At 64.8% G+C, this 453,581-nt stretch carries 409 protein-coding genes, 6 tRNA genes, 2 pseudogenes and 1 riboswitch (2 of these 418 running past the window's edge); of the genes and pseudogenes, 210 read left to right on the plus strand and 207 right to left on the minus strand.

All coding sequences use genetic code 11. The features are described from left to right. Both ACXAG6_RS14370 and ACXAG6_RS14375 read left to right on the plus strand, forming a co-directional pair. Positions 1–563 carry the 3' portion of an ATPase gene (locus tag ACXAG6_RS14370; RefSeq protein WP_475338420.1) on the plus strand. Its footprint begins 310 nt before the window's first position, so 563 of the gene's 873 nt are visible here — the last part of the coding sequence; its start codon lies off the left edge, out of view; its stop codon occupies positions 561–563. A gap of 33 nt (positions 564–596) precedes the next feature. Continuing rightward, a complete protein-coding gene (locus ACXAG6_RS14375; protein ID WP_475338422.1) occupies positions 597–1,520 on the plus strand; it encodes a homoserine O-succinyltransferase in 924 nt (307 codons plus the stop codon). Positions 1,521–1,550: 30 nt separating this feature from the next. Here ACXAG6_RS14375 and ACXAG6_RS14380 read toward each other — a convergent pair whose 3' ends face one another. Further along, complete coding sequence (locus ACXAG6_RS14380) at positions 1,551–2,432, minus strand: sulfotransferase domain-containing protein (protein WP_475338423.1); 882 nt, start codon at positions 2,430–2,432, stop codon at positions 1,551–1,553. Positions 2,433–2,702: 270 nt separating this feature from the next. Here ACXAG6_RS14380 and ACXAG6_RS14385 point away from each other — a divergent pair, with 270 nt between their 5' ends. The 3 genes from ACXAG6_RS14385 to ACXAG6_RS14395 are packed head-to-tail and all read left to right on the plus strand — an operon-like array spanning position 2,703 to position 5,187. Further along, positions 2,703–3,647 carry an alpha/beta fold hydrolase gene (locus ACXAG6_RS14385; RefSeq protein WP_475338424.1) on the plus strand — a complete coding sequence of 315 codons (945 nt, stop codon included), beginning with the start codon at positions 2,703–2,705 and terminating at the stop codon, positions 3,645–3,647. 53 nt (positions 3,648–3,700) lie between these two features. Further along, positions 3,701–4,570 carry a polyphosphate kinase 2 gene (gene ppk2 / locus ACXAG6_RS14390; RefSeq protein WP_475338425.1) on the plus strand — a complete coding sequence of 290 codons (870 nt, stop codon included), beginning with the start codon at positions 3,701–3,703 and terminating at the stop codon, positions 4,568–4,570. Next, complete coding sequence (locus ACXAG6_RS14395) at positions 4,570–5,187, plus strand: TetR/AcrR family transcriptional regulator (RefSeq protein ID WP_140014038.1); 618 nt, start codon at positions 4,570–4,572, stop codon at positions 5,185–5,187. The genes ppk2 and ACXAG6_RS14395 overlap by 1 nt, the downstream gene beginning before the upstream one ends. A gap of 43 nt (positions 5,188–5,230) precedes the next feature. Here ACXAG6_RS14395 and ACXAG6_RS14400 read toward each other — a convergent pair whose 3' ends face one another. Then, positions 5,231–6,427, minus strand: a complete 1,197-nt coding sequence (locus ACXAG6_RS14400) for a DUF2235 domain-containing protein (protein ID WP_475338427.1) — start codon at positions 6,425–6,427, stop codon at positions 5,231–5,233. Positions 6,428–6,574: 147 nt separating this feature from the next. Between ACXAG6_RS14400 and ACXAG6_RS14405 the strand changes: the two genes are divergently transcribed. The 3 genes from ACXAG6_RS14405 to ACXAG6_RS14415 all read left to right on the plus strand — a co-directional run bounded on the left by ACXAG6_RS14405 (position 6,575) and on the right by ACXAG6_RS14415 (position 10,911). Then, positions 6,575–7,264 carry a hypothetical protein gene (locus ACXAG6_RS14405; RefSeq protein ID WP_475338428.1) on the plus strand — a complete coding sequence of 230 codons (690 nt, stop codon included), beginning with the start codon at positions 6,575–6,577 and terminating at the stop codon, positions 7,262–7,264. 135 nt (positions 7,265–7,399) lie between these two features. Continuing rightward, on the plus strand, positions 7,400–9,604 hold the full coding sequence (locus ACXAG6_RS14410; RefSeq protein WP_475338430.1) for an NADP-dependent isocitrate dehydrogenase: 2,205 nt from the start codon (positions 7,400–7,402) through the stop codon (positions 9,602–9,604). A gap of 92 nt (positions 9,605–9,696) precedes the next feature. Next, complete coding sequence (locus ACXAG6_RS14415; RefSeq protein WP_475338431.1) at positions 9,697–10,911, plus strand: NADP-dependent isocitrate dehydrogenase; 1,215 nt, start codon at positions 9,697–9,699, stop codon at positions 10,909–10,911. Between the two features lie 45 nt (positions 10,912–10,956). Here ACXAG6_RS14415 and ACXAG6_RS14420 read toward each other — a convergent pair whose 3' ends face one another. After that, a complete protein-coding gene (locus tag ACXAG6_RS14420) occupies positions 10,957–11,754 on the minus strand; it encodes a hypothetical protein (protein ID WP_475338432.1) in 798 nt (265 codons plus the stop codon). Between the two features lie 323 nt (positions 11,755–12,077). Between ACXAG6_RS14420 and ACXAG6_RS14425 the strand changes: the two genes are divergently transcribed. The 4 genes from ACXAG6_RS14425 (at position 12,078) to ACXAG6_RS14440 (ending at position 15,617) form a co-directional block, all read left to right on the plus strand. Continuing rightward, positions 12,078–12,413, plus strand: a complete 336-nt coding sequence (locus ACXAG6_RS14425; protein WP_475338433.1) for a DMT family transporter — start codon at positions 12,078–12,080, stop codon at positions 12,411–12,413. A 79-nt stretch (positions 12,414–12,492) separates the two neighbouring features. Beyond that, a complete protein-coding gene (locus tag ACXAG6_RS14430; protein WP_475338435.1) occupies positions 12,493–13,104 on the plus strand; it encodes a YitT family protein in 612 nt (203 codons plus the stop codon). A 59-nt stretch (positions 13,105–13,163) separates the two neighbouring features. Beyond that, positions 13,164–14,984 carry a translational GTPase TypA gene (gene typA, locus ACXAG6_RS14435; protein ID WP_475338436.1) on the plus strand — a complete coding sequence of 607 codons (1,821 nt, stop codon included), beginning with the start codon at positions 13,164–13,166 and terminating at the stop codon, positions 14,982–14,984. Positions 14,985–15,032: 48 nt separating this feature from the next. Beyond that, on the plus strand, positions 15,033–15,617 hold the full coding sequence (locus tag ACXAG6_RS14440) for a VOC family protein (protein WP_475338437.1): 585 nt from the start codon (positions 15,033–15,035) through the stop codon (positions 15,615–15,617). A gap of 5 nt (positions 15,618–15,622) precedes the next feature. On the opposite strand, the gene ACXAG6_RS14445 is transcribed toward ACXAG6_RS14440, so the two are convergent. From ACXAG6_RS14445 to recA, 3 genes are all read right to left on the minus strand, one after another. Beyond that, positions 15,623–15,910 (minus strand): DUF1330 domain-containing protein, encoded by a 288-nt coding sequence (locus ACXAG6_RS14445; RefSeq protein WP_140014028.1) that lies wholly within the window; start codon positions 15,908–15,910, stop codon positions 15,623–15,625. A 1-nt stretch (position 15,911) separates the two neighbouring features. Beyond that, positions 15,912–18,563: an alanine--tRNA ligase gene (gene alaS, locus ACXAG6_RS14450; RefSeq protein ID WP_475338439.1), complete on the minus strand. Its 2,652-nt coding sequence runs from the start codon at positions 18,561–18,563 to the stop codon at positions 15,912–15,914. Between the two features lie 127 nt (positions 18,564–18,690). After that, entirely contained in the window at positions 18,691–19,779 is a 1,089-nt protein-coding gene (recA, locus tag ACXAG6_RS14455) for a recombinase RecA (protein ID WP_475338440.1), read from the minus strand. 193 nt (positions 19,780–19,972) lie between these two features. Here recA and ACXAG6_RS14460 point away from each other — a divergent pair, with 193 nt between their 5' ends. Next, positions 19,973–20,590, plus strand: coding sequence for a gamma-glutamyl kinase (locus tag ACXAG6_RS14460; RefSeq protein ID WP_475338441.1), 618 nt, complete (start codon positions 19,973–19,975; stop codon positions 20,588–20,590). Positions 20,591–20,650: 60 nt separating this feature from the next. On the opposite strand, the gene ACXAG6_RS14465 is transcribed toward ACXAG6_RS14460, so the two are convergent. The 10 genes from ACXAG6_RS14465 to ACXAG6_RS14510 all read right to left on the minus strand — a co-directional run bounded on the left by ACXAG6_RS14465 (position 20,651) and on the right by ACXAG6_RS14510 (position 34,675). Next, positions 20,651–22,990: an ATP-binding protein gene (locus ACXAG6_RS14465; protein ID WP_475338443.1), complete on the minus strand. Its 2,340-nt coding sequence runs from the start codon at positions 22,988–22,990 to the stop codon at positions 20,651–20,653. A 96-nt stretch (positions 22,991–23,086) separates the two neighbouring features. Continuing rightward, entirely contained in the window at positions 23,087–24,250 is a 1,164-nt protein-coding gene (locus ACXAG6_RS14470; RefSeq protein WP_475338444.1) for an RsmB/NOP family class I SAM-dependent RNA methyltransferase, read from the minus strand. Positions 24,251–24,278: 28 nt separating this feature from the next. After that, positions 24,279–25,727, minus strand: coding sequence for an IMP dehydrogenase (guaB, locus tag ACXAG6_RS14475; RefSeq protein WP_475338446.1), 1,449 nt, complete (start codon positions 25,725–25,727; stop codon positions 24,279–24,281). Between the two features lie 108 nt (positions 25,728–25,835). Continuing rightward, positions 25,836–26,576, minus strand: coding sequence for a hypothetical protein (locus tag ACXAG6_RS14480; RefSeq protein WP_475338447.1), 741 nt, complete (start codon positions 26,574–26,576; stop codon positions 25,836–25,838). A 56-nt stretch (positions 26,577–26,632) separates the two neighbouring features. Beyond that, positions 26,633–27,472, minus strand: coding sequence for a hypothetical protein (locus ACXAG6_RS14485; protein ID WP_475338448.1), 840 nt, complete (start codon positions 27,470–27,472; stop codon positions 26,633–26,635). Between the two features lie 80 nt (positions 27,473–27,552). Then, a complete protein-coding gene (locus tag ACXAG6_RS14490; RefSeq protein WP_475338449.1) occupies positions 27,553–28,887 on the minus strand; it encodes a sigma-54-dependent transcriptional regulator in 1,335 nt (444 codons plus the stop codon). 20 nt (positions 28,888–28,907) lie between these two features. Further along, positions 28,908–30,659 carry a sensor histidine kinase gene (locus ACXAG6_RS14495; protein ID WP_254695469.1) on the minus strand — a complete coding sequence of 584 codons (1,752 nt, stop codon included), beginning with the start codon at positions 30,657–30,659 and terminating at the stop codon, positions 28,908–28,910. Positions 30,660–30,797: 138 nt separating this feature from the next. Further along, positions 30,798–31,466: a phosphoribosylformylglycinamidine synthase subunit PurQ gene (purQ, locus tag ACXAG6_RS14500; RefSeq protein WP_475338450.1), complete on the minus strand. Its 669-nt coding sequence runs from the start codon at positions 31,464–31,466 to the stop codon at positions 30,798–30,800. A gap of 54 nt (positions 31,467–31,520) precedes the next feature. Beyond that, positions 31,521–34,106, minus strand: coding sequence for a CHAT domain-containing protein (locus ACXAG6_RS14505; RefSeq protein WP_475338452.1), 2,586 nt, complete (start codon positions 34,104–34,106; stop codon positions 31,521–31,523). A 77-nt stretch (positions 34,107–34,183) separates the two neighbouring features. Continuing rightward, complete coding sequence (locus tag ACXAG6_RS14510; RefSeq protein ID WP_475338453.1) at positions 34,184–34,675, minus strand: DUF3592 domain-containing protein; 492 nt, start codon at positions 34,673–34,675, stop codon at positions 34,184–34,186. On the opposite strand from ACXAG6_RS14510, the gene ACXAG6_RS14515 reads away from it, so the two are divergent. Beyond that, positions 34,674–35,057 (plus strand): hypothetical protein, encoded by a 384-nt coding sequence (locus ACXAG6_RS14515; protein ID WP_475338454.1) that lies wholly within the window; start codon positions 34,674–34,676, stop codon positions 35,055–35,057. The genes ACXAG6_RS14510 and ACXAG6_RS14515 overlap by 2 nt on opposite strands. A gap of 57 nt (positions 35,058–35,114) precedes the next feature. Here ACXAG6_RS14515 and purS read toward each other — a convergent pair whose 3' ends face one another. Beyond that, positions 35,115–35,342, minus strand: a complete 228-nt coding sequence (gene purS / locus ACXAG6_RS14520) for a phosphoribosylformylglycinamidine synthase subunit PurS (RefSeq protein WP_140014015.1) — start codon at positions 35,340–35,342, stop codon at positions 35,115–35,117. 11 nt (positions 35,343–35,353) lie between these two features. Continuing rightward, positions 35,354–36,118, minus strand: a complete 765-nt coding sequence (purC, locus tag ACXAG6_RS14525) for a phosphoribosylaminoimidazolesuccinocarboxamide synthase (protein ID WP_140014014.1) — start codon at positions 36,116–36,118, stop codon at positions 35,354–35,356. A gap of 189 nt (positions 36,119–36,307) precedes the next feature. Between purC and ACXAG6_RS14530 the strand changes: the two genes are divergently transcribed. The 4 genes from ACXAG6_RS14530 (at position 36,308) to ACXAG6_RS14545 (ending at position 39,301) form a co-directional block, all read left to right on the plus strand. Further along, the gene (locus ACXAG6_RS14530) at positions 36,308–37,303 is read left to right on the plus strand and encodes a hypothetical protein (RefSeq protein ID WP_475338456.1); all 996 of its coding nucleotides are present in this window, start codon (positions 36,308–36,310) and stop codon (positions 37,301–37,303) included. A gap of 99 nt (positions 37,304–37,402) precedes the next feature. Continuing rightward, positions 37,403–37,717: a DUF1476 domain-containing protein gene (locus tag ACXAG6_RS14535; protein WP_140014012.1), complete on the plus strand. Its 315-nt coding sequence runs from the start codon at positions 37,403–37,405 to the stop codon at positions 37,715–37,717. 251 nt (positions 37,718–37,968) lie between these two features. Next, positions 37,969–38,982 carry a betaine--homocysteine S-methyltransferase gene (bmt, locus tag ACXAG6_RS14540; protein ID WP_475338458.1) on the plus strand — a complete coding sequence of 338 codons (1,014 nt, stop codon included), beginning with the start codon at positions 37,969–37,971 and terminating at the stop codon, positions 38,980–38,982. A 1-nt stretch (position 38,983) separates the two neighbouring features. Then, complete coding sequence (locus tag ACXAG6_RS14545; protein WP_475338459.1) at positions 38,984–39,301, plus strand: hypothetical protein; 318 nt, start codon at positions 38,984–38,986, stop codon at positions 39,299–39,301. Positions 39,302–39,313: 12 nt separating this feature from the next. On the opposite strand, the gene ACXAG6_RS14550 is transcribed toward ACXAG6_RS14545, so the two are convergent. After that, the gene (locus ACXAG6_RS14550) at positions 39,314–40,387 is read right to left on the minus strand and encodes a PA0069 family radical SAM protein (RefSeq protein ID WP_475338460.1); all 1,074 of its coding nucleotides are present in this window, start codon (positions 40,385–40,387) and stop codon (positions 39,314–39,316) included. A gap of 264 nt (positions 40,388–40,651) precedes the next feature. Between ACXAG6_RS14550 and ACXAG6_RS14555 the strand changes: the two genes are divergently transcribed. After that, a complete protein-coding gene (locus tag ACXAG6_RS14555; RefSeq protein ID WP_140014007.1) occupies positions 40,652–41,356 on the plus strand; it encodes a corrinoid protein in 705 nt (234 codons plus the stop codon). 12 nt (positions 41,357–41,368) lie between these two features. On the opposite strand, the gene ACXAG6_RS14560 is transcribed toward ACXAG6_RS14555, so the two are convergent. After that, positions 41,369–41,944, minus strand: coding sequence for a TetR/AcrR family transcriptional regulator (locus ACXAG6_RS14560; RefSeq protein WP_475338463.1), 576 nt, complete (start codon positions 41,942–41,944; stop codon positions 41,369–41,371). Positions 41,945–42,000: 56 nt separating this feature from the next. Here ACXAG6_RS14560 and ACXAG6_RS14565 point away from each other — a divergent pair, with 56 nt between their 5' ends. Continuing rightward, the gene (locus tag ACXAG6_RS14565; RefSeq protein ID WP_475338464.1) at positions 42,001–42,633 is read left to right on the plus strand and encodes a DUF1638 domain-containing protein; all 633 of its coding nucleotides are present in this window, start codon (positions 42,001–42,003) and stop codon (positions 42,631–42,633) included. Positions 42,634–42,730: 97 nt separating this feature from the next. Here the strand turns inward: ACXAG6_RS14565 and proB are convergent, their stop codons facing one another. The 7 genes from proB to ACXAG6_RS14600 form a co-directional block, all read right to left on the minus strand. Further along, positions 42,731–43,846 carry a glutamate 5-kinase gene (gene proB / locus ACXAG6_RS14570; protein WP_371707656.1) on the minus strand — a complete coding sequence of 372 codons (1,116 nt, stop codon included), beginning with the start codon at positions 43,844–43,846 and terminating at the stop codon, positions 42,731–42,733. Continuing rightward, positions 43,834–44,871 (minus strand): GTPase ObgE, encoded by a 1,038-nt coding sequence (gene obgE / locus ACXAG6_RS14575; protein WP_475338465.1) that lies wholly within the window; start codon positions 44,869–44,871, stop codon positions 43,834–43,836. Before obgE ends, proB begins: the two co-directional genes overlap by 13 nt. Further along, the gene (locus tag ACXAG6_RS14580) at positions 44,859–45,404 is read right to left on the minus strand and encodes a GNAT family N-acetyltransferase (RefSeq protein ID WP_475338466.1); all 546 of its coding nucleotides are present in this window, start codon (positions 45,402–45,404) and stop codon (positions 44,859–44,861) included. Before ACXAG6_RS14580 ends, obgE begins: the two co-directional genes overlap by 13 nt. A 4-nt stretch (positions 45,405–45,408) precedes the next feature. After that, positions 45,409–45,960 (minus strand): GNAT family N-acetyltransferase, encoded by a 552-nt coding sequence (locus tag ACXAG6_RS14585; RefSeq protein WP_140014002.1) that lies wholly within the window; start codon positions 45,958–45,960, stop codon positions 45,409–45,411. 148 nt (positions 45,961–46,108) lie between these two features. Then, positions 46,109–46,378 (minus strand): 50S ribosomal protein L27, encoded by a 270-nt coding sequence (gene rpmA / locus ACXAG6_RS14590; RefSeq protein WP_140014001.1) that lies wholly within the window; start codon positions 46,376–46,378, stop codon positions 46,109–46,111. A 21-nt stretch (positions 46,379–46,399) separates the two neighbouring features. Continuing rightward, positions 46,400–47,086 carry a 50S ribosomal protein L21 gene (locus tag ACXAG6_RS14595; protein WP_475338468.1) on the minus strand — a complete coding sequence of 229 codons (687 nt, stop codon included), beginning with the start codon at positions 47,084–47,086 and terminating at the stop codon, positions 46,400–46,402. A gap of 217 nt (positions 47,087–47,303) precedes the next feature. Next, positions 47,304–48,203, minus strand: a complete 900-nt coding sequence (locus ACXAG6_RS14600; RefSeq protein WP_475338469.1) for a hypothetical protein — start codon at positions 48,201–48,203, stop codon at positions 47,304–47,306. Between the two features lie 236 nt (positions 48,204–48,439). Here ACXAG6_RS14600 and ACXAG6_RS14605 point away from each other — a divergent pair. The 5 genes from ACXAG6_RS14605 to ACXAG6_RS14625 all read left to right on the plus strand — a co-directional run bounded on the left by ACXAG6_RS14605 (position 48,440) and on the right by ACXAG6_RS14625 (position 51,691). Next, a tRNA-Ser gene (locus ACXAG6_RS14605) sits at positions 48,440–48,529 on the plus strand. A gap of 147 nt (positions 48,530–48,676) precedes the next feature. Next, positions 48,677–49,282 carry an outer membrane protein gene (locus ACXAG6_RS14610; RefSeq protein WP_140013998.1) on the plus strand — a complete coding sequence of 202 codons (606 nt, stop codon included), beginning with the start codon at positions 48,677–48,679 and terminating at the stop codon, positions 49,280–49,282. Positions 49,283–49,438: 156 nt separating this feature from the next. Next, positions 49,439–50,146, plus strand: a complete 708-nt coding sequence (locus tag ACXAG6_RS14615; protein ID WP_475338471.1) for an ABC transporter permease — start codon at positions 49,439–49,441, stop codon at positions 50,144–50,146. Then, positions 50,139–50,882: an ATP-binding cassette domain-containing protein gene (locus ACXAG6_RS14620; protein WP_475338472.1), complete on the plus strand. Its 744-nt coding sequence runs from the start codon at positions 50,139–50,141 to the stop codon at positions 50,880–50,882. The genes ACXAG6_RS14615 and ACXAG6_RS14620 overlap by 8 nt, the downstream gene beginning before the upstream one ends. A gap of 5 nt (positions 50,883–50,887) precedes the next feature. Continuing rightward, positions 50,888–51,691 carry an ABC transporter substrate-binding protein gene (locus ACXAG6_RS14625; protein ID WP_475339070.1) on the plus strand — a complete coding sequence of 268 codons (804 nt, stop codon included), beginning with the start codon at positions 50,888–50,890 and terminating at the stop codon, positions 51,689–51,691. A 109-nt stretch (positions 51,692–51,800) separates the two neighbouring features. Here the strand turns inward: ACXAG6_RS14625 and ACXAG6_RS14630 are convergent, their stop codons facing one another. Continuing rightward, complete coding sequence (locus ACXAG6_RS14630; protein ID WP_475338474.1) at positions 51,801–52,532, minus strand: RlmE family RNA methyltransferase; 732 nt, start codon at positions 52,530–52,532, stop codon at positions 51,801–51,803. Positions 52,533–52,596: 64 nt separating this feature from the next. Further along, entirely contained in the window at positions 52,597–53,709 is a 1,113-nt protein-coding gene (locus tag ACXAG6_RS14635; RefSeq protein ID WP_475338475.1) for a Ppx/GppA phosphatase family protein, read from the minus strand. Positions 53,710–53,980: 271 nt separating this feature from the next. On the opposite strand from ACXAG6_RS14635, the gene ACXAG6_RS14640 reads away from it, so the two are divergent. The 9 genes from ACXAG6_RS14640 (at position 53,981) to ACXAG6_RS14680 (ending at position 60,744) form a co-directional block, all read left to right on the plus strand. Continuing rightward, a complete protein-coding gene (locus tag ACXAG6_RS14640) occupies positions 53,981–54,286 on the plus strand; it encodes a virulence factor (protein WP_475338476.1) in 306 nt (101 codons plus the stop codon). A gap of 25 nt (positions 54,287–54,311) precedes the next feature. Further along, entirely contained in the window at positions 54,312–55,226 is a 915-nt protein-coding gene (locus ACXAG6_RS14645) for a methylenetetrahydrofolate reductase (protein WP_475339072.1), read from the plus strand. An 18-nt stretch (positions 55,227–55,244) separates the two neighbouring features. Continuing rightward, positions 55,245–56,225, plus strand: a complete 981-nt coding sequence (locus ACXAG6_RS14650) for a methyltetrahydrofolate cobalamin methyltransferase (RefSeq protein WP_140013992.1) — start codon at positions 55,245–55,247, stop codon at positions 56,223–56,225. Between the two features lie 260 nt (positions 56,226–56,485). Then, a complete protein-coding gene (locus ACXAG6_RS14655) occupies positions 56,486–57,016 on the plus strand; it encodes a hypothetical protein (RefSeq protein ID WP_475338478.1) in 531 nt (176 codons plus the stop codon). A gap of 64 nt (positions 57,017–57,080) precedes the next feature. After that, on the plus strand, positions 57,081–57,575 hold the full coding sequence (locus ACXAG6_RS14660; protein ID WP_475338480.1) for a hypothetical protein: 495 nt from the start codon (positions 57,081–57,083) through the stop codon (positions 57,573–57,575). Beyond that, entirely contained in the window at positions 57,572–59,605 is a 2,034-nt protein-coding gene (locus ACXAG6_RS14665) for an ASKHA domain-containing protein (RefSeq protein WP_475338481.1), read from the plus strand. The genes ACXAG6_RS14660 and ACXAG6_RS14665 overlap by 4 nt, the downstream gene beginning before the upstream one ends. 130 nt (positions 59,606–59,735) lie before the next feature. Beyond that, positions 59,736–59,939, plus strand: a complete 204-nt coding sequence (locus ACXAG6_RS14670; RefSeq protein WP_475338482.1) for a hypothetical protein — start codon at positions 59,736–59,738, stop codon at positions 59,937–59,939. Positions 59,940–60,137: 198 nt separating this feature from the next. Then, positions 60,138–60,211 (plus strand) — tRNA-Gly (locus tag ACXAG6_RS14675). A 137-nt stretch (positions 60,212–60,348) separates the two neighbouring features. After that, on the plus strand, positions 60,349–60,744 hold the full coding sequence (locus tag ACXAG6_RS14680; protein WP_475338484.1) for a hypothetical protein: 396 nt from the start codon (positions 60,349–60,351) through the stop codon (positions 60,742–60,744). A gap of 42 nt (positions 60,745–60,786) precedes the next feature. Here ACXAG6_RS14680 and pgi read toward each other — a convergent pair whose 3' ends face one another. The 3 genes from pgi to zwf form a co-directional block, all read right to left on the minus strand. Continuing rightward, positions 60,787–62,388: a glucose-6-phosphate isomerase gene (gene pgi, locus ACXAG6_RS14685; protein WP_475338485.1), complete on the minus strand. Its 1,602-nt coding sequence runs from the start codon at positions 62,386–62,388 to the stop codon at positions 60,787–60,789. Positions 62,389–62,466: 78 nt separating this feature from the next. Next, positions 62,467–63,141, minus strand: coding sequence for a 6-phosphogluconolactonase (gene pgl / locus ACXAG6_RS14690; RefSeq protein ID WP_475338486.1), 675 nt, complete (start codon positions 63,139–63,141; stop codon positions 62,467–62,469). Then, a complete protein-coding gene (zwf, locus tag ACXAG6_RS14695) occupies positions 63,138–64,595 on the minus strand; it encodes a glucose-6-phosphate dehydrogenase (protein ID WP_475338487.1) in 1,458 nt (485 codons plus the stop codon). The genes pgl and zwf overlap by 4 nt, the downstream gene beginning before the upstream one ends. A gap of 322 nt (positions 64,596–64,917) precedes the next feature. On the opposite strand from zwf, the gene ACXAG6_RS14700 reads away from it, so the two are divergent. Beyond that, positions 64,918–65,925 (plus strand): DUF4123 domain-containing protein, encoded by a 1,008-nt coding sequence (locus ACXAG6_RS14700; RefSeq protein WP_475338489.1) that lies wholly within the window; start codon positions 64,918–64,920, stop codon positions 65,923–65,925. 11 nt (positions 65,926–65,936) lie between these two features. On the opposite strand, the gene ACXAG6_RS14705 is transcribed toward ACXAG6_RS14700, so the two are convergent. Genes ACXAG6_RS14705 through ACXAG6_RS14715 form a run of 3 tightly spaced genes read right to left on the minus strand, consistent with a single transcriptional unit; the run spans position 65,937 to position 68,625 of the window. Continuing rightward, positions 65,937–67,325 (minus strand): T6SS phospholipase effector Tle1-like catalytic domain-containing protein, encoded by a 1,389-nt coding sequence (locus ACXAG6_RS14705; protein ID WP_475338490.1) that lies wholly within the window; start codon positions 67,323–67,325, stop codon positions 65,937–65,939. Continuing rightward, positions 67,322–67,918: a hypothetical protein gene (locus ACXAG6_RS14710; RefSeq protein WP_475338492.1), complete on the minus strand. Its 597-nt coding sequence runs from the start codon at positions 67,916–67,918 to the stop codon at positions 67,322–67,324. Before ACXAG6_RS14710 ends, ACXAG6_RS14705 begins: the two co-directional genes overlap by 4 nt. Beyond that, positions 67,915–68,625 (minus strand): GAD-like domain-containing protein, encoded by a 711-nt coding sequence (locus ACXAG6_RS14715; RefSeq protein WP_475338493.1) that lies wholly within the window; start codon positions 68,623–68,625, stop codon positions 67,915–67,917. The genes ACXAG6_RS14710 and ACXAG6_RS14715 overlap by 4 nt, the downstream gene beginning before the upstream one ends. A 207-nt stretch (positions 68,626–68,832) precedes the next feature. On the opposite strand from ACXAG6_RS14715, the gene ACXAG6_RS14720 reads away from it, so the two are divergent. Together ACXAG6_RS14720 and ACXAG6_RS14725 are read left to right on the plus strand one after the other, a co-directional pair. Further along, positions 68,833–69,501: a hypothetical protein gene (locus tag ACXAG6_RS14720; protein WP_475338494.1), complete on the plus strand. Its 669-nt coding sequence runs from the start codon at positions 68,833–68,835 to the stop codon at positions 69,499–69,501. A gap of 135 nt (positions 69,502–69,636) precedes the next feature. After that, positions 69,637–71,016 (plus strand): hypothetical protein, encoded by a 1,380-nt coding sequence (locus ACXAG6_RS14725; RefSeq protein WP_475338496.1) that lies wholly within the window; start codon positions 69,637–69,639, stop codon positions 71,014–71,016. 21 nt (positions 71,017–71,037) lie between these two features. Here the strand turns inward: ACXAG6_RS14725 and ACXAG6_RS14730 are convergent, their stop codons facing one another. From ACXAG6_RS14730 to ACXAG6_RS14755, 6 genes are all read right to left on the minus strand, one after another. Beyond that, positions 71,038–71,622 (minus strand): HNH endonuclease, encoded by a 585-nt coding sequence (locus ACXAG6_RS14730; protein ID WP_140013977.1) that lies wholly within the window; start codon positions 71,620–71,622, stop codon positions 71,038–71,040. Between the two features lie 259 nt (positions 71,623–71,881). Then, positions 71,882–72,715 (minus strand): aminoglycoside phosphotransferase family protein, encoded by an 834-nt coding sequence (locus ACXAG6_RS14735; RefSeq protein ID WP_475338497.1) that lies wholly within the window; start codon positions 72,713–72,715, stop codon positions 71,882–71,884. Then, positions 72,708–73,151 (minus strand): hypothetical protein, encoded by a 444-nt coding sequence (locus tag ACXAG6_RS14740; RefSeq protein WP_475338499.1) that lies wholly within the window; start codon positions 73,149–73,151, stop codon positions 72,708–72,710. Before ACXAG6_RS14740 ends, ACXAG6_RS14735 begins: the two co-directional genes overlap by 8 nt. Before the next feature lie 26 nt (positions 73,152–73,177). Further along, entirely contained in the window at positions 73,178–73,843 is a 666-nt protein-coding gene (locus tag ACXAG6_RS14745; RefSeq protein ID WP_475338500.1) for an alpha/beta hydrolase, read from the minus strand. Beyond that, a complete protein-coding gene (locus ACXAG6_RS14750; RefSeq protein ID WP_475338502.1) occupies positions 73,844–74,482 on the minus strand; it encodes a DNA-3-methyladenine glycosylase family protein in 639 nt (212 codons plus the stop codon). Further along, positions 74,479–75,228 carry a precorrin-6A/cobalt-precorrin-6A reductase gene (locus tag ACXAG6_RS14755; protein WP_475338503.1) on the minus strand — a complete coding sequence of 250 codons (750 nt, stop codon included), beginning with the start codon at positions 75,226–75,228 and terminating at the stop codon, positions 74,479–74,481. Before ACXAG6_RS14755 ends, ACXAG6_RS14750 begins: the two co-directional genes overlap by 4 nt. Positions 75,229–75,361: 133 nt before the next feature. On the opposite strand from ACXAG6_RS14755, the gene ACXAG6_RS14760 reads away from it, so the two are divergent. Continuing rightward, positions 75,362–76,660: an MFS transporter gene (locus ACXAG6_RS14760; RefSeq protein ID WP_475338505.1), complete on the plus strand. Its 1,299-nt coding sequence runs from the start codon at positions 75,362–75,364 to the stop codon at positions 76,658–76,660. Between the two features lie 171 nt (positions 76,661–76,831). On the opposite strand, the gene ACXAG6_RS14765 is transcribed toward ACXAG6_RS14760, so the two are convergent. Continuing rightward, positions 76,832–78,325 (minus strand): peroxidase family protein, encoded by a 1,494-nt coding sequence (locus ACXAG6_RS14765; RefSeq protein WP_475338506.1) that lies wholly within the window; start codon positions 78,323–78,325, stop codon positions 76,832–76,834. A 297-nt stretch (positions 78,326–78,622) separates the two neighbouring features. On the opposite strand from ACXAG6_RS14765, the gene ACXAG6_RS14770 reads away from it, so the two are divergent. From ACXAG6_RS14770 to ACXAG6_RS14790, 5 genes are all read left to right on the plus strand, one after another. Beyond that, positions 78,623–78,775, plus strand: coding sequence for a hypothetical protein (locus ACXAG6_RS14770; protein WP_168222898.1), 153 nt, complete (start codon positions 78,623–78,625; stop codon positions 78,773–78,775). Positions 78,776–78,989: 214 nt separating this feature from the next. After that, positions 78,990–80,033, plus strand: coding sequence for a flagellar motor switch protein FliG (locus tag ACXAG6_RS14775; RefSeq protein ID WP_475339073.1), 1,044 nt, complete (start codon positions 78,990–78,992; stop codon positions 80,031–80,033). A gap of 105 nt (positions 80,034–80,138) precedes the next feature. Continuing rightward, on the plus strand, positions 80,139–81,026 hold the full coding sequence (locus tag ACXAG6_RS14780) for a lysophospholipid acyltransferase family protein (protein ID WP_475338507.1): 888 nt from the start codon (positions 80,139–80,141) through the stop codon (positions 81,024–81,026). A 72-nt stretch (positions 81,027–81,098) separates the two neighbouring features. Further along, a complete protein-coding gene (locus tag ACXAG6_RS14785) occupies positions 81,099–81,536 on the plus strand; it encodes an OsmC family protein (protein WP_475338509.1) in 438 nt (145 codons plus the stop codon). A 29-nt stretch (positions 81,537–81,565) separates the two neighbouring features. Next, complete coding sequence (locus ACXAG6_RS14790) at positions 81,566–81,742, plus strand: hypothetical protein (RefSeq protein ID WP_475338510.1); 177 nt, start codon at positions 81,566–81,568, stop codon at positions 81,740–81,742. 18 nt (positions 81,743–81,760) lie between these two features. Here ACXAG6_RS14790 and ACXAG6_RS14795 read toward each other — a convergent pair whose 3' ends face one another. After that, a complete protein-coding gene (locus ACXAG6_RS14795; protein ID WP_475338511.1) occupies positions 81,761–82,075 on the minus strand; it encodes a hypothetical protein in 315 nt (104 codons plus the stop codon). Positions 82,076–82,259: 184 nt separating this feature from the next. On the opposite strand from ACXAG6_RS14795, the gene ACXAG6_RS14800 reads away from it, so the two are divergent. Further along, entirely contained in the window at positions 82,260–82,946 is a 687-nt protein-coding gene (locus ACXAG6_RS14800; protein ID WP_475338512.1) for a M48 family metallopeptidase, read from the plus strand. Positions 82,947–83,024: 78 nt separating this feature from the next. On the opposite strand, the gene ACXAG6_RS14805 is transcribed toward ACXAG6_RS14800, so the two are convergent. The 6 genes from ACXAG6_RS14805 to ACXAG6_RS14830 form a co-directional block, all read right to left on the minus strand. Next, positions 83,025–83,567, minus strand: coding sequence for an RSP_2648 family PIN domain-containing protein (locus ACXAG6_RS14805; protein ID WP_475338514.1), 543 nt, complete (start codon positions 83,565–83,567; stop codon positions 83,025–83,027). Beyond that, positions 83,564–84,769: an RSP_2647 family RNA methyltransferase gene (locus ACXAG6_RS14810; protein WP_475338515.1), complete on the minus strand. Its 1,206-nt coding sequence runs from the start codon at positions 84,767–84,769 to the stop codon at positions 83,564–83,566. The genes ACXAG6_RS14805 and ACXAG6_RS14810 overlap by 4 nt, the downstream gene beginning before the upstream one ends. A gap of 68 nt (positions 84,770–84,837) precedes the next feature. Then, a complete protein-coding gene (locus ACXAG6_RS14815) occupies positions 84,838–84,978 on the minus strand; it encodes a hypothetical protein (RefSeq protein WP_168222967.1) in 141 nt (46 codons plus the stop codon). Positions 84,979–85,151: 173 nt separating this feature from the next. Further along, the gene (locus tag ACXAG6_RS14820; RefSeq protein ID WP_475338518.1) at positions 85,152–85,760 is read right to left on the minus strand and encodes a DUF6778 family protein; all 609 of its coding nucleotides are present in this window, start codon (positions 85,758–85,760) and stop codon (positions 85,152–85,154) included. 170 nt (positions 85,761–85,930) lie between these two features. Then, positions 85,931–88,591 (minus strand): CHAT domain-containing protein, encoded by a 2,661-nt coding sequence (locus ACXAG6_RS14825; protein ID WP_475338519.1) that lies wholly within the window; start codon positions 88,589–88,591, stop codon positions 85,931–85,933. After that, positions 88,588–91,269: a CHAT domain-containing protein gene (locus tag ACXAG6_RS14830; RefSeq protein ID WP_475338520.1), complete on the minus strand. Its 2,682-nt coding sequence runs from the start codon at positions 91,267–91,269 to the stop codon at positions 88,588–88,590. Before ACXAG6_RS14830 ends, ACXAG6_RS14825 begins: the two co-directional genes overlap by 4 nt. A 142-nt stretch (positions 91,270–91,411) precedes the next feature. On the opposite strand from ACXAG6_RS14830, the gene edd reads away from it, so the two are divergent. Both edd and eda read left to right on the plus strand, forming a co-directional pair. After that, a complete protein-coding gene (gene edd / locus ACXAG6_RS14835; protein WP_475338522.1) occupies positions 91,412–93,217 on the plus strand; it encodes a phosphogluconate dehydratase in 1,806 nt (601 codons plus the stop codon). An 18-nt stretch (positions 93,218–93,235) separates the two neighbouring features. After that, entirely contained in the window at positions 93,236–93,877 is a 642-nt protein-coding gene (gene eda, locus ACXAG6_RS14840; protein WP_475338523.1) for a bifunctional 4-hydroxy-2-oxoglutarate aldolase/2-dehydro-3-deoxy-phosphogluconate aldolase, read from the plus strand. A 129-nt stretch (positions 93,878–94,006) separates the two neighbouring features. On the opposite strand, the gene ACXAG6_RS14845 is transcribed toward eda, so the two are convergent. Together ACXAG6_RS14845 and ACXAG6_RS14850 are read right to left on the minus strand one after the other, a co-directional pair. Beyond that, a complete protein-coding gene (locus tag ACXAG6_RS14845; RefSeq protein WP_475338524.1) occupies positions 94,007–94,285 on the minus strand; it encodes a hypothetical protein in 279 nt (92 codons plus the stop codon). Continuing rightward, positions 94,285–97,059, minus strand: coding sequence for a [protein-PII] uridylyltransferase family protein (locus tag ACXAG6_RS14850; protein ID WP_475338526.1), 2,775 nt, complete (start codon positions 97,057–97,059; stop codon positions 94,285–94,287). Before ACXAG6_RS14850 ends, ACXAG6_RS14845 begins: the two co-directional genes overlap by 1 nt. A 96-nt stretch (positions 97,060–97,155) precedes the next feature. Here ACXAG6_RS14850 and ACXAG6_RS14855 point away from each other — a divergent pair, with 96 nt between their 5' ends. The 4 genes from ACXAG6_RS14855 to ACXAG6_RS14870 all read left to right on the plus strand — a co-directional run bounded on the left by ACXAG6_RS14855 (position 97,156) and on the right by ACXAG6_RS14870 (position 99,865). After that, positions 97,156–97,626 (plus strand): YbaK/EbsC family protein, encoded by a 471-nt coding sequence (locus ACXAG6_RS14855; RefSeq protein ID WP_475338527.1) that lies wholly within the window; start codon positions 97,156–97,158, stop codon positions 97,624–97,626. 220 nt (positions 97,627–97,846) lie between these two features. Continuing rightward, positions 97,847–98,320, plus strand: a complete 474-nt coding sequence (locus tag ACXAG6_RS14860; protein ID WP_475338528.1) for a DUF2852 domain-containing protein — start codon at positions 97,847–97,849, stop codon at positions 98,318–98,320. A 120-nt stretch (positions 98,321–98,440) separates the two neighbouring features. Then, the gene (locus ACXAG6_RS14865) at positions 98,441–98,893 is read left to right on the plus strand and encodes an RDD family protein (RefSeq protein ID WP_475339075.1); all 453 of its coding nucleotides are present in this window, start codon (positions 98,441–98,443) and stop codon (positions 98,891–98,893) included. Positions 98,894–99,013: 120 nt separating this feature from the next. Next, positions 99,014–99,865 carry an arginyltransferase gene (locus tag ACXAG6_RS14870; protein WP_475338529.1) on the plus strand — a complete coding sequence of 284 codons (852 nt, stop codon included), beginning with the start codon at positions 99,014–99,016 and terminating at the stop codon, positions 99,863–99,865. Between the two features lie 111 nt (positions 99,866–99,976). Here ACXAG6_RS14870 and ACXAG6_RS14875 read toward each other — a convergent pair whose 3' ends face one another. From ACXAG6_RS14875 to ACXAG6_RS14885, 3 genes are all read right to left on the minus strand, one after another. After that, positions 99,977–100,834, minus strand: a complete 858-nt coding sequence (locus ACXAG6_RS14875; RefSeq protein ID WP_475338531.1) for a DUF1206 domain-containing protein — start codon at positions 100,832–100,834, stop codon at positions 99,977–99,979. Positions 100,835–101,129: 295 nt separating this feature from the next. Further along, positions 101,130–101,270 carry a hypothetical protein gene (locus ACXAG6_RS14880; protein WP_475338532.1) on the minus strand — a complete coding sequence of 47 codons (141 nt, stop codon included), beginning with the start codon at positions 101,268–101,270 and terminating at the stop codon, positions 101,130–101,132. Positions 101,271–101,327: 57 nt separating this feature from the next. Beyond that, a complete protein-coding gene (locus ACXAG6_RS14885) occupies positions 101,328–101,615 on the minus strand; it encodes an SDR family NAD(P)-dependent oxidoreductase (protein WP_475338533.1) in 288 nt (95 codons plus the stop codon). Between ACXAG6_RS14885 and ACXAG6_RS14890 the strand changes: the two genes are divergently transcribed. The 9 genes from ACXAG6_RS14890 (at position 101,587) to ACXAG6_RS14930 (ending at position 109,025) form a co-directional block, all read left to right on the plus strand. Beyond that, positions 101,587–102,045, plus strand: a complete 459-nt coding sequence (locus ACXAG6_RS14890) for a glutamate-cysteine ligase family protein (RefSeq protein WP_475338534.1) — start codon at positions 101,587–101,589, stop codon at positions 102,043–102,045. The genes ACXAG6_RS14885 and ACXAG6_RS14890 overlap by 29 nt on opposite strands. Before the next feature lie 153 nt (positions 102,046–102,198). Continuing rightward, positions 102,199–103,494, plus strand: a complete 1,296-nt coding sequence (locus ACXAG6_RS14895; RefSeq protein WP_475338536.1) for a hypothetical protein — start codon at positions 102,199–102,201, stop codon at positions 103,492–103,494. Positions 103,495–103,696: 202 nt separating this feature from the next. Then, positions 103,697–104,836, plus strand: a complete 1,140-nt coding sequence (locus tag ACXAG6_RS14900) for an acyl-CoA dehydrogenase family protein (RefSeq protein ID WP_475338537.1) — start codon at positions 103,697–103,699, stop codon at positions 104,834–104,836. Further along, positions 104,833–105,888: an enoyl-CoA hydratase/isomerase family protein gene (locus ACXAG6_RS14905; RefSeq protein WP_475338538.1), complete on the plus strand. Its 1,056-nt coding sequence runs from the start codon at positions 104,833–104,835 to the stop codon at positions 105,886–105,888. Before ACXAG6_RS14900 ends, ACXAG6_RS14905 begins: the two co-directional genes overlap by 4 nt. Then, entirely contained in the window at positions 105,885–106,754 is an 870-nt protein-coding gene (gene mmsB / locus ACXAG6_RS14910; RefSeq protein ID WP_475338540.1) for a 3-hydroxyisobutyrate dehydrogenase, read from the plus strand. The genes ACXAG6_RS14905 and mmsB overlap by 4 nt, the downstream gene beginning before the upstream one ends. Positions 106,755–106,881: 127 nt before the next feature. Beyond that, complete coding sequence (locus ACXAG6_RS14915) at positions 106,882–107,388, plus strand: hypothetical protein (RefSeq protein WP_475338541.1); 507 nt, start codon at positions 106,882–106,884, stop codon at positions 107,386–107,388. A 120-nt stretch (positions 107,389–107,508) separates the two neighbouring features. Further along, the gene (locus tag ACXAG6_RS14920; protein ID WP_475338542.1) at positions 107,509–107,712 is read left to right on the plus strand and encodes a YgaP family membrane protein; all 204 of its coding nucleotides are present in this window, start codon (positions 107,509–107,511) and stop codon (positions 107,710–107,712) included. Between the two features lie 112 nt (positions 107,713–107,824). Continuing rightward, positions 107,825–108,232 (plus strand): RcnB family protein, encoded by a 408-nt coding sequence (locus ACXAG6_RS14925; RefSeq protein WP_475338544.1) that lies wholly within the window; start codon positions 107,825–107,827, stop codon positions 108,230–108,232. A 61-nt stretch (positions 108,233–108,293) separates the two neighbouring features. Beyond that, on the plus strand, positions 108,294–109,025 hold the full coding sequence (locus ACXAG6_RS14930) for a hypothetical protein (RefSeq protein WP_475338545.1): 732 nt from the start codon (positions 108,294–108,296) through the stop codon (positions 109,023–109,025). Between the two features lie 240 nt (positions 109,026–109,265). On the opposite strand, the gene uvrA is transcribed toward ACXAG6_RS14930, so the two are convergent. Beyond that, positions 109,266–112,127, minus strand: a complete 2,862-nt coding sequence (gene uvrA, locus ACXAG6_RS14935; protein WP_475338546.1) for an excinuclease ABC subunit UvrA — start codon at positions 112,125–112,127, stop codon at positions 109,266–109,268. 96 nt (positions 112,128–112,223) lie between these two features. Continuing rightward, positions 112,224–113,099: a LysR family transcriptional regulator gene (locus ACXAG6_RS14940; RefSeq protein ID WP_475338548.1), complete on the minus strand. Its 876-nt coding sequence runs from the start codon at positions 113,097–113,099 to the stop codon at positions 112,224–112,226. Positions 113,100–113,223: 124 nt separating this feature from the next. Between ACXAG6_RS14940 and ACXAG6_RS14945 the strand changes: the two genes are divergently transcribed. Then, complete coding sequence (locus ACXAG6_RS14945; protein ID WP_475338549.1) at positions 113,224–113,517, plus strand: DUF1330 domain-containing protein; 294 nt, start codon at positions 113,224–113,226, stop codon at positions 113,515–113,517. Here the strand turns inward: ACXAG6_RS14945 and ACXAG6_RS14950 are convergent. Continuing rightward, positions 113,492–114,634 carry an MFS transporter gene (locus ACXAG6_RS14950; RefSeq protein WP_475338551.1) on the minus strand — a complete coding sequence of 381 codons (1,143 nt, stop codon included), beginning with the start codon at positions 114,632–114,634 and terminating at the stop codon, positions 113,492–113,494. The two genes, ACXAG6_RS14945 and ACXAG6_RS14950, sit on opposite strands and share 26 nt — an antisense overlap. Before the next feature lie 101 nt (positions 114,635–114,735). On the opposite strand from ACXAG6_RS14950, the gene ACXAG6_RS14955 reads away from it, so the two are divergent. The 3 genes from ACXAG6_RS14955 to ACXAG6_RS14965 all read left to right on the plus strand — a co-directional run bounded on the left by ACXAG6_RS14955 (position 114,736) and on the right by ACXAG6_RS14965 (position 120,115). Then, positions 114,736–117,693: a vWA domain-containing protein gene (locus tag ACXAG6_RS14955; RefSeq protein ID WP_475338552.1), complete on the plus strand. Its 2,958-nt coding sequence runs from the start codon at positions 114,736–114,738 to the stop codon at positions 117,691–117,693. A gap of 179 nt (positions 117,694–117,872) precedes the next feature. Beyond that, positions 117,873–119,060, plus strand: coding sequence for an acyl-CoA dehydrogenase (locus ACXAG6_RS14960; protein WP_475338553.1), 1,188 nt, complete (start codon positions 117,873–117,875; stop codon positions 119,058–119,060). A 98-nt stretch (positions 119,061–119,158) separates the two neighbouring features. Further along, on the plus strand, positions 119,159–120,115 hold the full coding sequence (locus tag ACXAG6_RS14965) for a phosphoadenosine phosphosulfate reductase (RefSeq protein ID WP_475338555.1): 957 nt from the start codon (positions 119,159–119,161) through the stop codon (positions 120,113–120,115). 102 nt (positions 120,116–120,217) lie between these two features. Here ACXAG6_RS14965 and ACXAG6_RS14970 read toward each other — a convergent pair whose 3' ends face one another. Next, entirely contained in the window at positions 120,218–120,445 is a 228-nt protein-coding gene (locus ACXAG6_RS14970; protein WP_254695308.1) for a DUF1127 domain-containing protein, read from the minus strand. Positions 120,446–120,605: 160 nt separating this feature from the next. Beyond that, on the minus strand, positions 120,606–121,223 hold the full coding sequence (locus ACXAG6_RS14975) for a hypothetical protein (protein WP_475338556.1): 618 nt from the start codon (positions 121,221–121,223) through the stop codon (positions 120,606–120,608). A gap of 177 nt (positions 121,224–121,400) precedes the next feature. Here ACXAG6_RS14975 and ACXAG6_RS14980 point away from each other — a divergent pair, with 177 nt between their 5' ends. Next, complete coding sequence (locus tag ACXAG6_RS14980; protein ID WP_475338557.1) at positions 121,401–121,523, plus strand: hypothetical protein; 123 nt, start codon at positions 121,401–121,403, stop codon at positions 121,521–121,523. 52 nt (positions 121,524–121,575) lie between these two features. Here the strand turns inward: ACXAG6_RS14980 and ACXAG6_RS14985 are convergent, their stop codons facing one another. Both ACXAG6_RS14985 and ACXAG6_RS14990 read right to left on the minus strand, forming a co-directional pair. Beyond that, positions 121,576–122,013, minus strand: coding sequence for a hypothetical protein (locus tag ACXAG6_RS14985; RefSeq protein ID WP_475338559.1), 438 nt, complete (start codon positions 122,011–122,013; stop codon positions 121,576–121,578). 94 nt (positions 122,014–122,107) lie between these two features. After that, positions 122,108–123,055, minus strand: a complete 948-nt coding sequence (locus ACXAG6_RS14990) for a hypothetical protein (protein WP_475338560.1) — start codon at positions 123,053–123,055, stop codon at positions 122,108–122,110. A 372-nt stretch (positions 123,056–123,427) separates the two neighbouring features. Here ACXAG6_RS14990 and ACXAG6_RS14995 point away from each other — a divergent pair, with 372 nt between their 5' ends. From ACXAG6_RS14995 to ACXAG6_RS15050, 12 genes are all read left to right on the plus strand, one after another. Beyond that, positions 123,428–123,832: a hypothetical protein gene (locus ACXAG6_RS14995; protein WP_475338561.1), complete on the plus strand. Its 405-nt coding sequence runs from the start codon at positions 123,428–123,430 to the stop codon at positions 123,830–123,832. 10 nt (positions 123,833–123,842) lie between these two features. Beyond that, positions 123,843–124,598: a hypothetical protein gene (locus ACXAG6_RS15000; protein ID WP_475338562.1), complete on the plus strand. Its 756-nt coding sequence runs from the start codon at positions 123,843–123,845 to the stop codon at positions 124,596–124,598. 52 nt (positions 124,599–124,650) lie between these two features. Next, positions 124,651–125,700: a dihydroorotase gene (pyrC, locus tag ACXAG6_RS15005; protein ID WP_475338564.1), complete on the plus strand. Its 1,050-nt coding sequence runs from the start codon at positions 124,651–124,653 to the stop codon at positions 125,698–125,700. Positions 125,701–125,785: 85 nt separating this feature from the next. Next, a complete protein-coding gene (locus ACXAG6_RS15010; protein ID WP_475338565.1) occupies positions 125,786–126,463 on the plus strand; it encodes an orotate phosphoribosyltransferase in 678 nt (225 codons plus the stop codon). Between the two features lie 216 nt (positions 126,464–126,679). After that, the gene (locus ACXAG6_RS15015) at positions 126,680–128,167 is read left to right on the plus strand and encodes a replicative DNA helicase (protein ID WP_475338566.1); all 1,488 of its coding nucleotides are present in this window, start codon (positions 126,680–126,682) and stop codon (positions 128,165–128,167) included. A 112-nt stretch (positions 128,168–128,279) separates the two neighbouring features. Beyond that, positions 128,280–129,062: a DUF1194 domain-containing protein gene (locus ACXAG6_RS15020; protein ID WP_475338568.1), complete on the plus strand. Its 783-nt coding sequence runs from the start codon at positions 128,280–128,282 to the stop codon at positions 129,060–129,062. Positions 129,063–129,163: 101 nt separating this feature from the next. Continuing rightward, on the plus strand, positions 129,164–130,213 hold the full coding sequence (gene alr, locus ACXAG6_RS15025) for an alanine racemase (protein WP_475338569.1): 1,050 nt from the start codon (positions 129,164–129,166) through the stop codon (positions 130,211–130,213). Between the two features lie 19 nt (positions 130,214–130,232). Further along, positions 130,233–131,006 (plus strand): MlaE family ABC transporter permease, encoded by a 774-nt coding sequence (locus ACXAG6_RS15030; RefSeq protein WP_475339076.1) that lies wholly within the window; start codon positions 130,233–130,235, stop codon positions 131,004–131,006. Then, a complete protein-coding gene (locus tag ACXAG6_RS15035; RefSeq protein ID WP_475338571.1) occupies positions 131,003–131,761 on the plus strand; it encodes an ABC transporter ATP-binding protein in 759 nt (252 codons plus the stop codon). The genes ACXAG6_RS15030 and ACXAG6_RS15035 overlap by 4 nt, the downstream gene beginning before the upstream one ends. A gap of 9 nt (positions 131,762–131,770) precedes the next feature. Continuing rightward, positions 131,771–132,349, plus strand: a complete 579-nt coding sequence (locus ACXAG6_RS15040; protein ID WP_475338572.1) for a hypothetical protein — start codon at positions 131,771–131,773, stop codon at positions 132,347–132,349. 157 nt (positions 132,350–132,506) lie between these two features. Beyond that, on the plus strand, positions 132,507–133,313 hold the full coding sequence (locus ACXAG6_RS15045) for a DNA repair protein (protein ID WP_475338573.1): 807 nt from the start codon (positions 132,507–132,509) through the stop codon (positions 133,311–133,313). A gap of 72 nt (positions 133,314–133,385) precedes the next feature. After that, positions 133,386–133,895 carry a paraquat-inducible protein A gene (locus ACXAG6_RS15050; protein WP_475338575.1) on the plus strand — a complete coding sequence of 170 codons (510 nt, stop codon included), beginning with the start codon at positions 133,386–133,388 and terminating at the stop codon, positions 133,893–133,895. On the opposite strand, the gene ACXAG6_RS15055 is transcribed toward ACXAG6_RS15050, so the two are convergent. From ACXAG6_RS15055 to lon, 6 genes are all read right to left on the minus strand, one after another. Further along, positions 133,875–135,002 carry a glycosyltransferase family protein gene (locus ACXAG6_RS15055; RefSeq protein WP_475338576.1) on the minus strand — a complete coding sequence of 376 codons (1,128 nt, stop codon included), beginning with the start codon at positions 135,000–135,002 and terminating at the stop codon, positions 133,875–133,877. The genes ACXAG6_RS15050 and ACXAG6_RS15055 overlap by 21 nt on opposite strands. Positions 135,003–135,123: 121 nt before the next feature. Further along, positions 135,124–137,133, minus strand: coding sequence for an OmpA family protein (locus ACXAG6_RS15060; protein ID WP_475338577.1), 2,010 nt, complete (start codon positions 137,131–137,133; stop codon positions 135,124–135,126). A 65-nt stretch (positions 137,134–137,198) separates the two neighbouring features. Then, positions 137,199–138,455 (minus strand): vWA domain-containing protein, encoded by a 1,257-nt coding sequence (locus ACXAG6_RS15065; RefSeq protein ID WP_475338578.1) that lies wholly within the window; start codon positions 138,453–138,455, stop codon positions 137,199–137,201. A gap of 3 nt (positions 138,456–138,458) precedes the next feature. Further along, positions 138,459–138,887 carry a hypothetical protein gene (locus tag ACXAG6_RS15070; RefSeq protein ID WP_475338580.1) on the minus strand — a complete coding sequence of 143 codons (429 nt, stop codon included), beginning with the start codon at positions 138,885–138,887 and terminating at the stop codon, positions 138,459–138,461. A 70-nt stretch (positions 138,888–138,957) separates the two neighbouring features. Continuing rightward, positions 138,958–139,866: an AAA family ATPase gene (locus tag ACXAG6_RS15075; RefSeq protein ID WP_475338581.1), complete on the minus strand. Its 909-nt coding sequence runs from the start codon at positions 139,864–139,866 to the stop codon at positions 138,958–138,960. Between the two features lie 172 nt (positions 139,867–140,038). Beyond that, on the minus strand, positions 140,039–142,450 hold the full coding sequence (gene lon, locus ACXAG6_RS15080; protein WP_475338582.1) for an endopeptidase La: 2,412 nt from the start codon (positions 142,448–142,450) through the stop codon (positions 140,039–140,041). 454 nt (positions 142,451–142,904) lie between these two features. On the opposite strand from lon, the gene ACXAG6_RS15085 reads away from it, so the two are divergent. The 3 genes from ACXAG6_RS15085 to ACXAG6_RS15095 all read left to right on the plus strand — a co-directional run bounded on the left by ACXAG6_RS15085 (position 142,905) and on the right by ACXAG6_RS15095 (position 147,428). Continuing rightward, positions 142,905–143,888, plus strand: coding sequence for a hypothetical protein (locus tag ACXAG6_RS15085; RefSeq protein WP_475338584.1), 984 nt, complete (start codon positions 142,905–142,907; stop codon positions 143,886–143,888). Between the two features lie 4 nt (positions 143,889–143,892). Then, positions 143,893–144,918 carry a hypothetical protein gene (locus ACXAG6_RS15090; protein ID WP_475338585.1) on the plus strand — a complete coding sequence of 342 codons (1,026 nt, stop codon included), beginning with the start codon at positions 143,893–143,895 and terminating at the stop codon, positions 144,916–144,918. Positions 144,919–145,157: 239 nt separating this feature from the next. Further along, entirely contained in the window at positions 145,158–147,428 is a 2,271-nt protein-coding gene (locus ACXAG6_RS15095; protein ID WP_475338586.1) for a glycosyltransferase family 2 protein, read from the plus strand. A 47-nt stretch (positions 147,429–147,475) separates the two neighbouring features. Here ACXAG6_RS15095 and ACXAG6_RS15100 read toward each other — a convergent pair whose 3' ends face one another. The 5 genes from ACXAG6_RS15100 to ACXAG6_RS15120 are packed head-to-tail and all read right to left on the minus strand — an operon-like array spanning position 147,476 to position 153,496. After that, complete coding sequence (locus ACXAG6_RS15100) at positions 147,476–150,919, minus strand: 2Fe-2S iron-sulfur cluster-binding protein (RefSeq protein ID WP_475338587.1); 3,444 nt, start codon at positions 150,917–150,919, stop codon at positions 147,476–147,478. 58 nt (positions 150,920–150,977) lie between these two features. Next, complete coding sequence (locus tag ACXAG6_RS15105) at positions 150,978–151,241, minus strand: sarcosine oxidase subunit delta (protein WP_475338588.1); 264 nt, start codon at positions 151,239–151,241, stop codon at positions 150,978–150,980. Continuing rightward, the gene (locus ACXAG6_RS15110) at positions 151,238–151,744 is read right to left on the minus strand and encodes a hypothetical protein (protein ID WP_475338589.1); all 507 of its coding nucleotides are present in this window, start codon (positions 151,742–151,744) and stop codon (positions 151,238–151,240) included. The genes ACXAG6_RS15105 and ACXAG6_RS15110 overlap by 4 nt, the downstream gene beginning before the upstream one ends. Next, positions 151,741–152,265, minus strand: a complete 525-nt coding sequence (locus tag ACXAG6_RS15115; protein WP_475338590.1) for a hypothetical protein — start codon at positions 152,263–152,265, stop codon at positions 151,741–151,743. Before ACXAG6_RS15115 ends, ACXAG6_RS15110 begins: the two co-directional genes overlap by 4 nt. Then, positions 152,243–153,496, minus strand: coding sequence for a sarcosine oxidase subunit beta family protein (locus ACXAG6_RS15120; RefSeq protein ID WP_475338591.1), 1,254 nt, complete (start codon positions 153,494–153,496; stop codon positions 152,243–152,245). The genes ACXAG6_RS15115 and ACXAG6_RS15120 overlap by 23 nt, the downstream gene beginning before the upstream one ends. Before the next feature lie 211 nt (positions 153,497–153,707). Here ACXAG6_RS15120 and ACXAG6_RS15125 point away from each other — a divergent pair, with 211 nt between their 5' ends. Then, complete coding sequence (locus tag ACXAG6_RS15125) at positions 153,708–154,175, plus strand: DUF1203 domain-containing protein (RefSeq protein WP_475338593.1); 468 nt, start codon at positions 153,708–153,710, stop codon at positions 154,173–154,175. Positions 154,176–154,247: 72 nt separating this feature from the next. Here the strand turns inward: ACXAG6_RS15125 and ACXAG6_RS15130 are convergent, their stop codons facing one another. After that, on the minus strand, positions 154,248–155,678 hold the full coding sequence (locus ACXAG6_RS15130) for a Glu/Leu/Phe/Val family dehydrogenase (protein WP_475338594.1): 1,431 nt from the start codon (positions 155,676–155,678) through the stop codon (positions 154,248–154,250). Between the two features lie 435 nt (positions 155,679–156,113). Between ACXAG6_RS15130 and ACXAG6_RS15135 the strand changes: the two genes are divergently transcribed. From ACXAG6_RS15135 to ACXAG6_RS15155, 5 genes are all read left to right on the plus strand, one after another. Then, positions 156,114–157,508 (plus strand): pilus assembly protein TadG-related protein, encoded by a 1,395-nt coding sequence (locus ACXAG6_RS15135; RefSeq protein WP_475338595.1) that lies wholly within the window; start codon positions 156,114–156,116, stop codon positions 157,506–157,508. Between the two features lie 381 nt (positions 157,509–157,889). Next, on the plus strand, positions 157,890–159,278 hold the full coding sequence (locus ACXAG6_RS15140) for a pilus assembly protein TadG-related protein (RefSeq protein ID WP_475338597.1): 1,389 nt from the start codon (positions 157,890–157,892) through the stop codon (positions 159,276–159,278). Positions 159,279–159,643: 365 nt separating this feature from the next. Continuing rightward, positions 159,644–161,071, plus strand: a complete 1,428-nt coding sequence (locus tag ACXAG6_RS15145) for a Tad domain-containing protein (protein ID WP_475338598.1) — start codon at positions 159,644–159,646, stop codon at positions 161,069–161,071. An 11-nt stretch (positions 161,072–161,082) separates the two neighbouring features. Next, positions 161,083–161,685 (plus strand): TadE/TadG family type IV pilus assembly protein, encoded by a 603-nt coding sequence (locus ACXAG6_RS15150; protein WP_475338599.1) that lies wholly within the window; start codon positions 161,083–161,085, stop codon positions 161,683–161,685. A gap of 4 nt (positions 161,686–161,689) precedes the next feature. After that, positions 161,690–162,286 (plus strand): TadE/TadG family type IV pilus assembly protein, encoded by a 597-nt coding sequence (locus ACXAG6_RS15155; protein ID WP_475338601.1) that lies wholly within the window; start codon positions 161,690–161,692, stop codon positions 162,284–162,286. 113 nt (positions 162,287–162,399) lie between these two features. On the opposite strand, the gene ACXAG6_RS15160 is transcribed toward ACXAG6_RS15155, so the two are convergent. Continuing rightward, positions 162,400–162,909 (minus strand): hypothetical protein, encoded by a 510-nt coding sequence (locus ACXAG6_RS15160; protein ID WP_475338602.1) that lies wholly within the window; start codon positions 162,907–162,909, stop codon positions 162,400–162,402. Positions 162,910–163,043: 134 nt separating this feature from the next. On the opposite strand from ACXAG6_RS15160, the gene ACXAG6_RS15165 reads away from it, so the two are divergent. Further along, a complete protein-coding gene (locus ACXAG6_RS15165) occupies positions 163,044–163,955 on the plus strand; it encodes a pirin family protein (RefSeq protein WP_475338603.1) in 912 nt (303 codons plus the stop codon). Between the two features lie 86 nt (positions 163,956–164,041). On the opposite strand, the gene ACXAG6_RS15170 is transcribed toward ACXAG6_RS15165, so the two are convergent. Further along, positions 164,042–164,629 (minus strand): TetR/AcrR family transcriptional regulator, encoded by a 588-nt coding sequence (locus ACXAG6_RS15170; RefSeq protein ID WP_140014721.1) that lies wholly within the window; start codon positions 164,627–164,629, stop codon positions 164,042–164,044. 99 nt (positions 164,630–164,728) lie between these two features. Between ACXAG6_RS15170 and ACXAG6_RS15175 the strand changes: the two genes are divergently transcribed. The 6 genes from ACXAG6_RS15175 (at position 164,729) to ACXAG6_RS15200 (ending at position 169,835) form a co-directional block, all read left to right on the plus strand. After that, positions 164,729–165,022 (plus strand): hypothetical protein, encoded by a 294-nt coding sequence (locus ACXAG6_RS15175; protein WP_475338605.1) that lies wholly within the window; start codon positions 164,729–164,731, stop codon positions 165,020–165,022. Between the two features lie 57 nt (positions 165,023–165,079). After that, entirely contained in the window at positions 165,080–166,366 is a 1,287-nt protein-coding gene (locus ACXAG6_RS15180; RefSeq protein ID WP_475338606.1) for a homoserine dehydrogenase, read from the plus strand. Between the two features lie 99 nt (positions 166,367–166,465). Continuing rightward, a complete protein-coding gene (gene glpX / locus ACXAG6_RS15185; RefSeq protein WP_140014724.1) occupies positions 166,466–167,437 on the plus strand; it encodes a class II fructose-bisphosphatase in 972 nt (323 codons plus the stop codon). Beyond that, positions 167,437–169,182, plus strand: a complete 1,746-nt coding sequence (recJ, locus tag ACXAG6_RS15190; RefSeq protein WP_475338607.1) for a single-stranded-DNA-specific exonuclease RecJ — start codon at positions 167,437–167,439, stop codon at positions 169,180–169,182. Before glpX ends, recJ begins: the two co-directional genes overlap by 1 nt. Next, positions 169,179–169,682 (plus strand): P-loop nucleotide/nucleoside kinase family protein, encoded by a 504-nt coding sequence (locus ACXAG6_RS15195; RefSeq protein ID WP_475338609.1) that lies wholly within the window; start codon positions 169,179–169,181, stop codon positions 169,680–169,682. Before recJ ends, ACXAG6_RS15195 begins: the two co-directional genes overlap by 4 nt. A gap of 78 nt (positions 169,683–169,760) precedes the next feature. Beyond that, positions 169,761–169,835: transfer RNA gene (locus ACXAG6_RS15200), tRNA-Glu, on the plus strand. On the opposite strand, the gene ACXAG6_RS15205 is transcribed toward ACXAG6_RS15200, so the two are convergent. From ACXAG6_RS15205 to ACXAG6_RS15230, 6 genes are all read right to left on the minus strand, one after another. Next, positions 169,823–170,533: a M50 family metallopeptidase gene (locus ACXAG6_RS15205; RefSeq protein WP_475338610.1), complete on the minus strand. Its 711-nt coding sequence runs from the start codon at positions 170,531–170,533 to the stop codon at positions 169,823–169,825. The two genes, ACXAG6_RS15200 and ACXAG6_RS15205, sit on opposite strands and share 13 nt — an antisense overlap. 33 nt (positions 170,534–170,566) lie before the next feature. Continuing rightward, positions 170,567–171,631 (minus strand): diguanylate cyclase domain-containing protein, encoded by a 1,065-nt coding sequence (locus ACXAG6_RS15210; RefSeq protein ID WP_475338611.1) that lies wholly within the window; start codon positions 171,629–171,631, stop codon positions 170,567–170,569. Further along, positions 171,628–172,236 carry a heme NO-binding domain-containing protein gene (locus ACXAG6_RS15215; protein WP_475338613.1) on the minus strand — a complete coding sequence of 203 codons (609 nt, stop codon included), beginning with the start codon at positions 172,234–172,236 and terminating at the stop codon, positions 171,628–171,630. Before ACXAG6_RS15215 ends, ACXAG6_RS15210 begins: the two co-directional genes overlap by 4 nt. A gap of 87 nt (positions 172,237–172,323) precedes the next feature. Continuing rightward, on the minus strand, positions 172,324–173,883 hold the full coding sequence (locus tag ACXAG6_RS15220; protein WP_475338614.1) for a trimethylamine methyltransferase family protein: 1,560 nt from the start codon (positions 173,881–173,883) through the stop codon (positions 172,324–172,326). Positions 173,884–173,989: 106 nt separating this feature from the next. Continuing rightward, positions 173,990–174,691: an HAD family hydrolase gene (locus ACXAG6_RS15225; protein WP_475338615.1), complete on the minus strand. Its 702-nt coding sequence runs from the start codon at positions 174,689–174,691 to the stop codon at positions 173,990–173,992. Further along, positions 174,688–174,966 carry a DUF3572 domain-containing protein gene (locus tag ACXAG6_RS15230; protein ID WP_140014731.1) on the minus strand — a complete coding sequence of 93 codons (279 nt, stop codon included), beginning with the start codon at positions 174,964–174,966 and terminating at the stop codon, positions 174,688–174,690. Before ACXAG6_RS15230 ends, ACXAG6_RS15225 begins: the two co-directional genes overlap by 4 nt. 99 nt (positions 174,967–175,065) lie before the next feature. Between ACXAG6_RS15230 and ACXAG6_RS15235 the strand changes: the two genes are divergently transcribed. Beyond that, positions 175,066–176,487, plus strand: coding sequence for a diguanylate cyclase (locus ACXAG6_RS15235; RefSeq protein ID WP_475338617.1), 1,422 nt, complete (start codon positions 175,066–175,068; stop codon positions 176,485–176,487). A gap of 249 nt (positions 176,488–176,736) precedes the next feature. Here the strand turns inward: ACXAG6_RS15235 and argE are convergent, their stop codons facing one another. From argE to ACXAG6_RS15255, 4 genes are all read right to left on the minus strand, one after another. Then, on the minus strand, positions 176,737–177,891 hold the full coding sequence (gene argE / locus ACXAG6_RS15240) for an acetylornithine deacetylase (protein ID WP_475338618.1): 1,155 nt from the start codon (positions 177,889–177,891) through the stop codon (positions 176,737–176,739). A gap of 387 nt (positions 177,892–178,278) precedes the next feature. Beyond that, positions 178,279–178,488, minus strand: a complete 210-nt coding sequence (locus tag ACXAG6_RS15245; RefSeq protein ID WP_475338619.1) for a hypothetical protein — start codon at positions 178,486–178,488, stop codon at positions 178,279–178,281. Continuing rightward, on the minus strand, positions 178,485–179,390 hold the full coding sequence (gene iolE, locus ACXAG6_RS15250; protein ID WP_475338620.1) for a myo-inosose-2 dehydratase: 906 nt from the start codon (positions 179,388–179,390) through the stop codon (positions 178,485–178,487). The genes ACXAG6_RS15245 and iolE overlap by 4 nt, the downstream gene beginning before the upstream one ends. 190 nt (positions 179,391–179,580) lie before the next feature. After that, positions 179,581–180,612, minus strand: coding sequence for a LacI family DNA-binding transcriptional regulator (locus ACXAG6_RS15255; RefSeq protein WP_475338621.1), 1,032 nt, complete (start codon positions 180,610–180,612; stop codon positions 179,581–179,583). Positions 180,613–180,777: 165 nt separating this feature from the next. Here ACXAG6_RS15255 and ACXAG6_RS15260 point away from each other — a divergent pair, with 165 nt between their 5' ends. Next, a complete protein-coding gene (locus tag ACXAG6_RS15260) occupies positions 180,778–181,896 on the plus strand; it encodes a Gfo/Idh/MocA family protein (protein ID WP_475338622.1) in 1,119 nt (372 codons plus the stop codon). Positions 181,897–181,920: 24 nt separating this feature from the next. Further along, positions 181,921–182,331 (plus strand): PPC domain-containing DNA-binding protein, encoded by a 411-nt coding sequence (locus ACXAG6_RS15265; protein WP_475338624.1) that lies wholly within the window; start codon positions 181,921–181,923, stop codon positions 182,329–182,331. A gap of 30 nt (positions 182,332–182,361) precedes the next feature. Here the strand turns inward: ACXAG6_RS15265 and ACXAG6_RS15270 are convergent, their stop codons facing one another. The 5 genes from ACXAG6_RS15270 to ytfQ form a co-directional block, all read right to left on the minus strand. Then, entirely contained in the window at positions 182,362–183,096 is a 735-nt protein-coding gene (locus tag ACXAG6_RS15270; RefSeq protein WP_475338625.1) for a FadR/GntR family transcriptional regulator, read from the minus strand. Further along, complete coding sequence (gene yjfF / locus ACXAG6_RS15275) at positions 183,093–184,085, minus strand: galactofuranose ABC transporter, permease protein YjfF (protein ID WP_475338626.1); 993 nt, start codon at positions 184,083–184,085, stop codon at positions 183,093–183,095. Before yjfF ends, ACXAG6_RS15270 begins: the two co-directional genes overlap by 4 nt. Then, positions 184,082–185,140 (minus strand): ABC transporter permease, encoded by a 1,059-nt coding sequence (locus ACXAG6_RS15280; protein ID WP_475338627.1) that lies wholly within the window; start codon positions 185,138–185,140, stop codon positions 184,082–184,084. The genes yjfF and ACXAG6_RS15280 overlap by 4 nt, the downstream gene beginning before the upstream one ends. Further along, positions 185,141–186,667: a sugar ABC transporter ATP-binding protein gene (locus tag ACXAG6_RS15285; protein ID WP_475338629.1), complete on the minus strand. Its 1,527-nt coding sequence runs from the start codon at positions 186,665–186,667 to the stop codon at positions 185,141–185,143. A gap of 89 nt (positions 186,668–186,756) precedes the next feature. After that, a complete protein-coding gene (ytfQ, locus tag ACXAG6_RS15290; protein WP_140014749.1) occupies positions 186,757–187,710 on the minus strand; it encodes a galactofuranose ABC transporter, galactofuranose-binding protein YtfQ in 954 nt (317 codons plus the stop codon). A gap of 244 nt (positions 187,711–187,954) precedes the next feature. On the opposite strand from ytfQ, the gene ACXAG6_RS15295 reads away from it, so the two are divergent. The 3 genes from ACXAG6_RS15295 to ACXAG6_RS15305 are packed head-to-tail and all read left to right on the plus strand — an operon-like array spanning position 187,955 to position 189,501. Continuing rightward, entirely contained in the window at positions 187,955–189,088 is a 1,134-nt protein-coding gene (locus tag ACXAG6_RS15295; protein ID WP_475338630.1) for a phage tail sheath family protein, read from the plus strand. Next, complete coding sequence (locus ACXAG6_RS15300) at positions 189,085–189,303, plus strand: phage tail protein (RefSeq protein WP_475338632.1); 219 nt, start codon at positions 189,085–189,087, stop codon at positions 189,301–189,303. Before ACXAG6_RS15295 ends, ACXAG6_RS15300 begins: the two co-directional genes overlap by 4 nt. A gap of 51 nt (positions 189,304–189,354) precedes the next feature. Continuing rightward, on the plus strand, positions 189,355–189,501 hold the full coding sequence (locus ACXAG6_RS15305) for a hypothetical protein (RefSeq protein WP_475338633.1): 147 nt from the start codon (positions 189,355–189,357) through the stop codon (positions 189,499–189,501). On the opposite strand, the gene ACXAG6_RS15310 is transcribed toward ACXAG6_RS15305, so the two are convergent. Next, positions 189,498–191,144, minus strand: coding sequence for a long-chain-fatty-acid--CoA ligase (locus ACXAG6_RS15310; protein WP_475338634.1), 1,647 nt, complete (start codon positions 191,142–191,144; stop codon positions 189,498–189,500). The genes ACXAG6_RS15305 and ACXAG6_RS15310 overlap by 4 nt on opposite strands. Beyond that, a complete protein-coding gene (locus ACXAG6_RS15315) occupies positions 191,144–192,811 on the minus strand; it encodes a thiamine pyrophosphate-binding protein (protein WP_475338636.1) in 1,668 nt (555 codons plus the stop codon). Before ACXAG6_RS15315 ends, ACXAG6_RS15310 begins: the two co-directional genes overlap by 1 nt. A gap of 168 nt (positions 192,812–192,979) precedes the next feature. On the opposite strand from ACXAG6_RS15315, the gene ACXAG6_RS15320 reads away from it, so the two are divergent. The 5 genes from ACXAG6_RS15320 to ACXAG6_RS15340 all read left to right on the plus strand — a co-directional run bounded on the left by ACXAG6_RS15320 (position 192,980) and on the right by ACXAG6_RS15340 (position 200,522). Beyond that, a complete protein-coding gene (locus ACXAG6_RS15320; RefSeq protein ID WP_475338637.1) occupies positions 192,980–194,116 on the plus strand; it encodes a TAXI family TRAP transporter solute-binding subunit in 1,137 nt (378 codons plus the stop codon). An 86-nt stretch (positions 194,117–194,202) separates the two neighbouring features. Continuing rightward, positions 194,203–196,221 (plus strand): TRAP transporter permease, encoded by a 2,019-nt coding sequence (locus tag ACXAG6_RS15325; RefSeq protein WP_475338638.1) that lies wholly within the window; start codon positions 194,203–194,205, stop codon positions 196,219–196,221. Then, positions 196,208–198,283 carry a 3-hydroxyacyl-CoA dehydrogenase NAD-binding domain-containing protein gene (locus ACXAG6_RS15330; RefSeq protein ID WP_475338639.1) on the plus strand — a complete coding sequence of 692 codons (2,076 nt, stop codon included), beginning with the start codon at positions 196,208–196,210 and terminating at the stop codon, positions 198,281–198,283. The genes ACXAG6_RS15325 and ACXAG6_RS15330 overlap by 14 nt, the downstream gene beginning before the upstream one ends. Before the next feature lie 9 nt (positions 198,284–198,292). Continuing rightward, positions 198,293–199,480: an acyl-CoA dehydrogenase family protein gene (locus ACXAG6_RS15335; protein WP_475338641.1), complete on the plus strand. Its 1,188-nt coding sequence runs from the start codon at positions 198,293–198,295 to the stop codon at positions 199,478–199,480. Position 199,481: 1 nt separating this feature from the next. Further along, entirely contained in the window at positions 199,482–200,522 is a 1,041-nt protein-coding gene (locus ACXAG6_RS15340; RefSeq protein WP_475338642.1) for an acyl-CoA dehydrogenase family protein, read from the plus strand. Here the strand turns inward: ACXAG6_RS15340 and ACXAG6_RS15345 are convergent. Genes ACXAG6_RS15345 through ACXAG6_RS15385 form a run of 9 tightly spaced genes read right to left on the minus strand, consistent with a single transcriptional unit; the run spans position 200,513 to position 207,932 of the window. After that, a complete protein-coding gene (locus ACXAG6_RS15345) occupies positions 200,513–200,941 on the minus strand; it encodes a PaaI family thioesterase (RefSeq protein WP_475338643.1) in 429 nt (142 codons plus the stop codon). The two genes, ACXAG6_RS15340 and ACXAG6_RS15345, sit on opposite strands and share 10 nt — an antisense overlap. After that, positions 200,938–201,741, minus strand: a complete 804-nt coding sequence (locus ACXAG6_RS15350; protein WP_475338645.1) for an IclR family transcriptional regulator — start codon at positions 201,739–201,741, stop codon at positions 200,938–200,940. Before ACXAG6_RS15350 ends, ACXAG6_RS15345 begins: the two co-directional genes overlap by 4 nt. A gap of 8 nt (positions 201,742–201,749) precedes the next feature. Beyond that, positions 201,750–202,535: an SDR family NAD(P)-dependent oxidoreductase gene (locus ACXAG6_RS15355; protein WP_475338646.1), complete on the minus strand. Its 786-nt coding sequence runs from the start codon at positions 202,533–202,535 to the stop codon at positions 201,750–201,752. Further along, positions 202,528–203,550, minus strand: coding sequence for a phosphotransferase family protein (locus ACXAG6_RS15360; RefSeq protein WP_475338647.1), 1,023 nt, complete (start codon positions 203,548–203,550; stop codon positions 202,528–202,530). Before ACXAG6_RS15360 ends, ACXAG6_RS15355 begins: the two co-directional genes overlap by 8 nt. After that, positions 203,547–204,182 (minus strand): histidine phosphatase family protein, encoded by a 636-nt coding sequence (locus ACXAG6_RS15365; RefSeq protein WP_475338649.1) that lies wholly within the window; start codon positions 204,180–204,182, stop codon positions 203,547–203,549. Before ACXAG6_RS15365 ends, ACXAG6_RS15360 begins: the two co-directional genes overlap by 4 nt. Beyond that, a complete protein-coding gene (locus ACXAG6_RS15370; RefSeq protein ID WP_475338650.1) occupies positions 204,183–205,418 on the minus strand; it encodes an acyl-CoA dehydrogenase family protein in 1,236 nt (411 codons plus the stop codon). An 11-nt stretch (positions 205,419–205,429) separates the two neighbouring features. Beyond that, on the minus strand, positions 205,430–206,626 hold the full coding sequence (locus ACXAG6_RS15375) for an acetyl-CoA C-acyltransferase (RefSeq protein ID WP_475338651.1): 1,197 nt from the start codon (positions 206,624–206,626) through the stop codon (positions 205,430–205,432). A gap of 29 nt (positions 206,627–206,655) precedes the next feature. Further along, positions 206,656–207,114 (minus strand): MaoC family dehydratase, encoded by a 459-nt coding sequence (locus tag ACXAG6_RS15380; RefSeq protein WP_475338653.1) that lies wholly within the window; start codon positions 207,112–207,114, stop codon positions 206,656–206,658. Then, entirely contained in the window at positions 207,111–207,932 is an 822-nt protein-coding gene (locus tag ACXAG6_RS15385) for an SDR family oxidoreductase (protein WP_475338654.1), read from the minus strand. The genes ACXAG6_RS15380 and ACXAG6_RS15385 overlap by 4 nt, the downstream gene beginning before the upstream one ends. 114 nt (positions 207,933–208,046) lie before the next feature. Between ACXAG6_RS15385 and ACXAG6_RS15390 the strand changes: the two genes are divergently transcribed. From ACXAG6_RS15390 to ACXAG6_RS15400, 3 genes are all read left to right on the plus strand, one after another. Then, a complete protein-coding gene (locus ACXAG6_RS15390; RefSeq protein WP_475338655.1) occupies positions 208,047–208,805 on the plus strand; it encodes an SDR family NAD(P)-dependent oxidoreductase in 759 nt (252 codons plus the stop codon). Between the two features lie 263 nt (positions 208,806–209,068). Further along, a complete protein-coding gene (locus tag ACXAG6_RS15395; RefSeq protein ID WP_475338656.1) occupies positions 209,069–210,682 on the plus strand; it encodes a long-chain fatty acid--CoA ligase in 1,614 nt (537 codons plus the stop codon). 99 nt (positions 210,683–210,781) lie between these two features. Next, positions 210,782–211,417: a L,D-transpeptidase gene (locus tag ACXAG6_RS15400; RefSeq protein WP_475338657.1), complete on the plus strand. Its 636-nt coding sequence runs from the start codon at positions 210,782–210,784 to the stop codon at positions 211,415–211,417. 107 nt (positions 211,418–211,524) lie between these two features. Here the strand turns inward: ACXAG6_RS15400 and ACXAG6_RS15405 are convergent, their stop codons facing one another. From ACXAG6_RS15405 to ACXAG6_RS15430, 6 genes are all read right to left on the minus strand, one after another. After that, entirely contained in the window at positions 211,525–212,271 is a 747-nt protein-coding gene (locus tag ACXAG6_RS15405) for a TSUP family transporter (protein WP_475338658.1), read from the minus strand. Then, positions 212,268–213,245, minus strand: coding sequence for a D-2-hydroxyacid dehydrogenase family protein (locus tag ACXAG6_RS15410; protein ID WP_475338660.1), 978 nt, complete (start codon positions 213,243–213,245; stop codon positions 212,268–212,270). The genes ACXAG6_RS15405 and ACXAG6_RS15410 overlap by 4 nt, the downstream gene beginning before the upstream one ends. Positions 213,246–213,362: 117 nt before the next feature. Then, positions 213,363–215,003 carry a thiamine pyrophosphate-binding protein gene (locus ACXAG6_RS15415; RefSeq protein ID WP_475338661.1) on the minus strand — a complete coding sequence of 547 codons (1,641 nt, stop codon included), beginning with the start codon at positions 215,001–215,003 and terminating at the stop codon, positions 213,363–213,365. After that, entirely contained in the window at positions 215,000–216,088 is a 1,089-nt protein-coding gene (locus ACXAG6_RS15420) for a 4-oxalomesaconate tautomerase (protein ID WP_475338662.1), read from the minus strand. Before ACXAG6_RS15420 ends, ACXAG6_RS15415 begins: the two co-directional genes overlap by 4 nt. A gap of 58 nt (positions 216,089–216,146) precedes the next feature. After that, positions 216,147–218,198 carry a tripartite tricarboxylate transporter permease gene (locus ACXAG6_RS15425; RefSeq protein ID WP_475338664.1) on the minus strand — a complete coding sequence of 684 codons (2,052 nt, stop codon included), beginning with the start codon at positions 218,196–218,198 and terminating at the stop codon, positions 216,147–216,149. A 122-nt stretch (positions 218,199–218,320) separates the two neighbouring features. After that, positions 218,321–219,406 (minus strand): tricarboxylate transporter, encoded by a 1,086-nt coding sequence (locus tag ACXAG6_RS15430; protein ID WP_475338665.1) that lies wholly within the window; start codon positions 219,404–219,406, stop codon positions 218,321–218,323. A gap of 119 nt (positions 219,407–219,525) precedes the next feature. Here ACXAG6_RS15430 and ACXAG6_RS15435 point away from each other — a divergent pair, with 119 nt between their 5' ends. Then, on the plus strand, positions 219,526–220,194 hold the full coding sequence (locus ACXAG6_RS15435) for a response regulator transcription factor (protein ID WP_475338666.1): 669 nt from the start codon (positions 219,526–219,528) through the stop codon (positions 220,192–220,194). Continuing rightward, a complete protein-coding gene (locus ACXAG6_RS15440) occupies positions 220,191–221,549 on the plus strand; it encodes a sensor histidine kinase (protein WP_475338668.1) in 1,359 nt (452 codons plus the stop codon). The genes ACXAG6_RS15435 and ACXAG6_RS15440 overlap by 4 nt, the downstream gene beginning before the upstream one ends. Before the next feature lie 9 nt (positions 221,550–221,558). Here the strand turns inward: ACXAG6_RS15440 and ACXAG6_RS15445 are convergent, their stop codons facing one another. Continuing rightward, a complete protein-coding gene (locus ACXAG6_RS15445; RefSeq protein ID WP_475338669.1) occupies positions 221,559–223,364 on the minus strand; it encodes a gamma-glutamyltransferase family protein in 1,806 nt (601 codons plus the stop codon). Next, the gene (locus ACXAG6_RS15450) at positions 223,361–224,443 is read right to left on the minus strand and encodes an AbrB family transcriptional regulator (protein WP_475338670.1); all 1,083 of its coding nucleotides are present in this window, start codon (positions 224,441–224,443) and stop codon (positions 223,361–223,363) included. The genes ACXAG6_RS15445 and ACXAG6_RS15450 overlap by 4 nt, the downstream gene beginning before the upstream one ends. A 63-nt stretch (positions 224,444–224,506) precedes the next feature. On the opposite strand from ACXAG6_RS15450, the gene ACXAG6_RS15455 reads away from it, so the two are divergent. From ACXAG6_RS15455 to ACXAG6_RS15470, 4 genes are read left to right on the plus strand one after another with little or no spacing between them, the layout of a single operon-like run. After that, on the plus strand, positions 224,507–225,154 hold the full coding sequence (locus ACXAG6_RS15455; protein WP_475338672.1) for a GntR family transcriptional regulator: 648 nt from the start codon (positions 224,507–224,509) through the stop codon (positions 225,152–225,154). After that, positions 225,151–226,542, plus strand: a complete 1,392-nt coding sequence (gene tcuA / locus ACXAG6_RS15460) for an FAD-dependent tricarballylate dehydrogenase TcuA (protein WP_475338673.1) — start codon at positions 225,151–225,153, stop codon at positions 226,540–226,542. Before ACXAG6_RS15455 ends, tcuA begins: the two co-directional genes overlap by 4 nt. After that, entirely contained in the window at positions 226,532–227,629 is a 1,098-nt protein-coding gene (tcuB, locus tag ACXAG6_RS15465) for a tricarballylate utilization 4Fe-4S protein TcuB (protein ID WP_475338674.1), read from the plus strand. The genes tcuA and tcuB overlap by 11 nt, the downstream gene beginning before the upstream one ends. A gap of 1 nt (position 227,630) precedes the next feature. After that, the gene (locus tag ACXAG6_RS15470) at positions 227,631–228,326 is read left to right on the plus strand and encodes a transporter substrate-binding domain-containing protein (RefSeq protein WP_475338675.1); all 696 of its coding nucleotides are present in this window, start codon (positions 227,631–227,633) and stop codon (positions 228,324–228,326) included. Positions 228,327–228,383: 57 nt separating this feature from the next. On the opposite strand, the gene ACXAG6_RS15475 is transcribed toward ACXAG6_RS15470, so the two are convergent. From ACXAG6_RS15475 to ACXAG6_RS15500, 6 genes are read right to left on the minus strand one after another with little or no spacing between them, the layout of a single operon-like run. Next, positions 228,384–230,015 (minus strand): alpha-D-glucose phosphate-specific phosphoglucomutase, encoded by a 1,632-nt coding sequence (locus ACXAG6_RS15475; protein WP_475338677.1) that lies wholly within the window; start codon positions 230,013–230,015, stop codon positions 228,384–228,386. After that, a complete protein-coding gene (gene glgX / locus ACXAG6_RS15480) occupies positions 230,012–232,144 on the minus strand; it encodes a glycogen debranching protein GlgX (protein WP_475338678.1) in 2,133 nt (710 codons plus the stop codon). The genes ACXAG6_RS15475 and glgX overlap by 4 nt, the downstream gene beginning before the upstream one ends. Then, positions 232,144–233,568, minus strand: coding sequence for a glycogen synthase GlgA (glgA, locus tag ACXAG6_RS15485; RefSeq protein WP_475338679.1), 1,425 nt, complete (start codon positions 233,566–233,568; stop codon positions 232,144–232,146). The genes glgX and glgA overlap by 1 nt, the downstream gene beginning before the upstream one ends. Next, positions 233,565–234,824 (minus strand): glucose-1-phosphate adenylyltransferase, encoded by a 1,260-nt coding sequence (gene glgC / locus ACXAG6_RS15490; protein ID WP_475338680.1) that lies wholly within the window; start codon positions 234,822–234,824, stop codon positions 233,565–233,567. Before glgC ends, glgA begins: the two co-directional genes overlap by 4 nt. 14 nt (positions 234,825–234,838) lie before the next feature. Further along, positions 234,839–236,995: a 1,4-alpha-glucan branching protein GlgB gene (glgB, locus tag ACXAG6_RS15495; protein WP_475339077.1), complete on the minus strand. Its 2,157-nt coding sequence runs from the start codon at positions 236,993–236,995 to the stop codon at positions 234,839–234,841. A gap of 47 nt (positions 236,996–237,042) precedes the next feature. After that, a complete protein-coding gene (locus ACXAG6_RS15500) occupies positions 237,043–238,635 on the minus strand; it encodes an alpha-glucosidase (RefSeq protein ID WP_475338682.1) in 1,593 nt (530 codons plus the stop codon). A gap of 483 nt (positions 238,636–239,118) precedes the next feature. On the opposite strand from ACXAG6_RS15500, the gene ACXAG6_RS15505 reads away from it, so the two are divergent. The 3 genes from ACXAG6_RS15505 to ACXAG6_RS15515 all read left to right on the plus strand — a co-directional run bounded on the left by ACXAG6_RS15505 (position 239,119) and on the right by ACXAG6_RS15515 (position 241,996). Continuing rightward, entirely contained in the window at positions 239,119–240,102 is a 984-nt protein-coding gene (locus ACXAG6_RS15505) for a TRAP transporter substrate-binding protein (RefSeq protein WP_475338683.1), read from the plus strand. A 64-nt stretch (positions 240,103–240,166) separates the two neighbouring features. Then, a complete protein-coding gene (locus ACXAG6_RS15510; protein WP_475338684.1) occupies positions 240,167–240,700 on the plus strand; it encodes a TRAP transporter small permease in 534 nt (177 codons plus the stop codon). 12 nt (positions 240,701–240,712) lie between these two features. Then, positions 240,713–241,996: a TRAP transporter large permease gene (locus ACXAG6_RS15515; RefSeq protein WP_475338686.1), complete on the plus strand. Its 1,284-nt coding sequence runs from the start codon at positions 240,713–240,715 to the stop codon at positions 241,994–241,996. Between the two features lie 9 nt (positions 241,997–242,005). Here the strand turns inward: ACXAG6_RS15515 and ACXAG6_RS15520 are convergent. Then, positions 242,006–242,468 (minus strand): annotated as a pseudogene (locus ACXAG6_RS15520) (IS5 family transposase); the annotation flags it as partial. Then, positions 242,465–242,554: transfer RNA gene (locus ACXAG6_RS15525), tRNA-Ser, on the minus strand. The gene ACXAG6_RS15525 and the pseudogene ACXAG6_RS15520, both read right to left, overlap by 4 nt. A gap of 239 nt (positions 242,555–242,793) precedes the next feature. Here ACXAG6_RS15525 and ACXAG6_RS15530 point away from each other — a divergent pair. The 7 genes from ACXAG6_RS15530 (at position 242,794) to ACXAG6_RS15560 (ending at position 249,679) form a co-directional block, all read left to right on the plus strand. After that, positions 242,794–243,891 carry an SPOR domain-containing protein gene (locus tag ACXAG6_RS15530; RefSeq protein ID WP_475338687.1) on the plus strand — a complete coding sequence of 366 codons (1,098 nt, stop codon included), beginning with the start codon at positions 242,794–242,796 and terminating at the stop codon, positions 243,889–243,891. An 88-nt stretch (positions 243,892–243,979) separates the two neighbouring features. Beyond that, positions 243,980–245,143 (plus strand): D-alanyl-D-alanine carboxypeptidase family protein, encoded by a 1,164-nt coding sequence (locus ACXAG6_RS15535; protein ID WP_475338688.1) that lies wholly within the window; start codon positions 243,980–243,982, stop codon positions 245,141–245,143. A gap of 231 nt (positions 245,144–245,374) precedes the next feature. Continuing rightward, positions 245,375–246,004 carry a dTMP kinase gene (gene tmk / locus ACXAG6_RS15540; RefSeq protein ID WP_475338690.1) on the plus strand — a complete coding sequence of 210 codons (630 nt, stop codon included), beginning with the start codon at positions 245,375–245,377 and terminating at the stop codon, positions 246,002–246,004. Further along, entirely contained in the window at positions 246,001–247,161 is a 1,161-nt protein-coding gene (locus ACXAG6_RS15545) for a DNA polymerase III subunit delta' (RefSeq protein ID WP_475338691.1), read from the plus strand. The genes tmk and ACXAG6_RS15545 overlap by 4 nt, the downstream gene beginning before the upstream one ends. Positions 247,162–247,176: 15 nt before the next feature. Continuing rightward, positions 247,177–247,962 (plus strand): TatD family hydrolase, encoded by a 786-nt coding sequence (locus ACXAG6_RS15550; protein WP_475338692.1) that lies wholly within the window; start codon positions 247,177–247,179, stop codon positions 247,960–247,962. Beyond that, complete coding sequence (locus ACXAG6_RS15555) at positions 247,959–248,753, plus strand: MBL fold metallo-hydrolase (RefSeq protein WP_475338693.1); 795 nt, start codon at positions 247,959–247,961, stop codon at positions 248,751–248,753. The genes ACXAG6_RS15550 and ACXAG6_RS15555 overlap by 4 nt, the downstream gene beginning before the upstream one ends. Next, complete coding sequence (locus ACXAG6_RS15560; protein ID WP_475338695.1) at positions 248,750–249,679, plus strand: AEC family transporter; 930 nt, start codon at positions 248,750–248,752, stop codon at positions 249,677–249,679. Before ACXAG6_RS15555 ends, ACXAG6_RS15560 begins: the two co-directional genes overlap by 4 nt. A 15-nt stretch (positions 249,680–249,694) precedes the next feature. Here ACXAG6_RS15560 and ACXAG6_RS15565 read toward each other — a convergent pair whose 3' ends face one another. The 7 genes and pseudogenes from ACXAG6_RS15565 to ACXAG6_RS15595 all read right to left on the minus strand — a co-directional run bounded on the left by ACXAG6_RS15565 (position 249,695) and on the right by ACXAG6_RS15595 (position 258,149). Further along, on the minus strand, positions 249,695–251,617 hold the full coding sequence (locus ACXAG6_RS15565; protein WP_475338696.1) for a TonB-dependent receptor domain-containing protein: 1,923 nt from the start codon (positions 251,615–251,617) through the stop codon (positions 249,695–249,697). A 154-nt stretch (positions 251,618–251,771) separates the two neighbouring features. After that, a complete protein-coding gene (locus ACXAG6_RS15570) occupies positions 251,772–252,827 on the minus strand; it encodes an MBL fold metallo-hydrolase (protein WP_475338697.1) in 1,056 nt (351 codons plus the stop codon). Between the two features lie 134 nt (positions 252,828–252,961). Further along, positions 252,962–253,798: pseudogene (locus tag ACXAG6_RS15575) on the minus strand (ABC transporter permease); the annotation flags it as partial. Positions 253,799–253,818: 20 nt separating this feature from the next. Next, positions 253,819–255,462, minus strand: a complete 1,644-nt coding sequence (locus ACXAG6_RS15580; RefSeq protein WP_475338698.1) for an ABC transporter permease — start codon at positions 255,460–255,462, stop codon at positions 253,819–253,821. Next, complete coding sequence (locus ACXAG6_RS15585; RefSeq protein WP_140014799.1) at positions 255,455–255,757, minus strand: DUF1330 domain-containing protein; 303 nt, start codon at positions 255,755–255,757, stop codon at positions 255,455–255,457. Before ACXAG6_RS15585 ends, ACXAG6_RS15580 begins: the two co-directional genes overlap by 8 nt. A 90-nt stretch (positions 255,758–255,847) precedes the next feature. Next, positions 255,848–256,963: an extracellular solute-binding protein gene (locus ACXAG6_RS15590; protein WP_475338700.1), complete on the minus strand. Its 1,116-nt coding sequence runs from the start codon at positions 256,961–256,963 to the stop codon at positions 255,848–255,850. 82 nt (positions 256,964–257,045) lie between these two features. After that, positions 257,046–258,149: an ABC transporter ATP-binding protein gene (locus tag ACXAG6_RS15595; protein WP_475338701.1), complete on the minus strand. Its 1,104-nt coding sequence runs from the start codon at positions 258,147–258,149 to the stop codon at positions 257,046–257,048. 319 nt (positions 258,150–258,468) lie between these two features. Here ACXAG6_RS15595 and ACXAG6_RS15600 point away from each other — a divergent pair, with 319 nt between their 5' ends. Both ACXAG6_RS15600 and ACXAG6_RS15605 read left to right on the plus strand, forming a co-directional pair. Beyond that, on the plus strand, positions 258,469–258,876 hold the full coding sequence (locus tag ACXAG6_RS15600) for a RidA family protein (RefSeq protein WP_475338702.1): 408 nt from the start codon (positions 258,469–258,471) through the stop codon (positions 258,874–258,876). A 72-nt stretch (positions 258,877–258,948) separates the two neighbouring features. Further along, positions 258,949–260,163: a threonine ammonia-lyase gene (locus ACXAG6_RS15605; protein WP_475338704.1), complete on the plus strand. Its 1,215-nt coding sequence runs from the start codon at positions 258,949–258,951 to the stop codon at positions 260,161–260,163. Between the two features lie 9 nt (positions 260,164–260,172). Here ACXAG6_RS15605 and aroQ read toward each other — a convergent pair whose 3' ends face one another. From aroQ to ACXAG6_RS15645, 8 genes are all read right to left on the minus strand, one after another. Beyond that, the gene (gene aroQ / locus ACXAG6_RS15610) at positions 260,173–260,610 is read right to left on the minus strand and encodes a type II 3-dehydroquinate dehydratase (protein WP_475338705.1); all 438 of its coding nucleotides are present in this window, start codon (positions 260,608–260,610) and stop codon (positions 260,173–260,175) included. A gap of 134 nt (positions 260,611–260,744) precedes the next feature. Then, positions 260,745–263,204, minus strand: a complete 2,460-nt coding sequence (locus ACXAG6_RS15615) for a serine/threonine-protein kinase (protein WP_475338706.1) — start codon at positions 263,202–263,204, stop codon at positions 260,745–260,747. A gap of 5 nt (positions 263,205–263,209) precedes the next feature. Next, a complete protein-coding gene (locus ACXAG6_RS15620; RefSeq protein WP_140014806.1) occupies positions 263,210–263,989 on the minus strand; it encodes a PP2C family protein-serine/threonine phosphatase in 780 nt (259 codons plus the stop codon). Between the two features lie 74 nt (positions 263,990–264,063). Next, positions 264,064–265,758, minus strand: a complete 1,695-nt coding sequence (gene tagF, locus ACXAG6_RS15625; protein ID WP_475338708.1) for a type VI secretion system-associated protein TagF — start codon at positions 265,756–265,758, stop codon at positions 264,064–264,066. A 21-nt stretch (positions 265,759–265,779) separates the two neighbouring features. Next, positions 265,780–269,376: a type VI secretion system membrane subunit TssM gene (tssM, locus tag ACXAG6_RS15630; protein ID WP_475338709.1), complete on the minus strand. Its 3,597-nt coding sequence runs from the start codon at positions 269,374–269,376 to the stop codon at positions 265,780–265,782. Positions 269,377–269,434: 58 nt separating this feature from the next. Further along, on the minus strand, positions 269,435–271,129 hold the full coding sequence (icmH, locus tag ACXAG6_RS15635; protein WP_475338710.1) for a type IVB secretion system protein IcmH/DotU: 1,695 nt from the start codon (positions 271,127–271,129) through the stop codon (positions 269,435–269,437). After that, a complete protein-coding gene (gene tssK, locus ACXAG6_RS15640) occupies positions 271,129–272,466 on the minus strand; it encodes a type VI secretion system baseplate subunit TssK (protein ID WP_475338712.1) in 1,338 nt (445 codons plus the stop codon). The genes icmH and tssK overlap by 1 nt, the downstream gene beginning before the upstream one ends. A gap of 228 nt (positions 272,467–272,694) precedes the next feature. Then, positions 272,695–280,659, minus strand: a complete 7,965-nt coding sequence (locus ACXAG6_RS15645) for a beta strand repeat-containing protein (RefSeq protein ID WP_475338714.1) — start codon at positions 280,657–280,659, stop codon at positions 272,695–272,697. Between the two features lie 408 nt (positions 280,660–281,067). Between ACXAG6_RS15645 and ACXAG6_RS15650 the strand changes: the two genes are divergently transcribed. The 14 genes from ACXAG6_RS15650 (at position 281,068) to ACXAG6_RS15715 (ending at position 298,460) form a co-directional block, all read left to right on the plus strand. Then, positions 281,068–283,083, plus strand: coding sequence for a type VI secretion system Vgr family protein (locus tag ACXAG6_RS15650; RefSeq protein WP_475338715.1), 2,016 nt, complete (start codon positions 281,068–281,070; stop codon positions 283,081–283,083). Between the two features lie 21 nt (positions 283,084–283,104). Further along, positions 283,105–283,698: a DUF6931 family protein gene (locus tag ACXAG6_RS15655; protein ID WP_140014813.1), complete on the plus strand. Its 594-nt coding sequence runs from the start codon at positions 283,105–283,107 to the stop codon at positions 283,696–283,698. A gap of 345 nt (positions 283,699–284,043) precedes the next feature. After that, positions 284,044–285,669: a type VI secretion system-associated FHA domain protein TagH gene (gene tagH / locus ACXAG6_RS15660; RefSeq protein ID WP_475338716.1), complete on the plus strand. Its 1,626-nt coding sequence runs from the start codon at positions 284,044–284,046 to the stop codon at positions 285,667–285,669. 117 nt (positions 285,670–285,786) lie between these two features. After that, positions 285,787–286,302 (plus strand): OmpA family protein, encoded by a 516-nt coding sequence (locus ACXAG6_RS15665; protein WP_140014815.1) that lies wholly within the window; start codon positions 285,787–285,789, stop codon positions 286,300–286,302. A 191-nt stretch (positions 286,303–286,493) separates the two neighbouring features. Continuing rightward, positions 286,494–287,852, plus strand: a complete 1,359-nt coding sequence (locus tag ACXAG6_RS15670; protein ID WP_475338718.1) for a type VI secretion system protein TssA — start codon at positions 286,494–286,496, stop codon at positions 287,850–287,852. Positions 287,853–287,947: 95 nt separating this feature from the next. Then, complete coding sequence (tssB, locus tag ACXAG6_RS15675) at positions 287,948–288,487, plus strand: type VI secretion system contractile sheath small subunit (protein ID WP_475338719.1); 540 nt, start codon at positions 287,948–287,950, stop codon at positions 288,485–288,487. 95 nt (positions 288,488–288,582) lie between these two features. After that, positions 288,583–290,073, plus strand: coding sequence for a type VI secretion system contractile sheath large subunit (tssC, locus tag ACXAG6_RS15680; protein ID WP_475338721.1), 1,491 nt, complete (start codon positions 288,583–288,585; stop codon positions 290,071–290,073). A gap of 194 nt (positions 290,074–290,267) precedes the next feature. Next, a complete protein-coding gene (locus tag ACXAG6_RS15685) occupies positions 290,268–290,753 on the plus strand; it encodes an Hcp family type VI secretion system effector (RefSeq protein WP_475338722.1) in 486 nt (161 codons plus the stop codon). A gap of 228 nt (positions 290,754–290,981) precedes the next feature. Continuing rightward, positions 290,982–291,464: an Hcp family type VI secretion system effector gene (locus ACXAG6_RS15690; RefSeq protein ID WP_475338724.1), complete on the plus strand. Its 483-nt coding sequence runs from the start codon at positions 290,982–290,984 to the stop codon at positions 291,462–291,464. Positions 291,465–291,625: 161 nt separating this feature from the next. Continuing rightward, positions 291,626–292,180, plus strand: coding sequence for a type VI secretion system baseplate subunit TssE (locus ACXAG6_RS15695; RefSeq protein ID WP_475338725.1), 555 nt, complete (start codon positions 291,626–291,628; stop codon positions 292,178–292,180). Further along, complete coding sequence (tssF, locus tag ACXAG6_RS15700) at positions 292,177–294,138, plus strand: type VI secretion system baseplate subunit TssF (RefSeq protein WP_475338726.1); 1,962 nt, start codon at positions 292,177–292,179, stop codon at positions 294,136–294,138. Before ACXAG6_RS15695 ends, tssF begins: the two co-directional genes overlap by 4 nt. After that, a complete protein-coding gene (gene tssG, locus ACXAG6_RS15705) occupies positions 294,135–295,217 on the plus strand; it encodes a type VI secretion system baseplate subunit TssG (RefSeq protein WP_475338728.1) in 1,083 nt (360 codons plus the stop codon). Before tssF ends, tssG begins: the two co-directional genes overlap by 4 nt. Positions 295,218–295,250: 33 nt before the next feature. Further along, complete coding sequence (tssH, locus tag ACXAG6_RS15710) at positions 295,251–298,043, plus strand: type VI secretion system ATPase TssH (protein ID WP_475338729.1); 2,793 nt, start codon at positions 295,251–295,253, stop codon at positions 298,041–298,043. 249 nt (positions 298,044–298,292) lie between these two features. Continuing rightward, positions 298,293–298,460: a hypothetical protein gene (locus ACXAG6_RS15715; RefSeq protein ID WP_168223016.1), complete on the plus strand. Its 168-nt coding sequence runs from the start codon at positions 298,293–298,295 to the stop codon at positions 298,458–298,460. A 26-nt stretch (positions 298,461–298,486) separates the two neighbouring features. On the opposite strand, the gene ACXAG6_RS15720 is transcribed toward ACXAG6_RS15715, so the two are convergent. Next, positions 298,487–299,734, minus strand: coding sequence for a glycerate kinase type-2 family protein (locus tag ACXAG6_RS15720; protein ID WP_475338730.1), 1,248 nt, complete (start codon positions 299,732–299,734; stop codon positions 298,487–298,489). Between the two features lie 169 nt (positions 299,735–299,903). Here ACXAG6_RS15720 and ACXAG6_RS15725 point away from each other — a divergent pair, with 169 nt between their 5' ends. The 4 genes from ACXAG6_RS15725 to ACXAG6_RS15740 are packed head-to-tail and all read left to right on the plus strand — an operon-like array spanning position 299,904 to position 306,142. Continuing rightward, positions 299,904–301,622, plus strand: a complete 1,719-nt coding sequence (locus ACXAG6_RS15725; RefSeq protein ID WP_475338732.1) for a tetratricopeptide repeat protein — start codon at positions 299,904–299,906, stop codon at positions 301,620–301,622. A gap of 21 nt (positions 301,623–301,643) precedes the next feature. Then, complete coding sequence (locus ACXAG6_RS15730) at positions 301,644–302,819, plus strand: phosphatase PAP2 family protein (protein WP_475338733.1); 1,176 nt, start codon at positions 301,644–301,646, stop codon at positions 302,817–302,819. A 42-nt stretch (positions 302,820–302,861) separates the two neighbouring features. Further along, positions 302,862–305,087, plus strand: coding sequence for a S8/S53 family peptidase (locus ACXAG6_RS15735; RefSeq protein WP_475338734.1), 2,226 nt, complete (start codon positions 302,862–302,864; stop codon positions 305,085–305,087). A gap of 59 nt (positions 305,088–305,146) precedes the next feature. Then, a complete protein-coding gene (locus tag ACXAG6_RS15740; protein ID WP_475338735.1) occupies positions 305,147–306,142 on the plus strand; it encodes a hypothetical protein in 996 nt (331 codons plus the stop codon). On the opposite strand, the gene ACXAG6_RS15745 is transcribed toward ACXAG6_RS15740, so the two are convergent. The 15 genes from ACXAG6_RS15745 to ACXAG6_RS15815 all read right to left on the minus strand — a co-directional run bounded on the left by ACXAG6_RS15745 (position 306,139) and on the right by ACXAG6_RS15815 (position 327,304). Next, positions 306,139–306,669, minus strand: coding sequence for a hypothetical protein (locus ACXAG6_RS15745; RefSeq protein WP_475338736.1), 531 nt, complete (start codon positions 306,667–306,669; stop codon positions 306,139–306,141). The two genes, ACXAG6_RS15740 and ACXAG6_RS15745, sit on opposite strands and share 4 nt — an antisense overlap. Further along, positions 306,666–307,871, minus strand: a complete 1,206-nt coding sequence (locus tag ACXAG6_RS15750; protein WP_475338737.1) for a beta-barrel domain-containing protein — start codon at positions 307,869–307,871, stop codon at positions 306,666–306,668. The genes ACXAG6_RS15745 and ACXAG6_RS15750 overlap by 4 nt, the downstream gene beginning before the upstream one ends. Beyond that, positions 307,868–310,177: an ATP-binding cassette domain-containing protein gene (locus tag ACXAG6_RS15755; RefSeq protein WP_475338738.1), complete on the minus strand. Its 2,310-nt coding sequence runs from the start codon at positions 310,175–310,177 to the stop codon at positions 307,868–307,870. Before ACXAG6_RS15755 ends, ACXAG6_RS15750 begins: the two co-directional genes overlap by 4 nt. Beyond that, on the minus strand, positions 310,174–311,460 hold the full coding sequence (locus ACXAG6_RS15760; protein ID WP_475338740.1) for a TolC family protein: 1,287 nt from the start codon (positions 311,458–311,460) through the stop codon (positions 310,174–310,176). The genes ACXAG6_RS15755 and ACXAG6_RS15760 overlap by 4 nt, the downstream gene beginning before the upstream one ends. Positions 311,461–311,542: 82 nt before the next feature. Beyond that, a complete protein-coding gene (locus ACXAG6_RS15765; RefSeq protein ID WP_475338741.1) occupies positions 311,543–315,235 on the minus strand; it encodes an Ig-like domain-containing protein in 3,693 nt (1,230 codons plus the stop codon). A gap of 345 nt (positions 315,236–315,580) precedes the next feature. Further along, complete coding sequence (murD, locus tag ACXAG6_RS15770; protein WP_475338742.1) at positions 315,581–316,984, minus strand: UDP-N-acetylmuramoyl-L-alanine--D-glutamate ligase; 1,404 nt, start codon at positions 316,982–316,984, stop codon at positions 315,581–315,583. Between the two features lie 205 nt (positions 316,985–317,189). Then, on the minus strand, positions 317,190–317,861 hold the full coding sequence (locus ACXAG6_RS15775) for an SDR family NAD(P)-dependent oxidoreductase (protein WP_475338744.1): 672 nt from the start codon (positions 317,859–317,861) through the stop codon (positions 317,190–317,192). Then, positions 317,858–318,943: a phospho-N-acetylmuramoyl-pentapeptide-transferase gene (gene mraY, locus ACXAG6_RS15780; protein ID WP_475338745.1), complete on the minus strand. Its 1,086-nt coding sequence runs from the start codon at positions 318,941–318,943 to the stop codon at positions 317,858–317,860. The genes ACXAG6_RS15775 and mraY overlap by 4 nt, the downstream gene beginning before the upstream one ends. Before the next feature lie 33 nt (positions 318,944–318,976). Further along, entirely contained in the window at positions 318,977–320,401 is a 1,425-nt protein-coding gene (locus ACXAG6_RS15785; RefSeq protein ID WP_475338746.1) for a UDP-N-acetylmuramoyl-tripeptide--D-alanyl-D-alanine ligase, read from the minus strand. Further along, positions 320,398–321,888, minus strand: a complete 1,491-nt coding sequence (locus ACXAG6_RS15790; RefSeq protein WP_475338747.1) for a UDP-N-acetylmuramoyl-L-alanyl-D-glutamate--2,6-diaminopimelate ligase — start codon at positions 321,886–321,888, stop codon at positions 320,398–320,400. The genes ACXAG6_RS15785 and ACXAG6_RS15790 overlap by 4 nt, the downstream gene beginning before the upstream one ends. A gap of 24 nt (positions 321,889–321,912) precedes the next feature. After that, the gene (locus ACXAG6_RS15795; protein ID WP_475338748.1) at positions 321,913–323,694 is read right to left on the minus strand and encodes a peptidoglycan D,D-transpeptidase FtsI family protein; all 1,782 of its coding nucleotides are present in this window, start codon (positions 323,692–323,694) and stop codon (positions 321,913–321,915) included. Further along, complete coding sequence (gene ftsL, locus ACXAG6_RS15800; RefSeq protein ID WP_140014838.1) at positions 323,691–324,050, minus strand: cell division protein FtsL; 360 nt, start codon at positions 324,048–324,050, stop codon at positions 323,691–323,693. The genes ACXAG6_RS15795 and ftsL overlap by 4 nt, the downstream gene beginning before the upstream one ends. 6 nt (positions 324,051–324,056) lie before the next feature. Beyond that, positions 324,057–325,061, minus strand: a complete 1,005-nt coding sequence (rsmH, locus tag ACXAG6_RS15805; RefSeq protein WP_475338749.1) for a 16S rRNA (cytosine(1402)-N(4))-methyltransferase RsmH — start codon at positions 325,059–325,061, stop codon at positions 324,057–324,059. A gap of 3 nt (positions 325,062–325,064) precedes the next feature. Continuing rightward, positions 325,065–325,571 (minus strand): division/cell wall cluster transcriptional repressor MraZ, encoded by a 507-nt coding sequence (gene mraZ / locus ACXAG6_RS15810; protein WP_475338750.1) that lies wholly within the window; start codon positions 325,569–325,571, stop codon positions 325,065–325,067. 653 nt (positions 325,572–326,224) lie between these two features. Beyond that, the gene (locus tag ACXAG6_RS15815; protein WP_475338751.1) at positions 326,225–327,304 is read right to left on the minus strand and encodes an Mrp/NBP35 family ATP-binding protein; all 1,080 of its coding nucleotides are present in this window, start codon (positions 327,302–327,304) and stop codon (positions 326,225–326,227) included. Positions 327,305–327,552: 248 nt separating this feature from the next. Between ACXAG6_RS15815 and ACXAG6_RS15820 the strand changes: the two genes are divergently transcribed. Next, positions 327,553–327,768, plus strand: coding sequence for a DUF1127 domain-containing protein (locus tag ACXAG6_RS15820; protein ID WP_140014842.1), 216 nt, complete (start codon positions 327,553–327,555; stop codon positions 327,766–327,768). Between the two features lie 854 nt (positions 327,769–328,622). Then, complete coding sequence (locus ACXAG6_RS15825) at positions 328,623–329,507, plus strand: NAD-dependent epimerase/dehydratase family protein (protein ID WP_475338753.1); 885 nt, start codon at positions 328,623–328,625, stop codon at positions 329,505–329,507. 194 nt (positions 329,508–329,701) lie between these two features. Here ACXAG6_RS15825 and ACXAG6_RS15830 read toward each other — a convergent pair whose 3' ends face one another. After that, positions 329,702–332,068: an ATP-dependent helicase gene (locus ACXAG6_RS15830; RefSeq protein WP_475338755.1), complete on the minus strand. Its 2,367-nt coding sequence runs from the start codon at positions 332,066–332,068 to the stop codon at positions 329,702–329,704. A gap of 213 nt (positions 332,069–332,281) precedes the next feature. Between ACXAG6_RS15830 and ACXAG6_RS15835 the strand changes: the two genes are divergently transcribed. The 8 genes from ACXAG6_RS15835 to ACXAG6_RS15870 all read left to right on the plus strand — a co-directional run bounded on the left by ACXAG6_RS15835 (position 332,282) and on the right by ACXAG6_RS15870 (position 341,474). Next, complete coding sequence (locus ACXAG6_RS15835; RefSeq protein ID WP_475338756.1) at positions 332,282–333,001, plus strand: hypothetical protein; 720 nt, start codon at positions 332,282–332,284, stop codon at positions 332,999–333,001. A gap of 122 nt (positions 333,002–333,123) precedes the next feature. After that, on the plus strand, positions 333,124–336,561 hold the full coding sequence (locus tag ACXAG6_RS15840; RefSeq protein ID WP_475338758.1) for a pyruvate carboxylase: 3,438 nt from the start codon (positions 333,124–333,126) through the stop codon (positions 336,559–336,561). A 69-nt stretch (positions 336,562–336,630) separates the two neighbouring features. After that, a complete protein-coding gene (locus ACXAG6_RS15845) occupies positions 336,631–337,017 on the plus strand; it encodes an MAPEG family protein (protein ID WP_475338759.1) in 387 nt (128 codons plus the stop codon). A gap of 85 nt (positions 337,018–337,102) precedes the next feature. Next, positions 337,103–337,177, plus strand: a tRNA-Gly gene (locus ACXAG6_RS15850). A 91-nt stretch (positions 337,178–337,268) separates the two neighbouring features. After that, positions 337,269–339,401: a hypothetical protein gene (locus tag ACXAG6_RS15855; protein ID WP_475338760.1), complete on the plus strand. Its 2,133-nt coding sequence runs from the start codon at positions 337,269–337,271 to the stop codon at positions 339,399–339,401. A gap of 108 nt (positions 339,402–339,509) precedes the next feature. Beyond that, positions 339,510–340,097 (plus strand): imidazoleglycerol-phosphate dehydratase HisB, encoded by a 588-nt coding sequence (gene hisB, locus ACXAG6_RS15860; protein WP_475338761.1) that lies wholly within the window; start codon positions 339,510–339,512, stop codon positions 340,095–340,097. 91 nt (positions 340,098–340,188) lie between these two features. Beyond that, complete coding sequence (gene hisH, locus ACXAG6_RS15865) at positions 340,189–340,827, plus strand: imidazole glycerol phosphate synthase subunit HisH (RefSeq protein ID WP_475338762.1); 639 nt, start codon at positions 340,189–340,191, stop codon at positions 340,825–340,827. Continuing rightward, complete coding sequence (locus tag ACXAG6_RS15870; protein WP_475338763.1) at positions 340,824–341,474, plus strand: Dph6-related ATP pyrophosphatase; 651 nt, start codon at positions 340,824–340,826, stop codon at positions 341,472–341,474. The genes hisH and ACXAG6_RS15870 overlap by 4 nt, the downstream gene beginning before the upstream one ends. A gap of 24 nt (positions 341,475–341,498) precedes the next feature. Here the strand turns inward: ACXAG6_RS15870 and ACXAG6_RS15875 are convergent, their stop codons facing one another. Together ACXAG6_RS15875 and ACXAG6_RS15880 are read right to left on the minus strand one after the other, a co-directional pair. Then, positions 341,499–341,894, minus strand: a complete 396-nt coding sequence (locus tag ACXAG6_RS15875; protein ID WP_475338764.1) for a DUF2147 domain-containing protein — start codon at positions 341,892–341,894, stop codon at positions 341,499–341,501. Positions 341,895–342,041: 147 nt separating this feature from the next. Then, positions 342,042–342,431: a DUF2147 domain-containing protein gene (locus ACXAG6_RS15880; protein WP_140014853.1), complete on the minus strand. Its 390-nt coding sequence runs from the start codon at positions 342,429–342,431 to the stop codon at positions 342,042–342,044. 294 nt (positions 342,432–342,725) lie between these two features. Here ACXAG6_RS15880 and hisA point away from each other — a divergent pair, with 294 nt between their 5' ends. Next, positions 342,726–343,445, plus strand: a complete 720-nt coding sequence (gene hisA, locus ACXAG6_RS15885) for a 1-(5-phosphoribosyl)-5-[(5-phosphoribosylamino)methylideneamino]imidazole-4-carboxamide isomerase (protein WP_475338766.1) — start codon at positions 342,726–342,728, stop codon at positions 343,443–343,445. Positions 343,446–343,614: 169 nt separating this feature from the next. Further along, the gene (locus tag ACXAG6_RS15890; RefSeq protein ID WP_475338768.1) at positions 343,615–345,342 is read left to right on the plus strand and encodes a GMC family oxidoreductase; all 1,728 of its coding nucleotides are present in this window, start codon (positions 343,615–343,617) and stop codon (positions 345,340–345,342) included. Between the two features lie 54 nt (positions 345,343–345,396). Here the strand turns inward: ACXAG6_RS15890 and ACXAG6_RS15895 are convergent, their stop codons facing one another. Then, entirely contained in the window at positions 345,397–345,843 is a 447-nt protein-coding gene (locus ACXAG6_RS15895) for a DUF302 domain-containing protein (RefSeq protein ID WP_475338769.1), read from the minus strand. Positions 345,844–345,920: 77 nt separating this feature from the next. Then, entirely contained in the window at positions 345,921–347,009 is a 1,089-nt protein-coding gene (locus tag ACXAG6_RS15900; protein WP_475338770.1) for a THUMP domain-containing class I SAM-dependent RNA methyltransferase, read from the minus strand. A 59-nt stretch (positions 347,010–347,068) separates the two neighbouring features. On the opposite strand from ACXAG6_RS15900, the gene hisF reads away from it, so the two are divergent. Further along, complete coding sequence (gene hisF, locus ACXAG6_RS15905) at positions 347,069–347,830, plus strand: imidazole glycerol phosphate synthase subunit HisF (RefSeq protein ID WP_475338771.1); 762 nt, start codon at positions 347,069–347,071, stop codon at positions 347,828–347,830. Next, positions 347,827–348,132, plus strand: a complete 306-nt coding sequence (locus ACXAG6_RS15910) for a phosphoribosyl-ATP diphosphatase (RefSeq protein ID WP_475338772.1) — start codon at positions 347,827–347,829, stop codon at positions 348,130–348,132. The genes hisF and ACXAG6_RS15910 overlap by 4 nt, the downstream gene beginning before the upstream one ends. A gap of 88 nt (positions 348,133–348,220) precedes the next feature. On the opposite strand, the gene ACXAG6_RS15915 is transcribed toward ACXAG6_RS15910, so the two are convergent. The 4 genes from ACXAG6_RS15915 to hpaR form a co-directional block, all read right to left on the minus strand. Then, a complete protein-coding gene (locus ACXAG6_RS15915; RefSeq protein ID WP_475338773.1) occupies positions 348,221–348,601 on the minus strand; it encodes a RidA family protein in 381 nt (126 codons plus the stop codon). Between the two features lie 78 nt (positions 348,602–348,679). Next, entirely contained in the window at positions 348,680–349,945 is a 1,266-nt protein-coding gene (gene clpX, locus ACXAG6_RS15920; RefSeq protein WP_475338775.1) for an ATP-dependent Clp protease ATP-binding subunit ClpX, read from the minus strand. A 133-nt stretch (positions 349,946–350,078) separates the two neighbouring features. Further along, entirely contained in the window at positions 350,079–350,714 is a 636-nt protein-coding gene (locus ACXAG6_RS15925) for an ATP-dependent Clp protease proteolytic subunit (protein ID WP_475338776.1), read from the minus strand. A gap of 158 nt (positions 350,715–350,872) precedes the next feature. After that, positions 350,873–351,349 carry a homoprotocatechuate degradation operon regulator HpaR gene (hpaR, locus tag ACXAG6_RS15930; protein WP_475338777.1) on the minus strand — a complete coding sequence of 159 codons (477 nt, stop codon included), beginning with the start codon at positions 351,347–351,349 and terminating at the stop codon, positions 350,873–350,875. A gap of 133 nt (positions 351,350–351,482) precedes the next feature. Between hpaR and ACXAG6_RS15935 the strand changes: the two genes are divergently transcribed. From ACXAG6_RS15935 to ACXAG6_RS15955, 5 genes are all read left to right on the plus strand, one after another. Then, positions 351,483–351,878 (plus strand): 5-carboxymethyl-2-hydroxymuconate Delta-isomerase, encoded by a 396-nt coding sequence (locus ACXAG6_RS15935; RefSeq protein WP_475338779.1) that lies wholly within the window; start codon positions 351,483–351,485, stop codon positions 351,876–351,878. Continuing rightward, complete coding sequence (gene hpaE, locus ACXAG6_RS15940; RefSeq protein ID WP_475338780.1) at positions 351,875–353,377, plus strand: 5-carboxymethyl-2-hydroxymuconate semialdehyde dehydrogenase; 1,503 nt, start codon at positions 351,875–351,877, stop codon at positions 353,375–353,377. The genes ACXAG6_RS15935 and hpaE overlap by 4 nt, the downstream gene beginning before the upstream one ends. A 78-nt stretch (positions 353,378–353,455) precedes the next feature. Then, positions 353,456–354,436, plus strand: coding sequence for a 3,4-dihydroxyphenylacetate 2,3-dioxygenase (gene hpaD, locus ACXAG6_RS15945; RefSeq protein ID WP_475338781.1), 981 nt, complete (start codon positions 353,456–353,458; stop codon positions 354,434–354,436). A gap of 72 nt (positions 354,437–354,508) precedes the next feature. Then, on the plus strand, positions 354,509–355,963 hold the full coding sequence (locus ACXAG6_RS15950) for an NAD-dependent succinate-semialdehyde dehydrogenase (RefSeq protein WP_475338782.1): 1,455 nt from the start codon (positions 354,509–354,511) through the stop codon (positions 355,961–355,963). 81 nt (positions 355,964–356,044) lie between these two features. Then, entirely contained in the window at positions 356,045–356,896 is an 852-nt protein-coding gene (locus ACXAG6_RS15955; protein ID WP_475338784.1) for a fumarylacetoacetate hydrolase family protein, read from the plus strand. Positions 356,897–356,917: 21 nt separating this feature from the next. Here ACXAG6_RS15955 and ACXAG6_RS15960 read toward each other — a convergent pair whose 3' ends face one another. Next, complete coding sequence (locus tag ACXAG6_RS15960) at positions 356,918–357,670, minus strand: PaaX family transcriptional regulator C-terminal domain-containing protein (protein ID WP_475338785.1); 753 nt, start codon at positions 357,668–357,670, stop codon at positions 356,918–356,920. Between the two features lie 24 nt (positions 357,671–357,694). Continuing rightward, on the minus strand, positions 357,695–359,716 hold the full coding sequence (gene paaZ, locus ACXAG6_RS15965) for a phenylacetic acid degradation bifunctional protein PaaZ (RefSeq protein WP_475338786.1): 2,022 nt from the start codon (positions 359,714–359,716) through the stop codon (positions 357,695–357,697). Positions 359,717–359,795: 79 nt separating this feature from the next. Between paaZ and paaG the strand changes: the two genes are divergently transcribed. The 4 genes from paaG to ACXAG6_RS15985 are packed head-to-tail and all read left to right on the plus strand — an operon-like array spanning position 359,796 to position 362,922. Next, a complete protein-coding gene (paaG, locus tag ACXAG6_RS15970; RefSeq protein ID WP_475338787.1) occupies positions 359,796–360,578 on the plus strand; it encodes a 2-(1,2-epoxy-1,2-dihydrophenyl)acetyl-CoA isomerase PaaG in 783 nt (260 codons plus the stop codon). Continuing rightward, positions 360,575–361,012, plus strand: a complete 438-nt coding sequence (paaI, locus tag ACXAG6_RS15975; protein WP_475338788.1) for a hydroxyphenylacetyl-CoA thioesterase PaaI — start codon at positions 360,575–360,577, stop codon at positions 361,010–361,012. Before paaG ends, paaI begins: the two co-directional genes overlap by 4 nt. Beyond that, positions 361,009–362,310: a phenylacetate--CoA ligase PaaK gene (gene paaK, locus ACXAG6_RS15980; protein WP_475338790.1), complete on the plus strand. Its 1,302-nt coding sequence runs from the start codon at positions 361,009–361,011 to the stop codon at positions 362,308–362,310. Before paaI ends, paaK begins: the two co-directional genes overlap by 4 nt. A gap of 3 nt (positions 362,311–362,313) precedes the next feature. After that, a complete protein-coding gene (locus tag ACXAG6_RS15985; protein WP_475338791.1) occupies positions 362,314–362,922 on the plus strand; it encodes a TetR/AcrR family transcriptional regulator in 609 nt (202 codons plus the stop codon). Between the two features lie 9 nt (positions 362,923–362,931). Here ACXAG6_RS15985 and ACXAG6_RS15990 read toward each other — a convergent pair whose 3' ends face one another. Both ACXAG6_RS15990 and ACXAG6_RS15995 read right to left on the minus strand, forming a co-directional pair. After that, positions 362,932–364,437, minus strand: coding sequence for a CRTAC1 family protein (locus tag ACXAG6_RS15990; protein WP_475338793.1), 1,506 nt, complete (start codon positions 364,435–364,437; stop codon positions 362,932–362,934). Beyond that, positions 364,434–365,705: an ROK family protein gene (locus tag ACXAG6_RS15995; protein WP_475338794.1), complete on the minus strand. Its 1,272-nt coding sequence runs from the start codon at positions 365,703–365,705 to the stop codon at positions 364,434–364,436. The genes ACXAG6_RS15990 and ACXAG6_RS15995 overlap by 4 nt, the downstream gene beginning before the upstream one ends. Before the next feature lie 235 nt (positions 365,706–365,940). Between ACXAG6_RS15995 and xylF the strand changes: the two genes are divergently transcribed. The 10 genes from xylF (at position 365,941) to ACXAG6_RS16045 (ending at position 374,711) form a co-directional block, all read left to right on the plus strand. Continuing rightward, positions 365,941–366,960 (plus strand): D-xylose ABC transporter substrate-binding protein, encoded by a 1,020-nt coding sequence (xylF, locus tag ACXAG6_RS16000; RefSeq protein ID WP_475338795.1) that lies wholly within the window; start codon positions 365,941–365,943, stop codon positions 366,958–366,960. Positions 366,961–367,064: 104 nt separating this feature from the next. After that, a complete protein-coding gene (locus ACXAG6_RS16005) occupies positions 367,065–368,357 on the plus strand; it encodes a sugar ABC transporter permease (RefSeq protein ID WP_475338797.1) in 1,293 nt (430 codons plus the stop codon). Continuing rightward, positions 368,357–369,133: an ATP-binding cassette domain-containing protein gene (locus tag ACXAG6_RS16010; protein WP_140014876.1), complete on the plus strand. Its 777-nt coding sequence runs from the start codon at positions 368,357–368,359 to the stop codon at positions 369,131–369,133. Before ACXAG6_RS16005 ends, ACXAG6_RS16010 begins: the two co-directional genes overlap by 1 nt. Next, positions 369,133–370,572: a xylulokinase gene (gene xylB / locus ACXAG6_RS16015; RefSeq protein ID WP_475338798.1), complete on the plus strand. Its 1,440-nt coding sequence runs from the start codon at positions 369,133–369,135 to the stop codon at positions 370,570–370,572. Before ACXAG6_RS16010 ends, xylB begins: the two co-directional genes overlap by 1 nt. After that, on the plus strand, positions 370,569–371,873 hold the full coding sequence (gene xylA / locus ACXAG6_RS16020; RefSeq protein ID WP_475338799.1) for a xylose isomerase: 1,305 nt from the start codon (positions 370,569–370,571) through the stop codon (positions 371,871–371,873). The genes xylB and xylA overlap by 4 nt, the downstream gene beginning before the upstream one ends. A gap of 53 nt (positions 371,874–371,926) precedes the next feature. After that, on the plus strand, positions 371,927–372,178 hold the full coding sequence (locus ACXAG6_RS16025) for a type II toxin-antitoxin system RelE family toxin (protein WP_475338800.1): 252 nt from the start codon (positions 371,927–371,929) through the stop codon (positions 372,176–372,178). Positions 372,179–372,190: 12 nt separating this feature from the next. After that, the gene (locus ACXAG6_RS16030; protein WP_475338802.1) at positions 372,191–372,535 is read left to right on the plus strand and encodes a helix-turn-helix transcriptional regulator; all 345 of its coding nucleotides are present in this window, start codon (positions 372,191–372,193) and stop codon (positions 372,533–372,535) included. Positions 372,536–372,598: 63 nt separating this feature from the next. Then, on the plus strand, positions 372,599–372,769 hold the full coding sequence (locus tag ACXAG6_RS16035) for a hypothetical protein (protein ID WP_168223018.1): 171 nt from the start codon (positions 372,599–372,601) through the stop codon (positions 372,767–372,769). 62 nt (positions 372,770–372,831) lie between these two features. After that, positions 372,832–374,055: an NAD(P)/FAD-dependent oxidoreductase gene (locus ACXAG6_RS16040; RefSeq protein WP_475338804.1), complete on the plus strand. Its 1,224-nt coding sequence runs from the start codon at positions 372,832–372,834 to the stop codon at positions 374,053–374,055. Between the two features lie 107 nt (positions 374,056–374,162). Next, positions 374,163–374,711 carry a fasciclin domain-containing protein gene (locus ACXAG6_RS16045; protein WP_140014882.1) on the plus strand — a complete coding sequence of 183 codons (549 nt, stop codon included), beginning with the start codon at positions 374,163–374,165 and terminating at the stop codon, positions 374,709–374,711. Between the two features lie 107 nt (positions 374,712–374,818). Here ACXAG6_RS16045 and ACXAG6_RS16050 read toward each other — a convergent pair. Next, positions 374,819–374,894 (minus strand) — tRNA-Thr (locus ACXAG6_RS16050). A 44-nt stretch (positions 374,895–374,938) separates the two neighbouring features. Then, positions 374,939–376,591 (minus strand): ABC transporter permease, encoded by a 1,653-nt coding sequence (locus ACXAG6_RS16055; RefSeq protein WP_475338805.1) that lies wholly within the window; start codon positions 376,589–376,591, stop codon positions 374,939–374,941. A 131-nt stretch (positions 376,592–376,722) separates the two neighbouring features. Between ACXAG6_RS16055 and ACXAG6_RS16060 the strand changes: the two genes are divergently transcribed. Both ACXAG6_RS16060 and ACXAG6_RS16065 read left to right on the plus strand, forming a co-directional pair. Further along, positions 376,723–377,598, plus strand: coding sequence for a hypothetical protein (locus ACXAG6_RS16060; RefSeq protein WP_475338807.1), 876 nt, complete (start codon positions 376,723–376,725; stop codon positions 377,596–377,598). Positions 377,599–377,713: 115 nt separating this feature from the next. Next, a complete protein-coding gene (locus ACXAG6_RS16065) occupies positions 377,714–378,787 on the plus strand; it encodes a Hint domain-containing protein (protein WP_475338808.1) in 1,074 nt (357 codons plus the stop codon). A gap of 66 nt (positions 378,788–378,853) precedes the next feature. Here the strand turns inward: ACXAG6_RS16065 and ACXAG6_RS16070 are convergent, their stop codons facing one another. Then, positions 378,854–379,132 carry a DUF2312 domain-containing protein gene (locus ACXAG6_RS16070; protein ID WP_140014886.1) on the minus strand — a complete coding sequence of 93 codons (279 nt, stop codon included), beginning with the start codon at positions 379,130–379,132 and terminating at the stop codon, positions 378,854–378,856. A gap of 102 nt (positions 379,133–379,234) precedes the next feature. Here ACXAG6_RS16070 and ACXAG6_RS16075 point away from each other — a divergent pair, with 102 nt between their 5' ends. Continuing rightward, on the plus strand, positions 379,235–379,477 hold the full coding sequence (locus ACXAG6_RS16075; protein WP_140014887.1) for a hypothetical protein: 243 nt from the start codon (positions 379,235–379,237) through the stop codon (positions 379,475–379,477). A gap of 27 nt (positions 379,478–379,504) precedes the next feature. Here the strand turns inward: ACXAG6_RS16075 and ACXAG6_RS16080 are convergent, their stop codons facing one another. Together ACXAG6_RS16080 and ACXAG6_RS16085 are read right to left on the minus strand one after the other, a co-directional pair. Then, the gene (locus ACXAG6_RS16080; RefSeq protein ID WP_475338810.1) at positions 379,505–381,391 is read right to left on the minus strand and encodes an enoyl-CoA hydratase-related protein; all 1,887 of its coding nucleotides are present in this window, start codon (positions 381,389–381,391) and stop codon (positions 379,505–379,507) included. A 130-nt stretch (positions 381,392–381,521) separates the two neighbouring features. Beyond that, the gene (locus ACXAG6_RS16085) at positions 381,522–381,842 is read right to left on the minus strand and encodes a TraR/DksA family transcriptional regulator (RefSeq protein ID WP_475338811.1); all 321 of its coding nucleotides are present in this window, start codon (positions 381,840–381,842) and stop codon (positions 381,522–381,524) included. Between the two features lie 128 nt (positions 381,843–381,970). On the opposite strand from ACXAG6_RS16085, the gene ACXAG6_RS16090 reads away from it, so the two are divergent. Beyond that, positions 381,971–382,396 carry a protein tyrosine phosphatase family protein gene (locus tag ACXAG6_RS16090; protein ID WP_475338812.1) on the plus strand — a complete coding sequence of 142 codons (426 nt, stop codon included), beginning with the start codon at positions 381,971–381,973 and terminating at the stop codon, positions 382,394–382,396. A 75-nt stretch (positions 382,397–382,471) separates the two neighbouring features. Here ACXAG6_RS16090 and ACXAG6_RS16095 read toward each other — a convergent pair whose 3' ends face one another. The 4 genes from ACXAG6_RS16095 to ACXAG6_RS16110 all read right to left on the minus strand — a co-directional run bounded on the left by ACXAG6_RS16095 (position 382,472) and on the right by ACXAG6_RS16110 (position 387,251). Next, the gene (locus ACXAG6_RS16095; RefSeq protein WP_475338813.1) at positions 382,472–383,740 is read right to left on the minus strand and encodes a FliM/FliN family flagellar motor switch protein; all 1,269 of its coding nucleotides are present in this window, start codon (positions 383,738–383,740) and stop codon (positions 382,472–382,474) included. 112 nt (positions 383,741–383,852) lie between these two features. Further along, positions 383,853–386,543 (minus strand): ATP-binding protein, encoded by a 2,691-nt coding sequence (locus ACXAG6_RS16100; RefSeq protein ID WP_140014892.1) that lies wholly within the window; start codon positions 386,541–386,543, stop codon positions 383,853–383,855. Then, positions 386,533–386,886, minus strand: a complete 354-nt coding sequence (locus tag ACXAG6_RS16105) for a hypothetical protein (protein ID WP_371706931.1) — start codon at positions 386,884–386,886, stop codon at positions 386,533–386,535. The genes ACXAG6_RS16100 and ACXAG6_RS16105 overlap by 11 nt, the downstream gene beginning before the upstream one ends. Continuing rightward, complete coding sequence (locus ACXAG6_RS16110) at positions 386,883–387,251, minus strand: response regulator transcription factor (protein ID WP_140014893.1); 369 nt, start codon at positions 387,249–387,251, stop codon at positions 386,883–386,885. Before ACXAG6_RS16110 ends, ACXAG6_RS16105 begins: the two co-directional genes overlap by 4 nt. 201 nt (positions 387,252–387,452) lie before the next feature. Between ACXAG6_RS16110 and ACXAG6_RS16115 the strand changes: the two genes are divergently transcribed. From ACXAG6_RS16115 to ACXAG6_RS16145, 7 genes are all read left to right on the plus strand, one after another. Beyond that, a complete protein-coding gene (locus tag ACXAG6_RS16115) occupies positions 387,453–388,625 on the plus strand; it encodes an ATP-binding protein (RefSeq protein WP_475338815.1) in 1,173 nt (390 codons plus the stop codon). Continuing rightward, positions 388,622–389,026 (plus strand): response regulator, encoded by a 405-nt coding sequence (locus ACXAG6_RS16120; RefSeq protein ID WP_475338816.1) that lies wholly within the window; start codon positions 388,622–388,624, stop codon positions 389,024–389,026. Before ACXAG6_RS16115 ends, ACXAG6_RS16120 begins: the two co-directional genes overlap by 4 nt. 132 nt (positions 389,027–389,158) lie before the next feature. Beyond that, the gene (locus ACXAG6_RS16125) at positions 389,159–389,551 is read left to right on the plus strand and encodes a DUF2177 family protein (protein WP_475338817.1); all 393 of its coding nucleotides are present in this window, start codon (positions 389,159–389,161) and stop codon (positions 389,549–389,551) included. A gap of 83 nt (positions 389,552–389,634) precedes the next feature. After that, positions 389,635–390,033 (plus strand): DUF5071 domain-containing protein, encoded by a 399-nt coding sequence (locus tag ACXAG6_RS16130; RefSeq protein WP_475338819.1) that lies wholly within the window; start codon positions 389,635–389,637, stop codon positions 390,031–390,033. Positions 390,034–390,215: 182 nt separating this feature from the next. Beyond that, complete coding sequence (ctaD, locus tag ACXAG6_RS16135) at positions 390,216–391,886, plus strand: cytochrome c oxidase subunit I (RefSeq protein ID WP_475338820.1); 1,671 nt, start codon at positions 390,216–390,218, stop codon at positions 391,884–391,886. Between the two features lie 180 nt (positions 391,887–392,066). After that, positions 392,067–392,558 carry a DUF2244 domain-containing protein gene (locus tag ACXAG6_RS16140; protein ID WP_475338821.1) on the plus strand — a complete coding sequence of 164 codons (492 nt, stop codon included), beginning with the start codon at positions 392,067–392,069 and terminating at the stop codon, positions 392,556–392,558. Between the two features lie 8 nt (positions 392,559–392,566). Next, complete coding sequence (locus tag ACXAG6_RS16145; protein WP_475338823.1) at positions 392,567–393,478, plus strand: hypothetical protein; 912 nt, start codon at positions 392,567–392,569, stop codon at positions 393,476–393,478. A 48-nt stretch (positions 393,479–393,526) separates the two neighbouring features. Here ACXAG6_RS16145 and ACXAG6_RS16150 read toward each other — a convergent pair whose 3' ends face one another. Next, complete coding sequence (locus tag ACXAG6_RS16150; RefSeq protein ID WP_475338824.1) at positions 393,527–393,991, minus strand: GatB/YqeY domain-containing protein; 465 nt, start codon at positions 393,989–393,991, stop codon at positions 393,527–393,529. 225 nt (positions 393,992–394,216) lie between these two features. On the opposite strand from ACXAG6_RS16150, the gene carA reads away from it, so the two are divergent. From carA to ACXAG6_RS16165, 3 genes are all read left to right on the plus strand, one after another. Next, positions 394,217–395,371, plus strand: coding sequence for a glutamine-hydrolyzing carbamoyl-phosphate synthase small subunit (gene carA / locus ACXAG6_RS16155; RefSeq protein WP_475338826.1), 1,155 nt, complete (start codon positions 394,217–394,219; stop codon positions 395,369–395,371). A 196-nt stretch (positions 395,372–395,567) separates the two neighbouring features. Continuing rightward, positions 395,568–396,389, plus strand: a complete 822-nt coding sequence (locus ACXAG6_RS16160; protein ID WP_475338827.1) for a hypothetical protein — start codon at positions 395,568–395,570, stop codon at positions 396,387–396,389. Positions 396,390–396,543: 154 nt separating this feature from the next. After that, positions 396,544–398,610, plus strand: coding sequence for a glycosyltransferase (locus ACXAG6_RS16165; protein ID WP_475338828.1), 2,067 nt, complete (start codon positions 396,544–396,546; stop codon positions 398,608–398,610). Here the strand turns inward: ACXAG6_RS16165 and ACXAG6_RS16170 are convergent. Then, positions 398,585–399,226, minus strand: a complete 642-nt coding sequence (locus ACXAG6_RS16170) for a GntR family transcriptional regulator (RefSeq protein ID WP_475338830.1) — start codon at positions 399,224–399,226, stop codon at positions 398,585–398,587. The two genes, ACXAG6_RS16165 and ACXAG6_RS16170, sit on opposite strands and share 26 nt — an antisense overlap. 102 nt (positions 399,227–399,328) lie before the next feature. Here ACXAG6_RS16170 and ACXAG6_RS16175 point away from each other — a divergent pair, with 102 nt between their 5' ends. Both ACXAG6_RS16175 and ACXAG6_RS16180 read left to right on the plus strand, forming a co-directional pair. Next, positions 399,329–399,973, plus strand: coding sequence for a pyrimidine 5'-nucleotidase (locus tag ACXAG6_RS16175; protein WP_475338831.1), 645 nt, complete (start codon positions 399,329–399,331; stop codon positions 399,971–399,973). 248 nt (positions 399,974–400,221) lie between these two features. After that, entirely contained in the window at positions 400,222–401,406 is a 1,185-nt protein-coding gene (locus ACXAG6_RS16180; RefSeq protein WP_475338832.1) for an FAD-dependent monooxygenase, read from the plus strand. Between the two features lie 14 nt (positions 401,407–401,420). On the opposite strand, the gene ACXAG6_RS16185 is transcribed toward ACXAG6_RS16180, so the two are convergent. The 3 genes from ACXAG6_RS16185 to ACXAG6_RS16195 form a co-directional block, all read right to left on the minus strand. Next, positions 401,421–402,551, minus strand: a complete 1,131-nt coding sequence (locus ACXAG6_RS16185; protein WP_475338833.1) for an aminotransferase class V-fold PLP-dependent enzyme — start codon at positions 402,549–402,551, stop codon at positions 401,421–401,423. Positions 402,552–402,617: 66 nt separating this feature from the next. Then, the gene (locus ACXAG6_RS16190; RefSeq protein WP_475338834.1) at positions 402,618–403,085 is read right to left on the minus strand and encodes an Lrp/AsnC family transcriptional regulator; all 468 of its coding nucleotides are present in this window, start codon (positions 403,083–403,085) and stop codon (positions 402,618–402,620) included. Then, positions 403,082–403,537: an Lrp/AsnC family transcriptional regulator gene (locus ACXAG6_RS16195; protein ID WP_475338835.1), complete on the minus strand. Its 456-nt coding sequence runs from the start codon at positions 403,535–403,537 to the stop codon at positions 403,082–403,084. The genes ACXAG6_RS16190 and ACXAG6_RS16195 overlap by 4 nt, the downstream gene beginning before the upstream one ends. A gap of 135 nt (positions 403,538–403,672) precedes the next feature. Here ACXAG6_RS16195 and ilvC point away from each other — a divergent pair, with 135 nt between their 5' ends. The 3 genes from ilvC (at position 403,673) to ACXAG6_RS16210 (ending at position 406,327) form a co-directional block, all read left to right on the plus strand. Then, complete coding sequence (ilvC, locus tag ACXAG6_RS16200; protein ID WP_475338837.1) at positions 403,673–404,695, plus strand: ketol-acid reductoisomerase; 1,023 nt, start codon at positions 403,673–403,675, stop codon at positions 404,693–404,695. Between the two features lie 77 nt (positions 404,696–404,772). Beyond that, positions 404,773–405,690: a DMT family transporter gene (locus tag ACXAG6_RS16205; RefSeq protein ID WP_475338838.1), complete on the plus strand. Its 918-nt coding sequence runs from the start codon at positions 404,773–404,775 to the stop codon at positions 405,688–405,690. A gap of 70 nt (positions 405,691–405,760) precedes the next feature. Continuing rightward, positions 405,761–406,327 (plus strand): hemerythrin domain-containing protein, encoded by a 567-nt coding sequence (locus tag ACXAG6_RS16210; RefSeq protein ID WP_475338839.1) that lies wholly within the window; start codon positions 405,761–405,763, stop codon positions 406,325–406,327. 90 nt (positions 406,328–406,417) lie between these two features. On the opposite strand, the gene glmM is transcribed toward ACXAG6_RS16210, so the two are convergent. The 9 genes from glmM to ACXAG6_RS16255 all read right to left on the minus strand — a co-directional run bounded on the left by glmM (position 406,418) and on the right by ACXAG6_RS16255 (position 417,410). Next, positions 406,418–407,767, minus strand: a complete 1,350-nt coding sequence (gene glmM / locus ACXAG6_RS16215) for a phosphoglucosamine mutase (RefSeq protein ID WP_475338840.1) — start codon at positions 407,765–407,767, stop codon at positions 406,418–406,420. Positions 407,768–407,777: 10 nt separating this feature from the next. Further along, positions 407,778–408,785, minus strand: a complete 1,008-nt coding sequence (folP, locus tag ACXAG6_RS16220) for a dihydropteroate synthase (protein WP_475338841.1) — start codon at positions 408,783–408,785, stop codon at positions 407,778–407,780. After that, positions 408,782–409,525 carry a dihydroneopterin aldolase gene (locus tag ACXAG6_RS16225; RefSeq protein ID WP_475338842.1) on the minus strand — a complete coding sequence of 248 codons (744 nt, stop codon included), beginning with the start codon at positions 409,523–409,525 and terminating at the stop codon, positions 408,782–408,784. The genes folP and ACXAG6_RS16225 overlap by 4 nt, the downstream gene beginning before the upstream one ends. Positions 409,526–409,561: 36 nt before the next feature. Then, a complete protein-coding gene (locus ACXAG6_RS16230) occupies positions 409,562–410,131 on the minus strand; it encodes a L,D-transpeptidase (RefSeq protein ID WP_140014910.1) in 570 nt (189 codons plus the stop codon). A 130-nt stretch (positions 410,132–410,261) separates the two neighbouring features. Beyond that, entirely contained in the window at positions 410,262–410,963 is a 702-nt protein-coding gene (locus ACXAG6_RS16235; protein WP_475338843.1) for a cell wall hydrolase, read from the minus strand. A 192-nt stretch (positions 410,964–411,155) separates the two neighbouring features. After that, on the minus strand, positions 411,156–413,723 hold the full coding sequence (locus ACXAG6_RS16240) for a putative PEP-binding protein (RefSeq protein WP_475338844.1): 2,568 nt from the start codon (positions 413,721–413,723) through the stop codon (positions 411,156–411,158). Positions 413,724–413,822: 99 nt separating this feature from the next. Next, positions 413,823–415,910, minus strand: coding sequence for a glycine--tRNA ligase subunit beta (gene glyS / locus ACXAG6_RS16245; protein ID WP_475338845.1), 2,088 nt, complete (start codon positions 415,908–415,910; stop codon positions 413,823–413,825). Beyond that, positions 415,903–416,466, minus strand: a complete 564-nt coding sequence (locus ACXAG6_RS16250) for a DUF6446 family protein (protein WP_475338846.1) — start codon at positions 416,464–416,466, stop codon at positions 415,903–415,905. The genes glyS and ACXAG6_RS16250 overlap by 8 nt, the downstream gene beginning before the upstream one ends. After that, positions 416,463–417,410: a glycine--tRNA ligase subunit alpha gene (locus ACXAG6_RS16255; RefSeq protein ID WP_475338847.1), complete on the minus strand. Its 948-nt coding sequence runs from the start codon at positions 417,408–417,410 to the stop codon at positions 416,463–416,465. The genes ACXAG6_RS16250 and ACXAG6_RS16255 overlap by 4 nt, the downstream gene beginning before the upstream one ends. A gap of 219 nt (positions 417,411–417,629) precedes the next feature. Between ACXAG6_RS16255 and ACXAG6_RS16260 the strand changes: the two genes are divergently transcribed. Further along, complete coding sequence (locus ACXAG6_RS16260) at positions 417,630–419,417, plus strand: serine protease (RefSeq protein ID WP_475338848.1); 1,788 nt, start codon at positions 417,630–417,632, stop codon at positions 419,415–419,417. Between the two features lie 76 nt (positions 419,418–419,493). On the opposite strand, the gene ACXAG6_RS16265 is transcribed toward ACXAG6_RS16260, so the two are convergent. Further along, complete coding sequence (locus ACXAG6_RS16265; protein WP_140014916.1) at positions 419,494–420,942, minus strand: TrkH family potassium uptake protein; 1,449 nt, start codon at positions 420,940–420,942, stop codon at positions 419,494–419,496. A gap of 153 nt (positions 420,943–421,095) precedes the next feature. Continuing rightward, on the minus strand, positions 421,096–421,980 hold the full coding sequence (gene purU, locus ACXAG6_RS16270; RefSeq protein ID WP_475338850.1) for a formyltetrahydrofolate deformylase: 885 nt from the start codon (positions 421,978–421,980) through the stop codon (positions 421,096–421,098). A gap of 185 nt (positions 421,981–422,165) precedes the next feature. Between purU and ACXAG6_RS16275 the strand changes: the two genes are divergently transcribed. Further along, a complete protein-coding gene (locus ACXAG6_RS16275) occupies positions 422,166–423,071 on the plus strand; it encodes an acyl-CoA desaturase (RefSeq protein ID WP_475338851.1) in 906 nt (301 codons plus the stop codon). A gap of 76 nt (positions 423,072–423,147) precedes the next feature. On the opposite strand, the gene folE2 is transcribed toward ACXAG6_RS16275, so the two are convergent. Next, entirely contained in the window at positions 423,148–424,245 is a 1,098-nt protein-coding gene (gene folE2 / locus ACXAG6_RS16280; protein ID WP_475338852.1) for a GTP cyclohydrolase FolE2, read from the minus strand. 190 nt (positions 424,246–424,435) lie between these two features. Between folE2 and ACXAG6_RS16285 the strand changes: the two genes are divergently transcribed. After that, positions 424,436–424,888: a carboxymuconolactone decarboxylase family protein gene (locus tag ACXAG6_RS16285; protein WP_475338854.1), complete on the plus strand. Its 453-nt coding sequence runs from the start codon at positions 424,436–424,438 to the stop codon at positions 424,886–424,888. Positions 424,889–424,895: 7 nt separating this feature from the next. Then, positions 424,896–425,762 carry a sigma-70 family RNA polymerase sigma factor gene (locus ACXAG6_RS16290; protein ID WP_475338855.1) on the plus strand — a complete coding sequence of 289 codons (867 nt, stop codon included), beginning with the start codon at positions 424,896–424,898 and terminating at the stop codon, positions 425,760–425,762. 183 nt (positions 425,763–425,945) lie between these two features. On the opposite strand, the gene metZ is transcribed toward ACXAG6_RS16290, so the two are convergent. Continuing rightward, positions 425,946–427,124 (minus strand): O-succinylhomoserine sulfhydrylase, encoded by a 1,179-nt coding sequence (gene metZ / locus ACXAG6_RS16295; RefSeq protein ID WP_475338856.1) that lies wholly within the window; start codon positions 427,122–427,124, stop codon positions 425,946–425,948. Positions 427,125–427,176: 52 nt separating this feature from the next. Continuing rightward, positions 427,177–427,256, minus strand: a riboswitch (SAM riboswitch). A 95-nt stretch (positions 427,257–427,351) separates the two neighbouring features. Between metZ and ACXAG6_RS16300 the strand changes: the two genes are divergently transcribed. After that, complete coding sequence (locus ACXAG6_RS16300; RefSeq protein ID WP_475338857.1) at positions 427,352–427,753, plus strand: hypothetical protein; 402 nt, start codon at positions 427,352–427,354, stop codon at positions 427,751–427,753. Here the strand turns inward: ACXAG6_RS16300 and ACXAG6_RS16305 are convergent. Next, positions 427,746–428,507, minus strand: coding sequence for a phosphatase PAP2 family protein (locus ACXAG6_RS16305; RefSeq protein ID WP_475338859.1), 762 nt, complete (start codon positions 428,505–428,507; stop codon positions 427,746–427,748). The two genes, ACXAG6_RS16300 and ACXAG6_RS16305, sit on opposite strands and share 8 nt — an antisense overlap. A gap of 156 nt (positions 428,508–428,663) precedes the next feature. Between ACXAG6_RS16305 and ACXAG6_RS16310 the strand changes: the two genes are divergently transcribed. Both ACXAG6_RS16310 and ACXAG6_RS16315 read left to right on the plus strand, forming a co-directional pair. Beyond that, positions 428,664–429,572: an alpha/beta hydrolase gene (locus ACXAG6_RS16310; RefSeq protein ID WP_475338860.1), complete on the plus strand. Its 909-nt coding sequence runs from the start codon at positions 428,664–428,666 to the stop codon at positions 429,570–429,572. Between the two features lie 25 nt (positions 429,573–429,597). Beyond that, complete coding sequence (locus ACXAG6_RS16315; protein ID WP_475338862.1) at positions 429,598–430,302, plus strand: glutathione S-transferase N-terminal domain-containing protein; 705 nt, start codon at positions 429,598–429,600, stop codon at positions 430,300–430,302. Positions 430,303–430,349: 47 nt separating this feature from the next. Here the strand turns inward: ACXAG6_RS16315 and ACXAG6_RS16320 are convergent, their stop codons facing one another. The 6 genes from ACXAG6_RS16320 to ACXAG6_RS16345 all read right to left on the minus strand — a co-directional run bounded on the left by ACXAG6_RS16320 (position 430,350) and on the right by ACXAG6_RS16345 (position 435,183). After that, positions 430,350–430,883 carry a P-loop NTPase family protein gene (locus tag ACXAG6_RS16320; RefSeq protein WP_475338863.1) on the minus strand — a complete coding sequence of 178 codons (534 nt, stop codon included), beginning with the start codon at positions 430,881–430,883 and terminating at the stop codon, positions 430,350–430,352. 129 nt (positions 430,884–431,012) lie between these two features. Further along, entirely contained in the window at positions 431,013–431,753 is a 741-nt protein-coding gene (locus ACXAG6_RS16325; protein WP_475338864.1) for a sulfite exporter TauE/SafE family protein, read from the minus strand. Positions 431,754–431,917: 164 nt separating this feature from the next. After that, positions 431,918–432,517, minus strand: a complete 600-nt coding sequence (locus ACXAG6_RS16330; RefSeq protein WP_475338865.1) for an inner membrane-spanning protein YciB — start codon at positions 432,515–432,517, stop codon at positions 431,918–431,920. Between the two features lie 13 nt (positions 432,518–432,530). Next, positions 432,531–433,436, minus strand: a complete 906-nt coding sequence (locus ACXAG6_RS16335) for a DMT family transporter (RefSeq protein ID WP_475338866.1) — start codon at positions 433,434–433,436, stop codon at positions 432,531–432,533. Between the two features lie 182 nt (positions 433,437–433,618). Then, positions 433,619–434,407: an amino acid ABC transporter permease gene (locus ACXAG6_RS16340; RefSeq protein WP_475338867.1), complete on the minus strand. Its 789-nt coding sequence runs from the start codon at positions 434,405–434,407 to the stop codon at positions 433,619–433,621. Further along, on the minus strand, positions 434,404–435,183 hold the full coding sequence (locus ACXAG6_RS16345) for a transporter substrate-binding domain-containing protein (RefSeq protein WP_475338869.1): 780 nt from the start codon (positions 435,181–435,183) through the stop codon (positions 434,404–434,406). Before ACXAG6_RS16345 ends, ACXAG6_RS16340 begins: the two co-directional genes overlap by 4 nt. Positions 435,184–435,346: 163 nt before the next feature. On the opposite strand from ACXAG6_RS16345, the gene ACXAG6_RS16350 reads away from it, so the two are divergent. Next, entirely contained in the window at positions 435,347–435,787 is a 441-nt protein-coding gene (locus tag ACXAG6_RS16350) for an MgtC/SapB family protein (protein WP_475338870.1), read from the plus strand. 41 nt (positions 435,788–435,828) lie between these two features. On the opposite strand, the gene ACXAG6_RS16355 is transcribed toward ACXAG6_RS16350, so the two are convergent. Together ACXAG6_RS16355 and ftsY are read right to left on the minus strand one after the other, a co-directional pair. Next, positions 435,829–436,776, minus strand: a complete 948-nt coding sequence (locus tag ACXAG6_RS16355; protein ID WP_475338871.1) for a hypothetical protein — start codon at positions 436,774–436,776, stop codon at positions 435,829–435,831. Further along, positions 436,773–437,966: a signal recognition particle-docking protein FtsY gene (gene ftsY, locus ACXAG6_RS16360; RefSeq protein WP_475338873.1), complete on the minus strand. Its 1,194-nt coding sequence runs from the start codon at positions 437,964–437,966 to the stop codon at positions 436,773–436,775. Before ftsY ends, ACXAG6_RS16355 begins: the two co-directional genes overlap by 4 nt. Positions 437,967–438,281: 315 nt before the next feature. Here ftsY and ACXAG6_RS16365 point away from each other — a divergent pair, with 315 nt between their 5' ends. Next, a complete protein-coding gene (locus ACXAG6_RS16365) occupies positions 438,282–439,364 on the plus strand; it encodes an alkane 1-monooxygenase (protein ID WP_475338874.1) in 1,083 nt (360 codons plus the stop codon). 71 nt (positions 439,365–439,435) lie between these two features. Then, positions 439,436–439,834 carry a hypothetical protein gene (locus ACXAG6_RS16370; protein ID WP_475338875.1) on the plus strand — a complete coding sequence of 133 codons (399 nt, stop codon included), beginning with the start codon at positions 439,436–439,438 and terminating at the stop codon, positions 439,832–439,834. A gap of 75 nt (positions 439,835–439,909) precedes the next feature. On the opposite strand, the gene xseA is transcribed toward ACXAG6_RS16370, so the two are convergent. Beyond that, positions 439,910–441,460, minus strand: a complete 1,551-nt coding sequence (gene xseA / locus ACXAG6_RS16375; protein ID WP_475338877.1) for an exodeoxyribonuclease VII large subunit — start codon at positions 441,458–441,460, stop codon at positions 439,910–439,912. A gap of 82 nt (positions 441,461–441,542) precedes the next feature. Here xseA and purD point away from each other — a divergent pair, with 82 nt between their 5' ends. Next, a complete protein-coding gene (gene purD / locus ACXAG6_RS16380; RefSeq protein WP_475338878.1) occupies positions 441,543–442,805 on the plus strand; it encodes a phosphoribosylamine--glycine ligase in 1,263 nt (420 codons plus the stop codon). Between the two features lie 221 nt (positions 442,806–443,026). On the opposite strand, the gene ACXAG6_RS16385 is transcribed toward purD, so the two are convergent. After that, positions 443,027–443,782, minus strand: a complete 756-nt coding sequence (locus ACXAG6_RS16385) for an FG-GAP-like repeat-containing protein (protein ID WP_475338879.1) — start codon at positions 443,780–443,782, stop codon at positions 443,027–443,029. A 52-nt stretch (positions 443,783–443,834) separates the two neighbouring features. Then, positions 443,835–444,158 (minus strand): 2Fe-2S iron-sulfur cluster-binding protein, encoded by a 324-nt coding sequence (locus ACXAG6_RS16390; protein WP_140014941.1) that lies wholly within the window; start codon positions 444,156–444,158, stop codon positions 443,835–443,837. A 96-nt stretch (positions 444,159–444,254) separates the two neighbouring features. Here ACXAG6_RS16390 and ACXAG6_RS16395 point away from each other — a divergent pair, with 96 nt between their 5' ends. From ACXAG6_RS16395 to ACXAG6_RS16405, 3 genes are read left to right on the plus strand one after another with little or no spacing between them, the layout of a single operon-like run. Beyond that, a complete protein-coding gene (locus ACXAG6_RS16395) occupies positions 444,255–444,686 on the plus strand; it encodes an OB-fold nucleic acid binding domain-containing protein (protein WP_475338880.1) in 432 nt (143 codons plus the stop codon). A 58-nt stretch (positions 444,687–444,744) separates the two neighbouring features. Continuing rightward, a complete protein-coding gene (locus tag ACXAG6_RS16400; RefSeq protein WP_475338881.1) occupies positions 444,745–445,314 on the plus strand; it encodes a peptidoglycan-binding domain-containing protein in 570 nt (189 codons plus the stop codon). Between the two features lie 54 nt (positions 445,315–445,368). Beyond that, positions 445,369–447,186 (plus strand): M3 family oligoendopeptidase, encoded by a 1,818-nt coding sequence (locus tag ACXAG6_RS16405; protein ID WP_475338882.1) that lies wholly within the window; start codon positions 445,369–445,371, stop codon positions 447,184–447,186. A 58-nt stretch (positions 447,187–447,244) separates the two neighbouring features. Here ACXAG6_RS16405 and ACXAG6_RS16410 read toward each other — a convergent pair whose 3' ends face one another. Next, positions 447,245–447,769, minus strand: a complete 525-nt coding sequence (locus ACXAG6_RS16410) for a hypothetical protein (RefSeq protein WP_475338884.1) — start codon at positions 447,767–447,769, stop codon at positions 447,245–447,247. A gap of 104 nt (positions 447,770–447,873) precedes the next feature. Here ACXAG6_RS16410 and ACXAG6_RS16415 point away from each other — a divergent pair, with 104 nt between their 5' ends. After that, complete coding sequence (locus tag ACXAG6_RS16415) at positions 447,874–448,269, plus strand: (R)-mandelonitrile lyase (RefSeq protein ID WP_475338885.1); 396 nt, start codon at positions 447,874–447,876, stop codon at positions 448,267–448,269. A gap of 103 nt (positions 448,270–448,372) precedes the next feature. On the opposite strand, the gene ACXAG6_RS16420 is transcribed toward ACXAG6_RS16415, so the two are convergent. From ACXAG6_RS16420 to rpoH, 6 genes are all read right to left on the minus strand, one after another. Beyond that, a complete protein-coding gene (locus tag ACXAG6_RS16420; protein ID WP_475338886.1) occupies positions 448,373–448,681 on the minus strand; it encodes a DUF4389 domain-containing protein in 309 nt (102 codons plus the stop codon). Then, complete coding sequence (locus tag ACXAG6_RS16425) at positions 448,678–449,655, minus strand: Gfo/Idh/MocA family protein (protein ID WP_475338888.1); 978 nt, start codon at positions 449,653–449,655, stop codon at positions 448,678–448,680. The genes ACXAG6_RS16420 and ACXAG6_RS16425 overlap by 4 nt, the downstream gene beginning before the upstream one ends. Before the next feature lie 61 nt (positions 449,656–449,716). Then, positions 449,717–450,334, minus strand: a complete 618-nt coding sequence (locus ACXAG6_RS16430; protein ID WP_475338889.1) for a class I SAM-dependent methyltransferase — start codon at positions 450,332–450,334, stop codon at positions 449,717–449,719. Beyond that, the gene (pssA, locus tag ACXAG6_RS16435; protein WP_475338890.1) at positions 450,324–451,088 is read right to left on the minus strand and encodes a CDP-diacylglycerol--serine O-phosphatidyltransferase; all 765 of its coding nucleotides are present in this window, start codon (positions 451,086–451,088) and stop codon (positions 450,324–450,326) included. The genes ACXAG6_RS16430 and pssA overlap by 11 nt, the downstream gene beginning before the upstream one ends. 4 nt (positions 451,089–451,092) lie before the next feature. Then, entirely contained in the window at positions 451,093–451,782 is a 690-nt protein-coding gene (locus tag ACXAG6_RS16440) for a phosphatidylserine decarboxylase (protein ID WP_475338891.1), read from the minus strand. Positions 451,783–451,831: 49 nt separating this feature from the next. Continuing rightward, on the minus strand, positions 451,832–452,728 hold the full coding sequence (gene rpoH, locus ACXAG6_RS16445; protein ID WP_475338892.1) for an RNA polymerase sigma factor RpoH: 897 nt from the start codon (positions 452,726–452,728) through the stop codon (positions 451,832–451,834). Positions 452,729–453,013: 285 nt separating this feature from the next. Between rpoH and ACXAG6_RS16450 the strand changes: the two genes are divergently transcribed. After that, positions 453,014–453,581: the 5' portion of a DUF4386 domain-containing protein gene (locus ACXAG6_RS16450; protein ID WP_475338893.1), read on the plus strand. 89 nt of this gene lie beyond the right edge of the window; 568 of the gene's 657 nt are visible here — the first part of the coding sequence; its start codon is at positions 453,014–453,016; the stop codon falls past the right edge of the window.

The following is a 453,581-nucleotide window of genomic DNA, read 5'->3' on the forward strand; positions in this document are numbered from 1 at the left end:
GCGTGGCCAAGGGCGGCATGGAGATGGCCGAATACACCCGCCGTCAGTTGCAGTTCCGCGAGGCCGAGGAAAACGCCCTGCGCGACACCGGCTACTTTATTGAACGGGCCGAAGCGCTTTATGGCTACCCGCATTTCATCTGCGATACCGGCGGCTCGATTTGCGAATGGGTGGACCCGGAGGATATGGCCGACCCGCTGCTCAGCGATCTGACGCAGCAATGCCTGATGGTCTGGATCGAGGGCAGCGAGGCCCATACCGCCGAGTTGATCCGCCGCTTCGACAAGGCCCCCAAGCCAATGAGCTACCGCCCCGATTTCCTCGCCCGCGTTTGGGGCGAGTATCTGCGCGAGAACAGCCTGAAAGAAGATGAGGTCGACCCTGATGACTTCATCCGTTTCACTTACGCCCGCGCACTTGCCCACCGTCAGCCGCTTTATGAGGCGATGGCCCGCATTTGGGGCGTGCGCATCACTGCCGAAGAGGCAAAGGATGTGACCACGACCGAAGACTTCAACGCACTCATCGCGCGTGCCATTGATGCCCGCAGCGCCCGCACCTAAATTCATCACTCCCCGGAAAAGCAGCCCGAACCCATGCCCATAACCTTGCCATCAGACCTGCCCGCCTTCGCCGTTCTGGACCGTGAGGGCGTCATGGTCATGGGAGATGAACAAGCCGAGCGGCAGGACATTCGCCGCTTGCGCATCGGGTTGCTCAACCTGATGCCCAAGAAGATCCAGACGGAAACGCAGTTTGCCCGGCTGATCGGTGCCACGCCGTTGCAGATCGACTTTCAGCTCATCCGGATGAGCGAGCATGAAACCAAGAACACCGCCGCCGAGCATATGGAAAACTTCTACCGCCCCTTCACCGAGGTGGAGGCGAGCGGAGAGAAGTTCGACGGGCTCATCATCACCGGCGCGCCCATCGAGCACCTGCCCTTCGAGGAGGTCACCTATTGGGATGAGCTGACCCGGGTGATGGATTGGACGCAGACCAACGTGCACTCAACCTTCGGCGTTTGCTGGGGTGGTATGGCGATGATCAACCATTTCCACGGTGTCCCAAAACACCTGCTGGATCAAAAGCTCTTTGGCTGCCTGCGCCACGCCAACCTTGCGCCCGCCTCCCCCTACCTGCGCGGCTTTTCCGATGATGTGCTGATTCCGGTCAGCCGCTGGACAGAAATGCGAGCCGATGAGGTGGAAGCGGCGGGGCTCGACATTCTAGTCGGCTCCGACGAGGCTGGCCCCTGCCTGGTGGAAGACAAGGCGCATCGTGCGCTCTACATTTTCAACCACTTTGAATACGACAGCGGCACCCTGAAAGAAGAGTATGACCGTGACGTTGCCAATGGGACGCCAATCAACGTGCCGGTGAACTACTACCCCGAGGACGATCCCTCGCGGCAGCCGCTCAACCGCTGGCGCAGCCATGCCCACCTGCTCTATGGCAACTGGATCAACGAGATTTACCAATCGACGCCCTATGACATCGCGCAGATCGGTGAGGGCTGAGGCGGGTTTTACCCCGCGCTAGGGTCAGCCCTAGGCTGGCCCGCTTGAGCCATACTCCAGCCACGCACGCTGCTCGGGCGTGAGATGGGCGTCCATCATCGCGTCATAGGCCGCCAACTCTGCATCGCTTAGCCTGCCCTTCCACTTGCCGCTCGTTCCGCTGTGGAAGAACTCTGCGTCGGACTTCATGAAGCCCTTGCCTCCTGATGGGGCAAAGCGCGCCGCATGGGCCTTCATGTTGTCAAAGCGCGCCGTCTGAACCAGCCGCTCCATGACCGGAGCGGAATGGCTTATGCCCAGCATATCCGCCAGCGTGGCGAAGGTGCCCACCAAGTCTCGCGTCATGTCTGCGTAGTGGAACAGTGCCACGTTGGGCCGCTCCGCAAGGGCCACGGCGGCTTGGTAGTGCCTGAGGATATGCGCAAGCGCCATTGCATCGCCGTCAAACCCTTCCGGCCCGCCATCCAGAAAGCGGCGGAAGGTGATGCCCTCGGTATCGTCCTCGGGATACCAGAGGCCGAAGAACGGCATGGGCAGGTTAAGCAGGTGCTTGCGGTACGAGAAATGCGCATCGAGCGGGTGCCGGAAGACGCAGATATACTGCGCATGATCGTCCAGCGGCAGCCCGTCCATTGGCGTGTGGCTCTTCAAACTGCGCCGGTGCTCCATTGCCTCCAGCCGCGCGGCCACCTCCGGCATCTCACGCAGGCGAAAGTCGACCCATGGCATTTTGACCGACAGTTCCGTTTCCACCTCCGGATCGCCGGTAAGTAACAGGGCGATGATCGTTTGCATCCATGTGGTGCCGCACTTTGGCGGGGAGACAACCAAGACATCGTCGGGGCGGATGTTGACCATATCCCAGCGCCGGTTATCGGTTAGCGGGCCGAGGTAAAGCTTTCGGGGGGGCATCGCTGACGTCTCCTCCATGGGCATGTGGATACGAAAGGCCGCGCCGCGGCGGAAGGCAACGGAAAATTTGGCCAGTTTACGAGGGAGAGCGATGTGCGGCAGCGCGTGCTGGGCCCGGCAAGTGGCTTCGCCCGCCCCCCGCGCGGCCTCCTCTGTTGATGCGCAATCTGCTATGGCGGCGAACCGGCTTTGATCGCCAGAATGAAACTATCCGTGCCTGTCCAGCGTAACATCAGGGACAGGATTGCAAGTGAGGACGGACAGAAGATGATGCCGAAAGCGATAGTGGCCGTGTTGAGCCTTGCTGCCGTTGTTGCTGCGCTGGCCGGGTGCAGCGCCAGCCAGAAGCGCAGCGCCGAAGCCGCCTATCCGCCCGTTGGGCCGGTGGTGGAGGTTGCGGGCAAGCGCGTGCACTACGTAGAGGCCGGACGCGGGCCGACTGTTATCCTGATCCATGGCGCGGGCGGAAACCTGCGGGATTTCACCTATCGAATGGTCGGCGCGCTCGATAACCGCTACCGCGTTATTGCCGTTGATCGCCCCGGTCTTGGCCATTCCGAGGCCATCGCGGGCGGTGGCACGCCGCAGCAGCAGGCGGCCATCCTCGATGCGCTGGCCGCCAAGCTGGGCGTGCGGCGCGCGGTGATCGTGGGGCACAGCTACGGCGGCGCGGTTGCTATGGCCTGGGCCGTGGAGCACCCCGAGCGCGTGGCTGCCGTGGTATCGCTCGCCGGGGCGACAATGCCGTGGGAAGGCCCGCTAGACGGGTTTTACTCGCTCACCGGCTCCCCCGCCGGGCGCACTTTCGCCGTGCCGGTGATCTCGGCGCTGGCCTCCGAGGCGCGGATTGAAAGTGCCCTGGCCGACATATTCAAACCTCAAGCCCCACCGCCGGGCTACCTTCAGCATGTCGGCGCGCCGCTCACCGTGCGAGCCTCTACGCTGCGCAACAACGGCCAGCAGGTGCTAAAGCTGAAGGCCTCTCTCCAACGCCTGCGCCCGGCCTATTCGTCGCTACGCATCCCCATCGAAATCGTCCACGGCACCGCCGATACCACAGTGGGCATAGACATTCACGCCCGCCCCATGGCCAAACTCATCCCAACGGCGCGTGTTACCGAGTTGCCCGGCGTCGGCCACATGCCTCAGCACGCCAACCCGGGCGCAACACTCGCAGCCATCGACCGCGCCGCGCAGCGCGCCGGATTGCGCTGAGGCCCAGCCGCCCCCATACTGCCCAAGCCTTTTCAACCGCTTGGACGTGACCCATGACCAACCTCCCCTTTGACGGCGCGATCTCGAAATTCTTCAAGGAAGACGCGCCAAAGGACGTGCGCGACGCGGTGAAGGACGCCAAGGGCAAGACCATCCTCGAGGGCTATCCCTACGAAAAGCGGATGGACAAGGACGAGTATGAAGACACGCTGGAGGCGCTTCAGATCGAGCTGGTGAAAATGCTCGCTTGGGTCAAGGAGACCGGTGCGCGCGTGGCGGTGGTATTTGAGGGGCGCGACGCGGCCGGAAAGGGCGGCACGATCAAGCGGATGCGCGAAAACCTCAACCCGCGCTCGGCCCGTGTTGTTGCGCTCTCCAAGCCCTCCGACAAGGAAGCCAGCGAATGGTATTTCCAACGCTACGTGCGGCAGCTTCCATCGGGTGGCGAGTTTGTGATGTTCGACCGCAGCTGGTACAACCGTGGCGTTGTGGAAAAGGTGTTTGGCTTCTGCACCGACGCGCAGCGGCAGCACTTTTTCACCCAGCTTCCCGGCTTTGAGCAGATGCTGACAGAGGACGGCATCCATCTGTTCAAGATCTGGCTGAACGTGGGCCGCGCCGAGCAGCTTGGGCGCTTTCTGGCGCGTGAGAAAGACCCACTGAAACAGTGGAAACTCTCCTGGATCGACGTTGAAGGGCTGAAGAAGTGGGAGGAGTATTCGGCGGCCATCCGCGAGACCTTCGCCATGAGCCACACCGCCCGCAACCCGTGGACAGTGATCCGCTCGGACGACAAGCGCCGCGCCCGCATCGCCGCGATCCGCGCGGTGCTCTGCCGCTTGGATTACGCGGGCAAGGACGAAGCGCTTGTCAAAACGCCCGACCCGAAAATCTGCGGCGGCCCGGAGATCTGGTCGGCCTGATGCCCCGGCGCGGCTACCATCATGGCAATCTCCGACAGGCGCTGGTTGAAGCAGCAATCCGTCTGATCGACGAGAAAGGGCCGCAGGGTTTTACCCTGTCGGAAGCCGCAAAGGATGCGGGCGTGACCCCTGCTGCCGTCTACCGCCACTTTGAGGGGCGCGAAGACCTGTTGGCCGAGGTGGCCAAGCAGGGCTACGCGATCTTCGGGGATCTGATGGAACACGCCTATGAAACCGGCCAGCCCTCGGCGATCCGCAGTTTCGAGGCAACGGGGCGCGCCTACCTTGCCTTTGCCCGCAAGTTCCCCGGCCATTATCAGGCGATGTTCGAAGCCGGCCTGTCGCTGGCCCGCGATCCTGATCTTGCCCGTGGGGCCGCCCGCGCCCAAGCCGTGCTGGAACGTGCCGCAGCGGGCCTCGCGGAGCGGCTGCCCCCCGAAAAGCGCCCGCCCGCGGCGATGTTTTCCGCCCATATCTGGGCCATGTCGCACGGGGTGGTAGAGCTTTTTGCCCGTGGCAGCCCGGGAACCCGCGCGCCCTTCCCGCCCGAGGAGCTGCTGGAGACGGGCATTGGCATCTACCTGCGCGGATTGGGATTGATCGAACCAGACGAATAGGCTGGCAGACACGCTTTGGCCGTTCCGCGCGGGCCAAGCGGCATCAGCCGTCCGGTGCGCGCAGGTCCGCGTCGAAAGGGCGGAGCGATGGGGGCCTGTAGGACGGGATTTCATTATAGCGCTGCCGGGCGGGTTTGGAGATATCCCACACGTAGTCTGGCCCAATCGCCACTTCACTGGTGCCTCCGGTGGCCGGGTCTGGCACCTCCATGCGGCCCACACGATCCAGCACGCGGCGGCGCAGCATGCGGGTGAAAAAGCCGGGCGTGGCGGATTTGTTGAAGAGCGACGGCTCCAGCGGGTTTTCCTGCGCCTCGAAGACGGCAAGCTGGGTTGGGTCAAACTCCAACCCTTGGTCTTGCGCCCCTTTCACCACCCAGCGCAGGGTGATGTGAGACAGCCCGACAATGTCACCACCGCCGCCAACCGAGCCATGGTCGCCCGCGAACCAGAGCTGCTGGTAGCTGCGCTTGCGGTTGGGGTTTTCACGGTTGAGCTCGCCCAGGTTGCCCCAGAGCGTGGGCGGAAAGGCCTTTCGCCGCTCGTCGATCGACACCGCATGACGGGCGGCCATGACCATTGAGCTGAGCTGCGTGTCGTGAAAGCCTTGGCTTCGGTTGAACACCTGCGCCAACCATTTGTAATAGCTCGGAATCCCGAGCGCACCGACCGTATCCCAGATGCCGAGGTAGGTGACCGTGAGCATCGGTGGCACCGGATGGCCCTGCGCGGCGCGCCAATCCGCCTCCTTCTGAGAGGTCACGACATCGGGCGAGAAGCCGAGCCGAAAGCGGTGGCTTTCCTCGCTGGAGGGTTTGGTGGAAGGGGCGTTGTCGCGGTAGCGCTTGAGAGCCTCGGGGGCCTTCCATGCCTCGGTGTGGCGCGGCAGGCCCGAGGCGCGGATGAGGCCCACCAGCGAGCGGGCGGTGAAGGCCCCGCGAGAAAAGCCGAAGACGTAAATCTCATCGCCCGGCTCGTATTGCTCGATCAGGAAGGTGTAGCCCGCGAGGATGTTCTTGGTGACGCCAACGCCGAACACCCCGCCTGTCACCTTGTCGAACCTCTTGCGCCAGCCTGTTTTGCCAAAGCCGGTGCCGACGCCGGGGATGTATTTGAGGATCTGGGAGGTGCCATCGGCAGCGGTGCGCCGGGCCATGCTGTGGAGGTGGAAAACATTCGTCGGATAGGGCGCATCTGGTGTGTTCCAGGTGCCGTCGCAGAAAATCGCGATGCGTTTCATGGGGTAATGCTCCGAGGTCAAATGATCCGGGCGGGCCCGGCGGGAAATATCGGAATTCTACCATAAGATGTGCGCGCTGTCGCCGGTTGGGTGACAGCGCGGCAGCGCGTGGCTAGGGTGGCGGCGGAACTTGCAGGAGGTGCGCGCGTGTCGAACACGGCCATCATCATTCTGGTCACGATGGTCTTCTTTGGCCAGATCGCTCTGGTGGGTGCGCTGCTCTGGTGGGCGAAGAAGCGCGAGGCTCTGCTGCGTGCTCATTGCGCTGCGGCGGGGTGGCAGTTTTCTACCGGGCGGGAGGGGCGCAAGACCGTGACCCGCATCAGCAGCCCGCGCGAAGAATGGATGTTGCAGATCGTGGTGCAGCGCTCAGGCGGCTCAAGCTCCAGCAACACCACCCGCTACACCGAGTGGCAAGACCCAAGCCTCGCCCTGCCCCACGGCCTGTCTATCCTGCCACTCGACATCGAGGGCAGCCGCGCGGCGGATGTGGAGCGTTTTGCGGGCATGTTGGGCGGCGGGCTGGCGCAGGCCATGTTGGGCCGGCTGCTGGGCAGCATGGCCGAGGAGGTGTCCGACCTGAAGCCAGTGCCACGGGGGGGTAGCCCCGCCCTGCTGATGGCCACCCCCGGCGCGGAGGACGCGCTGCGCCCCATCGCGCTGCACCCCGCCATCCCGGCAAGCCCCCTGCCCCGCAACGCGCGCCCGGCGATCATTCGGGGCCGCGAGGGGCTCTCGATCCGCCTGAATGGCGCGCTGAAACGGCCTGACCAGATAGATACGGTGGTGGAGCTTGGGCAGACGCTTGCTGCCGCCCTGCGGGCCTCGGAAAGCTAGGGCTGCGACAATCGGTATACAACGGCATACCTTCCATGCGCGCAGGATATGAGATAGGAGAGCGGCAACATCCCGATTCCGCGCCGCAGCAGGCGCGCGGCGGGCCTTAACAACAGCTAGCGAGGGGGCTCCAACATGGCCGACAGCAACACGCCCGATATCATTTACACCAAGGTCGACGAAGCCCCGGAGCTGGCCAGTGCCTCGCTCCTGCCGATCATCCAGCGCTTCGCCAAGGCGGCGGGCATTACCGTGGGCACCAAGGATATTTCGCTGGCAGGCCGTATTCTGGCGACCTTCCCGGAGTATCTGAAGGACGATCAGTGCATTGCCGATGACCTCGCCGAACTGGGCGAGCTGGTGAAGACGCCCGAGGCGAATGTGATCAAGCTGCCCAACATCTCGGCCTCCGAGCCGCAGCTGGTGGCCGCGGTGAAGGAACTGCAAGCCAAGGGCTTTGCTCTGCCCGATTACCCCTACACCCCTGAAACCGATGAGGAAAAGGCGGTTCGCGCCAAGTACGACGGGATCAAGGGCTCCGCCGTGAACCCGGTCCTGCGCGAGGGTAACTCCGACCGCCGCGCCGCCACAGCCGTGAAGAACTACGCCCAGGCCAACCCGCACCGCATGGGCGAGTGGACTGCCGACAGCAAGACCCGCGTCGCTTCGATGGAGGGCAACGACTTCCGGTCCAACGAAGTGTCGACCACGCTGGGCGCCGCTGCGACCGCCAAGATCGTGCTTGAGGGTGCCTCCGGTGAGACCGTGCTGAAAGAGGGCGTGAGCTACCCCGCTGGAACGGTCGTGGATGCCACCTACATGAGCGCCGACGCGCTCGATGCCTTCCTCGCCGACGAGATCGAGAAGACCAAGCAGGAGGGCGTGCTGTTCTCGCTGCACATGAAGGCCACGATGATGAAGGTCTCCGACCCGATCATCTTCGGCCATGCGGTCAAGGCCTGGCTTGCTCCGGTCTTCGAGCAGTTCGGCGACAAGCTCGTCGCGCTCGGCGTCAACCCCAACGGCGGCCTCGGTGCGCTGCTCGACAAGGTGAAGGACGAGCCCGACATCATGGCCGCCATCGACGAGGTCACCGCTGCTCGCCCGCCGATGTATATGGTGAACTCCGACAAGGGCATCACCAACCTGCACGTGCCGTCTGACGTGATCATCGACGCCTCCATGCCCGCCCTCATCCGCGCGGGCGGCAAGGGCTGGGGCCCCGATGGCAAGGAGGCTGACACCGTATGCGTCATCCCCGACAACAGCTATGCGCCGGTCTATGACGAGACGATCAAGTTCTTCAAAGAAAACGGCAAGTTGAACCCGGCCACCGCCGGCACCGTGCAGAACCTCGGCCTGATGGCCCAGAAAGCCGAAGAATACGGCTCGCACCCCACCACCTTCGAGATCCCCGAAGACGGCACGGTGAAGATGGTGCTGGAAGACGGCACGGTGCTGCACAAGCATGACGTCAAAAAAGGCGACATCTGGCGCTCCGCCTCGGCCCGCAAGGCGCCCATTGAAGATTGGGTCAACCTCGCAATCGCCCGCCAGCAAGCCACCGGCTATCGCTCGATCTTCTGGCTGGACGAGACCCGCGCCCATGACGCGCAGCTGATCGCCATGGTCAAGCCGATCCTCGAAGCCAAGGGGTTGGCGGACAAATTCGAGATCATGGCCCCGCGCGAGGCGACCCGGGCTTCGCTGGAGACGATCACCAAGGGCGAGAACACAATTGCCATCACCGGCAACGTGCTGCGCGACTACCTGACCGACCTCTTCCCGATCCTCGAACTGGCGACCTCGGCCAAGATGCTCTCCATCGTGAAGCTGATGCAGGGCGGCGGGCTGTTCGAGACGGGCGCGGGCGGCTCGGCCCCCAAGCATGTGCAGCAGCTGCATGAAGAGAACCACCTGCGCTGGGACTCGCTTGGTGAATTCTGCGCGCTGGGCGAGAGCTTCCGCTTCCTCGCCGATGTGAAGGGCAACGCGAAGGCCCGCGTGCTGGGCGATGCGGTGGATGCGGCGACGCAGGGCATCCTCGACCATGATCGCTCCCCCTCCCGCAAGGTCGGCGAGCCCGACAACCGCGACAGCCACTACTGGTTTGCCCGCTACTGGGCCGAGGCACTGGCCGCGCAAAGCGCCGACGCCGAGCTGGCCGAAGAGTTTGCGCCCATTGCCAAGGCACTGGCCGAGGGCGAGGCTCAAATTACCGGCGAGCTGGCCGCACCGCAGGGAAGTCCTGCCGACACGGGTGGCTATTACATGAACGAGCCGGGCAAACTGGCCACGGTGATGCGCCCCAGCGAAACGCTGAACGCGATCATCGGATAAGTCACACGCGGCGGCCCAAGTGGCCGCCGCAGTTTTACCGGCGCTTAACCAGGTTGCGCCAAGGATGCCGAAGGCCTCAAGGAGACGCGCGAATGTCGAAGATCAAAGTCGAGAACCCCATGGTCGAGATCGACGGCGACGAGATGACCCGGATCATCTGGGATTTCATCAAGAAAGAGCTGATCGAGCCCTATCTCGATATCGACCTGCTCTATTACGACCTCTCGATTCAGGTGCGCGACGAGACCGACGACCAGATCACCATCGACGCCGCCGAAAAGATCAAGGAAGTCGGCGTTGGCGTGAAATGCGCCACCATCACGCCTGACGAAGCGCGGGTGGAGGAATTTGGCCTCAAGAAGATGTGGCGCTCACCCAACGGCACGATCCGCAACATCCTTGGCGGCGTGGTCTTCCGCCAGCCGATCATCTGCAAGAACGTGCCGCGCCTCGTGCCCGGCTGGACCTCGCCCATCGTGGTGGGCCGTCACGCCTTTGGTGACCAATACAAGGCAACCGACTTTCACTTCCCCTCCGGCGGCAAGCTGACGATGAAGTGGGAAGGCGCCAATGGCGAGGTGATCGAGCGTGAGGTCTATGATGCCCCCGATGCGGGCGTCTACATGGGCATGTACAATCAGGATGAAAGCATCCGCGACTTCGCCCGCGCCAGTTTCAACTACGGGCTCAACGTGGGCTGGCCGGTGTATCTGAGCACCAAGAACACCATCCTCAAGGCCTATGACGGCCGCTTCAAGGACCTGTTTCAAGAGATCTACGAGGCTGAATTCGAAGAGAAGTTCAAGGCCGCGGACATCTGGTACGAGCACCGGCTGATCGACGACATGGTCGCCTGTGCGCTCAAGTGGAACGGCAAGTTCGTCTGGGCCTGCAAGAACTACGATGGCGATGTGCAATCCGATACCGTCGCCCAAGGCTTCGGCTCGCTTGGCATGATGGCCTCGCAGCTGATGACGCCGGATGGAAAGATCGTCGAGGCCGAGGCGGCGCACGGCACGGTGACGCGCCACTACCGGCAGCATCAGGAGGGCAAGAGCACCTCCACCAACTCCATCGCCTCGATCTACGCCTGGACCGGCGGGCTGAAGCACCGCGCCAAGCTCGATGGCAACGTGGCGCTGCGGGCCTTTGCCGAGACGCTGGAACACGTGATCATCGACACGGTGGAAGCAGGGCACATGACCAAGGATCTCGCCCTGCTCGTCGGCCCCGATCAGGGCTGGCTCACGACAATCGGCTTCCTCGAAAAGATCGACGAGAACCTGCAAAAGGCGCTCGGCGGATAAGATGCGATGCGGGCCGGGGCCAGTGTGCCCCGGCCCGCCCTTCGCCTATCGCCCGAAGTAGGCGTTTACAGTGTCGCGGGCGACTTCCTGCAGGAAGGCCGCATCTTCAGCGCTCACTTTGCCGAAGTACTCATACTCGTTGCCCACCGGATCCGCGCCGTAGAGCGTTGCATAGGCCGTCGCCGCCGCAAGGAAGCTGCCCAGCAGGCTGGGGTGTGAGCCGTCGTAAGCCTTGTGCAGCGCGATCTCGGGGCGGCGCTTGTAGGCCTCCTCGAAGGCCAGTGCGACCGGGATGACGATGGCGTCAATCTCGTTGCCTGCCTCGGTATAGAAGCGCGCGTTGGTGCGGATGTTTTCCGGATCGGCGCTCTTGTGGGGATCCACGTAGGCATGTGGCATGTAGAGCGCCACCTTGCCGCCGCGCTCTTCGATCAGCGCCGCGGCGGCCTTCACCCCATCCATGTAGCGTTTGGCGTTTTTCTCAGAGAGGGCCGCATTGGAATGGCCCTGAAGCAGCACCAGTTCAAACGGCTCTTCCACCCCGATGGCCCCCGGCGTTGTGAGCCAGTCCATGTTGTGGTGGTCGATCCGCGCGCCGCCGATCGTGGAAGACTTGTACTGCGGCTCCACCTCGGTGCCCGCCATCACCATCCGGCGTAGGTGATTGTGCAGACTGTCGTTGTAATACAGGTAGCTGTTGCCCACGAGCAGAACGCGGGCCGGATTTTCGGCCTGCGGCTGGGTGACCTCGGGGGCGAGGTCTTGCGCCACGATTGGCTGAAGCGTGAGGGACGTGAGACATGCGGCCACGAGGGCCGCTCGGAGCATGGTCCGGCGGATCATTAGGTTTCCTCCCTTTGGGTGGCCTGCGTTGGTCGCAGGCGGTGTGGCAGAACCTTCCTCAACTCTCGGGTATGTGACAATCAAATTGCGTGCTGAGAGCAGGTACTTTGATGAACGTCAATTTTATCAATGTGTTGCAGCGGAATCCTCATCTCACGGCCCAAAGCCAGTGTGTGGGTTTCCACACAGTTTCCGCGGGAAACCGTGCGACCTGCCGCACAGTGCAGGCGTCAGCGACTCGCCTCTGCCAGCGCTGTGAGCTAGGGAGGCAACAGGCGGCGCGGTGGTGCCCGCCCGCAGCCCCCTTCAGCACCGGTGCCCCCATGCCCAAGACCTACCTCTTCCTCGTGCTCGCCATCCTTGCCGAAACCATCGGCACCGTCGCCCTGCCCGCCACACGCGGCTTTACCCGGCTGGCTCCGGCAGCGCTGGTTGTGGCGGCTTATGCGGTGTCGTTCTACTTTCTGTCCCTCACCGTGAAGGTGATGCCTGTGGGCGTTGTCTATGCTATCTGGTCGGGTCTCGGCATTGTGCTGATCGCGGTCATGGGCCTGCTGATCTACGGCCAAAAGCTGGACCTTCCGGCAGTGATCGGCCTCGCCCTCATCCTTGTGGGCGTGCTCGTCCTGCATCTTTTCTCATCGGCAACGCCGCACTAGCAGGCAGCCACCCCCGCTATCGCGCCCTGCCCCACCGGCAGGGTTTGACCGCGCATCGCTGCACAGGCCAGATCGCCCCATGACCACCCCTGACGACACCCCGCATTACACGCCCATCGAGGATGCCCAAGGGCTGCTGGTCGCCTCGGCGCAGGCCGCGCTTGGCGTACACCTTCTGAGCGCGGCGGGGCTGATCTCAAGCGGCACTGCGGGCACGGCGCTGATCATCTCCTACCTCTCTGGGTGGTCGTTCGGGCTGGTGTTCTTTGCCATCAACATCCCCTTCTACGCCTTTGCATGGCGTGCGCGCGGCCCGGTTTTCTGCCTGAAATCGCTCGCCGCCGTCACGCTGCTTTCGCTCATGTCCACAGCGCTCGCACCGCTCCTGATCATTGCCGATGTGCACCCGGCGGCGGCGGCCGTGCTTTTTGGCGTTGCAGCGGGCGTTGGCCTGCTCGGCCTGTTCCGGCACTCGGCCTCGCTTGGCGGCGTGTCTATCATCGCGCTGATCCTGCAAGATAAATACGGCTTTCGCGCCGGTTGGACCCAGCTCATCCACGATATCCTGCTCTTCTCCGTCGCGGCCCTCGTCCTGCCGCTTACGGCGGTGCTCTGGTCGCTGCTGGGCGCGGTCATCCTCAACTTTGTCGTGGCGTTCAACCACCGACGAGACTGGTACGTCGTCACTTGAGGCTGGCCATTCGCCGCAGCGCAGGATATGCGCGGCGCGAACGCTTTTGAGGACAGAAAATGGACCTGCGCAATATCGCCATCATCGCCCACGTCGACCACGGGAAAACCACCCTTGTGGACGAGCTGCTGAAGCAATCGGGCGCCTTCCGCGAGAACCAGGCGGTGGCCGAGCGGGCGATGGACTCCAATGACCTCGAGCGCGAGCGCGGTATCACCATCCTTGCTAAATGCACTTCGGTCGAGTGGAAGGGCACCCGCATCAACATCGTCGACACCCCCGGCCACGCCGACTTTGGCGGCGAGGTGGAGCGGATCCTCTCCATGGTCGATGGCGTGGTGCTGTTGGTCGATGCCGCCGAAGGCCCGATGCCGCAAACCAAGTTCGTCACCTCCAAAGCGCTGGCCCTTGGCCTGCGACCCATCGTGGTGCTCAACAAGGTCGACAAGCCCGATGCCGAGCCCGACCGGGCGCTGGACGAGGTGTTCGACCTTTTCGCCGCGCTCGATGCCGACGAAGACCAGCTCGACTTCCCACACCTTTACGCCTCCGGCCGCTCCGGCTGGTGCGACCCCGAGCTGGACGGCCCGCGCAAGGATCTGGACGCGCTGTTCAAGCTGATCGTCAACCACGTGCCCGCCCCCAAGCAGCAGAACCACGCGGATGAAGACTTCCGCATGCTGGCCACCACGCTGGGCGCCGATGCCTTTATCGGGCGCACACTGACGGGCCGGGTTGAATCGGGCCGCATCAAGGCTGGCGCAACCGTGCAGGCCCTCACCCGCAACGGCCAGAAAATTGAGCAATTCCGCGTTTCCAAGATCCAGGCCTTCCGCGGGCTCGGTCTGCAAGAGATCGACGAGGCCGTGGCAGGCGATATCGTTACCCTGGCCGGCATGGCCAAGGCCACCGTCTCCGACACCATCTGCGCGCTCGCCGTCGAAGAGCCGCTCGATGCGCAACCGATTGATCCGCCGACGATTTCCGTGACCTTCGGAATTAACGACTCGCCGCTGGCGGGCCGCGACGGCAAGAAGGTGCAAAGCCGGGTCATCCGCGAGCGACTGATGCGCGAAGCCGAGGTGAACGTGGCGATCAAGGTCACCGACACACCGGGCGGCGAGGCCTTCGAGGTCGCCGGTCGGGGCGAATTGCAAATGGGCGTGCTGATCGAGAACATGCGCCGCGAGGGCTTTGAGCTTTCCATCTCGCGCCCGCAGGTGCTGATGCGCGAAGAGGACGGGCAGCGGCTGGAGCCGGTCGAGGAAGTCACCATCGACGTGGATGACGAGCACTCCGGTGCGGTGATCGAAAAACTCACCGGCGCTCGCAAGGGCGACCTTGTGGAGATGCGGCAGGCGGGCGCGGGAAAGACCCGGATCATCGCTCACGTGCCCTCGCGCGGGCTGATTGGCTACCACGGCGAGTTTCTGACCGACACGCGCGGCACCGGCGTGCTCAACCGTGTTTTCCACGGCTGGGCGCCGCACAAGGGCTCTATCCCGGGCCGCCGCGCGGGCGTTCTGATCTCGATGGATGCAGGCGAGGCCGTGGCTTATGCGCTGTGGAACCTCGAAGACCGGGGCCGGATGTTCATCGGGGCGCAGGCACCAGTGTATCAGGGCATGATCATCGGTGAGCACAGCCGCGAGAATGACCTTGAGGTGAACCCGTTGAAGGGCAAAAAGCTGACTAACGTGCGCGCCTCTGGCTCGGACGAAGCGGTGCGCCTTACCACGCCCATCACCATGTCGCTCGAAGAGGCCATCGCCTACATCAACGACGACGAGCTGGTCGAGGTCACGCCCAACGCGGTGCGGCTGCGCAAGCGCCACCTTGATCCGCATGAGCGCAAACGCGCTGCGCGCTCAGAGGGGTAGCCGGGCGGCCTCCCCCGCCCTAGATTTGGGGCAAAGGGAGGCCTACCCATGCAAAAGATCCAATCCCAAGGCGTGCATCACATCACGCTGACTGGTGCCGACCGGCAAACATCCATCGACTTCTGGGAGGGCGTGCTTGGCATGCCCTTCATCTTCGAGCAGCCCAACCTCGACAATGCCGACGAAAGCCATCTTTACTTCGATCCCGGTGACGGGCGGCTCATCACCATCTTCACCAACGAGAGCCGCAAGGCAGACCGGCGGCGCACGCCCACCGAGCCGGGCTGCGTGCATCACATCGCCTTCATCGTCTCCAAGGCCACGTGGAACCAGGCCGAGGCCCGGCTGGAAGCACGCGGCATCGGCCATTCCGGCCCGAAGGACCGGGGCTTTATGGACTCGCTCTATTTCAAGGATCCGCTTGGCCTGCTGATCGAGTTGGCCTGCTACAAATTCGAGCCGCCAGCGGGGTGCACCCACGCCGAGGTGCTGGCCGAGGCACACCGCCTGAGGGTTGCGGCTGGGGATGAGGCGATTGGCGACATGCACCTCGCCGATGCCATCGAAGCGCTGGTGGCGCGTAGCACGGGCTCACTCTCAACCGACAGGAGCGCACAAAACCCCTACGGCTGAACGCCCTACTCGGAGGTTTCCACCACCACCAACTCGCGCTCGGAGGCGCCGCGCGCGTGGCTGAGCGCCTCCTGATACTCGGGCGAATTGTAGCACTCCACCGCAGCGTCGACGGAGGGGAACTTTGCCACCACATTGCGCGGACGTTCCTTGCCCTCAAGCTGCACAAACTTCCCGCCGCGCGCAACAAAGCTGCCGCCGTGCTTGGCAATCGCAGGGCCAGCCAGCTCGGCATATTTGCCGTAAGCCTCGGCGTCGGTGACAGTTACATGAGCGATCCAGAGTGCGGGCATCTTATCCTCCTATGATGGCTTCGGCAGCGGCAATGGCTTCGGCGGATTTGGAAGGGTCTGCGCCTCCGCCCTGCGCCATGTCAGGCCGTCCGCCCCCGCCCTTGCCGCCAAGCTCTGCCACGGCGGCCTTGACCAGATCGACGGCAGAGACGCGCTCTGTCAGATCGGCAGTCACGCCAGCAGCGACGGCGGCCTTGCCTCCCGCATCTGCGACCAGCAGCACCGCGCCGGAGCCGAGCTTTTCCTTATGGGCGTCGATGAGGCCGGGCAAATCTTTGCCGGTTACGCCAGAAAGCGCTTGGGCGATGAAGGCTATGCCATTGATATCCTTAACCTCAACCTGCGCATCCCCACCGGCCATGGCCAGTTGCTGGCGTAGTTGCGCAACCTCGTTTGTCAGGCTCTTGCGCTCATCCAGCAGAACCTTGAGCCGGCTGATCACATCGGGGCCGGAGGTCTTCAGTAGGCCTTCGATCTCGCTAAGAGCCACATCACGGCCCCGCAGTTCGGCCAGCGCGGCCTCGCCGGTGAGCGCCTCAATCCGGCGCACACCGGCAGAGCTGGCCGCCTCGGAGGTGAGGGCAAAAGCGCCAATATCCCCTGTGCGGGCCACATGGGTGCCCCCGCACAGCTCGATCGACCATGCCTGGCCGTCGCTGCCCTTGCCAGTATCAGCGCGCCCCATGGACACAACACGCACCTCGTCGCCGTACTTCTCGCCGAAAAGCGCCTGAGCCCCGATGGCGCGGGCGTCATCCGGCGTCATAATCCGGGTTTCAACAGGCGTATTCTGGCGCACATAGGCGTTCACTTCGCGCTCGATGCGCGAAATTTCTTCCGGGCTGAGCGCCTTTCCGTGCGAAAAATCGAACCGCAGCCGGTCGGGCGCATTGAGCGAGCCGCGCTGTGCCACGTGGTCGCCAAGCGCGCCGCGCAGGGCTTCGTGCAACAGGTGCGTGGCCGAGTGGTTGGCGCGGATCAGGCTGCGGCGGCTGTGATCTACCGTCATTTCGGCGCCCTGCCCCACGTCCAGCGTGCCCTCCTCAATGCGGGCAAAGTGGATGAAAACGCCAGCCACCTTGCGGCAATCCGTAATCACCGCGCGCCCGGTCTCGGTCTTTACCGCGCCGGTATCGCCCACCTGCCCGCCGGATTCGGCGTAAAACGGTGTCTGGTTTACCACCAGCTGAATCTCGTCACCGGACTTGGCAGATTTCACCCGCTCGCCGCCGTTCACCAGCGCGAGGATTTGGCCCTCGGCGACCTCGGTGTCATAGCCAAGAAACTCGGTTGCGCCGCTTTCATCCGCAAGGTCAAACCATAGCGCATCATCGGCCGCCTCGCCGGTGCCGGACCAAGCCGCGCGGGCCTTGGCTTTTTGCTCAGCCATGGCCGTGTCAAAGCCCTCGGTATCCACCGCACGGCCCTTCTCACGCAAAGCGTCCTGCGTGAGGTCGAGCGGAAAACCATAGGTATCATAGAGCTTGAACGCCGTCTGGCCCGGCAGCTCGGCGCCTTCAGGCAGGCTGCCAAGCTCGTCGTCCAGAAGTTTCAGGCCCCGGTCCAACGTGGTGCGGAACCGCGTTTCCTCGGCCAACAGGGTCTCTTCGATCAGCGCCTTGGCCCGGCCAAGCTCCGGGTAGGCGCCGCCCATCTGCCGGACCAGTTCAGGCACAAGGCGGTGCATCATCGGGTCTTTGGTGCCCAGCAGGTGAGCGTGTCGCATCGCGCGGCGCATGATCCGCCGCAGCACATATCCGCGTCCGTCCGACGAGGGCATCACCCCATCAGCGATGAGGAAGGAGGTGCTGCGCAGATGATCTGCGATGACGCGGTGATGCACCGAGCCCTCACCATCCGGATCGGTCGAGGACGCATTGGCGCTGGCCTCGATCAGGGCACGCATCAGGTCGGTGGCATAGTTGTCATTCGTGCCCTGCAGAAGCGCAGCGACACGCTCAATGCCCATGCCGGTATCAATCGACTGGGCCTCCAGCTCGCGGCGCGTGCCATCTTCAAACTGCTCGTATTGCATGAAGACGAGGTTCCAGATTTCGACAAACCGGTCGCCATCTTCCTCGGGCGTTCCCGGCGGACCGCCCCAATGCTGCTCGCCGTGGTCATAGAAGATTTCCGAGCACGGGCCGCATGGGCCGGTAGGGCCCATCATCCAGAAATTATCATTCGTGGCGATCCGAATGATCCGCTCATCCGGCAGCCCGGCCACTTTCTTCCAGAGCTCCGCCGCCTCGTCATCGGTGTGATAGACCGTCACAAGCAATTTGGAGGGGTCGATGCCCAATTCCTTGGTGACCATCTCCCATGCAAAGGGGATCGCCTGCTCTTTGAAATAGTCGCCGAAGGAGAAATTCCCCATCATTTCAAAGAAGGTATGGTGCCGCGCCGTGTAGCCAACGTTGTCGAGATCGTTGTGCTTGCCCCCGGCGCGCACGCATTTCTGCGCGGTGGTGGCGCGGGTGTAGTCGCGGTGCTCGACCCCGGTGAAGAGATTCTTGAACTGCACCATGCCGGAATTGGCAAACAGCAGCGTGGGGTCGTTACGGGGCACCAGTGGCGAGCTGTCGACAACCTCGTGCCCTTGACGGGCGAAGTAGTCGAGAAAGGTGGTTCGGATGTCGTTGAGCGTGCGCATGTTCTTGTTCCGAAAGGGCGGAAATGGGTTCGGGCAGGTTTAGCCCCCTGCCCCGGCACTGTCCACGGGCGAATGCGAAAAGGGCGGCCGCAGCGGACCGCCCTTTCAAAACATCTATTGCTGGAGATCAGCCTTCAAAAAGGTCGTCATCCCCGCCAGCGGCGGCCTTTTCACCGCCCGGCATGTCGAAATCGAGCCCGTGGGAGGCGCGAATCTTGTCTTCGATCTCAAGCGACATGTCGGGGTTGTCCCGCAGGAACTGCTTGGCGTTTTCGCGACCCTGGCCGATCCGCTCGTCACCGTAGGAGTACCAGGCACCGGATTTCTCGACGATACCGGCCTTCACGCCCATATCGACCAGTTCACCCATCTTCGAGATGCCCTCGCCATACATGATGTCGAATTCAACCTGCTTGAACGGCGGGGCGACCTTGTTTTTCACCACCTTCACCCGCGTCGCATTACCGACCACCTCGTCGCGATCTTTGATCGAGCCGATGCGGCGAATGTCGAGACGGACAGAGGAGTAGAACTTCAGCGCATTACCGCCGGTGGTGGTTTCGGGGCTGCCAAACATCACGCCGATCTTCATGCGGATCTGGTTGATGAAGATCACCATGCAGTTGGAACGGCTGATCGAGCCGGTGAGCTTGCGCATGGCCTGGCTCATCAGACGGGCATGCACACCAACGGAACTGTCGCCCATGTCGCCTTCCAGCTCTGACTTCGGCGTAAGCGCCGCCACCGAGTCGACGACAACGAGGCTGACGGCACCGGAACGCACCAATGTATCGGTGATCTCAAGCGCCTGTTCGCCAGTGTCGGGCTGCGAGATGAGCAACTCGTCAAGATCGACGCCGAGTTTGCGGGCATATTGCGGGTCGAGCGCGTGTTCGGCATCGACGAAGGCGCAAACGCCGCCCTTTTTCTGCTCTTCAGCCACGCAGTGCAGCGTGAGCGTTGTCTTCCCCGAGCTTTCCGGGCCGTAGATCTCGATGATGCGGCCCTTTGGGAGGCCGCCGATTCCCAGTGCGATGTCGAGGCCAAGCGAGCCGGTCGAGGTGGCTTCAATGTCCTTGAGCACATTGTCGCCGCCGAGCTTCATGATGGAGCCCTTGCCGAACTGCCGCTCGATCTGTGAAAGTGCGCTGTCGAGCGCCTTTTGCTTATCGCTGTTGCCTGCTTTGCCCATGTCCAGAAGTTTCGCTGTGGCCATTGTTCCCGTCCTTATTCCACATGCCGGTTGCACCGGCAATGACTGCTGTTGTTCACCCCTTGTTCCGCAGGTTATGCGATCAAAACGAGAACAAAGCAAGGTGAATCTTGCTGACATTGATCATGGACTCCCCTTGGTTAATGAAGCGTGAACGTTTACCAAATGCCCCGGACTGCAGGTGATGAGGGTTTGAATGCTGGTTTTCTGGGACGCACGACTGGTGCTTCTGGCAACGCCCAAAACGGGCACGCACGCGTTGGAAACGGCCCTTGGCAACGAGGCCGATATCGCCTTCCGTCATCCGCCGCTGGTCAAGCACATGGGCGTTGGCTGGGCAAACCGGTTGATGCCGCGGATCGTGGGCGAAAAGGAGTGGCCGACCTTTCGCACGGTGGCCGCCATGCGCGAGCCGCTCGACTGGTTGGGCAGTTGGTATCGCTATCGGCGGCGCAATGATCTGGTCGGACAGAGCAATTCAACGCGAGACATGAACTTTTCGAGATTTCTGCGGGGCTACTTACAGGATCCGCAACCTGACTACGCAAGGCTGGGGCGGCAGTGGAAGTTTCTGCGCCGCGAAGACAATCGTGTCGGGGTCGACTATCTCTTTGCCTACGAGCAGTTCGGCGAGATGGTCGAGTTTCTCGAAAATCGGCTCGATCGAAAGATCACGCTGGACCAGGAGAACGTTTCACCCAAGGCAGAGCTGGAGGTTGACCCGGAGCTCGCCCCGCCGCTGGCGAAGGCCCTTGAGAAGGACTTCCGTCTTTATGACGCCTTGATCGGCGGGGGCGACTGGAAGAACGTCTGATCCGGTCCTGCGGTTAAGCTTATCAAAGACGTTGCGGCGGCTACATATCGGTGGCAGCTGCTAGTGGATTTGATCGTGCACTGTCGCGGTCAACTCGTTCAGCGAAAAGGGTTTCGGCAAGAAGACGGAGTTCGGAATCAGCGCCTGCTCATTGTCGAAACTGTCTTCCGCGTATCCCGATACAAAGACGACCTTCACATCGGGCCGCATCTCCAGTGCCTTTTTCACCCAGCTCGGGCCATCCATTCCAGGCATTATGACGTCGGTGACAAAGACATCGACCTTCAGCTCGATATCTTCCAGTACACGAAGTGCTTCTTCGGCATTCTCGGCCTCCAGCACGGTGTAGCCGCGCATGCGCAAGGCTCGTGATGCAAAGGCGCGGACGGGGGCTTCATCTTCGACCAGCAGAACAACGCCCTCCCCTTTGCCTGAGGCTTCGGTCGGGAGGGAGTCGAGCGCTTGGCGAGGTGCCTCTTGGGGGCGCTCGTAAGCAGGGAAGAAGAGCGTAAAGCAACTGCCCTGCCCCGGCACGGAATCGGCAAATATGTATCCTCCGGTCTGCTTGACGATGCCATAGGCGGTCGAGAGGCCGAGGCCCGTGCCTTCACCGGGGCGCTTGGTTGTCCAGAAGGGTTCGAAGATTTTCTCTATCTTGTCGGGTGCGATTCCTGTGCCCTCATCCGCGACCGAAACAACGACGTAAGAGCCCGGCGGCACGGTGGCGCGATCGCGGTGCAGTTCTTCATCAAGCGTGCGGGTCTGGGTCTCAACGGTGATGGTGCCGCCTTCCTTCATCGCATCCCGCGCGTTGACCACGAGGTTCATGATGACCTGCTCCAGTTGCCGCTTGTCGGCCCTTATCGCAGGCAACTCCGGGTCGTGATTGAGCGTAAGGCTCACGCGCTCCCCCACCAGCCGATTCAGCAAATGACCAAGGTCAGACAGCGTATCACGCATGTCGAGCACCTCGGGCTGCAGGTTTTGTTTGCGGGAGAAGGCGAGAAGCTGGCCCACGAGGCTGGCGGCGCGGTTTGCGTTTTGATTGATCTGGACAAGGTCGCCGTAATCCGGATCGCCCTGATCGTGCCGCAGCAGCAGCAGGTCGCAATGGCCGGAAATCGCCGTGAGCAGATTGTTGAAATCATGTGCCACACCGCCCGCAAGCTGGCCAATGGCCTGCATTTTCTGGCTTTGCACGAACTGCGCTTCGAGCGTCTTGAGTTCGGTTGCGTCGTTCAACACGGCCACCAGTGAAGGTTCACCATTTTCGACCACGCGGCTGAGGGAAATCTGCAGGAAAATATCCTTCACCGGCAGCTTTGCTCGCGCAACCTCTGCGCGCAACGGGCCGCGTCCCTCGGTGGCCTCGGTGATCCAATCCCGCACCGAGCGCCCAAGCCCTTCGACCAGATCAGACACCGGCATGCCGATGACATTCTCATCCCCCAAGAGCTCCCGCGCGAGGCGGTTGGCCATCGTCAGGGTGCCATCCCGGCCGATCCGCAGCAACGCAACGGGGAGGTGATCGAGCAGATCGGGGGGAGCATGCGAGGCCGCAGTTACGGGCGCGGTGGCCGCGGGCCGATCGGCAGTCTGCGCGGCAGGGAGCAGATACACTTCGCGGCGCCCCGCCTGGCCAGCGATTTCCACCGCGTAGCACTTCAACTCCCCCGCCGGGCCGATAATGCGCTGTGGGCCCGTCAGCCCCTCGTTGTCTGGGTCAACCAGCACGTCTTCCAAGCGTTTGGCCCGCCCACCCAGAACTCTGCGAAGGGCCTCGTTCATGAAGAGGACAGCGCCGGTTTTGTTGATCGTCATCATGGGCAGGCTGAGACTTTCGGCGCCGCGCCCGCCTTCGCGCTCAATCAGGTCTTCCATCCGCCACAGGTAGCCGTCATCCCCGAGCCGATGCACCACCAGCCGCATGTGGCCCTTGCGGGTCACAACATCCTCACAGGAATTGCCACGGGATTCGGCGCGGGTTTCCAGCCGGCTAAGCAGCGCGGCAGGGTTGGCAAGAAGCTCCCGCAGAATGCGCGGCAGTGTTTCCCCCGGCTCGGCCGAGAACCGCTTGCGCGCGCTCGCGTTCAGATGGGTCACTGCCCCGTCGGGATCCGTGGTGAAACAGGGCGCGGAATCCAGCTCAGTAAACCCGGCGACCGTTTCTGCAAGCGCCCTCTCGGCAGTCGCCTGACGCCCGGCCAGCAACTGCATCAGCACCACCAGCGCCATCAACGTCGAACCGGAAGCCAAAAAGACGAGCGACACCGGCTGGGCCGGCAGCGCGATGCCGGCACCGACACAGAGAACAGCTGCTCCGAAGACATACCAGACCCGCCCCTGAAAGGCCCGCGCGATACGCGCAAGCGGAGTGGGCGTCAGCGCTGGGTGCGACACAGGTATGTTCTCCCTTCGATTCGTTGCACAGCAGAGTCGCCCGAAAATCGTTAATCGGCGATTAAGACTGATAAGGTTCTGCCTGCTCGAAGAGTCTCAGCTTCTCCCTGAACGCCGGAAAACCGCAATAAAAAAGCCATCTGCGCCATCCAGAGGGGTCAACCGGCGTTGATGTTCCAGCTCCCATTCGGGATGCCGCGACAGGAAGGAGTCGGCCTGCGCGGTGTTTTCGGCGGCCAGCAAAGAGCAGGTGACATAGGCCAGCGCCCCGCCCTTCGGCACGAAGGCGCTGCACTCATCCAAAATCTGCGCCTGCAACTCTGTCAACGCCACCAGTCCATCGCGATCAAAGCGCCACTTAGCCTCGGGCTGCCGCCGCCACGCGCCGGAGCCGGAACAGGGCACGTCGGCAACCACCAGCTCGAACTCCCCCTGCGGGCCGGTCGAAACCTCGATCTGAGCGCCTGCACGGGCCGCGCGCGGGGGCAAATCATTCATCCGTTGCGCGTGCGCATCATGGGCGATGTAGCGCAGCGAGGGCGCACGCGCAGCAAGCGCAAGGCTTTTGCCCCCTCCGCCCGCGCAGTAATCCAGCACGGCCCCGGCGTCTGGCAGGGGAATATCCTCGCAAATCGCCTGAGAGCCTGCGTCCTGAAGTTCCACCATCCCATCGTTGAACGCGGATGAATTGCGCAATCGGCGCGCCCCCGAGGTAACGCGGAGCGCCATCGGGGCGAGCGCATGAGGCTCAGCGGCGATCCCTTCTGCCGAGAGCGCGTCGCGAGCCTCCTCGCGTGTTGCCTTCAGCGCATTCACCCGAAGAAACACATCAGCTCTGGCCTGCATGGCCCTGCAAACAGGGGAAAATTCCACCCCCAGCGAGGCTTTCAAATCGGCGGCGATCCAATCAGGCAGATCCAGCGCCTCGGCGCCGGTTGGGGGGTGGCCAGCAGCCGCTTCATCAGCCGTCAGCGGTGCAGGAGCGTGGCCCTCTCCCGAGAAAACCTCCGCCGGGTCACGGCCCTGCGCGCGGAGCATCCCCAGCATCAGCGCCCTGCCAGACGTGCCCCCACCCAGAGCCGCAAAGCTGCGACGGCAGCGCAGCGCATCAAACACGTGATCGCGGATGGCCGCCCGGTCGCCCGAGCCCGCAAAGCGGTTGGACCAGCCCCAGCGGCTGAGGGCCGGTTCGGCAGCGAGGCCCCCGGCGATGGCGTCCAGCACCTCGGCGGCGGCGGCGATGCGGGCAGCGGGGGTCATGCTACTTCAACTGCAATCCGCAAAGCATTCACCCAATACGATAATTCGGGCTCTCGCGGGTGATCTGCACGTCATGCACATGGCTTTCCTTTAGCCCCGCCCCGGTGATTTTAACGAAGCTGCAATTGCGGCGCATCTCCTCGACGGTGGCGCAGCCAGTGTAACCCATCGCAGCCCGCAGGCCACCGACGAGCTGGTGGATCACCGCGCCTGCCGACCCCTTGTAGGGCACCTGCCCCTCAATCCCTTCAGGCACCAGCTTGTCGGAGGCCGCATCCTTCTGGAAGTAGCGATCGGCCGAGCCACGGGCCATGGCACCAAGGCTGCCCATGCCGCGATAGCTCTTGAAGCTGCGCCCTTGGTACAGGATCACTTCGCCGGGGCTTTCGTCGGTGCCGGCAATCATCGAGCCGACCATGGCGCAGCTTGCCCCGGCTGCGATGGCCTTGGCAAAATCACCAGAAAACTTGATGCCGCCGTCAGCAATAACGGGCACATCGCCTGCCGCCGCCGCGCAATCCATCACCGCAGTGAGCTGAGGCACGCCAACGCCCGCCACCATCCTCGTGGTACAGATCGAGCCCGGGCCGATGCCCACCTTCACCGCATCCGCGCCTGCACCGATCAATGCCTTCGTCGCCTCGCCCGTGGCCACGTTGCCCGCAATCACCTGCACCTCGTTGGACAGCCGCTTGGCCCGCTCCACGGCGGCAATCACCCCCTCGGAGTGGCCATGGGCGGTATCAATCACCACGATATCCACGCCAGCATCAATCAGCGCCTCGGTGCGCTCAAAGCCCGCATCGCCCACCGAAGTTGCCGCCGCCACGCGCAGGCGGCCAAGGCTGTCTTTACAGGCGGTGGGGTTCAGCACGCTCTGTTCGGTGTCCTTCAGCGTCAGCAGCCCGGTGAGCTTGCCCTCGGCGTCCGTCACCAGCAGCTTCTCGATCCGACGGGCCTTCATGAGCGAAATCGCCTCCTCCCGGTCGGCGGGCTCCCGAAGGATCGCCAGATCATCGGAGGTCATCATCACCTTCACCGGGGTATCGTCGGAAGTGGCAAAGCGCATGTCACGGTTAGTGACGATCCCAACCACGCGGTGCTGGTCGTCCACAACCGGAAAACCGGTGAAGTTGTACCGCTCAATCAACGCCTTGGCGTCTGCGAGGGTCTGATCGGGGGTGAGGGTAACGGGGCTGTAGACGATGCCACTCTCAAATCGCTTGACCCGGCGCACCTCGCGGGCCTGCTCCTCGACATTCAGGTTCTTGTGGATCACCCCGATCCCGCCCGCCTGCGCCATGGTGATAGCCATGCGGCTCTCTGTCACCGTGTCCATCGCCGAGCTCAGCAGCGGAATGTTCATGGAAATGGCCCGCGTCACCCGCGTCGCCGTATCGGCGGTTGAGGGCAGCACCCGGCTCTCTGCCGGAACGAGCAAAACATCATCGAAGGTCAGCGCCTCGCGAATCTCCATCACGGCTCTCCTTGTGAGGGTTCGGTTGGCGCTTCCCTATTTCATGGATGCTGCAAAAGCGAAAGGGCTTATTGTGGCTGCCTGCCTGAGGGGCGCTGCATCTGGTGATCAGTTGGCGGCGACGCGCGCGGCAAGGTCGGCAAAAATATCTTCGGGCTCGGGCCGCGCCACGGTTTCGGTGACAAAGCCCCAGGAAAACAGCGCCTCGCTCTCATACTGGCGATTGACCCTCAGATAGAGCGGCTGCAACTCCGCCGGGCGAATGATGCCCGTTGGCGGCAACTCTACCAGCATATGCACGCCTTTGAGCCCCGCCGGGACCGGTGCGGGATACCATGTTGGCGGATCAAAGGGCGCGCCCTCATACCAGATCTGAGGCACCGAGATAAAAGCGTAGCGGAAGCGCCCTCGCGTGGCGCGGTCGGGCGTGGGGGCGTTGAGGTTGACGCGCTCCACCAGTTCGCCCCGGTTGTCGATCAGCATCGGATAGAGGCTGACGGTTTCGGCCTCGGTCACGAAGGGCAGCGCCGCGAAGTCGCAGGGGCGGCAGGTGATGCCATAGTGGTTGCCGTCATGAAGGTGAATCAGCGCCCCCGGCTCCAGCGCCAGTTGCGCTTGTTGTGGCTCTGCGGCGGTGAGGCGGGCGGTAATGCGCGCATCTTCGAAGCGCTGAAGTACCGGGGACACGCAGCTTGCCGCCAACGCAAGCCCCAGCCCCGCCAACCACCCCCACCAATGACGGCCATTCAGCAGCCAGATCAGCAGGCCCAGCACGCCTGCCACCGCGAGGGTCAGCAGGAAAGCCGAGATATACGGCAGCGCCACGGCGAGAAAATAAAAGACAGCCATAACCGTGCCTTAAACCGCGCGCGCAGGCACCACAAGCCGCCGGGCCGCATCCGCCATCACGGTGCACCGGCCTCCCCTGCGCTTGAAGGCTGCAAGGCGGTGCGGCGGTAGGCAAGGGTCAGCACGCTGGCCCCGATCAGCACGTTGAGCGCGTAGACGGCGCTCAACGCGAAATCCAGCACGGACAGCCACCCACGCGGCGGCGCCTCCTGTCCGAGTTCCCAGGCCAACGTGTCGATCGCCAGAAAAGCTACGAAGAACACCGCCACCACAGGAAGCCATAGCAACAAGGACCAAGCGGCGGCGGAGGCAAACCAACGGCGGCGGGCGGCTCTTGCCTGCGGCGCCACCTGATCTTCCTTCTCGATCGCCACCGCAGGCAGCGATTTGGCGAGGTTGAAGAAGACGAAAACCAGAACCCAGGCCACTGGAAGCAGGGCCAACAGGCTTTCAGGGCCGCTCAAAAGAGAAAACGGAAAGCTCAGTTCTGGCTCATAGGGAGCCAGGCCCAGGTCAGGGCTGGCGCTGACGAAGCCTTTCACCAGGCCGATGAGCCAGAGGAGCAACACACCTACCCCCAGGGCAACGATCGCCGCCCCGCACACGGCCAGGAACCAGCCGGTCGCATAGCGCGTCACCGGCCCGCGATGGCGCGTGCCCACTGGCCCCGGGGTTTCCTCCAACAGCACCGCGCGATGCCAGCCAACCGCTGCCCAAGAGAAAACCCAGAAGTCTAGGATGGCCGGCAGAAACCCGTAGCCGTCCGGCTGAAGCCGGTAGTAGATTTCGTAGGTCAATGCGGAGATGAGGAATGGCAGCCAGATCACCCGCAGCGCCGTACCGCGCCGCTGCCAAAGCTCCCCGACTGCGGGCCAGAATATACCGCTCGATTTCATGCTCTGCTCAAACGTATCTCATCTGGCCGCAACATGCGGGAAGGAGGGAGCGGTCGCAAGCCGCCCCCTGCTTTGGCAGATCAGCCGAGATAATCTGAGCGTTGCAACCCGTACTTCGCCATCTTCTCGTTGAGCGTGCGGCGCGGCAGGCAGAGCTCTTCCATCACGTTCACGATGGAGCCTTTATGGCGGCGCATGGTGTTGTCGATCAGCATCCGTTCAAACGCCTCGACATACTCTTTGAGCGGCTTGCCTTCGGTCGTCATCACCGGTTGCACCTCGCCCTCATCGTTCATCAACAGCGAAGCGATGGTACCCGATCCACGGCGGGCCTGTAGCACGGCACGCTCGGCGATGTTGATGAGCTGACGCACGTTGCCCTGCCAAGGCGCCTGAAGCAGCTGTGCGGCCTCCTGTGCGGTCACCGCCGGGGCATCGCAGCCGTATTCCTCTGCAAAGCTCTCAGAGAGGCGCGTAAAGAGCATCAGGATGTCTTCACCGCGCTGGCGCAGCGGCGGCAGGGTGATCTTCATCGCCGCAAGGCGATAATAGAGATCGGGGCGCAGCATGTCTTCGCTGGTCTTGCCCTGCTCTTGCAGGTTGCTGACCGCCACGATTCGGGTTTCGGCAGGCGTGCCCTGCTCATTGATGAATTGCAGGAGGCGGGCTTGGAGTGCAGGCGAGAGGGCCTCGATATCCTCAAGGCAAAGCGTGCCGCCGCGCGCCTCTTCGACCAGCGGCAGGCGACCCTTGTCGGAATTGCCCTCAAACAGCTGCGCGGCCAGTTCCTCTTCGTCAAAGGCGGCGCAGGAGACGATGACGAACTCCTTGGAGGCGCGCGAGCCCACCGCATGAAGGGCATGGGCGGCAAGTGTTTTGCCGGTGCCAGTTTCGCCGTCGATCAACACATGGCCGTCAGCCTGACCAAGATCGAGGATATCCTCGCGCAGACGCTCCATCACCGGGGAGGCCCCGATGAGCTTTTTCATGATCGTGGTGCCGCCGCCCAGCTCCCGGCGCAGGGCGCGGGCATCAAGGCTCATCCGGCGGCGTTGGGTGGCCTTCTTGGCAAGCGCTGTCATCCGGTCGGGGTTGAAGGGCTTTTCCAGAAAGTCGAAGGCCCCCACCCGCATCGCCTCCACCGCCATCGGAACATCGCCGTGGCCGGTGATCATGATGACAGGCAGGGCGCTATCCTGCGCCATAAGCTTTTTCAGCAGCGCCATGCCATCCATGCCGGGCATCCGGATGTCGGAGACCACGGCGCCGGGAAAGTCTGGGCCAATCCCCTTCAGCGCCTCTTCGGCGGAGGGGTAGGTTTCTGTTTCGAATCCGGAAAGCGCCAGCCATTGGCTGATAGATTGGCGCATGTCCTGTTCGTCGTCGATGATCGCGATTTTCATAGCCTGTGCCATGTTGTTGCTGGTGTCCTGCTCTATTCCGCCGCCGTGGCGCTGTCTTGTTGCAGCATCGGCAATTGTAACTCGAAAACGGCGCCGCCTGCCCGTCCGTTCCGTGCCGTGAGACGTCCGCCCAACTCGTTGATGATCCCCGAGGAGATGGCAAGCCCCAGACCGACGCCATCGCCGGGGGCCTTGGTGGTATAAAATGGCTCGAACAAATGCTCCAGATCCTCGATCCCGTGGCCATTGTCGCGCAGCGTCAGCGTGGCCGTATCGCCGGTGGCAAGGATCAGTTCAAGCGCGGGCTCGGCCACCTCGCGGGTGGCATCCAGCGCGTTGCGGAAGAGGTTGACGAGCACCTGCTCCACCCGCAGCCGGTCGGCCCGGATCATCACCGGCGCACTCGGAATACTGCGTGAAATCACCACGTGCCGCGAGCGCAGTTGGGGCTCCATCATCGAGAGCGCCGAACTCACCGCATCCCTTAGATCAAAGGGTTCGAAGGCCACGTCGCCCTTGCGCGCGTAACTTTTGAGCTGGCGGGTGATGGCCCCCATCCGACCAATCAAATCGTCGATCCGCTGGAAGGACGAGAGCGCCTCATCCGGCCGCTTGCGTTGCAGCAGCAGCTTGGCTCCGGCGAGATAGGTGCGCATGGCGGCAAGCGGCTGGTTCAACTCATGGCTGACAGCTGCCGACATCTCGCCAAGCGCGGCCAGCTTGGAGCTCTGCGCAAGCGTCTGTTCGGCCACTTCGAGGCTGCGCTCGGCCTTTTCCCGCTCAGCGATTTCCCGCTGCAGCCTCAGGTTCAACTGGCGAAGTTCTGCCGACTCCCGCAGCGCGACACGCCGCTCGGAGCGGGCCTTGCGCGACAACACCCAGAACGAGCCCGCGAGCAGCAATGCGAAGCCCATGATCTCCAGCGCCAGAACGCCATTCACTCGCTCACGCACCGAGCTGTAGGCGGTGAAAGAGGTCATCCGCCATCCCTGAAAGGTGATCCGCGCATCCGTGCGCATGACCGCCTCGCCAAATAGGTAGGCATCCGGCGGAATGAAGCTCCAGTCGGCCGTGGCCTCGATGGCGCGCTCGATCGCCGAGGGGGGATCCTGCTCGGCCAGTGCCTCGTCTATAGGGTGCCCGCGCCAGCGCGGCTCGGTCGACAGGATGACCATGCCGGTGCTGTCCGTCACCAGAACCGCATCGGAAATACCGGCCCACTGCCGCTCGAACTTGCCGAGATCGACCTCCACCACGATCACCCCGACACCCTGATTGTCATGCCGGATCAGCCGGGAATAGGCGAACTCCATAGCGTTGTTTTCCTGCAAATGCAGGGTGAACACGGTGCCATCGGAGCGCTGCGCTTCCACGAAATAGGGCGCGGTGCGGTGGTTGGAACCAAGCAGGTTACGGTCGGTCGACGCCACGGCGCGGCCCGACGTATCGAGCATCAGGATCGACTTGGCCCCGATCTCGTCGCGAAACTCGATAAGCCGCTGAGAGGTTGTCAGAAAATCCGAGGTGTTGAGCGCCCCGATTAGCGAGGGGTCGCGCGAGAGCAGCAGCGGCACCACCTGGCTGCGCTGCAATTCCGAGATGATGTTGCCCGCGTAGAGCGCTTGTCGCAATTCGGCCTGATTGCGGGTGGTCTCGGTGAAGCGCAGGGTGAGGTAGTGGTTCGTCAGCCAGACCGTGACAATGGCCAGGGCCAGGATCAACACCCAGCCCAGCCGCATCAGATACCGGCGCAGCCCGCGCCGCCGTGTGGCCTCCTCACTCATGTCGCAAGTCTAAGCGCTGCCGCTGCATTGGGAAAGCCGATCCCGGCTCAGGTGCCGAAGAGGTGAGGCACGTTGCTGGCTGCCTACCCCGCGAGGAAAGCACGAAGGCTTGACGAGCCTGCCCCCCTTCGCCGCCGTTCAGGCCGAAACAAGAGCCTCGGCAAGACCGGCGAACATCGCCGCCCCGCCAGTGCCGCCGTGGCACTCATCCACCGCACGCTCCGGGTGCGGCATCATGCCAAGTACGCGCCGGTTTTCCGACAGAACGCCGGCAATATCGCCCATCGAGCCATTGGGATTGTCGGTGTAGCGGAAGGCCACCCGCCGGTCGGCCTCCAGCGCCGCCAGCCCGGCCTCGTCGATGTTGTAGTTTCCATCGTGATGCGCCACCGGGATCACCAGTTCGTCTCCCAGCCCATAGCCCGAGGTAAAGGGGCTGTCGTCGCTGGCGACCGTCAGCCCGACATTGCGGCAAACAAACTTGAGCCCCGCATTACGCATCAGCACCCCGGGCAGCAGCCCAGTTTCGCATAGCACCTGAAAACCGTTGCAGATGCCAAGCACAAAGCCGCCCGCCTCCGCGTGGCCCACCACCGAGCGGCAGATCGGCGAATTGGCGGCAATGGCACCGCAGCGTAGGTAGTCGCCAAAGGAAAAGCCCCCCGGAATGCCCACAACATCCACCCCAGAGGGCAGTGCGGTGTCCTTGTGCCAGACCCGGGTCACATCAAACCCCGCCTGCTCGAAGGCCACCGCAAGGTCACGGTCGCAGTTGGAGCCCGGAAAGGTGATGACGGCAGCTTTCATGGCGATTCCTCTGGCATGTATGGCGCTTTTGCTCCCCTTAGCCCGGATCGCGAGCTAAAGCCAGTTGCCCATCAACACGAAGGCCGACCAGAAGTAGGGATGGGCAAAATCATCCACCGCACCCGCGCCGTTGTTTGCGTTCAGGGCGGTTGCAGCGCGATTGGCCCCCTGCCCCTCACCGCCGCCCCGCAGCATGGCGATTTGCGCCCGGCGCAGCGCCTCGGCCTTATCCTCGCCGCGCTCGTAGAGACCGGCGTAGAAATCGCCCATCAGCACCGGGGTTGCCGCGTCGGCCACCGGCCAGAGCGAAGCAAGCACGGCGCTTGCGCCCCCCATCAGGGCCGCCGCGCCAAAACCGTCGATCTCCGAGCCATCCCCGCCCCGTGCCGTCTGGCAGGCCGAGAGGGTGAGCAGGTCCACCCCCGTCATGCGGAACTTGCTGGTCCGCAGTTCCGAAAGCGGCAGCCGCGTACCGTCGCCCAGCAGCAAAAAGCTGTCATCATCCTGCCCCGGCCTCAGCGCGAAATGCGAGGCAATGTGGAGCAGCTCGGGCGGGTTGCGCAGGGTGCGGCGCAGGGCACGGGTGTCAAAGGCGCCGTCGAGCATGGTCTGCCCCGCCAGAACGCCCTCCCCGTCTGATGCGGTAAATAGGCTCTCGATCTCGGCGGCCACGCCCGGCAAGGCCGAAAAGCCCTCATGCGCCTGGGTAACCCCAAAGCCTGCCGCGCTGTCCGGCGCACGCGGCGCACGGGCGAACTGGGTTTGCACTGCGGCCACGTAGAGGGCAAAGGCATAGTCCTCCACCAGATAGCGCTCTCCGTCATGCAGCGCCGCAAAGGGCACGTAGCGCAGCACCCCGTCGGCGTTGATCATCACCACCTCTGTGCCCGCCACCTCCAGCGCCTCGCGCACCGGGGCAAAGAGCACCGCGTAGAGCCCCTGCAAATGCGCCTCGGCCTCCGGGCTGCGCGCCTCGATGGCTTGAAGCGTGTCAAACACCTTGCGGCGCATCTCGGCACGGGGGATCTCCACTTTCTCATGCACCGTCGCGCCGGGTAAGGTGAGGAACAGGTGGGTGGCGTCTTCCAGCATCGCCAGTTGCAAGATGGCGCTCGGGCGCTCGCGAGCCTCCAAAATGGCCTGATAGGCCCCGGTGGCATCAAACCTTGCGGCAAATCCTGCCCGGCGGGTTTCTTCCACATCGGCGAGAAAGGCTCCAACCTCCGCCTCAAAGGCAGCCTCGGCCTCGGCCATCGCATCTTCGAGCAGAAAGAGCTGGTCTTCCTCCTCCGCCGTCCCCTCGCCCGCATCGAGCCGGGCCGACAGGGCTTCCCAAGCCGCACGCGCCTCTACCGGCTTCAGCGCGAGCGCGGCCAGCTTCTCGGCATCGCTGGTTTCGGCATCCGTCAGCAATGCCACCGTATCCCGCAGATTCGCCTCGCCATCACGTTGCAGGAACTCGAAGGCCTCCTGCTCCTTTTCCATGTTCAGCACCGCCTGCGCCTCGGAAAACCGGCCCTCCTCGATCATCAGATCGGCAAGGTCGCGGTAAAGCCGGCTCCACTCGGCGCGCAGCCCTTCGGTGTCTTCGTCGGAAAGCCCCTGATTGAGCGCGCGGATCTCCTGCTGCGCATTCACCGCCATCTTGCCGAACAGGATCGCCCTCTCGCGCTGCCCCCGGGCGGCGAAGATGTTGCGCATCAGCTCGAAGGTCCAGCGCTGGTTGTTCAGCGAGGACTTCGGGTTCGCGGCGAAATAGGGCAATATCTCGACCGCCCGTCGCATCGCCTCCTCCTCGCGTCCCATATCGAAAGCGATGAGCCCGAGGTTCACCCGCACCACCGAGGCCCCGTAGCTGTGTGGCCCCCAATGCTTGTCGATCAGCGGCAGCGCCCGCATCGACCAAGCGCGCGCAGGCTCCAGCTCCTTGAGATACCAGTAGGAGGCGCCGATATTGGCAGTAATATTGGCCACCCCCTCACTTTCGGGCCCGGCCACGCGCTCGTAAATATCCAGTGCATCCTCGTTCAGCCCAATGGCCTCCCGGTGCCGCTTGAGCCCGTCGAGCGCATTGGCCTCCAGCATCAGCGTGTTGGCAACGTAGAACTCCCGCTCCGGCTCCTGCTCGACGAACATCTTGTAAACCTGACGCGCCAGCCCGGCGTATTCGATCGCCCGCTCGTAATCCGACAGCTCGTTGAGGGCGACCACGGCGCTTTCGATACAGCCCCCCAGCGTGAGGTTGACATCCTTCTCCTCCCAGCGGTCCCCGATGTGGCCGATGCAGCGGTTGGCCCAGGCCAGCGCCAGCCCGTGCTCGGCCAAGGCGGAGTGAACCTGGGTCAGCAGCCCTGCGGCCATGCCGGCGTAATGGGCGCCGGTCGGGTCGTCATGGTCATATCCGGCATAGGCGAGCTGGAGGTAGCCCAGGATCTGGCGGCGCTCGGCGTCTGTCAGGTCCGGCGCGGAGAGCAACGGCAGGACGTAGTTGAACGCCGCAGTGGGCTCACCCGTCTTGGCCGTCTCGTAAAACTCCTGCGCCGCACCGGGCAGATGCGGAAACTCGAAGGGGGCCGGCTCCTCAGCCCGCGCGGCCGCGGTGAGGCACAGAAAGGCGAAGAGAAAGACGAGGGGTCTCATAGGCAGCCATGATGATCGACGCGGCTAGCCTAAGCGATGGGCGGCAACGGACAAAGTGACAATTCCCGTGTCCCGCCTCAGCCCTGCACCCCTCGCCGCCGCCAGCGCAGCAGAAACAGGCTGACAAGCGCCGCAGGCAGCGCCGTGCCCAACCCGAGAACGGCAAGCGCGCCGGGCACGATCCAGTTCCAAGGGCCGGGAATGCGCACATCTCCGTTAACGTCCGGATCGTAGAGGATGGTCCGGCGCGAGCCGACGGGGAAGTTCCACGCGCTGTGGGACATGCCAGCGCTGGCGCGCAGTTCTCGCCCGTCTGCGTGCGTATAGCTGAAGACCGGAGCGTAATTGGTCACGTCCCCCTCCAACGGCGACCATCCCTCGTATTCGCGAAGCTCCACCACCTCGCCCTCCACCTCAACCATGCCCAGCGGGGCAATCAGCGTTTGGGCCGCAAAATAGAGCGCTGCGCCCAAAAACAGCGCTGGCGTGACCCAAACCAACAGCCACATCCGTCCCGAAATTTCGCGGACCCCGTCATAGCGTGTGCGCATGAAAAAGGCGTCTGACATGAACCGAAGTTTGGCGTCTGCGGCGGGCCACGTCCAGATGGTCGTTCAGCGCGTGCCAAACGCCTCTGCAAGAGCCTTGCCGGAAGGCCCCAAGAGGCTTATCTGCATGGGTATCGCGACAGGCCTTCAAAGGGCCCCGCGCAAGACTCATCGAAGTCATCGCCCTGAAGCGTGTCACGCAACCCTGATTTTCCTGAGGATCGGTCCGTTCGGCATGACGCCGGCACGGTATTTAACCTGTGAGGTCGTAATGGGAAAAGGCAACAACAAGCGCGGAAACAAGGAAGCGAAGAAACCCAAGCAGGAAAAGCTAAAGCAACTGGCGATTGCGAATTTCGGCGCAAGCAAGCCCATCTCGCTTGGCGAGAAAAAGGGCAAGTAAGGTATGAGGCGGTTGGGCGGGCCTGCGTGCTCGCCCTTCCCCACGCGGCCAAGGCCCTTACATGTGGATCGCGTAGCTCTCGATCACTGTGTTGGCCAGCAGCTTCTCGCACATCGCCTTCACATCGGCCTCTGTGCTGCCCTCGGCCAGCTCAAGCTCAATCACCTTGCCCTGCCGAACACCCTCAACGCCGTCAAAGCCCATCGCTCCAAGCGCCGATTTGACGGCTTCGCCCTGCGGGTCGAGCACGCCTTGTTTCAGCATCACGTCAACGCGAACCTTCATGCGCGTTCTCCTCAGTTGATCAGGGTGGGCTTGCCCATGGCCGCGGGGCCGCCGTTCGGCAGCACGCCAAGGCGGCGGGCAACTTCGGTGTAGGCATCCGTCAGGTTGCCGAGATCGCGGCGGAACACGTCCTTGTCCAGCTTCTGGCCGGTCTCCAAGTCCCACAGGCGGCAGCTGTCCGGGCTGATCTCATCGGCCACGATCAACCGCATGAAGTCATTGTCCCAGATCCGGCCAATCTCGATCTTGAAGTCCACCAGCTTGATGCCGACGCCATACATCACGCCGCTCAGGTAGTCGTTGACCCGCAGCCCCAGTGCCACGATGTCATCCAGATCCTGCTGCGTCGCCCAGCCAAAGGCGATGATGTATTCCTCGGGCACCAGCGGATCGCCGAGTGCATCGTCCTTGTAAGAGAACTCGATGATCGGGCGCGGCAACTGCGTGCCCTCTTCCAGCCCCAACCGCTTGGCCATGGAGCCTGCGGCGAAGTTGCGCACGATCACTTCCAGCGGAATGATCTCGACCGAGCGGATCAGCTGCTCGCGCATGTTGATCCGCTTGATGAAATGCGTCGGCACGCCGATGTTGTTCAGCCCGGTCATGAAAAACTCGGAGAGCCGGTTGTTCAGCACCCCCTTGCCCTCGATCGTCGCCTTCTTCTCGGCGTTGAACGCGGTGGCGTCGTCCTTGAAATACTGCACGAGAGTGCCCGGCTCGGGGCCCTCGTATAGAATCTTCGCCTTGCCTTCGTAGACGAGCTTGCGTCGTGCCATGGGGTCCATTCCAGATGCGGGCTGTGGCGGCACCGGAGAGTGCCGCGGCTGTCCTCCGGGGCTATAGTGCAAGGGCTGGCCCGCCGCAAGCAGAGCGAGGTGCGCCGGGGGCGCGGCGGAGGCCTTGGCGGCGCGGCGCAAGGCGGATAGGGTCGCGCTGGTTTACAATGCTGGCATCCGGAGGGGGAGATGGCAGAAGATTTTGCAGTGCTTGATTTTGCACTGGTCGACGCGCCGCCGCGTGAGGTGGCGCGAGCCATGGCAAAGTGCGAACCGGCGGGCGATGCCCCCGAGGCCGCCAGCACCGGCCTGCTCGGGCGTTTGTTTGGCGGTCGGCGCAACAAGGCGGCCCCCGAGCCCGCCGCTCTGCTAATTCAACCCCACGGCACCCTGCCCCAAGGCGTGCTGGCCCGCGAGATGCTGGATGACATGGGCTTTGGCGGCACCGACCACGAGGCCCGGCTCTCTGCCCCGGTCGGCACCGACGGGCTGACACTGATCGAACTGCGTGAACGCACCGATGGCGCCCCCTCGCCCCGGCTCCTTGCCCTCAGCCGCGCGCTTGGCAAGGCAGAGGTTCTGGCCTTTCGTCTCAGCGGAGGCCGCCACTCGGGCGGCGAGTTTGCCTTTACCGTTTACAGCGGCGGAAGTGTTACGCGGCGCCTTCAGGTTTACCGCACGAGCGGCGAAGCCGAATGGCAGCCCGCACAAAGCGGAGCGGCCAATCCGCTGGAGGCCAAAGCCCCGCCCGAAAGTGACGCCCCGGGCGATCTGATCCCCCCAAGCCGGCAAGCGGCTCTGCTCGCGCAGTTGGGCATCGACGCTGATGAACTCTTGGTCAACCGAAGCGCCTACGCTGAGGTGCTGGAGCTTTCGACCCGCCCCGGCGGAACCCCGCCCGCCGATTTGCCCGAGCAAACCCCGGCCTCGCCTGAAGCCGACACCCAAGACCGGGGATCATGGGAGGATGAGGTCACGCAGCTTCTCGTCGACGCCGTGGGCGATGCCCTGCCCGAGCACGAACAGGTGCCTTGGCTCGATGCCCTGACCGCAGATCTTGAGGCTGGCCACACCCGGGCCGCGTTGGAGCGAGCCCGCGAGCTTCTGGCCCGCGGCAACCGGCCAGAAGCCCTGCGCCGGGCCACAGCGCAGCGCCTCGCGCAGCTCTTCGGGCTGGAGGATTGAGCCGCACTGCGCTTCAGGCCATTTCTGCGGCCATTCATGCCTTCCCATCCCGCCGTCAGCCACTTACATAGGGGCAAGGATTCAAACCGGGAGGCCCCCATGTCCACCTTCGACGACCGCGAAAACGCCTTTGAAAACAAGTTCGCCCACGATGCCGAGATGCAATTCAAGGCCGAAGCGCGCCGCAACAAGCTGCTTGGCCTCTGGGCTGCGGGCCTGCTGGGAAAAGCCGGCGACGAGGCTGTTGAATATGCAAAAGAGGTCGTGAAGGCCGATTTTGAAGAAGCGGGCGATGAGGACGTGTATCGCAAGGTCGCCGGTGACCTGGGCGATCTGGCCGATGAGGCCACCATTCGCGCACAGATGAAGGCGATGATGGCCGAGGCCAAAGCCCAGCTGATGGAAGAGAACTGAACCTTCCTTCCGCCCCTCTAAGCTGCGAACAACGGCCGGCCCTGCCCGGCCGTTCTGCTTTTTGGGGCCGGGGTTAAGCCATTGGTCACAGGCGGATGATAGCACCGCGCTTACGTGCACGATCACGGGGGCATGCCTTGCCCTCCGAGCTTTACGTCACGGCGCAACCTCAACATCATCTTGAGCCATTCAACATTGCGCCCCGGCCCTGCCTGTGGCACCCAGCGCCCATCCTATCACCGGAGCCCCAGATGTCCGACGCCCTTTCCCGCCTGCTCGCTGATCGCCCGTTTCTGCTGACCGATGGTGCCACTGGCACAACGCTCTTCAACATGGGCCTGCAATCCGGCGACGCGCCCGAACTCTGGAACGACGAACACCCTGACCGGATCGCCGCGCTCTACAAGGGCGCTGTGGATGCGGGCTCCGATCTGTTCTTGACCAACAGCTTTGGCGGCAATGCCTCCCGCCTCAAGCTGCACGACGCGCAAGACCGGGTGCGCGAGCTAAACCGCAAAGCCGCCGAGATCGGGCGCATGGTGGCCGACAAAGCGGGCCGCCCGGTTGTTGTGGCCGGCTCCATGGGCCCCACCGGCGAGATCATGGGCACGATCGGCACGCTGTCTCACGAAGACGCGGTGGCGATGTTCCACGAGCAGGCCGAGGGCCTCAAGGAAGGCGGAGCCGACGTGCTCTGGGTCGAAACCATCTCCGCCCCCGAAGAATACAGGGCCGCAGCCGAGGCTTGCGCGCTGGCTGGCATGCCCTGGGTCGGCACCATGAGCTTTGACACAGCCGGGCGCACCATGATGGGTGTAACCTCCTCCGACATGGTCAAACTGGCCACCAAACTGCCCACGCCCCCGCTCGCCTTCGGTGCCAACTGCGGCGTTGGCGCGTCTGATCTGCTGCGCACGGTAAAGGGCTTCCTCGCCGAAGGCCCCGAGATCCCTGTGATTGCCAAGGGCAACGCTGGCATCCCCAAATATGTCGATGGCCACATCCACTACAACGGCACGCCCGAGCTGATGGCGGATTACGCCTGCATGGCCCGTGACATGGGTGCGCGCATCATCGGTGGCTGCTGTGGCACCACGCCCGAGCACCTCGCCGCCATGCGCGAAGCGCTCGATACCCGCCCCGCCGCCCCAGCGCCGACGCTGGAAACAATCGCCGAAAAGCTTGGCGGCTTCTCCTCAGCCTCTGACGGCACCGGCGACGAGCCCGCCCCGGAGCGCCAACGCCGTGGCCGCCGCAGGGGCTGAGATGCCCGATCAGCCGCACCGCCCGCTCGGCCACCTGCTGCTGCAAATCGCGGGGATCACGCTGTTTCTTCTTAGCGGCATTTGCATGGTCGTCTGGATCATCGCCTATAACGTGATGACTGGGCTGGGCTGCGGCCATACAAACCACACCCCACATTGCCCCACGACCTCACCGATGGATCTGAGCCGTGAAGACTTCCTTCTGCTCGTCGTCGCGCCCGGCCTGATCACTGGGGCAGTCTTCACCCTCGCCCTTGTTGTCATATCAGTCTCGAAGAAGCGCCACGCCAAATGGCTAGAAAGTCAGAGCGAGGCCTGAGGCGCGTCCAACCTAGCCAAATAGGTCCAGTTGATCCCCCGGCTTTGGCGGCACCTTGAACAGATCGCAGCGCAGCGGCAGCAGGTTGCGCTTCAGCCCCAGCCGCTTGCTGGCCACCTCAAAGCGATGCGAGAGCAGCGCCGCATGGGTGCCCTGCCCCTTCATCCGGCGGCCCCACTCCGGGTCATAATCGCGCCCGCCGTGCATTTCGCGCACCCGCGCCATCACGCGGCTGGCGCGATCCGGCACATTGGCTTCCAGCCAGTCACGAAACAGCGGCGACACCTCGCGCGGCAGCCGCAGCACGATATAGCTCGCCGCCACCGCACCCGCATCGCGCGCCGCCTCCATGATCTTTTCCAGCTCGTGATCCGTCAGCCCGGGGATCATCGGCGAGGCCATCACCCGCACTTGCACCCCCGCCCCGGCCAGCCGCTCAATCATCTTCAGCCTCCGCGCCGGGCCGGGAACTCTCGGCTCCATCTTGCGCGCCAGCCCATCGTCCAGCGTGGTGATCGAGATGCCAACCCGCGCCAGCCCCTCCCAGCCCATATCGCCCAGAATATCCAGATCACGCTCGATCAGGCTGCCCTTGGTGACAATGCCCACCGGGTGATTATGCGCCCGCAGCACCTCCAGCAGCCTCCGGGTAATCCGATGTGTGCGCTCGATTGGCTGATACGGGTCGGTATTGGTGCCCATAGCAATCGGGGCCACCTCGTAGCGTGGATTGCGTAACTCGGCCGCCAACCGCTCCGGCGCATTGGGCTTCGCCACCAGCTTGGTTTCAAAATCGAGGCCCGGAGAGTAGCCGAGGTAGGCATGGGTTGGGCGGGCAAAACAGTAGATGCAGCCATGCTCACAACCACGATAGGCGTTCACCGAGCGGTCGAAACTCAGGTCGGGCGAGCTGTTGCGGCTGATGATCCTGCGTGGATTTTCCAGCGCCACCTCGGTGCGCAGCGGCGGCAGCCCCTCCTCCGCCCCGCTTTCCCATCCGTCATCCACACGCTCAACCGCGTAGGCGTCAAACCGATTGGCCACATTCGAAAGCGCCGCGCGCCCGCGCCGCCGATGCTCTGGCATGGTCCACCCGCCAGCCGCTGACTCCTCAAATCCCATAGCCGCACCGCGCTGCTTGGGATGAATATAGAACATATGGCGAACATTTGAAAGAACCGCATGACCTTCATGCATATTTTTCGCGCCACACTGGCGCAAATCCCCGCTATAAGTCGGCAAAAGCGCGTGCCATGTCGCAAATCGGAAAGTGCCCGCACAACATTCTGGCCATGGCAGAATAGTACAAACCGCAAGAGGCCCCGCCCGGGCCCCACAAAGGAAATGCCCATGTCTGCGGATGAAGAAGACGACATCATCCTTTCGGAACTCTCCGACGAGGATCTGACCGCCCAGATGCATGATGACCTTTACGATGGCCTCAAGGAGGAGATCGAAGAAGGTGTGAATATCCTGCTGGAGCGCGGCTGGACCCCTTATGACATTCTGACCCAAGCTCTTGTTGCGGGTATGAAAGTGGTGGGCGACGACTTCCGCGATGGCATCCTGTTTGTGCCCGAGGTGCTGCTGGCGGCCAACGCAATGAAGGCCGGCATGCACATCCTCAAGCCGCTGCTGGTGGAAACCGGCGCGCCGCGCATGGGCAAGATGGTCATCGGCACGGTGAAGGGCGATATCCACGACATCGGCAAGAACCTCGTGTCGATGATGATGGAGGGCGCAGGCTTCGAGGTGGTCGACCTCGGCATCAACAACCCGGTCGAAGACTATCTCGACGCGCTCAAGCGTGAAGAGGCCGATATTCTGGGCATGTCCGCCCTGCTCACCACCACCATGCCCTACATGAAAGTGGTGATCGACGCGCTGGTCGAACAAGGCATGCGTGAGGATTATATCGTGCTCGTCGGGGGCGCCCCGCTGAACGAAGAGTTCGGCAAGGCGATTGGTGCCGATGCCTATTGCCGCGATGCCGCCGTGGCGGTGGAAACCGCCAAGCAGTTCATCTCGCGCAAGCACAACCAGATGGCGGGCTGAATGCCAGCCGGGTCAGCCCGGCGGCATCAGAAAGGCCTCGACATGGGCCGCCAGTGCCTTGCCCGGATCCGTTGCTTTTCCGGGCCGGGCGACGTGGCGGGCCATCGCCATGAGCGTGAAGGCGCGGATACCCTCCGCCATCACCTTCGGTGGCAGATCGGTGCGAAAGGGCGGTGCCCCGAAAAGCCCGCCAAACCAGCCGGTCAGGATGATATCCAACCGCGAAAGCGCCTCTGCAATCGGCCCATCTGCAAGGGAGGCCCGTTGAACCAGATCGAAGACATATCGCTCGCAGGTCAGCAGATCGATGATCGGGCCAAGCGTGGCCGCCAGCCCCTTGGCGCTGCTGGGCCGACGCGCGGTTTGCAGCGCATCGAGCAGCCGCGAAATGCGCCCGGCCACGAGCCGCTCCATCAGCACGTCCTTATCCGCGAAATGCGTGAAAAACGTGCCCTTGGCCACGCCCGCCGCCTTCACCACCTGCTCTACACGCAAACCGCCAAACCCCTCTTGGGCCACGATGGCTTCTGCGGCGGCTGTCAGATTTGCACGGGTGGCGCGGGCACGGGGCTGAATAGGCTCTGTCATGCCTGCTTCGTGCCGCTAAATCTGACCGCGGTCAATTCGATTTTGCGAGCCCCGCAATGAAACTTCCCAGCGATAGCAAACTCACGGAACAGGGCCTTGCTCCGGAAGGCCAAGGCAAACTGCTGCTCATCGCCTGCGGTGCCCTCGCCCGCGAGATCCTTGCACTGATCGAAGCCAATCATTGGCACCACATGACGCTTACCTGCCTACCCGCGATCCTGCACAACCGCCCCGAGGGGATCCCCGATGCGGTAGAGGCAACGGTGCGCAAACACCGGGAAAACTTCGAACGTATCTTCGTGGTCTACGCCGATTGCGGCACTGGCGGGCTTCTGGAGGCGCGCTGCGCGAAACTGGGTGTCGAAATGGTGCCGGGGCCGCACTGCTACAGCTTCTTCGAAGGCAACGCCGCCTTTGCCGCCCATGACGAAGAGATCACCGCCTTCTACCTGACCGACTTCCTCGTCCGCCAATTCGATGCCTTCGTGACCAAGCCGCTGAAGTTCGACAAGCACCCGGAACTCAAGGAAATGTACTTCGGCCATTACGAAAAACTGGTGTATCAGGCGCAAACGGATGACCCGGAGCTGACCGAACTGGCGAAGAAACACGCCGATACCCTCGGCCTCTCCTTCGAGCGGCGGTTCACTGGCTATGGAGACTTGGAGGTGGCGCTGGCGAAGGCGTAAGCCGGGCTGCTCTTTGTGGCCTCATGGCCGCTCATCGCATGGCCGGGGCAGTGACGCAGAAGCTGCGAAGAGGCCCGAAAGGGCCAATGAGCTGCCCTTAGAGCGCCATATCATCCCGGTGGATCAGCGCGGCGCGCCCCGGATACCCGAGCAGCCCCTCGATCTCTTCCGAACGGTGCCCTGCAATCACCCCGGCCTCCGTCGCGGTATAACGCACCAGGCCCTGCCCCAAATGCCCATCCGGCCCGACAATCTCCACCGGATCGCCCCGCAAAAACGCGCCCTCAACGCCGCGCACCCCGGCGGGCAACAGGGATTTCCCAGCCGTCAGCGCTTTGGCCGCACCTGCATCCACCATCACCACTCCGCGCGGCTTCATCGAGCCGATCCAGCCCTTGCGGGCGGCTTGCGGCGTGGTTTGGGCGGTAAACCACGTGGCATTCGCGCCCTCTTCGAGCCGCCGCAGCGGGTTCAGCGCAAACCCATGCGTGATCGCCATGGTGCAGCCCGCTTGGGTGGCGGTGCGGGCGGCCATCAGCTTGGTTTTCATTCCACCGCGCGACAAGCCAGAGCCCGCGTCCCCGGCCATCGCCTCAATTTCCGGGGTGATCTCTTTGACCACGTCAAACCGCTCCGCCGCCGGATCAGTGGCCGGGTTGCCGGTGTAGAGCCCGTCCACATCCGAAAGCAGCACAAGCGTATCGGCCCCCACTGTCACCGCAACTTGCGCGGCGAGCCGGTCGTTATCGCCAAAGCGAATCTCGTCGGTGGCCACTGTGTCATTCTCGTTGACGATCGGCAGCACACCGAGGCTCATCAGCGTTTCCAGCGTCGCCCGCGTATTCAAATAGCGGCGCCGCGAGGCGCTGTCTTCCAGCGTCAGCAACACCTGCGCCGCTGTCAGCCCATGCGGTGCCAGCGCCTCCTCATAGGCCCGGGCCAGCCGAATTTGCCCCACCGCCGCCGCAGCCTGGCTTTGCTCCAAAGCCAGTTCGTCCACCCCGAGGCCCAAAACACCGCGCCCCAGCGCAATGGAGCCGGACGAAACCAAAAGCACCTCGCAGCCGCGCTTTCTGAGCGCCGCAATATCCTCGGCCAGCGCCACCAGCCACTCCTGCCGCAGCGCGCCGGTTTTCCGGTCGACGAGCAGCGCCGATCCGATCTTCACCACCAGCCGCCGTGCCGTGCTCAGCCCCGCTGCTACGGCTTCCACGGCGCGTCCTCTTCCTCTTCGGCGGCCTCCGCCTTGCGGCCTCGCTCAATGGTCGCCCGAAGCGCCCGCAGCACGTCCTGAATGCCCTCACCCGCGACACCGGAAATCTGAAATGGCCGCTGCCCCGCAGCCTCCTGCAACTCCGCCTGCTTTTCGGCCCGCTCCTCGGCTGAGAGCGCATCCACCTTGTTGAGCGCCACGATGCGCGGCTTGTCGGCAAGGTGGCCACCATACATTTCCAGCTCATGGGTGATGGTGTGGTAATCTTCCGCTACCGTCTCCGATGTGCCATCGACCAGATGCAACAGCACCGCACAGCGCTCGACATGGCCAAGGAAACGGTCGCCAATCCCACGGCCCTCATGCGCGCCTTCGATCAGCCCCGGAATATCGGCCATGACAAACTCATGCCCATCCACGCCCACCACCCCAAGGTTGGGATGCAGCGTGGTAAAGGGGTAGTCAGCAATCTTGGGGCGGGCATTGGAGGTGGCCGCAAGGAAGGTGGACTTGCCCGCATTCGGCAGGCCCAGCAGCCCGGCGTCGGCAATCAGCTTGAGCCGCAGCCAAATCGTGCGCTCTACCGCAGGCTGGCCCGGGTTGGCACGGCGCGGGGCCTGATTGGTCGAACTCTTGAAGTGCAGGTTGCCAAAGCCGCCGTTGCCACCCTTGGCCAGCACCACGCGCTGGCCCTCTTCGGTGAGGTCTGCAATCACCGTTTCCTCGTCTTCCTCAAGGATTTCGGTGCCCACAGGCACCCGCAGAATGATGTCTCCGCCATCCGCGCCGGTGCGCTGGCGCCCCATGCCGGGTTGGCCGTTCTTGGCGAAGAAGTGCTGCTGATAGCGAAAGTCGATCAGCGTGTTGAGGTTGTTCACCGCCTCGGCAATCACATCGCCGCCGGTGCCCCCGTCGCCGCCATCCGGGCCGCCGTATTCAATGTACTTCTCCTTGCGGAACGAGATGCACCCGTTACCGCCCGCGCCGGAGCGGATGTACACCTTTGCCAAATCTAGGAATTGCATTGCTGAGCCTCGAAAGCGTTTCGCGTCAGGCGATATAGGGTGATGGGCTCAGGCTCAAGCCTCAGCGGGTTTGTCGCGCGGTCATATCCGGTCTGCACAAAGCCCAGACGACGCAGGATGGTGCCCGAAGCGGGGTTGTCATGAAAATGGTCAGCCTCCACAGCATCAAGCTCGAAGCGTGGGAAGGCCCATGCCAGCAGGCCCCGCGCCGCCTCGCTTGCATAGCCGCGCCCGGTGTAATCACCGGCAATGAAATACATCAGCGTGGCCGGCGTGCCGCCAAGCCCGATGATGCCCACAAGGTCAGGTGAACCGCGTTCCTGAATGGCGAGCCGAAAGCCCGGGCGGCCGCGGTAGCGTGACGCCTCGATCCAGCGCAGCACTGCCTCTTCAGGCCACGGTGACTGAAAGCTGAGCATCATCCGTGCCACATCTGGCGTCCCCCCGAGGCGCGACAGGCGCGGCGCGTCGGCGGCCTCCAACGGGCGAAGGCGGAGCCGCTCGGTCCGAATGTCGAGCCGCTCCTCTGTCATGGATTCAGCCGAATTTCTTGAGATAGGTCCAGGTTGGCACCGTGCCCGCGCGGCTCACAGAGAAGGCCTCGGCATCGCCAAGGTATTCAAAGCCCGCATTGGTCAGCACCCGCGCCGAGGCCGGGTTGTCCTGAAAGACCTCGGCAAACATGGTGTCGGAGTCTTGCGGGTTCGCCTCGACCATGGCCGCCACCGCTTCGGAGGCAATGCCGGTGTTCCACATCGCAGGCGCAACCCAATACCGGATCTCGCTCTGCTTGCGGCCCTTCTCGGCCTCCATCAGCGCCAATGCGACAATCCCCACCAGCTCACCCATGCCTGCGGCGGTGCCATCAATCGCCCAAACGTGCTCACGCCGGTTTTCGGCGTGGGAGCCCCGGATGAACGCTTCGGCGGTGCCGGGCGGCAGGGGATGCGGCAAATGGCGGGTGGCGCGGGCCACACGCTCATCACTGGCGTAGAGCGTGATCAGGCCCGCATCGCTTTGTTGCAGCGGGCGCAATGTCACGCGCTCTGCGGCAATGACGGGCTGTCCGGTGATCCGGTCCTGTTGCATCGGTCGTTACTCCTCCGGTGTGCCGGGTTTCCGGCGTGCGGCAGGGTCCCCTTCCCTCTCCGCCGGGCCAACTATGGCCCAAAAACGCAGCGGGGGGGATCGGCGCCTGCCGTCCCCCCCGGAAATGTGATTTCGCTTCGGGTCCGGCTTACTCAGCGGCCTCCGCCACCGGGAGAACCGAAATAAAGGTGCGGCCTTTGATGCCCTTGTGGAACTTCACGTTGCCTTCGGACGTCGCAAAGATGGTGTGATCTTTGCCAAGGCCCACGCCCTCGCCCGGCCACCACTTGGTGCCGCGCTGACGCACGATGATGTTGCCGGGGATGACGGCTTCGCCGCCGAACTTCTTGACGCCGAGGCGACGGCCTGCGGAGTCGCGGCCGTTACGGGAAGAACCGCCTGCTTTCTTGTGTGCCATATCTCTCTACTCCTTCTCGGCTCAGGCCAGCTTCTTGGCCTGCTCGACCCAACCTTCACGCTCGATACGGCCCTTGAACGAAAGCTTCTCGTCCATTGCGGCAATATCGTCTGCGGTCCAGGCGGCGATCTGGGCGAAAGTGGTCACGCCCGCTTCATGCAGTTTCTTCTCAAGCGCCGGGCCAACACCCGAGAGCTGCTTGAGATCGTCGCCACCCTCGGCCTTGGCGGCTTTCTTGGGAGCGGCTTTCTTTTCTTCTTTCGGAGCCTCGGCCTTCTTGGCGGCGGGCTTCTCTTCGGCCTTCTTGGCGGCCTTCTTCGGCGCGTCCTTCACGGCAGCGGCCACGGCGGCACCCGAAACGGAGCCAGCGCCGATGGCGGCCTTCACACCAGACTTGTCACCACCCTTTTCGAGGATGTCGGTGACGCGCAGCAGGGTCAGCTGCTGGCGGTGGCCCTTGGTGCGCTTGGAGCCGTGCTTACGGCGGCGCTTGACGAAATGGATGACCTTTTCGCCTTTGATCTGGTCGATCACTTCGGCCTGCACTGCAGCGCCGTCAACCATCGGGGAGCCGACGGTGGAACCAACCATGAGAATCTCGTTGAACTGGACGGTTTCACCCGCCTCTGCGGCCAGCTTTTCGACGCGCAGCACATCGCCGCTCGCCACCTTGTACTGCTTGCCGCCGGTTTTCATAACCGCAAACATCTGATCTTCCTTACTCTTTCGCGTTCCTGCGGTCCCCCTCCACGGGGCGTTGCCAGCCTATCGGCCACCTCGAACAGCGTGCCCTTCAAATGGGCCTTGTTACGTGCATTTTCCACCCTTTACCGGGTAGAGCGCGGCTTATCGGGCGGAAAGCCCTTCCTGTCAAGGGGGCGTCGTGCCTTAGGGCGGGCAATCTGCACCCCCTCGCGCCGGGCCCTCAGATGTCTTCACTGACCATGAAGCGCGAGGCGGCAAGGCCGAGGTCGCGGGAGATATCGGCAAAGAGCTTATCGAAGGCGGCAAACATCGCCCGGTTCAAAGCCCGCCCTTCCGGCGTTTTCGAAATAGCGGTGTAGGCCTCTATGTCGGCATCTTCCAGCGGACGATAGGCCAGGGCGAGGTAAGACCAAACCCAGCTTTCCGTCTCTTCCCGAATATCAGGCTCCTGCATCCAGACATCGCGCAGCATGGCTTCTTCGCTCATCTCAGCCGGCAGCGCCCCGCCAGCCGCAAGGCCCTGATAGAACGCAAAATTTGCGTTGAGCGCCCCGGCAATATTGCTCTCAACCAGATCGTTTGCCTCGATGTAGCCGCGCAGGGCGTCCAGCCGGGGCGACTCTTCACCACGCAGCTCGTCATAGGCATCCCGGCTCATCTGCTCGACCGTCTCGTCCAGCAAAGCCTCGCGGGCGGTCACTTCCAGCGTCACGATCCTGCGGCCACGCTCGCTTGTGAGAAACTCCATAAGCGGCGCAACGTCGACCCCGGCCATCTCCTCTGCCAGATGCCGCGCCATCACCCTGTCGAGCCGGTCGAGGGCGTAGATCTCGCCCACCATCCCCTGCCACGCCTCTCCACCTGCACCGGGAAACAACTCGCTCTCCAGCGCCTTGGAATAGGCAAGCCCCTCCTCGCGCAGGATCGGAAACAGCTTGTCCATTCCCAGCGCCTCAAGCAGCGCCTGCGTTTCATCCGCCGCCAGCGGTGCAGGCTCCGCACCGGCTTGGGCCTGCTCGCTGCCCGTGGTCTCGGCAATGGCCAATTGGCCGGGCGCACCCAGCAGGGCCGCCAGAGCAAGCGCAGCGGCGGAGCAGGAATGGGCAAGAAAACGCAACATGAGCGATGGAGCTCCCGAAAAAGGGCAAGGTTGTCGTGCAGTTGTTATGCAATAGGCCCTTGGCGGCGCATTTCCAAGCCAATGCCAATAATTTGAGAAAGATGCTTCCAATCGCTCGCCCCGGCATCTTGGCAGAACACACACCCTGAAAATCAACACGCCGGAAGGCGCATCAATAGGGTTGCGCCCGCCGCGACGCTCTTATACATCCGCGCCACCTGAGACCACAGGAACGCGGAGAGGTGCCGGAGTGGTCGAACGGGGCGGTCTCGAAAACCGTTGTGGGTGCAAGCCCACCCAGGGTTCGAATCCCTGTCTCTCCGCCATTCCCCCCACGGCCTCGTGCCGCCCTCCTTCAATGCTTTCCCCTGCCCTTGCGTCACTTCACGCAATCGCCGGATTTCGTGAAGGAACGGTCCCGTCCCGCCGGCGTTCTCCCTTCGACGCAGCAATAAGGACAGAGGACCATTCCTATGCGTAAGATCATTCTCACAAGCCTCACCCCGGTCGCCTTGACCGCGGTGCTGGCCGCTCCCGCCCTCGCAGGCAACCTTGAAGAGCCCGTCGTGGAAGAAGTCGTAACGGCTCCGGCCCCCGTCGTTGACCTCGGCGCAGACTGGACCGGCTTTTACACCGGTCTTTCGCTCGGCACCGGCAGCGGCTCGGTAGAAGGCGACGATGACGAAGCCGACTTCGACATCAACAACTCTTTCGGTGCCCAAGCCGGCTATCTCTGGGACAACGGCTCGCTCGTCTACGGCGGCGAACTGGCCTACCAGAGCCTGCAGCTTGATTCCGGCGGCTCCGAATCCGATGGCGACGTACTCGCCCTGAAGGGTCGCCTTGGCTATGACGCTGGCAACTTCCTGCCCTATGCGACCGCAGGCTTTGCCAACCTCAACGCCGATGGCGAAAGCGGCGACGGCTACGTGCTCGGCGCGGGCCTCGAATATGCCGCAACGGAGAACATCCGCCTGCGCGGCGAGTATCTGAACCATCAGTTTGATGACTTCGGCGATACCTCGGGCAACGATGTCTCCGCAGACACCTTCTCTCTTGGCCTGAACTACGCGTTCTAAACCGAGCGACATGACAATGCTAAAAAGGGGCGGTGCCACGGTGCCGCCCCTTTTCCGTGTCGCATTACTACGCAACACCGTCGAAAGTCTGCTTTCCGCTTCGTGTGATTTCCTCCTAGAGTGCCGCTTGACGGCCCGAGGGAGGGGCACGCTGCCATGTCTGCATTCCGCGAGGCCATTTCCGAAGCGGCCGGGCTGATCGTCCGGGCCGATGCCGATTTCCTCGAAATTCTGGCGCTTTCCGCGCAGGTCACCGGGCTTGCCGTGCTCATTGCCTGCGCCATCGGCTTTCCGCTCGGGGCGCTGCTTGCGGTGGGCCGGTTTCGCGGGCGCGGCGCGCTTTCGCTGATGGTGTCCTCGGCCATGGGGCTGCCGCCGGTCGTGGTTGGGCTGGTGCTTTACATGCTGCTCTCACGCGCCGGGCCGCTTGGAGTGCTTGGGCTGCTCTACACGCCAACTGCAATGGTGATTGCGCAGGTTGTGCTGGTCACCCCCATCATCGCGGCCCTCACCCGGCAGATCGTGGCCGACCTCGATGTCGAATTCTCCGAAACCCTCCGCGCCCTCCGGGCCACCCGTGCGCAAGCCATGGCGACCCTTCTGTGGGAGGCGCGGCCTGCCTTGGTCACGGCGGCCCTCGCCGGGCTTGGGCGCGCCATGGCCGAAGTTGGGGCGGTGATGATCGTGGGCGGCAATATCGACCACCTGACCCGGGTGATGACAACCGCCATCGCGCTGGAAACCTCGCGCGGCGAACTTGCCCTCGCCCTCGCGCTCGGGATGGTGCTGCTGGTGGCCTCGCTTGCCATCAACGCGGCGCTCATGGGGCTACGGCAGCGCATCGGGGAGCCCGCTCATGGCTGAGCGCCGCGTCATTCCCCTTGCCCGCCCGGAAGTGGAAGGGACCGAGCCCGGCATCGCGGTGCAGGGCCTCCACCTCGCACTCGGCGGGCGCGCGTTGCTGCGCGGTGTCGATCTGTCGCTGGGGGCCAACGGCATCACCGCGCTGCTCGGCCCCAACGGCGCGGGCAAGAGCCTTCTGCTACGGGCCATCGCAGGGATGATCCGCCCGGATCTGGGCGACATCTACCTTGCCCCGCGCCTCGCGCGCCCCGCGCTGGTGTTTCAAAAGCCCGTGCTGTTGCGCCGCTCCGCGCGGGCCAATCTTGCACATGCGCTCAAACTGGCGGGCCTGCGTCGCGCCCTGCGCGCACCTCGCGTGGCGCAGCTGCTCGAACAATGCGATCTCACCGCCCTTGCCACGGCCCCGGCCCGCACGCTCTCAGGCGGTGAGCAACAGCGGCTGGCCATGGCCCGCGCCCTCGCCGCCGATCCTGCCCTTTTGCTGCTTGATGAGCCGACCGCCTCGCTGGACCCGAAGGCGACCGCAGCGATTGAGGCAATCACCCTGCGGGCCGCCGGCAACGGGGTAAAGGTGCTTCTGGTCACCCACGACCGCGCGCAGGCCGAGCGGCTGGCCGGTGATGTGGCCTTCCTCCACGAAGGGCGCGTGGCCGAGCACGCCCCCGCCTCCCGCTTCTTTTCTACCCCTGCCTCGCCTCAGGCGCAGGCCTACCTTGAAGGACGACTCATCCTGTGACTTCGCTGATCCGCCCCCTGCTCGCCGCCCTCCTGCTCGCCGCTGCACCCGTTTCGGCCCAGCAGAGCCACCTGACCGTTCAAAGCACCACCTCCACGCAAAACTCGGGGCTCTACGAGCACATCCTCCCCATTTTCGAAGCCTCCTCCGGCATTGACGTGCGCGTGGTTGCCGTTGGCACCGGGCAAGCGCTGAAGAACGCAGGCAATTGCGACGGCGACATGCTCATCACCCACGCCAAAGCCGCGGAAGAGGCCTTTGTGGCCGAGGGCAAGGGGCTGGCGCGGCATCCGCTCATGTATAATGATTTCGTGCTTGTTGGCCCAAAGGCAGACCCGGCAGGCACGGCGGGAGATGATATCGTCGCTGCCCTCACCCGCATCGCCGAGGCGCAGGCCGCCTTCGCCTCCCGCGCCGACGACAGCGGCACCAACAAGGCCGAAAGGGCGCTCTGGGCCGCAGCGGCCACCGACCCCACGGAAGGCTCTGGCGCATGGTATTTTGAAACCGGCTCCGGCATGGGTGCCACCCTCAACCTTGGCACCGCGCAAAGGGCCTATGTGCTCACCGACCGGGCCACGTGGGATACCTTCGCCAACAAGGGCGACTTCGAGATCCTCGTTGAAGGCGATCCCCGGCTCTTCAATCAATACGGCATCATCATCGTCAACCCCGCCGCCTGCCCCTCCACCCGGATCGACGAGGCACAAAGCTTTGCCCGCTGGCTCCTAGGCCCCGAGGGACAAAGCGCCATTGAGGCCTTCGCCCCCAACGGCAAACAGCTGTTCTTCCCGAACGCCAGTGAGTGAAAGCTGCCAATCACAGGGCTGTCGCACTGAACCCTTGAAATGACTTGGCGGCAGAGGCATCGCGCACGCAGGCCGCAAAAGCCTCTGCCCGCCCCTCAGCCTCTTGATGTCATTCGTCCTCGTCGCGCCCCTTGAAGCCGGTCGCGACCACGAACTTCTCGGAACTGTCGGCGCGGCTGGCGCCCGGCTTGACGTTCACAACCTTGGTAAAGCGCTTCTTCAGCAGCTTCTGAAGCTCCCCTTCCGCGCCGCCGGCCAACACCTTGGCCACAAAAGTGCCGCCCTTGGCCAGCACGTCAAAGGCCAGGTAGCCTGCGGCCTCGCAGAGCGCGATGATGCGCAAATGGTCTGTCTGCTTGTGGCCCGAGGAGGCGGCGGCCATGTCGGACATCACCACATCGGCCTCGCCACCAAGCCAGCCCTTCACCGTGTCATCCGCGCCGTCTTCCATGAAATCCAGCACGTGCAATTCGGCCCCGGCAATCGGCTCGACCTCCTGAAGGTCTACCCCAATGATCCGCCCCTGCGCCTTGCCGCTCTTCTCGCCAAGCGCGTTGATCCGGGGCACCGCCACCTGACACCAGCCGCCGGGCGCGCAGCCAAGGTCCACCACCCGCGCACCGGGCACGAGAAACCGATACTTGTCGTCCAGTTCCATGATCTTGAAGGCCGCGCGGCCCCGATAGCCCTCGCGCTTGGCGCGTTGCACGTAGGGGTCGTTCAACTGCCGCTCAAGCCAGAGCGTCGACGACAATTTGCGCCCGCGCGCAGACTTCACCTTCACGCGAAGGTCGCGCATCCCCCGTCCGGAGCTGTTCTTACCTGTGGGTTTCTTCACCATGCCGCCTAGGTGCGTCGCGCTTGGGGCCAAGTCAAGCCGTAGGGTGCGCATTCATGGCGGACCTTCAGAACGGCCCGTCTTCCAGCACCCCATCCGCGCTCATCTGGGCATAAAGCAGGCCCTCGCGCAGCCCCCGGTCGGCCACAGAGAGCCGGTCGGTCGGCCAAGCCCGCATCAGCGCCTGCAGAATCGCCGCGCCCGACATGATCAACGCCTGCCGGTCCCGCCCGATGCGCGGATCGGCCCGGCGCCCGGCATCGCCCAGCATCAGATATCCCCGGATCACCGAGTCGATCTGGGTCGATGTCATCCGCAGCCCATCCACCTTGTTGCGGTCATACCGGCGCAGACCAAGGTGGGAGGCGGCTACCGTGGTGACGGTGCCGGAGGTGCCGATGATCTGAAAGCCCTCGCGCCCCACACCGGCCTGATAGGGGGTGAACTCGGCCAACATGTCCTCAAAATAGCAGGACATCAGCGCAAACCGCGCGCCATCCCCTTTCACGTCACGAAACTGGTCGCGCAGGGTCGCCACGCCGAGCGGGATCGAGATCCAATCCACCACCTTGGCGGCGGCAAACGGCCCCGGCTCGGCGACGAAGCCCTTGTGCAGCCGCATGATCGCCTTGGGCCGATCGGCACGCGGCACGCGGGAAATGTCGATCCAGACCAGCTCGGTCGAACCACCGCCAATATCGACAACCAGCAGCTGCTCGGTCCGGGTGGAAACCAGCGGCGCACAACTGACAACGGCAAGGCGGGCCTCTTCCTCAGGCTGAATGATCTCCAACTCTAGGCCGGTCTCGCGCCGCACCGCCTCGATCAGCTCAGCCCCGTTCTCAGCGCGGCGGCAGGCCTCTGTCGCCACCAGCCGCATTCGCTCAACCCGGTGCTTCTGAAATTTCTTGCGGCAGATTCGCATCGCCTGCACCGTCCGCCCCATCGACGCACGGCTGATCCGGCCAGAGGCCTCAAGCCCCTGCCCCAGCTGGACAGACTTCGAAAAGCTGTCAATCACGTGGAACTGGCTGCCCTTTGGCTGGGCCACCAGCATCCGGCAGGAATTGGTGCCAAGGTCCAGCGCCGCATAGGTGGCAACTGGGTCGGCAACCGGCGGTGCAGGTGGTTCGACCGCTTTGGGGAACGCGCCCGCACCAGTGGGACGCTTCGCGGGCATGACGCCCTCCATTTCGAGTTGGCTCCAGCGTAACGCCCATTGCGTGCCGATAGCAACTGTTTTGCCGGGGCACAGCCACCTCATGATTAACATGAAATTTTTGGCACCCCTCCCGCCTTTAACCACACCGCAACCCCCGGTAGGATTGAATGCGACGGGCGCTTGTCGTTTCCGCTTCTCACCATGTCGAAATTCGCGCGTGGGCAGGCGGTGATTCCGCGTAGACGGGATTTGAGAGGTGCCCATTTTGGCAAGCGAAGGGACGGGCTGAATGGCCGAAATCACCGTGGTTTACTGGCGGGACATCCCCGCACAGGTCATCGTCGGCAAGGGCCGGCGCGGATCCAAAGCGGTGCTGCCCGAGCGCTTTGAGCAGGCGATTGACCGTTGCGCCATGAAGATCGGCGCGAAAGACAGCGATGCCTACCTCTCGGAGTGGCGCAAGGTGCCCTCGGGCACGGCAGAGGGTGACCCCGATACCGTGGCGAAGGAAACCGCCGAGCGTCTGGACAGCGAGCATGGGCCGGATGTGATCCGCGCCCTGATCGCGAATGATGGCTGGGCCAAATCGGCCTGACATGATCCGTTTCTGGGAGCGCGCCATGAACATCCTCAACTTCCGCCGCAAGAGCCCCGCCCCGCAAACCGGCGACGTGGCAGGCTACATTCAGGGCTATTCGATCGAGGTGATGCCGCGCACCGCCGAGAAGGTGGAAGATTTCCGCGCACTCCTGCCCAAGGGCACCCGGATTTACATCGCCCATATCGACGGCACCCCGATTGATGACATGGTGGCCACTGCCGCCCGGATCGCCGATGAGGGTTTCGAGGTGATGCCCCACTTCCCGGCACGGATCATACCCGATGCCGCCACGCTGGAAGACTGGATCGCCCGCTATCAGGGCGAGGCCGGTGTGACGCAGGGCCTGCTGCTCGGCGGCGGGATCAGCACACCCCACGGCGAATTCTCCGACTCCATGCAGCTGATGGAAACCGGCCTTTTCGACCGCGCCGGCTTCAAGCGCCTGCACATCGCTGGCCACCCCGAGGGCAACCGCGATATCGACCCGGACGGCGGCGTTAAGAACGTCATGCAAGCCCTTCGTTGGAAACATCAATTTGCTGAACGCACAGATGCCAAGATGGCCATTGCCACCCAGTTCTGCTTCGAGGCGGACCCGGTGGTGCAGTGGGCCGATGATCTTGCCGCCGCGGGCATCACCCTGCCGATCCACATCGGCATCGCGGGCCCGGCCAAGCTGCAAACCATGATCAAATTCGCCATCGCCTGCGGTGTCGGCCCCTCCCTGCGCGTGCTGCAACGCCGCGCGAAGGATGTGACCAAGCTGGTCCTGCCCTTCGAGCCCTCCGAGGTGCTCTCTGGCCTTGCCGCTGCCCGCGCCGAGGGCCGCGCCACCAATATCGAACAGGTCCACTTTTTCCCGCTCGGCGGGATCAAGACCTGCGCCACATGGGCCGCCGAAAACGGCGCGCCTGCGACTGCCCAAACCGCCTGACCCCACAGAAAGAGCCACATGACCCGCACTGTCATCGAGTCCAAGACCAAGACCGTCACCATCGGCTTCGACGAGCCCTTCTGCGTGATCGGCGAGCGGATCAACCCGACGGGCCGCAAGAAGCTGGCCGCCGAGCTGGAGATGGACGATTTCTCCACCGTCGAGCGCGACGCACTGGAGCAGGTCGCCTGCGGGGCCACGGTGCTGGACGTGAACTCGGGCGCCGTCTTCACCAACAAGATGGCCGAAGACCCGCGCTACGCCGATAACAACTTCGTCGAGCCGATGCTGATGAAGCAGCTGATCGAAAAGGTGCAAGCCGTGGTTGACGTGCCGCTCTGCATCGACAGCTCTGTGCCCGGTGCGCTGGAAAACGGCCTCGAAATGGCCGAGGGCCGCCCCCTGCTCAACTCGGTGACGGGCGAAGAAGAACGCCTCGAACTCGTGCTGCCGTTGGTCAAAAAATACAATGTTCCGGTTGTGGCGATCTCGAATGACGACACCGGCATCAGCGAAGACCCTGAAGTGCGCTTTGCGGTCGCCAAAAAGATCGTCGAGCGCGCCGCCGACTTTGGCATCCCAGCGCATGACATCGTGGTCGACCCCCTCGTCATGCCCATCGGGGCCATGGCGACCGCCGGGCATCAGGTCTTCACCCTCGTGCGCCGCCTGCGTGACGAGCTCGGCGTCAACACCACCTGCGGCGCCTCCAACATCAGCTTCGGCCTGCCCCATCGCCACGGCGTCAACGCCGCCTTCCTGCCAATGGCGATCTGCGCAGGCATGACCTCGGCCATCATGAACCCGGTGCGCGCCGTCGAAATGGAGGCCATCCGCGCCGCCAACCTTCTGATGAACCACGACCCGAACGGCGGCGCGTGGATCGGCTTTTCCCGCATCCTTGACGCGGTTGAAGGCGGCGAGAGCTTTGCAGAGGCGTCCAAAGCAGCTTCCGCAAGCGGCACGGGCCGCGGCGGGCGTCGTCGGCGGCGCGCCTGAGCGGGATTTGATGCAAGTTTTCAGGGCTAAAACACCCACGGCAGCAGGCACGGTTAACCGCCCGTTAGCTCTTGAGGCGCAAGTTAGACACCATGGACATGGGGGGCCGCATCGCCCTCGCCGCCCAGAACGGGCCTGCACTTCACCCCCGCACCGCTCAGCTGTGTCTGACCGGGGGCAATGCGGCCCACTCTTGCGCCCTTGCCCTTCGCGGCGCCCTCACTTGCCACCCCGAGGGATTCGTCGCAAGCTCTCTCCCAATGTCTGCACAATCTTCTCCAAGTGGGACGGCCGCGCTCGTTCTGGCCGTCATCGCAATGGTGGCCACCTTGGCCGCATCCCTTGCGATCCCCTTCCTATCCTGGCTCCACCGGCCGGGCTTTTCAGCTGCCGAGCTGCAAATGCCGATGGAATGGACGCACGACGGGGTGAGCTACCGCGCCAACCTCGCGAGGGGCGGATGGTGCCGGTTGCAAGTAACTTTGGACGTGCTTTCGCCGCCAGAGCGCAAGGCCGAGTCGCGCGAGTGGAGCTTGATCATGCGCGAGTTGGGCGACGCCACACTGCTCATGGCTCCCGACGCACCGATGGGCCTGCCCGCCGCCCTCATCACCCGGTCCCGCCACGGCGAGGAGTTTGTGCATACCTGTCGAACCGGAGCCGGTGCCGCCTGCAGCCCGGCAGAGCGTGGCAGCGCAATCATCCCGATTCCTGCCGAGCTGACCGAGCATGCCCAGGCCATTCTCGACGACCTGCACGCTCAGATACGCGACTGCCGCAGCCCGATCTGATCCGCCCCTTGCCAGACGGTCCCCAAGCGGGCATCCAAGGGCCGTCCGCCCGGAGGCCCGCCGCGTGAAAATCGCCATCCTTTCAATCTCTGCCCTGTTCGTCCTCGGCGTGGTCGCCGCGCTGGCCCTCGGCCTTGCGCGCCGCAGCCAGACATCAGGCACGGGCGAAGACGAGGCCTTTCCCACTCAGTGGAGCGCCGGGGAGTTCACCTACCAGACCGATTATACCTTGGCCAAATGCGAGTTGAGGATCACAACGCAAGTCATTGATCCAAAAGGATTTGAGTCTGAAAATCGCGTGCTCATCGCCCCGCTCGCCGCGCTGGACGCGGAGCGCATCGAAACCACCTCGCGCAACCCCGTGCTCGGCCTGCCCGGCCTTCTCACCTTCCACACCCGCCCCGGCGCTCAGGTGCGTTGCGAGTTGCTCGCGGGCGGTCCTTGCCCCACCGCCAGCCGCGACAAGGCCGAGCTTCAGTTGCCCCCCTTCTGGGCCGACCGGCCCGATGACCTCTCCCGCCTGATCCGGGCTGAAATTGACGGATGTATTGCCCAATGACAGACCCCCTCGTCATCTTCACCCCATCCGGCAAACGCGGCCGGGTGCCCGCCGGAACATCGGTCCTTTCGGCTGCCCGCAAACTCGGCGTCGATCTCGACTCCGTCTGCGGCGGGCGCGGAATCTGCTCGAAATGCCAGATCAGCCCGGGATATGGCCAGTTTTCCAAGCATGGCGTGACAGTGGCCGAAGACGCGCTTTCGGACTGGAATGATGTCGAAGCACGGTATGACAGGGTGCGCGGCCTCAAGCAGGGCCGCCGCCTTGGCTGCCAGGCCCAGATCAACAAAGATGTCGTGATCGACGTGCCGCCCGAGAGCCAGGTGCATAAGCAGGTGATCCGCAAGAGCGCCGACACCCGCGCCATTCAGATGGACCCGGCCACCCGGCTCTACCTGGTCGATGTTGAAGAGCCCGACATGCACGCCCCAACCGGCGACCTTGAGCGGCTAAAGGCTGCGCTAGAGAAATCATGGTCGATCAGAGGCTTGAAGGTTGCACCGGAACTGCTGCCTCAACTTCAGCCCACGCTGCGCAAGGGCAACTGGCAGGTCACCTGCGCCGTGCATGATCCGGGCGATGCGCCCCGCCTCCTTGCCCTCTGGCCCGGGTTTCATGAAGGGCCACTGCACGGGTTGGCGATTGACCTTGGCTCCACCACCATCGCAGCGCACCTCTGCGATCTCGAAACCGGTGCAGTACTGGCCTCCTCCGGTGTGATGAACCCGCAAATCCGCTTTGGCGAAGACCTGATGAGCCGCGTCAGCTACGCCATGATGAACCCCGGCGGCGACAAGGAAATGACCGAGGCTGTCCGCTCTGCCCTTGCCGACCTCGCCCGCGCCTGCGCCGCGGAGGCCGGGATCGAACCGGAAACGATTTTCGAGATCACCCTCGTCTGCAACCCGGTGATGCACCACCTCGCCCTCGGCATCGACCCGGTGGAACTGGGCCAGGCCCCCTTCGCGCTGGCCACCTCCGACGCAATAGAGCTGCCCGCCGCCACCCTCATGCCCGAGGCCATCCACCCGCAGGCCCGCGCCTTTGTGCTGCCCTGCATCGCCGGCCATGTCGGGGCGGATGCCGCCGCCGTGGCGCTCTCTGAAGCCCCACACAAGGCCGAGGAACTGACCCTCATCGTCGATGTCGGCACCAACGCCGAGATCCTGCTGGGCGACAAGCGCCGCGTGCTGGCCTGCTCCTCCCCCACCGGCCCGGCCTTCGAGGGGGCACAGATCAGCTCCGGCCAACGCGCCGCGCCCGGGGCCATCGAACGCGTCGAGATCGACCCAGCCACCAAAGAGCCGCGCTTCAAGGTCATCGGCTGTGATCTCTGGAACACCGAAGACGGGTTTGACCTTGCCGTGGCAACCACCGGCATCACCGGTATCTGCGGCTCCGGCATCATCGAGGCCGTGGCCGAAATGCGCATGGCCGGTCTGCTCGACCGTTCGGGCCTCATCGGCTCAGCCGAGGCCACCGGCACCACGCGGATCACCGCACAAGGGCGCACCTTCGAATACCTCATTCACGACGGCACCGAAGACGGCGGCCCCCGCGTCACCGTCACCCAAGGCGACATCCGCGCGATCCAGCTCGCCAAATCGGCGCTCTATGCAGGCGCACGGTTGCTGATGGACGAACTGGGTGTGGATGAGGTGGATCGCGTTGTACTGGCCGGGGCCTTTGGAGCGCATATCTCGCCCAAGCACGCCATGGTGCTGGGCATGATCCCCGATGCCCCGCTCGAAAAGGTCTCCAGCGCCGGCAACGCCGCTGGAACCGGCGCCCGCATTGCCCTGCTGAACCGCGCCGCGCGGGGCGAGGTGCAAAAGATCGTGCGCGAAATCACCAAGGTCGAAACCGCCATCGAGCCCCGCTTTCAGGAGCATTTCGTCGCCGCCAACGGCATCCCCCACGCCACCGCGCCCTTTCCTGAACTGGCCAAGGTGGCCCCCCTGCCCGATCCATCGTTCAACACCGGCGGCAGTGGTGAAAGCGGCGGGCGCAGGCGGCGTCGCAGGGGCTGAACCAACCTGAATCTCCCGGCTTTGGGAACATGACGGGCTTTGTCATTGGTAAAGCGCCACCCACTCCCCCATATCTGTTTCATCGCAGCAACAAGCGACTGTAGTGAAACATTTTCAAGGAGTTACAATTGTGACCAAGGTCATTTCCACCTGCCTCGCCCTCACCCTCGCCGCCGCCCCGGCGCTCGCCTCTGGCACCGGCTCGGGTTCGGGCACCGGCTCGACCTCCAACATCCTGTCGTCCGGCCATACCACCGGCGTCAAGAGCAAGACCGTCACCAAGGCGCCTTCGCGCACCGACAGTTTGAAGATCGGTGACATCAAGGGCGAATGAGTTCTCCCTCCGGCGGCTGACGGGCGGCATTCCCCCAGTCATCCTCCCCTGAATGGCCCGATATCTCCGCGGGCCGGGGGATGCACCCCGCGCCGGACCTTGCGGGGTGGAGCGTGGCAGGTCAGGCCCTGCCCCTCCGCCCCGCCTCTTTTTCCAACCTTGACGACGCCCCCGCCGGGGCCTATCCCAGCCTTCGCGGCGGGTATGATGTAATGGTAGCCTGTCAGCTTCCCAAGCTGAACGCGCGGGTTCGATTCCCGCTACCCGCTCCAGATCCGCCCCTGCGCCCCTTAACGCTTTTTTAACAGATTTCTCGCAACCGCCCGCGCGCGGCTGCTGTTACCCTCTGTCCTGCGCCGCAACTGATTTCAGCGGCGCGTTGCCAATTTTGAACAACAGGACAGATAACATGACCAGGATTTCCCTGACCCTCCCCGCCCTTCTCGCGCTCTCTGCCCCCGCAATGGCCGGCGATGTGCTGATTCAGCGCTGCAACGCCCATGTCGGCGGCGGCAAATATGTAAGTGGGCTCTGGGTGACAACCGCCCAAGGGCGCAGCTATCACCCCTCCGGGGCTGGCGGGCTCTCCGAAAATGCCACCTACTCCCGTGACAAGGCACTGACGTGGCTGGCGACACAGATGCCGATCAACCCCGCCCGCACAGTTTATTCGGGCTCCTGCAACCCCAAGGCCGATCATCTCGAACCTGCAGAGGAGCGGCCCAGCACCGTGGTTGCAACCGCTGCAACCGATGAACCGGCCGACACTTCCCTGGAAGAGAGCGACTGCACCCGCGCCAATTGAGGAGCATCGCCCCGGCCGCGCCGTTGGCCGGGGCAGAATAGCTCACCGTCGCATGCGGATGTAATCCACCAGCATCCGGGTGCTGTCATCCTTGTCTGCCCCATCGGCCTCACCCGCCACAACGGGCTGCAGCGCCAGCGCCAGTTCCTTGCCCAGCTCCACGCCCCATTGGTCAAAGCTGTTGATGCCCAGTATGGCCCCCTCCACGAAGACCCGATGCTCATAGAGCGCGATGATCATGCCCAGCACTTCTGGCGTCAGCTCGGGGTAGAGCAGCATGGTGGAGGGGCGTGAGCCGGGGAAGACACGGTGGCGCGCCTGCCGTTCCAGCTCCTCGCCTTCAAAGCCCTTGGCGGCCATCAGCGCGGTGGCCTCCTTCAGTGACCGCCCGTTCATCAGCGCCTCGGCCTGAGCGAGACAATTGGAGATCAGCAACTCATGCTGATGTGCCAACTCGCTCTCGTGGCCACGCGCAGCCACCATGAATTCGCAAGGCACCACACCGGTGCCCTGATGGATCAGCTGATAAAAGGCGTGCTGCCCATTCGTGCCCGGCTCGCCCCAAACGACGGGGCCGGAGGGCACCTTTAGTTTCTCGCCATCCATCCGCACCCGCTTGCCATTGCTCTCCATCTCCAACTGCTGGAGGTAGGCTGGAAGCCGCGCAAGCCGCTGATCATAGGGCAGCACCGCGCGGGTGGGATAGCCGCACAGCTGGTGGTGCCAGATGCCAACGAGGGCCAGCAGAACCGGCAGATTTTCTTTGAACTCGGCGGCGCGGAAGTGCCTGTCCATCGCCTGTCCGCCGCGCAGGAAGGCCTTGAAGCCCGCCGGCCCGATCGCCAGCATCAGCGATAGCCCGATCGGCCCCCAAACAGAGTAGCGCCCGCCCACCCAATCCTCGAAGCCGAAGACCCGCTCAGGCGGGATGCCAAAGGCCGCCGTCTTTTCAAGGTTGGTCGAGAGCGCGGCAAACTGCGCTTTCGGGTCGCCCCCGCCCTCGCTCATCCAGGCCTTTGCGGTGGCGGCGTTGGTCATGGTTTCGATGGTGGTGAAGGTCTTTGAGGCCACAATCACCAGCGTGTGCTTGGGGTCGAGCCCGCTGAGCGTGTCGTGCACATCGGCCCCGTCCACATTGCTCACGAAGTGGGTGCGCGGCCCGTCGTGGTAGGGCGCGAGCGCAAGGCAGGCCATCGCAGGGCCAAGGTCAGAGCCGCCGATCCCGATGTTGACCACATCGGTGATCCGCCCGCCCTCACCCGCAAAGCGGCCCTCGCGAACCTCATCGGCAAAGGCCTCCATCTGCCCGAGCACCTGTTTGACGCCCGGCATCACATCGGCCCCGTCCACCAACACCGGGCCGCCGTCGATGTTGCGCAGCGCGGTGTGCAGCACGGACCGGCCCTCAGTGTCGTTGATCTCTGCACCGGCAAACATCGCATCGCGCTTGGCCGCCACGCCCGCCTCCTCGGCGAGTTGCATCAACAGCCAGAGCGCCTCGGTGTCGATCGAGGTCTTGGAGAAATCGAAAAGCATGTCGCCAAAGCGGGCCGAGAAGTTCTTGGCCCGGTTGGGTGTGGCGAAGAGCTTGGCGATGGGACGGCGGGCATGTTCAGCCTGATAGGCCTTGAGTTTCTCCCACATGGGTTCTCGTCCTTCTTTCAATCCGCCTTACGGCCTCTATTGCGTCAAATAAGTGCAGGAAGGCTTAACGCCCCCTGTTCACGGTGCCCAATGCACGGTGGCATCACCCAAAACCGCGCGCACCGGCGCCTCCTCCACAGAGAGGCCGCGCGCTCGATGCAGCGCGGCCAGCTTGGCCTCTCCGGTGATGAGAATATGGGTCGAGAGGGCGCCCTGCAGCACGGGTGCCGAGAGGGTGATGCGCGGCTCATCCGCCGCCTCGGCCCGCATCGGAAGCAGCACCGGCGCATCGTCCGAGAGCGCCTCGCTAAGCCTGTCGGCACCGGGAAAGAGCGAGGCCGTGTGCAAATCCGCCCCCATCCCCAGCAACAGCACAGAGATCGGCAGATGTGGCTTGATCCCCTCGGCCAACGCCTCCATCGCATCTTCTGGCCGCTCGGCCTCGGCATAGAGCGGCACGTAGTTGGCCGCCTCCGCCGGGCCGGTCAACAGCCGCTGCCGGATCAGCCGGGTGTTGGAGCGGGGGCTGTCTTCGGGAACCCAGCGCTCGTCGTTCAGAAAAACCGTCACCCGGCTCCATTCCAGCGATGTGCGCCCCGCCAGCATGTCAAAAACCGGCCCCGGCGTTGTGCCGCCCGGCACGCAAATGCTGGCCCGCTCATGGGTTTCCAATGCCATGGTCAGCTCCGATGAGATCTGGTCGGCCAGATCCATCATCATCATCTCGGAGTCCGGATATTCGCGCAGTTTCATACCTTTATATCCCGCCACTTGCGCCCGTCCCGGTGCATCAGCGCCAGCGCATCCTCCGGCCCGGTGCTGCCCGCGTCATAGGTCTTTGGCACGTCATGCCGGTTGATCCAGCCCTCGATGATCGGATCGGTCCAGGCCCAGGCCGCCTCCACCTCGTCGCCCCGCATGAAGAGCGTCTGGTTGCCCCGGATCACATCCATGATCAGCCGCTCGTAAGCGTCGGGCACATCCTCGGCATCCGGGCCGAGCGCATCGGCAAACGACATGTCGAGGGGCACATCCATCAGGCGCATGCCCCCCGGGCCGGGCTCCTTGATGGTGACGCCAAGCTCCATGCCCTCATTGGGTTGCAGGCGGATCGTCAGGATATTGCGGTGCAGCCCGGCCTCGGGGCCGAAGATCGAATGCGGGGCATCCTTGAACACCACGGCAATCTCACTTGCCCGCGCCTTCAGCCGCTTACCGGTGCGCATATAAAATGGCGTACCCGCCCACCGCCAGTTGGAGATGCCCACCTTCATCGCCACGTAGCTCTCGGTGCGGCTGCGCGGGTCTTCCACATCTTCGCGGTAGCCGGGGCCGTCAGGGCCCTCGTCATACTGGCCACGAACGATGTGATGGGGGTCCACCTCATCCAGCGCGCGGATCACCTTGAGCTTCTCGTCACGCACCGCATCCGGGTCAAACTTGGCGGGCGGCTCCATGGCGATCAGGCACAGAAGCTGCATCAAGTGGTTCTGCACCATATCGCGCATAGCGCCCGACTTGTCATAGTAACTGCCGCGCCCACCCACGCCGACCGTCTCGGCCACGGTGATCTGAATGTGATCAACATATTGGCTGTTCCACAGCGGTTCGAAGAGCATGTTGCCAAAGCGGACGGCCATCAGGTTCTGCACCGTCTCTTTGCCAAGATAATGGTCGATCCGGTAAATCTGGGTCTCATCGAAATGCGCAGCCAGATCGGCATTCAGCGCCTTGGCCGAAGCCAGATCATGGCCAAAGGGCTTTTCAACCACGATGCGGCTGCGCTCGGTGGCAATCCCGTGGCTCTTCAACCGCTCGGCCAGATCGCCAAACAGGCTAGGCCCGACCGAGAAGTAATAGGCCCCGATCACACCGGGCCGCATCTTGCCTTTCAGCTCTTCCCAACCAGCCTCGCCACGCGCGTCGATCGCCACATAGTCGAGCCGCTCCAGAAAGTCGCTCACCCCGGCCACATCGCTGGCGTGCTTGGGGTCGCCAAACTCCTCGATCGCCTCCTTCACCATCTGCTGATAGCCCGCGCGGTCTAGGTCGGAGCGGGCCGCGCCGATGATCCGGGCCTCCGCAGGCATCTGCCCCGCAGCCATGCGCCGATAGAGCCCGGGCAGGATCTTGCGCCGTGCAAGGTCGCCCGTGCCCCCGAAAATCACCAGGTCGAACGGATCGACGGGAATGACGCGTGATACCATGGGATCTCCCTGCGGAACGGTGCCTTTTGGGTGGCGTTAGCGCTAACGGCCCCGGTTTATCCGCAGACCTCACCAAAGTCTAGCACCCTGCCTCGGTCCGACAACCCGCGAGATGACGGCAAGCGGTGTCGCGGGAAGAAGGACGCCGCACTGGGCAATCCGCAGGTTGAAAGACCTCCCCACAGGCAGTCGGTCAACTTTTTCCCACAGGCCCCGGCGCACACGCCACGCAAGGCCCCACATCATTGCGCCCCTTTTGCCCTCGCCGCCCTGCTGCTAGAAGCCGCCACGTTGATGAGTGGCAGGGACCGGACGCCAGAGCATGATCGAACAAAAGACCCTCTCCGACGGCCTCCCTCTCGGTCAGTCCACCGATGTGGACCGCAAACTGCCGCCCACGCTGGAACGGCTGCTCTTCACCAAGGATACCCGCCTTTTCGCGGTGCTCGATGCCGCCCGGCTGCCTGCGCTGCAATCCATCATCGAAAATCTGGAGCTGGACAGCCGCTGCCTGTTTTTCGGTGACCTTGCCGAAAGCGCAGGCGAGGCCGCGCCGTGGCTGGTCGAACTGCCAAAGGACTGCCCCCTGCTCTTCCGCCTGCTCACCGATGCCGGGCCAGAGGGCGGCACCGTGCTGGGCCACTGGCGCGCCGAGCCGGGCATCCTGCTGCGCACCAGCGGGCTCGATATCGACGGGCTGCGCCGCCATCTGCGTCGCCTCATGCGGGTGCAGGACGAAGACGAGCGCTGGTATTTCCTGCGGTTCTGGGAGCCACGCTCCATGGCCACTTATCTCGCGGGTCTCACCGACCGCGCTGAAACAGTGGCCCGCTGGGTCTTCCCGCGTGAAACCGGGCAGATCGACCTCTTCGCTCTTCCCTATCTCAAGGATGGCACAACGCCCGTGCTGCAAGCCTTCCGTCCCCACCCCGATCTGCCCGAAGAGCGCAAGCACTACGGCATTTTCACCCTCTCCGAGCGCGATATCTCGTCCTTCGCTGCCCTGCGCTGGAAGCGCGATTGCGAGGGCATCGCCGCGCGCCTGCGCGCCACCTTCCCCGAGCCCGCCGAGGCGCATCAGGGGGCCGCGCTCAACGGGCTGTGCGACGATGTCATGCGGCGGATGCACGGCTACGGGCTGCGCCACCTCGCCGCGCTCTTCTCCTGCTGCGCATGGGAACTGCACTTCGGCCCGCAGTTCGAAACCCGCGACCCAACCGGCAAAGCCGCCCGGATCCTCGCAGATGACGCCCCGCCCGAGTTGCGCTTCACCCGGCTGTCCGAGCATATGGAGGCACTGGAAGCGCAAGGCGCTTTCAACGCCGCCTGAGCCAGCGCGCTCTACTTGGCCTTGCCGGCCTCGTTCCAGTAGATCTTCCGCTCGAAACCCGCCCGGCCCTCGGGCGCGAGCCTTGGCGACATACCAATGCTGTCGTAGTTAGATGACATGTGCCCGAACTTTCGCAGCGCAGTGCGCTTCATCGCCTCTGACGGGCGCCCCCCCGCGCGCAGTATCGTCGCCATCGGCTGCAAATCCCCCGGAATGGTGTAGGCCTCCGTGCCCGGCAGCCCGTCCAGCGGAACTGAGGCGGCAAGCGCCTTGTCATGCATGATCGCCAGCGCGATACGCGACAGGCCAAGCTGCACCTCGCGCTTCAGCCATGCGCCTGTCGTGTAGGTGTAAGTCTTCGAAACAAGCCCCGCGAGGCCCGGCGCGCGCCGCTCGATGATCTGGCTCGGCTCGTTGCGCAAGGCCCCCTGCGGGTCGCCCGGCTCAATCCAGCCCTCGCTGACATAGAAGCTCTCCAGCGAATTTCGCTCCTGCAGCGCCCGCGCCGCATCAACCGCCCGCGCGGCCTCGGCCTGCTCGCGGGTGTAAAAGGTGCGGGTGCGAGCGCGTTCCACCAACACCTCATCCTCGGTGCTCGAATAGCCGCCACCAATGTCAGAATGGGCCCCCGGCAACTCCTGATAGGGGCCGCCGCCCGGGTGGTTGTGGTTGAGCCGAAAGTTGGTGCGATACTCGTGCTCGGCGGTCAGATGCATGATCGCATCCGCCTGCGCCGTCTTCATATGCACGTTAACATCGCCATTGTCGTCATCCGTCCCGTCCCCGATTGCCGCAACCGTGTCGAACACCCCGACAAAGCGGATGCGCACATTGCGGCCCTCCGGCAGCGAGGCCTTGTTCCCGTTGTAAACGATGTAGCCCTGCCGGAAGCAGTTGACGAAATAACGTGCCGCCGCCGCGCCCCGGCTAAAGCCGAAGACATCCAGCACCACCTCCTCGGGCTCCACCCCGGGCGACAGTTCCATGATCTTGGTGCCCACGTCGAGGCAGGCGGCATAAACCCGCGATTCCACCCCCGTCGGCCCCATACCCACGGCCGCGCCATACTTGTTGGTGGGCCACCAGTCGGATTCTCCGGCGGTGGTGCCAATCCCCTCCTTGTAGATCGCCCCGCGTTTGATCGCGTAACCGCAACTGTTGCGCGGCCAGCTGGCAGAATCGATGATGTAACGGTCGTGCAGCAGCACCACGTTTGAAAGCGCCGAGTTGTAGCTGTCGGAAATCCGGCTCGACGGGCCGCGCACGTTGGCCGCGTTGTTGCCGGTGCCGTCGAAAAACACGCCAATCTCCAGCGTCACCCTCGGGCAGCTTTGCGCCACGGTGCCTGCGGCATTGTCCATCCCGGCAGAGGCTTCGGCGGATTGCGAGGTCACGCTCATCGGGCAGGCTCCGGGCAGTCAGTGGTCTCGGGAACGGGCGGGTAGCTATAGCTAAAGAGGCGGGCGAGTTTCGGCTCGCTGCCGGTCTCGGCCCGCAGATCGCGGTCCTTCTCCGGCGCGCGCGTGCCGCAGGTGCGGGCAAGGTTTCGAGGCGGGCCCTCACTCGGCAGCGGATCACTGGCCACCAGCAGCAGGCCGTTCGGCCCAACGATCACCCCGATCCGCGCCGCGCCCGAGGCGCTGCGCTCCAGCGCACCCATGTCCACGGCGGTCTCTGCCACCCACGCCCGCCCGGTCAACAGCTCAACCCAGCTCACCCGCACCGGCACCTTGCCACTGCCGCCGCGCCAGCCGAGATACATCGAGTTCTGCGTGCGCGGCTCCATCTCATCAGCATGGCCCGCCATCGCACCGGGAAGCGACAGGTATTGCCCGCCGTCCAGCGAAACTTCGGTAAAAAAGGCCGGCGTGGCGCGATAGGTGCCGCGGGTCAGCTCGATCTCGGAAGGTGCCGCGCCTCCCAAGCACCCCGCCAGCAGTGCCACGGCCAACGCAGCGGCGGCGCGCGTCAGGCGTGCGGCCCGGCGGCTCATGCGGCAGCCCCGATTTCACGAATGTTGAACCGCCGTGTCGCCATATCCGACAGATACCACACCTTCGAAGCCGCCCGCTCCTCCAGCCACTCCGGGTAATGGGCCGCGTAAAGATCTTCAAAGTCCGGGATCGGCTCCGCGCTGGCCGCCGCGCCGGGCGCATAGATCACCATGCGCGGCAAAGGGTCGAAGGCCTCCTGCGCGCGCTCCAGCATCGGCTGTCCTCCGCTATCAACCATGTCCAGCAGCGGCCCCTCGGCGGCCAGCCCCCAGTCCAGCGCCACCCGGTCGGGCTGGCTGCGACTCTCGGGGCGGTGCAAAAAAGGCGCCTCGACAAGGCCCTGCACGACATCAACATAGATCAGCCAGTGGCGCTCGCTCCACAGGAAAAGGTTGCCGAAGGCGGTATGAGCGAAGGCATGCACATCGACCCGACGCTCCTCGGGAAGGCTGAACTCCGGATCGCCGGAAAAGAGCCTGTCAACCGCGCCGCGCAGTTCGCCGGGCACGCAAAGCCGCAAGGCTCCCCCGGCCAGATCGCCCACGCCGTGATCTTCCCAAAGGTCCAGCAGGATCGGCGCAACGCGCCCTTCATGCAGGGTGATCTCGGCAGCCGTGACCGGTGCCCTCATCTCCAAGGGGCCGCGTGCCTCGATCAGAGCGGCCAGTTCCTCCGCCGCCTCCGGAAGCTCACTTCTTCCACTCATGCGCGCACACTCGATCCCTGTAATTGCTCTACCGGAGGTGGCAAAAATTGCCTTGCAGGTCAAGCCCTTGTGCGCAAGCCCCGCCCCTTGCCGATCGCTTCGGAGGCAAAGATGAACGTATTTGTCACACCTGCGCCGTTGCCCGAGGGCCGGGCCATGGTCATACTGAAACAAGTTGATTTTAGGACCAATTCACAGGAGCCCCGCATGACCCCTGCCCTGATCCGCCTGTCTCGCGCCACGCTGCTCAGCCTCGCGCTGGCATCACCGGCCTTGGCCCAATCCGCGCCGCCGATGATCGACCAGTCCTCACCCGTCCATGTCGCCGATATCACCGGCACCCTCACCCAGATGGGTTTCAAGGTTTCGCCGATCGACATGAACGCGCCCTGGGCCTTTCTCGCCGAGTACAAAGGCACCAAGATGATCGTGCGCCCCGAAGGTTGCACGCAGGGCAAGGGCTGCCGCTTCATCACCCTCGAAACCCGCTACAATTACCCCACCGCCTTCGAAGCCGCCGACATGGAGGATTTCAACCAGCGCTCCTATTGCTGCAAAATGATCCAGCCCGCGCCCGGCAAGGTGCATATGACGATGACCCTGCCCTTCGGCAAAGCAATGACGGTTGAGTATTTCGTTGAAAGCGTCGCCACCGTCTATGCGATGCACGGGAACGCATTCAAAATGCTGACAGAGTGGCACGAGCGCGGCCCGCGCACCGCCGCCGCCGCACCGGCCCCCGCAGCCCCCGCCGATGCGCCCAAAGCGCCCGGCCTCGGAATCGGCAAGGCCGATATCGACGCCTCGGCCCCCAAAAACCCGCCCTCGCTTGGCGTCGGCGTGGGCAGCTTCTCGCTGGAGGAACTGATGCGCTAAGGCACGGGCGGGGCCACGCCCCTCGCCCCGCTCCCCAACCCGACCGGCGGCACCCATTCAGCATGCCGGTCTCGATTTGAAACCAATCCCTTCCCACCTTGCCACCGGCTCGGTCCAGCCATTCAAGGAAAGTCCATGTTCCTCCGCCACACCCTGTCGGCCACGGCCCTCACCCTCCTCCTTACCGCGCCCCTCACCGCCCAGGAGGCCCCCGCCACCCTGCCCGAGGGCTTTGCCGCCCTTGCCGCCGAGCAAGGGCTTGCCTTCGACATGGCAGCAGGCACGCTCAGTCCCGGCGGCACCATCACGGCCTACGAACTGGAGCTTGAAGGCGGCAGGCATACCCTGCGGTTCGGTGACTGCGATGATACGGGCTGCGATACGATCACCATCACCTCGATCCTGCCCAACACAGCCGGGCTCGATGGCAGAACTCTCTTCAACGAACTAGAGTCGGGCAAGCTGGCCGCCTTCCGCACGGCTCACGTGCGCAATATAGCCGTTCGTGCCGAGAACGTCCGGGTCGAAACCACCTTTACCGACACCGAGGCCGACGCTCTGGCGAAAGCCATCGGCGAATGGCGGCTCGGCATTCTGGAGCTTGCTGGTTTTCTGGCCACCCCGCGCCCCGACCCGTCAGAGAGCTTGCCCGCCGTCTTCAGCCCCGAGGCGCTGACCGAAACACTCGCGGCACTCGACGCCACCATGAAGCCCGACACTGAAGGCGGTGCCCGGTTGCCCGAGACCGAAAAGAGCTTTCTCGCCACCGGCAATGACTTCTCCTACCTCGCCACCTTCACCGGCTGCCGCGCCGAGGGCTGTACCGGGCTCACCCTACAAGCCGTGGTCGAGAACCCCGGTCGCCTGACCGGGGCGCGGTTCAGCGAGATCTACGACGGCGGGCGCTTTGCCTTCATCAGCGACAGCGAGTTGCCCTACAACGTGCGAGCCAACCTGCGGGTGGTGACAATCAACACCGATGTCTGGCCCGAAATGGCCGAGGATCCAGAGCGGCTGAAGGCCAACCTCGCCACCTTCCACCGCTACATCACCGAGCTGTCCACGGCCCTCGCCAAGGCCCCGCCCGCGCCCGATCCGCTTGAGCAGACGGTGCGCAAGCCGGAGGATGTGGCGCAGCTGATCCGTGCGCTCGGCTGGTCCGCTGCCGCCGTCAGAAGCGCGCGCGGCCACGTGATCAAGGTCGGCACACGCGGCGCGCCGATCCTGATCTACTACGCGGGATGCAAGCCCGAAGAACAACCGGAAGACTGTCGGTTCCTGCTGCTGGAAACCTCGTTCCGGCTTCGCGAGTCTCCGGGCGCGGAGGCCATCGCGCGCTATACTGAGGGCAGCTATTGCTGCAAGGCCATCTGGTCGGCGGAAGACAAGCGGCTGACCCAGGTAATGAGCCTGCCCCTGCGGCCCGGCATCGACGCCGCGCTGATGGACGAAGCCTTGGTGATTTTCCGCTCGCAGTTGAAGCTCTTCGAGCGGGACTTTCCAAAGGCGCAATAGCGCAGGGCCGCGCTACTGGCCTCACGCCTCCAGTTCGGCGTCCCAATACAGGTAGTCCACCCAGCTGTCGTGCAGATAGCCCGGCGGGAAGCGGCGGCCCATGTTCATCAGCTCCCCCGCGCTCGGCGGGCGCGGCGGCTTGCGCAGGCTCATCCCTGTCTGGGCCAGTTGACGCGAACCCTTGCGCAGGTTGCAGGGCGCACATGCCGCCACCACGTTCTCCCAGCTGGTGCGCCCACCCCGGGCACGCGGCACCACATGGTCAAAGGTCAAATCCCCCTTCGCCCCGCAGTACTGACAGCGAAATTCGTCCCTCAAAAACAAATTAAAGCGCGTGAAGGCCACGCGCTTTTGGGGTTTTACATAGTCTTTGAGAACAACGACGGAGGGGATCCTGATCTCGGTGGAGGGACTTCGCACCACCTCGTCGTATTCGGCGATGATACTCACCCTGTCGAGCCAGGCCGCCTTGATGGCTTCCTGCCACGGCCAGAGGGAGAGCGGATAGTAAGAGAGCGGACGGTAATCGGCGTTCAGCACCAATGCGGGGTGGTGTTTGAGGTTTGTGGGTTCCCTGACGAAAGTCGTCCTGAAGTCACCGTCCATCGTGCCGTCTCTCCGTGCTCGTCTGCCTGTCGTTGCCTGCGTCTCGCGCTCTGTGAGTCTTTCCCCGACTATATCTGGGGTTTTACCCCGCGCAACCCCCGCAACATGCGGTGTGTGTTGGATAAATGGCCCGATTCCGTGACAGGGGCGTGACAGTTATCCACAGCCAGCCGCACCTTGTTTGCTGCAATGCCGCACCCAGTGCGCCAAAGCCCAAGCCCCACTCAGCCCCGCCGTAGGGTGGGCAATCTGCCCACCATCACGCCCCAGCCATTTCCAAAAACATCCGCAAAAGCCCCAACTCCCCGTCCGCGTCCAGCCGCCCCTGCGCCCGCCACGAGATCGAAAGCGCCACCTTCGCCGCCGCCCAGCCCAGCATTTCCGCCTCGCTCACCCCCGCCACCGGGGCAAAGACAGCCGCCAAAGCCCGCGCTCGCGCCGGATCGGCGATGAGCGCCTCCGCCCCCTTCGGATTGCGAAAGGCATTGGCAAGGTCGAAGGCCCGCGGCCCGACGATCCCCTTCGCATCAAAGGCCGTCCAGCCACGCGGGCCATCCTTCACATTGTCATGGTGCAAATCCCCATGCAGAGCGATGTACTCCCCCGCGCCCTCCAAAAGCCGCCACATCAGCCCCCGCGCCCGCTCAATCGCCGCCCGATCCTCCGCGCCCAGCGCCGGGCCGAACTCCAGCGCAAACAGCGCCCGGCACCAGTCCTCCTCGCTAACAACCCGCGCCCCGGGCCACACCGTCGGCTGCCCCCAAAGCCGCGAGGCCACCTGCGCCAGCAGCCCCGTCGCCTCCCCGTCACGCCCAGCGCGCACCAGATCACCAAGCGACGGCCCGTCGAGCCACTCCATTAGCACCGCCCCCTCGGCCCGCCCGAAAAGCCGCACCGCGCCCTGCGCCGCCCGAACCGAAAGATACTCAACCCCCGGCCCCTCGTTCACCATCGACGGATCGTGCCAGACCTTAAGCGCCGCCACCCCCCTGCCCCGCCGCACCCGCCAGACCCGGGCAATCGCGGTTTCAGCGACGAATTCGGGCGCGGTCACGCCGAACCGCTCCAGCAGCGCGGCGGGCGGCTCAGTCACGCGCGACATCCCGCAGGTGGGGACTTCGCGCGGTCACCTCTTCCAACACGAGTGTGCATCCGTCGTGAAAGCCGTGGAAGGAAACCAATGGTGTGTCGTCGTCCGGTGCAATCCAGACACGAAATACCCCATCCGTCGTCGTCATCCGCCGAATATCCTCAGCACTGCCGTGCCGTGCCAGCCCGCCACTGCGGAAGCTCCATTGTGTCCCGGCTTGGTCGATCCGAAAAATCTGATGGCCGGGACCAACTGCTTCGAAACCGCCGTTGTCACTGGCACCGCAGCGTCTCAATTCCATTGGGACAGGTTGAGACGGGGAGCCATATTTGGCGTTTGGCCCGAGAGCGCCCGAAAAGATAAGCACAGCGAACCACCCCAGCGGCGTAATAAGTCCGGCGCCGACGACACCCAGCGGCAGGACGGCGAGGACGAGCAAGACCTTCCATCCTGTGCCCCACCGCCTCACTTCAAAAGAAACTCCCGCAGGAAGGCGAAGGCCTGACTCAGCCCCTCGGGCGCGATGCCGTGGGGCGTGCCCTCCATGGTGAAGGTATACACCGGAAAGCCCGCCGCTTTCAGCGCATCCGCCGCCAGCCCCATGCTCTCAAACGGCACCAGCGGATCCTGATCGCCATGGGCCAAGAGCACCGGGAAGCTGCTCTTCATCTCCGCCTTCAGCCGCTCCGGCTCCAGCAGGCGGCCAGAGAAGCCGACGACCCCGGCAAATGGTGCATCCCGGCGCGGGGCAACGTGCAGGCTCATCATCGTCCCCTGCGAAAAGCCAATCAGCGCCACCTGATCGGGCGTCACCCCTTCGGCCTCAAGCACGCCATCGAGAAAGGCGTTCAGATCTTCCACCGACTGCGCCATGCTCGCCCCCGCTTCCGCCGCGCTGGAGCCATCCATCATCGGGATCGGAAACCACTGAAACCCCATCGGGTTGTTGCGGCAGGGCTCCGGCGCGTCGGGGGCCAGGAAGAGCGTGTCGGGCATATGCGCCCCCAGCGGCTGGGCCAGCCCAAGCAGGTCATTCCCATCGGCCCCGTAGCCGTGCAGGAAGATCACCACCTGCTTTACCTCACCCGACTGCGGCTCAACCCGCCCCACTTTCAGCTCTCTCGGCGCCATCTACCTGATCCCTTCTCGCTGTTTCGCCACCCGGAAGTAGGCCCATAACAGCCGCGCCGCAACCGCCCGCCACGGGCTCCAGTCCTCGGCCTGCGCGCGCAAAGCCTTCTCCGAGGGCCGCTCGGGCAGGCCGTAGAGCATCCGCGCGGCTTCCTGCAACGCAAGGTCGGCGGGCGCAAACACATCGGCCCGGCCCAGCGAGAAAATCGCATAAACCTCCGCCGTCCAGCGCCCGATCCCGGGCACCTCCGTCAGCACGGCCACGACCTCCTCGTCAGGCGCACCCCGCAGCGCGGCATAGTCTATCTGCGCCTCCGCCAGCGCGCGGGCATAGCGCACCTTGGGGCGTGAAAGGCCCACCGCGCGCAGTTCCTCGTCGCTCGCCGCTCGCACCTTCGCAGGATCGGCAAAGCCCGCCGCCTCCACCCGCGCCCAGATCGCCGCCGCCGAGGCCACGCTCACCTGCTGGCTTACAATGGCTGAAAGCAGCGCCTCAAAGCCGTCTCCCCTCCGGCGCAGAGGCACCTCGCCGCAGGCCTCCAGTGCGTGGGCCAACCGGGGGCAACGGGCGGCAAGCCAGCCCGCGCCCTCGGCCACACAGTCAGATGTTTCAATGATCCGCCCGACGCCCGCGCTCACAGCGCCTCGGCCCAGGCCATCGCCGCCTCCAGCGTCTCCGCGCGGTCCACCCCCTCGGGCTCCGGTGGGCGCGCCAGCATGGCGACCGGCAGGCCCATGGCGCGGGCCGCCTCCAGCTTGGGGCGCGCCCCCTCGCCGCCCGCGTTCTTCACCACCAGCCAATCCACATCGAGTCGCTGGAACAGCTTCATCTCGCCCTCGGCGGTGAAAGGTGGCACCGAGAGCAGGAATTCGCCCCCCTCGAAGGGAAAGGGCCCGTCGGCCATGTCGAGTTGGCGGCAGATGATCCGGCGGCCCTCCAGGCCGGCAAAGCGCTCCAAGCCGGCCCGGCCTGTGCCGAGGAACACGCAGGCGCCTTCCGGGATCAGCGCGGGCAGATCTTCCGGCGCGGCCACCTCCGTCCAGTCATCCCCCGGGCCCGCCACCCAGGGCGGGCGCTCGAAATGCAGCAGCGGCAGGCCCATCTCCGGCACGATCTGTGCGGTGCGGCGGGTGATGGCCTCGGCATAAGGGTGGGTCGCGTCGATCACGGCATCTGGCCGGGTCTCTTCCAGATGCGCCCGAAAGCCCGCCTCGCCGCCAAAGCCGCCCAGCGTGGCAGGCACCGGAAAATCGCGCCCGCGCATCTGCCTGGCCAGCCGGATCTCCACGTCGAAGTCATCGCGCCAGGCCAAGGCCTGCCCCAATGCACGGCTTTCGCCGCTTCCCGCCAAAAGCAGGATCTTCTTTGCCCCGGTCCCCTTCATTCGGCCCGAAGCTTAGGCCCGGCACGCCCGGCGGCCAAGGGCTGACCTCGCAACAACCAGTATCGAAACCCGCAACAAAGCGCCGCGCCCGGCGCGCCTTGCGCAGGCTACGGCTTTGGGCTCTATACCGCCCATGAGCACCTCCGCCGATACCCCGCCCGCCCCCGCCGACGACAGCAAGGCCCGCCGCAACGTCGCCGTGCTGGTGGCCGCGCAGGCGATCCTTGGCAGCCAGATGCCAATGATCTTCACCATCGGCGGGCTTGCGGGCCAAAGCCTTGCTCCCAACATCTGTTTCGCCACCCTGCCGATCTCGCTCATCGTGCTCGGCTCCATGCTCTCGGCCACGCCCCTCTCGGCGCTGATGCAGCGCTACGGGCGGCGCGCGGGCTTCTGGGCCGGGGCCTTCGGCGGGGCCGCCGGCGGAGCCATCGGGGCCTATGGGCTCTATGCGCAGAACTTCTACATCTTCCTCGCCGGCTCGCTGCTGACAGGCATCTATATGTCGGCGCAGGGCTTTTACCGCTTCGCCGCCGCAGATACGGCGTCAGACGCCTTCCGCCCCAAGGCCATCTCCTACGTCATGGCCGGTGGGCTGGCCTCGGCCATCATTGGCCCGCAGATCGTGAAGTTCACCGCCGAGGCCTATGTCATCCCCTTCCTTGGCACCTATGCCGCGGTGATCGCCGTTAACATCGTCGGCTCGCTGCTGTTTCTCTTCCTCGACATCCCCCGCCCCCCGGTGCCCGCCCATGACGCGCCCAAGGGCCGCAACCGGATGGAGCTGCTGAAAACCCCGCGCATCGCGGTGGCGGTGATCTGCGCCATGGTGAGCTACGCGCTGATGAACCTGGTGATGACCTCGACACCCCTTGCCGTGGTCGGCTGCGGCCAATCCGGGGCACTTCTGCCGCCTTCTGTCACTGAAGGAATGCCGGATGCCATCAAAACGAAGTTGTTTCTCGATTATGCGTCCGATGTCGTCACCGCCCATGTCCTTGCGATGTTCGTGCCCTCCTTCTTCACCGGCCACCTGATCGCGCGCTTCGGGGTAGAGAAAATCATGGCCACTGGGTTGGTGATCCTCGCGGCTGCCGGGGCTGTCGGCCTGTCAGGCGTCGAGCTCGAACAGTTCTTTGTCGCCCTCGTGCTGCTCGGCCTCGGCTGGAACTTCGGCTTCATCGGCGCCACCTCCATGCTGGCAGGCGCGCATCGCCCGGAAGAGCGCGGACGGATGCAGGGCCTGAACGATCTCATCGTTTTCGGCGGGGTAACGCTGGCCTCTCTCGCCTCCGGCGGGCTGATGAACTGCTCGGGCGGCTCGGCACAGGCGGGCTGGACGGCCGTAAACCTCGCCATGGCCCCCTTCCTCGTGCTCGCCGGCGGCGCGCTGATCTGGCTCCTGCTGCGCCCGAAGGACAGCGCGGCCTAGGAGGCAGCTCATCAAGGCCTGTCGGCCTTTCTTCGCAGCTGCGATGAGGGCCGCAAGGACCGAAGAGCAGCCCCCCGAACAGAAAAGGCCCGCCCCGCAAGGGACGGACCTTCCCCGGAAAGACCCGGGCCACCACGCCTCCGGGCCTTCCTGCCGGGTGAGGGGAAAGGGTTACACGCCGCTCACCGGCTGTCCGGAAATCCGCAGGATCGCCTGAAGGCCCCAGTCGGGATTGTCCTGCTTGTCGGCATCCGTCAGCATGCCGCTGGCCAGCTCTTTCTCAGGGCTCCAGCCCGGATCGACATTGACATAGGCCTTCGGGTCGCCCTTCAGCAGCCCGGCAAAAACCGCGCAAACGATCGTTGAGCCAAGCCGCCCGAGCCGAGCGCCGCCCTGCCCTTCGGCCTCCTTCAGGATGTAGTACCAAAGCGCGGCAGGCTCCTCCTTGCTGAGGTTGACCGTCACCGGCACATTCAGCTTGGCCGCCACGTCAGGGCCCGAGGGCAGCTCCATCATCACGCCCCGGATCAGGTTGCGGGCCGCCAGCTTGTTGGCGACGCTACCCGGGTCGCCATCGTCCTCGCCGAGAAACAGCAGCGCATTGGCCAGCTTGGTGTCGATCTTGCGGGCCATCTGCGGAAAGAAATCCGCCTCATTGCCCATGTCGAAGAACCAGTCCCATTGCACCGTTGTCACCGGATTGCGCGGGCCAAAGCCGCGCAGGTCGGGCTCATCCGCGCCGGGGCCGGAGGTGGTGTTGTTGAACAGCGCTACCCGGTCCAGCTGGTTGTGGGTGAAGTTGGTCTGATAGCCATTGCGCACCATCGAATGCCCAAAGCGATAGGCCGCCACCGAAAATTCCAGCGGCATGAAGGGGTTGTATTCCCAGTTGTAAACATCCTTCAGCCCGAGCTGCCACTGCACCCGCCCGTCCTTGCCCTTGTCCTTCTGCAGCGCGGTGTCCACCACCTCGTCGATGCAGATCCGGCGGATGAAATCTTCCCACACGCAGTGCTGGTAAAGCCACGTCAGCACACGCCGCGCCTCCATGAATGGATCTGGCGCTCCGGCGGCGACAGCACGGTCCACCAGCGTGTTATGCGCGGTCAGAAAGGCCAGCTGGATCTGGCTGACAATCGCATTCTCGTCATTGCGCATATCCCCGATGATCGCGCGGCCCAGCGGGTTGCGGGGCAGGTCGGCAAGCCCGGTGCCGGGGATCTCACCGATCAGGAACTTGCCCGTACCGTCATACATATAGGGCTGGTCATGCGGCCCGGAGCCATAAACGCAATCGAGGTCCAGCCGCGGCGTGCGGAAGTTATCGAGCCCCTCCGGGTCGGTCAGCTCCACGCCCAGAGGCGTTGGATCGAAGGTGATGTCATGGTCAACGAACTGGCCGAAGTAGGTGTAGCCTGCCGGGATACCGGAGCTAAACTCCGCCTCCAACTCATCATCGATCTCAATCGCCTCTCCCGGGCTCATACCGGGGCGCTCAGTCATGTGTTCGTTGGCGAAGGCGACGAAATGCGCCTCGATCTGCTCAGGGGGCACACCGGGCGGCACCCATGGGGTAAGACCGGGGCAGATGCGCCCGAAGCGCCCTTTGTAGAGCTTCGAGCGCGGGGCAAATGCGGGGCGGGCGGGGCCTTTGGCGTGTGACATTGCTATAGTCCTCCAATGTGTCGGCCGCAGTTGGGCACGAACGGTGTGATGCGGCACCGGGTGGAAAATCTTGGGGGGAAGAGGCGGCCCTGCCTTGGGGCTGGCATGCCGTCCACCCGATGCCTGTAAGAGGGGTGCGCCAAGGGTGACGCTGCGGCAATCGAGGCCGACGCCATTTCACGGCCTTGCACCGGACCATTCACGTTTCCGTAACGGAAAGGGTTTTGCAGCCCCGGCGCTTTGTCGGAATCGCGGCCCGTGATAGGCTCATTCCCGCAAACCGGAGGAATGAGACCGATGAAGACGAAGACAGCCCTCGCCGCCCTCGCGCTGGCCCTCTCTCCCGCCCTCGCCTATGCCGAATGCTCCAGCCAGCACGTGCGCATGTCCTGCGCCGACGGCAAAGTCTGGGATGACAAGACAGCAAGCTGCATCACGCCCACCGGCTGATCACACCGCCTTGCCCTGCACCGGGGCACTGAAACTCCGGTTCGGGTAACCCCGCCTTAAGCCTCTCGCCGCTATGCTCGCTCAACGTGAACCATGCGGAAGGCGCGAGGCGCTGATGTCCACTTCTCTCTCCCCGCTCCCCGGCGGGCTTGGTGACTTTGACACCGACCTGCCCGGCAGCGGCGCAAACTCCGGCGGGGTTTCTCTTCCGGCCATGGCAGGCGGCAGCGATGGCGCGCCTTCCGGCTCCGCTCGTCGGCTCACCCGCCGTGAAAAAGCCGCCGTCATCGTGCGCCTTCTGGTCAATGGCGGCGCAAAATTGCCGCTGGCCGAATGGCCCGACGGCATGCAAACCGAGCTCACCCGCGCCATGGGCAAGCTGCGCATGATTGATCGCGACACGCTGGCCGAGGTCATCGAAGAGTTCGAGGCCGAGCTTGACCGTGTCGGCCTGTGCTTTCCCGGCGCGATGGAGGGGGCACTCGGACTGCTCGATGGCCATATCTCCCCGATAACCTCCGCCCGGCTGCGCCGCGAAGCCGGAGTGGCCGCCAAGGGCGACCCGTGGGAGCGGATCTCGGGCCTCGATGCCGAAAAGCTCCTGCCCGTGCTGGAAGAAGAGAGCGTTGAGGTTGGCGCCGTCATGCTGGCCAAGCTGCCCACCGGCCGCGCCGCCGAACTCCTCGGAAAGCTGCCGGGCGACAAGGCCCGCCGGATCACCCACGCCATGTCCCGCACCGGTCGCGTCGGGCCCGAAACCGTTGCACGCATCGGCCTCACCCTCGCCGCCCAGTTCGATGCCCAGCCCGTCATGGCCTTCGATGGCGGCCCGGTGGAGCGTGTGGCCGCCGTGCTCAACTTCTCCCCCTCCGCCACCCGCGACGATGTGCTCAAGGGGCTGGAGGAGGAAGACTCTGAGTTTGCCGATCAGGTGAAAAAGGCCATCTTCACCTTCGTCAACATCGCCGACCGTCTCGCCGCCCGCGATGTCCCCAAGATCACCCGCGGCATCGAACAGGCGGTTCTCGTCACCGCGCTCGCCGCCGCCAGTGGCGAGGCCGAGCGCTCCCGTGACCACATCCTCGAGAATATCTCCAAACGCATGGCCGAGGGGCTGCGCGAAGAGATGGCAGAACTCGGCAAGGTCAAGGACAAGGACGGCGAAGAGGCGATGACGGCGGTCGTCGCCGAGATCCGCCGCCTTGAGGCCGATGGCGAGCTTATCCTCGTCTCCCCCGACGACGCTGAGGAGGACTAGGTCAACCACCGCTTCGCGCCGCCCGCACCAGCCTGCCGATGTGCAGCCCCCTTCCCTTCCGGCGACCTCGCAGCTAACCCTATCCCACCACCGGGAGAGAGCCGCATGGCCGCCACAACAGATGATGACCCACCGCCCAAGGGCTCGGCGGCCGACTGGCTGACCGACAAGATCCTGCGCGGCTTCATTGGCTCCGCCCGTCTGCTGCCCTACCCGGCTCGCATCGCCGCCTTCGGCAAGCTCACCCGCAATGTCATCGCCCCGCTTGCAGGCTACGGCAAGCGCGCGCGCGACAACCTCGCCATGGTCTGGCCCGATATGGAGCCACCCGCCCGCGCCGCCCTTGCGGCCAAGGTCTGCGAAAACGCGGGCCGCGTGCTGATGGAGAATTACTCCAACCCAACCTTCTTCGCCCGCGCCGCCAGTTTTTCCCTCTCCGGTCCCGGCCTGCCCGCGTTGGAAGAGGCCCGCGCCACGGGCCGCGCGGTGATCGCCGTCACCGGACACTTCGGCAACTACGAAGCCGCGCGCGCCAAGTTGAACACCAGCGGCTACCACTTCGGCGGGCTCTACCGGCCCATGGCCAACGCCTTCTTCAACCAACACTACGTCGCCACGATGGAGGCGGTGGGGCGCCCCGTCTTCCCGCAGGGGCGCAAGGGCACCATGGCCTTCATTCGCCACCTGAAAGCCGGCGGCATGCTCATCATCCTGCATGACGTGAACACCTGGCGCGGCGAGGTGATCGACTTCATGGGCCACCCCGCCCGCACTGCCACCTCCGCCGCAGAGATGGCGCTGCGCTACGATGCGCTGATGCTGCCGGTCTATGGCACCCGGCTGAACGGCGGCCTCGATTACGCCGTCGAGGTCGAAGAGCCGATCGCCCACACTGACGCCCGCATAATGACAGAGGCCGCCACCCGCAGCCTTGAAGCCCGGGTCGAAGCCGACCCCGACCAATGGTTCTGGATCCACCGCCGCTGGAAATGAGCCTGCCCCCGCGCGGAACATCCCCCGCGCTGCCACGTTGAGCGGACTGAACATCCAAACACGGAGGCAGACATGATCAATCGCAAGGCATCGGCCCATTGGAGCGGCAACATCAAAGAGGGCAAAGGCACCATCTCCACCGAGTCCGGCGCCCTCTCCTCACAGCCCTACGGCTTCAACACCCGTTTTGAGGACGCCCCCGGCACCAACCCCGAAGAGCTGATCGGCGCAGCACACGCAGGCTGCTTCACCATGGCGCTCTCCAAGATCCTCGTCGACCAGACCGGCAAAGAGGCAGAGTCGCTCGACACCACGGCAACCGTGTCGATGGATAAGGAAGGCGATGGCTTCGCCGTCAAGAAGATCCACCTCAAACTCAAGGGCAATGTCCTTGGGATCGACTCCGACGCCTTCATGGCCGCTGCCGAAACCGCCAAGGCCAATTGCCCGCTCTCCAAACTGCTGGAAGGCGGCGCAGAAATCACGATGGACGCCGAATTCGAAGGCTAGTGCTCCACAGCACATCCGGGCTACCCCTTATGGGGCGGCCCGGGCCCGCCATCCCTGAGGAACCCGCGATTTACCCAACAGTCCTCGTCTACGCCGCCGTGCTGGCGCTGCTGCGCTCCCACTACATCTGGGCGATGCTCATGATGGTGGCGTGCCTCGCGCTCGCCTGCGTTACCTACGTCTTGGCCCTTACGGCGCTAGACTGAGCGCCCGCCTGCCTGGCCTTACAAATAAAGCCCCACCAGCCAAGCCATCGACGCAAGCCAAGCCACGCCCAGCACACGGCCAGCAAAGAGACAGGCACGGGTCTGGCCCGGGGCAAACACGCTCTGCTGCGCGCAAAGCAGCGCCGGGATTCCAAAGAAAAAGCCGAAGGCAAGCGCATAGAGCGCTGGCTCAGCCCCGCCTCCCTCGCCCAGATGCAGCCCGGTGGCCATTACAGCCGTGGAAAAGATCAGCGCAGCGAGCGCCAAGGCGGCCCGGCCGGCCATCGGGCGCCACACGGGCATGGCAGAAAAACTGTGGGTATGGTCGGTCATATGCATTGTGGCAGCTCCGAATAGCAGGGTCGAAAAAGGTCTTGGTCGCAGTCTAATGCCCCTCAAGATGGGCACGCCCCCGCGTCATCGCAACGCCGTGAACAGCATTTTCACGTTTCCTGCCCCAATTTCACGCAGCCCTGCCCGCTTTCCCTCGCCCCCAACGCGCCCCATATATGGGTGGATGCTCAAGCTCACCCCCATCCTCCTCGCCCTCGCCTACGGGCTGATCCTCTGGCGCTTCTCGGCCTGGCGCACCGCGCGACAGCTCGATGCCCAAAGCAGCCCGCTCGACGATCCGGCGATGGAAAAGCTCACCGCCCGCATGGCCCGCGCCCTAGATCTGCCACGCCTGCGCGTGCACATCTTCGAAACCCCGGCCATCAATGGCCTCGCCGCGCCCGATGGCCGGATCTTCATCACCCGCGGCTTTCACACCGCGCTGAAGCAAGGCGCGGTCACCGAGCAGGAACTGGCCTCCGTCATCGCCCATGAACTCGGCCATGTCGCCCTCGGCCACTCCCGCCGCCGGATGATCGACTTTTCCGGGCAAAACGCCCTACGTGTCGGCCTCGCGATGGTGCTCAACCGCATCCTCCCCGGCATCGGCGCCGCCATCGCCTCGGGCCTCACCTCCATGCTCATGGCCCGCCTGTCGCGCGCCGATGAGTTCGAAGCCGACGCCTACGCTTCGGCCCTGCTCACCAAATCCGGCATCGGCACCGCGCCGCAAAAATCGCTCTTCGCCAAGCTCGACAAACTCACCGGCGCAGGCGGGGCCAAAACTCCGGCATGGTTCCTCAGCCACCCACCGGTTGCCAAACGCATCGCGGCCATCGAGGCGAACGAGAAGAAGTGGAGCGGTGCCTGAACGCGCAACCTGCTCATTTTCTTGCTAAAAATATCCATACACGAGGCCGCCACGGGCGCGGCATCAAAGGCGCACCAGCTATCGAGCCAGCGCCTTCCCAAGCCGCGGCAGCCGCGCCTTCTTCATCAGCGCCCGCATCTCCCACGGCTCGCCTGAGAGCCGCTCAGCCTCCGCCCGCACAGCCTCGGCCACCGCCCCCATCCGCGCCGGATCGGCCTCGGCAAAGCCCAGCAAGAGCCCGTCCGGGTCCGCCCGCATCAGCCCTTCCTCGGCCAGCACGTTGCGCGGAAAATCCTTGGCGTTCATCGTCACGATGCCATCGGCAGAGCCTGCGACAGCGGCGGCCAGCACATGCACATCCGCCGGATCAGGCAACCAGAGCCGCGCCTCCAGCCCCGGTTCCACCTTCACCTCCGCGCGTGGCCATGCCGCCTGAAGCAGCGCCGCCTCGCCCTCAGCCTGCACCTGCGCCGCAGGCCCCAGCTTGAGCGCCGCCCGCCGCCATTCTTCAAGGATCCGCGCCGACCACATCGGGGTGAAAAATCCCGCCTTCGCCGCACCCAGCAGCATCTCCCGCATCACCGTGGGAAAGATCACGCAGGTGTCGAGGCACAGCTTCACGCGGTCAGCCGGTAGGTCAGCGCCTTCAGGTAGCCCGACTCCGCCAGTTGCGGTAGCGTAGGATGGTCGGCCGCGGCATAGCCCGTGCGCAAAAGCTGCGCCGCCCGCCCGGCACGGCCAATGCCCCGTGCGCAGGAATTGCCAAACTTGGCCACATCAGCGGCGTGGGAGCAGGAACACAGCGTCAGATACCCGCCCGGCGCCACCAGCGGAGCCGCCAAACGCGCCACCCGCTCATAGGCCCGCAGCCCCTGCGCCAGCGCCTTTTTCGAGGGGGCAAAGGCGGGCGGATCGCAGATCACCACGTCAAACTGCGCGCCCTCGCCCGCAAGGGCTTCCAGCACCGCAAAGGCATCGCCCCGGCGGGTCTCGAAGCGCTCCGCCATGCCGGCTTCCGCCGCGCCAGCCTCGGCCAGCGCCAATGCAGGCTCCGAGCCGTCCACAGCCAGCGCATGATCGGCCCCGCCCGCCAGCGCGGCAAGGGCAAAGCCACCCACGTGGCTGAACACATCCAGCACCCGTGCCCCCTTAGCCAAACCGGCGGTGAAGGCATGGTTGTCTCGCTGATCATAAAACAGGCCGGTCTTCTGCCCGCCCATCAGGTCGGCCATATAGGTTGCGCCGTTCATTGGCACCGGCACCGGCGCGCCCGGGGCCTCCCCTCGGGTGACGTCCAACACCTCCGGCAGGCCTTCAAACTTCCGCGCCCGCCCCATGCCATTGCGAATGATGGTTGTCGCCCCCGTCACCTCGCACAGTGCCTCCGCCATCACCTCAAAGAGCCGGTCCGCCCAAGCCGCGTTGGGCTGCACCACAAGCGTGTCGCCAAACCGGTCAATCACCACGCCCGGCAATCCATCGGCCTCGGCGTGGACAAGCCGGTAGAACGGTGCATCAAACAGCCTCTCCCGCAGATCAAGCGCAGCCTTGATCCGGGCGGCAAACCAAGCGGCATCAATCGTCGCGCCGCAATCCCGGTCAAGCACCCGCGCGGCAATCCGGCTCTCCGGCGTCACTGCCACCAGCGCCATTGGGGTGCGCTCAGCATCCTCCAACACTGCAAGGCTGCCTGCGGGCAGCGCCTTGGTGCGCCGATCCAGCACAAGCGCATCGCTATAGGCCCAGGGGTGGCCATGGCGAATGGCGCGGGCATCGGCCTTGGGTTTCAGGCGAATGGCGGGGAGGGTTTGGGCATCACTCATGCCGCCTCACCTATCCGGTCAGGCGGCTGTGGAAAAGCGAAACTGTTCAAAGGCGCAAGCCCGCAGGCTCAGCGATAACTCCCGGTCGACCAGACAACAGCACTGGCATCAAACTGCTGCACCGTCACCAGATCCGCCGGGGCCGGAGAACAGGCCGACAGGGCCGCAAAAGCCAGAGCGATCAGGGAGATCCTCGTTTTCGTCATCATCGGTCTTATCCTTTTCGGGCGCCTGTGCCGGGCCCTTGCTGCTCGCTCCCGTTATAGCGGGGCGAGCGCCCGGTGGGAGTTTGTCTCATATTTTCGCACCAAATGCTTACCTTAGGGTAACCTCGGTGCAACACCGGCGGCATTCCGCTGCCGCCGGGGTCTGCATCTTGGGCTCAACCCTCCACAGCGCGGGCCGAAAGCTCGGCGGCAAAGGTGTTGGCCAGATGTTGGGTGATCCGCACTTTCTGCCCCAATCCCTGCGCTTCCATAGCAATGGCCTTCGAGCCGCCATAGGCCTTGAGATCGGCAGTTTCGATCCGGGCATCCACCACTTCCCCGGTTTCCGGGTCCAAAAGGATCAGTTTGAACTTGATCGAATGCACACCGCCAATGGTGTAACGCGTCTTTTCGGTCAGCGAATGAAAGCGCAGCACTTCCACCTGCACATCCACCGGGCGGCCTTGCTTCAGCTTCGAGCGGCTGCGCCCGATCGCTTCTTCAAAGATCGCTTCAACCTGCTCCCAGCGATTGCCCGGCGCATCCCCGCGCCAGACGATGTCGGCATTCGGGTAGTAGGTGTTGGCCTCCGAAACCCGCAGCGTGGTGGGCACGCGCACATCGACGCTGCGAATGGTAAAGGGCTGCGTCATCTCTCGCTGAGCGGCCCCGGCGGCCCCAAGCGGTGCATCGCGGGTTGCGAGCGGGGCGCTTGCGTTCACCGTACAGCCGGCCACGGCCACCAGAGTGGCGACGAGGGCGGCGCTTTTCATCAGTCTCATCATGGTCAAATCCTCCGGGCCTTTTTCGGCTCTCGTGGGCTGTCTGATCTCTTCGTGCACCAAGCAGGCACGCAGAATGCGGCGAGAATGAGAAAATTTTCGTAGTATTGTGCGCGTTTAGGCAACAACCGCGCATCGCACGGCGAAAATCGCGCCACTGGTGCTTGCGCGCCTCAGCCGGGATCGCCCACCAGAATGAACGGGGCCCAATAGGCAGGGTGGCTCCACTTCGGCTGCTCCATCAGCGCCAACGAGGCCTGCCGCTGGGCCTGCGCGGCCGTCAGCGCCGGGTGAGCGGCGCGGCGGGCAAAGATGTCTGTCATCAGCGCCACGGCGCTCTGGCTCTCCACCGGCCAATGGCTCACCAGCAAAGCACGTGCGCCCGCGTAGAAGAAACCCTGCGCCAGCCCCGAAAGCGCCTCGCCGCCGGGCTCTCCGCCCACGGCGGTGTTGCAGGCCGAAAGCACAACCCAATCGGCGTTCAGCTTCAGCCGTGCGATCTCGGACACCTTCAAAAACCCGTCTTCCGCCCCGCCGGGGGTGAGCGCCAGGGCTGGCTCATCCAGCACCGCGCCGCCCACTGCATCACCCGCCATCAGCCCGTGAGTTGCAAAATAGAGAACCCGAAACCGGTCCAGCGCCCCGGCCTTTACCGCCGCTTCGCTGGCTGCCGCCTCCTCCAGCACCGCGCCATCGCCCGCCTGCACCGCGCTGGCCACCGCACGCACCTCGCCCGCCGTCTCCGGCAGCGGTGCAAGCCCCGAGCGCAGCGCCGCCATGCGGGCATTGCTCGCCGGGGCCTTCGCGCCGTAGTCGGGGTTGGCCACGCCAAGGAAAGGCTCGGGCGCGCGGCCCGCTTCGGCCCCCAAGGCCGAGATGCGCAGCGACAATACCGAGGGGATCACCGTCACCGCATGATGCCGCAGCAGCCAATCCGCCCCGGCGAGGCCCCCGTTTGTCTCAGAGCGCAGCATGAGTTGCGGCGGCAGCGAAGAGATCGGGCCGCGCAACTCCACATAGAGGTGGTCCATCCCCTCCAGCGCTTCCGCCACCTGCCCAAAGGTCAGCGCGTAAAGCGCGGCGGCGGCGGCAGTGTCAAACTCCTGCGGGGCCTCGCCACTGGCAGCGCTCAGCGAAACCGCCGCCCGCACCCCGATCTTCAACTCAATCCCCTCGCGTACCCGCTCCACCAGAGCCGCCAGTTCCTCATGGCTCGCAGGCACCTCGGCCCAGGCCGCGCTGTCGCGACTGACAATCACGATGCGGCTGGAGAGGCCCGGCTTGCTTGCCGTGTCGATGATCACCACCGCCTCGCCGGGTTTGAGCTGCGCGCGCACCGCCTCCGCGCGCGCCGCTTCGCCCGCTCGCAAACCATTCAGCCAGCGGTCACGGCCCGCCAATTCGCCCTGTAATGCCTCCATATCTGCGATGGTGGCGGCCAGTTCGGCCTGCATGGCCTCCAGCCGGGCAGGCTCGCGGTCCTCCAGCGGCAGGCCGGAGTAGTCGAGCAGCGCAGCCTGAAGCTCGTTGCGGCGGCGAATGTTGTCCGTGTAACGCCGCGCGGCATCCCCCACGCCCTCCCGGCTCAACTCCAGCCGCTGGCCAAGCAACCGCGTGCTGCTGGAGGCCACCGAAAAATAGCTCGACTGCGCCACCTCGAAGGCCTCTTCGGCGGCCTCCTCCGCACTCATCGCCCCAGCCTCCTCGGCGGCGGCCAAAGCATCAAACCACGGGCTCGCCATCGACGTGCCGACTTCTGCCGACCAGCGCCCAAGCTCCAGCGCCCGCGCCCAGCGCCCCTGCTCGTTGGCCAGCGTGGCAGCCCAAGCCAGCGGCTCGGAAAGCGACGGATGGGTGCGGCCCAGCGTCTCTTCCATGTTGGCCAGCACCGTGTCGAGCAAGCCGACGCCTATGTCGTAATACTGCGCCCCCGGCCCCTCGCGGGTCAGCAGGAGCGCGATCATGGCGTTGGCCTCATTGGTCTGGCGGCTCTTCGCGCCATAGAGCTCCTCAGCCAGTTCAGCGCTTTCCAGCAAAACCTCACCAGCCACATCGAAATACCGCAACTGCGCAGCCAGCCGGCCCCCCTTGTAGAGCACGGTTTGCAACACAGGGTGCTTGTTTCCAAAGGCGGCACGGGTTGCCACGACCGCCTCCACATAAAGCTGGAGAGCCTCGTCATAGCGCCCCAGCTGCTCGGCCATCCGCGCCGCATGGCTGTAGGCGTTTGCCCGGTGCCGCCCCGCCCTGACGCCGCTGGCACCCTCCAAGGCCTCTGCCACGGCCCTGAACTCCTCCATCGCCGCCTCAAACTTCCCGGTCCGCTCCATCAGCCCGGCAACGTTGGAGCGAAAGAACAGCGTGGTCACATGGTCCGGCCCCCAATGGCCTTGCGCAAATTCCAAGGCTTCGAGGGCATAGGGCATCGCCTCGCCAGCGCGGCGGGAGTTGGAGAGTGCCATCGCAAGGTTCATCCGGGCACGCTGGGCCTGCGGATGGTTGCGCCCGTGGTGCGTTACCCAAAGGTCGAGCACGCGGCGGGTCATCTCCAACCCCTCTTTCCTGCGCCCAACACGTTCAAGGATATTGCCAACCAGCGCGTGGTTCAGCAGCGCCCGCTCGGAATGGGTGCCATAGGCCGCCTCCAGCGCACGTTGCAGCGCCTCGGCAGCGGGCAGCGCCTCCTCAAAGCGGCCTTGAGAATAGAGCTCAAACAGTGCCTCTTCATCGGCGTCTGCCGCGATCTGTTCTGTGGTCTTCCCGCTGTCCTGCGCAACACCGGGGCTGGCAAGGGCGAGAGAGAGCGCAAGGAGGATCAGGCGAAGGCAGCTCATCGGTCCGGGTCTCCCACAAGGATGAACGGGGCCCAATAGGCCGGGTGGCGCCACTCCGCACGCGGCCCGTCGATCATCGCGAGCATCGCCTGCCGCTGGGCTTCCGCGGCAGAAAGCTCCGGGTCGGCGGCGCGGCGGGCAAAGATATCTGTCATCAGGCTCACCGCGCTCTGGCTCTCCACCGGCCAATGGCTGACCAGCAGCGCACGCGCTCCGGCATAGAGAAAGGCCTGCGCCAAGCCAGACAGCGCCTCAGCGTCCGGCGTGTCGCCCACCGCCGTGTTGCAGGCGCTCAGCACCACCCAATCGGGGTTCATCCTAAGCAGCGCAATCTCGCTGGCCGTTAGCAGCCCGTCCTCGCCACCGCCCGGGGTAAGCGCCAGCGCGGGCTCTTCCACCACGCTCTCCTTCACCTCATCGCCTGAAACCAGCCCATGTGTGGCAAAGTAAAGCACCCTGAAGCGCTCCAGATCAGCCGCCTTCACCGCCGCCTCGCTTGCCGCTCCCTGTTGCAGCACGGCCCCCTCGCCCGCGCCCATCGAGCCCGCCACATCGCGCACCTCTTCAAAGGTTTCCGGCAGCGGTGCCAGCGCCCCGCCCCGGTTGGAAGAGGCCTGCACCGGAGCGCTGCCGCTTGGGTCAAAATCCGGGTTGGCGATCCCGAGGATCGGCTCAGACGCCCGCGGCTTGCCCGCAGCAATCTCCATCGCCTTCAGCGCGAAGACCGAGGGCACAACGGTAATCGCATGGTGGCGGATCAACCAATCCGCCTCTTCCATGCTGGCCGCCTCGTTGCGCACCATCAGATGCGGCGGAATCGCCGTTAGCGGCCCGCGCAGCTCTACGTACAAATGGGTCTTGCCCTCAATCAGGTCCGCAATCTGCCCAAAGGTCTGCGCATAAAGGTAATGCGCTGCCTCCAGCGGAAACTCCGGCGCAGCGCCACCTGCCCCCTTCAGGGCAGTCGCCGCGCGCACGCCAAGCCGGTTGTCAACCGCCGCGCGCAGATCGGCCACAGCGGCGGCCAAGGCGGTTGGCTCCACCGGCATCGGCAGCCAATAGGTGGTTTCGTCGGTGATGACGAAGACAAAGTCGTAATCCCCGTCACGCTCACCGATATCAAACAGGATGATCGCCTCATCGGGGCCGAGCAGCGCGCGCAGCTCATCGCTTTCTGCCAACCCATCGTTGATCAGCGCGGTAAAATCCGGCGCGGTCTTGTGCAACTCTTCGGTCAGCCGCTTCTGCGTCAGGCTCACCTCCGAAAGGTCCGCCTTCAGCGCCACTTCCCGGGCATAATCCCGCTGTCCCGCAGGTAGCCGCAGCAGCGCGGCATATTCGGCCTGAAGTGCCGCCTCCCGATCCACCGCATCGGTGATCGCCCGGTGCAGCTTGGCCGCGGGGCTGTCCCCAAGGCTGACCCGCGCCGCCATCTGCTCCAGCGCATGGCCCGCATCCGTCACCCCCGAGCGCTGCGCGATCCGCAAGGCATCCGGCACGATCTCACGCCACGGCTTTGCCTTCGCCACCCCGGCACCGTCGAGCACCCGAACCAGCGTGTTGCGGCTCGCATGGCCCAGCTTTTCGGCCCTCAGCACCGCGTCCATCGCGCCCAGCCAATCCTCCAAGTCCATCCGCACGGCGGCAAGATTCAGCAGCGTGCGCCCCCACCCCTCATGACGAAACCCCTCGCCCCTCGGTTTGGGCAGGGTCGCCTCAAACATCGCATCCGCCCGCTCCAGCATCTCCACACCCTTGTGGAAAGCCTCCGAGCCGAACTCCTGATAGAGCCACCAGATCGCATCGTAAGAAAGCGCCGTGGCCAGCATCGGGCTGTCGCCATACTCCGCCACGATCTTCGGCATCACCTGCCCGATGGTCGCATGCATCCCCTCGGTATCGCCCGCAAACATCTTGAGCTTGGCCAGTTCCAGCGTCATCGCCAGCACCCCGAAATCATCATCGCCCCAAAATGCCCGCCGCCGCTCCAGCGCATCGGCCATTGCAGCCACGGCCTCCTCGTCGCGCCCCAGCACCTCCAGCGAAAACGCCCGCTTCTCGGCAAAACTCATGGCCGAAAGCTGCAACCCGTTCGTGCCCCCCGGAACGCCCTCTGCAATCGCCTGGTCCAGCCCTTTCAGCGAGCGCGCCCAGAGTGCCTCGGCCTCGGCATGCAGCCCCAGATCCGCCATGATATCTGCCAGCTCACCGCGCCAGACATTGGCGACAAAATCATCATCGCCGTGGATCTGCTCGGCCACGCTCACCGCTTCAATCGCCAATGGCAGCGCCTCGCGCCTTGCGCCGGTATCAGCCAGCAGCTTGGCCAGCCCCATCTGCGCAATCGCGTGCAACGGGCTGTAAACCGACGATACCTCGCGAAACCGAGCCAGCACATCGCGCCGCAGCGCCACCGCCTCGTCCCAGCGCTTCTGCATCGCCAGCACCCCGGCCACGTCGCCCTCGATGCTCAATCTTGCCGGATGGTTGGCAGGCATCCTTTCGCCCATGCTGGCCACCACCTGCCGAAACCGCGCCTCCGCCTCGGCAAAGTCCTTCTGGCGGATCGCATCCTGCCCGGCCTCATAAGCCGCCTGCTCCTCAGCGGTCAGATCATAGGATTGCGCGCCCACCGGCAGGGCAAAGAGCAGAAAGAATGCGGTTATCAAAAATCTCATGGTTGAAATATCCGGTCCGCGCGCTCCATGGTCAAAGGAAATTGCATGACAAATCAGGTCATAACGGGCACCGATTGCCCCGTTAGCGCTAACACGCTAGACTGACACCACGCAGAATCGCCAAGCCCCCGGAGGCCAGCCCGTGCCGCTCAATCCTACCATCGCCGCAGTCACCGACCGTATCATTGCCCGCTCCCGCGATGCGCGCTCCGCCTATCTTGAGCGGATCGGCAAAGCCGCCGACGCCGGGCCGGTGCGGGCGCATCTCTCCTGCTCCAATCAAGCCCACGCCTATGCGCCGATGGGCCAAGATCAATCGGCTCTGGCGGGCGGCACCGCGCCCAACATCGGCATCGTCACCGCCTATAATGACATGCTCTCCGCCCACCAGCCCTTCGAGCGCTTCCCCGATCTCATCCGCGAGGCCGCCCGCGCCAAGGGCGCCACCGCGCAGGTGGCTGGCGGTGTGCCCGCCATGTGCGATGGCGTCACCCAAGGCCAGCCCGGCATGGAGCTCTCGCTGTTTTCGCGCGACGTGATCGCGCTGGCCGCCGGGGTCAGCCTCAGCCACAACTGCTTCGACAGCGCAATCTACCTCGGCGTCTGTGACAAGATCGTGCCCGGCCTCATCATCGCCGCCGCCACCTTTGGCCACATCCCTGCAATCTTCCTCCCCGCTGGCCCGATGACCTCAGGCCTACCCAATGACGAAAAGGCCAAGGTCCGCCAGCAGTTCGCCACCGGCGAGGTGGGCCGCGACAAGCTGATGGAGGCCGAGATGGCCTCCTACCACGGCCCCGGCACCTGCACCTTCTACGGCACCGCCAACACCAACCAGATGCTGATGGAGTTCATGGGCCTCCACCTGCCCGGCGCGAGCTTCGTCAACCCGAACACGCCCCTGCGCGACGCCCTGACGGTGGCGGGCACCGAGCGCGCGCTGGAGATCACAGCGGCAGGGAATGATTATCGCCCCGCCGGGCAAATCCTTGACGAAAAAGCCTTCGTCAACGGCATCGTCGGCCTCATGGCCACTGGCGGCTCCACCAACCTCGTGCTCCACCTGCCCGCCATGGCCCGCGCCGCAGGCGTGATCCTCGACCTTCAGGATTTCTCCGACATCTCCGAAACCATCCCGCTGATGGCCAAGGTCTACCCCAACGGCCTGGCCGACGTGAACCACTTCCACGCCGCCGGGGGCCTGCAATACCTCATCCGCCAGTTGCTCTCCGAGGGCCTACTGCATGACGACACGCTCACGGTCGCGGGCGAAGGCCTCGGCAGCTACACCGAAGAGCCCAAGCTGGTGGATGGCGCGCTTAAGTGGCAGCCCGCCGCCGAAGAAAGCCAGAACGAAAAGATCCTCCGCCCCGCCACCGACCCCTTCCAAAAGACCGGCGGGTTGAAAGAGCTGAAAGGCTCGCTGGGCCGGGGCGTGATGAAGGTCTCCGCCGTCGCCCCCGAGCGCCACGTGATCGAGGCCAAGGCCCGCGTGTTCAACGACCAACACGCCGTGAAGAAAGCCTTCCAGGCCGGCGAGTTCACCGAAGATACCGTGGTCATCGTCCGCTTCCAGGGTCCCAAGGCCAACGGCATGCCCGAGTTGCACAGCCTCACCCCGCCCCTCGCCGTGCTGCAAGATCGCGGGCTGAAGGTGGCGCTTGTCACCGATGGCCGCATGTCCGGCGCTTCCGGCAAGGTGCCCGCCGCCATCCACGTCACCCCCGAGGCCGCAATGGGCGGCCCCATCGGCAAGGTGCAGGATGGCGACCTCGTTCGCGTTGACGCCACCGCCGGAACGCTCGATATTCTCGCCGAAGGATGGGAGGCCCGCACCCCGGTGCAGCCCGACCTCACCGCCAATAGATACGGGATCGGCCGCGAGATGTTCGAGGCCTTCCGCCAAACCGTCGGCACCTCCGACGAAGGCGCCGCTGTCGTCGTCTGACACCTGAAGGATCACATCATGAATGCCGCCGAAGCCTCTGTGAAAACAAAAGAAATCTGCGCCCTCGCGCCCGTGGTTCCGGTGCTGGTGGTCGATGACGCCGCCCATGCCGCCCCGCTCGCCAAGGCACTGGTCGCAGGCGGCCTGCCCGCGCTCGAAGTCACCCTGCGCACCCCCGCCGCGCTCGACGTGATCCGCGCCATGAGCGAGGTCGAAGGCGGCCTCGTGGGTGCAGGCACCCTGCTCACCCCCGAAGACGTCAAAAACGCCGTCGCAGCAGGGGCCAAGTTCGGCGTCAGCCCCGGCGCAACCGACACGCTGCTCCAAGCCTGCGAAGACGAGGGCCTGCCCCTCCTCCCCGGCGCAGCCACCGCCACCGAGGCCATGGCCCTGCTGGAGCGCGGCTATACCGCGATGAAATTCTTCCCCGCCGAAGCCTCAGGCGGCGCGCCCGCCCTCAAGGCCATTGGCGCACCGATCCCGCAAATCAGCTTCTGCCCCACCGGCGGCGTCAGCCTGAAAAACGCCAACGACTACCTGAGCCTGTCCAACGTGATGTGCGTCGGCGGCAGCTGGGTGGCCCCCGGCGACAAGTTCAAATCCGGCGATTGGGCGGGCATCACCGCGCTGGCAAAAGAGGCCGCTGCGCTCCCGCGCTGACCTTGGGAGCAGCGCGCAACCGCTTCATTTTCTTTCTGAAAATATCCATTCCGCACCCACCACCGGCGCCCCACCAGATGCGGGACACACGGGGCCGATGAGGCGCAGCCGAAGAGGCCCCGCAAAGCCCTAATCGCGCCGCCCACGCCATCCGCCGCGCCGCTTCGGCGTCATATCGGCCTCCATCGCCTCCTTCAGCACAACCGACATCGGATGCTCCGGCGCGCTGCGCCCGTAGTGCTCATAGAGCGAGCGCAGCGCCATGCTCTGCTCGGTCTCATCCGGCAGGCTGAGCGCCCAATCCAGAAAGATGCTCCGGGCCTCGCCGGGGCCAACACCCTCCATCCGATAGGCCTCGCGGATCAGCCCCTTGTGGTCAAATCGCGCGGTCTCGTCGATCTGTGCCATCAGCCTTCCTTTCCGGCGCCATCCAGCGCCCGTTCAATCACCTCTGCCGCCGCTGCGGCGGCTTCATCCATGCGGCCCGCAAGCGCCTCAACCGGCTCCACCCCGGTCTCGCGGGCCAGCAATGCCCGCGCGCCCTCGCCCATGCCCTCCACCTCCAGCGGCCCTTCGCTGAGCAACCTTGCGCAGCCCTGCACCTGCTGCATCAAGGCATAGGAGCGGGCCAAAACATCGGTGCCGTCGCAAAGCGCGCCCGCCGCAAGCTGGTCCTCCAGCCGCCGCGCGGGCACCCCGCCCAACAGGGCCGCCGCCTGCGCCGCGAGTTCGATATCCTGCATCCGCCCGGGGCCAATCTTGGCCTCCAGCCCGCCTCCGGGGCGCTTGGCCTCAAAGATCCGCGCCCGCATCTCGGCCACATCGGCCAGCACCTTGGCCCGGTCGTGGCGGGTGGCCAAAACTTCGCAACGCACCGCCTCCACCTCCCCCGCCAGCGCCTCTGCCCCGCAGATCACCCGCGCCCGGGTGAGCGCCAGATGCTCCCATGTCCACGCGTCCTTGCGCTGATAGGCGGCAAATGCCGCCAGAGAGGTCGCCACCGGCCCCGAGTTGCCCGAGGGCCGCAGCCGCATATCCACCTCATACAACCGCCCTTCGGCCATCAGCGCGGTGAGCGCCGTCACTAGCGCCTTCGTCAGCCGCGCATACCACGCCCCAGCGGTGAGGGGGCGCTTGCCCTCGCTCTGCTCAACACCGTCAGCGTCGTAGATCACGATGAGGTCCAAATCGGACTTCGCATTCAGCCAACCCGCGCCGAGCGAGCCCATGCCCAGCACCACAGCGCCCCGTCCCGGTGCTGGCCCATGCCGCCTTGCGTGCTCCGCCTCCACCACCGGATAAACCGCGCGCAGCACCGCTTCGGCCAGCAGCGCATATTGCTGCCCTGCCACCAGCGCCGAGGCATGGCCGCGCAGCAAATGCACCCCAATCCGAAAATGCCACTCCTTCGCCCAGCGCCGCGCGGTGTCGAGCTTGCCCTCATAATCCCCGGCCCGCGCCATCTCTTCGCGCAGCGCCGCGTCAAGCACCTCCACGCCCGGCCAATCGGCAAAGAAATCGCCGCCAATCACCGCGTCGAGCACGCCTGCATTCCGGCTGAGGTATTCCGCCAGCTCCGGCGCGGTGGCGCAGATGTCCACGATCAGCCCCAAAAGCTGCGGGTTGGAGGCGAAGAGCGAGAAAATCTGCACCCCCGCTGGCAGGCCCCGCAAGAAGCCGTCAAAGGCCCCCAGCGCCTCCTCCGGCTTCGCCGCGCCACCCAGCTGGGTCATCAACTCCGGGCGGATGCGGGCAAAGAGCTCACCCGCGCGGGTCGAGCGAAAGGCCGCATAGCCCTTCCAGCGCGCCATGATCTCGCGCGCGCCGTCGCTCCACTCCGGCTCGCCCTCGCCCTTGCGCTTCTTTCCCGGCGCAAAGAAGCCTTCGGCCAGCGTGGCGACCCGCTCCAGCCGCTCTTCCAGCCGCGCCCGAAAGGCCTCTGTGTCCCCCTCGCCCGCCAGCCGCGCCACCCGCTCAATGCCCTCGGCATCCTTTGGCAGCGCATGGGTCTGCTGGTCGTGCACCATCTGAATCCGATGCTCCAACTCCCGGTGCGCCCGGTAGTCCTCGGCCAGTTGCGCCGCATCGGCCTCGCCAACCCAACCCTTCTCCGCCAGCCGCGCCAGCCCCTCCACCGTGCCGCGCACCCTCAGCTCCGGGTCGCGCCCGCCCGCGATAATCTGCCGGGTCTGGGTGAAAAACTCGATCTCCCGAATGCCGCCACGCCCCAGCTTCAGGTCGCGTCCCTCCAGCGCTTTGCCATAAAGCCCCTTATGCTCGCGGATCGCCAACCGCATGTCATGGGCGTCCTGAATGGCGGCAAAATCGAGGTGCTTGCGCCAGATGAAAGGCCTCAGCCGCTCCAGATAGCCTGCCCCCGCCTCCAGATCGCCCGCGCAAACCCGTGCCTTGATATGCGCCGCCCGCTCCCAAGTGCGCCCAAGGCTCTCGTAATAGCGCTCGGCGGCCTCCATGCTCAGGCACACCGGCGTCACGCTCGGATCGGGCCGCAGACGCAGATCGGTGCGAAAAACATAGCCCTCCGCCGTGTTGTCGCTCAGCGTCTTGGCCGCCTCGCGGGTGGCTCGCACAAGGCTGGTGCGCAGCTCGTGAAAGTCCCGCTCCGGCCAACGATCCTGATCGAACAGCAAAATGAGGTCGATGTCCGAGGAATAGTTCAGCTCATGCGCACCCATCTTGCCCATGGCCAGCACGAAGATACCGCAGAGGTCGTCATCCACATCGCCCGGCTCCAGCGCCGACTTGCGCCGCGCCGCCTCCCGCTCCAACGCCCGCCGCCACGCCAGTTGCACCGCGCAGTCAGCCAGCTCGGTGAGCGCGCCCGTCACCTTCTCCAGCGGCCAGACCCTGCCCAGATCGGCCAGCGCGGTGAACAGCGCCAACCGCCGCTTTGCCGCCCGCAGCGCCACCGCCACGTCGGTCTCTGCGGCAGCTGCGGCGAGCACCCCCGGCACCACCTCATCCACCGGCGCGGCCAGCGCGGTTTCCAGCCATTCGGCCTCCTTGCCGATCAACCCGGCGAGATACGGGGCCGAGCCCGCCGCGCCGCCGATCAACTCGGCCACCTGCCCCGTCGCCCAGCCCGCCGCTTCCCGCGCGGTGGCAGCGGCGCCTTGGTCAACGGCAATCGGCAAACGGGTGATCTGGCTGGCAAATGTCATGCCGCCTTCATCCCCCGCCCGCGCCCTCCGGTCAACGCCTCTTGCCCCCGCGGGGCCGCTCCGTAGGGTGGGCACCACCCCACAACCCGAGGCCCCATGTCCAAATCCCTCAAACGTGTCCGCGCCGCGCTACAAGCCGCGGGCCTGCCAGATACCACCCGCGAAATGCCCGAAAGCACCCGCACCGCCGCCCAGGCCGCAGCCGCCGCTGGCTGCGAGATCGACCAGATCGCCAAGTCCATCATCTTCGCCGGAGAAGAGAGCGGCGCGCTCTACCTCTTCCTCACCGCAGGCGGCAGTAAGGTAGACCCGGCCAAGGCCAGCGCAGCCGCAGGGGAGCTTCTCACCCGCGCCGAGGGTGCCGCCGTGCGCAAGATTACCGGCTTCGCCATCGGCGGCGTCGCCCCCATCGGCCATCTGACCGCGCCCAAAGCCTTCCTCGACCCCCGCCTCACCGAGTTCGAGCAGGTCTGGGCCGCCGCCGGCACCCCGCGCCACATCTTCGAAATCGCGCCCGAAACCATGGCTCGGCTGGCAAAGGCAGACACCACCGACTTCACCCATTAGTCACGGTCATCCCCGGGCCAAAGACAGGGACCTCTCGCTTCCTACCCCCGTCATCCTCGGGCCTGACCCGAGGATCTCCAGCCCCGAAATCCCCACCGCCCACAGCACATTCTGGCCAAATGTAAAAAACATTCACATTCCCCCTTGAAGCCCCCGCGCCCCACCCCCATCTCTCATAATGTGAAAGACATTCACATATACAAACAACGGAGATACCCTGATGAACACCGCCCAAACCGCCACCGTCACGCACCAGCCCGGCTGGTTCGCCCGTGCCGAAGGCTGGCTGGACGAGCGTGGCAAGGGAGCCTGGATCGCAGCCATGGTGCTGGGGTTCATCTTCTTCTGGCCCCTCGGTCTCGCCCTTCTCGCCTATATGATCTGGAGCAAACGCATGTTTTCTGGCCGCTGCGCCCAAAGGCGCTCTCACACCCATGACGCCCACCGGATGAACCGTCGCCACGGCTTCCGCTCTTCCGGCAACACGGCGTTCGACAGCTACAAGGCCGAAACCCTGCGCCGCCTTGAAGACGAGCAGGAAGCCTTTGAAGGGTTCCTCGAACGGCTCCGCGCCGCCAAGGACAAGGAAGAGTTCGACGCCTTCATGGATGACCGCGCAACAGCCGCCCAATCCTCGGACGATGGCGAGAAGAACAGCGACAGCGAAGAGCCCGCGCTCACCGAGCCCCGCTAAGCCAAACGTCCACGGAACGGGGCACGCCTCCCCCGCGTTGTCCCACCAACGGCCCGCCGCTCCCTCCCCCCGGGCGGCGGGCCCCTTTCAAATCGTCAGGAGACACCCCAGATGTCCACGATGGACAACATCACCACCGCCCTCCCCGACCCGGACCTTGCGCCCGAGTTCTACGCCGATACGCCCGCGAAACGCTTCTTTGCGTGGCTCGTCGATGGGGTGCTGATCTTCTTGGTGACCCTGCTGGTGCTCCCCTTTACCGCCTTCACCGGGCTCTTCTTCTACCCACTGCTCTGGCTGGTGATATCCTTCGCCTACCGCACCATCACGCTGGCCTGTGGCTCCGCCACATGGGGCATGCGGCTGATGTCCCTCGAAATGCGCACCCACCGCGGCGAGCGCTTCGGGCTGGGCGAGGCCTTCATCCACACGCTGATCTACTCCGTGGCCATCTCCACCTTCCTCGTGCAGGTGATCTCGATCGTGCTGATGCTGACAACATCCCGCCGTCAAAGCCTTGGCGACCATCTCCTCGGCAGCGTCGCGATCAACCGCGCCGCCGCCCACCGCTGAGGTGCGGGTATCGCTGCAGGGCAGCACCTCAAACCGCCTCCCTGTTTCTGGGGGCTTGGCGCGACGTCATCACACTGTTACCGTCACCTCTGAACCTCAGTAACCGCACGCTGCTTCCCCTTGCGCCACACACTCCCCATCGCGCCCCAGTTCTACGTGACGGCCCCGCAACCCTGCCCTTACCTTGAGGGCCGGATGGAGCGGAAGCTCTTCACCGCGCTACAGGGAGAAGGTGCCGAAAAGCTGAACGATACGCTCTCCCAGCAGGGGTTCCGCCGCAGCCAAAACGTGCTTTACCGCCCCTCCTGCGCCGACTGTTCGGCCTGCATGTCCGCCCGTATCCGCGTGGCAGACTTTGAGCCGACCAAGAGCCAGAAACGAGTGGCCAAGCGCAACGCCATGCTCACCCGCAAGGCCAATTCGCCTTGGGCCACCGAGGAGCAATACGCGCTTTTTCGCCGCTACCTCGACCAGCGCCACGCCGATGGCGGCATGGCCGATATGGATATTTTCGAGTTCGCCGCGATGATCGAAGAGACCCCGGTGAAGAGCCGGGTGGTCGAATATCACCTGCCCGCCGAGGCCGCAGAGAACGATACCGGTGAAGACAAGCTGGTCGCCGTCTGCCTCACCGATGTGCTGGCCGACGGCGTCAGCCTCGTCTACTCCTTCTTCGAGCCGATGATGGAAAAGCACTCACTCGGCCGCTACATTATCCTCGATCACATCAACATCGCCCGCGAAGCTGGCCTGCCCTATGTCTACCTCGGCTACTGGGTGCCCGGCTCACCGAAGATGGGCTACAAGGCCAGCTACGGCGCGCTCGAAATCTACAAGAACGGCGCATGGCGCGATCTCGGCGATGCCGAAGAGCACCGGCAAGAGATCCACCCGCTCTCGGTCGATCCCATTGCCGAACAGGTCGCCCGCATCCGCCTGCCTGACAGCCGCCCCGCCAATCGCCGCGGCTAAGGCGCACCGCCTGACAGGTCCAGCTTTAGTGAAATACAGGCTGTAGCCCACCGCCGGGCACGGCACGGGTGGGTCCGCGAGCTGCGTCCTGCCCGCCCCGCCGCCTACGCCTCAACCCGCCGCCGCCAGCGTCCCTTCCGCCTTCATCTTCGCCCGCCGGGCCAGCGTCATCACGTCCTTGCCGTCCCGGCGCGGGATAACCCGGTAAAGGCCCTCAACCGCGTTCTCTACCGCAAACGCGATCAGCCCAATGGCCACCACCCCCAGCATCACCCGCCCAAACGGGGCCGCGCGGATCTGGCCCAGCGCCTCGCCCACGCCGCCCGCCCGCTGCGGCTCGGAGGCCAAGGCGGCAAAGCAGATAAGCACCCCGATCACGCCAATCACCACCCCCTCGGCAATGCAGCCGAACTTCATCACCGGGTCCAACCGCTCGGCCACCGGCGTCACCCGGATATGCGCCTTGTATTTCTCGGCAAGCCCCTTGTAGCCATAGTAGATTCCGGCCCCGATCGTCACCAGCCCAACCGCGCCGACCAGCCACGGCCCGAAGGGCATGGCCATCAGCTTGGCCGTCGCACTCTGGGTGCCGCCACCGCCGCCGTCACCACCGCGCAGCGCCAGCCCGGCCACCGATACCCCAATCGCCCCGTGGATCACCCCGGTCACAACCAACCCTGTCCGCGCGACGATCCCCTTGGCCTCGTGGCCGTAATCCTCAAGGTCCATCCAGGCGTCAATCAGACGCCACACCATGTAGGCCCAGAGGCCAACCGCTACGAGCCACAGCAGCGGCGTGCCCCACCAGTGCGCCTGCAAGTCGGCCAGCGCATCCGTGGTGCCCTCCGCCTCCCCGCCCCTGATCGCGGCGGTGAGCGCAAGCCCCCCCACCACGGTGTAAACAACGGCGCGGGCGAAGTATCCCACCCGCATCACGGGCACGACCCAGCCGGGGGCTTTCTCGGACATCAGGTACTCCTCCTTTCATAGAAGGACGCCCAGCCGCCCCAATGGTTCCTTTCCCAAGGCAGGTAAAACCCGGCAACGCACGCGGTCAGCCCCTTGCACGACTTGGCCAAGAACCACGTTTGACGCCAAGGGCCACAGCACCCTCACCTACCAATGACATTTCAGAAGAAAGCCACGGCAGCACCGCCGTCTCAAATGTCGACTATGCACACAAAGCGCGCATTGTCTGCGCACTGTCAAAACGGCTGGTTTCGTTGTTGGGCTCTTTGGCGGCCGGTTTCTGTGACACCCCGCCTCAGCTAAGGAACTGCTCGATTACTGCCGCTTGTTGCCTTTCACCTGTCGGATCAAGTTCGGTCTTGAGACGGGTGAAATCTTCGCCCCACTTTGAAGTGCGGGTGCGGATCGGCGGGGTTTCAGCCTCCAAGCACGTCATCACCACTGCTGCAACTTCATCTGCGGTCTGGTAAATGTCTTCTCCGCTCTGACGGTTCTAAGCGCCGCCAATGTAATTTTGCAGGATCGGCAAATACTCGTCTTCCAACATGCCGCCGGTGTCTTGCACGTGTTTCAATACGTTGCTTGCAAACTCAGATTGGATGCCGCCGGGCTCCACTGTGGTAAAGTTGATCCCGAAATTTGAGGTAACATAGCAAGCCAATGCCACCGAATATCCCTCAACGGCGAATTTGGCGGCGCAATAGATTTCGTTGAACGGCTGCCCGACCAAACCACCAACGGATGATATGGTGATGATATGGCCAGACCGAGCCTTACGCATCTGCGACGTCTCCCCCCGGCTGGAAGACACCCTCACCCTCGCCGCCACCCCCCAGGCCCTCCTGCGCACGCTCTGGCGCCTGCGCACCCGCAACCTCCGCTGGCGCCGCTACGACCGCTTCCTGATCATGGAAAACCGCTGGCGCGCCCAACGGTATGGCGTCAGCGAAGGCCTGATAGACTTCGGCGCCCGAGAGATCATCCTCATGGCCATGCTGGCCGAAGAACTAGTGGAGATTTTGGCCGAAGACGCCCACGCCCTGGGAAGCACAGCCGAAATCGCCCGCCTCCCCGAAATCGAGGCAAAGGGCAACGCAGCAGACCGCCAACGGGCAGTCTATCGCGGCTACACGGAGGCCGGGGCGTCGCATGATGCGGCCATGCGGGGGGTGGTGGAGAGCTTCGTGGCCGAGTTTGGGGAGGGGGCTTGAAATCCCAAAAAGGATACAACATACATTTCTGTATGCTCTGTAGAAACAGAGTGAAGTTGAATTCCGGGAAGGCACGGCGTAAATAGATCCTGAAAAGACACTTATTTCCAATCGACAAGTAGGTAGACTCAGATTATACGCGGAGGGAACTTTATGGACGAAGAACAGGTAATAAATGATCTCATTCAGCGCGCCGCGGTCAGCAACATTGAGCATCAGCGTCGCGAAATCGATTACGGAGATGACGTCACAGTTCATAACTATTTGATTTTCCCTTCAGGAAAGTTTCCACGACGCATTTCGATTTCGAGTCCAGAGAAAGCTGAGTTGCTCTTATCGATAAATTTTGAGAAATTCTCATTTCTTGAAAGCTATGATGCAATCTGCGATATGGACGCAGGAGTAATCGAAGCCAAGATCACCTCCCGTGGGCCGATGGGCGCCAGCGGAGTGGAGCGTATTTTGACGTATCCGTCTCATTTTGCCGGGGAAGACGATATCGACGAAGAAAGGGATCAGACGTTTAGGGTCAGTGCATCGTCAAAGAATGGAGTTCGATTTGAAATCTCTCCTTGCAGCAAGGACTTACATATTCTTACCTCAAGGGGTTACGCAAGACTAGCAGACACATCGTCACAAAACTCCCTAAGTCTCAAAATTTATCTTGGCTCAAAGCAAAGCTACGAATCTGCTGTAATCGCCTTGGAGACAATCTCCAACGCTCTCTTTTTCCAGATATATTGCGAAAGGGGAGCGTCACTTGCTTTGAAGAAATCTCTTCAGCGAAGGCGACCAACCAGACGACGAAGCCGCCCCGCTGATGATAACTCAAGCTTGCAGTTCCCAGAGTTTGAATACGATAGCGCGCCCATATCACTGTTCTGGTACGCAAAAAGCGCTCGCGGTCTACCTTTGCTGCAATTCTTAGCTTATTATCAGGTGGTCGAATACTATTTCCCCAACTTTGCGATGCTTGAATCTGTGAGGTCCGCGAGGAAATTGCTCAAGCATCCTAGCTTTAGAATAGATCGAGAATCAGACTTAACTAGATTAGTTTCTTCAATCGCAGGAACCGGTCGCGCTGGATCAAGTGAGCGCGAGCAAATGAAAGTCACGGTCGCGGAAGTTCTTTCTAGAGACGAAGTAGATCAATACTTTTCGGAGAATTCAGATGTAGCAGAAATTGTGAGCAAGAAGCAGAAAGGGATCACAGACAAGACAGTAAACGTTTCTCGAGGCGGGCATGATCACAGGCCCGATATTGCTGAGTTACTTTATGATATCAGATGCCGAATTGTTCATACGAAAAATGACTCAGGGACATCGCGCTCTGAGATGCTACTTCCCTTCTCGACCGCTGAGGAGGAGCTTTGGGCTTACATTGACCTGATGGAACTAGTGGCACGGCATGCGCTAATAAGATCAAGTGCTGGGATGCGCATATTTTGACATCACGCATTACAGAAGAGCTTTGCTTCAGTTCAATGGAAGCGCCTTGAAAGCTTGTGCGGGCACCACCTCGCTACCATGTCATCACGTTCGTATGCTTTTGCTGACTGATGGCTTTGAACAGACCTCCCCCCTTGCCAACCCTCCCAACCTTCCCCAAAATTGACCCAGCGTTCAATAACGCCCCTGGGGAGGAGCACACATGAACTTCGAACTCACCGAAGAGCAAACCGCCATCTTCGACATGGCCCACAGCTTTGGCCAAAACGCCATCGCCCCTCATGCCCGCACGTGGGAGGCCGAGGGCACCATTCCCAAGGCCCTCTGGCCCGAGATCGCCGCCCTCGGCCTCGCCGGCCTCTACGTCCCCGAAGAGCACGGCGGCTCCGGCCTCTCCCGGCTTGATGCCACCCTCGTCTTCGAGGCGCTCTCCATGGCCTGCCCCTCCGTCGCGGCCTTCCTCTCCATCCACAACATGTGCGCCAAGATGCTCTCGGCGTTTGGGTCCGACGAGACCCGCGAGAAGTATCTCCCCAAGGCCCTCACCATGGAGACGGTCTTTTCCTACTGCCTCACCGAGCCCGGCTCCGGCTCCGACGCGGCGGCGCTCAAGACCCGCGCCACCAAAACAAACGAAGGCTACCAGCTCACCGGCACCAAGGCCTTCATCTCCGGCGGCGGCTATTCCGATGCCTACATCGTCATGGCCCGCACCGGCGACGACAGCCCGCGCGGCATCTCCGCCCTCATCGTTGAAGACGGCACCGAGGGCCTCTCTTTCGGCGCGCTGGAAGACAAGATGGGCTGGCGCTCCCAGCCCACCCGGCAAGTCCAGATGGATAGCTGCCCCGTCCCGCCCGAAAACCTCCTCGGAGAAGAAGGCGCAGGCTTCAAATACGCCATGATGGGCCTCGACGGCGGCCGCCTCAACATCTCCGCCTGCTCCCTCGGCGCCGCCCAGACGGCCCTCACCGCAACGCTGGCCTACATGGCCGACCGCAAAGCCTTCGGGCGCTCCATCGACCAGTTCCAAGCCCTCCAGTTCCGCCTCGCCGATATGGAGATAGAGCTGCAAGCCGCCCGCACCTTCCTGCGCCAAGCGGCGTGGAAGCTCGACACGCAGGCCCCCGACGCCACCCAGCACTGTGCCATGGCCAAGAAGTTCTGCACCGAGGCCGGCTCCCGCATCGTCGACCAATGCCTGCAGCTCCACGGCGGCTACGGCTACCTCGCCGACTACGGCATCGAAAAGCTCGCCCGAGACCTCCGCGTCCACCAGATCCTCGAAGGCACGAATGAAATCATGCGCATGATCGTGGCCCGTGGCATGCTCGCCAAATGACCGACATCCACATCCGCACCGAGGGCCGCGCAGGCCGCATCACCCTCACCCGTGAAAAGGCGCTCAACGCCCTCACCTACGAGATGTGCCTCGCCGTCGATGCCGCCCTGAAGGACTGGGCCGAAGACCCCGCCGTGCAGCTCGTCCTGATCGACGCGACAGGCGAAAAGGCCTTCTGCGCCGGTGGTGACATCGTAGAGATGTATCAAACCGGCACCGCAGGAAACTACGGTTACGGCCGCAAATTCTGGCGCGATGAATACGCCATGAACGCCCGCCTCGCCACCTACCCCAAGCCCGTCGTCGCCTTCCTGCAAGGCTTCACCATGGGCGGCGGCGTGGGCCTCGGCTGCCATGCCGCGCATCGCATCATCGGCGACAGCACCCAGATCGCCATGCCAGAATGCGCCATCGGGCTGGTGCCAGACGTCGGCGGCTCCCACATTCTTGCAAAGCTCTCCGCCCTCCACCCCGGCGCGGGGGCGTGGTTGGGCACCACCGGCCACCGCCTCAAGGCCATGCACGGGCTCTTCGGCTTCGCCGATCATCTCGTCGCCGAAGCCCACTGGCCCGCCCTCAAGGCCCGTATGGCCGAAAGCGGCAGCCCCCACGTGCCGCCCGAGCTCGAAGGCGCCGACCTCGCCGCTCAGGCCGATTTCTACATCGAGATGCGCGGCGTCGCTGCCCACTTCGAAAAACCCCACACAGAGGTCGCCGCCTCCCTCGCCGCCGATCCCTCCAACCTCGCCCAAGCCGCGCTCAAGGCCCTCACCCGCGCCGACCCGCTCGCCGCCGCCTGCCACATCGAAATCCTGCGCCGCCTCGGGCCAAGCAGCACCATCCACGAGGCCCTCACCCTCGAATACCGCTTCACCCACCGCTGCATGGAACACGGGAACTTCCTCGAAGGCATCCGCGCCGCCGTGATCGACAAGGACAAGCAGCCCAAATGGCCCCACGCCGCGCTCGCGGAGGTGACGGAGGCCGAGGTGCAGGCCATGCTCGCCCCACTGGGCGATGACGAACTTACATTTCCGGAGGATACCCCATGAAAATCGGCTTCATCGGACTGGGCAACATGGGTGCGCCCATGGCCCTCAACCTCATCGCCGCGGGCCATGATGTCACCGGCTTCGACACCGCGGCCAAGCCCGAGGGCATCCCCCTCGCCGCCTCCGCTGCCGAGGCCACGCTTGGGGCCGAGGTGGTCATCACCATGCTGCCCAATGGCGACATCCTGCGCGCCGTCGCCGCCCAGATCCACCCGGCCATGGGCCAAAACACCATCCACCTCGATTGCTCCACGGTTGATGTCGCCTCCGCCCAAGCGGTGGCCGAAGCCGCGCAAACCTCCGGCCTCGCCGCGCTGGATGCGCCCGTCTCCGGCGGCACCGGCGGCGCCACGGCAGGCACCCTCACCTTCATGGTCGGCGGCCCTGCCGAGGCCTATACCACCGCCAAACCGCTCTTCGACATCATGGGCCAAAAGTCCGTCCACTGCGGCGGCGCGGGCATGGGCCAGGCCGCCAAGATCTGCAACAACATGATCCTCGGCGTCACCATGATCGCCACCTGCGAGAGCTTTGCACTGGCCGACAAGCTCGGCCTCGACCGGCAGGCGATGTTCGATGTGGTCTCCACCTCCTCCGGCCAAAGCTGGAGCATGAACACCTACTGCCCCGCCCCCGGCGTTGGCCCGCAAAGCCCGGCAGACAACGGCTACCAGCCCGGATTCGCCGCCGCCCTCATGCTGAAAGACCTGCGCCTGTCCCAACAGGCCGCCGAACAGGCCGACGCCGACACCCCGATGGGCGAAGCCGCGATGAAGCTCTATGAAGCCTTCGTCGAGGCTGAAGGCGCGGGCGACAAGGACTTCTCCGCCATGCTCCCCCGCTTTGAGGCCCGCAAGCGCTCGTAGCAAAGGGCCTTACTCAGCCCCCGGCGTCACCCATCGCTCCAAAATTTTACACACCCCACGGTTGCACCGCTGCGGGTGCACCCCACATTGACGTTACGTCATTTTTATCACCACAAGGAATTTTCCAATGACCGAATGGACGATCGAATGTGCCGAAGAAGACTGTGAAGTCTGCGAGATGAAGTGCAGCGGCAGCCCCGTTGGCCGGACCTGCCCAGAAACCGGTGCCGAAATTGTGCGCGCCACCCCCATCCGCTCAGACGGAGACAGAACCTTCTCCCTCTCCAACCGCGCCGGGCTACGCTGGCGCACCCATGTGCGCGGCTCGCTGATGAAAGGGCAAACCATCGGTGGCAAGCTGGTCTGCGCAATCTGCCGCAAGCCCATCGACATCGACGATGCAGGCAAGATCAGCTACAAATCAAAAAGCGGCAGGCTCCACCGCGAGGCCCCACCGATTGATCACTACGGCCCCGACTGGCGGCACCGAAAACGGAAGGTCGAGCGGGATCCGGTCTACCGGCGCGGCGGAGTGCAAAAGCAGTATAAAATGCTGATGAACGCCTACAACGCCATGCCTCTGCGCATCACCCACCGCCACTGCAACCTCGCCCGCTCCAAAGGCGACGCATAGGCAGCCGCCTCTGGCCGCGGCGGCCCTATATCCGCCGCGGCCCTGCGTCCATTCGCCCTCTGCCATCCGACCCTCGCTTATTGCATTCTAACATTCGAATATAATTGCAAGGAGGCATCCATGTTCAAGACCAACGTCGGCGGAATCGACCGCATTCTGCGCATCCTCGTCGGAGCGGGCCTGCTCATCGGCTTCGTGCTCAACCGTGACAGCGCCTATAGCTGGCTTTACCTGATTGGCATCATCCCTCTCGTGACCGGCCTGCTCGCAACCTGCCCGCTCTATTCGCTCTTCGGTTTCAACACCTGCCCGATGAAGCGCTGAGCGGCATTTGCACCACATCACAACATCAACCCGCTGTGATGAAACCTGAGCCGACCCGCCGTGTTGTGCCCCCAACGCCCCACGAGGCACCGCAAATCGAGCGAGGCACAAGATGACCCGACTGACCAAACTGACAGCCGCCGCCACGGCGATCTGCCTTGCGCTCGGCACACCGGGGCTTGCGCAGGGCAAAGGGCAGGCGAAAAAGGCCCACGCCAAGCAAAAGCACCGCGTCGAGCAAAGCCATGCACGCGGGTGCCCGCCCGGCTTGGCCAAAAAAAGCCCGTCCTGCGTGCCCCCCGGTCAGGCCAAGAAGGCGCAACGCAAGGCACCGCTCATCCACGTGGGCACCGATCTCGGCGGGCGTGATTACGTGGTCGTGAAGCCTTGGCAATATGGCCTTGAGCCCGCGCCGCGCGGGTCGCGCTATGCGGTAACTGATGGCGTTCTGGTCCGGATCGACAATGACACCGCTGAGGTGCTCGACTTGATCCGCGCCGTCGAAGCCATCGCCAACTGATGCACCAACAAAGAGAGGCGCGAAAATGAAACCACCCGCGCCTCTCCAGCGTTATCTCGGCATGGAACGTCTCAAAGCCCTGCTCGTGCTGGCCGCGTCAGCCACTTTCGTCGCCTCGCCGCTCTTCGTCACCAGCTTTGCTGGTTACGATCCCGCGCTCTTCCCCGTCCCCCAGATCGACCCGCCCGTGCAACCCGCCGGCTGGGCCTTTTCCATCTGGGGGCTGATCTATGCATGGCTCATCGTCTCCGCAGTCTACGGCCTGCTCGCCCGCGCTATGGATCCGGCATGGGACAGGCCCCGCTGGCCCCTCTTCGGTGCGCTCGCCCTCGGCACCTTCTGGCTCTACACGGCAACCCTCTCGCCCATCTGGGCCACCGTGCTGATCTTCGTGATGCTGATCCTCGCCCTCGGCACCGCCGCCCGCGCACCCTCCCACGACAGTTGGCTGCTCGGTGCGCCCCTCGGCCTCTTCGCGGGTTGGCTCACCGCCGCCAGCTTCGCCTCCCTCGGTATCACCGCAGCCGGGTTCGGCCTTTGGATGGGCCAAACCGCATGGGCCTTCGCCTGCATCACCGGCGCGCTGGTGGTTGGCCTTACCGCCCTGCTCACCTTGCGCCCGCACCCAACCTACGCGCTTGCCCTCGCCTGGGCCCTGGCTGCCATCGCGATAAAGGATTGGGGCACCCACACCGATGTTGCCCTCTTCGCGGCCCTCGGCGCGCTCGCCACTCTCGCGGCCATGCTCCGCAGCTACTACCTACGCGCCACGCCCGCCACTCCGGCGCAATAACCGGCACCTTCCTTTGAGCGGCGGCATACCTCCGGGTTGATAGCCGCATAGCCCGAGGGTGTGGATCCCGGGAGCGGCTGCAGGACGCCACGCACCAAAACCAACCACGCCATCCCCTGACGATCAATTAAGATCAAGCAAACCCAGAGAAGCCGCACATTAACGCCAAAACCCGCGCCAACCGTGCGCAAGCTCAGAGTTATGGGATGTGCATCACTTGTGCATGGGTTGTGGCCCTGCTCATTCCGCCGCCACCCGCTTCGCCGCAAGCATTTCCTTAAGGTATCGCCCGGTATGGCTTGCCTCCACCTCGGCCACCTGTTCCGGCGTGCCCGTGGCCACCACAGTGCCCCCGCCATCGCCGCCCTCGGGGCCAATATCAATGATGTGGTCGGCGGTCTTGATGACATCGAGGTTGTGCTCGATCACCACCACCGAGTTGCCCTGATCCACCAATTCATGCAGCACTTCCAACAGCTTGCGCACATCCTCAAAGTGCAAGCCGGTCGTCGGCTCATCAAGGATATACAGCGTCCGCCCGGTGCTCCGCTTGGCGAGTTCCTTGCTCAGCTTCACCCGCTGCGCCTCACCGCCAGAGAGCGTCGTCGCCTGCTGGCCGACCTTGATGTAGCCCAAACCAACCCGCACCAGCGCATCCATCTTCTCACGGATGCTCGGCACCGCCTTGAAAAACTCCTGCGCGTCTTCGACGGTCATATCAAGAACATCCGCTATGCTCTTGCCCTTAAACCGAATTTCCAGCGTCTCCCGGTTATACCGGGCACCCTGACAGGTCTCGCAGGTCACATAGACATCGGGCAAAAAGTGCATCTCGATCTTGATGACCCCATCCCCCTGACACGCCTCGCACCGCCCCCCTTTTACGTTGAAAGAAAAGCGCCCCGGCTTGTATCCCCGCGCCTTCGCCTCCGGCAGACCGGCAAACCAATCACGGATCGGGGTGAAGGCCCCGGTATAAGTCGCTGGATTGCTTCGCGGCGTCCGCCCGATGGGCCGCTGGTCGATATCAATCACCTTATCCAGCAGTTCCAGCCCCTTGATCGTCTCGCAGGGCGCAGGCGTCTGGCGCGCGCCGTTCAGCCGCATTGAGGCCGTCTTGAACAGCGTCTCTATCGTCAGCGTGGATTTACCACCCCCGCTAACCCCCGAAACACAAACGAATTTCCCCAGCGGGAAATCAACGGTCACATCCTTGAGGTTGTTGCCGCTGGCCTTCTTCACCGTCAGCTTCTTCTTGTTGCCCTTTCTACGTTCGGTGGGCACAGGAATTTCTCGCTTTCCGCTGAGATACTCCCCGGTGACCGACTTCGGATTCGCCGCAATCTCCGCAGGAGTGCCATGCGCCACGACCTCGCCACCATGCACGCCCGCCCCCGGGCCGATATCGAAGACATAATCCGCCTCGCGGATCGCCTCTTCGTCATGCTCCACCACGATCACAGTGTTGCCTTGGTCACGCAGGTTCTTCAGCGTCGTCAGCAGCCGCCCGTTGTCGCGTTGGTGCAAGCCAATGGAGGGCTCGTCGAGCACATAGAGCACGCCTGTGAGCCCCGAGCCGATCTGCGAGGCCAGCCGGATCCGCTGGCTCTCGCCGCCACTTAATGTTCCACTTGAACGTGACAGCGTAAGATACTCCAAACCAACGTTATTCAGGAATCCGAGACGCTCGCGGATTTCCTTCAAAATGGCCTTGGCAATCTCGTTCTTCTGCTTGCTCAGCTTCTTCGGCGCGGCGTCGATCCACTCCAGCGCCTCGCGGATCGAGAGCTGAACCACCTGCCCCACATGGTCGCCCGCGATCTTAACCGCCAGCGCCTCTTCCCTCAGCCGGTAGCCCCCGCAGGCCCCGCACGGCCGGTTGTTCTGAAACCGCTCAAACTCCTCGCGGATCCAGTTGCTGTCGGTCTCCCGGTAGCGCCGCTCCATATTGGGGATAACCCCCTCGAAAGGCCGGGAAATTTCATAAACCCGACCGCCCTCATCATAGCGAAACTTGATCTCTTCTTCGCCCGATCCGTAGAGAAAAACCTGCTGCACATGCGCCGGCAGATCCTTCCACACCGTGTTCTTGTCAAACTCGTAGTGCTTGGCAATCGCCTCAATTGTCTGAAGAAAATAAGGGCTCTTGCCCTTCCGCCAAGGCGCTAACGCCCCGTCATAAATCTTCAGCGCCTGGTCAGGCACCACCAGCCGCTCGTCAAAGAACAGCTCCACCCCAAGCCCGTCACACTCCGGACAGGCCCCGAAGGGCGCGTTGAACGAAAACAGCCGCGGTTCGATCTCGGGGATGGTGAAGCCACTGACAGGACAGGCAAAATTCTCGGAGAAGGTAAAGCGCTCCGGCTCCTCATCCTCTTTCACCGCGGTTTCCAAAATCGCGATGCCCTGCGCCAGATCCAGCGCCGTGCGGAACGAATCCGCCAGCCGCGTCTCGATCCCTTCCTTCACCACGATCCGGTCAACCACCACGTCAATGTCATGGCGATATTTCTTGTCGAGCTTGGGCGCATCATCCAGCTCATGAAAGGCCCCGTCGACCTTCACCCGCTGAAAGCCCTGCTTGCGTAACTCAAGGAATTCCTTGCGATATTCCCCCTTTCGGTCCCGCACGATCGGGGCCAGCAGGTAAGCCCGCGTGCCCTCCTCCATGGCCATGACACGGTCCACCATGTCCTGCACCTGCTGCGCCTCGATCGGCAGGCCGGTGGCCGGGGAATAGGGCGTTCCGGCACGGGCAAAGAGCAGCCGGAGATAGTCATAAATCTCCGTCACCGTCCCCACGGTCGAACGCGGGTTCTTCGAGGTGGTCTTCTGCTCAATCGAAATCGCCGGGCTCAAGCCGCTGATGTGATCCACATCAGGTTTTTCCATCATATCAAGGAATTGCCGGGCATAGGCACTCAGGCTTTCAACATACCGCCGCTGCCCCTCGGCATAGACGGTATCAAACGCGAGGCTCGATTTGCCAGAGCCAGACAGCCCAGTAATCACCACAAGCTCGTCGCGCGGAATATCCACGTCGATCCCCTTGAGGTTATGCTCTCGCGCCCCCCGCACTTCGATATACTTCAACTCGGCCATGTCACCCCCGGCGGTTCACAAGGCCAAGAGATAGAGCACCGTCCGCCTCAGGCCAACATAAAAGTGAGAACATTCCGTAAACATGCTGACAAGGATTCACTCTTCTCCGAGGTAATGAGCGGCGCGGCTGGCAAATCGGCGCGCGATGAAGCGCAGAAAGCCCGAAACCAGCGGCGCGTGCCTCAGCTCCGGATGGGTCAGCGCCCAGATTGGCATATAAGGCACCAGCGGCGTGCCGGGCACCCGCAGCAGCCCTTCACCCTCCATGAAGCAGGGCATCCGCGTCAGCCCGATCCCCTGTTTGACAAGGCTTACTGCCGCCATCATGTCATCGCAGAGCGTGGCGAGCACAGCATTGGGAAAACGCACCTGAATACTCTTGGCCACCGGCGCGTCCCAAGCGGTGAAGCCAACAACGGGGAGCGGTCCGGCCCCGCCGAGAGCCTCTTGGTAACGCTTTATGAACCCTTCGCTGGCATAGAGTGCGGCGCGTTGGTCGGTGATCTTCCGGCCCCACAGGCTCTCGGCAGGGGCGTGGCTCACCCGGATCGCCACATCCGCCTCGCGCCGGTGGAGATCGAGGATGCGGTTGTCGCCAAGGATGTGCAGCTCCATGGCGCGGTGCTCGGCCTGCCAAAGGGCGATGTCTTCGGCAAAGGCGTTGTCCGCCACCAGCGGCGGCACCGTCACCCGCAGCACGCCGCCTTCCCCGGCCCGGGCTGCGAGTTCGAGATCGAGCGCAATGGCCTCCGCCTCCATTGCCTCCGCCCGCGCGGCCGCCGCGGCCCCTTCTGCCGTCAGGCGCACCCCTTCGGGCAGCCGCTCGAAGAACCGCCGCCCGGCGCGCGCCTCCAGCCGCGCCAGCTGCCGCGATACCGTGCCGTGGTTGATGCCCAGCACCCGCGCCGCACCCGAAAGGCTTCCGGCGCGCGCCAGTTCCAGCACCAAGCGCAGGTCGTTCCACTCCAGCATCTGGCAATTCTCCCTCAGCCCCGCCCTGCCGTGCCCTTGCAATATTGCACAGCCCCCTTGCCGATCCGAGCAATTTTGCACGGCACCCCGGCACGGCACTCTGGCCGCAACCAGAGGAGAGACCATGACCCACTACGTTACCGTCCAGATCGAAGTGACAGACCCGGAGATGATGCAGCAATATCGCGAACGCGGCTTCGAGCCGGTGCAAAAGCATGGCGGCCAGATGATCGCAGGCGGGCCAAACTGCGAGGTGCTGGAAGACAATGGCGGCGGCCCCCCAGCCTCCGTCCTGCTCGCCTTCCCCTCCGCCGAAGCCGCCCGCGCTTGGGCAGAAGACCCTGAATTTGCAGAGGTTTACGCGCTGCGGCGGCGGGCGGCCAAAACCACCATCACCCTGCTTCCGCCGAAGGGCTGACGCGAGCGAAAATCAACCAGACCGCCAACATCGCGGCGAGCGAAAGCCCCACCACCAGCACCGCCATGCCGCCGAGGCCCGCATCCAGCGCGAGCGAGAAAATCGGGATGGTGAGCGCGGTGCCGATGTTGCCGAACTGCGCGATGGCCCCGTTGGCGCGGGCGGTATCGGCCGGGTCGGGGTTGAGCAACGGCGCGGCGGCGAAGGCCGCGCCGGGAACTGCCCCGAAGGCCAGCAGCATCGGCACGGCAAGCGCCAGCCGCACGCCCGGGAGCAGGTAGAACAGCACCATCAGCGCCGCCCCGGCAGCGAAGGCCACTAGCGCCAGCCTTTGCGGTGCAATCCGCCGCGTCGCCGCCCCGGCCCAGAAGGTGCCCACCAGCGCGACCAGCGGCAGCAGCGGCGCGGTCCACGTGCCAAGGAACTCCGGCAGGAAGGTGATGAGGGCCATGAACATCATCGCGTGCCAGAAGAACATCAGCGCCGGGGCAAAGCGGCGGGCGCTGGTGTAAATCGCCACATGCCGCGCCAGCCAGCCCTCGGCCGCCGCCGGCCCGCGCCCCACGGCGCGCGGCAGCAGCGGCACAAGCGCCCCACCCACCACGGCCAGAAACGCCGCATGCGCCCAGTAAAGACCTGTTCCCAAATCCATTTCCAACACCGACATCAGCGCAAACCCGATCCCGAAGAAGGTGCCCCAAAGCCCCATCACCGCGCCGCGATGGGCCGGGGTGCAGCTTGCGGCCATCAGCGTCGGCGCGGCCACGACGATAGCCAAATGGGCAAACCCCTCGGCCAAGCGCAGCGCCAAAAACAGCCCGAAGGTGGGCAGCAGCGCCTCCGCCGCGCCCAGCGCCACGCCGCCCACGATTGCCGCAATCAGCACCCGCCGCGCCCCGAAGCGGGCCACAACGATGCCCGCCGTCGCGCCAAAGATCACCCCGGCCACCGAGGTCATCGACACCGCCAACGGCAGCGCCCCGCCCGCCTCCGGATAGCGCGTGCCCAGCGCCCCCAGCGTCAGCGCAACCTTGGCAAAATGCCCCGCCGCTAGCAGACCCAGAAGGTAAAGCAGGGTGACGAGCGGCCAGTTGGTGCGGGTGGGAAGGTCTGTCATCCACCGCTTGTGGCCCGCCCCCGCTGCAAGGTCAATTTGCTGCAAGCGACGACCCGTGCTTAACTCTGGGGCAATTCATTTTGACACAGAGGCCATTACCCATGCTTCGCGCGATAACCCTTTGCCTGTGCACCCTTTTTGCAGCCGCCGCCACGGCACAGGAGCGCCCCCGGGCGATTCTGGTTATGGATGGGTCCGGCTCGATGTGGGGCCAGATCGACGGCAAGGCCAAGATCACAATCGCGCAGGAGGTGGTCGGCACCGTGCTTGGCACCATCCCCGACGATCAGGAGCTTGGCCTCACCCTCTACGGCCACCGCCGCAAGGGCGATTGCAGCGATATCGAAACTGTCGTGCAGCCCGGCACCGGCACCAAACCGGCCATCCAAAGCGCGGTCAACGGTGTCTCGCCCAAGGGCAAAACCCCGATGACCGAGGCCGTGCGCCAAGCCGCCGAAGCGCTTAAATACACGGAAGAAAAGGCCACCGTCATCCTCGTCTCCGACGGCATCGAAACCTGCGATCCCGATCCCTGCGCCGCTGCCGCCGCGCTGGAGCAGGCCGGGGTGGATTTCACCGCCCATGTCGTCGGCTTCGACGTCTCCGAGGCCGAGGCCCTGCGCCAGATGCAATGCATCGCCGATGAAACCGGCGGCCAGTTCATCGAGGCCTCCAACGCTGCCGAGCTGGCCACCGCCATGGTCGCCGTGGTCGATATCGAACCCGCGCCGGAGCCCGAGCCCGAAACCCACGAGGTCCGTTTCCGCGCCACGGCGGGCGAAGGCGGCAGCTTCATCTCCGAAACGCTGGCTTGGGAGATCACCAGCAACGGCATTCCCATGGGCGGCACCATCCTTGAGCCCGCTCCAACTCTGCCGCTCGAAGAGGGCATCTACGACGTCACCGCCACCCGCCCCTCCGATGAGCTCACCCGCAGCGCCACCTTCACCGTCACCCCCGGCACCCAAACCGTCACCGTCATCTTCCCCGCCCCACCCGTGCGGGTGAAGTTTCAGGCCACCGACGGCAAGCACGGCCCCCGCATTTCCGACCCGCTGGTCTGGGATCTCTACCGGGGCGATGCGCTGGTGGAAGGCCCGCTCAATGTCGATGGCTTCACCGCAGAGCTGGAGAAGGGCGAATACCGCGTCACCGTGATGCGCCCCGCCGATGAGGCCAGCGCCGAGGCGGTGGTGGGTGTTGGCTCCGTCAACAAGACGGTCACCGTCGAACTGCCCGAATACAAGCCCGCCGCCACGCTGGATGCCGCAGCCACAGCCGCCGCAGGCGACACGATCCCGGTGCGCTGGACGGGCCCCGAAGGCAAGAATGACACCATCACCGTCGGCATCCCCGGCAATGGCAACCAGATCAACTATACCTACATCCACGACGGCTCCCCGCTCGATCTGCAAATGCCCCCCGAGCCGGGCAGCTACGAGCTGCGCTACATCCTGCGCGACGGCAACAAGGTGCTTGCAACCCGGCCCATCGAGATCACCCCTGTCGACGCCAGTGTCACCCCGCCAGAAAGCTTGCCTGCCGGTGGCAACGTGCAGGTGCGGTGGACCGGACCGGACTACCGGAACGACCACATCACCATCGCCCGCGCGGACGACAGCGGCACCAAATACGAGGCCTACACCTACACCCGCGAAGGTTCGCCGCTCGACCTCCAGCTGCCCGCCGAACCCGGCCGCTATGAGCTGCGCTATGTCATGAATCAGGATCGCACGATCCTTGCCACAGTGCCGGTCGAAGTTACCGCCGTCAGCGCCTCCATCACGCCGCCCGTAGAGCTTCCCGCAGGCGGCACCGTGAAGGTCGGCTGGGAAGGCCCGGATGATCGCAACGACTTCATCGCCATCTTCCCGGAAGGCGAAGACCGCTACGCCGAATACACCTACACCCGAGAGGGCTCCCCCCTCGACCTCACGCTGCCTTCGGCTCCCGGCAAGTATCGTATCTCCTACGTGCAAAACGTGGACCGCACCGAACTCACCAGCGTTCCGGTGGAAGTCACCGCCGTCAGCGCTTCCATCACCCCACCCGCAGAGCTGCCCGCAGGCGGCACGGTCAAGGTCGGCTGGGAAGGACCGGATGATCGCAACGACTTCATCGCCATCTTCCCGGAGGGCGAAGACCGCTACGCCGAGTACACCTACACCAGAGAGGGCTCCCCCCTCGACCTCACGCTGCCCGCAGAGCCCGGCAAATACCGCATCGCCTATGTGCAAAACGTGGACCGCACCGAACTCACCAGCGTTCCGGTGGAAGTCACCGCCGTCAGCGCCTCTATCTCGCCCCCAGCCGAGCTTCCCGCAGGCGGCACCGTCAAAGTCAGCTGGACCGGCCCGGATGATCGCAACGACTTCATCGCCATCTTCCCCGAGGGCGAAAGCAGATACGCCGAGTACACCTACACCAACGAAGGTTCCCCGCTCGACCTGACAGTGCCTGCGGAGCCCGGCAAGTATCGCATCGCCTATGTGCAAAACGTGGACCACAAGGAGTTGACAAGCGTGCCGGTCGAAGTTTCTCCCACCTCGGCCACCCTCACCGTCCCGCCCGAAGCCTCCATCGGCAGCACCCTGCAAGTGGAATGGGCCGGGCCGGACAACCGCAACGACTATATCGCCATCTTCCCTGCAACGGGCGGCACCTATTTCGACTATGCCTACACCTCCAGCGGCAACCCCGCTGAAATGACAGTGCCGCCCACCCCCGGCAACTACGTGGTGCGCTATATCCTCAACGTCGGGCGCGGCGCGATCGCCGAGGTGCCCATCACCGTCACCCCCTCTACGGCCACGCTCACCCCGCAGGGCGAGGCCATGGCCGGCGGTGAGCTCATGGTGCAGTGGGAAGGGCCGGACAACCGGCAGGATTACATCGCCATCTACCCAGCGGCGGGCGGCACCTACACCGCCTACAGCTACACGAAATCGGGCTCTCCGCTCCGGCTCAAGCTTCCCGATGCGCCCGGCGACTACGTGCTGAAATACGTGCTCCACGCCGATAACACGCCGATTGCGGAGCTGCCGATCACCGTGAAGTAGCGCCGATTTTCCCGCTCACCGCCGGCTGCCCAGCATAGGGCGCCCTAGCGGTGGGCGGCGACTTGCGCCGCCCCGCCTGCGCGGCACAACGTCCGCCACGCGAAACAGCGTTCCGCACCCCCTTCCCCTCGCCGCCCAATCCGTTACCTTGCGCAGCGAACCACCGGGAGGGAGCCATCATGTCAGACAAAGCCACATTCACCTGGGAAGACCCCTTCCGCCTCGACGACCAGCTTGGTGAAGACGAGCGGATGCTCTCCCGCGCCGCCGCCCAATTTGCCCAAGCCGAGCTGGCCCCCCGCATCATCGAGGCCTACCGCGACGCCGCCGTTGCGCCCGAGCTCTTTCCGCTTATGGGCGCGGCCGGCCTGCTTGGCGTCACCATCCCCGAGGAATACGGCGGGCTTGGCGCCTCCTACACCTCCTACGGCCTCATCGCCCGCGAGGTGGAGCGCATCGATTCGGGCTACCGCTCGATGATGTCGGTGCAAAGCTCCCTCGTGATCCACCCGATCAACGCCTATGGCTCCGAGGAGCAGCGCCGCAAGTACCTCCCCGGCCTCTGCTCGGGCGAACTCATCGGCTGCTTCGGCCTCACCGAGCCCGATGCAGGCTCCGACCCCGGCGGCATGAAGACCCGCGCCACCAAAACCGCCACGGGCTACACCCTCAACGGCTCCAAGATGTGGATCTCCAACAGCCCCATCGCCGATGTCTTCGTGGTCTGGGCCAAATCCGAAGAGCACGGCGGCAAGATCCGCGGCTTCGTGCTCGAAAAGGGCATGAAAGGCCTCTCCGCCCCCAAGATCGGCGGCAAACTCAGCTTGCGCGCCTCCGTCACCGGCGAGATCGTCATGGACAACGTCGAGGTCGGCGAAGATGCCCTGCTGCCCAACGCCGAGGGCCTCTCCGGCCCCTTCGGCTGCCTCAACCGCGCCCGCTTCGGCATTGCATGGGGGGCGATGGGCGCCGCCGAGTTCTGCTGGCACGCCGCACGGCAATACGGGCTGGATCGCAAGCAATTCGGCAAACCCCTCGCAGGCACCCAGCTCTTCCAGCTCAAGCTCGCCAACATGCAAACCGAGATCGCGCTTGGCCTGCAAGGCGCCCTGCGCGCGGGCCAGCTCTTTGATGGCGATGGCTGCCCGCCCGAGCTGATCTCGCTGATGAAGCGTAACAACTGCGGCAAGGCGCTGGAAATCGCCCGCATCGCGCGCGACATGCACGGCGGCAACGGGATTTCCGAGGAGTTTCAGGTCATGCGCCACGCCGCCAACCTCGAAACCGTGAACACCTATGAGGGCACGCACGACATCCACGCATTGATCCTCGGGCGTGCACAAACCGGGCTGCAGGCGTTCTTCTAGAGCTCATTCGTCAACAGCACACCGAGGCGATGGATTCCGCCTCGCGAAGGACTTATGGTTAGTCCCGGGAAGCGCACGTGGGGTGCGCCGGGGCTGCCATGACCCAAGATACTGAAACCACCCGCCGCGCCCGCTGGCGCGTGACACTCGACGCACATGGCGCCGAGCACGGCGTCCACCTGCGTCTGGGCGACGATCACGGCGCGCTGTTCACCGAGGATGGCGAAACCCTCCTCGTGACCTTCGAGATGGCCGAGACGATCCGCGATGAAGGACAGGGCGGCCTGCCCTATGGCCTCCAGATCGCCGGGCGCGACGGCTGCTCCCAGCTCTGCCTCTACTCCGAGACAGACGGGTTCTTTCGCGCTCAGGAGGTGTTTGACTACTTCGACGGGTTGATCGACGAAGGCTTCTTCGACGAGTTCGATCGCGTGGTCTTCTATGGCTGCGGACCCTGCGGCTATGCAGCGGCTGCCTTTTCGGTCGCCGCCCCCTTCTCGACCTCGGTCCTGCTGCGCCCCCTGGCCACGCTGGACCCGGCCCGCACCGAATGGGAAAGCCGCTATCCCGAGATGCGGCGCACCGATTTCACCTCGCGCTACGGCTATGCGCCCGACATGCTCGAAGCCGCCGAAAGCGCCTTTGTCATCTACAACCCCGACTTTGCCCGTGACGCAATGCACGCCTCGCTCTTCGAGGCCCCCAACATCCACAAGCTCCGCACCCGTTGGCTGAGCAACAAGCTCGATACCGAGCTGGATGATATGGGCGTGCTCGAACCCCTGCTGCGCGCCGCCCTGCGGGGCAAGCTGACCCCCGCCGGCTTTGCCCGCCTCTGGCGCGACCGGCACCGTCACGGGCCGTGGCTCCGCCGCCTCGTCACCGGGCTCGACGCCGCCGAGCGGCCTTGGCTCACCGGCATCGCCGCCCGCGCCGCGCTTGCGCGCTTCGACTGGCCCCGCCTGCGCAACGCCTATGAGGCCGCCAAGGCCGCCCTTCGGGAAGAGGGCCGCAGCCTGCCTGAGCCGCTAAAACGAAAAGAGGCCGCCGAATAAACGGCAGCCCCTCTTGCATCCGTCCCATCCGGAACGTGCCTCCCCGCCCTGCGGCGGGGCCTATCTTTTCGTAGGGCGCACTTGCGCCCCGCGGCGACGAATTCAGACGTAGTAGATGTCGCGGAACACGTGGCGCACGATATCTTCGCGCTTCAGGCCACGGGCGGCGAGCTCTTCGTCGCTCATCGCGCTCAGGCGCGACACGGCTTTCATGCGCGGGTTTGCCTCGGCCAAAGACACGAGAGCGGAAAGAACCCGGTCAAACCCGGCTCCCACTCGCGCCATGAAGCTGGGGCGGGAATATTGAACGTCGGTTGCTTGCGTTGCCATCTGGAAACCTCCTGGAACTGTTTTTCTCATCGGCTTCCTCCCTTGCCATGCAACATAAGCCCTCAAGTGACTGATCCACCACAGACAATCCCGCATGCCCGGGTTGCGCGTGCTGCAATGCAGAGAATTTTCAGGATTTACGCCGCACCTGCGAGGAGAGCTATTGAGGCGGGGCCTTGAATATCTCAACGACCCGGTAAATATCCGGCGCCTGCCCGGCGCCGCCAGAGCCAAGGAACAGCGAAATACCAAACTCCGGCAAATAATCCAAAAACTCGACCTCCGCGGCCTTGTCCTCGTAGGCATAGGTCAAACGCACCGGAATAACCTCCACCGCGCAGTCGCCGTAAAGCACCCGGCGCCGCAGCGAGGTTTCGATCACCACCGAAAGTGACCGCTCCGCACCGCCTGCATCCCGCTCGGTGCCGCCAAGCTCCACCCGCCGCCCCTCGGCCACCGGGAAAGCCCTGCCCGGCTCCTCAAGCTGGGTGGTCACCACCGTGTCCTCCACCGGCGCGCCGTTTTCCAACGCGTGGGTCTCACGCACCAGCAAGCCGCCCGCCGAGCGCAAGAAAAAGCCGGTGTTGTCATCAAAAAGCGTGGTCTCAGTCACCTCACCCGGCGCTGGCCCCGGGCGAAAAACGGTGACGCCGCCGCTGTCGTCCCGCATGGCAATGCCGCTTGCCAGATCACCCGGCTCCGGGCATGCCGCCAACGCGGGCGCGGCCAGCAAAACCAGCGCGGCTGGAAGCGCCGAAAATCGCGTCGCAAAACCCATCTGAGATCATCCCCCGGCAGAAGTGTTACCTAAACCCTACTCCGCCGATTCCAGATGACCAAGCCACAAGGAATTCTTCATCGTTTCGTGCTAAGGTGCGGCATGTCAAAACCGGATGACCCTTCAGATCCCCAAAACCGCACAAAGGGCGATGGCCCAAGTGTCGTTTACCTGCGCATGCCGGGGCTTTCCCGGTTGCCGCCCGATGAGTGGTTTGAGGACGAAGAAGGCGAGGCCGAGATGCTTCGCGTCGAGGAGGGGCGCCTCGCGCGGCTCCGCACCCGCAGCTCACGCGGCTGACCCACCTCACAAGAACCGCAGTAGTTTCGCTTATGCACGCGCCTTCCCGGCTTTACGCCTGGGAGGCTTCCGCCTGCCGTGAGAGTCCGGCGGCAAGCCGTGCGCGGGCGGCACGGCGCTGGCCACCGTGGAGGTTGCGGATGCGGCCCAGCCGCCGCAGGTTGCGCGCCGTTGTGTGGCGCAGCGGGTGCATCATGGCCCGCCAAATCTCATCTGGTCGCCGCCCGCTCATCGCCAGCATCGCACCCGCAATGGCCGCCGCCGAAAACGCGGTGCTCTTTTCCACGAACATCCGCTGAACCTCATCGCGTCCGCGCGGCTCCAGCCCCGAGAACCCCATCACCCGGTGCGAGATGACAGAGTGGCTCTCGGCCACAAGCCATGCCGCCTGAAGCCCGGTTGCCCAAACCTCCAGCGCCAACCGCTCGGGCCTGACCTGTGAGAGCGCGGGCCATTGCGAGGCGTTGGGAGCATAAAAATTGGGATACACGGCAGGTCTCCGGGGGTTCGAAGGCCCGCCAATCGGGCCCTCGTCGTTTGCTTGAGGTCAGAGCCTTGCGCTGCCCGCCCCCCGAAATCCGGCCTCAGCGTGGCTCAAAGTCCGGCGCGAGAGAGATCTTGGGCTTGCCGCTCGTCCGCTGCGCAGGTTTCTGCTCGGCTTCGGAGGTTTCGGCCTTCGGCGCAGCCGCATTTGCCGCAGCCTTCGGAGCCTCATCAACCTTGGCCTCCGGCTTCGGCGCTTCCGCCTTCACCTCGGGCGTGGGCTTGGGTGCCTCAGCCTTCACTTCAGGCGCAGGCTTCGCAGCTTCGGCTTTCGCGGCGGGCTTGGGGGCCGCCGGCTTGGCCTTTGCAGTCACTGCCTTGGCAGGCGCCTTCCGAGCAGCGGGCTTGCGCTTTGCGGCGGGTTTCGGGGCCGCCTTGGTGGCGGGCTTCGGCGCAGCCTCAGCCGCCTTCGGCTCGGGCTTTGCCGTGGTCTTTGCGCTCGCCGGTTTGGGCGCAGCAGGCTTCGCCGTGGCCGGTTTCGGCGTCGCGGTCTTTGCTGTTGCAGCCTTCGTTGCCGCAGGTTTCGCGGCGGGAGCCTTCGCGGTGCCAGTCTTGGCAGCTGCCGTCTTCGCCGGTGCGGTCTTTGCTGCAGGAGCCTTTGCCGGTGCCGCCTTTGCCGTTGCTTTCTTCGCCGCAGGCTTTCTGGCAGGCGCTGCCTTCGCCGCAGGCTCTTTCGCGGCGGGCGCCTTGGGCGCAGTCTTGGCTGCGGCCTCCCCGCCCAGCTGCACGACTTCGCCCTTGGCCTTTGCCGCCGGGGCCGCTTTTGCCCTGGCCGCAGGTTTCACCTTGGCCGCCGGCTTGGCCTTGGCAGCAGGCTTCGGCTTTTGCGTCACCCCAAAGGGCCCTGCCAGAAGCTCCGCCGGGCTGCCCGGCCAGAAATCCATCATACCAAAGCTCGCCCGCGCGATATCAACCTGCGTCTCCACCATCGAGCTCCAGAGCACAACGCCGTTGCGCCACATGTCGATTGCAGTGATTGCATGCCTCATCGGTCTATCCTCTTTGTCCTTTCCTCTCGGGGCCTTGTGCTCCGAAAGATCGGTTGGTCCACTTTCTCGTCGGCAAGCCTGCGATGCAGACCGCCCGAAACCTGCCGTGTGCGGAAGGCTTCCCTCGCGTCCAACCTATGCGATTGCTGCACCCGCGAAAAGGCTCCATCTGGTCGCAGGGCTTATATTTTTCCTTTTTTGCATGGTTAAGGCATCAATGCACAAGCATGTAGCACCCCGAGAATGCCGCGTTGCAGCAAAAATCCGGGCGCACCCCGCCGCCCGCCTCCTCGGTCAGCTTGTCAAATCAACGGCTTACGCACATAGTGCCCGTATTGCCTTGCCGCCTTGTGCGCCAAATATGTTGATAAGATGAATATTTCCCGTCTTCTGACCGTCGCAGCGCTCGTGCTCCTCGCCCTTGCGCTCGGCTGGTTCACCCTTCGGCCCGATCCGCTTGAACAGGCGGCACTCGCCTTCGGCCTGCCCACGGGCGCTGATGCCAGTGGCAAGCCCGAAGAGACCGCCGCCGATGGGGCCATGCTACGCAGCCTCACGGTGCCCTTCACCACCCCGCCCGGACGCTACACGGAACTGCCAGATCTGATAACCGCCATTGGCCAGCGCTGCGCCGAGCTGGGCCACACGCCCGAACCGGGCCGCACCGACGACTGGCCAGTGCTGCTCTGCCGACTCGACGGCGAGGTGCTTCTCAGCGGGCGCGGCACCTGCACCGACGAGGGCTGCCGCGCCGCCCTCATCTTCTCCCATTCCTGAATGAACCGTCATGACCGACCGCGCCGACATACACCCCGACGCCAACGGCTTCCGGCGTCTCTCCTACACCTGCCGCTGTGGCTGGATCGACTGGGGTCACGCCAATGGCACCGGGGCGGCGGGCCTGCTCACCCGCCTGAAGGCAGGCCACAACGACTGGCCAGCCAACTCCAGCTCCAACATCTATCTCAACAGCTCGCCCGCCTTCCTCATCAGCTACACCCAGCGGATGGGCAACCGGCACATCCAGTTGCCGCTGAACACCCGCCAATGGATCGTCAAACGCGGCCTCTCCTCTGCGATGCTGGTGCATGTCGCCTACACCATCTTCCTCTCCGAATCGCTCGCCTTCGAGAGCTACCAGAACCGCTGGGTCTGGCGCGTGCTCACAGATTCCGGCTTCTCGGCGGAAGATCTCGTGTCCAACATGGTCGGCTTCTACCGCGCCCTGCACGGCAAGAGTGAAGCCGATATGCGCGCGCTCTGCGGCGATGTCGGCGAGGCCGAGAGCCTTGCGATCTGGGACAGCCAGGTGCCCAACGGCCTCGGCGCGATCAAGAACCGCACCACCCAGCCGATTTACTTCAGCTCCTCCGCCTGCCCCGGCTCGCAATCCTTGCCGACCGAGTTCCGCTCGCTCCAGCTCAGCCCGCACGGGATGAACTGGGTCCAGCCCCGGGGCACCTCCGTGCCGCTCGGCATCGCCGCCTCCTGGCTGCGCTACACCTACGACAGCACCGGCGACTTCCGCATTTCGCTCAACTGAGCCAGCCCGCGCGCCTCTGGTGCCCGTGCCCCGTCCGCGCTATGCCTGCGCCATGACTAAGCGCCTCACGATCCGCCGCCCCGATGATTGGCACCTGCACCTGCGCGACGGCGCGATGCTCAAAGCCGTGCTCCCCGAAACCGTCGCCCATTTCTCGCGCGCCATCATCATGCCCAACCTCGTGCCCCCCGTGGTCACGATGGCCGATGCCATGGCCTACCGCGAGCGCATCCTCGCCGCCGCGCCCGGCGTTGGCCTCTTCGAGCCGCTGATGACGCTTTACCTGACCGAAGAGACAGACCCTGAGGATGTGGCAGTCGCCCATGCCACAGGGCTGGTCAAGGCGGTAAAGCTCTATCCGGCGGGTGCCACCACCAACTCCGCCTCCGGCGTGCGCGATTTCGACAAGGTGCGCCCGGTGCTGGAGAAGATGGCCGAGATCGGCATGCCGCTCTGCATGCACGGCGAGGTTACCACCCACGACGTCGATATCTTCGACCGTGAGGCGGTGTTCATCGACACGGTGCTCGACCCGCTGCGCCGCGCCACCCCGGGCCTGCGAGTGGTGATGGAGCATATCACCACCGCCGATGCCGCCGCCTATCTGCGCGATGGTGGCGATGACCTCGGCGCCACGATCACCACGCACCACATGATGATCAACCGCAACCACATGCTCGTCGGCGGCATCCGCCCGCATTACTACTGCCTGCCGGTGGTCAAGCGCGAAAAGCACCGCGAGGCCCTTGCCGAGCTGGCCACCTCGGGCTTCGAGCGCTGCTTCCTCGGCACCGACAGCGCCCCCCACCTCGCCACCGACAAGGAAAGCCCCTGCGGCTGCGCCGGTGTGTTTTCCGCCCCAGTTACCATGAGCTGCCTTGCCGAGCTCTTCGAGGAGGCTGGCGCGCTGGACAAGCTGGAGGGCTTCACCTCGCTCAACGGCCCGGCCTTCTACCGCCTGCCCGCCAATGAAGCGTCGATCACGCTGGCCAAGGGCGACGAGCCCCTCACCTTCGCCCCGCAGATCGAAACCGAAAACGGCCCCGTCGTGGTGTTCGATCCGGGCCGCCCGCTGCACTGGCAGGTGGAGGACGAGCTCTGAACGCCCGCCCTGCCCCCCGCGTCGCGTGGGTTGCAGGCGTGGCCGTATGGATATTTATGAGCAAGAAAATGACAGGAGCCGCGCCATGATCCCCACCTCACATCCAGATGACGCCACCATCGCCCGCATTGCCGCCGGGATGTTGCTGGAAATCGAGGCGGTGCACTTCAACCAGCGCGAGCCCTTCACCTATTCCTCCGGCCTCAAGGGGCCGACCTATATCGACTGCCGCAAGCTCATCAGCTTCCCCCGTATCCGCTCCACGCTGATGGATTTTCTCGTGGTAAAGGTCATGCGCGACGCAGGCTTTGAGGCCTTCGATAACATTGCAGGCGGCGAGACGGCCGGCATCCCCTTCGCCGCCTTCGTGGCCGACCGGATGGCCCTGCCCATGAGCTACGTGCGCAAGAAGCCTAAGGGCTATGGCCGCAACGCCCGTATCGAAGGCGCGATGGCCGAGGGCGAGCGGGTGCTGCTGGTGGAGGATCTCACCACCGATGGCGGCTCCAAGATCTCCTTCGTCGATGCCATCCGCGAAACCGGCGCCACCTGCGCCCACACGGCGGTGATTTTCTACTACGGGATCTTCCCCGAAACCGAGAAGACGCTGGGCGACCACGGCGTTACCCTGCACCACCTCTGCACCTGGTGGGATGTGCTGGCCGTCGCCCGCGAGCGCGGCACTTTTGACGCCGAAACCCTCGATGGGGTGGAGGCATTTCTCAACGATCCGGCCAAGTGGCGGGAAGACAACGATAATTAATTTCAGGGGATAAAACCTGAAAAACGCCTGAGTCGCGCAGCCAAGTCCATCGCTCATCTTGCGGGAAGTCTCGCATCGACACGCGAGATATGGTAAGTCATCCTTGAGTGACACAACGCCTCACAGGGTTTCAAACCTCTTATCCACAGAGATTTCCAGATACCCGCATGGGGCGGAATCGGGCTATCACCTGCCTCCACAGGGGGATCGAGCAAAATGAACGAGATCACAGCTTTCCGGCCGGAAGGGGCGGAGGCGCCGGAGACTGCGCCGCATAACATCGAGGCCGAGCAGCAGCTGCTCGGAGCCATCCTTACCAATAACGACATCTTCGACCGTGTCGCCATGGTGGTTGGCCCCGAGCACTTCTATGACCCGCTCCATGCCCGTATCTTCGAGGTTGCCGCCTCGCGGATCGCCAAGAACCTCGCCGCCACGCCCGTTTCGCTCAAGAGCTACCTTGAGGATGAGCCGGGGCTGAAAGAGGTTGGCGGTGCCGCCTATCTGGCCAAGCTCGCCGGTGTGGCCGTGGCCAGCTTTGCCGCGCGCGACTACGCCCAGATCGTCTATGATCTCGCCATTCGCCGCGAGCTGATGGGGCTGGGCCGCGACATTGCCGCCAAGGCCTCTGACATCAACGTGGCCTCCGAGCCAAAAGACCAGATCGTCGAGGCCGAGCAGGCGCTCTACAAATTGTCCGAGCAGGGCCGCACCGAGAGCGGCTTTCAGAGCTTCCTCAAGGCCGTCACCGACGCAGTGAACGTCGCCAATGCCGCCTACCAGCGTGAGGGCGGCCTTGCCGGTATCGCCACCGGCCTTGATGACATGGACCGCAAGCTGGGCGGCCTCCACCCGTCTGACCTTTTGATCCTCGCCGGCCGTCCCTCCATGGGTAAAACCTCGCTGGCCACCAACCTCGCCTTCAACATCGCCAAAGCCTACAAGCGCGGGATGCGCCCCGATGGCACCGAGGGCGCAGTGGATGGCGGCGTTGTCGGCTTCTTCTCGCTCGAAATGAGCGCCGAGCAACTCGCCTCGCGGATTCTCTCCGAAGCCGCCGAGATCAGCAGCCACAAGATCCGTCAGGGCGATATGGACGAGGCCGAGTTCCGCCGCTTCGTCGAGGCCGCCAAGGCGCTGGAATCCTGCCCGCTCTTCATCGACGACACCGCCGCCCTGCCGATCTCACAGGTGGCAGCCCGCGCCCGCCGCCTCAAGCGCACCCACGGGCTCGACCTGATCATCGTCGACTACCTCCAGCTTCTGCGCGGCACCGCCGAAAACCGGGTGCAGGAGATCGGCGAAATTTCCATGGGCCTGAAGGCGATTGCGAAAGAGCTGAACATCCCCGTCATCGCCCTCTCCCAGCTCTCCCGCCAGGTCGAAAGCCGGGATGACAAGCGCCCGCAGCTCTCCGACCTCAGGGAATCAGGCTCTATCGAGCAGGACGCCGACGTGGTGATGTTCGTGTTCCGCGAGGAGTATTACGTGGAGCGCGAGAAGCCCTCCGACGATCAACTCGACAAGATGGCCGAATGGCAAGAGCGCATGGCCCGGCTGCACGGCAAGGCCGAGGTCATCATCGGCAAGCAGCGCCACGGCCCGATCGGCACGGTCGAACTGAGCTTCGAAAGCCAGTTCACCCGCTTCGGCAACCTCGTCCAGCCTTGGCAGCAGGGCGGCGGTGGCGTGGATCAGTTCTAGGCAGGCAAGAACCAACCGCGCCCGGTCGCAACGCCGGGCGCGGGATAAAGCCTCACTTCACGAACCCGCGCGCCCCCTTCCCCAGAATCGCCGCCTCCCGCATGATCCCCCCATGCGCGCCCTCATCCTCACCCTCGCCGCCTTCGCCGCCCCGGCCACCGCCCAGCCCATCGAAGTCGATGTCGAACTCGCCCTCATGGTCGATGTCTCCCGCTCGATGACCCCAAACGAGGTCGAGATCCAGCGGCGCGGCTATGCCGAGGCGATCTTGTCGGACGAGGTGATGACGGCAGTGCAATCGGGCCTGCTGGGCTCAATCGCCGTGACCTATGTGGAATGGGCAGGCAACTACACCCAGCGCGAGATCGTCCCCTGGACGATCATTCAAACCCCGGAAGACGCCCGCGCCTTTGCCGAGGCGCTCTCGCAAACCTTCGCCGGGGGGATGCGCCGCACCTCCATCTCCGGGGCCATCGAATATGCCGCCGACTCGATGGAGCGCAACGCCTTCACCGGCCTGCGCCGGGTGATCGACGTCTCGGGCGACGGCCCCAACAATCAGGGCACCCATGTCGAACCGGCCCGCAACGCCGCGCTGGCCAAGGGAATCGTCATCAACGGGCTGCCGCTGATGACCAACGAAGGGCTCGGCGGCACTTGGGATATCGGCGGGCTCGATCTCTATTATCGTGACTGCGTGATCGGCGGCGCCGGGTCCTTCGTCATTCCCGTGCACGAATGGAGCGAATTTGCCTCTGCCGTGCGCCGGAAGCTCGTGCTCGAAATTGCCGGCCTGCCGCCCCCCGCGCAGATCATCCGCGCCCAAGGCCATTACGATTGCCTGATCGGTGAGAAGATGTGGCAAGAGCGCCGCCGGTATTGGGACGAACCCTGAAGCGCGCCTTCGCTGCCGCCGCGCAAACAACCCGGGATCGCCGCACCGCAGCACGCTTTCCGCCTTGACGCCGCCCCCCGCCCCCCGCACAAACCGGCCTCATGGGAACCGGGCAGTTAACGATTGATCTAGACGCTATCGCGGCCAATTGGACCGCTCTCGATGCTGCGTCAGGAAGTGGCACCGAAACCGGTGCCGTGGTGAAAGCAAATGGCTATGGCCTTGGCGCGGCGCGGGTGGCACGGGCTCTGGCCCATGCAGGCGCACGGCGCTTCTTCGTGGCCCATGCCGAAGAGGGCGCGACGATTCGCAATGCGCTCGGGCGCGGCCCCGAAATCTACGTGTTTTCCGGGCATATGCGCGGCGACACCGACATGCTGAACGATCTCGACCTGATCCCGATGATCAACTCGATCGACCAGCTCACCCGCCACATCGAAGCCCTGCCCCAAGCCCCCTTCGGCATCCAGCTCGACACCGGCATGAACCGGCTCGGCATGGAGCCCGGCGAGTGGATGGCGCTGCGCGATGTGGCCGTGCCCCGCAAGCCGCGGCTTATCATGTCTCACCTCGCCTCCGCCGATGAGCCCGAGAGCCCGCAAAACCGGGCGCAGGCCAAGCTGTTCCGCGAGCTGACGGCTGGCTGTGGCATCCCCCGGAGCCTTTCCGCCACCGGCGGCATTCTGCTTGGCCCCGATTTCCACTTTGAGCTGACCCGCCCCGGCATCGGCCTTTACGGCGGCCGCCCGTTCACCGAGGCGCGCGCGGTGGCCCAGCTCGACCTGCCGGTTATCCAGTCCGGCACCGTGCTCGCGGGCGAGACCGTGGGCTACAACGCCACATGGCAGGCAGAGGTCGACACCCCCACCGCAACGGTCCAGAGCGGCTATGCCGATGGCATCCTGCGTGCGCTGACCAACAAGGGCAGCCTCTGGGCCGATGGCGTGGAATGCCCGATCCTTGGGCGCGTTTCGATGGATTCCGTGGTCGCCGATATTTCCGGCCTTGAACGTGTGCCCCACGAGCTTTCGCTGCTCTGCCCCGAGCAGGGCGTGGATGCGGTGGCCGATGACGCGGGCACCATCGGCTACGAGATCCTCACCTCCCTCGGCTCGCGCTACGCCCGCCGTTACGCCGGCCGGGCGGGCTGACAGGCCCTTGGCCACCGTCCTGCACCCCCTCGCACTGATCGGCCGCAACACCCTTGCCCTCGTGGCCGCCATCGGGCGCGTGGCGATGTTTCTCGGCAGCACCCTCAGCCACATGGTCCGCCCGCCCTTCTACCTGAAGGAACTCTGGCAAGCCATTCTGAATGTGGGATATTTCTCGCTTCCCGTCGTTGGCCTCACAGCCATCTTCACCGGTGGCGCGCTGGCCCTGCAAATCTACTCCGGCGGCTCCCGCTTCAACGCAGAGGCGGTGGTGCCCCAGATCGTCGCCATCGGCATGGTGCGCGAACTCGGCCCCGTGCTGGTGGGCCTAATGATCGCCGCCCGCGTCACCTCCTCCGTCGCCGCCGAGATCGCCACGATGAAGGTGACCGAGCAGATCGACGCGCTCGTCACCCTCTCCACCCACCCGATGAAGTATCTCACCGTCCCCCGCGTTCTGGCCGCCCTCATCACCGTGCCCGCGCTGGTGGCCGTGGGCGACGTGATCGGCGTCATGGGCGGCTTCCTCGTCGCCACCGAGCGGCTCGGCTTCAACCCCGCCGCCTACCTGCAAAACACATGGAACTTCCTTGAGGCGCTCGACATCATCTCCAGCCTCGTCAAGGGCGCCGCCTTCGGCTTCATCGCGGCGCTGATGGGCTGCTACTACGGCATGAACTCCGGCAGAGGTGCGCAGGGCGTAGGCCGCGCCACCAAGCTCTCGGTGGTCGCCGCTGCCGTGCTGATCCTCGCCGCCAACTTTCTGCTCACACAGGCGTTCTTCTCTGTATGATCGAGCTGAGCAAGGTCCATAAGTCCTTCGGAACCAAGGATGTTCTGCGCGGCGTCGATCTGTCGGTCGGCAAGGGCCGCTCCATGGTCATCATCGGCGGCTCGGGCACTGGCAAGTCGGTAACGCTTAAGTGCATCCTCGGTCTCGTCGCGCCCGATCAGGGCAGCATCACCGTCGATGGCAGCCCCGTGGCCTCCGCCCGATCCGCCGCCGCCCGCGAGGCCTTCCTCGCCCGCTTCGGCATGCTCTTCCAAGGCGGCGCGCTGTTCGATTCGCTCCCGGTCTGGCAAAACGTCGCCTTTCGCCTGCTGCGTGGGGCGCTCAAACGCCCCAAGGCCGAGGCCCGGGAGATCGCCATCGAAAAGCTCCGCCGCACCGGCCTCGGCCCGGAAACCGCCGATCTCTACCCCGGCGAACTCTCCGGCGGCATGCAAAAGCGCGTCGGCCTCGCCCGCGCCATCGCCGCCGAGCCCGAGATCATCTTTTTCGATGAGCCAACCACCGGGCTCGACCCGATCATGGCCGGCGTCATCAACGAGCTGATCCGCGAAATCGTGGTCGAGATGGGCGCCACCGCCGTCACCATCACCCATGATATGACCTCCGTGCGCGCCATCGCCGACGATGTCGCCATGCTCCACGCCGGCAAGATACGCTGGACAGGCCCGGTCGCCGAAATGGACGCTGCGTCAGACCCTTACCTGACGCAGTTCATTACCGGCAGCGCCGAAGGCCCGATCGAAACGCTGAGGTAATCGCCCGCCATGGAAGCCATCGCCGAAGTCATCCTCGCCATCGTCGCCGCCTTCCTCGAACTCCTCGTTCACCTTGCGGCCATCACCATGTCGCTCGGCTGGGCGGCCCGCCATGCGCGCGGCGTCATGCGTGTGGCCCTTGCCATCACCACTCTCGCCGCCGCTTGGCTCTTTGCGGGTGTCTCCACCCCGCTCTGGGCCAGCCCCTCCATCGCCCTCTCCGGCGCCTTTTCCTTCACCGTGCTCGCCACCTGCGTTGTCGTGATGCTCTTCGGAATCGCGCTCTCCATCGCCGCCCACCGGGTAACAGAGCCCGAAGCGCCCGCAAAACCCGGCCCCGTGGCCAAGCATCCAGACCTCTCTGGGGTCGTGCTCTACGGCTTCGCCATCCTCATCGTTGCAGGCCTCGTGGCCGTCTTGCTCACCCAAAGCCACCGCAGCACCCTGCGTGAGCGCCTCTGCGACGCCGCCGAGGGCCGAATCTCCGAAAGCTGGAAAGACCGGGGCAGCCGCGCCCTCGATCTGTCCGAAGCCCTGCTGAAAAAAGACCTCCGCGCCAAGCTCCCCTGCCTCGATGAGGCCGGTTAACGCCCATTGTTTCAGCTGCGGCGACAATCCCGCGCCCTTTTCAACAACTGTCCAGACAGAAACCGATTAACCGAATCCGAATCCTTCGCTAGGTTGAACGGGCTGGGATTTTTGTTGCGGCTCAACTGTTTGAGCCACAAAGCTGATGGGGGATACGATGACTGCCACAAACGAGACGCCCGCAGACCGTCTTTTTCAGGCGCTGAGGGCGCTGTCTCTTACCGCCTTCGGTGCCATCGCCATAGGCCTCATCGGCGCAACCCTGCTTGCGGCCTTCAAGGTGCTGCCCTGGCTGGAAGCCTCGCTGACCTTCGGCGAAACCACCTATGACAACGCAGGCATCTGGATCCAATCCGGCCTTACCCTCTTTGCCCTCGCCCTCTGCGCCTTCCTGCCGGCCAACCGGCACATTCTGGCGCTGCAAAAGAGCCACCGCGACTTTCACCTCTCGATGGATGACATCGCCCGCGCCTATGCCACCTGCCACGCCGCAGACCGGGAAGGCGCCTTTTCCATGTCCTCCGAGTTCGACGCCGTGCGCGAGCGTATGGCCTTCATGCGCAACCACCCCGACCTGCGCGGGCTGGAGCCGGGCGTGCTCGAAGTCGCCGCCCAGATGAGCGAGGTTTCCCGTGATCTCGCCGCCGTCTACTCCGACGAGAAGATGACCCGCGCAACCACCTTCCTGCGTCAGCGACAGGAAGAGATAGATGCCTTCTCCGACAGGCTGAAACTGGCGCAGAAGACCACCGACGAGATCAAGCGCTGGAGCCAGCAAATCAACGTCGAAGAGAGCATTCAGGCCACCCAGCTTGCCCAGCTGGAGCAAGATCTGCTGGAGCTTCTGCCCGAGCTTGGCTTCGACGTCGAAGAAGAGGCCCTGCCGCCCGCTCACCCCGATGAGCGCAAGGTTGTGCCCATGGCCACCAAGCCACAAAGCGCAAAGGCCAAACCCGCCGAATAGCACCAGCGGGTTCACAAGCCTCCTGCCAACCCCTATCTGAAGACTAGACCGCAACCGCCAAAGGCAGGCCCCTTGCAGCTCGCCCTCAAGCTCGCCAACCTATCGCTCCTCCTGCTCTTCCCGCTGGCATGGTTCGCACCGCTCCTGCGCGCGGGGCTGCTGCCGCTGTTCGGGCTGTCCGAAATCTCCGTCATTTCCGGCCTTCAGGAGCTCTGGGGCAAGGACGTGTTCCTTGCTCTGCTGGTCACAGCCTTCGCCCTCTTCGCCCCCTACCTCAAAACCATCGGCCTCGCGCTGCTGCACTTCGGGCTGATGCGCCGCAAGGTGCTGCCCGCGCTGCACCTGCTCGGCAAGCTGGCCATGGCCGATATCTTCCTGATCGCGCTCTACATCGTCGTGGCCAAGGGCATTGGCGTGGGCCGGGTGGAGGTGGCATGGGGACTCTACCTCTTCACCGCCTGCATCCTCGCCTCCATCGGCATCTCATGGGCCACCGAACGCAGCCGCAAGCGCCTGCCGCCCCCCGGCCCGCCCCTGCAACCCAGTGCCGAGGCGCTTTCCCTAAGCCCCACCTCCGACTGAGGTAGCCAACCCGACCCGCCGCCAGAGCGCCTCTGTCTCGATGTCCTTCACGAGGCTCTCGGCATCGGCAATCCGCTGGCCCTTCCAGCCGGTGCTGATCTGGGCGCAATGCATAAAGCGATGCGACGCCGACATCGCAACGCGGTTAAAGAGATAGCCGGCCACGCCATGCACATCCCAGCCAAACCGCGCAAGCGGACTGCCTCGGGTGATGCACCACTTCTCCTTGCTGTAGGTCTCCGGATCGCGCCGCCAGATATGATCCCCATGCATCGGCAGCTCGCCAGCCGCGTCCACAGCATAGCGCCAATGGCACCGCGCTGTAGCATACCCCAGCCACGAACGCTCCGCCTGCTCAACCAGCGTCCCTGCGCCATCGGCGGCCACAAGCATTTCGTCCACATCGCACCAGATGATGCCACGCGCGTGGGGAAAATACCGGTGCCGGATGGTGTTGATGATCCCGAGCTGCAAGAACAGCGCTATACCTCGCGGCGGCTTCGCGGCCATCGGCCCATAGGGCACATCGACGCCCACCACCGTCGCCCCGCTCAGGCCCTCAACGCTTGCAAGACAGGTCCGAATGTCGTCCAGCCCATACTCCGTACTGCCATTATCGAAAAACAGCACATGCTCCACCCCGGCAGACGCAACATAATGCGCCGCCCAATCTCGCACCCATGGCAGCGGGTTGTTCCTCGACAGCGTAGACAGCACCACCTTTCCGGCAAACGCCTCGTCAGGCATTGCCACCGAGATCGAAAGCTCCTCGCCGCCAAGCAACACCGAAAGCCGCGAAGGGCACGCCCGCGCGCGAACCCACAGTTCGTCATGGCGGCGATATCTGCGCAGCGCGGTCACCGGATGCACGCCCAACTCCGAGCGAAACGTCGCCCCGCGCATTATCCCCGCAAGGTTCAGCAGCTTCGGGCAAACAAGCACGATCCGCCCGCGCTCTGGCAAAAAGGTTGCGCTATAGGCCAGCGTTGAAAAATCGTAGCGCTCGGCGAAATTCGCAGGCTGCGCGGCGGGGCGAAGCAGCGGCCTGCGCTGCACCGGGGCATCCTCGGGCAGCCGCAGGGGCTCCAATGTCAGGGTCTCGAACATGCCCCCGCATAGCGCGCGCGCCCTCGCCGTGCCAGCAAAGACCGCACCACTCTAGCGCGCATAAAAAGAGACGGGCCCGCAAAGGCCCGCCTCTCTACTCGTTAACCAAAGGGTTCTGGTATTACGATCCGCTGGCGATCAGCGGGGTGATCCGGCGCACGGCGGCACGACGGTTGGCGCGCTCCCCCTCCAGCGTGCGGATCTTGAGGTCGCCTTCGCCGTAGCCCTGCACCACAAGGTTTTCGGGCGGCACGTCAAAGTACTCGGTCAGCGCCAAGGCCACACTCTCCGCACGACGGTCCGACAGGGCCAGATTGTAGGCCGCATTGCCAACCGCGTCGGTGTGACCTTCCACAAGGAACACCTCACCGGGATTTTCCTCCACATAGGCAGCAATAAGGTTGCCCAGCTCGCTAAGCTCTTCGGCTTCCTGCGGATCAATCACAGCCGATCCGGTGCGGAAGTTGATCGCGTCCAGATCAACCGCCGGCGCCAGCTTGCGCACCCGCTCAATGTTACGCACCTGGTAGAGCGCAAAGCGGCGGTCGGCCACGCTCTTGGTCGACAGCGCAGCGCGGAGTGCATCGGCGTCCGAGTTGGCATCCACCTCCTCATATTCCACCGGATCAGGCAGCGCGGCCACATCCACCGGGTCAACACTGGCAGTGTCGTCAATCAGCACCGTCTGGTTGCCCTCTGCATCCACCCGGACGCGGCGCAGCACGCGCAACTCGGCGTCGCGGATGGTGATAATCTGCACACCGCTCTCGCGGGTCACGATGGTGCGGGTGGAGCCATCTTCAAAGGTCTCACGGCGCACGGTCGAGCCGGGGCGTTCGATCAGCTCATTGTCGTCACGGATCACCCGGTAGCGGCCATCTTCCAGCACAACCACACGGTCGTCGGATTTGGTGACAACCTGAGCCTTGTCGTTGCCCTTCAGAGCTTCGCCAACGACCACGGCACCAAGGCCAACCACAAGCGCCTTCTCAAGGTCGCTCAGGCCACCGTCATCATTGCCAGCGTCGCCATTGCCGCTCGCGGCACCTGTTACCTTGTCGAGAAACTCCTCCGAGCTCGACCGGGCGGTCTCTTCCGTCACCGTGGTCTCTTCAACCTCGGCCACTTCCGCATCGCTCTCCGACGCGGCAGAGGCCTTCGGGGCTTCCGTCTCTGCGGCAGCGGCCTGTGCTTTCGGGTCAGCTTCTTCTGCCGATTGCGCTTCAATCCGCTTGGCGGCCTCTTCCAGAACGCCGGTAATCGCGGGGTTGGCTGCAGCATCGGCCTCCGCCTCGGCTTCCGCCTCAACCGTCATCTTGGCTTCGGGCTCGGCCTCAGCATCGGTGGCAATGTCTTCCTCAGCCGTGGCTTCGGCGCCTGCGGCGACATCGGATTCCGCTTCAGCCGCCTCATCGCCACCCGTCAACTCACCCAGAGCCTCGGCAAGGTCGCCCTCGCCGCCTTCAGCTTCAACCTCTGCTTCGGCAGTGGCTTCGCCTTCCGCTTCCGGCGCGACGGCCTCAGCCTCCACGGCCACTTCGGGCGCAGCCTCAACCTCGGCCTCCGCAGCGTCTTCTCCGCCACCCGTCACGGCATCCAGCGCGCCCTCCAGCAGACCCGGCTCTTCAGCCTCAGCCTCTGCGGCAGCCTCCGGCTCCGCCTCAGCCTCAGCCCCTGCGGTCGCCTCAGGCTCAGGCGCAGGTTCCGCCTCAGCCGTCTCATCTCCATTGCCGGTCACAGCCTTCAGAGCGCCCTCAAGCAGGCCGGGCTCCTCGGCTTCGGCCTCCGCCGTCGCTTCGCCCGTCGCTTCGGCTTCGCTCGGCTCGGCCTCCATGGCGGTCACTGCATCCGCCTCGCTGACGCCCATCTCCTGCAACTCCGCCATCGTCATGCAAAGTGCGCGTTCGCCGCCGAAGGTGCTGACAACCAGCGCATCCGCCGTGGCCTCGCCATCCAGCGCCGCCTTTTGTTCGTCGCTTAACGTAAGCTGAAGCTCATCGGCCGCATCGGCGCTGATGCCGATAGTGCCAGCCTCGCAGCGGTCAACAACCTGCTGGGCCGGGGCAACTGCCGGAAGTGCAAGGGAAAATGCGGCCACAAGGGCCGTCGTGTTTCGGATCTTCGCAGACATGACTGCTGCTCCTCCAATGTGTATTTCTTGGGCCTACAACGCGGCCCTACACCATCGGGTTCCGCTCAGGCCGCGTGGAGCATCTGCATGAGTCGCGCTTTTTCGCCGCCGCCGTCTTCGCGCGAAAGCGCCTGCGCGAGCGCCTCAAGCGAGGCGATGTTATGCCCGGCGCGAAAGCTGGAGACATGAGGCAGCATCGCCGCAATCCCCGCCGCCTTGGGGGCAAAACCATCCCAGCGCAGCAACGGGTTCACCCAGATCAGCCGCCGGGCCGAAAGCCCAAGCCGCTCCACCTCGCGTGCCAGCCGGTCCGGTGCGCCCCGGTCCAGCCCGTCGGTGATCAGCAGCACCACCGCCCCACGAGACAGCACCCGCCGCGACCAATCGCGATTGAAAGCATGCAGACAGTCACCAATCCGCGTGCCCCCCTCCCAATCCTGCGCCTCGGCACCGGCGGCGGCCAGCGCGGCGTCTACATCGCGGGTCGCAAGGTGGCGGGTGATGTTGGTGAGCCGTGTGCCAAAGGTGAAGCCATGCACCCGCGCCCATCCGGCGCCCTTGGCATTGGCGGCAGCATGGAGAAAATGCAGCACGATGCGGCTGTATTGGCTCATCGAGCCGGAAATATCGCAAAGCGCCACCAGATCGGGCCAGCGCTGCACCCGCTCCTTGGTCGCAAACTGATGGATCTCGCCGCCCCGCCGAAGGGCCACCCGCATCGTCGCGCGCCAGTCAGCCACCCGGCCCCGCGCATCGGCCTTCGTGCGGCGGCTGACCAAGGGGCGCACGGGCAGCTCGATCCGGGCGATAATGCGCTTGGCCTCGGCCACCTCCGCCGTGCTCATCTGCTCGAAGTCGAGGGTCTTCAGCCGCTCCTCACCGCTCGCCGTGGCAGAAGCGTCAATCTCGATCTCCTCGCCTTCGGCTTCCGGCACCTCAGGAGCCTCTTGCTCCACCCCGTCCAGCAGCGCCTCAGCGGCCCGCTTCTCCGCTGCCTCCGCCGCCTTCTCCTCCTGCACGCCCCGCACCGATGGCAGCATCAGGCTCATCATATGCTCCATGTAGCGCGGATCGCGCCAATAGAGCCGAAAGATCTGTGCGAAAACAGCGCGTTGCTCGGGCCGATTGACGAAACAGGCCTGCAGCGCGTGGAAAAAGTCGGCACGGCTCGTAAATCCCGCCGCCTCCACGGCCCGCACCGCGTCAATCACGCGGCCCGGGCCAATTGGCAGCCCCGCCTTCCGAAGCGCCCGCGCAAACCAGGTGATGTTCTCAACCAGCCTGGGATGCTCGGGGATCTGAAGGTCGGGGAGTTCAGCCATCGCCTACCAGGTCATCGCCTGCGTGACGTTCATCCAGACGTAATAGTTCACCCGCATCAGCGAGCGGTTGTTTTCAGGGATAGCCTCGATCCGGGGCTGGCGCAAATAGGCCTCTTTCACCCGCACCGGGTCATTCCCATAGCCCGCCACGCCAATCGCCAGAAAGCGCCGCCAGCGCGGCTCCAGCCCAAGGTCGATGGTGCGCGGCTCTTCCACCCCGATCACCAGAAGCACGCCGGTGATTGCGCCGGGCACGAGGCATTGATCGTCGGTCTCGGTGGGCGGATTCATGAGCGTGTTGATCACCCGCTCCCGATGATACTCGTGATACTGCTGCCGCGCCTGATGCATGACAGCCCGGTTCACCTGGCTCTGCATGAAGTTGGCAAACATATCCACGGCACCGCCAACGGCCTTACCTTCAATCCCCATTATATCACTCCTGTTTCAATCACTTGCACGCCAGATACACGGCGCTTGTGACAGAGAAGTTTCATATAGATCAGGCCGGTGCAAGCTCGGCCCGCACTTCCTCCAGAAGCCGCGAAGCCTCGCCGCTCTGCAACTTGGCGATGTCGTCCTGATACTTAAGGATCGCCCCGATGGTGTCGGCAATGGTCTCCGGGCTGATGGTCAGTACGTCGAGCGCGAGCAGGCACTTGGCCCAGTCGATGGTTTCGGCCACACCCGGCTTCTTGAACAGGTCTTCGGTCCGCAGCTTCTGCACGAAGGCCACGATCTCGCGGCTCAGCGCTTCGGCGGCCTCCGGCGCGCGGGCATGGAGGATTTCCAGCTCCCGGTCAAAATTCGGGTAATCGACCCAATGATAGAGGCACCGCCGCTTCAACGCGTCATGCACCTCCCGCGTGCGGTTGGAGGTGAGGATCACGATGGGCGGCTCAGGCGCGGCGATGGTGCCAAGCTCTGGGATCGTCACCTGAAAATCGCTCAGCGCTTCCAGCAGAAAGGCCTCAAACGGCTCATCCGTGCGGTCCAGCTCGTCGATCAGCAGCACCGGCGCCCCACCGGGCTGCGGGCGCATCGCCTCCAGCAGCGGCCGCGCAATGAGGTACTCTTCGGTGAAGAGTTCGCTCTTCAGCGCATCCCGGTCCGCCCCGCCGCTCGCCTCGGCGGTGCGAATGGCAATCATCTGCTCGGCAAAGTTCCATTCATAAACCGCGCTGGAAGCATCCAACCCTTCGTAACACTGCAACCGGATTAGCCTGCGGCCCAGCGCGGCGGCAATCGCCTTGGCAATCTCGGTCTTGCCCACGCCCGCCTCGCCTTCAAGGAACAGCGGCCGCCCCAGCTTCAGGCTCAAGAACACCACCGTCGCCAGCGCCCGCCCGCACACGTAGCCCTCTTCGCCCAGCGCCGTCTGCACCTCGTCGATGGAATTCATTGCTTTCATACGGGCCAGTCCTCCTCTGCCCGCCCATGCTGCATGGGGGGCGGCGACTTGCAAGGGCGACCAAAGAAGGACAACGGCAATATTGGCTGCACCCTGCCCGCCTGCCCGGCCCATAAAAAAAAGGGCGCGCCCAGGCCGGGCACGCCCCTCTTTTCTCAATGCCTTGCGGCGATCAGTGCGCCACGGCACTCCCGCTTTCGCCACCCTTGGAGCTGGCAGCAGCTGCGGCGGCAGCCTCTTCGGCGGCCTCGTCCCACTCAATCGCTTCCGGCTCAGCCACAAGCGCGTGCTTCAGCACATCGCGCACATGGCTGACGGGGATGATCTCCAGCCCCTCCTTCACGTTGTCGGGGATGTCGCGCAGATCTTTTTCGTTCTCCTCGGGGATCAGCACCGTCTTGATGCCGCCCCGCAGCGCTGCAAGGAGCTTCTCCTTCAACCCGCCGATGGCGGTGGCGTTGCCGCGCAGGGTGACCTCGCCGGTCATGGCAATATCGCGCCGCACCGGAATTTGCGTGAGCACCGAAACGATGGCCGTCACCATGGCAAGGCCCGCACTCGGCCCGTCCTTCGGGGTCGCCCCATCCGGCACGTGCACGTGGATGTCCCACTTCTCAAAGCGCGGCGGCTTCACCCCGATCTGGGGGCTGATCGAGCGCACGTAGCTGGAGGCCGCCTCAATGGACTCCTTCATCACGTCACCCAGCTTGCCGGTTGTCTTCATCCGGCCCTTGCCGGGCAGCTTGAGCGCCTCGATAGAAAGCAGATCGCCGCCCACGGAGGTATAGGCCAGCCCGGTCACAACGCCGATCTGGTCCTCCATCTCCGCCAGCCCGTAGCGATGCCGCTTCACGCCGAGGAAATCCTCCAGCTGATCCACGTCCACATCCACCACATCGTCCTTCTTGCGGACGATCCGGGTTACGGCTTTCCGTGCCAGCTTGGCCAACTCGCGCTCAAGGTTCCGCACGCCCGCCTCGCGGGTGTAGCGGCGGATGATCTCCGTCAGCGCCTCGTCGGACAGCGAGAACTCGGCCTTTTTCAGCCCGTGGTTCTTCTTCTGCTTCTCGATCAGGTGCTGCTTGGCGATCTCGCGCTTCTCGTCCTCGGTGTATCCCGCCAGCGGGATGATCTCCATCCGGTCGAGCAGCGGCCCCGGCATGTTGTAGCTGTTAGCCGTGGTCAGGAACATCACGTTGCTGAGGTCATATTCCACCTCAAGATAATGGTCCACGAAGGTGCCATTCTGCTCCGGGTCGAGCACTTCAAGCATGGCGCTGGCCGGATCACCCCGGAAGTCCTGCCCCATCTTGTCAATTTCATCGAGCAGGATCAGTGGGTTGGTGGTCTTGGCCTTCTTCAGCGCCTGAATGATCTTGCCCGGCATCGAGCCGATGTAGGTCCGCCGGTGGCCCCGGATCTCGGACTCATCGCGCACGCCGCCGAGGCTGATGCGGATAAACTCACGCCCCGTCGCCTTGGCCACGCTCTTGCCGAGCGAGGTCTTGCCCACGCCGGGAGGGCCGACGAGGCACAGGATCGGCCCCTTAAGCTTCTTGGAGCGCTGCTGCACCGCCAGATACTCGACGATCCGCTCCTTTACCTTCTCCAGCCCGTAGTGATCCTGATCGAGGATCTTCTCGGCCCGGGCGAGGTCTTTCTTCACGCGAGATTTCACGCCCCACGGGATGGCCAGCATCCAGTCGAGGTAGTTGCGCACCACCGTCGCCTCGGCACTCATCGGGCTCATGTTCTTGAGCTTTTTGATCTCGGCGTCGGCCTTCTCGCGGGCTTCCTTGGAAAGCTTGGTCTCAGCGACCTTAGCCTCCAGCTCGGCCACCTCGTTCTGGCCCTCTTCGCCGTCGCCCAGCTCCTTCTGAATGGCCTTCATCTGCTCATTCAGATAGTATTCGCGCTGGGTGCGCTCCATCTGGCTTTTCACCCGGGTCTTGATCTTTTTCTCGACCTGCAGAACGCTCATTTCGCCCTGCATCAGGCCATAGACCTTCTCCAGCCGCTCGCCCACGTCGAGGGTTTCCAGCAGCTCCTGCTTCTGGTGGACTTCAACGCCCAGATGGCCGCTCACGAGGTCGGCCAGCTTGTCGGCGGCCTCAGCCTCGGCCACGGCGGCAAGCGCCTCCTCGGGGATGTTCTTCTTCACCTTCGCATAGCGCTCGAACTCGTCGGCCACCGAGCCGGTCAGCGCCAGCACGGTATCTTCGTTGCCCGGCATCTCGGTGAGCAGCGCGGCGGAGGCCTCAAAATATTCATCGTTCTCAAGGTATTTCTCGATCCGCACCCGCTTGCGGCCCTCGACAAGCACCTTCACGGTGCCGTCGGGCAACTTCAGCAGTTGCAGAACGTTCGCCAGCACCCCGGCCTTGTAGATGCCATCGGTGGTGGGTTCGTCCACGCTGGGGTCGATCTGGGAGGCCAGCAGGATCTGCTTGTCATCCCCCATCACCTCTTCCAGCGCCCGCACAGACTTTTCGCGGCCCACGAAGAGCGGGACGATCATGTGCGGAAACACCACGATGTCGCGCAGCGGCAGCACTGGGTAGGATTGGCTCAATTGCTCGTGCATGTCATGTCCTTGTTATTGGCAAGGAGGCACCGGCCCCAGCCCGTTTCACGGGCATTCAGCGGCAGCCACGGCCCCCTCCGGTCTGCACCATCAATTGGGGCCTCATACCCGCTTTTCAAGCACAACCGTTCCAGCCCGGCTATCCTGCCTGCCCGGCGCAGGGGGCACAAGCGCCGATCGCACCGGATTTGAGCCAAAAACACTTGCCATGCGCAACCATCAAAAGGGGTCAAACACGGCGGCTCAAACCCGCGTCATCATCTTCCCGGGCCCCGCGGAAAACGGGCCACAAACAGGCCCCTGCCCGCCAAGCAAGCACAACAATCCGCAATGCCCCGCGCGATTGTCCCCGCACGCCGTACCAATATACCACCAAATCCGACAGCTCTCGCCCAGCCCCTGCCGCAATCTGCCCGCATCTTCATGCAAAACAACATTCGTGCGGGTTATACCAATGCTCCCTGTCCTCTCGGCCCAGCGCCGCCGGATCGCCTTTTTCTCCATCACCATGTCCCTCGGCCTGCTGATGATCGGGCTGCTGCCCGGGCTGGTCTGGTACACCAAGGCCATCTCTTTCATCTTCGCCCCCTTCGTCATGGCTGGCGTGGCTGCCGCCGTGCTGGCCTGGGCCCCGTCAAAACGCGGCTGGCTGGAATGTATCGGCACCGGCGTGCTGCTCGGGGGCGGGCTTGGCGCGCTCACCCGGTTTGACGGGCTCGTCGGCCTGCCGCTGGCAATCGCCATCTCTGCCGCGCTGGTCATGGTGCTGCATGAGGCATGGGCCTCCAAATTGCCGCTGCAACTCTCCTTCGTCTCCTCCGCCGCCGGGCACGTGCGCGGCGACGGGGCCGAGCTTTGGGCCGCCGTTGTGCCCGGCGCGGGCGACAGCCTGGTTTCCGAGCGGCTGATCGACATCGAGGCGGACCCGAACGATCCGGGCCACAACACCTTCTACTGCGCGCTCATGGCCTGTGGTGAGCTGGCCGAGGAGGTCACGCTGACCCTGCTGGAGCAAGACAGCTCCGGCACCGCGCGCATCCACATCGAGGGCGAAGACGCGATGGGTATCATGTCCTCGGGCATCCTCACGATAAAGGTCACCGAGATGGATCCGGACACCACCCATATCGAGCTGCACGAAACCCGCGAGGGGATGATGGCCGGCGAAGTGATCGAGCGGTGGTTCGATGATGTGCTGGCCGGCGAGCTGCGCCACCTTCAGGCGCACTTCCTCAAGGTCAACCCGCCCGAACCTGCCGACCGTAGCGCCGAGGCCGCAGCAGGCCTGCCAAAGGCCAAGGCAGCTGCCAATCTGGCCCCGGCAGAGGCAAGAGCGATGCTGCCCAAACCAAAGGCCCCGCGCCAGATGAGAGACCTCGCCAAACTGCCCGAAGATCACCTGACCTTGCAGGCAGTGCGTCAGGCGGTGAGCGACTAACCGTGTGAGCGACTCAGCCTACCCCCCTTTCGCTGCGCAAACCGGCACAGCACAGACGGGCAGCGCCGATCTTGCGCCCAGACCCCCGGGGCTGGGCACCCGCTTCGCCGCCCGGCTCATCCGGCTGCGTCACAGCCGGGGTCGCCTGCTCTACGTCGTGCTTCTGGCCTTTCTCACCGGGCTCGTGATGAACGGACCACTCGATGTGGCCTTCTCCGTCATATGGTTTCTGAGCGAGGGGTTCTCCGCACCCATTGCGGGGCTGCAACCCGGCATCATCTGCCTGAGCTTCACCGCCATCGTTTCGCTGATCTATGCCGCGCTCTGGGCGGTGACGATGCTGCTGCTTTTGCCGCTTCGCATGCTGACGGAATGGACGGCAACGCTCGTCTTCATCGGCGCAGTCCTTCACCGCTACGCCCCTCAGGTGCCCGAAGCCCTGCCAAGCTGGCCCCTTGTCCTCGCCATCACCAGCTGGGTGTTGAATGTCGTGCTAATCAAATCCGGCCTCGCCCACCGCCCCCTGCCCTGGCTGACCCGGCACCACCGCACGCGGTTCACCCTGCCGATGCCCCCGCTGGAGGCTTACCATCGGCTGCGCGCCCGCCCAGGCCAGCCGCATTGGGACAAGGGTTGGGCCGAAGTGACCGAGGCCGTGCCCGTCGATGACAGCACCCTGCAAATCGAGGTGCGCCGCCGCGCCGGGGCGCAACGCATGTTCATCCGCTACCGCAACGAACACCCCGGCCAGAGCGTCCACATTACAGCCGCCCTCAGCCTCGAGGGCCTCGATAGCGCGGGGATAGACGGCGAAACCCTGCGCCTCTCACCCCATGGCAGCGGTGGCACCCTCGTAGAGGTGCAAACCCACGCCCCTCACACCATCTCCAGCCTCGCCTCCGGCCCGATGGAAGACCAGATCTCCGATTACTGGGCCCACGCCGCCGCACAAATCGCTGGCCGACCCGACGGCACCTTCACCCGCGCCCTCCTTCGCCCGGCAAAAGCCACCGCGGCCAAAACGGGATAAAACGCAAAAAACCTTGCGATTCACGGCGTTTGCTGCAGCGCCGCGCTTGAACCGACGGTCGAACTTGTCTAAAATTGCAGGCGTTGATGGGGCACAACGCAGGACAGTGAACAGTGATCTACGGTATCGGAACGATTGCCCTACTATCACTTCTTGGCCTGGTCTTCTCTTTCGGCGTGACTGACGGCACCGACGATGAAGACGGGCGGTCTGCCGACTTCGACAGCTTCTGATCTTCGATGACCAGCACAACCGGGCCCTCTACCCGGCCAAGCGCCCTCTCTTCGCACATCCGCAAGACCCTGCTGGCCGAGGCCACGCCGCTCACCGTCATCCTGCCGTTCTACGACGAAATCGCCTATCTGGGCACCGCCCTGCGCTCGATCCGGGCACAAGGGATCGACGGGCTGCAGGTGATCGTCGTCAACGACAACCCCGAGCGGTTTGCGCAGGCCGAGGTGGAGGCGCTTGCGGCAGAGGCCATGCAGGGCGTCGAGGTGATCGGGCATGCCACCAACCGTGGCCTCTCGGCAGCCCGCAACACCGGCATGGCAGCGGCGCGGGGCGACTATATCGCCTTCCTGGATTCCGATGATTACTACGTAACCGATGGCCTCTCCGCCCAGCTCGCCGCGGCCCGGCGCAGCGGTGCCGACATTACCCACGCGCCCTGCTATCTCTCCCACCCGGGCAGCCCGCAGCTCACCGTGCTGCACCGCGACGCCGCCCTGCACATGGCCGCACGGGTCACAGACGGGTTGCGCGATGCCGAGGAGGCGCAGTTTATCGTCTCCTCCTGGTCCTCGCTCTACGCCCGGCGCTTTCTCGAAGATCACACGCTGATCTTCGACGAAGAGCAGCCCCGGTTTGAAGACCGCCTCTTCGTGCTCCAAACCACCACCCGCGCCCGCAAGATCGCCTACACCGGCACCCCCGCCCGCGTCTGGCGGCGGCGCGCCGGGTCAATCTCTGTTGCGCCCACCACCCCCGAAACACTGCGCCTTCAGGTGCAGCTGCTGGAAAAATGCATGGCGCTGATCCGCGCCGAGGTCGCCGCCGAGCGCCTGCCGCCCCGCTTTGAAAAGCGCGAGCTCTTCAACTGCGTCTCCCGGCTGATCTGGGACATGGAGATCCTGCCCCCGCTGGCCGATCCACCCGATGCCGAAACCGCCGCCCTCGGCCCACGCGTGCAAGCGCTGCTGGGAGAGGACAGCTTTGCCAACGCCTTCTTCGATGATCCGATGGTGCAAGAAACCTCGCGCATCGGCATGGCCACCCGGCGCGGGCGGATCACGCGGCTCGATTTTTTCGAACTGCACCGGATGCTGCGCGAGGGCCGCTTTGCCGAGGCCGCTGCCCTGCTGGAGGCCCGCGCCCCCCGCCCCGCCGCGCCGGTCGCCGCCTGCCCGCCGCTGCCCGGGCGGCTTGTGCTGCACCTAGGGCTGCACAAAACCGGCACCACCTTCCTGCAACACGCGCTCCTCAGTCGCCGCACGGCGCTGGAAAAGGCTCGCGTGTTCCTGCCAGAAACCGGCTTGGCCGAGCCCGATGCCGCCCGCCCGCGCCCCGGCGGTTTTCCCGGCCACCAAGGGCTTCTGGCGGCGCACCGGCAGGGCGATGACGCGCTCTGGCGTGCCTTCTATCGCGAGGTCATCGCCGCCCGGCCCAAAACGACGGTGATCTCCTGCGAGAACATGCTGATGCCCACCGATCCCGGCCGCGACAAAGCGATCCCGGCGCTGATGGCCCGGCTGGCAGGCTTTGGCCGGGTCGAGCTTGTGGCCTTTGGGCGGCGGGCCGATGCCTATGCCGAAGCGCTCTACAAGGAGTGGGTCACCGATGGCGGGCGCGGCGGTGCGCGCACGGCGCAGGAGTTTCTCGTCGACCACGGCGCAGGCCTCACCGACTGGCCCGCCCTCTTCGCCCCTTGGGAGGCAGCAGCGGGCAGCCGGGCAAAACTCGCCGACTTCGATGCGCTAAAGGCCGAAGGGCGGCTCTGGGAGGGCTTCTGCGCGCTGGCCGGTCTGCCGGGCACCATCCCGGCCCCCTCCGGCCTGCCTCGCTATCCGTCGCCTGACCGTGAAAGCACTGAGCTGATCCGTCTGGTCAACCTGCTGACCCCGGGCCGCAACACCCGCCGCGAAATCATCCGCGGCTACTTCGCCCTCAACCCCGCGCCACGCGACCGGGCAAGCCTGTTGCCCCCCAACGCCCGCGCCGCGCTCCTCGAAGAGTTCGGCCAAACAAGCGCGAGCTGGGCCGCCGAGCGCGGCTATGAGCCTGACCTTGCCCGGCTCCAATCCGACCTTGCGGCAGAGCCATGGTCCCCCCTCCCCCCGATCGACCCGGCCAGGCTGGCCGACCTTGTGCAAGCGGGCAGCGCCAGCCCGGCCCTGATGACAGACGACAAGGCAACCGCCCCAAGCCCCCCCCGCCCCGCCCGGCACGAGCCCAGCCTCGTCATTCGCCTGCGCCCCTGGGTCCGCCGCCTGCTCTCCCGCTGGCTTTGAGCGCGGCGGCGACCGGCGAAACAACCTCGACGACAAATAGGGGCAGCTCAAAGCTGGCGGGCCGCGAGGCTCTTGAGGGCGTGGGCAAGCTCATCCCAAGCCGTCCCGGCCATGGAGCGGAACGTATACAGCCGAAAGCCATCGGCAGTGCGCAAGAGCGCCAGCGGCATGTGGTTCAGCAGGCTGCGGGCCGTCGCACCTTCGGCCATCGCGGCAAGATCCAGCGGAACCAAACGGGCCAGCACCTCCGCCGCCGCCTCGCCCGTCAGCTCAAACCCGGCCCAGGCATCGCTCTGATCCACCAGCGCCGCCTGTGCGACCCGCTCCGCCGCGGCCCCGATCAGCATGGCCTGCCCCGCGCCCCACCAGCACAGCCGCGCGGCGCCCTTCGCCGTGCTCTCGCCCGGTGCCGGAAACACCATGCCCGCAATCTTCACCCGCGCCCCGCCAAGCGGCAAAACCGCCTGCATCGGCTCCGGCGGCAACGCCGAAAGCCGCAGCCCGCCCGCTTCAAGCGCCTCGCGTTCCCATGCAGGCGTCGCTTGCAAGCTGGGTGAGGCCCATTGCCCCTCCGGCTCCACCGCGCCGCGCATCCGCTCGCCTTCGGGGTCAAAAAACACCGGCTCGCACACTTCGACCATCGCCCGCATGTCACGCATATGATCAACGCACTGCATCCGCTCGCCATGCCGCGCCCGTCCGTTGCGCAAAAAGCCCAGCGCCAAGCCGCTCTCCAGCGTGGGCGACCAGCAAGCCGAGGTTGTGTAGCCCTGCGCGTTCTGCCGCACGGCCTCCGCCCCCTCTTCAAAAAGGGATGCCCCCGCCGAAAGCGCCTTCACCGCACCCACCGGCTTCAGCCCCACCAACTGCTCGCGCTCCGGGCCGTTCACCAGCCCGGGCCGCGCGCTCATCACCTTGCCGATGCAATCCTTCGCCGGGCTCACCATGCCGCCAAGGCCCACGTCGCCCGCCGTCACCCGCCCGTGAATCTCGGCATGGGTCACAAAGCCCTTTTCGATCCGCAGAACGTTCAGCGCCTCCATCCCATAGGCCCCGCCGCCCTCGGCCTCGGCGGCCTCCACCAGCGCGTCCCAAAGCGCCGCGCCGTAGCGTGCGGGCACGGCAATCTCCCAACCCGCCTCGCCCGAAAAACTGACCCGAAAGAGCCGCCCGGCCACGCCTGCCACATCCACCACCGCGCAACCCATGAAAGGCAGCTCCGGCACCTCCCTTACCACCGCCCCCAGCACCGCACGCCCGCGCGGCCCGGCCACGGCAAACTGCGCCCAGTGCTCGGTGACAGAGATCATCTGCACATCCAACTCCGGGGCCAACACCTGCGCGGCAAAATCCATGTGCCGCATCACCTGCCGCGCCGCGCCGGTGGTTGTGGTCACAAGGTAATGCTCGGCCCCCAGCCGCGCCACCGTGCCATCGTCCATCACATGGCCATCCTCGCGCAGCATCAGCCCGTAGCGCACACGGCCCTCGCGCAGCCCCGACATCTTGCCGGTGTAGAGCAAGTCCAGCAGCGCCGCCGCGCCGGGGCCCTGCACATCAACCTTGCCAAGCGTCGACACATCGCACACGCCCACCGCGCGGCGCACCATGCCCACCTCCCGGTCGCAGGCCTGGCGCCACGTGGTTTCACCCGCGTGCGGAAAGTAGCTGGCGCGATACCACAGCCCCGCCTCCACCATCGGCGCCCCCGTGGCCTCGGCAGCGGCATGGCTGGTGGTGCGGCGCACCGGGGCAAAGCCCTGGCCGCGCGCGCCCGCGCCCATCGCGCCAATGCTCACCGGCGCAGCAGGCGGTCGATGCGTTGTGAGCCCGGTCTCCGCCAGCGTCCGCCCCGTGGCCTCCGCCAGCACCGCCATCGCCACCTCGCCCGAAACCCGCCCCTGATCGGGCGCCATCCCCTGCGTGGTATAGCGCTTGGTGTGCTCGGCCCGCGCATAGCCCTCCCGCGCGGCAAGGCGAATGTCCTTCACCGTCACATCATTGGCCATATCCAGAAAGGCGCGGCCCTTGATCTCCACAAAATGCGGGGCGTCCTCCCTCGGCCCATCCTCCGCCTCGGGCAACGCGCCCCCGTCACTCAGCTCCAGCGCCTCCTGCGCCGCCGCCATGCCCGAGGCCAAGGCAGCATGCGTGCCCGCCAGCCCCGCCGCGGTGCCGGCCACCACCATGCCCGGCACCGCGCCCGGCGGGGCGAGAAACATGCCATCCCGCCACAGCGGCTTGGCTCCCAAATGGGTCGCCAGCTGAATCTGCGGGGTCCAGCCACCACAAACCGCCAGCACATCAGCACCAATCTTCTCCCGCCTGCCCGCCGCCTGCACCGTCACCGAGGTCATCCCCATGCGCCCGGTCGTGCCCGCCACCTGCGCACCGCTGAAATAAGGCGCATCCACAGGGGCCTCCCCGCCTTCGCCCGCCTCGATCACCGCCACCGGCGGCAGGCCCGCGCTTGCAAGGTCTCGGGCCGTGCGCACCACCGCCGCGCCGCTGCCATAAACGGCCACGCGCGGCCCGGCTACAACGCCCCAGCGCTCCAGATAGGCCCGCACCCCGCTGCCCGACATCACGCCGGGCCGGTCGTTGCCCGGAAAGGCAATCATCCGCTCCACCGCGCCGCTGGCCAGCACACTCGCGCCCGCCACGATCCGCCAGAAGCAACTCGCAGGCACCCCCTCGCCCGGCTCGGCCAGATGCTCGCCCACCCGCTCCACAGCGGCGAAAGTGCCTTGGTCATACACCCCGGTCACGGCGGTGCGCGCCATCACCCGCACGTTCTCCATCTCCTCAAGCTCAGCCACCACACCTGCCGCCCAAACATGGCCCGGCTGGCCGCCCACCTCCTCGCGTTCACCCAGCAAGCACCCGCCAAATTGGCTCTGCTCGTCGCAAAGGATCACCCGCTTGCCCGCCCGCCCCGCGGTGAGCGCCGCCATCAGCCCCGCAGCTCCACCTCCGACCACCAGCAGATCGCAAAAGGCAAAGGCCTTTTCATGCGGCGTCTCATCATGCGCCCTCTCCAGCGCCCCGATCCCCGCGGCGCGGCGGATCAGCGGCTCATAGAGTTTGAGCCAAGCCTTGGGTGGCCACTTGAAGGTCTTGTAGTAAAAGCCCGCCCCGAGCCATGGGTGCAGCAGGTCATTCGCCCCCAGCAGGTCAAACCCGAGCGAGGGCCAGCGGTTCTGGCTGGTGGCACAGAGCCCGGGATAGAGCTCTGCCATGGTGGCGCGACTGTTCGGCACCGGCCCCCAACGGCCCTTCACCGTCACCAATCCGTTCGGCTCCTCCGGCCCAGCGGTGAAAAGCCCGCGTGGCCGGTGATACTTGAACGAGCGCGCCACAACCCGCACGTCATTGGCCAAAAGCGCCGAGGCCAGCGTATCGCCCGGGTGCCCGTGCAGCATCTCCCCGTCAAAGGAAAACGGCAGCGTCCGCCCCCGGTCCAGCGCATGCCCCCGGCCCTGAAGTCTCATGGCGCAGCCACCGCTGCGGCTGGCTGTAGGATGGCTGAAACCCACCAGCCCCCGGCCCTCACCGCACCACCTCCCGCGCAAGGCTCACAGCCAGCACCTCATGGCTCGCCGTGTCGCGCTCCACCACCAACCAACTCGCGCAACCCGCCCCGTGATACCAAAGCTCCCGGCTCGGCCCGCAGATGTTCGCCCGGTTGTGCAGATAGTCATCCCATGCCTCCGCCCCCGCCTCTGGATCGGGCCGGTCAAGCAGCTCCGCCCCGCCCACCGGGGTAAATTCCCGGCTGTCGCGCGCACCGCAAAGAGGGCAGGCAATCCTCATCCCTCGCAGTCCGCTTCCGCCGTGCCATCGAGCCGAAAGGTCGTTACAGCCCAGCCCCCGGCGTCGTCCCGGTCGGCCAGCACCGTGCCGCCGTCACAGGCGCTCGCATTGGCGTGCAGCCCCAACCCGAAACTGCGGATCAGCAGCCGCGCATCGCTCTCCTCAACGATCTGAACGAAGCCGTGGTCGCAGGTGCTGAAGCAGGTCTCCGCCTCCGGGTCCGCCCCCGCACCAAAGCCACCGCCCGCCTCGCAGCGCATGTCGGAGAAAAACCGCTCGCCGATCTGGCCCGGTGCCAGCCCCTCGGCCTCAGGCGAAAGCTCGGCCCAAAGCTGAATGCCCCGCCCGCCCTCATCGAGCGGATGAAAATGCAGCACCAATCCCTGCACGCCCTGCGAAGGATTGGCCGCCAAATGCGCATCCGAATAGAACCGCTGATAGCAATCCGGCCCCGCCATCGCAGGCCCGGCGGCCAGCATCGCAATCACGCCCGCGCGGATCATTGGCACACCCCCGGCGGTGCGCTCTCCAGCTTGAAATCGGTCAGCACATAGCGGTCGCCGTCCCCGGGCGTCACATCGGCCACAAGGGTCGAGCCGCAGCCCATCCCGTCGCTCACCGCCACCCCCTCGGTGCGGATTGTGAGCGCGCCCGGCTTCAGTGACACCACCTGAAAAAAGCCCCCGTCACACTCGCCCTGACAGGTCATCACCCCGTCTTCCATCCAACCCGGCCAGCCCGAGCGCGCCTCATGCGGGCTACAGAACAACACGTTCGAATAGGTCTTCCCAGCCGTCCCGTGGACGCGGGTATAGGAATTGTCCGCCATTGTGGCGCGGATCTCTGCCACATTGCCGCCGTGCTCCCATGGGCGAAAGGTGATCCGCAGTTTCTCCACGGTCTGCTCCGGCTGGCTCGCGAGATGTTCGGCACTGTAATCCCGCGCCCAGCACTCGCCCTCAAACTCCTGCGCCGTGGCGACCCCCGCCGCCAGCACCGCGCTAATGCAGATTATGCTGCGCACCTGTTCCCTCCTCATCCTTCAATCCAACACCTGTTCTGAAACGATCCAGTCGAAAGCCCGCCGCATCCGGGAGCGGGCGCTCCTGCGCAATCAGATGGGCCAGTGCAAAGCCAGAGCCGGGCACCGCCTTGAAACCGCCGTAACACCAGCCGCAATCCAGATAGAGCCCGTCAATCGGGGCCTTGTCGATGATCGGCGAGCCATCGGGCGTCATATCCATGATCCCGCCCCAAGAGCGCAGCACCTTCGCCTTGCCGATCATCGGCATCAGCGTCATCCCGGCCTCCATCACATGCTCCGCCATCGGCAGGTTCCCCCGCTGGGCGTAGCTTGGGTAGAAATCGAGATCGCCGCCGAAGACCAACCCGCCCTTGTCCGACTGGCTGATATAGAAGTGCCCCATGCCGAAGCTGATCACATGGTCGATCACCGGCTTCAGCCCCTCGGTCACAAAAGCCTGCAACACGTGGGATTCAATCGGCAGCCGCAGCCCGGCCAACGCCGCCACCTGTCCGCTGCGCCCCGCCGTAACAATCGCCACTTTCTTGGCCCGGATCGCGCCCCGCGTGGTCTGCACACCGCGCACCCGGCCAGCCTCCACGTCGATCCCCGTCACCTCGCAATTCTCGATCAGGTCCACGCCCCGGCTATCTGCCCCCCGCGCATAGCCCCAAGCCACCGCGTCATGCCGCGCCGTGCCGCCGCGCGGATGATACAAACCACCGTAGATCGGAAAGCGCCCCTGCTCGAAATCAAGATAGGGCAACATCCGGCGCACTCCGTCCCTGTCCAGCAGCACCGCATCGTCGCCCTGGTTCACCATCGCATTGCCACGCCGCACAAAGGCATCGCGCTGCCCGTCGGAGTGGAACAGGTTGATCAGCCCGCGCTGGGAATGCATCACGTTATAATTGAGATCCGCCGAAAGCCCCTCCCAGAGCTTCAGGCTCATCGAGTAAAACTCCGAATTTCCCGGCAAGAAGTAGTTGGCCCGCACAATCGTGGTGTTGCGCCCCACGTTGCCAAGGCCAAGACGGCCCTTCTCCAGCACGGCGATGTTCCGCAGCCCATGCTCCTTGGCAAGGTAATAGGCCGTGCTCAGCCCGTGCCCGCCCCCGCCGATGATAACCACATCATAGTCAGGCTTCGGCTCCGGCTTGCGCCACGCCGGCCGCCACCCACGGTTGCCGGTCAGCCCCTCCTTCAGGATTTTCAATGCATTGTAGCGCAAGCGGCAGCCTCCGTTACCACCAGAAAACCAGCCCGCCCGCGCGAAAACAAGGCCAGAAGCGACACCTAGCGTCGCTCCCGCACCCTGATTATTTTCTTGCTGCAAATACTCACCAAAATCTCTTCGGGCACCCCGCCCAAACCGCAAGCTCCGGGTCGCCTGCCGGGCGCGTGTCGAGCCACAACACCCCGACACAGCAAGGAGCCAGCCCATGAGTTTTCGCATCACCGGCCTCGATCCCGCCGCCTTCCGCCCCCTCTACGGCCTGTCCGACGCCCAGCTCGCCCAGCGCGGTGCCCTCCGGATGACGGTCAACGCCCAGCCCGGCTTCCCCGACCGCATCACGATGGAAGACGTCCCCAAGGGCGAAACCGTGCTCCTGCTCAATCACACCTGCATGCCCAAACCCTCGCCCTACCGCACCAGCCACGCCATCTTCGTGCGCGAGGGCGCGCGCGAGGCCTATGACGCGGTGGGCGAAGTGCCCCAAGTCATGCACCGCCGAATGCTCTCGCTGCGGGGCTTCGACCATATGGGCATGATGCTCGAGGCCGATCTGGCAGAGGGCGACGCCATCGCCGAGGCCATCCAGCGCCTCTTCTCCAACCCGGCAATTACCGAAATTCACGCCCATAACGCAGCACGCGGCTGCTACTCGGGCCTGATCACCCGCGCCTGAGCCGGCAAAGGGAGGGCAAAGCGCGCGGGGTGGGCGGGCGGGAGCGCGCTTTGCCCTCCCGCCCGGTCCGTCCTACAGCCCCTTGGCCCGGTAGCTCGCCGCCACCTTGGCGATCGAGGCAAGGTAGGCCGCGGTGCGCAGGTCGTTCACGCCCTTTCGCTCATGCCAAATCTCTGAGATCGACTGATAGGCAATCCGCATCGTGTCATCGAGGCCCGAGCGCACCAGCTCCAGTTCATCGGCACCGCGCAGGTACTTCTCCTTGAACGTCGGCGTCATCGACCACGCGTCGCCCAGATGCCGGTCGAGCCGCTCCAGTTCGTCGATGATCAGCTGGTGGCGCGCCTCCTCCTGGCGCCGCTGCATCCGACCAAAACGAATGTGGCTGAGGTTCTTCACCCACTCGAAGTAAGACACCGTCACACCGCCCGCGTTGGCATACATGTCTGGAATGATCACGCAGCCCCGCTCGCGCAGGATCTCGTCGGCCCCCGCCGTCACCGGGCCATTGGCGGCCTCGATGATCAGCGGCGCCTTCACCTGCGCCGCGTTTTCGAGGTTGATAACTCCCTCCATCGCCGCCGGAATGAGAATATCGCAGTCCTCCTCCAGCACCTTGGAGCCCTCGGCCGTGTGGTTGGCATCCGGAAAGCCGCTGACCCCGCCATGCTTGATGATCCACGCCCGCACCGCTTCCACATCCAGCCCGGCCTCCGAAAATAGCGCCCCGTCATGCTCAATGATCCCGGTGATCTTGCAGCCATCCTCCTTCTGCAAGAACAGCGCAGCGTGATAGCCCACATTGCCGAGGCCCTGCACGATCACCCGCTTGCCATCAAGCTTGCCCTCCAGCTTGGCCGCCTTCACATCCTCCGGGTGGCGGAAGAACTCGCGCAGCGCATATTGCACGCCCCGCCCGGTTGCCTCCGTGCGGCCCTGAATACCGCCACCGTTGATCGGCTTGCCCGTCACGCAGGCCGCGCCGTTGATATCGGTGGTGTTCATCCGCTTGTATTGGTCAGCGATCCAGGCCATCTCGCGCTCCCCGGTGCCCATGTCGGGCGCGGGCACGTTCTGCGCCGGGTTGATCAGGTCGCGCTTGATCAGCTCATAGGCAAAGCGGCGGGTAATCCGCTCCATCTCTTCCTCGTCATAATCGCGCGGGTTGATGCACAGCCCCCCCTTGGAGCCCCCAAACGGCGCTTCGACCAGCGCACATTTATAGGTCATCAGCGCCGCAAGCGCCTCCACCTCATCCTGATTGACGCTGAGCGCAAAGCGAATGCCCCCTTTCACCGGCTCCATATGCTCCGAATGCACACTCCGGTATCCGGTGAAGGTCTCGATCTTGCCGCGCAACCGCACCCCGAAGCGCACGGTATAGGTGGCGTTGCAGACCCGGATCTTTTCCTCCAGCCCCGGCGGAAGATCCATCAACGCGACCGCGCGGTTGAACATCATGTCAACGGACTGACGGAATGTGGGTTCGTTCTTGGGCGCCATGGCGCACTCCTCCCTTGTCGATGGAGCCGTCGCATTCTGCGAGCGGACTCGGGGTGATGCTAACGGGGCCTATAGCCGATGACACATGAAAACTTCATGTAGGCCGCCGCCCCCATCACATCCGCGCCACATTCCCCCGCCCCTCACCAGCCCCACCCGGGCCAAAACAGGGCAATTCCCGCCCAAAGCGACAAGTTTACGCTGGGTGATTCCCCGCACGGAGCAACGGCAAAAAGAAACAAACCCAAATCTTCACCGCCCACTGTTTCCGATTACATGCCACATTCCGATCTATTTGCGGCAAATTCCCCCCAAAAAAGGCCCCGGAGCGGCAAAAATGGCGGAATTTCCTAAATCGCTCTTCAAATGAGGCTCGAATGTGGAGATATATGTTCACAACTCAGGTGGGGGCCTGAAAACACCGGTGCCCCGACCATGACCGAGCTGAGATCCACCCCCACCGAAAGCCAGAGCCGCTTCTCTGCCTTCGCGCGTGACGAAGACGGCGGTCTCATCATCTTCTCGCTGTTCCTCTTTGTCTGCATGATGCTCGCCGTGGGCCTCTCGATTGACGTGATGCGCACCGAGATGGCCCGCACCCGCTTGCAAAACGTCGCTGACAATGCCGTGCTCGCCGCGGCCTCCATGGAACAGACGATCGCCCCCGAGATCGTGGTTAACGACTATTTCGAAAAGGCCGGCCTCGCCAGCAACCTCGATGGCGTTACCGTGTCTCAGGGCGCCAACTACAAAACAGTTTCCGCCAAAACCAACACCAAGCTGCCGATGTATTTCCTCGGCATGGTCGGGATCGACAAGATGGAAGCCAAGTCGGAAGGCACCGCCACCGCAGGCTATACTGACGTCGAAGTCAGCCTCGTGCTCGATATCACCGGCTCCATGGGCGACGGCGACAAGCTGCCCAACCTCAAGAGCGCCGCCAAGGATTTTGTCGATACCGTGCTCGACCCGTCCCAGCCGGGCTCTGTCTCGCTCAGCCTCGTGCCCTATTCCGCGCAGGTCAACATCGGTGCCGACATGATGGCCGAGCTGAACGTGCCGCAAGCACATAGCTTCACCCATTGCGTCGATTTCCAAGAGGCCGACTTCACGGGCACCGGCGTGTCGCTCACCCAGCAATACAAGCACATGCAGCACTTCCAGTATTACCGGTCGGAAACCACGCCGATCGACAACCCCGGCTGCGTGCAGCAGAGCTATGAGCAAGTCACACCGCACAGCCAGAACAACGCGGCCCTGAAAGCCCAGATCAACCAGTTTCAGGCCCGCGCCAACACCGCCATTCACCTCGGCATGAAGTGGGGCGTGGCGCTGCTCGACCCCTCGATGCAGCCGGTGATCCAGAGCATGGCCGCCAAAGGCAAGGCAGACGCCGCCTTCGCCAACCGCCCCTTTAGCTACAGCCGTCCGAACACCTCCAAGGTGGTCGTGCTGATGACCGACGGCGAAAACGTCGATACCGTTCGCCTGAAGGATCAGTATTACAACAGCCAAAACGAAATCGACCGCTGGAACGCGGAGTCGGTCTACGACTACGCCACCAGCAAAGGCCACAACTGGCAGTCCTACATCGAAACGAAGTATTCCGCCTCCAAGGCCGACAGCATGCTCAGCAACATCTGTGGTGCCGCCAAGGCCCAGGGCATCATCGTCTACACCGTGGGCTTCGAAGTCAGTACTCACAGCGCCAACGTGATGCGCAACTGCGCTTCCACCCCCTCGCACTACTTCGATGTGAGCGGCACCGAAATCTCCGAAGCCTTCGCCGCCATCGCCCGCAACATCAGCTCGCTGCGCCTCACCAACTGATCGCGCCGCACACAGCCGCCACACGGCCCGCGCCGCCCGACAAGGCCGCGCGGGCCGTTTGCGTGAGTGGCGCACTCCAATGGACCGGCGCCGCAGCGCACCTGCGGTTCTCGAACCTCCCCTGAAGCTCCCTGCCGCCCAACATTCCGGCCAGTGATTCTCCCCCGTCTGCCACATTCATTTTCAACAATTCCGCGCAGAACCGAGACTGTTTCCGTTCCCGTTTCTAATTGACGGGCAATTATGTCCATTTCGCCTCAATTAAGTCCCGATTTAGCGATTTTCCGGGCTCTCTGCCTTTTTCCCTAACGGAACGTGACCGAATTGGGGCAATATTGTCTCAATAACCGGGTGGGGGCCCAGTTTCCGGCGGTGCATGCCATGACCAAGATCCAAAATTCATCTCGCTTTGATCGCCTCGATCGCTTCGCGCGTGAAGAAGACGGCGGTCTCATCATCTTCTCGCTCTTCCTCTTCGTCTGCATGATGCTCGCCGTTGGCATCGGCATCGACGTGATGCGCACCGAGATGGCCCGCACCCGCCTGCAAAACACCGCCGACTCCGCCGTGCTCGCCGCGGCCTCGATGGAACAGTCGATGGATCCCCGCGCCGTGGTGCAAGACTACTTCGAAAAGGCCGGCCTCGCCGATAACCTCGAAGGCATCACCGTCACCCAAGGTGCCAACTACAAGACCGTCTCCGCCAACACCAACACCAAGCTGCCGATGTTCTTCCTCGGCATGGTGGGTATCGACAAGATGGAGGCCAAGTCGCACGGCACCGCCACCGCAGGCTACACCGATGTGGAAGTCAGCCTCGTGCTCGACGTCACCGGCTCGATGGGCAACGGCGACAAGCTGCCCAACCTCAAGACTGCCGCCAAGGACTTTGTCGACACCGTGCTGGACCCAAACCAGCCCGGCTCGGTCTCGCTCAGCCTTGTGCCCTATTCCGCGCAGGTGAACATCGGTGCAGAGATGATCGGCGAACTCAACGTGCCGCTCTCCCACCCCCATTCCTACTGCGTGGATTTCGAGGCGGCCGACTTCACCAGCGCCAGCGTATCGCTCACCAAGCAATACGACCACATGCAGCACTTCCAATACTACAGCTCGGCCTCCACGCCGATCGACAACCCCGGCTGCGTCCAGCAAAGCTACGAGCAGGTCACGCCCTTCTCGCAAAACCGGGCCGCCCTCAAGGGTCAGATCGACCAGTTCCAGGCCCGCGCCAACACCGCCATCCACCTCGGCATGAAGTGGGGCGTGGCCCTGCTCGACCCCTCGATGCAGCCGGTGATCCAGACGCTCGCCGCCTCCGGCCACGCCGATGCCGCCTTTGCCAACCGGCCCTATTCCTACAGCCGCGCCAACACGCAAAAGATCGTCGTGCTGATGACCGATGGCGAAAACGTCAATACCGTGCGCCTCAAGCCCCAGCATTACGACTCGGGCGATGAGATCGAGCGCTGGTACCAGCACTCCGTTGTGGCCTACGCGGCCAGCAATGGCCAGAACTGGCAGGACTACGTCGAAACCCGCTACACCTCTGCCACCGCCGATACCATGCTCGGCAACATCTGCGACGCCGCCAAGGCGCAGGGCATCACTGTCTATACCATCGGCTTCGAGGTGAGCACCCACAGCGGCAACGTGATGCGCAACTGCGCCACCACTCCGGCCCATTACTTCGATGTGAGCGGCACCGAAATCTCCGATGCCTTCGCCGCCATCGCACGTAACATCAGCACGCTCCGTCTCACCAACTGACGGCCCCCAACCGCAATCCGGGGGCTGGAGGATGCGAAAGATGATGAAGCAAGATCCGCACCCGCGGCCGAAGCCCGCTTCGGCCACGCCCGCCAGCGCCTCGGCGCAGGGGCTGCAGGTCGCTCGGGGGGGCGGTGGCCGGGGAGCCGGGCTGGGGGGCCCGCACCCCGGCCATCAGCGCCCAGCCCGCCGCGCCGCGCCTCAATTGCAAAGGTTAATTCCTGATTTGAGACGGGGTTTCGCCCCATTTTCGACACCCTCATACCGGCAAATGCCCCAGCGCGACCTGCGTTTGATGAAGGGCACACTGCCCGGAACGGCACAGGTCTTGCGGCAAATGCAAAGGACCAGCCGGTATGGCCCAGATGAAAAATCTGATCACTGCGGGGGCGGAGAAAGAACAAGCGCAGAAGGGGGCAATCGGCCGCCTCAAACGCTTTGCCGAGGAGACCGAGGGCAACCTCATCCTCTTCGCGCTCTTCCTGCTCGTCTGCATGTGCATGGCCGTCGGAATCGGTATTGATGTCATGCGCTTCGAGATGACACGCACCAAGCTGCAAAACACCCTCGACAGGGCCGTTCTCGCAGCCGCCGACATGGACCAGACGCTGGACCCCGAGGAAGTCGTCGCCGATTACTTCTCCCGCGCCGGTCTCGGCGACTTCAACATCGACGTCACCGTTGATGAGGGTCTGAACTACCGCAACGTTCAGGCCACCACCGAAGCCGAGATCAAAACGCTGCTGATGCGCATGGTGGGCGTCAAGACATTCACCGCACCAGCTTCGGGCACCGCCGAAGAACGTGTGTCCAACGTCGAAATCTCCCTCGTCCTCGATATCTCGGGTTCGATGGGCTCGAACCACAAGATCAACAACCTGCGCAGCGCCGCCAAGGACTTTGTAGATTCGGTCGTCGTCGATGACGCTGACGGCCAGATCTCGCTCAGCCTCGTGCCCTACACCGCACAGGTCAACGCTGGCCCCAACATCTTCAACCAGCTCCAGAAAAACAACAACGGCCGCCACAGCTACTCCCACTGCATCGACTTCGATTCCTCGGACTTCGACACCACGACGATCTCGATGACGAAGAACTACCAGCAGATGCAGCACTTCGAGTGGTCGAGCGAAAACTACCGCCCGATCCGCAACCCCGGCTGCCCGATGCGGGACTACGAGCGTATCGTCGCCCTGAGCAAGAACACCTCGGAGCTCAAGGACACGATCGACGACTACCGCGCCCGCGCGAACACCGCGATCCACATCGGCATGAAGTGGGGCACCGCCCTGCTTGACCCTTCGATGCGCACGATTGTGAACAACCTGCGCGCCGCCAACGTGGTGGATGATGCCTTCATCGACCGTCCCGCCGACTACGACGACGACGAGACCCTCAAGGTCGTGGTGCTGATGACCGACGGCGAAAACGTGGATACCTACCGGATTCAGAGCTGGGCCTATAACTCCAACTCCGAATATGCCCACTGGGACAAATATCCGCTGTGGTACTACCTCTACCGCTACGTGAACTCGCGCAACCGCTCGCAGTATTACTACCGCAAGTACTCGGCCAGCCAGGCTGACACGATGCTCGACAACATCTGCACCGCCGCCAAGAGCGCCGGGATCACCGTGTTCACCATCGGCTTTGAAGTCACCAACCACTCTGCCGGCGTGATGCAAGACTGCGCCTCCTCGCCCTCCCACTTCTTCCGGGTGGAAGGCACCGAGATCTCCGAGGCCTTCTCGGCCATTGCACGGCAGATCAACCAGCTGCGTCTGCTCAACTGATGGGGGCCCTGATGCCGACAGACCAAATGCACAAGCCGGAGGGGCGACCTCGCCGCATCCCGGGCGGGCCCGCGAGCAAACTCGCGGCCCGTCTGCTCCGCTTCCGTCGCCGTGAAGAGGGCAACACCACGATCGAATTCGTGATCCTCTTCCCGATCTTCATCATCATTTTCATGTCCTGTTTCGAACTGGGCATGCTGATGACCCGGCAGGTGATGCTGGAGCGTGCGCTTGACCTTTCGGTTCGCGATTTGCGCCTTGGCCACTGGAAGCCCCCCACGCATGACGAGCTGAAAAAGGCCATCTGCGACCGCGCGGGCGTCATTCCCGATTGCTTGAACTCAATGCTGATCGAGCTGCAACCAGTGTCGAAGACAACCTGGACGCCCCTTCCTCCACAGGCCACCTGCGTTGACAAGTCTGCCGAGATCCAGCCGGTGACCACCTTCAACGGCGGCAATGAAAACCAAATGATGATCGTGCGCGCCTGCGCTGTCACGAAGCCTTGGTTCGTCGCAACGGCGCTCGGTCTGAAACTGCCTTTGGTCGATGGGGAGAATTACGCAATCGTGTCTTCCTCGGCCTTCGTTAATGAACCCGGCGCAGGAGGCTGATGCCATGCTGACCACCCTTCGCACATTCCGTGCCCGTCTCGCGGTCTTCGCCGTGGACGCGCGCGGATCGCTCTCGGTCGAGGCCGCGCTGATCCTGCCGCTGCTCTGCTGGTTCTACGTGGCCAGTTTCGTCTGGTTCGATGCCTTCCGCACCCAGAACTCCAACCTCAAGGCAACCTACACCCTTGCCGACATGCTGAGCCGCGAAACGGATCCGGTGTCCGAACCCTACCTCAAGGGCCTCAACACCGTTTACGACTATCTCACCACCACCCGGCACCCCACCTACATCCGGGTGACCGTGGTCAAATGCACCGACAACGACGGTGACGAAATCGACGATTGCCTGACCGAGTCGCGCAATCTTCAGGTCGATTGGTCCTATGCCACCACCGGTCGCTCTAAGCTCACCAATGCCACGCTTGCCGACTACGAAGACAATATCCCGCTGATGCCGAAAGGCGATCAGGTGATCCTGCTCGAAACCTTCATGGCCTACGAACCGCTGTTCAACGCGGGCATTCCCGCCTCGAGTTTCGAAAACTTTGTCATCACCCGCCCGCGCTTTGCACCGCAGCTCTGCTACCAGACCTGTAGCTGATCCCGGGCAAAATGCTAAGCGGACGGGCGGTTAACCCCGCCCGTTTTGCATTTTTGCATAGGTATGGAATGTGCATAGGTTGTGCATAGGATGTTGCCCATGCAATTCCGGGGTTAACGCCCCTCGTCGCCACCCTCGTCCGGGCGTTCCTGCAAAGCGCGTTCGGCCATCCCGGCCTCGATGAATTGCGCCATCGCCTTGCCCGCCGCAGGGTGCACAACGCCGCCAATGGCCACCGTGCGCCCGCGCACCCACCACAGGCCCGGCCCCCATCCAAACGGTTGTTTTTTCTGCATTTTCAACACGAAGCCGCCCGCGGGTTTCAAGGCAAAAGCGCCGCGTTCAACCTTGGTGATGTCTTCTACCCGCGCCAGCACGCGCCCGTCTTCCAGCGCAAGAACCCCGTCCTGAAGCACCAAGCCGCCCTCGGTCGCCTGCCACAGCCACACGCCCATGGCCACCACAAGCCCCCCAAACACCACCAAAAGCCCCCGCCCCCAAAGCGGCCCTTCGCCTGAAAATCCCATTTTGAACAAGACGATAGCCAGCAGTGCAAACATGGCTGCGGCAAAGATGCGGCGCAGGAGCGAGGCCCCGATGCGGAAGTCTGGTTGCTCTGTCATGCCCTCTCATAGCAGCCCCTTGGCGCGGCGCAATCCTGTGCGCAAATGCACGCGCTGCAGTCCGAAAGTGCATATCTGCGCTTATTGCGACAATGCCCCCCGGGCCCTATCTTTAGCCGGGAAAGGAGACTCCCATGTCCATCCGCCCCGTCACCGAACTCCGCCCCGCCCAAGCCACCCTCGAGGGCGCCGGCGTCAAGCTGCACCGTGCCTTCGGGTTCCATAACCCCAAGGAACTAGACCCTTTTCTGCTCTTCGACGACTTCCGCAACGAGCGGCCTGAAGACTTCATCAAGGGCTTTCCCTGGCACCCGCACCGGGGCATCGAGACAATCACCTACGTGCTCGCCGGCACCGTCGAACATGGTGACAGCCTCGGCAATCGCGGCGTTCTCGGCCCGGGCTCGATCCAGCTGATGACCGCCGGATCGGGGATCATGCACCAGGAAATGCCCTCCGGAAACGACAAAGGCCAGATGCACGGCTTCCAGCTCTGGGGCAACCTGCCGGCCTCGCTGAAGATGACAGCCCCCCGCTATCAGGATATCGAGGGCACAGAACTGCCTGAAATCATTGACGATGACGGCACCCGCATCAAGGTCGTGATCGGTGACTATCGTGGCTACAAGAGCCCCGTCGACGGTATCGCCGCCGATCCTCAGTATCTCGATATTTCCGTGCCCGCCGGGGTGCGTAAATCTTTCAAGGTCGATACCTATCGCCGCGCCTTCGCCTATGTTTTTGAAGGCGATGGCCGCTTTGCCGATGCCTCCGCGCCGGGTGGGGTGTTGCTGGAAAAAGAGGTGATGGGCGAGGAAGTAAACATCCGCGATCTTTCGGGTGACCGCACCCTCGTGCGTTTCGGCACGGGCGACGAAGTGACTGTTCAGGCGGGCGAAAATGGCATCCGCTTCCTACTCATCTCCGGCGCGCCGATCGAGGAGCCGGTGGCTTGGCATGGGCCGATCGTGATGAACCGCCCGGAGGAGTTGCAGCAGGCGATGGCCGATCTGCGCAATGGCACTTTCGTCAAACCGGCGCACTAACGTGAGGCGGGACATGTCCCGCCTTACCTGCCGTTTAACGCAGAATTAACCGGCGGGCTGGATACTGGCGCAACCTAGCAAAAGGATCACGCCCCCTTCACAGCCCGCCGCACCATGTTCCAGTAAATCCGCTCTACGCGGTCCTGGCTCAAGCGCCCGCCTTCGCGGTACCACGTGTTCACACCGTTGAGCATGGCGATCACCGCCATTGAGGCCAGCCGCGTGTCGGGAATCTGAAACACACCCTTCTCCTGACCGTCGACCAGAACGGCCTCCACCGCGTCTTCGTAGCGTCGGCGCAGCTTGGAAATCGCCTTGTGGTTCTCAGGCTCAAGGTTCCGCAGCTCCATATAATTGATGAAGACGCCATCCTTGCGGCTGAGGTTGTAGCCGATGTGAAAGCGCACAATCCATTCCAGCCGTTCCCCAGGGCTGCCGTCGGGCATTTCGCCTAGCCCGGCGAGAACCTCGTTCATGTGATCGCGCATCAGATCAAACAAAAGCGCTTGCTTATCAGGGGTATAGGTATAAAGCGCCCCAGCCTGCACCCCCACTTCGCGCGCAATCTGGCGCATCGAAACGGCGGCATAACCATATTGTGCAAACAGCCGAAGGGCCGCCTCGCGCACCTTCGGCCCCGTGATTTCTGCGTGTGAACCCGTTTTTCTCGCCATGCCCGCCAGCAAACCCTGAACGGCCGTTCAATTCAAGCGCGGATGTTAGCGCCCACATCCCGCTTCCCTCCCCTTCCCGCGCCCGATACTCTGCCCGCCATGAGCCGCGCCGCCCTTCTCCTTTTCCTTGCCCTCGCAGGCTGCACCCAGTTCCCCGAGCTGGATGCGGTGGTGAGCGCTTCGGCCAAATCCGCCGCCTACCCCCGGCTGCAACCGCTGGATAGCGTGCTCGCCCGCGCCAATTCCTCCACCAACGACCCCGACGCCGTGCGCGGAAACCTCGCCGCCCGCGTCGCCGCCCTACGCGCCCGCGCCGCCCGTTTGCGCGGCCCCATCGTCGAGCCCTCCGTCCGCGCCCGGATGAACGCCGCATTGCGCCGCCATTCAGGTTGAGCCTCCCCGCGCAACCGGGTATGCCCGCGCAAGATTTTTGCCAGATGGAGGCCCGACATGTCTGACCCGCTTCGCCTTGGTATCGCCGGGCTCGGCACCGTCGGCGCCGGAGTCGTCAAGATCGTCCGCCGCCACGCCGCCCTGCTTGAGGCCCGCACAGGGCGCCCCATCACCATCTCCGCCGTCTCCGCTCGCACCCGAGACAAGGATCGCGGTGTGCCGCTGAAGGATTATGCTTGGGAAGACAACGCGGTAGAGCTCGCCGCCCGCGATGATGTGGATGTGTTCGTAGAGCTGATGGGGGGCGAAGACGGCCCAGCCAAGGCCGCCACCGAGGCCGCCATCGCCGCTGGCAAGGAGGTTGTCACCGCCAACAAGGCCATGCTCGCCGTCCACGGGCAGGCTCTTGCCGAGACAGCCGAGGCCAAGGGTTGCCAGATCCGTTACGAAGCCGCCGTGGCAGGCGGCATCCCGGTGATCAAATCACTCACCGAGGGGCTGGCCGCAAATGAGATCACCCGCGTCATGGGCGTAATGAACGGCACCTGCAACTACATCCTCACCCGGATGGAGGCCACTGGGCAGGGCTATGAAGCGCTCTTCGATGAAGCCGCAAAACTCGGCTACCTAGAGGCCGATCCCAACCTCGATGTCGGCGGCATCGACGCGGCCCACAAGCTCGCGATCCTCAGCTCTATCTCCTTCGGAACGCAGGTAAATTTCGATGGCATCGAGATCGAGGGCATCCAGCGGATCACCCTTTCCGATATCCGCCATGCCGCCGATATGGGCTTTCGGATCAAGCTGCTCGGCGTCGCCCAGATGACGGGCCGCGGCCTTGAGCAGCGCATGTCGCCCTGCCTCGTGCCCTACGACTCGCCCCTCGGCCAGCTTGAAGGCGGCACCAACATGGTGGTGATCGAAGGCGACGCCGTCGAGCAAATCGTGCTGCGCGGTCCCGGCGCCGGTGAGGGGCCCACCGCCTCTGCCGTCATGGCCGACATCTGCGATATCGCCCGTGGCACCCGCCTTCCCGTATTCGGCAAACCGGCGAAAACGCTGCAAAAATCCCCCTCCGCCCGCTCGGCCTCCGCCGCGCCCTACTACCTGCGGATGGACCTGCGAGACAAACCCGGCGCTATGGCCAAGGTTGCCGCCGCGCTTGGCGAGGCAGGCGTTTCGATCGACCGGATGCGCCAGTATGGGCATGACGCCGAGGCCGCCCCGGTGCTTTTCGTCACCCATAAAACCAGCCATGGCTCGCTCACCGAAGCCCTTCATGCCATCACCAAGACAGGTGTGGTTCTGGGCGATCCTGTTGCGCTGCGGATCGAGCAGGTCTGAGCCGCCCACCGCTTGCGCTAACACCCCGCCAGAGGGTTGCGCCCTTCGGGGGGGAAGGCTACCCAATCTACAACCGCGAAAAGCCATGAGGGGCATCCGATGACCAAGAAGCCAGAATTCCACGACCGGTTGCTTTCGCTGGGCCTTGCCCGCGTTTCGGAGGCCGCCGCGCTGGCTTCGGCCCGTCTGATCGGGCGGGGTGACGAGAAAGCCGCTGACCAGGCCGCCGTGAACGCCATGCGCGACCAGTTGAACGCCTTGGACATTCGCGGCACCGTTGTCATCGGTGAAGGTGAGCGCGACGAGGCCCCGATGCTCTACATTGGCGAAGAGGTTGGCACCGGCACAGGGCCGGAAGTGGACATCGCCCTCGACCCGCTGGAAGGCACCACCCTCACCGCCAAGGACATGCCCAACGCGCTCACCGTCATCGCCATGGCCCCGCGCGGCTCGATGCTCCATGCCCCTGATGTCTATATGGAAAAGCTCGCCGTCGGCCCCGGCTATCCAACCGATATCGTCAGCCTCGATCAATCCCCCGCCGAGCGGGTCCGCCTTCTGGCCGCCGCCAAACAGGCAACCACCGCCGATATCACCGTCTGCATTTTAGAACGTCCTCGCCATGAGGATCTGATTGCAGAGGTCCGCTCCACCGGCGCCGCAATCCGGCTGATCACCGATGGTGACGTGGCCGGCGTGATGCATTGTGCCGAGCCCGAGAAAACCGGGATCGACATGTATATGGGCCTTGGCGGCGCTCCCGAAGGCGTGCTCGCGGCGGCAGCACTCAAGTGCATGGGCGGGCAGATGTGGGGGCGCCTGACCTTCCGCAACGATGATGAGAAGGGCCGCGCTCAGAAGGCCGGTATCGAAGATCTCGACCGGATCTATTCGCGCGACGAGATGGTGCAGCACGATGTGATCTTTGCCGCCACTGGCGTGACCGATGGCTCTCTCGTGCCCGGCATCAAGCGCGAAGTCGGCTACCTGACCGCCGAGACACTGCTGATGCGCTCCAAAACCGGCTCGGTCCGCCGGATGCAATACCGCAACCCGACCTCCGCAATGTGATGGCAGCCTTCCTCGGCGTCGAAGAGTCCCTCACGGGGCGGCGCTGGGTGGGGCCAGCCCCGGAAGAAGACCGGCTGGCAGAGGCCATGGCCCAAAGCACAGGCCTGCCCGGCCCGCTGGCCCGGTTGCTTGTGCAGCGCGGTGTGCCGCCTGAGGAGGCAGCGCTGTTTCTCAGCCCGTCCCTGCGCGACATGCTCCCCGACCCGCGCAAATTGCGCGATATCGAGGTGGCCGCCGCGCGGATCAACAGCGCGGTGGAACGGGCCGAGAAACTGGCCATCTTCGCTGACTACGATGTCGACGGTGGTGCCTCAGCCGCTTTGCTGATCCGCTGGCTGCGCGCGCTCGGTCGCGAGGCCACCCTCTATGTTCCCGACCGGATCGGGGAGGGCTACGGGCCGAATGCTCCGGCAATTTCCGAACTGTCCCAAAGCCATAGCCTGATCATCTGCGTTGATTGCGGCACTCTCTCGCATGAGGCGCTTGCGGCTGCGGGCAGCACCGAGGTGCTGGTGCTCGACCACCACCTTGGCGGTGAAACGCTTCCGCCCGCGCTCGCTGTGGTCAACCCCAACCGGCAGGACGAAAGCGGTGAACTGGGGCACCTCTGCGCCGCCGCTGTCGTGTTCCTCTGCCTCGTCGAAGCCAATCGCCAGCGCCGGGAGGCTGGCGCAAGCCCCCTGCCCGACCTCATGGGCCTGCTCGATTTGGTGGCGCTTGCGACCGTTGCCGATGTGGCCCCACTCACCGGCGTCAATCGGGCGCTGGTGCGACAGGGCCTCAAGATCATGGCCAAACGCGCCAATCCCGGCCTCGCCGCCCTCTCCGATGTGGCCGGGGTGGACCGCGCGCCAACCCCCTATCACCTTGGCTATCTGCTCGGCCCCCGCATCAACGCCGGAGGCCGTGTTGGCCGTGCCGACCTTGGTGCGCGACTGCTGGCCACCGACGACGCGGCAGAAGCCATCGCCCTCGCCGAAAAGCTGGACGGGCTGAACAAGGAGCGGCGCGAAATCGAATCTGCCGTGCAGGAGGCCGCATTGGAGCAGGCTGAAGCGCGTGGCCTTGAAGCCCCCCTCGTTTGGGCGGCGGGCGATGGCTGGCACCCCGGCGTTGTCGGCATCGTCGCGTCCCGCCTGAAGGAGGCCACCGGGCGGCCAGCGGTGGTCATCGGGTTGGAAGGTGGCGAGGGCAAGGGTTCTGGCCGCTCGATCACGGGCGTGGACCTCGGCGGATGCGTGCACCGACTGGAGGACGAAGGCCTCATCCTTCAGGGCGGCGGCCACAAGATGGCAGCGGGTCTCTCTCTCACCGCAGATCAGCTTGAACCGGCAATGGCCCGCCTCTCCGAGCTGCTGGAGCGGCAGGGCGCCGGTTCAAGCGGCCCGCGCGATTTGCGCCTCGACGGTTTGATCCTGCCAACGGCTGCCACGGTCGAGTTGATCGAAGCGCTCGAGCAGGCAGGCCCCTTTGGCGCCGCCGCTCCGGCCCCGCGCTTTGCCCTGCCCGAGACCGCGCTGGCCGATGCCCGCGTTGTGGGCGAGAACCACCTGAAAATTTCCGTGCGCACCGCCACCGGGCAGCGGCTTGATGCCATCGGCTTTCGCCTCGCCGATACGCCCCTCGGCAAGGCCATGCTGGAATCCCGTGGCGGGGCATGGCACCTCGCCGGGCGACTCGAGGTAAACCACTGGCAGGGCCGCTCACGCCCCCAGTTGCGGCTCGAGGACGCGGCCCCGGCATGAGCACGCTGGTGGTCCTCGCCGGGCTGCCGGGCACAGGAAAAACAACAATCTCCCGTGCGCTCGCCGCGCAGTCGGGTGCGATTCACTTGAGGATCGACACCATCGAAACCGCGATCTGCGCCTCAACGCTCGCCCCCGCGAACGCCGCCGACGCGGGCTACCTCGTGGCGCGGGCGCAGGCGGCGGAGCTACTGGCAGCGGGGCATTCGGTGATCATCGACTGCGTGAACCAATGGCAGATGACCCGCGATTGGTTTGTCGAGGTGGCCGGCACAGCGCGCTGTGTTACCTGCGAAATCATTTGCTCGGACCTGTCCGAACATCGCGCGCGCATCGAATCTCGTCGTGCTGACCTGCCCGGCCACGCGCTGCCAGACTGGCAGGCCGTTCTGGCGCGTGACTATCACCCTTGGCGCGCCGCCGAGCTGCAGATCGACACCGCAGAGCGAACGCCCGATGCCGCTGCGGGCCTGATTTTCAAGGCGATGGAGGCGAGATAAAATTTCCGTTCCAGCGGCGCAAAATTCTCTTGCGCTCCATCGGAGCTTTGCCTAAACACCCCCCCACGGCTGGTCCCTGCCCCGTTCGTCTATCGGTTAGGACGCCAGGTTTTCAACCTGGAAAGAGGGGTTCGATTCCCCTACGGGGTACCAGCCGTTTTACCCCTCTCAGTGGCCGATCGACCAAAGCGGATGTTGCTTTGTGCCCCCAGCCCGTGGCGCAGACATAGCCAGATCACACCCAAGCTGAGCAAGAGCCACAACCCGCCCCAGAGCACCGTTGCGCCGCCGAACTCCTCGGCTAGCATGCGCGCATCCGACTGCAGTGCGCTACGGCGAATGGTGTCATCGAAGATGTCGTAGGGCACATAGATCAGGCTGGTCAGACCGATGACGCGCAGCGCAAGGTCCGCCGCTTGATGGGGCAGATAGCGGGCAGCGGCGAGCATGATCGCGCCGGTGGAGAGGCAGAAAATCAGGGCAAAGGGCGTGCGCACCCAGAGGACGGCGACGATCAGCAGCGCCGCACCGCACAGCGCCAAGGCCGCCCGGTCTGCGCGAGATCGAAGCGCTGTGACAAGGATCAGCACACCCATAAGCAGCGAGCCGAGGTAGCCTGCCGAGAGAGTGATAAAGCGGTTTCCGCCGCGGATCAGAGCATGCCCGCCCTCTCGCGGATCAAGCGAGATATCAACAATACTGCCGCCTGTGATCAGCCCCGCGAGACCATGGGAGAGCTCGTGCAGGAAGATCACGAAGATGCGGAGCGGATAGACCACCGGCGTGCGCCAGAGCGCGAAGACCAGAGCGAGCAGGAGAAAGAGTTGCCAGTGGCCACGCAAGAACGACATCATGCCCCATGGGGCCGTGCGCTGGCCGACTTGTCAATCGGGCCTGGCCGCCTCGCCGATCCCCGGTAGCTTATTGGAATACACCGTCACCTGCCCGCGCCCGTTCCGCTTGGAGGTGTAGAGGGCGATATCGGCATGCTGCATCATCTCTTCGGGGTCCGTCGCGGCATAAAAATCGCTCACCGTCAGCCCGATGGAGCCCGATATCCGGCACATATCCCCCTCGAAGGGAATCGGCTCTTCGAGGCGGGCGATAATTCGGCGCCCCAGATCGCCAAGGCGCTTCGGGTCGGAGAGACCGACGAAGATCAAGACAAACTCATCGCCGCCCGCACGCACGATCACGTCGTTGGAGCGGGTTTGATCGCGCAGTATGTCGGCCACGCAGCGCAAGACGTGATCGCCCGCAGCGTGGCCGCGCGTGTCATTGACCGATTTGAAGAAATCTAGGTCGAGGTTCATCAGGCCGAAGGGCGTTCGCCCCAAGGTCAGCCGCTCCAGCACCTCATCCATGACACGGCGGTTGGCGAGGCCGGTGAGCATATCGGATGAGGCCTGCTGCTCGGCTGCGGTCATGGCGCCCTGAAGCCGCTGGTTCAACGCCCTCCATTCTCTGAGCGCAGCGGTTTTGGCTTCGACGAGATAGAGCATCTCGACGGCCAGATCGGTGGCCGCAAAGTCAGCGCCGGTCAGGTCATGGTCTTGCACCGCGTCGATGATATTGAAGCCGAAGGACAGGTTTACAATCAGCCCCTCCACCCCCGTGATGGGCGCAACCAGCCCCACCAACCCGGTGCGCGGCGCATCGCGAAACGCCAGCTTGAGCCGCCCGCCTTCTACCCGAGATAAATCGGTGACCCGCGTGAGGTTGTTGGGACGTTTGAGCTCGAAAACCTCAAGGAACCTGCGGCCCCGAAGTTCAGTGCCCGGGCGGAGTTTTTGCAGGCTGGGGCCAGCGTGGGCAATGTGGCCGCTGTGGCGCAGCTGCAAATGCATCGGCATCAGCCGGTCAAGCGCCTCTCGCAAGATGGGCTCAAACACGGCACCGCCGGCCTGCCCCGGGACAGTCAGCGAAGCGCGTTCGATCTCCACACTCATTGCACGCCCTCGCTGCCGCTCTTCAGCCCGCCGCCGAGGTAAAACTGCTTGGCCTCAGCAAATTCGGCATCCAGAAGGTCGATCAAGAGCACCTCATGCCGCCCCATGGCGTCTTGCACTTCAAGGAAGGCCAGCGCGCCATAGTCATCGGCCAAAGCACGCAAGGCCCCCGCCATCACAGGCGCAAATCCGCCGTAGGGCGACGACACTTGCAGCTTGTATCGGCCGGGTTGCAACTCGGTCAGAAACAGATCAGGCACCTCAAGCTCAGGCACAGCGAGCCGCGCGCGGTCGGGCAGATCATCGAGCGAGAACAGCAGCTCCGAAAAACTCTGCCCGCTAAAGCGCATCAGCCGCCGGATGGGCCGGGTATTGTCATGCGTCACAAGATAGGTGCCGAGGTCTTCAAGAATATCTTCTGGCGGCCTCTCGCGCATGAGGCACAACTCGTCGATCAACCGGAATGTGACCTTGTCATCATAGGTCAGCATCGCCTCGAACCCACCAGGCCCAACGCCCACAGCTGCCCCGAGCTTGGCCCATGCGTCCGCACCGTAGATATCGCGGACAAAGCACTGCACCGCGCGATTTATCAGCCCATGCATGTCTGCACCTGTTCAACCTGCTGTGCAGCCTACCCCACCGGGGTTAAGAAAGACCGAAAGTCGTAAGACCCTGATTGCAAGAGGTTTTCAGAAGTCGGTTGGTGCGCCGCCTTCAGCCTTTCGTCGGGCCACGAATGCCGCCAGCTCTTCCCGGATAGCCTCCTCCATCGGCGGCGGCACGAAGCTGTCGATGATCTGGTGAAAGAGCCCATGCGCGCGCTCCGCCGTCCAAACTCCGCCCTTGGCCTGCCATGCCTCGAAGTTCGACCAATCGGATACGATGGGCTGGTAGAACGCCGTTTCATACCGGGCCTGCGTGTGTTCGATCCCGAAGAAATGGCCGTAGTGGCCCACCTCGGCGATGGCATCCACGGCGATCTCGTCCGCCCCCGTCGCCACCACATCAGGCTCAAAATAGCGCTGGATCATCTGGATCACCTCGCAATCCATGATGAACTTCTCCGGGCTCGCCACCAGCCCGCCCTCCAGCCAGCCTGCGGCGTGATAGACAATGTTGGTGCCCGATTGCACCGCCGACCAGAGCGAGTTGGAGGTCTCCCACATCGCCTGCCCATCGGGCACATTTGCGGTGCACGCGCCCGAAGCCCGCATTGGCAGTCCATAAAAGCGCGCAAGCTGGCCGGTCATTTGCGTGGCGCGCATATACTCGGGCGTGCCGAAGGCGGGCGCCCCGGTTTTCATGTCGACGTTGGAGGTGAAGGTGCCAATCACGCAAGGGCAGCCGGGCTTCACGTATTGAAACAGCGCGATTGCCGCGAGGGCCTCGGCGATGCTTTGAGCCACCGCGCCTGCCATCGTCACCGGTGCCATCGCCCCTGCCAGCGTGAAAGGCGAGACGATCACCGCCTGCCCGCGCCGGATGCAGCGCAGACAGCCATCTATCATCGGCCAATCATGCTTGAGCGGCGATGTTGAGTTGATGTTGGTATACATATGCGGTTGCGCATCGAACTCATCGTCCGTCAGCCCGGCAGCGATGCGCACCATCTCCATCACATCTTCCACCCGCTCCGGCCCGAGCGAATAGGCGTGGGGCACCTTGTCGGTCAGCGTGAGCTTGTCGAAGAGCACATCAAGGTGGCGGGTGGAGGGGTGCAGGTCAACCGGCTCTACTGGGTAGCCTCCCGCAAAGTGGATGCAGTTGAAATATTGGGTGAGCTTGAGCAGGTTGGCACATTGCGCGCGGTTTCCCGGCACCTTGGAGCCGAGTGAGAGGTCATAGTAATTGGGCGGCGAGGACACGTTGCCAAATAGGATCGCCTTTCCGCCAATCGGCAGAGCGCGGGCCGGGTTTCGCGGGGTGATGGTGAACTCGGAAGGGGCCTTGCCCACCATCTCCATCACCCACTCGCGGCCCATCCGCACCACTTGGCCCTCAACGATACAGCCCGCCTCAGCGAAAATCTTGCAGGCCTCGTCATTGAGAAAGACAATGCCGATCTCTTCCAATATGCGCATCGCCCCTTCGTGGATCGCCTGCACGCCCTCTTCCGTCAGTGGCTCGGTCGGCGCGTCGGTGTTGAGCGGAATGCGCCACGGGCTCTGCGAGATCACCTCGGGCCGGTTGCGGCGCGGGTTGGCGGCACGGCCACCGGCACGGCGGCGCTTGGGGGCGGTCTCATCCATCGCAGGCTCCTGAGTTCGTTGCCTCAGGGTGCGCCTGCGCGCGGCAGCGAAGTTTCCCGCTTGCGACGCCTCATGTCGCAAATCGCTTCTGTTTCGTCGAAACCCGTCAGGGCATTGCGAGAAACCGCGGTAAATGGCCAATGTCCGGAAGCAGGAGATCGGCATGGGGGGCCAACTCGTCGGGCGGCGTGACCCCGGTGCAAACGGCGATACAAAACATTCCCGCCGCCCGCCCCGCGGCCATGTCATGCAGGCTATCGCCAATCATCGCACAGGCCTGCGGCGCGATCCCGACGGCCCGAGCGAACGCAAGGCACATGCCCGGGGCGGGTTTTGCCCCATGGCCAGAATCGTAGCCCGCCAGAAAGGCAAACTGGTCTCGCAGCCCGGCGCTTTCTACGTGCGCAAGGGCTGCTGCCTCCGCATCATTGGTCGCGATCCCGAGGGTATGGCCATTGGCACGAAGCGCCTCGATTAGTGGGCCAAGATCAGCGGCCGGCACTTGAGGGGCAAGGGCCGCAGCGGCGTTGATATGGTTTGTCAGCGCCGCCAAACTCCACCCGGGCAGGAGAGGCAACAGCGGCGCGATGGCCTCCTCCGGCGTGCCGGCCACAATTGGGCTCTCGGGCGAAAACTGCGCCGTTTCAGGGTCTACCCCTATGGCACGCGCCAGCCTGATGGCCAAATTTGCGTCGCCCGCAGCCAGTCCCTCGACAAATCCCAGCGTGAAGCTGCCCCATGTCTTCTGATAATCAAAAAGGGTGCCGTCCTTGTCGAAGAGCAGGCCTTTCAGCTTTGGCACCATCATGTCCAGTTCGGCAGATCGCCCCCCGGAAGGGCCGCGCGGGCCTGCATGGGCATGGTGTAGTCCAAGCCTTCGGCCTCGCAAAAACCGGTGATCCAAGCATCGTCCATTGCAAGGAAATCTAACACCGAAGCAAGGAATTCCGGATCGGCTGCACGGGCCCGCACTTCACCTTCGGAAACGCCCGTAGAGCCGAGAAACACGGGCAACAGCTCATCGTTACCGGCCAGCCAAGCGAGGGCCTTCAACGCAAGTGTCTCGGCATTTTCACGCTCCATTCCCAACCTCGTTAACATTTGGAAAGGTTTTCTTAACCATCTCCATACAGACTGCCTCCTACAGGGGAAAGGCGCGGTCACGCGTGGAAGGATGAGACGATGCCAGGGAAAGTCCTGATCGTGGATGACGTGCCGACCAATCGCGTTGTCCTCAAGGTCAAACTTGCCGCGGCCTGTTATGATGTGGTCGCTTGCAGCACCAATGAAGATATCGTGGCCCTCGTGCGCACGATCCGGCCGCGGCTTGTCATTCTCAATTGCGACGGGCCGGATGCACCGGAGCTTGAGGCCTGCCGTGCCCTGCGGGCCGACGCAGAGGCAAGCGCGATCCCGATCATCGTGACGGGCGCACCGCGCCAAAACGTGAGCCCGGCAGAGCTGAGGCTTTGCGCCCTTGAGGCGGGTGCCGATGCCTTTCACGCCAAACCCATCGACGAAACCCTGCTCCTCGCCCGCATCCGCAACCTGATGCGCATGCGCGAAGTCTCCGAAGAACTCCGCCTGAGAGGCAGCACCAGCCGCGCGCTTGGCTTTGCCGAAGAGGCCGAAGGCTATGAGCGGCCCGCCCGGATTGCCCTTGTGGCCGCCGATGTAGCCGCAGCCCGGCGCTGGCGGGATGGGGTGGAGGGGCGGCTGAACCATCGTATCAGCATCCTCGACCGTCATGCCGTGCTCAACGGCTCCACCCCTGCGCTTCAGGATGTTTACGTGATCGCCTCGAAACTGCGAGACGCTGGTGACGGGCTGCACCTGATGAGCGAGCTACGATCGCGCCGCTGGTCGCGCCACGCCTCCATTCTCATCGTGACCGAGCAGGAAGACCCTGCGCAGGAGGCCATGGCCCTCGATCTCGGCGCGGTTGACCTGATCCACGAGCCGGTGGACGGGCGAGAGCTTGCCATTCGGCTAAAAACGCTGGTGGCCCGCAAACGTGAGAGCGACAAGTTGAGGCGCCGGGTGCGCGATGGGCTGAAACTGGCGGTAATTGACCCGCTGACGGGGCTCTACAACCGGCGATATGCTCTCTCTCACCTCGCGCGCATCCGCGACCGAGCCGCTGAGACCGGGCGCAGTTTTGCCGTCATGGCGCTCGATCTTGACCGTTTCAAGCAGGTGAACGACGCCCATGGCCACGCTGCGGGTGATGCCGTGCTTTGCGCCGTGGCAAAGCGGCTCTCTTCAAACCTGCGCAGCATCGACATGGTGGCGCGGATCGGCGGAGAGGAGTTTTTGGTGGCCATGCCAGACACCAATGAAGAAGAGGCACGCGCCGCCGCCCAGCGCCTTTGCCGCCGGATCGAAGCCGAGCCGATCCCCCTGCCCTTGCCGGACAAAGGCTCCGTTCGCCAAACCGTTTCGATTGGCGTGGCCGTCGGCGGCGGTACGGCTCAGGCCCCCATGGAAGGCGAGGATGGCTCTGAAACCCTTCTGGAAGCGATGATGGACCTTGCCGACCGCGCCCTTCTTTCCTCCAAAGCTCAGGGGCGCAATACGGTTACGCTCGGGCGCGACGCAGCCTAGCGGCCTGAGCAAAGGGTCGCGGGCAAATCAGCGGCGGATAGTTCTGCCTGCGCCGACGGGCAAACACCAAGGGCGCGGTACAACAGGTGCAAGTTGTGCGCGTTATAGCGGCGCTGGGGTGCAAGGGGCTGAAGGCGAGCGACCGCTTTGCCTATGACGCGCCAGGGCATCCGCACGGGGCACCAAGATTGGGCAGCATTCTGAAGAGGTGCTGATGGCCATGGGGCTGAAGCCCGCAACCGAGTGGCCTCAAAGCCGTGGACCGAGGCGCTCCAGCATGGCAAGGCATTGCTGGAGCTGCGAAATTTTCACATATTCATCGGGCTTATGGGCCTGCTCGATGGAGCCCGGCCCGCAGATGACCACATCTATTCCGAGCTTCTGAAACACCCCGGCCTCGGTGTTGAAGGGCACCAGCGCCCCGCCGTTGGAGCCGGTGAGCGCACAGGCGAGCGCGGCGGCCTCACCGTTTGTCATCGGCATGAGGCCCGGCGTATCTCCGATGGTTTCGGTGCTGATGGCCGCCTCGGGCGCGACGGCCTGCATTTCAGGGAGCAATATGTCGTTGATATAGCGCTGCATTTCGCTGCGCACGAAGGTGGCGTCGGCATCGGCCACGGGGCGCATCTCCCATTGCACCTCGGCCTCTGACGGGATGACGTTATGGGCGAACCCGCCGATCAGCGCACCGGTGTTGAGGGTGGTCCAAGGCGGCTCGAAACGGCTTTCGGGCGGGGTGCGGGCCTTGAGCGTTTCGCGAAGCTCCATCAGGCGGGTGATGTAGCGGGTGGCGTATTCGACCGCGTTGACGCCTGCGCCCGGGTCGGAGCCGTGGCCGGAGCGGCCCTGAAATCGGGTGGTATATTCACAGCAGCCCTTGTGGCCTTCGACCACGCGCATGGTTGTGGGCTCGCCGATGATGGCGACGGAGGGCAGGATTTCGCGGGTTTTCAGCTGTTCGGCCAAGGCCTTGGCACCGAGGCAGCCGACCTCTTCATCATGGGTGAAGGCGAAGTGGAGGGGGCGGTTTTTGACCTGCGCTGCAAGGTGCGGGGCCATTGCAACGCAGGCGGCGATGAAGCCCTTCATATCGCATGTGCCGCGGCCATGCAGGCGACCATCGCGCTCGGTCATCACGAAGGGATCGGTGGACCAGTTTTGCCCCTCCACCGGCACCACATCGGAATGGCCAGAGAGCAGTATGCCACCTTGAACATCCGGGCCTATGGTCGCGTAAAGATTGGCTTTTTCACCAGTCTCATCTTTCAGAACTTCTACCCGTGCACCGGCCTTCTCGAGCCGGCCTGCGAGAAGGTCTATGCAGTCGAGGTTACTGTCGGACGAGACGGTGGGACAGGCCACGAGCTCGCCTAAGAGCGATGTCGTATCTTCGAGCAAAGTCATGCCGCGACCCTAGCCATGGCTTGCCTCGCCCGCCAGCCCAAGCGGACGTTCCCCCGCCAGAAGGAGGGCGTGGGCGGCGAACGGCGGGCGAGATAGATGACTATCATCGGCGCCACGGCGTGCGGGGGGTTAACCCTTTTGCGAAACGCAAAAACCGGGCGAAAAGCGGAGGGCAACATCCTATGCACAAGCCATGCACATCCTATGCATGTGCGAAATGCACAGACTGAGGGCGCTTGGTCGGCAACCCGCCGGGACGGTGGGGCAAGGGAGCGTTAAGCGCCGCGCAGGAGAAAAGCGCGGTTTACCAACGAGGCGCGGCGCTCGGCGGGGAGGTTTAGTGCGGCAGCGAGGGCGCAGGCGCCCGCGGCGAGAGCGCGTGGTTTTTTACGACTGGTCCTCGGGATCCTCCGGGTCTGTCCAGACCACGAAGAACTGATAGGCACACCATGCCCCGGCGGCGACGAAGAGCGCTGCCCAGACCTGCGCGCCGGAGGCAAGCTCGACCCCGGCCCAGGCAAAACAGATGGCGACGACCGCCACGCGCCGCCAGACCTGGCGGAAAAACGGGTGCTGAAGGTCGAACATTGCTTTCATGCGGCGAGGTCCAATCCGGCGGCGCGACAGGCAGCCATTATCGTTTCATATCCGAGTTTGGAATACGCGTAGGGATCGGCCTTGGCCGGGTCTTGCTCGGCCTCGACCACGATCCATCCGGCGTAATCCATCTTGGCCAGTTTGCCGGTGATGGTGGCGAAATCAATGCACCCTTCAAGATCGCCCGGCACGGTGAAGGCCCCGGCGATGACGGCATCAAGGAAGGAGCCGTTGGTTTGGCGGATGTGCTGCACGATGTTCGCGCGCACATCCTTGTAGTGGACGTGGTGGATGCGGTTGGCCCAACGGTCGAGAACCGCAAGCTCATTGGCCCCGCCAAAGCGCAGGTGCCCGGTATCATAGAGCAGGTGGACCTCGGTGGGGCTGGCCTCCATCAGCCAGTTCACATCGTCTTCGCTTTCGATGATCGAGCCCATGTGGTGGTGATAGGCCAGCGGCATCCCCTGCCCTGCCATCCACTTGGCCAGCTCTCCGAGTTTGGCTGCGTAGGCCTCCACCTCGTCGCGTGAGAGCTTGGGCCGGTTGGCCACCGGTGTGGCCGGGTCGCCCTGCACGGTGTTGGAGCATTCGGCGTAGACGATGCAGGGGGCATCGAGCGCGATGAACTGCTCGACCTGCGCGGCCACGGCAGCCTTCTCGGCCTCAAGGTCGTTGACCAGCAGGTTGCCCGAGCACCAGCCGCCGCAGAGGGCAATATCGTTTATGTCGAGGTAGTGGCGCAGGCCCGGCGTATCATGCGGCATGCGCTGACCGCGCTCGACGCCGGTGTAGCCAATTTCGCGCGCCTCCTTGAGCGCCTGCTCCATTGTGTAGGCGGCTGTGAGATCGGGCAGGTCGTCGTTCTGCCAGGCGATGGGGGAGATGCCGATTTTGACGGGCATGGGCATTATCCTGCGAGTTGAGTTGTGCGGGCCGTGCCGGGGGCGTTGCGGGGTGAATGCATGCTTGCGCCGGGGGCGTCAACGCGTGGGGTGCTGAGGGGCCACATTCGCATCATTGATGAAAGGAATGCAATCAGCAGCGCGAAGACTCACTCCCAAATGACGTTTTTCTATCATTCATTGCAGAGCGTCAGACCGACTCTGGCAGGTGGATTACGCTGTCGATGAAGAGCTGGCCGGGCACGGCAGGCTGTGTGGAGAGGGCGGCTTGCGACATCAGACGCACCAGCTCGCGGCAAAGCGGCTTAAGCGGGGTTTCCAGCGCCATCGTCACATAGCGGTCGGCCAGGGCGGCGCGGCTGTCGGGCGTCAACTCGTTGACGACAAGCGCGACCTCGCCGGGTTTGCGCACCTCGCGCAGCGCCTCGATGGTGCCCTCCATCCCGCCGCCTGCAAGGTAAATGCCGGTGACGTCGGGGTGACGGTGGAGCAGGTCCAGCGTGGCCTCATAGGTGAGTTGGCGGGTTTCGAGGTTGACCAGCGTGTCGAGCAGCGGACGCTCGGGCGCGTGCTCGCGGAAGAAGGACCGAAAGCCGGTTTCGCGCAGCTCGTGGCCATGCCAGCGGTAGCCGCCAACGAAGAGCGCGATTTTGCCCGGGCGGAGCGCGGCGGTGGAGAGCATCCAGGCCGCCATGCGCCCGACCTTGAGGTTATTGGAGCCTACATAGTTGCGTCTGAGCCCCTGTGCGAAGTCTGACAGCAGCGAGAACACCGGAGTGCCCGCCTTTGCAAGCCGGGCGACCGCGTCGCTCACCTTCGCATGGTTGACGGCGGTGGCCGCGAGCGCATCGACCTTGCCCGACATGCGCTCCATCATCTCCACCACATGGTCAGGCGATTGTGAGGCAGAAAACTCCATCACCAACTGCCCGCGGATGCCCTCGGCCTCGGCCACGGCGGCCTCGATCTGGTGGGCAAAGCGCTGGTAGAAAGCCTGCTTTTCCTTTTGCAGGATGAAGCCGAGGCGCACCTCGGGCAGATCGACGCGCAGGCGCTGCTCGATCAGGTTGCGGGCGTGATAGCCTACCTCCTGCGCGGCTTGGAGCACCTTGCGCGCGGTTTCCTCCCGCACCTTCAGCCGCCCGTTCAACACCCGGTCGACGGTGGCCACGGAGACGCCTGCGGCGCGCGCCACATCGGAGATGATCGGACGTCTGGCCATGATGTGGCTCCCATGTGCTGTGTGAGGTGGCTGGTGATGATTTTCCCGCAAAGCCTGCCTCATCCTTGATGGGAAATGATGCTTTTTCAAGCCCCCTGCCCGCTTTGGCTTGGCCCGACATGCAGGCGGTGTTTAGGCAGGGGCAAAGCAGGGAGGAGACCGGCGATGGCAAAGTTGGGTGTGGGGCTGATTGGCACCGGGTTCATGGGCAAGGCGCATGCGCTGGCGTGGCGCGGCGCGCGGGCGGTGATGGGGGGCGACAGTGAGATTGAGCTAGCCCACCTCTGCGAGATGCCGCTGGAGAAGGCGGAGCGGCTTGCGGCCGACTGGGGCTTTGCCCACGCCGGGGACGATTGGCGCGCCTTGGTGGAAGATCCGGCGGTGGATGTGGTTTCGATCACCACCCCGAACGGGCTGCACGCGCCGATGGCGATTGCCGCGCTGGAAGCGGGCAAGCATGTGTGGTGCGAAAAGCCGATGGCGCTGACGCTGCAGGAGGCCAAGGCGATGGTTGCGGCGGCCAAGGCCAGCGGCAAGGTCACGCTGGTGGGCTACAACTACGTGCGCAACCCGGCGCTGCACCATGCGGCCAAGCTCATCGCTGAGGGGCGGATTGGCCGGGTGGTGCATGTGCGCGGGTTTTATGACGAGGATTATCAGGCCGATGGCACCCTGCCCTGGACGTGGCGGGCCAAACTTTCGGAGGCGGGGCTGGGTGCGCTGGGGGACATGGGGTGCCACCTGATCTCGATGGTGATGCAGCTTGTCGGCCCGGTTGAGAGCGTGCTGGCGGAGACCCAGATCATTCACGAGACTCGCCCGGTGGAGGGCGGCGGGCGCGCACCGGTGGAGAACGAGGATGTGGCGACGGCGCTGATCCGGCTGAAGGGCGGCGCGCGGGGGATGCTGACCACAAGCCGCAGCGCGTGGGGCCGCAAGAACCGGATTGATCTGGAGATCCACGGCACCGAGGGGCAGATCACCTTCGAGCAGGAGCGGCTGAACGAGATGCGGATCTACGTGAACGAGGGCGAGAAGGCCGAACAGGGCTTCAAGACCATCCTCACCGGCCCCGCGCATCCTCCCTATGCCGCCTTCTGCCCGGCGCCGGGGCATCAGCTGGGGTTCAATGATCTGAAGATACTGGAGGCCGCCGAGCTGGTGGAAACGATCGCGGGGCGGCACAGGGCATGGCCGGACTTTGAAGCCGCACTGGAGATTGAGCGGGTGATCCATGCGATTGCGGAGAGTGCGGCGCAGGAGGCGCGGGTTTCGCTGGTGTGAGGCGCGCGCGGAACGGGGGCGGAGATGGAGAGTGAGGGGCGGTTCATCGCGGCGCGACTGAAGCCGGGGGAGGATTTGGTGGCCGGGTTGCGGGGGCTGTTTGCGCAGAGCGGGGCGGAGGCGATGGCTTTGGTGAGCTGCGTCGGCAGCCTGCGGGCGGTGCGGCTGCGCCACGCGGGGACGGAGGAGGCGACAGAGCATACCGGACCGCTGGAGATTGTCTCGCTGGTGGGGACCGTGGACGCGGTGAAGCAGCACCTGCACATGGCCGTATCGGACGGCGAAGGGCGCGTTGTGGGCGGGCACCTGATGGCGGAGGGGGCGGAGGTGTTTACCACTGCGGAGATCGTGGTGGTGGCGTTGGACGGGCTGCGGTTTGGCCGGGCGCCCTGCCCTGCTTCGGGGTATGACGAGCTGGTGGTGAGCCCGCGCTAGGCGCGGCGGATGGTGGGCAGATTGCCCACCCTACGCGGTGGTGCGGGTGCGGTGGTGGCCCTCGGTGATGACCTTGAGCATCGCGGTATGGGCGGCCTCGGGCAGGCCGGAGGCGATGGCGCGGGCGATGTCGCGGTGGTTTTGCGCCACCTCGGCCTTCACCTCCTGAAACTGCTCGCCCGTCTCGATGAGAAACAGGGAATAGAGCGCGGTTTGCACCATGTCGCCCAGCGATTGCAGGAAACGGTTGCCGGAAAGCTTTAGCACGTGGTGGTGAAACTCGTAGTCGGCCACGGCAAAATCGGCCCGGCTGTTGGCACCTGCGAGGCTGTCGCAGAGGGTGAAGAGCCTGTCGCAGGCTGCCTTGTCGGCCAACTCATTGGCGCGCCGCGCGGCGGAGGCGGCGGCGGCGGGCTCGAAGATCAGGCGGATTTCGAAGAGCTCGTCGTAAAAGCGGCCCGGGTTTTTGACCGAGGTGTGCCAGCGCAGCACGTCTTCGTCGAACATGTTCCACTCGTCCGAGGGGCGCACATGGGTGCCCACCTTGGCCTTGGAGGCGATCATGCCCTTGGCGGCGAGGGTCTTCTTGGCCTCACGCACCACGGTGCGGCTCACGTCGAACATCTCGCAAAGGTCGGGATCGAGCGGGATCATCGTGTCAGCCGGGTATTCCCCCGCCACGATGGCACGACCGAGTTGATCCACCACGAAATGCGTGTGGTTCGAGGCCCGCGCAGACGGCGAGCCGGACGCGACGATTGTCATGATGGCTGTGCGGAGCCAGTCGCTCTTTTTCGTCGGGTGGTCGTCGCCCAAGTGAGGCCTTTCTGAAGCAGAATGAAAGCGAAGAGCAAAGCGCCAATGACGATCTTAGTCCACCAGCTCGAAAGTGTCCCGTCAAAGACGATGTAAGTTTGGATCAGCCCCATGATGAGGATGCCGAAGAAGGTGCCGGCGACAAAGCCGTAGCCGCCGGAAAGGAGCGTGCCGCCGATGACGACAGCGGCGATGGCATCGAGCTCCACGCCGACGGTGGCGAGGCTGTAGCCTGCCGAGGTGTAGAGCGAGAAGACGATGCCCGCGAGCCCGGCGAGGCCGCCCGATATGGCGTAGATGCCCACGGTGGTTGCGGCCAGCGGCACGCCCATGAGGCGGGCGGTTTGCGCGCCGCCGCCGAGAGCATAGACGTTTTGCCCGAAGCGGGTGCGGTGAGCGATCAGCGCCCCGACGATAAAGGTAAGGATCATCAGCCCGCCGATCAGCCGGAAGCGCCCGCCGGAGGGGGCCTTCCAGTAGATATCTTGCAGAGTGTCGTAGAACTCGTGGGTGATCGGCACGGAGTCGGTGGAGAGCACATAGGCCGCGCCACGGGCGAGGAACATGCCCGCCAGCGTGACGATGAAGGGGGGCATTTCAAGATAGTGGATCGTGGCCCCCATAGCCGCGCCGAAGGCGGTGGTGAGCGCCAGCACGAGCACGAAGGCGGTGAGCGGATGGATCGAGGTGTCACGCAGGATCACCGCGAGGAAGACGCCGGTGAAGGCGATGACGGAGCCGACCGACAGGTCGATGCCGCCTGAGAGGATCACGAAGGTCATCCCTACCGCGACGATGCCGAGAAAGGCGTTGTCTGTCAGCAGGTTAGCAACAACGCGGGTGGAGAGCATCGAGGGGTATTGCCAGCCGCAGAGGGCGTAGGCGAGCACGAAGGTGGCCAGCGTGACCATCAGAGGCAGGTGGGTGGAGCGGATCATGGTGCGTCCTCCTTGGGGGTCGCGGAGGGCGAGGTTGGCCGGGGGCGCTCTGGCAGGCGCTCGGGCCCGGAGGCGCGGAGCATGTAGACCAGATGGCCGATCTTGGGCGACTGGATCACGAGGATGGCAAGGATCAGCACCGCCTTGATGACGAGGTTGAACTCTGGCGGCATGCCGGAGAGCAGGATCACCGAGTTGACCGACTGGATGATGAGCGCGCCGATCAGCGAGGCGACGATGGAGAAGCGCCCGCCGAGCAGGGAGTTGCCACCGATAACCACGGCGAGGATGGCGTCGAGCTCCAGCCAAAGGCCAGCGTTGTTGGCATCGGCCCCTTTGATATCGGCGGCGACGATCACACCCGCCAGCGCGGCGCAGAGGCCGGAGGCGAGGTAAACACAGATCAGCAGCACGCGGGAGTTGATGCCTGCGAGCCGCGAGCTGGCCTCGTTGACGCCGATGGATTCGATCAGCATTCCGAGCGCGGTGCGGCGCACGGCGAGCGTGGCCAGCGTGCCGAGGGCGAGCCAGATGACGATGGGCGTGGGGATGCCGAGCACCGTGCCCGCGCCGAGGCGGATGAGGCCCTCGTTGTTGAAGGTCAGAATGGTGCCTTCGGTGATGAGCTGGGCGATGCCCCTGCCCGCCACCATCAGCACCAGCGTGGCGACAATGGGCTGGATGCGCAGGACGGCGACGAGCACGCCGTTCCAGAGGCCGCAAAGCAGGCCGGTGGCCAATGCGCCGATCAGCGCGGTGCCCCAGCCGTGCCCGTCAGTCACGAGCGAAGCGGCGGTGGCCCCGGCGATGGCCATGACCGCGCCAACGGACAGGTCGATGCCCTTGGTGGCGATCACCAGCGTCATGCCGATGCAGAGGAGCGCCACGGGCGCGCCCCGGTTGAGCACGTCTACGAGATTGCCGAAGAGGCGGCCATTGCGGAAGCTGACCTCGAAAAAATCGGGGAAAACGAGGGTGTTGAGGCCCAGAACGACGGCCAGAATGATAAGTTGCGGGGTGATCCGCTTGAGCAGGGAGGGCGTGGTGGCAAGCATTCAGGCGGCCCCCCGCTCTTCATCGGCGATGGCGGTGACGATGTTTTCGGCGGTGATGGCTTCGCCGGTGAGTTCTTTCACCTGTCGACGGTCGCGCAGCACCACGACGCGGGTGGAATAGGCCACCAGCTCCTCCAACTCGGAGGAAGCGACAAGCAGGGCCATGCCGCGCTCGCGCAGGGTTTCGATCAGGGCGATGATCTCGGCGTGGGCACCCACGTCTATGCCGCGGGTGGGCTCATCGAGGATGAGAAACTCGGGCTCCGTGGCGAGCCAGCGCGCAAGCAGCGCCTTTTGCTGGTTGCCACCGGAGAGCAGGCGGATGGGCATGTCGAGGCTGGCGAGGCGGATGTCGAGCGCCTTCACGTAGTGCTCGGCGATTTCGTTCACCTTGGCGCGGGGGATCGGGCGCATCCAGCCTTGGCGGGCTTGGAGCGCGAGGATGATGTTGTCGCGCACCGAAAGGTCGCCGACGATACCGTGAGTTTTCCGGTCTTCCGGGCAGAGGGCGAAGCGGTGGGCGATGGCCTCGCGCGGGTTGGTGATGCGGGTTTCGCGGCCTTCGAGCAAGAGTTTGCCCTGATCGGCCTGCACGGCACCGAAGAGCAGGTTGGCGGTTTCGGTGCGGCCAGAGCCGAGCAGCCCGGCGAGTCCGACGACCTCGCCGCGATGGAGGCTGAGGGAAAACGGCTCGATCATGCCGCGCTTGGCCAGATCGTTGACTTGCAACAGCAGCTCGCCCGGGGTGCCGCCCTTCTTTTCGGCCACGCGGGCCTCCAGTTGGCGGCCGAGCATGAGGGTGATGATATCGTGCTGCGAGACCTCGGCCAGTAGGCGCTCGCCCACCACGCGGCCATTGCGCAGCACGGTGGCACGATCGGATATCTCGAAGACCTGATCTAGAAAATGGGTAATGAAAACAACCGACAGGCCAGCGTCCTTCACCTGCCGGATGACCCCGAAGAGCAGCTCGACCTCATCCCGATCCAGCGAGGCGGTGGGCTCGTCGAGGATGAGCACCTTGCCCGAGAGCGCAACGGCGCGGGCGATGGCGACCACCTGTTGCACGGCGACAGAATAGCGGGTGAGCGGCTCGCCCGGGTCGATATTCAGCCCGTAGCCTTCGAGCACTTCGGCGGCGGCGCGGTTCATCGCGCGGCGGTTGACGAGGCCGAGGCGGGTGGGCTGGCGGCCCATGTAGAGGTTTTCGGCCACGGTCAGGTTGGGCAGAAGGTTGACCTCCTGGTAGACGGTGCCGATGCCGAGGGCCTGCGCATCGGCGGTGGAGCGCGGGTCGACCTCTTGGCCCGCGAGCCGAATCACCCCGCCATCACGCCGGTAGGCGCCGGTGAGGCATTTGATGAGGGTGGATTTGCCCGCGCCGTTCTCACCCAGAAGCGCGTGCACCTCGCCGGGGTAGAGCTTGAGCTCCACCTCATCCAGCGCCACGGCGCCGGGAAAGAACTTGGAGATGCCGCTGGCGTGGAGCAGCGGGGGCTGATTTTGCATCTTGCGTCTGCTTTTCATGAAGTTGCCCCTCCCCGCGAAAGCCTAGCACGGGCGGACGCGGGGAGAGAACGGGCCGGGTAAAGGAAGATGCCCGGCCCGGGGGAGCCTTAGTAACCGAGGTTCTTCTTTTCCTCGTAGACGGCTTGGTTGTCGTCTTCGGCGGTGTAGAGCTTGCTCTCGGTCTGGATCCACTTCTCGGGCGCGGTTCCGTCGGCAAAGTAGGCTTCGAGCGCATCCAGCGCGGGGCCGGCCATGTTGGGCGTCAGCTCGATGGTGGCGTTCATCTCGCCGTTGGCGATGGCGAGGTGGGCATCGGGCACGGCGTCAATGGCGACGATCTTGATGTCGGTGCCGGGGTTGAGACCGGCTTCCTTGATCGCCTGGATCGCGCCAACGGCCATATCGTCGTTATGGGCGTAGAGCGCACAGATGTTCTCGCCGCCTTCGGCCTTGAGGAAGCTCTCCATCACCACCTTGCCTTGCGAGCGGGTGAAATCGCCGGTCTGGCTGCGGACGATCTCCAGGCCATCGGCCCCGGCAATGCCCTCTTCAAAGCCCTTTTTGCGGTCGATCGCGGGCGAGGAGCCGGTGGTGCCTTGCAGCTCGACGATGCGGCAGGGCTCGCCGGCCATTTCATCGGCCAGCCACTGCCCGGCCACGCGGCCCTCGTGGACGAGGTCGGAGGTGACGGCGGTGAGGTAGAGATCGTCGGAGGCATCGACCGTGCGGTCGAGCAGGACCACGGGGATCTCGGCATCGGCGGCCTCCTCCAGCACCTCGTCCCAGCCGGTGGCGACCACGGGGGCGAGCAGGATGGCATCAACGCCCTGCGCGATGAAGCTGCGGATCGCCTTGATCTGGTTTTCCTGCTTCTGCTGCGCATCGGCAAACTTGAGGTCGATCCCGCGCTTTTCGGCTTCCTGCTTGGTGACGGTGGTTTCTGCCGCGCGCCAGCCAGATTCAGACCCGATCTGGCTGAAACCGATGGTCATATCGGCGGCCATGGCGGCGAAGGGCGTAAGGGCGATGGCGCTCGCAAGGAGCGTTGCTTTGACGTTCATGATTTCCTCCCATGGAACGATTGTCGTTCGTGGATTCGATTAAGTATTACTTTATTATTTTTGGCAATGGGGCTTGTTACAGTGGCGTGAAATACATGAATTTCCATTGTTTAACAGAATGTTGCATCAAGCTATTCACCCAAATTTTCGAGCCCCACCGAGAAGCGCGGCTGATTCCGCGCGGTTGTGAGCGCTGGCTTTCGGGCGCATGATGACGCAACGGCAGCCAAGGAGGAAAGCCCCGATGGCCGAGTACCGAACGCCCGGAGTTTATGTTGTGGAGGAGGCTGGAGGAGCGCGGCCGATCTCTACGGTGGGCACCTCGACCACGGCGCTTGTTGGGCTGATCGAAGAGGGCAAGGGGCCGGTGGGGGAGCCGGTATTGTTCTCGAACTACACCACCTTTGAGCGGATGCATCTGGAGGGATTGCCCGGGGACCGCCCCTGCACGCTGGCCACGGCGGTGAGCGGCTTTTTCGACAACGGCGGCAACCGGCTTTTCGTGCTGCGGGTTGCAGACGGGTTAGAGCGCCTTTCGCTGGAAAACCTGCAGCCGCTGGATGAGGAGGAGAATATTCAACTCGTCGCCACACCGGGCTTTGACGATGCAGAGAGCCACGCGGCGCTGGTGCAGCACTGCGAGGCCAGGGGCGACCGGTTTGCGGTGCTCGACATGGCCGAAACGGGGGGTGATCTGGCGGCGATGCAGCAGCGCGAGCCAGACGGCGGGCTGTTGCCGCCTCAGGTGGAAAGCGGGCTGGCGGCGATTTATGCGCCACGCATCCTCCTGCCGGATGTGGTGACCGGCGAGCAGGTGGCAGTGCCGCCCTCGGGGCATATCTGCGGGATCTACGCGCAGGTGGATGCCTCTAGGGGCGTTCACAAGGCTCCGGCGAACGTGGCGCTGCGCGGGGTGACGCAACTCACGGAGGCCTTTGGTGATGCCGATCAGGATGTGTTGGCGGCGACGGGGGTAAACCTGATCCGGCAGTTCGCGGATGGTATCCGGGTCTGGGGCGCGCGCACGCTGAGCGACCCGGCGAGTGACTGGCGCTATGTGCCCATACGGCGGCTGGGGCTGATGATTGAGCAAAGCCTGCACCGGGGGCTGGAATGGGTGGTCTTCGAGCCGAATGACGAGCCACTGTGGAAGGCGGTGCGGCGCGATGTGGCGGCGTTTCTGCACGCGCTCTGGCGGGACGGGGCGCTGGCGGGGGAAACGCCGGAGAGCGCCTATTTTGCAACCTGCGACCGGACCACGATGACGCAGGATGATATCGACAACGGGCGGCTGATCTGCCTTGTCGGCGTGGCGATGGTGAAGCCTGCGGAGTTCGTCCTCTTCCGGATCGTGCAGAACGCGGGCGATGCCCCATGAGCGACACCGCGTACACCCGGTTCAACTTTGAGCTTCGCCTTGCGGGCGAGCCTGTGGCCCGCTTCATCGAGGCGAGCGGGCTTGGCCCGGAGATGGACACTGTCGCCTACCGTGAAGGGGGCGGCAGAGCTGTGCGGCACCTGCAGGGGAAGTTCAGAGTTATGCCGCTGCAACTGCGCTTTGGACAAGCCAATGATGATGGTTTTTGCGCTTGAGCCGAGCGCTCATTGGTTGGCGAGCCTGACCCGCGGGACGTTGAGCTGGCGATGCTTGAGGATGGTGCAGAGGCACGCGTTTGGCGGCTGTTCTCGGCCTGGGCTACGAACTTCAGATTTGTGCCCGACGGGAGCCGCCCCGGCCAAGTGTCGGTGGAAAGGCTCACGCTGGTTTATGACCGGATGGAGCGGGGTTAAGTGCTCTCCTGCGCCGCCTCTTCCATCAACTCGCGCCATTGCACCTTGCCGGAGGGAGAGCGCGGGAGGGCCTGCACAAAGACGATCTCCTTGGGCACCTTGTAGGCGGCCATGTTGGCGCGGCACCAGGTGGTGATTTCTTCCGCCGTCACATCCCCCTTGGGCACAATATAGGCGCGCGCACGCTCGCCAGTGCGGGGATCGGGGCGGCCGATGATGCAGCATTCGGTGATCTGCGGGTGGGCGTGCATGAGGCCCTCGACCTCGGTGGGCCAGACCTTGAGGCCGGAGACGGAGACCATCCGCTTTACCCGGTCGACGATGTAGAAGAAGCCGCTTTCGTCGTAGCGGCCGATGTCGCCGGATCGGACGAAACGCTTGCCGTCAATCTCGATATGGGCGGCTTCGGTTTCTTCCGGGCGGTTCCAGTAGCCGAGGAAGTTTTGCGGACCGTGCATAATGATTTCGCCCGGCTCGTTGGGGCCGAGCTCTGCGCCCGTCTCCGGGTCGATCACGCGGGAGTCGACGTCGAAGATGGGGATGCCGAGGCATTGGCGGCGGGGGGCGTCGAGCGGGTTGATGTGGGAGGGGGCCATGGTTTCTGTCATGCCGTAGCCTTCGATGTAGTCGAGGCCGGTGAAATCCTTGAGCTTTGCCGCGACCGCCTCGGGCATGGAGGCGCCGCCGCCGCCGATGACTTCGAGCGACGTGAGGTCGTAGCTGTCGAGCGCCGGGTCGTTCACGAGGTCGATCGCCATGGTGGTGATGGAGCGCCAGCGGGCGACCTTGTAGCGTTCGATCAGGTAGGCCGCGAGCGCCCTGTCCCACCTTGTCATCAGGATGATCGGCTCGCCCTTGAGGATCGGCGCGTTCATCGAGTTTTGCATGCCGGTGACGTGGTAGAGCGGCAGGCTCGCCAGCGTGGTGCCATTGCCGCGCGTGGGGTTCCAGACGGTGTTGCCGACGCAGGTGGACATGACGGTGCGGTGGCTGTGCATGCAGCCCTTGGGCTGGCCGGTGGTGCCGGAGCTGTAGGGGATGAGCGCGAGGTCGTCTGGCTGCGCGGTGATGGGGCCGGGGTGGTGGCCCTGCGCGATGGCGGCGGACCATGGGGTGACGCGGGGGGCGTCGGAGGGCCGCGGCGGGGCGTCCAGAGGCGCAGGCAGGGTGAAGGGGAAGGCCGGGTCTGTGTGCTCGGCGTAGGCGGCGGAGAGGATGTGGGTGAGCGGGGTGTCTGCGAGGTGGGGGAGGAGTTCCTGCCCGGTGAGGACGGTGCGGGCGCCGGTGTCTTCGCAGAGATAGGCGAGTTCGGCGGCGCGGTTCATCGGGTTGACGGGGACCACCACGGCATCGGCGCGGAGGATGGCGTAGTAGCCAGCGATGAACTGGGGGGAATTCTGCATGTAGAGCAGGACACGGTCGCCCTTGGCCACGCCCTTGTGCTGAAGCCAACCGGCGAGCGCATCGACCTCGGCGGCAAGCTGGCCGTAGGTGATTTGCCGCCCGTAGTAGGTGATCGCCGGGGCCTCTGGCGTGGCCTCGGCGCTTAGCGTCAGATTTTGGGCGATGGAGCGCTCGGGCAGGTCGATGTGGTGCGGCACGCCCTTGGGCCAGCTGGAAAGGTGGCGGGTGAAGGGGGCCATCAGGCTTTGCCAGCCTGTTTGGACCGCTCCCGCAACTGGGTGACGGTGATGTAGGCGGAGATGGCCTCGGCGGAGGTGTTCACCGCGAGCAGGGCCGCGCCGGGGTGGGCGAGGAAATCGGCCACGGTGGCGGCCACGTCATCGCCCGGGCCGATAGCAAAGGCCCCTGCCCCGAAGCTTGCGGCCCATGCGGCGAAGTCGGGGTTGGCGAGATCGGTGCCAGAGATGCGGGCGGGATAGTCGCGCTCCTGGTGCAGGCGGATGGTGCCATAGGTGCCGTTGTCGGCCACGACGATCTTGGGGGTGGCGCCCTTGGCGATGGCGGTGGCCAGCTCGGCCCCGGTCATCAGGGTGCCGCCATCGCCCGCGAAGCCGAGCACGCAGCGGCCCGGGAAGCGGAGGGAGGCGGCAACCGCGCCGGGGATGCCGAGGCCCATCGCGCCACCGACCGCGCCGACAGCGAGTTGGGTGCCATCCCACGGCCAGTATTGGTGGACCCAGCCGGAGAAATTGCCCGAATCGGTGGTGACGATGGCATCACGCGGGGCCTGCTGAGCCAATTCGAAGGCGACCACGCCAAAATCGAGGCCGTCTTCGCGGAGTTTCGCCTGCGGCTTTAGGGCCAGCGCAGCACCATTGCAGCGGGCGGCCCAGCCGGCGCGGTCCGGCGCTTCGGGGGCCGCCTGCGCGAGGGCGGCGGCGAAGGCGGAGGGCTCGGAGGCCACGGCGAGGGTGGCGTTGTAGAGGCGGGTAAGCACGGCCGGATCGGGCCAGACATGGATGAGGGGCTGGGCCGGCTCGGGAGCGGCTGGGATCTTGTAGCCTTGCGTGGGCACGTCACCGAGGCGGGTGCCGAGAGCGAGGATCAGATCGGCCTCGGCGAGGGTTTTCCAGAGCGAGGGGGGCACCTTGAAGCCGAGGTTCCCGGCGTAGAGCGGTGAGAAATTATCAAACACTTCCTGATGCTTGAAGGTGGTTGCCACGGGAATCCCCTGCGCTTCGGCCAGCGCCTTGAGGGCGGCGCGGGTGGCGGGTTGGGCAAAGCCGCCGCCCGCGATGATGAGCGGGCGCTCTGCCTTCGAGAGCATCTCGGCGGCGCGGGAGATGTCGGCCTCTGACGGGCCGGGCACAGGCACGGTGATGGGGGGGACGACGGCGGCGGTGACGTCATCTGTCAGCATGTCTTCGGGCAGGGCCAGAACCGCCGGGCCGGGGGTGCCGGACTGCGCCGCGGCCCATGCCCGCGCGAGGGCTTCGGGCAGGCGGAAGGCGTCTGTGACCTCTTCGACGTGCTTGGCGAAGCTGCCGAAGACACGGGCATAATCCATCTCCTGAAAGGCCCCGCGCCCGCGCTCGAATCGGGCCACCTGCCCGACGAGAACCACCAGCGGCACGGCATCTTGCTCGGCCAGATGCAGGGCGATTGCAGCGTTCATTGCGCCGGGGCCGCGTGACACGGCCAGAAGGCCGGGCTTGCCGGTGAGCTTGGCATCGGCCACCGCCGCCATCCCTGCCCCGCCCTCGTGGCGGCAGACCACCACATCAACCGCCTCCTGCCCGTGCAGGGCATCGAGCAAGGCCAGATAGCTTTCGCCAGGAACACAGAACAGCCGGTCGGCCCCATGGGCCACCATGCACTCCACCATAAGGTCGGCGGCTCGCACCATATCGTAATCTCCTCCCCTTGCGCCTTGACCGACGCCCCATCGTGATAGATGCTCCATTTGCGAAACGCAATTCCGCAGAGCGCACCAAGCGCCAATCCGGAGACGTTGAGACGCGGGAGGAGGAGACCCGGGCCAACCGGGGCTGCCCGCACCATATGGGAGGAATGAATGAAACAGACGATTGCAATGCTCGCCGGGGTGCTGATGATGGCCACCCCCGTTGCGGCGCAGGAGACGGCGCTGCCCAAGCAGATGAGCTGGACGGCCTATGACACCGGCTCGGCGGGTTACAACCAGGCCGTGGCCATTGGCGCGGCGCTTCAGGATACGTACGGGATCAACCTGCGGGTTCTGCCCGGCAAGAACGACGTGAGCCGCACCGAGCCGCTGCGGCAGGGCCGGGTGGAATTTTCGGCCACAGGCGTGGGTGGCAGCTTCATGTCGCAGGAAGGCGCGTTTGACTTTGGCGCCGAGAACTGGGGGCCGCAGCCGATCCGCGTGATTGCGGCCAACAACGGCGGGGTGATCAACCTCGCGGTGGGCGTGGCCGCGGACCTCGACATCAAGGAGTTCAGCGACCTCAAGGGCAAGCGCGTTGCCTTTATCGTTGGCGCGCCGGCGCTGAACGTGAACACCGAGGCCTACCTCGCCTATGGCGGTCTCACCTGGGACGACGTGGAAGTGGTGGAGTTCGGCGGCTTTGGCGCAAGCTGGAAAGGCCTCATCGAAGGTCAGGTGGATGCTGCCTTTGCCTCGACGAACTCGGGCCTTGCCTATGAGGCCGCCTCCAGCCCGCGCGGGCTGTTCTGGCCGCCGATCGACCCTGACAACGCCGAAGGGCTGGCGCGGATGCAGTCGGTTGCGCCCTTCTTCGTGCCCAACGTGGCCGTTGTCGGCGCAACGATTGACGGCACCGATGGCTACGCGGGCGCGGGCTATGCCTACCCCGTGCTGATCGGCACCAGCGAGACCGACGAAGAGATGGCCTATGCGATGACCAAGGCAATGGTGGATCTCTACCCCAGCTTCGAGGGCAAGGCCCCGGGCATCAACGGTTGGGCGCTGGACAAGCAGGACATGCAGTGGGTGGCCCCCTACCACGATGGCGCGATCCGCTATTACACCGAGGCTGGCCTGTGGAATGACGAAGCACAGGCCCATAATGACAAGCTGATTGCCCGGCAGGAGGCGCTCTCTGCTGCTTGGGAGGCGCTGAAGGCCGAAGGCCCGGACAACTGGGAAGAAGCCTGGCCGGAAGCCCGCCGCAAGGCCTTGGCCGATGGTGGCTTCGAGGTGGTTTTCTGAGCCGCTGAGACGGATCAGAAGAGATTGGCCGGGGCGCGGGTTTGATGCCGCGCCCCGGCTGAGTTTTCGAGCAGGATGAGGCCGCGATGACCGCCGATGAAACCCACCCGAAGGGGGCCGAGATAGCCGACCCGGACGCCGCCCCCGCTGCGGGCCGGGGGCCTGCCGATGTGGCCGCCCGCTGGGCAATTGGGGGGGCGACCGGGCTGGGCCTGCTGATGGTGACCCATCAGCTTTTCAACCTTCAGATCGGTGGCTTGGTGCTGATCGAGGGACGCTACCTCTACCTGCTGGGCGGGCTGTTTCTGGCGGTGGCCTACCTCGTTTTCCCGATGCGGGGCGTGAGGGGAGATACGCCGGGGCTGATCGACTGGCTCCTGGCCGCCGCAACGCTGGGCTGCACTGCCTATCTGACCGCCACCGCGCAGCGCAACCTTTCGGAAGGTTGGGAATATGCCGCGCCGGAGGTGGCTGTTTGGGTGAGCTATGCCTTCATCGCGCTGGTGCTGGAAGGCACGCGCCGCGCCGGGGGGACGGTGCTGTTTGTGATCGTGCTGGTCTTTGCGCTCTACCCGACTTTTGCCAGCCATGTGCCTGACCCCTTCTCGGGATTTCAGAGCAGATTTGGCGAGGCGGTGAGCTACCATGTTTACTCGTCCGAAAGCTCCTTTGGCATTCCGATGAAGGCCTTTGGCGGCGTCGTTATTGGCTTCATCCTGTTCGGCGCGGTGTTGCAGCGCACGGGTGGCGGGCAGTTTTTTAACGACTTGGCGCTTGGCCTTGTGGGCGGGTTTCGTGGCGGGGCGGCGAAGGTTTCGATCTTCGCGAGCGGGTTCATGGGGAGCATGTCCGGCTCGGTGATCTCGAACGTGCTGACCACGGGGGCGGTGAGCATTCCGGCGATGCGGCGCACGGGCTTTTCGAAGGAAACCGCCGCCGCGACGGAGGCCTGCGCCTCGACGGGGGGCGTGCTGATGCCGCCGATCATGGGGGCGACGGCCTTTGTGATGGCCTCGTTTCTGAGCCGTCCCTACGTGGAAATCGCGATTGCGGCGGCGATCCCCTCGCTGCTGTTCTACTTTGGCCTCTTCGCCCAGATCGACGCCTATTCGGCCCGGCGCGGGCTGAAGGGCATTCCGCGCGCCGAGCTGCCGCGGTTGGGCCGCGTACTGAAGGAAGGCTGGCTTTATGTCAGCGTTTTCGCGCTGCTGATCTTCATGCTGATCGTGCTGCGGCGCGAAACCTCTGCGCCGTTCTATGCCACAGCCCTGCTGCTGGTGGTGAACCAGTTGCTGCCGGGCAACCGCCTGTCGCTGCGCGGGCTGGGGCAAATGTTTGTGGGCGTGGGCGCGGGGCTGGCGGAACTGACCGCGATCTTGCTTGGCGTGGGCCTGATCGTGGGGGCGTTTTCGGCCACCGGGCTGGCGGGGACGCTGGTGAACGAGCTGGTGTTCATTGCCGGCGACAACACGCTGGTGCTGCTGCTGATGGGCGCGGTGACCTCCTTCATCTTCGGGATGGGGATGACGGTGACGGCCTGTTACATCTTTCTGGCCGTGGTGCTGGCTCCAGCGCTGGAGCAAGGCGGGTTGAACCAGCTCGCGGTGCATCTGTTCATCCTCTACTGGGGCATGGTGAGCTACATCACGCCGCCGGTGGCGCTTGGGGCCTTTGCCGCTGCCACCATGTCGGGCGCCTCGGCCATGAAAACCGGCCTTGAGGCGATGCGGCTGGGCGGGGTGATTTACGTGGCGCCCTTCTTCTTTGTGCTGAACCCGGCACTGATTGGCCAAGCCCCGGGTGCGGAGGTGGCGGTGGCGCTGGCCTCGGCACTGACCGGGGTGGCGCTGCTGAGCTTTGGCTTGCAGGGCTACGTGAGCTTTTTGGGGCCGATCAAGGGGGCCTTTGCGATCCCGCTCAGGGTGGCGCTTTGCGCAGGCGGCGTGGCCTTTGCGATCCCCCACACCGAGGAGACCGGGCTGGGCTATGGGGCCACCGCGCTGATCGGGCTGGCGCTGGCCGCCCTGCCCCTTGTCGCCGCCGCGCTGGCGGGGCAGCGTGCGGCACGGGAAGAAATTGCGGAGGCAGGCCATGCAAATCAATGACGTCATTTCCATCGAACGCGAGGGGCCGCTGGCGCTGATCGTGATCGACAACCCGCCGGTGAACGCGGCGGGCCATGCGGTGCGCGAGGGACTTTGGAAGGCGATTGAAGCAGTGGAGGCTGACGCGGGCATTGAAGCGGTGGCGATTTATGGCAAGGGCCGTGCCTTTATTGCCGGAGCGGACATCAAGGAGTTTGGCGGGCCACGGCTGGAGCCGATCCTGACGGATGTCTGCAACCGGATCGAGGTTTGCCCCAAGCCGGTGGTTGCGGTGCTGCACGGCTCCTGCTTTGGCGGCGGGCTGGAGGTGGCGATTGGCTGCCACGCCCGGGTGGCAATTCCCGGCGTGAAGGTGGGCTTTCCGGAGGTGACGCTGGGGGTGATCCCCGGTGCGGGCGGCACCCAGCGCGGGCCACGGCTGATGGGGATTGGCGCGGCGCTGTCGATCATCACCACCGGGCAGCGGTTGGGGCACGGCGATGCGCTGAGCTGCGGGCTGGTGGACCGGATCGAAGAGGGCGCGCCGCGCGAGGTGGCGCTGGCGATGGCAGAGGAAGCGCGGGTGGGCACCCTGCCCTGCCGCAAGACCGGCGAGATCGAGGTGACGCCTGATCCCGAGGCGATTGAGGCCACCAAGGAGACGCTGGCGGAAAAGCAGGCGCATCTCTTCGCCCCGCATCGCGCGGTGGAGGCGGTGGAAGCCTGCACCGGCCCGTTGGAACCGGGGCTGGCGCTGGAGCGCGAGAAGTTTGCCGCCTGTATCGAAAGCCCGCAGCGGGCTGGGCTGATCCACGGGTTCTTCGCAGAGCGCGCGGTGGAGAAGATCCCCGAGGCAGGTGCCACGCCGCGCGAGGTGGCCACGGTGGGCGTGATCGGCGGGGGCACGATGGGATCGGGCATTGCGACCGCTTGCCTCAACGCCGGGCTGACCGTGCGGATGAACGAGCGCGACGAGGCGGCGCTGGAGCGGGGCCGCGAGACGGTGGCGGGCAATCTTGAGGGCGCGGTGAAGCGCGGCAAGATGAGCGCGGAAAAGCGGGACGCGGCGCTGGAGCGGTTCTTGCCTTCGACCGCGCTGGAAGACTTTGCCGATTGCGATGTGGCGATTGAGGCGGTGTTTGAAGACATGGGCGTGAAGCGCGATGTCTTCGGGCGGCTGGACGGCATTTGCAAGCCGGGGGCGGTGCTGGCGTCGAACACCTCTTACCTTGATGTGAACGAGATTGCCGCCTGCACCTCGCGGCCCGAGGATGTGGTTGGGCTGCACTTTTTTTCGCCCGCCCATATCATGCGGCTGCTGGAGGTGGTGGTGGCCGAGAAGACCGCGCCCGAAGTGGTAGCGACCGGCTTTGCGCTGGCCAAGAAGCTGCGCAAGGTGGCGGTGCGGGCTGGCGTCTGCGACGGGTTTATCGGCAACAGAATCCTCAGCCATTATAAGAAGGTGGCCGACTACCTGATGCTCGACGGCGCGGCACCTGAAGAGGTGGACGCAGCGATTGAGGCCCTTGGCTTTGCGATGGGCCCCTTCGCAGTGAGCGACCTTGCGGGGCTGGATATTGGTTGGGCAAACCGCAAGCGGCTGGCCCCGGAGCGGCCCGAGGAAGAGCGCTACGTGGCGGTGGCCGACCGGATTTGCGAGGCGGGCCACTACGGGCGCAAGACCGGGCGGGGCTTTTACATTTACGAGGGACGCGACAAGCGGCCTGACCCGGAGGTTGCGGCGATCATCGCACAAGAGCGGGAGAAGGCGGGCGTGACGCCGCGCAGCTTTAGCGCCGAGGCGATTCAGGCCCGGTTCTTGACCGCGATGATCTCAGAAGCGACGCGGGTGCTGGAGGACGGCATTGCGCTGCGACCCATCGACATCGACGCGGTCTTTCTCTTTGGCTACGGTTTTCCGCGCCATCGCGGCGGGCCGATGCACACGGCCGATGTGATCGGTGCCGAAGAGCTTGTGGCGCGGATCGAGCGCTACGCCGAGGAAGACCCCTTTTACTGGCAAGTGCCCGATCTGCTGCGCAAAATGGCAGCCGAGGGCAAAACATTCGCCGAGATGAACTGAGGACAGCCGATGGACCTGAGCTATTCGCCGCAAGAACAAGCCTTTCAGGAAGAGGTGCGCCAGTTTCTGGCCGATGAGTTGCCCGAGGACATTGCCGCCCGTGTGAAGGCGGGCGGTGAGGTTTCGAAAGAAGACACCGAGCGCTGGCACGCAATTTTGCAGTCGCGCGGCTGGCTGGCGCAGACATGGCCCGAAAAGCATGGCGGCCCGGGGTGGGGGCCGGTGGAGCGGCATATCTTCGACGAAGAAGCCGCCCGGGCCTATGCGCCGCGCATCCTGCCCTTTGGCCTTCAGATGCTGGGGCCGGTGCTGATCAAGTTTGGCAGCGACGAACAGAAGGCGCATTACCTGCCCCGGATTCTGGATGGCACGGACTGGTGGTGCCAGGGCTATTCGGAGCCGGGGGCGGGCTCTGACCTTGCCTCGCTGAAGACGAAGGCGGTGCGCGAGGGCGACGAATATGTGGTGAATGGCCAGAAGACATGGACGACGCTGGGCCAGCACGCCGACTGGATTTTCTGCCTTGTGCGCACCGATGCGGGCGCGAAGCCGCAGGCGGGGATCTCGTTTTTGCTGATCGACATGAAGACGCCGGGCATCGAGGTGCGCCCGATCCGGCTGATCGAGGGCGGGCATGAGGTGAACGAGGTGTTCTTTACCGACGTGCGGGTGCCGGCGGAAAACCTCGTGGGGCAGGAAAATGACGGCTGGACGGTGGCCAAGTATCTGCTGACGCATGAGCGCACCGGGATTGCGGGCGTGGGCTTTTCCATCGCCGCCTTGGAGCGGGTGAAGGCGCTGGCGGCGCGGGTGATGCGGGGCGGCAAACGGCTGATCGAAGACCCGCTGTTTGCGGCGCGGCTGGCCGAGGTGGAGATGGACCTTGAGGCGATGAAGATCTTCAACCTGCGGATGCTGGCAGAGGCGCAGCGGGTGGGGCACCCCGGGGTGGAAACCTCGATGCTGAAGATTCGTGGCACCGAGGTGCGCCAGGCGCTGAACGACCTTTACCGCCGCGCCCTCGGCCCGGCGGCGGCGCTGATCCCCGGAGAGGCGCCGGGCGGCAATGCCGCGCTGGTGGAGCCTGAGGATGAGGCGGCAGCGGCGAGCTATTTCAACAACCGCAAGATCTCCATCTTTGGGGGATCCAACGAAATTCAGAAGAACATTCTGACCAAGGCCATGCTGGAGCTCTGACATGAATTTTGAGATGACAGATGACCGCCGGATGCTGGCAGACAGCCTGAGCAAGCTGCTTGGCAGCCAATACGGAATCGAACATCGCAACGCTGTGGCCTATGAAGCGCCGTTTCATGACAAAGCGGGCTGGAACGCATTGGCAGAGCTGGGAATTATCTATGCCTTCGTCCCCGAGGATGCGGGGGGCATGGGGGGCTCTGGCTTTGACCTGCTAGCAGTTTTCGAACAAATGGGCGCGGCGCTCTGCCCGGAGCCGCTGCTTGGTGCAGCCATGTCGGCCCCGCTCTTGGCCGAGGCCGGAGAAGACCTTGAGCCGCTGCTTGCGGGCGAGGCGATCTATGCGCTGACGGTTGATGAGCTGGAGGCCCCGTGGGATGCAGAAGGCGGAACCACCGAGGGCGGCGCGGCGCTCACCGGGCGCAAGACTGCCGTTTACGGGGCCAATGCGGCCACGCATTTTCTGGTCAGCGCCCGGCGCGAGGGCAAGCTGGCGCTGTTTGAGGTGAAGGCCGAGGATGCTGCGGTGACCCCCTGGGGGATGATCGACGGCGGTGGCGCGGGCGAGGTGATGCTGGATGGCACCCCGGCGCGCTGCCTGCTCCCCGATGCCGGGGAGGCCATTGCCGCCGCGCTGGACCGGGGGCGGCTGGCGCTTTGTGCCGAGGCGGTGGGGGCGATGGATTGGTGCTATGCGACCACGCTCGACTACCTCAGGAGCCGCAAGCAGTTTGGCCGCGAGATTGGCAGCTTCCAGGCACTTCAGCACCGAATGGTGGAGATGAAAACGGCGATCGAACAGGCGCGCTCGATCACCATTCTGGCCGCTGACCGGATGGATGCCCATACGACCGCCATGGCCAAGAGCCTCGTCGGGCGCACGGCGCGGAAGGTGAGCGAGGAAGCCATCCAGCTGCATGGCGGGATCGGGATGACCTGGGAATATCCGCTGAGCCACTATGCCAAGCGGCTGGTGATGCTCGATGCGCAGCTGGGCGATGCCGATTTTCACACCGCGCGGGTGGCGGCGAGCTACGCCTGAGGCGTGCGGTAGCGGAAAACGCCGGTGGCGGTGGCAACCAGATTGCCCTGCTCGTCTGTCAGGCGGGCCTCGGCGAAGAAGGTCTTGCGCCCTCCCCCGGTTTTGCGGCCCTCGGCGATCAGGCGGTTGCCCTGCGACTGCCCCTGAAAGTTGACAGTCATCGAGAGGGTCATCGCCATGCGCTTTGCCTCCGCGTCACCGGTGAAGCTGCCTGCATAGCCCATGGCCGTATCCAGCAGCACCGAGAGCGCGCCGCCGTGGGGGATGCCGTGGCGGTTTTCCACCGCGTCCAGCGGCGACAGCTCCACACGGGCGCAGCCTTCCCCCCAGCCGGTGATGGCAAAGCCGATGAGCGACTGGAAGGGATAGGGCGGCTCGATCAGCTCCGGCGCGATAGGTGGTGCGGGCGGCCAGCTCATTCCACCGCCCTCCGGCTGAGGGAGGCGGCGGCGGTGAGCAGGCGCTCGGAATAGGCATCGCGCAGCTCTTCGGGCGAAACCAGAAAGGCCGGGCCGCCGACGTTCATCGCGAAGATCCTGTCACCGTTGAGGGAAACAACGGGCACGGCGATGCCGTTGATCTCGGGACGCCAATCGCCATAGCCGGTGGTGTAGCCGAGAGTGGCATAATCTTCGACGGCGCGGGCGAGGCTTTGGCGGTAGCGCGGCACATCATCGGGGCGCTCACGTTCGGCGAGGTGCAGAAGATGCTCGTGCTGCTCTTCGGTCATCGCAGCAAGGATCGCGCGGCCTATGGCAGAATGGAACAGCGGCAAGCGGGCGCCGACGTTCATGGTGAGCGAGACGGCCTGCTGCGAGCGCTGCACGCCAACATAGACGGCCTGAAGCCGGTGATGCTCGGCGAAGGCGGCGGTGACATGGGGGTTGGGCCCCTCGCAAAGCGCACGCATCTCGGGGCGGGCACGCTCGGAGGTTTCCATGCCCGCCAGCACGCCGTAGCCCAACGCCAGCACGCCGGGGCCGAGCCGGTAGGTGCCGTTTCGCTCGGAATGCACAAGGTAATCGAGCCGCCGCAGCGTGTAGGTAAGCCGCGAGATGGTGGCCTTGGGCAAGCCGGTGCGGGCGGCGATTTCCTGATTGGTCAGCTCGGTTTCGGAGGGGCGAAAGCAGCGCAACACCTCCAGCCCGCGGGCCAGAGCGGTGATGAAGTTGCGGTCGTCACTTTCGAGCCCGCTGTCGATTTGGTCTGATGCGTCCACGTCTTCCCCTAGATCGCCGTCAGCCCGCCGTCGATGGCGAGGGCTTGTCCGGTCATGAAACTGTTAGCTGGCGCGCAGGTCCAGAGCATGGCCTGCACCACCTCGTCAACTGTGGCTACGCGGCCCATCGGCACGCGCGCGGTGATGCGGTTGCGGGCCTGCGCGGCGTCCTCGCCGGTGCTGCTCGCGAAACGGTCGGCCATTTCGGAAAACAGCGGGGTTTCGGCAAAGGCCGGGCAGAGCGCGTTGACGCGGATGTTGTGGCGGGCCAGCTCATCGGCGGCGGCGCGGGTGAGGCCGACCACGGCATGTTTGGCGGCGGCATAGGCGGCGAGGTGGCCCGCGCCGGTGAGGCCAGCGGCAGAGGCGATGTTGAGGATCACCCCCTGCCCCGCCCCCTGCATCGGCGGGATCTGGTGCTTCATGCCCAGAAAGACGCCACGGGCGTTGGTGGCAATGATGCGGTCAAAATCGCGCGCGTCGGTGCGGGTCAGCGGGGTGAAGGGCTGGCCGAGACCGGCGTTGTTGATCGCCACGTCGAGCTGGCCGAAGTGCTGGAGCGTAGCGGCGACGAGGGCGGATTGGGCGGCCTCGTCGGTGACATCGACACGGCGGGCGAGCACTTCGGTGCCCTCGGAGCGCAGGGCGTCCGCCAGGGTTTCGAGGCCTTTGCCGTCGATATCGCACAGCACAAGCCGGGCCCCTTGGGCTGCGAAGGCACGCGCGGCCCCTGCGCCAAAGCCGGAGGCGGCGCCGGTGATGAGCACGACACGGGGGTCGGGGCGGCTAGGCATGCGCAGCCTCCAGCCCGGCCTCGGCCAGCCCCGGCACGAGGCGGCCCAGTTGCAGGCCCTTCTCAGGGTTGGAGGCGTTGCCATCGAGCGCGCGCTTTTTGACGCCCTGAAGGATCGCGGCCATGCGGAAGTTGGCGAAGGCGAGGTAGAAGCCGAAGCCCGGAATGCCGGGCAGGTTTCGGCGGGCGCAGTAGGCTTCGATGAAGGCGGCATCCTCGGGCAGCCCCTCGGCCGCGCGGTTGAGCCCGGCCAGCCCCCTGCCCTCCTCGCCCGGCGGGCGGTGCCACTGCATGATGACCTGTGCGAGATCGGCATAGGGGTGGCCGAGGGTGGACAGCTCCCAATCGAGCACGGCGGTAATGCGGGGGGCATCTGGGGCGAAGAGCATGTTATCGAGCCGGTAGTCTCCGTGGGTGAGGCAAACCTGGCCGTCATCGGGCGGCACATTGGCGTCGAGCCATGCGATGAGCGCATCCATCGCCCCTATCACCCCGGTCTCGGAGGCGCGGTACTGGGTGGTCCATCGGTCGATCTGGCGGCGGTAGTAGTTGCCCGCGCGGCCATAGTCGGTGAGGCCGGTGGCGGCGAGATCGACGGAATGGATGGCGGCGAGGACGCGGTTCATCTCGTCGAAGATCGGGGCACGCTGGGCGGGGGCGAGCCGTGGCAGGTGGGGCTGGTTAAAGTGGCGGCCCTCGATGTGCTCCATCAGGTAGAACTCGGAGCCGATGATTACGGGGTCATCGCAATAGGCGATCATCTTGGCGACCGGCACGGGCGTGGGTGCGAGGGCGCTTTGCACGCGATACTCGCGGTCGACCGCATGGGCCGATTTCAGCAGCTTGCCCGGGGGTTTGCGCCGCAGCACGAGGCTGCCCTGCGGGGTGGTGAGGCGGAAGGTGGGGTTGGACTGGCCGGTAGCGAACTTCTCGGCCGTGACGGGGCCGGTGTGGCCGGGCACATGGGCCTCGATCCAGGCGGAAACGGCTTTGGTATCAAGGGTGAGCGCGGTCATGAGAAGGTCAGCATATGGGCTGCCTCCGCGTCGATATGGGGCGTTTCGTTGAAGCCGGTGAGGAATGTTGCGCTGCCGGTGGCGAGGATGCGGGAGACGGCGCAGTTTTTCATCTGCAATTTCAGGTCGATCATGGTGCGGGCGGGGGCCGAGACGGCGGCGGCGAGCATCCGGCAGATGGCACCGCCCGAGGACACGACAAGCACGGGGCCATCGTGGGCGGCCATTTGCGCTTGGGCCTGCATGACGCGGGCGGTGAAGGCCTTGAAGCTTTCGGGCTCGTTGATCTCGCCGTTTTGCCAAGCGATCACCGCCTCGCGCAACCGGCGGAAATGGGCCTTCCGGTCTCCCGGCACGCCCCCGCCGAAGGCTGCGAGGAGGGCTTTGCTGTCAAACTCGTTGAGGCCTTCATGGATGGTCGCTTCAGGCAGATCGAGCGCTTGCGCGATACCCTCCAGCGTTTCACGATGTCGCCGCATCGCGCCGCGATACACGGCAACCGGCGCCACCCCCTGCCGCGCCAGCGCCGCGCCCAGCGCATGGCTCTGCGCGTGGCCGAGATCTGAGAGCACATCATAATCCGCCGCCCCGAAGGAGGCTTGCGCATGGCGGATCAGGATGAGCTCGGGCATTCAGATCTTCTCGTTGGAGTACTTGCGCAATTCGGCCCGGGCGACCTGGCGGCGGTGCACCGCATCGGGGCCGTCGACGAGGCGCAGCGTGCGCAGGTTCGTCCACATCGCGGCAAGCGGCGTGTCTTGGCTGATGCCGGTGCCGCCGTGCACCTGCATGGCTTCGTCCACTACCTTCAGCGCCATCTGGGGCGCGGCGACCTTGATCTTGGAGATCCACGGCTGGGCGGCGCGGGTGCCTTCAGTGTCCATCTTCCAGGCGGCCTTGAGGCAGAGAAGGCGGGCCATCTCGATTTCCATCCGGCAGTTGGCGATGATGTCGTAGTTTGCGCCGAGGTCGACGATCTTTTTCTTGAAGGCGGTGCGGTTCATCGCGCGTTTGCAGAAGAGCTCCAGCGCCTTCTCGGCCTGCCCGATGGCCCGCATGCAGTGGTGGATGCGGCCCGGGCCGAGACGGCCTTGGGCCACCTCGAAGCCCCTGCCCCGGCCCAGCAGCATGTCTTCGCCCTTCACCCGCACGTTGGTGAAGCGGATGTGCATGTGGCCGTGGGGGGCGTCGTCATGGCCGAAGACGCACATGGGGCGCAGGATTTCGATGCCGGGGCTGTCGGCGGGTAGCACGAACATGGAGTGGCGGGCGTGCTTGTCGCCGTCCGGGTCGGTCTGGGCCATGAGGATGTAGACGGCGCAACGCGGATCGCCTGCGCCGCTGATCCAGTATTTCTCGCCGTTGAGCACCCAGTCGTCGCCGTCCTGCTTGGCTTCGAGCGAGATGTTGGTGGCGTCAGACGAGGCCACGCCGGGCTCGGTCATCACGTAGGAAGAGCGGATCTCGCCCGCGAGCAGCGGCTTCAGCCAGCGCTCCTTGTGGGCTTCGGTGCCGTAGCGCTCGAACACCTCCATGTTGCCGGTGTCGGGGGCGCCGCAGTTGAAGACCTCGGCGGCGATGCCGACCTTGCCCATTTCTTCAGCGAGGTAGGCGTATTCCACCGTGGTGAGGCCGTAGCCCTTTTCGCTGTCGGTGAGCCAGAAGTTCCAAAGGCCGCGCTTGCGGGCCTCGGCCTTCAGCCCGTCGAGAATTTCGATCTGGCGGGGGGTGAGCTGGAAGCGGTCGCCCGAGGGGTGCTTGCCCACCTCTGCCTCGAACTCGGCGTTGAGCGGCTCGATCTCTTCATCCACCATCTGGCGCACCTTGGCGGCCAGTTCCTTGACGCGGGGGGTCATCCCGAGATCCATCGTGTTCTCCCTTACAAGACTTCGAAGAGGCCTGCGGCCCCCATTCCGCCGCCCACGCACATGGTGGTGACGATGTATTTTGCGCCGCGCCGCTTGCCCTCGATCAGGGCATGGCCGACCATCCGCGCGCCCGACATGCCGTAGGGGTGGCCGATGGAAATGGCGCCGCCGTTGACGTTGAGCAGATCGTCGGGGATGCCGAGGCGGTCGCGGCTGTAGATCACCTGACAGGCGAAAGCCTCGTTCAGCTCCCAGAGGCCGATGTCGTCGATCTTGAGGCCGTGGGTTTCGAGCAGCTTGGGCACCGCGAAAACCGGGCCGATGCCCATTTCATCAGGGGCGCATCCGGCGACGGCCATGCCCACATAGCGGCCCAGCGGGGTGAGGCCACGGCGCTCGGCCTCCTTGGCTTCCATCAACATTGCCGCCGATGCACCATCTGAGAGCTGCGAGGCATTTCCGGCAGTTATGAAGCGACCTTCATTCAGAGAGATGCCTTTTTCGAACACTGGCTTGAGGATGGCGAGGCTTTCGGCAGTGGTGCCGGGGCGGTTGCCCTCGTCCTGCTCCAGCGTCACCTCGCGGTCGGAGACCTCGCCGGTTTCGCGATTTTTCACCTTCATGACGCTGGCCAGCGGCACGATTTCGTCAGAGGACTTTCCGGCTTCCTGCGCCGCCGCCGTGCGGGCCTGGCTTTGGGCGGCATACTCGTCCTGCGCCTCGCGGGAGATGCCATAGCGGGCGGCGACGGTTTCGGCGGTTTCCAGCATGGTCATGTAGATGGAGGGGACGTGCTCGCGCAGCCACGGGTCCGGGTCGCGGCGCATGGCGGGGGTTTGCACCAGCGAGATGCTCTCGACCCCTGCCCCGATGGCCATTGGCATGCCGTCATGCACAACCTGCTTGGCCGCCGTGGCGATGGCCATGAGGCCGGAGGCGCATTGCCGGTCGAGGCTCATGCCTGCGACGGTATCGGGCACCCCGGCGCGGAGAGCGCATTGGCGGGCGATGTTGCCGCCTTGGAAGCCCTGCTGGAGCGCCGCGCCCAGCACCACATCACCCACCTCTCCCGGCTCCACACCGGCGCGGGAGACAGCGTGGGAAATCGCATGGCCCGCCAGCGCCTGTGGCGTGGTGGCGTTGAAGGCGCCGCGATAGGCCTTGCCGATGGGCGTGCGGGCGGTGGAGACGATGAGGGCTTCGCGCATTGGGCTGTTTTCCTTGTTTTCTTGGCCGTTCAGGCGGCGACTTCGGTGTAGCGCCGCACCAGCCAGCGGGCGGCGAGCACCGGGCGGGCCGCGCCCTCGGCTTCCATCGTGACGTCCCACGCAAGGGCGATGACTTTATTGGGGAGTTCCTTGACCTCGGCCAGCGTGAAGCGCGCACGCAGGCGGGCTCCGGAGGGCACGGGGGCGAGAAAGCGGATGCGGTCGAAGCCGTAGTTCACGCCCATGCCCTCGGTATCGAGCCGAGGCTGGGCATCGTAGGCCATGGCGGAGAGCATGGAGAGGGTGAGAAAGCCGTGGGCGATGGTGCTGCCGAAGGGGGTTTGCGCCGCGCGGGCCGGGTCGACGTGGATATATTGGTGGTCTTCGGTGAGGTCGGCGAAGCTGTCGATCAGCGACTGGTCGATGGGGAACCAGCGGCTGACGCCGAGCTCCTCTCCGACGCGGGCTTTCATCTCTTCCAGCGTCACGGTTTGCCCTCGGCAAAGATGTCTGGGCCGGTTTGCACGTTGATGCCGCCGGAGACGGGGAGGATGGCGCCGGTGACGTAGCCGCCGCCGGGGCCGCAGAGGTAGAGCAGCGCGGCGGCGATATCTTCGGGGCGGCCCAGGCGGCCAAGCGGGACTTGGGCACCAACGCGGTTGCGCATGTCTTCGTCGCCGGTGGCGAAGGCCGTCATCTTGCTGACGAAGGGACCGGGGGCGAGGGCGTTGACGGTGATGCGATCTGCCGCGAGTTCCTTGGCGAGGATCTTGGTGAGATGGTGCACGGCCGCCTTGGAGGCGGCGTAGGAATAGGCGTCATCGCCCATCGGCACCTCACCCATGACAGAGCCGGTATTGACCACGCGGGCGGGGCTTTCGTCGCTTGCGGCGTCGCGCAGGAGCGGCAGGAGGGCGCGGGTGAGTTCGAAGAGGCCGGCGACGTTGAGGCTCATCACCTTATCCCATGCGGCATGGGGGAAGTCATCCAGCGGTGCGCCCCAGCTGCGGCCTGCGTTGTTGAAGAGAATGTCGAGCGTGTCGGTGCGGGCGCGGGTGGCGCCTGTGAGCGCATCGACGCCCTCGGCGGTGCTCACGTCGCCCGCGAAGCCCTCGGCAGAGCCGGTTGCGCCCAGCGCGTTCAGCCGGTCGGCCACGGCCTCGCAGGCGTCGCCACGGCGGGAGGCCAGCAGCACGCGAGCCCCGGCACGCACCAGCCCTTCGGCGGCCATTTCGCCAATGCCGGAAGAGCCGCCGGTGACCAGCGCCGTTTTGCCGGTGAGGTCGAAAAGCTTCGCCGCGTCCATGTGATCCTCCGCCAGCGCGCCTCCCCGCGCGCCGTTTCGCAATGCAGAATACAATTCCGCACCTGCTTGACAAGCCCGCCCGGCCCCCTGTCTGTTCAGGTGAGGGAGGATGCGATGGGCGATCTGTTTGATTTGACGGGAAAGGTGGCGCTTGTCACCGGCTCGACGCGGGGCATTGGCCGGGCGATTGCCGAGGCGCTGGTGGCGCGGGGGGCGAAGGTTGTGATCTCGTCGCGCAAGGCGGAGGCCTGCGAGGAGGTGGCGGGCGAGATTGGCGAGGCGGCGGTGCCGATTGCCTGCAATGTGTCGGACGATGGGGCGATTGCGCGGTTGTTGGCCGAGACGGAGGCGCGGCTGGGGCCGGTGGACATCCTCGTGTGCAACGCGGCGGTGAACCCCTACATGGGGCCGTTTCTGGACACGCCGGATGATGCCTTTGACAAGACGATTGCGGTGAACATCCGGGCCAACATGCGGCTCTGCAAGGGCGTGGTGCCGGGGATGCAGGCGAAGGGCGGCGGGGCGATTGTGATCGTGTCGTCGATTGGGGCGTTCAAAGGCTCGGAGCATCTGGGGATTTACGCGGTGACGAAGGCTGCCGATACGCAGATCGTGCGGAATTTGGCGGTGGCCTACGGGGGCGACAACATTCGGGTCAACGGGATCGCCCCGGCGGTGGTGAAGACGGATTTTGCGCGGGCCTTGTATGAAGACCCGGAGCGGGCGCGGCGGACGGCGGAGAGCTATGCGCTGAAGCGGCTGGGTGAGCCGGAGGATATTGCCGGGGTGGCGGTGATGCTGGCCGCGCCTGCGGGGGCTTGGATGACGGGGCAGACGTTGATCGTGGATGGCGGCTGGTCGGCGATGGGGTGAGCGGTGCGGCTGCGCCATGCCCGACCTCGGGAGGGCCGCGCCCCACGCGCTGCACCCGATGCCTGCTCCACCCCTGCCCCGCGTGCTGCGGGCCGAGACAAGAATGCCCTCCCGGGGGGGAGGTCGGGCATGGCGCAGTCGCGCCGCGTTGCGCGAGGCGGCTTGCGGGGTGCCCACCTTGGCAGGTGTTGCAGGGGTGACCACGGCGCGCCTAGGCTGAAATCAAACGCGGCGGGGAGGCCGCGTTACAGGGAGGAGAGGTCATGGAAGGCCTGATGATGCATCGTCCGCTGCGGATTGCGGATATTCTGGCACATGCGGCGCAGATCTACCCCGAGGAGGGGATCGTTTCGGCCCGCACCGAGGGCGACATTCACCGCCAGAGCTATGCGCAGACCGCCAAGCGGGTGGCGCAGCTTGCCCATGGGCTCATCGCGGCGGGGGTAAAGCCCGGTGACCGGGTGGCAACGCTGGCATGGAATGGATACCGGCATTTCGAGCTCTACTACGCGATCAGCGGGATCGGGGCGGTGTGCCACACGATCAACCCGCGCCTTTCGGCAGAGCAGATGGCCTATATCGTGGGCCACGCCGAGGATAGCTTGCTGTTCTTTGACACCACCTTTTTGCCGATCATCGAGGGGCTGAGCGGGCAGTTTCCGCCCTTTCTGCGCTATGTGGCAATGACCGATGAGGACAAGCAGCCCGAGAGCACGGTGGAGTTGCTGAACTACGAGGCAATGCTAAACGGGCAGCCGGAGCAGTTTGACTGGCCGGAGTTCGACGAAAACACCGCCGCAGCGCTTTGCTACACCTCGGGCACCACGGGCAACCCCAAGGGCACGCTCTATTCGCACCGCTCCACGGTGCTGCATGCGCTGTGCACCGCGATCAGCCTGCCCAAGGTGCTGCGCGAGGGCAGCCGGATTTTGCCGGTGGTGCCGTTGTTTCATGTGAACGCATGGGGCCTGCCCTATTCCGCCCCGCTCACCGGGGCCTCGCTGGTGATGCCCGGGCCGGGGCTGGACGGGCCTTCGCTGTTCAATTTGATGGATGCCGAGAAGGTATACTCCGCATGGGGCGTGCCGACTGTTTGGCTTGGGTTGCAGCAGGAGATCGCGGCGCAGGGGCGGCTGACGGAAGGCTTTGGGCACCTTGTGGTGGGTGGCTCTGCGGCGCCGCGGGCGATGATCGAGGCCTTCGAGAAGGAGGGCGTGGATGTGTGCCACGCTTGGGGGATGACAGAGATGAGCCCGATCGGCACGGTGGGCAACCTGCCCCCGTCGATGGAGGATGCGCCGCTTTCTGAGAAGCTGGAGATCAAGCGAATGCAGGGGCGCCGGGCCTTTGGCGTGGATATGAAGATCATCGGAGAGGACGGCAGCGCCCAGCCGCAGGATGGCAAGGCGGAGGGCGAGCTTTTTGTGCGGGGCAACACCATTGCGGCGGGCTACTACAACAACCCCGAGGCCAGCGCCGAGGCGATTGATGGCGAGGGCTGGTTTGGCACCGGCGATATTGCGCGGATCAGCCCGAACGGGACGCTTTCGATCACCGACCGGAGCAAAGACCTGATCAAGTCAGGCGGCGAGTGGATCAGTTCGATCGACATGGAGAACGTGGTGATGGGCCACCCGAACGTGGCCAATTGCGCCGCCATTGCAGTGCCGAGCGAGAAATGGGGCGAGCGCCCGATGCTGATTGTGGTGGCCAAGGGCGAGCCCCCTGCCCCCGAGGCGCTGCGCGACATGCTAGAAGAGCATTTCGCCAAGTGGCAGTTGCCCGACGACATCTTTTTTGTCGAGGAGCTGCCACTGACGGCGACTGGCAAGGTTTCAAAACTCACCCTGCGGCGGCAATATGCGGTGACTGGATAGACCGCGTGAGTTGACCTCTGCGTGAAAAAACCACAAAGGGCTTGGGTTTACTGCCTGTTTTGGGCACATTCGCAAAAAATCGCTCAAGGTTCGACGAAGATGAAAAGAAGAGATTTCCTGGCCGGTAGCGCCGCTTTGCTTGGGGGCACCTTCGTTGCCGGGGCCCCTGCCCTCGCCTATGATGAAACCCTGAAGCCCTATGGCTTGCCGGTGCACCTGCTGCCACACTACGTGAATGTTTCCAAGGACTTGGCGCCACAGGAAATTCATGTGAGCCCGAGCCGCTTTGCGCTGTTTCTCACGCTCGGCGGTGGCCGTGCCATCCGCTACACCTGCGGTATCGGCCGCCCCGGCCTGTATGAGCCGGGCACCTTCTATGTTGGCGCGCGCAAGCAGTGGCCATCGTGGACACCGACGCCCGACATGATCAAACGCTCGCCCGAGCAGTATAAAAAGTTTGAAGACGGCATGCCCGGTGGCCCCGGTAACCCGCTGGGGGCGCGTGCTCTTTATCTGTTTAAGCCACAGATCGGAGATACGTTTTTGCGGGTCCACGGCACCAATGATCCGCGCACCATCGGCAAGCGGGTCTCCAACGGTTGCGCTCGGCTGGTGAACAACCAGATCGTGCACCTGTATCGCCGCACCCCGATGAACGCGAAGGTTGTGCTCTATCCTGCGGCCGAAAACGGCGGCGTTGATCTCTCGGCGGAGCCAGCAGTTACCCGCGGCTGAGACCGGCTGAACCGCAACATTCAGCAGCGCCCGCCCCATGAAAGGAGGCGGGCGCTGTGCGTTTTTGGAGGTGCTGGGGCTGCACGCACCTCGGGCGCGTGGCGCGCTTAGGACAGCGACCTAAGGCCCATCCAGATCAGCCGGATGGAGATGAGGATCAGCACCACGTCCAGGGCACGGCGAAAGCTGGTATCGGTCAGGCGGGTGAGCACGAGGCGGCCGGCCAGGGTGCCAAGGAACCCGGCGAGGATCATGACCAACAGAAACCCGAGCCAAGGCCCAAAGGCGAAGCCGAGGATGCCGAACACCAGCACCTTGGCGAGGTGCTGGAGGGTCATGAAGGCGGCATGGCTGGCGACATGGGATTGACGTGGCAGGTTCAGGGATTTGGTGAAATTGGCCACGAAAACGCCTGTGGCCCCGAAGAACATGGTCAGAAAGCTCGAAATCAGCCCTGTCACCAGCGGCAGGCGTGACAGCCAGGCGGGAGGGCGGGCCAGGACCGACCAGATCACGAAGCCGCCCACGCCGATCATGATTGCCCCCGGGGGCAGGTTGACCACCACCGAGCCGCCGAAGGCAACGCCGATTACCGTGCCCAGCAGAAACAAGGCGACAGGGGGCCAGTGCACGTGGCGGATGAGCACCGCCATGCGCAACACATTCGAGCCGGTTTGAATGACCCCGTGCACCGGGATCAGCGCGAGCGGGGGCATGACGCTGGCCATGACCGCCAGCAGCAGCGCCCCTCCCCCTATGCCCAGCGCCACGGTGATGAAGGACGAAATGAAGCTGACGGCGATCAGCGCCCAGAAAACGGAGGTTTCCAGCCCGGCCGAGAACAGCTCGATCAACTTGCGTCCCAAACCTCCGGATTGATCATGTGGATGGGGGCTTGCGCCGCATAGGCGTTGATCTGGTCGTAGATATCCGAAAACTGCATATCGAGCTCATCCTCGGTGACGTAGCCGATATGCGGGGTGGCGATGACCGCAGGGTGGTTGACCAAGGGATCATCGGGATCAGTCATCGGCTCGGTATCGAAGACATCCAGCGCAAGACGGCCCGGGCGACCGGCGGCCAGCGCGGCCTGCAAGGCGCCGGGGGCCACAAGGCCGGAGCGGGAGGTGTTGATGAAGCTGGCGGAGGGTTTCATCGACAGCAGATCCTCTGCGGTAATGATGCCCCGGGTGGCGGGCTTCAGGCGCACATGCAGGCTGAGAAAATCGCTCTCGGCAAAGAAGGCGGCGCGGCTTGGGGCCAGCTCGGCCCCCTCGGCGGCGGCGCGTGCCCTGCCCTCCTCGGAGGCCCACCACCAGAGCTTCATCCCGAACGCCTCGGCATAGCTGGCCACCTGTTTGGCGATGCGCCCATAGCCGTAAAGCCCCAGCCGCCGACCTGCGAGGGTTTGGCCCACGCCCATTTGCCAGTGCCCCGCACGCAAACTGGCCATCTGCTGTGGAATCTGGCGGGCGGCGGCGAGGATCAGCGCGAATGTCAGCTCGGATGCGGCGATGGAGGGGGTGCCGGAATGCATGTTGGAGCAGAGCAGCACCTTGTTGGAAGTGCAGGCAGCGACATCGACATGGGGGTATACGCTGCGCTGGGAGATCAGCTTGAGATGGGGCAGCCGGGTTAGCAAAGCCTCGGTGACAGGGGTGCGCTCGCGAAAGAGCACCAGCGCCTCTGCCTCGCCCAGCCGCTCGGCCAGAAGCTCCACATCCTCGGTATGGTCTGTCCAGACGGTGACATCGTGGCCGGAGAGGCGCGAAAAGCTTGGCAGGGTGCGGAGCGTATCGAACCAATCGTCGAGGATATGGACCTTCATTGGCTTTCGGCCCGGCAAACGGCGGCGCTTGCGCGCGGTGCTGAAATGGGGGGCGTGTAGGCCATTGGACTCTCCGCTTTGTATACCACTGTATACTAAGCTAGCGCAGCTGCCAAGTCACTTGATCCCGTGAGACCGGCGGATCACGGGCGAAACGACCCGGTCGCAGATGGGAATATCCAGCACGGTTGGCTTGGGATCGGCGGCGAAGGCTTTGATCAACGCCGGGAGACGGGCGAGATCATCCACCCGCGCCCCGACCGCGCCGAAGCCGCGTGCGATGGAGGCGAGGTCAGTTTGGCCGAACACCGCACCCGCATCTGAAAGGCCTTCGGCCCGCAGCTTGTGGATTTCGGAGCCATAGGCCCCGTCGTTCAACACCACGGTGAGGATTGGCAGGGCGTGGCGCAGGTAAGTTTCCAGTTCCTGCACATGCATCAGGAAGCTGCCGTCACCGTCAAACATCACCACCGGCGTTCCCCGGCAGGCGGCGGCGACGCCCATTGCAAAGCTGGTGCCGTTGCCGATGGCGCCGAACTCACGGATCGTCAGAAACTCTCGGTAGGGTCGGTTCATATGCGCGAAGAAGAAAGAGCAATGGCCGGAAGAATTGACCATTTGCCAGCCCTGCGGGAGGGCCGCATCCAGTGCCGCGACCGCTGCGCGCGGATCGTGCTGACCGGGCGCAAGGGTGAACTGCGCGTCATCGGCAGGTTCGGTCGCGATGCGCTGTGCAAGCGCTTCGCTGCGCCAGCGCGGAGACCGCGCGGGGAGCGCGGTGCGCAGCGCTTCGCAGCCGAGCCGCGCATCGGCCCGAAGATGCAGATCAGCCGCCACCCGGCCCTGACTGAGGGCGACCGGGTCCGTATCTATCTGCAACACGCGGGCCTTGGGCCATAGCTTTCCGCCGTCGGAATTGTGCTTGGCCAGAGAGCAGCCAACGGCAATCACCAGATCGGCCTCTGCCATGGTGTCGCGGGCGACCTTTGAGGAAAAGCCGCCTGCCACGCCAAGGCAGAACGGATCGCCATGAAGCAGGCCACGCGCGGGCAGTGTGGTTGCGCTTGGCGCATCGAGATGCGCGGCCAAGGCCTGCACCGCATCGCCCGCGCCGCTCTCTGCCGCGCCCAGCCCGGCCATGACGACCACGCGCCGCGCCTGCGCCACCTCAGCCGCAACCTGCGCCAGATCGGCAGGATTGGGCGGGATGGGCCCCGTGGCGGGGGCCAGTGCCGACGAGGGCATGGGCTGGTCAGCCGCGCCGTCCCACGGCAGTTCCTGAAGATCGAACGGCAGGCCGACAACCACCGGGCGGCGCTCCTGCCGGGCCTGCACGAAGGCATCGCGGATCACCACGGGCATCCGCGCGGGCCAATGGGCGGGCACATAGGCCGCGCCGCAGGCGGTCACGAAGGGGGCCTGGTCGATCGCCTGATTATACCAGCCCGCCTTCAGCGGAGCCTCACCCGCGATCACCACAAGCGGCAAACGCGCCCGAACCGCTGCAGGCAGCGCTGTCATCAACTGGGTCACGCCCGGCCCGCAGGTGACGGTGGCCAGCCCGACGCGGCCGGTTTTGCGGGCGTAGGCCATTGCGGCGGCCACTGCGCAATGCTCGTGCCGCACATAGATCATCTCGCAGCCGGTTTCGGCCAGACGGGTTGCGAGGGCCATATTGGCGTCGCCCAGAAGGGCAAAGCAGGTGCCGGGTGTCTCCTGCGCGAGGGTTTGGGCGAGGATGTCGTAGGCGTGGGTCATGCACCACGCCATACAGATCGCGGCACCATCACCTCGCCGCGTGCGATCAGGCGTGCCGTGCGGGTCAGGCCGGCGGAGTGAAACTCAAAGCCGTTCTCCCGGCCAAACCGCACCCGCACTTCCATGACCCCAACCGGGTGCTCGATGCGGATTGTGGCGGGGCTCTCGGGGCATGGGCGGGCCAGGCCTTCGGCCACCGTGCCGGGGGCCAGCGCACAGGCGGCAAGGCACTGCGAGCCGGTCACGGCGAGGGTCGGGTGGGTTGTCCATGGCATGAAGTAGCGGGCGCTGAAGTGCCCATCGCCTTGCGGTGCGGCGATCAGGCCGATCTTGGGGGTGACGGATTTGGTTACATCGCCCAGCCCCATGCGTTGCCCCGCTTCCAGCCGCAGCGCCTCCATCTTGCCGAAGAGCTCGGGCATGGCGTCCAGCGCCTCATGGCTCTCGTGGCCGGTGATGCCCAGATCGGCGGCGCGGGCAATCATCATCGGCATGGCAACGTCGACGAGGCTGACGGCGATACCGTCGATCTCTTCCTGCGGCTGGCCGGTGGGAAACAACGCCCCGGTGCGCGAGCCGACCACGTCGAGAAAGTTGAGCGAAACGGGCGCGGCGGTGCCGGGCACACCGTCGATCGCCACCTCCCCCTCGTAGCTGACTTCGCCGCCGGGGGTTTGCACTTCGGCTTCGACCAAGGCGCCGGTGTTTACCGCGCGAATGCGCACCGGGGTCACCCCGTCTTGCGCCTTGATCAGCCCCATCTCGATGGCCGCCGGGCCAACGCCGGTGAGGATATTGCCGCAGGTGGGCGCATAGTCGACCATGCGCTCTTCGACGGCCACTTGGGCAAAGAAGTAGTCCACATCGGCCTTGGGATCCTCCGAGGCAGAGAGGATTGCCACCTTGGTTGTCACTGCCGTGCCGCCCCCTACCCCGTCGATGTTGCGCGGATTGCCCGCGCCAACGATGGCGATGAGCACCTCCGAGAGGGTTTCGCGATCCTTTGGCAGAGCCTCCGCATGCAGGTAGGGCCCGCGTGATGTGCCGCCGCGCATGAACAGGTAGGGGATGGCGGTTTGGGTCATGGGCGGATCTCCTCGGTGGGACGTGTCTGGGCGCGGGCGGATGCGAGGGCGTCCCCCCTCACAGCGGCCAGGGCAGATCGACGAAGTTTTGGAGCAGCCCCGGCGGGAAATCGCGGTTCAGCGCACCGGCGAGGAAGCAGATGAAGGCAATGCCCGCTGCCGTCAGCCCAAGGCTCCAGAGCCAGCTCAGCCCGGCGCGCAGCCGGAAGAAGGCGGTCATGAAGAGGGCCAGCGCGAGGATGAAGCCGAGGAGCGACGTCAGCACGAGCAGTGAGGCAAACCACGCCAGCGTGCCCCAGAGCGAATGCGGGGCCTCTGCGTCTTCGCCCGCAGCTTCGCGGTCAGCGAAGAGTTCGCTGTCTTCGCCCGCCAGCATCATCCGCGCCAGCAGGATCACCAGCGCCACAAGGCCGATGCTGGCCACGGTCAGGGGGAAGATCTTGTCGGAGGCGAGATCAATGGAAAAGGCGTTGATCCATGCCGTTGCGACATAGGCCAACAGCGCCAGCAGGAAGATCAGCGGAGCCCGTTTTGCGCCGGTGGCAACCTCTCCTTCGGAGCGGATCTGTTTGGATTGGCGGATGCCATAGAAGACAGAGACCACCGTGAGGACGAGGATCACCAAGACGATTGGTGTTGCGATGTAGCCAAAGCCCTCTTCCAGCCCGCGCTTGAACTTGAAGCTCGCGATCTGGTGGGCATTGGCCGAAAAGTTCTCGGCCTGCGTGGACAGGACGAAGCCGATCAGGAAGGCCGGGCGCGACCAGTCGAACCGGCGCAGGAAGATACCGAGCAGGCCGATGCCGAACAGGGCCACCAGATCGCCCAGCGATTGGCGCGACTGGAAGGCGGCGAAGGAGATCAGCATGAAGAGGAAGGGCGCGAGCAGGGCAAAGCGGATTGTCGTCAGCCGTGCGATAGGCCCGGAGAGAGCGATACAGAGACCGGCGCCCAGCACATTGGCCAGCGCCAGCGACCATACCACCGTGTAGGTGATGTCGAGGTTGTTCTGCACCAGTTGCGGCCCGGCCTCGTAGCCCAGCAGCGCCAACCCGCCGATGAACACGGCCATGGAGCCGGAGCCGGGGATGCCGAAGATCAGCGTGGGCACCAACCCGCCGCCTTCTTTGGCGTTGTTGGAGCTTTCCGGGCCGATGACGCCGCGAATATCACCCTTGCCGAAGCCGTCGCGGTCCTTCGAGGTTTGCACTGTGTGGCCATAGGCGATCCAGTCGACGACCGAGCCGCCGAGGCCTGGGATGACGCCGACGATTACGCCGATGGAGGAGCATCGAACGGAGAGCCAGATATTCGCCCACCAGTCGCGCAGGCCCTGTGCCCACCCTGCCCCGAGTTGCGCACCGCGTGCGATGGCCTGGTTCTGGCGCAGGAGGCTGACGATTTCGGGGATGGCGAAGATGCCGAGGCCGACGATCACCAGCTTGATGCCGTCAGAGAGGTATTGGTAGCTCTCAAAGCTCGCAGATCCGGTTGCACCGAGCATCCAGGATTCCGGGACCATACGCAGCGATCCGCCGTGCCCGGCCTCGCCGATGGTGCCGATCAGCAAGCCGAGGCAGGCGGCGGCAACGCCCTTGAGCGCGATGCGCCCGGCGAGGATGGCCACCATGGCAAGGCCCAGCACAGTCACCGCGAGCATCTCCGGCAAGGCAAAAGCCAAGACCAATGGCCGCGCGATCAGGATGAAGAAGGTCAGGATCGTGGCGCCGAGCAGCCCGCCGAACAGCGAGGAGACGAAGGCCGCCGCCAGCGCGCGGGCGGCTTCGCCCTTGCGCGCCAGTGGGAACCCGTCGAGCACAGTCGCTTGGCTGGCCGATGATCCGGGGATGCCCATCAGGACGCTGGCAAAGGTATCGGAGGTGGGCACCACCGCCACCAGCCCGACCATCAGCGCGAGGCCCGAGACCGGGTCCATGCCGAAGATGAAGGGCAGAACGAGGCTGAGGCCAGCGATTCCGCCAAGGCCGGGAAAGACACCGACGGACAGGCCCAACAGGACACCAAGCGTGAGATACAGCAACTGTTGTGGCTGAAGGATCAGGGAAAATGCTTCTCCCAGCGCCGGAAGCGCAGTGGCGATCAGGTCCATCTTGGTCTCCGTAAAGGCTGGGTGCAGCGGGCAGCGCCCGTACCCTGGGGGTCATATCCGGGGGGATGGCGGCGGCACCGATCAGGCATGGGAGCCTTTGTTTGGTGCCGCCGCCGGGATGGTTACTTCAGGGTGACGCCGTAGTCTTCCTGAAGCCAATTGATGACGTAGTCCTTCGCCTCGGGCGACACCTGCGTGCCCAGCATCAGGGTCTTCTCGGCAGCGTCGCCTGTCATCTGCGGATAGACGCCAAGACGGGCTTCGGAGATTTCGGCAAAGTCGTCACGACCGATCACCTCGTTCAGCGCCGCTTCATAGCCTTCGATGGCCCAATCGGGGGCACCAGCCGGCAGGAAGATCATCTTCTGCGCCGGGAAACCCGCGATCATGAAGGCCTTCCATGCGTCCCAAGCCTCGCCGGAGGTTTCGCACCCTTCGGTTGCCTCGCAAACCTCTTTGAAGGACGGAATGTCGGGGAAGGTCGGGTCACGCACGATGTTGCCCGCATCATCCAGCGCGCCCCAGGTCATCCACGGCACGGCTGCGCCGCTTTCGACCAGCGGGGTCACGTTTGCCAGATAGGCCGAGGATGTCTGGTAATCCACGTTGGCTTCGCCGCGCTCGAACATCAGGCGGCCATCGCCACGGCCCTTGATGCCAAACACCGGCTCGACGTTCATGCCCAGCATCTTCCACGCCAGCAGCGGAACGAGATCCAGACGGGTTGCGCCCTGGCTGCCCCAGATGAAGTCTTCGCCAGCAAGGCCGGATGCATCGAGACCGTCGAGCTTTTCGGCCATTTCGGGCGGCAGGAAGGCCACGCCGCCGGTGCCGGAGGCCAGAACCACGTTCCAATCGCCGTACTCGTAGCGCACGCGCGGATCGCCCAGAAGATAGGGGAATTGCGTGGAGCCGGAGGAGCCGAAAATCACGGTGCCTTCGGAGTCATCCCAGGTTTGGGATTGAAACCAGTTTGCGCCCTTGGTGGAGCCAGCGCCGGGCATGTATTTTACCACGACGGTCGGATTGCCGGGCAGCGCCTCGGAGATCAGCGGTGCGTAGAAGTTTGCCCACTTGGCCGAGCCACCGGACTCGGAGAAGGGGATCACGAAATCCACGGTCTTGCCCCTCAGGTCGAGTTCCTGCGCGGCACCCATGGTTGCAGTCACGGCGAAGCCCGCCGCCACGATGGCAGTTTTGATAGTCATAGGTAGTTCCTCCCATATAGGCCCCTCCTCAGGGGCCCCTCACATAAGCAACGATTCGTCACTTGATGCGGGATAAGTATTCTACGAAGCTTGCGTGAACCTGACGAGAGCCAAAACAGATGCGGATTGCCATCGTCGATGACAACAAGGCCCTGGCGAAGGGGATAGCGTGGCGAATGCAGGACCGTGGCCATGCAACCGACTTGCTGCACGACGGGATGGAGGCTGCTGACTTTCTGCGCAGCGACGCCAATGACATCGTGATACTGGACATCAACCTGCCGGGGCTCGACGGGCTGGCGATTTTGCGTGAGATGCGCCTGCGTGGCGATCAGCGGCCCGTGCTGTTGCTGACCGCCCGCGACAAGACATCCGACCGGGTGCATGGGCTGGATGCCGGTGCCGATGACTACCTTGTCAAACCTTTCGAGATGGACGAGCTGGAAGCAAGGGTGCGGGCGCTTTCGCGGCGGATCGCGCAGGTGCCTCAGGTTGAGCTTGCCCTGGGCAAGCTGCGGTTCATGCCCGAAACGCGTCAGGTTGAGCTGGACGGCAAGCTGCTTGCCCTGCCCCGGCGCGAGATTTCGGTGCTGGAGGCGCTGTTACGGGCACGCGGGGGCGTAGTATCTAAGGCGGCCCTGTTGGATCAGGTCTATGGCACCGGCGCGGATGTGGGCGAAACCTCGATTGAGGCCCATGTTTCACGGCTGCGCAAGAAGCTGGCACCGGCGGGTTTGGACATTCGGGTGCAGCGCGGGCTTGGCTACAGTTTGCGGGAGCGCACTTGACCCATTCACTGCGCCTGCGTCTGCTGCTGATCATCCTGACACCGCTCTTGGTGCTGGGGCTGATCGTGGGCATCTGGCGGGTCGAGGCGGCGCGACGGACGGCGACCGAGTTTTTTGATCGCAACCTGATGTTCACCGCTTTGGCGGTTTCGCGCGATGTGGCGCTGCTAGATGGCGATGCGATTTCGCCCGACACCGAAAGGCTGCTTGGCGAAACGGCAGGCGGCGCGGTGCGGTATCATGTTTACGCGCCCGATGGGGTGCTGGTGGTGGGTTATGCGGTGCCGCCGATCCCGGTAGACCGGCGGCTGCCACAGGATGTGACCTACCTATACACCGATGCACTCTACAAGGGCGCGCGCGTGCGGGTTTTGCGGCTCAAGACAGAGGCCAGCATTGGCGGCATCTCCGGCACGTTCACCACGACGGTGTGGCAAAGCATGGCTGCGCGCAACCAGTTTGCCCTGCAACTGGCGCTCCGGGCGGGCGCGGTGATTGCCTCGCTCATCGGTGCGGTGGCGTTGCTTGTCTGGTTCGGGGTGCGCCACGGGCTGAAACCGCTGACCGATCTCGAAGAGGCGATCTCGCGGCGCTCCCCGGAAGACCTCAGCCCGATCCGCCGGGCCGTGCCCGAAGAGACCCAAGGCCTGGTGGGGCGTCTGAACACGCTGTTCACCAAGCTCGGCGCGAGCATGGAGGCGCAGGCGGCCTTCGTTTCGGATGCCGCGCATCAGCTGCGCAATCCGATTGCCGGGTTGCAGGCCTTGGCCGCCGCCATCCTCACCGCCCCGTCGTTGGAGGCCGCGCGGGAACGGGCCGAAGACCTGGCCACCGAGGCTGATGCTGCGGGGCAATTGGCCAACCGGCTGCTCACGCTGGAGCGCGCGCGGGCCGAGAGCGGCACGGAGGGGTTTGAACGCCTCAACCTTGCAGAAATCGCCGCCGGTGTGGCGGCGGGCTTTGCGCCAAAGGCCAAAGCGCGTGGCTTGGAGTTGGAGGTCGATCTGCCAGAAGGCGAGCTGCCTGTGCTGGGCGATACGATCATGCTGGGTGAGGCTGTGACCAACCTGCTCGACAATGCGCTCATGCATGGCGGGCCCGGAATGACGAGGGTCTCCCTCGCCCTGCAGGCCGACGAAAGGGCCCGTGTTACGGTGCGCGACAACGGGCGCGGCGTGGCCGCCAGCGAAGTGCCCAAGATCCTCTCGCGGTTCGGGCAGGCGCGGTCGGGGCCGGGCAGCGGGCTTGGACTGTCGATTGCCGAGGCCGTGGCGGTGCGCCACGGCGGCAGGTTGACGGTGGAACCCTCCGGCGAGGGCTTTGGCGTGGAGATCAGCCTGCCGCGCGCGACCTGAACGCGCCGCTCACCGCCCGGCGGCGTAGGCCTGCATGAGGCGCGGCGTTGCGGCGGCCTTCAACACCCCCTCCGGTGACCGGCTCGTTGCCGTGAGCCGCCCGATCGACCACGGCTCTGCCACGTTCAACAGGTGACCCCGCCCGCGCAGGGCCTCCAGCGTGGGGGCCGGAAAGTTTGGCTCGATCATCACCACACCGGGTTTGCAGCCGCGCGGATAGAAGCTCGCCTGAAGGTGCTGGGTGTGGAATAGCGGCCCGTCGATGGCGGCTTGCAGGTTCATGCCCTGATGCACGAGGCGGAGCAGGAAGGTGAGCTGCCACTGGTCCTGCTGGTCGCCACCGGGCGTGCCGAAAGCGAGCCGCTTGCCATCGGGCCGCTGGGCCATTGACGGCGTGAGCGTGGTGCGCGGGCGGCGACCGGGGGCGAGCGTTGTTGGCAGGCCCTCGTCTAGCCAGAACATCTGCGCACGGCTGTTGAGCGGCACGCCAAGGCCGGGCACCACCGGGTTGGATTGCAGCCAGCCGCCCGAGGGCGTGGCCGATACCATGTTGCCCCAGCGGTCGATGACATCGACGTGCACCGTGTCTCCCTCCGCCGGAGGTTTGGGCGTGGAGGCGAGATGCGCAAAGGTTGGCTCCCCGCCGCCGATCCCGGCATCGCTGGGCTGCACCCTCGCGGCCCGCTCGACAAAGGCCCGCGCCTGCGCCTCGAAGCCCTCAACCTCGCCGGGGCGCTGCGCCATGCTGGCCGCCTCGCCGATCAGCGCGGCGCGCCGCGCGGCGTATGCGGGCGACAGCAACACCTCCATCGGCACCGCGCTGTGATCGGGGTCGCCGTAATAGGCTTCACGGTCGGCCATCGACAGCTTGAGGGTTTCGACAATGCGGTGAACGGCAACGTCCGAGAGCGGGTCTTCGGCCCCGAAGCCCTGCGCCTCCAGCAGCCTCAGCGATTGCAGCAGGGACGGCCCCTGCGACCACGGCCCGGCCTTCCAGACCTGCCAGCCGTGGTAATCGACCGACACTGCGGGTTCGGTGGTGGCCCGCCAACCGGCCATGTCCTGCCCGCTCAAGACGCCCTTGCGGCGCTCGCCGGTGCCATCAAGCACGCAGGCATCTTGCAGGTAGTCCTCAATCGCGCTGGCCACGAAGCCCTCGGCAAACGCCTTTCGGGCGGCCGCGATCTGCGCCTCGCGCCCCTGCACGGCTTCCGCCTCGTCCAGCAGCCGCCTCCAGAAGGCCGCCAGCTGAGGGTTTCGAAACAGGGCGCCCGGCGCGGGGGCTTCGCCATCGCTGAGCCATGTGTCAGCGGAGGTTGGCCAGTGCTCACGGAACAGTTCGGCGTTCTGCGCGATCATCGCGGATACGCTCGCCAGCATCGGGTGGCCCTCTGCGGCGTAGTGGATTGCCGGCTCAAGCACCTCGCGCAGGGGCATGGTGCCGTGCTCCAGCAACATCACCATCCACGCATCGAAGGCTCCGGGGATCACCGTTGCCAGCAGCCCCGCGCCGGGGATCAGCTCCAGCCCTTCGGCGCGATACTTTGCCAGCGTTGCCCCTGCGGGGGCCGGGCCCTGCCCGCAGATCACCGACGGGGCCTGCGCACCGGCGGGCCAGATCAGCGCGGGCATATCGCCCAGCGGCCCGTTCAGATGCGGCTCCACCACGTTGAGCGTGAAGCCCATGGCAACGGCCGCGTCAAAGGCATTGCCGCCCGCCTCGAGCATCTTCATGCCGACGGCTGTGGCAATCCAATGGGTAGACGCGCAGACGCCGAAGGTGCCCTGCAACTCCGGGCGCGTGGTGAAACTCATGGTTCATCCTTTCGAGAGGGCATCAAGAACCGCGCGGCCAGCGGGGCGCCGGTGATGACGAGAAAGACACGGGCCAGATGATGCACGATGACAAAGCCAAGGTCAGCCCCCGCGACGATGGCCAGCACCGTCATTTCGGCCTGCCCCCCCGGCGCGAAGGCAAGGAAGCCCTCGACCTGCGGTGCCAGCCCCAGAAGCACGACGATTTCGGTAAAGATCGTCGCCAGCACGGCGAGGATCAGCACAAAGACCACACCCGCCAGCACAACGCGCCGCAGCTCGACCAGCGTGATGCCAACGTAGCCAACGCCGATCGCTATGCCGATGAAGAACTGGGCCGCAAGGATCGCCTCGGCCGGGGGGCGGGCGTGGATCAGGCCTGAGAGGCTGAGGATTGCGGTCACGATCATCGGCCCGAGGATGGAAGCGCCGAACAGCCCGATCCGCTCGCCGCCCTTCCACCCGACCAACGCCGCGGCGGCCATCAGCAGCAGCTCCAGCGGCGGGATCTCGGTGGCCGGGGCGCCGATGTCATTGGTCAGCGCGGAGCCGAAGCCGAAGGTCAGGATGACCGGGGCGACGGTGACGATGATCATCACCCGCGTGGCGTGGATCAGAGACAGGGCGCGCGGATTGCCCCCCGCCTCGGTGCCGAAGATGATCATATCCTGCAGCCCGCCGGGCATGGCGGCATACCATGATGTGACCCGGTCAAACCCGTGGACGCGGTGAAAATAGGGCACGCCGATCAGCCCGATGGCGATGATGTAGAGCGGGATGAAGGCCAGCGAGGCCGCCATTGCAGGCAGCGCGGCGATCACATCGGGGGTGAGCGATGCGCCGACGGCCACGCCCAGAATGGTGCGGAAGCCGGTGGAAATTTGGCCGAAGCCCTTGAGCGGGCGTTGCAGCAAGGCCGCGCCAAGGCAGCCAAAGAGCGGGCCGAAGAGAAAGGGCAAGGGCAGCCCGAGCGCCATGAACAGCGCCACGCCACCGGCGGCAATCAGCGCGGTTTCGATCCGGCGGGAGGTGTTGGTGCGGGGAGCGGGGGCTGGGTCGGGGGCGGGCGTGGCAGGCATGGTCTGATCCTATATTGCATCCCCATGCATACACAGGTATTCAATCTGTGCAAGGAGCACAGCATGATCGACCAGAAGCCGCCGGAGCTTTCACAGGGGCAAGAGGCCCATCGCCGGATTCTCGAAGAGATCCGCGCAGGCCGCCTGCTGCCCGGAGATCGGCTGATGGAGGTGGAGCTTGCCAAGCGGCTCGGGTTTTCTCGCACCCCGGTGCGCGAGGCGATCCGCCAGCTTGAGAGCGATGGCGTGGTGAGCCATGTGCCGCGCGTGGGGGCGGCTATCCGGCGGCTGGATCATGCCGAGATATCGGAGCTTTACGATATGCGCGCCGTGCTGGAGAGCACCGCCGCGCGTTTTGCCGCCCGCGCCGCCTCGGAAGTCGAACTGGCAGAACTGGCCTCCATCCAGCAGGCAATGGCAACAGGGGATGGCGACGTTTATGTGCTCAACCGGCAATTTCACGCCGCGCTTCTGGATGCGGCGCGCAACCGCTTTCTGAAAAAGGCAGTGGCCTCGATTCACACGACGCTTCTCATACTCGGCCCCTCCACCCTGCGCGAAGACCAGCGCGCAGAAGATGCGCTGAACGAGCACGCCGCCATTCTCGCGGCCCTGCAAGCCCGCGACGAAGACGCCGCAGAGCGGGCGATGCGCGGTCACATCATGGCCGCGCACGGCGCCCGCCTGAAGCAGATGAGACAACAGACATGAGCGATGAAGCCGACCTTTGGGATGTGATCGTTGTCGGGGGCGGCAATGCTGCGCTCTGCGCCGCGATCGAAGCCGCCGAGCGTGGCTGCCGGGTTGCCATTTTGGAGAGCGCGCCCAAGTCGCACCGGGGCGGCAACTCTCGCCACACCCGCAATTTTCGCTGCATGCATCATGGGCCGCTTTCGGTGCTGACAGATGCTTACGGCGAAGATGAGTACTTTGACGATCTACTACGCGTCACCAAGGGCGAAACCGACGAGGCCTTGGCCCGTATGGTGATCCGCCAGTCGGAATCCTGCCTGCCGTGGATGGAAGCGCATGGCGTTCGGTTTCAGCCCTCACTCTCTGGCACCTTGTCGCTGTCGCGGACCAATGCGTTTTTTCTCGGAGGAGGAAAGGCGCTGGTGAATGCCTATTACAACACCGCCGAAGACCTTGGGGTGCAGGTTTTCTACGACGCGGAGGTGACCCATGTGCACCTTGAGGGCGGCCGGTTTGACGCGGTGGATGTGCGGATAGGCGGCACAACGCGGCGAATGGCGGGCAAGGCGGCCGTGCTGGCCTCTGGCGGATTTCAGGGTGATATCGACTGGCTTGCGCGGGCTTGGGGGCCTGCGGCGCGCAACTTCCTGATCCGCGGAACGCCCTATAACCGTGGTGTCGTGCTGCGAGACATGCTCGATCAGGGCACGCAGAGTGTGGGCGACCCGACCCAATGCCATGCCGTGGCCATCGACGGGCGCGCGCCAAAGTTTGACGGCGGCATCGTCACCCGGCTCGATTGCGTGCCCTTTTCGGTGGTGGTCAACCGCGATGGCGAGCGGTTTTACGACGAGGGGGAGGATGTTTGGCCGAAGCGCTATGCCATTTGGGGGCGGCTGGTGGCAGCGCAGCCCGAGCAGGTGGGCTATGCGATCATCGACTCCAAATCCCTAGAGCTCTTCATGCCGTCGGTCTTTCCACCGATCAAGGCAGAGACCATCGAAGAGCTGGCGCAGCAGATGGGCTTGCCCGAGGCCAAGCTCGCCGAGACGATCTCAAGCTTCAACGACTCCTGCCGCCCCGGTGCCTTCCACCCCACCGAGCTTGATGGGCTGGCCACCGAGGGGCTGGAGCTGCCCAAGACAAATTGGGCCCGCCCGATCAACGAGCCGCCTTTCTACGGATACTCGCTGCGCCCCGGCGTGACCTTCACCTACCTTGGGCTGCGGGTTGACGAGGGCGCGCGCGTGCAGGGGCCGGAGCACCCGCTGGAAAACGTTTGGGCGGCGGGCGAGATCATGGCCGGGTCGATCCTTGGCCAAGGCTATCTTGCCGGCTTCGGCATGACGATTGGCACCGTCTTCGGACGCATTGCAGGACAGGAGGCCGCAGGCCATGTCAGTTGACCTTACCGCCCCCCTGACAGAGGCGCAGGGCGAGGCCGCGCGCCAGATCGAGATTTGCAACGCCTGCCGCTACTGCGAGGGGTATTGCTCGGTCTTTCCGGCGATGTTCAAGGAGCGCGCCTTTGACGGCGGCGACATCACGCAGCTGGCCAACCTCTGCCACAACTGCCGGGGCTGCTACTACGCCTGCCAGTATACCGAGCCGCATGAGTTTGCGCTCAACCTGCCTGCCGCACTGGCCGAAGCGCGCAGCGAAAGTTGGGAGCGCCACGCATGGCCGGGGGCCTTCGCCCGGCTGTTTCAACGCCAAGGCACCGCTTTGGCGGCTGCGCTGGTGGTAGGCATCGCGGCGCTGTTTTGGGCCTTCTCGGCTATTGGCGGCGCGGGCGAGGGCTTTTACGCCTACCTCTCGCACGCCGCGATGGTGGCGATCTTCGCCCCGGCCTTCCTGCTGCCGCTGCTCTCCATGGCCATCAGCCTGCGCGGCTACTGGCGCGAGGTGGGCGGGCGGCGCATTGTGCTGGCGGATTGGGTCGAGGCGGGGCGGATGATTGGCCAGATGCGCAACCTTGATGGCGGACAGGGGCAAGGCTGCAACTTCGAAAAGGGTGACCGCTTCTCGAACGCGCGGCGCCATGCGCATCAGGCGGTGCTCTGGGGCTTCTTGCTGTGCTTCGCCTCCACCGCCTCGGGTACCTTGATGCACTACCTCCTCGGGCTGCAAGCGCCCTACGCCCTCTTCAGCCTGCCCAAGCTGCTCGGCATCCCCGGCGGTCTGTTGCTTGTTGTCGGCACCGGTGGGCTTGCGTGGCTAAAAACAAAGGCCGATCCGGCGCTGGGATATCACCGCGTGTGGGGAGGTGAGATGGGCTTCATCCTGCTGCTTGGCGTGACCGGCCTGACCGGCCTTTTGCTCTACGCTGCAACCGGCACACCGCTGGTGCCGGGCCTGCTGGCGCTGCATCTTGGCGCTGTGCTCGCCTTCTTTCTCACCCTGCCCTACTCCAAGATGGCGCATGGGTTTTACCGCACCGCCGCCCTGCTGCGTGACGCGCAGATCAAGCGCCTGGGTGCGGCGGGGCAATAGCATGGCCGAAGCTGATCTGGCTGCCATCGCACCTTCCGGCCGGCTGCGGGCTGCGATCAACACAGGCAACCGGGCGCTGGTGCAACAGAACGGGGCCAGCCTTGAGGGCATCAGCCCCGCGCTCGCCCGCCGCCTTGCCGATGAGATCGGCGCCCGGTTTGAGCCGGTCATCTACGGCGGGGCGGGCAAGGTCTTTGCCGATGCCGGGCGGGGTATCTGGGATGTGGGCTTTTTGGCGATTGATGCGATGCGGGCAGAGCGCATCAGCTTTGCCCGGCCCTACCACGTGATCGAAGCCACCTACGCCGCGCGGGCGGGCAGTGCCATCCTTGACATAAAGGACGCAGACCGCCCCGGCGTGACGGTGCTCACCTCGACCGGCTCAGCCTATGACATGTATCTCAGCGCCAATCTGGCCCATGCCCGGCTGGAGCATTCCGGCACGCCCACTGAGAGTTTTGCCGAGTTTCGCGACGGGCGCGGCGATGTGGTGGCCGGGGTGCGCGCCTCCTTGGAGCGTTACTTCAAGGGTGACAGGGAGGTTCGCATTCTGCCCGGGGTTCTGACCAAGGTGGAGCAGACAATGGTGCTGCCCGGCCCGCAAAACCCGCTGATTTCTGCCCTAGACAGGTTTGTGGCCCGCGCGATTGACGACGGTTTTGTTGCCGCACATCTGAACGGCCCGGGCGCTGGCTAACCCGCGCCTTGGGGCGTGGGCAGATTGCGGCGCGGAAACTCCCAAGGCGGCGGGGCCTTAGGTGATAACGTCCGGCTTGCTGCGACCGGTGCACGGCGAAATGCCCGCAAGCGCGTCTGCGGCCTCGATGATCGGGGCCAGCGCCGCTTGCGGATCTTGGTGCAGGGCGTTGGGGGAGGTTTCGAGCCGTTCGAGATAGACCCGCAGGGTTGCGCCCTCGGTTCCGGTGCCGGAGAGGCGAAACACCACGCGCCCGCCGCCTTCAAAGAAAATCCGCAGCCCCTGCCCTCTTGCAACGGAGCCATCGACCGGGTCGTGATAGGAAAACTCGTCTGCCTCGGTCACCGTCAGGCCAGCGACCTCCATGCCGGGGAGCGTTGAAAGCCGCTCTCTGAGGCTGTTCATCAGGCCATTGGCAGCCTCTGTTTCGACGGCCTCGTAATCGTGGCGGGAGTAATAGTTGCGCCCGTAGCGCGCCCAGTGATCGGCCATCAGCTGCGATACGGATTTGCCTGTCGCAGCGAGGATGTTGAGCCAGAGCAGCACCGCCCAAAGCCCGTCCTTCTCGCGCACGTGGTTTGAACCTGTCCCGGCGCTTTCCTCGCCGCAGAGCGTCACCCGCCCGGCATCGAGCAGGTTGCCGAAAAACTTCCACCCCGTGGGCGTTTCGAAGCAGGCCATTCCCTTGGCCTCTGCCACGCGGTCGGCTGCGGCGGAGGTGGGCATGGAGCGGGCGACACCGGCAAGGCCATCGGCATAGCCGGGGGCCAGATGGGCGAGATCGGCCAGAACGGCGAGGCTGTCAGATGGGCTGACGTAGCAGTTGGCGCCCACGATCATGTTGCGGTCGCCGTCGCCGTCTGACGCGGCACCGAAATCGGGCGCATCTTCGCCATACATCCTGTCCATCAAGGGCTTTGCCCAAACCGGGTTTGGGTCCGGGTGGCCGCCGCCAAAATCGGGTTTCGGCACGCCGTTGATCACCGTGCCAGCAGGTGCCCCAAGGCGGGTTTCGAGGATGTCACGGGCATAGGGGCCGGTGATGGCGTGCATGGCATCGAAACAGGCCCGAAACCCACCCTTGAACAGGGCGGAAATGGCCTCAAAATCGAAAATCCCGGCCATCAACTCGGCGTAATCCGCCACCGGATCGACGATTTCGACCTCCATGCCGCCGAGCTGGCTGGTGCCGATTTGCTCAAGCGCGACCGCGCCGCCATCGAAGATGTGGTAGGCGGCGATATCCTGCGTGCGGGCGAAGATCTTGTCGGTCACGCCTTCGGGCGCGGGGCCGCCGTTAGGGCCGTTGTATTTGAGCCCGAAGTCCTCGTCCGGGCCGCCGGGGTTGTGGCTGGCCGATAGGATGAGGCCGCCATCGGCCCCGCGCTTGCGGATCAGGTGCGATGCGGCGGGCGTAGAGAGCAAGCCGCCCTGCCCCACGATGCAGCGCGCCGCACCGTTGGCCTCGGCAATGCGCAGGATGGTCTCGATGGCAGTGTCGTTGAAATAGCGACCGTCGCCACCAACCACCAGAACCTTGCCCTCGACACCGCCAATGCCGTCGAAGATGGCCTGCACGTAGTTTTCCAGATAGCCCGGCTCCATGAAGATGCGGGTTTTCTTGCGCAATCCGCTGGTGCCCGGCATCTGCCCGGCGATCGGCTGCGTTACTACCGTTTTACGGCTCATGCTTTGGCCCTCCTTCCACGATGTTCTACCGCCACATCCCTGCCGTCGGTGATTGGGCAGAGCTCGAAGGCCACCACGCTGTCTTCGGCGACGTTGGCAACCCCGGCGCGGGCCGGCTGCGCGTTGTGGCCGGAGGTGTCGATGACGCGGCGCCAGCGGTGGCCGGGCAAGGTCTCTGGCAAGGCGACCCGCAGCGCGGCCCCGGCGTTGAACACAAGATAGACCGCGCCGAAGCGTGGCTCATAGGCAGGGGTGCCCCGGGCCATGCGCATCTCGACGCCGACGAAATGCAAATCATCGCGGCCCCAGTCTTCCTCGGCCATCGCATTGCCATCGGCGCGGCGCCAGAAGACATCGGGCTTGCCATCGACGGCCCGCGTGCGTGAGTGCAAAAAGCGCTTTTGCCGCAAGATCGGCGTGGCCTTGCGAAAGGCGATGATCTGGCGGCAGAAGGCGAGGAAGTCAGGATCGGCCTCGTCCCAGTTGACCCAGCCGATCTCGTTGTCCTGACAGTAGGCGTTGTTGTTGCCGTCCTGCGAGTTGCCCAACTCGTCGCCTGCGAGGATCATCGGCGTGCCCTGACTGAGCATCAGCGTGGCCATGATATTTCTGCGCCGCCGCGCCCGCTTGGCGATGATTGCCGGATCGTCGGTCGGCCCCTCTTCACCGCAATTGTCCGAGCAGTTGTGATCATGCCCGTCGCGGCTGTCTTCGCCATTGGCCTCGTTGTGCTTGTGGTTGTAGCTGACGGTGTCCATCAGGGTGAAACCGTCATGCGCGGTGACGAAATTGATCGAGGTGGTGGCAGGGCGACCGTCATGGTCAAACCGAATGGCCGAGCCCGTCACGTGCCCGGCCAGCTTGCGGGTGATCAGCGCATCGCCGCGCCAGAACTTGCGGATATTGTCGCGATACTTGTCATTCCATTCCGCGAAGGGCGAGGAGAAGGCCCCAAGCTGATAGCCATCAGGCCCCACGTCCCAAGGCTCGGCGATCATCTTGACCTTGTTGAGTACCGGATCCTGCCGGATGGAGCGGCAGAAGGCGCCGTCACGGTCAAACTGCCCACCGCTGCGGGCCAATGTGGCCGCCAGATCAAAGCGGAACCCGTCTACATGCATGGTTTCGACCCAGTAGCGCAGGGAATCCATGACCATTCGCAGCACGAAGGGATGATCCATATCGAGCGTGTTGCCGCAGCCGGTGTCGTTGATGTAGCAGCGCTTGTCTTCGGCCAGCCGGTAGTAGCTGGCGTTGTCAAAGCCCCGGAAGCTCAGTGTTGGCCCGCGCTGGTCACCCTCGGCGGTGTGGTTGTAGACCACATCGAGGATCACCTCGATCCCGGCGGAATGGAACCGGGCAACCATCTGTTGAAACTCGGAAATTTCTTTGCGGCTCAGTAAGCGGGGATCGGGCGCGAAGAACCCGTAGGTCATGTAGCCCCAGTAGTTGTTCAGCCCCTTGTCGACGAGGAACCGGTCATCAACCGAGGCGTGAACGGGCATCAGCTCGATCGCGGTTACGCCGAGGTCTTTCAGGTGCCTCAGCATCGGCTCGGAGGCCATCGCAAGGAATTTGCCCGCGTTGGGGATGTCTTTGCGCATGGCGGTCAGGCCTTTGACATGCGCTTCGTAGATGATCGTATCGACCCAAGGCGTATCGAGCCGCAGCCGCTCCTGCCGCCCCCATGCAAAGGAGGGGTCGGCCACGACCGATCTCGGCATGTACGGGGCGCTGTCGCGGGTGTCGAAGCTGAGGTCTTCATCCGGGTGGCCGATCTCGTAGCCATAGAGCGCATCATGCCATTGCAGGTGCCCGGTCAGTTGCTTGGAATAAGGGTCGATCAGCAGCTTGTGCGGGTTGAACCGGTGGCCCTCCTGCGGGGCATAGGGGCCATGCACCCGGTAGCCGTATTGCTGCCCCGGGCGGAGCCCATCGACATAACCGTGCCAGATGTGCCCCTCGCGTTCGACAAGGTCGATCAGAAAGGTCTCGTGGCCATGATCGTCGCACAGGCAGAGCGTGACCCGCGTTGCATGCTGCGAAAACACGGCAAAGTTGACGCCCTGGCCATCAAATGTTGCGCCAAGCGGGTGCGGGCGGCCCGCACTGAGTTGGTTTGACGTCATCAGGCGGCCTCGATCAGATCAGCATAGAGCGCGGCATAGGCAGCGGCGGATGGCCCCCAGCCAGCGGGGTGCGCCATTGCGTTGCGCTGCACCTTTGACCACAGCTTGGGGGCCTGAAAAAGGGTGCAAAGCCGAGACAATGCGTTGCCCAGCGCCTCTGCGGTGATCGGGTGGAACTGCAGCCCGGTGGCCACCTCGCGGGCCATTGTGGCTGGCGTCATCGGGATGACGGTGTCGGCAAGGCCGCCGGTCAGGGCCACCACCGGCACCGTGCCGTAGCGCAGCCCGTAAAGCTGGGTCAGCCCGCAGGGCTCAAACCGGGAGGGCACGATGATTGCGTCGCCCCCGGCGATCATCCGGTGTGAGAGGGCCTCGTCATAGCCGAGGCGCACGGCAACATTCGGATCGTCCATCGCCTGAAAAGCCGCCTCCAGCCCCGGATCACCGGAGCCGAGCAGCGCAAGTTGCCCGCCGCCGCCAAGCAGCGCGGGCAAGGCCTGTTGCAACAGGTCCAGCCCCTTTTGTTCGGTCATCCGCGAGACCACCACGCAGAGGGGGCCATCGGTTTCGGGCAGGCCAAATTCGGCGCGCAGGGCCTTCTTGTTGGCCAGCTTGCCGCGTGGCGTTTTGTAGGTGTGGATGTGGCTATCAACCTCGGGCGACCAGACGGTGAGATCTATGCCGTTGAGGATGCCCGACAGATCAGCGCGGCGGCTGCGCAGCACCCCGTCCAGCCCCATGCCGAACTCTGGCGTCATCAACTCTTCGGCGTAGGTCGGCGAGACGGTGGTGAGGTGATTGGCAAAGACCAGCCCGGCCTTGAGCGCCGAAATCTGCCCCCAGTATTCCACGCCATCCTTGCTCTGGTCGGCCTTGGCAATTCCCAGAGCGCGGGCGCGGGCCATCGGGGCGTGGCCTTGAAAGGCGATGTTGTGGACCGTCAGGATGCTTGGCACCGGCTCCGCCGCGCCCCGCTTGAGATAGTAGGGCACGAGCCCCGCCTGCCAGTCGTGACAATGCACCAGATCGAGCCGCCACGCCCCAAGCTCGCCAGCGGCAATATCCGCCGCCACGCGGCTGAGCGCAGCGAAGCGCTCGGGATTGTCGGGCCAGTCGAGGCCGTCCGGGCCAAGGTAGATGCTGCCGGCCCGGTCAAACAGATGCGGCGCATCAAGCACCAGCAGCTCCAGCCCCGCCGCCTGCCCCGCAAGCAAGCGGGCCGCGCCGCCAAAGCAGCCGTCGATCTGTGCCACCTCCGTGGCCTTGCCCAGCGCCGCCATCACCGCCGGGTAGCCCGGCAAGAGGGTGCGCATCTCGACGCCGTGCGCGTGCAGGGCGGCAGGCAGAGCCCCGGCCACATCGGCCAATCCGCCGGTCTTGATGAGTGGCGCGCACTCGGAAGCGACGGATAGAACCTTGATCACTGGGCAGCTTCCCATTTGGCAACCATGTCTGCGGTGATAAGGGTTGTCCCCTTTTCGGTGACGCGGAAGAACTTGGCGTCTTCAACCGGATCTTCACCCACCACGAGGCCCTTGGGGATTTCGACGCCCCGGTCGATCACGCATTTGCGCAGCCGGGCCGAGCGGTGGACGACCACATCGGGCAAGACGACCGAATGATCGAGCACGGCGTAGGAATTGGTATGCACCTGCGTGAACAGCAGCGAGTTGCGCACTTCGGTGCCCGAAATGACGCAGCCGCCCGACACCATCGACGAGATCGCCACGCCCCGGCGGTCTTTCTCGTCATGGATGAACTTGGCTGGCGGGGCAGACTCGGAATAGGTCCAGATCGGCCAGTCCCTATCCCAGAGATCAAGCTCGGGGGTGAAGTCGGTAAGGTCGATATTGGCCTCCCAGAAGGCATCGAGCGTGCCGACATCGCGCCAGTAGCTCGGCGCGCCCTCGGCGCGTACGCAGCTGTCATCGAAGCGGTGGGCGATGGCCTTGCCGTTCGTCACGATGTCGGGGATCAAATCATTGCCGAAATCATGCGAGGAGTTGGTATCTTCGGCATCGGCCAGCAGCAGCTCGCGCAGGAAACTCCATTTGAAAACGTAGATCCCCATAGAGGCCAGAGCCTTGGTGGGGTCTTCCGGCGTGGCGGGCGGATCGGCGGGCTTTTCAAGGAAGGAGGTGATGCGGCTTTCGGTATCCACCGCCATCACCCCGAAGGCCGAGGCGTCCTTGCGCGGCACCGTCAGGCAGCCAATCGTCACGTCGGCATCGGCCTTGACGTGCTGCTCCAGCATGATCTCGTAGTCCATCTTGTAGATATGATCGCCTGCAAGGATTACGATGTAGTCAATGCCATAGCTGTCGACGATGTCGATGTTCTGGGTCACCGCATCGGCGGTGCCGCGATACCACATCGACTCCGACACGCGCTGCGAGGCGGGCAGGATATCGAGAAACTCGTTGCGCTCGGCGCGAAAGAAGTTCCAGCCGCGCTGGCAGTGGCGGATGAGCGAATGCGCCTTGTACTGGGTGGCCACAGCCATTCGGCGGATGCCGGAATTGACGGCGTTGGACAGGGCGAAGTCGATGATCCGGGTTTTGCCGCCGAAATACACGGCCGGTTTGACCCGCCGGTCGGTTAGCTCTTTCAAGCGCGAGCCGCGCCCACCTGCCAACACGAATGCCATCGAGCGTTGAGACAACCTCTTGGTTTCGACCATGTCCGTTTCCTCCCTTAATCCTTGAGCCGAAGCATCAGGGTGGCCAGAGGCGGCACCTTGAGTTCGATTGATTGCGGCAGCCCGTCCCAGTCGCCCGCTTGGCTCTGGACAGCGCCGCCATTGCCCCGGTCGCCGCCGCCATAGGCCGCAGCATCCGAGTTGAGAACCTCCTCCCAGGTTCCCGGACGTGGCACGCCGATGCGCCAGTTGCGCTCGACCGGCGTGAAGTTGCAGACCACCACCACCGGCGCGTCCCCCTCCTCGCCGAAGCGGGCAAAGGCCGAGAGCGACTGCTCTGGATCATTGGCGATCCAGCGAAACCCAGACGGGTCACAATCGCGCCGGTGCAGCGCGGGTGTGTTGCGGTGCAGGTGGTTCAGATCACGTACAAGGCTCTGGAGGCCGCGCTGCTTTTCGCCATGCAGGGCGTCCCAATCGAGCGAAACATCATGGTTCCATTCGCTCCACTGGCCAAACTCGCAGCCCATGAAGAGCAGCTTCTTGCCCGGATGCCCCCACATGTAGCCGTAGTAGGCGCGCAGGTTGGCGAATTTTTCCCATTCGTCGCCCGGCATCTTCTCGATCATCGAGCCCTTGCCGTGCACCACCTCGTCATGGCTGATCGGCAGAATGAAATTTTCCGAAAAGGAATAGTCGATCGGCAGCGTCATCAGGTGATGATCGTACTTACGGTGGATCGGGTCTTTTTCGATGTAGCGCAGGGTGTCGTTCATCCACCCCATGTTCCATTTGAAGCCAAAGCCGAGCCCGCCCGCATCCACCGGGGCGGAGACGCCGGGAAAGGCGGTGGATTCCTCGGCCACCGTCATGATGCCCTCCACCTCGCCATAGCAGAGCGTGTTCATCTCCTTCAGAAAGTCGATGGCCTCGTAGTTCTCGCGCCCGCCGTCCTTGTTGGGCACCCAGGCATCCTGCGCGCGCGAGTAATCGCGGTAGAGCATGGAGGCGACAGCATCCACGCGCAGCCCGTCGACATGGTATTCGCTCAGCCAATACAAGGCGTTGGCGGTAAGGTAGTTTTTCACCTCGGTGCGCCCGTAATTGTAGATCAGCGTGTTCCAGTCCTGATGGAAGCCTTCGCGCGGGTCGGAATGCTCGTAAAGGTGGGTGCCGTCGAAACGGGCGAGGCCGTGGGCGTCTTCCGGGAAGTGCCCGGGCACCCAATCAAGGATCACGCCCAAATCCGCCTTATGGGCGGCCTCCACCAGATCCCGAAACTCATGTGGCGGCCCAAAGCGGATCGTGGGGGCATACATGCCCAGCGGCTGATAGCCCCATGAACCATCAAACGGAAATTCGCTGATCGGCAAAAACTCAAGATGCGTGAAGCCCATCCATTTGGCGTAGTCCACCAACTCGCGCGCCAGTTCCTTGTAGGAGAGCCTGCGCCCATCCTCGGCCCGCCGCCATGAGCCGAGATGCACCTCGTAGATCGACATTGGCTCCTCACGGCGCTGCTTGTCGCCGCGGGTTGCCATCCAATCCTCATCCGACCAGCCATACCCCGAGATATCGCGGATGACGGAAGAGGTTTCGGGCGGGTGCTGCGCCCCGAAGCCCACAGGGTCGGCCTTGAGGAAGGGTGCGCCCTCGGTCGGCGCGATCTCGTATTTGTAGAGGTCGCCCTCCCCGAGACCGGGCAGAAAGATCTCCCACACGCCCGACACGCCCACCCGGCGCATCGGGTGGCGGCGGCCGTCCCAGTTGTTGAAGTTCCCCACGACCGACACCCGCGCAGCATTGGGCGCCCAGACGGCGAAATGCGTGCCCGCCACGCCCTCCAGCTCTGTCACATGGGCACCGAGCGCCTTCCAGAGATGCCGGTGCGTGCCCTCGCCGATCAGGTATTGGTCCATATCCTGAAGGACCGGGCCAAACCTGTAGGGATCTTCAAACGCCCAGCTCGCCCCATCCTCGAACTGCGCCGTTAGCGAATGTGCCGATTTCGAGTTGGGCACCTGCGCGGCAAAGAGCGGGCCTTCCAAACGCTCGAGCGGCACGCTCTTGCGCCCGACCTTCGCCACCACCGAGGTGGCATCTGGCACCAGCGCCACGCACCAGGCTTTGCGCCCGCTCTTGTGCACGCCAAGAACATCGAATGGCCGGTCGTGGCGTGCATGAAGCAGAGCTTCAACATCGCCCTCGCTCATATGCGGCGGGAGCGCGCGCGGCGTGGTGCTCGCCCCGGCCTCGGCCATTACGCCAGCCTTCCGATGACAAAGCCGTTTGGCCCGAGCGAGAGGGAGCTGTCGCCAACCTCCGCCGCTTGCTCAAGAACCGGGATGATCTGGCTCGGCAGATCAACGGTGACGGGCTCTGGCGATAGGTTATAGATGCACATCAAGCTGTCTCCTCGCTGGAAGCCTAGCACCGGTTCGGGGAAATCCACAAAGCTCGTGTTTCCGAGCCGCAGATCGGGCTCGGCCCGGCGCAGGGCCAGCATGGCGCGATAGAACGCCAGCACGCTGTTCTCGCCCTGGGCCGAAACCGCGCGCGCCTGCTGTGGCGGCTTCACCGGCAGCCAGGTTTTGTTGGCGATTGAAAAGCCGCCATTCGGCGCATTCGCCTCCCACACCATCGGTGTGCGGCAGCCATCGCGCCCGGTCTTTTCCGGCCAGAAGTTGATGCCCTCCGGATCGGTCAGCTCTTCGAAACTCAGCACGGTATCGACCTGCCCCAGCTCCTCGCCCTGATAAATACAGATCGAGCCTTCGAAACTGAGCAACAGGGCGGCGGCCTGTTTGGCCAGTGCCTCCTGATCGCCCGCGTGCTCCAGCCAGCGCCCCACATGGCGCGGCACATCATGGTTGGAGAAGGCCCAGCACGGCCAGCCATCGGGTGCGCCCTTGAAGAACGCCTCGATACGGCTGCGGAAGTGCTTGGGCGAAAAATCCGGCCCCAGCAGTTCAAAGCTGTAGGCCATGTGGAGACGGTTGGAGCCTGAGGTGTATTCGCCCATGAGGTCGATCGAATGGTGGCTGTCGCCCACCTCGCCCACCATGGTGCGCCCCTCATATTCATCCAGCAGCGCCCTCAGCCGCTCCAGAAAGGCGATGTTCTCTGGCCGGTTCTTGGAAAACAGCGTGTACTGCATTTCAAACGGCCGTACGGCCTCCTGCGCCCAGGGCGAGGGGTTTGCGGCGTTGTCGCGCAGCAGTTGGTCGTGGACGTAAAAGTTGACGGTGTCGAGCCGGAAGCCATCAACCCCGCGGTCGAGCCAGAAGCGGACACAGTCCAGCAGGTAATCCTGCACCTCGGGATTGTGAAAGTTCCAATCCGGCTGTTCGCGCAGGAAGTTGTGGAAGTAATACTGCCGCCGCCGCGCATCCCACTCCCAGGACGACCCGCCGAAGATCGCCAGCCAGTTGTTGGGCGGCGTGCCATCGGGCTTTGGATCGGCCCAGACAAACCAATCCGCCTTGGGATTGTCGCGGCTCTGGCGGCTTTCGGTGAAATAGGGGTGCTGGTCGGAGGCGTGGCTGAGCACCTGGTCGATGATGACCTTGAGGCCAAGCGAATGGGCTTTGTCGACCAGCGCGTCAAAGTCCTCCAGCGTGCCGAAGGTCGGGTCGATATCGGTGTAGTCGGACACGTCATAGCCCATGTCCGCCATCGGCGAGGGAAAGACCGGGCTGAGCCAGATCGCATCCACGCCAAGGCTGGCAACATGATCCAGCCGCTGGGCGATGCCCTTCAGATCACCGATCCCGTCGCCATCGGCGTCCATGAAAGATCTTGGGTAGATCTGATACGTGACGGACCCCCGCCACCAATCCTGCCCGTTCGCCATGCGCCACGTCCTTTCATACTTGGTATGTTAGCCCTAACATGCACGTTGACTGATGTCTTTGGCCATCTTTACAGCTCGCGCTGGCAAAGTCTGATCGGCGGGGCCTGTGAGATCAATGGGGCGGGCAGCGGACAAGCTGAGTTCGGGCTGGCGATGACCATTCGTGGATCATGGTGCTGCCGCGCATCTCGAGCCGGTTGAGCAGGATCGCGCCCACGCGGATATCTTCATGGAGAACGTGCGCGACCTTCCCACCGAACGCCGAGCGCAGCTTCCCGCAAGAGGAAAACCCGCGCGATTGGCTTACGATGAAAGAAGCCTGTTGACTCGTCTGATATATTAGTTCTGCATACCAGCGGGAGGAGACTTAGTGCGGCGCGATTTCCGCATGGACCTATTAAAACGAGTTAAATTGCCCTTCTGCGCAGCCTCCGGGCGTGACAGAATCAAGGGCGGACAACAAAACGACCGGGAGGAATATTAATGAACAAGCTAATCAATACCACGCTCATGGGGGCCGCCGCGGCCATCACCGTGCTGGCCGGAGCGGCCTCTGCCGCTGAGTGGCGAGGCTGGAATATTCACGTCGAGGGCTACCCGAACACCGTTGCGATGGACAAGTTCGCCGAGCTCGTGTCCGAAAAGACCGGTGGCGAGATCACGCTTCAGATGTTCCATGGCGGCACGCTGGGCGACCAGCCCGACGCAATCGAGCAGGTGCGCCTCGGCGGCCTCGAGATCGGCAACTTCAACCTCGGCCCGATCGGGCCCATCGCGCCAGAGGCCAACGTGGTTTCGCTGCCCTTCATCTTCAAGGACGTGGACCACATGTTCCGCGTGCTTGGCGGCGAGGCCGGCCAGATGATGGCCGAGGGCATGACCGCCAAGGGCCTGGTGCCGCTGGCCTGGTACGATGCAGGCGCACGCTCGTTCTACAACACCGACAAGCCGATCAACACGCCGGCCGACCTTCAGGGCCTGAAGGTGCGGGTGATGAACAACGATCTCTACTCGGGGATGATCTCGGAACTGGGCGGCAACCCTTCGCCCATGGCCTTTGGCGAGGTTTATCAGGCGCTGAAGACCGGCGTGGTGGACGGGGCCGAGAACAACTGGCCCTCCTACGAGTCGACGGGGCACTTCGAGGTTGCGGGTTACTACTCGCTGAGCCAGCACCTGATCATTCCCGAGTGCATCTGCATCAACGCCGATGTCTACAACGGGCTGACCGACGAGCAGAAGACCGCGCTGACCGAGGCCGCGCAGGAATCGGCCGAGATGCAGCGTCAGCTGTGGAACGAGCGCGAGGCCGCCAGCCGCGAGAAGGTGGAGGCTGCCGGCGTGACGATCAACGAGATCGCCGACAAGGGCCCTTTCCAGGAAGCGATGGCGCCGGTTTATGAGGCCTACCTCGGCACCAACCCCAACCTGCGCCCGCTGGTCGAGCTGATCCAGGGCACCGAGTGATCTGAACGACAGTCCGCGCCCGCCCCCGACACCGGGGCGGGCACACTCCTTCCGAGGGCCTCTCATGATACCGCCGCTTCCCGACGACACCCCGGCCTGGCTGGGACACCTCAACCGTGGCCTCGACATGATTGCCAGCCTCTGCCGCCTCGTTACCGGCCTGTCGCTGGTGGTGCTCACGGTCATCTTCGGCTGGCTCGTCTTCGGGCGCTACGTGCTCAACGCCACGCCCACATGGGTCGAGCAGGTGGCACTGCTGCTCATCATGGTGATCGCCTTCCTTGGCAGCGCAGTGGGCGTCCACGAAAACTCGCACCTCTCCGTCATGGCCCTGCGCACCTCGGTACCGCTCTGGATCCGCAACGGCCTGGTGCTTCTGGCCGATTTGCTGTTGCTTGGCTTCGGCGCCCTGATGGCCTTCTACGGGGCCAAGCTCACCCTCTTCAAATGGGGCTCGTCGATTCCGTTGATCCACGTGCCGGAGGGGCTGCGCTCGCTGCCGCTCACTATCGGCGGCGGGCTCATCGTGCTTTTCACCCTCGGCCACCTGCTCCGCTTCGTGCTCGGGCGGGACTGGCGCAAAGACCTCATTCAATAGGACCCCGCCGACATGGGAATTTTCGTTCTGCTGGGGATGTTCGCGCTCTGCGTGGCCATCGGCGCGCCTGTCGCCTTCGCTCTGGGCATCTCCGCCATCGCGGCCTTCTGGTTCGAGGGGCTGCCGCTGATGATCGGCTACCAGCGCATCATCGCGGGCATCAACGTGTTCTCGCTCATGGCGATCCCCTTCTTCATCTTCGCGGGCGAGCTGATGTTTCATGGCGGCATCGCCATGCGGCTGGTCCGCTTCGCCTCGGCCGCGGTGGGCGCGGTGCGTGGCGGGCTCGGGATCGTCAACGTCTTCTCCTCGATGCTCTTCGGCGGCATCTCCGGATCGGCAGTGGCAGACATCTCGGCGCTCGGCTCCATCCTGATCCCGGTGATGAAGGAAAAGGGCTATGACGCCGATTACGCGGTGAACGTGACCGTCACCTCCTCGATCGCGGGCATCGTCATTCCGCCCAGCCACAACATGATCATCTATGCCATTGCAGCGGGCGGTGGCATCTCGATCTCAAAGCTCTTCATGGCGGGCGTGGTGCCGGGGATGCTGATGTGCCTCTGCCTTGCTGTCGCCGCCTATGTCGTGGCCGTGCGCCGGGGCTACCAGGCCGAGGTCTTCCCCGGCTTCACCTCGCTCTTTCTCAGTTTCATCGCCGCCCTGCCCGGCCTCTTCACCGCGGTCATCATCGTGGGCGGTGTCCTCTCGGGCATCTTCACCGTGACCGAGTCCGGCGCCTTCGGCGCGATCTACGCCTTCATCGTCACCCTGCTGGTCTATCGCAGCCTGACCTGGGAGAACTTCATTACCGCGGTGAAAAGCTCGGTCCGGACCACGGCGATGGTGATGATCCTGATCGCCTGTGCCGGGGCCTTCGCCTACATGCTCACCTTCTACCGGGTGCCCGACAAGACCGTGACCTTGCTCACCACCATCACCGAGAACCCGATCCTGATCCTGATCATGATCAACGTGGTGCTGCTGGTGCTAGGGATGATCATGGACATGGCGGCGCTGATCCTGATCTGCACGCCGATCTTCCTGCCGGTGGCCTACAGCATCGGGCTGGATCCGCTGCAGTTCGGCATCATCCTGATGATGAACCTCGGCCTCGGCCTCTGCACCCCGCCGGTGGGCGCCTGCCTCTTCGTGGGCTGCTCGGTCGGGCGGCTGCCGATGGAACAGGCGGTCAAGACGATCTGGCCGTTCTACCTCGCCATCCTCGTGGCGCTGATGCTGGTGTCCTTCGTGCCGGCCATATCCCTGACGCTGCCGGGATGGATTGATGTATAGGGTCAGGACTTATAGCCAATAGATAACGGTTGCTGAGAGGAAGACCTTTGGGAAACTGTCGTATCGAGTTGCGACGCGACGCCAGTTATTCACTCTGCTGAACACGATCTCGATCCTGTTGCGGCGTTTCTAGCGGCGCTTGTCGTATTTCACGGTCTTCTTGCACCGCCTTCGACCGGGGATGCATGCGCGTATCCCCTTGTCTTTCAACGTTTCTCTAAACCAATCGGCGTCGCAACCACGATCACCAAGCAGCCAATCGGCCTTTGGCAGGCCGCTCAGTACAGCCAGCGCGCCAATATAGTCGCTGACCTGACCGGCGGCCACAAACAGGTTGAGCGGCCGTCCCTGCCGGTCACAGATGGCGTGCAGCTTTGTATTCATGCCGCCCTTGGTCCGGCCAATCAGGACCAACGCCCTCATTTTTGACGCCCAAACTGGTCGCTGTGCGGTGCGCTTTCAGGTAGGTGGCGGAAGCGGTGGGATTCGAACCCACGAACGAGTTTCCCCGTTGCTGGTTTTCAAGACCAGTGCCTTCAACCACTCGGCCACGCTTCCGCTCTGCCTTCCCTGCGGCGCAAATCACCGACCGGGAGGGGCGCGGCCCAGAAACCCCGGTGGCGCGAAAAAGGCAACACCCTACGCGCCATTTTCTGCTTGGCCATGACATCCCGGGTTCCCATGCGGCCCTGTGGTATGTATTGTGACGTCTGAGAGCAGTTCAGCCGGGCAAACCGGCGGCAAATAATGCCATGGCGGGCAAAGACCCGACCAAAAGGCGGACAAAGGGGCGAAGCATGGGCAAGGGCAAACTCCTTCATGTAGGTGTGATTTCGGTGTCGGTATTGGCGCTGACGGCCTGTGAAGATGGCACGGGGCTGAAGTTCGGCGGCAAGAAGGCCGACGGGCCAGCAACGGCGGCAGTGGACCGTCCAGCAACCACCAAGCTGGTGGAGCGGGACGTGGAAGCGCCCGAAGTTTTCTCGAAAACCGAAGACGGGCTTTGGGACGGGCGGCCTTCGCTCGGCGGGGTCTGGATTGCCCACCCCGATGTGAAAGAGCCCGAGCGGGTTATCATCCGCAATGAAACCAACGGAAAATTCGTGATCGGCGCGCTGTTCAAGCGCGAGCGCGAAAACCCGGGGCCCAAGCTTCAGCTTTCCTCCGATGCGGCCAATGCGCTGGGTCTGTTGCCCGGTGCGCCGACCAAGCTGAACGTGGTGGCACTGGTGCGCGAAGAGGTGCCCGAGGCGGCACCGGCTGCGGCCCCTGCCCCCGTGAGCACGGATACCATCGCCGCGCCCGAAGCGATCGAGCAGAAATCGCTTGATGCGCCGCTGGCCTCTGCCGAGGCCGCCATTGCGCGGGCCGAGGGCACGGGCGCCGCAGGTGCCGCTGCCGCTGGCGCGGCTGTCGACACCGCAAGCGCTGCCGCAGCCGCAGGCCCGGAACCCAAGGCCAAGAAGGGCTTCTGGCAGCGCCTGAAGGGCAAGAACACGCGTCGCGCCAAGGCTGATGCCACGATTTCTGCCGCCCCCGATGCCGCGCCCCCCGTGGCCCCGGCTGGCACGGCGACGCCCGAGATTTCCGCAGCACCGCTTGCCCCCACCGCCGCAGCGGCCACCGCGCCTGCCCCTAAGGCAGCCGGGCCCAAGCCGTCGGGTGGCAAGAACTATGTGCAGATCGGGATCTTCTCGGTCGAGGACAACGCAAATCGCACCGCCGCCAATATGCGCAAGTCCGGCGTGGTGCCCACCGTCTATGAGCAGCAGAGCGCCGGCAAGACATTCTGGCGTGTCGTGATCGGCCCTGCGCATAGTGCCGCCGATCGCGAGGCACTTCTCAAAAAAGTTAAGGCGATGGGCTTCCAGGACGCGTATTTTGTGAGCAACTGAGGCGGGACTCAGCCGCAAGCCAAGCCCCGCCCTGCACCACCCCCCGGCCAGTCGCGCCGGGGCCGGACAGGAAAGGACTTCCGCCCCCATGCTTCGCCTCCACGGCTTCGCAACATTGATTGCCGCTGCGGTCATTGCCGCCGCAACCACCGCCGCCGCCGCTTTCGAGACCCGCGCCACCTCGGCCTGGGTGGTCGACGAGACGACGGGCACGATCCTGCTGTCGAAAAACGCCGACACCGCCCTGCCCCCGGCCTCCATGTCCAAGCTGATGACGCTGAACATGCTGTTCGAGGCGCTGCGCGACGGGCGGGTGACGCTGGACACGACCTTCACCGTGAGCGAGCGCGCCAAGAACATGGGCGGCTCGTCGATGTTTCTCAACACCACCGACAGGCCCTCGGTCGATCAGCTGATCAAGGGGATCGTTGTGCAATCGGGCAATGACGCCTGCGTGGTGGTGGCCGAGGGGCTGGCGGGCACCGAAGACGGCTTTGCCCGGCTGATGAATGAGCGAGCCCGCGACCTTGGCATGGAAAACTCCACCTTCGCCAATGCCAGCGGCTGGCCCAACCCGGGGCAGCGGATGTCGATGCATGACCTTGGCATTCTGGCGCTGCGGCTGATCCGCGAGTTCCCCGAATATTACGGCTACTTCGGGATGGAGAAGTTTGAGTTCGACGGGCGGGTGCCGACCAATCACAACAACCGCAACCCGCTGCTGAAGCTCGGCATTGGCGCGGACGGGCTGAAGACGGGGCATACCTCCGAAGCGGGCTATGGGCTTGTTGGCTCGGCCAAGCAGGGCAACCGGCGGATCGTTTTTGTCATCACCGGCCTGCCCTCGGAAGATGCCCGCAAGCAGGAGGCGATCAACATCGTCAACTGGGCGTTCCGCCAGTTTGTGCAGAAGACCGTGGCCGATGAGGGCACCCGGGTGGCCGAAGCGCCGGTGTGGCTCGGGGCAGAGCCCCGCGTTGGGCTGGTGCTGGCAAACGACCTTGATGTGCTGATGCCTGCACTTGCGCAGGACAGCCTGAAGGCGGAGGTGAGCTATGAGGGCCCGTTGCGCGCGCCCGTGGTGGCGGGCGATGAGGTGGCACAGCTCACCGTGACCCTGCCCGACATGGAAGCGATCACCGTGCCACTGGTGGCTGAGCGCGATGTGCCCAAAGGCGGCTTCCTTCCCCGGCTGAAAACGGCGGCAGGCGTGCTGATGAAGCAATTCGCCAGCCAGGCAGCGCCGCAGTAGGGCTGGTTGGAGCGGCGGGGCGCGTCCCGCCCTCCCACACCATCCCGCAGTCAGCGCCTTCGCAGGCGTCTGCTGCGCGGTTTGAGGCCGGGCACTGGAGTATTTCCAGCAAGAAAATGCAGCATGCGTCGCCCGGCCCATTTTCTTGCTTCAAAGATCTCCCGCCGGAGGCCTCAAATCTCGTCTGGCGAGCGGTTTGCGCCTGCCAGAGCCTCGGTATAACGTCCGCGCATGACGCAGCCTCACGGGTTATTCATCACCCTCGAAGGGATTGACGGCGCCGGGAAATCCACCCAGGCGCGGGCGCTTGGCGCGTGGTGCGAAGCCGAGGGCCGCGAGGTGGTGCTGACCCGAGAGCCCGGTGGCTCGGCGGGGGCCGAAGAGATCAGGCGGCTGCTGGTGGAGGGCGCGCCCGACAGGTGGTCGGGCGAGACCGAAACGCTGCTGTTCACCGCCGCGCGGCGGGATCATCTGGAGCGGGTGATTGCCCCCGCGCTTGGGGCAGGCAACGTGGTGATCTGCGACCGTTTTGCCGATTCCACCCGCGTTTATCAGGGCGCGGCGCGGGGCGAGTTGAGGGCCTTTGTCGATACGCTGCACGAGTTGGCGATCCGGCGGGAACCCGACCTGACGCTCATTCTGGACATGGACACGGAGGTGGCGCTGGCCCGGGGGCTGGCGCGGCGCTCCGGTGAGGACCGGTTTGAGGAAGAGGGGCTGGAATTTCAGCAGCGGCTGCGGGCCGGGTTTCTGGCGCTGGCCGAGGCCGAGCCGGCGCGCTGCCGCCTGATCGACGCCAATCGCACGCCTGAGGCCATCACCGCCGATGTCATCGCTGCCGCAGCGGAGCTGATGCGATGAGCGCCGCGCCCCTTGGCTTGGCCGATGCGCCGCCCGAGGCCGACCGGCTGGGCGATTACCCGCATCCGCGCCACACCGAAACGCTCTATGGGCAGGAAGAGGCAGAGGCACGCTTTTTGGCAGCTTTCACCTCGGGCCGCCTGCCCCACGCTTGGCTGATCACCGGGCCGCGCGGCATTGGCAAGGCCACGCTGGCATGGCGCATTGCCCGCTTTCTCATTGTCACGCCTCTGGAGCAGGAGGCCGGGTTGTTCGGGGAGCCCGAAGAGCCCCAGAGCCTCGCCATCGACCCGGACCATCCGGTTGCCCGCCGCATGACCGCAGGCTCGGAAGGCAACCTGATGCTGCTGCGGCGCAAATGGGTGGAAAAGCCCGCCCCCGCCCGCTTCAAGACCGTGATCGACGTGGAAAGCGCCCGCGATCTCAAACGCTTCTTTGCCTATTCCGCCGCCGAAAATGCCCGCCGGGTGGTGCTGATCGACTCGGTCGATGAAATGAACGCACCCGCCGCCAACGCGGTGCTGAAAGTGTTGGAGGAACCGCCGCTCAACACGGTGCTGCTGCTCATCTCCCACGCCCCGGCGGCGCTGCTGCCCACCATCCGCTCGCGGTGTCAGGTGCTGCCCTGTGCGCCGCTGTCGGAAGCGGCGCTGATTGCCGCGCTGCGTGAAGCCGGGGCCGAGCCGCCGGAAGATCCGGGCGCGCGCGCGGCCCTCACCGCGCTCTCCGAAGGGTCGGTGGCCACCGCGCTGCAATTGATCGACGACGAGGGCCTGACGCTTTATTCCGCTCTGATCGCGCTGTTTCGCGACCTGCCCAAGCTCGACCGCCCCGCCACCCTCGCCATGGCCGCCAAATGCGGCGGGCGCGATGCGCAAGACCGGTTTCGCCTGACCACCCGGCTGATCGACACGCTGCTTGCCCGCATCGCCCGCACCGGTGCGCTTGGCCCGCCCTCGCCCGAGGCCGCCCCCGGTGAGGCCGCACTGCTCACCCGCCTTGCCCCCGATGCCGCCCGCGCCCGCGCCTGGGCCGAACTGGCCGCCACCCTCGGGGCCCGCGCCCGCGCCGGGGCGGCGGTCAACCTTGACGCCCCTGCCCTCATCACGGATATCTGCCTCAAAATCTCCGAGGCCGCAGCCGAAATGCGCCTCTGAGCCGACGGAGCCCCAATGCCCCCTGAAATTACCGACAGTCACTGCCACCTCGATTTTGCCGACTTTGACGGCGAACTGCCCGAGATCATTGCCCGCGCAAAGGCCGCCGGTGTGGGCCGGATGGTGACGATTTGCACCAAGCGGGCCGGGCTGGCGAATGTTCAGGCGATCTCGGAACGCTATCCGGACGTTTTCCACGCCTTTGGCATCCACCCGATGAGCGTGGCCGAGGAGCCGCTGATCACGGTGGACGAATTGAAGGCCGCCGCCGCCCACCCGAAGTGCGTTGGCGTTGGCGAGACCGGGCTGGACTATCACTACACCGCCGAGAGCGCCGAGGCACAGCAAGCCTCGCTGCGCCTGCATATCGAGGCCGCCCGCGACACTGGTCTGCCGCTTATCATCCACGCCCGCGCCGCGGATGAAGACATGGCCGCCATCCTGCGGGAGGGCTATGAGGATGGCCCCTATTCCTGCGTGATGCATTGCTTCTCCAGCTCTGCCGAACTGGCGAAGGCCGCGCTGGACCTTGGCTTTTATCTCTCGATGTCCGGCATCGCCGCCTTCCCCAAGAGCCAGGAGCTGCGCGACATCTTCGCCGCCGCCCCGCTGGAGCGGATTCTGGTGGAAACCGACAGCCCTTATCTTGCGCCCCCGCCCCATCGCGGCAAGCGCAACGAACCGGCCTACACCGCGCATACGGCAAAGGTTGGGGCCGAGGTCTTTGGCCTCAGCTACGAAGACTTTGCCGCCGCCACCCAAGCCAATTTCGCCCGCCTCTTCACCAAGGCCGTGGCATGAGTTACCGCTTCACCATCCTTGGCTGCGGCTCCTCGGGCGGCGTGCCGCGCTTGCCCGACAATTGGGGGGATTGCGACCCGACCAACCCGAAGAACGCCCGCCGCCGCTGCTCCATGCTGGTGGAGCGTGAGGGGCCGGAGGGCACCACCCGGGTGCTGATCGACACCTCCCCCGACCTGCGCAGCCAGCTTCTGGATGCAAAGGTCGGAAGCCTTGACGGGGTGGCCTTCACCCATCCCCATGCCGATCACACCCACGGGCTCGATGATTTGCGCATGGTGGTTTTCAACATGCGCCAGCGGGTCAAAGTTTGGGCCGACGGGCCCACCACCAATGATCTGATCTCCCGGTTCGGCTACGCCTTCACCCAGCCCGAGGGGTCGGACTATCCGCCGATCCTCGATCTGCACCATATCGACGGCCCCTTCACCGTGGAGGGCTCGGGCGGGGCGATTACGCTGACGCCTTTCGAGGTGGAGCATGGCCGGATCGACGCGCTTGGCTTTCGCATCGGCGGGCTGGCCTATCTGCCGGATGTGTCCGCCATTCCCGAGGCCGCCTGGCCTGCGCTGGAGGGGCTGGAAATTTGGGTGCTCGACGCGCTGCGCCGCACGCCGCACCCCAGCCACGTGCACCTTGAGCGGGCGCTGGAGTGGATCGAGCGTGCCGCCCCCAAACGCGCGGTGCTGACCAACATGCATATCGACATGGACTACGCGAGCGTGGAGGCCGAAACCCCGGCCCATGTGACACCTGCCTATGACGGCATGGCCCTGAGCCTGCCAGAATGAGCGCCCTCACCTCTGTTATCCTGCCCGTCTTTCTGGTTATCGGCTTTGGCTACCTCGCGGTCTGGAAGTTGAACTTCCGGCCCGAGGCGACCGACATGCTGATGGGCTTTGCGCAGAATTTCTCGATCCCCCTGCTGCTCTTCGCGGCCATGACCCGCCTGGATCTTGCCGTGGGCTTTCAGCCAGCGTTGCTTTTCTCCTTCTATGCCGGGGCTTTCGTAAGCTTTGCCGCCGGGATCGCGGGCGCAAGGCTGATCTTCAAGCGCGATTGGGAGGATGCGGTGGTGATCGGCTTTGCCTGCCTCTTCTCCAACTCGCTGCTGCTCGGCCTGCCGATCACCGAACGCGCTTATGGCACCGAGGCGCTGACCGGCAACTACGCCATCATCGCCCTGCACGCGCCAGTGCTGCTGACCAGCGGGATCGTGGTGATGGAGCTCGCCCGCGCCCGCGGCACGCCGCTTTCGGCCCTGCCCGCCCGGGTGGCGCGTAACGTGTTTCGCAACGGGTTCATCATTGGCATCCTCGCGGGCCTCGCCGTCAACCTCACCGGCCTGCCGGTGCCCGGCGTCATCATGGATGCCGCCGACCTCATCGCCCGCGCCGGACTGCCCGCTGCGCTCTTCGCGCTCGGCGGGGTGCTTTACCGCTACCGGCCGGAGGGCGACATTCGCGTGGCGCTGATGGTCTGCCTGCTGGCCCTCGGGCTGCACCCGGCGATCACGTGGAGCCTTGCCCACCTCACCGGGGTCGACACGCCGGGCCTGCGCTCTGCCACCATCACCGCGGCCATGGCACCGGGGGTGAACGCCTATATCTTTGCCAACATGTACGACCGCGCCAAGCGCGTGGCCGCCACGGCCGTGCTGATCGCGACGGCGATGACGATGTTGACCGCATGGGGCTGGCTCACGCTGCTCCCCTGAGCCAACCCGCGAGGCTCAGAACTCGGTGGTCAGCGCCATCCAGAACGCACGGCCGTTTTGCGTGCTGTCCTGCTCGTCATTGTTGATGTCTTCATTGGTGGCGTTGTAGATCGCGGTTTTCAGCACCACGTTGTCGGCAATCCGCCAATTGGCCCCGATGTCGAGCGTGGTGTATGCGTCATACTCGTTGATCACATTGCCCCGGCTGGAGCTGCTTACCGAAACGCTTTCGCCAAAGTGATTGGCGGCTGCCCAGAGGTTGAGATCAGTGTTGGGGGCCTGCCAATCCACCCGCAGGCTGGCCTGATGCTCGGGCGTGCGCGACAGCGGCTGGCCCGCCAGATCGCCGGTGAGCCGCTCGGACTCTGTCCAGGTGTAGCTGCCGGAGAGTTTGAGATCGGGCGTCAGCATGTGGCTGCCCGCAAGCTCCACGCCCTGCACCCGTGCCTTACCGACGTTGTAATACTCGTAAAGCTCGTAGCTGGTGCCATCCACGTCGATGGTGGTGCCGGTGTCGCGGGTGTCGATCTGGTTTTCGAAGTCGGTGTAGAAGGCCGTGGCGGTGAAGCTCGTGGCCGTGTTTTCAAACCGCAGGCCCAGCTCGTAGCTCAGGCTCTCTTCGGGCATCAGGTCGGGGTTGCCGGGGATCACCGCAGCGCCCCGATTGGTGGTGCTGTAGTAGTCTTCCACGAACTGGCGCAGCTCGGGCGTGCGATAGCCCGCCGAAATGCCGCCCGACAGGTAGAGGTTGGGCGTGAGCTCGTAGAGCGCATAGACGCGCGGGGTGAGCTTGCCGCCAAAGCGCTCGTCATCGGTGAAACGCGCGCCCAGCGTCAGCTCGAACCTGTCGCTGAGCTTCCAGATATCCTCGGCATAGAGCGCCGACTGACGGTTGGTGAAGCTATAGTCGAGCCCGTCGCCAAGGCCGGGGTTCTGGTCGCTCAGTGCGTTCTCGGCCACCTGCGCGCCGAAGGTAAAGCGATGCTCGCCGCGCCAATCGAAACTGCGCGAGGCTTTGGCTTCGAGGATGGTGTTGGTCACTTCCGGCGCACGATCAGAGCCGGTGGTGGTGCGCTGCGCCACCTCTTCGGAGAGGCTGGCCGTCACATCCCAAGCGCCGAGCTCGCCCTCATAGCTCAGCGAGGTGCTGCGGCGGGTGTTCATGCGCGGATCGGTCCAGATATCGGTTTTGCCGAATTGCAGCGCCAGCTCGTGGCCCACCGCCGGGGTCCATGTAAGCTTGGCGGTCAGATCATCCAACTCACGATCGCTGCGGCCACCATCGCGGCCGGATTCGCCGCGCACCAGCCGGCGGCCCCAAAGCTGAAGGCCGAGCTTGTCCGCCACAAGCGGCCCGCTGAGGTAGAATGAAAGCTGCTGCTCCGAGCTGTCTTCAGATTGCTGCGGCTTCAACGCCTCAACCGTGAGCGAGCCTGCCCATGTTTCGGCAACAGGCTTGGTGATGATGTTGATCACACCGCCCATCGCATCGGAGCCGTAGAGCGACGACATCGGGCCACGCACGATTTCGATGCGTTCAATGGCCGAGGCGGGCGGCATGTAATATTGATCCACACCGCCCGAAGCATTGGTGCGGGACTGGCGGGTATCCTGCCGCTTCCCGTCCACGAGGATCAGCGTGTATTCCGAGGGCAGCCCGCGCAGAAAGATGTTTTGCCCATCCGAGGCCCCGGCGGAGGATACCCCCGGCACCCCGCGCAGCGCATCGGTGAGGTCGGTCACGGTGCCCTGCTCCAGCTGCTCGCCGGTGATGATGGTCACGCTGGCGGGGGCCGTCAGCGTATCGGTCTGCACCCCGGCGGCGGTGACGGTGATGGTATCGAGGTCATAGACCTCCTGCGCCGTGGCGGCGGCAGGGGCGAGCGTAGCAGCGGTAAGGAGGAGAGACGCCCGGAGAGGCAGATGGAAAGCAGACATGGTGGAGCCTTAGGTCAGTGTCGATGTGCGACGCTGGGTGCTGCCGACAGAGCGGCCATGCCTTGCGATTGGGTTAGTGCTTATGTGCAGGTGGCCGAACAACGGAAGGCGCAACGCGGCAATTGGCGCGCCCTGTGCCCGCGCCGCAACAGCGCTACTCTGGCGGGGCCTCGGTGAAGCGCGCGGCCTGAGCAAGTGCACATTGTTCGAGCACGGTGAAAAGCCCCTGCCCTTCCACCCCGCGCACGAACGGGTGCGGCGCATTGGGCGCGCGGGTTGCCAGCTTTTCCAGCAGTTCGGCAGACCCATCGCGCCGCGCGTGGCCGGAGATGAACACATCCACCCCTTCCGCCGCCGCGATCTCACGCATCTTTGCCGCCGAGCGGGCGTAGGAAAGGAAGGTTTGCACATCGGGGCCAAAGTTGAACCCGGTGCCCCCCCAGAGCACGGCCTTGTGGGTGTCATCCCCGTCCTGCAGCGTGAGCATTGGCGAGAGGGTGCCCGGCGTGTGGCCCGGCGTCATGTGCAGCGTCATTTCAGTTTCGCCCGCCACCAGCACCTGACCATCTTTCACCGTGATGCCCTCCGTCGGGGCCGGACCGAAGCGCGGGTGCTCGCCCAAGGTCGCCGCGAGGGCCCAGTCTGGCGCGGTCATCGAGATCGGCACGCCAAGCTGCTCGGCCACATAGTCGGCACCGCCGTAATGGTCGCCATGGGCATGGCTGACAACAATGTGGCGGATCGCGGCTGGGTCGAGGCCGAGCTGTTGCATCCCGTAGAGGATATACTCCTGCGCCTCCTCGTCAGAGTTCAGCCCGTCAATCAGGATGTAGCCCTCTGGCGTGCCATAGAGCCACGCCATGACGGAGGAGGTGCCAAGCACATAGAGGTTGTCGAACACTTGCATCGGCCCCAGCGGCTGCGCGCCGCGCCCGCCACCACCGCCACCGCCACCGCCGCGCCGGGCCGTTGCCCCCCCTTGGCCAGCCTCGCGCCGCCCCTCGCCTGCGGCACGGGGCTTGCGCTCACGCGGCAGGTTGACGTTGCGCATGCGGGAATCCAGCGCGCAGAGGCTGGCATATCCGGGCCATGCGACCGCCGCCTGCAGACCGGCCAGCGCGTGTGCCTTGGGGCTTTTTAGCTCCTGCGCCGTGGCCGGGGTGCAAAGGGCCAGTGCGGCAAAGGCGGAGCATAGAAAACGGCAAGCCATGGGGCGGGCATCCTTACTTTGGGAAGAACCGGCCGCTGGCTGTGCCCCTGTGGGGCGGGCTTGCGGAAGTGTCGGGCGCTGGGTAGCGGCAGCGCCAATCCCCGTCAAGCGGGGAGCGGCGCTGCCACCGGGGATCAGCCCGGCGACATGCCCCTGAGCCGTTCGCTGCGCCGCCGCAGCATCTCGACCGCAGCGAGCAGGAAGATCGAGATCACCACCAGCAGCGTCGCCACCGCAAGAATGGTGGGAGATATCTGCTCGCGCAGACCGATGAACATCTGCCACGGCAGCGTCTTCTGGCCCGCCGAGCCGACGAAGAGCACCACCACGACTTCGTCGAAGGAGGTGATGAAGGCAAAGAGCGCGCCCGAGATCACGCCGGGCAGGATCAGCGGCATCTGCACCTTGAAGAAGGTGCGCACCGGGTCTGCGCCCATCGAGGCGGAGGCGCGGGTGAGCGAGCGGTCAAAGCCCACCAGCGTGGCCGTCACGGTGATGATGACGAAAGGAATGCCAAGCGCCGCATGGGCCAGCACCACACCGAAGTAGCTGCCCTGAAGCCCCACGCGGGAGTAGAAAAAGTACATCCCCGCCGCCGAGATAATCAGCGGCACGATCATCGGCGAAATCAGGATCGCCATGATCGCCCGGCGGAAAGGCACATGCTCGGAGCTCAGGCCAATCGCTGCCAGCGTGCCGAAGCTCACCGAGAGGAGCGTGGCAACCGGCGCAATGCTCACCGAGTTCCGCAGGGCCTGTTGCCAGTCGGAGTTGGTGAAGAAGTCGCGGTAGTGCTTGAGCGAATAGCCCTCCGGATCGAAGCTCAGCATCTCTGGCGTGAAGGTAAAGAAATCCTCCGCGTTGAAGCTGAGCGGGATGATCACCATGATCGGTGCGATCAGGAAGAAGAAGATCAGCCCGCAGATGACCCGGAAGCCGTAATACCAGATCCGCTGGCCCGTCGTCGCATATGTCGGAATTGCCATGGTCTTTATCCCAGCTTCACGTTGTCGATGCCCACGATCTTGTCATAGGCCCAATAGAGCAGCAGCACCGCTGCCAGCAGGATGGTGCCGAGCGCCGCGGCGAGGCCCCAGTTGAGCGATGTCGAGATGTGGTAGGCGATCCGGTTGGAGATGAAGACACCCTTGGTGCCACCAACCAGTTCGGGCGTGATGTAGTAGCCGATGGCGAGGATGAACACGAGGATCGAGCCCGCGCCGATGCCCGGCACCGATTGCGGAAAGTAGACCCGCCAGAAGGCCACCCAATTGGTTGCGCCAAGCGATTTGGCCGCGCGCAGGTAGGTTGGCGGGATCGTCTGCATCACCGAATACATCGGCAAGATCATGAACGGCAGCAGGATATGCGTCATTGCGATGATCGTGCCGGTGACGTTGTTGATCATGATCAGTCGGTTGTCATCCGCGATGATATGCGCCCAGACGAGGATATCGTTGATCACCCCCTGCTGTTGCAGCAGCACCTTCCATGCCGAGGTGCGCACCAGCAGCGAGGTCCAGAACGGCAGGAGCACGAGGATCATCAGCAGGTTGGAGGTGCGCATCGGCAGGTTGGCCAGCAGCCATGCCACCGGATAGCCCAGCAGGATGCAGGAGCAGGTGATGGCGAGCGACATCAGGATCGTGCGCCAGAACAGCTTGATGTAGATCCGCTGGTTCTCGTCCTGCGCCTCGACCCCGGCGGGAGTGAGTTGCAGATCGACCGAATTGAGGAAATAGCCCGAGGTGAACTCGCCCGAATAGGCCTTGATGGTGCCCCAAATGTCGAGGTCTTCCCAGTCTTCGTCGATATCAACAAAGCCTTCGCGCCAGCCGATGCTTTCAAAGCCGGGGGCGGCCTCTGCGGCCGCGGCCAGCAGTGCGGCATCGGGGCCTTCATAGGCGTCAAGCTGGGCCGGGCCGGTGAGGTCGAGCCAGAGCATGGCGTAGACATAGGCCCAAGGGTCTTCATCGGCCGGGTCGTCGCCGTCTTCATTTTGGGTGAAGGTCGCAAACTCGCTGTAGGCGCGGGCGGTGTTGGGGAGGGCCCCCGCAATGCCATCGCGCAGCTCAAAGGCAGTTGCCGTGCGGTCGTCGGCACCCAGCCAGCTTTCCGAGCCCATCAGCCGGGCCCATGTTTCAGGCTCTTCCCAGGCTTCATCGAGGTCTTCGAACTGGTCCTGATAGAGCTCGCCAATGTCTTCCACGCCCCGGCCCGTCTTGCGGAAGAGCGAAGAGATGCCGGTGGTTTCGTAGTTCAGGCGCGAGCCCAACCGGGTGTGGGTTTTGTATTCGACGGCAACCGAGAGGTCGCGGTAAAGCGCCAGAAAGGCCTCGTCATTGGGGATCTCGCCGCTGGAATAATCCCAGTCGCCCAGCGCATCGACGGTGTCCGGCAGGGTGCGGGCGACGATGTCGTTTTCCACCGAACGAAACAGCATGTCGGCGATTGGGGCGATGAAGGTGATGAGGATGAAGAGCAGCAGCGGCGCGATCAGCGCCAGCGCGCGCATCTTCTGGCGGCGCAGGGCACGGCCAAGGCTGCGCTTGAGCGGCGTGCCATCGGCGGCCACAAGGCGGCCTGCAGAATCGGTTTGTTCGTGAACTTCGGGGGAGGTGGCGGCCTCAGACATCCGTATGGCCTTCCACAACAATGATGGTGCTTTCGGCGGTGGCCTTCCGGATCAATGATATCTCTTGATAGGCCGGGTCTTCATAGGCGGCCTTGGCGGCCTCGAAACTGTCGAACTCGAAGACCACGTGGCGCATCCCTTCGGGCACATCGCCCTCGGGCGCCTCGGACTTGCCACCCCGGACAAGGAAGCGCGCGCCATGGGCTTTGAGGATGGGTGTGTCGCCGGTGACGTAGGCCTTGTAGCCTTCCGGGTCGTTCACGACGATATGGCCGATGATGTAGCCCTTGGGCATGGTCTTCCCCCTGGTGTTCTTGGTGGGGCGGCCCCGGCAAGGGGCCACCCGATCTTGTAGGGTGGGCAATCTGCCCACCGTGCCAATGGCTTACTGCGCGAGCCAGGCCTGGAACTTGGCGTCCAGGTCGTCGCGGTAATCAGCCCACCACTCGTAGTTGTAGAGGAAGGTGTTGGTGGCGTTGTTCGGATCGGTCGGCATGTGCGGACCCATCTCGATGCCAAGCTCGGCATGCTTGCCGACCAGCGGAGCCGAAGAGGCACGCGCCGGACCGTAGGAGATGTACTTGGCCTGATCGGCAAGGCGCTGGGTGTCGGTGGCGAACTTCACGAAGTCCTTCACGCGGGCCAGACGATCCTCGGGCAGACCGGCAGGAATGATCCAGCCGTCAAGGTCAAACACCTGAGCGTCCCAGAGCATGGCGACCGGCTGGTCCTGCTCTTCGATCACCGAGAACAGGCGACCGTTGTAGGTGGAGCCCATCACCACTTCGCCATCGGCGAGCAGCTGCGGCGTGTCGGCACCGGCGGACCACCAGATCACGTCGTCCTTGATGGTGTCGAGCTTGGCAAACGCCTGCGCCTGACCCTCTTCGGTTTCCAGCACGTCGTAGACGTCTTCCTTGGCGACGCCGTCACAGATCAGCGCCCACTCCATGTTGTTGATCGGGCGCTTTTCCAGGCTCCGCTTGCCGGGGTAGGCCTCTGTGTCGAACACGGCGCACACGTCAGTCGGCGGGGTGTCACCCACCATGTCGGTGCGGTAGCCGAAGGTGGTGGAATACACGATCTGCGGGATAAAGCAGTCGGACACCAGCAGATCACCGAAGTCATCGGAGGCCGAGGTGCCATCGGGGGCTTCGGCAAGCAGCTCGTCGGCGTCGATCTCCATGGCGAGGCCTTCGTCGCACAGGCGGATGGCGTCAGAGGCCACCACATCGACGAGATCCCAGGTCACGTTGCCGGCTTCGTTCATGGCGCGCAGCTTGGCCACGGCTTCGGCGGAGCTTTCGTCCCAGGTCGAGGTGACGCCTTCGTTGTTGGCCAGGTAGGGCTCGACATAGGCTTTCTGCTGCGAGGCTTGGTAGGCACCGCCCCAGCTCACCAGCGTCATGCTGTCGGCCATGTCGCCATGCGCCTCAGCAAAGGCGAGTCCGGCCGACATGGTCAGCGCGGTCGTCGCCAGAATGGTTTTCTTCATAGTCATGCGATTGCACTCCTTGTTGTAATGCCCGTGTTATATCACCGCTCGCCGCGCCCCGGGCAGGCCGGCAAGCTGTGCGGCACGCTCAAGCGTCGAGCGCGCGGCAATCCTCGGGGAGCCAGCCGATCTTGACAGTCTGGCCCTTCTGCATCCGTGCCACATCGGGCGCGTTGCGGGTTTTCACGATGAAGTTCTCGTTGCCGGCAACCTTGAGACGCGTGCGGAAGATGTCACCCATGTAGATGAACTCCAGCACCTCGGCGCTGAGCGTATGGGCGTCGTCCTGCAGGCGCTCGGGGTTGGTTTCCACCCGCTCGGGGCGGATCGAAACGCGGGTGCGATCGCCCACCTTGCTGACGTTCACCGCCTTGGCCTCGATCATGGTTTCGGCGCCATCGAGCTTGATCGTGGCGATATCGCCGTTCAGCTCTTTCACCACGCCTTCCAGCGTGTTGTTTTCACCGATGAACTGCGCAACAAAGCTGTTTTGCGGGGCCTCATAGAGCTCATCAGGCGGGGCCAGCTGCTGGATGCGGCCATCGTCAAACACCGCCACCCGGTCAGACATGGTGAGCGCCTCGGTCTGGTCGTGCGTCACGTAAACGGTGGTGATGCCCAGCTCATGCGCCAGCCGGGTGATCTCGAACTGCATATGCTCGCGCAACTGCTTGTCGAGTGCGCCCAGCGGCTCGTCCATCAGCACCAGCTCCGGCTCAAACACCAGTGCGCGTGCCAGCGCGATCCGCTGTTGCTGACCGCCCGAAAGCTGCGCCGGGCGACGCCCGCCGAACTCGCCCATCTGCACCATGTCCAGAGCGCGCTTCACCTTCTTCTCACGCTCCGACGCACCAATCTTGCGCACCTCCAGCGGGAAGGCGAGGTTTTCGGCCACGGTCATATGCGGAAACAGCGCGTAGTTCTGAAACACCATCCCGATGCCGCGTTTATGCGGCGGGATGTTGTTGATCGGCTTGCCGTCGAGCTTGATTTCCCCGTGCGTTGCAGTCTCGAAGCCCGCGAGCATCATCAGGCAGGTCGTCTTGCCTGAGCCCGATGGTCCGAGCATCGTCAGAAACTCGCCCTTCGGCATCGAGAGGTTAAGATCTTTCACGACAAGCGTTTCGCCGTCGTAGCTTTTCTGGACGCGTTCGAACTCCACGAAAGCGTCGGTGGCGGCCTGATCTAGCAAGGCAGCTCCTGTTGTTGTTCATTCTCGGCTGCCTCCCCAGGCAGCCGCTCCCTGTGCCCCGACTAAAACAAGCCCGGCTCTGCATTACAATGGGCAACCGCGACAAATTTCAGCAAATAAACGTGCTGTTGTCATGGGTCGGCGGTCTGCACAACAGAGGCGCAGGGCCGCGCCGAACTGCACCAATCTTGCGCGGTGGCGAGATGGCTCTTTGCGGAGGGCTCCTGACAATACCCTGTCAGGAGTGCCCTGCCCCGCCTCTGTTCCGCCACGTCAATCCACCATAGCGAGAGCCTGTACCTTTCAAGGAGAAAGACCGATGAGCGCAACGATCACCCGCCACAACCCCGCCGCCATGCCTGACAGCACCGCACTTGGCTATGCCCAGATCTCGGTGGTCGAGCCGGGGCGCATGGCTTTTGTCTCCGGCCAGGTCGCCGCCCTGCCCGGCGGTGCCGCGGTGCCTGAGGGGCTGAAGGCGCAAACCGAGGCCGCCGTGGCCAATTGCGCCGCTGCGCTGGACGCGCTGGGGGCCGAACCGGCGGATATAGCCATGATGCGCATCTATGTGGTCGGCCTCAATGATGCGGCCATGGGGGAGTGCTTTCCCACCGTGCTGGGCTTTCTCAACGGTGTGACCCCCTCGATAACCGGCATTGGCGTGGCCGCGCTTGCCGGGGCCGATCTGCTGATCGAGATCGAGATGGTGGTGCGCGTGCCCGGCTGACGCGGCGGCCCGCACGTTGACAATCGGTGTCTGCGCGGCGAAGCCTCGCGGACACCAAAGGACGCTGCCGCCATGACGCTGACCGCCGACCTCATCCGCACCACCCGCGATGCCATCGCCGCCGATACCGTGCGCACCCCGCTGGTGCGCGCGGCCCGGCTTTCCATGCAGCTTGGCTTCGACCTCTACCTGAAGCTGGAGAACCTTCAGCACACCAATGCCTTCAAGGCGCGGGGCGCACTGGCCAAGCTGCTGACGCTTTCGGAAACGGAGCGCGCGGCGGGTGTAATCGCCTGTTCGGCGGGCAATCACGCACAGGGCGTTGCCTATCACGCCACCCGGCTGGGCATCCCTTCGGTCATCGTCATGCCCGAGGGCACCCCCTTCAACAAGGTGAAGCGGACCGGCGACTTTGGCGCCGAGGTGGTGCTGCACGGCACGAGCTTTGACGAGAGCGTGCAGTTTACCCTCGATCTGGCCGCCTCCCGTGGCCTCACCTTCATACACCCTTTCGACGATCCGGTGGTGGCGGCGGGGCAAGGCACCGTGGCGCTGGAGATGCTGGAGCAGAACCCCGCGCTCGACGTGATCGTGGTGCCCATCGGCGGAGGCGGGTTGATTGCGGGCATGGCCACGGCGGCGCGGGCGATAAAGCCTGAAATCGAGATTGTCGGCGCACAGGCCGAGCCCTTCAACGCGGTGAAAGCTGCCATCGACGGCACCGCGCCGCACACGCTGGGCTCCACCCTCGCCGAGGGCATTGCCGTGCGCGCGCCCTCCCCGGCAAATATCGAAATCATCCGCACCAATGTCGACCGGATCGAACTGGCCACCGAGGCCGAGATCGAAGACGCGGTGTTTGACCTGCTGAGCCACGAAAAGCTGGTGGCCGAGGGGGCCGCCGGGGCTGGCCTTGCCGTGCTGAAGGCCCATGCCGGCGATTATGCGGGCAAGCAGGTGGGCCTCGTTCTCTGCGGTGGCAATATCGACAGCCGCCTGCTCTCCACCCTCATCCTGCGCGGCCTCGTGCGCGATGGGCGCATCACACGGCTGATCTTCAAACTCGATGACCGCCCGGGCCAGCTTGCTGACATCGCCCGCATTATTGGCGATGCGGGGGCCAACGTGGTGGAGGTGATCCACCAGCGGATGATGCAGAGCGTCGCGCTCAAACAGGCCGAGCTTGAAGTGGTGATCGAGGCCCGCGATGCGACCCATGTGGAAGAGATCACCGGGGCGCTGCGAGACGCGGGGTTTGCCCTGCGCGTCGGCTCCGAGGCGCTTTAGGCTCAGGCGTCAGCCCTTGCCCGTCATCCGCAAGATGCGCTGCACGGCCAACTCATAGCCCTGCGTGCCGCAGCCCACGATAATGCCATCGGCGCGCGCCGAGATGTAACTGTGATGCCGAAACGCCTCGCGCTGGTGAACGTTGGAGATATGCACCTCCATCACCGGGCCCTCAAAAGTGTTGAGCGCATCGAGGAGTGCCACCGAGGTGTGGGTATAGGCCCCGGCGTTCAGCACAATCCCAAGCCCGTCTTCGCGCGCCTCGTGGATCAGATCCACCAGCCCGCCCTCGTGGTTGGACTGCGCGTCGCGGATCGGCACATCGCCCGCCACCTTCACACATGACGCCACCACATCGGCGAGGGTCTCATGGCCGTAGATCTCGGGCTGCCGCTTGCCCAGCAGGTTCAGGTTGGGCCCGTTCAGAATGTAGATGCGCTTCGCCATATGTCCCTCGTCAGTCCTGCGCCCTTCTCCCCGGCCCCGCCGCCAAGATCAACCCCAAGGACGGCGCGGGGCGGCACAGGCCAGACGCCCGGCAAAGGATGGAATGCGCCGCAGGCGCTCAATTTGACAGCCGCTCACTCGGCGTTGTCATCGAAGCGGAAGTAGCCCAGCGCGGCGGAGGCGGCGTTTTCCTCTTCCGGCCCGCGCTGGCGGATCTCGGCTTGGATGATCGGCATCAGGCTGTTGGTGGGCGTGCCCGCCTGGGTATCGGCGCTGCCGATCTTGCTGTTGCTCGCAATCGCCAGCATCAGGTAGGGCACGATCTCGCGGTCATCCGCGCCTTGGGGCCGCAGCGCCAGCGCGAAGGTTGCGGTGCCATCGTCCTGCGGCTTCAGGCGCGAGGTGAGGTTGTAGGCCCCGCCCCGGCTGTCGACGAGGAAGAGGGTGATCGAGCGCCCTTCGATCAGGTCGATGGTGCCACGGATCGGATCGCCCGCCTTCAGCACGTCGCGGTCCAGCTTGAGCGCCGGGGCGCGGGCCTCCGAGCGGGTGAGGTTCTTGACGAAGGTCACCACGGCGCATTGGCTGTCATCCACGAGGCGGACGCCGATCTTGGGTTCGGTGCCAAACTCGTCGCGGAATTCGGTCAGCAGTTCCCAGAACGGGTCAACCGAAGTGGCATAGCCTTCGATCTCGAAATCGGTTGGCACGGCAGAGCGGATACCGACATGCACGCAGCGCGGCGTAGAGTAGTCGCGCACCCATGCAATCATCCGGCCAATGGTGCCAAAGTCGATCTCGCCGTTGTTCTTTTCCTGCTGCTCTTCCTCGGCGATCACCGTGCCCTCTTTCGGGTCGAGCGTATCGTCGATGGCCGCAATCCCACCGCCGTTGAGAGACGGCGTTTCAGGGGGTGTGTCGGGGTCCGGCGTGTCAGGGTCCGGGGTGTCAGGATCGGGCGTATCAGGATCGGGCGTATCTGGGTTCGCGTTGGGATCAGGCGTATCCGGCTCCGTATTCGGATCGGGCGTGTTCGGATCCGGGGTATCAGGATCGGGGTCGGGCGTGTCCGGATCGGTGTTGGGGGTCGGGGTATTAGGGTCTGTACCCGTGTCGTTCACGGCCACGTCTTCATCACAATCGTCGATCGGGTTGCCGTTTTCGTCAAACCGCACGGTGGTGCCGCAGCCAGCGGTGGTGCCTGCGCCATTGTCGGTCGTCGTGCCACCACCGCCCGTGGTGGTGCCGTCATCCGGCTTTAGCCCGGGGATCAGCCCGGCAAAATAGGCCCCCGTGCCGCCACCGCCAACAAGAACCACGGCCAGCAGGGCCGCGATCAGCCCGCCCTTGCCCTTTTTCGCGGGCTGCGGCGGCGGAACCGTCTGATCGGGTGGCAGCGTGGAGCCTACGCCGGTCTGCTGGGGCGGAACTGGCCCCGGAAACGGGCTGTCGGTGCCCGCGCCAGCGCCCGCATCCTGAGGCGGCATGCTTTGCGGCGGCATGCTTTGCTGCGGCGGGGTGGTGAAGGCATAGGCCGGCGGCTGCGAGATAACCGTGGCCTCGCCGCTCGGCGGCAAGGAGTGCTGCGGCGGAATGCTCTGCGGCGGCTGCGATCCGTACTGCGGCGGCACCGATTGTTGCGGCGGCAGCGAAGGGTCCGGCCCCGGCATGGCGGGAGGCGTAACGGCGCCCGCCCCAACCGCGCCGGGATTGTCGAGAAATTCCAGCACCTTCGCCATGCTTTCTGGCCGGTTGGCCGGGTCGGGCGAAAGCATCATCTCCAGCAGCGGGCGCAGCTCGTCATGCACGCCCGAAAGGTCTGGCACATCCATCCGGCGCTCAACAGCCTCGGCGGGGCTGTCGCCCATGTCGATCGGCTCGCCACGGCACGCGGCTGCGGCCACCAGCGCGAGGCTGTAAATGTCGGAGGTGCCCTCGATCACGCCTTTGAAACGGCCAAGCTGCTCGGGGCTGACATAGCCGTATTTACCGGCGAACTGCCCACCCAGCAGGGTACCGCCCCCAAAATTGGCCGATTTGGCGATGCCGAAGTCGATAATCTTGGTGTGGCTGATCATCCCGTCTTGGATGACCACGTTGTCGGGCGAAAGGTCACGGTGAACCACGCCGAGGTCATGCGCCTTTTGCAGGCCCGAAGCGACCCGGCGCATCATCGTCTTCACGTCCTCGACGGGCATCGAGCCCTCTTCGGCATAGTAATCCGCCAGCGACCGCCCCTCGACGAATTCCATCACGAGGCAGGCACGCTGAATGCCCGGATCGACGGTGAAGAGCATGTAACGCACGATGGCGTCATGGTGGAGGCGGCCCAGAACGGTGGCCTCCTTCTGGAACAGGCTCAGGATCTTTTCGTCATGCGCCAGCGCGGCGAGCACGATCTTGATCGCGACCGGCTCTTCGGTGTGGATGTTGAAGCCGCGATAGACCTCGCCCATGCCACCCGTGGCAATGTGCTCGGTGATCTCGAAGGTGCCCATGATCTGCGTGCCAATGGCCACGCCGGTCGGGGCAGCCGTGCTGATGACAGTCTTCTGGCTGTCGGGCTTCGAGTTTTCCTGCTCGTCGCTGGCCATTCGGCTCAGATCCCCTCTTGCGGCAGATCGAAGATCGCCGTCATGGGCGTTACCTCGGTCTTGTCGAACGCACGCACCACAACAACGGTGGTATTGTCGGACGCACCCCGTTGCAAGGTCAGGTCGAGAAGCATGTCGCAGGCTTTTTGCGGTTGATGCTTCCGTGCAATTTCAAGGATTTCGTGGTCTTCCACATGGGCGGTGAGCCCGTCGGAACACAGGATGAACGTGTCGCGGTTGCGCAGCGTGCCGTATTTGTGGTCGAGGTGCACATCCGGATGCACGCCGATGGCACGGGTGATGACATTCTTGCGCGGCCAGTTCTCGGCCTCCTCGGGGGTGATCGCCCCCCGGTCGAGCAACTCGTTGGCCTCGGTGTGATCGCGGCTGAGTTGGGTCAACTGGCCATCGCGGATCAGGTACACCCGGCTGTCACCCGACCAGACGCAGGCAAAATGCTGATCGAACACCAGAAGTGACACCACGGTTGAGCCGATGGTCGCCCCCTGGCTCAGCGCGTGCTGCTGAATCTGGCCATTGGCGCGGGTGATCCGCTCAACGAAACGGGCCTGCAGATCGGGGGCAGAGGTGGCGCGGCCCACCGAGGCGAGGTGCTGAACGATCACACCCGAGGCATAATCGCCGCCGTGGTGCCCGCCCATTCCATCGGCCACAACCCACATCCCCCCATCGGGATAGGTATAGAGGTTATCCTCGTTATGGTCGCGGGCGTAGCCGGTATGGCTGATCTCCCCGGTCTCGAACCTGAACTGCTTTGCATTCATAGCATCAATGCCCCGGCCCTGGGGCCCTTGAGTGTGGTCGCGTTTGCCGAGTTTCTGTTACGGGGGGTCAAGGGTCAATCCTTCCCGCGCCCGCGAAGGGAGAAGAACCCCCTCAGACCGGATTTCTTCTGGCCCAGCCCTTCGCCATCGTGGGTTGCATCGCCCGGCGCGCCAAACGGGCTGTCTTCGCCCACCCCGGCGGGTGCGGGCTCGTCTTCATCGGCATCGGCAAGGCCGTTTTCGCCGGGGAGGCCTTCCTCCGCCTCTACAGACTTTTCATCCTCGCCCCCATCCGCAGGCTCGGGCGTGGTGTCCTCATCGTCGCTGGCTTCGTCCGCGGCGTCCGGAGCCTCATCGGGCAGATCTCCGGGGATCTCAAAGTCATCCTCGCCAGACACCATCGACACATCGACCACATGGCCAATCGCTTCGGGCTCTGGCGCATCGTCTTCCGCCGCGGCGGCCTCTGCCGCTTCGGGTTCCGGCGTTTCGGCGCCCGGCTCGTCGTCGGGGTCACCCAGCCAAGGGATCACCTCTTCCTCCGGCTCCTCGCCTGCCTCGTCGGCAGCATCGGCGCTGTCTTCCGCAGGCACGCCCTCGTCCAGCCAAGGCACAACCTCCGCCTCGGCCTCTGCCCCACCTTCATCCGCTGCCACGTCATCCGTTTCGCTCAGGCTGGCGTAAACATCCTCGACCGCTTCACTGTCGCCAATGCCATAGGGTTCAGGGCCGGCGTCAAAGAGGTCTTCTTCGGTTTTCTCCTCTGGCTCAGGCTCCGGTTCGGGCTCCGGCTCTGGCTCGGCAGGCCCGGCATCGGGGAAGTCCCACTCTTCTTCGGGCGCATCAAAGGGGCTCTCGGCCTCGTCGCCGGTGTTCGCCTCGGTCCATGCATCGTCCACCGCATCGGTGGGCGCGGCCCATGCCAGTTCTTCGCGGGAGGTTTCGGCCCCCCATGCAGCGGCGGCCTCAGCCTCTTCGGCATCCCCGATCAGATCGCGGGGCGGCACGGTTGTTTCGCGGGCGCGGGTTTCGCCGGCCCCTGCCCCGGCGGAGGCGGTCGCGGCCGCGGTGGCAGCCGGGCGCGCTGCGGCGGCAGGCTGCTGCACCCGGGCGGGCGGGCCAAAGCCGCGCAGCATGGCCATAAAGCCCGCCGCATCGGGCATGCCATCCAGCGCGATCATGCCGGGGCCGACATAGTCGTTGCCCGCCGTCCACCAATAGCTACGCTCAAAGGCAGCAAGCTGGTGATCGTGGTCGCGCACATCGGCCAGCATCTGCCCCAGCCCGTGCTCACCATAGGCGAAGAAGGCATTGCGCCGGTCCTCGCCCAGCGCACAAGGCGCGGCGTTGGGCTCGGGCAGCGCAGCAAGGAAGCCATCGACATCGCCATCAAAATGCGCCGCCTTGGCCGAGAGCAGCGCCCGCTCCAGCATCCCGTACCAATCCTCCATCGGGTCCGAGAGCGGCGGCACCGGATGCGCCGGGCCCATCCCCGACAGCACCAGTGTCAGCGGAAACTGCCGCCCCACCTTATCGACAGAGGCCATCAGCGCCCCCGCCATCGCATGGCCATACACGCCCGGTCCGATCCAGAAGCGCCACACCGGGCTGGCCTCGTAAACCGGCCCCCACTCCCCCGCCAGATGGTGCTTGGCCCCGGCCATGGATTTTTCCAGCCAGCCTTCCCAGAATGACAACACCTCGGGCGGCATCGCCCGGGTGATGAAGTCGCCCTTGGCGGGCAGTTTTCCGAAGAGGCCGAGGGGCATGGTGGGGTCAACGGCCTCCTGTCAGAGCCCGGTCGGGCATTTGAACTCGGTGAGTTCGTTCATGAAGAAGGGGTTTTCGGCGGTGGCGAGGGTGATCTTGTAGGCAATGTGGCGCCCGTCGATGGTGTAGCGCACGGCGATCACATTGCCCGAAACCTTGGGCCGCCCGGCATTGAGGAACTTCACGAAAGCCCAGCTTCCGCCCTCGCTCATGTTCGACTTGCGCCCGCGCATATCCGGCGTGAACACCAGCTCCACATTGGCCCCGGCCATGCTGCCGGGCCATGTCACATTGGCAGGCGTGTTGCCCTTGGGACGGGTCAGAATGACCTGACCGTTGATGGTCAGCTGCGCCGTTTCCACCGCGCCGTGCAGCGAAGTGGGCGAAACTTCCATGTCGATCTGCGGAATGCCCCCGCCCGTGGGGAAGAAGGCATCGCGGATCTCTGCCGCCCGCTCAAACTGCTTGAGCGTCGAGGTCGAAAGCTTGCCAGCCAGCGGGCCGGTATCTTTCCACGTCCAGTTGCCGCCGCTCGTATCGGCAAACTGGCTGAGGTTTTCGAGGAAGAAACGGTCGATCACCCCCTGCGGCGCGAAGAGGCGGGCAAAGTCGACAAGGCCAACCTCGCGCGCGCTGTTCTTGGCAAACGGGAACTTGCTGTCGATCGCGGCCTGACACACCTGCGTCACCTGCTGGTTCAGCAATTCGTTGAGCCGAGCGACCGAGGTATTGGCGGCATCGCCCTCAAAATCGTCCACCGCCTCCTGAATCATCCGCTCCATCGGCTTGGGCAAACGCGAGCTGGCCTGCTTCAGCGCGCCCAGCTTGGCGGGCAGTTCGCGGTCGGCCACCTCGGGGAAATCCACGGCGGTGATCAGCGTGCGCTGCATATCGCCCAATGTCTGGATCAAGAAGTCGATCCGGCGCTGCGGCGGGTCACCGATCAGCAGGTCATGCCAATCGGCGTAATAGGCCTCGATCTCGGCCCCCGGCAGGCGGGTCTGGCCGCCGCCGCCACCGGAGGAGGACGCCCGATCCTGACTTTTGCGGAAGGCCACGTCGAGGCCGATCCGGGCAAGGCCGGACTGACGGTTGATGAAGATCTGCGCCGCGCGCTTGCCAAACTCGCCGCCCGCTTCGGCGGCCCTCCCGGCTGCGGCGTCCGGGTCCATCCCGGCGGGCGGCTCATCGGCGCCCTTGTTGTATTCCGCCGTCAGCGAGGTCTCTTCCATGATCTCGGTGGTCAGCAGCAAAATCGGCGAGGTGCGCGGGGCGGAGGCTGCCGCCAGCGCCTGATAGGAGGGCCTGTCGGCGCTCATCGGGCGCAGCTTGACGAGGCCAAGCACCCTGTCCCACTCCTCGATCCAGTCGTTGGTGTAGCGTTTCAGCAGGATCGGGCCGAGGCCGGCGATCTGGTCTTCGATCTGGGCGTCGGCGGCGTATTCCCCCATCACCCATTGGTCGGCCAGCAGGTTTTCGGCAATCTGGCTGAGCTGGGGCAGGAAGAACTCGTGGAAGCCCGCATAGGTGTAGAGCGGCGAAATCACCAGATCATCCAGCGCCCGCCCATCGACGCTTTCAAACACGAGGTCAGCGTCGCGCCCGCCCCGGCCAGCGATGGTGAACGGCTCGATCCCGGCAAACTCGGCGGTGGCGAGGATGAGGCTGTAGGCCTGATCTTCCACGTTCATCCGCGCCAGCAACCGCTCGCCCTGATCAATCAGCGCCCCATTCAGCTCAAAGCTCGGCTGCTGCGCGGCGTCCAGCTCCAGCATGGCCACCAGATGGCTTTCCAGAGCGGCGCGGGTCTCGGGGTTGGTGCCCGCATAGGTGTTGCGCCGCCAGTCGTCGCGGAAGAAGCCGATGACCAACTCATCATCGCTCTGCGGCGCGAGGTTGCCCAGCAGTTTGTACACTTTCAGCGTCTTGTAGACGGCCAGCACCTCACCGGTGCGAATGAAGTTTTCGAGCTGTTGCTCAAGCTGCAGGATCAGCCGCGAGCGGAACATCCGCTCCAGCGCCTGCCGGTAGGTGACGGTGGCCGCGGAGCGGACCGAACCGCGCTGGCTGAGGCCGAACTTCTCGCTGAGCGGCGCTTCGGTTTCTGTGTCGGCATAGCCCATCGGCATGTTGCGCAGCATTTCGAGGTGCGGCAGCACGGTGAGCAGGTCGATATCCTCGACCTTCCCAGAGCTAATCTCGTCGCGGGCCTGAAGCTCGTAATTGGAAATCGCCGCCTCTGCGGTGTCGATCAGCTGGCGGTTCTGATAAAAACTCAAGCCCCAGAGCCCGAGCATTCCCATGGTGGCCAGCACGATGAGAGTGATCGTCGAGTAGCGCCAGATCGCGGCGCGGCGCACGGCGCGCTTGTCGGTGCTCACCCATCCGGCTTCGGCAAAGATCACCTTTTTCAGCAGGTCATGCAGGAAGAAGCTCTTCGCCTTGCCAGACATCTGGCCCTGCGCCATGCCGCCAAAGTTGCGCTGCATCGCGCCCAGCACCTGGTCGATCGGGGTGCCTTCCTGGGTGCCGGAGGTAAAGTAGAAGCCGCGCAGGTTGGCCGCCACCTTGTAACGCGTGTGCCCGAAGACCCCGCGCATGAAATCGCCCAGACGGTCGCGCAGCATGGCGACCTGCCCGGGGAAGGAGAAGATGGCAATGCGGTTGATCCCGTCTGGCTCTTCCTGCAGCCGGTCCGTCACCTCTTCGGAGAGCCGATTGACCAGCGCATCATACTCCTCGTCGAAGCGCTCGACGGTCTGTTCCTTCTTGCTCTCGGTCTGGAAGGTATGGCCCCAAACCTTCTGGCGGCGGCTCTGCGAGAAGGAGTTGAAGAACTCCATGAAGCCGCTGATCAGATCGGCCTTAGTGAACATCACGTAGACCGGGAAATCCACCCGCAGCTCATCGTTGATCTCATTGAGGCGGGCGCGGATGATTTCGGCATGAGCCTCGATCTCTGCCGGGCTCGCCGTCATCAGCTCTTGCAGGGAGATCGCCAGCATCACGCCGTTGATCGGCTGATTGGCGCGATATGTCTTGAGCAGCTTGAGGAAGCTGGCCCAGCTTTTCTGATCAGCCTCGGCATCGCTGTCCTGCGTGGTGTAGCGGCCTGCGGTGTCGATCAGCACCGCCTCCTCGGAGAACCACCAGTCGCAATAGCGCGTGCCCCCTACCCCGGCCACGGCCCCCTCGCCCTTTTCGGCGAGCGGAAACTTCACGCCGGAGTTCAGCAGCGCCGTTGTTTTGCCCGAGCCGGGCGGGCCGATGATGATGTACCACGGCAGATCGTAGAGAAAGCTCTTGGAGCCGCTGGACTTTTTCAGCACCTCCATCGCCTCGCCCATCTTCTCGCCCAGCACCTCACCATCGCCGGTCACTTCCTGCTCGGTCAGCGCGTCTTCCAGCGCCTTGGCAGCCCGACGGCGGCGGATGAACTTGATGAGATAGACGGTGCCCACCGTGAGCCAGACCACGGCGATCATCAGGATGCGGACCCAGACCGGCTCAAACGGCGTGGCCTCGCCAAAGCCCACCAGTGGCAGCGCAAACCAAACCACCGCGAACCACAGCAGCAAGGACAGCACGACCAGAATTCCGATGATCCAGCGTTTCATCTCGATACCCTTCCGCCCTTCGGGCGCATCTTTTTCAACCGGCGTCCCTCGCCGTTACTCAGATCTGCTGCTCCAGCGTCTCTTCGCGCTGAATCATGATCTCCACCCGCCGGTTCTGGGCCTTGCCCTCCGACGTATCGTTGGAAGCAATCGGCTCGTCCTCGCCGCGCCCGTCCACCTCCACCCGTTCAGGGTTGGACAGCAGCGGCGTGATGACCCCGGCCACGCTCTTGGCGCGGGCCACGGAGAGCTCGAAGTTGTTCTTGTACTTGCCCCGACCCGAGAGCTTGTCGCTGTCGGTATGGCCGATAAAGCGGATCGGGCCCGGCTCCTGCTCCAGCACCTGCGCAATGTCCTCGCCCAGCGGCACGAATTCCTCTTTCACGTCGGCCTTGCCACTGTCGAAGAGGATGGAGTTGTCGAGCTTGATAACGATGAAGTCACCCTTCACCGCAACGTCGATGGCACCGTTGCCCGCAAAGGCCTCCTTCAACCGGTCAAGCTGGCCGGTTTCGGGCGGCGGGGGCGGAAGCGGCGGCGGGGCGATGGGGCCGGAGGTGCGGCGCACGAGTTCGATCATCTCCTGCGGGTGCAGGTTGCGCATGTTATCGGTCAGCTCGTAACCCTCGGAGGTGAGCATGTAGCGCATCCCGAAATAGCCACCCGCCAGCACTGCCGAGGCGAGGATGGCATAGGCCCAGACCGGCACCTTGGTAAAGCTGCGCCGTGCAGCCATTTCGACGCCCTTCCAGCGGGGCGAAATATCATCATCCCCGCGCGACTTCACCCGGCGCAATGCCTCGTAGATGCCGCGCTTGATCTGACCAAGCTTCACATCTCCGCCCTGCGTGGCGCGATATTGGCCCTCGAAGCCGAGCTGCATGCAGATCAGCATCAACTCCAGCAGGTGGTACTTGTGAATCGGGTTCTGCAGCGCCTTGTCGACCTCCTGAAAGAAGCCAACACCCGCCGTCCGCTTGTTGAAAAACCGCGCCGACATTGAATATTGCAGCCAAACGCCCCGGTCGGTGCCGGGCAGGTTTTGCACGATGTCGTCAGCGGTGCCGCAGATGCAATACTTGGCAATCAGCGCATCGGTCTGGTCAACGCCGGCCTCCAGCATCCGCTCTTCGGAGGCTTCGATCTCTTCGGTGACGTGCTGCATGAGCGGCACGGCGTGCATGTCCACAACCTGGCTGCGGAGCCGTCCGAACAACACAAGCAGCGATGCGCAAGAGGCCACGATGGGGTTGGCATCGGCCGACATGCCGGAGGTTTTGGCCGAGAGCGCCGCATCGAGGCTGATCTTCTTGACCGGCGCACGCTGCACCGGCTCTTCCTTCCGCATCTCCGGAAAGAAACCTTCTTGCTTGGTCTGCGCCCCCAGCCACTGGCCGGAATTGTTGTGATCCTGCGGGCCGCCGAAGCCGCCCCCCTGCCCGGGGGGAGGGCCAAAGCCCTGGCTCGGGGTCTGTTGCGGGGGTTGGCTTGTGCCCGGGCCGCCACCGCCGCCCCAAACATCACCGCCGCCCTGATCTTGGCCGCCAAACCCGCTGTCCTGCCCGCTGAAGCCACCGCCCTGCCCCGGCGGGGGCGGGCTGGCGGGCGGCGGGCTGCCCCATCCGCCCTGTGCGGGCATGGAGCCACCGATCACGGTTTTCTGAGAGCCGGGGCCGGTCGTCTTCTGGCCGCCGAACGCGCCGCCCGGCATGGGGCGGATCACGGTCTTTCCGGCGTCCTTCTCGTCGCTCATCAACTATTCTCCTGGATGCCCCAGATCTCCAGCTTGAGATCGGGCCAGTCGCCCGCGAAGTGCAGGCCGATCGCCGGGGCCGTCGAGAATTCGCGCCACATCGGGTTGTTCTTGTCGATCTTGAAGTAGACGTGGCTCGTGACCGCCCTGATCTGACGCGGCGGCATGGGCATATGCACCAGCTCAAGACCCGGCAGGTTGTTATTCACGATAGCATTCATCTGGGTGTTAGGTCCAACTTTGCAGAGCGCGGGGAACTGCTGCTGGATCTGGGTGAGCGGCTTGTCGGCGGCCACTTCCAGCACGAAGGCAGCATCGCGGAACAGGTTGCGGTCCACCACCTTGGCCATGAAGCTGCCCGAACCGGGGCGCAGCTCTTCGACGTTGAGGCGCACCGCGCGGCCCACATCACGGCTCAGCAATCGCTGGATGTCGCGCACGATGGGCTCGAAAATCTCTTCGAGATTGTCCTGGTCGTAGGGCGGGTATTCTATGGCAAGGCGCTTCTCGTCAAACGTCCAGAGCTCACCCACCAGCCGCAGAAACAGCTGATACAGCTCTTCGGGGTGGATGTATTTGGAGTTGCGATAGTGCCGTAGCAGGCCGATCTCACGGTTGAGCACGAGCAGCATGAAGTAGTCGGTCGCCTGAAGCCCGCCGCCCGAGGAGGGGTCGGCGGCATAGCGTGCGAGGCTTTCCAGCTTGGTCTCGACCCAGCCAACCACGCGCTCGATCCAGCCGGCCACAACCGGATGGGCATGGATGGTGAGCACCGGCGGCGCGAACTTTTCATCAAAGATCACCGTCTTGTCGCGCACTTCGACCACGCGGGCGAGCCGCAGGCAATTGTAGCCCGGCTTCTCGGTCTTACGCACATCGAACTCCACCCGCGGGTGGGCCACTTCGATATCTTGCTCCAGCCGCATGGCGGCAGTTGAATCGGCCACGGTCTCTGCCGAGAGGCGGTAGCGGGCCGAGCGCGAGGCTTCATCCTCGGTGCCCACTTCGCGCCCGTTCACTTGCACCATCGGCAGGGTCAGCCAAACGCTCTGGCCCTCGCTCCCCTCGGGGATGTCGATGGGCGGAGGCAACTGGCTGGTGCCGGGCATATCGAAGGGCGTGCCATCGGGGAAGATGCCGGTGGCCGAGCGCAGGCCGAATTTCATCTGTTGGGCGACATCCCGATCAATCTCGATCTGGGAAAACCCCCATGGGTATGGGGAGGCCAACCGCGTGCGGGCCTCGAGCAATTTCTCGAAGTATCTGTCGCTCTGTTGAAAATGATGAGGCTGGAGAAACAGCCCCTCTTTCCACGCGACTTTAGAAAACCAGGACATTCAGGGGCTCGCAGCGCATTCCAATGGTCGTTTCGCAATATACTGGCAGGATCAGTCCTATCCTGAAAGGCACAAATAACTGACAGGGCCGGTAAAAGGTCCGGCACATGCTCGGGCACCTTGCCAGAAACAGACGGGGTGCCGCAAGGGCACCCCGTTAATTGTCACGTTAAGCTCACGCTTCAGCTCGGGCCCGGCGCGGGGCCTTTGCTGCTGCGCGCTTCGGGCTCAGAACTGCAACCGGATCTGCGCGGTGAGGCTCAGTGCCTCCACGTCATCCGAGAAGCGCCCGTCAACCCGCGCCGATGCGTTGAGCTGCTTGGCGCTGCCCACCTGCCCGTCGAGGATCTTGATGTAGCTCAGACCCACCGAAAGCTCGCCAAAGTCGCCCAGCGGCTCGGTCGAGATAGGCAGCGCGGAAGAGCCGCTGATATAGGTCGCCTGGAGCGGATCGGAGAAGTCCTTGTAGTAGGTCGCGGTGACGAACTGGTTGATCGCGCTGTCGCCCGCCTCGCCAATCACCGTGCGGGCCAGCGTGGCCCCGACAAAGCCGATCGAGGTGGTGTGATCTTCAAACACCATGCGACCCACTTCGGTGGTCTGGTCGCCCGGGTCACGCAGGATCACGTCATCGGTCGAGCTCTTGGTGATCCCGAAGCCCCCGGTGGGCACCAGCGTCAGGCTGTCAGACAGCGGGTAGCTGTAGGAGATCGAGGCCGAAAGCGTGGTCGACTGGCTCTCCACATCCTCGTCAAAGAAGCCCGCGGCAGGGGTCACCCCATCGGCCTGAAGCACCAGAACCGGGTTGTTGAAGGTGAACGAGGTCTGCTCGGTGCGCAGCTGCACGTCCGCCGTGTAGGCATCCTTGGCGAAGGCCAGATAGGCGCCCACGTATGTTTGGGTAAAGTCCGTCTCGGTGGTGCTGAGCAGAGTGGTCGGCGTCGGCGTGCCGGAGGTGTAGTCGATGTTGAACACATCCTGCGAGGTCGAACCCTGATTGTAACCCAGGATCATGCCGCCTGCGATGTCGAACGGGCTGTCGGAGACATCAAAGCAGCCGTAGTCCATCCCCAGTGTCAGGCCGGCATAGTCGGCTTCCACCGTGGAGGGCAGGTTCGACACACCGTTGTTGGTGCGCGCCGTGCCGGTGGCAGAGCCCCCGGTGGCCCGCGCCCATGCGCCGGTGCCGCAGTTGTCGTCATCCTCATAGGCCAGGCCCGAAACGAAGGGCGAGGACGGGCGGTTGACGATGGTGCCGATCAGCGACTGCACGAGGCCGATGTTGCCGGCAACGGCACCAATGCCCGCGCTCACGTCGGAGAGCACATATGCATCGCCCGACGACGGATCATAGACCGCGAAGTAGGCGGTGGCCCCGTTCACTGCGATCAGGGAGTTGTCGAAGGTCAGGTTGCCGCCCGACGAGCCTGCATTGAACAACACGTAATCGCTCGGATTGGTGAGGTTCCCCGTGAATACCGTGTCCGAGAACGACAGGGCCACATTGCCCGAAACGGCCCCACCCACCTGGATCGCCTCGTTGACAGGGTTGCCTCCCCCGTCCGCACCGGTGAAGGCCACCGTGCCGCCGGAGAAGGAGAGGTTACCGCCCACCGAAAGGCTGTCAGCGCCAGCCGCCGACAGATCAATGGTGCCCGAGCTGGAAACATTGCCGCCAATCACGCCACCTGCGCCCTGCGCGGTAATGGTGCCGCCGTTGGTGGTGCCGCCCGTGGTCGAGAAGCCGCCCCCCGCATCCAGCGTGATGTTGGAGTTGTTCACAAAGCTCCCGGTGATCGCAAGGCTCGACGCCCCGCCATCGAGGAAGCTGCCATCGTTGGTGAAGGTGCCAGACATGGTGCTGGCCCCATTGATGTTGAAGGTGTTGTTGTTGGCGAAGTCCCCGCCGATCGAGCCACCGTTCGAGTTGAAGGTGCCACCGTTGGTCACCGCCGCATTGATCGCACCCGTGTTGTCGATGGTGCTGCTGTTCACGAGGCTTGTGGCGTTGACCGTGCCGCTGTTGGTCAGCGTGGCGTTGTTCGTCACGGTGACCACGTTGGCGTCGGCCCCCACGGTGCCAAGGTTGGTGAAGTCACCGTTCAGCGTCAGCGTGCCCGCATCCAGCGTGCCAGTGCCCTGGTTGGTCGAGACCTGTGCGATGGTCACGTCGCCCGAAGCGTTGAAGTCGCCGGAGTTGTCCAGCACGCCGTTGATCGTGCCGGTCACGGTATTGACAACGCCCGTGGTGCCAATGGTCAGCGTCTCGCCGCTTTCGTTGCTCAGGGTGCCCGTCGCCGTCAGCGTGCCGTCATCGACCGTGAAATTGGTGTTGATGGTGGCATTGACCGCCGACAGCTCGAAGCCGCCGAAGGTCACCGCGCCGCCATCGCCGCCGGTGTCATCTTGGATGAAATCGCCGCCCACAGCGAGGTTGCCCGCGAGCACGATAGTTGCGCCATCGGTGTTGGTAACATCGCCGGTGGTGGCCAGCGAGGCGGTGACGTTCAGCACACCGTTGTTTTGGTTAATCACCTCACCGTCAATGCCATTGGCACCGGTGCCCGCCGCGTTCAGCGTGCCTTCGTTGGTGATGGTATCAACATCGAGCAGGCCGGTGGAGTTGACAGTTTGGCCGGAGTCGTTGGTCAGGCTGGCCGCCTCCAGCTCCGCGCCGGCCGACACGTTGATGGTGCCGGTGGTGTTGGTCACGGCACCGGCCACGTCGAGCAGCCCGGCACTCACTGTCACAACAGCACCCGTCCCGTTGTTTTCAACGCTTGCCGCACTGGTGGTGCCGCCGCCCGACTGGATCAGATTACCATTCGCGCCGTTGGAAACTGCACCGGAGAAGGTGAGGTTGCCGGTGCTGGTGTTCTGGATCGTGCCGGTGTTGCCGGTAGCCGTGGTCGCCTGAAGCGTGCCGGTGCCGGTGTTCTCGATCAAGTTGGCGTTGTTGTTCAGGTCGCCGGAGAAGGTGGCATTGGCACCGTTCGACAGGGTGTAGGTGCCGAGGTTGCCATTCAACGTGGTGCCGTTGTGCGCACCACCCGAAATATTGATATCGCCGGTCGCGGCATTGTCGATGGCGCCAGTCGTGAGCGTGCCCGCCGTGCTGTTGATCTGCCCGTCGTTGTCGACGGCGTTGTCAACCGTGAAGATCGACGAGTTGTTCACCACACCGCCACTCGCAACCGTCAGCGTATCCGCAGTGGTGGTGCCGCTGTTGGTTACAACCGAACCGCCGTCGAGGTTCAGGTCGCCCGTTGCCGTAAGGGTAGAGCCGCTGGCGACCGTGGCGATGGCATTTACCAAGGTCACATCTGTGTCGGACGAAAGCGTGCCGCCCGCGTCGACGGTAATGTCTTCGTTCAGGTCCACATCGCCCGCGGTCATGGTATTGCCCGCGAAGGTCACGTCCCCTGCCCCGTCCTGCTGGTCGAAGGTGCCGACAACATCAAGCGTGCCGCCTAGGGTAATGGTGCCTCCGCTCTGGTTGTTCAGCGTGCCCACGGTGCCCGAAAGCGTGGTGGCGGTGCCCGAGTTGTCGACCGTGCCAGTCACCTCGTTGGTGCTTGTGAAGGTCGATCCCGCGTTGACGGTCACGTTTTCCTGGATCACGCCCGCGTTGTTCACGGTCGCGCCGGAGGCGATGTTCACGCTGCTCGCCACCTGGCCGTTGGCGGTGATCGTCAGCGTGCCCCCGTTGGCGCCAATGGTGTCGTCTTCCGCGGTTTCTTCCAGCGTGCCATCGGTGGTGAAGTCGGTGGTAAACAGCATCGTTCCCGCTTCTATGGTGCTGCCCGTCCCGGCGGTGCCGAGGGTCGAGGAGCCGAAGCTGAAGGTGCCGGTGTCTGCCACGTCGAGGGTGGCATTGGCGGCCACATCGAAATCGACCGAGCCGCTGGCGATGAAGTTGCCGGTAACGTCCACCGTGCCGCCGGTCAAATCGAAAGTGCCGCCGCTGGCCGCAACACCGCCGTCGATGGTGCTGCTGCCCACATCAACGTCACCCGTGGTGGAGAGCGTGATCGTGGTCAGGGTAGCGCCATTGGTCATCACCAGATCGCCGCCCGCACTGTTAACGAAGCTGCCCGCGCTCGCGTCAATCTCGCCCGTGTCGATGTTGACCGTTCCGTTGGTGTTCTGAAAATTACCCCCCGTCACACTCAGCACGCCGCCGTCCACATCGACCAGCGCGCTGGCGTTGTCGTTGAGGAACGTGGTGGTGGTCAGCTGACCCGCATCCACGTTGATGGTGGCGTTCGCCCCGTCGTTGGTGATCCCCGCGACGGTGAGCGTACCGCCGCCCGCTTGGGTGATGGTGCCGTTTGCGCTGTTGGTCACGGCGCCAGTGATCGTCATGTTGCCGCTATCGGTGGCTGCATCACCATTGGTGATGGTGCCGGTGTTGCCGGTGATCGGCGCGTTGATGTTGAACTCGCCATCGCCGAGGTTTTCCAGATCGCCCGCATTGGTGCCGGTGATCGAAGCGATGGTCACGGTGCCGGTGCTGCCATCGGTGATGGTGATCGAGCCGTCGGCGTTGTTGGTCGTCGCGCCGAGCTCCAAGGCCGTGGCGCTGCTGGACGAAACGTCGATGGAGCCATCGTTGGTCGTGGCGCCCGCAACCGAGAAGGTCGAGGTGCCCTGCACGGTGATCGCGTTGTCATTGTCCAGCGTGGCCGCGATATCGGTGTCACCTGCGCCGAGGTTGTCGAAGGTACTGGTGCTGCCGACGACCAGATCGTTCGCAGTGACGGTGCCAGAGTTGTCTACATCGCCGTTCGCCACATTCAGCGTCCCGGTTGCGTCGAGCGTGCCGGCGGTGGGAGCACCCGCAACAACTACGGTAGCACCGCTATCAACGGTGATATCCGTGCTCGACGCCAGCGTGCCGTTGGTCACAGCCACATTGGCGTCGATGTCCACGTCACCGGCCGAGAGGGCGTTGCCGCCCATGTCGGAGAGGGTGCCGCCATCATGGCTGTAGATACCGGTGACGGTGAGCGTGCCGCCGGAGACATCCACGGCACCGCCGGTGTTGGTCACCGCGCCATCGACGGTGGCCACATCGGTGGTGGTCATCGAGCCACCCGAAACGGTCACGTCACCGGTGACAGCCCCGGTGGCCGCGCCGGTACCGGCAAGCGTGAAGGTGCCGGAGGTGTCCAGCCCGTCGGCGCCGGTGCCCACATCCAGCGTGCCGCCTGCGTCGATCACAAGCGCGTCGCCGTTGTTGAAAGCCCCTGCCCCGCTGGCCACGCTCAGCGTGCCACCGTTGTTGATGGTCACGGTGCCGTCGGTATTGGTGGCCGAGGTCGTCACCTCAAAGGTATCGCCCTCCACGGTCAGCGATGCTCCGCTGCCGTTGAGGCTGAGCGTATCCACCGTGGCCGCGCCGTTGCTTCCCATCGCGCCGTTGTCGGTGAGGTTGATCGTGCCAGCGGCAAAGTTGGTGCCGTCATGGTCGATGAAACCGTTGCCGGAAACGTTGATGGTTGCATCGTTGGCAGTACCGGTATCGCTGTCATCGGCAAGGAAGATGCCATCGTTGTCGAGAAACGCGTTGCCGGTCACCTCCACGGTGCCACCCACGGTGACGGTCACGCTGTTTCCATTGCCCACAGTGAAGCTGGAGTCGTCCTGCAGGCTCAGATTGGTGCCCGCCGTCACAATCGTGCCGGTCGAGTTGATGTTGATCTCGCCGTCGTTGAGGTTGTTGATGGTGCCCGCAGTGGCCTCCAGCGTGGAGCCCACGCCGTTGAGGTTGTAGATGCCGGTGGTGCCGGGCACCACATTGATGGGGTCGCTGTCGTTGTTGATGTCGCCAGCCGCGTCAGTCACATCACCGCCCGCCGCGATGTTTACGGTGGTGTCGTTGTTGATGGTGTTGCCGGTGCCCACGAGGCTGGCGTTCTCGCCCACGGTAACCCCACCGGTGCCGGCGGTGTTGATGGTTTCGGCTGTGACGGTCGTGTCATCGGCGATAATCAACGAGCCCGCGCCGGAGGTGCTCAGGTCGCCGGTGCCGCCGTCATCACTATTGATGGTGATATCGGCATTGGCCGTTAACACGCTGTTTTCGGTGATCGAGATAGAACCGACATCGGTAATCTCGGTCTCTACCATCACCGTGCCGCCGTTGGCTGCGCCAAGTGAATGGCCGCCCGCGTCGATCGGTGCAGTGCCTAAAATCGTCAACTCCGAAGTACCGTCGCCGGTGCCATCTGAGACGAAGTCGTGGGTGAACTCGTCCACAGTCTGTGTGCCCCGAAATGTCACGGATTGAACAGCCGCATCGAGCGTGACCGTGCCGGCGCCCTGAATGAAATCGTCCCCGTAGGTGACATTATCCGCCCGAACGGTGAGGCTGCCCGAGTTCACGTTGACGGTGCCGTCCAGCACGATCGACCCGCTGGCGCCACCCACCTCCAGCGTGTTATGATTGTCGGACTCCACGTTCCCCAGCGACAGGGTCAGATCGTCGGACACCCCGTCATCCAGGGTTATGCCGCTGGCCAACGCGCCGCCGGTGCCCAAAGTCACGGTTGCTCCAGTGGCGTCGAAATTGCCGGCCACCACGAAGTCGGCCCCGTTCTCCAGGGTCACGTCGCCGCCCGTGGCGGTAAAATCGCCGTTCAGCGTGGCTGCCGCGCCATTGCCGATTTCCAGAGCGCCATACCCCAGCGACAGATCGCCCTCGACGGTCCCGCCGCCCGCGATGGTCAGGGTGCCATCACCGATGCTCGTGCCATCCACCGAACTCAGGGTGGCACCGTCGAGCACTTCCAAAGAGGACCTGAGCCCCATCGCGACCGTGCTCTCGGAGGCCAGCGTGCCGTCAAGCTGATAGGTGCTGGCGCCCGCCACAAAATCATTGTTCACAACCACAGAGCCAGCGGTCAGCGTGTTTCCCTGAAGCGTGAGGCTGTTGGCCGAGGTGCCTTCCAAGATCAGATCACCTGACACCTCCATGTCGGCGTCGTTGTTCAGCACGATCTCGCCATTAATGACCGTCTGGACGTCGCCGTCCACCGTCACCGTCCCGCCTTCGCCAATAAGCTGGCCGCCGACCTGAACCCTATCCCCTGCGACGAGGGTCGATTCGCCCTCGCCTGTGACCGTGAGTTCCCCGATCACGCTGATGCTGGTTCCTGCATCTAGCGTGCCGCTCACGGTGGCCGTACTGATATTGGTGATTGCGATAAACTCATCAGTGGAAAAGCTGCCACCCTCATCCACCTCGAGTTGGCCGACTTCTCCGGCACCGGAGGTATAGCTCTCGGCCGTCACCGCATTGTCGCCAACGTCGAGGGTGCCCTGGTTGCTGATCTGGCCGGTCACATCCAGATCGCCGGTCGCCGTGATGATGCCGGCGTTGTCGATCTCGCCGTCGATGTTGCCGGACAGCTCAACAACCGGACCTGCGCCCGCCACGGTCAGATCGCCGTTCACCGCGCCACTGGAGGAGAACCCGGCGGCCGTGGCGTCAACCGTGACGCTGCCGTTGATCGTGCCCTGGTTATCAAGCGTGGCGCCCGCCTGCACGTTCACGTCGTCGGCAGCGGAATCAACAGTCGCCAGCGTCCCGGTATTGGTCACTGTGCCAGTGCCGGTTACGTCCATCGTGTTGACGGTGACATCGCCGTTGAGGGTGAGGTTCCCGGCTCCGGCTGTGATCAGGTCGATCCCGCCAGCACTGCCATCCAGCGCGGCGTTAATGGTTGTCGTGCCCGTGGTTACCGTCAGCGTGGAAGCGCCAGGTGTTGCGGTGCCGCCCGTCAGCGTCAGCCCGCCGCCGTCGGCCGGGTCGTCCTCGATTACAATTCCGTCGGCCTCGAAGGTGATGTCGCCTACCTCGACGGGGTCCAGCAGAGTGCCTACGTTGTCGAGGGTCAGCTCCGTGGTGATGTCGATCGTGGCGTTGGCGCCCTGGTCCCAATTTCCGAGCGCAGAGCCATCCCAGTCGCCCGAGAGAGCACTGCTGTCCCAGATCCCCGTCGCACCGCCGTCCCAGGTCAGCTCCTGCGCGTTCGCCCCATGCCCGGCTCCGAAGGTGAGCGCCAGCGCCATGGCTGTGCTGGCGAGGATCTGACCCTTGGCCACAGTGTTGCGTGACCGGGGATGTGTGGCACCTGCCGAAATTGCAGTTGTAGCCACGATGCGTTGGGTGCGGAAATCGCTGCGCATGGGAGTTATGTCCTCTCGCCTTCAAATTATCGGCACGTTTCACCGCCCACCTCGGCAGATCTCCGCGCACTTGTGCGGAACACTACTTGCCGCCAAGTCATGCGACAATGCCGAATTTTCGCCACAACCTCTTGTGCCGCCCCGCCAACAGCCCCGCCCCACATTTTGTTGCCACCCCGCAACAGGCGCTATGTGAATTGCCAATGCCACCAGCGCGCCGGCGGCATCCGGCCTGCGCCACGGCAGTCTCAGGGGCATCCTGCCACCACGCATGGAATCTGCACTCCCTCTTGCGCGGTCCCCTGACGCTCCCTACATTGAGGTCACGTTATTTCAATTATTCCTTCTGGCAGACGACCGATATTTTGAGGGTTGGCCTGCAAAAATCAAAACTGGGAAGCCCCCGCGATGAGCACTCCAAGTCATAGTCAGTCTGAGCGCCTCGGGAAGTTGCACACTGTCCTGCCCTTCGACACGCTCGCCCTCCTCCGCTTTGACGGCATGGACGCCGTCAACGAATGCTTCGAGTATCACGTCGAAGCCGTCACCGAAGATGAGAATGTCGCCGTAGACCTCGACGACCTGCTCGGCACCCATATGACCGTCGAGCTTGAAGACCTTTATGGCGCGCAAAAGCTCTTTGACGGCATCGTCACCGAATGCGGCTGGGCCGATGACGGAGACAGCGGCAACACCTACCGCTTCACGCTGCGGCCCTGGTTCTGGATCATGTCCAAGCGGACAAACAACAAGATCTATCAGGAAAAGAGCTTCGAAGACATCATCAACGAGGTCTGCACCGACTTCGGCTATGACGCCGCGGGCGGGCTCGATGTGCGGATTTCCGGTGCGCTTCCAACCATGCCGCAGGAATACATCGTTCAATACAACGAGAGCGATTTTCACTTCCTGTGCCGCCTGATGGAGCGATACGGCGTGAACTACTACTTCACGCATGAGGCGGGCAGCCACAAGATGGTGGTGACCGACAACAACGATGGCTTCGAGCAGCTCGCCCCGTCGGAGCGCGAGTACATGGGCCACGAAGGCCAGCATGTGCACGACAAAGAGCACTTCTGGGACTGGACACCAAACCGCCGCCTGACCACAGGCAAGGTTGCCCTGACCGATTACAACTTCAAGACGGTCGCGGCCAACATGAAGGGGGAGCAGGAAGGCGACGCCCAGCACGAATACGGCAAGCTGGAAAGCTACGAATACCCGGGCGTCTACCTTGACGGCAGCCAAGGCTCGGACGTTGCCCGCCTGCGCGCCGAGCAATATCGCGCCCGCGACAAGCATCACACGGCCTCTGGCGACTGCATGAGCCTGACCTCGGGCATGAAGTTCACCCTCACCGGCGAGCATCAGGACGAGGCGCTGATCGGACAGGAGTTTATCTGCGTCCGGGCCATGCACAGCTTCCACACCGGTGGCTACGTCTCCGGCGGCGGCGGCGCGGGCGAGCATGTGTTCGTCGGCAACTACGAAATGGCCCCCGGCGATGTGCCCTTCGCTCCCGAACGCAGAACGCACGAAACCCGCATGACCGGCCCGCAAACCGCAACCGTGGTCGGCGCGAGCGGCGAAGAGATCGACGTTGACGAATTCGGCCGCATCGTCGTCCAGTTTCACTGGGACCGGCTGGGCGACAACGACGAGAAATCCTCAATGCGCATCCGCGTCGCCCAGCCCTGGGCCGGGGCCGGATGGGGCACGCTCTTTATCCCGCGCATCGGGATGGAAGTGATCGTCGAGTTTTTGGAGGGCGACCCGAACAAGCCCGTGGTGACCGGCTGCGTCTACAACGGCGACAACGCGCCCCCCTACGAACAGCCCGGCGACAAGAACTGGAATGGCATCAAGTCCAACTCCACCCTTGGCGGCGGCGGCTACAACGAGCTCGTGTTCAACGACACCAAGGGTGAAGAGCTGTTCCGCCAGCACGCGCAATACGACATGGAAACCAAGGTGCTCAACGACGAGCGCCGCGAGGTTGATGTCAACCGCACCACAACGATCGGCAATGACGAAACCCGTCACGTCAAGAATGACGAAACCCACACTATCGACAACAACAACACCTATCTGATCAAGGGCGACGAGAACCGGACGGTCAACAAGAACCGTGAAACCAACATCGACATCGACGAGACCCTCAACGTGGGTGGCAACCAGCTCACCGAGGTGAGGGGCACCAGCACGCTGAACGCCCAGAGCGATATATCCATCAGCTCCTTGACGAAGATCACCCTGACGGTGGGGGGCTCCTCTATCACCATCGAACCGGCGTCCATCAAGCTCAGTTCGCCGATGATCGACGTCAACGCCTCCGCCCAGCTCACGACCAACGGCGGGGCCACGGCCACGCATAAGGCCGGAGGAATGATGACGATCCAGGCTGCACTGGTTAAGATCAACTAAGGACCGGAAGGGATTCGGCAGGTGGGGGACTCCTCTGAAAAGACCGTCATAGCTGGCGTCACCAAGCGAAAGAACCTTCGGTTCGAGGTGGCGCACGAGCTCTATGAAGCGATCCCAGAGATCGAGGAAGACGTGACGGCGCGGCCCAACGGCCACTCCTCCGTCGATTTCATCGGGACGCTTTCGCAAAGCGATACACCCGAGGAGGCGCTGACCTATTGCGCCTACGTGCTGCCCCGGCGTTTCGCCGTCTGGTGGGGGCACGAGTGCCTCAAGAAGATCGACGACATGCTGGATGATACCGACCGCAGCATGCTGGAGCTCGCCGCCAAATGGGTGGGCGATCCCGACGAAGACAGCCGCTACCGCGCGCTGGATGCGGCGATGGAGGCCAAGGTAAAGTCTCCCGGCGTCTGGGTGGCCCTCGGGGCGGGCTGGTCTTCTGGCTCGATGGCCGGGGCCGATGTGCCCCCGGTGCCGCCCCCGCCCTTCCTGACGGCCCGCGCGGTGAACGCCGGGCTGCTTTCGGCCCTCGCCCGGTATGACGTGAAGACCCGCGCGGAGCACCTGCAACGGTTCATTCGCATGGCCCTGATGCTGACCGAAGAAGGCTGACGCGGCAGGCGCGCCTTTCGCCGCAATAGCTACGGGCGGAATGGCACCAAACCCGCGATTGCCATGACCTTTTCCAACACCACCGTTCTCCTGCTCGGCGTGGCGCATGGGCCGACACCGGCGCAGACAGAACTTCACTCATTAAGTGAAAAACTACCGGCAACCGATTGATTACAAAGGCCCTCTGCCCGGCCACCTCGGCACCACAAGTTGCCGCAACACCAGCTGCGATCCGCCGCGCAACGCAGCCTCCGGGCTTGCATCATACCCCCCTGAGACGTAACTCTTGATCACCAGAGATTTCCAACGCTCCCAGTGGGCGGCATTATCCGAGCGGCGCCGATCATGACCCTGACCCTTCGCATCGACAATTTCCCCTCCCTGCCCGACGGCGGGCCGATCGAGTTTTCGACCGATCAGGGCGGGTTCGAAATCGGGCGCGACCCGGCGATGGATTGGACCCTGCCCGACCCCAACCGCTTCGTCTCTTCCTGCCACGCAGAGATCCGCTACGAAAACGGCACCTACTGGCTCTATGACGTCTCGACCAACGGCACCTTCGTTAACGGTGGCTCGATGCGGGTGAAGAGCCCCTACCAGCTGCAATCGGGCGATAAGCTGCAGATCGGCCATTACCTCGTGGTGGCCCAGGTGGCCGCGGCGCAATCTGCCCCCGCCCCGGCGTTTGAGCCCCCCCCCCCCGCCAACCCCGGCCCCTCTGCCTTCGATCAGGGCGGCGGCGGTGGCGGCGGCGATATCTGGTCTGTCGGTGGCGGCGGTGGTGGCTCCGGTGCCGCAGCCCCGCCCAGCAGCGGCGATTTTTCTTCGCGCAGCGGTGTCGGCGGCATGTCGGACTTTGGCGATCAGCATATCGACCTGCCCGACTTTGGCGGCAGCGAAACCGGCACGCCCCCGCCCCCGGCCCAAGGTGGCGCAGGCGGTGGCTCGCCCTTTGGCGACGCACCGCCACCGCAGCAACCGCCCCAAGCGCCGCCGCCCCAGCAGTCGCCCGCCTCCGAAAGCGCCTCGCCCTTCGGAGATGTGCCGCCGCCCAGCGCGCCCGAGCCGCAGGCCCCGCCCCCGGCGCAGGAAACCACCGGCTCGCCCTTCGGCCCCGGGCCCTCGGCACCGCCAGAAGCGCCGGAGCAGGCACCGCAGCCGCCCGAAACCACAGGCTCGCCCTTTGGGCCGGGCCCGGCTGAAACGCCCGCTCAGGCCGAGCCGCCACAGCAACAACAGCCCCCCGCGCCGTCACCCACACCCGCCGCGCCGCCACCCCCGACTCCCGCTGCGCCGCCCCCCGTCAGCCCGACGGCGCCCGCAGCCGAGGCCTTCGCGGCGCCGCCGGTGCAGGCCCCCTCTACCCCGCTGCCCAAGGCAGGCAGCGTGGGCGATGTCTCGGGCCTCCTGGCCGCCATCGCCGATGGCGCAGGGATCAGCCCCAAGGCCTTCGAAGGCCCGGACCCGGGCGCAGTGGCGCATGAAATCGGTCGCGCCCTGCGGATCATGGTCGGCGAGCTGGCCGGGCTGCTCAAAGCCCGCGCCGCCACCAAGCAAAGCCTCAAGTCGGGCAGCCGCACGATGATCGGGGCCGATGCCAACAACCCGCTGAAGTTCATGCCCGGTGCCGCCGAGCAACTTGAGGTGATGTTCGGGACTGGCCGCCAGGGCTACATGCGTGGCGCCGAGACGGTGCAGAAGAGCTTTAACGACATCAAGATGCACCAATATGCCGTGCACGCCGCGCTTCAGCCCGCGCTGGCCCGCCTGCTGGAAGACATGAGCCCCGAAGCCGTGGAAGAAAAGGTGGAGGGAGGTCGCTTCGGCGGCAAGGATTCCCGCGCCTGGCAGATCTATGTCGAGCGGTGGGATGCCAAGACCCACCCCTATGACAACGGCATGCTCGACGTCTTCCTCGCCTACTTTTCCGAGGCCTATGACGACGTGATGGAAAAGACAGAAAATCAATAGTTTGCGCGGCGAAGCTGCCCTGTGACAAAACCGTTAAATTCAGGGCCATACCTTGACATTTCGGCCCTGCATTCATAGGTTGGCTTCACCGCCTTATTTAACAAAACGGTGATTTAAATGCGCAATCTGCTCCTCTCTTCTGCTCTGGTTGCAGCCTCCGCGCTGGCCGCCAACGCCCAGTCCGCAACGCCCTATTCCGCTGACGATGTGGCCAACTTCCTCGTCGACAGCGCCGATCTCGGCCTCAACCGCGGCATCTGCATCGGCACCGCCGAGGAATGCGCCCCGCCCAAGCCCAAGGGCATGGACATGATGATCAACTTCGAACTCGACAGCGCCGAGCTGACCGAGGAGGCCAAGGCCTCTCTCGCCGTCGTCGCGCAGGCGTTCGAGGATGAGCGGCTCAAGAAGGCCCGCTTCATGATCGAGGGCCACACCGACGCGCGCGGCACCGAAAACTACAATGGCAACCTCTCCGAGGATCGCGCCGCCTCCGTGAAGGCCTACCTGATCGGCCTCGGCGTCACCGAAGAGCGGCTCTCGGCCATGGGATTCGGTGAGAGCACGCCCCGCACCGAAGACCCGATGGATCCGGAAAACCGGCGCGTCGAACTGCGGATCGACCTGCAATAACCTCTCGGGCCATGCCCTAAGGTCAAGTTCACACGCCGTCCCTGCCCCGGGGCGGCGTTTCTTTTTGGTGAAAATTCCGTTTATCCGACCGCAGGCTGAATTTTTAGAGTGACCTCGGGGCCTTAACAGGCCAGTATCGCCGCCAAACAGACGAGGATGCCGCAAAGCATCCCAACCGACTGGGAAGATAGATGCGCTACGACAATCTCTTCGAGCCGATCTCAGAAGATCAGCCGTGCGGCCCTGACCTGCTGCTCGAAGATGACGACGACTATATCGAATACTACTTCGAAGCGATCGACCGTGTGCCGATGCGCTACATCGTCAGTGGCGAAACCGGCGAGGTCTTTGACCGCAAGAACATCGACATCAAGAAAGAGGTCGCCGCGATCGACAAGCTGCTGGGGCGCACGCGCTGCCTGCGGCTGCTGGCGCTGGAGGCGCAGTTTCAGGCGCTGGCCGGGCGGATCGTGGGCTTCTCGGAATGCGTTCAGGCCATGCAGGGCCTGCTGGAGCGCTACTGGGCCGATGTGAACCCCAAGATCGAAGAGGGCGATTCCACCGAACGGCGCAACGCCATCGAGCTGCTCAACGAGATGGGCCAGGTGGTGATGCCGCTGGAACATGCGCCGCTGCTGGAAGACCGGCGGGCCGGGCGCTTTTCGTTCCGCGACTACGAGCTTTCGACCGGCAAGAAGGAGCCGCGCGGCACAGAAACCGCCGCCGCCGATGCCGGGGCCATCACCACCGCGCTCCAAAGCGCCGACAATGCCGTCACCGTCGATCAGCTCTACGAGGCGCTGACGCTGGCCCGCGCAGGCTGCGCGGCCATGAAGAACACCTGCATGCTGGGTGACAGCGGCGCCTTCTCGCCCCAGTTCGACAACCTCGATGAGACCCTGCGCGACATGATCGCGCTCTTTGACGATGCCCGCCCCGACCTTGCCGGCGGCACAGAGGCGGCAACGGAGGCCGAGGCAGGCGATGGCACCCCGGGCGACCCCGGAGAAGAGGGCGCCCCCGCCGCCGTGGCAGGCGGCAATGTTTCGGTCTCGTCCGGCCCGCCCACCATGGTCGGCCCCGTGCCCAACCATGCCACCGCCAAAGCGGCGCTGGAGGCGATCGAGGCCTACTTCGCCTCCGTCGAGCCCTCCGCCCCCGCCTTGCTGTTGATCCGGCAGGCGCAGGATTTGTTTGGCAAACCGCTGACCGAGGCTCTTGAGGCCCTGCTGCCGGGCATGTCGGGCAATGCGATTGTCGATTTCGGCTCCAAGGAGGGCTTCATGCTCGACTTTGGCCGGATGAGCCAGCTGGCGGCCTACGAGTTGCCCGCCGGCGCCGCGGCGGTTGATACCGGCCCGGCCGAGCCCGTTGTCTGCGAAAACCGCGAACAGGCCGCCGCCCTGCTGACGGCGGTCGAGAACTTCTTTCGGCAAACCGAGCCCTCCAGCCCGGTGCCGGTCTTGCTCTTCAAGGCCAAAACCTACCTCAACCGCGATTTCTCGTCGATAATTGGTGACCTGTTCCAACACATGGACCAACCCGGCTGACGCTCGGTCAGCCACCCCCCTTCTGTGGGGGCAAAACATTTGACAAAGCAGGGGCCACGTGGCTTCAATTGCTTAAGTATTAGGGAGATTTTCACATGGCTGATTCAGCAACCCGATTCATCAAACGCAACCGCCCCCCTCGGGTGCAGATCGCCTACGAAGACCCGTATGACAGCGAAAAGAATGTCGAGCTGCCCTTCGTGATGGGCGTGATGGCAGACCTGTCCGGCAACTCTTCGGCAGTCGAGAAAGACCCGATGGCAGAGCGCAAGTTCACCCAGGTCGATACCGAGAACTTCGATGACTACATGGATGCCGTCGCTCCCGGCGTGTCGTTCAACGTCGACAACAAGCTCGGCGAGGAAGAGGGCGAGAAGCTGGGTGTGAGCCTGAACTTCTCCAAGATGTCCGACCTTGATCCGGGCGAGATCGCCAAGCAGGTGCCCGCACTCAAGAAGCTGCTGGACGCCCGCGACGAGCTGGCCAATCTTCAGCGCTACATGAACGGCAAGTCCGGCGCGCAGGACCAGCTGCGCAAGCTGCTCGACGATCCCGAGATGATGAAGCTGCTCGCCGAGAAGCGCGCCGACATCAACGACGACAACGAAGAGGGCGGCGAGGAGAGCGAGGGCTGAGGCCCGCGCACACCGCCTCCTGATTTCTCGCGGGAAGGGGCGCCACTGCAAGAGGCCCCCTCCCCCGGACAGAACCAAAGACAGGGACCAGACACATGGCAACCGAAGCCCAACAGGAAGCCGGCGCCGCAGGTGGTGAGGTCGACGAACTCGACGCCTTCTCCGCAGCGCTGAAGACCAACTTCAAACCCCGCTCCGACACCGCCGCCACCGAAGTGGAAAACGCGGTATCGACGCTGGTGAAAACGGCGCTCTCCGACAGCACCGTGATCAAGGAAGACATCCTCGACACCGTCGACGAGATGATCGCCAAGCTGGATGAAAAGCTGACCAGCCAGGTCAACGAGATCATCCACCACGAGCAATACCAGCAGATCGAAAGCGCATGGCGCGGGCTGCATCACTGCGTGATGAACTCCGAGCCCGATGCGACCATGAAGATCAAGGTGCTCAACGTTTCCAAGAAAGAGCTTGAGCGCGAGCTGCGCAGCTTCCCCGGCGCGAAGTGGGACCAGTCGCCGCTGTTCAAGCAGATCTACGAGCACGAATTCGGCCAGCTCGGCGGCCAGCCCTACGGCGCGCTGATCGGCGACTTCTACTTCGATCACAGCCCCGCCGACGTGCGCCTGCTGCGCGACCTCGGCAAAATCGCCGCCGCCTCCATGGCACCCTTCATCGCTGCCGCAGACTCCGGCCTGATGAACATGGACAGCTGGAACGACCTCAACAAGCCGGCCGACCTTGGCTCGATCTTCGAGACCCCGGACTACGCCGCCTGGAAGTCGCTGCGCGAGAGCGAAAACTCCCGCTACGTGGCCCTGACCGCCCCGCGCGTTCTGGCCCGCGAGCCCTATGGGCAAAACTCGCTGCCGGTCGAGGCCTTCAACTTCGAAGAAGAGACCGATGGCCACGAAGGCAAGAAATATGCCTGGATGAACGCCTCCTACGCCATGGCGGCCAACATCGCCCGGGCGCACAAGGAATATGGCTGGACGGTCCGCATCCGTGGCGTGCAGTCGGGCGGCGAGGTCATCAACCTGCCCACCCACACCTTCGACACCGGCGATGGCTCGACCGACCAGAAGTGCCCCACCGAGATCGCAATCTCGGACCGGCGCGAGGGCGAGCTTTCCAAGGCGGGCATCATCAGCCTCGTGCACCGCAAGAACACCGACAAGGCCGCCTTCATCGGTGCCCAGTCGCTCTATAAGCCGAAGTCCTATGTGGACCCGGAGGCAACCGCGGCCGACAACCTGTCGTCCCGCCTGCCCTATATCTTCGCCGTGTCGCGCTTCTCGCACTACCTCAAGTGCATCGTGCGCGACCAGATCGGCTCCACCAAAGAGCAGGACGTCCTTGAACGCGACCTGAAGAACTGGATCGCCCAGTATATCGACGGCGACCCCAAGAACTCTTCGGAAACCGCCAAGGCCAAGCGTCCGCTCGCAGGTGCCGAGATCAAGATCGTCCCCGACGAGGAAAACCCCGGCTATTACATGGGCAAGTTCTTCCTGCGTCCGCACTTCCAGATGGAAGGCATGGACATCGGCATGAGCCTCGTCTCCCGCCTGCCCTCCGGCGGCTGATATTTCAAAGGGTTCGGGCCCTGTTTTTGCAGGGCCCGTTCGGTTCCTTCACGATTTCGTAAAAAAATTTGTGAGGGAGCCTTGCAACGGGAAGGATCGCTTCCCATCTCAGTAGGGACCGAGGATTACCGGTCTTTATTTTAAAAAACGGCAAGTTATTTGCTTCCACAAGGTAACCACAAGGAGATCAACTAATGGCTACCGCTCTTTACATGAAACTCGATGGTGTCGAAGGCGAATGCGTGGTCGAAGGCTACGAAGGCTGGATCGACCTGGAATCCATGTCTTTCGCAGGCTCGCAGTCTGTGACGATCGGCACCGGTCGCGGTGGCGGTTCGGGCAAAGTCTCGATGGGTGACGTGATGTTCACCAAAATCTGCGACAAGTGCTCCACCGACCTGGTGAAGAAACTGGCCCTCGGTCAGCACTACCCCACGGTCGACATCCACGCCACCAAAGCAACCGGCGACAAGCCGCTGCCCTACTTCACCATCAAGCTGACCCACGCCATGGTTTCCTCCATGAGCTTCGGCGGTGCAGGCGGCCAGGACGTGATGACCGAAAGCGGCTCGCTCGCCTACCGTCAGATCGACGTGGAGTACAAGATCCAGAACGAGGATGGTACCGAGATGGGCACCACCACCGCTGGCTACAACGTGGCCACCGGCGCTGGCATCTGATCCCAACCGGGTTCTGTCAGACGTTACAGAGGCGGGGCGCAGAGATGCGCCCCGTTTTCTTTTGTGCCCGCTCTTTCCCTGCCCCGTCACTGCCCCGCCGCAGGCGTTTCATAGCTTGCCCAAACGTCAGGCAGTTGTCATACTTTCCGCGCCGGGCGGTTTTTTGCCCGCGCCAGTTAATTCAAGACCCAAGACCTTTACGCAAAATCATTCTGGAGGAGCCCATTCATGGCGACAGCTCTCTACATGAAAATGGACGGTGTCGAAGGCGAGTGCGTCGTTGAAGGCTATGAAGGCTGGATCGACCTGCTGCGCATGGAATTCGGCGGCAGCCAGTCCACCACCCTCGGAACCGGCCGCGGCGGCGGCGCGGGCAAGGTTTCGATGGATGACCTGACGTTCACCAAGCTCTGCGACAAGTGTTCCCCGGGCCTCGTGCGCAAGCTCTGCCTCGGCGAGCACTACGACGAAGTGCTGATCCATGTCACCAAGGCCACCGGCGGCGCCCCGCTGCCCTATTTCACCATAAAGCTGAACCATGCCCTGGTGTCCCACATGGAGTTCGGAGGCGCGGGGAAAGACGACCAGATGGTCGAGACGGGCAGCCTTTGCTACCGCCAAATCACCGTCGAGTATCGCATACAGAATGAAGACGGCACCGACATGGGCACAACCATGGCGCAGTATAACGTGGCCACGGGCGTCAGCTGAGCCGCTGCACGCAAAGGCGGCGAATTTCACGAAAAACTCCGCCCCTTCCCCCTTCACGGCACCCCTTGCGGGCGCTAACGTTGACGTTGCGTTCGGGCACTCCCCCGGCGCGCAGTCCCGGCGCCCACCGGAAAAGCTCAATTGACCCGATGCGAGGCCCCATGGCACGCGAAGCCAAGCAACAGCTGCAGATCCCGATCATGTATGCCTTCCGCGAGGCGTTTCGTGCCCGCGATGCCAAGGTTGATGGCACCAGCTACAAGGATGGCCAGCGCGTTCTGACAGATCGCGCCGCCGTGCGCCGTCGTGGCGCCAATGAAGCCCAGCTGCGCCGCAACCTCGAAATTGATCTCGTGCAACTCGCCAACACCATCAACCTCGATGCCTGCATGGATGTGGACGACCTCGAATACGTGCAGAAATCGGTGCTGAACTACGGGGTGGTGGATCTCTCCAACCTCACCTCCGAGGATATTCAGGTTCAGCGCGTGCCCCAGCAGCTCGCCCGTGCCCTGCTCAACCATGAGCCACGTTTCGTGCCCGAAACGATGGATGTGCAGCTGCGCGAGGAATTCGACGACGTGAACCAGAAGCTGATGTTCGACATCAACGCCGAGATGGCCTGCAAGCCGGTTGATATTCCGCTCGAATTTGTGGCCGAAATCGACGTAGGCTCCGGCAAGATGAAATTCTCGAATATCGAAGGCGCCGGATGAACCGCGAATTCCTAAACGCCTACAACAAGGAACTGGCGATCCTCTACGAGCGCTCCAAGGAGTTTGCCGAGGAGTATCCGGGCATTGCCGAGCGTCTCGGCGGGCTGACCGAAGACAAGTTGGACCCGGGCTTGGGCGGGCTCTTTGAAGGCACCGCCTTCATGGCCGCGCGGATTCAGGTTGCGGTTCAGGGCGAGTTTGAAACCTTCACCACCGCCCTGCTCGACCAGCTCATGCCCGACTACCTCGCGCCCACGCCCTCGGCGATGATCGTGCAGGCAAAGCCGGATTACACCGAGAAGGATCTGATCAAGGGCGAGAGCTTCCCCGCCGGCTCCTATCTGGATGCCACCTATGTGGAGCGCGAGCAGCGCGTGTCGGCCCGCTTCCGGCTGTCATCACCGCTCACGCTCTGGCCGCTCGACATTGATACCGCCACCTACATGCCCTCGCCCGGCCCGATGCAGGCGCTGGGGCTCGATGTGCTGCGCCAAACCGCATCCGGCCTGCGCCTGCGCTTCGTGCGCCGCACCGACAACGAAGAGCGTGATCCCGAGCTCCCCCCCAAGAAGGGCGACAAGCCCGCGCTGGTCAACGAGATCCAGGCCCGCGAGCTGCCGGTTTACCTCAACGGCCCCCGCGCTGATATGGTCACGCTCTACGAACAGCTCTTTGCCGACACCTGCCGCGTCACCCTGCGCTACCTTGATCGCTCGGGAGACCCGGTGTTCCTGCCCTGCCCGCCTGACTTTCTGGAGCAGGTGGGCTTCCGCGAGGAAGAGCGGCTGTTCCCCGAGGAAGACAAGATCTTCGAGGGCTTCTCGCACCTGCGCGAATACTGGATCCTGCCGCAAAAGTTCCTTGGCTTCCGCATGCGCGGGCTGCGCCGCCTGTTGGCCCGTATCCCCGCGCCAATGTTCGATGTGCTGATCGAGTTCGACAAGAGCCAGCCCAAACTCGCGGCCCTGATCGAGCCCAGCCACTTCCGCCTCTTCGCCTCGCCCGCCGTGAACCTCTTTGAGGAGCGTTGCAGCCGCGTGCGGCCAGACCCGAAGTTCAACGAATATCTCGTCGTCCCCGACAGCAGCCCCTCGGTGAATTACGAGGTTCACCGCCTCAAGGAAGTCTACGCCCACTATCCGGGGATGCGAAAGAAGGTGCGCGTCAACCGCCTCTACTCGCAGCCCGACGGAGAGGTGCGCCCCGGTGATGCGCTCTATTACAGCCACCGGCGCAAGCCCCGCCGCCTGACCGAGAAAGAGCGGCGCTTTGGCTTTGGCGGCGATTACGTCGGCACCGAGACTTACCTCAGCATCTACGAGCCCGCCGGGCTGGACGACGAGGAGCGGGTGCAGCGGCTGCAAGTCATCGCGCTCTGTTCCAACCGTCACCTCGTGCAGCAGCTGCCCATCGGGCAGAGCCAGGTGGATTTTCGGCTGACCGACGATGTAAACGTGCCGCTCGCCTGTATCTCCGGCCCCACCCCGCCGCGCGCGTCGATAGCCGATCTCGATCACAACGATCCGCGCATCGGCCATCACGGCGAGGTCATGTGGCGGCTGGTCAACCTGCTCAGCTTCAACCAATTGGGCCTGAAAGACCGCCACAGCGACGACCCGGCAGGCGGGCTGCGCGAGTTGCTTGGCCTGTTCTCCGACATCGGCGATGCCGTGACCGAGCGGCAGATCCGGGGCATCAACGGCATCAACTCCCGCCCCATCACCCGCTCACTGCGCCGCGAAGACGGCTACCACGCCGCCCGCGGCACCGAGGTCACCCTGCGGTTTGACGAACGCGCCTTCGAGGGCACCGGCATCATGCTTCTGGGCGCGGTGCTCGACAGGTTCTTTGCCGATTACGCCCATATGAACAGCTTCACCGAGACGGTGCTCGTCTCCGACAGCCGGGGCGAGGTGATGCGCTTTGCGCCCCGCTCGGGCACCGGGCCGCTGCTGTGAGCAAAAAGGGCAAAGCCGTGGCCGATGAGGCCAAGCCGGTGCCACTGGAAGAGGCGCAGACGCGCCGCCAGATGCTCGAGGCCGAGCCCTACCGCTTCAACATCCACGCGCTCCTGCGCGAGATGGAGCGGATGTATCCCGACAGGCCCCGAATTGGCCGCAGTCAGGTGCTCAACCAGGAAATCGTGAACATCGGGCAGGATCCGTTTCTGGATTTTCCCGCTTCCAACGTGAAGGCCTTCGAGGTTCGCGAAGACGAAATTCCGCGCCTGCGCACGCGGTTTCTTGGCTACTTCGGCCCGCAAGGCCCACTGCCCATCCTGACAACGGCAGAGGCCATGCGCTGGCAGGAGGCGGGCGATGATGCCTTCGTGCGCTTCGCCGATATCTTTGCCACGCGCTTCCTGCAGCTCTTCCACCGGGTCTGGGCCGATGCCCGCCCCATCGCCCAGTTCGACCGCCCCGAAGAGGACCGGTTCGCCGCCTATGTCGGCTCCACCATCGGCATCGGCACCGCCCCCTTCCGCGACCGCGACAGAGTGCCAGACATCGCCAAGCTGCCCTTTGCCGGGGTCATGGCCAGCCGTGTCAAATCGGCCAAACGCCTGCAACAGGTGCTCGAAGGGGTGCTCGGCGTTGACGTCAAGATCCGCGAACGCGAGGGTATCTGGCTGGAGTTCGAAGAAAGCGACCTCACCCGCCTCGGTCAGGCGGGGGCCGACCTTGGCCGCAACACCTACGCCGGTCGCCGGGTCTACTCGATCAACGACAAGGCCGCCATCGAGATCCGCACCGAGCAGCTCGAAGATTACGAGAGCTTCCTGCCCGGCGGAGAAATGTTTGAACGGCTCGCAGATATGGTAAGGTTCTATCTGGGTGAGCAGATTGATTTCGACGTCGAGCTCGCCCTGCCCCGTCAGCTGTGCCCCAAGGCCCAGCTCGGGACCAAGGGGCGGCTGGGGTATACCACCTGGACGCCGCTGAAGGCCGACGACGAGGGCAGCCGTGAAGATGATTATGTTTCAGACGCCCGTTTCAGCCTTCATCAGGCTGTGATCGGCGACATTCAAACCGAGTAAAGAACAAGCATTTCAATAGGGACGGACCGAACAATGTCAGACGTGAGCCTCGAAACAGTCGCCGGAAAGCTCAACCGCTCCGGCTATGACGCTTTCATGAAAGCCCACCGCCACGCGCGCAGTGAGGGCAACCGCAACGTCGAGATAAGCCACTGGTTTTTCCATATGGTGGCCAATGAAAAAAGCGACATTTCCGTTGCCCTGCAAAACTACTCCATCGACCGCTCCAAGGTGCTTGGCGAGCTTCAGAAAAAGATCGACGACTACCGCAAGAACGTCACCGAGATGCCCGGCTTTGCCGAAGGCGTGATCGACCTGCTGGATCGCGGCTGGCACTACGGCACCCTGCTCTTCGCAGAGCCGCAAATCCGCACCGGCCACCTGCTGGTCGCCACGCTGAAGAGCAAGGAACTGCTCCGCGCCCTCAAGGAATGTTCCCCCACCCTCGGCGGGCTGAACGTCGAGACGATGGTGAATGACGCGCGCGGCGTCTGGGCCATGTCCGAAGAGGAAGATCAGCGCCCGATGGATGGCTCCGGCTTGTCCTCCGGTGGTGGCGGCGGCGAGGGTGGTGACACCGCCTCCAAAGGCACCGGCGCGCTGGATCGCTACTGCGTCGACCTCACCGCGCAGGCCAGCTCGGGCAAGATGGACCCGATCGTGGGCCGCGACGACGAGATCCGCAACATCATCGACGTGCTGATGCGCCGTCGCCAGAACAACCCGATCCTCACCGGCGAGGCGGGCGTTGGCAAAACCGCCGTGGTTGAAGGCTTCGCCCAGCGCCTTGCCTCGGGCGACGTGCCTCCGCAGCTTCAGGGCAACCGCCTGATGTCCCTCGACATGGGCCTGATGCAGGCCGGTGCTTCGATGAAAGGCGAGTTCGAGCAGCGCCTGCGCCAGCTCATCGACGAGGTGCAGGGCTCCGCCACCCCGATCATCCTTTTCATCGACGAAACCCACACGCTGATCGGCGCGGGCGGGGCCGCCGGCACCGGCGATGCCGCCAACCTGATGAAGCCCGCGCTGGCGCGTGGCACGCTGCGCACCATCGGCGCGACCACCTGGATGGAGTATCAGAAGTACTTCGAGAAAGACCCGGCCCTCACCCGCCGCTTCCAGCCCATCACCGTCGATGAGCCCGATATCGAGCGCGCCTGCTACATGCTGCGCGGCATCATGAAACCGATGGAAGAGCATCATAAGGTGCGCATCTCCGACGAGGCCATCGTTGCCGCCGTCCAGCTCTCCTCGCGCTACATCCCCGCTCGGCAGCTGCCCGACAAGGCGGTGAGCCTGCTCGATACCGCCTCCGCCCGCGTGGCGATTTCGCAAAGCACCACGCCCGCCAAGGTGGCAGACCTGAAGGCGACGATTTCCAAGTACGAGGCCGAGCTGCTGGGCAAGGAGCGCCAGTCCGAGCTTGGCGAAACCGCCGATGAGCGCATGGCGGAAGTGAAGACGGAAATCGAGAAGGCCAAAGAAGATCTGGCCGCCGCCGAGAAGATGTACGAGGACGAAAAGGCCATCGTGCAGGAGGTGCTGGAACTGCGCGCCCAGCTTACCGGACAGGGCGACGCCACGCTGCCGGTGGATGAACCGGGAGAGGTGCCCCCCACCCCCGAGGAAGCCGCCGCCATCGAAGAGACGGCAAGCGAAGGCGAAGCCGCCGATGAGGCGCCCGCCGAGCCGGTCGAAATCCCCGCCGAACACGCCGCCCCCGCCACCGGCGACGACGCCGCCAAGCTGCGCGAGGCGCTCGCCACCAAGGTGGCAGAGCTCGATGCCCGCGATGCCGACGACCGGATGATCTACTCCCACGTCGACTATCAGGCCGTGGCCTCGGTCGTGGGCGATTGGACAGGCATCCCCGTGGGCCGCATGGTGGCCGACGAGCTGCAAGCCATCCTCACCCTCGCCGACCGGCTCAAGGAACGCGTCTGCGGGCAGGATCACGGGCTGGAGATGATCGCCAAGCGCATCGAAACCTCCACCGCCAAGCTCGACAACCCGGGCAAGCCCATCGGTGTCTTCATGCTCGCCGGCCCCTCCGGCGTGGGTAAGACCGAAACCGCGCTGGCGCTGGCCGAGGCGATCTATGGCGGCGAGCAGAACGTCATCACCATTGCCATGTCGGAATATCAGGAGGCCCACACCGTCGCCCTGCTCAAGGGCGCCCCTCCGGGCTACGTCGGCTACGGCGAAGGCGGCCGTCTCACCGAGGCCGTGCGCCGCAAGCCCTACTCCGTTGTGCTTCTCGACGAGGTCGAAAAGGCCCACCCCGATGTGCATGAGCTGTTCTTTCAGGTCTTCGACAAGGGCCACATGGAGGATGGCTCGGGCCGCTCCATCGACTTCAAGAACTGCCTGATCCTGCTCACCTCCAACGCGGGCACCGATGTGATCATGGACATGTGCGCCCAAGGCGAGGCCCGGCCCGATGCCGAGGCGCTGGCCGATGCGCTCAAGCCCTCCCTGCTCGAGGTCTTCCCCCCCGCGCTCTTGGGCCGGATCGTCACCATCCCCTACTACCCGCTCTCCAAGGATGTGCTGGCGATGATCACCAAGCTCAAGCTCGGCTCCATCGTCAAGCGCGTGAAGGGCAACCACAACGCCACGATGACCTATACCGACACGGTGATCGACCACATCGTCAGCCAGTGCAACGACCCGGACTCGGGCGGCCGGATGATCGACAACATCATCACCCAAACCATCCTGCCCGACCTCTCCCGCGCGATCCTCGAAAAGGCCGTGGGCGGCGAAGAACTGGCATCGGTGACGGTCGATGTGAAAGACGACGCCTTCGACTACCAGCTCGCCTGACCGGTAAGGGTGGGCAATCTGCCCACGCCGAGCAGACCCGCACAGCAAAAGGGGCAAGCCGCCGAGCTTGCCCCTTTTTTCATCCAGCCCGATGCCACAGAAAGCGCCACATCAACCTATGGCAGCGCAAAAGTGACGTAGCGGAACACCGGAAAACCCCGCAAAAGGCCCCTTCCACGTCCACCGCCCGTCTCTATTTCGCCCCATTTGCCAGCGAGCTTGCCCCTATCGGTATAGGGGAGTGGACCCATGGAATTTCTTTACACCATCACCATCGGACAGGTGATCTCAGCATTTCTCGTCTGCGTTCTGCTGCGCGAAGTTCTCTATACCGTGTCGCATTTTCTGCCCGACAGCGTCGCCGGCCCCGGCGGCTGGCTGATCGACACCGGGCCAGAGGGCCACGAAGGCGAGTGATGCGCGGTAGGGCCTGAGCCCGACCTTTACCGCCGGATCAACACCTGCAGATCGGCCACGTTGGTGCCGGTCGCGCCGGTCATCAGCAGATCCCCCGTCAGCTTCAGCCCGTGATAGGCATCGTTGCGCGCAAGGTAGTCCGCCGGTCTCTTGCCTGCCGCCTCCATCCGCGCCTTGGTGCCATGGTCCACCATGCCGCCCGCCGCATCGGTCGGCCCATCCCGGCCATCGGTGCCGCCGCTGAGAAACACCCAGTCCCCCGGCCAGTCGGCCAGCTCGGCCACCTTTAGCGCCAGTTGCTGATTGCGGCCGCCCAGCCCGGGGTTTTCGCCCAGCCGCACCGTCGTTTCGCCGCCGAAGAGGATGATCCCGGGGCCATCGTTTCCGGCTTCTACCACCACCTGCGCCGCCGCGTTCACGTCGCCCTCCAACGCCTCCTGCACCACCCGCGCGCCCGGCGCGGCCCGCGCCATCGCGGCAAGGCTCACCCCGTTGGAGCCGACAATCTCGTTCTGTGCCGGCGGCAGGGCGGGCAACTCCGGTGCTTCGGCCTCCAGATGCGCCCGGACAGAGGCCGGCAGCCCGGCCCAAATGCCCAGAGTCTCGCAGAGCGCCACGGCCTCTTCGCGGGTGCCAATAGGCGGGGCGGTGGGCCCCGATGCGATGGTCGAAAGGTCATCGCCCAGCACATCCGACAAGATCAGCGCCCGCACCTGTGCCGGGGCCGCCGCCCGCAAAAAGCCGCCGCCCTTCAGGCGTGAAAGCTGCTGGCGCACGAGGTTCATCTGGTGAATATCCGCGCCCGAGGCCAGCAGCGCGGCGTTTACCGCGGCCTTGTCCTCAAGGCTCACGCCCTCCACCGGCGCGGGCAGCAGCGCCGAGCCGCCGCCAGAGATGAGCGCCAGCACCCTGTCTTCTGGCCCGGCCTGCGCCAGCATCTCCAGCACTGCTTCGCCAGCCGCCAGCCCGCCCGGGTCGGGCACCGGATGGGCGGCCTGCATCACCCGGGCACCGGGCACCTCGGAGGCGTTTTCCGGGTTGGTCACCACCAGCGCCGCCTCGACCGGCCCAACGCGGGCCAGCGCCGCGCGCATCATCGACGGGGCCGCCTTGCCCACGGCGATCACCATGCGCCCCTGCCAGCCCTCCGCCTCCAGCGCACGCGCCACCGCAGCCTCCGGATCAGCCGCTGCAACCCCTGCGCGGAAGATCAACTCTGCCTCCGCCCGCACCGCCGCACGTGCGGCAAACGCTCTCTCACTTTCTTCTGCCATGCCCCTACCCTCGCGCAGTCACTTCCGAAGCACCAGTGCCAAACCTTTCATCCCGCGCCCAAAAAAGTCGCGCTGACGGGCGTTAACAGGTATCGTGAATAAAGCGTGAAGCCACCTTCTCAAGAGGCTTCATCTGGTTAACCTTACGTCATTGCTAGGGGGACGTCTGATGATTCAGCCGCAGGAAGCACAGCAGCCAAGCGCCGCGACACAAGCTGTCGATGTGCGGGTCATGTGCATCCGGCTATTCGGGGTGTTTGCGCTGTCCTGGGAAGACGGCGATGATATTCGCGTCCGCTCCACCAAGATCCGCGCCATGCTGGCCATGCTGGCCACGGCGCCCGAGGGCACCCGCACCCGCGCCTGGCTGCAAGATATGCTCTGGGGCCGCTCCGGGCACGAGCATGGCCGGGCCTCCCTGCGCCGCGCCCTGACCGACTTGCGCAACCTCTTCGGCGAAGATTTCAACGATCTCTTCGAGGTAAACAATTCCGAGATCAGCCTGCACCTCGAACGCATCCGCATCACCGGCACGCTGGAGGATGGCGACTTTCTCGAAGGCACCGAAATCGCCGAAGACGGCTTTGAAGAGTGGATAGAGGGCCAGCGCAAAAGCAACCGCACCGTGCTTTCAGCCGTGGCCCGCACAAGGCCCGGGCGGGTGGCGCAGGAAATCCTCAACCGCGGGATTCACCTGCAACCCTCCATCGCCATCCTGCCCTTCGCCACCGCGCGTGGCTATCAGGGGCCGGTGCAGTTGGGCGACATGCTCTCCGAAGAGATCAGCCGGTCGCTCTCGCGCTCGCACATGCTCGATGTGATCTCGCACCTCTCCTGCCGCACGCTCGATGCCCGTTCGGTGGCGCTGGAAGAGATCCGCGACAAGCTCGACGCCGATTATGTGGTCGCCGGAAACTACCGCACCCAAGGCGACAAGATGATGCTCAACGCCGACTTCATCGACATCAAGACAGGCCGCATCAGCTGGACCCGCGAACTGACCAGCTCGATGTCTGATTTTCTGCGCGGTGGCGACGAGTTGGTGGGTGGCCTCTCCGCCGAGATAGGCCGGGCGGTGATGGATACCTCGCTCGACCTTGCCGCCACCTCGCCGCTGCCCGACGTCGACAGCCACGCCCTGCTGATGAGCTCGATCACCCTCATGCACCGGCTCTCGGTGCAAAGCTTCGCCAAATCCAAGACCTATCTTAAAGAGGTCATCGAGCGCGTGCCCGACAGCCCCGTGCTGCACAGCTGGATGGGCAAGTGGCATGTGCTCTCGGTGGTGCAGGGCTGGTCGTCGCGGCTGGATGAAGATGCCGTCAATGCCCGCGTCCACACCGCCCGCGCGCTCGATCTCCAGCCCGACAGCTCCTTTGCGCTCACCATGGACGGGCTGGTCAACAACAACCTTCTCAAGCGCCACGACGTTGCCATGCGCCGGTTTGACGAGGCAATCGAGCTGGACCCGAACAACGCCATGGCTTGGCTGCTCAAGGGCGTGCTCCACGCTTTCACCGACGATGGCGACAAGGCCGTGACCTTCACCAACCGCGCCCGGGCGCTCTCGCCGCTCGATCCGCAGGCCTATTTCTATGATGCGCTCTCCGCCGCCGCCAAGCTGACGGCGGGCGACCCGGAGGGGGCGCTGGTACTGGCCGATCGCTCGATCCGCGCCAACCGCCGCCACGCCTCCAGCCAGCGCGCGCGCGTGGTGGCGCTGCACCAGCTCGGCCGTATGCAGGAGGCCCGCGAAACCGCAGAAACCCTGCTGCGGGCCGACCCGTCCTTCACCATCAGAAATTACCTCAGGGATCACCCCGCCGCCGATTACGAGAGCGGGCGAACCTGGGCCAGCGCCCTTCGGGAGGCTGGAATACCGAACTAGTTCAACAAGGGGATTTTCAGGATGTCTATTGCTTCAACTTCCGCCGGAGTGGCCGGTGTTGCTGGCGTCGCGGGTGTCGCAGGTGTCGCCGGGGTGGCAGGCGTTGCCGGGGTTGCTGGCGTTGCCGGTGTGGCGGGTGTCGCCGGAGTTGCTGGTGTCGCGGGCGTGGCTGGCGTGGGCGGCGGCTACTCGCCCGGCATGTCCGGCTCGATCCTCACCAGCCGGGACGGGATCGCCGGGCCCTACGAGGCCCTCGCCAACGCCCCCACGCAAATGCCCGCCAATGATGTGGCAACCCTCTCCGAATGGGGCACCACCGAGCGCCTCAACATGATCCTCGGTGAGACCGTCGGCTCCATCGGTGTCACCGGTTCGGGCGAGAGCTGCGCGGCCTTCCACCTCGAAACCTCGGGCGGCGATGCCGATACCCCGCCCGGAACCGAATACAAACGCCTCGTCAAACTCACCCGCCCCTCCCCCGATGACTTCCTCGCCCAAACGGCGGTGGTGCACAACTACGCCGACCTGCGGGTCGACCGGGCCGCGGAGATCTTCAATCAGGTCGGTTACGCGATGACCTTCTTCCAGCCCATTCTCGGGCTGCGGGCGGGGATCCACAAATATACGCTGGAGCTGATCGGCGTGGTTCAGGCGGCGACCATCAGCACCGAGATGCAGTTCAAGCAGCGCCTCGCCTGCCTGCGCCCCGATCGCTTCTCGGCCCAGATGATGCCGCTCATCCCCACGCCCGGCCACGGCGCCCTGCCCTCGGGCCACGCCACCGAAAGCCATTGTGTTGCGCGGCTGCTGATCCATCTGTTGAAGGGCAAGGCCGCCCTGCCCAAGCAAAGCGAGCTGCTGATGGCCACGGCAGCGCGTATCACCGTCAATCGCACGGTCGCCGGGGTGCATTTTCCGGCAGACAACTTCGCCGGGGCCGCGCTTGGCTTCACTCTGGCCGATTATCTCGCCCAGCGGGCCGGGGCCAACGGCGCGGCGGTGTCTGAGGCAGAGTTCAACGGCGTCGGCATCGGCGATGAAGACTATCACCTGTCCAAGGTCTACGACCTCGCGGCGGATGCGCCCAAGACCCACGGCACGCTGATCACACGCGGCGCAGCCGTGGCCGGGGTGTCACCCGCGCCGATGCTCTCCTGGCTCTGGTCGGAGGCGCGGAAGGAATGGGCAGACGCCTGATCCTTCGCCCCTGCCCTCCCCACCCCAACAAAGGCCCGCGCCATGCCCGACACGCTCAGCTTCACCCCCGAGGACGACCCTGAAGGCGTCACCGCGATGTTCGACCCCTACTCGGCATGGTCGCTCCGCTACGCGCTGGAGTTTGACCTGACCGCAACCGAAGACCGCGATGATCCGCAGGACTTCCGCTACATGTTCACCGTCGACACCATGCAGGCGGGCGACATCGAGGATCTGCCCGAGCCCTTCCGCATGGAGGGCGACACTGACGTGGTACTGCTCACCCGGTCGGTCAACATCGACGGCAATACCGAAAGCGCGCAGGGCACCTTCCAGTCTATCGCGCCCTTTGACCCGGAGAAAAACAGCTTCAGTCTGCTGGCCCCGGCCGAGGGCGGCAAGAGGCAGCTGGCGGCCCCGCCTGACATGGACGAGGCAGGCGAGCTGGCAGAGGCCGAGGCTGAGGAGGCCGAAGACGAGGCGCGCACAGCCTCACGTGACACGCTCCGCTTTCGCGCCCCGCTGCGCAAGGTCTCCCTGCCCACCGGCAACCAGCGGGTGATGGAATACACCGCGCAGGGCCTGCCCGAAGCCACGGCAACCATCGTCGGCGTGATCGACGACGGCATCAACCCGGCCCACAGCGCCTTCCACGATGCGTCCGGCCGCACCCGGGTGGACTTTGCATGGGTGCAAGATGCCGCCGCGCCCACCGGCCCCACCACCGTGCCCTTCGGGCGCGAGCTGACCAAGGCCGAGATCGACGCCGAGCTTGCCGCAGGCCCCAAACCCGAGGTCGACCGTCTCGCCGCCCTCGGCCTTGGCGACTTTACCCGCGCGGGCGTGCATACCGTTGCGCAACGTCTCTCGCACGGCACCCATGTCGCCTCTCTCGCGGCGGGCGACGGCCCCGACCATCTGCGCCTGCTCACCGTGCAACTGCCCGCCGCCGTCACCATGGCCACATCCGGGGCCTTCATGTCGCCCTTCGTACTTGCGGGCGCGGCGCATATCCTTGACCGGGCCTGGCTGATGTCACTGGCCGAGGGCTTCCCGATTCCGGTGGTCATCAACTTTTCCTATTCGCTCTCCGGCGGGCCGCACAACGGGCTGCACTTTCTGGAGCGGGCGATTGATACGCTGGTGCAGGCCCATATCGAGCGGCTGGCGCGGCAATTCCCGACCAAGCCGGGGCGCGCCGAGGTTGAGGTTGTGCTGCCTGCGGGCAACCGGCTTCTGGCGCGCGGCCACGCCGAGGTGGCAGGCGGCGCGGCAGGCCGCACGGCCAAAACCGCCCTCGCCCTGCCTTGGCGCGTGCAGCCGGGGGATGAGAGCTCCAATTTCCTTGAGCTCTGGATGCCGCGCAACGCCGCCGGGGTGGAGCTTTGGCTCACCCCGCCCGGCGGCACGCCCACACGCGTCACCGGCCTCAACGCCAAACAGGCCGTGGTAATCCACGAGGCCGCAGACCCAACCGCCGTCATCGGGCGCATCTCGCTTGACCGGCAGAAGGGCCAGAAGGCGCTCGACGGCATCGCCCGCAAAAAGCGCGTGCTCATCGCCCTCGCCCCCTCCTGCATGCCCGCCGCCGTCGCCCGCCCCGGCGCACCCTCCGGCCTCTGGACGGTGGAACTGCGCGCGCGAATCTCCGAAGGCGAGCGGATCGAAGCCTGGATTCAGCGCGATGACGCCCCCCTCGGCTACCGGCGACAGGGGCGGCAAAGCTACTTCGATGACCCGGCCTACCAGCGCTGGGATGCGATGGGCGGCGTGGCCGTCTATGATAGCGGCTCCTCGGTGGTAAAGCGCGAGGGCAGCCTCAACGGCATTGCAACCGGCCGGGCGAGCAAGGTGGTCGGCCCCTCGACAACGCGCGACGAACGGCTGGCCAAGGGCTTTGCCGCGCTTGGCGATCTGCCCGGTGCGCCCGGTTACGCGCCTCTGGCCGGGCACCCCCCACGCGCCGCCGCGCCCTATGCCGCCGCCGCCACCGCCCCGATGCGCAAGCCCGACCACTCCGCCGAGGGCGACCGCTCCGCCGTCTGCCCCGGCGTGATCGGCGCCGGGGCGGCCTCGGGAAGCCGGATGCCGATGAACGGAAGCTCCGTCGCCGCGCCGCAATACGCGCGCTATCTGGCCGACGGTTACCTCGGCCTTGCGCCTCCCGGCCCCGCGCTCTGGCCAGCGGCCAACGAAACCCAGCATGTGGCGCGGCTTGGTGCCCGCGCCCTCCCCCCGCAGCCCGGCAGCGTGGCCGGGCAGCGGTAGTCAATGCAGCGCATATCGGCCCAATCGTATTTTCAGGGGCCAGTTGAAGGACATTTGAGTTGAAGATCTGTCTCGCCAATGGAGACGTCGGGCCCCGCCCCGACACCGCACCCGACACCGATACAGCACCGGATTGGGCGCTTCGTCCGGGGTATTTCTTTCCCGATGCCGCCGATGAAGAGCGGCTGGGTCTCAACCAGCTTCTCACCCGGCTCGGCAACGCGATGGATGGCGAGGAGATCGCATGGGGCGGCACCCGTACCGAGGCGCTGGCCCTTGTGCCGCTCGCCGCGCAGGCCGCGCTCTGCTTCGTCACCACCGAGCGCGCGCGGATCAGCCCGCCCGACTTTGCCAGCGAGGCCCTGCTGCCGCTCGACCGCGAGGCGATGTCGCATTACCTCGTGCAGGCCCACCCCTTTGCCCCCCGGCCCGACCCGGTGCTGCCGCCGCCCGCCACGCGGGTGCAACAAGCGCTCGCTGCCCTGCCCGATCCGGCCTCCGCGCTGCACTGGCTGCTGCTCAACCGGCTGCTGCCCGCGCTCTGCGATGGTGCCATGATCTCTGCCGTGCGCGAGGCCCGCGCGCCGCTCTTCACCAATGCGCCCGAGGGGCCGGTGATGCCGCTGGAGTTTGCAGCGGCCCTGCTCTCGGCGGCCCCCTTCCGCCAACCCTCGTCGCGCCACCTTGCCATCAACTACTGGCTGAACATTCCCACCGCGCAGGGCGTGCTGACGGCCCTGCGCCAGTCCGATGCGACGCGCAAAGCACGCTTCCCCCTGATGCCCCGCCTCGAACCCGCCGATCTCAGCCGGGGCGATGCAGGCGCGGTGCTGGTCGAGGACGAGTTGCACAAGCGCACGCCGCTGTGGTTCTACCTCTGGCGCGAAAAGGCCCTGCTGGCCTCCGAAGGGCGGCTTGGCCCGCTGGGGGCACGGTTGCTGGCCGAAGGAATAGTGGGGCTGGTGGCGCACTATGGCAATGAGGCGATCAGCTACGACGACGGCTTGGCCCCACCGGAGGGCGTGCTGGAGGCGTGGGAAGACGCGCTGGCCTAATCGCTCAAAAAGGGCAAGCAATCGGATCGAAAGGCGCGGTAGGTTTCCCGAAGCTGGAACGGGTTGGTCTCCTTCGTGGCAGAACGCAACAGGCCAAGAGCGCGCGGCAGGCTGGCCATCACCTTGATTTCCCTTTCTAGCTCTTCCATCGAATGGAACTGAAGGGTGTCGTTCAGCCGAGTGCGCAATCCGGCGGGCTCATCGCAACCGGGGAAATTGGCCCACACCCCCTCCAGCCCGTGGACCACCCGGTTTCTGAAAGCCAACACGGCCCTCATCCGCCGCGCTACCAGAGTTGACAACTCGGCATGATCTGGCCGGCCCTCGCCAAACGCGGCGTGCGCTGACTCCCAGCGTTCAAGTTTCTGTCCAAAGAGTAGGCGAGAAGAACGGCTATCTAGCTCCTCAAGCTCCTCGTCCAGCGCCTTCTCCAACGTGGACCAGACAATAAGAAACGAACCGAGCTGCCCTTTGATATCCGCCACCGACGCGGGTATGTACTCTCCCTCTTGTCCCACCACGCTCACGGCTCGTGAAAGGCCTCGCCCGCCTTGGTCAGCGGCTTGGTGAGATAGCTCAGGATGGTCTTCTCGCCGGTGTGCAACTCCACATCCGCCACCAGCCCGGGCCGCATCTCCATGCTGGCCTGCCGTGCGGTGCGGGCGCTGTCGTCGATCTTCAGAACCACCTTGTAATGCGGCTCCGTCTCGGGGCGGCGCTCATCCTTGAAGGTGTCGGCGGAGACAAAGTAAACCTCCCCCTTCAGCGAACCATAGATGGTGTAATCATAGGCCGAGAGCTTGATGGTCGCAGGCTGGCCGGGGCGCACGGTGGCAATGTCACGCGGCTTCACCCGTGCCTCCACGAACAGGTCATCACCCAGCGGCACGATCTGCAAGATCTCTTCGCCGGGCCGCACCACGCCACCGATGGTGGACACGGAAATCTTGTTCACGACCCCCTTCATCGGTGATTTGATCTCGGTCCGCGCCAACTGGTCGGCGCTGATCCTGAGTTGCTGGCGCAGGCTCGCCAGTTCCTTCAGCGTCTCGGCATATTCATCCGCACGGCGCAGTTCGGCGGTGCTCACCACCTCGTCGTAGCGCGCGCGCGCATCCGAGGCGGCCTTGCGGGTGCGGGTGACCTCGATCAGCGCCACCACCTTCTGCTCCAGCATCCGTTCCATCAGCCGGTTCTCTTCCTCGGCCTGCGCCAGCACCGCGCGGGCGCCATCGGCGCGGGCGGTGTAATCCGCCTGCCGCGCGGCCAGCAATGCCCGCTCGGAGGCCACGATCTCGGGGCTGCGCTCCGCCAGCGCATCGGGCACCGTGAAGTCAAACATCCCCTCCAGCTCCGCCTCCAGCCTCAACCGGCGGATCTCCAGCCCGGTGATCTTGTCACGGATGTCATCCACGTTGGTCTGAAAGCCCGTGCCCTGCAGCCGCGCCAGCACATCGCCGGGGGCCACCTCATCCCCCTCGCTCACCGCCAGATTTGCCAGAATGCCGCCCTCGAGGTTCTGGATGATTTGCGGGCGCGATGACGAAACAAGCTCTGCCGGGGCGCGCACGATCTCATCCACCTTGGCAAAGCCCGCCCAGAGCAGAAAGATCACCACCGCCGCCACCACCGTCCAGATCAGCCGGGAGGGGCGGTTGAGGCGGGTTTCAAGCTGGGCGTCAAAGCCGGTGCCGCCCCCCGAAGAGCCAGAGGCGCTCCAAGCGCTCATGCGGCACCGCCCAGCGGCAGGCGCTTGGCCGCGCCGCTCTGCTTGAGATGCGCCAGCACCTCATCCTTGCTGCCATCCACCACGATCCGCCCCTGCCCAAGCACCACGATCCGCTCGGCCAGCGACAGGATCGGCAGCCGGTGCGTTGCAATCACCGCCGTGCGCCCCTTCAGCCATTCACCCAGCCGCGCCACGATCTGCGCCTCCAGCGCCTGATCAAAGGCCGCCGTCGGCTCGTCGAGCAGCAGCACACGCGGGTCTTGCAGCCAGAGCCGCGCCCAGCCCACACCCTGCCGCTGGCCCACGCTCAGGCCCTCGCCGCCATCGCGAATATCCAGATCCAGCCCCTTGGGGTGGCTGCGCACAAATTGCCCCAGCCCGGCAAAGTCCAGCGCCGCCAACAGCCGGTCATCATCGCGCTCCAGCAGGTGCATGTTGAGGTTGTCCCGCAGGGTGCCCGCCACCAGCCGCACGTCCTGCGCGAGGTAGCCGATGCCACGGCGCAGGTCGGCGGGGGCGATCTGGCCAATGTCGGTGCCATCCAGCATCACCCGCCCTTCGGTGGGCGCATAAAGCCCGGTGAGCAGCTTCATCAGCGTCGATTTGCCAGAGCCGTTGGAGCCCAGCACCGCCAGCGTCTGCCCCGCGTTCAGTTGCAGCGCAGAGATATCCACCACCGGCGCGGCCTCTTCGTCATAGGCAAAGCGCGTGCCCAGCAAGGTGTAGCTGCCCTTCAAATGCTCACGCCGCAAATATTTGCGGCCCTCGGCCACGTCCTGCGGCGCCTCGGCCACCGCATCAAGGCCGCTCAACGCGTGCTTCACATTCGACCAGCGCGACATGGTGGCCGCAAGCTGGCTCAGTGGCGCAAGGGTGCGGCTCGTCAGGATGCCCACGGCAATGATCGTGCCCACGGTAAAGTCGCCGGCGAAAACAAGGAAAGTGCCCAGCACCACGGCGGCCACATAGGTGGCCTGCTGCACGCCCTGGCTCCAGAAGGTGAGCGCGGCAGAAAGGCGGCGTTGCTCGGAGGATTTCAGCGAGGAGAGCGCGTTCAGTTCGTCCCAAGCCCGCATCAGCCGGTCTTCGCCGCGCTGCGCCTTGATCGTGTCCAACTCGTAGATCGCTTCATGCAGCACCCGGCCCGCCTTCACATTGGCGCCCTGCGTCTCGCGCGTGAGCTGCATCATCCGCCGCTGGAGGAACCAGCCGGGCAGCACCATCAGCACCCCGCCGATGATCAGCACCCACACCACCGGGCCGGCGATGGCGGCGACCAGCAGCAGGAACAGGCCGATGAAGGGCAGGTCCGTCAGCGTCCCGATGGTGCCCGCGGTGAAAAACTCGCGCACCGAGCCAAACTCGCGCATCGTGGCAAACAGCTCCGAGGGCGACTGGCTGCGCTTGTCCGAGCGCATGCCGACCACCCGGCTCATCAGCAGGCGCTGAACGTTCAACTCGATGGTCCGCCCGCCACCATCCATCAGGCGCGAACGGGCGAGCTTCAGCAGGCCTTCAAGCAAAATAGCAAGCCCCGCGCCCAGAGCCAGCACCCAGAGGGTGGCCATGCTCTGGTGCGGGATCACCCGGTCGTACACCTGGAGGGAAAACAGGGCGACCGAAACGGCAAGCAGGTTAGCCACGAGGGAGCCAATGGCGATCTCGGCGATGTAGCGCCGAAAGCGCGGGAACTCACCCCAAAACCAATGCGGCTGCTTCGCGCCGGTGTCATGCGAGGCGGCCACCTCGGCCAGCGGCATCTCGGCCTTCAGCACCCGGCCCGCATAATGCGGGGCAAACTCTTCCACCGGCACCACCGTGCGATTGTCGGGCCCGGTGGTGTCATAAACCGTCAGCTCATCGCCCTGCTGCGAGAGCACCAGCACCAGCTGGCCGCGCTTCATCTGGGCGATGGCGGGCCATGTGGTGGGGAGTGGCTCTGCCTCGCGGCGAATGGCGGCCAGCATCCCGGCCTGGCTGAGCGCGCCTGCAAGCGCCTCCACCGTCACCGGCCGCTCGGCCCCGCCACCCCGCGCGATATCTTCTGCAATATCGCGCCCCAAAAGCGCCTTGCCCAGTACACCGGCATAGGTGGCGGCCAGCTCGGCGCGGGCTTTCAGCTGCGCCGGGTTGCCCTTGGGCTTTGGCGCGGGGTTTGGCGTGGGCGTGGCCTCGGGCGCCGCAGCGGGTGCCGCCTCCGCAGCCGCCAGCGGGGCAATCTTGCCCAATGCCTGCTTGCCCGCCACAACGCCACGAATGCCGGCGCGGCTCATCTTCAGCTTCAACGAGGTGCGCGGTGCGTTCATATGCGGCTCCCATCCACCAGCAGGCCCAGCTCCGCGGCGATTTTCAAATGTGTCAGCGCGGCCCTGTGGGTCAGGGCCACGCGCTTGGTTTCGGCATCCAGCCATGTTTCAAAGGTGTTCACCACGTCGAGCACCTTGCGCTGCCCGCCGTCATACTGCTGGCGGAAAATCTCATAGTTGCGCCGGGCCTGAGCGGCGAGCGTCGCCTGCTCGGCGGCCTGCCGCTCTGTCGCGGCCAGCTCTTGGCGCAGCCCGGCGAGGCTACGGGCGCTCTTTTCGCGCGCCTGCCCCAGCTTGGCCTCCGCGCCTTCCTCGGCCGCCTTGATCGCCTTCAGCCGTGCGCCGGTGCCAAAGCCCAGACCGTTTTCTGCGCCCACGTTCAGCGCCCCGCCGCCATTGCTGAGATCGGCCTGCGCCGAAACGCCGGGCAAGTATCCGGCACGCTCGATCTTGGCCTGCGCCACCAGCCGCGTCTTGTCGGCCTCGGCCTTCAGCACACCAATCGCCTTCTGCTCGCCGCCGGGCACGCTGGCCTTGCCGAGGCCCCGCACATCCTGCAGGGGGCGCACCGACATCGCATTCAACTCCGCCAGCGCGGTGGCCGCAGCCTCTGCGCCCGCGTTCATCGTTGCTTCCACCTCGGAACGCTTCTGGCGCATCACTGAAAGCTCGGAGAGGTCAGACACGCCGCCGCTCACCCGCTGCTCCATGACCCACTCGAAATGCTTCATCTGCTCCAGCCCGGTCGCCGCCACCGCCGCCTCGGCGCGGCCCTGCTCGGCAGCGAGGTAGAGTGAAAGGGCCGAGAGCACGCGGGCGTTGGTATCTTCGGCCAGCACCACGGCGGCATGCTCCACATCCGCCGCCGCAAAGGCCCGCTCGGCCTTCTTCTTGCCGCCCTGCCAGATCACCTGATCGAGAATGATGGAGGAGACCAGATCCCCCAGCGAGGTGAGCGAAACGCTCGGGCCGATGGTGGGCAGCCAGTTCTTCTCTGCCGCCACCGCCCGCAGCTTCGCGGCGCGCAGGTCGGCCTCGGCGGCGCGGCTGTTGGCCTCCAGCACCGCGCCCGCCACCTTGGCATAGGCACTGCCCGGCGCGATCACCGAGCGACGGCGCAACAGGTCTGCGATAACGGTGCTCTTGGAGGCCTCCGCCTGCCCCAAGGCCGGGGCCGCCGGGTCACTCGCGCCGCGCGCTGCAGTGTCGCCACCGCCCATGCAGCCCGACAAAAGCGCCAGCACGGCACAGCTCATCCATATGGTTCTGCTCGCGGGGCGCATCACGCCTCCTGTCCCTGCCTCTGCCCGGGCGGCGCCTCTATGTGGGCGCCGTCCCGGTAACCTCATTCCCACGCTGACGGGATCACACCAGCGCCGGGTTCACCTGTATGTCCTGGTCGACGACAAGCGTGCCCTCGCCCAGCGTGTACACATCGTAGCTCTCGCCCTCGATCACCCGCGTCTCGCCGGTGGCCGTGGCCCCCGCAGCGTTGACGATGTCATCATCGCCGCCGTGAATGACGAGCTCATTGGTAAAGCCCGAAAGCTCCGCCAGCTGATCGGGCGTGATCGTCAGCTCCGCCTCGGAGGCAAACTGCAAATCCACCGCCTGAATATCGAACTGGCCAAGGCCCGGGTTGGCAAGATCAACCACCGAGTTGCCCGGATCTTCCATCACAAAGAGCGTGCCCGCGTGGTTGCCCGCCGCATCGGTGGAGGTGACAACAAGGTTGGAACCGGTCGGGATCGCCTCGTTGAAGTCAAAGATCACCTCGCCCCACTCGTCGTCGATCTCCAGATCGTAGGCCACTGCAGACACATTGCCCGCGCCGTCGATCTGCTGAACTTCGGTGATGTCGTCGTTCTGATCCACGCCAATCTCGCGCACACCCGTGCCCCCCTGACGGAAGCTCAGGATCACCGGCGCATCGGGGTTGTCGGTATCCACCGATACATCCGTGGTCTCGGTGCGGGTGTTGCCCGCCGCATCGGTGGCCACAACCGTGGCAGCGGCGGTGTATTCGCCCGTCGGGATCTCGCCCGCGGCAAAGGCCACCGTCCAGTTGCCCGCCGCATCGACAGTTGCGGCATGGGTGGTGCCCTCAAAGCTGACGATCACGCTCGACCCGGGCTCAACCGTGCCCGCAAAGCTCACCCCATCGGCCTGCTCTTCGGCGTTCACGATGTCGTCGCCCTCAACCGTGGAAATGGTCAGCGGCTCCACAAAGGTATCCACCTGCACCGAGTCGGTGATCGAGGCCATGTTGCCCGCCCCGTCGGTTGCCACCGCTGAGATGCTGGCCAGATAGTCGCCCTCTGGCACCTCTTGCGGCGCGAAGGTGGTGAACCATGTGCCATCCGCCAGCACCACCGCCGTATGCGTTGCGCTGCCAAGCGTGACCTCAACCGTCGAGCCAGGCTCGACCGTGCCCGAAAGCTGCACGCCCTCGCCATGTTCGACCTCGTTGACGATGTCATCCACCGCGATCGGCCCGTCGAGTGTGAGGTCGATGATACGATCCACCTCGATCTCGCCCGCCGCCGTGGCCACGTTGCCCGCCGCATCCGTTGCGGTAACCGAGACGCTCGCCATGGTCTCGCCCGCCGGAATGTCGCCGGGAAGGTAGGCCACCTGCCAGTTGCCAGCGCCATCCACCGTGGCCGGTCGTGTGACCCCCGCGAAGGTGACCTGAACCGCAGCGCCCGGCTCGCCTGTGCCAGTCAGCACCACGCCATTGGCGGCCTCGGCCTCGTTGATGATGCCGTCGCCTTCCACCTGGGCGTTCAGCGTCACGGCGGTCTCTGTGTCGATGGCCAGCGTGTCATGCGCGGTCGAGCTGTTGCCCGCCGCATCCGTGGCGGTCACAGAGATCGGCGCTTGATAGGTGCCCGGCGCAATCTGGCCCGGAGCAAAGCTTGCCGTCCAGCTGCCATCGGCGGCCACCACGGCCGGCACCGTCACATTGCCCAGCTGCACATTCACCGTGGAGCCCGGCTCGGTCATGCCGGTGAGGGTCACGCCATCCGCCGCTTCCACCGCGTTCACCACGTCATCGGCGGTGACCGGCGCGCCCGAAATCGTCACCCAGCCCATCGTGTCCACATCCACCACGGTCGTTGCCATCGAGGCGTTGCCCGCAGGCGATGTGGCCGTGGCGGTGACGGGCATGTCGTATTCCCCCGCCGGAAAGCTCGAGGGCGGGAAGGTGACAACCCAGTTGCCGCCCGCATCCACCACGGCAGGGTAGTTGGCCCCGTTCATGGTGATCATCACAGAAGAGCCCGGCATCGTGGTGCCCGTAAGCGAAATCGACTGCCCCGCTTCGGTGCCATTCACCACATCATCTGCGGTAACGGGATTGCCCGAAAACTCCACAAAGCCCAGCGTGTCGACAACAAGCGGCGCGCCGGTGGTGGCCACGTTGCCCGCGCCATCTGTCGAGGTCACGGTAATCTGCGAGGTATAGGCCCCCTCGGGGATGTCACCCGGCGCAAGCGTCAGGCTCCAGCTTCCGGTCGCGCTGACGGTTGCCGGATAGGTCGCATCGCCAATCTGCACCTCAACCACGTTGCCCGGCTGAGTGCTGCCCGTCAGCACCAACCCGCCCTCGCGGTCCTCGGCATTGATAACGCCATCCGCGCCCGCAAAGCCCGGGGTGAGCGTGACATTCGTCACCGTGTCCACCGTCCAGCTGCTGCTGGCCGTGGTCACATTGCCATGGGTATCGGTTGCCGTGGCCACCAGCGTGGCCTCGTATTCACCACCCGGAAACTCGCCGGGGCCAAAGGTAAGAGACCAACTGCCATCGCCAGCGACGGTCGCCGGATAGTCCACGCCCTCAAAGCTGATCACCACGGTCGATCCCGGCTGCGTCACGCCGGTAAAGCTGATGCTGCCCTCGGCCTCGGTGCCGTTGATCGTGTAATCACCGCCGAAGGAAAGATCGTCAAAGCTGACGCCCCCCACCGTGTCCACCACGATCACATCGCCATAGGTGGCCGAGTTGCCAACCGCATCCACAGCGTAAACGCTGACATCGGCTTCATACTCACCTTCGGGCGCAGCGTCGGGGCCAAAGGTGACCTCCCAAGTGCCGCTTTCGCCCACCACCAGCTCGGTGGCCACGCCGCCAACGGTCACGATCAGTGTCGCGCCCGGCTCTGAGGTGCCGCTGACAACAACGCCGTCGCCATAGCTGTCGCCGTTGAAGAAATCATCCGTGGAAACCACGCCCGAGGTAAAGGTCACCTCCGGGGCAACGGTGTCGATCAGCACGTCCGGGCCGGTCAGAACCACCTCGTCGCCGCCCTGATCATTGGTGGTCACTTCCACTCCATAGTCACCATCTTCGGGCAGCGTGTCGCCGGTGAAGATCACCTCCCAGGTGCCGTCATCACCCACGGTCACAACCTGGGTCACATCGCCCGCCGTCACCACAACATCCTCGCCCGGCACGCCGGTGCCGGTCACGGGGAAGCTCGGCTCAGGGTCGTCATCGCCGCCAAGGATCCAGTCGCCCGGCTCAACCGTCACGTCATAGGTGGGGCCACCGCCGCCGCCATCGTCACCGCCGCCCACGCCGGTGATGACACCGCCAACACCCACGAGCGCGGGGATCGCACCGCCACCGATGCCCCCAAGACCAAGCAGCCCAGTGTCAAACTGTGCCGCCATCACCTCGGGCTCTTCGTAGTGAATCAGATCGTCACTCGGGCTCCATTTGCCCCAGCTCGCCTCGTGCTGGTAAAGCGCATAAAGCTCTTCATCCGCACCTTGGGTCAGCTCCACCGCCATCAGGTCGCCGCCCTTGGAGAGGTAAAGCATGTTCTCGCCGTCGAAATAGCCCGCCAGCCGGATCATCGAACCATCGGCCAGCTCGATCACCAGATCATCGCCATCGCGGGTGTAGCTCTTCACGTCAGCTTCAGCGAGGTGCAGCGAAACTTGCTGCCCATTGCCCACGTTCAGCCGGGAGCCAACACCATCATTGCCGAAAGTACCATTGGAGAGGTTGCCCGCACCATCACGGACCACAAACTCAATTGCCTGCATCATAACCGCCTTTGTGTAGCCCAGCGTCTTATGCGCCAGTGCGTTTATATACGTCCGCCCTATATTTTGTTGTTAGGGGCGATACTCACTACTCTTGCTGCCAGATATACAGGATGATTCGGAAAAACAAAGCGGAAATTTGCCGAAATTTCGCCACACTGGCCCTTGGGGCATAAAAACCTGCCTATACAACATCTTGTAGCCTCACTTCGAGGCACCCAAACCGCCCGCGCAGGCCAAAAACGGGATCGAAAACTCAAGTTTTATTGCCTGAAAACCGCCAGATCAGGCCTCGCCCACCCTGCATTTCCGCATCGCCGTCAATGCCCGATTTCGGATCGACCGCGTTCAGCGCAGGGCTGCCTGCACGCACTCGGCAAAGTCCTCGCCCCGCTTTTCGAAGCTGTCATATTGGTCAAAACTCGCCGCCGCCGGGGCCAGCAACACCGTCTCGCCCGGCTGCGCTTCGGCCACCGCCCGCGCCACGGCCGCTTCCATCGTGTGGCACACTTCCGCCTCCACACCTGCGCCCAGCCGCATCGCAAAGCCCTCGGCCTCGCGCCCGATGACATAGGCTTTCACCACATTGCCGAGGCTGCCCTGCAAGCCCTCCAGCCCGCCTTCCTTCTCCAGCCCGCCACAGATCCAGCGAATGCCATTGAAGGCCGCCAGCGCCTTGGCCGCGCTGTCCACATTGGTGGCCTTGCTGTCGTTGACGAAGAAAACACCCCCCGCCTCGGCAATCCGCTGCGAGCGGTGCGGCAGGCCCTCAAAGCTGCGGAACGCGCGCTCAATCTCCTTCGGCCCCAGCCCCAGCGTGCGACAGGCCGCATAGGCCGCGCAGGCGTTCTGATGGTTATGCGCCCCCGGCAGCCCCGGAATATTGCGCAGGTCAACCGAGCCCACCTGCCGCCCCTTGCGCCACTCCGCCAAAAAGCCCTTCTTCGCAAACACAGTCCACCCGGCCCCGGCCAGCTTCTGCCCGCTGCTCACCCGGATCACCCGGTCATCCCCCGGCCCCTCGGCCATCTGCCCGGCCAAAAACAGCCCCTCGGGCTCATCCACCCCAATCACCGCCCGGTCCGGCCCGCCCTCTGCAAACAGCCGCCGCTTGGCCGCGAAATAACCGCCAAAGCCGCCATGCCTGTCGAGGTGATCGGGGCTGAGGTTGGTGAACACCGCCACATCCGGCGTCAGCGCCCGGGCCAGATCGGTCTGATAGCTCGAAAGCTCCAGCACCACCACGCCACCATCGCCCACCGGCTCGATATCCAGCACCCCGCGCCCGATATTCCCCGCCAGTTGGCAGTCCCGCCCCGCCTCGTTCAGGATATGGTGGATCAACGCCGAGGTAGTGCTCTTGCCGTTCGAGCCGGTCACCGCAAAAACCTTCGGCACCACGTCAAACCTGTCCCACTCCGGCGTGGCGAAAGAGCGAAAGAACAGCCCGATGTCATTGTCCACCGGCACCCCCGCCGCAAGCGCAGCGGCAATCGCGGCATGCGGCGCCGGATACAAATGCGGGATCCCGGGCGAAACCACTAAGCTGGCCACCCCCTCGAAGGCCCCCGGCTTGGTCAGATCGCGCAGCGCAATCCCCTCGGCCTCCGCCTTCGCCCGGCCACTCTCGCCATCGTCCCAGCCAATCACCTCGGCGCCGCCCGCCGCCAGCGCCCGCGCCGCCGTGAGGCCAGAGCGCCCCAGCCCAAGAACCGCCACCGTGGCCCCATCAAACCCGCGCACAGGGATCATCGCAAACTCCCGTTCAACCCGATCCCTGCCTACAACTAAGCGCAACCACCCGCAATCGGGCCCGAACCACCTGCATTTTCTTGCTGAAAATACTCAATCCCACGCCAACGCCACGCGCCACTGCCCTTCAGGCCCAAGGCGTTGCCGCCAAGGGCGGGGTGGCGGCGCGGGGTGGGTGGGTGGGGGAGCGCCGTCACCCCGCCCGTCACCACTCAATCGGCAGCTTGCGGCGAAAGAACCCGCCCGTCGGCCCATCCTCGCTCAGGGTCGCCAGCCACAGCGCCGTCTCCGCCGCCTCCTCGGGCGAGCTGGTCGCCTCCGGCCCGCCCATACGCGTGCGCACCCAGCCCGGGTCCATCGCGTTCACCTTCACATGAGGCGGCAAATCCCTCGGCACCACACAGGTCAGCGCGTTCAGCGCCGCTTTGGCAACGCCATAGCCATTCGGCCCCGCCATCCCCTGCGCAAAGCTGCCGTAGCCGGAAGAGACATTCACGATCCGCCCCCAGCCCCGCAGCGCCATCCCCGGCACCAGCGCCCGCATCAGCAAAAATGGCGCCTCCACCATCACCTGCATCGCCTCAAACAACCCCTCGGGGTTTTCAAACAGCGACCCCTGCGGAAACACCCCTGCGTTGTTCACCAAAATGTCGAAGGGCTCGCCATCGAGCAGCGACAGCATGTCATCAGGCTGCGTGAGGTCCATCACGAAGAGATCGGCCCCCAGCGTGTCCGCCGCCGCCTCCCCCGCCGCCTCGTCGCGGCAGGCAATCACCACCTCATGGCCCCGCGCAATCAGCCCCTCGGCAATCGCATAGCCAATCCCCCGGTTGCCGCCCGTGACAAGCGCTCGCCGGATGATCCCGTCATCACTCACCGGATTTTCAGCGTCGCCAGCCCGATCAGCGCAAGGATCAGCGAGATGATCCAGAACCGGATCACGATCTGCGGTTCGGCCCAGCCACGCTTTTCAAAGTGATGGTGCACCGGCGCCATCAGAAACACCCGCTTGCCGGTGCGCTTGAAGTAGAGCACTTGGATGATCACCGAGAGCGCCTCGGCCACGAAAATGCCGCCGACGATCGCCAGCACCAGCTCGTGCTTGGTGACAACCGCAATCGCGCCAAGCGCCCCGCCGAGGGCCAGAGAGCCCGTGTCGCCCATAAAGACGGCGGCAGGCGGCGCGTTATACCACAAAAAGCCAAGCCCTCCGCCGATCAGCCCGGCACAGAAAATCAGCAACTCACCCGAGCCGGGCACGTAATGCACGTCAAGATATTCGGTAAAGTCCACCCGGCCGACAGCATAGGCAATCACGCCCAGCGTCCCGGCCGCAATCATCACCGGCATGATCGCAAGGCCATCGAGCCCGTCTGTCAGGTTTACTGCATTGGCCGCGCCCACGATCACCACCATCGAGAAGGGCACAAAGAAGATGCCGAGGTTTATCAGCACATCCTTGAACACCGGCAAGGCAAGCTGCCCCTGAAGCTCTACAGGATGAAACCACGCCGCCGCCGTGCCCGCACAGGCCGCAATCAGCAGCCCAAGGCCAAAGCGCACCTTGCCCGACACGCCCTTGGTGTTCTGCTTGGAGACTTTGGCGTAATCATCGGCAAAACCAATGAGCCCAAAACCCACCGTCACCAGCAGCACGATCCAGACATAGGGGTTGTCGAGCCGCGCCCAGAGCAGCGTCGAAAGCGCCAGCGCCGAGAGGATCAGCAAGCCCCCCATCGTCGGCGTGCCCGCCTTGGTCAGCATATGGCTTTCCGGCCCGTCATCGCGGATCGGCTGGCCGCCCTTCTGGCGCTTGCGCAGCATGTTGATGAGCGGCCGCCCGAAGATGAAGCCAAAGATCAACGCGGTAAAAAACGCCGCGCCGGCCCGAAAGGTGATGTAGCGAAACAGGTTGAACGCTCCGCCCCCGTCACCAAGCTCTGCCAGCCAATAGAGCATGCCCCAGCCCCTCTTTCTCTTTTGTCGTTGTCGTTAATTCGGGCTGCCTTGGCCCATTTTCCGTATCGCGTCAACAACCCGCGCCAGCCCGGTGCCCAGCGAGGCCTTCACCAGCACAACGTCACCTGCATCCACCAGCCGCGAGATTTCCTTGGCCATCGCCGCGCCATCAGGTGCGTGATGTCCGCGCTGATCTTCCGGCAATGCAGCGTGCAGCGCCTCGCTCAGCGGGCCCACCGTGTGCACCGTGTCAATCGCCTCCATCGGCCCCAGCCCGGCCAGCGTCGCATGCAGCGCCCTCTCCTCCGGACCCAGCTCCAGCATGTCGCCGATCACCGCAATCCGGCGGCCCTTGCGCACCCGCCCGATGCCATCGCGCGGCGCGGTGGTGGCCAGCATTTCCAGCGAGGCCGCCATGGAGGCCGGGTTGGCATTGTAACTGTCGTCAAACAGGGTCAAAAACCCGCCCGCATGGGCCGGGTCGGTGGTGACCTCTTCTTTTGCGCCGCGCCCTTCATAGGGCGTCCACTTCGCAAGGTCCGCCGTGGCAAGCCCCGCGTCGGCCCCCAGCGCCTCCGCCACCGCCAGCGCCCCCAGCGCGTTCATCGCAAAATGCGTGCCCGGCGTGGTTAGCTTGAACAGCGCCGACCGGTCGTGCAGCCGCGCCTCCGCAACCGTCTGCCCCTCCGTCAGCACCACCTTGCCCAGCGCAAATTCGCCACCTTTCCCGAAGGTTACAACCGTCCCGCCAGCCGCCTCGGCGGCAGCGCGCAAAATCGGAGTGGTCTCAAGATCGCCATTGATCACCGCCACGCCGCCCGGCTCCAGCCCCTCGAAGATGCTCGCCTTTTCGCGGGCAATACCCTCCAGCGAGCCAAAGGCCGCCATATGGGCCGGGGCGACCGTGGTGATCATCGCCACATCGGGCCGCGCCATTCGCGCCAGCGGCGCGATCTCGCCGGGGTTGCTCATGCCAATCTCGATCACGGCAAAATCGGCATCCACCGGCATCCGCGCCAGCGTCAGCGGCACGCCCCAATGGTTGTTGAAGCTCTTCTCGGCCGCATGCACCCTGCCCTGCCGCGCAAGAATGGCCCGCAACATCTCCTTGGTCGAGGTCTTGCCCACCGAGCCGGTGACACCCGCCACCTTGGCGCGGCTGCGTGCCCGGCCCGCCCGGCCCAGCGCCTCAAGGCCCTCCAGCACATTCGGCACAATCAGCAGCGGGGCCTCTTCGCAGCCCTCCGGCACCCGGCTCACCAGCGCCGCTGCCGCTCCCTTGGCCAGCGCATCGGCAACAAAGTCATGCCCGTCGCGCACATCCTTCAACGCCACGAACATCTCGCCGGGCACAATGCTGCGGGTGTCGATCGAAAGCCCGTTGGCCGCCCAATCGCCGCCCCGCGCCTCGCCGCCCGTGGCCTGCGCCGCATCGGCAGCCGTCCACAAAGCGCTCATGTCATTTGCCCATCAAGCGCGGCCACGGCGATTGAAGCCTGCTCCACATCGTCAAAGGGAAATACATCATCCCCCACGATCTGCCCGGTCTCATGCCCCTTGCCCGCAATCAGCAGCGCATCGCCCGGCCCCAGCGCATCGACGCCGCGCAAGATCGCCTCAGACCTGTCGCCCACCTCGGTGGCCTCCGGGTCGGCCTGCAGAATGGCCGCGCGGATGGCCGATGGGTCTTCCGATCTCGGGTTGTCATCTGTCACGATCCGCACATCGGCATGGTCTCGCGCCGCCTCGCCCATCAGCGGGCGCTTGCCTGTGTCGCGGTCGCCCCCTGCGCCGTAAACCACCACAAGGCGGCCCATCACATGCGGGCGCAGCGCCTTCAGCGCGGTTTCAAGGGCGTCCGGCGTATGGGCATAATCCACAAACACCGCCGCGCCGTTCTGGCGGGTGGCAGCCAGCTGCATCCGGCCCCGCACCGTCACCAGTTGCGGCAGCGCGTTGAACACCTCCACCGGGTCCGCCCCGCTGGCGATGACAAGCCCGGTGGCCACCATCACGTTTTCCGCCTGAAAGCCCCCGATCAGCCCCAACCGCACCTGCCGCGGCGTGCCCTCATGCAAAAACCGCAGGTCTTGCCCGGTCGCATCGAACCGCTGCGAAATGATGCAAAGCTCATAGCCCTCATCGCGGCCCACCCGCAGCACCGCATGGCCCGCCTCCTCGGCAATCGCCGCCATCTCGGGGCCGCGCGCATCTTCCATGTTGATCACCGCCGGCGCATCGTCGGCCAGCACCCGATGAAACAGCCGCGCCTTGGCGTTGAAGTAATCTTCAAAAGTCTCGTGATAATCGAGATGATCCTGCGTGAAATTGGTAAAGCCCGCCGCCGCCAGCCCAACGCCATCCAGCCGCCGCTGCGCCAGCCCGTGCGAGCTGGCCTCCATCGCGGCATGGGTCACCCCCTCTTCCACCGCCGCCGCCAGCGCGCGGTGCAGGGTGATCGGCTCGGGCGTGGTGTGTTTCAGCGGATATTCCCACGCGCCCTCTACCCCGGTCGTGCCAAGGTTCACTGCCACAAGGCCCATCGCCATCCAGATCTGGCGGGTAAAGCTGGCCACGCTTGTCTTGCCGTTGGTGCCGGTCACGGCCACAATCACATCGGGCTGGGCGCCAAACCAAAGCGCCGCCGCCATCGCCAGCGCGCCTCGCGGATCTTCCACAACCACCAGCGCCGCGTTGAAATCGCGCAGGGCCTCAGCGGCCAGCGCCGCGCCCTCGGCATCGGTCAGCACCGCGCTCGCGCCCATACGCAACGCGTAGCCCACAAATTCTGCGCCATGAATGTTCACGCCCGGCAGCGCCGCGAAGAGAAAGCCCTCTTCCACATCGCGGCTGTCCACCGCAAGCCCGGTGATCCGCGCCTCAGCCCCGCCCTGAGCAGTCAGCCCCAGCTCTGCCAGCGATCTTACTTTTGCTCTCTCGCTCATCGCTGACTGACCCCTGCTTTCTGCTCAATTCGAGGCCTTTACTATCGCAGCTTCAGCGCCGGGTTCAACGCTTGGCCGAAGGCCCAAAAGCGGGGCGACGCGGCGGATCATCTCTGCCGTCACCGGCACCGCCGTCCAGCCTGCCGTGCGGCGCGGCTTGGGGCCGGTCAGTTCCACCGGCTCATCGAGGCTGACAACCAGCACATATTTCGGGTCATGGGCCGGGAAGACGGTAGCGAAGGTGGCAATCACCTTGTCCTTGTAATAGCCACCCCGCGGCTTGGGCTTGTCGGCGGTGCCGGTCTTGCCACCCACCGCATAGCCCTCCACTTCGCCAAAGCTGGCGGTGCCCTCGGTCACAACCTTGCGTAGCATAATTCGCGCACGCTCCGATGTGCGCGCACTCACCACGCGCGGCCCGGTCTTGTTCACGCTCTGCTTCAGGAGTGTCGGGTAAACCCTTGTTCCCCCGTTCAAAAGCGAGGCATATCCCGTCGCCAAATGCAGCGGGCTGGCCGAAAGGCCGTGGCCGTAGCTGATCGTCATCGTGGAGATTTCCGACCACTTCGGCGGCAGCAGCGGCTTGCCCGTCGGGGCCTCTACCATCTCCACCGGGGTCGGCTCCAAAAAGCCCAGCTGGTCGAGGAACTCCCGCTGCCGCTTGGCGCCAATATCCATCGCCAGCCGCGCCGTGCCGATGTTGGAAGACTTCACGATGATCTTGGTCACACTCAGCTCATTGCCGTAGTTGTGGAAGTCGCGAATCCGGTGCTTGCCCCATGTCAGAGGGCCCTTGGTGTTGATCACCGTGTCCGGGTTCACCAGCCCCAGCTCCATCGCTTGCGCGGCGGCAAAAATCTTGAAGGTCGAGCCAAGCTCATACACCCCCTGCACCGACCGGTTGAACAGCGGGCTGTCAGATTGGTCGCCACTGGTCAGCGGGCGCGGGCGGTTGTTTGGGTCAAAGTCCGGCAGGCTGGCCATGGCGATGATCTCACCGCTGTGCACATCCATCAGCACCGCACTCGCGCCCTTGGCGTTCATCAGCTTCATGCCGCCATAAAGCACCTCTTCCGTCACCGCCTGCACCGTGAGGTCGATGGTCAGCTCAAGCGGCTTGCCGGCGCGGGCCGGGTCACGCAGCAGCTCGTCAAATTGCTTTTCCACGCCCGCAACGCCCACAACCTCGGCGCTATGCACCCCCTCGCGGCCAAAGCTCGCGCCGCCAAGAATATGCGCCGCCAGCTTGCCATTGGGATAAAGCCGCATCTCGCGCGGGCCAAACAGCAGCCCCGGCTCGCCAATGTCATGCACCGCCTGCATCTGCTCGGGGCTGATCTTCTTCTTGACCCACACAAACTTGCGCTTGCCGGTGAACTGCCGCTTCAGCTTTTCCACATCCAGGTCGGGGAAGATTTTCGCCAACTCCTCGGCGGCACGCTCCTTTTCCACCATATGCGGCGGCTGGGCATAAAGAGAGTGAGTCGAAAGGTTGGTGGCCAGAACCCGGCCCTGCCGGTCAACAATGTCGGCCCGGGTGGCGCTGATCAGCTCGGCCACGCCGCCGCTGGTCGGCTCGGCGGGCACCGAGGCCGCAAGGTGCCCCATCCGCGCGCCGATCACCACGAAAGCGCAAAAGAAGCACACGCCCAGCACAAACAACCGCCCCTCGGCGCGGAATCGCAGCTTGTCGCGCTGCTCCTCATTGCGCTTGCGCAGGTTCTCGCGCTCGATGGCATCGGGGTTCTGCCCGCTCTGGCGCGCAGCAATGACGCGGGCCAACGGGCGCAGCGGGGTGCGGGTCATGGGGTCTGCTCCTCTTCGTCATCCAGCGTGCCGCTGATCTCTACCGGATCGGTAATCGGAAGCGGCTCCTCAGCCGGGAAGCCCACCTGGTCCACCCGTCCAAACTGCTCGGCCCCGAAAGGCAGTAGCCCAAGCCGGGTGAAGTTCAGTTCCGCCAGTTCGGCCAGCCGCTCGGGGCGGTTGAGATAGGCCCATTCAGCCCGCAGCATCGCGCGGGTATCATAGAGCGCGCGGATCTCACCGCGCAGCTTGGCCATATCCTTCTGGGCTTTCTGGGTCTGGTAGTTCTCATGATAGGCCCAAAAGGCCAGGCCCATCACCGCCAGCGCCGAGATGACATAGAAGAAGCCACGCATCCGTCCTTACCCTTTCCACCAATGTTTCGGGCCCGGCAGGCCCATTTGTGCCCTATCCACTTCGCCACCTGCCTCGCCCGTCCGCCGCGCCATGCGCAGCTTGGCCGAACGCGCGCGCGGGTTGGCGGCGGTCTCTTCCTCCGAGGGGGCCACCACCTTGCGCGTGATCGGCGCAAAGGGTGCCGGCGGGGCCGCAACCTCGGGCGCATAGCGATTGCCGCGCGGGGCGGCACCCGAGCGCGCGGCGAGGTAGCGCTTCACCACCCGGTCTTCGAGCGAATGAAAGGTGACAACCGCCAGCACACCGCCCTTGCCCAGCAGGCCCTCCGCCGCCTCAAGCCCGGCGATCAGCTCGCCAAATTCGTCGTTCACCGCAATGCGAATGCCCTGAAAGCTGCGCGTTGCCGGGTGCACCTGCCCCGGACGCGGCTTGGGCAGGCAGGAAGATACCACCTCGGCCAGCTCCAGCGTCCGGCTGAAGGGCCGGGCCTTCACGATTGCCTTGGCAATCCGCCGCGCGGCCCGCTCTTCGCCGTAAAAGTGAATAATATCCGCCAGATGCGCCTCATCGGCCTCGTTCACGAGGTCAGCCGCACTGGGGCCATCGCTGGCCATCCGCATATCCAGCGGCCCGTCCCGCATAAACGAAAAGCCCCGCTCCGCCTGATCGAGCTGCATCGAAGAGACGCCAAGGTCGAGCACCACGCCGTCAACCGGCCCCTCCACCAATTCGCCCATCTGCGAAAACCGGCCCTCAAGCACCTCCAGCCGGGGCGCAAATTCCGCGATCATCGCCGCCGCGTTTTCCACGGCGCTCGGGTCACGGTCGATCCCGCTCACCCGCTCTGCGCCCGCAGCCAGCAGCCGACGCGCATATCCGCCCGCGCCAAAGGTGCCATCCACCCAATGGCCAGCCACCGGTGCGGCGTTCTCGATCAAAGGATCAATGAGAACCGGAACATGCGGCGGCCCTGCGGGCGTGTCTGGCGAAAGGCTTTCGGCCGCCGCCATCGCTCAACCCTCGCTTTGGACGCTGTCGAGCAGCTCCAGCGGGTCGAAGTCATCGCCCATCTCGTCCAGCCACTCTTCGTCATCCACGCCGTGAACCTCGTCATAGGTCTCCGGCTTCCAAATCTGAAAGCTGTCACCCGTGGCGATAAAGAAGGCCTCCTTCTCAAGGCCAATCTTCTCTCGCAACTTGGCGGGCAGCACCAGCCGCCCGGTCTCGTCAACCTGCGTGGGCAGGGACATACCGGAATAGAGCCGCTCAAGGTAACGCCGCTGCTTGGTGCCGCGCGGCATGGCGGCGATCTTCTCGTCAATCTCGTTGATCGCGTTGACGGTGTAACACTTCAGGTGATCCTGGCGCTTGTCGCCATAAACGATCACGAGGTTGGGCGTGTCGCCCTCGGAGCAATCGGGGTCTTCTGCGGCCAGCACATGGCGAAACAGGGCCGGGATGCTCACCCTGCCCTTCGTGTCCACCTTGTGGTGGCTCTCGCCTCTGAACCTGCGACCCAAATCGTCGCTCCCTCATTGTCCCGCGAGGCCCGGTTTCGGACCCCGAAAATGAAAACGGCGGATTGAGCTGCTGCCATGTGCCCAATCCGCCGCCCTCGTCCCATTTCTGGGTGTCCGACTGCGCGCGCCACCTGGGGGGGATGTCTGCTCGCTCGCGCGCCGGATCTCTTCGTTCAGATGAAAGCGGGTGCCTGTATGAAAGCCTGCCTGACTTTTGGGAGTTTGCGATCTTGCGTCGCTTTGTGTTCCCGTCTTCATCTTGGGATTAGGTATGCCATGGGAAATCGTGGGAGGCAACAACACTTTCACCCACAAATGCCAAAGGAGGCACAAGCAAGGCCCCGCCGGTTCCGTCCGATCACAGGATTTTCAGCCAAAACACGGAATTTATGGTAAGTGAGCGCGAAGCGGACACTAGATATAGTACCGCCCAGCGCGGGCAAAAATTCCCTCGTTTTCCCTAAAAAACTTTGCAGCAAGGCCAAATCAAGGGGGATTCAGGCCATATCTCCTGCCTGAATCCCCCATCAGCGGCCCGAATCCGCCCCATCACAGGCGCGCGATTCGCCGCGACTCACTGGTGATCCCGTGAATTCCCACACCGCATCCCATGATCTCCCATGGGTGGGGCAATTTCCCAGTTCGGCCCGGTGTCAGCCCATTCCGCCGCTCACCAGCCCGCGCGCAAGCTGGGCGTAAGCCTCCGCCGCAGGCCCCTCGCCCGCCGCAATCGGCAAGCCCTTGTCGCCGCCCAGCCGGGTTTCCAGCTCCAGCGGCAATTGCGCCAGCAACGGCACGCCCATCTTCTCGGCCTCCGCCGCCACGCCGCCGTGGCCAAAGAGATGCGCCTCATGCCCGCAGTTCGGACATATATAAGTAGTCATGTTCTCAATCAGCCCCAGAACCGGGGTCTTGAGCTTGCCGAACATGTCGATCGCCTTGCGGGCATCTATCAGCGCCACATCCTGCGGCGTGCTCACCACCACGGCGCCGGTGATCGGGTAGCGCTGGCACAGCGTCAGCTGCACATCGCCCGTGCCCGGCGGCAAGTCGACGATCAGCACATCAAGCTCGCCCCACTCCACCTGAGTCATCATCTGCTGGAGCGCGCCCATCAGCATCGGCCCGCGCCAGATGACGGCCTGCGCCTCTTCCAGCATCAGCCCGATCGACATGAAAGTGACGCCATGCGCATGCAACGGCAAAATCCGCTCACCGTCCGGGCTGGCGGGGCGCTTATTCACCCCCATCATCCGCGGCTGGCTCGGTCCGTATATATCAGCGTCGAGCAGGCCAACCTTCCGGCCCTCGCGCGCCAGAGCCACCGCGAGATTCGCCGAAACGGTGCTTTTGCCAACGCCGCCCTTGCCAGAGCCCACCGCAATGATCCGCTCCACACCCGGAATCTTCTGTGGCCCGGCCTGCGGGGTGGGATGCCGCCCCACCTTCAGGCTGGGGGGCGCCTTGGGGGCCTGCGGGGCCGCGCTATGCGCCGTGAGCAAGGCCGAAACGGAAGAAACACCTTCAACCACACGAACTGCCGCCTTGGCCGCTTCGAGAATCGGCTCCATGCGCGATGCCGCATCTGCATCCGGCGCCTCGATAACAAACTTAACCTCGCCACTGTCGCTGATCTGCAACGCACGAATCATATCGCGAGATACTAAGTCGCCGCCATCCGCAAGCCCCACTTTCGTCAATGCGCTTTGGATATCGCCCTTATCTACAGGCATTTCGCCCCCTTCATTCCATCCGGCGCCCGCTGTTTTTACGTGGCGTCATTTCTGCTGCATTTTATTTGTCGCTCAAAATTTAGCCTTAACGCCCTGAATCTCCAGCTCTTTAACCTATTCACCCCGTGCATAGCCGCGTTGCAGCAAAAGGGGTTTGTGCAGGTGCAGCAATTGCCTACATTGATCTCAACAAACGGAGCACAGAACGGCTCCACCACCGCTACGACATTACTAAGGACACAGCCACCATGGCTTACGCAACCGCACACAACACCGCCCACACCGGCTTCCTTGGCCGCATCGAAGCCTTCGTCGAAGCCCGTCGCGAAAACGCAGCCAAGCGCCGCGTGTACCGCCAGACGCTCCGTGAGCTTCAGGGCCTGACCAACCGCGACCTCGCCGACCTCGGCATTGCACCGTCGATGATCCGCTCGGTTGCCTACCAGGCCGCCTACGGCGCCTGACGCAGGATACGAAGAGCCCTCTCCTCCTCCCTGGGCTCTTCGGTATCGGCGGCGACACCATCTCCTCCCGGTGTCGCCGCCGCAAACCTCCGGTTAACCGGAGGCGCGTATTAGAGATCAGAACGTCCGTCCTCCTCCCTGGGCGTTCTGTCATAAGGCGGCGATGCTCACCTCCTCCCGAGCATCGTCGCCGCCCAAAGTTTCGGTTTCGGAGCGCCCTCTCCTCCTCCCTGGGCCTTCGAGATCCGGCGGCAGCCCACCTCCTCCCGGGCAGGCCGCCACCCAATTCGGTTTCGGACGGCCCGTCCTCCTCCCTGGGCCTACCGAGATAGGCGGTGACCTCATCCTCCTCCCGAGGTCACCGCCCCCAAGTTTCGGTTTCGAGGTGCCCTCTCCTCCTCCCTGGGCCCTTGAGATCCGGCGGCAGCCCACCTCCTCCCGGGCAGGCCGCCACCCAATTTGGTTTCGGACGGCCCGTCCTCCTCCCTGGGCCAACCGATATCAGGCGGGCCCCCATCCTCCTCCCGGGGTGCCCGCCGCTCTAACAACCGGTTTCGGGTCGCCCGACCTCCTCCCTGGGCCCCCGGAAGCATAGGGGCGGCGCCTCACCTCCTCCCGAGGCAGCCGCCCCATCCTTCCTTCAGGAAGGGATCAGAATTCAGGCACCCGACCTCCTCCCTGGGTGATCTGATATTGGCGGCGATGCTCACCTCCTCCCGAGCATCGCCGCTTTTCATTTGGCAGCCCGAGACGTCATCCTCGGGCCCGACCCGAAGATCTCTCCACACCCAGCCCGCCTTCTGCTTTCGCACCCCGACGCCCCCGGATAGTCTGCGCGAAAAAGGAGACCCCCCATGCGCATTCTCTTCACCGGCGGCTCAGGCAAGGCCGGTCGTCACGCTGTTCAATACCTGCTCGAGCAGGGCCATCGCGTGCTAAACGTCGATCTCACCCCCTGCAATGTCCCCGGTGCTCTCAACCGCATTGCCGATATCACCGACCTCGGCGCCATGCATGACGCCATGCGCGCCTATGCCGATTTCGATGAGCTGGAGCCCGGCACCGGCGTGCCCGCCTTCGATGCCGTCGTGCACTTCGCTGCCGTCCCGCGCATCATGGTGACGGGCGACGCCGAATGCTTCCGCGTCAACACCCTTGGCACCTACAACGTGATCGACGCCGCGCTCAAAGCCGGGGTCCGCAAGGTGATTTTCGCCTCCTCCGAAACCACCTATGGCATCTGCTTCGCCGATGGCGAGCGCAAGCCCGAGCATATCCCCGTCGATGAGACTCACCCCACCGAGCCCGAAGACAGCTACGCCATGTCCAAGGTCGTGAACGAGGCCACCGCCCGCAGCTTCCAGCGCCGCTCCGGGACCGACATCTACGGGTTGCGCATCAACAACGTGATCGAGCCGCACGAATATGCCGAGATGTTCCCCGGCTTCATCAACGCCCCCGAAAAGCGCCTCCGCAACTTCTTTGCCTATATCGACGCCCGGGATCTTGGGCAGATGGTAGAATGCTGCCTGCGCACCGATGGGCTTGGCTACGAGGTGTTCAACGTGGCGAATGACACTCACTCCGTCGCCGCGCCAACCTCCGAGCTGATCGCGCAATTCTACGAGGGCGTGCCGCAAACCCGCGAGATGGGCGAGCACGAGACCTTCTTCACCAACGAGAAGGCCAAACGACTGGTCGGGTTTTCGCCCAAACACGACTGGCGAAGCGAACTCTGATCGTCCCTCTCCACCGTCATCCTCGGGTCTGACCCGAGGATCTCGCCGAAAAGAGGCCCTCGCATCACCACCGCACGCTGCTTTGATTAACGCCTCCCATGTCATTCGACATGTGCATGGGCTGTGCATCCCTTGTGCACAGGATGTTGCCCACTGCTTTTCAGAGTTAATGGCCGGAAGTTAACCCACCGCGCCTAGAACGGAATATCATCCGCCGCGCTCGACGCAGGCACCACGAACTTGGCCACAACCTTCTTCACGCCTGCTTTTTCAAAAGCGATTTCAAGCTTGTCGCCCTCGATCCCGGTAATGGCGCCATAGCCGAACTTCTGGTGGAACACCCGCTCCCCCACGCTGTGCGATGACACCGCCTCAGCGTCGATCACCATGTTCCGGCTCTCCTTCGGCTGGCTCATCCCCCGCACCTGCGCCCGCGCCTGAAGCCGCTTCCAGCCCGGCGAGTTATAGCCATCCGCGCGGGCCGCATCCTCTTGTAATGTCGAGCGAACTTCGCCTCCGCCCATCCCGGCCCCAGCCGCCGCGCCATAGCCGCCACCGTAGAGCCCCGGAGGCGTCAGCACCTCCACATGCTCGCCCGGCAGTTCGTCGATAAACCGGCTCGGCAGGGCGCTTTGCCACTGGCCATAAATCCGCCGGTTGCCCGCAAAGGAAATCGTGCAAAGCTCCTCGGCCCGGGTGATGCCCACATAGGCCAGCCGCCGCTCCTCCTCGAGCCCCTTCACCCCGCTCTCGTCCATGCTCCGCTGCGACGGAAACAGCCCGTCTTCCCAGCCCGGCAAGAACACCGCCGGAAACTCCAGCCCCTTCGCCGCATGCAGCGTCATGATAGACACTTTCGGCCCGTCATCCTCGCTCTCATTGTCCATGATCAGCGCGACGTGCTCCAGAAACCCTTGCAAGTTTTCAAAGGATTCCAGCGCCTTCACCAGTTCCTTCAGGTTCTCCAGCCGCCCCGGTGCCTCGGGCGTTTTGTCATTCTGCCACATGTCGGTGTAGCCGGATTCTTCCAGAATCTGCTCGGCCAGCTCAATGTGGTCGTCCTCGTTCAACGCCCCGCCATGCCAGCGGCCAAAGCCCTCCAGAAGCGCCCCGAGCTGCCCCTTCGCCTTGCCCGTCAGCTCGCCAGAGGCCACCAGAATCCGCGCGCCCTCAAACAGCGAAACCCCGTTCGCCCGCGCCGCCCGCTGCATCTTCTGAATCGCCTTGTCGCCCAGCCCTCGCTTGGGCGTATTGACGATGCGTTCAAACGCCAGGTCATCATCAGGCGAAACGGCCACGCGGAAGTAGGCCATCGCATCGCGAATCTCCATCCGCTCATAAAACCGCGGCCCGCCGATCACCCGATAGGGCAAGCCGATGGTCAGAAACCGGTCTTCAAACGCCCGCATCTGATGGCTGGCGCGCACCAGAATGGCACATTCGTTCAACCCGATAGGCCGCATCCCGCGCGTGCCGCCCTGCGTCGCCTCCAGCTCATCGCCGATCCAGCGAGCCTCTTCCTCGCCGTCCCAATGGCCGATGAGGCGCACCTTCTCGCCCTCCTCGGCCTCGGTCCACAGCTCCTTGCCCAGCCGCCCCTTGTTGGCGGCAATCACGCCTCCGGCAGCGCCCAGAATATGCGGCGTCGAACGATAGTTCTGCTCCAGCCGCACCACATGCGCGCCGGGAAAATCCTTTTCAAACCGCAGGATATTGCCCACCTCGGCGCCCCGCCAGCCATAGATCGACTGGTCGTCATCGCCCACGCAGCAAATGTTCTTGTGCCCCTGCGCCAGCAGCCGCAGCCACAGATATTGGGCCACGTTGGTATCCTGATACTCGTCCACGAGGATATATTTGAACCAACGCTGATACTGCGCCAGCACATCCTCATGCTCCTGGAAGATCGTGACCATGTGCAGCAGCAGGTCGCCAAAATCGACCGCGTTCAGCGTCTTCAGCCTGTTCTGATACTCACGGTAGATCGCCACGCCTTTGTGGTCATAGGCCCCGGCATCGGCGGCGGGCACCTTGTCAGGTGTCAGGGCCCGGTTCTTCCACTGGTCGATGATCCCGGCAAGCATCCGCGCGGGCCAGCGCTTGTCGTCGATACCCGCAGCGGCGACGAGCTGTTTAAGAAGCCTTAACTGGTCATCGGTATCAAGGATGGTGAAGTTGCTCTTCAGCCCGGCCAATTCGGCATGGCGGCGCAGCAGCTTCACGCAGATCGCGTGGAAGGTGCCCAACCACGGCATCCCCTCTACCGCCTGCCCCATCAACCCGGCCACGCGATTTTTCATTTCTCGTGCGGCCTTGTTGGTGAAGGTCACCGCGAGAATTTCATTGGGCCGCGCGCGCTGGGTCAGCAACAGGTGCGCAATCCGCGTGGTCAGCGCCTTCGTCTTGCCGGTGCCCGCGCCCGCGAGCATCAGCACCGGCCCGTCAAGCTGCTCCACCGCCTCACGCTGTGCGGGATTCAGCCCATCAAGATAGGGCGCGGGTCGGGCGGCCACCGCCTGCTGCGAGAGCGACAGGGCCTGTTCTTGTTGCGGACTGCTCATGGCGCGAGTGTAACCGCTCCCGCCTCCGAGGGGAAGATGCGCGTTCGCGTTGTGTTCCGCGCTCGCCAGACCAAGCGGATCATCGTAAATGCGGGTTAACCTTACGATATCGTTGATATTTTATCCCGCAGTCTCGGAGTTTCGCCGCCCCGCCTTTAACAAGCGTTAACCGCCTCGGCCTAGCATCCTCCAACATCCAGTAAGGAGAGACTGATGTTTCAGCAGCGCGAGCCGGGGGATTTGAAGCAACTGCTTGATGGATTCGAGGTGCCGATGTTCGCGGTTGAACGGCGCGCGCCGGATGCGCCCTGGGTGCTCTTGTGCATCAACGCCGCCCACGCCAACGCCTCCGGCATGAACGCCACAGAGGTTGCCGGGCGCGAGGTAACGGCGCTGCTGCCCGAGGCCGATGCCGATTGGGCCTGCGCCCGCTATCACGAATGCACCCGCAGCCCCGAGCCTTTGCGCTACGTCGAAAAGCTCACCATCGCCGGACAGCGGCAAGAATGGGATACCTCCCTCCAACGGGTCCGCCTGCCCGATGGTGGCGAGCGCGTAATCGGCACCGCGCTGGTGCTGCGCCCGGAAGCGGCCACGCTGGCGCAATGCTCGCTCTCCACCATCCGTGATCAGGCGGTGGAGGCAGATTGGCACCTGTCCCGTGTCACCGTCTTTCTTGAAAGCATCGCCACGATGGCGGCCGCCGAGCTGTCACCGGCGCGTCTCGCATTGCAGGCCGAGGGGCTCGCCGCCACCTGTCGCAACGTCAGCAGCCTTGTCAGCCAACTCCGCCGCACCGCCGAGCGGATTGAGCGCAACACGCCGCGCGCCACCAATGAGGAAACCACCACCACCTGGCACAAGAGCCCCGACACCACCGGTGATCCTGCAGCCACATTGCGCAGCGCGGAAGCCCAAGTTTTGCAGGGCTAAGGCGGGCCTGCACCAAACACAAACCTGCCGCGTCTACCGCTGCAATGCAGCATTTCCCTTTCCCTCAGATGAAATCTCCGTAACAATCATCCGCGCTGCAATGCGGAAATACGGAGAAGACAATGGCCGAATTCCAGAAAATCTTGATCGCAAACCGGGGCGAAATCGCCATCCGGATCATGCGCGCCGCCAATGAACTGGGCAAGAAAACGGTCGCCGTCTATGCCGAGGAAGACAAGCTCGGCCTGCACCGGTTCAAGGCGGACGAGGCCTATCGGATCGGCGAGGGCCTTGGCCCCGTGGCAGCCTACCTGAGCATCGAAGAGATGATCCGCGTCGCCAAGATGAGCGGCGCCGACGCGATTCACCCCGGCTACGGCCTGCTCTCCGAGAACCCCGAATTTGTCGACGCCTGCGAGGCCAATGGCATCAAGTTCATCGGCCCCAAGGCCAAGACGATGCGCCAGCTTGGCGACAAGGCCAGCGCCCGCAAGGTCGCCATCGAGGCCGGCGTGCCGGTGATTCCGGCCACCGAAGTGCTGGGCGACGACATGGAAGCCATCGCCAAGGAGGCCGAAGAAATCGGCTATCCGCTGATGCTCAAGGCCAGTTGGGGCGGCGGCGGTCGCGGCATGCGCCCCATCAATGATCCCTCTGAACTCAAAGAGAAAATCCTTGAGGGCCGACGCGAGGCCGAGGCCGCTTTCGGCAATGGCGAGGGCTATCTGGAAAAGATGATCACCCGCGCCCGCCACGTCGAGGTGCAGATCCTGGGCGACAGCCAGGGCAATATCTACCACCTCTGGGAGCGCGATTGCTCGGTGCAGCGCCGCAACCAGAAAGTCGTGGAGCGCGCCCCCGCCCCCTACCTCTCAGAAGCCCAGCGCGAAGACCTTTGCAACCTCGGCAAGAAGATCTGCGAGCACGTGAATTACGAGTGCGCCGGCACGGTCGAGTTTCTGATGGATATGGAGACCGGCAAGTTCTACTTCATCGAGGTCAACCCGCGCGTGCAGGTCGAGCATACCGTCACGGAGGAGGTGACGGGCATTGATATCGTCCAGTCCCAGATCAAGATCGCCGAGGGCAAATCGCTGATCGAGGCCACCGGCACGGCATCGCAATATGATGTGCGCCTCAACGGCCACGCGCTGCAATGCCGCGTCACCACCGAAGACCCGCTCAACAACTTCATCCCCGACTACGGCCGCCTCACCGCCTATCGCTCCGCCACCGGCATGGGCATCCGGCTCGACGGCGGCACCGCCTATGCGGGCGGGGTCATCACCCGCTATTACGACTCGCTGCTCACCAAGGTCACCGCCTGGGCCCCCACCCCCGAGGCCGCCATCGCCCGGATGGATCGTGCCCTGCGCGAGTTTCGCATCCGGGGCGTTTCCACCAACATCGCCTTTGTCGAGAACCTGCTGAAACACCCCACCTTCACCGGCAACACCTACCACACCAAGTTCATCGACGAGACGCCGGAACTGTTTGATTTCAAACGCAGGCGCGACCGCGCCACCAAGATCCTGCGCTACATCGCCGACATCACCGTGAACGGCCACCCCGAAACGGCAGGGCGCCCCAAGCCCGCCGAGGCCAAGCCGCCCAAGGCCCCCCTGAGCCGCGTCGAAGCCCCTGCCCCCGGCACGCTCAACCTGCTGCAACAGAAAGGCCCAAAGGCGGTGGCCGACTGGATGAAGGCGCAAGAGCAGCTTCTCATCACCGACACCACCATGCGCGATGGCCATCAGTCGCTGCTCGCCACCCGAATGCGCTCGATCGACATGGTCCGCGTCGCCCCCTCCTACGCCGCCAACCTTCCCCAGCTCTTCTCAGTGGAATGCTGGGGCGGCGCCACCTTCGACGTGGCCTATCGCTTTCTGCAAGAATGCCCCTGGCAACGCCTGCGAGACATTCGCGCCGCCATGCCCAACATCATGACGCAGATGCTCCTGCGCGCCTCCAACGGCGTGGGCTACACCAACTACCCTGACAACGTGGTGGTGAGCTTCGTGAAGCAGGCCGCCGAAAGCGGGGTGGATGTGTTCCGCGTGTTCGACTCGCTGAACTGGGTCGAAAACATGCGCGTGGCGATGGATGCCGTGGGCGAGAGCGGCAAGGTCATCGAGGGCACCGTCTGCTACACCGGCAACGTGCTGGACCCGGACCGCGCCAAATATGACGTAAAGTATTACGTCGATATGGCAAAAGAGCTGGAAAAGGCCGGCGCCCATGTGCTGGGCCTCAAGGATATGGCCGGGCTGCTCAAGCCCTCCGCCGCCAAGGTGCTGATCCCGGCGCTGAAAGACGCGGTGGATATCCCGATCCACTTCCACACCCATGACACGGCAGGCATCGCCTGCGGCACCATCCTCGCCGCCGCCGAAGCCGGGGTGGATGCGGTCGATTGCGCGATGGACGCCCTCTCGGGCAACACCTCTCAGGCCACGCTGGGCACCGTGGTCGAAGCCCTGCAATACACCGAGCGGGACACCGGCCTTGATATCGGCGCGATCCGCGAAATCTCGGATTACTGGGAAAGCGTGCGCGCCCATTACGCGGCGTTTGAGTCCGGCCTTCAGGCCCCCGCCTCCGAGGTCTACCTGCACGAAATGCCCGGCGGCCAGTTCACCAACCTCAAGGCGCAGGCCCGCTCGATGGGGCTGGAAGAGCGCTGGCACGAGGTCGCCCAGATGTATGCCGACGTGAACCAGATGTTCGGCGATATCGTGAAGGTCACCCCCTCCTCCAAGGTCGTGGGCGACATGGCCCTCATGATGGTGAGCCAAGGCCTCTCCCGCGCCGAGGTCGAAGACCCCAAGCGCGAGGTCTCCTTCCCCGATTCGGTCATCGACATGATGAAGGGCAACCTCGGCCTGCCCCCCGGCGGCTGGCCCGCAGCCATTCAGGCCAAGGTGCTGAAGGGCGAAAAGCCGCTCACTGAACGCGCCGGCAAATCAATGAAGCCAATCGATCTGGAGGCCACCCGCAAGGAGGCCTCCGAGAAGCTGGGCTTTGAGCTGGATGACGAAGATCTCAACGGTTACCTGATGTATCCCAAGGTCTTCACCGATTATGCCGCACGGCACGAAGAATACGGCCCGGTCCGCACCCTGCCGACCGATACGTTCTTCTATGGCATGGAGCCGGGTGACGAGATCTCGGTCGAGATCGACCCGGGCAAGACCCTCGAAATCCGCATGTCGGCGCAGGGCGAAACCAACGAAGAAGGCATCGCCCGCGTCTTCTTCGAACTCAACGGCCAGCCCCGCACCGTCCGCATCCCCGACCGCCGCGCAGGCGCCGCCGTGCAGGCCCGCCCCAAGGCGGAACTCGGCAACGAAAACCACATCGGCGCGCCCATGCCCGGCTCGGTGGCCTCTGTCGGGGTCAGCGCGGGCCAGAAGGTGAGCGCAGGCGATCTGCTGCTGACCATCGAGGCGATGAAGATGGAAACCGGCCTCCACGCCGAGCGCGACGCAACCGTCAAAGCGGTGCACGTCTCCCCCGGCGATCAGATCGACGCGAAAGACCTGCTGGTCGAGTTGGAATAACGCGGCGTTCCCGGTTGATCCGCCTCTCATGTTGCCGTCTGATGGCGGCAACCCGAGGGAGATTTGCCAATGTTCGCCGTCACATCCATCTACGCTGGCCTGCTGGCGGTGTTCTTCGTGGGCCTCAGCTATGCCGTCACCGTCCGGCGGCGCAGCCGGGGCATTTCGCTGGGAGACGGCGAAGACAAGCGCTTGCGGGCGCTCTCGCGCGAACAGGGCAACTGCGCCGAATACGCGCCGCTCGGCATCCTGCTGCTGGCGCTCTGCGAGGCGCAGGGTGCGCCCACCGTTGCCCTGCACCTCTTCGGCATCATGCTCTTCGCAGGCCGCCTGCTCCACGCCCGCGCCCTGCTTGGCCCACAGATGAACCTAGCCTTCCGCGTCAGCGGCATGGTGCTGACTTTTCTCGCGCTCCTGCTGATGGGCTTCGGCCTCTTGCTGCACAGCCTGTTTTGAGCGTCAGAAAATTTTTCGCCAAACCGGTGAAATTACCTCTTGAACCCGCCCGGCCCCGCCGTTATCTCACCGCTACTCAACGGACGCGGGCGTAGCTCAGGGGTAGAGCATAACCTTGCCAAGGTTAGGGTCGTGAGTTCGAATCTCATCGCCCGCTCCAATGAGTTCTCTTCATCCCTCCACAAGCAGTTGAAGCTCAGGCGATTTTCGCTAGGCTTGCAGCATTGATTGTGCCTGAGGGAATTTGACCGATGTGGAATTTCAAGTCCTCCCTTGCCTGGGGACTCCTGAAAAAGACCGCCGCCTTTACCGGCTACCGCGCCGGGATCTTCCTCGGAACCGCGCTCTGCTATGCGCTTCTGGCCTGGATCGGGAGCATCATTGGCGTTGCCATCACCAGGGGCGCAATGAACAACGGCGCGGATTTTGGCACGATCATTGCCCTCGCCCGCACCATGCCGCCGCTCTTCATGATCCTGCTTTGCGGTAGCCTCGGCATTGGCATGTGGTTTCTGCGCAAGCACCTCTACTGGTATGTCCGCGTGCCGCACATGGCGCTCATGGCCGAAATCCTCGAAGGCCGCCGCCTCCCCGAAGGCAGCCAGATCAAGGCCGGGATGGAGATCGTCAAAGCCCGCTACGGCGACATGAACCGCCTCTGGGCCCTGCGCGGCCAAGTCGAAAAGACCCTGCCCGCCATAAACCCGCTGTTGCCCTTGCGAGCGCTCTTCCGGATGAAGCCCGAGGGCAAGGGCGTGGGCATCAACACACCCTACCTCTGGCTGGCCGAGCGCCCGATGGACGAAATGGTGCTGGCCCACGGCCTGCGCAAACGCGCCGTAAACCCCTATGCCGCCGCCCGCGAAGGGCTGGTGCTGCTGGCGCAAAACGGCAAGCCCGTGGTGGGCAATGCGCTCACCCTTCAGGGCCTTGGCTGGGCCTACACCTTGCTGGCCTTCGTGGCCTGGCTGGTGATCTTCGCACCCTTCATCCTGCTGGCCCCCGGCGCGGGGCTGCTGGTGGTCATCATCTCCTGCTTTTTTGCGTGGGGCACAAAGGCCGGGCTGATCGACCCTTTCACCAACGCCTGCCTGCTGCAAATCTACATCGGTGCAACGCGCGGCCAGCGGCCAAACCCCGATTGGGAGGCCCGGCTGGATACGGATTCAGAGGCCTTTGCAGAGCTTGGCAAAGAGGCCGCCACCCTGCCCGGCGGGGCCGATCGCACCACCGCCACCGCGCAGAAAACCGTCATCGGCGGCGCGCTTCCGGCGGATGAAGAAGCGGCCGCCAGCCCGGCTGCACCGGCGGCACACGCCGCGCCCGCCGCCGCAGCGACGGCTGCGACAATGGCCGTAACGATTGAAGAGAAGGCCGCAGCCTCGGCCTTTGCACCGCCCCCCGAGCTGATGCCCAGCGGCTTCGTTCCGCCCAAACCCGCCCCGGTGCCGGTCGCAGAGGCTCCAGCCGCCGAGGCGCCCGCAGAGCCAACACCTGCCGCCCCGCCGCCCGCGGCCTCTGCACCCGCTCCCACGCCCGAACCCGAAGCGGTGCCCCCGGCCCCTGCGCCCGTCGCCACAGAGCCCACACCAGAGCCGGCCCCCTCTCAACCCGCAGAGCCACCTGCGCCAACGCCAGAGCCAGACCCGGCCCCCGTGCCGCAGCCCGCGCATCCGCCAACGCCGCCAGAAACCCCGGCAGACCCGCCCGATGAAAGCCCGGTGCCCACACCGCCCGAGGTGCCCCAGCCAGAGCCGCCGCAGGAAGTGCCGCCAGCAACCCCGCCGGAGCTTCCGCCGGAAACAGCCGATGCCGAACTGCCACCCCTCACCGCCGAAGACGCCGTAACCTCAACCCCTCAGGCGCTCTCAAACGCCCCAGACACCAGCGCCATCCCTGCGGCGATCAGCGATCCTTGGGCTGCGCCAGAGCCCGAAGAGGCCCCTGCTCCGCCCGAACCGGAACCCGAGCCTGAGCCTGAGCCCGCGCCGGAACCTGAGCCTGAGCCGGAACCTGAGCCTGCCCCGCAGCCCGAACAAGTGGCCGCGCAAGAGCCCGCACCGGCACACGCACCGGCGCCCGAGCCGCCGCGCGCCAGCGTCACCCAGGCCCCGCAGCCGCTTGCCGACGACCCCGAGACAGAGGCCACCCCGGCCCAAATCGCCGACCCATGGGCCGCAGCGCCTGCCGCCGCCGCCGCGCCGCCGCCGCCGGATCCCGAACCCGCGCCGGAGGAGGCCGCCGAGGTCGCCCCTGCTCCACCGCCGCCAGAAGCGGCACCCGCACCGCAAGCCCCGCCGCCGCCCCCGGCAGCCAGCGCCAAAACCGTCATCGCGCCGCTGCCAGTGATCGACGAAGACAAAACCCCCGGCGACGAACGCTAAGCGCCGCGCTGGGGCAGCCGCGCCACAGGCCGCGCCTCTGCGCCAACGCCCCCTTTCCCCGCGCGCTGCCCGCGCCTATAGAGCCTGCGACCCGCTTCGGAGGCTCCAATGCGCAAAGCCAGCGTCACCCGCGAAACTGCGGAAACCGCAATCACCGTCGAAATCGACCTCGACGGCACCGGCAGCTATGTCAATTCCACCGGGGTTGGCTTCTTTGATCACATGCTCGATCAACTGGCCCGCCACGCGCTGATCGACATGAAAGTTCAAGCCAAGGGCGATCTCCACATCGACGATCACCACACCGTCGAAGACGTGGGCATCACGCTGGGCCAAGCGCTCACCCAAGCCATGGGCGACAAGCGCGGCATCACCCGCTACGGCAGCTGCCTGCTGCCGATGGACGACGCCCTGGTGCGCGCCGCGCTCGATCTTTCAGGCCGCCCTTATCTTGTCTGGAACGTCGATTTTCCGACAGCCAAGATCGGCAACTTTGATTCCGAGCTGGTGCGTGAGTTCTTTCAGGCCTTCAGCACCCACGGCGGGATCACCCTGCACGTCGACGCCCTGCACGGGATCAACAGCCACCACATCGCAGAGGCCGCCTTCAAGGCCGTCGCCCGCGCCCTGCGCGATGCGCTGGAGGCTGACCCCCGCAAGGCCGATGCGATCCCCTCCACCAAGGGCACGCTCTGAGGCTGGCCAGCGGCCGCACCCCACCTCAGCCGCATCACCCCCTTGACCCCCCCGCCATTTCCCGCCACCCCTCGGCGCGAAAGGAGCCCCCATGCGCACCGTCCTCATCGACTATGACAGCGGCAACCTGCACTCCGCCGAAAAGGCCTTCCAACGCATGGCCTCCGAGGAGGGCGCGGGCGAGGTCATCGTCACCTCCCACGCCGAAGAGGTCGCGCGGGCCGATCGCATCGTGCTGCCCGGTGATGGGGCCTACCCCTCCTGCCGCACGGCCCTAGCCGCCCGCCCGGGCATGATCGAGGCAATCACCGAGCATGTCGAGGCACGGGGCCGCCCGTTCATGGGCATCTGTATCGGCATGCAGATGATGTCCACGCTGGGCCGCGAGCACGCGGATACGCCGGGCTTTGGCTGGATCCCCGGCGAGGTGGTGCCCATCGCACCCGCCGATCCGGCGCTGAAGGTGCCGCACATGGGCTGGAACGACCTGGTGCTCGAAGGTGCGCACCCCTGTCTTGAGGGTGTGGAAACCGGCGATCACGCCTATTTCGTCCACAGTTATCACCTGCAAACCGAGCACCCCGCCCATCGCCTTGCGCATGCGGACTACGCCGGCGCGGTAACGGCGATCGTTGGCGAAGGCACACGTTTTGGCACCCAGTTCCACCCCGAAAAGAGTCAGGCCACCGGGCTGCGCATCATCGCCAACTTCCTCAAATGGGCTCCATGACAGCCGCCATCGGCTGGTCCTCCGGCAAAGATGCCTGCATGGCCCTGATCCGCGCCCGCGCGGCAGGCCATGAGGTGAAAGTGGCGCTGACCACGCTGAACGAAGCCTTCGACCGGGTGGCAATGCATGGCACCCGCGCCACCATTCTGCGCGCTCAGGCCAAGGCCGCCGGTCTGGAACTGATGGAAGTGCCCCTGCACTGGCCCTGCTCCAATGAGGTGTACGAGGCGCGCATGGCCAAGGCGGTCGACGCGCTCAAGGCCCGTGGCGTGACCGAAATGATTTTCGGTGATCTCTTCCTTGAGGATGTCCGCGACTATCGCGTGGCGCAGCTTGAAGGCAGCGGCATCACCCCGGTCTTCCCGCTATGGGGCGAGGATACCACCGCGCTCGCCGCCGAAATCGCCGCAAGGTTCGACACACGAATTGTCACGCTGGACCCGTCCAAACTGCCTGAAGACTTCGCAGGCCGCCGCCTTGATGCCGCGCTGCTCTCCAGCCTACCCGAAAGCGTGGACCCTTGCGGCGAGAACGGCGAGTTTCACACCTGCGTGCTCGACGCGCCCTGCTTTACAGCGCCCATTCCCGCCACGCGCGGCGAAACCGTCACGCGCGATGGTTTCATCTATTGCGATCTGGTGATGTAGCGCGGGCCATCGGCCCACCGCGCCTCACTTCAACCGGGTCCAGGTCTGATCCATGCAGATCGGCCCGGCGCAGCCCTTCACCACCATCTTGTTGCCGCGAAGGTGCATCTGCGCCCCGTAGTCCCGCTTCATCACAGGCACATAGGCGCGGCCCTGATAGGTGCCCGCCCCGGCAGGCGTCATGTCCCAAAACACGCGCTTGCCCACATTGGGCGATTTGATCGGCTGCCCCGATGCGTTGAAAGCCTTGATGATCGTGCCACAGACCGCAGGGCCGCACTTCACGGCGCGCACATGGGCCACATTGCCCTTCTTGTCAGGCCCGGTCAGCCAAACGCCCTCAGGCGTCGCAGCCTGCGTCGCACCCGCCGCAAGCGCCAGCGCCGCGCCCGCCATCATCATTTTGAAAAGTCCAGTCACCGGCATCACTCCTTCTGGCGACACAGGCTCGCTTCGCTGAAAATCAGCTACTGCAAAGCATGTCTGCCATATGAGCCCAACGGTGAGTCTAAGCAAGAAGTTCCTGCGGGCGCCGCCAGAATCGGCAGGCGCCCGCAAAAGGTGCGCTTACTTCACCTTCTTCCAGGTGCCACCGTCGCGACAAATCCCCAGCACACAGCCGGACACTTTCAGCGTGGAGCCCGAGAGCACCAGCTTGGAGCTGTAGGTCTTGCCACGGTCTGGCGAATACACCTTGCCCTTGTATTGCCCTCCACCCGACGGCTTGGTCTGCGAGATGATCTGGCGGCCAACGTTCTCGGATTTGATCTCCTTGCCGCCCGGCCCATAGGCCTTGATCAGCGTGCCACACAGCCCGCCGCCGCAGGGCTTCACCTGCACCAGCCCCGAGTTGCCATTGTCATCTCTGGCCGTGCGCCACAGGCCCTCAAGCGGATCCGCCGCCCAGGCCGGGGCCGCCACCAGCAGGGCCGCCAGGGTCATTGTAATCTTGCGCATGGTTCTCCTCCCATTCGGTACGCTGCCCGCATCCTCACGCCCCGCGCCCGGCGCGCGCAACTGTTACGTTGGGTCGATGACAGATCACAAACCACCACCCCGCAGATTTTCTTGCTGAAAATACTCCCGGGGGTGTGGGGGCAGCGCCCCCGCTCCCACATCTGCCACCCCGCGCAACATCCGATCAGGGCCGCGCGTGGCAGAACGGGGTGGGCGGGCGGGCGTTCTGCCGCGCGCGGCCCCTTCCCTTCGCCCGCCCCTCATGGCAAACCGCGCCCAAAAGGAGCCCGGCCCATGATCCTCTATCCCGCCATTGACCTGAAAGACGGCCACGCCGTGCGGCTCCTGCGCGGCGACATGGATAAGTCGACCACCTTCAACGAAGACCCCGCCGCTCAGGCGATGGAGTTCGTCAATGCCGGTTGTGAATGGCTCCACCTCGTTGATCTCAACGGCGCCTTTGCCGGGGAGCCGGTCAACGCCGCGCCGGTCGAAGCCATCCTGAAGGCCACCAAGACCCCCGCCCAGCTTGGCGGCGGCATCCGTGACATGGCCACCATCGAGCGCTGGCTCTCCAAGGGCCTCGCCCGCGTGATCCTCGGCACCGTCGCGGTCGAAAACCCGGCGCTGGTGCGCGAGGCCGCCGCCGCCTTCCCGGGGCAGGTCGCCGTGGGCATCGACGCGCGGCACGGCATGGTCGCCACCAAGGGCTGGGCCGAGGAGACGGACGTCAACGCCACCGACCTCGCCCGCAGGTTCGAAGACGCAGGCGTGGCCGCGATCATCTACACCGACATCATGCGCGACGGCGCGATGCAGGGCCCCAATGTCAAGGCCACCGACGCTCTGGCCCAAGCCGTCTCCATCCCCGTCATCGCTTCGGGCGGCGTGTCTTCTCTGGCCGATCTTGAGGCGCTCAAGGCGCGCGGCACGATCGCAGGGGCCATCTCTGGCCGCGCCCTTTATGATGGAGCGCTCGACCTCGCCGAAGCCCTCGCCGCCCTGCGCAACTAACCCCCGCATTATAGTGCACATTCGCGGCGCAACATACGACTTTAGTCGTAGGCTTTCGGATTAACGCTAGGGAAACTCCCCAAACCATGCATTAAATTGCAACATTCACGAGCGAAAGCGGGAGAGGAGGCCTGCGTTCGCATCGTGTAATGACCAAGGGAGGACCCCAATGAAACCGATCTTCACCCAGGCATTGGCCAAGGGCGACCGCCTCATGGCGCTGCAATCCGGCCTCGTCCACGGGCGGCTCGGGCGCCGCCGCTTCATCCAGCTTGCCCTCGCCGCCGGGGCCTCGCTTGCCTCTGCCGAGGTTTGGGCGCAAGAGCTGGGCGATGCAGCTGTCACCCAGCGCTACAACGCGCAAAACATCGCCGCGCGCTACGATTACATCGTCGTCGGCTCCGGCTCCGGCGGGGCCGTGGTGGCAGGCCGCCTTGCTGCGGAAACCGACGCCAGCGTACTGGTGCTGGAGGCCGGGGGCACCGACCAGATCGACGCGGTGCTGAACCCGCTGTTGTGGCCCACCAACATCCGCTCCGAGCGCGACTGGGGCTATAGCGCCGAGCCCTCCGAGCATGTGAATGGCCGCTCGCTGATCCTGCCTATGGGCAAAGTTGTTGGCGGCGGCAGCTCGATCAACGTGATGATCTGGGCACGCGGCCACAAGAATGACTTCGACTTCTGGGCCGATGAAACCGGCGATGACGCGTGGTCCTATGACAACGTGCTCGAAATCTACAAGCGCATCGAAGATTGGCAGGGCGCCCCCGACAGCGCCCGGCGCGGCACCGGCGGGCGGCTCTTCGTAACCGATGTGCGCGACGTAAACCCAATCGCCCCCGCCTTCGTCGAGGCCTGCGGCACAGCGGGCATCCCCGCCTACGACGATATGAACGGCGAGATGATGGAAGGGATCGGCGGCGCAGCCCTCGCCAATGTCCGCATCAAGGACGGCATGCGCCGCAACATCCCGTCCGACTACCTCTGGGAGGCGCTCAAACGCCCCAACATCACCCTGCTAACCGGCGCCACGGTCCACAAGCTCACCCTGAATGGCACCACCATCACCGGCTTGACCTTCGAGAAAGACGGCGAGGTGCATGAGGTGGCTGCTGGCCACACGGTGCTTTCGGCAGGCGCAATCAACACGCCCAAAATCCTCATGCAGTCGGGCATCGGCCCGGCAGAGCACCTTGCCGAACATGGCATCGAGGTGGTGCATGATCTGCCCGGCGTCGGCCAGAACTTCCAAGATCACATCCTCGCTGCAGGCTGCGTCTGGGAATACAACACCCCGCTCCCGCCGGGCAATTCCGCCGCCGAGGCCACCTTCTTCTGGAAGTCCGATTCCGCGCTCGACACGCCCGACCTTCAGCCCTTCCAGATCGAGGTGCCCTATGCCTCCGAAGTGCACGGATCGGCCTATTCGCCGCCCGCCGGAAGCTGGTCCATCGCGCCCGGCCTCGTGCGCCCGCAAAGCACCGGCGAGGTGCGCCTCACCGGCGCCAACCCTGACGATCCGGTGCAAATCGACGGCGGCTTCCTGAAGGAACCCGCAGACCTAAAGGCGCTCACCACCTGCATCGAGCTATGCCGCGAAATCGGCAATTCCGGCCCACTCTCGGACTACGTGAAACGCGAGGTCATGCCCGGCCCGATCACCAGCGCGGAGCTTGACGACTTTGCCCGCAACGCGGCAGGCACCTACTTTCACGAAAGCTGCACCTGCAAGATGGGCAAAGACGAAATGTCCGTTGTCTCCGGCTCGCTCGCCGTGCATGGCGTCGAGGGGCTGTCGATCGCAGATGCCTCAACCATGCCCCGCGTCTCCACCGGCAACACAATGGCCTCTACCGTTGTGATCGGCGAGCGCATGGCCGACATTCTTATCGGCTAAGGCGCGCGGGCGCGGGCGCGGGGGCATCTCCCCTCCCGCGCCCGCAGCACTTTATTATCCGGCGGCAGCCCCGGTCAGCTTCTTCAATGCGCCTTCCATCTGCTCGATAACCGCCAAGTCGTCATCCACGCCCACCTCGTCCAGCATCTCCTCTGGATCCTGGTAGGAGAGCATCACCGCGCCCTCGGCATCTTCCCAGATCAGCACCTTCATCGGCAGCACCAGCCCGGCCATCGGGTTATCCTGAATCGCAGGCGTTCCCAGCTTGGGGTTGCCGAAAATCACCAACTCCATCGGTGCAAGCATCATGCCCGCACGCTCCGCGCCGCCCGCGTGATCGACCCGGGCAAACACCGTCGCCCCCGCACCCTCGATTGCAGCGACCAAGCGGTCCGCCACCTCGGCCACGCTTCCCGTGGCCTCCACGTTGACGATGTCATCATCCGCCAGCGCAGGGGCGGCGGCGAGGCTCAGGGCAAGGGCAGTTATCAGCGGTTTCATGGCAGTCTCTCCCGGTTGGTTCGCGCAAGCTCAACCCAGCAAGGCCCGCCCCGTTCCCCACGTCCATGAAAGCCGCATCACATCTGCGCCATCCAGAGCCGCACCTTCAGCCCGCCGTGGGCCACATGCGGCCCTGGCGGCTCCCACGGCAAGCCGGTGGCGCGGGCGAGCTTTTCATCGCTCGTCACCATCGCCACCCGCCAACCCTCAAAGCGCTCTTTCATGACTTTGCCAAAGCTGCCGTAAAGCCCAAAGAGCGGCCCCTTGCTGCCGATCCGGCTGCCGTAGGGCGGGTTGCACATCACCAGCCCCGGCGCGCAATCGGGCCGCACCAAGGCGCTCACGCTGGCCTCCTCGAAGCGGCAGTCCACACCCGCCCGCTCTGCATTCTCCCGGCTCATCTTCACAGCCCCCGCATCGCGGTCAGAGCCGATGATCGGCCCATCCCCCCGCGCCACCGGCGGCCTCGCCTTCAGCGCCGCAAACCCCTCGGCATCAAAGCCCGGAAACCCCTCAAAGGCAAAGCGCCGCCCCCGCCCCGGGGCCAGCCCGCCGGCAATCTCCGCCGCCTCAATACAAAACGTGCCCGAGCCGCACATCGGGTCCATCACCGCCTCGCGCCCGGCAAAGCCCGCCGCCCGCAGCAGCCCGGCTGCCATGGTTTCGCGCAGCGGCGCAGCGTTCACCGCCGTCTTGAAGCCCCGCCGATGCAGCGCCTCGCCCGAACTGTCCACGCTCACCACGCAGCGGTTTTCCTCGATCCGCACCAGCACCCGCAGCCCCTCCGAGTCCACCACCGCGCCTGCGCGGCCCAAGGCCTCCTCCAGCCGCCCCTTCACCGCGCCCGCGTGATAGAGCTTGGAATGCTTTGTCGCCGCCTCGGCTCGCACCGGCTGGCCCGGCACCAACACCGCGGCCCAGTCCACCGCGTCCAGCCCGGTTTCCAGCGCCCTGAAGCTCATCGCCCGAAAGCTCGCCAGCCGCACCAGCACCCGCCCCGGAATGCGCAGCACCAGATTGGCCCGCCAAACCTCGCTCCACGCGCCCCGGCACACCACGCCGCCCGGCACCACGCGGGCCTTGGCGAAACCCTGCTCGCGGGCCTCGCCGGCGGCCACCTCCTCCAGCCCCGGCGCGACCACCAGAAAGATCTCAAGCTTTTCCATACCCCTGCCCTAGCCGCCCCGGCTTCCCTCCGCCAGCAAAACCGGCTATCGCGTGCCCCATGTTGAAGACCCGCATCATCCCCTGCCTTGACGTGGCCGATGGCCGCGTGGTCAAGGGCGTAAACTTCGTCGACCTCGTAGATGCCGGCGACCCGGTGGAATCCGCCCGCGCCTATGACGCCGCCGGCGCCGACGAGCTCTGTTTTCTCGACATCCACGCGACCCATGAAAACCGCGGCACCATGTATGATTTGGCCACGCGCACGGCCGAGCAATGCTTCATGCCGCTCACCATCGGCGGCGGGGTGCGAACCCATGAGGATGTGCGCAAGCTGCTGCTCTCGGGCGCCGACAAGGTGAGCTTCAACTCCGCCGCCGTGGCCGACCCGAACGTGATCACCGAGGCCGCCATGCGCTTCGGCTCGCAATGCATCGTCTGCGCGATCGACGCAAAAACCGTCGAACCCGGCCGGTGGGAAATCTTCACCCACGGCGGCCGCCGCCCCACCGGCATCGACGCGGTCGAATTTGCCGTGATGATCGCCGAAAAAGGCGCGGGCGAGATCCTCCTCACCTCGATGGACCGGGACGGCACCAAGGCGGGCTTCAACCTGCCCCTCACCCGCGCCATCGCCGATGCGGTGCCGGTGCCGGTGATCGCCTCAGGCGGCGTCGGCACGCTCGATCACCTTGTCGAGGGCGTCACCGAGGGCCATGCCTCCGCCGTGCTCGCCGCCTCAATCTTCCACTTCGGCACCTACACCATCGGCGAGGCCAAGAGCCACATGGCCGCCGCCGGAATCCCCGTGAGGATGACATGAGCCTTTCCGCCCTCGCCGCCACCATCGAGGCCCGCAAATCCGCCGATCCCGAATCGAGCTGGACAGCCAAGCTCCTCGCCAAAGGCCCGGAGAAATGCGCCGAGAAGTTCGGCGAGGAGGCCGTGGAGGCCATCATCGAAGCGGTCAAGGGCGACCGCGCCAAGCTCACCGCCGAGGCCGCCGATGCGCTCTACCACCTGCTGGTCATGTGCGCCGCCCGCGATGTCACCCTGGCCGACATCGAAGCAGAGCTCGCCTCACGCCAAAACCAATCGGGCCTGAGCGAAAAGGCCTCCCGCTAGGCCAGCCCGCCCCTCATTGGTCCTCCGAAAATCCCGGGGGTGTGGGGGCAGCGCCCCCACTGCGTAACGGCGCATCGAAGCTCCCCGCTCAAGGCAACCGCGCCGTCACCTCGATCTCGATCTTCATCGCCGGGCTGATCAACCCCGCTTCAATCATCATCGCCGCAGGCCGCGCCTTGCCGAAGGCCTCCGCCAGCACCGGCCAGCAGGGCTCAAAGTCGGCAGCCACCGGCAACACGTAGTTCACCCGCACCACGTCATTCAGGCTCGCCCCGGCTTCGGCCAATGCCCGCCGGATCGTCTCCAACGTATTGCGGCACTGCTCCACCACGCCCTCGGGCATTTCGCCGGTCTCGGGGTCAGCCCCGGTGCTGCCGGCCACGAACACCCAGCCATCGCACACCACGGCACGGCTGTAGCCGATCTTTTCCTCATAAGGCCCACCCGAAGATATCAGCCGCCGTTCCATATGTCCCTCCAAAACAAAAGGCCCCGCTTCCGCGAGGCCCGTAGGGTGGGCAATTCTGCCCACCGTTCGCTCCGTTCCTCAAGCCGAGGCGTTTTCGGCCTTACTCTCTTCGGAGTAGATGAACAGCGGCTGCGCGTCGGAGTTGACGGCCTCCTCGTTCACCACAACTTCGTCCACCTCGCTCATTCCCGGCAGGTCAAACATGGTATCCAGCAGGATGTCTTCCATGATCGAACGCAAGCCACGCGCACCGGTCTTGCGCTCGATGGCGCGCTTCGCGATGGCCCGCAGCGCGTCGTCGGTGAAGGTCAGCTCGGTATCTTCCAGCTCAAAGAGTCGCTGATACTGCTTCACCAGCGCGTTCTTCGGCGCTGTGAGAATGGTCACCAGTGCATCCTCGTCAAGGTCTTCCAGCGTGGCGAGCACCGGCAGGCGACCAACGAACTCGGGGATCAGGCCGAACTTGAGCAGATCTTCCGGCTCAAGCTCGGTAAACACTTCGCCAACGCCCCGGTCGTCATTGTCCTTCACATCGGCCCCAAAGCCGATTGCAGAGCCCTTGCCGCGTTGGCTGATGATCTTGTCGAGCCCGGCAAATGCGCCGCCGCAGATGAACAGGATGTTGGTCGTGTCGACCTGCAGGAACTCCTGCTGCGGATGCTTGCGCCCGCCCTGCGGCGGCACGGAGGCCACGGTGCCCTCCATGATTTTCAGCAGCGCCTGCTGCACACCCTCGCCGCTCACATCGCGTGTGATGCTCGGGTTGTCAGACTTGCGGGTGATCTTGTCGACCTCGTCGATGTAGACGATGCCGCGCTGCGCCCGCTCCACGTTGTACTCGGAGGCCTGAAGCAGCTTGAGAATGATGTTCTCCACATCCTCGCCCACGTAACCGGCTTCGGTCAGCGTGGTGGCATCAGCCATGGTGAAGGGCACATCGAGGATGCGCGCCAGCGTCTGGGCCAGCAAGGTCTTGCCGCAGCCGGTCGGGCCGATCAGCAGGATGTTCGATTTTGCCAGCTCGATCTCGCCGGTCTTGCCCGCGTGGTTGAGCCGCTTGTAGTGATTGTGCACCGCCACCGAGAGCACGCGCTTGGCGTGGAACTGGCCGATCACGTAATCATCGAGAACTTCACAAATCTCCTTCGGCGTCGGCACGCCGTCGGAGGATTTGAGGCCAGAACTCTTGGTTTCCTCGCGGATGATGTCCATGCACAGCTCGACGCATTCGTCGCAGATGAACACCGTTGGGCCTGCAATCAGCTTTCGCACCTCGTGCTGGCTCTTGCCGCAGAAAGAGCAATAAAGCGTGTTCTTGCTGTCACCACCTGAATTCGTTGCCATTCATAACCCCTCGGGCTGCCTTGCCCGTTGTCTTGCATTCTGCCCCGTGTGCGCCCCTGATGCAAAAGCCTAGGGCAGCACCCAGCGGGACACAACGCCAAATTAAAGTGAACGGCGCACGCTTTGCCGCAGCTTACTTGCTACCGCTCTCGTCGCCGCTCTTGTCGCGGTTCTCCACGATCTCGTCGATCAGGCCCCAGTCCTTGGCTTCTTCAGGGCTCATGAAGTTGTCGCGTTCAAGCGCGGCTTCCACCTTCTTCAGGCTTTGGCCCGTGTGCTTAACATAGATCTGGTTAAGCCGGTCTTTCAGCTTCTGGGTTTCCTGCGCGTGGATCATGATATCCGTCGCCTGGCCCTGATAGCCACCGGAGGGCTGGTGCACCATGATGCGGCTGTTGGGCAGCGAAAAGCGCATCCCCGTTTCGCCCGCGGTCAGCAGCAGCGAGCCCATCGAGGCCGCCTGGCCGATCACCAGCGTGCTCACCTTCGGGCGGATATACTGCATCGTGTCATAGATCGAGAGACCGGATGTCACCACGCCGCCGGGGCTGTTGATGTACATGCTGATCTCTTTTTTCGGGTTCTCCGCCTCAAGGTGCAAAAGCTGCGCCACGATAAGCTGGCTCATGCCGTCGTGCACCGGGCCGTTCACAAAAACGATCCGCTCCTTCAGCAGACGCGAGAAGATATCATAGGCCCGCTCGCCACGGCTGGTCTGCTCAACCACCATGGGGACGAGGTTCATGTAGGTTTCAACGGGGTCGTTCATAACTCGGGCCTCGACTTTATGGGCCCCGGTCAGCGGGGCTGTGGTTCTCGTCCCCTTGTCTTAGTGCTGGCATGGGGGGGCTGCAAGAGCACCACGCCCAAAGACCTCATAACCGTGAACAATTGGTTGAGACGGCGGCGACTGACGCGCAATGCCGTTCAGGTCTTCCGCTCCGCCAGATCATTGAGCAGATCGAGCAGGGCATCCACCTTCTCCTGGCCAAATGCCTGCTCCAACTCGCTGAATATCCGGTTGCTCTCGCCCATATGCCGGGCAAGCAGCGCCCGCCCCTCCTCAGTGATCGCCAGCCGCAGCTTGCGCCCGTCATGGGGGTCTTTTTCTCGGGTGATATAGCCGCGCTCTTCGAGCGACTGCATGATGCGGGTGAGGCTGGGCAGCAAGAGGCAGGCCTGATGCGCCAATTCCTTGGGCTCCATCCGGCGATTCTCATCAAGCACACGCAGCACGCGCCACTGTTGCTCGGTCACACCTGTGGAGGCCAGCATTCCGCGCAGCGGAGCCATCACGGCTTCGCGCGCCCTCAAAAGCGCAATCGGCAGAGACCGTGACGTATGGCGCATCGAACCATTACCCTCCCGAGCCCCGCCAGCAGACATCGGGGTATCATCTGACATGTATTATGTATGACTTATTCGTGACAGTGCATCAAGATAGGTTATCAGCCGGTGTGGGGTCTGGCGTCAATAAAACTTGACACCCGGGGTAAATATCATTAACGAGTTAATAACTTCTGGGGGGGGGGAGCCTGTGCCACATATCCGCATCGAATACTCGGCCAACCTTGAGGCCCACGCCAATATCTCCGCCTTCTGCGAGGCCCTGCGGCAGGCCGGGCTGGAAACCGGCGTGTTTCCCATGGCCGGCATCCGCGTCCGCGCGGCCCGGTGCGAAGCCTACGCCATCGCCGATGGCGACCCGGCCAATATCTTCGTCGATATCTCCATCCGCCTGCGCGGCGGTCGCCCGCAGGACGCCAAGGAAGCCGCCACGGCCCATGTCTTCGAAGCCGCCCGCGCCTTCCTCGCCCGGGTCATCGCAAGCCAGCCGATCATGCTCAGTCTTGAAATGCGCGACATTGACCCCGCCCTTTCGCCCAAGCTCAACACCGTGCGCGACCATATCGCCGCCAAGGAGGCCAAATGACCGACCTCGCCACCAACACCGCCAGCCTCGCCCCCCACCTTGCCCGCCTGAAGGCCGAGGGCATCGCCCACCGCATTGCCGGGCAGGATGTGACAGGCGCCACCTTCACCAACCATTCACCCGTCGATGAAAGCGAAATCTGTCAGGTCGCCCGTGGCACCGCCGCCGATATCGACGCCGCCGCCCAGGCCGCCAAAGCCGCCTTCCCCGCATGGCGCGACATGCCCGGCACCGCCCGCAAGAAACTGCTCCACGCCGTGGCCGATGCCATCGAGGCCAATGCCGAGAAAATCGCCCTTTGCGAGGCGTGGGACACCGGCCAGCCGATCCGCTTCATGGCCAAGGCGGCGCTGCGTGGGGCCGAGAACTTCCGCTTCTTTGCCGACCGCGCTCCCTCGGCCCGCGACGGCCAGCACCTGCCCTCCCCCACGCTGATGAACGTCACCACCCGCGTGCCGATCGGCCCCGTGGGCGTCATCACCCCGTGGAACACCCCCTTCATGCTCTCCACATGGAAGATCGCCCCCGCGCTCGCCGCAGGCTGCACCATCGTCCATAAACCGGCCGAGTTCTCCCCTGTCACAGCCCGCCTCCTCATCGAGATCGCAGAAGAGGCCGGCCTGCCCCCGGGCGTGTGGAACATGGTCAACGGGATGGGCGAGGAGGCCGGCAAGGCGCTCACCGAGCACCCCGCCATCAAGGCCATCGCCTTCGTGGGTGAAAGCAAAACTGGCTCCATGATCCAGGCCCAGGGCGCGCCAACCCTCAAGCGCTGCCACTTCGAGCTTGGTGGCAAAAACCCGGTGGTGGTCTTCGAAGATGCCGATCTGCCCCGCGCCCTCGATGCCGCCATTTTCATGATCTACTCGCTGAACGGCGAGCGCTGCACCTCCTCCTCGCGCCTGCTGGTGCAGGAGAGCATTGCCGAGAGGTTCGAGGCCGAGCTGGCCGCACGGGTGAAAAACATAAAGGTCGGCCACCCGCTTGATCCGAAAACCGAGGTTGGCCCGCTCATCCACAAGACCCACTTCGACAAAGTGTCGAGCTACTTCGACAAGGCCACCTCCGAAGGCGCGACCATCGCCGCAGGCGGCACCCGCGTCGGCGTGGCCGGGCACTTCGTGGCCCCCACCCTCTTCACCAATGCCACCAACGACATGGCCATCGCGCAGGAAGAAATCTTCGGCCCCGTCCTCACCTCAATCCGCTTTGCCGACGAGGCCGAGGCCCTGAGCATCGCCAACACCATCCCCTACGGCCTCACCGCCTATGTCTGGACGCAAGACATCACAAGCGCCATGCGCTTCACCGATGGGCTGGAGGCCGGAATGATCTGGGTGAACTCGGAAAACGTCCGCCACCTGCCCACCCCCTTCGGCGGGGTAAAAGCCAGCGGCATCGGGCGCGACGGCGGCGACTGGTCCTTCGAGTTCTACATGGAGCAAAAACACATCGGCTTCGCCACCGGCACCCACAAGATCCCGCGCCTCGGCGCTTGACCCGCGCTTCACCCGTAGGATGGGCAATTTGCCCACCACTTTGGCGGGCAATCAGCCCGCCACCCCGAGGAGGAAACCATGCCCATTCCCGCACCCAACCTGACCCCGGCTTTCAACATCCTGCGGCTGAGCCACGTCGAGCTGATTGTCACCGACCTCGCCAAAAGCCGCGCCTTCTATGTCGACACGCTAGGCCTGCAAGTCACCGATGAAGACCCCTCCACCATCTACCTGCGCGCCATGGAAGAACGCGGGCATCATTGCCTCGTGCTCAAACAGGGGGATGAACCGCGCGCCCGCGATCTCTCCTTCAAACTCTTCGACGAGGAGCATCTGGAGAAAGCCGAGCACTTCTTCCGCAGCAAGGGCCACCCGACCGAATGGGTCGAACGCCCCTACCAGTCGCGCACCTTTCGCTCCCGCGACCCGCACGGCATTCCGCTGGAGTTCTACGCCCGGATGGACCGCCTCCCCCCGATCCACCAACAATACAAGCTCTACAACGGCGTCAAACCGCTGCGGATCGACCACTTCAACTGCTTCTCGCCCGATGTCGATGCCTCCGTCGCCTTCTACAACGAGCTCGGCTTCCGGGTGACCGAATACACCGAAGATGCAGAAACTGGCCGTCTTTGGGCCGCATGGTGCCACCGCAAGGGCGGCGTGCACGACATGGCCTTCACCAACGGCACTGGTCCGCGCCTGCACCACACCGCCTTCTGGGTGCCCACCCCGCTCAACATCATCGACCTGCTCGACCTGATGGCCACCACCGGCTGGGTCGATAACATCGAGCGCGGCCCGGGCCGCCACGGCATCTCCAACGCCTTCTTCCTCTACATCCGCGACCCGGACGGCCACCGCACCGAGATCTACTGCTCCGACTATCAAACGGTGGACCCGGACCTTGAGCCGATCAAATGGGATCTCAAAGACCCGCAACGCCAAACTCTCTGGGGCGCCCCGGCTCCCCGCTCATGGTTCGAGGAAGGCTCCCTGTTTGAGGGCACCGACCCGGTCGCCTCCACCCTCGCCGCCACCCCCATTGTCGCCCCGTGACCGAACCAGCCATTGCCGCCCCCTGATCCGGCGCTATTGTCCGGACAAATCACAGACTCAGGAGGTTTCCCCATGCCGATGCCCAAACTCAAAGACCCCGACCTGCTAAAAGAGGCCTGCCTCGTTGCCGGCAAATGGGTGCCCGCGGGCGAGAATGCCATCGAGGTCACCAACCCCTCCACCGGCGAAGTGATCGGCCGCGTACCCAAGCTCGGCGCGAAGGAAACCGACGAGGCCATCGAGGCCGCCCGGATCGCGCAAAAGGACTGGGCGAAGCGCACCGCAGAAGACCGCGCCGACGTCCTGATGAAATGGCATGACCTGATGATGGCCGCGCAAGACGATCTCGGCGCAATCATGACCGCCGAACAGGGCAAGCCGCTCGCCGAGGCCAAGGGCGAGGTCGCCTATGGCGCCAGCTTCATCCGGTGGTTCGCCGAGCAATGCCGCCGTGCCAACGGCGAGGTCATCCCCGGCCACCAGCCCGACAAGCGCATAGTCGTGCTCAAGCAGCCGGTGGGCGTGGTGGCCGCAATCACGCCGTGGAACTTCCCCAACGCCATGATCACCCGCAAGGCTGGCCCCGCCCTCGGTGCGGGCTGCGCCATGGTGCTCAAGCCCGCCTCGCAAACCCCCTTCTCCGCCATCGCCCTCGGCGTTCTGGCCGAGCGCGCGGGCCTGCCGCTGGAGCTCTTCTCCATCCTCACCGGCTCGGCCTCGGCCATCGGCGGCGCGATGACGGCAAGCGAAACCGTGCGCGCCCTCACCTTCACCGGCTCCACAGAGGTGGGTGCCAAGCTCTACGAGCAATGCGCGCCGACGATCAAGAAACTCGGCCTCGAACTGGGCGGCAACGCCCCCTTCCTCGTCTTCGATGACGCCGATGTGGATGCCGCCGTTGAAGGCGCGGTGATCGCCAAGTTCCGCAACAACGGCCAAACCTGCGTTTGCGCCAACCGGATCTACGTGCAATCCGGCATCTACGACGAATTCGCCGAAAAGCTGGCCGCCAAGGTCAGCACCATGAAAACCGGCGACGGCTTCGACGAGGGCGTCAACTTCGGCCCGCTGATCGACGAAGGCGGGCTGGAAAAGGTGCGCGACCACGTGGAAGACGCCAAGAGCAAAGGCGCCAAGGTCATCCTCGGCGGCGAGCCGCATGAGAAGGGCGGCACCTTCTGGCAGCCCACCGTGCTCACCGGCGTGGATACCTCGATGAAAGTGACGACAGAAGAAACCTTCGGCCCCGTCGCCCCCCTCTTCAAATTCGAAACCGAAGAGGAGGCCATCGAGGCCGCCAATGCCACCGAGTTCGGCCTTGCCAGCTACTTCTACGCCCGCGACCTCTCCCGCGTCTGGCGGGTGTCCGAGGCGCTCGATTACGGCATGGTCGGCATCAACACCGGCCTCATCTCCACCGCCGTCGCCCCCTTCGGTGGGGTCAAGCACTCCGGCCTCGGCCGCGAAGGCTCAACCCACGGCATGGAAGAGTTCATGGAGCTCAAATACCTCTGCATGAACGTCTGACCGCGTCCGCTCATCCGCCCTTCGAGGCGTCTTCGCAACCCGTAGGGTGCGCATTCATGGCGCCCCCACAAGGAGCCCCTAATGACCCGCCTCGCCACCGTCACCCTGCCCTCGGGCGAAACCGCCTGGGGCACTGTCACCGAGGCGGGTTTTCACGCCCTCTCGCCGCTCTTCCCGCAGTATCCCACCCTTCGCGAGGTGGTGGCCGCCGGTGCCTGCGAAGAGGTCGCGCAAGCGGGCGATGAGCAGCCCGCGCAAACCGATTTCACCTATGAGATCCCGATCCCCTCGCCCGAGAAGATCATCTGCGTCGGCGTCAACTTCCCCGACCGCAACGCCGAGTACAAAGACGGCAAGGAGGCCCCACCCAAGCCCTCGCTCTTCATCCGCTTCCCGCGCAGCTTCACCGGCCATGACCAACCGCTGATCCGCCCGTCCGAAACGCCCCAACTCGACTACGAGGGCGAAATCGCGGTCATCATCGGCAAGGGCGGTCGCCGCATCCCCGAAAGCGAGGCGCTGAGCCACATCGGTGCCCTGACACTGTGCAACGAGGGCACCCTGCGCGACTGGGTCCGCCACGCCAAGTTCAACGTAACCCAAGGGAAAAACTGGGATAATTCCGGCGCAATGGGCCCTTGGATCGTGCCCTTCACCGATGAGGCGCAAATCACCAAGGCCAATATCGAAACCCGCGTAAACGGCGAGCTGCGCCAGCAAGACAACACCGCGCGGATGCTCTTTCCCGTCGCCTTCCAGATCGCCTACATCAGCACTTTCACCACGCTGGTCCCCGGTGACATTATCGTCTCCGGCACCCCCACCGGCGCCGGTGCGCGGTTCGATCCGCCACGGTTCCTGAAACCCGGCGATGTGGTCGAAGTCACCTCCCCCGGCCTCGGCACCCTGCGCAACACGGTGCAGGACACGTAGGCTAGGAGACCCCCACCACCGCTAAATCTCGCCAACCTCCGGTCTCGGCAGCGCCGCCAGAAGGCTGACCACGAGGCTCCGGCACCGCTCCCCGGCCCAGCCCTCGGGCATGAACCGCGCCGGCACCTGCGGCGCGCGCAGCACCACGCGCCGCCACGAGTGCACCACCAGCGCCCTGAGTGCAGCCACCTCCACAGGGGCCAGACCGGCAGGCACGCGCACCGAGGCCAGCGCACGCTCCAGCTCCGCCGCTTCCTCGAAAAGCGCTTCAGAACAAAGCCTTGCGCGCACCCAGCCCGGCAGCCCCTTAACCCGCCCGGCAGCGAGGCCCGCCGCAGGCGCGGGCGATAGCACCGCGCTCGCGGTGAGCTGCACCTCGCCCGCCCCGGCCTCCACAGCCCCCTCGCCCAGCGCCAAAAACCACGCCTTCGGCCCCTCGGCGCGGGCTGCATAAATCCTCGGGGCGGCCTCCTGTGAGCCAGCCCGGCCCTGCGCGGTCAACGCGTGCACCGCACCCCGCCCGGCCTTGCGGCTCTCCAGCCAGCCCTCCTTGCGTAGCCGGTGCAGCGCCACCCGCATCGCCTCGGGCTTCACCGCCATCGCCGCCATGATCCGCCCCAGCGCAGCGCCGTCAATCGCGTCCCCTTCGGCGCGGGCAAGGTCTCCGAAAACGGTGACGATGAGCGACCACACCCGATGCGCCCCCGGCCTGAGCGGCGCGGCGGCGGCCAGAAATTCGGGCGAAAGGTCAGAGGGTTCGGGGGCGGCGCTCATGCCTCAAGCATAGCGCCACGCCGATCAGCCCGCCACCATGGTCAGCAGCTCGTATTCGGCCACCGTAGCGCCGTCCTGTTTGGTGATTTCCACCGCCCAGCGCACCTCGCCATGCTCCGCCGTGCGCCGCTTCTTGCTCGCCACACTTAGCCGCACCGAAATGCTGTCACCGGGCACCACAGGTTGCATAAATGCAAGGCTTTCTAGCCCGGTGTTGGCCAGCACCGGCCCCTCCTCCGGGTCCACGAACAGCCCGGCAGCAAAGCTCAGAAGCAAGTAGCCATGGGCCACACGCCCCGGGAAGAACGGGTTTCGCGCGGCGGCCTCCTCATCCATATGGGCATAGAAGGTATCTCCGGTGAACTCGGCGAAATGTTCGATATCTTCAAGCGTGATCTCGCGGGCTTTCGTCTCCAGAACCTGCCCCACCTCCAGCTCACCGAACTTGCGGCGGAACGGATGGCCCTCGCTCGCCACCTCCGGCGCGCCCTTCACCTGCACCCCGCTCACCGCCCTGAGCATCTCGGGCGAGCCCTGCACCGCCGTGCGCTGCATGTAATGGGTCACGGCGCGAATACCGCCCAACTCTTCGCCGCCTCCCGCGCGGCCCGGCCCGCCATGGACCATATGCGGCATCGGCGCACCATGGCCGGTGCTCTCCTTCATCGACACGCGGTCGTTCAGGTAAACCCGCCCATGCCAGGCCGCGAGGCCCATCACCGCCTCCCGCGCCACCGCCGGATCGTGGGTAATGACCGAGGCCACGAGCGAGCCCTGCCCCCGCGCCGCGATCTCGCAGGCATGGGCCATGTCGCGATAGCCCATCACCGTGCTCACCGGCCCGAAGGCCTCTGTGTCATGCACGCGCACCACCGCATCCGGGTCGGCGCGGAACAGGTGCGGCGCCACAAAGGCCCCGCCCGTGGCCCGCGCGCCCACCGGGCTGAACCCTTCCATGCCGCCATAAGCCAGCTCCGCCTCGGAGCCGATAATCGCCGCCTTTTCAAGCACATCCGCCGCCTGCCCCGCACTCACCAGCGCGCCCATCCGCACGCCCTCCTCGCGCGGATCACCCACCGTGGTCTTGGCCAGCCGCGCCGCGACGGCTTCAATCACAGCCTCCACCCGCGCTTCAGGCACGAGGATGCGCCGGATCGCCGTGCATTTCTGCCCGGCCTTGGCGGTCATCTCGCGGTGCACCTCTTTGACAAACAGGTCAAACTCCGGCGTATCAGGCGCCGCATCCGGCCCCAGGATCGAAGCGTTCAGCGAGTCCTGCTCCGCCGTGAACCGCACCGAATTGCGCAGGATCGCGGGTGTGCCCCGTAGCTTCAACGCCGTGTCGGCGGAGCCGGTGAAGGTCACCACATCCTGCGGCCCCAGCCGCTCCAGCGTGTCGCCCAGCCCGCCGGTGACAAGCTGCAACGCCCCCTCAGGGAGCACGCCGCTCTTCAGCATCATCCGCAGGCAGGCTTCGGTCACATGGGCGGTCGCCGTTGCCGGTTTCACCACCGCCGGCATGCCCGCCAGCAGGCAGGGCGCGATCTTCTCCAGCATCCCCCAGACCGGGAAGTTGAAGGCGTTGATATGCACCGCAACCCCTTCAAGCGGAACACAAATGTGCCGCCCGCCAAAGGTGCCCGCCTTGCCGAAAAACTCCACATCGCCATCCAGCAACGGCCCGTCCTCGGGCAGCTCCTTTACCCCCTTGGAGGCGTAAACAAACAGCGTGCCGATACCGCCGTCCACGTCGATCATGTGGTCCACCGCCGTGCCGCCTGTGGTGTAACTCAGCTCATAAAGCGCCTCTTTCTGACCGCTCAGATGCAGCGCCAGCGCCTTCAGCATCTTCGCCCGCGCCTTGAAGCCCATCGCCCGCAGCACCGGCCCGCCAACCGTGCGGCCATGCTCCAGCATCGCGCCCGCATCCAGCGCCGCATTGCCAGCGCGGCCAATCCGCTCGCCGGTCACCGCATCATGGATGTCCCGCGCCCCCTCGCCCGGTGCCATCCACACGCCGCCCACATAGCTGCCAACTTCGATCATGCTGAGATCCTCCCTGTTGCCGGAATTAATTGACCAACCGGACGGTTTATGCAAACGATTCCGCCGGGAGGACTGCAAAATGAGCGAAACGATACGGGTGGAGTCTCACGGCGACTGGGTGGAAATCACCCTCAACCGGCCGGAAAAACTCAACAGTTTCAACGAAGAGATGCATCTGGCGTTGCGGGCCGCGTTGGAGAGCGCGGCAGACGCCCGCGCCGTGCTGCTCACCGGCGCGGGCCGTGGATTCTGCGCCGGGCAAGACCTTGGCGATCGTGACCCGGCCAAGATGGAGGGCACGCCCGACCTCTCGCAAACCCTCACCAAATTCTACAACCCGCTGGTCCGCCAGATCCGCGCCCTCGCCTGCCCGGTGATCTGCGCCGTCAACGGCGTCGCCGCTGGCGCGGGGGCCAACGTGGCGCTGGCCTGCGATATCGTGCTCGCCGCGCAATCCGCCAAGTTCATCCAGAGCTTTGGCAAGATCGGCCTCGTGCCCGACTCCGGCGGCACATGGTCCCTCCCCCACCTCGTCGGCATGGCCCGCGCCAAGGCGCTCACCCTCACCGCCGAGCCGCTGCCCGCCGAAACCGCCGCCGATTGGGGCCTGATCTGGAAGGCCCTGCCCGACGATGCCCTCATGCCGGAAGCCCGCGCGCTGGCGGAAAAGTTGGCAAGCGGCCCCACCCACGGCCTTGGGCAGATCAAGCAGGCGCTCCACGCCGCGACCACCAACACGATGGACGAGCAGCTTGACCTTGAGGCCGAAACCCAAAAGCGCTGCGGCGCGCACCCCGACTATGCCGAAGGCGTCGCCGCTTTCCTGCAAAAGCGCGCGCCCAACTTCGGGGCCAAGCCATGACCCCGCAAGAACGCGCCGCGCAATCCGCCGCCGTGATGTGGGCGCAGGATGCGGCCTCCAAGTGGTTCGGCATGGAGCTGGGCGCTGTCGCCGAAGGCACAGCCAGCCTCACCCTCACCATCGCGCCGCACCACTGCAACGGCCACGGCATCTGCCACGGCGGGGTGATCTTCGCGCTGGCCGATAGCGCCTTCGCCTTCGCCTGCAACAGCCGCAACCAGTCCACCGTGGCCCAGCAGAACCAGATCACCTACCTCGCCCCCGGCCGCTTGGGCGAAACCCTCACCGCCACGGCCCGCGAAACCTCTCTCCAAGGCCGCACCGGGCTGACGGATGTGACCGTCACCGGCGAGGAAGGCCGCGTGATCGCCCAGTTTCGCGGCCTCTCCCGCGCCATCCCCGGCGCCCTCTTCGATGAAGGGAATGAGCAATGATCGACCTCACGCCCCCCCGCGATACCCTCGACCCGATTGAGGTCGCCTCCCGCGACGAAATCGACGCGCTTCAACTGGAGCGCCTGAAATGGTCGCTCACCCACGCCTATGAAAACGTGCCCTTCTATCGCGCCAAATTCGACGCGGCGGGCGTGCACCCCGATGACCTCAAGAGCCTGAAAGACCTCGCCAAATTCCCCTTCACGGTCAAATCCGACCTGCGAGACAATTACCCCTTCGGCCTCTTCGCCGTGCCGCGCGAGCGCATCTCCCGCGTCCACGCCTCCTCCGGCACCACCGGCAAGCCCACCGTTGTCGGCTACACCGCCAAGGACATCGACACATGGGCGACGGTCGTCGCCCGCTCGATCCGCGCCAGCGGCGGCACGCCCGGTGACATCATCCATGTGGCCTATGGCTACGGCCTCTTCACCGGCGGGCTCGGGGCGCATTACGGGGCCGAGAAACTGGGCTGCACCGTCGTGCCCGTCTCGGGGGGCATGACAGAGCGGCAGGTGACCCTGATCGAGGATTTCGGTGCCTCCATCATCATGGTCACCCCCTCCTACATGCTCTCCATCCTCGATGCCTACCGCGCCGCCGGGCGCGATCCGGCGCAAAGCCCGCTCAAGGTGGGCATCTTCGGGGCCGAGCCATGGACCAACGCGATGCGGGAAGAAATTGAACAGGCGTTCAACATGCACGCCGTTGATATCTATGGGCTATCCGAGGTGATGGGCCCCGGCGTGGCGAACGAGTGTGTAGAAACCAAGGACGGGCTGCATATCTGGGAAGATCACTTCTATCCCGAGATCATCAACCCCGATACCGGCGAGCCGGTAGAAGATGGCGAGTTGGGCGAACTGGTGTTCACCACGCTCACCAAGGAGGGCATGCCGATCATCCGCTACCGCACCCGCGACCTCACCCGCCTGCTGCCCGGCACCGCCCGCTCGATGCGCCGGATGGAGAAGGTGACGGGCCGCAGCGATGACATGATCATCCTGCGCGGGGTCAATGTCTTCCCCACCCAGATCGAAGAGCAGCTTCTCAAATGTCGGGGCCTTGCCCCGCATTTCCAGATCGAGCTGACCCGCGCCGGCCGGATGGACGCGCTGACCGTGCATTGCGAGCATACCGGCGAGGCGGCCTCCGCCGAAGCCTCGGCACAGGAGCTGGCACATCACATCAAATCGGTCGTCGGCATTTCCGCACGGATCGAGGTGCATGACCCCGAGGGGGTTGCCCGCTCGCAGGGCAAGGCGCAAAGGGTGGTCGACAACCGCCCGAAGGAATAGGCCATGGCCCGTCCGATTGCCGCAGACCATGAAGAAAAGCGCCGTGACATCCTGCTCACGGCGGCGCGGGTCTTTGCCGAAGGGGGCTATGACCGGGCCTCGATGGCCGAGGTGGCGCGGGCCTGCGGCATCTCCAAGGCCAATATCTACCACTACTATCAGGGCAAGGAGGCGCTGCTCTTCGACATTCTGGATGTGCACCTCAAGCGCCTGCGCGACCGGATTCGCGCGGTGGAGGCCGAAGAGGCCGAGCCCCGCACGCGCCTCGTGGCGATGCTGCGGGTGATCCTGCGCGATTACGAGGGGGCTGACCACAAGCACCAACTGCAGATGAACGCGCTCGCCACCCTGCCCGCAGAAAGCCAGTCGGTGCTGAAAGACTATCAGCGCGACATGGTGCGCCGCCTTTCCGCCACCCTCGCCCTTCTGGCCCCTGCCAAACTCGCGGCCTCCAAGGCGCGGATGCGCGATGTCACCATGTCGGTCTTCGGGATGCTGAACTGGTTCCACATGTGGCAACCTCGCGCAACGCCAGCCGAGCGCGATGACTATGCCGCACTGGTGGCGCGTCTGGCGCTCGACGGTCTGGCCGGGGTGCAGGCGGATCGGTAACGCCGGGCGTCAGTGCCCCCGCCAAACCGCGCCCGGATACTCCACACGATAGCTCCGCCCGGCGTCGACCGCGTGCCACGGCCCAACCGTGCCATCCGGCCAAATCACCCGCGCCTGCCCGCCATCGGCAGCGCCAAGCCCAAAGTGCAGCGGCATCAGTTGCGCGCCCGCGTGGCCACCGCCAATGGTGCGCTCCTGCGCCTCGCTCAGCCCCTCCGCCCGCACTTCCACCCATGCGCCCACCGCATCCCGGTTCGACCCCGGCTGCACTGGCGCAATGGCCAGCCAATGCCCGGTGCCCTCGGTCACGTTGCGATACACCTCCATCGGCGCACGGCGGTTCACCACCACAAGGTCCAACCGCCCGTCGCCATCAAGATCGGCCAGCGCCGCGCCGCGCGAGCGCTCCGGCGAGGCGACACCCGCGTCCGCCGCCACCTCCCGAAACACCCCGTCCTCCCCCTGCATCAGCAGGTTGTTCGGGTCGTCCATCGCCATGCCCGGCATCTGGTCAACATTGCCCTTGGCAATAAACAGATCGGCCTGCCCGTCGTTGTCCACATCGCCAAACTCGGCGTGCCAACCGGTAGAGGGGCGGCCATCCTCTCCGGTATGGGGGGTGGTGGCCGTGGTGCCGCTGCCATAGGGCGCCCGCACATAGCCCGCGCCATCCCACTCCATCAGCACCTGATCTCCCATCGAGGTCAGCATCACCTCGGGCCGCCCATCGCCCGTCAGGTCGCGGCTGGCAATGCCCATGCCCCAGATCGAAACCGGCTCGAAACCTTCGGCCTCGTTCAACAACCGGGGCGCTGCCTCAAGCCGCCACATCTGCTCCGTGCCGCCCGAAACGTAGTAATGCCGGTCATTGGACACCCGCAAATCCTGCTGACCGCGCCGCGCCCAATCTGAGAACAGGATCGAAAGCGCGCAGAACCCCGGCTCCAGCGTGGTCACAGGCCCGTAGCCCTCCGGCCCGGGCCGGTAGAGATGGTTCACGTCGCAGGCCTCAAAGGGGCCGTCCGGATCGTCGCGATCAACGTAGTTGCCAAAGGCGAGCGTCGGCCAGTCCTGCCCCGCCTCCCATGTGGCCGAAAATGCCGTGCTCCAGCTCTCGCCACCATCAAAGCCCCAGCCAGCCCGCTCAAAGCCGCAATCGCCGGTGCCGCGCAGCAAGACGTTCTCGCCCACCCGGGTAAGCACAAGGTCGCGCAGCCCGTCGCTGTCGATATCCACCGGGAAGACGCCGGTCACATGGGTGATCTCGGGGAAGGCACCGGGGGCAAACGCCATATTACCACCGTTGCGCAGCAACACAGCCGAGGCCTCGCCACCCGCTGCCACAATCTCCGGCAGCCCGTCACCCGAGCAGTCGAACACCGCCACGCCGCCGCCCACGAAATGCTCCCACCCGCCCGCGTAGATGTGCTTCACCGGCAGGGCCACCGGCTCAAACCGGGGCTCCGCCATGGCGGGACCGGCCGCCAGCGCCACCAAGCAAAGAAGTCGGATCATGCCGCCGGCCGCCCCACCAGTCGCTGCGCCGCCTTATCCAGCGCCAGCGCCGCCGCGCCGCGCGCCCAAACCAGATCGCCCCAGGTGTTCACCGTCACCTCCGGTGCCTTGCGGCCCTTGCCCACGATCAGCCCCGACATCTCGCGCATCACCTCATCCGCATAAAGGTATTGGTATTGCATCCGCTCCCCCGAAAGGATGATGAGCGATGGGTCGAAGAGGTTGATCACATTGGCAAGCCCGGCCGCCATGTAGCGACCGGCGCGGCGAAAGATGCTGATGGCCCCCTCGTTGCCCGCCTTGGCGCGGTCATGCAGGCTTTCCAGCACCATCTGCGGCGAAAGCTGAAGGCGGCTGTCGAGCTCCAGGGCCGTGTGGGCCTCGCGCACGAGGGCATAATCCGAGGTATAGGCCTCAAGGCAGCCACGTTGGCCGCAGCGGCACAGCGCCCCGTCCAGCTGCACCTTGGTGTGGCCAAGCTCCAGCGCCACCGAATGTGCGCCGCGATAAAGCCCCTGCCCCAGCACCAACCCCATGCCCACGCCCTGCTCGATCGAGACAACGGCAAAATCCCGTGCCATCCGCCCGCGCCCAAACCAAAGCTCGGCAAGCGTCAGCAAGTTGGTGTCATTGTCGATCCACGTCGGAATGCCGGTGGCCTCTGTCAGTAGCCGTGCCAACGGCACGCCCTCGCCCTCCAGCACCGACGACCACAGCACCAGCCCCTCGGGATGATCCACCAAGCCCGGAAGCCCCGCGCCCAGTGCGAGCACCGAAGCCGGGTCAACTCCCGCCTTGGCAAGAACATCACGCGCCAATTGGTCGATTTCGCGCAGCACCACCTCCAGCGAGCGCGCCTGTGCATCGCGGTTCAGCGTGGCCGAGGCCACGGTATTGCCCGCCATGTCAGTAATCACCGCCGTGTGCTTGAACTCCGCAAGCTTCAGCCCAATCACATGGCCAGCGCCGCCACACACCCGGAGCGAAACCGGTGGGCGTCCGCGTCCACCGGGCCGTGGGGTGCCCTCGACCTCCTCGACCAGCGCGCTGCCGATCAACTCAGAAACCACCGCCGTCACCGTCGCAGGGCTGACATCAAGCGCCCGGGCCAGATCGACACGCGCAATCAGCCCGGCGCTGCGAATGACCTCATAGGCCAAAAGCAGCAACGGGGCCGATGCTTCAGCCTGCGGCTGTCCGCGGATCGGCCCGCAGCCAGCAAGCCGAGCCTCCGCCTCGCCGTCATTATGCGACATCTCAATCTGCATTACTTCAACTTATCAAGTTAATTATCACTCCCTGCCTTCCAGCTAGACACATGGAGGCCGCAATACGCAAGTTTTTAATCACGAAGTGAAAGATAGCTCAGTCAGCACATCACAATGCCGAACATTTATTTTGACAACCAAACGAAATGCCGCCAGTTTTACCCTGCCTGAACGAAAGAGTCGGGTGCCCAGTCACGCCGCCGGGCGGGCCGGGTTGAACCTTTGGGAGGACATCATGAAAAAGACGCTTCTCGCCGCCGCTCTGGCTTCGGCGGCCATCACCGCACCAGCTTTCGCCCAGACCGTGGGCGTGTCCTGGTCGAACTTTCAAGAAGAACGCTGGAAAACCGACGAAGCCGCCATCAAGGCCGCGCTCGAAGCCGCCGGGGCGACCTATGTATCGACCGACGCGCAAAGCTCGGCCTCCAAGCAGCTGACCGACGTCGAAAACCTGATTTCGCAGGGCGTCGACGCGCTGATCATTCTCGCGCAAGACAGCCAAGCCATCGGCCCCGCCGTGCAGGCCGCCGCTGACGAGGAAATCCCGGTCGTCGGGTATGACCGCCTGATCGAAGATCCGCGCGCCTTCTACCTGACCTTCGACAACGTCGAAGTTGGCCGCATGCAGGCCCGCGCCGTGCTCGAAGCCGCGCCCAAGGGCAACTACGTGATGATCAAGGGCTCGCCCACCGACCCGAACGCAGATTTCCTGCGCGGCGGCCAGCAGGAAGTGCTGCAATCGGCCATCGACGCCGGTGACATCACCATCGTCGGCGAGGCCTACACCGATGGCTGGCTGCCCGCCAACGCCCAGCGCAACATGGAGCAGATCCTGACCGAGAACGACAACAAGGTCGACGCGGTCGTGGCCTCCAACGACGGCACCGCCGGTGGCGTTGTTGCCGCGCTCACGGCGCAGGGCATGCAGGGCATCCCGGTGTCCGGCCAAGACGGCGACCACGCCGCGCTGAACCGCGTGGCGCAAGGCACCCAAACGGTCTCCGTCTGGAAGGATGCGCGCGCCCTCGGCCAGAAAGCCGGCGAAATCGCCGTGGCCCTCGCCAATGGCACCGCCATGGCTGATGTCGAAGGCGCACAATCCTGGACCTCGCCCGGCGGCTCCGAGCTGACGGCCGTGTTTCTCGCCCCGGTGCCCGTCACCGCCGAGAACCTGACCGTCGTCACCGACGCCGGCTGGATCGAGAAAGACGCCCTCTGCCAAGGTGTCACCGGCGGCCCCGCGCCCTGCGAGTGATCCGCGGCTTCTAACGTTTCCGGGGGCGGCCACCGCGCTGCCCCCGGCCCCTCGCCCGCCAAGGCGGCCACACAACACACCTAATTTCCGGGGGAGAGCGAGCCTTGAGCGACGCCACTTCTGACCACGCGGCACCACCTCGCCGCCCACTCCTGCAAACGCTGGAAGTCGATGTCCGCCTGCTCGGCATGATCGGCGCCTTTCTGGCGATCTGCATCGTGTTCAACTTCTACACCGACGGGCGCTTCCTCTCGGCCCGCAACATCTTCAACCTCACGATCCAAACGGTCTCTGTCGCCATCATGGCCACAGGCATGGTCTTCGTCATCGTGACCCGCCACATCGACCTCTCCGTCGGTGCCCTGCTGGCCTTCTGCTCCGCCGTCATGGCGATGTTGCAGGCGCGCTGGCTGCCCGGCTTGGGGCTGGAGCTCGGCTCGCCCCTCATCGCCCCGCTGGCCGTGCTGGCGGGCCTCGCCACAGGCGTGGTGATCGGCTGCTTCAACGGTTGGCTTATCGGCTATCAGGGCATCCCGGCCTTCATCGTCACCCTCGGCGGTTTCCTCGTCTGGCGCTTCGCCGCGTGGTATCTCACCTCGGGCCAAACCATCGGCCCGCTCGATCAAACCGTGCTGCTCTTCGGCGGCTCCGAAGGGATCCTCGGTGAAACCTGGTCCTGGGTCGTCGGCGCGGTGCTCGCCGGGCTGGCGGTGCTGGCAATCTACTCGGCGCGGCGCAACAAGGTGCGCCACGAGTTTCCCGTCAAACCCGCATGGGCCGAAGCCGTCATGGCCACGCTGGCCGCCGGGGCCATCCTCGGCTTCGTCTGGCTGCTCAACAGCTACGACATCCCGCGGGGCAAGCTGCGCCGCATGTTCGAGGCGCAGGGCCAAGAGCTGCCCGAAGGCTTCACCACCGGCCACGGCCTGCCGATCTCGGTGCTCATCCTGATCGCCGTTGCGGTGGTGATGACGGTGGTCGCCCGCAAAACCCGCCTCGGGCGCTACATCTTCGCCACCGGCGGCAACCCCGACGCCGCCGAGCTCTCGGGCATCAACACCAAGCGGCTCACGATCAAGGTCTTCGCCATCATGGGTTTCCTCTGCGGCCTCTCCGCGCTGGTCGCCCAGGCCCGCCTGCAAAACCACGCCAACGACATCGGCACGCTCGACGAGCTGCGGGTGATCGCGGCAGCCGTGATCGGCGGCACCGCGCTCGCCGGGGGCTCAGGCACCATCTACGGCGCAATCCTCGGCGCGCTCATCATGCAATCCATCACCTCCGGCATGGGCATGGTCGGCGTCGACGCGCCGCTGCAAAACATCGTCGTCGGCTCGGTCCTCGTCTTCGCGGTCTGGATCGACCAAGTCTATCGCAAGCGCATGGGGGTCAAGTGATGGTCGACAGAACAGGAACCCCGCTGGTCCAGATGACCGATATCCGCATCGCCTTCGGTGGCGTGCAGGCCGTCGATGGCGTGTCGATAGATCTCTACCCGGGCGAAGTCGTCGGGCTGCTGGGCCACAACGGCGCCGGCAAATCGACCCTGATCAAGATCCTCTCGGGGGCCTATGCCGCCGACTCCGGTGAAATCCGCATCAATGGCGAAAAGGCCGAGATCACCTCGCCCCGCCACGCCCGCGATTACAACATCGAAACGATCTACCAAACCCTCGCGCTGGCCGACAATCTCGACGCGCCCGCCAACCTCTTCCTCGGGCGCGAGCTGACCACCTCCCTCGGTTTCGTCGATGACGACCGGATGGAGGCCGAGACGCGCAAGATCATGTCGCGCCTCAACCCCAACTTCAAAAAGATCAAGGAGCCGGTCTCCGCCCTCTCCGGCGGCCAGCGCCAATCTGTTGCCATTGCGCGGGCGGTCTATTTCAACGCGCAGATCCTCATCATGGACGAGCCCACCGCCGCGCTCGGCGTGCATGAAACCAAGATGGTCGCCGACCTGATCCAAGAGCTGAAGTCGCAGGGCCTCGGCATCTTCCTCATCTCCCACGACACCCGCGAAATGCTCGATCTGTGTGACCGTGTCTCGGTGATGAAAAACGGCAAGCTGGTGGGCACCGAACGCGTCGAGGACGTAACCGAAGACGACATCCTGTCGATGATCATCCTCGGCAAAAACCCGGTGCGCGACGGCGCTGAGGAACCTGCCTGATGTTCCTCGGTCTCGATCTCGGCACCTCCGGCCTCAAGGTCGTCCTCATCGACGATGCGCAAAACGTGGTGGGGGAGGCCCACGCCCCCCTCACCGTTCAACGCCCGCACCCCGGCTGGTCCGAGCAGTCGCCCGCCGACTGGCTCGCCGCCACCGAAACCGCACTCGATACGCTGGCCGCCCGCCACCCGCTGGCCAAGGTGCAGGGCATCGGCCTTTCCGGGCAGATGCACGGCGCGGTCTGCGTCGATGCCTCCGATGAGGTGCTGCGCCCCGCAATTTTGTGGAATGACACCCGCAGCGCCGAAGAGGCCGCCGCGCTTGACGGCGATGCAGCGTGGCGCGCGATCTCGGGCAACATCGTCTTCCCCGGCTTCACCGCGCCCAAGGTGCACTGGATGGCCGCGCACGAGCCCGCCCTGCGCGAGCGCATCGCCCGCGTGTTTCTGCCCAAGGATTACCTGCGCTACTGGCTCACCGGCGAGGCCGTGTCAGAAATGTCCGACGCCTCAGGCACCTCATGGCTCGACACCGGCGCACGCGACTGGTCCGAAACCCTGCTCGCCGCCTCCGGCCTGACCCGCGATCACATGCCAAGCCTCGTTGAAGGCTCCGCCCCCTCCGGCACCCTGCGACCCGTGCTGGCCGAGCGCTGGGGCATGGGGCCAAACGTGGTGGTCGCTGGCGGCGGCGGCGACAACGCCTGCTCCGCTGTCGGCGTGGGCGTGGTCGGCAAGGGGCAGGCCTTCGTCAGCTTGGGCACTTCCGGCGTTCTGCTGGCCGCAACCGAAAGCTACGCCCCCGCCCCCGAAACCTCGGTGCACACCTTCTGTCATTCGCTCCCCGGCATCTGGCACCAGATGGGCGTGATCCTCGCCGCCACCGATGCGCTCGAATGGTATGCCCGCCTCACCGGCTCCCCGGCGGCGCAGCTCACCTCCGAGCTTGGCCCGCTCAAGGCCCCGGGCCGCGCCCTGTTTCTTCCCTATCTGGGCGGCGAGCGGACGCCGCACAATGACGCGGCCATTCGCGGCTCGCTCACCGGCATCGAGCATGTCACCGATCTCGATGCAGGCACCCGCGCCGTGCTCGAAGGCGTCACCCATGCCATCCGCGATTGCCACGATGCGCTCGCCGCCACCGGCACGCAGTACGAGAGCATCCTCGCCGTCGGCGGCGGCTCGCGCTCCGACTACTGGCTCTCGGCCATCGCCACCTCGCTCGGCGTGCCCGTCGAGATCCCGGTGGCCGGCGACTTCGGCGGAGCCTACGGCGCTGCCCGCCTCGCCCTCATGGCCGCCACCGGCGTCGGGCCGGAAGCCGCCAAACGCCCCGAAATCGCCCGCGTGATCGAGCCCGTGCCCGCGCTGCAAGATGCCTTCGCGCAGGCCCACGCCCGCTACCAAGCCACCTACAAAGCACTGAAAGGCCTCTCTTGATGTCCTATTTCGCCGGTATCGAAGCCGCCCAATACGAAGGCCCCGAAACCACCAATCCGCTCGCCTTCCGCCATTACAACCCCGCCGAAAAGCTGGGCAACAAGACGCTTGAAGAGCACCTGCGCTTCGCCGTCGCCTGGTGGCACAGCTTTGCCTGGGAGGGGGGCGACCCCTTCGGCGGGCGCACCTTCGAGCGGCCATGGTTCGGCAACGAGATGGAGAAGGCCAAGGCCAAGGCCGATGCGGCGTTTGATCTCTTCGCCATCCTCGGCCAGCCCTACTTCTGCTTCCACGATGTCGATATCCGCCCCGAGGGCGCGGGCTTTGCCGAGAACACGGCAAACCTCGAAGAGATGGTCGATTACATCGGCACCAAGATGGAAAACGCCAAGACCAAGCTGCTCTGGGGCACCGCCAACCTCTTCTCGCACCGCCGTTTCATGTCTGGCGCCGCCACCAACCCCGACCCGGATGTCTTCGCCTTCTCCGCCGCCACCATCAAAACCTGCATGGACGCGACGATAAAACTCGGCGGCGAAAACTATGTGCTCTGGGGTGGCCGCGAGGGGTATGAAACCCTGCTGAACACCGACCTCAAGCGCGAGCGCGAACAGGCCGGGCGGATGCTCTGCATGGTGGTCGATTACGCCAAGAAACAGGGCTTCAAGGGCACCATCCTGATCGAACCCAAGCCGCAGGAGCCGACCAAGCACCAGTATGATTACGACGTGGCCACGGTTTACGGCTTCCTCAAGGACTTCGGGCTTGAGGGCGAGGTGAAATTGAACATCGAGCAGGGCCACGCCATCCTCGCGGGCCACAGCTTCGAACATGAGCTCGCCCTCGCCGCCGCCCTCGGCGTCCTCGGCTCCGTCGATATGAACCGCAACGATTACCAAAGCGGCTGGGACACCGACCAATTCCCGGTGAGCTTGCGCGAAACCACCCTCGCCTATTACGAAATTCTCAAGGCAGGCGGCTTCACCACCGGCGGCACCAATTTCGACGCCAAGCTGCGCCGCCAGTCGCTCGATCCCGAAGACCTCGTGGCAGGCCACATCGGCGCAATGGACATCTGTGCCCTGGGGCTGAAAAAGGCCCACGCGATGATCGAGGAAGGCTCCCTCCAAGCGGAACTTGACGCGCGCTATGCTGGCTGGAACGACCCCGCCAGCAAGGCCATGCTCACCTCCGACCTCACCTCCATCGCAGAACGCGTGGCGAAAGACGGCCTCAACCCCGAGCCCCGCTCCGGCAAGCAGGAAAAACTCGAAAACCTCGTCAGCCGTTTCGTGGCCTGACGCCCCAATGTAGCCCTTGACGACACTGTCGCCATGGGCTACATTCCGCCCGTGTGAAAGACATCCGCTACACCCGCGCCGCCGCCAAGGCGCTGTCCCGTCTGCCCGCCAACACGCGCGATCGCATCCGCTCGAAGATCGAAGCCTTCGCCGCAAATCCGGCGTCGCAGACCAACAATGTCACCGCCCTCAAGGGCCGCGAAGGCATTCGGCTTCGGGTTGGCTCGTGGCGGGTTATCATGAGTGACGAGGGCGTGGTGCTGGCCGTTCTCGATATCGGTCCGCGTGGTGGAATTTATGACTGAAGGAGCGCTGCGATGAATGAAACCGTCACCATCCCCCGCGCCGATTACGAAGCGCTTGTGGAAGCCTCCGAGCTGCTGGCCGACCTTCAGGCCCATGACACGGCCCGCCACGCCCTCGCCACCGGCGCGGAAGAGCTGCTGCCCGCCCATGTCGCCAACCGCCTGATTGATGGCGACAGCCCGCTGCGCGTCTATCGGGAGCACCGCGGGCTGACTCAGGTCGCACTCTCCGAGGCCTCCGGCGTCAACCGCGTGCAAGTCGCCGACATCGAATCCGGCCGCAAAACCGGCTCGGTCACGACCCTGCGCAAGCTCGCCGATGCCCTCTCGGTCGGCCTCGACGACCTCGCGCCCTGACCTTCTTTCCCTTGCAATAGGTCCGATCCGGCCCTACCTTGTGACTCCAAGGAGGATCGACTCATGACCGACAAGACCCCCGATACCACCCTCAAACACATGATAGGGGCCGCCAAGCGCCAGCCTGCCGAGGGTGCACACCCGGCAACCAAGGCCGCCCTGCGCCGCACCACGGCACCGGACGCCGCCCGCAAAGACCAATACGCGCGGATCGAACGCGGCATCACCGCCTGAGGCCCTTGCCAACCGGGCATTTTTGGCCAAACCATCCGGGTAGCCCACTGCCCGGATGACCCATGCCGCACCACCGCCCTGCCCGCATCTCCTATGACACCGTGATCATCGGCGGTGCCGTCATTGGGGCCTCCGTGGCCTGGCACCTCGCCACCTCTCCCGATTACAGCGGCTCCATCCTCGTGATCGAGCGCGATCCGAGCTTCGCCCAAGCCTCCACCGCCCTCTCCAGCTCGTCGATCCGGGTGCAATTCTCGCACCCGACCAACGTTGCCATGTCACTTCACGCGGGTGAGGTCATCGCCCGCTGGCCCGAAGAGATGGGCACCGCAACCGACAAACCCTCCCTCGGCTACCATCCCGGCGGCTACCTCTTTCTGGCCGAGACCGAGGCGCAAGAGGCCACCCTGCGCGCCAACCATACCACCCAAAGAGCTGCTGGTGCCGATGTATCGCTCTGGTCCCCCGGCCAGCTCTCAGCCGCCTTCCCGCACCTCATCACCGATGACATCCGCCTCGCCTCCTACGGCAACGCGGGCGAAGGCTGGTTCGACTCGGCAATGATGATGCAGGGCTACCGCGCCCGCGCCCGCGACGCCGGGGCAGAGCTGCTGACGGGCGAGGTCACCGCCCTCACGCGCTCCGGCGCCCGCATCACCCATGTCACCCTCGCCAGCGGCGATGTCATCAGCGCGGGCAACGTCGTCAACGCCTCCGGCCCCCGCGCCGCGCTCACCGCCCGCATGGCCGGGCTGCACATTCCGGTCGAGCCGCGCAAACGCACCTCCTTCGTCTTCGACTGCGCGAAAAGCCCCGAAGGCAGCGCCACCGTCAACGCGGGCCGCCTGCCGCTGATGATCGACCCCTCCGGCATTTACGTGCGCCCAGAGGGCCGCTACTTCCTCACCGGATGCGCCCCGCCCGTCGATACCGCAGTCGATTTCGACGATTTCGAGCCACGCCACGAAGATTTCGAAGAGATTATCTGGCCCGTCCTCGCCGCCCGCTCCACCGCCTTCGAAGCGATCAAGCTGATCAACTGCTGGGCCGGCCACTACGCGATGAACACGCTGGACCATAACCTCGTCGTCGGCCCCTCGCCCGAGGTCGAAAACTTCTTCTTTGCCAATGGCTTCTCCGGCCACGGGCTGCAACAGGCCCCCGCCGTCGGGCGCGGGCTGGCCGAGCTTATCACCCACGGTCGCTACACCACACTGGACCTCTCCCCGATGGGCTACGCCCGCATCGCCGCCTGCTCGGAACAGATGGAAACCGCCGTCATCTGAGAGCGCCCGCGCAAAAAATCTTTGCCAATTTGAAACTGTCCTCCGCCCCGCTCCGTATCTCTCTTTAAGGGCAACACGCCCAAGATACCAACAGGAAGGACTTTCCAATGCTTCGCACTCTCACACTCGCCGCCACCGCCGCCGCCCTCACCACCGGCGCCGCCATGGCCGCCAACCCCACCGTCGGCGGCGCGCCGATGCTGGTCGAGCGCAATATCGTCGAGAACGCGGTGAACTCTCCGATCCACACCACCCTCGTCGCCGCCGTCAAACAGGCCGGCCTCGTGGATACGCTGGCCTCCGAAGGCCCGTTCACCGTCTTCGCACCGACCGATGCCGCCTTCGCGATGGTCAAGCCCGAGTCGCTGAACGCCCTGATGCAGCCCGGCGCCAAGAAGCAGCTCACCGAGATCCTCACCTGCCATGTGGTCGGTGCCAAAGCCATGTCGAACGCCATCGCTGGCATGATCGCCGATGACGGCGGCAACCACCCTGTCGAAACCCTCGGCGGCTGCACCCTTCAGGCCAAGATGACCGGCGGCAAAATTACCCTGACCGACGAGAACGGCCGCACCGCCACCGTCACCGTGGCCGATGTCGAGCAATCCAACGGCGTGATCCACGTGATCGACCGCGTGCTCCTGCCCAAGCAATAACCCTCCACTCACAAAACAGCCGCCCGCCGCCCCGCGCGGCGGGCAGCACCAAAAAACCAAAAAGCGCCTCCTCAACGGGGGCGCTTTTTTTGTGCTGCAAGGAAGAATGGTGCCCCCACACGGACTCGAACCGCGGACCTACTGATTACAAATCAGTTGCTCTACCAGCTGAGCTATAGGGGCACTCGGCGGCTCGATAGCGCGGAGTTTTGCGCGGTGCAAGCCCCCTAGCGGTTCGCGCGCGCCAGAAGCATCACCGCGGCGAGGCCGGTGGCGCAGATCATCAGCGCGGGCGGGGCGGCTTGGGGCAGGTGCTCCAGCGAGGCCTCCTCATAGACCCGCACCGCGAGGGTGGAATAGTTGAACGGGCGCAGTAGCAGCGTGGCGGGCAGCTCTTTTACGCAATCGACAAAGACCAGCAGCAGCGCGGTGCCCACCGAGGCACGCATCAGCGGCAGGTAGATGGCGGCCAGCACGCCGCGTCGCGTGCGGCCCAAGGATCTTGCCGCGAGCGGGATGTTGGGCGAAATCCGGCCAAAGGCGGCATCCGCCGCGCCCTGTCCGATGGCAAAGAACCGCACCACATAGGCAAAGACCAGCGCGGCCGACGAGCCCGTCAGCAGCAGCCCCGGGTCCCATCCCGTCAGCGCCAGCACCGCGTCGGCCACGCGATGGTCGAGCGCGGCGAGCGGCAGCAGCACGCCCACGCCCAGCACCGCACCGGGCGCGGCGTAGCCCAGCGTCGTCACCGGCAGCAGCGCCCGTGGCAGCGCGTGGCCCGAGAGGCGCACGCCGTAAACCATGAAAAGCCCTGCCGCCACGGTCAGCACCGCCGCCGTGCCGCCAACCACCAGCGTGTTGCCCAGCGCTTCCAGCAGGCGCGGGTCGAGCCAGTCGGCCCTTGGCCCCAGCCCATGGTGCACCATCACGCCCACCGGCAAAAGGAAGCCAAGCGCAAACGGCACCATGCACAGCCCGAAGGCCAGCCAGCGCCGCACCGGGCCCAACTCCTGCGGGGCCACGGGCCGCACGCCGCGCGCACCCTGATGCACCTTGGCCCGGCGGCGCGAGAGCCGCTCCAGTGTAGCCAGCACAAGCACCAGCGCGAGGATCACACAGGCCAGCTGCGCCGCACCGCCTGCATTGCCCGCTTCCAGCCAGGCCGAGAAGATGCCGGTGGTCAGCGTCTGCACCGCGAAAAACTCCACCGTGCCAAAGTCGCTCACCGTTTCCATCATCACGATCGCCGTGGCCGCGGCGATGGCAGGCCGAGCCAGTGGCAGACCGACCCGCCAGAACCGCGCGACAGGCCCCGCGCCCAGCGCCCGGGCCACCTCGTAGGCGCCCCCGGGCTGCTCGCGAAAGGCCGCGCGGGCCAGCAGGTAGACATAGGGGTAAAGCGAGGCCGAAAGCACCAGCACAGCCGCCCCGCGCGAGCGGATCTGCGGAAACCAGTAGTCGCGCGCGCTCTCCCAGCCAAAGGCCTCCCGCAGCGCGCCCTGCACCGGCCCGGCATATTCCAGAAAATCCACCAGCGCGTAGGCGCCCACATAGGCCGGCACCGCAAGCGGCAGAAAAAGCGCCCACTCCAGCCAGCGCCGCCCGGGAAAGCGATACATCACCACCGTCCACGCCGCGCCCGTGCCCATCGCCGCCGCCAGCGCCGCCACTCCCACCATCAACACCCCGGTGTTCATCAGGTAGCGGGGCAGCACCGTGGCCGCGAGATGCGGCCAGATATTCACCTTCGGAGCAAAGGCAATGACCACCACGGCGATGATCGGCATCAGCACCAGCGCGGCAATCATCACCGCGCCGGCCGACCATCCGTCAACCCGCCAGCGACGCGCTCTGCCCTGCCCTGTGCTTACATCCGCCATAATCGCTCCCTAAACCCCGTTAATAGCCCGTCTTATGGTGGTGGAAAGCGGTTTATCTGTGCAGAAAACCACCATATTGTGCGGCAACGCCGGGAGCGGTGAGGCAAAACGAGTAACAAGGGGACGATCCGATGCAGGTCGTGTACCACCTGGGCGCACATGGCACAGATGAAGACAGGCTGTTTCGCTGCCTGCTGAAGAACAAGGGCGAGCTTGCAAAGCTCGGCACCATGGTCTCTGGGCCGGGCCGCTATCGCCGTGTGCTGCGCGAGGCGATGAATGCGCTCAAGGGGCAGCCCGCCGGGGCGGAGCTTCAGGAAGACATGCTCGCCGCGGTGATTGATGAAGACCACGCCGAACGGCTGGTGTTTTCCAACCAGCAGTTCATCTGCGCCGCCCACTCCGTTCTGGCCGAAAACCGGATCTACCCGCAGATCGGCGAAAAGGCCCAGTGGATCCGCAACCTCTTTCCCGAGGCGCAGGCCGAGTTTCACATCGGCATCGCCAATCCGGCCACCTTCATTCCCGACCTCTTCGGGCGCTGCAAGGAAGAGGATTTCTCCGCCTTCATCGCTGGCGTCACCCCAACAGACCTGTGTTGGTCCGATACCCTCGCCACCCTGCGCTCCGCCGTGCCCGATGCGCGCATCGTGGCCTGGTGCAACGAGGATACCCCGCTGATCTGGCCCGAGATCCTGCGCGACATGGGCAATATTCCGGCCGACATGCCGATTCAGGGCGAAAACGACTTTCTCGGCACCATCATGTCCGAAGAGGGCCTGCGCCGGATGGAAAGCTACCTAGCCACCCACCCGATCAAGACAGCGCAGCAACGTCAGCGGGTGGTCACCGCCTTCCTCGACAAATACGCCCGCCCCGAGGCTGTCGAGGTTGAAATGGACCTGCCCGGCTGGAGCGAAGGGCTGGTGGAGGCCATGACCCAAGCCTATGTCGAAGACATCGAGCGCATCCGGATGATCGAGGGGCTCACCTTCGTCGCCCCATAACGCAGCGCCGCCGGCCCCACAATTTCCTTCGCATTTTAGCGATATCACCCAGCGCGGTTAACCAACCCTTCGGCAATGGCAGCCTATCCCCGGCATAAACCACCGGAGGGTGCCGATGCCGGTCACGATCAATGCGGTCGACCACGAGTTTGCCATATCCAGCGGGTCCAACGTCAACCACGGGCCCGGCACCTCCACGTTCGACTACCCGCCAAACTCCACCTCCAACCTCTCCATCACCTCCAATCAGGGCGATGACACGCCGTTCCAATTCTCGGTGGGAGATACCTATGATCTCTCCTACACCGGCAACAGCGGCGGCAGCACCTTGCAAGATGCGGTGGTGGTGCGCTCAGATTTCGTCGACATCAACGGCGATCAGGGCGGCGCGGTGGTGTTTCAGGGGCTCGACGACAATGGCGAGATCATTCAGGTGGTCTGGTCGCCCGATTTCGACCTCGAACAATGGTATTGGGACAATCACGATCCGCAGAACCCGCCGGGCTTCTACACCACCGATCAGGACGTGGTGCAGCAATATGGCTATGTCTGCTTCGGCTTCGGCACCCGCATCGCCACCGAGGATGGCCCGGTGCCGGTGGAGCGGCTGCGCGCGGGCCAGCGCGTGCTGACCCATGACAATGGCGCGCAACCGGTGATGTGGATGGGGCAAAGCCTCGTGCCGGGCCGGGATGACGCCGCGCCGGTGTGCTTCGCCGCAGGCGCCTTCGGCAACCCGTCGCCACTGATCCTGTCACAACAGCACCGGGTGCTCATGGCCGACCCGCTGGCAGAGCTGCACTTTGGCGCACCGGAGGTTTTTGTGCCCGCCCGCGCACTCGCCGGTGTTCCGGGGATCGAGCTCGTGAACGTCCACGAGATCGGCTACGCCCATTTCATGCTGCCCCAGCACGAGGTGATCGAGGCAGAGGGGCTGGCCTGCGAAAGCCTCTATTTCGGTGACATCGCCCGCGCCCGCCTCGGCTCCGCCGCCCAGCGCGAGATTGCCCAAATTTTCCCCGGCCTTCCCGGCAGCATGTCTCTCGGCGAAACGGGCACACAGCACGCCCTGCAACTCGCCCGCCCCACGCTCAAATTCTACGAGGCGCGCCTGCTGGCCTCGCTGATGTGGGATATTGACCTGCCCGCCAAGCCGCGCGCCGCCCTTCCCAGCTTCGTGGCGGCGTAACCGCCGGGGCCCGCGCATGAAAACGCCGCCCGGAGGCGGCGCAATCGCTCGGCGCGGAACGCCTGCTCACATACCAAGCGCCTGCTTGTACATGTCCAGCACGGCCTCTTCTTCGGCAATATCGTCGGGCTCGCGCTTGCGCAGCGCAATGACCTTGCGCATCACCTTGGTGTCATAGCCCCGGCCCTTCGCCTCGGCCATCACCTCTTTCTGCTGTTCGGCGATGTCCTTCTTCTCCGCATCTAGCCGCTCGAACCGCTCGATGAACTGGCGCAGCTCGTCGGCCGCCACGCGGTAGCTGCCGGGCGTGCCGCCCTGATCGCCACCGGTATCAACGTCGCTCATGTGAAACTCCTTCTGCCTCGTTCTCATTCTTGGCCACGGCGCCCTGAGTAGCGGCGCGCAGCGCGCTTGAAAAGCCCCACCGCGCGGTGCTACCTCGCGCCCATGGAACAAACCGCCCCCTCGCTCGATCTTTCGCTTCTCGTCTGGCCCGGTGCGCTGATCGCCCTGCTGGGTATCATCGCCATCCTCGCCTGCGTGCGCTCGGTCATGAAGGCACGCAACGCCGGGCTCTCCAACGAGGAGATGGTGGCGCATATGCAGAAGATGGGCGCATGGAACATGGCCGCCCTCGGCGTCTCGGCCATCGGCCTCGCGCTGATGGTGATGGGCCTGCTGCTCGGCTGAAGCCGCAGGTGGCAGGCAGCAGGCGCCCTAAAGGTCGCCCCAGCCCAACCCGTTCTTCACCATCTCGGCAAACTGCGGGGCCGGGGCCCATAGCGCCTCACCGTGGCTCTCCGCCCGCGCCTTCAGCTCTGCCTCCACCCGCGCCAGCCCGCGCGCCTGCGCCCAATGCATTGGCCCGCCCTCATGGCGCGGAAAGCCCTTGCCCGCGATCATCGCCACATCCAGTGCCGCCGCCGTTTCCACCGCGCCCTGCGCCAAAAGCAATGCCCCCGCATTGGCCATCGCAAGGCAAACCGGCGCGATGATCTCTTCCACCCGCCACGCCGCAAGGTCGGCCCGGCCCTCATCGGCATAGGGCGGCGCATCAAATCCAAACCCCGCCCAGGCCGCGTTCATCTCCTCCGCGCTCGCCTCGCCCCGGGCCACCATGTCCTCCGCCGCGGCGCGGCCTGCCGCATGGATCAGCCCGGCCACAGCAGGCTCGGCCCAGATCGCGGTGATCCCCAGCGCCCGTGCCAGCCCAAAGCCGCGCGCCACCGCTGCGCCACCGGCCTCCGGCAGCGCACCAATCTCCAGCAGCCCGGCGCGGTGCGCAGGCCCGTCAAAGCGCAGCGCGGTGAAACGGTCGCGGTGTTCCAATGGCACCGCCAGCGTCTCCAGCGCCGGGCTGCGGGCACTGGTCGCCAGCACCGGCTCCGGCCCCAACAGCTCCGACAGCCTCGCCAGCAAATCGCCCTTCAGGCCGCTCTCGTCGGGCATGGTCTCCACCACCACCTCGCAGCCCTCCAGCCCGGCTTCGCCGCCACCGTTCGTCACCCGGGCCACCGCCGCCGCGCCCGCCTCGGCCCGCATCCGCCCGGCCTCGACCTCGCCGTCAAAATGCGCCTTCACCCGGCCAATCGCGGCCTCCAGATGCGCCTCGTCCTGCTCCATCAGCCGCACCTCGACGCCCGCCGCAGCCGCCGCCACCGTCAGCGCCGCCCCCCGCGTGCCGCCGCCGACAACCCCGATCCGGCTCACCGCAACGGGAGCCTCGCCGCCCAGCCGCGCGGGCCGCGCCACGCCGCGTTCGGCAAAGAACACATGGCGCAGCGCCGCCGATTGCCGCCCCTCCCGCAGCGCCTCGAAGGCCTCCAACTCATAGGCAAGCCCGGTCTCGAAGGGCAGCAAAAGCGCGCCCTCCACACAATCAATCACCCGATGCGGCGCTTCCAGAACGGCGCGGGCCGCGTCGCCCTCCAGCGCCGCGCGGGCGCGGGCCACGGCGGCCTCATAGCCGAGCGGGTCCGAAAGCCCCTGCCGCGCATCGCGGGTTCGGCGCGGGGCCACGCCGTCTTCGCTCTGCCCGAGTTGCCGGGCAAGCTGCACCGTGGTTTCGGCAAGGTCGCCCTCCACCACGCCATCCACCAGCCCCAGTTTCTCCGCCGAGCGCGCGCCCATCGGCTGTCCGCTGAGCATCAGCCGCAGCGCCGCCTCCGCGCCGATCAGCCGGGGTGCGCGCTGGGTGCCGCCACCTCCGGGCAGCAGGCCCAGCTTCACCTCCGGCAACCCCAGCTTCGCATCCGGCGCGGCAAGGCGAAAGTGGCAGGCCAGCGCCAGCTCCAGCCCACCGCCCAGCGCCGCGCCGCGAATGCCCGCCACCACCGGCTTGGTGCAATCTTCGATCCGGGTGTAAAGCGTGCCAAACCACGGGTCTTCCCCGGGCGCGTCAAACTCCGCAATATCCGCCCCGGCCGAAAAGTTGCGCCCCGCCCCGACAATCGCCAAGGCCGTCACCTTCGGGTCGGCCTCGGCGATCTGCACCGCTTCCCAAAGCCCGCGACGCACCGCCAGCGATTGCGCGTTGACAGGCGGCGCGTCGATCACGATCCGCGCCACGCCGTCCTGCACGTTGAGCTTGACCACTGAGCCCATTGGCTGCCCCTTCCCCATCATCATCCCGCCGCCGCCTGCCCTGCGGCTGTCTTGCATCAAAGCCGCGCCCGCGGGGAAAGACAAGCGGGCGCGCGGGTTTAGGGCCGCTCAGCCGCGCGCCCGGCGCGGCTCACCTCGCGCAAGACTTGCAGAAGGGCGTATGCGGCAACAGGTCGAGCCGCTCGGCAGAAATTTCGCCCCCACATTTGGTGCAAAAGCCGTAGTCCCCCGCTTCGATCCGCGCCAGCGCCGCCCGGATCGCCGCCATTTCGGCCTGCCCCTGCACGCCCTGCCCTTCCAGCACCTCGTCTTCCTCGTGTTCCACCGCCAGCTCTTCCCAATCGGGGCTGTTGTGGCTCACCAACTCGTCGCGAATTTCGTGCAGGCGGTCGTCCAGCTCGGTCAGGCGTGTTTCCAGCGTCGTTTTGCGGGCAGAGATCGGGGTGGTCATCACATGCGCTCCTTGCATCATGGCATCTTGTCATCGCCAAGCCTAAGGCGCTGGAACGCGGCGCTCATTGAGGTATATCAAGCCCGGGGGCGACAAAGGTCTGCCCCCCGATGCAGAAAGGACAGCCCATGGACCCTCGCCAGCTCACCCCGAAGCTTTCCGTCTCGCCACAGATCGCGCCCGAGGAGGTCGAGGCCATCGCGGCAGCCGGGTTCACAACGATCATCTGCAACCGCCCCGATGGCGAAGTGCCCCCCGGTCTTCAGGCGGCCTCGGTTGAAGCCGCAGCGCAGGCGGCCGGGCTGGCCTTCGTGCTCAACCCGGTGGTGCATTCCTCGATGACCCCCGATGTGATCGAGCGTCAGCGCGTGGCCATCGAAGAGTCGCCCGGCCCGGTGTTCGCCTACTGCCAGTCCGGCACCCGCTGCACAGTGATCTGGATGCTGGGTGCTGCACCCACAACGCCGCCCGATGAGCTCATCGCCACAGCCGCTCGCGCCGGCTACGACCTCGCCGCGCTCGCCCCCCGGCTCGACGCCCTGCACCAAGGCTAACTGCCCGGGCCGGGCGCGCCGCCCTGCGCTCGCCTGCATCCTCGCGGATCCCCGGTGCAACACCGCGCCAAGGCGTCACGTTCCGGTCAGATCCCCAAGGTCATCTATCTCGGGCAACCCGCCTTCCCCCGCGCCGCCGCCCGCGGGCAATTTGGGCAAGTCGCCATCCAACTCCGGCAAATCCGGCAGCTCCCCCTCCAACTCCGGCAAATCGGGCAACGCGTCCACCCCGGCCAGTTCCGGCAACCCGCCCGGCTCGTCCATGCCACCGAGCTCCGGCAGGTCCGGCAAATCGGCCAGCGGATCGGTCTTCGGCATGTCGGGCAGCGCGTCCGGCAGGTCATCCATACCGGCCAGCTCGGCCAGCTCCTCCGGCGCGTCATCCATCAGCGCCATGGCCGCGCCAACCTCGTCCTCCACGCCGTCGCCCTCTGCGCCCGCCTCCGCGATCCGCACCGCCCTCACCCCACCGGTCTGCCCCAGCTTGCCTGTCGCCACAGCCGTGCCATCGCCGGTTTCCAGCGTCATCGCCCCAATCGCGCTGGCGGGCAGGGTCAGCGTGTCGCCCGGCGCAAGCTCCAGCACCTCGGCAATGCTGCGCTCACAGCGATGCAGCACCGCCGAAAGCACCACCTCCGCCTCCATCACCTGCGCCTCGATCCGACGCTCCCAGGCGGCGCGGGCATCAGGATGCGGCATCTCCGCCCCGTCCGCGCTGCGGGCGGGCCGCCCCTCGGGCGCGCGGCCCTGTGCGGGCAAAATGAGCTTGCCCGCCCCCTTGCGCGCGCCCATCCCCAGATCGAGCGCAAAATCGAGCATCCGGTAGGGCTCATCCTCCAGCATCAGCCCAAGCGGGCGGGCATCGGGGAGGTGGCAGGAAAAGGCAAAACCGCTCAGCCAGCTTGCCTCCGGGGCCTCGGCATAGGTTTCGGCCACCGCCCGCAAAACCGCGTCGATCCAATCGGCGCACAGCGCGGCATCGGTGCGGGTGGGTTTGCGCGCCGTGGGCGAGCCTGCAGCAAGCGCGCCAGCCGTCTGCTGCTCGATCAACGCCCCCATCAGCGCATTGTCGAGCACCATAACGCCCTGCGCCTCCTGCGGGCCTTCCAGCATCGCATAAAGCCCGTTTTCCGGCAGTTCATCGAGCAGTTCGGCCAGCGACCTTGTGACCTGCCCGGTGCTCTCGGCGGCAACCACAAGCTCCATCAGCTTGTCGGAGACGCGCGCCATCGCAAGGCCCAGCGCCTTTTGCACAGGGGGGAGCCCGGCCACAGCAAGGGCCGGGTCGGGCGCGCCAGCCTCCAGTTTGCGGCGCAGCACGAGCTCTCGTGGTGTTTCCGTCATGGCTCCATCGGGCGTGGCCCGGCGTCACGCGGGCATTTGGGCCGTTCTGACATGGCGAGGTTTGAAATTGGTTAACCCCGGCTTGATTTCGCCGCAGAAATTCGCCCGCCCCTCAGGCCGCCCGCCCGGCCCGGCGCGCCATCGGCAAACGCGCCCGAAAGGCCGCGCCGCCCTTGCCCGGCAAATAGGCCACCTCGCCGCCCAACCGCACCATGATCTCGCGGCAGATCGCCAGCCCAAGCCCGGCCCCGCCCGCCGCCGAAGTATCTGTCAGCCGGGCGAATTTCTCAAAGATGATCTCCCGGCTCTTCGCCTCGATCCCCGAGCCGTTGTCGATGAAATCCACGGTCAGCCAGCTGCCGTCATCGCCGCTTTCCTCGCCCACCTCGATGCTGAGCTCCGGCTTCGGCGCATCGCAGTATTTGGCCGCATTGGCGATGAGGTTGATGAACACCTGCACCAGCCGGTCGCCATCGGTCACCAACTCCCGCGCCTCCCGCGCAGGCGTGCGATGAATCGCCAACCCCTCCCCCGCAGGCGAAGCCGAGGCCACGGCCCTGTCCAGCAAGGCGCTCAACTGCACCGGCTCAAGGTTGAGGCTGACCTGCGCGTTTTCCATCACGCCAAGGTCGAGCAGATCATTCAGCAAGCGGGTGAGCCGTCGCGCCTCGTCATGGATGATCCCGGCAAACTGCGCCTGCTCCTCCGCCTCCAGCCCGCCGCCCTTCAAGAGCTCGCTGAACGAGCGGATCGAGGTCATCGGCGTGCGCAGCTCATGGCTGATCTGGCTCAAAAAGGCATCCTTCTGGATGGACAGCTGGGTGAGCTTTTCGTTGGCGTCCCGCAGCTGGCGCGCGGTGCGGGCCAATTCGTCAGACTTCTGCTCAAGCTGCGATGAATATTCCAGAATCTGCTGCGCCTCATCGGCCACCCGCATCAGGTCTTCCACCAGCACCGAAGAGCCGCCGGCAAGCTGGCCTACCATCGCATGGGCGGTGGCCGCACCCACCGAGCCAGCCAGCTCCCGCTCCACCTGGCTCAAAAATTCTGGCGTGATGTCAGGCAGTTGCCCGGCCTTCCCCTGCGCCTCCGCCTGCCGCCGAAACAGCGCCTGCGCCTCGCTCGCCCCAAGGATCCGCTGCGCCATCATCAGCATGTCTTCGGCCTCCGCGCTCCCCCGCGCCCAGCCCCGCGCGCCCATCGTATGCGCAAATACGTTCACCACCTGCGCCGACTGAAGCCGCTCCAGCGGGCCGGGGAAGCTGGCCAGCGACACCACCAGAAACGCCAGTGTGTTCAGCCCCACCGACCAGAACAGCGAATGCACCAGCGGGTCCATCCCCTCAATCGAGAACAGCGCGCGCGGGCGCAGCCATTCCAGCCCCAGCGGCCCCTCGGCAAGCACTGTGGCGCTGATCGGCCCGCCCGGCCCGAAGCTGGGCAAAAATAGCGTCCAGGCCCAAAGCACAAAGCCGGTCACAAGCCCCGCCATCGCGCCCTTCCGCGTGGCCCCGCGCCAAAACAATCCGCCGAGCAAGGCGGGCAGCGCCTGCGCCACCCCGGCAAAGGAGATCAGGCCAATCGCCGCCAGCGCCTCCGAGCCACCCGACACCCGGTAATAGAAGTAGCCCAGCAGCAGCACCCCCGCGATCGAGATCCGCCGCGCCGTCAGCACCACCGCCCGCACATCGCCCGCCACCGTCGCCGCGCCCACCTGCTGGCGGCTGAGCCAGAGCGGCATGACAATGTGGTTGGAAACCATCGTCGAAAGCGCAATCGCCGCCACGATCACCATGCTGGTGGCGCTCGACAGCCCGCCAAGGAAGGCCAGCATCGCCAGCCCGCCCTTGCCCTCACTGAGCGGCAGGGTCAGCACGAAGAGGTCGGGGTTGGAGCCCGCCGGAAGGCGCTCCAGCCCCATCACCGCAATCGGCACCACGAAGAGCGACATCAGCATCAGGTAAAGCGGAAACGCCCAAGAGGCTGTGGCCAGATGCGCCTCGTCCGAGTTCTCCACCACTAGCACCTGAAACATCCGCGGCAGGCAGAGGATCGCGGCGGCGGACAGAAAGATCAGCCCCGCCCAGCGGCTCGGGTGCAGGGGCCATTCGGCCATCGGCGAGGCGTCGATCTGCGCCAGCATATCGCCTACGCCCCCCGCCATGCCCCAAACCACAAAGATCCCCACCGCCAGCAGCGCCACCAGCTTCACCACGGCCTCCACCGCGATGGCGGTCACAACGCCATGGTGGCGCTCGTTGGCATCAAGGTTGCGCGTGCCGAAAAGGATGGTGAACAGCGCCAGCCCGCCCGCGACCCAAAGCGCATTGCGGGCCGAAAGCGCCTCCTCCCCCGAACTCAGCGCAAAGACCTCAAGCGAAAGGGTGACGGATTGTAGCTGCAAGGCAATGTAGGGCGTGGTGCCGATCACCGCGAGCAGCGTCACCAGCACGCCCAGCACGTTGGATTTGCCGTAACGGTTGGAGATCAGGTCAGCAATCGAGGTGATCCGCTGTGTGCGCCCCACCCGGACCAGCTTGCGCAGCACCAGCCACCAGCCGGTGAGCACCAGCGTCGGGCCGAGGTAGATCGTCAGGTATTCCAGCCCCGAGCGGGCGGCGTAGCCCACCGCGCCGTAAAAGGTCCATGCGGTGCAATAAACGCTGAGCGACAGCGTATAAACCATCGGCGAGCGCAGCCACCGCGGCATCCCCCGCTGGGCCCGGCGCTCGGCGAGGAAGGCAACAAGGAACAGAAAGCCCACGTAAAGGAGCGAGACCGCAACGAGCAGATTAAACGCCATCGTCCCTCTCGTCGCCGGTTCCCGGCGGCAGCGGGGCCGAAAGCCGCGCGGCCACCAGCGCGGCCACCACGATCAGCAACACCCAGACCCCGAAGAGATAGAGCACACCCACACGGGTCTGCGGCCCGGCGCCCTGCCCGATCCAAAGCAGCGGAAAAAGCACCAGCATCAGCCCGACAACCGGCAGAAGGCGGGCAGCATCCATCAGACGACGGCGGCGATAGGTCTGCCGGGCGAGAAACAGCGGAATATCCTCGCCATCCACACGGTCGGCAATGTCGATGAGCCTGCGCTCCGGGGCGGCCTGCCCGGCCCCCTCCCGCGCCTCCTGTTCCGCGCTCATGCGCCCGCCAACTCGCGCAGGCAATCCAGCACTTCATCGTTGGAAAAAGGCTTTGTCATGAAGCGGTTGGCCCCAAACTGCAGGGCCAGATCCCGGTCTTTCCCCTGCCCCTTCGCGGTGAGCATCAGCACCGGCAGCGCTTGGGTGGCCGGGTCAGCCCGCAACTCGCGCAAAATGTCGAACCCCGATTTGCCGGGCAGCATCACATCGAGGATCATCACATCCGGGCGCACCCGCGCCACTGCCTCCAATGCGCTGGCTCCGTCCGAATGGGTATCCACGCGCCAGCCATCCCGGCTCAGGATGAACCGGATCGCCTCAATGATATTCGGCTCATCTTCTACCAAAAGAACTCGCTTGCCCAACCGAGCTCCTCCCCAATTGCCCCGCGTGCAGCACGGCCATCTTATGACACCCTATCGGCGGGACTGTCAAAACACCGCGCCCCGGTCCTCCCGCCTGCCCTGCCCCCCGGCCACACTGGAAGAAACGCCCCGTTAACACCTGTGGAGATATCAGGGCATCGCCAGCGGTGGCACGTGAGAGACGGAGCGATAAAGACCACAATGCACTTCACCCTTGAAGAACTCGGCCTGATCGACGCGCCTGCCGAACAGGAGTTCGACAATCTTTGCAGCCTCGCGTGCGAGCTGCTCAATGTGCCCGCCGCGCATGTGTCTGTCGCCGATTTTGCCAACAAGCGGATTTTCTACAAGAGCCAGCAGGGCCACCCCGAGGCGCTGGTGGAGGCCCGCGAGTTGCCAATGGATCTGACCTACTGCCAGCACGTTGCGCTCACCCGTGCGCCCGTTGTGGTGTCCGATGCACGCGAGCACCCTCTGCTCAAGGGCACACCGGCCCAGACCGAGGGGCAGCCGCTGGCCTACCTCGGCATCCCCATCGAGGCACCGGGGCGCAAGGTGGTCGGCGGGCTCTGCATGATGCAGCCCGATGTGCGCCAATGGTGCCCGACCGAGGTTGATCTGGCCTCAAAACTCGCGGGCTGCGCCTCCGACCTGATCCGCCTGCGCACCGCCGTACTCACCAGCGAGCGCCTGCGCAGCGAGCAACGCGACTTTACCTATGCCCTCTCTCACGACCTGCGCTCACCCGCCAATACCGTGCGGATGATCATTGATGAGGTCAGCCTCGAAAAGAGCCTGCTCAGCCCCGATCTGCAAGATCTGCTGACAATCGCGGAGGGCACGCTCGATCGTATGGGGGTGCAGATCGAGGATGTGTTGTCTTACTCCCGCACCCTCTCGGGCGAAGTGGGGATGCACCCGGTCAACCTGAACACCATCCTCGAACATGTCCTGCATGACCTTCAGGCAGATATCATCAAATCCAAGGCCCGCATCCAAAGCGGACCGCTGCCCACTGTCCACGGTGAAACCACCCAGTTGCGCGCCCTCTTGCAGAACCTCGTCAGCAATGCCCTGCGCTACACCCGCCCGGGCCACCCGCCGGTGATCCGGATCAGCAGCGGGCGCGACGCCGGAGATGGCCACCATCTGATATCCGTCAGCGACGAAGGGATAGGCATCCCGCCCGAGCATCACACCCGGATATTCGAGCTCTTCAGCCGGTTGCAGCTTCGTGAGAATTACGAGGGCACCGGGATCGGGCTCGCCCTCTGCCGCCGCGTCGCCGAAAACCACCTTGGCTCCATCGCGGTCTCTTCCGATGGGGAGACGGGCACAACCTTCACCTTGCAACTTCCGGAGCGCAGCGCATGACGGCACAGCAAAGTATTCCGACGGTGATGACAATCGACGACGACAAGTTCGATCAGCTGCTCTACCGCCGCATCATCCAGCGCTCCGGCCTCGTCGGCAAGCTGATCAGCTTTCGTATGGCCGAAGACGCGCTGGATTATCTCAAATCCCAGCAGGACGCCCCGGTTGATGTCATCTTCCTCGATATCAACATGCCCCGCATGACCGGGTTTGAATTTCTCGAAGCCGCGCAGAAGGAGTTTGGCGAGGCCTTCGCCAAGAGCATCGTCGTCATGCTGACAACCTCGCTGGACGAGCGCGATGTTGCCCGGGTGCGCGATTTCACTGTGGTCAAAGACTTCCTGCAGAAACCTCTCAAGGTCGAACACCTGGAAGACATAGCACACCGGTTCTGCGCCTGATCCTCCCCCGGCCCTTGCACAGGCCACGCCGGGCCGCGCCCTCCAACACCGCCACCAGCGCCCCCCTCGCCCTACTCGCAGCCGCTCCGCGCCCTATCTTCCGGTGCCACACCCAAAACCCGCGGAGCCCAGATGACCCTATACGCCGTCACCGCCCTCATCTTCCTCGCCGCCGACGCGGTGATGCTGACCCTCGTGATGAAGCCCCTCTTCACCCGCCACCTCGGCGACGCCATGCGCGACGGGCCGCTGCTGGCGCCCGCCGGGCTGTTCTACCTCGCCTATGTCGCCGGCCTCGTCTTCCTCGTCTCCGCCCCCGCGCTGCGCGATGCCGCGCCGGGCCGCGCCTTGCTGCACGGCGCGGTGATCGGGGCCATGGCCTATGGCACCTATGAGTTCACCTCCATGGCGATCATGAAAGATTGGTCCTGGGCCATGGTGGCAACAGACACCGCATGGGGCGCCGTGCTCACCGGTGTCTCGGCCTGGGCCGGGGTGGCGCTTATGCTGCGGTTTCAGGGGTGAGCGGCTGGCGGCTTCCTGCCGCCCGCAGTGGCCTGCCCCCGGCCCCGGTTGCGAGGCGGCGGCGCAGTTCATAACTGGGGCGGATGGACCTTTCCGCCTGCATCCCCCGCGACAAGCACGATACCGACGCCGTTCAACGGGCCGCCGCCGCCATCCGCGCGGAGCCCCGCAAAATCGCACCGGTCCTCCCCGAGCTGCTGGAGTGGCTGCAAGATGCCAACTGGCCGGTCGCCAAGCCCTTGGCGGCCTGCCTGCGCAATGCGGGGCCCGAGCTGCTGCCACCGCTACGCCGAATTCTGAACGGCAAGGACGGCCCGTGGAAATACTGGGTGATCGAGCTTCTGGCCGCGCAGCTTCCGCCCGACCTCCTCGCCGGGGTCCGCCCCGATCTGGCCCGACTCGCCCGCGCGCCCACCACGAACGACCGCGTCGAAGAGGTCCACCTTGCGGCACGCGCCGTGCTGGCCGCCGCCTCGGCCTGACTGGCTGCGCAAAAGGCAGCCTTCGCGCCAAAATTCCGCCCCCTGCGACGGTTTGAACATTGCCGTCCCTGAATACGTTGCCTAAAAGCGGAGCCTGAAGGGAGAGCCGGGCCGTGCTGCGCGACGCATTGGCCCATGTCTCGACCGCTCGGACAAACTACGCAAGCCGGGAGGCAGCACCTATGGCGGACGCCACCGTTCACGGTCACGACCACGAGGACAACCGGTCCTTCTTCACCCGTTGGTTCATGTCGACCAACCACAAAGACATCGGGATCCTCTACCTGTTCACTGCCGCGGCGGTCGGGTTCATCTCGGTGGCCTTCACCGTCTACATGCGGATGGAACTGATGAGCCCCGATGTGCAGTTCATGTGCATGGAAGGCTCGCGGCTGATCCCCTCCGCCGAGGAATGTACGCCCAACGGCCACCTCTGGAACGTGCTCGTCACCGCCCACGGCATCCTGATGATGTTCTTCGTGGTGATTCCGGCGCTCTTCGGCGGCTTCGGCAACTACCTGATGCCGCTGCAAATCGGCGCGCCCGACATGGCGTTCCCGCGGATGAACAACCTCAGCTACTGGCTCTTCGTCACCGGCACCCTGCTGGCCGTGGCCTCGGTGCTCTCGCCGGGCGGCAATGGCCAGCTCGGCTCGGGCGTCGGCTGGGTGCTCTACCCGCCGCTGTCGACCAATGAGAGCGGCTACTCGATGGACCTCGCGATCTTCGCGGTGCACGTCTCCGGTGCCTCCTCGATCCTCGGCGCGATCAACATGATCACCACCTTCCTGAACATGCGTGCCCCCGGCATGACGCTGTTCAAGGTGCCGCTGTTCAGCTGGTCGATCTTCGTCACCGCCTGGCTGATCCTGCTGGCCCTGCCCGTGCTCGCCGGTGCCATCACCATGCTGCTGACCGACCGGAACTTCGGCACCACCTTCTTCCAGCCTTCTGGCGGTGGTGACCCGATCCTGTACCAGCACATCCTGTGGTTCTTCGGACACCCGGAAGTGTACATCGTGATCCTGCCGGGCTTCGGCATCATCTCCCACGTCATCGGCACCTTCGCCCGCAAACCGATCTTCGGCTACCTGCCGATGGTCTGGGCGCTGATCGGGATCGGTGTTCTGGGCTTCGTCGTCTGGGCGCACCACATGTACACCGTCGGCATGTCGCTGACCCAGCAGAGCTACTTCATGCTGGCCACCATGGTGATCGCGGTGCCCACCGGCATCAAGATCTTCTCCTGGATCGCAACCATGTGGGGCGGCTCGATCGAGTTCAAAACCCCGATGCTCTGGGCCTTCGGCTTCCTCTTCCTCTTCACCGTGGGCGGCGTCACCGGCGTCGTGCTCAGCCAAGCCGGCATCGACCGCGCCTATCACGACACCTACTACGTCGTGGCGCACTTCCACTACGTGATGAGCCTTGGGGCGGTATTCACAATCTTTGCCGGGATCTACTTCTACTTCCCCAAGTTCACCGGCCGGATGTATTCGGAGACAGCAGGCAAGATCCACTTCTGGGCCTTCTTTATCGGTGCCAACATGACCTTCTTCCCCCAGCACTTCCTGGGCCGTCAGGGCATGCCGCGCCGCTACATCGACTACCCCGAAGCCTTCGCCTTCTGGAACCACATCAGCTCGATGGGCGCCTTCCTGTCCTTCGCCAGCTTCCTGTTCTTCATCGTCACGATCATCTACGCGATGCGCAAAGGCGCGCCCTCGCCCGCGGCCAACCCGTGGAACGAGCACGCCGACACGCTGGAGTGGACGCTGCCCTCCCCGCCCCCGGAGCACACCTTCGAGATCCTCCCCAAGCAGGAGGAGTGGGACAAGGTGAGCCACCACTGAGGCGGCGCGAGACGAAAATCAAAGGCCCCGGCATCGCGTCCGGGGCCTTTTGTCATCTGGGCATGCCCCCGTAGGGTGGGCAATCTGCCCACCACACCAAACACGACCACCCCGAAGCTCACATCCCAACGAACGGCCAAACACCACAGCGCCGTCCCCCACCGCAAACAGGCTGGCCCCATGCCTCATAGCTGGCAAACACCGCCCCCCGAAGGCTCCCGCGCCGCGCTATCGGCATGGCCCCACCGCTCCCTGCCGAAGGTGGGATTCGTCTGGTTCATCGGCGGCACCGCGGCCCTGCTCTGCGTGCCCCTCATCCCAGCCATCGGCACCCCGGTCCTCTGGGGCCTCCTGCCCTTCATGCTGGGCGTGCTCTGGCTGCTCTACTTCCTGCTGCAAAAAAGCTACCGCGACGGCGAAATCCTCGAAGAGTTAACCATCTGGCCCGACCGGCTGCTGCTCACCCGACAAAACCCCAAGGGCGCGGCCCAGAGCTGGGAGGAAAATCCGCATTGGGTCCGCGTCACCCTGCACCGCTCCGGCGGGCCGGTGCCCAATTACGTCACCCTCTCCGGCAAGGGCCGCGAGGTTGAAATCGGTGCCTTTCTCAGCGAAGACGAACGGGTCGCGCTCCACGCCGAGCTCGCCGCCCTTCTGCCCCTTCGGGACTGATCTCACATATGGCCCAAGCCCCCGCCACGCCCAAATGGAAACGCGCCGCACTCCGCGCCGCCGCTGCGCTCTCCCCCGCACTGGCGCAGGCGCTCAGCCCCGCCCCCTCCGAGGCGGCCGCGCTTTCGCGCCGGGGGAGCTTGCGGCAGCCGCCTGCATCACCCGAGGTGGTGTTCCTGATTCCGCTGGTCGGCAAGCATCACGTGGGCGACTGGCAGGCCGTGGAGGCACGCCTGCACGAAACCCTCGCCAGCTTCGCCGCCCAGACCGACGGGCACTGGCGTGCCCTCATCTGCGGGCAAGATGCACCCGCGTTGCCGCCAGAGCTACAGGACGATCCCCGCATCACCTTCCTGCCCTTCACCGAAGCCGTGGAGGGCAACGACAAGTGGCACAAGCTCGCCACGCTCTGCCACGCCCTGCCCGCGCACGGGCCGAGCGATGGCTATGCCATGCCCTTTGATGCCGATGATCTGTTGGCCGCAGGCGCGGTGGAAGAAATGCGCCGCCGCCGCAGCCCCGGTGGATATCTGGTTGAAAGCGGCTGGCTGCTCGATGCAGGCTCGGGCCGCTTTGCCCGCGCCACCCGCCGCAGCCTCGCGAGACCGGGACAAAAGCCGTTCTGGAAGCTCTGCGGCTCCTGCGCCGCCTTCCGTTGCACCCGCGATCCCGGCGACGCGGCCTTCATCGCCGCCGCCACCGCGCATGAACACCGGATGTTTCCCTACCTCGCCGCCCTCGCCGGGCGGCCGCTCGCACCGCTGCACCAACCCGCCGCGCTCTATATCCTGAACCACGGCGAGAACTTCGGGGCGCGACGCGGGCGGGTGTCGTTCAAGGCCCGTTTCGTAGAGAGATTCGCGGTAGATGAGGAAAGCGTGGCGCGGATCAGGGCCGCATTCCCAACGCTCGGTGCCTGAAGCAAGGGGCCGTAGGCTGGGCAATCTGCCCACCAGCCCACCAGCCAATCAGGCCAGACGATCCTTCACCATCGGGCCAACGCTGCCAAAATCCATCTGGCCGGTGTAGCGCTCCTTCAGAACGCCCATCACCTTGCCCATGTCGCGAATGCTCTCGGCGCCGGTGGTTTCAATCGCTTCGCTCACCGCAGCCTCGGCTTCCTGTTCCGAAAGCTGCTGCGGCAGAAACTCTCCAATCACCTTCACTTCCGCAAGCTCGCGCTCGGCAAGGTCCAGCCGTCCGCCCTCTTCATAGGCGCGGGCGCTTTCCTGCCGCTGTTTCACCATCTTCCCCAGAATGGCCAGCACCTCGGCATCCGTCACACCGGCCTCGCCAGCGCCGGTCTCGCCGCGGGCCGCGATGTCCTTGTCCTTGATCGCGGCATTGATGAGCCGCAGCGTCGAGAGGCGCTCGGCCTCCTTGGCCTTCATGGCCTCCTTCAGCGCCGAAGTGACGCGATTTCGGATATCCATATGGTTGACGTCCCAGTGTTTTGCGCCCGCTGCGCAAAGAGTGGTTGCGCGTCCCCCGGGCCAGACAAGGGCGCAACTTACGCCGCCCTCCCGCGTGGGGCAACCCGTGCACCGGGCAACGTGGCGGAAACAGCACGTTTCACCCGGCCCAACAGCGGGTTGACGCCCCCGGCGCACGGTCCTAGACACAGGCGGATTTGCCTTCCCGCCAAAGGAGTCGCGCCCATGCCCAGCCAGCCCAAACCCACCGCCTGCCTCGCCCTCGCCGATGGCACGCTGTTTTACGGACAAGGCTTTGGAGCGACAGGCGTGCGCACCGCCGAGCTCTGCTTCAACACCGCGATGACCGGCTATCAGGAAATCATGACCGACCCGTCCTACGCGGGCCAGATCGTCACCTTCACCTTCCCCCATGTCGGCAACGTCGGCGTGAACCCTGAAGATGACGAAACCGCCGATCCGGTGGCCGAGGGCATGGTCGTGAAGTGGGATCCGACCGAGCCCTCCAACTGGCGCGCCGCCGAGCAGTTGCAGGCCTGGCTGGCCCGGCGCGGGCGCGTCGGCATCGGCGGGCTTGATACCCGGCGGCTGACCCGGGCGATCCGCCAGCAGGGCGCGCCCCATGTGGCACTGGCCCATGACCCGGAGGGCAACTTCGACATCGAGGCGCTGATCGCCTCGGCGCGTGAGTTTTCCGGGCTGGAGGGGCTCGATCTGGCAAAGGACGTGACCTGCGCCCAGAGCTACCGCTGGGACGAGATGCGCTGGGCCTGGCCCGAGGGCTTCACCAAGCGCGAGGGGCCGGGTCACAAGGTTGTGGCCATCGACTACGGCGCCAAGCGCAACATCCTGCGCTGCCTCGCCTCCGCCGGCTGCGACGTAACGGTGCTGCCCGCCAGCGCCACGGCTGAAGAGGTGCTGGCCCACAACCCCGATGGCGTGTTTCTGTCCAACGGCCCGGGCGATCCGGCGGCAACGGGCGAATATGCCGTGCCAATGATCAAGGAAGTGCTGGCCAAGGACATCCCGGTCTTCGGCATCTGCCTCGGCCACCAAATGCTGGCGCTGGCGCTCGGCGCGCGCACCATCAAGATGAACCACGGCCACCACGGCGCGAACCACCCGGTGAAGGATCTCACGACCGGCAAGGTCGAGATCACCTCGATGAACCACGGCTTCACCGTGGACAGCCAGACCCTGCCCGCCGGTGTGAGCGAAACCCACGTGTCGCTCTTCGATGGCTCCAATTGCGGCATCGCGGTCGATGGCAAGCCGGTGTTCTCGGTGCAATACCACCCCGAGGCCAGCCCCGGCCCGCAAGACAGCTTCTACCTCTTCGAGCGCTTCGCGGCAGCGATGAAGGAGAAGGTGCCGGGCTGAGGGAGGCCATGCCTTGAAATGGACGATCGGCCTTTTCGCTGCTGCTGCAATCGTGGCAGCCGCAGCATGGTTTATATTGGTCGGAACATCCCTTTCCCCCTTCACACCGGCACGGACCCCACCCCCACAGGGTTTTGATCCCGCCGCTTTTCCGGAACTGGCTGCCATGTCGTCCACCGCGCAGGCGACTGTCTCGGTGCCTGGCGATGGGTCGGAGTACCGCGAGCACTACACGATCCCCGCTCTCGGGGTGACTTACTTCATCCTGTCGAACCCGGATGGCACCCGGCGGGTAATTTTCGTGAACGCCGACGGAGAAGTGATTGCCGATATCACCGATCAGCCACAACTCTTCCCGATGGGCGAATACTTCGTGGCGCTCGATGGCTATTACACCGTTTCGGCGCAGGCTGTGTCCGCCCGAAAACCGATCATCGAAACCGAGGTTGCCTCCGAGCAAGCCCTTGAGGCGATGATCGCCGAAAGCAGCCACTATCGGTCCTACACCGCAACTGAGCTTCCAAGTAACGATCTGGCTCAGGGCATCAACAACAGCCTGCACGTCATGCGCCATGACGGCGTCTGGAAGAGTGTCCTGAGCGAAGATCAGCGTTACTACGACTGGAAAGTCCCCGAATTTCACCGCTTGGACGCTCAATACCGTGTCGCGCGTCGGGGCGACACCCGCCGACATCAAAAGGTCTTTGACGGTCGATACCGGGTCGAGCTGACCCATTTCGACCAGATAGAATACGTGCCCGAGCGCGGCGCAATGATCGGTAGTACAACCGGCAAGGGTCGCGCGGCGCGATGGGTCGGCACCGGGTATTACACGGTCTTTATCGACGATGACCCCGCCCTGCGCTTCCGTATCGAGGACGACCGAGAATTCCTCTCTCCCTATGGGCCGGCCTACCTGATCATTCTCGGCGGAGCAGGGAAGGAGTTCATCGTGATAGAACATCGCAACCACCTGAACGCCCGGCAGGTCGTGGTTGTCAGTGCTGCTTCGGAGTGACGCCGCCATATCCATGCCCGCGGCACAGACCTTAACCCTTCCTTAACCAATCGGGCGACAATATGGCAGGGCGGGGGCTGCTGGGCCTCCGCAAATGCCGCCGGGTCTGCCTTCTGTTTCACCCCGGCGTTACCTGGGGAAGGAACCACGCTCCGTGAGCCCGCAGCCAATGCGCCGCGTGGCTGTTGTCGCACCCGCCGCTGGCGAGGGTGGGCTACAGCTTGTCACGCCCAAACGCCCGCCCGAGGCCATGCGCCCCCGGCTCGGCAAAATCCTCGTCGAAACGGGCGCGCTCGACCCCGGTGATCTGCTCAGGGCTCTCGCAATGCAGGCCCGTGAAGAGGCCCGCCTTGGCGATATTCTCCTTGCCCATAAGATGGTCACCCAAAGCCAGCTAATGGAGGCTCTGGCCACCCAATGGCGCGCCCGCGTGATCGACCCGGCCTTCGAGCCGCCCGACCCCCGACTGGTGGATCGCTACAGCCCCGAGCGTTGCCTGCGCGACTGCATCCTGCCGTGGCGGCGTCGTGGCTCGCTCACCGTCATCGTCACCGCCCGGCCCCACCTCTTTGCCCGCCATCAGGAAGAGCTGACGCGCCTCTTCGGGCCGGTCGTCATGGCGCTCGCGCAGGAGCATGAGGTGTTCCGCGCAGTCCAACAGATCCGCGCCATAGATCTGATTCACAAGGCCGAAACCAAGGTCGCCGAGCCGCTCAGCTGCCGCGAGTTCCTCACGCGCGGCAAGCAGCGGGCACTTCTGGCCATCTGCCTCGCCGCGCTCGTCACCACCCTCGCCGCGCCATGGCTCACCCTCGCCCTGTTCACCGCATGGGCCGTGGTCACGCTCTGCCTGCAAATGGCGATGAAGGGCGCGGCCACATGGTTTGCATGGCGCGGCATGCGCGCCGAAGCCCACGAACGCCAGCACCGCGCCGCCGCGCTGGAAGAGGCCGCCCGCGCCAGCACCGCGCCCGCGCCCCTCACCCTCGCCTCCGCCCTCCCCGCCTTCAACAGCCGCCGCAACCGGCCTGCCATCGCCCGGCTGCCGGTGGTCTCTGTTATGGTGCCCCTGTTCCGAGAAGAGCACATCGCCTCCCATCTGGTGCGGCGGCTGTCGCGGCTGACCTACCCCAAGGAGCTGCTCGATGTCTGCCTCGTCATGGAAGCCTCCGACGACACCACCCGCCTCACCCTCTCGCGCACCCGCCTGCCACCGTGGATTCGCGTCATCACCGTGCCGCGCGGGGCGGTGCAAACCAAGCCGCGCGCGCTGAACTACGCGCTCGAACTCTGCCGCGGCTCCATCGTCGGCGTCTGGGATGCCGAGGATGCCCCCGACCCGGACCAGATTCACAAGGTGGTCCAACGCTTCCACGAGCGCCCGCCCGAAGTCGCCTGCCTGCAAGGCGCGCTCGACTTTTACAATGCGGGCACCAACTGGCTCTCGCGCTGCTTCGCGGTCGAATATGCCAGCTGGTTCCGCGTCGTGCTGCCGGGGCTGGCGCGGCTGGGCTGGCCAATCCCGCTGGGCGGCACCACGCTGTTCTTCCGCCGCGAAGCGCTAGAAAAGATCGGTGGCTGGGATGCCCATAACGTCACCGAAGATGCAGATCTGGGCATCCGGCTGGTCCGCATGGGCTACCGCACCGAACTCGTGCAAAGCACCACCTATGAAGAGGCCAACTGCCGCGCCCTGCCCTGGGTCAAGCAACGCTCCCGCTGGCTCAAGGGCTACGCCATAACCTGGGCCGTGCACATGCGCGCGCCCCGCCAGCTCTGGCGCGACCTCGGCGCATGGCGCTTTGCCGGCTTCCAACTGCTGTTTCTCGGCGCGCTCACCCAGTTCATCCTCGCGCCCTTGCTTTGGAGCTTCTGGCTCGTCCTCCTCGGCGTCTGGCACCCGATCGCAGCAGCGCTGCCCGGCTGGGCCTTCTGGGCGCTGGCTGGCACATTTCTCGCCTCCGAAGCCATCACCATCGCCACCGGCATCGCTGGCACCCAGCTGGCCGGCCACCTGAAGTTGCGCAAATGGGTGCCCACGCTGCACTTCTATTATCCGCTGGGGGCGCTCGCCTCTTACAAGGCGCTCTGGGAGATCGTCACCAAACCCTTCTATTGGGATAAAACCACCCACGGCCTCCACCATGAGGAGGCCGACGAGCTTGCGCCCATCATCGTGCTGGAAGAGGCCTCCGTCAGTCCTGCGCCGCGTCCAGCCTGAGCCGCTGCTCGAAGGCCGCCGAAATGTGGCGGCGCAGCGCCTCGCCCGCCCCCGGCTCATCGCGCGCCGCCATCGCATCGACAATCGCCTGATGCTCCGCCAGCGCCTCCTCGCCCCGCCCCTCGGCCGCCAACGAGGTGGTGGCCAGCAGCGCCATCGAGCGATGCACCAGATCAAGCTGCTGGATCAGAAAGCGGTTGTGGCTGGCCAAATGGATCTGCCGGTGAAACCGCCGGTTGGACCGGCTCAGCGCAGCCGGGTCATCCACCTTGGCGCGGTCCTCCTCCACCATCTGCCCCAGCACCTTTACCTCTTCGGCGGTCGCATGGCGGGCCGCCAGCCGCGCCGCCAGCCCCTCCAACTCGGCCCGCACCACATAAAGCTCGGCCAGTTCGTTGTGGTCAAGCGAGGCCACAATCAGGCTGCGCCCGTCACGCACCAGCAGGCCTTGGGTCTCCAACCGCTGCAACGCCTCTCGGATCGGCGTGCGTGACACCCCGAACCGCTCGGCCAGCTCGCTCTCGACCAGCCGGTCGCCGGGCTTGTAGGTGCCCAGATCAATCGCATCGAGAATAAGCCCGTAGGCATCCCCCTGCGCGGGCCGTGCGCTTGGCATCCAACCACTCCTCTTTGTCTCGTCCGGCGAGCCTATGCGCCCGCGCCGCCCCAAGGCAAGCGGCCCTTGCGCCGCACCGCCCGCGCGCCTAGCGTCCGCCCCATGTCGCACGCCCCCCTCTTCTCCCATGTCGCCGCCTGGGTCTTTGACCTCGACAACACGCTCTATCCGCCCGAGGCCCGCCTCTTCGACCAGATCGAGGTGCGCATGACCGCATGGGTGATGGAGGCGCTCGGCGTCGATCAGCCCGAGGCCGACGCGCTGCGCAAGAAATACTGGGCCGATTACGGCACCACGCTCGCCGGGCTGATGGAGGTCCACGGGCTCGATCCGGCCCCCTATCTCACCCATGTCCACGACATCTCGCTCGACCATCTGGAGCAGGATGACGCCCTCGCCGCCGCCATTGCCGCCCTGCCCGGCAACAAGTTCGTCTACACCAATGGCTCCAAACCCTATGCCCAGCGGGTGCTTTCCGCGCGCGGCCTGTCCGGCCTCTTTGACGAGGTCTTCGGGGTCGAACATGCGGGTTTTCGGCCCAAGCCCGAGCGGGCCGCGTTTGAAACCGTCTTTGCCAAGGCCGGTCTCGACCCGGCCCGCGGCGCGATGTTCGAGGACGATCCCCGCAACCTCGCCGCGCCCCACGCGATGGGCATGCGCACCGTCCACGTCGCGCCCGAGCCGCTGGCGGCGCCGCACATCCACCACCACACCGCCGACCTCACCCGCTTCCTCACTAGCCTCTAGCAAGCGGCCTGTAGACAAGGGGAAAAGCACGCCGAGGCCCGGATGAGGCGGCCCGGTCGGTTAACCTCTCGCCATTTTGCAAAAACCCCCTGTGCATAGGATGTGCATGGGTTGTGCATCACATGTTGCCCGTTAACTTTCCCGGGTTAACGCCGAAATCTGCGCCGCGCACAGGCGTTTTCGCAAAACCTCCGCTGCGCCGATACGTCCCCTTGGCAATTGCCTCCCAAGCGCCCTAAATCCCCACAATGGCACGTAAAACAACCGATATCCTCATCGCAGGCGCGGGCATCGCAGGGCTGACAGCTGCGGCCTGTTTCGCCCATGCCGGATACAGCGTCACCCTCGCCGCCCCAAGGCCCCCGAGCCGAGATAAAACCGATGGAGATCAACGCTCTACCGCTTTTCTCGACCCGGCAATCAACCTCTTCACAGAGGCCGGCCTTTGGCAGCCTCTGGCGCCCCACGCCCAGCCTCTGCAAGAGCTGCACATCACCGATACCACTGGCTGGCCGCCCAAAATCCGCGATTCCCGCGCCTTCCGCTCCAGCGCGCCCGGCACCCCGCCTCTCGCGCAAAACCTGATGAACTGGCGCATCGCGGGTGTGCTGCTCAATGCTTTGGAATCCCTGCCAAATGTCACCCTCCATTGGGGCGCGAGCTTTGCTTCAATGGTCACGCGAGAGGGCGAGGCCATCTTCCGGCTCACCGATGGCACCGGCCTGCGCGCCCGCCTCGTGATCGGTGCCGACGGGCGCGAAAGTACCGTGCGCGAAGCCGCTGGAATTGCGGCAGAAATTTCCCGTTTCGGGCAAAAGGCCCTCGCTTTCTCAGTCACCCACCCGGAGCCGCACCGCAACATCTCCACCGAGGTCTACAATCAGGGCGGGCCCTTCACCCTCATTCCCCTCCCTGATGACGATGGCACCCCCACCTCCGCGGTGGTCTGGATGAACCCCGGCCCCGAGGCCCTGCGCCTGCAAGCCCTTGAGCCGGAAGATTTTTCCGCCGAGGCCACCATGCGCTCCGCTGGCCTCCTTGGCCCGCTCACCCTTGCTAGCCCGCGCGCCCTCTTCCCGATCATCACGCTGCACGCCAAGGCCCTCACAGCCCAGCGCACCGCCCTCATCGCCGAGGCCGCCCATGTGATTCCGCCCATCGGCGCACAGGGGCTCAACACCTCGCTGAACGACCTTGCAGCCCTCCTGCAAAGCGCCACGCCAGAAACCCTCGGCTCCCGGCAACATCTTGATGCTTATGAAAATTCCCGCGCCCGCGACGTGGCGGCGCGGGTCGCGGCAATCGGTTTTTACAACCGCCTCACCCGCTCCGGCCTGCCGCCGCTGCAATCGCTGCGCCTCTCCGGCCTCAAGGTCGTGGCCGATGTGCCGCCCCTGCGCCGCGCGGTGATGCGTGCGGGCATGGGCGGTTAACCGGGGATTAGGAACTAGGCGATAACCTTGTCGAGAACCCGCTCAAGCCGTCCGAGCGTCGCCTCAACATCCGCCAGCTTGTCGAGCCCGAAAAGCCCGATGCGGAAGCTCCTGTAATCCGCGCCTTCGTCCACCATCAGCGGCACCCCGGCGGCAATCTGCACGCCTTCTGCAGCAAAGGCGCGGCCTGTCTGTAACTCCGGGTCGTCGGTGTACACCACCACCACGCCCGGCGCACCAAAGCCCTCTGCGGCCACGCTTTTCAGCCCCTTGGCGGCAAGCATGGCCCGCGCCCCATCGCCGAGCGCCTGCTGCGCGGCCTTCACTTCGCCGAAGCCTCTGGCCTCGGTCTCTTTCAGCGCGCCGCGAAACACCCGCAGCGCATCGGTCGGCATGGTCGCATGGTAGGCATGCCCCCCCGCCTCGTAGCTCTGCATGATCGCCAGCCACTTGCCCAGATCACAGGCAAAACTGTCGCTCTTTGTCTCCGCAACCTTCTCCTCCGCCCGCGCCGAAAGCATCACCAGCCCAGCCGAGGGCGGCGCCGACCAGCCCTTTTGCGGCGCTGAAATCAGCACATCCACCCCGGTCGCTTCCATATCAACCCAGATGCAGCCCGAGGCGATACAGTCGAGCACCATCAGCCCGCCAACCCCATGAACGGCCTTGGAAATTTCGGCGATGTAATCATCCGGCAGGATCATCCCGCTCGCGGTTTCGACATGCGGCGCAAACACCAGCGCGGGGGCTTCGGCCTTGATCCGGGCCACCACCTCTTCCACCGGCGCGGGCGCAAAGGCTGCGGTCGCGTCATTTCCCGCACGCCGCGCCTTCATCACGATCTCGTCCGCCGGAATACCGCCGGCCGAAAAGATCTGGCTCCAGCGGTAGGAGAAGAACCCGTTGCGCACCACCAGCACCGTCTCGTCGCGCGCCAGCTGCCGTGCCACGGCCTCCATCGCATATGTGCCGCCCCCGGGCACCACGGCGACGGCAGCGGCGTTGTAGCAGGCCTTCAACCCGCTCGAAATATCACGCATAACCTCCTGAAAAGCCTTGCTCATGTGGTTCAAAGAGCGGTCGGTGAACACCACCGAAAACTCCAGCAGCCCATCCGGGTCGATATCTCCGCGCAGTGCCGTCATGGGGCGATCCTCCGTGTTGGTCGGCCCATAGCTAGCCCCACCGGGCCGCAAAGCAAAGCCCGACTGTCAGCCGTGCGCGCCACCAATCGGCCCCGGGCGGCGCTCTTCGGTGAGCAGCACATTGGCCTCCACATTGCCCACCCCCGGCATCGCCATGATCCGCCGCCGCAGCACTCGCTCAAAATCGGCAAGGTCGCGTGCCGTCACCCGCAGCCTGTAATCATACAGCCCCAGCACGTGCTCCACCGTCTGCACCTCCGGAATGGCGCTCACCGCCCGCTCAAAATCGTCGAGCGAAACCCGCCCCTTGGTCGCCAGCTTCACCCCAAGGAAGACCGTCACACCAAAGCCCAGCTTTTCGGCATCAAGCCGCAGCCGCCGCCCCGAGATCGCCCCCGCCTCGGTCAGCCGCTTGATCCGCCGCCACGCCGCCGGTTGCGATAGCCCCAGCTTGCGGCCCACCGCCCCCGCGCTCAACCGGCCATCCGCCTGCAGCGCCGCCAAAATTTCCCAGTCCAACTCATCAAGCATCATACCGGCAGCGCCTCCTGCCGCTTGATCCGGCTCACGTGCATCAACGCTTCGATGTCAGCGATATGGGGCAACGCCATGATCTTTTCCCGATACACAGCCGTCCAATGCCCCATGTCACGGGCGATCACCTCCAGCCGCACGTCGACCCTGCCGAGAAAGGTCTGAATTTCCGTCACTTCCCGCACCTCGCGCGCGGCGTTAAGAAAATCGTCAAAGGCGCGTGGCAGTGTCTTGTCGAGGGTGATCCGGAGCGAGACCCGCACCGCAAAGCCAAGCGCCTCCCAGTCAATCACCGCCTCCTGCCCACCAATGACCCCATCGCGCTCCATCCGCTCCACCCGCCGCCATGCCTGCTGGGCAGACAGGCCAACACGCTCCGCCAGTTCGGCAGCCTTCAGGCTTGGCTCGGCCTGGAGATGACGGAGAATGCGGCGATCGTGATCATCTAGCATGATTTTCTCGCGAAAAAGGAAAATGGTGAATTACTATTTCACTCAAAGCGCAGAATACGTCAACACCAACTCTCCCGCGCCCACCAAAGCATCGCTACAACTCGCCCCAACGAAACCACTCCCGGAGGGACAGACATGCGCGTTTATTATGACCGCGATTGCGACATTAACCTGATCAAAGACAAAAAGGTGGCCATTCTCGGCTACGGCTCCCAAGGCCACGCCCACGCGCTCAACCTGCGCGACTCCGGCGCCAAAAACCTCGTCGTCGCCCTGCGCGAAGGCTCCCCCTCCGCCAAAAAGGCCGAGGGCGAAGGCCTCAAGGTCATGGGCATCGCCGAAGCCGCCGCATGGTGCGACCTGCTGATGTTCACCATGCCCGATGAGCTTCAGGCCGAGACCTACAAGAAATACGTGAAGGACAACATCAAGCCCGGCTCCGCCATCGCCTTCGCCCACGGCCTCAACGTGCACTTCGGCCTGATCGAAGCCCCCGCTGGCGTCGACGTCATCATGATGGCCCCCAAGGGCCCCGGACACACCGTGCGCGGCGAGTACACCAAGGGCGGCGGCGTGCCTTGCCTCGTGGCCGTGCATAACGATGCCTCCGGCAAGGCGCTGGAGATCGGCCTCTCCTACTGCTCCGCCATCGGCGGCGGCCGCTCGGGCATCATCGAAACCAACTTCCGCGAAGAGTGCGAAACCGACCTCTTCGGTGAGCAGGTCGTGCTCTGCGGCGGCCTCGTCGAGCTGATCCGCATGGGCTTTGAAACCCTCGTGGAAGCCGGTTACGCTCCCGAGATGGCCTATTTCGAGTGCCTCCACGAGGTGAAGCTGATCGTGGACCTGATCTACGAAGGCGGCATCGCCAACATGAACTACTCGATCTCCAACACGGCCGAGTATGGCGAGTATGTCTCCGGCCCGCGCATCCTGCCCTACGAAGAGACCAAGAAGCGCATGAAAGAGGTGCTGACCGACATCCAGAAAGGTGTCTTCGTGCGGGACTTCATGCAGGAAAACGCCGTTGGCCAGCCCAACTTCAAGGCCACTCGCCGGATCAACGACGAGCACCAGATCGAAGAAGTCGGCGAGAAGCTGCGCGGCATGATGCCCTGGATCTCCGCTGGCAAGATGGTGGACAAAGAGCGCAACTAAGGCGCCGCCCCCACCGGCATATGTAAAATCGAGCAACCCCGGCCACCGCGCCGGGGTTGTGTTTTCCGGAAGGCCCTATGAACGCACAAGCCCCTGAAATCACGGCTAAAAGCTGGGCGATGGTCGCCATCCTCGGTGTGATCTGGGGCGGCACTTTCATGGTGCAGAGCCTTGCGCTGCAAACCACGGCGCCCTTCTGGGTGGCTGCCGCGCGGGTCAGCTTTGCCGCGCTGCTCACCGCGCTGGTCTGGCGGCTTAGGGGCGGCCACATGTTCACCACCACGGCCACCGACTGGCCCCGCCTTACCGCGGTTGCCCTGCTCTCCTCGGCCATCCCCTTCATGTGCCTGAGCTGGGGCCAGCAGTTCGTGCCCTCGGCCTTCGCCGGGGTCTCCATGGCCAGCGTCACGCTCTTCATCCTCCCCCTCGCCCATCTGTTTCTGCCCGGCGAGCGGATGACCCTGCGCCGCACGGCGGGCTTCTTGCTCGGCTTTGCAGGCGTGGCCGCGCTGATCGGGCCGGAAGCCCTTTCGGCCACGGGCGCGGCAAACGAGGGCTGGGGCCGCGCGGCCTGCCTCGCGGCGGCCTGCTGCTATGCCGTCTCCTCCGTGATGATGCGCCGCCTGCCCCCGATCGACCCCATCGGCCTCACCTTCGCCACCGTGGCCATCGGCGCGCTCTTCGTCATTCCGGTTGCCGCCATCACCCACGGCGCACCGTCCAACCCCGGCACGAACGGCCTGCTGATACTCGCCCTGCTCGGCCTCGTCCCCACCGCTGGCGCCAACCTGCTGCGCATCCTCGTGATCCGCTCCGCCGGCCCGGTGTTCATGAGCCTGACGAATTACCTCGTCCCGCTCTGCTCCATCCTCTTCGGCTGGCTCATCCTGTCTGAGGATCTGCCCGGCTCGCTCTTTATCGCCATGGCGCTCATCCTCTCTGGCGTGTTCATCAGCCAATGGGGCGCACTCACCCGCCTGTTTCGCCGCCAGTGAGCGCCAGCGCACAGGTCACAGGGCCAAGCCGCGCATTGATATAATATAACACCACGCCCATCTGCCCTGCATGACCAACCTTCATGTGAGCAAAAGAGAGGGCCTGCCAACCGAGATGCAGACCCTCCTTCGGGCCACCCCGCGCGAATCCTGGCCGGGGCACCCGAACTTCGCCGCCTCCGTCGCCAAATGGATGGGGGCTCACCAAATGTTCCGCGACCTCGCCCGTGTGACGCGGGAGGATACCGAGGCCTACCTCGACAAGGAGATCAGCGATGATGCCTACACCCGGTCCCTCGCCCGCTTCGGCGACCGGCTGGTCCGCAACCTCCACGGCCACCACGCCTGGGAGGACCGGCGGTTCTTCCCCGAGCTGAACGCCGCCGATGACCGCTTCGAGGCGGGGCTGGAGATGCTGGAAAGCGACCACATGGAGATGGACGCGCTGCTGGGGCGGTTCACCCGCAAGGGCAACCGCATCATCCAACTCGCCCACCTCGATCCGCCATCCATGGCGGAAGAGGCACGCGGTTTCCACAACGAAGCCGTCGCAGCCGAAGCCTTCCTCGCCCGGCATCTGACCGATGAGGAAGACCTCGTGGTGCCGATCATCCTGCACCACAAGCTCCGTGGTTAAACTGTCGGGCCCGCTTCCACGCGCGGGCCCGGCGCAAGGCTCGGTTGGGCCTTAAGCCTGCAAGAAAATAAAGAGTTTGAGGATCAGCCGTCAGGCCGCGCTTGCGGCCTCCACCTCGGCCACAATGCTATCGACAACGCGCTCCAGAAGCGCCTCATCCTCGCACTCCGCCATCACCCGGATCAGCGGCTCGGTGCCGCTCTTGCGGATCAGCAGCCGCCCCTTTCCTGCCAGCTCGGCCTCCGCCTCAACCAGCCGGGCCTTTACCTGCGCCGCCTCCAGCGGGGTCTCGCCCGCCGCGTATCGCACGTTCTTCAGCAACTGCGGCACCGGCTCAAAGCTGCGCGCCAATTCGCTCGCACGCCGCCCGGTGCCCACCATCGCCGCCAAAAACTGAATGCCCGCCAGCAGCCCGTCACCGGTGGTGGCATAATCCGTCATCACGATATGGCCCGACTGCTCGCCACCAAGGTTGAAGCCCCCGGCCCGCATCCGCTCCACCACGTAGCGGTCGCCCACGCCGGTGCGCTCCAGCCGCAGGCCCCGGCCCTCCAAAAAGCGCTCCAGCCCGAGGTTGCTCATCACCGTGGCCACCAGCGCCCCGCCCTTCAAGATGCCAAGGTCGCCCCAGCGGGCCGCCAGCAGCGCCATCACTTGGTCGCCATCGGCAATCGCGCCGGTCTCATCGATGATCATCACCCGGTCGGCGTCACCATCAAGGCAGATGCCCACATCGGCCCCATGCGCCACCACCGCCTCGGCAGCGGCCTGCGGTGCCGTGGAGCCGCATTTGTCGTTGATGTTGTAGCCGTTGGGCGAAACGCCCAGTGGCACCACCTCCGCGCCAAGCTCCCAAAGCACCTCGGGCGCGGTCTTGTAGGCCGCCCCATTGGCGCAATCCACAACCACCTTCAGCCCGGCGAGCGAGCCCCCCACCGGAAAGCTCGCCTTGGCCCGCTCCACATAGCGAAAGCGGCCATCGTCGATCCGCTTGGCCCGGCCGATGTTCTCGGCTGCCGCAGGCTCCACGCCGCTCGCCACCAGCCCTTCGATCTCTTCTTCCGCCTCGTCCGACAGCTTGAAGCCATCGGGGCCGAAAAACTTGATCCCATTGTCGTGGGCCGGGTTGTGGGAGGCAGAAATCATGATGCCCAGATCGGCGCGCATCGAGCTTGTCAGGTAGCCCACCGCCGGGGTCGGCACCGGGCCGAGCAGCAGCACGTTCATGCCTGTGCTCGTCAGCCCCGCCGTCAGCGCGTTTTCAAACATGTAGCCCGAAAGCCGGGTGTCCTTGCCGATGACAACCCGGTGCCCGCTGGCCCCGTCACGCCGAAAGTAACGGCCCGCCGCCGCGCCCAGTTTCAGCGCCACCTCGGCGGTCATCGGGGCCGAATTGGCCTTGCCGCGCACCCCGTCGGTTCCAAACAGCGTTCTGCCCATTCCGGCCCCCTCACATGCCCCATTGCCCATGCCATTGTGCGGAGGCGAGCCTTAGGCCCTGCCGCGTATCCCGCGCATCATGCACCCGTAATAGCTGCACCCCTTGCCCGACGGCAAGCACGGCCAACGCGAGGCTGCCGGGCATGCGCTTCGCCGCCACCTCCTCGCCCGCCAGCTTGCCGATAAAGCCCTTGCGCGACACGCCCAGCAGCACCGGGCAACCCAGCGCATGGAAGAGCGAAAGCCGCGAAAGCAGCGCAAGGTTGTGGGTCATGGTCTTGCCAAAGCCGATGCCCGGATCCACCACCACCCGCTCCCGGGCGATCCCGGCGGCCTCGGCAGCGACGATGCGCTCGGCAAGGTGGTCGTACACGTCAAGCAGCACATCGGTATAGCGCGGGTCATCCTGCATTGTCTCGGGGCTGCCCTGCGCATGCATCAGGCAAATCGGCGCGCCCGCATCCGCCGTGGCCCCGGCAATGGCCGGGTCGAACAGCATGGCCGACACATCGTTTACCATGTCCGCCCCCGCCGCCAGCCCGGCGCGGGCCACCTCGGCCTTGCGGGTATCCAGCGAAATGGGCGTGGCACAGCCCTCGGCCCTCAGCGCCTCTACCACCGGCACCACGCGCGAAAGTTCTTCGATCACCGCAACCTCCACCGCGCCGGGCCGGGTGCTTTCGCCGCCGATGTCGAGGATGTCGGCCACCTCGGCAAGCGCCAGCGCATTGGCCAACTCGCGGCCCGCGTGCTGGCCACCGTCCGAAAAGCTGTCGGGCGTCACATTGAGGATCGCCATGATCCGCGGCACATCCATCGTCAGCCCCGCCACCGGAAAGCGCGGGGCGGTCAGCCGGGCCAGTTCATCCTCCTCCAGCGCCGAGGCTGGCAGCAACTCCGGCGCGGCCTCCCGGCGCAGCACCTCCACCCGGTCAAACCAGCACCACCCTCCGGCCAGCGTCAACGCGCCCTCGGGGCGGGCCGGGTCTGTCTGCACCAGGGGGCGGATGTATCTCATGTCGCCAACTCTCCCGCGATCCACGCCGCAAGCGCCTCAGGGCGCGCCTCCGGCGGCTCCACGGCGGTGAGCACCAGCTTGGAAGGGGCCCAGAAGGCCGGGATGCCCTGCGCCGCGCAAAAACCGATCTCGGTGCGGCTCGCCACCACCCGCGCACCCTCCACGCTCTCTGCGGCGATCCAGGCCGCCTGCTCCATCGCCAGCAGCATCACCCGCGCGCGTGCCTCGTCGCCCCGCGCTTTGGGCACGTAACCGGGTGTCACCACATAAAGCACCGGCCCCTCGGCGGGCGGCACGGCGGAGCCCAGCACCATCAGGCACACCTCGGGCACGGCTGTGGGCAGCGCCACTGGCTCCACCTCACCGCGCACCCGCAGCGCCTCGACGCCCAGCACAAACTCGCCCCGCTCCAGCTTGTCGATCCGCACCGCCATGCGGGCCACGCGCGGCTCGCTGAACACCCGCGCGGCGATCCGGTCCACCAGCGTTTCCAGCAAGTCCACCCGGCCCTCGGCCAGCGAGGCATCGACCGCGCCAATCAGCGTGTCGTAGCTCACCACCTTGTCCACATCATCACCCGGAGCATCACCCTCGACCTCGGCGTGCACCTCGAAGCAAATTTTCTGCACCGCGCCCCGCTCATCGGCAAAAGCGCCGATCTCCACGTCGCGATAAAGCTCCCGAAGGGCGATCACGTCACGCGGGGCGTGAACGGAAAAGGCGAGGCCGGTTTCATCCATGCCTCGCCTCAAATCACGGCCCGTGGCCAAGATCAATCAGATCACGCGAACCTGCGTGCCAATCGGCGTCAGCTCGAAGAGCTCCGCGATCAGCTCGTTGTAGGTACCGATGCAGCCCGAAGACGAGCGCCGCCCGATCTTGCGGGTGTCGTGGGTACCGTGGATCAGGTAAGCGGGCCAGCTGAGATACATCGCATGGGTGCCCAGCGGGTTGTCGGGGCCCGGCGGCATGTAATGCAGGCTGGGGTCGCGCTTCATCATCGAGGGGGTCGGCGTCCAGTCCGGGCCAACCTTCTTGCGCACGATCTCGGTGTAGCCAGTGCGCTTAAGGTCGTCGGTCAATGGCACCGAAGTCGGGTAAACCTTGTAGGTCGCGCCATCGCCCGACCAGAAGTGCAGCGCCCGGCTGATGGTGTCGCAAACGATCGTGGCCTTGCCCAGATCGCTGAAGTGGTCGCGCCAGTTCTGCGCCTGAAAGCTTGATGCGTTGCGGCGCACCTGTGCCTGGCGGCTTACCGAGGTCGGGTCAATCTCTTCGGCCCAGCTCACAGCGGGGGCGGCGGCCAGCGCGGCAGTGCCGGCAAGAAGGCGTCGTCTGGAAATCATTGAAGTCGTGCCTCGTTCAACGTCTCGTGGTTGCGTCTCACCTGCCACGTCAGGCGCTCCGCCGCTACTCACATATCAGTGAAAATGAATGCGACATAGCGGCATTGCAACGGTGCCCCGCTCTCGCGCCTTACGAGCGCGGGTGCCGGTAGAAGCTGTGCACGCCGATCCGGGCGGTGCGCGGAAACTGCCGGGCCCAACTCGGACGCACGGCGTTGGTGTGATAATGGGTCGCCCCGCCGGTCAGCTGGCGCGGCGCGCCGTTGAGCACGAGCCAAGCGATCTTGCCCACCCGGTCATAGGCAGCCTGTTCGCGGATGGCGTCGGAGTAGCCGTCGCAGGTGTAGGTAAACTGGCACTGATACTTGCGCCCGGTGCCCTGGTTGACCACGGCGCAAACCGTCGAGGGGTAAAGCCCCGAGTCCACGCGGTTCAGGATAACCTCGGCAACGGCAAACTGCCCCTTCACCGTCTCGCCGCGCGCTTCAAAGTAGAGCGCTTCGGCAAGGCAGGCCCATTCGGCACCGCCATTGCTCACGCGGGGCTGGCTATCAACCCACTGGCGGCTATAGCTCACCTTGATCGAGCCGGGCTTGCCAAAAGTGCTGCGTGGCGCCGTTGCCAAACGCTTGATCCGCTTGCCGCTCACCGCCCGAAACGCCTTGCGCTCCTGCCCGAGCAGCGCGTCGAGACGTTGGTTCATCTCAGGATCAGTGGGAGCCCCCGCCTCGATCACCTCTGTCGGCACCGTCGAAGTCGACATCACCGTTTCGGCAGTTGCAGGCATCGTGGCGGCGGTCAGGCCCAAAAGGGACAGGACCAGCGCGGGCATGTTCCGGCGCAGGTTGTGCATCGTATTCTCGTTCCAGCGGCACGTCCCAGGCTCGTGCCCAGCCGAGGGGGCGCTTAGCGGATGACACAGCGTCCTGTCCACCCCTCGGTGCCAGCCTGCGCTCAATCGGCGCAGTTCAGCGCAGATTGTTTCCGAAGCGTCACCAATCAGCGCAAAAATCCGTTGAAAATCTTAACGAAGCTCACCCGGCGCATCTCCCGCACGGTCCCGAATCGCAAGATGCGCGGCCGCCAGCCGGGCCACGGGCACCCGGAACGGGGAGCAGGACACGTAGTCAAACCCGGCCTCACGGCAAAAGGCAATCGTGTCCGGGTCGCCGCCATGCTCGCCGCAAACCGAAAGCGTTACCCCGGGCCTCGCCGCGCGCGCCCGCTCGGCCCCCAGCATCAACAGCTCGCCAACGCCCTCCTGATCGAGGGTATGAAACGGATCTTCAGGGAAAACCTGCTGCTGCACATAGGCCCCCATGAACTTGCCCGCATCATCGCGGCTAAGGCCATAGGTCATCTGGGTCAGGTCGTTGGTGCCAAAGCTGAGAAAGGTCGCATGACCGGCAATATCCCCGGCACGCAGCGCAGCGCGCGGCGTTTCCACCATCACGCCCAGCTTATAGTCAAAGTCCCGGCCCGTCTCGTTGCGCACAGCCGCCGCCACCCCGTCAATCCGGGTCTTCAGCAGCTCCACCTCGCGGCGGGCGCTGACCAGTGGCAGCATGATCTCGGGCACCACGTGGTCCCCCTTGCGGGCCACTGCCACGGTCGCCTCGAATATCGCGCGCGCCTGCATGTCATAAATCTCGGGCACGGTCACGCCCAGCCGCACGCCGCGCAAGCCCAGCATGGGGTTGAACTCCGCCATCGCCTCAACCCGGTGCGCCACATCGCTCAGCGGCAGGCTCAGCACCTCGGCCAGCGCCCGCATCCCCTCGCGGTCGGAGGGCAAAAACTCGTGCAGCGGCGGGTCGAACAGCCGAATGCACACCGGCTGGCCTACCATGATCCCGAACAGCTGGGTGAAGTCCTCGCGCTGCATCGGCAGCAACTGGTCCAGTGCGGCGCGGCGATCACTCTCGGTGTCCGCGAAGATCATCTCGCGCATGACCATCATGCGCCCCTCTTCAAAGAACATGTGCTCGGTCCGGCACAGCCCGATGCCCTCGGCCTTGAACATCCGCGCAGTCTGCGCGTCCGCGGGCGTGTCTGCATTGGCCCGAATGCCGATGTCGCGCATCTCGTCAGCCCATGACAGCAACGACTGAAAGCTGTCATCCAGCGCCGGTTCCAGCATCTCCACTTCACCGTTCAACAGCTCGCCGCTGGAGCCGTCGATGGTTACGGTGTCGCCCTCACGAAAGCTCAGGCCGCTCTTGGTGCGCAGGGTCTTCTTGCTGGTCGAAAGCCTGATATCGCTGGCCCCAACGATGCAAGGCAGGCCAAGGCCACGGGCGATCACGGCGGCATGGCTCGTCATCCCGCCGCGCTCGGTCAGGATGCCGTTGGCCACATGCATGCCGCGAATGTCCTCCGGCGTGGTCTCACGGCGCACCAGAATGCACGGCTCGCCCTGCGCCGCATGGGCCTGCGCGGCCTGCGCCGAGAAGACCAGCTTGCCAATCGCGCCGCCGGGGCTGGCCGCAATGCCACGCACGATCACGTCGCGCTTGGCCTTCGGGTCCACCTGAGGGTGCAAAAGCTCGGGCAGCGCCCGGGGCTGCACCCGCATCACCGCCTCTTCACGGCTGATGATCGAGTCCTCGGCCAGCGCAACCGCGATTTTCAGCGCCGCGCGCGGGCTTCGGCTGACGCGCACCGCATCCAGCACCCGCAGCTTGCCGCGCTCCAGCGTGAACTCAATTTCCATCTCCTCGCGCAACCGGGCGCGGCAAAGTTCGGCCATCTCGGTCAGCCGGTCAAAAATTTCAGGCTTCTCGCCCTCCAGCGACGGCCCGCGCTCGTCTTCCAGCAGGTAGAGCGCCTCGCCATTGGCCTCAAGCGCATCGCGCAGGAAACTCTGGCGCAGGTAACGGCCCGATACTTTGCGGTGCCCCGTCACCTGATCCACGCAGCGCAGCACGCCCGAGCCGCTTTCGCCCGGACCAACACCCAGCGCCATTTCCTGCACCACAAGCCCCAGCCCTGCATCGGTCGGCGCGCCGCGGGCTTGGCGCAACAGCCGCGCCGTGGTGCCTTCCCATGCCCGCGCCATCGAGCGCAGCACCTCAAGCAACTGCACCTCCGCCTCCTGCGGAAACGGCTCGTCCGCCTCTTCCTCGTAGATCGCCAGCGCCATCTTGAGGCGCTCGGTGGTGCAGGCATCGGTGAGGTCGAAGGCATCGGCATCGAGCCGGGCAACATGCACCGCATAGCTCTGGATAAACCGCAGATAGAGCACCGAGGCCGCCTCTTCGCCGTGGCTCTGGCTCAGTTCGAGGTGGCGGCGGTTGTTCATCCCGATATTCAGGATCGCGCCGGGCCCGCCCCAATCCGGATCTTGGCTGGAGGGGCGCACGCAGAGCAGCGGGGCTTTTCCGAACAGCGCCAGCAGTTGCGAAACATCAAACCCCTGCCCCGCCGCCAGCGCGTGCACCGCCTGAAACGAAAGCGCCGCCGTATGAGGCACGGGAAGGCCAAGCCGGATCAACCGCTGCAAGCATTTCGCCCGCCCGCCATGGGTCGAAGCCGCGAGGGTGGCCTCGGGGGTGATCTCGGTAAATCCCGCGATATGGGTCGATTTCTGCAACGCAGCAATCCTTTCTGTGGCGCAGAATAACCCAAAAGATGAGTCGGGCAAGGGCGACGTTAAGGATAGGTTAACGCTAACACCAACCCGAGCAGCGGCTTAGCCCTCCAACCGCGACAAATCCGCCACCGTGGAACAGGTCTGCCGAATGCGGTGGAGCAGGTTTAGCCGGTTTCGGCGCAGCACATCGTTCTCCGCGTTCACCTGAACCCCCTCGAAAAACCCGTCGATCGGCGCCCTGAGGGCCGCCATCCGCGCCATCGCGGCGGCAAAATCCTCGGCCTCCACCGCGCTGGAAATCGCCGGCTCAGCGGCATCGAGCGCCGCAAACAGCGCCCTCTCCTCCTCGGCCTCCGCCAGTTTCGCCTCGGGACCAAAGGAATACTCCACCCCATCCGCCGCTTCGGCCTGGCTGAGAATGTTGTTGGCCCGCTTGAACCCCTGCACAAGGTTCTCGCCATCGTCGGTGCTCAGGAAGGCCTGCACCGCCTCGGCCCGCTTCACCAGCAGCGTCAGGTCATCCTTGCCCGGCATGGCAAGGCAAGCGTCGATCACGTCATGGCGGATGCCCTGATCGCGCAGGTGCACCTTGAGGCGGTCGTGGAGGAAGGCGAGGAGGTCGTCGGCTGTCTCTTCGAAGTCCTTGGCCTCAGGTGTCGGGCAAAGATCGGCGTGCCCGTGCACGACATCATATAGCTTCAACCGCAAGCCATTCCCCAAAACCAACCGGATCACCCCCAGCGCCGCCCGCCGCAAGGCGAACGGGTCTTTCGAGCCGGTCGGCTTTTCATCGATCGCCCAGAACCCCGTCAGCGTGTCCAGCTTGTCGGCAAGCGCCACGGCGACGGAAACCGGCGCGGTCGGCACATCATCCGACGGCCCGAGCGGCGAGTAATGCTCCTCGCAGGCCGCCGCCACCTCGGCGGGCAGGCCTGATGCATCACTGTAATAGCGCCCCATAAGCCCTTGAAGTTCAGGGAATTCTCCCACCATCTCGGACGAAAGATCAGCCTTGCACACCCGTGCCGCCTGCCCGGACAGCGCCGCATCGGCCCCAACCATCGGCGCAAGGCTCTCGGCCAGCGCGGCAATCCGGGCGATCCTGTCGGCCTGACTCCCCAGCTTGTTGTGGAAGGTCACGTTCTCCAACCGCGCGGTCCAGGCCTCCAGCCCTTCGTCCTTTGCGACCCGCAAATCGTTCTCCCAGAAAAACTTCGCGTCCGAGAGCCGCGCCGCCAGCACCTTCTGGTTCCCGGCCAGAATGGTGGCGCCGTTATCCTTCGTCTCCATATTCGCCACAGTGACAAAGCTCACGATCTGCCCCTGCGCGTTCTTCACCGAGAAAAACTTCTGGTGCTCTTTCATCGAAGTCTGCAGCACCTCAGGCGGCAAGCCCCGGAATTGCTCCTCGATGTCGCCCATCAGCACGACCGGCCACTCCACGAGGCCCGAAACCTCGCCCAGCAGCCCCTTGTCCTCAACCAGCTCCAGCCCCTTGGCAAAGGCCAGCTGCGCCGCGTCATGGGCGATGGTCTCGGCCCGCTCCTCGGCGCTCAGCACCACCTTGGCGCGCTTCAGCTTCGCCTCGTAATCCTCGAAATTCAGGGCCGAAATCGCGCCAGCCGAGAGGAACCGATGCCCGCGCGTCGCATCGCCAGCCACAAGCCCGTCAATCTCCAGCGGCACCACCTGCGCGCCGCTCTCATCGCTCAGGATGCAGAGGATCGAATGCAAGGGCCGCACCCAGCGCAGGCTGCCCGCGCCCCAGCGCATCGACTTTGGCCAAGGGAAGCTGCGCACCGCCGCCTCCAGCACATCGGCAACAATCTCCGGCGCCGCGCGGCCCGGCTTTTCGATGACGGCAAAGAACACCCGGCCCTTCTTGTCGTCGCGCTCCTCAAGCTGCTCGCGCGTCAGCCCGGCACCGCGCAAAAACCCCTCGATCGCCTTTTCCGGCGCGTCCACGCGCGGCCCCTTGCGCTCTTCGCGGGTCGCCGGGCTTTCTGCCGGAAGCCCATCCACTGCCAGCGCCAGACGGCGCGGCGTGGAAAACGCCCGCGCGCCCGCATAGGTCAACCCGGCCTCCACCAGCCCGTCGGTCACCAGCTTCTTGAGGTCTTCCGCCGCCTTGCGCTGCATCCGCGCCGGGATTTCCTCGCTGAATAGTTCGATCAGAAGATCAGCCATCGCTCTCGCCTTCCTGCGACCGCGCCGCAACAAATCCTTCAGGGTCCGGGCAGCCAAGCGGCGGGGGGTTGCCGTCAAACACCTCCTCGCCGCAGCGGTTGATCTGGTGCCAGACAAAGCCGCGCCCGTCATCGAGCACAGCCACCACACGATCAATCCCGTAATAGATGTTCTCGACGCCGGTGAAGGCCATCGCCTCGCCGTTCTCCAACGCCGCGCCAACCTGGGCCGCGTCGTAACAGTCAAACCAGCTCGGCCCGGTCAGCGGCTCGGCGCCCTCGTAGGGCTTGTAGGTTTCACTCAGCATCGCCTGGCTCATCGGGGTGGTGAAGCAGGCGCGATAGCGGATGGGCGAGCTTTCGGCGTCGATCGCCTTGAAATCATTGGAGATGATCTCCTCGGGCGCGCCGCTGGCCAGCAGCGTCAGCTCCACGGCCACATCGCCCTGGCGCAGCTCTACCTCGTGGTAGTAGCCGTATTCCTGCAAGTAGTAGATCGCCAAGCTGGCGACAGCCGCAGCCCCCACGATAAACCCTCCGACGATCTTGCCGTTCATTCCGCCGCCTCGGCCACCCAGCCCCCGGCCTCGGTCTGCACGAAGGCGTCCGCGCATTGCTTGGCCAGTGCCCGCACCCGCCCGATATAGGCCTGCCGCTCGGTAACAGAGATCACGCCACGCGCATCCAGCAGGTTGAACAGGTGCGAAGCCTTGATGCACTGGTCATAGGCCGGGTGGGCCATCACGATGCGGCGGCCTGTCTTGGGGTCATCGAAGGGCACGGCCAGAATGCGCTCGCATTCCGCCTCGGCATCCTTGAAGTGCTGCAACAGCGTGTCGGTGTCGGCCACGTCGAAGTTCCAGCGCGAATATTCGCCCTCGGTCTGGCGGAACACGTCGCCATAGCTCAGCGCGATCTCGGTCTGCGGGTCGTTGTAGGGCATGTCCATCACGTGATCGACGCCCAGCACATACATCGCCAGCCGTTCGAGGCCATAGGTCAGCTCGCCGCTTACCGGATGGCAATCATGCCCGCCGACCTGCTGGAAATAGGTGAACTGGCTCACCTCCATCCCGTCGCACCACACCTCCCAGCCAAGGCCCCAGGCGCCCAGCGTCGGGCTCTCCCAGTCGTCCTCGACAAAGCGAATATCATGCAGCGAGGCATCGATCCCGATGGCCGCAAGGGAGCCGAGGTAAAGCTCCTGCAAGTCCGGCGGCGAGGGCTTAATCAGCACCTGATACTGGTAATAATGCTGCAACCGGTTGGGGTTGTCGCCATAGCGCCCATCCGTCGGCCGCCGCGAAGGCTGCACATAGGCCGCCGCCCAAGGCCGCGAGCCCAGCGCGCGCAGCGTCGTGGCCGGGTGGAAGGTGCCCGCGCCCACCTCCATGTCATAGGGCTGCAACACCGCGCAGCCCTTGCCGCCCCAATAGGCCTGTAGCCGCAGGATGATCTCCTGAAAGGAGCGGGGTTTGTCGATGCTCTGCTGCTCGGCCATGGGGCGCGGTATCCTCGGGGTTTCGGCGTGCAGCGTCTCAATAGAGCCGGGGCGCAAGGCGGTCAAACCGTTTGCCTGTGGCCCCCCTGCGACTCCCCCGCCCCGGCGGGCCAGCACACGCATAATTGGGGTGCACCCGCCGTGGGGGCTGATAAATTGCGCTGAAATCAAGCGGGGCGGGATTTGAAGGCCCCGGCAGGAATGGGACGTGGGACAGGCATGACGATTGTGACGAAGCGAGTTTTTGCGGCGCTCTGGCTGCTTTTGGCAACACTCATGGGCGGCGCGGCCACGGCCCAAAGCACCGTATGGGTCCAGATCGAGGCGCAGCCCACGCTGGCCGAGGCCGAGGCACGGGCGCGGGCCTATTCCGCCGCCTTCCCCAATACGGCAGGCTTTCGGATGCGCTCAGGCTGGTATGCCATCGCGCTGGGGCCCTATGCCGCGAGCGATGGCAACCGCGAACTTGCCGCGCTGAAGCGCGAGCGCCTCATCCCCGCCGATAGCTTCATCGCCTTCCCCAACCAGTTTCGCCAGCAATTCTGGCCCGTAGGTGCCAACACCCTGAACGACCCGGCCCCCGCCGCCCAACCCGAGGCCAGCGCCGAACCTGCCACTGAACTGGAGTCCGCAGCCGAAGCGGTTGTTGAGGCCGCGCCCGAGCCTGAGCCGGTGATCCCCGATGAAACCCCCGCCGAGGCCCGCCGCTCCGAGCGTGCGCTCAGCCGCGATGAGCGCGCCGAGCTTCAGGTTGCCCTGCAATGGGAAGGTTTCTACCTGGGTGCCATCGACGCCGCCTTCGGCCCCGGCACCCGCCGGTCGATGGCCGAATACCAGTCTGCCAAGGGTTATGAGCCGACCGGCGTGCTCACCACCGCGCAGCGACGCGAGCTGGTGGAGGGCTACCGCGCCGAGTTTGCCGCCCTCGGCATGGCCCCGCTTGCCGACAGTCGCGCGGGCATCGAGATGACAGCCCCCCTCGGCCTCGTCGCCTTCGACCATATCGAGCCGCCCTTCGTGCACTACGCCCCCTCCAATGATCGCGGCGTCCGCCTTCTGCTGATCTCGCAAACCGGCGACCAGACCACGCTCTTCGGTCTCTATGACATCATGCAAACCCTCACCATCGTGCCGCAGGAGGGGGAGCGCAGCCGCTCTGAGCGCAGCTTTGTGCTCACCGGGCAGAACGACGAGCTGCACAGCTACACCTACGCCCGGCTCGATGGCGGCGCGGTCAAAGGCTTTACGCTGACGTGGAAGCCCGCCGACGCCAAGATCATGAACGCCGTGGTCAAGGAGATGCGCGAGAGCTTCACCCCCACCGCATCAATCCTGCCCGACAGCGCCGGCTCTGGTGCCCAAGAGCAGCGCATTGATCTGCTCGCCGGGCTCGAAATCCGCAGCCCCGAGATGTCGCGCTCCGGCTTCTACGTCGATGGCTCCGGCGCGGTGCTGACCACCACCGAAGTGCTCGGACAATGCGGCCGCGTCACGCTGGACGAAAGCTACGAGGCCGATATCACCGCGCGCGATGACACGCTCGGCCTCGCCCTGCTCACGCCGCGCCAGCCCCTCGCTCCGCAGGCCCACGCCCGCTTTGCGCCCTCCACGCCCCGGCTGAAGTCCGAGGTGGCCGTTGCGGGCTACAGCTACGAAGAGGTGCTGGGCCTGCCCACCGTCACCTTTGGCACCTTGGCCGACCTCCGCGGCCTCGGCGGCGAGTCAGGCATGCAGCGGCTGGAGCTTTCCACCCTGCCCGGCGATGCGGGCGGCCCGGTGCTCGACCAGTCCGGCGCAGTCCTCGGCATGTTGCTGGCCCGCTCGGAAGACGGCAGCCGCCAGCTTCCCGACAACGTGCAATTCGCAATCGACGTGCCCTCCATCGCCGACTTCCTCACCACCGCCGGGCTGGATGCCACCCCCTCCAGCGCAGCCACCGCGCTGGCCCCGGAAGATCTGACAACCCTAGCCGAGGGCATGACGGTACTGGTCAGCTGCTGGGAATGATTGGCCGGCGGGCGCATCCTATCCGCGACACCTGTAGGGTGGGCAATCTGCCCACCTTACCCTGCTGCACCGCGACTTATGCCCGCCAGAAGTTCACCGTGAACAACGCGTAAACTGCCAGCACCTCAAGCCGCCCCACCAGCATTCCGCCCGCCAGCAGCCACTTGGCCGTGTCATTCAACGTGCTGAAGTTCCCCGCCGGCCCGATGGTATCGCCCAGACCGGGGCCGATATTGGCAATCGCCGTCGCCGCGCCGGAAACCGAGGTGGTAAAATCCAGCCCGGTAAAGCTCAGCATCACCGCCAGCGCTCCAAGCGACACCGTGAACAGCACGAAGAAGCTCATCACCGAGCTCAACACATCTTCCCCGATGGGCCGCCCGTCATAGCGCGGTGTGAAGATGCCTGAGGGCGAGTGGATGGTGCGGATCTGGCTGCGGATCGAGGCAAAGAGCAACTGGTAACGGAAGATCTTCACTGAGCAGGCCGTCGAGCCCGCGCAGCCGCCGATGAGGCCGATGAAGAAGAACATGATCACCAAAAACCCGCCCCACTGCATGTAGTCCACAGAGGCATAGCCCGTGCCCGACATGATCGAGGTGATGTTGAAGAGCCCCTCCCGCATCGCCTGCTCCCAGTGATGCGGAAAGATCGAGGTCAGGATCAGCGAGGTGATCAGCACAAGGATCGCGATGATGGCAAGGAAGGTGCGCACCTGCGTGTCACGCCACAGCGGCGTGGCATTGCCATGCACCAGTTGCACGTAGCGCACAAAGGGCAAGGCCGCGAGGATCATGAAGATCGAGGCGGCATATTCCGGCGCCCCCGAGAAGGTGCCGAAACTGGCATCATAGTTGGAAAAGCCCCCCGTCGAGACGGTGGTGAGCGCATGCACCAGCGCATCAAACCCGCTCATCCCGAGGAACAGATAAGTCATCATGCAAGCGAAGGTGATGGCAATGTAGATCACCGAGATCTGCGCCGCGATCTGCGTGGCCCTCGGCAGGATCTTCCCCATTGTCTCAAAGGCTTCGGAGCGGAAAATCTGCATCCCGCCCACCTTCAGTTCGGGCAGGAAGACCATGGCCACCACGATAATCCCGATCCCGCCGAGCCATTGCAGAATGCCCCGCCACAGCAGAATGCCCTTCGGCAAGTCGTCGAGCCCGCTAAACACCGTCGAGCCTGTCGTCGTCAGGCCCGACATCGCCTCAAAGAAGGCATCCACCGCCCGCGCCTCGGTCGCCCCGAAAACAAAGGGAATCGCCGCAAAGAATGGCAACGCCACCCAGACAAGCGTGGTGAGCAAAAAGGTCTGGCGCAGCGTCAGCCCCTCGCTCACCCCATTGGCGCAGGCCAACGCAATGAGCCCGCCCGACAGCATGGTGATGATCCCGCTTTCAAGGAACACCGGCCACTGCGCGTTGGCCTCATAGATATCCACCGCCATGGGCAACAGCATCATGGCGCCTAGAATTGCGGTGAGAAGGCCGATGACATAACCGACCGGGCGAACGTCCAACATGAGGTGAACGGTTGGCGTGAGCCGCGCAGACTGTCAAGCGCTCCCCCGGCCCATCACCGCAAAACAAGGCGCTCCACTCCGGCACGCGCGGCCCGCGCGAACAATGACGTCTCACCCAAAGGGCACGGCTGGCCCCGCCACGCCGGCAGCCGCCTACCCCATCCGCTCGGAGCGATAGCCGCCCGGCGAGGCCGGAAACACCACCGTCTTGGTCCCGTTCATCAGCACCCTATGGTGAATGTAGGCGTGGATCGCGCGGGCAAACACCTGCGCCTCCACATCCCGGCCAAGGCTCACATAATCCTCGCCGCTCTGGGCATGGGTCACGCGCACCGTGTCCTGCTCGATGATCGGCCCCTCATCCAGATCGGCAGTCACAAAATGGGCCGTCGCGCCAATCAGCTTCACGCCGCGCTCGAAGGCCTGCTTGTAGGGGTTCGCGCCCTTGAAGCTGGGCAGGAAGGAATGGTGGATGTTGATGATCCGCCCGGCCATTTTCTGGCACATCTGATCGCTCAGCACCTGCATGTAGCGTGCCAGCACGATCAACTCCGCCCCGGTCTCCTCCACCACATCCATGATCCGCTGCTCGGCCTGTGGCTTGTTCTCCTTCGTCACCTTGATGTGGTGAAAGGGGATGTCATGGTTCACCACCACCTTCTGGTAATCGAGGTGGTTGGACACAACGGCAACAATCTCGATCGGCAGCGCCCCGATCCGCCAGCGATAGAGCAAATCGTTCAGGCAGTGGCCAAAGCGGCTGACCATGATGATCACCTTCATCTTCTGCGCGTCATCATGAATGGCCCACTCCATGCCGAACGGCTCGGCCACCGCCCCAAAGGCCTCGCGCAGCGCCTCCAGCGGCGCGCCCTCCTCGGAGTTGAAGCTGGTCCGCATGAAGAAGTTTCCGGTGCCCGGATCGTCAAACTGCGCCGAGTCGGTGATGTTGCAGCCCTTCTCGGCCAGAAAGCCCGAGATGGCGGCAACGATGCCCCGCGTGGAGAGGCAGGTGACGGTAAGGGTGTAGCGGCTCATGGCTGTGTGGTCCTGCGCGTTAAGGTCTCGTGTTGCTCCGATGCCCTATCAGGGGGCGGACCCCCGTCAACTCCTCCACGCAGGCACACGGCGTTCTGGCCGCAGAATAACCGCCCCCAAAGCGCGGGATTGCCACAATACGACACATGGTGTTCCTATAAGGAACTGTTGCGGAGGAACGGGTGGTGCCACTGGTCGATAGCGAGCGCGTCAAGGCGGGCCCGGGATGCGACCCGATGGCAGGGCGTATCACCTTCGAGCCGCTCAAAGCCGCATGGTGGGCCGCGCACGGCCTTGGCGGCGTTGCTGCGCTGCTGCTCTTCCCAAGTTGGGGTGGCTTCGCCGTCTTCATCCTGCTGACCGGCCTCACCATCTGCGCTGGCCATTCCGTCGGCATGCATCGCCTGCTCATCCACCGCAGCTTCCGCGCGCCTTTCTGGCTGGAGCGCCTGCTTGTCTGGCTCGGCACGCTCGTTGGTATGGCCGGGCCAATGGGCATGATCCGCGCCCATGACATGCGCGACTGGCACCAGCGGCAGACGCGCTGCCCGCCCCATCCCTCGCATGACGCAGGCTTCTTCCGCGATGCCTACTGGCAACTCATGTGCAGCTACCGCCTGAAGCACCCGCCCCGGCTGGAGATCGAGCCCGAAGTCGCCCGCGACCCGGTCTATCGCGTCATCGAACGCACATGGATGGCCCAGCAACTCCCCCTCGCCACCCTGCTCTTTCTGATCGGCGGTTGGTCTTGGCTGCTCTGGGGCATCTGCCTGCGCGTCTGGGTGTCGCTGACAATGCACTGGATGGTTGGCCACTACTGCCACCAATCAGGCCATCAAGGCTGGCGCATCGCGGGACTGCCGGTGCAGGGCTACAACCTCCCCGGCTGGTCGCTCGTCACCTTCGGAGAAAACTGGCACGGCAACCACCACGCCTTCCCCCATTCCGCCCGCCTTGGCGTGGAAAAAGGCCAGCTCGACCCCGGCTACTGGTTCATCCGCACGCTGGAAGCCCTCGGCCTCGCCACCGGCGTCAAACTTCCCACCAGCGAGCCCCCACGTGAAGGCCTGACACCCAACGCAACCCCGTAGGGTGGGCAATCTGCCCACCGCCCCGGCGTCTGCTCATCGGTGCCTTGCCTGACGGCGCAGCCCCTCTTCGCAGCCGCTACCCGCCATGCACAAGCGTGGTGAACAGTTTCGGGTCAAGGCTCTGTGCTGCAAAGGTCGGCCCCTCCGTCAGCACCGCCACCGCGTCATGGGAATGCAGGCTCTCCTGATGGCTTGCCACGATCCTGAAATCCCCCACCCGAGGCTCGCCCTGCAACGCCTCGCAAAAGCTCCGCGCCGCATCCTCCACAAAGATCGGGTTCGCCGCGTTCAACTCGGCAAAGGCCTGCTCGTCCTCGCGCTTCACCATCACCTGCGTCTCGGTCGGCACCGCGCTCCGGCACAGCTCCACCAAGTCCTCAAACCACAGCCGCTGCCCCGGCAGGCACTCCACCGAGATCCGCGCCACCGAGCGTTGCGAATGTGGCGTCGCCAGCTGCCCGCGCGCCCGGCGGGCATGTTCTGAAAGCTCCAGCGAACAGGGGCATGTGCTGGAGTAAACAAAATCCAGATGCATCAGCTTCTTGCGCCGCCCGCCCGCGTCCACCACCTCCATCGCGATGTCGTAATACTGGTAGCCGGTCAGCCCGCTGCGCAGCGAGTCCACCTTCATCGGGAAGGAAAACCGCATCTGGATGCGGGCATCGAAAGATTCCAGATCACCCTTGTAGGCCTCCAGTGTCTCCTCCACCACGTCGAGCGAAAACACCTCCTCGGCGCGGGCATAGAAGGTCCGCATGATGCGGGACATGTTGATGCCCTTCTTCTCCGCCTCAAGGCTCACCGTGCCCGTCACCGATGTTTCCAGCGTGATGTCCCCGCCATCCCGGCGGTGAAAGCGGATCGGCAGGCGGAAATTGGAAATCCCCACATGCTCGATATGCTGGCGCGCCCCGCGAATGAGCGAGGAGGGCCCGTTCTGCAAATCCGGCAACCCGGCCTTATAGGCCTCGTCCACCTTGAACTCTTCGGGATAGGCCCGCGCGAGGGCAGGGTAATTCGGCAGCGGCGCATCGGGCAAAAGCCGCGCGATCGCGGGATCGAGCGCAGCCACCTCCTCAGGCGTTGCCTTTTCAGCCCAGCGGCGCAGCACGTCCAGCGCGGCGCGGGCCTCCTCATCGGTCGTCTCGCCCAGCGCGGCGGCAAGGATGTTCATGGCAATTTCCCCCTTTCACACGGGTGCGGGCCACCGCCTGCATATGGGGCATATACCCCGCCTTGCAAGCTATCCTTAAGCCGCGGGCGACCATTCGGGGGGCGATTCAGCCGTTTTTCTGCCGCCGATGTCACATCAAGGCGGGCTGTCTCGTCATCAAGGTATCGACCCTTTCACACAGGAAAACCCAATGACCCCCAGAGTTGATATCACCACCGCCGCACCCAAGCTGATGACCGATTGGCTGAAGCTTTCCAACACCGTCGAGGCCGCCGGGCTGGAGCCCGCGCTCTGCGAGTTGGTCAAGCTGCGCGCCTCCCAGATCAACGGCTGTGCCAACTGCCTGAACATGCACAGCTTCGCGGCCAGCGGTCAGGGCGAAACCCCGCAGCGCCTTCACCTGCTGCCCGCATGGCAAGATGCGCCTTGCTACACCCCGCGCGAACGCGCCGCCCTTGCCTGGACAGATCATCTGACGCAGGTTTCCACCCGTCGCGCGCCCAAGGCGGTGTACGCCGCGCTGGCCGCAGAGTTCGACCCCGCAGAACAGGTGACCCTGACCATGCTGATCAACGTCATCAACGGCTGGAACCGCCTCGCCATCGGCTTTGACCAGTTCGTGCCCGAATATGGCTGGACATGAGCGCGCCATGAGCGACACCGGCGCAGAACACTTCGCCACCGAGCGGCCCGCCCTGCTGCGGGTCGCCTATCGGATGCTCGGCACCATGAGCGACGCCGAGGATGTGGTGCAGGAGGCTTGGCTGCGTTGGTCGGCAACAGACAGGGCGGCGGTGCGTGTGCCCGCCGCCTTCCTGCGCCGCACCGTCACCCGGCTCTGCCTCGATCACCTCAAGTCTGCCCGCGTTCGGCGCGAGACCTACCCCGGCGAATGGCTGCCCGAGCCGGTGCTGGAAGAGGAGCCGGTTGAAGATGTCACCCTGCCCCTGATGATCGCGCTTGAACGACTTTCCCCTCGCGAGCGAGCGGCCTTTCTGCTGCACGATGTCTTCGGCGAGAGCTTCGAGCAGATCGCCACCGCGCTTGAAAGCAGCCCCGCCGCCTGTCGCCAACTGGCCAGCCGCGCACGCACCAACGTGCGGGCCGAACGGGTGCGCTTTCAGGTCGAAGAGGCGCGCGGGCTCGAAATCGCCCGCGCCTTCTTCGACGCCGCACAGGGCGAAGGTGTGCAAACCCTCGCCACCCTACTGGCCGAAGATGTCCGGCTGCATGCCGATGGCGGCGGCAAACGCGCGGCGCTCTGGCGCGTGCTGAAGGGGCGCGACGAGGTGGCCGATGCCTTCGCCCGCTTCCACCGCGCCCGCCGCGGCCCCTCGCAGTTGATCCGCCTTGGCTACATCAACGGCCTGCCCGGTGTTCTGACACGCGAGTCGGACGGCGAGCTGCAAACCACTGCGCTGCTGATCGAAAATGGCGCGGTGCGCGCAATCTACGTGGTGCGCAACCCCGACAAGCTGCGCCACCTCTCGGCGCAAGCCTCTGCTGGGGAGGCGTGATCCGCAGTCTGGATCGGCTCGGGCCGGGGAGCGGCCGGGGCCGTATCACGGCTGAAGTGCACGTCGCCATAGCGCGCGCCACTGGCGGGCCAAAGGGAAAGGTGGCGGAAGTCGGATGTGGGAACAGGGGCGGTCATAGGCCCTCTCCTCTCGAAATGTGGAAACGCTTGGTGAACTGGCCGGTCAGGCCATCTCCAGCGCCCGCATCAGATCCGCCACAAGGTCGTCCGCGTCCTCGATACCCAAAGACAGCCGCACAAGCCCCGGGCTGATCCCCAGCGCGGCCTTTTTCTCGTCCGAAAGCCGCTGGTGGGTGGTCGTTGCCGGATGGGTGATGATGCTCTTCGCATCCCCGAGGTTGTTGGAGATCACCACGATCTCCAGCGCATCCAGAAAGCGGAAGGCCGCCTCCTTGCCGCCCTTGATCTCGAAGCTCACCACCGTGCCCGGCTTTTCCATCTGCGCCAGCGCAAGGTTGTGCTGCGGATGGGCCGGCAGCCCCGGGTAGAGCACCGCACTCACCTTCTCATGCCCCACCAGCGCCTTGGCAACGGTCTCGGCATTCTCTGCCTGCGCCCGGCACCGCAGATCGAGCGTTTCCAGCCCCTTCAGCAACACCCAGGCGTTGAACGGGCTCATCGCCCCACCGGTGTGCTTGAGGTAGGGCTCCAGCGTCTTGCGGATAAACTCCTGCGTGCCCAGCACCACGCCGCCCAGCACCCGGCCCTGCCCGTCGATATGCTTGGTGGCAGAATAAACGATCACATCTGCGCCCAGCTCTCGGCTGCGTTGAAAGACCGGCGTAGCAAAAACATTGTCCACCACCACCAGCGCGCCCACCGCATGGGCCAGTTCGCTGACGCCGCGGATGTCGATCACCTCCAGCGTCGGGTTGGAGAGCGCCTCGAAAAACACCAGCTTGGTGTCGGGGCGGATCGCCGCCTTCCACGCCGCCAGATCGGTGCCATCGACAAATTCGACCTCCACACCATAGCGGGTGAGCACTTCCGACAGGATATATTCACAGGAGCCAAACAGCGCCCGGCTGCTCACCACGTGGTCGCCGGCCTTCAACGGCGCACAGAGCGCCGCGTTCACCGCCGCCATGCCGCTTGCGGTGGCAAAGGCATCCTCTGTGCCCTCCAGCATCGCAATCCGCTCTTCAAACATCCGCACCGTCGGGTTGCCGTATCGGGCATAGATAAACTCATCCTCACCCAACGCCTCAAAGCGATCCTGCGCCTGCTGCGCGGTGTCGTAAACAAAGCCCTGCGTGAGAAAAATCGCCTCGCTCACCTCGCCATACTGCGAGCGCCGCGTGCCGCCATGAACAAGCTTGGTGCGTGTCTTGCGTTCAGACATGATTGGCCTCCTTCGCCAATAAAAAAGCCCTCACCGCTGCCAAGCGACGAGGGATTTCCTCTGCCTGACCTCTTTAGCGGAAGTGTTTAGAGTGGCCCGCAATCCGGTGAACAAATCGCCACTTGTGAGGGTGAATTACGCCCGGGGGCGGCCTCGGTCAATCCCCTTTGCGGCGGAGATCCGCCAACTTTGGGGCCGCCATCGCGACGGATACTCCCGCCTTCTGCGTGCAACCTGCACCACCAACAGGAGAGAAATCCATGAATCGAGCAGTCACCACCCTCTTCATCGTAGTCCTCACCATCGCCACCGCCCCAGCCGCCTTTTCCGCGCCGCGCGGGCAAGAATGCGAAACGAATGCGCGGCACAAAGCATGCGCTAAACCTCAAAACGGCGAGGCCCGCAAAGAGGGCAACGCGAGGGAGCAGCACAACGAGCATCGCACCGGCCAAAAGCGCAAAGCTGTAAAAGATCGCGGCCACGCGCTCAGCAAGGCCCAGGCCAAGCGCCTGCCCAAACCACCGCGCGGGCAGGAATATCGCGTGATCGACAACCGCGTCGTGCGCATCGACAGTGAAACGCTCCAAACCGTCGCCGTGTTGGGACTGCTGCAATCGCTGCTTAACTAGCGCCGCCCCGGAGGCCGCTGTTCTCCTCTGGAGCGGCCTCCGGCTCCACGGCCCCGCGCTTAGCCAGCAGCCGCGCCACGAGAAAGCAGGCCATTGCCCATGCCGCCCCGGCGAGCCATCCGGCGAGCACATCCGTGGGCCAATGAACCCCAAGATACACCCGGCTCACCCCCACCATGGCCGACATCACAACCGCCAGCGTGAGGATATAGGCCTTCAACACCCGGCCCGGCATCACCCGCGCCACCAATGCGCCCAGCGTCAGATAGGTGACAGCGGCCATCATTGAGTGGCCCGAAGGGAAGGACGAGGTGATCACCTCGACGCCATGAGGCACAAGGTCGGGGCGCGGGCGGTCAAACAGCAGCTTGGCCCCGTGCGACAGCAAGATGCCCCCGCCCACAGATGCGATCAAAAAGGCCACCATCCCCCACGACCGGCGGATCACGAAAAAGCCCGCAACGGCGGCGGTGAAGAGGCTCAGCACCAGCGCACCGCCCAGCGCCGTCAGGTCGCGGCCCATCACCTCGACCCAACCGGGGCCGATCGGGTCGGCAAGGTCGCCGGATGTGCGCAGCGCCAGCAGGATGGTTTCGTCAAGGCTGCGGGTCTCGCCCTCCAGCACCTCATCGGCCAACTCACCAAAGGCCCAAAGCCCGCCCACCACCAACGCCAGCACCACCAGCGTGCGCAACTCCACGTTTCGTTTTGCCCAATCGGTCAGGCGGCGCCCTGCTGTCACGTCAATTGCCATACGGCCCAACGCCCGGCCCGCCCCCGCGTTCCCGTGGCCCGGCGCAACCCCTGCCCCACTGTCACAGCACTGTAACCCAGCCTTAACGCGGGCGTAGTAAAACGCAGGCATCCAACCCCCAGATGTTGTGGCCCCAGTCGCAGTGGGAAGGCCCCGATGCCCCTGACACATGCCAATGCCGATGGTGATCGTCTGGCCGATCCGGCCGGCACCGTGGCCCGCCTGCGCTCGGCGCTGGAAGAGGCTGCGCCAAACGCCCCCATCGCCGTGCTGGTCCACGGCTTCCAATATTCCCCGCATGACCCAGTCCATAGCCCGCACCATTCTCTCTATGGCCTGAGCGAGGTGCACGGCTGGCCCGCGCGGCTCGGCCACGGCGCGGTAGATGCGCCGATCTGCCTCGGCTTCGGCTGGGAAAGTCGCGGCTCGATCTGGGGGGCCTACCACCGGGCGCCCCGCGCAGGCCGGGCACTGGCGGAGCTTGTCGACCTTGCCGCCAACCTCGCCCCCGAGCGGCGCATCACCCTCGTCGCCCACTCCCTCGGCGCTCGCGTCGCGCTGCAAGCGCTGCCCCACCTCGCACCCGGCGCCGCGCGGCGGGCGATCCTGCTGGCGGCAGCCGAATATCGCCACCGCGCCGAAGCCGCCGCCGATTGCCCTGCGGGCCACGCGGCCGACTTTCTCAACGTGACCTCGGCGCAAAACTTGCCCTTCGACCTTCTGCTCGAATACGCCTTCGCCCCCACCCGCCCCGGTCGCCACGCCATGGGGCGCGGCATGGGCCATCTGCCCGGCTGGAGCGATCTGCGCCTCACCTGCCCGGCCACCCGCGCCACCCTCGCGCGGCTCGGCCACCCCGTCGCAGCGCCGATCCGCCGCATCTGCCACGGCTCCACCTATCTCGCCCCCGGGGTCTTCTCACTCTACCGCGCCGCCCTCACCGACGCCTCCCTGCTGCCCCGCCTCAACGCCGCCCTGCCCGCGCCCACGCCCCGCCGCCTCACGGCAAATCTCGCCCGCCTCGCCGCTTTGGCCTTGCCACTGGGAAATCGCACGCCATCCTGACCCCTGACCAATTCAGGAGGAACACATGGCCCCGATCGACCTTTACTACTGGCCCACCCCCAACGGCTGGAAAGTCTCCATCGCGCTCGAAGAGATGGGCCTGCCCTACGAAACCCACCTGATCAACATCGGCGCGGGCGACCAGTTCAAGCCCGAGTTCCTCGCCATCTCCCCCAACAACCGCATGCCCGCGATCGTTGACCATGACGGCCCCGGCGACCAGCCGATCTCGGTGTTCGAAAGCGCCGCGATCCTGATGTATCTCGCTCGCAAAACCGGCAGCTTCTACGGCACCACCGAACGCGAGCGCATCGCCGTCGAAGAATGGCTGATGTGGCAAATGGGCGGCCTCGGCCCGATGGCAGGGCAAGCCCACCACTTCCTCAAATACGCCCCCTCGATGGATCCGCCCAACGACCTGCCCTACGCCAAGGACCGCTACCGCAACGAGGTCAACCGCCTCCACGGCGTCCTCGACAAGCGACTGTCGCAAAACGAATATGTCGCCGGCTCCAACTACTCCATCGCCGACATGGCCATCTGGCCCTGGGCAATCCTTTGGGAAGGCCAGCAACAAGACATCTCCGACAAACCCCACTTCTCCCGCTGGCTCGACCTCGTGGGCAGCCGCGAAGCGGTGAAGAAAGGCAAGGCCCTGGCCGATGAGAAACGAGGCAGCCTGCAGGGCAACAAGGATGCGCAGAAGGTGCTGTTTGGCAAGCCGGAGTGAGATTGGGTGGTCTCTTTGAGCACTTTCCATGGCCACGGGAACCTTACTCAGCTTGTCTCAATGTCCTGCGCAAAACATGAGGTTTCATCCATATTCTTCAGTCGGAACTTTGGACCATTGAAATCCTCAAAAAGCCGAAGATGAGCACCGTAGGATGATGCTGACTTCCTGCGCCAATAATTTTCGGCCCATACTTCTAATTCTGCGATATTATCAAGAGAGCCAAGAGCAGATGCTCTGGAGAACAAGTTCCTACGACACTCGGACCACGGAATATCCGTCCAGATGAGGCAGGTTGCGCGGTCAATGATCGGGCTTATCAAGGCGCCATATACACCTTCGATAATCCATCTTTCTCTCTCTGCCGCTCTTTGTGTCTTTTCGACTGCAATCACCTTCTTTTCCTTCCGGCGATAATCTCCATCAACCCAGTGGATGCGATCAAGATCGACGACAGGTGATGAGAGCGTTTTACCCAGCCTCCCAGATAACCAGCTTTTACCGGATGCGGTATTTCCGATGACAACGGTTCTGTTAAGATCAATAGGTGTCGGTTTCTGCACCGCACGAGCCTCAGTCATTCCACGAAAGCCCTGCAAGACAATGCCTCTTGCGAATCGAGGTGTTTAACCCCCCGAGCGAAGACGGGCGATATTGTCCGTACAGCGGACCCATAGGATGACCGCAGAAGTGAATGGCATCCACCCCCCTCACCCCACCAAAACCTCCCAAACCAACTTCCCCGACACCACCGCCAGCGCCACCTCCACCAGCAGGTAAAACACCTTCTCCGGCAGCCACCGCGCCACCCGCGAGCCGCTCCACGCGCCTGCCAGTGCAAAGGGTGCCAGCCACACGGCCTCCCCCATGCTCGCCCCGGTGATCTGACCGGCCATCACGTAGGGCGGCACCTTCAGCAGGTTGACCACCGAGAAAAAGATCGTGACGGTCCCAAGATAGACCATCTTGTCCAGCTTCTGCGGCAGCACGTAGGCCTGAAACGGCGGCCCACCTGCGTGGGAAATATAGCTGGTGAAGCCCGCCAAGGTGCCCCAGATCACCCCGCGCGGCACATCGGCGTCCCGCGGCGCAGGCGCGGTGCGCGCAAAGCGCCCCCGCACCGAGCCGACGAGGTAGTAAACCCCGATTCCCGCCACCAGCAGCTTGATCGCATCCCCCGGCACCACCGTCACCGCAAAGAAGGCGGCGACGATGCCCGCCACGGCCCCCGGCAGCATGATCTTCAGGATTCGCACGGAGAACGCCTTGCGAAAGAGGTAAACCGCGTACCAATCGGCCACGATATAAAGCGGCAGCAGCAATCCCGCCGCCATCGCCGGGTCCATGAAGAGCGACATCAAGGGCACCGAGAGCATCGCCAGCATCGGCACCCCGCCCTTCGACAGCCCCATCATGAAAGCCGCCAACGCAGCCACAATCCAGAAGTCCATGCCCCTCCCCTAAAGGCTTCACAGCTCAAGGCCAGACCCGGGCCGCCATATCAATCAGACCAAGCCACTCCGGACAATTTGATTAAAATTGCCCATTTTCTTGCTCCAAATACTCCCCGCCGGAGGCCTCAAATCTCGTTGGGCGCGGCCCCTCAGGCGCAAACCTATTCGCTCTTTTCCGTCCCGTATTTCTCGATCAGCGGATATTGCGCCATCATGAAAACAAAGAGCGCCGCCGGCAGGCCAAAGGTCTTCACTGTCACCCAAACCCCGCTCGAGAGCGCAAAGGCAATCACCGCATTGGCCACCGCCAGCGCGAGGAAGAACCAGGCAAACCGCTTGGTCAAAATCATCCACCCCGCATCGCTCATCGGTAGAAGCCCCTCCATGAGCCGCGCGAGGTAGCTCTGCCCCCGCGCCAGCCCAATGGCGAGGATCCCGGCGAATAGCGCATAAAGGATCGTCGGTTTCAGCTTCAAAAACAGGTCGTTATCCAGCACCACCGTCAGCCCGCCCATGAAGACAACCAACACCAGCGTCATCACCTGCATCCGGCTCAGGCTGCCCGTCAGCGCCCAGAGCGCGCCCATGCAGATCACCATGGCGATGACAAACCAGAAGGTAATGTAGGTGAAGGTCTTCACCTCGTGGCCGAACAGCACGTAACTCTCCGCCTTCAGCATGAAGAAAGCCACGAAGAAGCCCATCACCGGGCCAAACTCCAGCGCCGTCTTTACCCAGCCGGGCACCTGTTTCTCTGCCATGTCGCTCTCCGCTCTAACCTGCCACCTCAACTATCACCGCACCGGCGGCGATCAAGGCCATAAGGGCCAAACGCCGCGGTCCCACCCGCTCGCCCAGCAGCAGCCACCCGATCAGCGCGGCGAAGACGGTGGAGGTTTCGCGCAGCACCGCCGCCTCCCCCACCTTGTCGAGCCGGGTCGCCAGCATGATCGCCCCGAAGGAGAAGAAGGCCACCACGCCGCCAATCATCCCCCGCGCCATGAGCGGCCCCAACGTCGGGCGCTCCGCCATGGTCCTGTAGCGCACCAGCGCCACCCAGGGCGCAAACCCCAGCCCGTCGATCATGAAGAACCACGCCAAAAAGGTGAACGGGTCGGCGGTCGCGCGAATGCCATAGGCGTCATAGGTGGTATAAAGCGCCACGAAGAGCCCCGTCAGCACGGCAAAGCCGAGAGCGGCCACCATGGTCTCGCGCTGCAAGGTGACGGTCCGCAGGTTGTAGGCCGCCAGCCCGTAGATCCCCGCCAGCAGCACCGCCACCCCGGCCCACTGCCCTGCTGTGAAATGCTCGCCAAAGATGATCCCCGCCCCGATCACCGCAAACAGCGGCCCCGTGCCCCGCACCACCGGATAGACCACCGTGTAAGCGCCCCGGGTGTAGGTCATCGCCTGCGCGATCTTGTAGCCAACATGGATCACAAAGACCCCGGCGAAGATCGCCCACATATGCGGCTCAGGCCATGGCACCACGAAAAGCGCAAAGGGCGCGGCCATCATCCCGTAGCAGAAATCAATCGCCCCGCGAGACATCCAAGGGTCGTGCCGCCCTTTCTGCAACGCGCCGAAAACCGCATGCAGAAACGCCGCCATCAAGGCAAGGCCCAGCGCCGCCACATGCCCCGCCTCAGTGCCTTCCAAAGAGGTGATCCAAGAACTCATGCTGACGGCATATATTCGCGAGCCCGGATGGTCCAGAGCCCCACCCCGCCCCTCATTGGTCCGTCAAATATCCCGGGGGTGGGGGGGGGGGGGACCCGCCCCACCCCCCCCCCCCCCCTCAACGCCTGCTCACCCAGCACGGCCCGAGCCGTAGGGTGCGCATTCATGGCGCACCACTGCCCCTACCGCCCCATCCCCAGCCGTTTCTCCAGCCGCCGCAGCGCCAGCGAAAGCGTCACCGTCATCACCAGATACAACAGCGCCACCACGTTATAGGTCTCGAAATACCTGAAATTCCCCGCCGATGTGACCTTCCCCAACTGGGTGATATCCGTCACCCCCAGCACCGACACGAGGCTGGAATCCTTGATCATTGCGATGAAGTCATTGCCCAAGGGCGGCAGGATCGTGCGCAGCGCCTGTGGCAGCCGCACCAGTCGAAACCGCTGCCAGGGCGACAGCCCCAAAGCCTCCGCCGCCTCGATCTGCCCTTCATCGACAGAGAGCAACCCGGCCCGGAACACCTCTGCAATGAAGGCCGAATAGCCGATCGACAGCGCAATGATCGCCCGCCAGAGCAGCGAAAAATCCCGCGTCCGTATCCCCTCGCCCCCAAGAGTTACAAGCACCCAGTTCACCGCCACCACGAGCGCAGGGGCCACCACGAAGGCGACATAGAGCAGCAGCACCAAAATCGGCACGCCGCGCACGATCTCCACGTAAAGCCGCGCTACCTGCCGCGCGACGATCCAGCGCGAGAGCGAGGCCATCGCCACCAGCAGCCCCAGCAAGGTCGCCAGCGAAAAGCCAACCAGCGTGACGAAAATGGTGATCGCAACGCCCTTGCTCAGGGTCTCCAGCACATCCGAGTAAAGATCGTCGGCAATCACCCGCCAGAACAGCACCGCCCCCGTGGCGGCCAGGATGACCAGCCACCACGGAAAGTCACTCTCGCCGGGGCGCTGCCTCACTCGCCGAGCTTGGTGTCGAGAAACCACTTCTTGTTCAGCGCATCCAGCGTGCCATCGGCCTGCATCGCGGCAATGGCGGCATTGATCGGCGCCACAAGGTCAGACCCTTTCGGAAAGATGAAGCCAAAGTCCTCGGTCCCCAGCTTCTCGCCCACGATCTTCAGCGCCCCATCCGAGGCCGCCACATAGCCCTCGCCTGCCGTGCCATCGGTCAGCACAAGGTCCACGTCCCCGGCACGCAGCGCCTGCACCCCCGCACCGAAGGTCTCAAACAATTTCACCCGCGGATTGGCCTCGTCGCCGTCCAGCACATCGTAAACCGCCACGTAGAACGGCGTCGTCCCCGGCTGGGCCGCCACCAGCAAATCGTCATCGGCGGCAAACCCCGCCGCATCGCTAAAGCGCTCCTCATCGCCCCTTACCAGCATCACCATCTCGCTGCGCATGTAAGCGTCGGAAAAATCCACCATCTCCTTGCGATCATCCCGAATGGTGATCCCCGTCATCCCGAGGTCATACTGCCCTTCCGAAACGGCCGGTATCATCGCATCCCAGCTGATGTTCTCGTAAGTCACGCTCATGTTGATCCGGGCGGCGATCTCCGCCATGGCGTCATATTCCCAGCCCACGGCCTCGCCTTCAGCCATGTATTGCAGAGGCGGATAGGCGTTTTCGGTCACAACGGTTATTTCGCGGCCCTCAAGGTCGGGCAAATCCTGCGCGACCACAGGGGTCACGAAGAGCGAGGCAAAAACGGCGGCGGCGGCGTATTTCATCAGATCGACTCCCACAGAGGTTCGCTCAAACCTTAGCGCAAACGCAAACCTGCGCAACGCAGGCCCGGAACCTCCGGGGCCAAGCCCGAGTTATGTCACCAGACACCCCGGGAGACCCACCATCGAAACCATCGCATCAGAGCTGAAAGGCACCTTCGCCGCCGTGCCACCCCTCACCGCCTTTATCCGCCTGCTGGCGGCAGCGGTGCTGGGCGGGCTGATCGGGCTGGAGCGCGAATGGCGCTCCAAACCCGCAGGCCTGCGCACCCACATCCTCGTGGCCCTCGCCGCCTGCCTCTTCATCGTGGTCAGCCAGCAGCTCTCGCAGCTGTCCTTCGGCCCGAAGGACAGCATGAAGGTCGATCCCCTCCGCCTTGTCGAGGCGGTCACGGCGGGCGTGGCCTTCCTCGCCGCAGGCATCATCTTCACCAAGGGCGATACCGTGAAGAATACAACCACAGGCGCCTCCATGTGGCTGGCCGGCGGCATCGGGCTGGCCTGCGGCGCCGGGCAAATGCCACTGGCCGCCATGGCCACCGCCCTCACCGTGGCGGTGCTGTGGATCCTGAAACGCATGGTGCAGGCCAGCGAAGACCCATCCTGATTGCAGGCACAGGTTGATCGCAGGCACAGGCCGCGCGCCGCCTAATCCTGCTGGTAGTCCGCCCCTATGGTCACGCCGTCCAGCATCGCGCCAACGGCCTCGGGCGTCACCGCCGCGCCCAGCGCCAGAGGCCCGATCTGCGCCATGCCCAGCCCCTCGGGCGCATCCAGCCGCAGCACAAACCGCCCCTCCGGATGCGGCAAATCAGTGATAAACGCCGCCAACGCCTCCCGCGCACCCGGCTCAAACCGCGCATCCGGCAGGCTCCCCAGCGCCTCCACAGCCGCCGCCTGCAACGCCGCCACCTGCGCCTCTGGCGAAGGCACCTCCGCGCCGTCCGCCTCAGGCACCGGCTGCAAAAGCGCCTGCCCCAATGGCACAAGGAAAAGCTGCTCAAACAGCCCGTTGCTCTCCATCTCCAGCTCCAGCACCATGAGCCGCGTCGTCAACGCCGATTGCTGCATCGCCAGCTGATCCGTCAGGTCCACCCCCGCGATCAGCCCCTCCATCCGCAAACCATTCGCCCCCGGAAAGTCCCAGCGGACCTCCTCGATCACCACCTCCCGGCTGTCCCGGTCCCACCAAAGGTTGGCGGAGAGGTCCATGCCATCGCCAACCTTGGCCTGCTCCGTCAAAAGCCAGCTCGTCAGAGCATCGCCAGACACCGAAAAAACCGGATGCGCCCCGCGCGCCTCCAACTTCACAGCCAGCGGCGGCAGCCCGTAGTCGAGCCGGCCCAAGCCGCCGATATGCACCCGGGCCTGCGGCACCATGTAGCCCAGCATGCCCACACCGGTCGAAATCCGAACATCCGAATAGGCGCAGCCATCCTCCTGCGCGCCCGAGCCGCCGACCTCAACCACGCCGCCAAGGCCCAGCACGTCGGCCCGCTGAAGCAGGCCCGCGCATGCCTCATCCGTCAGACTGTCATAGGTTTGCGCCGCCACTGCGCCCGGCAGCAGGCAAACCAGCGCAAGGGCCCGGATCATGCCCCCGCGCCGGTCAGCGCCTCCGCAAAATCCTTCGGATCGAACGCATCCAGATCGTCGATCTTCTCGCCCACGCCAATCGCATGGATCGGCAGGCCAAACTTGTCGGCCAGCGCCACCAGCACCCCGCCCTTGGCGGTGCCGTCGAGCTTGGTCATCACGAGGCCACTCACATCGGCCATCTTTTGGAAGGTCTCCACCTGGCTCAGCGCGTTCTGGCCCGTGGTCGCATCCAGCACCAGCAAAGTGTTATGCGGCGCATCCGGGTCTTTCTTCTTGATGACTCGCACGATCTTGGAAAGCTCCTCCATCAGATCGGCCCGGTTTTGCAACCGCCCGGCGGTGTCGATCATCAACAGGTCGGCCCCGTCTTCCTGCGCCTTGCCCATTGCATCAAAGGCCAGCGAAGCCGGGTCGCTGCCCTCGGGCGCGGTCATCACCGGCACGCCTGCCCGCTCGCCCCACACCTGCAACTGCTCCACCGCCGCCGCACGGAAGGTGTCCCCGGCGGCAATCACCACGCTCTTTCCGGCAGCCTTGAACTGGCTGGCCAGCTTGCCGATCGTGGTGGTCTTGCCAGAGCCGTTGACGCCCACCACCAGCACCACCTGCGGACGGGTCGGGTAAAGCGGCATCGGGCGGGCCACCGGCTCCATGATCCGCGCAATCTCATCGGCGAGGAACTGCTTGATCTCTGCGGTCGACACCTTCCGCCCGTAGCGCCCTTCGGCCATGTTCGCCGTCACCCGCAGCGCGGTGTCCACGCCCATGTCGGAGGCAATCAGCAGCTCTTCGAGGCTCTCCAGCATGTCATCGTCGAGCACCCGCCGCATAACGGGCCCCTCGCCCCGCCCCAGCATCCGCCCGATGAAACCGGGGCGCTTGGCTGCCACCTCCTCCGCGCGCGGCGCAGGCGGCACCGGGATCGGCGGCAAATCGGGCTCAGGCTCCGGCACTGGCGCAGGTGGCACCTCCGGCTCAGGCTCTGGCTCTGGCTCTGGCTCTGGCTCAGAGGACGAGCCCTCGGCAGGCTCCGCCTGTTCAACAACCAGCGCCCCGGCCTCCACGGTCTCCTCTACCGCTTCCACCGCCTCTTCCTCGCCGCCATCGGCAACAATCGCCTCAAGCCCCTCGTCCAGCTTTGAGCTGGACTTGAACAGCTTGTCCTTGAGCTTCTTGAAAAACGCCATCAACGCCCCTCTTTCCAACCCTTACCGACCTAATCGCTCCCCGCCCCGGATGGAAGAGCCCACCGCACAGGCCATGATCCGCGCGGAGTGCCTTCACCACGGCACCCCATGGTCAAACCGAGAACAGCCAACCCAAAACCTGCACGCCGCGCGCCCTCCGATCCGGCCCGAAACATCGGCCACAGGCAGCGCGTGGCGCGCGGGGTGGGTGGGCGGGTGCGTCGCCACGCGCTGCCCAACGCCCAATCCGCGCCAAACCGCCCCTTCCTTCCGCCACGCCGCAGGCCTATCTTCATCCCCGAAACGGAGATCCGAATGCCGCCCGCCGCCCTCTTTGCCGCAGCCACGCTCACGCCCGTCGCCCTGCTTGCAGCCGGTGGCGCTCTCGGTGGTGTCTGGGTCGTCCTCGCCGCGCTCTACCTCACCCTCTTCTCCGCCGTGATCGACCAGGTTCTGCGCCGCCTCGGTGCCCGGCCCACGCCCACCGCGCAGCCGGGCACTTGGGCTGATGCGCTTTCTGCCAGTCTCGCGCTTGCACATTTCGCCCTGCTCGCGCTGGCCATCGCCACCGTGTCCGGCAAGACGGGCCTCGCCCCCTGGGAGCGGGCCGTTTCCTTCCTCGCCTTCGGCCTCTTCTTCGGCCAGGTCTCCAACTCCAACGCCCATGAGCTGATCCACCGCTCCGCCCGTCCGCTGCGGGCGCTGGGTCGCTGGGTCTATATCTCGCTGCTCTTCGGCCACCACGCCTCGGCCCACCCCAAGGTGCACCACCGCTACGTCGCCACCCCGGATGACCCCAACTCCGCCCGGCTGAACGAAAGCTACTACCGCTTCGCTGCCCGCGCATGGGTCGGCAGCTTCCGCGCCGGGCTGGCCGCCGAGCGCGAGATGCTGGCCCGTGGCGCCAAATCGGCCCTCGCCAACCCCTATATTGAATATATCGCCGGCGCCTTCGCCCTGATTGCCCTATCGGCCCTCGCCTTCGGCCCTGCCGGGCTGGCCGCGCACATCGGCCTCGCCGCCTATGCCACCGCGCAACTTCTGATGTCCGACTATGTGCAGCACTACGGGCTGCGCCGCGCTCGGCAGGCCGATGGCCGCTACACACCCGTGTCAGACGCCCACAGCTGGAATGCGCCCCACGTCTTCTCCTCGCTGATGATGCTTCACGCCCCCCGCCACTCCGATCATCACGCCCACCCAAGCACCCGCTACCCGTCGCTCACCCTGCCCGGTGGCGCGCCAATGCTCCCCGCGCCCCTGCCCGCAATGGCCACGCTGGCCCTGCTGCCCCGCACATGGCGCCGAGTGATGAACCCTCGCGTCGCCCGTCTCACGGCCAAGTCCCCAGAACCCCCGGCACACCCGGCGCCCGAGGGCCAGATCGCGCGGGCGTGACAGCCGCGGGCTTTTCCCGCGCCGCGCCATCTGCCATTCTGCCGCAAAACAGCAGGCAACCCGGAGACCTCATGCGCCCGATCCTCCTCGCCGCAGCGCTGGCTGCTGCAACCCCCGTGATGGCCGCCGAGCCGATGTCGGGCAGCGAGTTCGACGCCTACACTCAGGGCCGCACGCTCTATTACAACAACCACGGCACCGCCTACGGGGTGGAAGAATACCTGCCCGGCAACCGCGTGCGCTGGTCGTTTCTCGATGGTCAATGCAAAGAGGGCTACTGGTACGAATCCGAGCAGTTCATCTGTTTCGTCTACGAGGATCAGCCCGGCGCGCCGCAATGCTGGACCTTCTGGAACGAGCCCGGCGGAATGCGCGCCCTCTTCGAAGATGACCCTTCCGCCACCGAACTTTATGAAGTCACCGATGCCGAAGAGCCCATGCTCTGCCTCGGCCCGGATGTCGGGGTCTAACCCGTAGGGTGGGCAATCTGCCCACCACCCCGGCGCCCCAACCGCCCGATCGTAGCGCTGCCTGAAAAGCGCTGCCTAAAACAAGTCGCCCTGCTCCGGCGGCGGCGCCTTGGGGCTGGCCTTCTTCTTCACCGCCCCGCCGCCCGGCACCATCCGCCCATCGGCAAACTGAATCTCCAGCGGCCCCACCGCCGCCTTCGCCCGCGCCGCGCTTGTCACCACCTCGTCGCCCTCGCGCACCACGGCAAAGCCGCGCTTCAGCGTTTCCTCATAGCCGAGCGAACCCAGCAGGCGCGAAAGGCTCTCCAGCTTGCGCGCCCGCGCCTCGCCCTGTCCCTTTTGCGCCGCCTCAAGCCGGGCGGCGAGGCTGGCCACCCGTTCCCCGGCCCGCGCGGTGCGATCTGTCACCAGCGCCGGGCGCAGCCGCTCGGCCCGCGCCGCCAGCCGCTCCCGCGCCCGCGCCGCCGTGCGTGAAAGCTCCGGCCCCAGCCGCGCCCCCAGCCGCTCCGCCCGCTCCCGCCGTTGGGCAATCCCGGCCCGCACCGCGCCGGGCCGCAGCCCCGCTGCCGCCTCACTGAGCGCCCCGCGCTTTTTCAGCACCGCCGTGCGCAACGCGGCGGGCAGCCGTTCGGCCCATTGATCCAGCCGCTGCTGCGCCCCGCCCAGCACAACCTCGGGCCTCGGCAGCGCGCGGCCAAGGTCGGTCAGCCGCTGCCGCCGCCCGCGCACGCTTTCCGACACCGCCCGCCTGAGTCGCCCGCCCAAACCATCCACCGCCGCCATCAGTTCCAGCCGCACCGGCACCGCCATCTCGGCGGCGGCGGTCGGCGTGGGTGCGCGTCGGTCGGCGGCGTGGTCGATCAGCGTCGTGTCCGTCTCATGCCCCACCGCCGAAATCAGCGGAATCTCCGAGGCGGCAGCCGCGCGCACCACCTCCTCCTCGTTGAACCCCCACAGGTCTTCAATCGAGCCCCCGCCCCGCGCCACGATAATCAGGTCTGGCCGTGGCAGCGCGCCCCCCGGCGTCATCGCGTTGAACCCAGCAATCGCGCGGGCCACATCCGGCGCACAGGCCTTGCCCTGTACCGCAACCGGCCACACCAGCACCTTGCGCGGAAACCTGTCACTCAGCCGGTGCAGAATATCGCGGATCACGGCACCTTGCGGCGATGTCACCACGCCAATGATTTCCGGCAAGAACGGCAACGCCCGCTTGCGCTCGGGCGCAAACAGCCCCTCGGCGGCCAGCGCCTTCTTGCGCTTCTCCAGCATCGCCATCAACGCGCCCACACCGGCAACGGCAACCTCGGTGGCGTTCATCTGATACTTCGACTGGCTGGCAAAGGTGGTCAGCTTGCCATAGGCCACTACCTCCATCCCCTCCTCGGGGATCACGCTGAGGCCCGCCACCTGCCCCTTCCAGCTGGTGCAGGCCAGCACGCTCCGGTCATCCTTGAGATCGAAGTACAAATGCCCCGACCGCGCCCGCACCACGCGCCCCACCTCACCCTTCACCCGCACATAGCCAAACTCACCCTCCACCACGCGCTTAACCGCACCCGAAAGTTCGGAAACAGTAAACTCGGGCGCATTGCCGCCGGGGGTCGGATCGTCGATCAGGTCCATGTCGCGTTGCCTTCGCTGCTCTTGTGCTGCTCGTCGCCCAACCTTAGAACGCCCCCGAAGCAAGGCCAAGGGAGCCCTCCCCATGAACATTCTCATCCTCGGAAGCGGCGGGCGCGAGCATTCCCTCGCCTGGGCCATCCAGCAAAACCCAAAATGTGACAGGCTGATCGTCGCGCCCGGCAACGCCGGGATCGAGGCGATGTGCGAGTGCGCCGCGCTGGATATCGAAGACGGCCTCGCCGTGGCCGAGTTCTGCCATGAGAACACCGTCGATTTCGTGGTGATCGGCCCCGAGGCCCCGCTGGCCGCTGGCGTGGCCGACCATCTGCGCGCCGCTGGCATTCTCACCTTCGGCCCCTCTGCAGAGGCCGCCCAACTCGAAGCCTCCAAGAAGTTCACCAAGCAGGTCTGCGACGCCGCCCAGATCCCCACCGCCGGCTGGTGCTCCTTCACCTCCGCCGCCCCCGCGCGGGAGTATATCGAGGCCGTCGGCGCGCCCCGCGTCATCAAGGCCGACGGGCTCGCGGCGGGCAAGGGCGTGGTCGTGGCGATGGACGAGGCCACCGCGCTGGCTGCCATCGACGATGTTTTCTCCGGTGTCTTCGGTGACGCCGGGGCCGAGGTGGTGATTGAAGATTTCATGACCGGCGAAGAGGCCAGCCTCTTCGTGCTCTGCGACGGTGAACACGTACTGTCCGTCGGCACCGCGCAAGACCACAAGCGCGTTGGCGAGGGCGACGAGGGCCCCAACACCGGCGGCATGGGCGCCTACTCCCCCGCCCCGATCCTCGACGCGGCAGTTATGGCCAAGGTGATGGACCAAATCGTCACCCCCACCGTCACCGAGATGGCGCGGCGCGGCACGCCCTACCAAGGGGTGCTCTACGTGGGCCTGATGATCGAAGACGGCGAGCCCGCGCTGGTCGAATACAACGCCCGCTTCGGCGACCCCGAATGTCAGGTGCTGATGATGCGCCTCGGCGCGCAGGTGCTCGACCTGCTGCTCGCCACCGCCGAGGGGCGGCTCTCCGAGGCGCAGGTGAACTGGGCCGACGATCACGCCATGACGGTGGTGCTCGCCACCACGGGCTATCCCGGCAGCTACCCCAAGGGCTCGTTGATCGGCGGGCTCGACGGCTTGCCACAGACCTCCACCCAAATGGTCTTCCACGCGGGCACCACCATGGCCGATGGCAAGGTCACAGCCACCGGCGGGCGCGTGCTCAACGCCACCGCACGGGGCGAAACCCTCGCGGAAACCCGCGAGCGTGCCTATGCGTTGGCCGAGGCCGTCGACTGGCCCGAAGGGTTCTACCGTAAAGACATCGGCTGGCGCGCCCTCTGACGCGCCACCCTCATCCTAGGGCCTGCCCCGAGGATCTCTTACCGCTCAAGAGCAACGGCAATCAGCCGCCCTTCCCAACCCGTTGCCCCAACGCGCCGCACATATAACGGCAAATCTTGCGCCCACTGTGCGGAGATCACGTATGCATCACTTGTGCATATGAAGTGCATAAGATGTTGCGGTGGTATTATTTGCCGTAACGGCCCCAACCGGGCCAAATCTTAACGGCACGTCAGGGCCGTCTCAAAGCTCTCCGGCCCCTCGATCGGCCCAAAGTATTGGCCCTGCATCCGGCCGTCGACCATGCGGAACCTGACCAGCCTCTTCCAGTCTGCATCGGCCAACAACAGTTCGGGTTGATCGCCGCATTCGCGCAGCCCGCCAAAGATTTCCGACTCTCCATACCGATGGTTCGTCACCCCCTCTACGCTCGTGACCTCGTAGAAGTCGCCACCGGAATACCGCCATATTCTCAGGGTCTTGGCCAGATGCGGGCGGTCGACAAAGGCAACCTCTATATTGCCGTCGCCGTCTAGGTCGGCAGCCGCCAGCGGAGCCGCCCATCTATGCCGCGTGCCGATGAATGGTGTGGCCGCAACGAAGGCAGGCTTGCCCTCGTTCAAGCCGATCACCAGCAACCGCGCGCCCAGTTCCATATGGCTCTGCATCACCACGACCTCGGGCTTCCCGTCGCCGGTCACATCCCAGAGCCTCGGCGCAACATCCTCATATACAAGGTTTTCCTCGGCTTTCAGCTCATAGGTCAGGCTCGCGCTGCCCGAGAAGATCCCGTCCTCCGAGCCGACCCTTCGGCCAATTTCGAGCACAAGCGACAGATACTCGCCCTCCGCCCCCAGCGCCCCATGTCCATACTTGTCGGTCGGGTTGCGCAGCTCTGCCGAAAGGAACTCCTGCGCCTGTCCCGTAGCGCTGCCGCACAGCAAGATTGCCCCCCCGCAGGCGACCGCGCGCAGCATTTTACCAATCGTCAGGAATTTGCGCCAATCTCGCAGAAACCGGCGCACGGGCTTAAATCTGCTTTTCGGGCATCTGCACAACCAGCCCATCCAGATCGTCCGTCACCTTGATCTGGCAGGTCAGGCGCGAGCGCTCCGCATCGGGCTCGAAGGCAAAATCGAGCATGTCCTCTTCCATCGCCTCGCGGCCCGGAAGTTTTTCGACCCATTCGGGCGCAACATAAACATGGCAGGTCGAGCAGGCGCAGGCCCCGCCGCAATCGGCATCAATGCCCGGAATGCCGTTGTCGCGCGCGCCTTCCATGACGGTCATGCCAGTGGCGACCTCAACTTCATGTTTGGTTCCGTTGTGCTCAATGTAGGTGATCTTGGCCATGTGCCGCTCCGATTTGCCTGCTTCGGCCCATTTACCGGATCGGCCGGGGAGATTCCAGCATTGCCGAAACCTACAATTTGTTTTACATTTGTTCTCATGACTCCTCCTCCCGACTGGCCCCGCCCGCCCCGCGCCATCCCCGCCGCCCTGCTGGACCGCCCACCCACCGGCGCGCGCGTGACCGTGGCCGGGCTGGTGCTGGTGCGCCAGAGGCCGGGCACCGCCAAGGGGGTGATCTTCATCACGCTCGAGGATGAAACCGGCACCTGCAACGTGGTGGTCTGGGCCAAGACCTACGAGCGCTTCCGCCGCGCCGTGATCGCCGGGCGCCTGCTGCGGGTGACGGGGCGCATCCAGCGCGAGCAGGAGGTGGTGCATATCGTCGCCGAGCAGATCGAGGATATCTCCGCCCTGCTCGACACTCTGCTCGCGCCGCCCCCCGCCCCCTCTGCCTCGTCGCAGCCCCCTGTTGCAAAAGGGGCGCAAGAATCCGCCCCTCGCCCCGCCCTCCCCGCGCCCGGGCTATGAGACACACCACTCCCGCGCTACTCTGAGCCAAACGCGGCCCGCAAGAGAGCCCAGAGCAGTGACACGACCCAACGCCCAAAACCGCCCCCTCGGGGCCGTCCTCGCCGCCTGCGGTGCGCTTGCGCTCGCCGCCTGCGTCTCACCGCCCGAGGTGCAACGGCGCTCCGCCCCAGCCACCATCGTCACCCAAGCCGAAGCGCCGCCCAGCGCCACGCCCGGCTCCTGCTGGGACAAGGAAACCACGCCCCCCGAAACCGTCACAGTCATCGTGCCAACGCTGGTGCAACCAGCCCAGCTGACCGCCACCGGCGAAGTCATCAGCCCGCCAATCTACCGCCGGGCGCCGCAAGAGCAGGTCACCAAGCCCGCCGTGCAGCGCTGGTTTGAAACGCCCTGCTCCGATGAGCTAACACCCGAATATATCTCCAGCCTCCAGCGCGCGCTCGCCGTCCGCGGCCATTACAACGGCCCCGTATCCGGCAAGCTCGACACCCGCACCCGCCGCGCCATCCGCAGCTTCCAGCAGCCCCAAGGGCTGGACAGCGACACGCTCTCCCTCGCCGCCGCCCGCGTCCTCGGCCTCGCCCCGGCCCTTCTGCCGCAGGCCGATACCGCGCCCGAGGGTTGAAGCCGCCGCCCCTTCCTGCATATCTCCTCTGGAGAACAACGCAGGAGCAGCCCGATGAAATCCCCCGCCTTCGACGCCGCCGCCGCCCCTTCCGGCGGCAAGAACCTCGGCGACCTCCCCGAGTGGGATCTCTCCGATCTCTACACCGCCGAAGATGCCCCCGAGCTGACCCGCGATCTTGAATGGCTCGCCAAGGAATGCCCCGCCTTCGCTGCCGACTACGAAGGCAAGCTGCATACCTTGAGCCCCGAGCAGATGCTCGAAGTGGTCAACCGTTACGAGGCGATCGACCGGATCGCCGGGCGCATCATGTCCTTCGCCGGCCTGCGCTACTACCAGCTCACCGTCGATCCGGGCCGCGCCCAGTTCATGGGCAACATGCAGCAGCAAATCACCGACATCATGTCCTCGCTGGTGTTCTTCTCGCTGGAGCTCAACCGCGTCGATGATGCTACCTATGGGGCATGGTTCACCGGCTCCGAAGAGCTTGCCCGCTACAAGCCTGTGTTCGACCGGATGCGCGCCCTCAAGCCCTACCAGCTCTCCGACGAGCTGGAAAAATTCCTGCACGATCAATCCACTGTCGGCGCCGCCGCATGGAATCGCCTGTTTGATGAAACCGTCGCCGGCCTCGAATTCGAGGTCAACGGCGAGGTGCTGGGCATGGAGGGCATCGCCAACCTGCTCTCCGACCAGAACCGCGACACCCGCGAAGCCGCAGCGCGTGAAATCGCCTCCGTCCTCACCGACAACCTCTCCATCTTCTCCCGCGTCCACAACACGCTGGCGAAGGAGAAGGCCATCGAGGACAAGTGGCGCAAGATGCCCACGCCGCAAACCGGCCGCCACCTCTCCAACCACGTCGAGCCCGAGGTGGTGCAGGCCCTCCGCGATGCAGTCGTCGCCGCTTACCCGCGCCTGTCACACCGCTACTACGAGCTGAAGCGCGGCTGGCTCGGCCTCGACAAGATGCAGGTCTGGGATCGCAACGCGCCCCTGCCGATGGAGAGCGAAAAGATCGTCAACTGGGACGAGGCCAAGGCCACCGTGCTCGACGCCTACGACGGTTTTGACCCGGAAATGGCCAAGATTGCAGAGCCCTTCTTCACCAAGGGCTGGATCGACGCCGAGGTGAAGCCCGGCAAGGCCCCCGGCGCCTTCGCCCACCCCACCGTGACCGACGTGCACCCCTACGTGATGCTGAACTACCTCGGCAAACCGCGTGACGTGATGACGCTGGCGCATGAGCTGGGCCACGGCGTCCATCAGGTACTCGCCGCCGAACAGGGCGAGCTGCTCTCCAGCACCCCGCTGACCCTGGCCGAAACCGCCAGCGTGTTCGGCGAAATGCTCACCTTCCGCAAACTCCTCGCCGCCGCCAAGGACGATGCAGAGCGCAAGGTCATGCTCGCGGGCAAGGTGGAAGACATGATCAACACCGTCGTCCGCCAGATCGCCTTCTACGACTTCGAATGCAAACTCCACGCTGCCCGCGCCGAGGGCGAGCTGACCCCCGACCAGATCAACGAAATCTGGATGTCGGTGCAGGGCGAAAGCCTCGGCCCGGCGTTCGAATTCATGGAAGGGTACGAGACCTTCTGGGCCTACATCCCCCACTTCGTCCACTCGCCCTTCTACGTCTACGCCTACGCCTTTGGAGACGGTCTGGTGAACGCGCTTTACGCCGCCTACGAAGAAGGCGACGCCGACTTCCAGGCCAAGTATTTCGACATGCTGAAGGCAGGCGGCTCCAAGCACCACAAAGAGCTCCTCGCCCCCTTCGGCCTCGACGCCTCCGACCCGGCCTTCTGGGACAAGGGCCTCAGCATGATCGAAGGCTTCATCGACGAGCTTGAGGCGATGGAGGGCTAAGCGCTCTAGGGACGGCGGGTGGAGCGATGCGCGCCAGCGCGAGCGTCATCCGCCGTCCCTACTCCACTGAAATCTCCGTCTCGATCACCCCCGTCACCGCCCGGCAATTGGCGGTATCGGTCGCTGAGGAGATGATTGGGCGAAAGCACAGCTCCGCTTCAAAGGTCGCCACCAGCCGCCCGTAGCTGCCCCAAACCTCCAGTTCCACGATATCCACCTGCGCTGGCTTTCCCGCATTCCGGCTCGTCCAGAACGGCCCGCCCATGCCCTCAGGCACATGCATCACGTCAACTGAAAGCGGCACCGCACCCGGCGTGAACAGCCCTTCGTAGCGCACATCCAAGCTGAACACATCGCGCGTGCTGAAACTCGGCTCCGGGTGGCCCTGCACGCGCAGCTCCGTCAGTCGCGCGCCCTGCTCAAAGCTCGCCGTCGCCACCTGCCGCCCGCCCTGCGTCATGGTGATGGTAAACCACTGCTTCGCCTCCCCCGCGACAAAGGCCGTGATCCGGCCCAGTTCCTCGGCGGAGGCAGGCAGGGGCAGCAGCAGAGCCACGATCAGGGCGCGGGTCGGGTTATTCATGCCGCCAGCTTGCCCGCTCTCCCCACGGCCGGTCAAACGCCCTAGGGTGGGGCAAAGGGGCCATCGCCGCCCTGTTTAACGTTTGTGAAGAATTGGAGGCTAAGATGAAGATCACGCGGGCCACAGAGCAACCCTCGGGCATCGGCCCGGCAGAATACTTCACCGGCGCGGTCCGGCAGGAGAACCGCCACAACCCCGAAGAGGGCGCATCCGCCGGCGCGGTGATCGTCACCTTCGAGCCGGGCGCGCGCACCGCTTGGCACACCCACCCGCGCGGTCAGTTGCTGATCGTCACCGCCGGGCTCGGCTGGGTCCAGCGTGAGGGTGGCCCGAAAGAAGATATCGCCCCGGGCGACAAGATCTGGTTCGAACCGGGCGAAAAACACTGGCACGGCGCCCGCGACACCCACGCGATGACCCATGTGGCCATCCACGAGGTCGTAAACGGCTCCAACGTTGACTGGCTGGAGCATGTGAGCGACGCCGACTATCTCGGCTGATGAAGAGCCACGACCGGTGGCCTCGCTCCGCTCGGCGGGCCGGGCTCTTCGCTTCGCTCATCGCCCGGACCGGCGGGACTGGCCCGGCCCTGGTAGCGTACCCTCAATCCAGCTCGGTCCACGGCCAAGGCTTCACCTCGCTGGCGGCCACCAGATAGCGCGCCGCCTTGGCCAGCCAGATGCCGAGGCTCTCGCCAAAATCGGCAAGGCGTGGGTTCGGCTCACCCTTGTTGATAAGAAGCACCACAAGTTGCACCAGCGTGGCCACCCCGAGCACGGTCATCGCGACCTGAATCATCAAGCCAATTAACACCATATGCACCAGCCGCATCAGCAGCCCGTCCTTGCCCGCCTCCTCCTGCGGCCCGTGCATGCGCCCCTCAAAGCGCTCGTCATCGGAGGGGCGCGTCACCCCCGGCCTCCCTTGTCATAGACCGCATCAATCAGCGCCTGCGTGCCCTTGGCGTCCTCAAGCGACCACGGATATTCCGCCCCCTCGCGCACCGTCTTCCCGAAGTTCTCCACCTGCAAGACGTACTGGTTGATGCCGGGAAACCGCTCGATCCGCCGGCCCATGCCATCCTGATGCAGCTCCACCTCAGCCTGATCGAAGACATTGGCATTGAACGGCGCGGTGAGGCGGATCACCCCCTCGGTGCCGTGAAAACTCATGTGCTGCCACGGGTGCATCCGCATGGAGTTGACCCAATGCGCCGTGCCACTTGGAAAGCGTGCCGCAACCCGGGCCACCACATCCACCCCCGCCTCGAAGGTGAGGTCGGCATGGGTAATCTCATCGGGCTCCTCGCCCAGCATCCAACGCGTTGATCCGTAGGTGTAAACCCCGATGTCCGGAATGCCGCCGCCCCCCTTGGAGGCGTCGTTGCGAATATTGGCCATGTCGGGGTTGTTGTAGGTAAACACGCCATCCACATGCACCAGATCGCCAATCGCCCCGTCGCGCAGCATCGCCCGGGCGCGCTGCCACTGGGGGTGGTGCACGATCATATAGGCCTCGGTGGCAAGCAGCCCGGTGGCGTCGCGCTTGGCAATCAACGCATCGATCTCGCCCGCCTCCATGGCAATGGGCTTCTCGGTCAGCACATGCTTGCCCGCGTCCATCGCCTTCAGCGTCCACTCCACATGCAGATGGTTCGGGAGTGGAACGTAAACCGCATCAATCCCCGGATCGGCCAGCAGCGCGTCATAGCTCTCGTGCACTTTCAAACCAGGGCAAAACGCCTTGAACGGCTCGGCCTTCGCGGCACTCGACGTGGCCAGAGCCACCAGTTCCGCCCCTTCGGCGGCATGGATCGCGCGGCCCATGTGCTGAAGCGCAAAATTGGCAGCGCCGAGGATGCCCCAGCGAAGTGGTTCGGTTGTCATGGCAAATCTCCCGGTGTCCCTGTTAGCGCCAACGCTAACGGCAGCCCGGGTGGCCCGCAAGCTAGCCCTGCTTTTCCAGCACCAGCCAGGTCATCATGCCCATAGGCGGCAGGCTGTCGCGCTCCACCTCCACAAGGCCCGGCCCGCCAAGCACGCGCGAGATCGGAAAATCCGAATGCCACCCCAACAGGCTCTCCAGCGGCGCCGCGGCCCGCTCGATAAAGCTGCGCACGCCCTTTTCGGCGGCGAAGTGGTTGACGATCAGCGCCTGCCCGCCGGGCCGCAAAACCCGGGCAATCTCGCGCATCACCCGCTCGGGCTCGGGCACGACCGAAAGCACATGCATGGCGCTTACGTAGTCAAAGCTCGCATCCGCAAAATCCAGCTCGCGGGCATCCATCTGCCGCAGCGCCTCAACCCGAACGAGGCCTTCCACCTCCACCCGTTTCTCGGCCTTGGCGAGCATCTCGGGCGAAAAGTCGATGCCGGTCACCCGCACGCCAGCGCCGTAAAGCGGCAGTGCCAGCCCGGTGCCCACACCCACCTCCAGTACGTCGCCGCCACGCTCTGTCACATAGGCCGTTGCCCGCTTGCGCCCTGCGTTGGTGACGGCACCGAAGGTGCTGTCATAAACCGGGGCCCAGCGTTTGTAAGAGTTTGAAACAGCTTCAATCTTCATCAGAAAATTCCTCTCTCGCAGTGCCGCGAGCGCTCCATGCGATCAAAATGATATAGCCCATCTGTGCCAGCGTCATGACAACCCAGGGCCAGGTTGAGGCCACGGCAGCAAAGGCCACCAGCCCCACAATGAGAAACCGCGCGCTGTCTCGCGGAATGCGAACCGATTTGAGCGACGGCGTGGGCAGGCGGGAGATCATCAGCAGCCCGACCACAACCAGCCAAAGCGCCACCGCGCCGGCGGGCATGGGCAGGGTCGGAAAATTCTGCACCAGTGAGAAAGGGGCCAGCGCCAGCAATGCCCCACCGGGTGCCGGAACGCCGGTAAAGGTGCCCGGCTTGGGGCGGTCTTCTTGCGCATCCTCCCGCGCCGTCACGTTAAACCGCGCCAATCGTAACACCGCGCATACGGCAAAGATCAGCACCGCGATCCAACTCAGCCGCGAGGTGTTATCAAGGCTCCAGAGATAGAGCAGAAAGCCGGGGACGACGCCGAAATTCACGAAATCCGCAAGGCTGTCCAGCTCGGCCCCGATCTTGGATTCCGACTTCAGCAACCGCGCCAGTGGGCCATCCAGCCCATCAAGCAGCGCCGCCAGAAGAACCATGAGCACAGCCGCCTCAAAGCGATCATGCAGCGCAAGCCGCAGCCCGGTCAGCCCCGCGCAGATGGCACCGATGGTAACAATATTGGGCAACAGGTGCAGGAGCGGAAGCCGGCTTGCCCGGCGACGGATGCGGGGCGCGCGGGGCATTGGCTTAGTCTGCCCTCGCTGGGCGGGGTGTGGAATTACTCAGATCAGCCAGCACACTCTCGCCCCCGATCATGGTCTGCCCAACCGAGACGAGCGGCTGCACGCCTTCGGGCAAATAGGTGTCGAGCCGGGAGCCAAAACGGATGAGGCCAAAGCGCTCGCCGCGCTTCAGCACCGCGCCCTCCTCGGTCAGCGGCACAATGCGCCGCGCCACTAAGCCAGCGATCTGGGTGACCACAAGGTCACGCCCATCATCCATCTCGATCAGCAGGGAGTTGCGCTCATTGTCTTCGCTGGCCTTGTCGAGCTCGGCCGAGAGAAACTTGCCGGGCTTGTAGGCCATCTTCGAAATCCGCCCGGGCACCGGCGCGCGGTTGATGTGGCAGTTGAAGACCGACATAAACACGCTCACCCGAAGGCGCTTTTCCTCGCCCAGGCCCAACTCGGGCGGCGGTGTGGCCATCTCGATGAGGCTCACAATCCCGTCTGCGGGGCTTACGATCAGCCCATCGACATCCGGCACATGGCGCACCGGATCGCGGAAAAAGTAGTAGCACCAGATCGTAAGCACGAGGCCGATCAGGCCCAGCGGCGTCCAGATGAAAAAGAGCAACAGCGTCAGCACCGCGAAGACGCCGACAAAGCGCCAGCCCTCACGGTGCATGGGCTTGATAAACGTTTCGTGCAGTTTCACGCGGTCCCCCCTCGGCTGTCCAAGGGTCTATCTGCCCGCTGGCCGGGGTTCAAGCGCGGGTCAGCAGGCCCCGCTCTTTGGCAAGCTCCTGCATCCGCTTTTGCAGCTTCTCAAAGGCCCGCACCTCGATCTGTCGAATGCGCTCACGGCTCACGTCATACTGGCCCGAAAGCTCTTCCAGCGTCACCGGCTGGTCGTGCAAGCGGCGCTGGATCAGAATGTCCTTCTCCCGATCATTCAGCACTTCCATCGCCTCGACCATCAATTCGCGGCGCACTTCCATCTCGTTTTCTTCGGCGTAGCTCTTGGCTTGGTCGGCGGTTTCATCTTCCAGCCAGTCCTGCCATTGCGCAGAGCCATCTTCATCAGAACCGATGGTGGCGTTGAGGCTCGCATCTCCGCCTGACATGCGCCGGTTCATCGAGATGACCTCTTCCTTGGTCACGTTGAGCTGGGTGGCGATCTTTTCCACGTTCTCGGGGCGCAGATCGCCCTCCTCCAGCGCGCCGATCTTGTTCTTGGCTTTGCGAAGGTTGAAGAAAAGTTTCTTCTGGGCGCTCGTCGTTCCCAGTTTCACAAGCGACCATGACCTAAGAATGTATTCCTGGATCGAGGCACGAATCCACCACATAGCGTAGGTCGCAAGGCGGAAGCCCTTTTCCGGGTCGAAGCGTTTGACCGCCTGCATCAGGCCCACGTTCGCCTCCGAGATCACCTCGGCCTGCGGCAGGCCATAGCCGCGGTAGCCCATCGCGATTTTTGCCGCGAGGCGCAGGTGAGAGGTGACAAGCTGGTGCGCGGAGGAGCTGTCTTCATCCTCGACCCAGCGCTTGGCCAGCATGTATTCTTCCTCCGGTTCCAGCATCGGAAAGGTGCGGATTTCCTGGAGGTAGCGATTGAGCCCCTGCTCGGGAGAGGGGGCCGGAAGCTTTGTGTAGTTGCTCATTCTGGTCCCTTGGCGTTACTTATCAATAGGTTGCGCTCGTATCGGCGCCTGTTCAGGAGATCATGTAAGCACTGAACTGATCGGTTCAAGTCTTAACGATGCCCTAAGGTCGCGATCATCCTATGCCCTCAGATCGTAAATAGAAGGTTAATCCCCCGAGTCGGGCAAAGGTGACGGAATGTTTCATGCGTTTTCGCATGGAATGTGAACGAAAGCTGCCAATTCTCAACAATCTGCGCATGCCCTAAATCCCTCCCTACGCAATCGCACAGCGGGAGAGCCGTCATGTCCAAAACCACGCAACGCAGCGCCGGCGCGCTCTATGTCGGCGTCATTCTACTCGGGCTCGGGGCAGAGCTTCTGGTGCGCATGCCCCTGATCTCGTGGGACAATGCCACCGCAACCTGGCACGCGGTTTCAGCCCACACCGGGCTTTTCCGGCTCGGCTTGCTGGCCGATACGGCGATGGTCATGGCAGATATCGGTCTTGCGGTGCTGTTCTTCGCGCTTTTGCGGCACGTCCACCGCGATTGGGCACTCGCCGCCATGATCCTGCGGCTCATGCAGGCCGCCATCATCGCCGCCAGCCTCCTCGCCGCGGTCGGCGCGCTCAGCCTCGTAACCGGCCCATCCGCCACCCCCGAAGCACTGCTTGCGCTGCTGGAAACCCACAGCATCGGCTATGACATCGGGCTTGTTTTCTTTGGCGCAAACACGCTGATCACCGCATGGCTCCTTGCCCGCAGCGGCCTTGTTCCGCGCTGGTTGCCACCCCTGCTTAGCCTCGCCGGGCTGGTCTACCTCGCTGGCAGCATTACCCGGATCATCGCGCCGGACCTCAATGCAATGATGC

It is taken from the genome of Vannielia sp. ABF1_015, assembly GCF_056160745.1.

Bases quoted from the DNA above. Each gene is read 5' to 3' on its own strand.
- ACXAG6_RS15305 (WP_475338633.1), top strand. From the start codon at position 189,355: ATGCTTGAGGATGGTGCAGAGGCACGCGTTTGGCGGCTGTTCTCGGCC.
- ACXAG6_RS14755 (WP_475338503.1), bottom strand. From the start codon at position 75,228: ATGAAGGGGACCGGGGCAAAGAAGATCCTGCTTTTGGCGGGAAGCGGC.
- ACXAG6_RS16040 (WP_475338804.1), top strand. From the start codon at position 372,832: ATGCCGCACCACCGCCCTGCCCGCATCTCCTATGACACCGTGATCATC.
- ACXAG6_RS14665 (WP_475338481.1), top strand. From the start codon at position 57,572: ATGACAGACCCCCTCGTCATCTTCACCCCATCCGGCAAACGCGGCCGG.
- aroQ (WP_475338705.1), bottom strand. From the start codon at position 260,610: ATGGCGAAGCGCATCTACATTCTGAACGGGCCCAACCTGAACCTGCTG.
- ACXAG6_RS15545 (WP_475338691.1), top strand. From the start codon at position 246,001: ATGAGCGCCGCGCCCCTTGGCTTGGCCGATGCGCCGCCCGAGGCCGAC.
- ACXAG6_RS16035 (WP_168223018.1), top strand. From the start codon at position 372,599: ATGACCGACAAGACCCCCGATACCACCCTCAAACACATGATAGGGGCC.
- ACXAG6_RS15345 (WP_475338643.1), bottom strand. From the start codon at position 200,941: ATGAGCTGGCCGCCCGCACCACCTATCGCGCCGGAGCTGATCGAGCCG.
- ACXAG6_RS16045 (WP_140014882.1), top strand. From the start codon at position 374,163: ATGCTTCGCACTCTCACACTCGCCGCCACCGCCGCCGCCCTCACCACC.
- ACXAG6_RS15315 (WP_475338636.1), bottom strand. From the start codon at position 192,811: ATGGTGCGAGCCGCCGACCTTATGGTGGAGTGCATGGTGGCCCATGGG.
- purU (WP_475338850.1), bottom strand. From the start codon at position 421,980: ATGAGCCGCTACACCCTTACCGTCACCTGCCTCTCCACGCGGGGCATC.
- ACXAG6_RS15450 (WP_475338670.1), bottom strand. From the start codon at position 224,443: ATGCCTGCCACGCCCGCCCCCGACCCAGCCCCCGCTCCCCGCACCAAC.
- ACXAG6_RS16315 (WP_475338862.1), top strand. From the start codon at position 429,598: ATGGCCCCGATCGACCTTTACTACTGGCCCACCCCCAACGGCTGGAAA.
- ACXAG6_RS16205 (WP_475338838.1), top strand. From the start codon at position 404,773: ATGAACGCACAAGCCCCTGAAATCACGGCTAAAAGCTGGGCGATGGTC.
- ACXAG6_RS15375 (WP_475338651.1), bottom strand. From the start codon at position 206,626: ATGCGCGAAGCCCTCATCGTCTCCACCGCCCGCACGCCCATCGGCAAG.
- ACXAG6_RS15045 (WP_475338573.1), top strand. From the start codon at position 132,507: ATGACTGCCACAAACGAGACGCCCGCAGACCGTCTTTTTCAGGCGCTG.
- ACXAG6_RS14400 (WP_475338427.1), bottom strand. From the start codon at position 6,427: ATGAAACGCATCGCGATTTTCTGCGACGGCACCTGGAACACACCAGAT.
- ACXAG6_RS15060 (WP_475338577.1), bottom strand. From the start codon at position 137,133: ATGTCTGCGAAGATCCGAAACACGACGGCCCTTGTGGCCGCATTTTCC.
- ACXAG6_RS14530 (WP_475338456.1), top strand. From the start codon at position 36,308: ATGGCAGAAGATTTTGCAGTGCTTGATTTTGCACTGGTCGACGCGCCG.
- ACXAG6_RS16010 (WP_140014876.1), top strand. From the start codon at position 368,357: ATGGTCGACAGAACAGGAACCCCGCTGGTCCAGATGACCGATATCCGC.
- ACXAG6_RS15425 (WP_475338664.1), bottom strand. From the start codon at position 218,198: ATGGACCTGATCGCCACTGCGCTTCCGGCGCTGGGAGAAGCATTTTCC.
- ACXAG6_RS15015 (WP_475338566.1), top strand. From the start codon at position 126,680: ATGAACGAGATCACAGCTTTCCGGCCGGAAGGGGCGGAGGCGCCGGAG.
- mraY (WP_475338745.1), bottom strand. From the start codon at position 318,943: ATGCTCTATTGGCTGGCAGAGCTTGGTGACGGGGGCGGAGCGTTCAAC.
- ACXAG6_RS15815 (WP_475338751.1), bottom strand. From the start codon at position 327,304: ATGCCTGTAGATAAGGGCGATATCCAAAGCGCATTGACGAAAGTGGGG.
- ACXAG6_RS14995 (WP_475338561.1), top strand. From the start codon at position 123,428: ATGAATATTTCCCGTCTTCTGACCGTCGCAGCGCTCGTGCTCCTCGCC.
- glpX (WP_140014724.1), top strand. From the start codon at position 166,466: ATGACCAAGAAGCCAGAATTCCACGACCGGTTGCTTTCGCTGGGCCTT.
- ACXAG6_RS14655 (WP_475338478.1), top strand. From the start codon at position 56,486: ATGTCTGCACAATCTTCTCCAAGTGGGACGGCCGCGCTCGTTCTGGCC.
- ACXAG6_RS14760 (WP_475338505.1), top strand. From the start codon at position 75,362: ATGAGCACCTCCGCCGATACCCCGCCCGCCCCCGCCGACGACAGCAAG.
- ACXAG6_RS16150 (WP_475338824.1), bottom strand. From the start codon at position 393,991: ATGGATATCCGAAATCGCGTCACTTCGGCGCTGAAGGAGGCCATGAAG.
- ACXAG6_RS14800 (WP_475338512.1), top strand. From the start codon at position 82,260: ATGCTCAAGCTCACCCCCATCCTCCTCGCCCTCGCCTACGGGCTGATC.
- ACXAG6_RS16190 (WP_475338834.1), bottom strand. From the start codon at position 403,085: ATGATGCTTGATGAGTTGGACTGGGAAATTTTGGCGGCGCTGCAGGCG.
- ACXAG6_RS15820 (WP_140014842.1), top strand. From the start codon at position 327,553: ATGGCTTACGCAACCGCACACAACACCGCCCACACCGGCTTCCTTGGC.
- ACXAG6_RS15960 (WP_475338785.1), bottom strand. From the start codon at position 357,670: ATGAGCGCCGCCCCCGAACCCTCTGACCTTTCGCCCGAATTTCTGGCC.
- ACXAG6_RS14865 (WP_475339075.1), top strand. From the start codon at position 98,441: ATGGACAACATCACCACCGCCCTCCCCGACCCGGACCTTGCGCCCGAG.
- ACXAG6_RS15230 (WP_140014731.1), bottom strand. From the start codon at position 174,966: ATGGAGCGTGAAAATGCCGAGACACTTGCGTTGAAGGCCCTCGCTTGG.
- tssK (WP_475338712.1), bottom strand. From the start codon at position 272,466: ATGTCCTGGTTTTCTAAAGTCGCGTGGAAAGAGGGGCTGTTTCTCCAG.
- ACXAG6_RS14930 (WP_475338545.1), top strand. From the start codon at position 108,294: ATGGAACGTCTCAAAGCCCTGCTCGTGCTGGCCGCGTCAGCCACTTTC.
- ACXAG6_RS15825 (WP_475338753.1), top strand. From the start codon at position 328,623: ATGCGCATTCTCTTCACCGGCGGCTCAGGCAAGGCCGGTCGTCACGCT.
- ACXAG6_RS14610 (WP_140013998.1), top strand. From the start codon at position 48,677: ATGCGTAAGATCATTCTCACAAGCCTCACCCCGGTCGCCTTGACCGCG.
- ACXAG6_RS15715 (WP_168223016.1), top strand. From the start codon at position 298,293: ATGGAATTTCTTTACACCATCACCATCGGACAGGTGATCTCAGCATTT.
- ACXAG6_RS16105 (WP_371706931.1), bottom strand. From the start codon at position 386,886: ATGAGCGCGGAACAGGAGGCGCGGGAGGGGGCCGGGCAGGCCGCCCCG.
- ACXAG6_RS16065 (WP_475338808.1), top strand. From the start codon at position 377,714: ATGCCGGTCACGATCAATGCGGTCGACCACGAGTTTGCCATATCCAGC.
- ACXAG6_RS15165 (WP_475338603.1), top strand. From the start codon at position 163,044: ATGTCCATCCGCCCCGTCACCGAACTCCGCCCCGCCCAAGCCACCCTC.
- ACXAG6_RS14495 (WP_254695469.1), bottom strand. From the start codon at position 30,659: ATGAGTGAGGAGGCCACACGGCGGCGCGGGCTGCGCCGGTATCTGATG.
- paaZ (WP_475338786.1), bottom strand. From the start codon at position 359,716: ATGATCGAAGTTGGCAGCTATGTGGGCGGCGTGTGGATGGCACCGGGC.
- ACXAG6_RS15900 (WP_475338770.1), bottom strand. From the start codon at position 347,009: ATGGAAAAGCTTGAGATCTTTCTGGTGGTCGCGCCGGGGCTGGAGGAG.
- xylF (WP_475338795.1), top strand. From the start codon at position 365,941: ATGAAAAAGACGCTTCTCGCCGCCGCTCTGGCTTCGGCGGCCATCACC.
- tssB (WP_475338719.1), top strand. From the start codon at position 287,948: ATGGCTGATTCAGCAACCCGATTCATCAAACGCAACCGCCCCCCTCGG.
- ACXAG6_RS15720 (WP_475338730.1), bottom strand. From the start codon at position 299,734: ATGGCAGAAGAAAGTGAGAGAGCGTTTGCCGCACGTGCGGCGGTGCGG.
- ACXAG6_RS15685 (WP_475338722.1), top strand. From the start codon at position 290,268: ATGGCTACCGCTCTTTACATGAAACTCGATGGTGTCGAAGGCGAATGC.
- ACXAG6_RS16260 (WP_475338848.1), top strand. From the start codon at position 417,630: ATGACGATTGTGACGAAGCGAGTTTTTGCGGCGCTCTGGCTGCTTTTG.
- ACXAG6_RS15180 (WP_475338606.1), top strand. From the start codon at position 165,080: ATGTCTGACCCGCTTCGCCTTGGTATCGCCGGGCTCGGCACCGTCGGC.
- ACXAG6_RS15370 (WP_475338650.1), bottom strand. From the start codon at position 205,418: ATGGATCTCGGGATGACCCCCCGCGTCAAGGAACTGGCCGCCAAGGTG.
- tssF (WP_475338726.1), top strand. From the start codon at position 292,177: ATGAACCGCGAATTCCTAAACGCCTACAACAAGGAACTGGCGATCCTC.
- ACXAG6_RS14445 (WP_140014028.1), bottom strand. From the start codon at position 15,910: ATGCCCGCACTCTGGATCGCTCATGTAACTGTCACCGACGCCGAGGCT.
- ACXAG6_RS15565 (WP_475338696.1), bottom strand. From the start codon at position 251,617: ATGTCTGCTTTCCATCTGCCTCTCCGGGCGTCTCTCCTCCTTACCGCT.
- ACXAG6_RS16265 (WP_140014916.1), bottom strand. From the start codon at position 420,942: ATGTTGGACGTTCGCCCGGTCGGTTATGTCATCGGCCTTCTCACCGCA.
- ACXAG6_RS16085 (WP_475338811.1), bottom strand. From the start codon at position 381,842: ATGACCACCCCGATCTCTGCCCGCAAAACGACGCTGGAAACACGCCTG.
- ACXAG6_RS15070 (WP_475338580.1), bottom strand. From the start codon at position 138,887: ATGGGGATTGAAGGTAAGGCCGTTGGCGGTGCCGTGGATATGTTTGCC.
- ACXAG6_RS16235 (WP_475338843.1), bottom strand. From the start codon at position 410,963: ATGCCCGCGCTGGTCCTGTCCCTTTTGGGCCTGACCGCCGCCACGATG.
- tssC (WP_475338721.1), top strand. From the start codon at position 288,583: ATGGCAACCGAAGCCCAACAGGAAGCCGGCGCCGCAGGTGGTGAGGTC.
- ACXAG6_RS15645 (WP_475338714.1), bottom strand. From the start codon at position 280,659: ATGCGCAGCGATTTCCGCACCCAACGCATCGTGGCTACAACTGCAATT.
- ACXAG6_RS14385 (WP_475338424.1), top strand. From the start codon at position 2,703: ATGCCGAAAGCGATAGTGGCCGTGTTGAGCCTTGCTGCCGTTGTTGCT.
- ACXAG6_RS16325 (WP_475338864.1), bottom strand. From the start codon at position 431,753: ATGGACTTCTGGATTGTGGCTGCGTTGGCGGCTTTCATGATGGGGCTG.
- ACXAG6_RS15300 (WP_475338632.1), top strand. From the start codon at position 189,085: ATGAGCGACACCGCGTACACCCGGTTCAACTTTGAGCTTCGCCTTGCG.
- ACXAG6_RS14990 (WP_475338560.1), bottom strand. From the start codon at position 123,055: ATGAGGCATGCAATCACTGCAATCGACATGTGGCGCAACGGCGTTGTG.
- eda (WP_475338523.1), top strand. From the start codon at position 93,236: ATGAATGCCGCCGAAGCCTCTGTGAAAACAAAAGAAATCTGCGCCCTC.
- ACXAG6_RS14725 (WP_475338496.1), top strand. From the start codon at position 69,637: ATGTTCCTCCGCCACACCCTGTCGGCCACGGCCCTCACCCTCCTCCTT.
- ACXAG6_RS16120 (WP_475338816.1), top strand. From the start codon at position 388,622: ATGACGGCACAGCAAAGTATTCCGACGGTGATGACAATCGACGACGAC.
- ACXAG6_RS15385 (WP_475338654.1), bottom strand. From the start codon at position 207,932: ATGGACGCGGCGAAGCTTTTCGACCTCACCGGCAAAACGGCGCTGGTC.
- ACXAG6_RS14790 (WP_475338510.1), top strand. From the start codon at position 81,566: ATGGGGCGGCCCGGGCCCGCCATCCCTGAGGAACCCGCGATTTACCCA.
- ACXAG6_RS14720 (WP_475338494.1), top strand. From the start codon at position 68,833: ATGACCCCTGCCCTGATCCGCCTGTCTCGCGCCACGCTGCTCAGCCTC.
- ACXAG6_RS16255 (WP_475338847.1), bottom strand. From the start codon at position 417,410: ATGGCCGAGCAGCAGAGCATCGACAAACCCCGCTCCTTTCAGGAGATC.
- tmk (WP_475338690.1), top strand. From the start codon at position 245,375: ATGACGCAGCCTCACGGGTTATTCATCACCCTCGAAGGGATTGACGGC.
- ACXAG6_RS15095 (WP_475338586.1), top strand. From the start codon at position 145,158: ATGACCAGCACAACCGGGCCCTCTACCCGGCCAAGCGCCCTCTCTTCG.
- ACXAG6_RS15125 (WP_475338593.1), top strand. From the start codon at position 153,708: ATGAGTTTTCGCATCACCGGCCTCGATCCCGCCGCCTTCCGCCCCCTC.
- ACXAG6_RS14480 (WP_475338447.1), bottom strand. From the start codon at position 26,576: ATGGCTGTCTTTTATTTTCTCGCCGTGGCGCTGCCGTATATCTCGGCT.
- pgi (WP_475338485.1), bottom strand. From the start codon at position 62,388: ATGTGGGAGAAACTCAAGGCCTATCAGGCTGAACATGCCCGCCGTCCC.
- ACXAG6_RS14770 (WP_168222898.1), top strand. From the start codon at position 78,623: ATGAAGACGAAGACAGCCCTCGCCGCCCTCGCGCTGGCCCTCTCTCCC.
- recA (WP_475338440.1), bottom strand. From the start codon at position 19,779: ATGGCCACAGCGAAACTTCTGGACATGGGCAAAGCAGGCAACAGCGAT.
- ACXAG6_RS14895 (WP_475338536.1), top strand. From the start codon at position 102,199: ATGGACGAAGAACAGGTAATAAATGATCTCATTCAGCGCGCCGCGGTC.
- ACXAG6_RS14510 (WP_475338453.1), bottom strand. From the start codon at position 34,675: ATGTCAGACGCCTTTTTCATGCGCACACGCTATGACGGGGTCCGCGAA.
- ACXAG6_RS16195 (WP_475338835.1), bottom strand. From the start codon at position 403,537: ATGCTAGATGATCACGATCGCCGCATTCTCCGTCATCTCCAGGCCGAG.
- ACXAG6_RS15445 (WP_475338669.1), bottom strand. From the start codon at position 223,364: ATGAGTTTCACCACGCGCCCGGAGTTGCAGGGCACCTTCGGCGTCTGC.
- ACXAG6_RS15140 (WP_475338597.1), top strand. From the start codon at position 157,890: ATGACCAAGATCCAAAATTCATCTCGCTTTGATCGCCTCGATCGCTTC.
- ACXAG6_RS15055 (WP_475338576.1), bottom strand. From the start codon at position 135,002: ATGTTCGAGACCCTGACATTGGAGCCCCTGCGGCTGCCCGAGGATGCC.
- ACXAG6_RS16140 (WP_475338821.1), top strand. From the start codon at position 392,067: ATGCCTCATAGCTGGCAAACACCGCCCCCCGAAGGCTCCCGCGCCGCG.
- ACXAG6_RS15435 (WP_475338666.1), top strand. From the start codon at position 219,526: ATGCGGATTGCCATCGTCGATGACAACAAGGCCCTGGCGAAGGGGATA.
- ACXAG6_RS14925 (WP_475338544.1), top strand. From the start codon at position 107,825: ATGACCCGACTGACCAAACTGACAGCCGCCGCCACGGCGATCTGCCTT.
- ACXAG6_RS14885 (WP_475338533.1), bottom strand. From the start codon at position 101,615: ATGCGTAAGGCTCGGTCTGGCCATATCATCACCATATCATCCGTTGGT.
- ACXAG6_RS14535 (WP_140014012.1), top strand. From the start codon at position 37,403: ATGTCCACCTTCGACGACCGCGAAAACGCCTTTGAAAACAAGTTCGCC.
- ftsY (WP_475338873.1), bottom strand. From the start codon at position 437,966: ATGGCGTTTTTCAAGAAGCTCAAGGACAAGCTGTTCAAGTCCAGCTCA.
- tcuB (WP_475338674.1), top strand. From the start codon at position 226,532: ATGTCAGTTGACCTTACCGCCCCCCTGACAGAGGCGCAGGGCGAGGCC.
- ACXAG6_RS15035 (WP_475338571.1), top strand. From the start codon at position 131,003: ATGATCGAGCTGAGCAAGGTCCATAAGTCCTTCGGAACCAAGGATGTT.
- ACXAG6_RS15950 (WP_475338782.1), top strand. From the start codon at position 354,509: ATGCCGATGCCCAAACTCAAAGACCCCGACCTGCTAAAAGAGGCCTGC.
- ACXAG6_RS14825 (WP_475338519.1), bottom strand. From the start codon at position 88,591: ATGAGCTGCCTTCGCCTGATCCTCCTTGCGCTCTCTCTCGCCCTTGCC.
- ACXAG6_RS14415 (WP_475338431.1), top strand. From the start codon at position 9,697: ATGTCGAAGATCAAAGTCGAGAACCCCATGGTCGAGATCGACGGCGAC.
- ACXAG6_RS15985 (WP_475338791.1), top strand. From the start codon at position 362,314: ATGGCCCGTCCGATTGCCGCAGACCATGAAGAAAAGCGCCGTGACATC.
- ACXAG6_RS15390 (WP_475338655.1), top strand. From the start codon at position 208,047: ATGGGCGATCTGTTTGATTTGACGGGAAAGGTGGCGCTTGTCACCGGC.
- pgl (WP_475338486.1), bottom strand. From the start codon at position 63,141: ATGAAACTGCGCGAATATCCGGACTCCGAGATGATGATGATGGATCTG.
- ACXAG6_RS15320 (WP_475338637.1), top strand. From the start codon at position 192,980: ATGAAACAGACGATTGCAATGCTCGCCGGGGTGCTGATGATGGCCACC.
- iolE (WP_475338620.1), bottom strand. From the start codon at position 179,390: ATGCCCGTCAAAATCGGCATCTCCCCCATCGCCTGGCAGAACGACGAC.
- ACXAG6_RS15145 (WP_475338598.1), top strand. From the start codon at position 159,644: ATGAAAAATCTGATCACTGCGGGGGCGGAGAAAGAACAAGCGCAGAAG.
- purD (WP_475338878.1), top strand. From the start codon at position 441,543: ATGAACATTCTCATCCTCGGAAGCGGCGGGCGCGAGCATTCCCTCGCC.
- ACXAG6_RS16310 (WP_475338860.1), top strand. From the start codon at position 428,664: ATGCCCCTGACACATGCCAATGCCGATGGTGATCGTCTGGCCGATCCG.
- ACXAG6_RS14410 (WP_475338430.1), top strand. From the start codon at position 7,400: ATGGCCGACAGCAACACGCCCGATATCATTTACACCAAGGTCGACGAA.
- ACXAG6_RS15600 (WP_475338702.1), top strand. From the start codon at position 258,469: ATGAGCGCAACGATCACCCGCCACAACCCCGCCGCCATGCCTGACAGC.
- ftsL (WP_140014838.1), bottom strand. From the start codon at position 324,050: ATGCGTGGCTTCTTCTATGTCATCTCGGCGCTGGCGGTGATGGGCCTG.
- ACXAG6_RS16030 (WP_475338802.1), top strand. From the start codon at position 372,191: ATGAATGAAACCGTCACCATCCCCCGCGCCGATTACGAAGCGCTTGTG.
- ACXAG6_RS16060 (WP_475338807.1), top strand. From the start codon at position 376,723: ATGCAGGTCGTGTACCACCTGGGCGCACATGGCACAGATGAAGACAGG.
- ACXAG6_RS15990 (WP_475338793.1), bottom strand. From the start codon at position 364,437: ATGATCCGACTTCTTTGCTTGGTGGCGCTGGCGGCCGGTCCCGCCATG.
- ACXAG6_RS14490 (WP_475338449.1), bottom strand. From the start codon at position 28,887: ATGGCACAGGCTATGAAAATCGCGATCATCGACGACGAACAGGACATG.
- ACXAG6_RS16170 (WP_475338830.1), bottom strand. From the start codon at position 399,226: ATGCCAAGCGCACGGCCCGCGCAGGGGGATGCCTACGGGCTTATTCTC.
- recJ (WP_475338607.1), top strand. From the start codon at position 167,437: ATGGCAGCCTTCCTCGGCGTCGAAGAGTCCCTCACGGGGCGGCGCTGG.
- ACXAG6_RS15100 (WP_475338587.1), bottom strand. From the start codon at position 150,919: ATGAGACTTCAGGGCCGGGGGCATGCGCTGGACCGGGGGCGGACGCTG.
- ACXAG6_RS14425 (WP_475338433.1), top strand. From the start codon at position 12,078: ATGCCCAAGACCTACCTCTTCCTCGTGCTCGCCATCCTTGCCGAAACC.
- ACXAG6_RS16225 (WP_475338842.1), bottom strand. From the start codon at position 409,525: ATGGATGAAACCGGCCTCGCCTTTTCCGTTCACGCCCCGCGTGACGTG.
- ACXAG6_RS14585 (WP_140014002.1), bottom strand. From the start codon at position 45,960: ATGCAACAGGACCGGATCACCGGACAGCCCGTCATTGCCGCAGAGCGC.
- ACXAG6_RS15040 (WP_475338572.1), top strand. From the start codon at position 131,771: ATGGAAGCCATCGCCGAAGTCATCCTCGCCATCGTCGCCGCCTTCCTC.
- ACXAG6_RS16130 (WP_475338819.1), top strand. From the start codon at position 389,635: ATGGACCTTTCCGCCTGCATCCCCCGCGACAAGCACGATACCGACGCC.
- ACXAG6_RS15235 (WP_475338617.1), top strand. From the start codon at position 175,066: ATGCCAGGGAAAGTCCTGATCGTGGATGACGTGCCGACCAATCGCGTT.
- ACXAG6_RS14845 (WP_475338524.1), bottom strand. From the start codon at position 94,285: ATGGCACAGATCGACGAGACCGCGCGATTTGACCACAAGGGGCTGATC.
- ACXAG6_RS14810 (WP_475338515.1), bottom strand. From the start codon at position 84,769: ATGAGTGATGCCCAAACCCTCCCCGCCATTCGCCTGAAACCCAAGGCC.
- ACXAG6_RS14765 (WP_475338506.1), bottom strand. From the start codon at position 78,325: ATGTCACACGCCAAAGGCCCCGCCCGCCCCGCATTTGCCCCGCGCTCG.
- ACXAG6_RS14595 (WP_475338468.1), bottom strand. From the start codon at position 47,086: ATGTTTGCGGTTATGAAAACCGGCGGCAAGCAGTACAAGGTGGCGAGC.
- ACXAG6_RS15360 (WP_475338647.1), bottom strand. From the start codon at position 203,550: ATGACCGCGCTCACCCTTGATACCAAAGCCGTTTCCGCCTGGATCGAG.
- ACXAG6_RS15245 (WP_475338619.1), bottom strand. From the start codon at position 178,488: ATGAAAGCAATGTTCGACCTTCAGCACCCGTTTTTCCGCCAGGTCTGG.
- ACXAG6_RS15325 (WP_475338638.1), top strand. From the start codon at position 194,203: ATGACCGCCGATGAAACCCACCCGAAGGGGGCCGAGATAGCCGACCCG.
- ACXAG6_RS16285 (WP_475338854.1), top strand. From the start codon at position 424,436: ATGACCCCCAGAGTTGATATCACCACCGCCGCACCCAAGCTGATGACC.
- bmt (WP_475338458.1), top strand. From the start codon at position 37,969: ATGTCCGACGCCCTTTCCCGCCTGCTCGCTGATCGCCCGTTTCTGCTG.
- ACXAG6_RS16425 (WP_475338888.1), bottom strand. From the start codon at position 449,655: ATGACAACCGAACCACTTCGCTGGGGCATCCTCGGCGCTGCCAATTTT.
- ACXAG6_RS15535 (WP_475338688.1), top strand. From the start codon at position 243,980: ATGCTTCGCCTCCACGGCTTCGCAACATTGATTGCCGCTGCGGTCATT.
- ACXAG6_RS14905 (WP_475338538.1), top strand. From the start codon at position 104,833: ATGACCGACATCCACATCCGCACCGAGGGCCGCGCAGGCCGCATCACC.
- ACXAG6_RS15105 (WP_475338588.1), bottom strand. From the start codon at position 151,241: ATGAGGATTGCCTGCCCTCTTTGCGGTGCGCGCGACAGCCGGGAATTT.
- typA (WP_475338436.1), top strand. From the start codon at position 13,164: ATGGACCTGCGCAATATCGCCATCATCGCCCACGTCGACCACGGGAAA.
- ACXAG6_RS16145 (WP_475338823.1), top strand. From the start codon at position 392,567: ATGGCCCAAGCCCCCGCCACGCCCAAATGGAAACGCGCCGCACTCCGC.
- ACXAG6_RS15515 (WP_475338686.1), top strand. From the start codon at position 240,713: ATGGGAATTTTCGTTCTGCTGGGGATGTTCGCGCTCTGCGTGGCCATC.
- hisH (WP_475338762.1), top strand. From the start codon at position 340,189: ATGCGCACCGTCCTCATCGACTATGACAGCGGCAACCTGCACTCCGCC.
- ACXAG6_RS15895 (WP_475338769.1), bottom strand. From the start codon at position 345,843: ATGAAACCGCTGATAACTGCCCTTGCCCTGAGCCTCGCCGCCGCCCCT.
- ACXAG6_RS14715 (WP_475338493.1), bottom strand. From the start codon at position 68,625: ATGAGTGGAAGAAGTGAGCTTCCGGAGGCGGCGGAGGAACTGGCCGCT.
- mmsB (WP_475338540.1), top strand. From the start codon at position 105,885: ATGAAAATCGGCTTCATCGGACTGGGCAACATGGGTGCGCCCATGGCC.
- glyS (WP_475338845.1), bottom strand. From the start codon at position 415,910: ATGGCTGATCTTCTGATCGAACTATTCAGCGAGGAAATCCCGGCGCGG.
- metZ (WP_475338856.1), bottom strand. From the start codon at position 427,124: ATGTCTGAACGCAAGACACGCACCAAGCTTGTTCATGGCGGCACGCGG.
- ACXAG6_RS16125 (WP_475338817.1), top strand. From the start codon at position 389,159: ATGACCCTATACGCCGTCACCGCCCTCATCTTCCTCGCCGCCGACGCG.
- ACXAG6_RS15340 (WP_475338642.1), top strand. From the start codon at position 199,482: ATGAATTTTGAGATGACAGATGACCGCCGGATGCTGGCAGACAGCCTG.
- ACXAG6_RS15085 (WP_475338584.1), top strand. From the start codon at position 142,905: ATGCTCCCTGTCCTCTCGGCCCAGCGCCGCCGGATCGCCTTTTTCTCC.
- ACXAG6_RS15195 (WP_475338609.1), top strand. From the start codon at position 169,179: ATGAGCACGCTGGTGGTCCTCGCCGGGCTGCCGGGCACAGGAAAAACA.
- ACXAG6_RS14795 (WP_475338511.1), bottom strand. From the start codon at position 82,075: ATGACCGACCATACCCACAGTTTTTCTGCCATGCCCGTGTGGCGCCCG.
- ACXAG6_RS14780 (WP_475338507.1), top strand. From the start codon at position 80,139: ATGGCCGCCACAACAGATGATGACCCACCGCCCAAGGGCTCGGCGGCC.
- ACXAG6_RS14565 (WP_475338464.1), top strand. From the start codon at position 42,001: ATGAAACTTCCCAGCGATAGCAAACTCACGGAACAGGGCCTTGCTCCG.
- ACXAG6_RS16430 (WP_475338889.1), bottom strand. From the start codon at position 450,334: ATGAAGATTGAAGCTGTTTCAAACTCTTACAAACGCTGGGCCCCGGTT.
- hisB (WP_475338761.1), top strand. From the start codon at position 339,510: ATGCGCAAAGCCAGCGTCACCCGCGAAACTGCGGAAACCGCAATCACC.
- paaG (WP_475338787.1), top strand. From the start codon at position 359,796: ATGAGCGAAACGATACGGGTGGAGTCTCACGGCGACTGGGTGGAAATC.
- rpmA (WP_140014001.1), bottom strand. From the start codon at position 46,378: ATGGCACACAAGAAAGCAGGCGGTTCTTCCCGTAACGGCCGCGACTCC.
- ACXAG6_RS14975 (WP_475338556.1), bottom strand. From the start codon at position 121,223: ATGGGTTTTGCGACGCGATTTTCGGCGCTTCCAGCCGCGCTGGTTTTG.
- ACXAG6_RS16305 (WP_475338859.1), bottom strand. From the start codon at position 428,507: ATGGCAATTGACGTGACAGCAGGGCGCCGCCTGACCGATTGGGCAAAA.
- ACXAG6_RS15310 (WP_475338634.1), bottom strand. From the start codon at position 191,144: ATGGCCCCCTTCACCCGCCACCTTTCCAGCTGGCCCAAGGGCGTGCCG.
- ACXAG6_RS14600 (WP_475338469.1), bottom strand. From the start codon at position 48,203: ATGTTGCGTTTTCTTGCCCATTCCTGCTCCGCCGCTGCGCTTGCTCTG.
- ACXAG6_RS16180 (WP_475338832.1), top strand. From the start codon at position 400,222: ATGGCACGTAAAACAACCGATATCCTCATCGCAGGCGCGGGCATCGCA.
- ACXAG6_RS14645 (WP_475339072.1), top strand. From the start codon at position 54,312: ATGAACATCCTCAACTTCCGCCGCAAGAGCCCCGCCCCGCAAACCGGC.
- ACXAG6_RS15135 (WP_475338595.1), top strand. From the start codon at position 156,114: ATGACCGAGCTGAGATCCACCCCCACCGAAAGCCAGAGCCGCTTCTCT.
- ACXAG6_RS14815 (WP_168222967.1), bottom strand. From the start codon at position 84,978: ATGATGACGAAAACGAGGATCTCCCTGATCGCTCTGGCTTTTGCGGCC.
- ACXAG6_RS15795 (WP_475338748.1), bottom strand. From the start codon at position 323,694: ATGACCCGCACCCCGCTGCGCCCGTTGGCCCGCGTCATTGCTGCGCGC.
- ACXAG6_RS16385 (WP_475338879.1), bottom strand. From the start codon at position 443,782: ATGCTGCGCGCGGTCGCCTGCGGGGGGGCAATCTTGCTGTGCGGCAGC.
- folE2 (WP_475338852.1), bottom strand. From the start codon at position 424,245: ATGAACATCCTTGCCGCCGCGCTGGGCGAGACGACCGATGAGGAGGCC.
- ACXAG6_RS14965 (WP_475338555.1), top strand. From the start codon at position 119,159: ATGACCCAAGATACTGAAACCACCCGCCGCGCCCGCTGGCGCGTGACA.
- ACXAG6_RS14850 (WP_475338526.1), bottom strand. From the start codon at position 97,059: ATGACATTTGCCAGCCAGATCACCCGTTTGCCGATTGCCGTTGACCAA.
- ACXAG6_RS16230 (WP_140014910.1), bottom strand. From the start codon at position 410,131: ATGATTTCCAGACGACGCCTTCTTGCCGGCACTGCCGCGCTGGCCGCC.
- ACXAG6_RS15725 (WP_475338732.1), top strand. From the start codon at position 299,904: ATGATTCAGCCGCAGGAAGCACAGCAGCCAAGCGCCGCGACACAAGCT.
- tcuA (WP_475338673.1), top strand. From the start codon at position 225,151: ATGAGCGATGAAGCCGACCTTTGGGATGTGATCGTTGTCGGGGGCGGC.
- rsmH (WP_475338749.1), bottom strand. From the start codon at position 325,061: ATGGCGGCGGCCGAAAGCCTTTCGCCAGACACGCCCGCAGGGCCGCCG.
- alaS (WP_475338439.1), bottom strand. From the start codon at position 18,563: ATGCGCACGCTCAACGACATCCGAACCACCTTTCTCGACTACTTCGCC.
- ilvC (WP_475338837.1), top strand. From the start codon at position 403,673: ATGCGCGTTTATTATGACCGCGATTGCGACATTAACCTGATCAAAGAC.
- ACXAG6_RS16100 (WP_140014892.1), bottom strand. From the start codon at position 386,543: ATGGCGTTTAATCTGCTCGTTGCGGTCTCGCTCCTTTACGTGGGCTTT.
- ACXAG6_RS15110 (WP_475338589.1), bottom strand. From the start codon at position 151,744: ATGATCCGCGCGGGCGTGATTGCGATGCTGGCCGCCGGGCCTGCGATG.
- ACXAG6_RS15915 (WP_475338773.1), bottom strand. From the start codon at position 348,601: ATGGAACGGCGGCTGATATCTTCGGGTGGGCCTTATGAGGAAAAGATC.
- ACXAG6_RS14785 (WP_475338509.1), top strand. From the start codon at position 81,099: ATGATCAATCGCAAGGCATCGGCCCATTGGAGCGGCAACATCAAAGAG.
- hpaD (WP_475338781.1), top strand. From the start codon at position 353,456: ATGCCCATTCCCGCACCCAACCTGACCCCGGCTTTCAACATCCTGCGG.
- ACXAG6_RS14955 (WP_475338552.1), top strand. From the start codon at position 114,736: ATGCTTCGCGCGATAACCCTTTGCCTGTGCACCCTTTTTGCAGCCGCC.
- ACXAG6_RS15955 (WP_475338784.1), top strand. From the start codon at position 356,045: ATGACCCGCCTCGCCACCGTCACCCTGCCCTCGGGCGAAACCGCCTGG.
- ACXAG6_RS15555 (WP_475338693.1), top strand. From the start codon at position 247,959: ATGAGTTACCGCTTCACCATCCTTGGCTGCGGCTCCTCGGGCGGCGTG.
- ACXAG6_RS15260 (WP_475338622.1), top strand. From the start codon at position 180,778: ATGGCAAAGTTGGGTGTGGGGCTGATTGGCACCGGGTTCATGGGCAAG.
- ACXAG6_RS15665 (WP_140014815.1), top strand. From the start codon at position 285,787: ATGCGCAATCTGCTCCTCTCTTCTGCTCTGGTTGCAGCCTCCGCGCTG.
- ACXAG6_RS15365 (WP_475338649.1), bottom strand. From the start codon at position 204,182: ATGCCCGAGCTCATCCTGATCCGCCATGCGCAAGCCTCCTTCGGGGCG.
- ACXAG6_RS15760 (WP_475338740.1), bottom strand. From the start codon at position 311,460: ATGCGCCCCGCGAGCAGAACCATATGGATGAGCTGTGCCGTGCTGGCG.
- ACXAG6_RS14430 (WP_475338435.1), top strand. From the start codon at position 12,493: ATGACCACCCCTGACGACACCCCGCATTACACGCCCATCGAGGATGCC.
- ACXAG6_RS15225 (WP_475338615.1), bottom strand. From the start codon at position 174,691: ATGATGGTGCCAAAGCTGAAAGGCCTGCTCTTCGACAAGGACGGCACC.
- ACXAG6_RS15995 (WP_475338794.1), bottom strand. From the start codon at position 365,705: ATGCAGATTGAGATGTCGCATAATGACGGCGAGGCGGAGGCTCGGCTT.
- ACXAG6_RS15925 (WP_475338776.1), bottom strand. From the start codon at position 350,714: ATGAACGACCCCGTTGAAACCTACATGAACCTCGTCCCCATGGTGGTT.
- ACXAG6_RS15855 (WP_475338760.1), top strand. From the start codon at position 337,269: ATGTGGAATTTCAAGTCCTCCCTTGCCTGGGGACTCCTGAAAAAGACC.
- ACXAG6_RS15205 (WP_475338610.1), bottom strand. From the start codon at position 170,533: ATGTCGTTCTTGCGTGGCCACTGGCAACTCTTTCTCCTGCTCGCTCTG.
- ACXAG6_RS16410 (WP_475338884.1), bottom strand. From the start codon at position 447,769: ATGAATAACCCGACCCGCGCCCTGATCGTGGCTCTGCTGCTGCCCCTG.
- ACXAG6_RS14470 (WP_475338444.1), bottom strand. From the start codon at position 24,250: ATGACCCCCGCTGCCCGCATCGCCGCCGCCGCCGAGGTGCTGGACGCC.
- ACXAG6_RS15270 (WP_475338625.1), bottom strand. From the start codon at position 183,096: ATGACAATCGTCGCGTCCGGCTCGCCGTCTGCGCGGGCCTCGAACCAC.
- ACXAG6_RS14820 (WP_475338518.1), bottom strand. From the start codon at position 85,760: ATGATGAGACTGATGAAAAGCGCCGCCCTCGTCGCCACTCTGGTGGCC.
- ACXAG6_RS15395 (WP_475338656.1), top strand. From the start codon at position 209,069: ATGGAAGGCCTGATGATGCATCGTCCGCTGCGGATTGCGGATATTCTG.
- ACXAG6_RS15475 (WP_475338677.1), bottom strand. From the start codon at position 230,015: ATGAGCCGTAAAACGGTAGTAACGCAGCCGATCGCCGGGCAGATGCCG.
- ACXAG6_RS16080 (WP_475338810.1), bottom strand. From the start codon at position 381,391: ATGGGCTCAGTGGTCAAGCTCAACGTGCAGGACGGCGTGGCGCGGATC.
- ACXAG6_RS15330 (WP_475338639.1), top strand. From the start codon at position 196,208: ATGCAAATCAATGACGTCATTTCCATCGAACGCGAGGGGCCGCTGGCG.
- ctaD (WP_475338820.1), top strand. From the start codon at position 390,216: ATGGCGGACGCCACCGTTCACGGTCACGACCACGAGGACAACCGGTCC.
- ACXAG6_RS16175 (WP_475338831.1), top strand. From the start codon at position 399,329: ATGTCGCACGCCCCCCTCTTCTCCCATGTCGCCGCCTGGGTCTTTGAC.
- ACXAG6_RS15415 (WP_475338661.1), bottom strand. From the start codon at position 215,003: ATGACCCACGCCTACGACATCCTCGCCCAAACCCTCGCGCAGGAGACA.
- ACXAG6_RS15335 (WP_475338641.1), top strand. From the start codon at position 198,293: ATGGACCTGAGCTATTCGCCGCAAGAACAAGCCTTTCAGGAAGAGGTG.
- ACXAG6_RS15550 (WP_475338692.1), top strand. From the start codon at position 247,177: ATGCCCCCTGAAATTACCGACAGTCACTGCCACCTCGATTTTGCCGAC.
- ACXAG6_RS16250 (WP_475338846.1), bottom strand. From the start codon at position 416,466: ATGAACGGCAAGATCGTCGGAGGGTTTATCGTGGGGGCTGCGGCTGTC.
- ACXAG6_RS14460 (WP_475338441.1), top strand. From the start codon at position 19,973: ATGCTGGTTTTCTGGGACGCACGACTGGTGCTTCTGGCAACGCCCAAA.
- pssA (WP_475338890.1), bottom strand. From the start codon at position 451,088: ATGCCCCGCGCGCCCCGCATCCGTCGCCGGGCAAGCCGGCTTCCGCTC.
- ACXAG6_RS15755 (WP_475338738.1), bottom strand. From the start codon at position 310,177: ATGAACGCACCGCGCACCTCGTTGAAGCTGAAGATGAGCCGCGCCGGC.
- ACXAG6_RS16395 (WP_475338880.1), top strand. From the start codon at position 444,255: ATGACTCCTCCTCCCGACTGGCCCCGCCCGCCCCGCGCCATCCCCGCC.
- ACXAG6_RS14860 (WP_475338528.1), top strand. From the start codon at position 97,847: ATGAACACCGCCCAAACCGCCACCGTCACGCACCAGCCCGGCTGGTTC.
- hpaE (WP_475338780.1), top strand. From the start codon at position 351,875: ATGACCGACCTCGCCACCAACACCGCCAGCCTCGCCCCCCACCTTGCC.
- ACXAG6_RS14730 (WP_140013977.1), bottom strand. From the start codon at position 71,622: ATGGACGGTGACTTCAGGACGACTTTCGTCAGGGAACCCACAAACCTC.
- ACXAG6_RS15255 (WP_475338621.1), bottom strand. From the start codon at position 180,612: ATGGCCAGACGTCCGATCATCTCCGATGTGGCGCGCGCCGCAGGCGTC.
- ACXAG6_RS15730 (WP_475338733.1), top strand. From the start codon at position 301,644: ATGTCTATTGCTTCAACTTCCGCCGGAGTGGCCGGTGTTGCTGGCGTC.
- tssM (WP_475338709.1), bottom strand. From the start codon at position 269,376: ATGAAACGCTGGATCATCGGAATTCTGGTCGTGCTGTCCTTGCTGCTG.
- ACXAG6_RS14420 (WP_475338432.1), bottom strand. From the start codon at position 11,754: ATGATCCGCCGGACCATGCTCCGAGCGGCCCTCGTGGCCGCATGTCTC.
- ACXAG6_RS16055 (WP_475338805.1), bottom strand. From the start codon at position 376,591: ATGGCGGATGTAAGCACAGGGCAGGGCAGAGCGCGTCGCTGGCGGGTT.
- ACXAG6_RS15880 (WP_140014853.1), bottom strand. From the start codon at position 342,431: ATGCGCAAGATTACAATGACCCTGGCGGCCCTGCTGGTGGCGGCCCCG.
- alr (WP_475338569.1), top strand. From the start codon at position 129,164: ATGGGAACCGGGCAGTTAACGATTGATCTAGACGCTATCGCGGCCAAT.
- ACXAG6_RS15790 (WP_475338747.1), bottom strand. From the start codon at position 321,888: ATGAGCGAGAGAGCAAAAGTAAGATCGCTGGCAGAGCTGGGGCTGACT.
- ACXAG6_RS15605 (WP_475338704.1), top strand. From the start codon at position 258,949: ATGACGCTGACCGCCGACCTCATCCGCACCACCCGCGATGCCATCGCC.
- paaI (WP_475338788.1), top strand. From the start codon at position 360,575: ATGACCCCGCAAGAACGCGCCGCGCAATCCGCCGCCGTGATGTGGGCG.
- ACXAG6_RS15175 (WP_475338605.1), top strand. From the start codon at position 164,729: ATGAGCCGCGCCGCCCTTCTCCTTTTCCTTGCCCTCGCAGGCTGCACC.
- ACXAG6_RS16330 (WP_475338865.1), bottom strand. From the start codon at position 432,517: ATGGCAGAGAAACAGGTGCCCGGCTGGGTAAAGACGGCGCTGGAGTTT.
- yjfF (WP_475338626.1), bottom strand. From the start codon at position 184,085: ATGATCCGCTCCACCCACCTGCCTCTGATGGTCACGCTGGCCACCTTC.
- ACXAG6_RS16070 (WP_140014886.1), bottom strand. From the start codon at position 379,132: ATGAGCGACGTTGATACCGGTGGCGATCAGGGCGGCACGCCCGGCAGC.
- ACXAG6_RS16370 (WP_475338875.1), top strand. From the start codon at position 439,436: ATGCGCCCGATCCTCCTCGCCGCAGCGCTGGCTGCTGCAACCCCCGTG.
- xylB (WP_475338798.1), top strand. From the start codon at position 369,133: ATGTTCCTCGGTCTCGATCTCGGCACCTCCGGCCTCAAGGTCGTCCTC.
- ACXAG6_RS14650 (WP_140013992.1), top strand. From the start codon at position 55,245: ATGACCCGCACTGTCATCGAGTCCAAGACCAAGACCGTCACCATCGGC.
- ACXAG6_RS14900 (WP_475338537.1), top strand. From the start codon at position 103,697: ATGAACTTCGAACTCACCGAAGAGCAAACCGCCATCTTCGACATGGCC.
- ACXAG6_RS15845 (WP_475338759.1), top strand. From the start codon at position 336,631: ATGTTCGCCGTCACATCCATCTACGCTGGCCTGCTGGCGGTGTTCTTC.
- ACXAG6_RS15750 (WP_475338737.1), bottom strand. From the start codon at position 307,871: ATGAGCGCTTGGAGCGCCTCTGGCTCTTCGGGGGGCGGCACCGGCTTT.
- paaK (WP_475338790.1), top strand. From the start codon at position 361,009: ATGATCGACCTCACGCCCCCCCGCGATACCCTCGACCCGATTGAGGTC.
- ACXAG6_RS14960 (WP_475338553.1), top strand. From the start codon at position 117,873: ATGTCAGACAAAGCCACATTCACCTGGGAAGACCCCTTCCGCCTCGAC.
- ACXAG6_RS15430 (WP_475338665.1), bottom strand. From the start codon at position 219,406: ATGACTATCAAAACTGCCATCGTGGCGGCGGGCTTCGCCGTGACTGCA.
- ACXAG6_RS16390 (WP_140014941.1), bottom strand. From the start codon at position 444,158: ATGGCCAAGATCACCTACATTGAGCACAACGGAACCAAACATGAAGTT.
- ACXAG6_RS15505 (WP_475338683.1), top strand. From the start codon at position 239,119: ATGAACAAGCTAATCAATACCACGCTCATGGGGGCCGCCGCGGCCATC.
- ACXAG6_RS14945 (WP_475338549.1), top strand. From the start codon at position 113,224: ATGACCCACTACGTTACCGTCCAGATCGAAGTGACAGACCCGGAGATG.
- ACXAG6_RS15870 (WP_475338763.1), top strand. From the start codon at position 340,824: ATGACAGCCGCCATCGGCTGGTCCTCCGGCAAAGATGCCTGCATGGCC.
- ACXAG6_RS16320 (WP_475338863.1), bottom strand. From the start codon at position 430,883: ATGACTGAGGCTCGTGCGGTGCAGAAACCGACACCTATTGATCTTAAC.
- purS (WP_140014015.1), bottom strand. From the start codon at position 35,342: ATGAAGGTTCGCGTTGACGTGATGCTGAAACAAGGCGTGCTCGACCCG.
- argE (WP_475338618.1), bottom strand. From the start codon at position 177,891: ATGACTTTGCTCGAAGATACGACATCGCTCTTAGGCGAGCTCGTGGCC.
- ACXAG6_RS14705 (WP_475338490.1), bottom strand. From the start codon at position 67,325: ATGAGCGTGACCTCGCAATCCGCCGAAGCCTCTGCCGGGATGGACAAT.
- ACXAG6_RS15160 (WP_475338602.1), bottom strand. From the start codon at position 162,909: ATGACAGAGCAACCAGACTTCCGCATCGGGGCCTCGCTCCTGCGCCGC.
- ACXAG6_RS15890 (WP_475338768.1), top strand. From the start codon at position 343,615: ATGAAACCGATCTTCACCCAGGCATTGGCCAAGGGCGACCGCCTCATG.
- ACXAG6_RS15835 (WP_475338756.1), top strand. From the start codon at position 332,282: ATGTTTCAGCAGCGCGAGCCGGGGGATTTGAAGCAACTGCTTGATGGA.
- ACXAG6_RS14505 (WP_475338452.1), bottom strand. From the start codon at position 34,106: ATGAGACCCCTCGTCTTTCTCTTCGCCTTTCTGTGCCTCACCGCGGCC.
- ACXAG6_RS15615 (WP_475338706.1), bottom strand. From the start codon at position 263,204: ATGGCCAGCGACGAGCAGGAAAACTCGAAGCCCGACAGCCAGAAGACT.
- ACXAG6_RS14440 (WP_475338437.1), top strand. From the start codon at position 15,033: ATGCAAAAGATCCAATCCCAAGGCGTGCATCACATCACGCTGACTGGT.
- zwf (WP_475338487.1), bottom strand. From the start codon at position 64,595: ATGGTATCACGCGTCATTCCCGTCGATCCGTTCGACCTGGTGATTTTC.
- ACXAG6_RS14950 (WP_475338551.1), bottom strand. From the start codon at position 114,634: ATGACAGACCTTCCCACCCGCACCAACTGGCCGCTCGTCACCCTGCTT.
- rpoH (WP_475338892.1), bottom strand. From the start codon at position 452,728: ATGAGCAACTACACAAAGCTTCCGGCCCCCTCTCCCGAGCAGGGGCTC.
- ACXAG6_RS15075 (WP_475338581.1), bottom strand. From the start codon at position 139,866: ATGAAAGCAATGAATTCCATCGACGAGGTGCAGACGGCGCTGGGCGAA.
- ACXAG6_RS15530 (WP_475338687.1), top strand. From the start codon at position 242,794: ATGGGCAAGGGCAAACTCCTTCATGTAGGTGTGATTTCGGTGTCGGTA.
- ACXAG6_RS16075 (WP_140014887.1), top strand. From the start codon at position 379,235: ATGGAACAAACCGCCCCCTCGCTCGATCTTTCGCTTCTCGTCTGGCCC.
- tagH (WP_475338716.1), top strand. From the start codon at position 284,044: ATGACCCTGACCCTTCGCATCGACAATTTCCCCTCCCTGCCCGACGGC.
- ACXAG6_RS15280 (WP_475338627.1), bottom strand. From the start codon at position 185,140: ATGCTTGCCACCACGCCCTCCCTGCTCAAGCGGATCACCCCGCAACTT.
- glgX (WP_475338678.1), bottom strand. From the start codon at position 232,144: ATGACGTCAAACCAACTCAGTGCGGGCCGCCCGCACCCGCTTGGCGCA.
- ACXAG6_RS14980 (WP_475338557.1), top strand. From the start codon at position 121,401: ATGCCGGGGCTTTCCCGGTTGCCGCCCGATGAGTGGTTTGAGGACGAA.
- ACXAG6_RS15735 (WP_475338734.1), top strand. From the start codon at position 302,862: ATGCCCGACACGCTCAGCTTCACCCCCGAGGACGACCCTGAAGGCGTC.
- ACXAG6_RS16095 (WP_475338813.1), bottom strand. From the start codon at position 383,740: ATGACGGAAACACCACGAGAGCTCGTGCTGCGCCGCAAACTGGAGGCT.
- ACXAG6_RS14615 (WP_475338471.1), top strand. From the start codon at position 49,439: ATGTCTGCATTCCGCGAGGCCATTTCCGAAGCGGCCGGGCTGATCGTC.
- ACXAG6_RS15620 (WP_140014806.1), bottom strand. From the start codon at position 263,989: ATGAATGCAAAGCAGTTCAGGTTCGAGACCGGGGAGATCAGCCATACC.
- ACXAG6_RS14710 (WP_475338492.1), bottom strand. From the start codon at position 67,918: ATGAGCCGCCGGGCCGCACGCCTGACGCGCGCCGCCGCTGCGTTGGCC.
- ACXAG6_RS14855 (WP_475338527.1), top strand. From the start codon at position 97,156: ATGTCCAAATCCCTCAAACGTGTCCGCGCCGCGCTACAAGCCGCGGGC.
- ACXAG6_RS14745 (WP_475338500.1), bottom strand. From the start codon at position 73,843: ATGGCGCCGAGAGAGCTGAAAGTGGGGCGGGTTGAGCCGCAGTCGGGT.
- hisF (WP_475338771.1), top strand. From the start codon at position 347,069: ATGTTGAAGACCCGCATCATCCCCTGCCTTGACGTGGCCGATGGCCGC.
- ACXAG6_RS14890 (WP_475338534.1), top strand. From the start codon at position 101,587: ATGATATGGCCAGACCGAGCCTTACGCATCTGCGACGTCTCCCCCCGG.
- ACXAG6_RS15910 (WP_475338772.1), top strand. From the start codon at position 347,827: ATGAGCCTTTCCGCCCTCGCCGCCACCATCGAGGCCCGCAAATCCGCC.
- tagF (WP_475338708.1), bottom strand. From the start codon at position 265,758: ATGCCCCTCGGCCTCTTCGGAAAACTGCCCGCCAAGGGCGACTTCATC.
- murD (WP_475338742.1), bottom strand. From the start codon at position 316,984: ATGATCCCTGTGCGCGGGTTTGATGGGGCCACGGTGGCGGTTCTTGGG.
- ACXAG6_RS15560 (WP_475338695.1), top strand. From the start codon at position 248,750: ATGAGCGCCCTCACCTCTGTTATCCTGCCCGTCTTTCTGGTTATCGGC.
- ACXAG6_RS14875 (WP_475338531.1), bottom strand. From the start codon at position 100,834: ATGTCCGAGAAAGCCCCCGGCTGGGTCGTGCCCGTGATGCGGGTGGGA.
- ACXAG6_RS16405 (WP_475338882.1), top strand. From the start codon at position 445,369: ATGAAATCCCCCGCCTTCGACGCCGCCGCCGCCCCTTCCGGCGGCAAG.
- glgC (WP_475338680.1), bottom strand. From the start codon at position 234,824: ATGGTCGAAACCAAGAGGTTGTCTCAACGCTCGATGGCATTCGTGTTG.
- obgE (WP_475338465.1), bottom strand. From the start codon at position 44,871: ATGCAATTCCTAGATTTGGCAAAGGTGTACATCCGCTCCGGCGCGGGC.
- ACXAG6_RS14640 (WP_475338476.1), top strand. From the start codon at position 53,981: ATGGCCGAAATCACCGTGGTTTACTGGCGGGACATCCCCGCACAGGTC.
- hpaR (WP_475338777.1), bottom strand. From the start codon at position 351,349: ATGTCAGATGATACCCCGATGTCTGCTGGCGGGGCTCGGGAGGGTAAT.
- ACXAG6_RS14700 (WP_475338489.1), top strand. From the start codon at position 64,918: ATGATCGAACAAAAGACCCTCTCCGACGGCCTCCCTCTCGGTCAGTCC.
- ACXAG6_RS15130 (WP_475338594.1), bottom strand. From the start codon at position 155,678: ATGGCGCCCAAGAACGAACCCACATTCCGTCAGTCCGTTGACATGATG.
- ACXAG6_RS14970 (WP_254695308.1), bottom strand. From the start codon at position 120,445: ATGGCAACGCAAGCAACCGACGTTCAATATTCCCGCCCCAGCTTCATG.
- ACXAG6_RS15265 (WP_475338624.1), top strand. From the start codon at position 181,921: ATGGAGAGTGAGGGGCGGTTCATCGCGGCGCGACTGAAGCCGGGGGAG.
- carA (WP_475338826.1), top strand. From the start codon at position 394,217: ATGCCCAGCCAGCCCAAACCCACCGCCTGCCTCGCCCTCGCCGATGGC.
- ACXAG6_RS15590 (WP_475338700.1), bottom strand. From the start codon at position 256,963: ATGACTATGAAGAAAACCATTCTGGCGACGACCGCGCTGACCATGTCG.
- ACXAG6_RS15215 (WP_475338613.1), bottom strand. From the start codon at position 172,236: ATGCATGGGCTGATAAATCGCGCGGTGCAGTGCTTTGTCCGCGATATC.
- ACXAG6_RS14550 (WP_475338460.1), bottom strand. From the start codon at position 40,387: ATGCCAGAGCATCGGCGGCGCGGGCGCGCGGCGCTTTCGAATGTGGCC.
- xseA (WP_475338877.1), bottom strand. From the start codon at position 441,460: ATGGACCTGATCGACGATCCGACCCCCGGCGGCAATGCGCCCGAGTTT.
- ACXAG6_RS14635 (WP_475338475.1), bottom strand. From the start codon at position 53,709: ATGCCCGCGAAGCGTCCCACTGGTGCGGGCGCGTTCCCCAAAGCGGTC.
- ACXAG6_RS15455 (WP_475338672.1), top strand. From the start codon at position 224,507: ATGATCGACCAGAAGCCGCCGGAGCTTTCACAGGGGCAAGAGGCCCAT.
- ACXAG6_RS16290 (WP_475338855.1), top strand. From the start codon at position 424,896: ATGAGCGACACCGGCGCAGAACACTTCGCCACCGAGCGGCCCGCCCTG.
- ACXAG6_RS16355 (WP_475338871.1), bottom strand. From the start codon at position 436,776: ATGATCCGGGCCCTTGCGCTGGTTTGCCTGCTGCCGGGCGCAGTGGCG.
- ACXAG6_RS15785 (WP_475338746.1), bottom strand. From the start codon at position 320,401: ATGAGCGCTTTGTGGACGGCTGCCGATGCGGCGCAGGCCACGGGCGGC.
- ACXAG6_RS15695 (WP_475338725.1), top strand. From the start codon at position 291,626: ATGGCACGCGAAGCCAAGCAACAGCTGCAGATCCCGATCATGTATGCC.
- icmH (WP_475338710.1), bottom strand. From the start codon at position 271,129: ATGAGCGACGAGAAGGACGCCGGAAAGACCGTGATCCGCCCCATGCCG.
- lon (WP_475338582.1), bottom strand. From the start codon at position 142,450: ATGCACGAGCAATTGAGCCAATCCTACCCAGTGCTGCCGCTGCGCGAC.
- ACXAG6_RS15210 (WP_475338611.1), bottom strand. From the start codon at position 171,631: ATGAGTGTGGAGATCGAACGCGCTTCGCTGACTGTCCCGGGGCAGGCC.
- pyrC (WP_475338564.1), top strand. From the start codon at position 124,651: ATGACTAAGCGCCTCACGATCCGCCGCCCCGATGATTGGCACCTGCAC.
- ACXAG6_RS15500 (WP_475338682.1), bottom strand. From the start codon at position 238,635: ATGGCGAACGGGCAGGATTGGTGGCGGGGGTCCGTCACGTATCAGATC.
- ACXAG6_RS15220 (WP_475338614.1), bottom strand. From the start codon at position 173,883: ATGGATGAGACCGCCCCCAAGCGCCGCCGTGCCGGTGGCCGTGCCGCC.
- ACXAG6_RS14940 (WP_475338548.1), bottom strand. From the start codon at position 113,099: ATGCTGGAGTGGAACGACCTGCGCTTGGTGCTGGAACTGGCGCGCGCC.
- ACXAG6_RS15065 (WP_475338578.1), bottom strand. From the start codon at position 138,455: ATGGCTGAACTCCCCGACCTTCAGATCCCCGAGCATCCCAGGCTGGTT.
- ACXAG6_RS14395 (WP_140014038.1), top strand. From the start codon at position 4,570: ATGCCCCGGCGCGGCTACCATCATGGCAATCTCCGACAGGCGCTGGTT.
- ACXAG6_RS15690 (WP_475338724.1), top strand. From the start codon at position 290,982: ATGGCGACAGCTCTCTACATGAAAATGGACGGTGTCGAAGGCGAGTGC.
- ACXAG6_RS14485 (WP_475338448.1), bottom strand. From the start codon at position 27,472: ATGAAATCGAGCGGTATATTCTGGCCCGCAGTCGGGGAGCTTTGGCAG.
- clpX (WP_475338775.1), bottom strand. From the start codon at position 349,945: ATGGCAACGAATTCAGGTGGTGACAGCAAGAACACGCTTTATTGCTCT.
- ACXAG6_RS14680 (WP_475338484.1), top strand. From the start codon at position 60,349: ATGACCAGGATTTCCCTGACCCTCCCCGCCCTTCTCGCGCTCTCTGCC.
- ACXAG6_RS15000 (WP_475338562.1), top strand. From the start codon at position 123,843: ATGACCGACCGCGCCGACATACACCCCGACGCCAACGGCTTCCGGCGT.
- ACXAG6_RS15150 (WP_475338599.1), top strand. From the start codon at position 161,083: ATGCCGACAGACCAAATGCACAAGCCGGAGGGGCGACCTCGCCGCATC.
- ACXAG6_RS16115 (WP_475338815.1), top strand. From the start codon at position 387,453: ATGCACTTCACCCTTGAAGAACTCGGCCTGATCGACGCGCCTGCCGAA.
- ACXAG6_RS16090 (WP_475338812.1), top strand. From the start codon at position 381,971: ATGGACCCTCGCCAGCTCACCCCGAAGCTTTCCGTCTCGCCACAGATC.
- ACXAG6_RS16365 (WP_475338874.1), top strand. From the start codon at position 438,282: ATGCCGCCCGCCGCCCTCTTTGCCGCAGCCACGCTCACGCCCGTCGCC.
- ACXAG6_RS15585 (WP_140014799.1), bottom strand. From the start codon at position 255,757: ATGCCCAAGGGCTACATCATCGGCCATATCGTCGTGAACGACCCGGAA.
- ACXAG6_RS14630 (WP_475338474.1), bottom strand. From the start codon at position 52,532: ATGGTGAAGAAACCCACAGGTAAGAACAGCTCCGGACGGGGGATGCGC.
- ACXAG6_RS16345 (WP_475338869.1), bottom strand. From the start codon at position 435,183: ATGAAATACGCCGCCGCCGCCGTTTTTGCCTCGCTCTTCGTGACCCCT.
- ACXAG6_RS14620 (WP_475338472.1), top strand. From the start codon at position 50,139: ATGGCTGAGCGCCGCGTCATTCCCCTTGCCCGCCCGGAAGTGGAAGGG.
- ACXAG6_RS15400 (WP_475338657.1), top strand. From the start codon at position 210,782: ATGAAAAGAAGAGATTTCCTGGCCGGTAGCGCCGCTTTGCTTGGGGGC.
- ACXAG6_RS15285 (WP_475338629.1), bottom strand. From the start codon at position 186,667: ATGAAAAGCAGACGCAAGATGCAAAATCAGCCCCCGCTGCTCCACGCC.
- ACXAG6_RS15765 (WP_475338741.1), bottom strand. From the start codon at position 315,235: ATGATGCAGGCAATTGAGTTTGTGGTCCGTGATGGTGCGGGCAACCTC.
- ppk2 (WP_475338425.1), top strand. From the start codon at position 3,701: ATGACCAACCTCCCCTTTGACGGCGCGATCTCGAAATTCTTCAAGGAA.
- ACXAG6_RS15470 (WP_475338675.1), top strand. From the start codon at position 227,631: ATGGCCGAAGCTGATCTGGCTGCCATCGCACCTTCCGGCCGGCTGCGG.
- ACXAG6_RS14880 (WP_475338532.1), bottom strand. From the start codon at position 101,270: ATGACGTGCTTGGAGGCTGAAACCCCGCCGATCCGCACCCGCACTTCA.
- ACXAG6_RS16185 (WP_475338833.1), bottom strand. From the start codon at position 402,551: ATGACGGCACTGCGCGGAGATATCGACCCGGATGGGCTGCTGGAGTTT.
- ACXAG6_RS15010 (WP_475338565.1), top strand. From the start codon at position 125,786: ATGATCCCCACCTCACATCCAGATGACGCCACCATCGCCCGCATTGCC.
- ACXAG6_RS15570 (WP_475338697.1), bottom strand. From the start codon at position 252,827: ATGGCTTGCCGTTTTCTATGCTCCGCCTTTGCCGCACTGGCCCTTTGC.
- tssH (WP_475338729.1), top strand. From the start codon at position 295,251: ATGTCAGACGTGAGCCTCGAAACAGTCGCCGGAAAGCTCAACCGCTCC.
- ACXAG6_RS15510 (WP_475338684.1), top strand. From the start codon at position 240,167: ATGATACCGCCGCTTCCCGACGACACCCCGGCCTGGCTGGGACACCTC.
- ACXAG6_RS15295 (WP_475338630.1), top strand. From the start codon at position 187,955: ATGGCCGAGTACCGAACGCCCGGAGTTTATGTTGTGGAGGAGGCTGGA.
- purQ (WP_475338450.1), bottom strand. From the start codon at position 31,466: ATGAAAGCTGCCGTCATCACCTTTCCGGGCTCCAACTGCGACCGTGAC.
- ACXAG6_RS15410 (WP_475338660.1), bottom strand. From the start codon at position 213,245: ATGAAGGTCCATATCCTCGACGATTGGTTCGATACGCTCCGCACCCTG.
- ACXAG6_RS15830 (WP_475338755.1), bottom strand. From the start codon at position 332,068: ATGAGCAGTCCGCAACAAGAACAGGCCCTGTCGCTCTCGCAGCAGGCG.
- hisA (WP_475338766.1), top strand. From the start codon at position 342,726: ATGATCCTCTATCCCGCCATTGACCTGAAAGACGGCCACGCCGTGCGG.
- ACXAG6_RS15355 (WP_475338646.1), bottom strand. From the start codon at position 202,535: ATGCCTAGCCGCCCCGACCCCCGTGTCGTGCTCATCACCGGCGCCGCC.
- ACXAG6_RS14375 (WP_475338422.1), top strand. From the start codon at position 597: ATGCCCATAACCTTGCCATCAGACCTGCCCGCCTTCGCCGTTCTGGAC.
- ACXAG6_RS15155 (WP_475338601.1), top strand. From the start codon at position 161,690: ATGCTGACCACCCTTCGCACATTCCGTGCCCGTCTCGCGGTCTTCGCC.
- ACXAG6_RS15580 (WP_475338698.1), bottom strand. From the start codon at position 255,462: ATGTCTGAGGCCGCCACCTCCCCCGAAGTTCACGAACAAACCGATTCT.
- uvrA (WP_475338546.1), bottom strand. From the start codon at position 112,127: ATGGCCGAGTTGAAGTATATCGAAGTGCGGGGGGCGCGAGAGCATAAC.
- ACXAG6_RS16415 (WP_475338885.1), top strand. From the start codon at position 447,874: ATGAAGATCACGCGGGCCACAGAGCAACCCTCGGGCATCGGCCCGGCA.
- ACXAG6_RS14560 (WP_475338463.1), bottom strand. From the start codon at position 41,944: ATGACAGAGCCTATTCAGCCCCGTGCCCGCGCCACCCGTGCAAATCTG.
- ACXAG6_RS14380 (WP_475338423.1), bottom strand. From the start codon at position 2,432: ATGCCCCCCCGAAAGCTTTACCTCGGCCCGCTAACCGATAACCGGCGC.
- ACXAG6_RS14915 (WP_475338541.1), top strand. From the start codon at position 106,882: ATGACCGAATGGACGATCGAATGTGCCGAAGAAGACTGTGAAGTCTGC.
- ACXAG6_RS14545 (WP_475338459.1), top strand. From the start codon at position 38,984: ATGCCCGATCAGCCGCACCGCCCGCTCGGCCACCTGCTGCTGCAAATC.
- ACXAG6_RS15670 (WP_475338718.1), top strand. From the start codon at position 286,494: ATGCGCTACGACAATCTCTTCGAGCCGATCTCAGAAGATCAGCCGTGC.
- ACXAG6_RS14555 (WP_140014007.1), top strand. From the start codon at position 40,652: ATGTCTGCGGATGAAGAAGACGACATCATCCTTTCGGAACTCTCCGAC.
- ACXAG6_RS14580 (WP_475338466.1), bottom strand. From the start codon at position 45,404: ATGACAGAGGAGCGGCTCGACATTCGGACCGAGCGGCTCCGCCTTCGC.
- ACXAG6_RS16335 (WP_475338866.1), bottom strand. From the start codon at position 433,436: ATGAGTTCTTGGATCACCTCTTTGGAAGGCACTGAGGCGGGGCATGTG.
- ACXAG6_RS14830 (WP_475338520.1), bottom strand. From the start codon at position 91,269: ATGAGATTTTTGATAACCGCATTCTTTCTGCTCTTTGCCCTGCCGGTG.
- purC (WP_140014014.1), bottom strand. From the start codon at position 36,118: ATGGCACGACGCAAGCTCGTCTACGAAGGCAAGGCGAAGATTCTATAC.
- ACXAG6_RS14515 (WP_475338454.1), top strand. From the start codon at position 34,674: ATGAACCGAAGTTTGGCGTCTGCGGCGGGCCACGTCCAGATGGTCGTT.
- ACXAG6_RS15840 (WP_475338758.1), top strand. From the start codon at position 333,124: ATGGCCGAATTCCAGAAAATCTTGATCGCAAACCGGGGCGAAATCGCC.
- glmM (WP_475338840.1), bottom strand. From the start codon at position 407,767: ATGGGCAGAACGCTGTTTGGAACCGACGGGGTGCGCGGCAAGGCCAAT.
- glgB (WP_475339077.1), bottom strand. From the start codon at position 236,995: ATGAGCGAGGGCGATGTTGAAGCTCTGCTTCATGCACGCCACGACCGG.
- ACXAG6_RS15170 (WP_140014721.1), bottom strand. From the start codon at position 164,629: ATGGCGAGAAAAACGGGTTCACACGCAGAAATCACGGGGCCGAAGGTG.
- ACXAG6_RS14920 (WP_475338542.1), top strand. From the start codon at position 107,509: ATGTTCAAGACCAACGTCGGCGGAATCGACCGCATTCTGCGCATCCTC.
- ytfQ (WP_140014749.1), bottom strand. From the start codon at position 187,710: ATGAACGTCAAAGCAACGCTCCTTGCGAGCGCCATCGCCCTTACGCCC.
- ACXAG6_RS16210 (WP_475338839.1), top strand. From the start codon at position 405,761: ATGACCAACCTTCATGTGAGCAAAAGAGAGGGCCTGCCAACCGAGATG.
- ACXAG6_RS15020 (WP_475338568.1), top strand. From the start codon at position 128,280: ATGCGCGCCCTCATCCTCACCCTCGCCGCCTTCGCCGCCCCGGCCACC.
- guaB (WP_475338446.1), bottom strand. From the start codon at position 25,727: ATGGAGATTCGCGAGGCGCTGACCTTCGATGATGTTTTGCTCGTTCCG.
- ACXAG6_RS15650 (WP_475338715.1), top strand. From the start codon at position 281,068: ATGAGCACTCCAAGTCATAGTCAGTCTGAGCGCCTCGGGAAGTTGCAC.
- ACXAG6_RS14775 (WP_475339073.1), top strand. From the start codon at position 78,990: ATGGCAGGCGGCAGCGATGGCGCGCCTTCCGGCTCCGCTCGTCGGCTC.
- folP (WP_475338841.1), bottom strand. From the start codon at position 408,785: ATGAGATACATCCGCCCCCTGGTGCAGACAGACCCGGCCCGCCCCGAG.
- ACXAG6_RS15420 (WP_475338662.1), bottom strand. From the start codon at position 216,088: ATGACCCAAACCGCCATCCCCTACCTGTTCATGCGCGGCGGCACATCA.